Origin of the sequence: Celeribacter naphthalenivorans (assembly GCF_020524585.1) — a bacterium.
Taxonomy (GTDB): Bacteria; Pseudomonadota; Alphaproteobacteria; order Rhodobacterales; family Rhodobacteraceae; genus Celeribacter; species Celeribacter naphthalenivorans.
Genome location: NZ_JAIVLK010000004.1, coordinates 1 through 404222, shown reverse-complemented (window position 1 = coordinate 404222; position 404222 = coordinate 1). Strand labels below are relative to the sequence as shown.

Sequence of the window (404222 nt, the reverse complement as noted above, 5' to 3'; positions counted from 1 at the left end):
GCGAACAATCCGTCGACGCCCGTGCGGCAGAATTCGTCCGTCACGACATGCGTCCGGTCGATTTTCACGCCCGCCTCCTCGAGGCCCAGCCCCTCGACATTGCCGACGATACCGACCGCGGAAATCACCGTGTCGAACTCTTCGGTGGTGACTTTTCCGTCCGCTTCGAAATGCGCCGTCACTTTACCTTTGGCACGGTCGAGTTTCTTGACCGTGGTCTTTTGCAGGATCTTCATCCCCTGCTTTTCGAACTGTTTTTTGGCGAAGGCAGAGATGTCTTTGTCTTCGACCGGAAGCACGCGATCCATCACCTCGACGACCGTCGTGTCGGCGCCCAACGTGTTGTAAAAGCTCGCGAATTCAATGCCGATGGCGCCCGACCCAATGACCAGCAACTTCTTCGGCATCCGCGTCGGCACCAGAGCGTGGCGGTAGGTCCAGACCAGATCGCCGTCGGCCTCCAGCCCCGGCAACTCACGCGCCCGCGCGCCCGTGGCGACGATGATGTTTTGGGCGATCAAAGTCTCGGTGCCCTTGTCGGTTTTGACCGCGACCTTGCCTTTGCCCGCGAGCTTGGCCTCGCCCATGATCGCGGTGACTTTGTTCTTTTTAAACAAGCCCTTGATCCCGCCATTCATCTGCGCCGCGACCCCGCGCGAGCGCTTGACGATGGCGTCGAGATCAAAGCCGATGTCGCCCGCAGACAAGCCGAATTCCTTGGCGCGGTGCATCTGGTGATAGACCTCCGCCGAGCGCAGCAACGCCTTGGTCGGAATGCAGCCCCAGTTCAGACAAATCCCGCCCAGGTTTTCGCGCTCGACACAGGCGACCTTAAGCCCCAACTGCGCCGCACGAATGGCGGCAACATAGCCACCAGGGCCAGCGCCGATCACAATGAGGTCGAAATTCTGATCCGTCCCGCTCATGCGATGCCTCCCAAACACACGTATTTCAATTCAAGGAAATCTTCGATGCCGTGGCGCGAACCTTCGCGGCCCAGACCGGACATTTTGACCCCACCAAAAGGCGCCTCAGCGGTGGAGATCAGGCCTGTGTTGACCCCGACCATGCCGTATTCAAGTCCTTCCGAGACCCGGAAAATCCGCGCCACATCTTGAGCGTAGAAATAGGAGGCGAGGCCGAATTCAGTGTCATTGGCGGCTTGGATCGCCTCGGCTTCGTCGGTGAAGCGAAACAGCGGGGCGACGGGGCCAAAGGTCTCTTCACGCGCGACCGCCATGTCCGACGTCACATCGGCCAGAACCGTCGGCTCATAGAAGGTGCCGCCCAGAGCATGGCGTTTGCCACCGGCAAGCACGCGGCCGCCTTTTTCGACCACATCGGTGACATGGCTTTGCACCTTCTCAAGCGCGCTCTCATCAATCAGCGGTCCAAGTTCGACGCCACTCTCCATACCGTTGCCGGTGCGCAGGTTTGAGACCGCTTTGGCGAGTTTCTCGGCGAAGGCGTCATAGACCGCGTCCTGCACATAGATGCGGTTGGCGCAGACGCAGGTCTGGCCATTGTTGCGGAATTTCGCGATCAACGCGCCTTCGACAGCGGCGTCGAGATCGGCGTCGTCAAACACGATAAACGGCGCGTTGCCGCCCAGTTCCAGCCCGAGTTTCTTGATCGTCGGCGCAGATTGCGCATAGAGCATGGCGCCGATTTCGGTCGAGCCGGTGAAGGTCAATTTGCGCACCACCGGGTTCTCGGTCAGCTCAGCACCGATCTGCGCGGCGGAACCGGTGATGACGCTGAAGAGCCCCTTGGGCAGCCCGGCGCGCTCGGCCAGAACTGCCAAGGCGATGGCGGAATAGGGCGTTTGCGACGCGGGTTTCAACACCATACCACAGCCCGCAGCAAAGGCAGGCCCGGCCTTGCGCGTGATCATCGCATTGGGGAAATTCCACGGCGTGATCGCGGCGACGACGCCGATAGGTTGCTTCATCACCAGGATGCGTTTGTCGGGCTGATGGCCGGGAATGGTCTCGCCATAGACGCGACGCGCCTCTTCGGCAAACCATTCGACAAAGCTCGCGCCGTAGGTGATCTCACCTGCCGCCTCTGCCAAAGGTTTGCCCTGTTCCAGCGTCAGGATTTGCGCCAATGCCTCCCGATGCGCGATCATCAGGTCGAACCATGCGCGCAGCACGTTTGAGCGGTCTTTCGCCGTGCGCGCAGCCCAAGCCTTTTGCGCCTCTTCCGCCGCCTTGACCGCCTTGGCGACCTCGGCGCGGCCCAGTTTCGGGACATAGCCGATCAGCGACCCGTCGGCGGGGTTGTGCACGGCAATGCCGGTCTCAGGGACAGCCTCGATCCAGTCTCCGGCAACCAAATTGGCGTCGCGCAAAAGCCCGGTGGCGCGCAGATCTTGCAAACTCAAACTCATTGTTCGTCCTCCTCATGCGTCAGAAACCGCAGCATCTCCGTCAACTGCGCCTCCAACATGTGATGCCCCGGATGGATCATGAGCCCGCGCGCCTCGGCGGCGTGCAAAAGCGGTGTGATCTCCGGCTGCATGATGACCTCGGCGACCAATGTGCCTGGGTCGAGTGTGTCTGGATCGAAGGGCAGCGCATCCTCGGGTTTCAGCCCCAAAGAGGTGCCGTTGATCGCGATGTCATGCCCGGCGGGGTCCGTGGCGGCGGCGAATTTCACATCGGGGAAATGCGCCGACAGTCGCGCGATCAGGGCCTCGGCTTTCTCAACCGAGCGGTTCGCCACGGTCAGCGCCGAGATGCCACGTTCCGCCAGAGCAAAGGCGATGGCACTCGCGGCGCCGCCCGCCCCCGCGAGGAACACACGCTTGCCAAAAAGCGTCACGCCCGCATGTTCCAAACCGCGTGCAAAGCCTTCGCCATCGAGGATATCGCCATAGAGCGACCCGTCCGACCTGCGCCGGATGACATTGACGCTTTGCGCCGCCGCCGCGCGTGCGCTCAGCGCATCGCAGAGTGCAGGCACAGCGGTTTTATGCGGCACGGTGACCACGGCGCCCGCGAAATTGCGCGCGCCTGCGAGACCTTTGAGCATCGGCTCCAAGGCCTCGGGCGGCACTTCGAGCGGGACCAAAACGGCGTCCACGCCCTCGGCCTCGAACCGCGCGTTGAGCGCCTGTGGCGTGCGCACATGGGTGACCGGATCGGCGAGGATCGCCAGCGTTTTGGTGTGGCCCGTGATCATGTTACACCAACAAGCTCATCGGGTTTTCGATGCCCGCTTTGAAGGCCGCCAACCACTGCGCCCCCACGGCGCCATCGACGGTGCGGTGATCGACCGACAGCGTCACGCTCATGACCGGGGCCAGCACGATCTGATCGCCGCGCCCAACGGGGCGTTTTTCGGCGGCCCCGACGGCGAGAATACAGCTCTGCGGCGGGTTGATGATCGCGGAGAAGCTCTTGACCCCATACATGCCGAGGTTCGAGAGCGAGAAGCCACCGCCTTGATATTCGTCGGGCTTGAGACGGCCTTCGCGCGCCTTGGCGGCCAGTGCTTTCATCTCGGAGGACAGCGTGCCGAGGCTCTTTTGATCGGCATTGCGCAGCACCGGCGTGATCAGCCCGCCGTCGGTTGCGACCGCCACGGAAATGTCGATGGATTTGAGCTGCAACACGGCCTCATCGGTCCAGATCGCATTGGCGGCGGGCACTTTGGCCAGCGCGTTGGCGACGGCTTTGACGATGAAATCATTAACAGAAATCCGGTCCGCTTTCTCGCGCCCCTCGTTGATCTGGGCCCGAAGCGCCATGAGCGCTTCGATGTCGCAATCGGCCTCAAGGTAGAAATGCGGCACGGTGGTTTTCGACTCGAGCAGCCGCCGCGCAATGGTGCGACGCATGCCGGTATGGGGGATTTCCTCATACTCACCGATGCCCGCAAGGTTGGGCGCAGCGGCGGCCTCTACAGGAGCCGCCACGGGAGCGACGACCCCGGCCTCGGCGGCACGTTCTACGTCGATCCGCACAATGCGACCGCGCGGGCCGGAGCCGGAAAGCCCCGACAGATCAACGCCTTTCTGTGCCGCGATCCGGCGGGCGAGCGGCGAGGCCGCGATCTTGTCGGAGGATTTCGCCACCGGGGCCGCTTCGGCTTTCGGTGCCTCAACCGGCGCTTCGACCGTCTTCGCAGGCGCTGCCCCACCCGGCGTATAGCCGTCCAGCACAGAGGCGTCTTCGCCGTCGAGCAACAGAACCGCGATCACCGCATTCACATCGGCGCGCTCACCGGCGGGGGTGAGGATTTTGCCCAACACCCCGTCCGTGTCGGCCTCGAATTCCATCGTCGCCTTGTCGGTTTCGACCTCGGCCAATGTGTCCCCGGCCTTCACGGCCTCGCCTTCGGCCTTAAGCCAATTGGCGATCACCGCGTCTTCCATTCCGGCGGAGAGCGAGGGCAGTATGATTTCCTTGGGCATCTTGTCTCTCCTTATTCCGCAGCCTCTGCCGCAAGCGGCAAGCCCTGATCGGCCATGACCTCGCGCAGGCCCGCCTCGATGTCTTGCGGACGGGCGCAAGCCGCCGCTTCAAGCACTTTGGAAATGCTGGGCGAAGCTTCCGCGCCATGCACCCGTTTGATCGGCTGATCGAGCGCGTCGAAACAGCGGCGCTGAATCTCATCGGCGAGCCAGCCGCCATAAGACGTGCCAGAGGCGCCCTGTTCGACGATCAACACATTGCCGGTCTTCTCGATAGAGGCCTCGAGGGTCTCCCAATCGAGCCCGGCGCGATCCAAGCTGCGCAGGTCGATGATTTCGGCATCAATACCCAGACGTTCGACCACCTCGCGGGTCTTTTCGACCATGGCGAGATAGGTCAGCACGGTGACGCGCGCGCCTTCGCGGACGACTTTGGCTTTGCCCAGCGGGATCATGTAATCGAGATCATCGGCGGGCCCTACGCCTTTCGAGGCGTAGAGATCGACGTGTTCGATCACCAGAACCGGGTCCTCACACTGAAGCGCCGCGTTCATCAGCCCGACGTAGTCATAAGGCGTCGAGGGCGCGACGATGCGCCAGCCGGGGGCCGTCGCAAAGATGCCCGCCGGGTCCATCGAGTGCTGCGACCCATAGCCCGTGCCCATCGCCACTTTCGTGCGCAGAACCAAAGGCATGGCATTGTCGCCGCCGAACATGTGACGCGCCTTGCCGATCTGGTTGAACACCTGATCTGCGGCGACCCACATGAAATCCGGGTACATGAATTCGATCACCGGACGCACGCGCCCGTCGGCGGCCATACCTGCGGCAAGACCCGTAAAGGCGTTCTCCGCAATCGGGGTGCCGAGGCAGCGATCCGGGAACTTGTCCGACAGGCCTTTGGTGGCGCCATTGGTGCCGCCTTTCAGACGGTGCACATCCTCGCCCATGACAACGATGCGCTCGTCCGTCTCCATCCGGCGCATCATCACATCGGCCACGGCGTCGATGAATTTCACATTGTCCTTGAGCGTGCCGGAAAACTCTTCCTGCTCTTCGAACCGTGCGCCGTCAAACTCCGACAGATCGCCACGCAGACCGAAATCGCGGAAGCTTTCTTCGGGCCAGAGCGCCGGTTTGATGCGGCGTTTGCCGTCGACCTCTTCGATCAGCTCGCCCGCGATCTCTTCCATCATCTCTTGCGCCTGAGTGCGCAGGTCTTCGACGGCTTGCGCGCCGATGATCTGACGCTCCATCAGGTCGCGCGCCATGGCGTCGAGCGGGTCGCGGCCGCGCCATTCCTGCTCTTCTTCCTTCGTGCGATAGCCGAAGGCAGAGCCCGGCAGCGCGCCGTTTTGGTGGAAATAGCGGTAGACATCGGCCTCGATCACCACCGGACCTTCGCCCGCGCGCATGATCTTATTGGCTTCCTCGGAGGCCAGATACACGGACAGCGTGTCCATGCCGTCGACCTTCAGCGCTGGGATGCCAAAGGCCAGACCGCGCGCCGAAAGCCGCGTCTCGGCAGTGACTTCTTCGACATGGGTCGACACGGCGTAGCGGTTGTTTTCAATGAAGAAACAGATCGGCAATTTCCACGCGGCGGCGATGTTCATGGTCTCAAGCACAGAACCGATATTGACCGCACCATCGCCGAAATAGGTGTAGACGACATCGCCCGTGCCCGCCTGTTTATGCGCCCATGCCGCGCCCGCCGCCATGGGGACACCGCCGCCGACGATGGCATTGGTGCCAAGGTTGCCGCTTTCGGCCCAACGCAGGTGCATCGAGCCGCCGCGACCTTTGCAGAAGCCCTCGGAGAGACCGAGAATTTCCGACAGCGTGCGTTTCGACAGGTGCCGCAGCGTCTCGCCAAAGCTCTTCTCCGGGTCGATCCCCTCAGGCGCGGCATAGGCCAGCGCCTTGGCGAGGAACTGATGGTGCGCGCGGTGCGAGCCGTTCACCTGATCGGAACCGCGCATCGCCATGGCGGAGCCGACAGCACCACCCTCTTGGCCAATCGCGGAGTGTGCAGGCCCGTGCACAAGCCCCTGCCCCGCGAGGTCCAACACCTTCTCTTCGAACGCGCGAATGAGGTGCAATTGGCTCAGCATCGTGCGCCCGACGGTGGGGTCAAGCTCGGTGCGATCCTCTTTGGAGGCTTTGATGTCACGCCAGAAGGCTTTCGGCGTCAGATCGTCATAGATCGGCATGTGGGATGTCCTTTACAAATAGCTGTAGGAGGACCAGCCACCATCGGCGACCAGCGTTTGGCCGGTCACATAGGCGGAGGCGTCCGAAGCGAGAAACAGGGAGGCGGAGGCGATTTCCTCGGGCGTGCCGAGACGTCCGGCGGGCACCCGCGCGTTGAGAGCGTCCATATCCAAACGGCCTTGCGCCGCGAGCGTTTCGGTCAGCGCCGTGCGCACGTAACCGGGCGCGATGGCGTTGACGCGGATGTTGCGGTCGGCCCATTCGATGGCCAGAACTTTGGTCAGAGCCACGACGCCCGCCTTGGCGGCGCAATAGGCGGCACGTTCCGGCGCCGCGACGACGCCATACATCGAGGCGGTGTTGACGATGCTGCCGCCGCCTTGTTCTGCCATGACACGTCCGGCGGCCTGGGCCACGAAAAACGCACCATTGAGATTGATGTCGATGCCCCGACGCCACGTCGCCTCGTCCAATTCAAGTGACGGCGCATTGCCGGAAATGCCTGCGTTGTTCATCACCACATCGAGCCGCCCGCCAAAGGCCACCGCCGCCTCACAGGCCGCTTCCACCGCCGCAGGATCGGTGATCGAGCCCGCAAGGGCGGTGACCTGTCCGGGGTGATCCGCGTTCAGCATCTCCGCCGCCGCCCGCACGCCGTCCTCATCCAGATCGAAAAGGACGGTCTTGGCGCCCGCGCCCACAAAAGCGCGCGCCATGGCAAGGCCGAGGCCCGAAGCAGCGCCTGTCACAAGCGCGGTGCGTCCAGTGAAATCGAACGTGCTGGTCATGATAATTCTCCTCCGGTCCCGGAAACGCCCTCCTCGGGTCGCCGGGTTGAAAACAGTTAAATTTCTGCGCGTTGCGCTGGCTCAGCTCATGTAGAGCCCGCCGTTGACGTGAATGGTTTCGCCGTTCACAAAGCTTGCGGCCTCGCTGCACAGGAAGGCGATGACGGTGGCGATCTCGGACGCCTGCCCGGTCCGCCCCATCGGCGTATGGCGCAGCGTGTCGTCGCCCCGCGTCGCGATCAACTCGCGCGTCATCGGCGTGTCGATCACACCGGGCGCCACGACATTGACCCGCGTTTTCGGCGCCAATTCATTGGCGAGCGCGCGGGTCATGGCGCTAATGGCGCCTTTCGACGCGCCGTAATGGGCGTTGGTCTTGGCGCCACGATGGGCGGCGAGCGAGCTGAGGTTGACGATGGACGATCCGGCTTTCAAATGGTCGACCGAGCGGCGGGTGAGGTAGAAGACGCCATCGAGATTGATGGACAGGGTGCGGCGCCATTGATCGTCGGTCATCTCGGCGAAAGGCTCCGCCATATAGATGCCGGCGGAGGGCACGAGAAAGTCGATGCCGCCGAGTTTGGCCGCGACTGCGACGATCCGGTCGGCGTCATCGGGATTGGCGGCGTCCACGGCGAGCGTTTCAATCGTGCCGCCTTTCGGAGAGGTCAGCGTGGCGGCAAAGTCCGCCAGCGCGGCACCATCGAGATCGGCCAGCACCAGATTGGCGCCTGCCGCATGGAACAGCTCCGCCACGGCGCGACCGATGCCGCCATTGGCCCCCGTGAGAACCAGCGTGCGGTTGGTGAAATCGAACATCATGCCGACACCTCCGCAAGGTCTGCGCGATACTCGGTGATGTCGGCATATTCGACGATCTCGACGATATGACCCTCCGGGTCGCGCAGGAAGGCGAGGAAGGTGCCGGGGCGCACCTCGACCGGCTCATCGCCCGTCATCAAAGTGCCGCCCGCCGCGACAACGCGGGCCACAACGGCGCGCAGATCATCGACGATGAAGGTCAGGTACATCGCTTCGTGGCGGTCCAGAATGTGGTCCGTTGGCTCAGGGCGCTCGGCCGGGGCGATCTCTGGCGCGAGCAATTTGATCCGCTCCCCCCAAGAGGTTTGCAGCCGCACAACACGGTAGCCGCCTCGGCTCAGCGCCGCGACATCCGCCTTTTCGGCGGGGACGGTCACATCGGCGGCAATCGTGAAGCCGAAGGCCTGTTGGTAAAATTCGAGCATCTTGGGCAGATCGCGCACGGTCAGCCCCATTTCCATCGGTGCGGTCATGTTCATCGCAGATGTCATCGCACTATCTCCTTTACACCGCGAGCCATTCGTCGGTGATCTCCGGCTTGGCATTCAATTCATCGGGCGTGCCCTCAAAAACGATCTGGCCATGGCCCATGACACAGACCCGATGCGAGACCTGCATGGCGATGGTGAGTTTCTGCTCGACCAGCACCACGGAAACGCCGTGTTTGTTGATGTCTTGGATCACCTCGCCGACGACGGTCACGATCTTGGGCGCGAGGCCTTCGGTCGGCTCGTCGATCAGCATCACCAGCGGGTTGCCCAGAAGCGAGCGGCACATCGTCAGCATCTGCTGTTCACCGCCCGAGAGGCTCCCGGCGCGGGTGTTGCGGCGTTCCTTGAGGCGCGGGAAATAGGTGAACATCTGCTCGACGTCCCATTTCGGCGCACCCTCCGGCCCGTTTTGGCGGCCCATTTCGAGGTTCTCGTCGACGGTGAGGTTCAAAAAAATCTCGCGCTCTTCCGGGACATAGCCGATGCCCTGGCGACAGATCGCAAAGCTGCGCTGCCCGGCCAGATCGACACCGTCGAGACGCACGTGGCCCTCAGACGGCGGCACCAGCCCCATGATGGATTTCATCGTGGTCGAGCGCCCGGAGCCGTTGCGGCCCAGAAGGCTCACGACCTCGCCGCGGGCCACATCAAAGGTGACGCCGTGCAGAATGTGACTTTTGCCGTAATGGGCGTGCAGCCCCTCGACGGACAGAATGGTGTCGTTCACGTTCTCCATCACGCCGCCTCCTCGCCCAGATAGGCTTCTTTCACGCGGGCATTGCCGCGAATTTCCTCGGGTGTGCCGGTGGCGATGATCTCGCCGTAGACCAGCACGCTGATGCGATGCGCCAGAGAGAAGACGACGCTCATGTCGTGTTCGACGATCAAAAGCGTGCGGCCTTCGGTGATCTCGCGGATCAGGCCGGCGGTGTAATCGGTTTCCTCATGCGACATGCCCGCCATCGGTTCGTCGAGCAAAATCACCTGCGGATCGGAGGCCAGCGTCATGCCGATCTCAAGCGAGCGCTGTTCCGAATAAGACAGCTGGCTGGCGAGTGTTTGCGCGCGCTCAGTCAGGCGGATTTTGGTCAGAAGATCATCGACCTCCTCATTGACCACCCTAAGCCGCGCGGCAGAGCGCCAGAACACGAACTGCAGGTTGTGCTTGCGCATCACCGCGAGACGCAGGTTCTCGAAGACCGTCACACCGGGGAAGATGTTGGTGATCTGGAACGAGCGCGCCAGACCGCGACGGTTGACCTCCGCCGGTTTCAACCCGGCGATGTTCTTGCCGTTCAAAAGGATCTTGCCGTCCGAGGGCGCGAACTGGCCGGAGCAGAGGTGGAACAGCGTCGACTTGCCCGCCCCGTTCGGCCCAATCACCGCATGGCGTTCGCCGGGGATCACATCGAGATTGGCATCCCGGATGATATGGGCCTCGCCAAAGGACTTGTGAACATGTTGCAAAGACAGAATGGGATCGCTCATGCCTGTGCCTCCTTGCGCGCCGCGACGCGGCGGTTGACCATGGTGACCAAAGCGATGCCGATGCCGAAGAGACCGAGGCCAAAGGCCCAGGGCAGAACGGAGAGCGGCGCCCAGTCATAAGAGAAAAGCGCGATGTCGGGCCAGTTGCCGTCGGTGACACCCGCGCGATATTCCGGCGACAAGAAGCGTTGCAGGAACTCGATCAGGAAGACGGCGCCGAAAGCGGCAATCGCGAGGCTCACAAGACGTGCCAGCAAAGTGCTGAGCGTGCGGGCCAAGCCTTCGCCGCTGGGATTACGGATGCGTTCGACCAGCTCGCCCACAAGACCGCGCGGCAGGAACATCATGACGAGCACGAAGATGATGCCTTGGTACAAAAGCCAGACGCGGGTCAGGTCGGAGGTGACATGGCCAAAGAAGGTCATCACAGCCCCGCCGATCGCCGGGCCGAGGAAGACGCGCACACCGCCGATGAAGCTGTTGAGCACCACGGCCGTGGAGATGTGGGATTCGAGCACGACGTAGTTTGCGGCTTCGATGTTCATCGACTGAAGCGCGCCTGCGATGCCCGCGAACATGGCGGAGATGGCGAAGATCAACGTGCCAAGTGCATGGGTGTTGTAGCCCAGAAAGCGCAGACGGTGCGCGTTTTCACGCAGGCCCAGAGCCAGCCGCCCAAGCGGGGTTTTGCTGAAGAGATACAGAAGCCCGATGCACAGAAGCGTCCAAACCAGCGTCAGGAAATAGACGTCATTGAGCGAGCCGAATCCGATACCCCAAGCGGGCATACGGAAAGAGGACACGCCCGCCTCGCCGCCAAAGACGGTTTTGAGGTGTGGTGCCAAAGCGTGCAGCAACTCGGCCAGCGCCAGCGTGATCATGGCGAAGTAGACGCCCGTCCGCTTGGTGGAAAAATAGCCCGCCAGAAGCCCGCTCACGAGGCCCGTCGCGCCACCGACCAGCGGCAGGAGCGGCGTCGGCAAAAGCCCTTCGCCCCCGAAGGCGTTCATCGCATGAACGGCGGCAAAGGCGCCGACGCCAAAATAGGCGGCATGGCCAAAGCTCAGCATCCCGGCCTGCCCACACAACAGGCCAAAGGCCATGGCGAAAAGGGCGGCGATCAGCATCTGAACTGCGGCGTTGAGCATGGAGCCCGAGACCAGCCACGGCAGTGCGATCAGCACGGCAACCGTGACCAAAAGAAGTAGAGGAGCGTATTTCATAGTCTTATTCCTTCTCGCCCATCAGCCCGGAGGGGCGCAGCACCAGCACCAGAAGCATGATGAAGAACGGCAGGGTGGCGGCGAGGCTGGACATGCGCATGGTCAAGAGCCCGCCGATCTCCTCGGCCCAACCGCCCATGCCGATGAGGATCAGAATATCCGCGATACGGAAATCGCTGCCGACCGCGAGCGAGTTGGTGATGCCGATCAACAGCGAGGCCGCCATCGCGCCGCCCATGGAGCCAAGCCCGCCGACCACGACGACCACGAAGACCATGACACCAAGCTCCAGAGCCATGTTGGGATTGGTGGTGTAGAAGGCGCCAGCGACAGCGCCCGCAAGACCCGCCAGAGCCGCACCGATGCCAAAGACGCCCATGAAGACCATGGGGACGTTATGGCCCAGCGCCTCGACCATCTGCGGGCGGTAAATGGCGGAGCGCACGACGATGCCCACACGGGTTTTCGTCAGCAAGAGATAGATCGCGATGAACATGACGACGGCGATGCCGCCCATGAACAGGCGATAGAACGGATAGTCGATGCCCGACAAAGAGAAGGCCGCAAAGTTCAGCTCAGCCGGCACGCGGTAGTCGACCGCGAATTTGCCGTAGACCATCTTGATCATCTCGGCGATCACCACCGACAGACCAAAAGTCACAAGCAATTCATGCGCATGGCCGTGTTCGTGCACATGGCGCAGGATGAAACGTTCGACCAGAATGCCGACACCCATCACAAGGATCGGGGCCAGAATGATCGCCAGCCAGAACCCGGTCAGGGGCTGAAGCGTATAGGCGAAATAGGCGCCCAACATGTAAAAGGATGCGTGGGCAAAGTTCAAAACCCCCATCATCCCAAAGATAAGTGTCAAACCGGCGGAAACCATAAAGAGCAAAAGCCCGTAAATGGTGCCGTTGAGCAAAGCAAAGAGTATCTGGTCCACACTGACCTCCGTAGGCATCGGGTGAGCTGTGCCATGACCGAGGCCCGAGGGCCCCGATCACGACAGGCTTTTCGTGTGTTAGGGACGTGTCCGAGGCTTAGCCCGGACGTTTCATTTGGCAGCTGTCCTGCACCGGCTGTTCCGCATCTGCGGCGGAAATCACCTTGATCGGAACAAAGCCGTATTCGGTGTCATCGGCTTTATACTGGGCATCCAAGCTGACTTCTTGGACGATCATCGGCAGGATCGCCTGGTGATCCGCGCCACGCATGGAGATGGTGCCCATCGGCGTCTCGGCGGTGGCGTTTTCAAGAGCGACGGCCAGATCGGCGGCGTTCAACCCGTTCTCGGTCGGTTCCACCTCTTTGAGCGCTTCTTGCAAAAGCATCATGCCAAACACGGTCGCGGGTTCGACATAGCTCGGGTAGTGGCCGGTCACGGATTTGTAGTCTTCCATGAAGGGCGCGGTTTCTTCCGGGTTCACTTCCGGGTTGAAGGGCGCGGAGAGGAAATGTCCCTCGGCCACGGCCCCGGCGTTGCCGATGTTGCCCGGCTGATCGAGGAAGGCCGTGCCGAAACGCGCGTCAATCCCGGCGCCGCTTGCGGCTTTCATCAAAAGCAGCAGGTCATTGGACCAGTTGCCGGTGATCACCGTATCGGCATCGGCGGCTTGAATGCGCTGCACATAGGGCGAGAAGTCCTGAATCTTGTTCACGTCATGCAGCGTCTGCTCCACCACGGTAAAGCCAAGACGATCAGCGGCAGCGACGGTGTTGTCCTGCACGTCGACACCCCAGGAGTAGTTCTGGTTCATCGCGTAGACATTATCGCCCAGCACGTCAGCCTCTTTCATGCCGTCGAGCAGAGTGTTGACGCGGATCGCGGCGTTCGGGCTGGTGCGGAAGTGGTAGTAGTGACACTTGGAGCCGGTCAGCTCCATCGCCTCGCCGCCCAGGTTGATGTAGATCACTTCGTTCCCGGCGTTGCGCAGGTTGTATTTGCGCACATCCTCGGTCACCTGACCGGCCACGGCGGACGACGAGCCCTGAAGGATCACGGTCGCGCCTTCGGAAATTGCGGCGCGGACGCGGTCGGCGGCGCCCACCGGGCCACCTTGGTTGTCGAATTCGAGCAGCTCGATCGGCTCACCGCCGAACCCGCCCGCTTCGTTGATCTTGCCGATCTGATATTTCACAGCGTCGCGATACAGCAAACCGGTCGAGGCCTGCGGACCCGACAGGGTCTCCACGAGAGCGATCTTCAAAGGCTCTGCCTGTGCGGCCGTGGCCGCCCCCATGACAAGCGCCATAGCTGCCGTACCGCGTGCGAATTTCTGGAATCCCATACTGTCCTCCCTGACATATCTAATGCGAAGAGATCCTCCACCCCTTCGGTCTTTTCATGTGATGACACAAAATGGTCTTACCAGTCAACAACCTAACTGACCAATTTTTTGAGGCGCAAAAAATCCTGTGAAATATCGAAATTCACGGAACAAAATATTGAATTTAATTGATAATTTTTTCTTTAACCTGTCAGACCAGTGAGCTATCATATCGCCACAAAGGGGAAAAAATGTCTGTATCTAGTCGACTCACTCACGATCAATCGCGCAATGGCACCGGGTCACGCAACGGGCATCTGCCCGACGAGATCGCACAGGACCTGAGCGCAAAAATTGCCTCTGGCGCTTTGTCCGTTGGCGACCGTCTCCCCTCTGAGCGCGATCTGTGCACACAATATGCCGTCAGCCGCGCCGTCGTACGCGAGGCCTTGTCGCAGCTCAAGTCCGACGGCCTCGTCGCAGCACGCGCGGGCAGCGGCGTCTATGTCACCCAACGCGATTCGACCAATGCCTTTCGGTTTCAGAACTTTTCGGTTTCCGATCTCGGACGGCTCGAAGAGGCGATGGAATTGCTCGTCACCATCGAAGTGGCCGCCACGCGCATCGCCGCGAAACGCCGCACCGCCGAAGATTTGAAAAAGATCAAACGCGCGCTGATTGGCATGGAATATGCCATCGCCAGCGACCGCCTGGGCGATGAAGAGGACTATCAGTTCCATCAAGCCATCGTCGAAGCCACCCACAACCAACATTTCATCTCGCTCTGCCAGCACCTCGAGGCCAGCGCGCGCAATATCATTCGACAGGCCCGCAGCAACACCAAGACCAACCATGCCGAGCTGCTGGATGCGGTGCAGGATGAGCATAAGGCCATCTTCAAGGCGCTCGAAGACGGCGACGAGGACGCAGCGGCAGAGGCCGCGGCGCGTCACCTTCACAATGCCTCCCTGCGCATCCGGATTTATCTGGCGTAAATCTTTGCCCGCCTAGATGGGCGTTGTCGCACAGCGCAAGCCGCCACCTCGCGACAGAAATGTAACGCATCTGATTCTCTGTATACGTGTTTTTGCACAATTGTCCGCCCTTCGGACAGCGTCGCGCCAGGGCCGCGACGTCCTGACGCTTGTCAGTTCGCACATTTCTCAGGCATAATAAAAAGAGTTAACCCATAGAAGATTGCGACCTCAGGGAGACCTGTCGCAATCGTACCGGCAATTTGACTTACCACTTCTCCCCGCTTTTTGCGCATTTTCAAATGATCTCCGGATCGCCCTATCAATTGAGGGTGACCCCAAGAGCAGGTTACCTGCCGCCGTTAAAACAGGGAGACTTAGGGTGCGATCGACAACCCTTGCCAACCCCCGCGCACGCCGCGGGTCATGCGCGTTTCCGCGGATGACACAGCTCTGCTCGCCAGAGCGGGGCTTTCGTACTGCGCCAGCTTGCGGTACGATGGACTGGCTGCGGTTTTCCGCCTCGCAACGCACACCCCTTCATGCGGTCCCCTTCCCCCGCCAACACGCAGTAGCCGAGGTACATCAACATGCGTGACTCCGTTAACATCCCCGCCCTCGTCGAACGTCGCGAAGCTTTTAAAAGCTTGGAAGCCCCGTTCTACACGTCTCAGGACGTGCTCGACCTCGATATCGAGGTGATCTTCGGCAACCATTGGATTTTCGTGGGTACTGAGCCGGAACTGCCCGAACCGGGCGACTGTATCACCGTCGAGATCGGCCCGGTCTCCGTGCTGCTTCTGCGTGGCGACGACGAAGAGATTCGTGGCTTCCACAACGTCTGCCGTCACCGTGGCGCCAAGCTGGTGGACGAGAAATCCACCACCATCGGCAACATCGTCTGCCGCTACCACGGCTGGACCTACAACGAAGATGGCGAATTGATCCTGGCCGAACACATGGGCAAGGATTTCAAAAAGAACTGCCACAACCTGCGCACCGTGCACGTCCGCTCGATCGCTGGTTTGATCTTCATCTGTCTCGCGAAAGATGCGCCCGCCGACATCGACAAGATGGACGAGATCATGTCGCCCTACATCGCGCCGCATGACATCAAGAACACCAAAGTGGCGTTCCAGTCCGAGCTGGTCGAAGAAGGCAACTGGAAGCTGACGCTCGAAAACAACCGCGAGTGCTACCACTGCGAAGGCAACCACCCGCAGCTGACCGTGCCGCTCTCCGAGTTCGGCTTTGGCTTCTCCCCGGACGAGCTCGACGAGCGCCGCTCCGATGACGTTGCCAAATACGAAAAAGAAGTCGAAGAGAGCCACGCCCGCTGGGTGTCCTGCGGCCTGCCCTCTTCCGAGCAGCAGCACCTCTCCGACGTCACCGGGTTCCGCACCATGCGCCTGCCGCTGATGTGGGAAGGCGAAAGCCACACCGTGGACACGAAAGTGGCCTGTAAGAAACTTCTCGGCAACTTCAGCCGTGAAACCACCGGCGCCAAACTCGGCGGTCTGAGCTTTTGGACCCACCCGAACTCCTGGCACCACTTCATGTCCGACCATATCGTGACCTTCTCCGTGCTGCCGCTCTCCCCGGGCCGCACCATGGTGCGCACCACCTGGCTGGTGCATAAGGACGCGATCGAAGGCGAGGATTACAACCTCGACAACCTCACCCAGGTCTGGACCTACACCAACCAGCAAGACGCCGATCTGGTCCGTCTGGCACAAATGGGCGCTCAAATGACCGGTTACCAACCTGGTCCGTACTCGCCCTACACCGAGCCGCATGTGGAATCCTTTGCAGCCTGGTACATTGATCGCCTGAAAGACCATTTCGCCAAAGCTGAAACCCAAAAGGTAGCTGCTGAATGACTGCACCGGCCAACGAAAAGCTGACCGAAGCAACAGGCGTTCCTCTGTGGGACCCGGAGGTAGACGACACACTCGTCTGCCGCCAGGTCCGGCAGGAAACGCATGACGTGAAGACCTTCGTGTTCTCGGCACGTGAACCGCGGGACTTCCGGTTCTATCCGGGACAGCACATGACCTTTGAACTGCCGGTCGACGGCATGGTCACGCGCAGCTACACGATTTCCGCCTCGGCGGCGCGACCTTACCGGATCGAGATCACGGTGAAACGCGTCCCGGGCGGCCCGGGCTCCAACTGGCTGCATGACAACATGTTGCCGGGCAAAGAGCTGAACGTGATTGGCCCGTCGGGGGATTTCACCACCGACGCCAATGCGGAAGAGAAACTTTTGTTCATCTCTGCCGGCAGCGGCATCACGCCCATGATGTCGATGACCCGCACGGCCTGCGATTTGTCGGAACCCCATGACCTGCATTTCGTCCACGCGGCCCGAACCCCTGCGGATCTGATTTTCCGCAAGGAGCTTGAGCTTCTGGCGATGCAGAACCCGACCCTGAAATTGGCGATGACGGTTGACACCACCTCTGCCAGCCACGCCTGGAGCGGATACGTCGGACGCCTGAACCTCCAGATGCTCGCCATGATGTCCCCGGACTACAAGGACCGCAAAGTGTTCTGCTGTGGCCCTGCGCGTTTCATGGAAGGCGTGCGCGACATGTTGCGCGAGGGCGGGTTCAATATGGACCACTATTTTGAAGAAAGCTTTGACTTCGGGGCAGAAACCGCCGGCACCATCGAGGAGCCGACATCCGCGCCTGAGATCAGCGGCGACACCTTCCGCGTGAGCTTTCCGAAAACCGGTCATGTGGTCGAGGTCAGCCCCGGCATGACCATTCTGACCGCCGCCAAAGAGGCTGGCCTGCTGCCGATGTCATCGTGTCAGCGCGGCATCTGCGGCACCTGCAAATCGAAACTGATCTCCGGTGAAGTCGATATGCAACACGGTGGGGGCATTCGCAAACGCGAGATCGATCAGGGCAAAATCCTGATCTGTTGCTCCACGCCGCTTACAGATGTCGAGGTCGAACTCTAAGACCTCGCCCCCAGCCATGCCCTTCTCGCAGGCAACGCGTTTTGCGCGAACGGCATGGCTGTGCCTAAGGGCCCACAAAGAGGCCTGAATACGGACAAAATCCGCGAAATTAACATTGGAGGGATATCCATGACTGACCAGAAAGATCCGGATCCGACGTCCTATGAGGCGCCACCGGAAAGTGTCATCGACACAGATTACGATATTGGCCAAGACAACATCGAAGGGACCTTTGGTCCGTTTGGGTTCGACCTGCACAAACCGGTGTTCCCGGTCTCTGCAATCGCCGTCATCGCCTTTGTGATTTTCACCCTGCTGTTGCCCGAAGTGGCCGGCAATACGTTTAGCGCCATGTTCTCTTTCGTCACGAAAGGGTTCGACTGGTTCTTCCTCGGTGCGGCAGACATTTTCGTCATCGTCTGTCTTCTCATCGTCATCAGCCCCTACGGCAAAATTCGCCTGGGCGGCAAAGATGCCAAACCCGACTTCACCTACACCAGCTGGTTCGCGATGCTCTTTGCCGCCGGTATGGGCATCGGCCTGATGTTCTACGGCGTGTCCGAACCTCTGAGCCACTTCTCGTCCTCTCTGGGCGGGATTTCCGTTGGCGAAGACGGCGTGCGCACCGACTGGGCGCCGCTGGGTGCTGCGGGCGGCAACGAAGCCGAAGCCGTGCGTCTCGGCATGGCGGCCTCGATCTTCCACTGGGGTCTGCATCCTTGGGCGATCTATGCCATCGTGGCGCTGAGCCTCGCGCTTTTCTCCTACAACAAGGGCCTTCCGCTCACCATCCGCTCCGCCTTCTACCCGATCTTCGGTGAACGCGTTTGGGGCTGGCCGGGTCACATCATCGACATCCTCGCCGTGTTCGCGACCCTCTTCGGTCTCGCCACCTCGCTGGGTCTCGGGGCCGCTCAGGCCAACTCCGGCTTCAACAAGCTCTTCGGCATGCCGATCAGCGACACCTCGCAGGTGATCCTGATCTGTGGCATCACCGCGATCGCTCTGTTCTCCGTGATCCGTGGCCTCGAAGCCGGTGTGAAACTCTTGTCCGAGATCAACATGGGCGTCGCCTTCCTGCTCTGGGCCTTCGTGCTCATCGCCGGTCCGACCGTCCTCTTGACCACCGATATGCTCAGCTTCCTCGGCGCTTACCTTCAGTACCTGCCGGAACTCTCGAGCCCGATCGGTCGTGACGACGTGAACTTTGCCCAAGGCTGGACCTCCTTCTACTGGGCCTGGTGGATTTCCTGGTCACCGTTCGTCGGCATGTTCATCGCCCGCGTCTCCCGTGGTCGCACCGTGCGCGAGTTCATCATCTCCGTGCTGCTCGTACCATCGCTGGTCTGTGTGCTCTGGATGTCCGTCTTCGGTGGCGCCGCGATCAACCAGGTGGTGCGTGATGGCTACATGGCCGTGACCGAAGCCCCCCTGCCGCTTCAGCTCTTCACCATGCTGGACGCCATGCCCTGGACGGCGATCACCTCCTTCATCGGGATCATTCTGGTCATCGTCTTCTTCGTGACCTCGTCTGACTCCGGCTCGCTCGTGATCGACACCATCGCCGCTGGCGGTAAAGTCGACGCGCCGGTGCCGCAGCGCGTGTTCTGGTGCCTGTTCGAAGGCGTGGTGGCCATCGTGCTTCTGCTCTCCGCAGGGGGGCTGAGCTCGCTGCAGTCCATGGTCATCTCGACCGGCCTGCCCTTCACCGTGGTCCTTCTGGTCATGTGTGTCGCGATCTGGCGCGGTCTGGCCTCTGAGCCTCGCTAACGTCCGAGGGCATCCCCTGCCCTTCCCTTTCGCCGCCGGATGGTTCGCCCTCTGGCGGCGTTTTTTATAGCCCCTCCATCCTTCCCTTCCGTCCGATCCATGAGCCCCACATGTCCGACCGCATTTTCATCAGCAATCTCTGCCTCTACGGCTTTCACGGCGTCATGCCCGAAGAAAAGCGTCTCGGTCAGAGGTTTTATATCGACCTGTCCTGTGACATCGACCTTGCACCTGCGGGTCAAGCGGATGACTATGGGCTGACGGTCTGTTATGATGCGCTGTGCCAGCTGGCGCAAAAGACCTGTGACAGCGGGCCGTTCGATCTGATCGAAACGCTGGGAGAGCGTATCGCGCAGGGAATTCTCGACCGGTTTGCCGCCATCCGTTCGGTACGGGTGACCGTGCTCAAACCTTCGGCGCCGATCAGGGCCACTTTGGATCACGTCGGCATCGAGATTCTGCGTCAGCGCTGAGCGAAAATTGCTGCGCCTGCGACAGGACATATGCGGCAGCTGCACAGCCCGCATTTTGCGCCCGAAATTCACCCCGAAATCCACAGGGCAAAGCGATTCCATTGGCTGAGCCGCAAAAAGGGGCATCAAGTGAGGCGGCGCGGCGCAAATGCGCCAAAAATCAATCATAGAAGGAAAATTCACGCCCAAAGAATATGCAAAATGCAGACAATCGGCTCCGCAAAGGATAAGATCTTCTGACCAACGCAACAAAAACGTGACGATGACGCATACATTCATAACGCGTGGCGCAAATATCCGATTATTCGCCCCGTTAAGACGCGATCATCGTCCAATTCCTTCTCTCACAGAGAAAGCCTGCACGATGACACGCTTCAATGCACTTAACCTTGTTAAGAACGCCCTGACCGGGCACAAAAACTGGACCGAGCAATGGCCGGAGTGCCAGCCGAAAGCCGAGTATGACGTGGTCATCGTCGGTGCTGGCGGCCACGGGCTTGGCGCGGCTTACTATCTGGCCAAAGAGCACGGCATCACCAATGTCGCCGTGATCGACAAAGGTTGGCTCGGCGGCGGCAACACCGGCCGGAACACCACGATCATCCGCTCGAACTACCTCTACGACGAATCCGCGCGTCTGTTCGATCACTCGGTGGATCTGTGGCAGAACCTGAGCCAGGAGCTGAACTACAACGTGATGTACTCGAACCGTGGCTGCTTGATGCTGGCCCACACGGTGCATGACGTTCAGAGCTTTAAGCGTCACATCCACGCCAACCGTCTGAACGGCGTCGACAACCGCTGGCTCACCCCGGAAGAGTGCAAAGAATTCTGTCCGCCGGTCAACATCGCACCGGATGCCCGTTACCCCGTCATGGGCGGCGCGCTTCAGGAACGTGCCGGCACCGCGCGCCACGATGCCGTGGCTTGGGGCTACGCCCGTGGTGCCGCCGAACGTGGTGTGGACATCATCCAGAACTGTGCCGTCACCGCGATCCGTCGTCACCCCGATGGCTCCGTTGCGGGCGTCGAGACCGACAAGGGTTTCATCAAAGCCAAGAAGGTTGCCGTGTCCGCCTCGGGTCACAACTCGATGGTCATGGAAACCGCAGGCGTCCGTCTGCCGCTCGAATCCATGCCGCTTCAGGCGCTCGTGTCCGAGCCGATCAAGCCGATCTTCCCCTGCGTCGTGATGTCGAACGCCGTGCACGCCTATTGTTCCCAGTCGGACAAAGGCGAATTGGTCATCGGCTCCGGCACCGACCAATATGTGTCCTACTCGCAACGCGGCGGCCTGCCGCTCATCGAACACACGATTGCGGCGATCTCCGAAGTCTTCCCGATCTTCAACCGCATGCGGATGCTGCGCAAATGGGGCGGGATCACCGACAACACACCGGACCGTTCGCCGATCGTCGGCAAGACCCCGGTGCAGAACCTCTATGTCAACTGTGGCTGGGGCACCGGCGGGTTCAAAGCCACGCCGGGCGCCGCCCACACGCTGGCCTGGACCGTTGCCAAAGACGAACCGCACCCGATCAACGCGCCCTTCACGCTGGACCGCTTCCGCACCGGCCGCCTGATCGACGAAGCCGCCGCTGCCGCTGTGGCCCACTAAGGAGACCAAAGACATGATCCAGATTCATTGTCCTTATTGCGGCGAAACGCTTCCGGAGCTGGAATTCGCCTATGCGGGCGAGGCCCACATCGACCGTCCGGAGAGCCCTTCGGCACAGACCGACGAAGAATGGGCGGAGTTCCTGTTCATGCGTCAGAACGTCAAGGGCCCGCATTTCGAACGCTGGCGCCACGTCCACGGCTGTGGCCGGTTCTTCAACGCGGTCCGCAACACCATCACCGACCGTTTCTACACCACCTACAAAGCCGGTGAGCCGCGTCCCGATCTCGCCACGCTTCTGGAGGAAGACAACAAATGAGCACTTACCGCGTACGTGGCAAAGGGCGCGTCGACGCCTCCAAGCCAATCGTTTTCACCTTTGACGGCAAACCCTACACCGGTTTGAAAGGCGACACCGTGGCCTCCGCCCTGCTGTCGCATGGCGTCCACCTGATGGGCCGTTCGTTCAAATACCACCGCCCGCGTGGCGCCATCGCCGCCGGTTCTGAAGAGCCCAACGCGCTGATCGGCACCCGTCGCGGCGCTGGCCGTTTCGAGCCGAACACCCGCGCCACCGTGCAGGAAATCTGGGAAGGTCTGGAGACCAATTCCCAGAACAAATTCCCGAGCCTGAAATTCGATGTGGGCGCCGTGAACGACGCCGCCTACATGATGTTCTCGGCCGGTTTCTACTATAAAACCTTCATGTGGCCGCGCTCCTTCTGGGACAAGGTCTATGAGCCCTTCATCCGTGCCGCTGCCGGTCTGGGTGTCTCCCCGACCGAACACGACCCGGACACCTATGCCTCGCGCAACCTCTACTGCGATCTTCTGATCGTGGGTGCCGGTCCTGCCGGGATCGCCGCCGCACGCGAAGCGGCTGGCAAGGGTCTGTCGGTTGTGCTCGTCGATGAGAACGCCGAAATGGGCGGCTCGATCCTGTCGGAACCGCAAGCCAAGATCGAAGGCAAGACCTCCTGGGATTGGCTCTCGGACGAGCTCGCGGATCTGAAAGCGGCTGGCGTCAAGCTGATGACCCGCACCACTGCGATCGCTTACTACCACGAGAACCTGATCGGTCTGGTCGAGAAACTCACCGACCACCTGCCGACGCTTCCCGCCGACACCCCGCGCGAGCGGATGTGGCGTGTGCGTGCCAAACAGGTTGTTCTGGCCCAGGGTGCTCTGGAAAAACCGCTGGTGTTCCACGGCAACGACCGTCCGGGCGTGATGCTCGCGGGCTCTGCCCAGACCTACCTGAACCGCTACGGCGTCAAGGTCGGCAACAGCCCCGTCGTCGTCACCTCGCATGACAGCGCCTGGTATGCCGCCTTCGACCTTCAGGATGCTGGCGCTTACGTTCAGGCCATCGTCGACACCCGTGCGCAGGTCCGTCAGGACCTTCAGGCCGAGGCCCGTGCCCGTGGCATTCCGGTGAAACTGTCGCACACTGTGACGGCCACCGGCGGTCGTCTGCGCGTCAACAATGTCCGCGTGAACCCGCTCTCCGGCACCAATGTCGGCGCGGGTCAGTGGATCAAATGCGATGCGCTCCTGATGTCCGGTGGCTGGACCCCGTCCCTCCATCTCTTCTCCCACACTAAGGGCAGCCTTGCGTGGGACGACGATCTCACCACCTTCTTGCCGAAAGACACGCCAGAAGACTGCGTGATCACCGGCGCATCCCGTGGCCTCTGGGGCACCGAAGCAGCACTTCGTGACGGTGCGACCCGTGTGGGCGAGGCTCTGGCCAAGCTCGGCGTCGAAGCCACCGCGACCGAGTACACCGTGGCGGACGACCGCACCGGCTCTGGCGTCATGATGCGCGAACTGCCGACGGATCGCAGCCCGGGCAAGGCGAAAGCCTTTGTCGACTACCAGAACGACGTGACCGCAAAAGACCTGCGTCTCGCCGTGCGCGAAGGCATGCGCTCCATCGAGCACGTCAAACGCTACACCACCAACGGCATGGCGACGGACCAAGGCAAGATGTCCAACATCAACGGCCTCAACATCGCCGCTGACGCTCTGGGCAAAAAGCAACCGCAGGTCGGTCTGACGACCTTCCGCCCGCCCTACACGCCGACCACCTTCGGGGCCTTCGCGGGCTATCACCGCGGTGAGCATTTCGAAGTGGTGCGCAAAACGCAGATCGACGGCTGGGCCGAAGAAAAAGGCGCCGTGTTCGAACCCGTGGGCCAGTGGCGCCGTGCGCGTTACTTCCCGAAAGCGGGCGAGACCATGGATCAGGCCGTGACCCGCGAATGTGCGGCAACGCGTGCCTCCGTGGGCATCTTCGACGCCTCCACGCTGGGCAAGATCGAAGTCGTCGGCCCCGACGCCGCCGAATTCGTCAACCGTATGTACACCAACCCGTTCCTGAAACTTGCGCCGGGCAAATGTCGCTACGGTCTGCTCTTGGGCGATGACGGCTACATCCGCGACGACGGCGTGATCGCCCGCGTCGAGGAAGACCGTTTCCACGTCACCACCACCACCGGTGGCGCGGCGCGCGTGCTGAACATGATGGAAGACTACCTGCAAACGGAATGGCCCGATCTCAACGTCTGGCTGACCTCCACCACGGAGCAATGGTCCACCGTTGCCCTCAATGGCCCGAACGCCGCCAAACTGCTCGCGCCCTTCGTCGAAGGCATCGAGCTGACCGAAGAGGCCTTCCCGCATATGTCTTGCGTGAACTGCACCGTGGCGGGCTACCCCGCCCGTCTGTGGCGCGTGAGCTTCACCGGTGAGATCGGCTTCGAGATCAACGTGGCAGCACCTTACGGTCGCGACCTTTGGGAAAAACTGTGGGAGGCGGGTCAGCAATACGACATCACCCCCTACGGCACCGAGACCATGCACGTTCTGCGCGCCGAAAAAGGCTACATCATCGTCGGTCAGGACACCGACGGCACCGTCACCCCTGCGGATGCGGGCATGGACTGGGCTGTTGGCAAGAAGAAAGACGATTTCGTGGGGATGCGCGGCCTCAAACGCCCGGACCTGGTGGCCGAGAACCGCAAACAGCTCGTGGGTCTTCTGACCGAGGACAACAGCTGGCTCGAGGAAGGCGCTCAGATCGTGTTCGATCCGAAACAGCCGATCCCGATGACCATGCGCGGTCACGTGACCTCGTCCTACAACCAAGGCACGACCGGTCGTCCGATCGCTCTGGCCGTGATTGAGGGCGGTCACTCGAAGATGGGCGAAACGGTCTATATCCCGATGCCGGACCGGACCATCGCCGCGAAAATCACCGGGACCGTGTTCTACGATCCTGAAAACAGCCGCCTGAAAATCTGATCGGAGGTCAGACATGTCCAAGCATATCTCTTCTCTGGCCCCCTCGGTCGTGGTGGATACCGCTGCTGCCCGTGTGGCCGTCTCGCAAATGATCGGGCGCATCTCTTTGCGTGCCCGGACCAATGAAAACGGTGGTGATCTTGCCGCCGTCGGCAAAGCCATCGGCGTCGCGCTTCCGACCCAGATCGGTGGCCGCGCCAAGGCAGACGGCATCGAAGTCGCCTGCCTCGGCCCGGACGAGTGGACCCTTTTGGTCTCGCTCGAGCAGATCGAAAAAGTAGAGGACGCGCTTGCCGCCCTCTACCCCTCCCTGCCGCATTCGATGACCGAGGTCACCGGGCGCGAAGTGACGCTCACCATCGAGGGCCCGCAGGCCGCCGAGCTTCTGAGCATCGGCGCGCCCCGTGACATCTCCTCGATCAAAGTGGGCCAGGCCCGCCGCATGCTTTTCGACGGCGCCACCGTCGTTCTCTGGCGCGATTCCGAGACCAGCTTCCGCATGGATGTCTGGAACAGCTTCGCGTCCTTCCTTGCCACAACCCTTGAGACCGGCGCGAAAGAACTCGCGGCCGAACTCGCCTGAACCTGAAGGATCATCCGCATGTTTGACCGCCTGCAAAAATACGAGATCGCAGACGCCGACATCGCCTCCGCCATTGGCGAGGAACTGGAGCGTCAGCAGACCCAGATCGAACTGATCGCCTCCGAGAACATCGTGTCCCCGGACGTGATGGCGGCTCAGGGCTCTGTTCTGACCAACAAATACGCCGAAGGCTATGTCGGCAAGCGCTACTACGGTGGCTGTGAGTTCGTGGACAAAGTCGAGGCCGTGGCCATCGACCGCCTGAAGCAACTCTTTGGTGCTGAATATGCCAACGTGCAGCCGCACTCCGGCGCACAGGCCAACCAGGCTGTGTTCCTCGCTCTGCTCGAGCCGGGCGACCGCATCATGGGTCTCTCGCTGGCCCACGGTGGTCACCTGACCCACGGCTCGCCGGTGACCATGTCCGGCAAGTGGTTCGATGTCGTCTCCTATGAGGTCGACCCCGAGACCCACCTGATCGATATGGAAAAAGTGCGCGAAAAGGCACTCGAAACCAAACCGAAGCTGATCGTGGCCGGTGCCTCCGCCTACCCGCGCGTCATCGATTTCGAAGGCTTCCGCAAGATCGCCGACGAAGTGGGTGCTTACCTGATGGTCGACATGGCGCACTACGCCGGTCTGATCGCGGGCGGCAAATACCCGAACCCGGTGCCGCACGCCCATGTGACCACCTCCACCACCCACAAAACCCTCCGTGGTCCGCGTGGTGGCGTGATCCTGTCGAACGACGAAGCGATCGCCAAGAAACTGAACTCCGCCGTCTTCCCGGGCAACCAGGGTGGCCCGCTGATGCACGTCATCGCCGCGAAAGCCGTGGCTTTCGGTGAGGCGCTTCAGCCGTCCTTCTCCGACTACGCCGGCCAAGTGATCGAGAACGCGAAAGCTCTGGCGGACGTGTTGAAAGTCGGCGGTCTGGGCATCGTTTCCGGTGGCACCGATTGTCACATGGTCCTCGTCGATCTGCGCCCCAAAGGCGTGACCGGCAAAGTGGCCGAGATCGCGCTCGAACGTGCGGGTCTGACCTGCAACAAGAACTCGATCCCGAACGATCCGGAAAAACCGTTTGTGACCTCCGGCATCCGTCTCGGCACCTCTGCGGGCACCACCCGTGGCTTCAAAGAGGCCGAGTTCGAACAGATCGGCTCGCTGATCCTCAAAGTGCTCGACGCCCTGTCCGAGAACCCCGAGGGCGACGCCGCGGTCGAAGCCGAAGTGCTGGCCGAGGTCAAAAAACTCTGCGCCGATCACCCGATCTACGGCGCCTGATCCTGTCGCGGCCTCCCTTATATTTGGGGGGCCGCACACCAAATCGATCTCTGATCTGAAGGGCCTGACGTTTTACGCGCGGGCCCTCATTTGCAAAAGGGCACCGCCATGTTCCTCTCCGTCTTCGACGTCTTCAAAATCGGCATCGGCCCCTCTTCGTCGCATACGATGGGGCCCATGGTTGCCGCGCACCGCTTTATCGAGGACCTGCGCGCCGGTAAGGGCAAATATCCGGGCTGTGGCCCGCTCTCGCGCCTGACCGCCACGCTCTATGGTTCGCTGGCGTTTACCGGCAAGGGCCACGCCACCGACCGTGCCGTGATCCTTGGCCTCTGCGGCCAACTGCCCGACACGCTCGATCTCGATCAGGCCGATGCGATGGAGCAAGCGGTCTATGACAACAAGAAAATCGCCCTCGATGGCCTGCCGGAGCTGGATTTCGATCCGAAGGTCGATCTCGTGTTCGACTATGGTCCGGCGCTTGAAGGTCACGCCAACGGCATGATCCTGCGCGGCCATGACAAGGACGGCAACATCTACTACGCCCAGACCTATTACTCGGTCGGTGGCGGCTTCATCATGACCGATGAGGAGCTGGAAGCCTCCAAAACCGGCCTCTCGCTCCATGACGAAAAAGAGGCGCTGAACTTCCCCTATCCCTTTGGCACGGCGAAAGAGATGCTCGCCATGGGTTTGGAGTCCGGCAAATCCATCGCCGAAATGAAACGCGCCAATGAGCGCAAGGTGCATGGGCCCGATCTTGAACCCAAACTCGACCGCCTGATCGAGACGATGAACGAATGCATCGACCGCGGCCTGTCCCAAGACGGCATCCTGCCGGGCGGGTTGAAGGTCAAGCGTCGTGCCAAGGGCATTCATGAATCGCTCAAGGCCGAACAGGGTCTCAACATCACCGCCCCTCACGTCGCCAACGACTGGATGAGTGTCTACGCCATGGCAGTGAACGAGGAAAACGCGGCTGGTGGCCGGGTTGTGACTTCGCCCACCAACGGGGCGGCGGGCGTGGTGCCGGCGGTGATGCGCTACTACCGCATGCATTGCCAGGGCGCGACGGACGCCAAGCTCAAGGACTTCCTCTTGGTCGCCGCCGCCATCGGCGGGCTGATCAAACACAACGCGTCGATTTCGGGCGCCGAAGTCGGCTGTCAGGGCGAAGTGGGCTCCGCCGCCGCCATGGCCGCCGGTGCGCTTTGTGCAGTGATGGGCGGGACCAACGAACAGGTGGAGAATGCTGCCGAGATCGCCTTGGAGCACCACCTCGGCATGACCTGCGACCCGGCTGCGGGTCTGGTTCAGGTGCCCTGCATCGAACGCAACGCACTTGGCGCGATCAAGGCTGTGTCGGCGGCGTCGCTGTCGCTGCGCGGCGATGGCACGCACTTCATGCCGCTCGACAACTGCATTCAAGTGATGCTGGAAACCGGGCGCGACATGAACCTCAAATACAAAGAGACCTCCACGGGCGGGATCGCGGTGAACCTGCCGGAGTGCTGAGGGCACTTTGTTTGAGACTACAAAAAAGGGCGGCCAACTGGGCCGCCCTTTCTGTTTCTGGTGCTGTCAGGCTCAGCTCGCCTTGAGCATGCCATGCGGGTCGAGCACGAATTTCTTCGCGGCGCCGTGGTCGAAGGCCTCATAGCCCTTCGCCGCATCCTCGAGCGAGATCACCTGAGCGTTCACGATGTCCGCGATCGGCAGACGACCGTGCAGGATCGCCTGCATGAGCTGACGGTTGTACTTCAGAACCGGGGTCTGACCCGTGTGGAAGCTCTGCGCCTTCGCCCAGCCGAGGCCGAACCGCAGCGACAGACTACCGACTTTGGCGGCCTCGTCTGTCGCGCCCGGATCTTCGGTCACGTAGAGGCCCGGAATGCCGATGCTGCCCGCCACGCGGGTGATGTCCATCATTTGGTTCAGCACGATGGCCGGTTGCTCACCGCCCGAATGCCCGCGCGCCTCAAAGCCCACGGCGTCAATGGCGGCGTCCACTTCGGGGCTGCCGGTGATCTCGGCGATCATGTCGCCCAGACGGTCGCTTTGGGTCAGATCGACGGGGACAAAGCCCATCTTGGCGGCGTGATCCAGACGCTCTTTGTTGAAGTCGCCGATCATCACGATGGCGGCGCCCAGAATTTGCGCGGAGGCAGCAGCGGCCAGACCGACAGGACCCGCGCCCGCGACATAGACCACGGAGCCCACGCCCACACCGGCCTGAACCGCACCGTGGAAGCCGGTGGGCAGAATGTCGGAGAGCATGGTGAGATCGGTGATCTTCTCCATCGCCTGATCGCGGTCCGGGAATTTCAGCAGGTTGAAGTCCGCGTAGGGCACCATGACATAGCGCGCCTGACCGCCGACCCAGCCGCCCATGTCGACGTAGCCATAGGCCCCGCCGGCACGCTCCGGGTTTACGGTGAGACAGACGCCGGTGTCCTGTTCTTTACAGCAACGGCAACGGCCACAGGCGACGTTGAACGGCACGGAGACGATGTCGCCGACGTTCAGCATTTCGACGTCGGAGCCTTTTTCGATCACTTCGCCGGTGATTTCGTGACCCAGCACGAGACCTTCGGGCGCGGTGGTGCGGCCACGGACCATGTGCTGGTCGGAGCCACAGATGTTGGTGGAGATCACTTTCAGGATCACCGCATGTTCAAGCTTGCGCCCGTTGGGGGCGGCCATCACTGGATCTGCGATGTTTTGGACCTCGACCTTGCCGGGGCCCATGTAGACGACGCCTTTGTTGGAACTCATGATTTTCCTCCCAATATATCTATATCAGTGCGGTTTCAGGAACAGGCTGCTCCGTCCTCTCGGATCAGCCCGCCCGCAAACGGACCGCTCAAATACGGCCCATGCGTTCGACCAGAAGAGCGCGGCAGGCCCCTCTCGCGCGCGGAGCAATGAGGCGAAACCGCAGAACATCTGCGTCACAAACGCAAACGCGCCCGTCCAGGCGGAAGGGCGCGCAGCTATAGTATAACATAGTTGGCGACAAATATCGCCCGGCGAAGTCGGCTTAATGCGCCGCCACGCCGCGCAGCCGTTCGGACCGACGGCGCAGGATTTCCACCGTGGTCAAAAGCGCGATGGAGATGATCACGAGGATCGTCGCCACGGCTAAGATCGCCGGGCTGATCTGTTCGCGGATACCGCTCCACATTTGACGCGGGATGGTCTGTTGATCGGGGCCCGCGATGAAGAGCACGGCAACGACTTCGTCAAAGGAGGTGACAAAGGCAAAGAGACCGCCGGAGATCACGCCCGGCAAGATGAGCGGCATCACCACTTTGAAGAACGTCCGGCGCGGGTTGGCGCCAAGGCTCGCGGAGGCCCGGATCAGGGATTGGTCAAAGCCCGACATGGTCGCCGTCACGGTGATGATCACGAAGGGAATGCCAAGTGCCGCGTGAGCCAGAATGACGCCCGTGTAGGTCGAGGTCAGGCGCCCGCATTCCATGCCGACGATGGCGCAGGGGTTAGAGTAGAAAAAGAACATCCCGGTCGCGACGATGATGATCGGAACGATCATCGGGCTGATCAGGATCGCCATGATCGTCCGGCGCCACGGCATTTCGGGACGCGCCAAACCCAGCGCCGCAAGCGTGCCCAGCACGGTCGAGAGGATCGTCGCCCAGAAGCCGATGATCACGGAGTTCTTCGCCGCTTTCACCCAATCCGCATTGTGCCACAGATCGGACCACCATGCGCCATCGCGCAGGGCCTCGGCCGCCTGCATCCCGGAGGTCAGCAGAGAGTCATACCAGCGCAGGCTGTAGCCCTCGGGATCGAAGCTGAGCATCTTCTCGGTATAGGTAAAATAGGGTTCCGCGTTGAAGGACAGCGGCACGATCACAAGGATCGGCGCGATCAGGAAGACGAACACGAGGACACAGATCGCCAGATAGGCGTAGTGCCAGGCGCGTTCGAGCGGGGAGGCGTAGGTTGGCAGGGCCATCAGTCTCTCTCCTTAACCGAGTTTCAGTTTGTCGATGCCGATCAGGCGATCGTAGAGCCAGTAAAGCACCAAGACGCCCACCAGAAGCATGGTCGCCAGAGCCGCCGCCATGGACCAGTTGGCCTTGGTCATGTGGAACTGCACCATGTTGGAGAACAGCTGGCCATCCGCACCCCCGACAAGCGCGGGGGTGATGTAATAGCCGACCGCGAGGATGAAGACCAAGAGCACGCCCGCGCCGATGCCGGGGATGGTCTGCGGCAGGTAGATGCGGCGGAAGGTCGTCCAGCTGGTGGCCCCCAGAGAGCGCGCAGCCCGGGTGTAGCTCACCGGAATGACGCGCATTACGGAATAGAGCGGCAGCACCATGAAGGGCAGAAGGATGTGCACCATGGCAATGATCGTGCCCGTTTGGTTGTAGATCATCTGCAGGCGGCCATCGTCGCCGATGATGCCAAGTGCAACGAGAATGTCATTGACCACGCCTTGGCCCTGCAACAGCACGATCCAGCTCGTGGTCCGCACCAAAAGCGAGGTCCAGAACGGCAAAAGCACGAGGATCATCAGAAGGTTGGCCTTGGCCATCGGCAGGGTCGCCAAAAGATGCGCAATCGGGAAAGCCAGCACCAGACAGATTGCGGTGATCACGCCCGCGATCAGGAAGGTCTTGATAAACAGGCGGAAATAAATGCGCTGGGTCTCGTCGACCTTGGTAAGTTTGCCGTCTGCATCGCGTTCAAGATCGAAAGCGATGGTGTAGAAATCGAACGTCCAGGGGCTGGCAGCAGAGCGCATCGCATTCCAGACCAGCGGGTTGTCCCAGTCCTCGTCCAACTCCAGCATGGCTTCCATAAAGGGCGGCTCAAGTTTGTCAGCACCACGGGCCGCCTTGGTGAACATCGAGCGCGTGCCGGAGACAACATAGTTGATCCGCGTGCCCGCATCGCCCGCCGCCCGCGTCTCTTTCATCAGCACGAGATCGGAGGCCAGCGCGGCAAAGGCGGCCTCATCGGGCGCTGTGCCTTTCGGGTTCTCGGCGAACCACTGGCTGAGTGCCGGAACGGATTTGGAAAACTGATCGTTGTAGACCGAGCGTTGCAGCATCTGGCCAATCGGCACGGCAAAGCTGATCAAAATGAACAGCAGCAAAGGCAGCACAAGGAAAAACGCGCGGCGTTTGGCCCGGGCCTGTGCCGAGGCCAGCGCGGCCTTGAGCGGGCGCCCGTCCGCGGTGGTCAACTGAGAGGCGACGTCAGACATCCTGTTTCCTATCTTTATTTTGGCGCCGGAGCAGCGCGGGTCACGCGCTCACGGCCGTGTCAGAACACGCGTCAAAATTCGGGTCTTAGGGGACCGGCGAAAGAGCAGAGGTAAAGCTCTTTCGCCGATCTGCCGGGGACAAGGGGAGCCCCCGGCAAACTTTTCAGATCCTGAGACAGGATCAGTTGGCGAGGAGCCAAGCGTTGAAACGCTCACCCAGCTCGGTTTCGCGGTCGACCCAGAACTCGGCGGAGGACGCCAGCGCGTTGGTCATGTTCTCCGGGTAGGTCGGCAGGTTCGGCGCCATCGGGATGTCGGTGCCGAAGACGTTGCCCACGAGAGGTGCTGCGGATTTACGCGGGGTGCCGTAGGAGATGCGCTCGGAGAAGCTTGCGGATTGCTCGGACGAGGTGGCGTATTTGATGTATTCCATCGCGGCCTCGGCGTTCGGCGCGCCTTCCGGGATCACATAGCCTTCCCACTCATAGACCTGACCGTCCCAGAGCACTTCGAAGGGTTTGCCTTCGTTGACGGCGGCGTTAAAAATCCGGCCGTTGTAGGACATGGTCATGACGACTTCGCCATCGGCCAGAAGCTGCGGCGGCTGTGCACCGGCTTCCCAGTAGATCGCGTCGCCTTTGATGGTGTCGAGTTTCGCGAAGGCACGGTCCACGCCCTCGTCGGTGTCGAGCACGTCATAGACCTCATCTGCCGGCACGCCATCGGCCATCAACGCCATCTCCAGAACCACTTTCGGGCTCTTCAGAACGCCGCGTTTGCCCGGGAATTTCTCGGTGTCAAAGAAGTCGGCGATGGAGGACGGTGCCGCACCTTCGGCGAATTTCGACGCGTCATAGGCCACGGCGGTGGCGTAAATGTCGTTCGGCACCATGCATTCGCTCAGCGTACCTTCGAGGAAGTCCTCTTCCGCAGGCGTGCCATCGGCGCCATCGGGCAGCAGGGACGCGTCGATCGGCATCAGCTGACCTTCGTCACAAAGACGCATCGCATCGGAGATCAGGAACAGGGCGACGTCGGTGGTGACGTTGCCAGCATCCACCTGAGCTTTCACCGGGGTCGCCGGGTTGTCGGCGTCCACGGAGACGACACCGATGCCGGTCTCTGCGGTGAAGGGTTTGTAGTAAGATTCGGTTTCAGCGGCGGCATAGGACCCGCCCCAGCTCATGATGGTGATGTCCTCGGCCAGAGCCGGAAGTGCCAGTCCGCCAAAAGCGGTGGTCAGGGCCAAAAGAGTCTTTTTGTTCATGTTTGTCTCCATGTTGGATCAGGATGAAACACACGGGCCTGAATGACTCCCGCATGTATGGCCTCGCCCCGGTCCTGAACGCCGGGACGAAGAAACTCAGATCATGTCGAGCGCGCGTGCATCGAGCGGGTTCCAACCGATACGAATGCGCTGGCCCGGGGTCAGGGGCATCTGGTCGATGGTGTTGCGGCATTTCACGACGAATTCGTCATGACCGGCGACACGCATCCGGGTGCGCAGAATGTCCCCCATGTAGATAACTTCGAGCACCTCGGCATCGATCGTATGCGCGCCTGCGGGGATCAATTCCGGTTTAAATTCAACGCGCTCTGGGCGGATCGACACGAGGGTCTTGTCGCCTTTGGCCTGCACGTTCACGGCGGTGGCGTCGATCAACTCGCCATTCTCAAGACGCACCACGGCACGGTCGCCATTGAGCTCTTCGATCACCCCCGGAAGCTTGTTGTTCTCGCCGATGAAGCCCGCGACAAAGCTGTTGTCGGGACGTTCATAAAGCTCGGCGGGGGGTGCGAGTTGCTGGATACGGCCATCGTTGAACACCGCCACGCGGTCGGACATAGTGAGCGCTTCGCCCTGATCGTGGGTCACATAGACCACGGTGATGCCGAGGCTTTCGTGCAGGTGTTTGATCTCGAACTGCATGTGTTCGCGCAGCTGTTTGTCGAGCGCGCCCAGAGGTTCGTCCATCAGCACGAGCTTCGGGTCGAACACCAATGCGCGGGCCAATGCGATCCGCTGTTGCTGGCCGCCGGACATCTGCGCCGGGCGACGGTTCGCGAAGGCGCCCATCTGCACCATATCGAGCGCACGTTTGATTTTCTCTTCGCGCTCGGACTTGCCCATGCCGCGCACTTCGAGCGGGAAGGACAGGTTTTCGCCCACGGTCATATGCGGGAAGAGCGCGTAGTTCTGGAACACCATGCCGATGCCACGTTTGTGCGGCGGCACTTGGTTGATTGGCTTGCCGTCGAGGCGAATCTCGCCGTGGGTGGCGGTCTCAAAGCCTGCGAGCATCATGAGGCAGGTGGTCTTGCCGGAGCCGGACGGCCCGAGCATGGTCAGGAATTCGCCCTTGGCCAATTGCAGATTGAGGTCTTTCACCACGAGGGTCTCACCGTCGTAGCTTTTCTGTACATGTTCGAAAGACACGAACGCGTCGTCGCGGGATGCCACCATGACCCAAACTCTCCCTGAGTTCTTGTTGTTGAGCCTACGAACGCCGCCCAAGAGCGGCACCGTGGCCAGGAATTTCAGGGAATATTGAGAGAAGGCCGAAGCGCAGGGAGTATAGCTGCGTCAATCACCCTGTATTATTGCGCCAAAGCTCTGGGCGATTTGACGCAGAATTTTATCTTCGTCTGTTTTGCGAGCAGAATCGCCCGAAAAAAGAACTTTTGCGACCAGTTTACAGGCAGGAAATTAATCTTCCTGACCGGGAGATGCCCGAAAAGACTGCGGTGTGTCGCCATAACGGCGCCGGAACATGCGGCTCAAATGCGAAGAATCACAGAATCCGGCGTCCACGGCGATCCGTGCGATGGACTTTTGCGACTTCTCGATGAGGTGCTTGGCAAAATTCAGGCGCATGTCGAGAAAGGCCGCCTGCGGCGAGGTGTTCAGCGCCAGACGGAAATGGCGCTCGACCTGACGTTTGCTGTTGCCCATGCGCTGCGCGATGTCCTGCACCGTGATCGGCGTGTCGATATTCTGCTGCATCAACAAGAGCGCGCGCTGCACAATCGGGTCCTGGGTCTTAAGATCGAGCGGCAGACCGGGCTGTGGTTTGTCCTCTTGCAACGCGTCGTCGATGATCATGATGTGTAGGCTCTTGCTGGCCTGCGCGCGCCCCACATGTTTGTCCACAAGATAGGCCGCGAGATGCGCGGAACTGGCCCCGCCCGAACAGGTCAGACGATCTCTGTCCACCACGAAAATTTGATCCGCGACCGGATTGAGCCCCTCGAATTGCTCAAGAAAATCAGAGTGATGGAACCAACTCACACAGCAGCGATAGCCATCCAAAAGCCCCGCCTGGTGCAAAAAGAACGCGCCGGTGCAGACCCCGATCAGCGGGATATTCGCCTCCGCCGCCTGTTGCAGAAAGCGGTGATAGGCCTGCCCCAGAGAAGGCGTTTCATCCATCAAACCGCCGACCACGACAATATAGTCAAAGCGGCGCGGATCGCCCAAACGTTCCTTAGGCTGCACCGTGATGCCACTGCTCGAGGCGACCGGGTCCATCGTGTCCGACAGCACCGTCCAGTCGCATAAAATCGGACGACTGCGGTCGCCATCGTCGGCCGCGAGCCGCAGCACATCGACGAAATTGGCGAAGGCACAAAGCGTAAACCGGCGCGCAAGGATAAAGCCCACGGACAGGCGCGGGCCTTCACTGCGCGGTTTTTGGGCGCGCAGCGTGGTGCTGCGCGGCAAGGCAGATGAGTCGCGACCGGATGGCTCTCGGGAAGACGGAGTCGTCATCTTTGTCCCTCCAAACAGGAAACCCCAGATATCCTGTCGTAGCGATAATCTTCGATTGACGCAATCATTCTATTTTTCGACGCAATAGTCGTCATATTAGGCGGCACGATCAGAAATCCGGTCGTCATGACGAGGACGCGAGTCGGGAGACCGACGACAACTCCGAGAGGTCAGGGATCACGAACCGCCATATTACATGGCCCGTCGAAAGTTCGCGACACCCGTTTAGCCGCTCTGTTTCATCCCTCGTCGGGCATCGGATTTGTGAAGGTAAACCTGGCTGGACCGGGAACGCCACCGGGAGCATCGCTACGGCACCTTGCTCCCTTATCTTGGAAATAATGCAAAGGCCTCACACCGGGGCCCGTGCCCGGAACCTCACCATTCGGGCCGACAGAGAGGGAAAAATGAAAGTACTCGTTCCTGTAAAGCGGGTGGTCGATTACAACGTGAAAATCCGTGTCAAAGCGGACAATTCCGGTGTCGAACTTGCCAACGTCAAAATGTCCATGAACCCCTTCGACGAGATCGCCGTCGAAGAAGCCGTGCGTCTGAAAGAAGCGGGCAAGGCCGATGAAGTCATCGCCGTTTCCGTGGGTCCGGCTCAGGCGCAAGACGTTCTGCGCACCGCGCTCGCCATGGGCGCCGACCGCGCCATTCTCATCACCGTTGACGGCACCACCGAGCCGCTGACCGTGGCCAAACTCCTCAAAGGCGTTGCCACCGAGGAAGAGGCCGGTCTCGTGATCCTCGGCAAACAGGCCATCGACGACGACGCCAACCAGACCGGTCAGATGCTTTCTGCTCTGCTGGGCTGGTCGCAAGGCACCTTTGCCTCCGAAGTTGAGCTTGGCGATGGCTCCGCGAAAGTCACCCGTGAGGTCGACGGCGGTCTTCAGGCCATCGAGATCAAGCTCCCCGCCGTGGTCACCGCCGACCTGCGTCTCAACGAGCCGCGCTATGCCTCCTTGCCGAACATCATGAAGGCGAAGAAAAAGCCGCTCGATCAAAAGACCCCCGCCGATTACGGCGTGACGGTCGAAAACCGCCTCAACGTGCTGCGTGTCGAAGAGCCCGCACAGCGTGAGGCCGGGATCAAAGTCGCCTCCCCCGCCGAGCTGATCGAAAAGCTCAAAAACGAAGCTGGCGTCATCTAAGCGCAGGGATCTGAACATATGGCTATTCTTCTTTTTGCAGAACATGACAACGCGACCCTGTCCGATCAGACCGCCAAGGCTCTGACCGCAGCGTCTCAAATCGGCGGCGACGTCGACATCCTGATCGCGGGCAAAGACGCCTCTGCCGCCGCTGACGCCGCCGCCAAACTGGCCGGCGTGCGCAAGGTGCTTTTGGCCGAAAGCGATGCGCTGGCCGAGCGTCTCGCCGAAGCGTCCGCCGCGCTGATCGTCTCGCTCGCGGGCGACTACGACACCATCCTCGCGCCCGCCACCACGACCGGCAAAAACGTGCTGCCGCGCGTTGCTGCGCTTTTGGACGTGATGCAGGTCTCCGAGGTGATCGAAGTCGTGTCCGCCGACACCTTCAAACGTCCGATCTACGCCGGCAACGCGATTGAGGTGGTGCAAGCCACCGACGCGACCAAGGTTCTGACCGTCCGCACCGCCGGCTTCGCCGCCGCCGCTGAGGGTGGCTCCGCCGCTGTGTCGTCCGTGGACGCGCCCGCTGAGGGCAGCGATCTGTCCAGCTTTGTGCAGAACATCCTCTCCGAGAGCGACCGTCCGGAACTGAACTCCGCGAAGATCATCGTCTCCGGGGGCCGCGCGCTCGGCTCCGAAGAGAAGTTCCAAGAGGTCATCACCCCCTTGGCCGACAAACTTGGCGCCGCCATCGGCGCGTCGCGTGCGGCTGTGGATGCGGGCTATGCCGCCAACGATCTTCAGGTCGGTCAGACCGGCAAAGTCGTGGCGCCGGATCTCTACATCGCCTGCGGCATCTCCGGGGCGATCCAGCACCTTGCCGGGATGAAGGACAGCAAAATCATCGTGGCCATCAACACCGATGCAGATGCGCCGATCTTCCAGGTCGCCGATTACGGCATCGTTGGCGATCTCTTCGAGATCGTGCCTGAGCTTGAGCGTCAACTCTGACGCTCACCCATCAGACATTTATGAACGGAACCAATCCAATGAGCTCCAATTCCTACACTCTGCGCATCGCCTGTGACGACCAGCCGGGCATCGTTTCCGCCGTCACCACCGCCATGGCGTCCCGTGGTGCGAACATCGCCGAATCCAACCAGTTCTGGGACCGCAAGACGAACAAATTCTTCCTGCGCATGTCCTGCCTCTTCCCCGAGACCATCGAGCGCGATGCGATCGAACTGGCGCTGAAACCCTCCGTCGATCGGTTCAATCTGAACCTCAAGATCTCGGACGAGACCCGCAAGCCGAAGATCATCATCATGGTGTCGAAATTCGACCACGCCATGCTGCACCTTCTCTACCAGATCAAAACCGGCTGGCTCGACGCCGAAGTGGTGGCCATCGTGTCCAACCACGAAGACGCCCGCAAAGTCGCCGATCAGGAAGGCATCCCGTTCCACTGCTGGCCGGTGAACAAGGAAAACAAAGCCGAGCAGGAAGAGAAACTTGCCGCGCTCGTGCAGGACACCGGTGCCGAGCTGGTGATCCTCGCCCGCTACATGCAGGTGATTTCCAACGAGCTGTCGACCCAGCTGTTCGGCATGATCATCAACATCCACCACTCCTTCCTGCCGTCTTTCAAAGGCGCGAAGCCCTATCACCAGGCTTATGATCGTGGCGTGAAACTCATCGGGGCGACCGCGCACTACGTGACGCCGGATCTCGACGAAGGCCCGATCATCGAGCAGGAAACCGAGCGCGTCACCCACACCATGTCCGCCGAGGACTTCGTGGCCACCGGTCGCGACATCGAGTCCCGCGTTCTGGCCCGTGCGGTGAAATACCACCTCGAAGGCCGCGTCATGTTGAACGACCACCGCACCGTCGTCTTCACGCCGTAATTTCCCTGTCCGGAAGGGGGCCGGTCATCCGGTCCCCTTTTTTGCTTCTTCAAGGAGGTGCGTTCATGACCGCACAAATCATCGACGGAAAGGCCTTTGCAGCCGGGCTTGGGGATCGGATCGCCGAGAAAGCCACCGTCTTCACCGAAAAATCCGGCCGCGCGCCCGGTCTGGCCGTGGTGCTGGTGGGCTCTGACCCGGCCAGCGAAATCTACGTCCGCTCGAAAGGCCGCATGGCCCGAAAGCTGGGCATGGAGAGCTTTGAGCACACGCTGCCCGAAGACACGACACAGGACACCCTCATGGAGCTCGTGGCACAGTTGAATGCCGACGAGACCGTGGACGGCATCCTCGTCCAATTGCCCCTGCCCCGTCACCTCGACAGCCTCCAGGTGATCGAAGCCATCGATCCCGCGAAAGATGTCGACGGTCTGCACCCGCTGAGCGCCGGTTATCTGGCCTCCGGTCTGCCGGGTCTGGTGTCCTGCACGCCGCTTGGCTGCCTGATGCTTTTGAAAGATCAGCTTGGCTCTCTGTCGGGTCTCGACGCCATTGTCGTGGGGCGGTCCATCTTGGTCGGCAAGCCGATGGCGCAATTGCTCTTGGCTGAGAACTGCACCGTCACCATGGCGCATTCGCGCACCGCAGACCTGCCGGAGAAAGTCGGCAAGGCGGACATCGTGGTCGCCGCTGTCGGTCAGGCCGAAATGATCAAGGGCGAATGGATCAAAGAGGGCGCCACCGTGATCGACGTGGGCACCAGCCGCGTCATCCGCGACGGAGAAAAGCACCTCGTCGGCGATGTCGACTTTGCCTCCGCCGCCCCCCGCGCCCGTGCCATCACACCGGTGCCGGGCGGGGTTGGTCCGATGACCATCATGACGCTCATGCACAACACGCTGATCGCGGCCTATCGCCGAAAAGGCTACGATGTGCCGGAGCTGGGTGCATGACGCCAAGCCGTGATATAGTTTACGGCACAGATTCTGGCCGCGCGGGGGGAGATTTCCTCCGCGCGGCTGTCGTCGGTTTCGGGGCCGACCCTTTCCCCCGTAAATCCCGGCGCGCCCTCCCCGCGCCATTCACAGACAAGCACCTCGAAAAGAAGGATTGAGAGATATGTCTTCGTTCCCCAACAGGGCCAAAGTCGTCATCGTCGGTCTCGGCGGCATCGTCGGCGCCTCCGTTGCGCATCACCTCATCGAAAACGGCTGGGATGATATTGTCGGCATCGACAAATCCGCCGTCCCCACCGACATCGGCTCCACCGGACACGCGTCGGACTTCTGCTTTGCCACCAGCCACGATCTGTTGAGCACGTGGAGCACCATGTACTCCATGGATTTCTACGAGAAGATGGGCCGCTACTCCCGCATCGGCGGCATCGAAGTGTGCCGCAAGGGTGACGAGGACCGTCTGACCGAACTCAAGCGCCGCTGTGACTCCGGTCGTGCCTTCGGCTCCAACGTGAAAATGATCACGGCGGCCGAAGCCAAAGAGAAATTCCCGCTTCTCGAAGAAGACGAGATCGAATGCGCCATGTGGGACCCGGATGCCGGTCTCGTTGTGCCGCGCTCGCAAGCCGTCGCAGGCGAGCTGATCGACGCTGCCGAGAAATCCGGCAAGCTCAAAGTCTTCGCCAACACCCCGGCGCTTGAACTTCTGACCGAGAACGGTCGCGTCACCGGCGTGAAAACCCACCGCGGCACCATCATGGCCGATTACGTTGTGGTCTGTGCCGGTCTCTGGGGCCGCTTGATTGCCGAAATGGCGGGCGAAGACCTCCCGGTGATGCCGGTCGATCACCCGCTGACCTTCTTCGGGCCCTATGATGAATTTGCTGGCACCGGCCTCGAAATCGGTCGTCCGCTTCTGCGCGACCAAGGCAACTCCGCCTACATGCGCGACACCGGCGACCCTGCGACCACCGAGGGTGGCCAGATGGAATGGGGCTACTACTACGAGAAAGACGTGCGCATGGTTCACCCGCGCGACATTCTCGAGAAAGAGCAAGCCCGCCTTGGGCCGTCCATGCGCGATCTGAGCCTCGAAGACGTGATCGAGCCGCTTGAAAAAGCCATGGAACTGACGCCGATCTTGGCCGAACTTGGTTTCAACGAAAGCCATTCCTTCAACGGTCTCTTGCAAACCACCACCGATGGCGGCCCGTCCATGGGCGAAAGCCGCAAGTTGCGTGGCCTGTGGTATGCGGTCGCGATCTGGGTCAAAGACGGCCCCGGCATGGGCAAGCTCATCGCCGACTGGATGACCAAAGGCCGCACCGATGTGGATCACAACGGCATCGATTACGCGCGTTTCAGCGACTACCAGCTGACCGAAGAGTGGATCTGGGGCCGTTGCGAAGAAACCGCTGCGAAAATCTACAACCCGCCAGTCCACCCGCGCGAGCCCTTCGCCAACGGTCGCGGCGTGCGTCGCTCGCCCTTCTACGAGCGCGAGGTTGAGCTTGGTGGTTACTTCATGGAGCTTGGTGGCTGGGAACGTGCTCACGGCTACGCAGCCAACGAGCATCTCCTTGAGAAATACGCCGATCAGGTTCCGGTGCGTGAGGCCGAGTGGGACAACCGTCACTTCTGGCGCGTCTCCAACGCCGAGCAACTTGAGATGTCCGCCGATTGCGGCATCATCAACCTGTCGCACTTCCACATGACCGACATCTCGGGTCCCGACCACGTCGAGCTGATGGAATACCTCTGTGCGGCGAAAATCGGTGGCGACAACAACATCGGCAAGGGTATCTACACCCACATGCTCGATGCTGAGGGCATGGTCCGCGCCGACTTCACGGTGTTCCGCATGGAAGACCGCTGCCGTCTCGTGAACGGTGCTGACGCCGGTCCGCGCGATCTCATGTATATGAAGCGTATGGCCGAAGACCGCGGTCTCGACGTGACCATCACCGAGACGACCGAGGACTTCACCACCATCGGCATCTGGGGTCCGAACGCGCGTGAGAACCTGAAAAAGGTTGTCGCCGATCCGGACATGCTGGACATCGAGAACTTCCCGTTTGCAGCGATCAAAACGATCGAAATCGCAGGCAAGAAAGTCTCCGCCTTCCGCATCTCCTACGTGGGTGAGCAAGGTTGGGAACTTCACATGCGCTACGAGGACGGTCTGGCCGTTTGGGACGCGCTGCGCTCGACCGGCGTGATGGCCGTGGGTGTCGAAACCTACGCCAACTCCCGTCGTCTGGAGAAATCCCTGCGTCTGCAGAACGCCGATCTGAACACGATGTACAACCTCTATGAGGCCGATCTGTCGCGTCCGAAAGTGAAAGAGGCGGACTTCGTGGGCAAAGAGAAGCACCTCGAATACCGTGCCCGCGACAAACAACCGGCGATGCTCTGCACGCTGGTGATGCTCGAGCACACGGACAAAAACGGTGTGAAACGCTACCCGAACACCACCATGCCGGTGATGGACCCGGAAACGGGTGAGGTTCTGATCGACGAGCTTGGCCGTCGTTCGTTCACCTCTTCGGTGGCTTACGGTCCGACTGTGGGTAAAAACATCGCTCTGGCTTACCTGCCGAAAGAGTATTGTGAAGTGGGCCGCACGCTCCACGTCACCTATCTCGACGAGACCTACCCGGTCGAGGTGGCTGGCGTCGGCTACGCGCCGCTCTATGACCCGGAAAACTCCAAACCGCGCAGCTAAGGCGCGTTCTTTCCGGTCACATAAAAGGGGCGCTTCGTGCGCCCCTTTTTTCGTGCGCGCCCCTTTTTCTATGCCTGATTGTCCGAACCTCAGAAGGGCCGGACGACATTGCCCGAATAGAAAAACACCCCCATCCCGAAGGTGAAAAGCACATTCCCGGCAATGGCATGTAGCACCACCGCCAGAGGAAAGGATTTGCGCACCTCATAGGCCCAGGCAAAGACGATCCCGCCCGCAAAGGTCATCACCGCGACGATCCAGTTCCAATACAAAAGATGCGCCAGCGAAAAGAGCGCCGCATTGAGCGTCAACGCCAGCCGCCCCTCCGGCAGGATCGTCCCGTAGCGGCGAAAAAACAGCGGGCGAAACACCACCTCCTGCGGCAGGGCCGACATCAGCGGGTAGAGAAGCATGATCATCAGCCATAGCGAGGGGTTCGCACGGAACAGCGCAAAAATCGCATTGGGCGCGGTGGTGGCCAGAACCGCATAGGAAATCGCGGCGGTGATCACGGCGAAGGTGACAAGCGTGAGAGCCTTGAAACTCCCCCGCCCCGCCAACAGATCACGCCAGTGAAACCCAGGCGTCAGATGCAAAAGCACAACGCCGAGAACCGTCGAGGCGAAAAGCGCCGGGAACATCGCATTGGACGGCAGAACCACCGCCACGGCCACCGGCACGGCGATGAAAAGCACGAGGAATTCCAGCCAAAGCAAGACCCGGCTCGGCGCTGTGGCGCGGTTATTTTCGAGTGTCTCTGTCATGTTTGGGCCCGAAGCAATGCGCGACAGATCGCGTCGCACCCTTCGCTAGATAGGACAGCCTCATGTCTGTGCAATGACATCCACGCGGTTTGCAGCATCAGTTTTGCGCTCAGACCAAAGACACCACCGCAATTGTGAAGAGCGCCAGAAACACCGTCTCCCCCACGACCATGGCAATCGCCGGTCCACCGACGGCAAGGCTCTTGCCCGGCGAGGTCTTGATCCCCACGGCGGCAATCGCGATCAAAAGCGCCCAGTTTGAGAGTTGCGTCAGGGCAGATTGCAGAGCAGGCGGAATGACCCCGAACGAATTGAGCACGGCAAAGATCACGAAAGCGATGAGGAACCCCGGCAGAAGCTGCACCTTACCCTGCTCACCGCCCGTCACATGTCGACGCCCGCGCAGCGCCAGTAAAAGCACCACGGGGGCGAGCATCGAGACACGAATGAGCTTGACCAGCACGGCGATCTCGCCCGCCTCGTCAGAGACGGAAAACCCCGCGCCCACCACCTGCGCCACATCATGGATCGTGGCGCCGAGGAAGACACCTGAGAGCTCAGTATCAAGCCCCAAAAGACCAACCAGCATCGGGTAGAGGATCATCGCCAGTGTCGACAGGATCGTCACGCCCAGCACCGTGAAACTCAGGTCGCGCTCGCTCGTCTCCCGCGCGGGCAAGACGGCGGCAATCGCCATCGCCGCCGAAGCACCACAGATCGCAACGGAACCGCCGGTCAACAGGCCGAACTCCGTGTCCTTGCCCAAAAGCCGCGCCAAAAGGACGCCGAAGCCGATGGTCAGGACCACACCCGCGATGACACAGATCACAATCCCCGGCCCCAGATCGCGCAGCATCTCCCAACTGATCCGCACGCCCAGTAACGCAACGCCAATGCGCAACACGCTCTTCGCCGTGAAATCAATCCCGGCATGGGTGCGCGGGTCGTCGGACAGGAAATTCATCGCGATGCCCAACAGCAGTGCCATCAACATCGCGGGCGCGCCGTAATGTTCCGACAGGAACTTGGCCGCCACAGCGACCAGCACGGCAACAAGAACCCCTTTGCTATAGTCCCGCATCATGTCAGACCCCATGTCACCGTCGCGATTTGTCTGCGCATCTGTCGTGTCTTTCTCGAACATGTCGGGTCTGTCGCCCTGACGATCCTGCACAGAGGCCGGAAAATCAACGCCGCATCTCGCACAACGCATAGCGCGAGGGTTTCAAGCCGTGATAACAGGGACACCATGACAGGATATATTCAAAACGCCAGCCATTGGGGCACCTTCGAAGCGCGCCACACCGAGGGCCATCTTGACGTGCGCCCCGCGCCCAATGACCCACATCCCTCGCCGATGCTCGAGAATATCGACGCCATGGTGCATGGGCCGCAGCGCCTCCGCAGGCCTTTGATCCGGCGCGCCTTTTTAGATGGCGATTCTGAGGCCGCACAGGCCGCACGCGGCGGCGATGATTTCGTGCCAGTCTCTTGGGAGACGGCGCTGGAAATCACCGCGCGGGAGCTGGCCCGCGTCCGAGACACCCATGGCAATGAGGCGATTTTCGGTGGCTCCTACGGCTGGGCCAGCGCCGGAAGGTTCCACCATGCACGGACCCAGTTGCAACGCTTCCTCGGCCAATTCGGCGGCTATACCGCGCAGGAACAGAATTACAGCTACGCCACCGCGATCACCTTTTTGCCACATGTTTTGGGCGACATCGACACGGTGCAGGGTCCGGTCAGTTCGCTCGACGGCATTGCCAAACACACCGGGCTTTTGCTGAATTTCGGTGGCATTTCTCCGGGCAATATGCAGGTCGAAGCCGGCGGCATGGGGCAACACAGCGGGCTTGAATGGCTCGCGGCCTGCCGTCAAAGCGGCATGGAAATGCTCAATATTTCGCCGACGGATCAGGCGCTTCCCGGTGCGGGCACCCCGATCCCGTGGTTGCCGATCCGCCCCGGCACGGACACGGCGCTCTTGCTGGCGATGTGTTACACGCTTCTGGACGAGGGCCTCGCCGATCTCGATTTCGTCGCGCGCTATTGCGTGGGTGGCGCAGAGGTCACGGCCTATATTCGAGGCGAGAGCGATGGCATCGCAAAGACGCCCGACTGGGCCAGCGCGATCTGTGGCATTCCGGCGGAGCGCATCGCCGATCTTGCCAGAAAATGCGCCAAAACGCGGTGTTTTCTCACCATGTCTTGGTCGGTGCAGCGCGCAGATCATGGCGAGCAACCGATGTGGGCGCTGATCACCTTTGCCGCGTTTCTGGGCCAGATCGGCCTGCCCGGCGGGGGCTTGGCGATTGGTCTCTGGTCCCTCAGCGGCATGGGCAACCCGCGCCCGGCGCTGCCGTCTCCGGCGCTGCGCCCCGGTCCGAACCCGGTCAAAGCTTGCATCCCCGTGGCGCGGATTTCCGACATGCTTTTGAACCCCGGCGCAGCCTATCCGTTCAACGGCGAGACCCGGACCTATCCCGACATTCGTCTGGTCTATTGGTGCGGCGGCAATCCGTTTCATCACCATCAGGACCTCGCCAAGTTGACCCGCGCGTTTCGACGCCCCGAGGTGGTGATCGTGCAGGAAATCGCCATGACCGCCACCGCGCGCCATGCCGACATCGTCCTGCCCGCGACCACCACTTTGGAGCGCAACGACATTGCCTCCAGCGCCCGCGACCGCTTTATCACCGCCATGTACCGCGTGCTGCCGCCCGTTGGCGAGGCACGAGACGATCATGCGATCTTTGCCGATCTGGCGGAACGTCTGGGCTTTGCCGACGCCTTCACCGAAGGGCGCGATGAGATGGCCTGGCTGCGGTCGATCTATGAGGCAGCGCGTGAAACGGGCGCGAAACGCGATCTGGACTTGCCCGATTTCGACAGCTTCTGGCGTGACGGCCAAGTCGAACTGCCCGCCCCTCAAGAGCCTTATGTGCAATTTTCCGCCTTCCGCGCCGATCCCAAAAGCGCGCCGCTCAAGACGCCCAGTGGCAAGATCGAGCTTTATAGCGAGGCCATCGCCGCCATGGGCTATGACGATTGCCCGGGCCATGTGACTTGGTTGCCGCCGCGCGAATGGCTTGGGGCGGAGGCGGCGCAATACGGCCCGGAGGCCCTGCGCCCGCTGCATATGTTGTCGCTGCAACCGGCAACCCGCCTGCATTCCCAGATGGACCCCGGCCCCGTCGGTCAAGCGACAAAGATCCACGGCGCAGAACCGTGTTTGATCCACCCCGAAGACGCCCTGCAGCGCGGCATTCAGGACGGCGATCTGGTCGAGCTGTTCAATGCACGTGGGTCCTGCTTGGCGGGCGCGCGCCTGTCGGAACGGGTCATGCCCGGGGTGATCGTCCTGCCGACCGGAGCATGGTATCGCCCCGAGGCACCCGAAGGCCGCGACCTGTCCGGAAATCCGAACACATTGACCGAAGATCGCGGCAGTTCGAAACTCACACAGGCGCCAATCCCGCAGACGACGTTGGTGTCCCTGCGGCGCTATGAGGGACCGCCGCCTCTTACGTCGTAACCCCCAACAACCGCATCGCATTTCCCTTCAAAATCAAAGGCCGCACCTCGTCGCGGAACTCCGCTTTGTCAAAAGCATCAAGCCATTTCTCCGGCGCGATCATTGGCCAGTCGGAGCCGAACAACATCTTGTTTTTCAACAAAGTATTCGCGTAACGCACCAGAATCGGCGGGAAGTATTTCGGCGACCAGCCGGAGAGGTCGATGTAGACATTCGGCTTGTGGGTCGCGACCGACAGGGCCTCCTCCTGCCACGGAAAAGACGGGTGCGCGAGGATGATCGGCATGTCGGGAAAATCCACCGCCAGGTCGTCCATATACATCGGATTCGAGTATTTCAGCCGCATGCCGTTGCCGCCCTTCATCCCCGATCCGACGCCCGTCTGGCCGGTGTGAAACAGCGCCGGTTTTCCCGCCTCGGCGATGGCCTCATAGAGCACATAGGCGCTCCGGTCGTTCGGATAAAACCCCTGCATCGTCGGGTGGAATTTAAAGCCCTGAATGCCGTGGTTCTCCACCAGATCGCGCGCCTCGCGGGCGCCCAATTTGCCTTTCGCGGGATCGATCGAGGCGAAGGGAATGAGGATGTCGGAGTGTTTCGCGGCGGCGTCGGCGACCTCGTAATTGTCGTAGCGGCGATAGCCCGTCTCGCGCTCGGCATCGACCGGGAAAATCACCGCGGCGATGTTTTTCTCGCGGTAATGCGCGGCGGTTTGGTCGATGGTCGGCGGATGGGCCCAGGGCGCGTTGAAATATTTCGCCATCGCGGATTGCAGATCGTCATAGCCGTCATCGTGGTGACAGCCGCAGGCCTCCTCGGCATGGGTGTGAAAATCAATCGCGCGGACGCTGGAAAAATCTACCATCGGTCTTTCAGTCTGTCGTGTGAGGAATAGGACCGGGCGCAGCGCACCGCGCCCGGTGTGGTTTTTGCAGGTGTGATCTTTGCAAGGAGGAAGGCGTTACGCCATCGCCGGCACGCGCGTCACCTCGCGCACGGCCGCCAAAAGCGCATCGGCAAAGACCGGATCGTTGATGTGGCCATCAATGCCTTCGACCGGGGCATAATCGCCGAAGGCCTCTTTGCATTGCGCCTCAAACACCGGCGGCAGGTTCGGACGCGGCAGCGGGCCATCCGGGCTGTCGTGATGCGAAAAGCCTTTGCGCGGCACAAAGAACCGCACCGGACCGGTCGCCCCCTTGATGATCTCGGCCATGTGATCGGCCAGATGCATCAGATCCTCTTCCGTGGTGCGCACGGCCGTGAGCGCGCTGTTGTGGACGTGATAGCCCCGGCCCTCGAACGGCGCGGCGCCGACCGCAAGCTGCGAGGGCATGATGTAGAAATCCACATTGCCGGGGGCAAAGACCACGGGGATGCCCTTTTGCACGGCGGTCGCGGCGCGGTCCGGCCCCACGGCGCACATCCCACCGCGCAGGAAATCATTGATCTCGACCAGAGACATATCGACGACGGCGGCCACATCGCGCTCGGCACAGATGGTCTCAAGCGTCCGCCCGCCATTGCCGGTGGTGTGGAACACCATGACCTCAAAGCCATCGGCCTCAAGCCCCTCGCGCACCCGGCGCGAACAGGCCTCGGTCGTGCCCAATGTCGAGACCAGAACCAAAGGTTTCTCGCCCGAATGGATCGGTTCATAGCCCTTCGCCATGCCCGCGACAGCCAGCGCGCCGTTGCGGTACACATCGTGGGAGATCGAGTTCAGGCCGGAAATGTCGCAGACCGAATTGAGCATGCAGATGTCTTTGACGCCCACGAAGCCTGCGGTCATGCCGGAGGCCAGCGTCGAGATCATCATCTTTGGCATCCCGTAGGGAAAGGCGCGCATCACGGTGGTGCCCATGGTGGTGCCCATGGAGCCGCCGATGGAGAGAATACCGGAGATCGGCGTTTTCTCATGCACGGCCAACGCGCAGGCCACGGCGCCCTCGATCATCTTGTCGAGAATTTTGCCCTCGTGGTGAATGGCGCGGACATCGGCCAGCGTTTTGCCGGTCGCGGCGGCGATATCTTCGGGGCCGATCTCGGCGCCGCCCACCACCTTGCGCACGGAGGGGTCGAGATGGATGACATCCACGCCCGCCCCTTCGAGGATCTCGCGGAGGTATTTTGCCTCCTCCTGTTTGGTGTCCTGAGTGACAATCATCAGAACCTTCGGACGCGAGGCGCCCGTCGTTTGTGCGTGATGTTCAGCCATGTTTTCCTCCCTGAACATGTTCATATTAGCGGATCAATGCGCCGTCTGTCCTCCATCGACGACATGCACTGTTCCATTCGTGAAACTTGCGGCCTCGGAACACAGGTGCAGCACCGTTCCCGAGATCTCGGCGGGATCTGCGGCCCGTCCGATGATGTTGTGTTTGAACATTTCCTCGCGGAAGTCTTCGTCCTCGAGCCAAGCTTCCGTCATCGGCGTCGCCACAAAGCCCGGCGCGATGGCGTTCACCCGAATGCCGCGCGTGGCGTATTCGATGGCGGCGGCTTTGGTGAGGCCCACCACCGCATGTTTGGCCGCCACATAGACCGACATCATCGGATCGGCGACGAGCCCCGCGACCGAGGCGGTGTTGACGATGGCGCCCCCGCCCGTGGTCAGAAACTGCGCGATCTGGGCCTGCATACAGTGAAACACGCCATTGAGATCGACCTCCATCACGCGGTCAAACCCGGCATCCGTGACCTCATGCATCGGCTCAGGTTTCGGCAAAACGCCCGCGTTGTTGAAGGCGGCGTGCAGCCCGCCGTGGTCTTGCACCGCCTTAGCCACCGCCGCGCGCACCTGTGCGGCATCAGTGACATCGCATTGGGCAAATTGCGCCACACCGCCCGCGCCCGTGATCTCGGCCACCACGTCCGCGGCGCGTTTGTCCACGTCCGCGATCAGAACCTTCGCCCCCTGAGAGGCAAAGGCCAGCGCCGTCGCCCGCCCGATGCCCGTCGCGGCACCGCTGATGAAGATGGATTTGTTTTCGAATGTCATCTCATCCTCCCTCAGCGTGCCGCGCAGCCGCCGTCGATCACGAGACTGGTGCCCGTGACGAAATCCGACGCAGAGGAGGCGAGATAGAGCACAGATCCCATGATCTCCTCCGCCTTGGCGGTGCGGCCCATGGGGGTGAACGCGACGGTCGCCTTGGCAAACTCCGGATCGTTCGGATCGCCAATGGCGGTGTCGAAAAAGCCCGGACAGATCGCGTTCACCTGCACGTTGTCTTTCGCATACTCCAGACCCAGCTCGCGCGTCAGGTTCACTACCGCGCCCTTGGTCGCGGTATAGGCCGGAAGCGGCGCAACAGCGGCCGCGCCCGCAAGCCCCCACATGGAGGCGGTGTTGATCACCTTACCGCCACCCGTTTTGAGCATCTCGCGGATCGCGGCGCGGTTCACATAGAACACGCCGTCGAGGTTGATCCCGACCGTCTTATGCCAGTTCTCGCTCTTGTAACCGTCCAACCGCGCGGGCTCCGGATCGGCGATGCCCGCGTTGGCGCAGGCGATGTCGAGCCGACCGAACCGCGTGATACAGGTGGCGATGACACCCTCGACGGCGGCCTCGTCCGAGACATCGCCGACCACGGTTTCCACCTCGGTCGCGCCCAGCGCGGAGGCGGTGGCCTCAAGCCCCTTGGCGCTCACATCGAAAAGCACGAGCTTCGCCCCATTGGCGGCCAGCACCTCGGCCATCGCGCGACCAAGTCCGGAACCCGCGCCGGTGATAAAGGCCACCTTTCCGGTGACATCGAAAATCTTTTGAGCGGTTGTCATGCGCGTTCCTCCTCGCGTGATTGGGTTTCGCGCCAGTCGGCGGCATAGTCCGCGAACCAGCGCAGGGCGTGGGGATTGCGGGTTGCGCCTTCGCTCGCCACATCCGCCATGGCCGCGCCCAAAAGGAGTTTGCGCACAGGCACTTCCATTTTCTTGCCCGTCAGCGTCAGCGGAATTTCCGGCGCCTGCAAAATCACATCCGGCACATGGCGCGGACTGCGATCCTTGCGCAGCGTCGTGCGGATCGCGCCGATCAGCTCGTCGGTCAGCGCCACGCCCTCGGCCAACTCCAAAAACAGCGGCATGAAATAGCCGCCCTGCCCGTCCTCGACACAGACGATGAGGCTGTCCTTAACGCCCTCGAAACTGTCGACCGTGCGGTAAATCTCCGCCGAGCCGATGCGCACGCCAAAGCGGTTGAGCGTCGCGTCCGAGCGCCCGAGCACCAAACACGTTCCGTCCTCGTGGAACACCACCCGGTCGCCATGGGTCCAAACACCCGGGAAGCGTTCGAAATAGCTCGACCGGTAGCGCGCATTCCCGTCGTCGCCCCAAAAGAACAGCGGCATCGAGGGCATCGGCTTGCGGATCACCAATTCGCCCACCTCATCGGTCAGCGGCTCACCCGCCTCGGAAAAGGCCTGCGCATCGGTGGCGAGGCCGCGCGACTGGATCACGCCCGCGCGCACCGGCTGGATCGGCGCACCGGCGAGAATGCCCGAACAGAACTCCGTCCCGCCCGATTGCGAGGTGACCCAGAGATCGGATTTGACGTTGGCGTAGACCCACTCAAACACCTCCGGCGTGGCGGGCGAACCGACCAGCATGACGGATTGCAGGGCTGAGAGATCAAAGCGCTCTTTCGGCACGATGCCTTGCTGTTTGACGATCTGCAAAAACGTCGGGTTTGTACCGAAGACGGTCGCACCGGTGGTCTCGGCCAGCTCAAAGAGCGAGGTGATTTCGGGAAAAGCCGGGTGTCCATCGTAAAGCACGGCGGAGGCGCCCATGAGCGGCCCCCACATCAGCGTGTTCCACATCATCCAGCCTGTGGTGGAATAGAAAAACAGCGTGTCGGAGGGCTTCAGATCGAAATGCACTGCCGCGGATTTCAGGTGCTCGACCACGATGCCATGATGCCCATGCACGATGGGTTTCGGCAGGCCGGTCGTGCCCGAGGAGAACAACACCCAAAGCGGATGATCGGACGCCACACGGGTGTAGGTGAAGGCCTCGCGGGTCACTTCCGCACCGGAGAGCATGTCGTCCCAGGTGTGGATCGTGCCATCGAACGCCGGGGCCTTGGCCGCCGTCGGTTGGTAGTCGAGCATCACCAAATCGCGCGCCTCGGGCAGCGCCGCGAGGATCATCGCGAGGTCTTCGGTGCGGTCGAAATCCTTGCCGCCGTAGCGATAGCCATTGGCCGCAAACACCAGTTTCGGCGCGATCTGACCGAAGCGGTCGATCACCGTCTGCGCACCGAACTCGGGCGCAGCAGAGGACCATGTGGCGCCAATGGCCGTGGTCGCGAGCATGGCGATCACCGCCTCCGGGATGTTGGGCATATAGGCGGCAACGCAATCGCCCTCGCCGAGGCCCATGGCGCGCAGCTTGGTCGCCAGTTTCCGTACGGCGGACCCAACCTCCCCCCAGCTCATCGTCGCATGGGGCCGCAACTCGGACGAGTGATGTAGCATCACGCGGGCCGGATCGCCCGCCTCTTCGAGCCGCAGCACATGTTCGGCGTAGTTGAGCTTGGTGCCGGTGAACCAGCGCGTGTCGGGCATCGGGTCGGCGCTCATCACCTCTTTGATCTCGCCATCATGGATCACATCAAAATAGGCCCAAAGCTGACGCCAAAAAACCTCCGGTTCGTCAATCGACCATGCAAGCATGGCATCGTAATCGTCGAAGGCCAGACCCTGTCCGGCCAGCCAGTCCAAAAGTTTCGTGGCATTGGCTGCGGCATGACGGGCCGCCGGCGCGGTCCAGAGAATATCGGTCTGCGTGGTCATGTCAGGCTCTCCTCCTGCGCAAAGAGCCAGTCTTGCGCTTCGAATTCTTCAAGGCTTTTCAATACGATGTCGGCGCGCCAGTCGGGCGGGGCAGCAAGAAAATCGTGACGCTGTGCGATCCCGGTGGTGACGCCCACGGTGATGGCGCCCCCGACCCGGCCCATGCGAATTTCGAGTTTCGGATCGTCGCCGATCACCACCATGTTGCGCGCGGCCACACCGGTTTGCTCGGCGATCATCTCAAGCCCCCAGGGCGCGGGCTTGCCGATCACCGTCGGCTCGACGCCGCTGGTGTGAGCGATCATTGCTCCGACCGAGCCAGAGACCCCCAACACGCGGCCCTTTGCGCCCGCGAAATAGGGGGCATCCGAGACGGAATAGGGCATCGCGCCCTCCCAGACCGCTTCGACCATGGAGGTGAGTTGCGCGAGGTTGAAATCCCGTGCCCAGCCGACCAGAACGGCGTCCACGTCGCGCGCCTCATCTCCGGTCTCTTCTCCGGCGACAACAACATCAAACCCCGCAGCCCGCATCGGCTCCACCGTGCCTTCAGCCCCCAGAACCATCACACGTTTGTGCCCGGTCTGGTGCAGGTGATGCGCCGCCACGCTGGCGGGCGTCATCACGCGGCCTTCGTCCAAAACGATTCCGGCATCGGCCAGACGCGGGTAGTAATGCTCCGGCGTGAAGAACGTCCCGTTGGTGTAGGCCCAGACATCCATACCCGCTTCGCGACAAATCTCCATCGCGCGGATCGCGCCCGGAAGCGCCTCATAGGTGCCTTTCGCCTTGTCCATCATCGCCAGCGTGCCGTCGATGTCGAAGACCGCGACATTCAGAGAACGACCGTCCATCAGCGGCCTCCTTTCAGTTCAAGAGTGAGACCGGGTTTGGACAATTTCACCTCCCCCAAATCGCGCCGCGACGTCAGCTCGCGGATCAGATCGACCGTGGGCCGGGTGCTCGGGTCATAGCCCCGGCGCGCGGGACCGGCGGCCTTCATGGCGTCGACCTGTTCGGCGGGCATCACGGCGCGGAGCAGGAATTCCTCGTCCGACAGGTCCTTGCCGATCTTGGCGCGCAGCTCGTCGAGCGAGGCCATATGCGGCTCTTCGGTCAGTTCTTTCGCGCGTTTCGAGCTTTTGATCCGGTCCTCAAGCGCGCTGTCCATCGGCATCGCCGGTTGCCCAAAACGCCCCAAAGCATAGCGCACCACCTCGTCGGGGATGGTCGAATAGCGCTCGCCGCCAATGACGTTCAAAAGCGCCTGCGTGCCGACCACCTGCGAAAACGGCGTGACCATGATCGGATAGCCGAGATCGGCGCGGACGCGTTCGACCTCTTCGAGCACCTGCGGCAAAAGATGCAGGCGTTTGGTTTCTGACAATTGCCGTTTCAGCGTCCCCATCATGCCGCCGGGCATCTGGTGGCGGAAATAGCTGCGGTCGAATTCCTGCGGCTGACCGTGGCTCAGCCCCTCGGCCTGCGCCAGCGCGCTGAAATAAGTGTCGATCTCGGCGATGGCCTCATCATCCACATCGACGCGCACCCCCATGTCGCGCAGGTTGCGCAACGTCGAGGCGACGGCGGGTTGCGACGTCCCGTTGGCGGCCGCCGCCGAGGCCGTGTGAAGGCAATCGACGCCCTGCCCCGCGGCCTCCAGATAGGAAAACTGCGCGAGCGCGATGGTGGAATGCGAATGGAACTCCAAAGGCATCTGACCGACCGCCTTGCGCAGCGCCGGAAACAGCGTCGCGGCACGCTCGGCGGAGACAAGCCCGCCGGGGTCTTTGAGGTAAAGCCGGTCGAACTTTCCGGAGTTCGCCAGCGCCTCGGCAGCTTTGGCGAAATGCGCATCGTCATGCAACGGCGAGAGCGTAAAGGTCAGCGCCGCGACGATGCTTTCCCCCCCGGCCTTGCGCGTCAGATCGGCCATGGTGGTCATGGCAGAGATGTTGTTCATCGGGTCCATGACGGCAAACCGCCGGATGCCGCGATTGACCAAAAGACGGAAGGCAAATTCCATCAACTCATGACTGGCCACCTCCCAAGAGATGAACCGCATCCCCGTCGTCAAAAACGACAACGGCGTCTCCGGCATGGCCTCGCGCATCAGGGACAGACGCTCCCAAGGGTCTTCCTTGGTGAACCGCACAGCGACGGCCATGTGGGTCGAGGTCGAGAAATCAATCGCCTCATAGCCAACGCGGTCCATGACCGGCGCGATTTGCAGCATCTGCGCGGTGTCGAGGCCCGTGGCGCCCCAGAGGCTCTGGTTGCCGTCGCGCAGCGTGGTGTCGATCAGGGACAGGCTCATTGGCAAACCTCCGCGCCATGAAGTTCAAGGAAACGCGGCAGGTAGGTCGTATCGACTCCGCCGGCGCGAAATTCACCCTCGGAGAGGATCGCATGATGCAGCGGCGCGTTGGTTTTCACGCCTTCAAGCACACAGACATCGAGCGCCTTGAGCATCCGGTCCATCGCCTCTTCGCGGGTGGCGGCATGGACGATCAGCTTGGCGATCATGGAATCGTAATAGGGCGAGATCATCGCGCCGGGCACCATATGGGTGTCGACCCGAAGGCCCTCCATCGGCGGGAACCAAGCCATAGTGACGCGTCCCGGCGCGGGGCGGAACTCATGGGCGAGGTCTTCGGCGTTGAGGCGACATTCGATGGCATGACCGGTAAGGCGGATGTCATCTTGCGTGAGCGTCATGGGCTTGCCCTCGGCCACCGCGATTTGTTCAGCCACAAGATCGAGGCCGGAGATCATTTCCGTCACCGGATGTTCGACCTGAATCCGGGCGTTCATTTCGAGAAAATAAAAGCTCTGTCGCTCCATATCGACGAGGAATTCAACGGTGCCCAGCGAGCGATAGCCAAGGTGGCGGGCGAATTTCACCGCCGCCGCCAAAAGCCCGTCTCTGAGCGCTTTCGGCAGTTCCGGCGCGGGGGCTTCCTCGATCACCTTTTGATAGCGGCGCTGCACCGAACAATCGCGCTCGCCCACGTGCAGGACCGTTTCGCCATCGGAGAGGATTTGCACCTCGACATGGCGTCCGACTGTGACGAAACGTTCGAGATAGACCCGCCCGTCGCCAAAGGCCGCGGCGGCCTCGGAGGTCGCCAAATCAAGCTGACTTTCCAGATCTTCCATCCGATCCACACGTTTCATCCCGCGTCCGCCGCCGCCGGATACGGCCTTGATCAACAAGGGAAATCCGATTTCTTCGGCGATCTTACGGGCGTCTTCCACGGTCTCGGCAGAGCCCCCCGGCACCAGCGGCACCTTGGCGGCTTCGGCATGGCTGCGCGCGGTGAGCTTGTCACCCACGGCGTCGAGATGCGGCAGGTCAGGGCCGATGAAGACGATCCCCTCCTCGGCACAGGCTTCGGCCAGCGCACGGTTCTCGGAGAGAAAGCCGTAGCCCGGATGAATGGCGTCACAGCCGGTGCCCTTCGCGGCCTCCACGACGGTGCCGACAGAGAGATAGCTTTCAGTCGCCCGAGCGGGCCCCAGACAGACGGCGCGGGTGGCCAATTTGGCGCCCAAAGTGTCGCGATCCGCCTCGGAGACGCCCAGCACGGTTTCGATGCCCAAGGCGCGGCAGGTCTTGATCACACGCACGGCGATCTCGCCGCGATTGGCGATGAAAATTCGTTTGATAGGGGTCATCGGTTCACTCCGGCTGAACGGAGATCAGCGCCTGACCATGTTCGACCAGCACGCCGTCTTCGGCATGGATCGCGGTGACGATGCCCGCCACATCGGCGGTGACGGAGTTCATCAGCTTCATCACCTCGATGATGCCGATCACCGTGTCCGGCTCGACGCGATCGCCGACTTTGACGAATGGCGCAGCGCCCGGTTTCGGCGCAGAATAATAGGTGCCCAAAAGCGGCGCGGGCACTTCGGAGCCGCCACCGGAGGCGACAACAGGGGCCGCGACCGGGGTGGCCTCACTCGGCTTCGGAGTGGGCGCGACTTGCGGCGCAGGCGCTTCGGCAACAGGCGCAGCAACCCCGGATTGACCCGCCCCGCGACGGCGCAGCTCAATCTTGGTGTCGCCGATCTCAAGGCGCAGTTCGTCGAAATCGGATTGATCGACCAGCGCGAGAATGTCGTTGATGTCTTGTCGTGTCAGCGCGCTCATGCCCCGGCCTCCGTCACAAAACGGACGTTCAGGCACAGCGTCGCCATGCACGCAAATTGCGTGTTCAATGCGGTCATTCGGTAATCCTCCCATTCGAGACCCGCGTTGTGAGATGTGCGTTTCACTGCGGGTCTTCTTACAGTTTGAGGCTAGGCGCTGTGCCCCGCCCCATCAATCGCGTGCGGCCAAAGTTTCACCCTGTGAAATTTTTATGGCGCAACGTTTCTCAGGGTGAAATCTTCGCACTGAAATCTTATGGCGCGATTTTCTTCTGACCCGCGCTTTGCTGGGTAAAGCTGTTCTGGGCCTCCATCAGGCCTTCGGAAATCTCACGCGCCGCCTCTTGCAACGGACCGACGAAGCGTTCGATGGCCTGCGCACGCGGCAGCACTTTTTTGGCCCATGTGATGTTGATCGCGCCGACGGTGGAATAGCCGACGACAATCGGCACACCGACGGAATCGCGGCCGTCATCATGGCTGGCGCGGCCCTCGTCATAAGAGCCGCCAAAATCGGCATCGCGCAGACCGAACCCCTGTTCACGGGTGATGGCGATGGCCTCGGCGACCATCTCCGGCACGGCAGCCATAAGATCGCCCTTGCGGCCCGTGCGGCGCAGCGCATCCAAAATCGCCTCGCGTTTGGCGTCCTCGCAATAGGCGATGTAGGCGCGCCCCGTGGCGGAGCGCAACATATTGATCTTAAACCCCAAAGGTCCGAGAGGGATGTGGTGAAAATAGCTGCGCGGCGTGTTGGCCTCGATCACCTCCATACAGGTGAGACGCGGCGCTGCCAAAACAGAGGGCCATTTCACCTCGCCCGTCAGCGCCTCCAGAACCGGCGAGGCGACCTCGACCAGACGGGTTTCGCGGTCGACCCGATTGGCCAGCTCGGACAGGGAATAGGACGGGATGTAATGGTCGTCCAAGATGCGTTGCCAGATCATGCCACGCTCGGCCAAGGTTTTCAGAATCCGCAAAAGCGAGGCCTTCGGAATGCCCGACATGCGGTGCAGATCGTGCAGGCTGACGGCGCCCGCGGCCTGGATGAGTTGCAACACCTCCAGCCCGCGCGCAAGCGATTCAATGGATTTCACCTGAACCTGTTTCACCCGTCCGCGCTCCATCCCGATCCTTTCCCGCTCTTCTCGGTCTCAGGCGCCTCAAGATGCCGCCCGACCATCACCAAAGACAGGCCGTGCCGCGATGAGAGATAACCCCAGATGCCCTGCGGAAATCCAAGCGCCATGACAATGGCCGAAGCCCCGAGCACCAGAAGATACCAGACACCGTAGCCGCCCAGAAAGGTTTCGAGGAGGAAAAAAACCACGGCGCCCAAAATCGCGCCTTCGAAGGTGCCGATGCCGCCGACGATGACCATGAAAATCGTATAGGCCATCCATTGCACGGAGAAATAGGCTTTCGGTTGAAAGCTTACGTTGCCCGCGAGCCAAAGCGCACCGGCAAGCGCCGCGCCGAAGGCCGCGAAGACAAAGATCACCTGTTTGGTGCGGACCACATTGACGCCTACGGAATGCGCCGCCGCCTCGTCATCGCGGATCGCCTGAAGCGCCGCCCCGATGCGCGAGCGCAGCAAGAGGAACATGGCGGAGATCACAGCGACGGCGGAGACCAGCGCCATGAGATAGATCACCAGATTGCGGGTCTCGGCAGGCACCGCATTGAGCGCGATGAGCGACACGCCGGTCTCGCCCTGAATGAGCGGATCGAGATTGACGAGGAGATGAAACAGCGTCGCGAGCACCCACATGCCGATGGCAAATTCGCCCTCCCTGAGCCGCAGCATGACGAAACTCACCGGAAGCGCGATGGCCCCCACGACAAGAGCCGCAACGACGAGCGAGGGAAAGACCGGCAGCCCTGCATCCGAGAGCCGGATGGTGACATAGGCGCCGAGGCCAAAGAACCCCTGTTGCCCGACAGAGACCTGCCCGGCGTACCCCGCCAGCGCGTTCCAAGTTACGGCCAGAAGGATGTAGACAAACAGCGCCACCGCCCGGTCCATAAAGGCCGCGCCGGTGACCGCCGGGGCCAGTGCCAGAGCGGCGACGGCGACGGCGAAAAGCAGCACAGTGATCTTGGCCCGCGGGGTCCAGCGACGGACGCGGTAAGGGGCAGTGGTTGCTTGGGCCATGGGAGAAGTCTCCGTGGAAAGGTTGGACAGAGAAGACGAGAGGCTCATGCCGCAGCCCTCCGCAACTTGGGCAGGCGCAGCGTGCCGAACTGCAGACGCAGGAACAGCGCCGCGAAGAACACGAGATGCCCGCCGATGAGAAAGCCCTGGGTGTGAATGGTCGCGCCCAAGGTCTGGGCAAGGCCCAAGGTGATGCCGCCAAAGAGCGTGCCGCGCACGGAGGTCGACCCACCTATGACGGCCGCCTGAAAGGCAAACAAAAGCTGGGTCACACCGGCGTAGGGCGTGAATGTGGTGCGCATGCCAAGCGCCGCCCCCGCCACGCCGATGGCGACAAAGGCCAGAGCCGAGGCGATGGTGCGGGCGCGCCGGGCATCGACGCCGACAAGCCCCGCCGTGTCCGGATCGGTCGCGGTGGCCCGGATCGCCCGGCCCAAAGGCGTGCGCGCAATCAAGAGCGTCAGCCCGGTCAAAAGCCCGACAGCGGCCAAGAGGATATAGACCGAGACCTTGCCAACCCAAAGCCCGCCGATCTCCCAGGACGCCCAGGCGAGATCGCCCAGAGCATTGGCCAGGGTGCGCGTGTTGGCGCCCCAGATTTGAAAGATCAGATTGTCGATCACCACCGAAAGCCCAAAGGTCGCCAGCACCGACAAAAGCTGTCCACCCTTTTGCACCGGCTCGAAAATCAACCGATCCACCAGCGCGCCGATCACCGCCATGATCGGCAAGACGGCCAGCACCGCAAGCCAGACATTGATCCCCAGACTGTCGGTCATCGCCAAGACGAGATAGGCTGCGAGCACGGCAAAAGAGCCATGCGCGAGGTTGATGATCCCCATGATGGAATAGAGAAACGCGAGGCCCACGGCCAAAAGCGCGTAGTAGCCGCCCAAGAGGACGCCCTGCAGCAGAATATCGATCATGTCATGGCTCCCATGGCAGGATTGGCATGGTCTTCAGACCCCTGTGCTCCGGGCGGAAGACCGAAATAAGCGCCGATGATCTCCTCGCGGGAGAGGCTGTCGGCGCGGCCCTGAAGGACGATCTCGCCCTCCAGCATACAAATCACCCGATCCGCCACCGACATGGCACGGCCAAGATCCTGTTCGACGACGATGACACCGGTGCCCGAAGCGCGCAGCTCCGGCAGAACGGCATAGACGCGGTCGACGATCGCGGGAGACAGGCCCAGAGAGACCTCATCGAGCATGATGACATCGGGGTTGCTCACCAGCGCGCGACCGATGGCCACCGCCTGTTGTTCGCCGCCGGAGAGGTGCGTACAGGCCGAGTAGCGGCGCTTGTTCAGATTGTCGAACACGTCGAAAACCCGCTCCGGCGTCCAGTCGCCGGACCGCCCGACCTGCGCCCCGAGACAGAGGTTTTCCCAGACGTTCATCTGGCTGAAGAGCTTGCGCCCCTCGGGCACGAGCGCCAGACCGCGCTGCACCCGTTTGTGGGCGTCGCAGCCGGTGAGATCCTCGCCTTTGAGCGTGACCGTGCCGCCTTGGTCCTGATGGGCGCCAGCGATGGAGCGCAAGAGCGTGGATTTGCCCGCGCCATTGGCGCCGACCAAAGCCACCACTTCGCCGGGCGCGACGGAAAAGGAGACGCCTTTGACGGCGCTCAAAAGCCCGTGTCGGGCCGTCAAATCGGAAATTTCGAGAACGCTCATGTCACCCCCTGCCCCAGATAGGCTTCCATCACAGCCGGATCGCGCATCACCGCTTGTGGATCGCCATCGGCGATAATCCGGCCCATATCCATGCAGATCAGCCGCTCGGAGACCTGCAACAACACATGCACGATGTGCTCGATCCAGACGATGGCACAGCCCGAGGCGCGAATTTCGCGGATGATCTCGACCAACACCTCGGCCTCGGCATCCGTCAGCCCGCCGCCCACTTCGTCCAACAGGATCACGCGCGGCGAGGTCGCCAAAGCGCGTGCCATTTCCAGACGTTTGCGATCCAAAAGCCCGAGCCGATCCGCCTGCGTGTTGGCCAGCGGCAACATGCGGCAAAGTTTGAGCGCACCGTAAGCCAGCGCATCGGCATCGCCATTTTCAGGCCCTCCAAAACTCGCCGCGAGACGGGCGTTTTCGAACACCGTCAGCCCCCCGAAGGGCCGCGGGATTTGATGCGTGCGCACCACGCCGCGTCGACACATGATCTCGGCGGGGGTGCCGGTCACGTCGGCCCCATCGAGCCAGATCGTGCCCGTCGAGGGCGCGAAAGCCCCGGTGAGGGCGGCGAGAAAGGTCGATTTGCCCGCCCCATTGGGACCGACGATGCCCACCGCCTCGCCCGCCCTGAGATCGAAACTCACCTCAGAGAGCGCATGCACCGCGCCAAAGGATTTGCCGAGACCCGACACGGAGAGAATGGGAGGCGCAGCCTGCGCCCCCTCCGTCATTTTAACCTGTGCCATGGCATCACCCGTTATAGGGCATCAACGTGCCAGCCACCGGCACGTTCGGATCGGTGGCGTTTTCGGTCAGCACCTGACTGAGCGGAAAGCCACTGCCCTCCACCGGCTGCCACTGCGAGCCGAGAATCGGACCATGCGCCACGTTGGGCACCGGGCCGGAGGTGAAATCGACCTTGCCGTTCACCGTCTCGACGTTGAGCTGCGAGATCGCGGTCGCGATGGCGTCCCGCTCCATCGGCGCGCCGCTTTGATCGAGCGCGACCAAGGCGACGTCAAACAGCGCCAAAGAGGCCCCGAGTTGCAGCATCCATTGCCGCCCGGTTTCGGCCTCATAGGCGGCGGCGAGGGCTTCTGCGCTGTGGCCCGTGGTGGGCGAGCTATAGGGCATGTCGCGGTGCCAATAAACGGCGGAGGCGAGTTTCGGTCCGAGCGAGCCCATGGCCTCGATGTCGGATTGGAAGAGGCCGGTCTTGGCGACCTGCACGATCTTGACCTGACGGCTCAGCCCCTGTTGCGCGGACTGGCGCCAGAAAGTGGCGAAATCCGGCGGCAGGGCGAAGGAATTGATGATCTCCACGCCGTTCTCGCGGAAATAGCGGATTTGCGTGGTGTAATCGGAGGTAAAGCTCTCAAACGCGCCCGGATCGAACACCTCGAACCCCGCGGCCTGAAGTTGCGGCGCGAGCATGGCGCGCACGGCATTGCCATCGGCATCGTTCGGATAGAGCACGCCAACCTTCTTGTTGGTGTCGAGCGCGTTCCACTGCGAGATATAGGCCTGCGCAAATTCATCGACGCCAAAGCCGAAATGGTAGGAATATTTGAACGGGCTGGGCTCGCCGGGCTTCGCCCCACGGCCAAAATAGAACGCCTGCCACGGCATGACGGTCGAAACACAGGGCACACCCGCCGCCTCGCAGGCGTCGGCCACCGGGTTGATGGTCTCAGGCGTGCAGGAGGCGAGGATGATCTGGACGCCTTCGCCATTGATCAGATCGCTTGCAAGCTGGGCGGCGCGGGCCGGGTCGGATTGCGTGTCGCGGTCGAGAATTTCGATCTCGCGGGTTTCACCGCCGATGGACACGCCGTCTGCCACGGCCTTGCGCACCAGATCGAGGATAAAGGGATCGGCCTCGCCAAAGGCCGCCAGCGGCCCGGAGCGCGGCGAGATGAAACCGATGCGGATCGGTGCGCCATCGGCGGCCATAAGCCCGCGCGCAGCCGTCAGCAAAGGCAAGCTCGCAAGCCCTGCGGTGAAGGCACGTCTGGAGACCCCGCCGGAGCGGGGGCGTTTCGAATGTGTCATGAGTTCCTCCCTGAGGCGCTTGGCGCGCCTTGATTGTTCCGGGCCTCCCTGACGCGATTTAGTCACGTCACCCGGTGCGCCCACTATGCGGGGTTTGCCGGAGGTCACATAGGAAGATTCCCGGAGGATTTCACAGGGTGAAATCCCGCCAGAAGAGGTCATTTGGAGAGGCGATAGCCCTTAGGCGTAGGCGGCCAAGGCCTTGGCCAGATCATTCCCGCTCAGCCCCTTGCCCAAAAGGGCCGAAAGCAGCAGCCGCGCTTTGACCGCCGAGAGATCCCCGGCCAGGAGCGCGCCGTTTTCCACAAGCGTCACACCGCCGCTGTCCTTGCCATAGATCGCTTGGGTGCGGCCTTCGTGACAGCGAGACGCCACCACGACCGGGCACCCCGAAGCGATAAGGCGCGCGGTGGCGTCAGCGAAACCTTTGGGCGCATTGCCACGGCCAAAAGCCGACAAAACAATCCCCGTCGCCCCCGCCTGCCCCGCCAGTTCCATCAGACGCGGCGTCGAGCCGAGGCACACGCCGATCAACTCAACATTCGGGTCGAGCGCAGGGGTGTCCAGCGCCACGCGGGCCTTGGCCGGGCGGGTGTAGAGATGAACGGTGCCGTGATCGACCTCGCCGAATTTACCGAGCCCCACAGAGCGGAAGGTGTCGACCCGCGAGGTATGCGCCTTGGTCACATAGCGTGCGCCATGGATGTCGCCCTCAAAGAGGATCACGGCGCCAACGCCCGTCAGATCGGCACTGGCTGCGGCACAGATCGCATCATGAATATTGCGCGGTCCATCGGTGTCGGGCTGACCGGCATGACGCTGCGCGCCGGTGAAGACCACGGGCTTGTCGCTTTTGACCAAAAGCCAGGCGAGAAACGCGCTTTCCTCCATCGTGTCGGTGCCATGGGTGACGACAACGCCGTCCACATTCGGCTCCGCCAAGACCTCGTCGATCCGGGCGCAGAGCCGGTGAATGGTCGCAAGATCAAGTGCATAGCTGCCCGCCGCCTCGAAATTCTCGACGGTGACCGTGATGCCATCCAACGGCTCATGCAGGCTCGCGAGCAGGGTTTCACCGCTCAGCCCGGCATTGACGGCACCGGCGGTTTTATCGGCGGCGGAGGCGATGGTTCCGCCCGTGGCGATCAAGACGACATGTTTCATCGGTGTCTTTCCGTGTTCAGCAATTTCAAGAGAGCGGCCCTAACTGGCGCGCCGTTGTGCGCGGCCTTTCGCGGCGGCAAGATCGACCAGCTCGCTCCAACGGCGCACGGCGTAATTGTGTTCGTCCATGGTCGAGTTCCAGATCGCGATGTGATGCGCACGGTCCCTGCGCGACCCACCGGAGCGGGTTTCGCCCGGACGGATCGCCGGACGCCCGGCCACGTCAACGAGCTCCTGCGGCGCAGGAAGGCCCTCGTACCAATAGTCCCATTCGGCCTCTGACATATGCGCTTTTACGCGGTCCGGCACGGACATGTAATAGCCCTGACGCGCCACGACGGACCCCGCGTAACCATCGAGATACCAGTTCAGCCATTCATAGGCCCGGTCGAGTTTGTCGTCTTTCAACAGACGCGACAGGCACATGCCGCCATGCCAGGCACGATAGCCTTCGAGCGGGCGGGCTTGGCGGACATGAATGCCGCGGCGTTTCATTTCCACAATCGTCGGCGACCAGATCGAGGCGAGTTTCAACTCGCCGCTCATAAAGCGCTCGACCGGTTCATCTGCACGCAGCCAGAAGGGGCTCAGGTGGCCGGCATGAATGAGGCTCTTGCCGTGTTCGATGAGGGCGTCGATTTCCGCCACGGACATATTGCCCATATTCTCGAATTCGATCTGCCCCGATGCCGACAGCGCCAGCGCCAGATCGAAGAGACCAATGGCAGGTTCATCGACCAAAGACACCCGTCCGGCCCATTGCGGGTCCAAAAGCGCCGCCCAGCTTCGGATGTCGCGATCCACATCCAAACCTTCGGTCTCCACCCCGAAACTGTCGAAGTTGTAAAAGGTTGGCAGCATGGAAATCTGACCGCTCGGACTGTCCGAGAGCGTCATGTCATGCTGCACGAAAAGCCGCGAAGCGGGCACATCGCCCAGGGCCTGACGCCCACTTGTCCCCATAATCCGCGACAGCTCGTCGAGATCGTCCCAATGGGTGATCCGGCGGGTATCGATGGCCTGCACGGCCCGCCAATACCAGACGATATCGAGGTTGTGGAAACACTGGTCGTAGATGTCATAGCTGGACGGATCGAGCGCGGCGGTGCGTTGCGCGCTGTTGAAATCCATCTCGATGAATTCGAGCGAAAAACCCAGATCCGCCTCGGCGCGATCCTTGAGAAAGCGCCACGGTTGAATTTCCGTGGTGAGAATACGAAGCGGCTCCGTCATCAGGCGGCGGCCCGGACCCCGGAGAGCCCCGTGAACGCGGCAAAGCTGCGGCGGATTTGTTCGGGCGAGAGCCCTTCGAGAATAAAGACGATGCGCGACTGGCGCGGGCCATCCGGCCAATGCGTCATATGCGTGGGCGCGTGCACGAGATGCTGCACGCCGTGAATCGCGATCGGTTTGTCTTCGCCTTTGAGCGCCAAAATACCCTTCACCCTGAAAATCCTATCACCATGCTTATGCAGCAAGAGTGTAAGCCAGGTTCCGAACATAGTCCAATCGATCTCACCCTCAATGACGAGGGAAAAGCTTGTCACGCCCAAGGCTTCGTCGTGATGTGCCGCGTTGTGATGGCTGTGCGCATGGTGATGATGGTGAGGATGGTCGTGCCCCTCATGATCACAGGCAGGCCCGCACGAATGCGCTTCCTGCGTCACCAAAGCCGCGGCAAAGGCGGCAGGGCCAAAGCCACCGAGGATGGTCTCGACCGGCTCCTGCGTGGTCATGATCCGCGCTGCCGGGTTGATCCGGGCCAAACGGTCGCGCAGGGCCTGATCCTCGCCCGGCTCAGCCAGATCGGTTTTGGTCAACACAATGCGATCCGCCGCAGCAATCTGGCGGACGGCTTCGGCGCGATGCTCGACCTGAAGCCGCGCATTGACGGCATCGACCGTGGTCAGCACGCCGCCATTGGTGAAATGCGAGCGCAGCACCGGATGCGCGGTCAAGGTCTGCAACACCGGATAAGGATCGGCCAGCCCGGTGGTCTCGATCACCACGCGGTCAAAGGCAATCTCGCCGCGCGCGCGCAGGCTGTCGAGATTGGACAGGGCGTCGGCCACCTCGCCACGCACGGTGCAACAGATACAGCCGGATTTGAGCAAGACGACGTTGTCATCGATCCGGTCGAGCAGGTGGTGATCCAGCCCCACCTCACCGAATTCGTTGATCAACACCGCCGCCCCCGCCATCGAGGGGTCTTGCAACAGGCGTTGCAACAGCGTGGTTTTGCCGGAGCCCAGAAACCCGGTGAGCAGAACAACAGGCGTCATGCGTCACCTCGCGCTTCCATCCAGGAAATCAACGCATCGTCGAGCGGATCAAAGTCGCGGCCTGCGAGGGCTTCGGCCTCGGGCCAGAGATGCGACAGGGCCTCGAACACACTCGACGCCCCGGTCGGAGAGGTCACGACATAGGACCGCCCCTGCCAGACATCGAGTTTGACACGACGGTAAGAGAGAATGTCATTCGCGGCTTTCATGCGGCGCGCGGCCTCGGCCCGACGGGCGGGCATATCGTGGTTGCGTGTGTAGACGCCCGGCCGCGCAATCGCGTTGGTCCAGTGATCGTCACACCCGAGAATACCGCACAGGGAACACATGGTCCGCTCCTCTCAAAACCGTCGAAAAAGACGGACGGCACAGGGGAAGGCCGTCCGCCCAGTGACCCCACGAGGAGTCAGCCGCGTGGGAATTTCGCGTCGTAATTGTCCGCCATCTCGTTCATGGTGACAAATTTGACGCCCTCATGCGAGGCCATGTGCTTGAACAGACGTTCGAGCATCAAAAGCACCTGCGGACGGCCGGAGACGTCAGGGTGGATGGTGATCGGGAAGACCGCGTAATCCATGTTTTCATAGACCCAGTCGAACTGGTCCTGCCACATCTGCTCGATGTCGCGCGGGTTCACAAAGCCATGCGAGTTCGGCGATTTCTTGATGAACATCATCGGCGGCAGATCGTCGAGATACCAGTTGGCCGGGATCTCGATCAGATCGGTTTCCTCGCCACGTTCCAAGGGCTTCATCCAGTCTTCCGGCTTGCCTGCGTAGTCGATCTTGGTCCAGCTGTCGCCCACACGCACGCGGTAGGGTTCGAAATCCTTGTGCATCAGCGAGTGGTCATACTTGATGCCTTTTTTCAAAAGCAGCTCGTTGGACACCGGCGAGAATTCCCACCACGGTGCCACATAACCAGTCGGGCGTTTGCCGGACAGCTCAGTGATCAGATCGATACATTTGTCCAGAACGGCCTCTTCCTGTTCCGGGGTCATGGCGATCGGGTTTTCGTGGCTGTAGCCGTGGATGCCGATCTCGTGGCCGCGTTTGGCGACCTCTTTCATTTGCTCCGGGAAGGTCTCGGCGGAGTGACCGGGGATGAACCAGGTGGTTTTGATGCCGAGCTTGTCGAAGAGATCGAGCAGACGGATCGAACCGACCTCGCCCGCGAACATGCCGCGGGAAATATCGTCCGGGCTGTCTTCGCCGCCGTAGGAGCCGAGCCAGCCGGCCACGGCGTCCACATCAATCCCGAAACCGACGAGAATTTCTTTTGCCATTGGATAAGTCTCCTGTTGGATAATTAAGCGTGAATGAGGGTGATGGAGGCCGGGTCGATCCCGAGGGTGACCGGCGCCCCAAGCGTCAGGGCGCGCACTTCGGGGCGATCGGCGCTGACTTCGACGGCGACGTCGCGTTCGCCCGGCAGGCGCACCTTAAGATGCCCGACCGCACCGACGAGATGCCGTTCGGCCAAAACGCCTTCGATGCGAATCTCGTCCGGCGTGTGCAGCGGCGCGATGCGGAAGGCTTCGGCGGGAACGACCGCGAGAGTCTCATCGCCCTGGCCCACGCCTTTCATCATGCCGTAGGGGGTCTCGACCATCCCGAAACCGGTGCCCGCCGCGCCTTTGGCCGTGCCTTCGAACACCGTGTTCGAACCGATGAAATCCGCGACAAAGGGCGTTTGCGGGCGGCGATACAGTTCGCGCGGAGCGGAGATTTGTTCGACCACACCGTTCGACATGACGACGACACGGTCCGACAGGCCCAAAGCCTCGGATTGCGCGTGGGTCACGAAGATAAAGGTGATGCCCAGCTCGCGCTGCAACAGTTTCAATTCGTTCTGGATGATCCGGCGCAGGTTGGCGTCGAGCGCGCCCAGAGGTTCGTCGAGCAACAGGATTTCGGGTTCGACCACCAGCCCCCGCGCCAGAGCGATACGTTGACGCTGACCGCCCGACAGTTTGTCGGCCTTGCGATCCGCGAATTGCTCCAGATCGAACATGTCGAGGATGCGATCCACCTTGCGGTTGCGTTCGGCCTTGGGCGTGCCTTTGACGTCGAGGCCAAAGGCGACATTCTCGCGCACCGTCATATGCGGAAAAAGCGCGTAGTTTTGGAAAATCATCGAGGTCGGACGCTTTTCCGGCGGGATGTGGGTCACGTTCTGACCCATCATCATGACCTCGCCATTGGTGATGTCCTCGAACCCGGCGATCATCCGCAGCGTGGTGGATTTGCCGCAGCCAGACGGGCCGAGAAAGGCCACGAATTCGCCCTTTTCCACCTTCAGATCGAAGTCGGAAACAGCAACGGTGCCATCGGAATAGGTTTTGCCGACGGAAATCAGCTCGAGATCGTAGATCATGCGATCAGCTTTCGTGTTTGAAGTGCAGGACATGGGCGGGCGGCCCTGAAGAGGGGAAGAGGGCCGCCCGCCTGCTCGGATCAGGCGTTCAGGAACTCGTCCCAACGCATGATCAGATGGTCGTATTCATCCGGCCACTGGTGCCAGTAAGCGACGTTGGACGCGCGCTCTTCGAGAGAGCCGCCATCGCGCAGATCGCCCGGGTTGATGCCGCGCTCGGCTTCGCCTTTCCACGGCGCACCTTCGTACCAGAAGGCATAGGCGTCGGGGTCCATCGCCTCTTTGATGTTGGTCGAGGGCGAGTAGTAACCCTGTTCGGTGACCGCGATACCCGGCTCGCCCGACAGCCAGAAGTTGGCATAGGCGATGACGGCTTCGCGGTTCGGCGTGCCTTTGAGCATCGACGGCCCGATCGCCCAACCGCGTGTACCTTCTTTCGGCGTCGCGTATTTGGCGGGTTTACCTTGGGCTTTGACGGCCATGACGGCGGGCTGCCATGCGTCGCAGACGACCATTTCGCCGGAGGCCATCAGGTTGACGAGCTCGCCGAAGTCGCCCCAAAGCGCACGGAACTGACCGTCTTTCTTTTTGGAGATCAGGAACTTCGCGGCTTCGTCGATCTCGTCCATCGTCGGGTTGCCGGGGTTCTTGGCATCCAGCAGACCGAGCGAGTTCATGGCGAGGATGGCCTGACCGATGGCGATGAGCGGGTCGACGTTCAGGCCGGATTTGCCCTTCCACTTCTCATCGAACAGCGCGGTCCAAGTGTTGGCTTCCTCGTCGGTGAGGACTTCGGGGTTATAGCCGATGGAGTCAAAGTTGTAGACAGCCGGCACCATGTAGAGCTGGGTTTTGGCGTCATCCGCCCAGATCTGACCGGAGATTTGCGCGCGCGCATCCCATTTCGGATTGGTGGTGGTGAAGGTGTCGCGGATCGAGGCCCAGTTCGGCAGATCAGCCGCCGGGATGGGGTCGACATTGTCGGTCGCGATCAGCGCCGGAAGACGTTCGCCGATGATTTCCCAGCAGTCGTAATCAGACGAGCCGGAGAGGATTTTGGTCTGCGCATCCGGGTAGGTGGAGGGCGTGCCGGAGGTGGTGCCGACGCCGGACGCGGCCTTGAACATCTCGAGAATCCGGTCTTGCACGGTGGTCGAGAGACCTGTGGTGCGCAGTTCCTGCTCCGAGAGATTGGCGGCATAGGCCATACGCGACCACGGGTGCAGGCCCGAGCCGAGAGCAGCAGCGCCCGCGGCGGCCCCGTATTTCAAAAAGCTACGGCGATTGGGTGTCAAAGTCATGGTGTCTTTCCCTGTTGATGATGACGTGGTGACATTGAGTGAAGTGCGGGGGCGTTCGTCGCCCCTCGTTGGCGACCTCAGTAGCGGCCGGGGGTCAGCCCCCCGTCCACAGTGATGACCTGACCGGTGAGGTAAGAGGCATCGGAGGAGGCGAGAAAGGTGATGACGTTGGCGATCTCGGCAGGCTCGCCCAGACGCTTCATCGGAATGTAGGGCGAGGCGATCTCTGCCGCGTCCGGGCCAAGGCTGTGGCCGGGATTGAGCAATTGCGCGGTGCGGATATAGCCGGGGGCGACACCGTTGACGCGAATGCCCTTGGCGGCAAATTCGACGGCGAGGCCGCGAATGAGACCGATCACACCGGATTTGGCGGTGGAGTAATGCACATGCTCATCCCAACCGTAGTTGGTCCCCATGATCGAGGAGAGGCAAATGATCGACGCGCCTTCTTTCATCTCTGGAAGCGCCGGGCGGATCACCCGCATCATCCCGTAGAGATCGACGTCGAGCGTTTCGTGCCAGGTCTCGTCGGTCATTTCCGCCATCGGCACGCGCAGGGCGATCCCGGCGTTGGCGACGATCACATCGATGCCGCCGAAGCGTTCGTTGAGCCCACCAACCAGCGCATCCGCCGCCTCGGTCGAGCGCACGTTCAGCGCGTGAAACTCGGCGCTACCACCCGCGGCTTCGATCTCAGCTACGACCGCTTGGCCTTTGTCTTCGAGCACATCGGTGACGATCACATGATCGCCCTTGGCCGCGAACGCGAGAGCAGCTGCACGACCGATGCCGATGCCCGCACCGGTGACGAGAACAATACGTTTATCCATTTGAGAGCTTTCCATTTTCTGGGGTCACAACATGACGTCGCCGGAGTTCGGCCCGAGCGTTTGCCCGACGAACAGAGCGGCATCGTCAGAGACGAGGAAGGAGACGACACCGCCAATCTCCGCCGGAGAGCCAAAGCGCCCGAGCGGAAGTTCCGCGCGCTTCGCGGTCTTCCAATCCTCGGAAAGCGCCTCGACAAGCGGCGTGTTGATCGGTCCGGGCGCCACAGCATTGACGCGCACGCCCTGGGTCGAGACCTCGCGGGCCAGAGACTTCGTCATGCCGATCACGGCGGCCTTGGCACCGGCGTAATGGACCAGTTCCACCCCGCCGATTTGGCCGAGCTGCGAGGCGATGTTGACGATATGCCCCTGCCCCTTTGCCAGCATCGCGGGCAGGCACGCGCGGGTGCAGAGGTAGTTGCCTCGCACATGCACCGCGAAGATTTTGTCGAACATGGCAGGCTCGATCTCGGTGAACCGCGCCTGATGGCCAAAGCCCGCGTTGTTGACCAAAATCTCCGGCGCGCCGAAATCTTCGGTGATCAGATCGACCATCTCGGTGACGGCGGCCTCATCGCTGACATCGGCGGCATAGGCGCCTGCGACACCGCCGGCGGCGTGGATTTTCTCGACGGTCGCCTTCGCGGCCTCAAGCGAGAGATCGTTGACGGCAACCGTGTGACCATCTGCGGCAAGGCGAAGCGCAATGGCCGCACCGATGCCTGAGCCTGCGCCCGTGACGAGAGCAATCATCATGCGTCCTCCTGACCGGAATAACGGGAGGCCTTCGAGGTGAAGCGTTTCATCAAGAGGCCGTAGATCACCAGAAGCGTGAAGCTGAACAGCGTGGTCAGCACCCCGAAGGCGAAGATGTTGGGATAGATCTCCACCGAGAACGTCCCGTAGATCGCCAGCGGCAGCGTCAGTTCGCGACCGGCCGTAAAGAGTGTGCGGGCAAATTCGTCATAGCTGAGCGTGAAGGAGAACAGCATGGCGGAGAGCACGCCGGGGAAGATGATCGGGAAGGTCACGCGGCGGAAGGTCTGCGCCGGGCTGACCCCCAAGGAGAGCGAAGCTTCTTCGACGGTGCGGTCGAACCGGTTGAAAATGGCCAGCATCACGAGGAAGGCGAATGGATAGGTGTAGACCACATGCAGCACGAAAGAGGTGCCCCACCACGCCCGGGCGATGCCCAGAGTGTTGGACAAAAGCGCCATGCCAAGCCCCACCAAAACGCCGGGCACCATCATGCCGAGGATGATCAGGTAGAACGCGGGCCCTGAGCCCTTGAACCGGGTGCGGAAGGCTTCGGCGCTCATGACGCCCAGAACGGTCGAGACCACGGTGGTCATGAAGGCCAGCACGATCGAGCGCAGCAGGCTATCGCCCACCGGAAGCTGCGAGACGCGGGAGGTTTCGGCAAAGCCCAAGAGGTGCTCGTACCAGTAGACGGACCACTCGCGGATCGGGAATTGCGGGCCGCCATCGGCGCTTTGGAACGACAGGATCGTGAGAACGATCATCGGCCCATAAAGAAACAGCAGAAAGAGGACGGTATAAAGGGCGAGCGTCGGGCGCAGGATACGGGATTCCATGGCTCACATTTCCTTTCGCAGATCGACGAGACGCAGCGCGAGCGCGATCACGGCGGTGATGATGATGGTGAGAACCACACCGGCGACGGCGGCGAAGGCCCATTTGAGAGAGCCCACCTGGCTCACGATGATGTTGCCCAAGAGGTTGGTCTTGCGGCCCGACAGCGAGGCGGCGGTGGCAAACTCGCCCAGCACCATGACGGAGACAAAGATCGACCCGACCATGACCCCCGGCAGCGACAGCGGCAGGATGATGCGGCGGAAAATCGTCCCGAAAGAGGCGCCGAGATCACGCGCGGCTTCGATCACAGAGATGTCGATCCGACCCAGCATGAAGGTGATCGGCCCGACCATGAACACGCAGTAAATCTGGGTCATGCCAACCAGGACGGAGAATTCGGAGAACAGCAAAAAGGTCAGCGGCTCAGAGATGATCCCGAGTTTCATCAGGATCATGTTGATCGCGCCTTCGGTGCCCAACATCGGACGCCATGCGATGACGCGGATCAGGAACGAGGTCCAGAACGGGATCACACAGGCGACCAAGAGCGCGGTCTGAAGCGTCTTGTTGCGCACGAAAAGCCCGATGAACAAGGCCACCGGATAGCCAACGACGATGGTCGCGATCAAAACGATGAGCCAAATCCGCAGCGTGGTCCAGATCGCGCCCAGATAGGTCGCGGAACTCAGGAACCGCTCCCAGCTGGCCGTGGTCAGGGTCGAGTTCACGGAGAAGGTGGTCTGGGTCCAGAAGGACACATATATCACCATGGCCATCGGCAGAACCATGAAAAGAGTCATCCACAAAAGCCCCGGCGACAAAAGCGCGATGGCGCGGCGACGGTCCTTTTTCTCGCGAAGCTCAGCGGGGGAATGGGGGGTGGTGGACGGGGTGTCCGTCGTGAGGGCAGTCATCAGGCGGCTCCGTGGAATTGGCGCAGGGCATCGGCTGCGAAATGAAGGTCATAGCCTTGGCCTTCGACCAGATCGGGAAGGCGTGGCTGGCTGAGGTGATCGACGACCTGCAAGAGGGTGCCGTCTGCAGCGCGGAAGAACGACAAGGCGGTCGGCCCGTTGAATTCGCCGGTGAGATAGGTGGCGTGCAACGATGGGCGCTCGGTCGGGGCGGCCCCTGGGTCGCTCACATCGATCTGATCGAACCGCACGGCGATCGGTCCCTGCCCCAAGTCATGGCTACAAAGACCGGCATCAAAAATATTCCAGGCATTGAGGTGGCGCGCGGCCTCGGCATTGCCGGGGTGGCTGAACAACATGTCCGGCGCATCGGATTGCATGATCCGCCCATTGGCGAGCACGGCAACCTGATCGCCCATGGTGAGCGCTTCGGTCTCGGAGCCGGTGACATGCAGGAAGCTGACGCCAAGCCGTTCGCGGATCGCCTTCAACTCGTCGCACATCCGCGAACGCAGGTTGGCGTCAAGCGCGCCGAGCGGCTCATCGAGCAGTACGATCCGCGGCTCACACACCAAAGTGCGGGCCAGCGCGACGCGTTGTCTTTGACCGCCGGAAATCGCGCTCACGCCGCGATGGCCAAAGCCGGTCAGACCGACCAACTCGAGAGCCGCTTCGGTGCGATCCTTTATCTCGGTTTCATTGGTCAGGGGCGCATGGGCGCGGTGCCGCAGACCGAAGGCGACGTTCTCCGCCACGCTCAGATGCGGAAACAGCGCGAAGTTCTGAAACACGAAACCGATGTCACGCAGATGCGAAGGCTGGCCGTCGATGCGCGCGCCATTCAGAGAGATCGTGCCCTGATCCGGCTCTTCGAACCCCGCGATGAGACGCAACAACGTCGTCTTGCCTGCCCCGGACGCCCCCAACAGGGCCATGTAGGTGTTTTCCGGAACGACGAAGTCCACGCCATCCAAGGCCGTCGCACCGCCATATCGGCGACTTACCTGATTGAGAGTCAGCACTGAATATTCCCCGCGTCGAGTTTTTCGATTTTCTTGATACAAACATCAATTCATTCGAGTCGGCAAAGTAAAAAATGACTTTTGCATTCCAAAAATCATTTTTTACACGCATCGCGCGATAAGGATTTCAGATTTTTGCCCTATAATTAGACAATTTAGCTATTTTTTTGATCAGAAGGAAAATTTGAGACGACGAGCTTTTCAATTTATCGATTTTCTGTATTCAAAAACAAATTGCTTCCAACCATTCCAGCAGCCACCTATTGTCAGGAGAAGATTCACGGAAAGAGGCTATGATGACCGTTACCGAAGCCACGTCCCGCAGCAGCGACGACAGTGACAAGCGCGCGCCTCTTTTCGAACTGGCGGCCGAACTCATTCGCAACAATATCGCCCAGGGCTACCTCTATCCCGGCCTCGTTCTGCAAGAGAGCGCACTGTCCGAACGGCTCGACATGTCGCGCGCGACGGTCAAACGCGCCTTGGAGATCATTGAGGACGAAGGCGGCGTCGCGCGGTTTTCCGGACGCGGCTTTGTGGTCTCTAACCCTTTGTCCGGGGAGCAAAATATCCCGAAGCGCGAGGACCTGCGCCAGATTGAGCTTGACCTGACCACCCTCGACGGCAGCGCCGGAAAGCCAAGCTGGCTGCGGGTCTACGATGATGTGGCCTATTACGTCACACGCTGTCCGGTGTTCGGCGGCTACCGTATCTTCGAGGGGCAAATGGCGGAGGAATACGGCGTATCCCGCACCATTGTCCGCGATGTGCTGGGCCGCCTTCAGGAGCGCGGCCTGATCCACAAAAGCCGCACCTCGCGCTGGATCGTCGAGCCCCTGACGTCAAAGAAGATCAAAGACAAATACGAATTGCGCGGCATTTTGGAGGTGGCGGCGCTGTCTTCGGCGAAACTTCCGACCGAGCAACTGCGGGAATTGGCCGACGAAATTCGCGCCCTCTCCGCACAGAGCGCCCCGACGCCTGCGCAATGGTTCTCGGTGGATCGACGGTTTTTCGAAATGGTGGTGCTGACCACGCCGAACGAAGATCTGGCGAATTACGCCACCAACAACCGGCTGGCATTGGAGGCCTGTCAGGCTGCGTTCTTCTCGCTGGGTCTTCCGCCCGACACGCAATCCATCCTTGAGCTGGCTCAGGTGATCGAACTGGCGCTTGCGGGTTCTATCAGGGCGGCGGAAAGCATGTTGGCGATGCATTTGAAAAAGGCACGCGACCGCACGATTGCCCAGCTCAAGATCACCGCGATCCTGCCACCGCCATCCGATTTCCCGTCTTACCTACAATTTACGTGAGGCGTCGCAGCCGCCATCAACAAATGCGCGGCAGCTGCTCTCCGACCAACATATCGACGATGCGCCCCCCGCCGAACAGGGTCCGCATCGTCACCCTCGGCCCAGCACCGGCAACCTTCGCCTGACCGATCACCACGGCGCCTTCTCCCTCCGGGACGGATCGCATGGCGGACAGCGCGGCGTCGACCTCCTCTGGCGCGACAAACACCACCAGAGTGCCTTCGTTGGCAAGATAAAGCGGATCAAGCCCGAGGATTTCACACATGCCTTTGACTTCCGCCCGGATCGGCAGGGTCTCTTCGGAGATTTCGATGGCGACATCGGCCTCCCCCGCGATCTCGTTCAGAGCGGAGGCGAGACCACCCCGGGTCGCGTCCCGCGCACAGCGCAGAGAGGGGCAGGCCGCCGAGACCGCCGCCATGAGGTGACCGAGGCTCGCACAATCGGATTGAATGTCGGCGCTGAGCGCCATGTCCCCCCGCGCCGCCAAAATCGCAGCACCATGATCGCCCAGCACGTGGTTCACAATCGCCACATCGCCCGGCTGCACATGCGTCGCCCCCAGATCGAGACCGGGCGGGATGACCCCCACGCCGGAGGTCGTGACAAAGACCTTATCCGCAGATCCGCGCCCGACGACTTTCGTGTCGCCCGTGACGATTTTGACCCCGGCCTTGTCGGCCTCCTCTTTCATCGCAGAGACGATGCGGCGCAACAGATCGATGTCGGTGCCCTCTTCGATGATGAAGGCCGCCGACAACCACAGAGGCGTCGCGCCCCCCACAGCCAGATCGTTCACCGTGCCACAGACCGCGATCTTGCCGATATTGCCGCCGGGAAATTCGACCGGATCGACCACAAAGCTGTCGGTCGTGAAGGCAAGCCGCGCGCCCGGCTGTTGCAAAGCATCCGCCATGAGACGCGCCTGATCCTCAGAGCTTTCGGGCTCGAAGACGGAGGTGAACACCTCGCCGATCAGATCGCGCATGGCTTTGCCGCCGCCCCCATGGGCGAGCGTGACGTGTTGATCTCTGAGTGCCATGTCTCGTCTTTCTTCTTGGCTCAAATAGTCATTCTGCGGCTTGCGCCGCACAGGTCTTATTCCGCCGCTTCCGCGGCACATGCCTTATTGCGCGGCTTCCGCTGCGCGGGCTCCACCATATTGATAATAAGCCGCGCAAGCCCCTTCGGAGCTGACCATCAAGGCGCCCAAAGGCATTTCGGGCGTGCAGCCTTTGCCAAATTGCGGGCATCCGGTCGGTTTGAGCCGCCCCGTCATCACCGCCCCACAGGCGCATCCCTCGGGTTCTTGCACCGAGCGCTGGCCCGCTGCATAGCCGATGCCGAATTTCTCCTCGGCATCAAATGCACGGTATTTTTCACGGATTTTAAGGCCGGAATGATCAATTTCCCCCAGACCACGCCACTCAAACGTGGGCCGCATTTCATAGACATCCGCGATTGCCGCGATCGACACCGGGTTGCCGTGTTCCGGCACAACCCGCGCGTATTGGTTTTCGACCTCCGCCCGTCGATCACGAATTTGTTCCAGCACCATCATCACCGATTGCAACAAATCAAGCGGCTCAAAACCCGCGACCACGATGGGTTTGCCGTAATCTTCGGCGATGAAATCATAGGGATGCGTGCCGATCACCATGGACACATGGCCCGGCCCGACAAAACCGTCGAGCATCATATGCGGATCGTCCAAAAGCGCCTTGATCGGCGGCGGCACGGTGATGTGATTGCAGAAGATCGAGAAATTGGTGAGGTCCTCGCGCGCCGCCTGCTGGATCGAGAGCGCCGTCGAGGGCGTCGTGGTCTCGAACCCCAGCCCAAAGAACACCACTTCGCGATCCGGGTTGCGCCGCGCCAGTTCCAGCGCGTCCAAAGGCGAATAGACCATGCGGATGTCAGCGCCGGCGGCCTTGGCCTGCATCAGCGATTTCTTCTGTCCGGGCACACGCATCGCGTCCCCGAAGGTGGTGAAAATCACCTCAGGGCGCTCGGCAATCTCGACACATTCATCGACCCGCGCCATCGGCAGAACACAGACGGGACAGCCCGGACCGTGAATGAACTCGACGCCTTCGGGTGTCAGTTTATCAAGGCCATAACGAAAGATCGCATGGGTGTGCCCGCCGCAAATCTCCATGATGTAGACCGGCTTCTCCTTGGTCGCACCGATCTCATCCGTCAGCTCGGCGATCCGTGCCAAAAGCGCTTTCGCGGCTTTCGGATCGCGAAATTCCTCTGCGTATTTCATGCCCCGACCTCCAACGCGCGATCCCCTGCGGCCATCGCCTCATGCGCCTCTTGGGTCTCGCCCAGATCATGAAGCGCCTTCAAGGTGGCTGCGGCCTCCTCTTCGTCGATGATCGCCATGGCGAAACCGACGTGAATCAGGGCCCATTTGCCGATCAACGCCTCGATGGCCCCGGTCAGAACCGGCGCGATGTTGACCTCACGTTTGACGCCGGACACATCGGCCAGGGCCATCAAGCGCGTCTCATCGGTGATCTTGACGATCTGTCCCGGAATTCCCAGACACATGGCTTACTCCTCCTCGCTCGACGTTGGCTCAGAATGACGCTTCTGGTCCACCAACCCGTAGCGTTCGATTTTGGCCCGAAGGCCCACACGCGACAGGCCCAGTTCATTGGCGGCGCGGCTTTTGTTCCATTTCAAACGCGTCAGCGTCTCGCGCAGAATGCGCATTTCGATTTGTTCGACCCGATCTTTCAACGAGCCGGTTCCGATCAAGACCCGGTCGACGGATGTTTCCGTTTCCGCATCGGACACAGGGCTCGCCTGAAGGATATGACGCGAGATCAGTTCCGGCCCCAAAAGCGCATCTTGCGAAAAGATCAGCATGCGCACGATCTCGTTTTCAAGCTCGCGCATATTGCCGGGCCAGTCGTATTCCGACAGGAATTGCAGCGCATCGTCCGAAAGACCGCTGACCGGTTTGCCATGTTTCTCGGCCATTTCGAACAAAAGGGTTTGCGCCAAAATCGCAAGATCCCCGACACGGTCGCGCAGCGGCGGCACGGTCAATCCCGCCTTCGCCAGGGCATAGTAAAGCTCGGAATTAAAACGGCCTTCCGCAACCTCGATCCGCAGATCGCGCTCCGTTCCCGCCAAAAGCCGCACTTGAGTATGCCGCAACTCATGGCCGCCCACAGGACGAAACGCCCCGTCGCGCACGGCGCGCAAGAGCAAAAGCTGCAAGCGTGGCGACAGGTTGGAGACGCCGGAGAGATAGAGCGTGCCCCTGTCCACCTTTTGGAACAGGCCTGTCTTGTGGCTGGTCAGCCCGGGCAAGGCGCCGCGCCGCGCACCGAAAAGTTCGATCTCCAGAATATCGTCGTCGACGGAGGAGCAATCGAATTCGAAATAGGGTTTCTCTGAGCGCAGGGAACTATAATGCATCGCGCGGGCCAACTGGCCTTTGCCCGTGCCGTTTTCGCCGGTGATCACCACGGGCACATCGAAGGTCGCGAATTGGCGGGCCTGTTCGATGACAGCATTCATCGGCGAATTGACCGCACGCAAAACCGCCTCGAAGCCAAGCCCCTCGCGCAGGGCCTTGCGCTGTTCCTCAATCTTGGCTTCGACAGAACGCGACAGATACCGCATCTCCAGAGACATGCGATCATGGTCGCGCGTCAAACGAAAGAGATCGGTCGCGTTTTTGGCCACCATCATCAGATGATCCGGGTGCCAAGGTTTGGTCAGGAACTGATAGATCCCCGCATCGTTGATCGCGGAAATCATGTCGCCGGTTTCCGTGTAGCCCGTGATGATGATCCGCACCGTCTCGGGCCAGTGTTCCCGCACTTCGGTCAGGAACTCGACGCCGGTCGTGCCGGGCATGCGATGATCGCAAAAGATCACCTGCACGAAATGCTCTTGCATCAGGCCACGCGCCTCTTCGGCATTCATGGCGGTCAGACACTCGAAGTCGTCTTCGAGCGCCATGCGCATGGCGGCGAGGCTGTGTTCCTCGTCGTCAACCAAAAGGATCGTGGGCAACGGGTCCGACATGATCAGCCCTGCGCGACCGGTGCTGCGGCCGGTTTTGCCGCAAGACGATCACGCAGCCATTGGACCCAAGTCTCCATGCCTTCGCCGGTCTTGGCCGAGATGCGCAGGATTTCGATGCCCGGATTAACGCGCCGCAAGTTGGCCTCGTAGAGATCGAGATCGACATCGCAATAGGGAGCCAGATCGACTTTATTGAGCAGCGCGATCTCAGAAACGGTGAACATATCGGGATATTTCAGGGGCTTATCCTCGCCCTCGGTGACCGAAATCACCGCCACCTTGCAATCTTCGCCCAAATCGAACCCGGCGGGGCAGACGAGATTGCCGACGTTCTCGATAAAGAGCATGGCGTTTTGACCCAGCGCCAGATGCTCCATCGCATGTCCGACCATATGCCCGTCGAGATGGCAGCCCTTGCCGGTGTTGACCTGAACCGCCTTGGCGCCTGTCGCGCGGATGCGTTCGGCATCGTTGGCGGTTTGCTGATCGCCCTCGATGACGGCCAGAGGCTGGTCACCCAGCATCTCGATGGTCTTGCACAACAGCGTGGTTTTGCCGGAGCCCGGCGAGGAGACGAGGTTGATCGCAAAGCTGCCCAGAGCGGAGAGAGCCGCGCGGTTCACTTCGGCGTAGCGATCGTTCTTTGCGAGAATATCCGTCTCGATCTCGATCAGCCGCTCTTGCGACATGCCCGGCACTTCGACGCCCGCAGGCCCCTGTCCGAAATGCATGTCATCGCCGTGATGGTGATGATGGTGGTCATGAGCGTGGCTGTGGTTGTGATCATGGGGGTGGTCATGATGATGACCGTGATCATGACGGTGACCGTGGCCCTCCACACTCGCCGTTCCGCATCCGCATACTGTACACATCAGAGCACCTCCAAGTCCTTGATCCTCATTTCGTCGCCCCCGATGGGCATCAGCTTGCCGCCGCCACAAGTCGGGCAGAGGTCGAGCCGGCTCTCGATTTCAACCTGCTTCATACAGTCGTAGCACATCGCAGCCCCCGGCAGGTCGATCATCTCCAAGATCGCGCCTTCGGCGACAGAACCGCGCATCACCACCTCAAAGGCAAACTCAAGCGCAGGCTTTTCCACCCCCGCGAATTTGCCGATCTCGACGCGCACGGTTTTCACGCCGCTGAATTTGTTTTTCACGGCGGCATCCTCGATCACCGAACGGATGCCTTCGCAAAGCGACATCTCATGCATGCCTCCGTCCTCCGCGCAAACTCACCGGGCTGCAGGGGTCCAGCACATCGACCAAAAGCGGCGCCATCGCGTGTTTCGTCTCGGGCAGGCTGGCCAAAGACTGCGCCATAATCCCGCCCGGTGCCATCATGTGATCGGTCGGCGTGACGCGTTCGAACTGCGTGACGACACCCGCCTCGACCTGCGCCCGCATCGCATAGGCGCCGCGCGAGGCCGGAACGACGACCCACCCCTCGGCGAGTCTCCTGGGCGTGGGCACATCGCCGCGCACACATGCCGCCAGATCCAACATCCGCGCCACGGCCCGCCACAAGGGGCCGCGACCATGCGATGCCTCAAGGGCCTTCATCAGCGGATGCGTGGACTGCCTCGCCGCCACGGAGTTTTCGCAGGCGCCTGCCTGCGTCACGTTCTGATCGGACACAGCCTCGACCTGCGCCGTGGCCTCTCCGGGAGCGAAAAGGTCTTTGAGGCGGCGCAAAACAGTCCCAAGCCCCTTATCACTTTGCAGAAAGGCGTCGAAATCCGCAGCCGTCTCAGGAAGGCGATCGGGCAACAGGGCGTCGGCCCCCTGAGCGATGGGCAGCGGGTCCAGCCCGAGGTGCCGAGGCAAGATGATCCCCAAACGCACCAGATGATCGCGCGCAAAATCCTGCGCCAAATGGGCCGTCATATCCTCACGGATCGGAAGGCCCAGCGCCATATTCACGGCGAGCTCCTGAGCGCTCCGGCACAGGTTGAACACCCGAGGCACCAAGGCCGCCACCTCTTCGACAGGTTTGCCGATCACGAGCTTGGCCACCGGCAAGGTCGGGGGCAGCGTCGCGCGCAAATCGCCTGTGTCGAACGCGGTGACAGACATGGTTTATTCGGTCTCCTCGGTGGCAATCACGTCTTGGGGCTCAGGTGTTTTGCTCAGCCCGGCGGTCAAAATCTGGCGGCGCGTCGGCGCCTCGGACCTCACCTCTGCGCGGTTTTCACGCTCAGCGGCCTCGCGTTCAGCCGCCTCGGCAGCGGCCAGCTCCTCTTCGCGCGCGGCCCGGATGTCCGCGCTGCGATCCGTCTCAGCCCGGTGTTCTTCCTGAAACAGGGCGACCATCACCGCGTTGCCAACGTCGACGGCCTGCGCCTGTGTCTTGAAATCCCCCATGGGAGAGAACAGGGAACAGGCCTTATACCCGCCCGTTTGCTCGCGCGTGTTGTGGATAAATTCATAGTCCCCGGAGGGAAAAGACAAGACCTCTTTTTCGCCCGCCTTGAGGCCCTCCCAATCCTCGCCGTCGGCGGGCAAGAGGACCAAATTCATGAACCACGGCGAAATCAGAACGCCCAGAGGCCGGCCTTCATATTCCATGAACCCCACGTCCTGCACATGCAGCACCTTGTTGACGATCGGAACATCGCGCATCTTGGCGTGCCAAACCTCGGTGAAATCGCGGACCAAGGCCTCGGTGCGCCGCGCCAGCCGGGCCGCCGCCTGCATTGCGTCCGAACCGGGGTCTTCGGAGACGAGAAATTGTTCCTTGGGCGCATCGCAATTGGGGCATTTCCAATCGTCTGGCAAGGCGAGAAACGGGGTGCCGGGAAGCACTTGCCGTGTGTCGTCCCCCTCTACCGGATCGTAGGGCGTCCAGCAGATTTTGCACTCCATGATCGCCTGATCGGAGATTTTGTCATTGGCCCCGAGAAAGGAGCCCTCGAACCCGATTGTCGTCCCTCCCCCGCTCATTGGATGGCCTCCAAAACTTCGCGAAGACGCTCGCCGCTGTCGATCAAGTCCTCATTGGCCGCCAGCGCCACTTCGGGCATCTCGGTGACTTCGAACGTGTCGAGAATGAGCGTGTCCATCGAATTGAAAAACTGCACCCGCCACACATGCGGCAAAGCTGTCGCTGTCACCCGGCAATTGCCGTAGCCCCGCGACAGGATGTCGGTCGCGCCCTGTCCCAGAGCAACATCGAGCCAAACAAGGTCCTCTTCGGTATGCGGCAAAAGCGTCAGGTTGATCACATGTGCCTCCGCGCCGGGCACGTAGGCTTTGGATTTGTCCTCAAGCTCGACCAGAAGCGGCGGCGCGTTGACCACCGCCGGATTGCGCGGCGCGTCTGCGCCCTGCCCGACCCGCATCGGTTTGAAAGCCGAGGTGCGCGCAATGCGCGGCACACTCCCGACTTCGATCGCATCAAGCCCCGCAGCCTGAAGCATCCAGACACCGGCGAAGACGCTTTCCTGAACCTTGATCGACGGCAGGCCCCGCACCTTCATCGCCACTTCGCCCGCCCCCATCGTTTCCGCGATCAGGGCGCGGTTCGGCGCGTCAAGCTTCGAGAGATCGAAAGGGTCGACATCGGCGCCCTCAGCCACCTGAACGCAGGCCTCCGACAGACGAGCAAGCAGATCAAGCGCCGGCTTCAGATCATCGCTGAGCTCCACTTCCGGATAATGCGTTGTATAGGTCCGCATGTCCTGAGGCATCTGCATGTATTCAAGCTCGGTTCCATCCTCTTCGGACGGCTGCGATCCGGGACCATATCCCATGGGCGGCAATTGGAAATTATTGACCATCTGTGTCTCTCTCAGGTGCTCAGGCGCTCTGGCTCAGGCGGTTTCTGGTGTCGGCATCGCGAGGATTTGCGCGATACGGCTCATGTAATCGTCCCAATCCCGCACCTTGGGGATGCCCGCGAGAAAGACGCCTTCGCGGTAGAACAACAGAGACGGGGTTTTCAGCACACGGGTCGCCTCGCGCAGCTTTGTCTCAATCGGATCGGCCACAACGGCACAGTCGAACCTGCCCTGAAACGTCAATTTAAGCTCCGGCAGGATCACCGCCACATCAGCCGTTTCCAGATTGCGTTTCGCGTCTCCCGGAATGAACAGGACATGCACGCCCGAACGGGTTATGAAGTCCGCGACATCGTGGTCCGTCTCCAAAAGCGGCCAGCCCATCTCAGCGGTCAGGCGATCAATCAACGGGTGGCTCATGCGGTGGTCTCCCCTTTGGCGAGTGCAGCCTGCAGATGCGGCGGCAATTGTGGTTCACGGTTGTCGAGATCGGCGAAGGCATCGCCCAGATCACGCCCTTCCATCAGGGCGGCCAATCCGCCCAGAGCCTTTTGAATTTTGAGGGCTTCCTCTTCCGAGATCACCTCGCGGGCGGTTCCAAGAAAGGTCAGAACCCAAGTGCCCGGTTCGACCGGCCCCGTGAGGGCGAGATCGATCAGGTGTTTGTGCGTGCCGTCAAACGCGGTCGCGGCGAGGTCCTCGCGAAAGAGGATTTGCATGGGAACACCGACGCACATGTCAGGCGCCTTGTGGCAGGAAACGGTCGTCTCCGACGCGGCAGGCCTCGTCCTCGGAGGGGCGCCCCTCTTCGTAGGCCCCGCGCAGGATCGACGGATCGGCGAGATCATTGCTTTCGGTCCGACCTTCGCGCACCTCGATGCCGAGCGCGCGCAGTTTCTCGACCGCGATGGCGAGCGCGGGGGCAATCTGGGCAGCGACAACATCGCGAAGCCCGCCACCGTAATCTTCAAGCTCTTCGGGCTGACAGCCGATCAGAATGAGTTTCTCCGGACAATAGCCCATGAGTTGGGCCGTCGCGATGACGTCTTGGAACCCCGTCTGATGCAGGGACATTTTCTTGGCGCCCATAAAGGCCGGAACCTCGTCGTCTTCGACGATTTTCAACGTGCCCGGCGTCAGGCCGTAATCCACGGCGTCGAACACCAAAAGCGTGTCGACCTCTTCGAGAAACGGCAAAAGATAGAGTCCCTGCGTGCCGCCATCGAGCAGCCGCACGTCCGGCCCGAACGCATAGCTTTCCGCCAAAGTTTCGACGCAGCGCACGCCGAACCCCTCGTCCGCCCACAGGACATTTCCGATCCCAAGAACAAGAACCTTCGCAGTCATCTGCTCTTCCTCCCGTCCCATCCACCGCTTTCATCGCGCGTTTTGCGTCTTTCAAAAGTGGATGGTTTATTTCCGATATTTGCGTTCACCGATCATAGGCTTTCTGATTTTCGCCTTCATCGAAATTTCGGAATACTGTGGAATACTGTTAAGCCCTGAAAAACACTCGAAGATTTCACCCCCGCGGCTCGCCCCTCCGAAAAGAAGTGAAATCTAACTTTCCACTCTTTTCAAAAAACGGAAAGAAATAATACACAAAAGGCGGAGCATGGCCCCGCCTTTCCTATGTGCTCGCCTGACTCGCCGCCTTATTCGGGGCGCGTGTCCTTGAACGTCCGCGTGCCCGAAATCATCGTCGAGACCATGGACTGGCGCGACAGGATGTCTTCGCGGATCGCGGCGTAGATGTGGATGATCATGAAAACCACGATGAACCACATGCCGAGATGATGCACCGAATGCACGATCTGGCTGTTGCCAAAGAGCGTGAGAACCCAGCCTGCGGCATGATCCGCAAAACTGCCCTGCCCCGTGCCTTCGGAGTAAAGCGCCCATCCGGTCAGGATCATGAAGGTCAGCCCGAGCGTCATGAAAAAGAACATGGCCGTCTGCGCCAGCGGGTTGTGGCCCACATATTTCTTCGGCTCTTTCTCAAGGAAAGCGTACCATTTCAGTTCGAACACAACCTCCTGCCACCAGCGTTTTTTCCAGACCGGAAGATAGAAGAGCTGCTTGGCGTGATGGTTCCCCACGAACGCCCAATAGATGCGCCCGAAAAAACCAACGGTCACGATCATCCCCGCCGCGAAATGCCCGAAACGGATGTAGCCCATGACAAACTGATGCGTGGCTTCGGCGATCTGCATCGACGGCAGAGGCGAGGCGATGAACCACCCGGTGATACAGAGAATGGTGATCGCCAGCGCATTGACCCAATGCCAAACCCGAACCGGCCATTCATAGACGAAAACCGAGGTCTGATTGCGGATGCTCTCGATATCCTCGTCCCGCGCGTCCCCGGTCAGCCGCGAGGCCTCCATCGGCAGCGGCATGTTGGGGTTCGGATGGTGAATGGAGTCATGATCCGCCATCGTCACTCCTCCTTGCGCTTGGACGCCCGCGCTTTCACCGTGTTGACGATCAGCCAAACGACCACAGCCGCCACGCCGACCATGACAATATGCGCCTCGGTGTGACCCTCAGGCCCCGGCAGGGTGGCGTGGCCCTCATGGGCCATCGCAGGGGCGGCCAGAGCCGCGATGATGGATGCGATTGCACGACCAAGTTTCATGATATTTTCCTCCCTTAACGCACTTTGACCGTGGTCAGCTCATCACCATCCGGCGACATGACGTGGGTCGAACAGGCCAGACACGGATCGAAACTGTGCAATGTGCGCAGAATTTCCACCGGCTCTTCCGGACGCTCCATCGGCGTGTCCAAAAGCGAGGCCTCAAAGGCGCCGATATTGCCCGCCGTGTCGCGCGGGCTGCCGTTCCACGTGGTCGGCACGACGCATTGATAGTTCTCGATGCGGCCGTCCTTGATCTTGATCCAATGGCCCAGCGCGCCGCGCGGCGCCTCGGTCATGCCGACGCCTTTGGCCTCTGCGGGCCAGGTGCTCGGGTCCCATTTCTCGACATTCGCCGTCGAGCTGTCGCCGTTCTTGATATTGATCACCAGCTTGTCGAAGAAGTGCTGTTGCAGACGCGAACAATACTCAGATTCGAGCGCGCGTGCCGCCGTCCGGCCCAGCGTCGAGAACAGCGCATCGAACGGCAAGTCCATCGTCTTGAGCAAGCCGTCGACCTGCCCTTTGATGTCCTCATGACCTTTGGCATAGCCGATGATGTAGCGCGCGAGCGGCCCCACCTCCATCGCATGGCCTTTCCAACGCGGCGCCTTGATCCAGCTGTATTTCGCGGCCTCGTCCAGCTCCTGAATGTTGGTGCGCGTGCCCTTGGCATTCGGCCCAAGCTCGTATTTCGGCTCGGTGATCCCGTCCCAAGGATGTAGCCCCTTGCCCGGTTCGCCATAGGTGTACCAGCTGTGGTCCACGAATTCCTGAACCTGCTCCGGATCGCGCGGATCGACATCGTAGACGGTCGAGAGATCGCCATTGATGATCGCACCGCGCGGCATGTGCAGCTGGTCTGCGGAGAAGTCGTTCGGATGCTCGGGAATATCGCCGTAAGCCAGACAGGCTTTGGACGCGAGACCGCCGCCATAGAGCCAGTTGCGATAAAATCCGCCGATCGCGATGACGTCCGGAATATAGACGTTGCGGTTGAACTCGAGCGTTTGCTGGATGATCGACTGAACCATGTTCAGACGTTCCATATTGATCGCGCCGACACCGCCGACCCCATCGACATTGATCGGGCACGGCACGCCGCCCACCAACCAGTTCGGATGCGGGTTCTTGCCGCCAAAGATCGTGTGGACCTTGACGATTTCCTTCTGAAGGTCGAGCGCCTCCAGATAGTGGGTCGTCGCCATCAGGTCCGCTTCGGGCGGCAGTTTGTAGGCCGGGTTGTCCCAATAGCCATTCTTGAACAGGCCAAGCTGACCGCTTTCAATGATTTTTTTCAGGCGGTTCTGCACGTCGCGGAAGTACCCGGGGGAGGAAAGCGGGTGCGACGGAGAGACCGCCTGCTGCAGCTCGGAGGTGGCTTTCGGGTCCGCCTTTAGGGCGTTCACCGGGTTCACCCAATCGAGAGCATGCAGATGGTAAAAGTGCACGATGTGATCGTGGATTTGCAGCGCGAGCTGCATCAGGTTGCGGATCGAGTTGGCGTTGTCCGGGATCATGATGCCCAGAGCATCCTCCACCGCCCGCACAGAGGTCAGTGCGTGCGTGCCAGTGCAAACACCGCAAATGCGCTCGGTGAAGGCCCAAGCGTCGCGCGGATCGCGGCCTTTGAGGATCACTTCGAGACCACGCCACATGGTGCCTGTGGAGACCGCGTTGCGGATCACGCCATTCTCATCGACGTTCACCTCACAGCGCATGTGACCTTCGATCCGGGTCACCGGGTCGACGACGATCCGCTGGCCGGAATTGTCGATGTTGAAACCGTTGGGAGTGCTGACCATGGTTTACGCCTCCTCTTTCTTTTTCGAGTCTTGGACTTTGCGTTGCGCGGTTTTCAGCGCGGAGACGGCGGCATGGGCGGCAACACCTGCGCCCACCACACCGGCGGCGGCAAGACCGACCATGTCGGCATTGGCTTCGACGCCGAATTGCGTGAGATCGGTCACCCGGTCATAGAAAGACCCCTGATCCCAGAACCCGTCCTCGGAACAGCCGATGCAGCCGTGGCCCGATTGGATCGGGAAGGACACGCCCTCGTTCCAGCGCACGGTCGAACAGGCGTTGTAGGTGGTCGGGCCCTTGCAGCCCATTTTGTAGAGGCAGTAGCCTTTGCGCGCGTTTTCGTCGTCCCAGGTTTCGACGAATTGGCCCGCATCGAAATGTGGCCGGCGATAGCACTTGTCATGAATCCGCTGGGAATAAAACATCGCCGGCCGCCCCTGGCGGTCGAGTGTCGGAAGTCGATCAAACGTCAGCATATAGGTGATCACGCCGGTCATGACCTCGGCAATCGGCGGACAGCCGGGCACCTTGATGATCGGTTTGTCGGTGATGACCTTATGGACCGGCGTGGCGCGCGTCGGGTTCGGTTTCGCGGCCTGCACACAGCCATAGGACGCACAGGCCCCCCAGCTGATGATCGCTTTCGCATGTTTGGCGGCATGGGTGAGTTGATCGACAAAGGGTTTGCCGCCGATGATGCAATACATCCCGTCCTCATTGAGCGGCGGGTTGCCCTCAACGGCCAGGATGTAGTTGCCTTTGTATTTCTCGATGGTCTCTTCAAGCGCCGCTTCGGCCTGATGCCCGGCGGCGGCCATCAACGTGTCGTCGTAGTCGAGAGAGATCATCGACAGCACCACGTCTTTCGCGAGCGGGTGCGCAGAGCGAATGAAGCTCTCAGAACAACAGGTGCATTCCAGCCCGTGGACCCAGATCACCGGCGTGCGCGGTTTGGTTTCCATCGCATGCGCGATCTTCGGCACGAAAGCCGGCGACAGGCCCAGCGCGGCCGCTGTCAGCGAACAATATTTCATGAAAGACCGGCGCGTGATCCCTTGTCGGCGCATGACGTCGTAGAACGTCTCGATCTGAGCTGTGGCCTGCCCTGCGGTACTGGTCTCCGAAAAATCGGTCAAAATGCGTCCCTCCCTCGGCGAGTGATCGGGCCTTGTGGCCACGTGCGAATGCGACGGCATACAATGCCTCGATCCTCAGTCTCGCCGGGAGAGGGGCGCAAAACAAACAGAGCGCGACAAACTGTCGTGTCTTATTTTTTCATGAGTTTCAAAAAGATACCAAAATGGAGTTCTCAAATGGCGGGAAGCGACTAACCGCCAGACCGCCGAAGCGGAAAGGTACTTGCCGCTTGCTCAAAGGCGCCGCGCCGCAGCGACAAGAGCCTGCCCAAGCGCCAGACCACCGTCATTGGCGGGGGTTTTGCTGTGGATCAGAACGGGGGTATCCGGCAGAGCGTCGCCCAACGAACTGAGTGTCAGGTCCAAAAGCAAAGCGTTCTGGAAACACCCGCCTGACAAGGCCACAGCCTGCGCTTCCGTCCCGGCCATGGCCGAGAGCACAGCCCCCTCAAAGCACCGCACGAGCCACAGGTGAAATGCGAAGGCCAAATCGGCAACGCGAGCGCCCGCGTCGCGCTTGGCGACAAAATACCGGATCATCTCAGAGGGATCGAGCGCTCCACCCACCATCGACGCGACCGGAACCCCAATCGCCAGATTGTATCGCGACAAACCGCTTGATGACCGCGCCAAAGCCTCAAGCCGCATCGCCGCCTCGCCCTCATAGCTTTGACGATCGACGCACATCCCAAGAATGGCCGCGACCGCCTCAAAGAGCCGCCCAACGCTCGACGACATCGGGCAATTCACGCCCTTTTCGACCGCCATGCGTGCCATCGCCAGAGGTTTGTCGGAAAATGCCTCGTCGGCCCACTCCGACAGCCCGGCCTGATCCAGCCGCGCCAAAGCATTGCGCCAAGGTTCCTTCGCCGCCATATCGCCGCCAATGAGCGGCGCGGGTTTGAGCCAGGCCTTGCGCTCAAACCCGCGATAATCGCCAAGTAGGATTTCGCCGCCCCAGACCGTGCCATCGGCGCCAAACCCCGTGCCATCTAAGATAACGCCAACCACCTTGCCGCCGTCCAGAGGCCAGCCATTTTCGCCCAAACAGGCCGCCAGATGCGCGTGGTGGTGCTGCACCTCTTCGACCGGCAGTTTTTTCGATTGCGCATGGATCGAGGCGCGAAACTCCGGGTGGAGATCGCAGGCCACGGCCTCCGGATGATGATCGAACAGCTCGGCGTAATCCGCGTCCGCCTTGAGAAACGCCTCATAACACAGCGCATCGTCGAGATCGCCAAGGTGGTGCCCCAAAAGCGCCTGCCCGTCCTTGATCAGGCAAATCGCGCCCTTCATCTGGCCCCCATAGGCGGCAATCTGTGGCGCGGCCTCAAACCCTGTGGGCAAGGGCAAGGTCCCCGGCACCCGCCCACGGGCACGGCGCAGCACCATTGGACCGTGCGGGGTGATCCGCTCGACCGAGTCGTCCATCCGCCGGGCGATGTCACGGTCATGCATCAAAAAGGCATCGGCAAAGCCGGAGAGCTTGTCCAAGGCTTCCGCATTGCCGATCACCTGCGGCTCTCCGGACAGGTTGCCCGAGGTCATCACCAAAGGCCCGCCCACCGCCCCGATCAACAGGTGATGCAGGGGCGTGTAGGGCAGCATCCAGCCCAATGTGCTCTGCCCCGGCGCAATCCCTTCGGGCATCCGCCGCGCGGTCAGCAAGACGATGGGTGCCGCCGGATCGCGCAAAAGCGCCTCTTCAGACGCGCTCATGTCACACCCCTCGCGGATCATGTCCATGGTGCCCATGAGGGCAAAGGGCTTGGCCGGGCGATGTTTGCGCAGCCTGAGCCGCGCAACCGCCTCGGCGTTCCGCGCGTCACAGGCCAGATGAAACCCGCCCAAGCCCTTCACCGCGAGGATGTTCCCGTCACGCAGCAAGCGGGCCGCCTGAGCAAGCGGGTCTCCCTCCCGCTTTGGCTCAAGCCACAGCTGAGGCCCGCAGTCCGGGCATGCCACCGGCTGGGCGTGAAAGCGGCGATCTTCGGGGGTGTCGTATTCCGCACGGCATGCCGCGCACATCTCGAAAGGCGCCATGGTCGTGTGGCCGCGATCATAGGGCAAGCGTTCGACAATGGTGAACCGCGGACCGCAATGGGTGCAGTTGGTGAACGCATATCCGGCCCGGCGTTCCTTGAGATCAAAGACCTCTTGGCGACAGGCCTCACAGGTCGCCGCATCGGGCGTCACACGGGTGCGGGCCGCACCGGTTTGGGAGGCCACAATCTCGAAGCCCTCCGCCGCGCCCTGAATGTCACGACACTCGACCGCGTCGATCCGCGCCAGCACAGGCATCTCTGCGCGCAACCGATCTTCAAAGCCTTTCACCTCACCGAACAGGCGGATCAACACACCTTCCGCATCGTTGCGCACATCTCCGGTCAGCCCCATGTCGCGCGCCAGCCGCCAGACAAAGGGCCGAAAGCCCACGCCCTGCACCTGACCGCGCACCCGGATTTCCAATCCGCTCTGGTTTCCTTTGCTGTCCAAATACTCAGTCCCTAATGAACCGTGCAAACCATGCAGGGATCGAAAGAGCGCACAATATGCTGCACCGAAATGGGCGTGTCCTCGCCCGCGCGAACCGGCGCACCGACCAGAGCCGCCTCGACGGGTCCCGGCACGCCTCTTTCGTCTCGGGGCGAGAAATTCCACGTCGTCGGCGCGATGATCTGATAGGAGGTCACGCGCCCGCCCTCGACACGCATCCAATGCCCCAAGGCGCCACGCGCCGCCTCGACCAGACCGACGCCTTCGCCGTCGCTCGGCAATTTGACATGCCGCATAAACGGCGCGCGCGGATCGATGGAGGCCAGAAGGCGCTCCATTTCGACTTGTGTCCGAGCCAGTTCCAAAACGCGGCCCAGAACACGCGCCCGCACGGAGCCCTCCCGCGCCAGCGCCGTTGCCAAAGGATGGCCATCGATCGCCTGCCGCGCGAGCGCTCCGGTTTCATAAGTCAGCCCGGCAAGACGCGGCGCCTTGCACCAGCTATAGGCCTCATCGCGCATCTCTTCATCCGGGCGGGTCATGCCGTTCGACGGATGTGCCGCCTCGCCCAGCATCCAGCTGTGCGAAATCTCCTCGACGATCTGCTCGGGATGCAAGGGGCCGGAGGCGCCCTCCACAAGCGTGCCACGTTCAAACACCGGGCCATTGGGCGAGGGATAGGCCCCAAAAGAGAGATAGCGCCCGGACCCAAGCCCCGAGCCTTCGAGCGACAAATCCTGCGCGATGCTCAGAAAAAGCGCGACATCGCCAGTCTCCCATCCGCTCACCTGATCGAGGGTCTCCAGCTCCAGAAACCGTTCCAAAGGCGCGCCGAACATCACCTCTTCGAGATAGCTGCGAAAAGCGGCGAGATCGGCCGACAGGCGGACCTTGTCACGCGCAGAGGGCGCGCGCGTCACGCCACCCGGCTGGATCGCCAAGGTGTGTGGCCACTTGCCACCCAAAAGCCCGACGATATGCAACAGCCCGGCGCGGGCCTCGGTCGCACGTTTCAGCGCCGATCCTTTGGCCGCCGTAAAGCGGTCCACCGCGCGCCCGTGCCAAGGCCGGTCGGCATACACAGGGCGCGCGAAATCCGGCATGAAGAAGAGATTGAAATGCATGAGATGGTCGGACACGTTTTCGACCATATGCAAAAGCTGGGCGACCTTCGCGCCGTCCGGGCTGGGCGTTTTGCCCGCAAAATCCGCGAGCGCCATCGCCGCCGCCATGGATTGGCTGATCGAACAAATGCCACAGATGCGCGGCACGATGGTGAGCGCATCCATCGGCGCTTTGCCCTCCATGATGCGTTCAAACCCGCGAAACAGCGGCGAATTGGCATAGGCGGCCGCAACCCGGCCGTCCTGCACATCGAGACGAAGCTCAAGATCGCCCTCAACACGATTGAAAGGGCCAACCAAAAGGGTCGTGTTGTCAGTCATTCTTGCGGCTCTTCACTGAGGGAGGAACGAGAATACGGTCGGCGGTCGCGTTCCGCGCGACACGTTCCGGGGTCGCACGTTTCGACAGAGAGGCCAGCGCCATGAACCAGGCTTTCGGCATATCGGTCGGCAGTCCCACAGGGATGCCCGCGAATTTCGGGGTCTCGGTAAAGCCATGCCCCGGCTCTTCGAACTCCGGCGCTGTGCAGTTGATGCATGGGTAGCCCGCCCGCGTGCAGCTGCCTTCGCCGTTCCAGAGCCGGATGTTGCAATCGCCCACCGCCTGTGTGCCGATACAGCCGAGATGCTCCATCATACAGCCCATCTGGCTGAGCTCCTCAGCCGAGGCTTTATATTCGTAGAATTCGTTCTTGGTGCAGGCATGGTGCACAAGATTGTCCGCGAAAAACCGCGGTCTGGCGTAGCTGTCGAGATCCTCTGCGCCCAAAGCGTCGCTGGCCAAAAGCATCAAGGTTTCGGTCACCCAATCGGGATGGGTCGGACAGCCGGAGATATTGATGACGGGCAGACCCGCGCGGGACCGAAACGTCGCGGGCAAGGCCGCGCCGCTGTGGCGTCCGTCGTATTGTACGCCCGTGGCATCGGACGGATTGTCCCCCGCAGAGGTCACGCCGCCATAGGTCGCACAGGTGCCGACAGCCACCACATGAGCGGCTTTGGGCGCGAGGCTTTGCACCCAATCGAGCATCGAACGCCCGGTGCCCCCGAGCATGTGGTAGCGCCCGGTGCCTTTTGGCCCGTGAATGATTGAGCCTTCGATGCAGAGAATGTCGAGCGTCTGGGCCCCGTCTTCGATGGCCTGCAACAGATCACGCACCTCCGCCCCGCTCGCCTCTGAGAGCGAGGGGTGCCACAGGAACTCAAGTCCCGCAGCGTCAAAGAGGTCCATGAGATTGGGGCTTTCGGCACAGAGCAACGACATGGTGCAGCCGCCACAGCCCCCCGATTGCAGCCAGAGGATATTCAACGCTGATCCCCTCTCTTGAGTGCGAGGCGGAAACAGGCGCCTTTGGCGACCCCCTGCACATAGCTGAGCGTCCCGCCATGTTCTTCGACGATCTTTTGAGAAATCGAAAGACCGAGCCCCGTGCCACGCCCCACCGCTTTCGTGGTGAAGAACGGGTCGAAAATCGCGGCACGCAGGTCTTCGGGCACGCCCGGTCCGTTGTCGCAGACCTGCATGACGGCCATATCGCCTTCGTAAGACAGCCGAACCTGAATCTCCGGGGCCTCGATGTCCTCCATCGCGTCGGCGGCATTCTGGACCAGATTCATGATCACCTGCTGCACATGGCCCGAACGGCCCAGCGCCATGCAGGAGCTTTCGCCCGTCACCGTGATTTTCACCTGACGCTTCAGGCCGCGCTGCACCCATTGCGCACCGATCTTGGCGGTTTGCGTCAAGTCGAAGGGCGCCACCTCTCCCGATCCTTCGGCGGACAGTCGGCGCAGGTCTTCGACGATGTCGCGCACCCGCTCGGCCCCGTCCCGCGCGCCCTCGATGGCGACACGCAGGTTTTTCAGATCACGTTCGAGTTTAAGCTCCGCGCGCAAGGCGACAAGCTCTTCGCGGCTCGCGCCCGATTGCACCTGTTCGAAATAGGATTCAAAGCGGTCGAGGTATTTTTGCAGACTGTGGGTGTTGGCATAGACAAAGGAAATCGGGTTGTTCAACTCATGCGCCACGCCCGCGAGCAACCGCCCCAAAGAGGCCAGTTTTTCGGTGCGCACCAATTGGGTCTGCGCCTGTTTCAACTCCTCATGGCTGCTTTCAAGCTCATGATAGGCCTGACGCAATTCGCCAAGCGGCCGACCGGTCAGGATGAACCCGCTGATCCGTTTGCGCCGGTCCAGCCGGGGCGCGACGCGAAAATCCACCGGGCTTGCCCCGTTTAAGGTTTCGAGATCGACTTCAAAGGTCTGTTCCACCTTCTCGCGCGCGACTTCGGACATGGCCGCACTCATGCGATCCCGCATCTCGCCTTCAAAGAACCCCACGACGGGCCGCCCGATCAACGCGTCCTTATCGCCACCAATGGCGGCACAAAAGGATTGGCTGAGATCGGCGACAAACCCGTCCTTGTCCGTCACGACGAGATAATCGGAGATCGAGGTCATGATCGACCGAAGGAAGCTGCGCAGTGTGGAAAGTTCCGTGTTTCGGGCTTCCAGCTGTTCCTGATAATCGACCAACTCGGCATAGGTCTTATCCACGGCGTCGAGCACATCGACCCACGCCGCGTCATCGAAGCCAGGCTTTAGCTCATCACCCAGTCGAGAGGAAATATTCGTCATCTGATCGCCTCCGGTGCCTAAGCGTGTCAGGCAAGACACTGGGACGCAATAGGAAATGCCGCCCGGTTTTGGCGCATATGGCGAATGAGACGATCCGGCGCGGGCATTCCATGAATGCCTGTCGCCAAAGGGGGAGCATTCGGTCATCGCAAAAGACCCAAATGCTCCCCCAACTCTTTGTCGGTCAGCCTTCGTGTTGGGAAGGGGCTTGGGATAGTGACCTCAAGCCTCCTCCAACTCCTGTGTCTTGGCCTTTTTCAATTTCCAGCGCTGCACCAGCACCGCAATGCCGCCGGGCTCAAAGAGCATCATCCCAATGGCTGCAGCGCCGAGGATGATCATATAGATCGGCCCGTATCCCGAGAGGTTTTCCCGAAGGAGCACAAAGAGCACAGCGCCAATGATCGGCCCGATGATCCGGCCCATGCCGCCGATCACCACCATGAAGATGATGAACACCGTCCAGTCGGTCAGACTGAAAGAGCCGCTCGGATTGACCCGCAGTTTTTGCAGCGTATTCACGGCGCCGAGAAGCGACAGGAAGGCGCCGGAGACGACAAAGAGCATCGCCTTGACCGCATTCGGATTGACGCCGAGCGCCATGGCCGCCGTTTCATTGTCCCGCATCGCGCGGAGCGAATAGCCACGGCGCGAGTGCATCACGAGGATGATCAGGAAGATCACGAGAACCAGAATGGCAAAGCTGAGCCAATAGATGTTCTCAACGCGCGACGAGGTGCTGGCCCCGAAGGCCTTTACAATCTGCGGACGCAAGCTGATGCCTGAGCCGCCGCCAAAGCCCGGCAGCTTGCCGGCCACCAACATGAAGACCTCCGCCAACACCCAACTGCCGATGGCAAAATAGGCGACGCGCATGCGGCTCAGGATTGCAAAGACCGGAAGCGACAGCAACGCACCGAAAGGCAGTGTCAGTGCCATGCTCAGGAACGGGTTCAGCCCCAGATGCGTCGTCAGGCCAAAGAAGGCATAGCCCCCTGCACCGACAAAGGCGTGCTGACCGATCGAGACAACACCGCCGAACCCGGCCAACAGGTTCCACAATTGGGCGACGGACATGATGATAAACAGGTCGGTCAAATAGCGCATGGTGCCATTGTCCACAAAGAACGGAAGCGGGACCATGACAGCCACGGAAAGACCGAGGACGGCGAGAGGAAGCTTTTGGGATCCAGAAGTCATGATGTCACCCGTCATTTTTGGGAAAGAGGCCGCGCGGGCGCAGGATGAGAAGGATCAGAAAGACCAAATGGCCGGACAGCACCTGCCATGAGGCATCGATCTGCGCGCCCACCATTTGCGCAATGCCAATGATGACGCCGCCAACCAAGGTGCCCCACATGGAGCCGAGGCCGCCGATCACGATGGCCTCGAAGGCGGTCAACAGGCGCGTCGGGCCGCTGGCCGGATCAAAGTTCCCGCGCACGGACATGAGCATTGCCGCGATGGCAACGGTCACCATCACGATGACAAAGGCCTTTCGAAACACCGCACGCGTATCCAGACCCAGCATGGCGGCATTCGCCTCGTTGTCCGACACAGCCCGCAGGGCGCGCCCGAAAGAGGTGCGGTAGATCATCAACTGCAACCCTCCGATGAGGGCCACGGCGGCCCCGAAGATCAACAGAGAGAAGACGCCGACATGCAGATCGGGAAGGATCTCAACGCTGGCTTGCTCGAGCCGCCCGATGCTGAGTTTTTGCGGGTCGGCGCCAAATCCGAGCAGCATCAAGTTCTGCAAGATGATCGACAGACCGAAGGCGACAAGAAGCGGGATCAGCGGATCGTGCCGCGGCACAAATTCGAAAAGTCCCCGCTGAAGAAACCACCCCGCGCCCGCCGCCAAAAGCAGCACCGCAGGCGCGGCCACGACGATGGACACCCCGAAAAATTCGGTCACGGTCAGACCGACGTAGGCCAAGAGGACGATCAAATCGCCATGCGCGATATTGACGATCCGCATCACGCCAAACACCAGACTCAGGCCCAGCGCGTAGAGCGCGAAAAGGCCGCCCAAAAGCGTGCCCTGCACAAGAGTATTTACCAGTTCCACGTCTATCTCCCAAAATAAGCTTGCGCGACACGTGTCTCATCCGCCTCATCGGAGGCGCCGGACAAAGACACATGGCCTTCGAGCAGGCAGTAGTACCGGTCGGAAATTTCCAACGCTTTGCGCATGGCCTGTTCGACCACGAGGATCGCCAAACCTTCGGACGCAAGTTTGATCAGCTGTTCGTAGAGGCGCCCGATGATCGTCGGGGCGAGGCCGAGGCTGATCTCGTCGCACAAAAGCACACGCGGGTTGGTCATCAACGCGCGCGCGATCGCGATCATCTGTTGCTGGCCGCCCGAGAGCATCGTCCCGGAAATGTGGCGTTTGGGCACGAGGTCCGGGAACAGTTCATAGATGCGCTCAAGCGTCCACGGGTCCTTGCCGTGGAGCTGTCCCAGTTGCCCACCCAAAAGAATATTCTCTTCGACGCTCAGCGACGGAAAAATGCGCCGGCCCTCCGGCACGAGACCGATCCCGGCATGAACGATGTCCGGCGGCGTCAGGCCCAAAAGCTCGCGCCCGTCGAGTGTGATGCTGCCTTTGGCATCGCCTTCGGTGCCACAAATGCCCCGGATCAGCGAGCTTTTCCCCGCCCCGTTCGCCCCGATGACAGCGACGATTTCACCGGCATCGATGTCGATATCCATGCCGTGCAAGGCGGCGAACTGACCGTAATTCAGATGAAGATCCCGAATGCTTAACAACGCGCTCATACTTCCGCCTCCGCTCCGAAATAGAGGCGGCGCACTTCGGCGTTCTCCAAAACCTCATCAATCTGCCCCCGCACGACAATCTGCTTGTCGGCGAGCACTGCGACTTCGTCGACAAACCGCGTGAGCGCATGCACGACATGTTCGATCCAGATCACGGCCGTGTCGCGCCGCACGACCTTTTGCAAGATGTCGAGAAGCGTGTCGCATTCCGCCTCGGTCAACCCGCCCGCGATCTCATCGAGCAACAAAAGCTTTGGCTTCATCGCCGCCGCTTTCGCAAGCTCCAGACGTTTGAGGTCCAACAGGGCCAAAGACTTTGCCAACTTGTCCCGGTGATCCCCGAGCCCGGTCATCTCCAGAATGTCATGCGCGCGATCACGCGCCTCATGCAGGCTAAGCCCTGCGCCGGATGTGCATCCGACGATCACGTTTTCGGCGACCGTCATGTCGCCAAACGGCTGTGGAATTTGAAAAGTGCGCCCGATGCCACGCCGACAGGCGTTCCAAGGCTTCATTTGACCCAGATTGTGACCTTCGTAGAGCATCTCACCGCCGGTCGGACGATGCAGGCCGGAAATCAGGTTGAACATCGTGCTCTTGCCCGCACCATTTGGGCCGAGAATGCCCAAACGGGCTCCCGGCTCGAGCGTGAGGCTGACATCATTGAAGACCTCGATGCCGCCAAAGGCTTTCGAGACCCCTCGAAGTTCGAGAAGTGGTTTCAAGATTTTCTCCATCGCGTTGGAAAGAGGCCCCTCAACCCGCCCTGCGGATTGAGGGAGAGACTCAATACGTCAAAGGCTGCACTTCGCCTTGAACGGGAACCTCTGGCGCAAACTCATTGTCGCAAATGACCAGATTCAGCGGGAACTTGTCGCCTTTGACCCATTGACCACCCGCCGTGGGCGTCATGCAGGTGTTCGGAAGCGGCCCCGTCTGGAAGTTGATCGGCCCCACAACGGACACCATATCGGTCTCGTTGAAGGCGGCCTGGATCGAGGCCGGATCGTCGAGATCCTGCACACGCTTGAGACCGTCGAAAATCACCTCGAACAGCGAGTGACGATAGGCGAGCGGCATCGACCATTGGCGCCCGGAAGCCGCCTCATACTCATCCGCCAACTCCTGAGAACTCTGCCCTGTCATGGTCGAAGCATAGGGATAGCTCGGCGCCCACCACACCTCGGTGATCAGCCCTTCGGCACGCGCGCCAAAGGGTTCGATCGCGGCCGGGAATTGAACCGTCTTCCCGGCATAGACCAATTTCGGCTGGAATTTCTGCTGAGCGGCCTCGTTCCAGAAGGTCGTGAATTCAGGCGGCGGAATGACACCGTAGATCAAGTCGACGCCGTCGGCTTTGAACTGCGAGACCGCTGCGGCATAGGAACTCAGCGGCATGTCAAACCGGCCCGGGTCCGAGAGACCGTACCCGAGGCTGTCGAACAGCGGCGGATAGCTCTGCGCGAAGGCATTGCCGTCGCCGTCGTTCGGCCAGAGCGCGCCGACCATCTTGTCGGACGCAATCTGACCGAACATGTTGAGGTTCGTGCCCGCCGACTGCGTGCCGGAAAAGAAGAAATGGTTCGTCCATTCAAAGCCGACGTCGGGATCGCCCCCGCGCGCCTGGAAATAGGGTTCAAGCGGCGTGTCGTTGGTGACACAGGGCACGCCATTCAACTCGCACATATCCGAAACGGGCACGGTGGTTTCGGGGGTCGCGGCGGCGATCATCAGATCGACACCCTCATCGAGGATCAGTTGGGCCGCGACTTCGGACGCCCTGTTCGGGTTCGACTGGCTGTCCCGCAAAAGAATTTCAAAAGGGTACTGGCGCCCGTCGATGGTCAGTTGACCGCCGGTGGCCTTCTGCACCTGTCCGAGCACGAAATCGACGTGTTCAGAGAAAAAGGCCAAAGGCCCGGTCTGCGGCATGACCATGCCGATTTTGATGGTCCGCTCCGCTGCAAAGGCTGGGCTGTAAAGACCCACCGCCGCCGCAGAGGCCGCCCCTGCTTTCAGAAATCCTCTGCGATTTAGGTGAGCTATGTTGTGCGTTTTCTTATTCATAGTTTTCTCCTCTCTTGGTTTCCCGGTCTCCTCCGGCCGGGTATTGCGTCTTCACTCAAGCAACCGAGTAGCCTCCATCCACCGGGATACTGACGCCAGTGATGTATTTTGATGCGTCGGAGGCCAGAAAGACCGCCACCCCGGCAAGATCTTCGGGCTCTCCCCAACGGGCGGCTGGTGTGCGTGCCAACACCCGTTCGTTCAGACCCTCCATCTCACGACGCCCTTGCGCGCCGAGGCCCGTGTTGATCCACCCGGGCAAGATCGCATTGACTTGAATGTCTTGTTCGGCCCAGGCCACGGCGAGGCTCTTGGTCAGCTGCACCACGCCCCCTTTGCTGGCGGCATAGGCGGGGACTTCGCCCGCACCGAAAATCGAATACATGGAGCCGATATTGATGATCTTTCCACCGCCCTCGCGCAGGCTGTCATAGGCCAGCTTGGAGAGATGGAAGACGCTGCGAAGGTTCACGGCGACGTTGAGATCCCATTGCTCCATGGTCATCTCTTCGGGCCGACAATGAATGCCGATGCCCGCGTTGTTCACCAGAATGTCCAGCCGCCCGAAGCGCTCAAGCGTCTTGGCCATCAGGGCCTCGGCCTGCTCGGTTGACGTCACATCGACGGCCAGCCCCATCGTTTCCGATGATGTTTCGGTCGCCAATCTCTGTGCCACGGCCTCCGCTTCGGTGCCATTCAGGTCCGCGATGACCACATTCGCACCTGCACGGGCCAGCGCTGTCGCGATCCCCAAACCGATGCCCGACGCACCGCCGGTGACCACCGCGACACGTCCCGTCACGTCAAAAAGTGTGCTTTGCATAGTTCCTCCTGTTCGGTTTCAGCCGTTCGGCTGTACCAAAATCTTGATTTCTTCCGGTCGCCCCAAAAGCGCCTCGAAGCCGTCCTCCACGGCTCTGTCCAACGGCACCTTTCGGGTGACGATCTGCGCAGGCGCGAACCGGCCCGTCGCAATGTGGTTCATGAGATCCGGGTAGCAGTCACGATACCCGAGCGTCGTCAACAGGCTCACTTCCCGATTGACCATGTCGAAGAGGTTCATCTGGGCCGTTTCAACGAAGAGGCCCGCGAGAATAACTTTGCCGCCTTTCCGCGTCGCCGTAAGCGCGGCATCCAGCGCCGATTGCACGCCCACCGCCTCGAACACCACGTCGAAGTGATTGGCCGTCAGAGCGTCGTCGCGCGGTGAGAACGCCCTGTCCGCCCCCAATGCCAATGCCTTGGCACAACGGGCCTCGGACATGTCGGTTGCCACGATCTCGGACGCGCCGAACAGCTTTAGGAGCTGGACCAGCAGAAGACCAATCGGCCCTGCCCCAACCACAGCACAGCGTGCTCCGTAGACTTCGCCCGCGCGGTTGATCGCGTGCCGCGCGACCGCAGCCGGCTCCAAAAGTGCGGCGTCCTCGAAGGACACCCCGTCCGGCAATCTGTGCAACATATAGGCGGGAACGGCGGCTTCTTGCGCCATGCCACCATGCCCCATCAGCCCCGCGAAACCCCAATCGTCGCACAGATGGTAATCTCCGCGCACGCAGGCCGTGCAGACACCGCACCGATATTCCGGCTCGACCGCAACGCGATCACCGAGTGCGATCGACTGCACGTCAGACCCGACCTCAATGACGGTTCCGCAAAACTCATGTCCGATCACAAGCGGCGCCTTCACGCCGGAGAGACGGTGCGGTGTGACCGTCGGGATGGCCTGCGGCCCCTGCGCATATTCATGCAGATCACTTCCGCAAATCCCGCAATAGGCCACGGACAAACGCACCTCATCCGGTGCAAGCGGAGGACGCTCACGCGCCTCCACCCGCAAATCCCGCCGCCCATGCCAGTGAAGGGCGAGATGGCTCACCGGATGAGGCCATCGATGTAATCTGCGCCGATCCCGATTTTCTCGTAATGATCACGGCACATTTTCAGGTAGTCGTGGACATCCATGTAGCCTTCAACTTCGCCGTCTTGATCGAGCCAAAGCAGCGGCCCCTTCACGATGAAAAACGCGCGCATCGGATCGGGATGGTCATAGGCCACAAGCGTGTGCCCCTCGCCCGGAGACTCGTAGATGAAATCCCCTGCGGTCGCGGTCCAATCGTGCTCGAGATAGCCCCACTTGCCACTGATCGTGTAGGCGAACACTTCGTGCGGGTGATAGTGACGGTTCACAAGACCCGCCTCTTTCGCCATCAGGATATCGCACCATTTGTTTTGGCTCGGCGAAATCCAGAGCGGCCGGGAAAACACCGTGTCGGTGAAGGGCACGAAATATTTTTCGTCCGCGTCAGCCACATTGCTCATGTAGACATCGCGACCGGCGTCCGGCTTGAACACCTCTGCGATGGGTTTGATATCTTTCCAAAACTCGTTCACTGCAGCTTCAGGCATTTTTCCTCCAATTTAGCTTTTATTCTGCGGCGACCACGGAAATCCCGAGGCCCCCGATGAACTTGTGAAATGGCATCTGGCGGTATTCAGGCCCCAGCCCGAGCACCCCCTGCACATGTTCGATGCCGCGCAACGCTTTTTGACTGTGCGTGCGCATCAGCAATTCCGCCGCCATTCCGTCCCCCGACAGCATCGCGGCCAAGACGCTCTGATGCTCCGCCAGCCCGGATTGCACGGTCTGAATGGCAAAGTCGCGATCCGACGCGAACACCACGCGGTTGATCTGGACGGGCATATAGGCCAGCGTCTCAATCGACCGAAAAAGGCTTTCATTTTTGGACGCAGAAACGATTGTTTCGTGAAAAACCCGGTTCGCAGCCGAATGGTTATTCAGGAAATCATCCGACAGTTCGACATGCCGCGCGAGCTGGCCGTAGTCCTTCAGGCTTTGCTCAAGCGTGTCACGCACATCGCCGTCCACCCCCTCGCGCGCCACCATACCGGCGGCAGCGCCCTCGAGGACCGAGCGCACAACATTTGCGCCCCACACGTCTTCGACGGTGATGCCGCGCACGGTGTACCCCCGATTGCTTTGTCCAATGACCAGATTCTGAGACGCCAGCTGCAACAGAGCGGCCCTGACCGGCGTCCGCGACACCCCCAGTGCTTCACAGACTTTCAGTTCAGTCAGCCGCTCTCCGGCGTCGAAGGCGCCATTCAGGATCATGCTGCGCAATTTGCTATAGACGGTTTTCTCTTGGCTCATATGTATACAATGAGTTGATTCCTGACGTCGATCAATGCTGTTTTTGAACATGTTCACCATTTTTTTAGTGAAAACAGGCTATTTTTTGTATTGACCCAGAATACTTTGTATACATTCGAGGGTGGAAAAAGTGGCATTTTGGGAAGAATCCAAACACGCCCTTAGCCCCCCACGGCAGAACCGGGTGACAAAGGGGGCAGCGCGCGCCCTCAAGGGGCCGCAGCTCGATATGATTTTGGAGAGAGTTGCCGAAAACTCGGGACTAGTCCCGACTGAACCGCGACGGCGGCGAAGGGCACGCAGTCCTGCGTACCCCTATGAAAAGGCCGATTTTTTCGCGAAACGTCCTGGAGGGCAGCCTTGCTGACCTACGCCATCCCTTATTCCGGCATGAAATCCAGCCCGATATCCAGCACCGGCGCGCTATGGGTGATCCAGCCCAGAGAGATCAAATCCACACCAGAAGCCGCCACGGAAGCCGCCGTTTCCGGCGTGATGCCGCCCGAGGCTTCGGTGATCGCGCGCCCATCCACCATGGCCACGGCCTCGCGCAACATCTCAGGGGACATGTTGTCCAGCAACACGGCGTCCGCGCCGATTTCAAGCACTTGGGCCAGTTGATCCAACGTGTCCACCTCGATCTCGATCTTCACAAGATGCCCCGCCACAGCCCACACACCTTCAAGCGCCGGGCGGATCCCACCGGCCAAAGCGATATGGTTGTCCTTGATCAGAACCGCGTCGGCGAGAGAGTAGCGATGATTCATCCCCCCGCCCGCGCGCACCGCATATTTCTCCAACGCCCGCAGCCCCGGCGTGGTCTTGCGCGTACAGGTGATCGCCGCCTTCGTGCCAGAGACCGCGCGCACCAGCTCCGCCGTGACAGAGGCGATGCCGGACAGATGCCCCATGAAATTAAGCGCCGTGCGTTCGGCAGTCAGCAAGCTCCGCGACGGGCCTTCAAAGGTGGCGATATGGGTGCCGGGCGACACGGGCGCACCATCTTCGACGAGGCGAGTAAATTTGATCTTCGGATCGACGAGGTGACAGGCAATTTCGGCACAATCGAGGCCGGCAATGACGCCTTGCGTGCGGGACACGGCGGTGACGACCGAGCGATGCCCGGCGGGGATTGCCCCCATCGACGTGATGTCCCCGGCAAGGCCGAGATCCTCTTCAAGCGCGCGGCGCACGACGGGTTCGATCATCAGGTGAGGCAGAGGAGAAAGGGTCACGTCATATACTCCGAAACGAGGGGAGGCTTGGCCGGGCCCAGATCAGCGGTCGCGGCCAGAATGTCATCAAGGTCCATCCGGTGGCGGATGGGTTTGCTCAGTAGGTTCGGAAAATCCCGCCGCGCATGTCCGCCCCGCGTCTCCAGACGCAGCGCGGCAAAGCATGCGATCGAGAGCGCAACGAGCGCGGGATCAGAGGCCGGGCCGTCATCCAAGACCAGCGGACGCAAACGGCGGATCGCGTCGTCAATCCCGGCCTTGTCACGGATCAGCCCGAGATGGTTGGAAACGATGGGGCGAACAGTATCCACGTCGGTGCGAGGCAAGGGCTGGGCCAGAGCTGTGCGCAGAGCCCCTTTTGTCGCGGAAGCCGGAGTTTCGCCTAAAGCCTTCGCCGCACGGCGCGCCATGACCACCGCCTCCAAAAGAGAGTTGCTGGCGAGCCGATTGGCCCCATGCAGCCCCGTCGCGGCGCATTCTCCAACCGCCCAGAGGCCCGCAAGACTTGTGCGACCAAAGGCGTCCGTGGCCACGCCGCCCATGTGGTAATGCGCCGCCGGGCGGACCGGGATCGGGTCGCGCGCGGGATCAATCCCTGCCTCACGGCACAGGCGGTCGATGGTGGGAAAGGCTGTGGCAAATCGCGGACCAAGCATGCGGGACGCATCGAGATAAACACGCTGCCCCTGCGCGATCTGGGCATGGATCGCACGGGCCACCACGTCACGCGGGGCAAGCTCCGCCCCTTCAGTGTCCTGCATAAACCGCGCGCCTGCCCCGTTGAGCAGCCACGCCCCCTCGCCCCGGACCGCTTCGCTGACGAGGGGCAGCGGCGTGCGCGGGACATCGAGCGCGGTGGGATGGAATTGCACGAACTCCATATCGGTCAGAAGCGCGCCTGCGCGGGCGGCCATCATGACGCCCTGCCCGACATTGCCGGAGGGGTTGGTTGTGGCATCAAAGAGACCGCCAAGACCGCCGGTCGCCAGCACCACCTGCGTCGTGGACAGAATGCCCGCCTCTGTCTCCGTCTGAAGCAAAAGCCCGGTGACACGCCCTTCTTCGGTGAGCACTCGGCGCGCCTCCACGCCGGTCAACAGCGTGATCGACGGCGTCCGGCGCACGGCTTCGGCCAAGGCCAATGTGATCGCGGCACCCGATCCGTCGCCACCTGCATGAAGGATGCGGCGCCGCCCGTGGGCCGCCTCGAGACCGAGGGAAAAGGTTCCATCGGCCTTGCGGTCGAACCGCACGCCGTAGTGTTCCAGGGTCGCGATTGCATCGCCCGCGTCCGAGAGAATCCCTCGCGCCACCTCCTGATCGCAAAGCCCCGCCCCGGCCGCGAGCGTATCGGCAAGATGCAGCTCGGGATCGTCATCCGGCCCAAGACTTGCGGCAATGCCACCCTGCGCCCAGAGACTTGAGCTTTCGCGACCAAGTTCGGCGCGGGTGACCAGCACCACGGGCCGAGGCGCCAGTTCGAGCGCTGTCATCAGGCCGGCAATACCGCTCCCGACAACGACGACCTGGCCCGCCAGCTTTTCAAGGCTCTGCATCAGACTGCGAGCATGCGCTCGACCGCGCGACGCGCATCATCCGCGACCGCAGGATCAATGGTCACTTCGTGAAGCCCGGTCTCAAGCGTCTCGCGGATGTTGCGCAGGCTGATCCGTTTCATATGCGGACAGAGGTTACAGGGCCGCACAAACTCCACATCCAGGTGGTTCACCGCCACGTTGTCGCTCATCGAACACTCGGTCAAAAGCAGCACGCGCGCGGGTTTTGCCTCCCCGACATAATTCGACATCACCGCCGTCGAGCCGGAGAAATCCGCCTCTGCGACGACCTCGGGCGGGCATTCGGGATGCGCGAGGATGGTCACGCCGGGATAGGCCTCGCGCATGCTGCGCACATCTTGCGGGGTGAACAGTTCATGGACTTCGCAGTGACCCTTCCATGCGATCAGTTCGACATCCGTGTCCCGCGCGACGTTTTGGGCCAGGTATTCATCCGGCAGCATCAGAACCTTGGGCACGCCGAGAGATTCGACAACCTGCTTGGCGTTGCCGGAGGTGCAGCAAATGTCGGAGGCGGCTTTGACGGCGGCGGAGGTGTTCACATAGGTGACGACCGGCACATCCGGATGCGCGGCCCGCAAAAGTGCGATGTCTTCCGGCGTGATCGACTCCGCCAAAGAACAACCCGCGCGCATGTCCGGGATCAGAACGGTCTTTTCCGGGTTCAAGAGCTTGGCCGTTTCCGCCATGAAATGCACGCCCGCCAGCACGATGACATCGGCCTCGACGTCCACGGCTTTACGCGCCAGAGCCAGACTATCACCCACGATGTCGGCCACCCCGTGAAAGATTTCGGGGGTCTGGTAATTATGCGCGAGGATGACCGCGTTTTTCTGTTTTTTCAGCTCGAGAATGGCCGCAATGTCATCCTCAAACAGCATCCAGTCCGGGTGCGGAATGATTTTGGAAACGCGGTCGTAAAGCTCAGGCAAGCGCATGGTCGTCATAGGGTCCTCCTTGTACTCGATTTGAGTACATCCGAGGCATGACTTATTCTCCATCTGAGTTTATGTCAAGACCATGACAGTCAGTGTCGTGAATAAGGGAGGCGCGCGCCCGAAAGGCTGCTCGCTTCGACGACGGCGGGCCGGTAGCGGAACAGCTTGGCAGGCCGCCCGCCCGTCTCACTCGACATCTCGCCGGTTTCCTCGATCAGGTTCTGCTGATCGATCTGCCGACGGAAGTTCGATTTATGCAGCCTCACCCCCGCCAAGGCCTCGGTCATCCGCTGAAGATCCAAGAGCGTGAAGCTATCGGGCATCAATTCGAAGACCACGGGGTAATATTTGATCTTGGCCCTGAGCCGCGTGATCCCGGTGGCCAGAATGCGCCGATGATCGCTCGCCATTTGACGACCGAACCCCGCCACTTTCTCAAGCTCGGCCTCATAGATCAACTCATAGCGTTGCAAGACCAGATCTTCGTTCCAGAGCTGACCATTGAGCCCGAAAAGAAAGTCGACCCTCTGCCTACGGACCTCGTGATCGCCAGCCCAGTCCAAAAGCCGCTCTGAGAGACCCGTCAACAGATCAGGACGGCCGTCCCGGTGATCTTCCCACGGGAAATATTCATACCAGCTGTGCCACTCCGGGCGTCCGGCGCCGAGGGCCACCTGTTCGCGGACAAGCCCCAGATATCCAATCGAAATATGTCGCGTTTGCGCCGCACCGGTCCCGGCATCAAGCGCCCGGTCACGATCCGCAAAGGTATAGAGCTGTTCCAGATATCCGACGGGGTGCCCGGTCTGGCTTTCCACCCAGGCGCGCAGCCCACTTTGCAGCGTGCGATGGCTCGTCTCAAACGGCCCTGACGGCAAGGCTTCCCCGGCATCAATCGTCATGACACGCGGCTCATTGTCCGTCACAGCGACGAGAACGGCGATCAGTTCGGCGTATGCGAGGCTCTCGGACACGAATATTTTCCTACGGCAATGAATGTCTTGTGTCTTTGCGGGACTGTCGGGTTTTCATTTACCGCGTCATGTCTGGTTCCGATAGCTCTAAGACGCGAAAATTGACCATTTAGTCTAGTCTCACCGTCTGCCCGCTCTGGGAACCCGTGAAGCCTTTGAGGCCGACAAGCCAATTGCCAGCCCCTGCCTCAGGGCAGGAAAGCAATACCAACTCTTTTGATGCAGGTAGAGTGTCGGTATCTTTTGCCACGCAAAAGAGCCTAATGGCGGAGACGAAGTCCGCCCAGTAAACCTATCAAGTTCTGATTTTAAGTTAATAATTTTAAAGATAAATAAAAACATACCACACTTCATACCACTACGGCACAAAGAGCACCTCCTCCTCCTTGTCGACCAACCGCTCGCGACTACAGAACCAATCCGACGCCGCCAATGCCGCATACAGGGTCCGCTTCCAGCCATTGATCGGCAGACTACTTTCGTCAGCCACCGTTTGCAGGTGCGCCTTAAACTTTTCTGCACTGAGCCAAGACAAGCTAGATTTGCGCTGTGAAATTAATGGGGTTACCTCAGATGAGACACGAGACCGGTATCGCGAGGCCAGTGAACAGTCATCGAAATGAGCCTTTACACGAGCTTTATCGATTTCTGACCAATCTTCAGGCGGAACGACACTGAAGTTCGCCATAACCGGCAAATCTTCAACAATTTGAGCCGACGTCCATTTCACGTTGAAGAAATGAGGGGAATCTAAGTAGGGGTGCAACGGTTGCTTTTCGCGTTCAGTAGGGAAGTTATCACCCATTCCCTTATTACACACACTACAAGCGGGCACTAAGTTCAAGGGCAGAACGGAATAAACAGGAAATCTTGATTTCGGCAAAAAGTGATCGGCCGTGCCAAGTTCTCCGTCAAAACCTATGTCACCAACACCACCACAATATGGACACTCATCATGAGCCGCGAGCTTGATAGCGTCGTAAATGTCACGTGGCCTTGCCTTGGATTTCACGACGCCACTGTCGTACAAATTGACTAGATCACCCTTTGTAAGCTCTCCGGCAACTTTAGCTTCATCATGTCCTCGGCCCCATCGAGGCAATGCGCACCATGACACTGCAGCGGTTTTTGCCGCAAAGTCATTAAATGCAGAAACCACTTTATCCCGATTATTTTCGAACTTTTCGCGAAGTGCATCGTCGGTAAGACCGTTAACACTCTCGTCAAAAAGTTCCGTGGCTCCAAAAGGCGGTTGGGGCAGATTTCTCATTGCTTCATGTCATTTTCATCGCGATTTGCAACCATTGCGCGAAGAATTCCCCTTGCCTCGGCACCGAGATGTTTGCCAAGCGTTTCCAGGATATCATCGTAGGTCCCGCCTCGCTCAACCAAATGGCGCAACACGTTATGAAAACCGGATTTTTCAACTTCAAGACCGAAAACCTCGCGGGTTAGAACACCCACATTCTCCCCAAACGTCTCAGTTTTCGGCCTCATTTTATCTGAGCTCCGCCGCTCCCGAAAAACCTTCCACACACAGGAAGCGGGAATTTCCTGAAGGACCACGGGCGAATGGGTAGCAATAATTGCGACAGCGTTTCTAGTGAATAGCAACTGGCTCAAACTTCTCATCAAAGCAGATAATAGAGGGGGATGTAGGTGCCCCTCTGGCTCGTCAAAAAGAACCAATGTCTTCTCTTCTACGTTCGCAACGAGCAAAGTCATGATCAGAATTACGATCGTATGCCCAGAACTCATTTTCTTGATCCGGCGCAGCGCAATATCCAAAGCCTCATTTTCGCTCAGATCTACAAGCTCAAGAAGCCGCATTTCTTCAAAGTTTTTATCACTTTGGAGCGTTTCAACCGCCTGAATCCAACGACTCTTTCGTCTTGGCTCCCCAAAACAGATTTTGAGCCCCTCTATAAATTCCTCGTAAAGCTGGTCTTTCGATTTTGTTATGGTTTTGCCGGAGTCAGAAAGGTCCGTCAGTCCGATGTACTGGTATGTCTCCTCCTCATTCTTTGCGGGAAGTTCAAATGGATCGAATGCACTAAAGGCGACCGACAGGACCCGATTAAAATAGTTCCCAACGATACGCTGCGGCCCATGCCACTCGTTTTTGTAAAAGTAAGAGGCACTCTCCTCTTTTTGCAGGACTGAATTCACCATTTCAGTCAAGAGTGTGGTTTTACCCACGCCATTTCGCCCGATCAAAGCGTGCATGTTCGTGCTTGGTGTGGAGTTCGCGGAAACTTTAAATTGAAGGTCGAACCCTGCGAACTTTTCAGTTTGTGGCATCTGAAAGCCAAAATCGAAATCGGTCAGCTCAACATCGCCGCGTAACACGCTCGCATATTGATCGCGAATTCGGCTAACAGTGACCGACCGCAAATGACTTGTTTGAAACACCTTTTCGTGCTCAACACGCTCCAAGTGATCCAGGTTCCAAACGACATCTTGCAACCCTTCCAGATATTGAGCGCGCCAGGCTTCACTGAAGTCAGAATGAAGCTGCCTATAGTATTCGACTCCGATGCCCAGAGAGAAGAATTCTTGCGAAAGTGCCTCGAAACCTTCCTCAAGCTTTTTATAGGTTTCAACGTCAGTAGTTTGACCGACGAAACCTATGCGAATATTTGGCAACTCGGCACCGACTCCATTCTCGTCGAAAACATAGACATGAAAACTGGTGACATACGAATAGTCGTTCCAATGATCGATCGTAAGAAAAACTTCGTTTTTCCCGCTGCGTGGCCTAGTCACCTTCCGGGGCAGAACATGAAATCTCATCACTCAATCTCCAGCCCTGGCAGGCTGTTCACTATTTTCATCGTCTCAAGGCTCACCGTGATCACCCTCTGGAACAGCTCCAGCGGATAGCGCGGATCGCCGACAGTTTCGTTGGCATAGTCGTTGGCGTCGTTTACGATGCCGCTGGCCTTGTCGGCCTTGACCACCTGGCGTTCCATCACCCATTCCAGCGCGGGTTTGCCGTTGACCACGTAGTCATAGGCTTCCAGCGGAATGTTCTGCATGGTGATGTTTTCGTTGTAGATGACGGTAGTGCGGTCCTTTTCCTTGCCCTTGCCACCGAACTTCATCTTTTTGACGCGGTAGAATTTCGCAGGCGTGGCCTCGGCCTCGGGGATCAGGCGGTGGTCGCCTTCCTTGAAGGTGACCATGTAGGGCGTGACGGTTTCGAAATTCACATGCAGATCGCCTAGGGCGCGACCCGCGTCGCGGAAGGCGGCGAAGTCGGCAAAGGTTTTCACCGCCGGGATGCGGGGGAGCTGTTTGGCGAGGTTGTTGGCGAAGCGCTCGCGGTAATCGGGCGAGTGCAGCAGACCGTAGATGTAATAGAACAGGTCTTCCTTGCTGATTTCTTCCCCCGGATAGGCAGCTTGGAAATGCGCGAGACCTTGATCGGTGATCGCATCGCGGCGGGTGAGGCCGCTCGTCTGATCGCCCGAGGCCGCGAAGAGGCCGTCATCGGGTTGGGTTTCTTCATAGAGATAGAGGGGGAAGCATTGATTGTTATCTATATCGGCAAAATTGTAGTTCGGGACGGAGTCAGCCATCAAGCTTGAAAACGCTCCGCGATGGCCCCTACCTGAGACGCAGATTGTCCGATTTACGCCTTCACCAACCCCAGAAGGTGGATAGAAATCCTTCCAAGAACCCGGTCGTTCGATCAAGTTTTCGTCAAAGTAGAAATGGCGCTTGTCGAAAGGCCTAAACATGCCGATGCGAAACTTCTCTCTCGATATCTGCTGACCTTTACCGGACTCGATCAGCTTGTAGGCCTTGTCAGTCCAGCTAAAAAAACTTGGGTCTTTTTTAACAAAGTCCTTGGCAGGAAGGGGGGTTGACGAAGAGGTAAATTCGTCAAGCTGCTGATTAAAGAAGTCAACGCTTCTAGAAATTTGACCTTCAAGCATCGCTACTGACGAAGCATAGATCCATGCGTCACGGTTCGTTTTTAGGCCGCCAGAGTATCTTGAGAATACACTGGCGCCGTTTTTTGCAGCGATTTCTATATATTTATCGAAGCTGCGATCCACCTGATCAAGCCAATCATTATTTTCATCCGGCGTGATATTTTTCCAGCCGTTGGCTTTCGAAATGCCATCAACTGAGCCAAAGTTCCGAATGATCGCCAGCTTTTTCTTCTGGTCGAGGTAGTCGCCGATGTCATGAAAATGGATATGCCCGAGTGCGGTGGCGTCGGGATTCTTGACGAGCACCGAAATCGCAATCGGCGCACGGCTGCCCGACCCGAAAATCTTGCCACCTTCCTTACGCGAAATCTCTCCGGACGTTCGCTGATTGCCGCGAAGATGGAAGATGTGGAGATCGCTGAACTCTTCGGCGAGGCATTTGCGCATCCCATCAGCGGCGTTCCCGTCGATCCAACTCGCATTGGTCACGAATGCCATGACGCCAGCATTGCCAATCCGATCACTCGCCCAACGGAAGGCTCGGATATAGCTGTCGTAAAGCGAATTTTTTAGGGTTGCCGTCGAGTGCGCGGCATAGGTGTCGCGGATTTTTGCATCCAATTGCGGATAGGCGATGTTCGCAGCGTTATCGTTCGCGCTGTTCTGCCCTGCGGAATAAGGCGGGTTGCCAATAATCACGCGGATATCCAACGCCTTTTGCTTGGTCCGGCGCTCCGAGTTATCGGGCAGAAGGTTGGCGACCATGTCGCGTTCCTGCTCATACATCTGGAAGGTGTCGGTCAGCAGGATGCCCTCGAACGGGTCATAGGGCGCGTTGGCCGAGAGCGAGCCATAGGCCAGTTCGTGATAGACCGTCTCGATGTTCACGGCGGCGATGTAATAGGCCAAGAGCACGATCTCGTTGGCGTGGATCTCGTGCTTGTATTTGTGCTCCAACTCGTCCTGCGCGATCAGGCCCGATTGCAGCAGGCGGGTGATGAAGGTACCGGTGCCGGTGAAGGGGTCAAGGATATGCACACCCTTGGAGCCGAGCGTCTGGCCGAACTGCGCTTTCAGCACGTCATTGACCGAGTGGATGATGAAATCCACCACCTCGACAGGGGTGTAGACGATGCCAAGCCGCGCGGTCAGCACGGGGAAGGCCGTGCGAAAGAACTTGTCGTAAAGCTCGGTGATGAGCGTCTGGCGACCTTGGGCGGTTTTCACATCCGCCGCGCGGCGTTCCACGCTGGCGTAGAATTTGGCGAGGCTGTCGGATTCCTTTTCCAGATTGTGCTCATGGAGCTGACCCAGCACGATCTCCATCGCGCGGGAAACGGGGTTTTCCTTGGTGAAGCGGCTGCCTTTGAAGAGCGCATCAAAAACCGGCTTGGTGATGAGGTGCTGGGCCAGCATCTCGATGGCTTCGGCCTCGGAAATCTCGGGATTCAGGTCGTCATGCAGTTCTTCGAGAAAGGCGAGGAAGGCGGTGCGTTCGGGCCCACCCTTGGCGATGATGGTTGTGATGCGCGTGATGTGGGTCTGGGCGATCTTGGCGATGTCCTTGGCCCAGGTATCCCAATATTCGCGGGTGCCGCATTTTTCGACGATCTTGGCCATGATGGCGCGGGTGAATTCGTCGAAGACCATTTCGGTTTGTTCGATGACCGCATCGCTTTGGCGGCGCTCGGGTGCATCGCTGCCGATATCCGATTTTTTAGCCGCTTTGGATTTTGAGGTGGCGAAGTCATCGACCACGGCGGTCAGTTCACGCAGCTCGGATTCCGAGGAGATGCGGACCAGCTCCACCTTGTCGCTGATGTCTTCGCCAATCTTGGCTTGGTTGATGCGGGCGTCTAGGCGTTCGTCGTGGGCGCGCAGGGCGTTGAGGATTTGCCAGACGACCTTGTAGCGTTCGTTGTCGTTCAGCGCCTCTTCGGGCTTGGTATTGGGCGGGATGGCCACGGGCAGGATGACATAGCCGAGCTTCTTGCCCTCGGCGCGGCGCATAACGCGGCCAACGGATTGCACAACGTCGATCTGGCTCTTGCGCGGGTGCATGAACATGATGGCGTCAAGCGCGGGCACGTCCACCCCCTCAGAGAGAACCTTGGCATTGGTCAGGATGCGGCAGGTGTCGTCGCCCGCATCGGTCTTGAGCCAATTCAGCATTTCCTCGCGCGCGCTGGCGTTGAAGCTGCCGTCGATGTGGCGGACTTCGGTGTAGAGGTGGCGGGCGTCGTCGATCAGCTCGTTGCCGGTGTATTCCTCAACGACTTGAGTGAATTCGTTTTGGATCGCTCGCGATTTATCAATGCTTTGGCAGAAAGCCAGTGCGCGGCGCATAGGTCGCGGGTCGAATTCCAGATCGGCAGCTAGATCGGATTTCGTTAGAGCCTTGTAGCAGCCGATAATCTTGGTTGCGTCGTCCAGTTTGAGTTCGGAGCTTTCTTTGAGGCGGTTCTGAATGGTGGTTGAGATAAGCCCCTCGTCCACCGCCAGAACGACCACTTTATAGTCGGTCAAAAGCTCGTTCTCGATGGCCCAACCGAACCCGCGATGGAACAGATCTTTGCCGAACTTGGTCTCATCGTCCATCGAGGCCAGCTCGGCGTCGTGGTCATCGGCCTTGCGCTTGGCGGCATCCCCAAAAATGCGGGGTGTGGCCGTCATGTAGAGCCGTTTCTTTGCGGCCACATGGTCATTGCTGTGAATGCGGACAAAGTTGCTGTCGTCCTCGTCCTTCAACGTGACGCCGGTGGTGCGGTGCGCCTCGTCACAGATAACCAGATCGAACTCGGGCAGCCCGTATTGCTTTTGCGCCCGCGTCAGCACGTCAATCGAATGATAGGTCGAGAAAACGACCGTCATCTTGTCGGCGGGTGCATCGTTGACCTGACGGGCCAGCCGCTCTGGGTCAGTCGTCGCCGGGAAGGCCAAATCATGCACGTTCAGATCGAGGCTGTCGGCATCGGCATTGCGCCCGACTTTGGTATCGGAACATGCTGAGAATGCGGTAAAATCCTCTTGGCAGTCGTTCTTCCATTCGCGCACGGTCTGCGACATGAGCGCAAGTGAGGGCACCATGAAGAGCACACGCCTGCCTTTGCCCGCGATGGTTTCGGCAATCCGCAGTCCGGTGAATGTCTTGCCTGTGCCGCAAGCCATGATCAGCTTGCCGCGGTCGGCTTCTGACAAGCCGTCCATGACTTCTTGCAGCGCATCGCGCTGGTGGTCACGAAGCTGCTTCTTGGGCGCGAGGCTGATCGTGCCGGTGCGGATGAACTGCGACCAGTCGATCCGGCTCGACTCAAGCTCGTTGATCCCGATCCGGTTCCAGTCCTTTGACAGCTTGTCGAGGGTTTCTCTGGCGTTCCTGCCAAACTCCTTGCGGGTGGTGTCAGCGATGATCAGGCGTGTGAACAGATCGTTCGAAGCCGCCGAGATGAAGCTGTCGATGTCGGGTTTCTGGATGCTGTGGTTCGGCGCGTAGAACTTGCACTGGATCGCCGCGTATCCCGATCCATCCGCGAGTGTAGCAACCAGATCAATCCCGGTGTCCGCCTTACTCCACCCCTGCGCTTTCGCCCATTCGGAGAACGGCACCACCTCGGAGTAGAATTGCTTCTGCGTATCGTCGTTTTCAAGGAAGACGCGGACCAGCCGCTCAAAGTAATCGCCCTTTTCACGCTCATTTTGCGATGCCGCGCGATATCCCTCCAGAAGCTCGTGCAATTCCATTCTGCTCCCCCGAAAAGCCCATTATTTTGAATAATTTGGCTGCGTTTTTAGCGCCCTTTGCCATTTCACACCAGTACCAAATGCACATCGGCCCCAACGAAAACCACCCAAAAATAACCGTTAAAAATGATTGTCAATATGTTTTTTAGAAAAACATCGAAACTCCAACTCCACTCGTCTTCCTAACCGTTTGAGGCGCAGCCATCGGAAATCTGCGATGCTGATTCGTGACGAAAAACATCAGCATGTTCGCGGAGGATTGAAATGGAACTGTTTGAAAATGAAAGGCTATATGACGATGATGATGTCGAGCTAGACGTGCTCGGAACACGACAGAAAAGAGCGCGCTGGAGACACGAACATCGCGGACCGAGTTACATAAAATTTGGGCGGCGGGTGAAATATGCAGGCTCAGACCTGAACACGTGGCTTTTGAAAAATAGAATCACAACGGAGGGGCAATAGCAATGTCTGACCTCCGTCCCTTCAAAGAGGTTCAACTTCAATGGCTGCGCCTTTTGGTCAAAGACACCACTTTGAGCGCGCGCGCTGTGCACTTTGCGGTCTATCTGGCTGTGCTTCGGTACAACGATAACCGTGGCAAAGCATGGCCTTCCCACGCGACCGTTTGTAAAGATTTGGGGCTCAAAAGTGAGAAGACCGTCCAGCGCTTGGTCCGCGAACTTGACAAAAATTGGTTCGAAATCAAGCGTGGAAGCGGGCAAGGCCATTCCACGGAATATACACCTTCCATTTCATCGCGTCAGGCGGCCCAAGAACTTCGCGAAACAGAAGAAGCGGACAAAGTGGTCCTCCTTCATAAGGCTAAACCCGGACATTCTTGTGCGAAGAGCGAGACAAAAATGTCCCACGTAAGTGGACAAAAATGTCTTGGGAAAAAAGAAAAGAAAAAAGACCCCAGTCTATTGATGCGGCGGAATGGCAATCTCATGCCACCCTCCAGTTGGTTCCGGCTGGCCAGAGCATTTTTGAGCGCACATGGGATGAGCGCCTAGCCCGCGAGGGTATTTCACCGCTGAATGAACTTATCGTCCAACTACGCGACGAGCACGGGAGAAGCTTTTACCGCTTGCCGGGCCGTTGGCCAAAGCCTGTTGAATCGGACGGTTGGACCCAGCAAGTCAAAATCATTCTCGATCTCGCCTCAACGAACAACAAGACTGGCCATCTCAAGATAAAAGGGGGCGATGCACGATGAATGACCTGTCACTTGCCCGTCGTGCGCTTCCTGTTTCTCGTCCCACGATGCGACGGCCCTCGCCGACCGTAACATTAAGAACAATGTCGCGAAATGCTCGACGCATCCAACTCAGCAGCCATGAAAAGCACACCGCTAAATCTGGTCGTCATTTTAGTTGTCTGTGTGTGTGAGGACAAGTGATGCATGACGAAGAAAATAAGGCACCGATAACCTCCGTCGACTTGGCTTTCGAATTTGAAAAATGTCTCCTCAACTGGCTCCCCGAACTCGAAGCAGTGTTGATCGAAGACGCCCAGACCCTTCGAGACCAAGCGGTTGAACTTCTCACCGAGTATCGCAAACGCGAGGGCCAGAGCGTGAACCTAGGCGTCATCGTCCGGGTCAGAGCCGATATGTTGGGGCCGCGGGTCGAGTGGGTCAAGTTTCGTGGAAAAAGTCGCAACATCAGCGGACAAAAGTTCACTCCCACGGAACCCGTGAGGTTGCGCGGCAAGTACCGATATAGCGCTCGTATATTTGCCGATTTCCCCAGCGATATTCGGGAAAACCTTATCGAAATCGAGCGTCAAATGGCGGTGATCCGGTTCCGCACTGAGCGTCTCGCAGAGCTGCGCAAATTCTGCCGCTCCAAACCAAAATATGACTTCGAGGATTAACATATGCTGCATTTACAAGATGATAGCCATGCCCTGAGCTTCGGTCGATATTACCGCGCGTCGCGGTACCCAATTTTTCACCCCGAACTCACGCTCCAGTCTTACCAAAAGCTGATCCGTCTGGTCGTCAATCGCCTCGATTTGTTTCGAGCTGCGGACAAGCAACTTATTCACCAAATGATCGCGAATTGCCTGCGCTATATGATGTGCTTGCCCGCCAGCAGCACGTTCCATCACAGAACGGCTGGAGGCTTGTTCTACCACTCGCTGGAGACCGCCTCAATTGCGGCAACATTGGCCGAAGATGAAGAAAATTTCGATCAGAGCTTGGTGATTGCTGCCTTTATTGGTGGTTTGCTGCACGATGTCGGCAAGGTTCTCACCACTTTTCATGTCTATCCGGCTCGCCTCGAAGAACAGGATCGAGGGTTCGGTGAGTTGAACCAGCCAGAGCCAATTGGTTCAAAGTGGGATCCGACCGAAACGACGATGTGGGACTGGGCCCAGAAACACAGCGTCACTCATGTGCTGTTGGAATACCAAAGCTCTCGTCTCGTGCGTGGCCACGAGGCCGCTGCATCTGATCTATGGCGGTCGATTGTCCCACCAGAGCTGCTGTCTTCGCTGCGATGCCTCAGCACGACCGCAGTGTCGTTGCTCGAAAATTATCTGGAACATATCTCGTTTCATGATCCGCTCGCACAACTTATCAAGAAAGCGGATCACCTCAGCGTCGACCGTGATATCAACCCTCGTTTTCGCTGGCAGCCAAAGCGCTCAGACCTACACCTGTTGCGGCGTTTTCTCGAGTATGCTGCCCTCTGTCCGTGGAACAAATACGGCGGGTCGTTTTTGCTCGCTGATATCTATGTCGACGGCAAAGATACCGGGCAAAGCCTGCCGTTTTTCAAAATGGAAACATTGGATATGATCTTATTCCGTGATTATCTTTTGGCCGAGGACTGGTATGGGCACAGCTATCCAGACCAAGCAGACTTTGGGATTCTCATGCCGATTTTGGAGCACTATGGATATCTAAACCCCAAAGTGCCGAATATCACCGGTTTTGAACTTGAGCGCTGCCTAACCCGTTACAAACCCGCCTTCATGGCAACGACATTTTATCCCCGCGAAGAAATTGGCGCTGATCGAAAGGTACCATTGAGCTATTTTCCGATGGGCACAAGAATAGCCCCGGCGGGATTGCCGGAGGTGAGACTGCTGCTCTGACCGCAGAAAAAGGCTTAGGAGGGAAGTTCTCGCGCAACAAAAGCAGCTTGCACGGGAACTTCTCTCATACCTGTCGAGAGATCATGTTCAACTGCGCTGCACGCCTGCAAGCCAAAATCAGGCAAATTCAGCCAGATCGAAGAAAGTCGGACGTAAAAAGAAACATTTGACCTTCGCCAGAGAAGTTACAACGCAACAATTTCCCGCCTTGCAAAGGAAGTTATATCCACACACAATAATAATAAAATCAATGCGTTGACACAGAATTATATTCACAGAATGATCTCTCTAAATCTGCCCGATTACGCTTAATAGCGCTCATGACGGCGATCAATTTGAGTATTGGAAATTCTGAGATGTTTAGGTCCTCAGCATACGATAAAGCGCCATGGCAGACGCACATGCCCTCGATTGGTGACCTCTCAGAACAACAGGTCTGGTCCGTCCTCCGTCACCACATTCTGCTGCCAGTATTTAGGGAATGTGGTGATGCTCTTCGGTCTCATGGTCGCCAAATAAAGATGCAAGATATACATGAAGATCTCTGTCGCGCGGCTGTTCTGAGCTGGGATGGCAGTGGCAATCTGGATCATCACAAGGCTGGTCTGCAATTTGCCTATCGTGGCGGCGACTGTATTGCGGTGTATCTCTGCCTCGTAAAGTTCGAAGACGGAAACCGCCATCAGGCCAGTCTCGGCGGACAATCCTTCGCACTTAACACCGCACATTTAACAGATGCCCTGCAAAACTTCTGCCTCTGCATGATTGATCGAGCACGTACCGCAGAGCGTTCCACTCTTGATCAGGCACGCTGGGAGCAAAGCCGAATACGGCCAAGACAATTGTGCTGAAACCAGCCCTTACAAAGCACCCAATTCTTGCCAGCCACGCAGTTCGTTTTTGAGCCAGCATTTTTTCAGAAGGAGACCAATATGAACCTCAACCCCAAATTTATCATGGCAGTGTTATTAACTGGTACATTTGCACTGGCAGGCTGCGGAGCGCCAACGGTGGAAACGAAACGTGCAGTGACAACCTATCGCGTCACGGGGCTTTCAGCCTCCACTGTCACTGATGCCACTGTGGCTGCAGTAAAAACACGCGTAAGCAGCGCCAATGTGCAGCGCTCAGTTACCCCTGCAAGTCTACCCGCTCAACCGGGCGCGCTGGAAGTCAAGGATGCGCTGGCCGGAAGCAATCTCGGTGCATTGACCGGGGGAGCTCTGGTTGCAACCTGTGATGGAGCCATGGCCGTCATCCGGGCCAGTGACCGTGATTTTGCGGGCTATGGCGAAAGCACCGGCTACACGGTTTGCGTCTGGCCATACCGTGGCGGTGTGAATGTCGATGTCTACAGCAGCTTTACCGAAAAAACAGGGGGTGTTTCACCCGCCGAGCTCGGCAAGCAACTCGCCAGCAGCGCATTTGGCAACAGTTCCCAGTTCATTGGTAAAATGCATGACGGAATTGTCGCGAGCCTGCAGAAGGCGGGCGGCACAGTGACAAAACTCGCGCAGAGATAACCCCAATTCGGTGCCGCTCAATCCGGCGGCACCGTGCAATGCTGTCAAATCGAGAAACGTCCACTTTAGAGCCAGGAGATAAAAAGGAGTTCGACTATGGAAACATTGATCCTGATCGTCATTCTGGGGGCCATCTATTACATCTACGGCGATATTAAGCTCGAAGATTTGTTCAACGCTTATGACAATGACATAGTTGACGATAGCGAAGACGACACAGTTGTCTCCTCGAAAAACGTCCATGACAATACGATGTCAAAAAGAGCTCACACTTTCACTGTCGGCGGGCTTACAAGTGGCGACTATTTAGTCCAAGCGAGAAGCACAAAATATGCTGAAGATGAACATCAGCGACACCATGAGAGCTTGTTTGCAGAAGACAGGTAATCCAGCGTTGTAGGTCAGGCTCCACCAAAAGGTGGAACTCAAATCATTTTAGCTGCTCAATCAAGACTTCTGAGGAAACGCTTATTGCATTCGATTGTTGAAATAGGGCCAACTTATCGTCGCCATGGTTCGGCATTTCACACGCAGGCGAAAGGCACCCATTCTGGCTTTTCGTCAGGAAATGGCATAATCATAAGAGGTTGAGCAGGCATGTCCTCCAGCTCCAAATTAGCCGGACAAGCCAGTGTATCTTCAATGAAGTCTAGGTAATCTATTCGCGTCAGCCTAGGATTCAAGAAATATTCTTGGAAATAAGCCAGCATTTCATTGTCTTCGCTGGCTTGCATAGCTTTATTTGCCGGGGCTCGGCTATCAGTCCCAATGCCCATGAGATCATAGACTGACCGTAACGTATCATAAATGCTCAGTTTCCCCGATTCCGGCCCCCAATTTATATTATTAGTTTTCACCAATTTTCTTCCGGAGAAGCGCTCCAATATAACTCGAAGAGCAATCGCAACTTGAACCGGAATATCCATGTCATGCGATCTCATCGCATCCCGAGTTTTCTGCAAAACATCCATCCCGGCATCATTTTGCTGGAGCAGATCCTCGCACATTTTTATGAATTTCTGAGCGATATTGCTGTCGTCGGGGAAGTGCGGTTTCACCTTCGCCGCTGCAGCAATCGCTCCCTCAAAAGATCTCGATAACGCAGCCTTATCTTTAAGTTCATGAGAAAATGAACTCAATCGGGTTTGTCCTACTGCGATTGGCACACTTGTCACGCGTGCCTGCAGCAATAAAGCCACGCAATTCATTTCTTCCGCAGGATCTTCAGTTTTCAATTCAAGCTTTAACAGCAATTCTTCCAAATCGACTGCCAGCTTCATTCGTGCGCGAGTTACTTCCCCTTTTTCGACAAAAAACTGCTCTTCTTTCATATCGCACCTCGAAAACATAACATGAACATCCATCAGACATTAAGTGTCTAAGCTTTGTTTTGAAAGAGTTCATTTCTGTTCGGTACGCTTCGCCTTGGTTCAGTCACCAAGCAGAATATTTAGCGGCAAGCTTTGCAGGCTCAGCATTACCCAGTAACATAGGAACACCACTGCTCCATTAGAATGCGCCGTTTCTCCAACAGGTCTGACCGCGCATAGGCGCGCTCGACATCCGACCCCACCTTGTGCGCCAAGCTCATCTCAGCCACCTCGCGGGACACATCAGGCCGCTCTGCAGCCCAATCGCGGAAAGTCGAGCGGAAGCCATGCACGGTAATCCCTTCGATCTTCATGCGTCGCAGAAGCATCAGCATGGCCATGTTTGACAACGGCTTGTGTCGTTTCTGCCCCTCAAACACCGCCTCTGATCGCAGCACCTTCAATGGCTCCAATATGGCGATCATCTGGGGTGTCAGGGGGACGCGGTGTTCCTCTCCGGCCTTCATCCGTTCATCCGGGATCGTCCAGAGCATCGCATCGAAATCAAACTCGTCCCAACGGGCCTGCAAGACCTCGCTGGTCCGGCTTGCAGTCAGGCAGGTGAACATTAGCGCTTTTGCCGCTGTGGCGTCCCGCGTCGCAAGGTCGGCATAGAAGGCGGGCACATCTTGCCAGCGCATCGCCTTGTGGTGCTGCACCTTCTGTTTGACGCGCGGCAACACCTTGGCATCGCGGATCGTGTTGACGGGGTTTTCGCCAGTGTAGAAGCCCTTCGACTTTGCCACATCCAGCACGGCCTTGATCCGTTGCGCAACGCGCTTGGCTGTTTCGTGTTTCTCGGTCCAGATCGGAAGCAGAACCTGCAACACCTCGGGCTGCCCGACCTCCGATACCGGCAAGCGCCCGATCTTCGGGAAGGCATATTCAGCGAGCGTGTTGATCCATTGCTGCCCGTGCTTGGGATTCTTCCACGTCGGCAGACGCTCAATGTGAACCTGCTGGGCGATCTCTTCAAAACAAGGCACCTCTTGACGGACATTGTAGCGCGGATTGAGGCCTTGCTTCGCCATGCGGCGATATTCAAGCGCACGGTCACGCGCTTGGTTCAACGTCACGATGTCCGCGCCACCCAAACCAAAATCGGTGCGCAGGGGTTTGCCTTCCCGATTCCGCTGCCCCTTGACGGTGACGCGCACAATCCAGCGCCGTGCGCCGCTGGGGTCTACCACAAGATAGAGACCGTTTCCGTCGCCATGCCGACCGGGACCAAGCGTTCGCACCAGATTCTTGGTCAGTTTGCCGCTATGGAGAGCCATGGATATACCACATTTTATACCACCCATTGAACAGAAATGAGTGTAATCGAAGAAATTCGAAGATCAACAACGAATGCATATAATCAAACAAAAACAGCGCCATATGGCGCTGAGTAGGTCTGAATATAACTGTATGAAAATGGTGGGTGGCGGAGACGAAGGGATTCGAACCCTCGAGACGGTTTCCCGCCTACTCCCTTAGCAGGGGAGCGCCTTCGACCACTCGGCCACGTCTCCGTCGACCCGTGTAATGGAGCCGTCACAGAGACACAAGGCAAAATCTCACGTCATATCGCACGGAAAAGCGTCGGCGATCAGGCGTTGTAATATTGCCGATACCAGCGCACGAAATTGGCGACGCCTTCGGGCACGGAGGTTTTCGGGGCGTAGCCTGTCAGGCGTTTGAGCAAAGAGGCGTCGGCCCAGGTCGCGGGCACGTCGCCCGGCTGCATTTCCATCAGGTTGCGTTCGGCGGTCTGGCCGGTCGCAGCCTCGATGGCGGCGATGAAATCGGTGAGCTGCACGGCGTCCGAGTTGCCGATGTTCACCACGCGGTAGGGCGCCACGGGCGAGAGGCTGTCGCCCTCTTCGACCACGCCGTCTTCGGGCCGCACGGGCACCGCGTCGATCAACAGGCGAATGGCATGCACGAGGTCTTCGACATAGGTGAAATCGCGCTTCATATCGCCGTAATTGTAGACGTCGATGGGCTTACCTTCGAGGATCGCCTTGGTGAATTTGAAGAGCGCCATGTCGGGCCGCCCCCAAGGGCCATAGACCGTGAAAAAGCGGAACATGGTGATCGGCAGGCCGAAGAGATGCGCGTAGCTGTGCGCCATGCTTTCAGTTGATTTTTTCGTCGCCGCATAGAAGGACATCTGATGATCTGCCTTCACCACCTCCTGATAGGGCATCACGGTGTTGGCGCCGTAGGCCGATGAGGTCGAGGCCAAGAGCATGTGTTTGGGCGGATGGGCCCGCGCGGCCTCCAGCAATTCAAAAGTGCCGATGATGTTGCTCTCAAGGTAAGACCGCGGGTTCTCGATCGAATAGCGCACCCCCGCCTGCGCCGCGAGGTGGATCACCACATCGGGCTTTTCCTCTGCGAACAGCGACATCAACAGGCCGGGGGTTTCGACCTTGTCATGCACGGAGCGGTAGCCCTCGTAGGCCGACAAAGTCTCTTCGCGGCGCTCTTTCAAAGCCACATCGTAGTAATCCGACAGGCAGTCGAGACCGATAACGCGCCAGCCCTCTTCCAAAAGAGTGCGACAGACGAAAGAGCCAATGAACCCGGCGGCGCCGGTGACGAGAGCGGTAGGCATGGGGGGCAGTCCTTAGTCGGCGTGGAACAGGTCGCGGGTGAAAATCTTGTCCGCAACATCTTCAACATCATCGGTCATACGATTGGCGATGATGACATCGGCCTCCGATTTGAACGCATCCAGATCTCGTACCACGCGCGAGCCAAAGAAATCGTCGTCCTCGAGCACCGGCTCATAGACGATCACTTCGATGCCCTTGGCCTTGATCCGCTTCATGATGCCCTGAATCGACGACTGGCGGAAATTGTCCGAGCCCGCTTTCATCACGAGGCGGTAGACGCCCACGACCTTCGGGCCTTTGGCGATGATCCGGTCGGCGAGGAAATCCTTGCGCGTGCGGTTGGTCTCGACGATGGCCGCGATCAGATTTTGCGGCACTTCGGAATAGTTGGCGAGCAACTGTTTGGTGTCTTTCGGCAGGCAATAGCCGCCGTAGCCAAACGACGGGTTGTTGTAATGGCTGCCGATGCGCGGATCCAAGCCGATGCCGTCGATGATCTGACGCGTATCCATGCCGCGCGCCATGGCGTAGCTGTCCAATTCGTTGAAGAACGCGACGCGCATGGCGAGGTAGGTGTTGGCGAAAAGCTTGATCGCCTCGGCCTCATCGGCATCGGTGAAGAGCACCGGCACATCCTTGTCCACGGCGCCCTCGACCAGGAGATCGGCAAAGGTGCGGGCACGGTCCGATTGCTCACCCACGATGATCCGGCTGGGATGCAGGTTGTCGTAGAGTGCACGGCCTTCGCGCAGGAATTCCGGCGAAAAGATCACTTGATCCGTGTTCATCTCTGCCCGCACGCGGGTGACGAAACCGACGGGGATGGTCGATTTCACCACGATGGTCGCCGTCGGGTTCACCGCGATGACCTGTGCGATCACGGCTTCCACCGAGGAGGTGTCGAAATAATTCGACTTTTCATCGTAATTCGTGGGCGTTGCCACGATGACGAAATCCGCGCCGGTGTAGGCCGAGGCCCCGTCCGTCGTGGCCGACAGGTTCAGCTCTTTGTGGGCAAGGAAATCCTCAAGCTCGGCATCGACAATCGGCGACTTGCGCGCGTTGACCATCTGAACACGGCTCTCGGAAATATCCACCGCGACAACCTCATGATGCTGCGCGAGCAAAACCGCGTTCGACATCCCCACATAGCCGATCCCGGCAACCGCAATCTTCATCCCTGAACCCTTGCACAACTCTCTTCAGGCTTATGCTAATGGATGCGGTTCCGGTAATCCAGAGATCAGTTGGAATGTGCTTCTAAAGCGTTTTTCGTTTAATCTGTTTCAGATTGAGCGCAAAACGTAGCCACACTGAATTGATATTGCTGCGTTTCTCAAAAATTGAGTGCCTCAAGTTTTTTGAGAAACGCTTTATTTGCAGAGTTTTTAGGCAGTTCGATCATGGGGTGGCATGCCATCCCTCGTTGCGTCACAGCGCTTTCGCAGAGTTGTCACCTGTCTGAGACATTTTGTCCTTACCAGCGCATCAGAGCCATCTGTGTGTTGTTTGGGGGACCCGCGACATGACCGAGATTAGACCTTTCGCCTTTGTGCTGGGCTGTTTGTGGGAGCCGTCGCGCAACGGGTTTCGCGCCACGTTACGCCGCGCCCTGAGCCGCAACGGCGTCTGAGCGCTCCGGCGGGCCTTTTTCTTGCCCATCTTTTCTGGCTGAATGCCCGAAACGATGCGAGAGGCCGACATGACCGCCCAAATAACCGAGATGTTCCGCCGCCAAAAGACCGCCCAACGCGGTCAGCCGGTTGTCGATCTGGACCTGCGGCTGGACCGTTTGACGCGGTTGCAAGAGGCCCTGCTCTCGGCCGAACCCGCGCTGATTGCGGCGATGTCCGATGATTTTTCCCATCGCCCCGCGATCGAAAGCCGCCTCTACGACATCGACTTGGTTCTGGGCGAGATTCGCCAGGCCAAGAAACATTTGAAACGCTGGATGCGGGTGCGTCGCGCGCCTGTGCCGCTTGTGTACAAACCCGCCCGCGCCGAAATCCGACCGCAACCGCTGGGCGTTGTCGGCATCATCTCGCCGTGGAATTTCCCGGTGCAGCTTGCGCTGGCGCCGATGGTCGCGGCCTTGGCGGCGGGCAATCGCGTGATGCTCAAACCCTCTGAATTGACGCCCCGCACCTCTGCGGCTTTGGCCGAGATGCTCTCAGGCGCTTTTTCCCCCGAAGAGGTCACGACCGTCACCGGCGGGCCGGAGATCGCAGAGGCGTTTTCGGCCCTGCCCTTCGATCATCTGTTCTTCACCGGCTCCACCTCGGTCGGGCGCAAGGTGGCCGAAGCGGCGGCGCGCAATCTCACACCTGTCACCTTGGAGCTGGGCGGCAAAAGCCCCGCCGTCATCATGCCCCATGCCGATCTCGACCGCGCGGGGCGGCGGATTGCCTGGGGCAAGGCGATGAATGCCGGGCAGGTTTGCGTGGCGCCCGATTACGTTTTGGTGCCGCGCAAAAAGATGCTGTCCATGGCGGATGCGATCATGGGCGGTTTCATGCATTTCTTTCCGGATGGGCCTGAAAGCGCCGATTACGCCGCGATCATTTCCGAACGCCATCACGCCCGCCTGACCGCCATGCTGGCGGAGGCCGAAGCGCAAGGCGCGCAAGTCTTCCGCCTCGAAGGAGCCACAGGCAACGCCCGCAAATTCGCCCCCGCCGTGGTGCTTAATCCGCCGCAAGACATCGCCCTGATGCAGGAAGAAATCTTTGGCCCGATCCTGCCGCTTATCCCCTATGACGACCCGCAAGAGGCATTGGATTTCGTCGCCGCCCGCGACCATCCGCTGGCGCTTTATGTCTTCTCGGACGACAAGGACGAGCAAGCGCTTTGGCTCGAGAATTCCATCTCCGGCGGCGTGACGGTGAACGATGTTGCGATCCATGTGGGTTTTGGCACGCTTCCCTTCGGCGGCGTCGGCGCCTCCGGTCAGGGCAGCTATCATGGTCGCGCTGGATTTGAGACCTTCAGCCACCTGAAACCCGTGGTGCGTCAGGCCAAGCGCAACGCCATGGCACTGGCCGAGCCGCCCTTCAAAGGCTGGCGCAAACGCGCTTTGGGGATGATGCGCAAGCTGATGTAAAGCTGTCACGCAAGTTTTGTGGGATTTTGACCAAACGGTCGCAAATCCGTTGCGTTTCTTCGGTTCTTTGCGCGCATCGCTTTGGGCCGCATGGGTGCCCGAGCGCAAAAGAAACGCATCACACACAGGACAGTGACATGACCAAGACCGTTTACGGTGCAGCCCTTGCGGCCCTCATGCTTGCCGGCGCAGCCCAAGCCCAAGAGGCCTTCCCCGCCACGCTCAAGGCCCAAGCCGAGCTTTCCGGCCACACTTTTGTTCCCGCCCCCGAAGGCGCTTCTGCCTATTACAATACCTCCGGCCGCTTCACCAATGGCGCGCGCAATGAGGCGCTTTACAGCAATTTCCAAGAGGCCACCGGCCTGTCGCTGCCCTTCCCCGGCCAGCCGCTTCAGGGGTTTTCCGGCATCCGGTCCATGGGGGACGACCGTTTCCTCGTGCTGACGGACAATGGCTTTGGCACGAAAGCCAATTCGTCGGACATCGTCCTGATGTTCAACATCGTCAAAGTCGATTGGGAGACCGGTCGCGTTGGCATCGAAAAAACGATCCAACTGTCCGACCCGGACCACGTCGTCCCCTTCCCGATCATGAACGAAGCCACCGAGGCCCGCACGCTCACGGGCGCGGATTTCGATCTCGAATCCATCCAGCCGGTTGGTGAAAATTTCTGGATCGGTGACGAATTCGGTCCGTGGATCATCGAAGTGAACGGCGCGGGCGAAGTGCTCCGCGTGCTGGCGACCGAGCCGGGCGGCCAATTGATCCAATCGCCCGACAACTTCTTTGTCGCCACGCCGAACCCCGGCGGCGCCCTGCCCGAGACCGTCGTCTCCTACCGCTCCGGCGGCTATGAGGGCATGGCTTTGTCCGAGGATATGAAAACGCTTTATCCGCTGTTGGAAAAGCCGGTCTATGACCCGGAAACCGGTGGCAAGAAACATGTCGGCGGCAAGCCGGTTCTGTCGATGTTCGAGCTGTCCACCGAGACCGGTGCATGGGCCGACACGGTGCGCTATTTCCCGCTTGAGGACGAAAACCATGCCATCGGCGATTTCAACCTGATCGAAGGCACCCGTGGCCTGATCATCGAGCGCGACAACTTCCAAGGCGACCCGCGCGAGGGCTGGTCCGAGCAACCGGCGATGTTCAAACGCATCTATCTCATCGATCTGGAGCGGATGGATGAGAACAATGTCCTGGAGAAAATCGCCTATATCGACCTGATGAACATTCAGGACCCGGACGGCATCGCGCCGCGTGGCACGATGGATGGGGTCTACACCTTCCCCTATTTCACCATCGAGGATGTGGATCGTGTCGATGAAACCACCATCGTCGTCGCCAATGACAACAACTACCCCTTCTCGACCGGTCGCCAGCAAGGCCGGGTTGACGACAACGAGATGATCCTTCTCGACGTCGCCGAGTTTTTGAAGGCGGAATAATTACTGCCCCGGAGCGGCCTCCCCGTCGCTCCGGGGTTTCCCCATCTGGCCTTCCCGCGTCGTGCCCCATATGGTGCGCGCAAACCACGAGGAGGCGCAGATGTGGCTTGAACGCAGAGAGACATGGAGCGGACATTCCGAAGACGCGCGCGGTGCGGGCGATGTGGATTATGCCCGTGTGATCCATTCCGCCTCCTTTCGGCGACTTCAGGGCAAGACGCAGATCCTCAATCTGGGCGACAGCGATTTCTATCGCACCCGTCTGACGCATTCTCTGGAAGTCGCGCAGATCGCCGGAGGTCTGGCGCGGCAGTTGGAGCAAAGCTTTCCCCTACATCCCGCCACCGCCCATCTGCCGGATCGCTCGATGATCCATGCCGTGGGTTGTTCGCATGATCTGGGCCATCCGCCCTTTGGTCACGGCGGCGAGGTGGCGCTGAATTACTGCATGCGCGAAGCGGGCGGCTTCGAGGGCAATGGTCAAAGCCTGCGTATTTTGTCACGTTTGGAAAGCTTTTCGGCGCAGAGCGGTGCCAACCTCACCCGGCGCAGCCTTTTGGGCCTGTTGAAATACCCGGTTTCTTACACCCAAGCCCGCACTTCCGCGCTTAGGCCCAAATTGAGCGACGGCCCCGACACGCTCAAACTCATCGACACGGAGGCCTCAACGCCGCCCAAATGTTACCTCGACAGCGAGCAAGACGTGGTCGAGTGGGTGCTGTCACCGCTCTCGCCCGAAGACCGCGCGGCGTTTTGTGCCATGGGGCCAGTGGAGGCCGGGAAACACCGCAAGGCGCTGCATAAATCCTTTGATTGCAGCATCATGGATCTGGCCGATGACATCGCCTACGGGGTGCACGATCTGGAGGACGCGATTGCGCTCACGCTTTTGACGCGCGAGGACTTTGTGGCGCATGCGCCCGCCGAAACCCTTGGCGATTTCCTTGACTGGTTGAAGGAAAACAAACGCGAGGAGTTCGGCAATGACGTCTACGGCCAGATGCTCGACGGGCTGTTCGGCGGACGCGACACCCGCAAGCGGTTTATTTCGCGGTTTGTGAATTATCTGATCACCGCCGTCGAATACACCGAAGTGACTGAATTCAACGAACCGCTCCTACGCTATCGCGCCAGCCTGCCCGCCGCGCGGCGTCCGGTGTTGAAGGCGCTGAAGGATTTGGTGTTCAAAGTGGTGATCAAAAGCCCCAACGTGCAGCAGCTCGAATTCAAGGGCCAGCAAATGGTGGTCTCTGTGTTTGAGGCGCTCTGTTCCGATCCCGAGCGGCTTTTGCCCCGCGATCATCAGGAACGCTATGCGGAGGCCAAGGGCGATCTGCGGGTGATCTGCGACTATGTGGCGAGCATGACGGATGCAGCGTTGCTCAAGACCTATGAGCGGCTGTTTGCGCCGCGCATGGGATCGGTGTTCGACCGGCTTTAAACGAAAAAGGCGGCCCGAAGACCGCCTTTCCAAATCTCGCTGCAACCCCGATCAGGTGTTGAACAGGAAGTGCATCACATCGCCGTCTTGCACGATGTAGCCTTTGCCTTCGGCGCGCATCTTGCCCGCTTCTTTCGCGCCAGCTTCGCCCTTGCAGGCGATGAAATCGTCATAGGCGATGGTCTCAGCCCGGATGAAGCCACGCTCAAAGTCACCATGGATCACACCGGCGGCCTGCGGTGCGGCGGTGCCTTTGGTGATGGTCCAGGCGCGGGCCTCTTTCGGGCCGACCGTGAAGTAGGTCTCAAGGTGCAACAGCTCGTAGCCCGCCCGGATCAGACGGTCGAGACCGGCCTCGTGCAGACCCAGTTCCTCAAGGAACATCTCGGCTTCGTCGCCTTCGAGCTGGGAAATTTCTTCCTCGATCTTGGCGGAGATCACCACGGTGCCTGCGCCCTGCTCTTCGGCCATTTTCGCGACCGCGTCAGAGAAGGCGTTGCCCTTGGCGGCGTTCTCTTCCTCGACGTTGCAGACGTAAAGGATCGGCTTTTGCGTCAGAAGTTGCAGCATGTTCCACTGCTTGCGCTCTTCCTCGGTGATCTCGACGGTGCGGGCCGGTTTGTCGGCCTCCAGAGCCGCCTGCGCGCGCGCCAGAAGATCGTCCTGAAGCTTGGCCTCTTTGTCGTTGCCCTTGAGTTTGCGCACAAGGTTGGCGCGACGTTTGGCGATGCTTTCCAGATCGGCGAGCATCAGCTCCATCTCGATCACCTGCGCATCGTCCACCGGATCGACGCGGCCCTCGACGTGGGTCACGTCACCGTCCTCGAAACAGCGCACGACGTGAGCGATGGCGTCACACTCGCGAATATTTGCCAGGAACTGGTTGCCGAGGCCCTCACCCTTGGAGGCGCCTTTCACCAGACCCGCGATGTCGACGAAAGACATGCGTGTCGGGATGATCTGTTTCGAGCCGGCGATCTCTGCCAGCTTGTCCAAACGCGGGTCCGGCACCGCCACGTCGCCCACGTTGGGCTCGATGGTACAGAACGGAAAGTTCGCCGCCTGCGCCGCGGCGGTTTTGGTCAGCGCATTGAAAAGCGTCGATTTGCCCACGTTCGGCAGACCGACGATGCCCATCTTGAAGCCCATTGCGGCCTCCTTTGTTCGAAAGTCCTAGGCTGTCTAAGGCCCAACGCAGCCTCGCGCAAGCCGCGCTTTGCGGGAATCGTGCAACAGGCGTATCCTGACAGATGAAATGTCAGGAGAAATGATGGGGAGGCTGTCATGATCACACCGTATTTGCATTTCGAAGGCCATTGCGAAGAGGCCATGCGCGCCTACGCCCAGGTGTTGGGCGGCGATCTCGACCTCATGCGCTACAAAGACATGCCCGAGGCGCCCGAAGGCTACGCCCATTCCGAAGCCATCATGCATGCCGCGCTGATGTCGCCCTATGGCGATCTCATGGCCTCGGACTACCCGCCGCATGTCGCGTCCAAACCGCAATCTTCGGTCTCCGTCACCGTCTCCACCGACACGGTCGCCGACGGGCGGCGTATTTTCGGCGCTTTGGTCGAGGGCGGCGTGCCGACGATGGAATATGGTCCCTCCTTCTTTTCGCCGGGCTTTGGCATGTGTGTGGATCGGTTCGGCACAAGTTGGATCATCATGACCACGCCCGCGAAACCGGCAGGTTGAGGCTGGCCTGAGCCTCTGAACCCTTTGAGGCCGCGATAAACGCGCTGCCCCCTTGCTCTTGCCCCGCATTTGTTGCACTCCCTTTTGCGCAAGCTAATGGAGTGCCGCCACATGACCCGTATCGACGCCAAATTCGCCGAATTGAAAGCCGCCGGAAAGAAAGCTTTCGTCGCTTATGTCATGGCGGGCGATCCGGATGAGGCGAAGTCTCTCGAAATCGTCAAGGCGCTGCCCGAGGCCGGTGTCGACATCATCGAGCTGGGCCTGCCCTTCACCGATCCGATGGCCGACGGCCCGACCATTCAGCTGGCCGGTCAACGCGCGCTGGATCAGGGCATGACGCTGAACAAGACGCTCGGCTTGGCGAAAGAATTCCGCAAAACCGACACAACCACGCCGATCGTTCTGATGGGCTATTACAACCCGATTTATTCGCATGGCGTGGATCAGTTTTTGGCCGATGCGGTCGAGGCCGGGATCGACGGGTTGATCGTCGTGGATCTGCCGCCCGAGGAAGACGACGAGCTCTGCATTCCGGCACAGAAAGCGGGGCTGAACTTCATCCGTCTGGCAACCCCCACGACCGATGACAAACGCCTGCCGACCGTGCTGCAAAACACCTCCGGCTTTGTTTATTACGTCTCGGTGACCGGGACCACCGGGGCCGCCGCCGCGTCGGGCGCCGATGTCGCCCCGGAAGTGGCGCGGATCAAGGCCAAGACCGACCTGCCGGTGATCGTGGGCTTTGGCGTGCGCACACCGGAAAAGGCCGAAGAGATCGCCGCGGTCGCCGACGGCACCGTGGTCGGCTCAGCCATCGTCAGCGAGATCGCAGAAGGCAAATCGGTCGAAGAGGTTGCAGCCTATGTGAAGTCCTTGGCGGATGGCGCGCATCGCGCGTGACGCTTTAGGCTTCTGAATTTTCAGCCCATTCATAGAGCTGTGCGATGATCTCGCGCAGCTCTATGCCTTTCTGGGTCAGCGCATAATGCACCTCAGGCGGCGCCGCGCGCACCTCCTGACGCGTGACCAACCCACGCGCCACCAGCCCCGCAAGCCGCTCACTCAGCACCTTCGGCGAAATCCCCGGCAAACGGTCCTGTAAAGCGCCATAGCGCAGCGATCCCTCGCTCAAGTGCCAAAGGATCATCGCATTCCAGCGGTGACCAAGAAAGGCGAGCCAGTCCTCCGCCCCACAGCTCTCCGGCCCCGGAGGCCGGGTCGGACACTGTGCGAAAGAGGAATCGGAGGTCGTCATGGCGCTTCCCGTTTGGTGAGTGATGAGTCGCCATGCTTTGTGGCCGTTCCGCCCAACATGGCGGGGAAGACCAGTGAAAGACAAGGCAAGACAAATGAACCACATTTTGATCGTCGGCGGCACCGGGCACGTCGGACGTTTGATCGCGACGCGGATTCTGGCGACAGGCGCAGCAAGCCTGCACCTCGGCGGGCGCGACATGACAAAAGCAACACATCTGGCGCGAAAGCTCGGTTGTGCCGCCACGCATGTTGATCTGAATGACCCGGCCAGCTGGGACAAGGCGCTTATGGGCATCGACACGGTGATCACCTGTATCGACGCCCCCGATGCCGACTTTGCCCGCACCGTTCTCACAGGTGGGCTGCGCTATATCGACATCTCCGCGACGGACGCCGTTTTGCGTCGGATCGAAGATCTGGACCCTTTGGCTCGCGAAAACGGCGGGCTGGCCGTGCTGTCCGTCGGCTTGGCTCCGGGGTTGAGTACGCTCTTGGCAGAAGCCGCCTGTGTCGGTTTTGACAGTGTCGATCTCCTGCGCATCCATGTCCTTTTGAGCGGCGGCGATGCCCATGGCGCGGCGGCGATCGACTGGACGCTCGACAACCTGCGCGATCTGTCGCCGGGAGAGATCGAAAGGCTGCGCCCCGGCTCCGATGTGCCCGAAGTCCTCAGCATCCCGTTCGATTTTGCCGATCAACATGTGTTGCGCCGTCAGGGGCACACAAACGCCGCAACCCGGCTCGCGTTGATTTCGCCACTGATCACACGCAGCAGCCTGCGCCTGATGGCCACCCTTGCGCGGCGCCCCATTGGCCGTCGCCTGCTGCACTGGAGCCTGAGCCATCTGCGGATCGGTTCGGATCGCGCCGCCGTTGCAGTTCAGCTGCGTGGCCGGATTGAGGGGCAGGATGTAGAACGCTGGCGCCTGCTCGACGGGCGGCGAGAGGCGGAGATCACTGCGGCCGTGGCGGTCTTCGTCACCCTGGCGCTTGCGGGACGGACAGACTGCGGCGTGCATCACATCAATGAGCTCTGGACGCTGGACGATCTCGCGCCGCTCCTGCGTGACGAAGGGATCAGCCTGTTGCCAACCGAAACTTGAGAAAGCGACTGCCCTCATAAAGCGTCTCGCCGACCAGCGGCAAATGAGGGCATATGGGGGGCATATGGGGGCGGCGCACCTCAAGGGAATTCCCGGATCGCGCATGAGGCTCAGGATCGCAACCATGGGCACCCGGTCAAGCGCGCCCCGCGGACCACAGCATCAGGTTTTCGTCGCCCTTGTCCGCGCAGCTTCTCAGAAAACTGTCACATTTTATTGCCGATGTTTTTCTTGCCTCATCGGTTGAATCGCCCTAAGTGCAGCCCCCTAAAGCCGTTCCTTTTTGACCTTTGGGGGCCCGTTGGGGGAATGAGATGATCCAGACGCCGTATTACCTGATCGACAAGGCGCGCCTTCTTCCGAACATGGAAAAAATCGCCTGGCTGCGGGAAAACTCCGGGGCGAAGGCTTTGTTGGCGCTCAAGTGTTTCTCCACTTGGCCCGTGTTCGATTTCATGCGCGACTACATGGATGGGACCACGTCGTCCTCGCTCTATGAATTGCGCCTTGGGGCCGAGAAATTCGGCAAGGAAACCCATGCCTATTCCGTCGGATGGGCCGACAATGAGATCGACGAGGCGGTGAGCTACGCCGACAAGATCATCTTCAACTCGCTGGGCCAACTCGACCGCTTCGGCGACAAGGCCCGCGGCATCGCCACCGGCCTGCGCCTCAATCCGCGGTTCTCGACCTCAGGCTTTGATCTTGCCGACCCGGCGCGGCCCTTTTCGCGTCTGGGCGAATGGGACATGGCACGGCTTGAGATGGCCTCCGACCGCATCAATGGCGTGATGATCCACTATAATTGCGAGAATGATGACTTTGTCCTCTTTTCAGAGCAATTGAGCCGGATTGAACGCGATTTTGGTTCGTTTTTGAAAACTTTGGATTGGGTCTCTCTCGGCGGCGGCATTCATTTCACCGGCGAAAACTACCCGCTCGACAAGCTGGCGGATCGGCTGAAATCTTTCTCCGACGCGATGGGCGTGCAGGTCTATCTGGAACCCGGCGAGGCCTCGATCACCAAATCGACCACGCTCGAGGTTTCGGTGCTCGACATCATCGACAACGGTAAAAAGGTGGCCATCGTCGACAGCTCCATCGAAGCCCATATGCTCGATCTGCTGATCTACCGCGAAACTGCGAAACTACCGCAAAACGGCACGTATGAGTATCAGATCGCGGGCAAGACATGTCTGGCGGGCGACATCTTTGGCGATGCCAAATTCGACAAACCGCTCGAAATCGGGGATAAAATCTCCATCGACGATGCAGCCGGTTACACAATGGTTAAAAAGAACTGGTTTAACGGGGTGAAGATGCCGGGGATCGCCATTCGCGAACTCGACGGCTCCGTCAAACTGGTGCGTGACTTCGGTTACGAGGATTTCGTCGCAGCACTTGGCTAAGCGCTGCTCCATTCACCACCCGAAACGATAAGGGGGTCTCTACAGTTGAAACAGAACGTACTCATCATCGGCGCCGGCGGCGTCGCTCAGGTCGTCGCGCATAAATGCGCCCAAAACAACGATGTGCTTGGCGAAATTCATATCGCAAGCCGGACGCTTTCGAAATGCGAAGCGATCCTTGAGTCGGTCCGGGACAAGGCCGCGATGAAACAGGAGGGCGTTCTTGAGGCCCATCAGGTCAACGCGATGGACAGCAAAGCCGTCGCCGCCCTGATCGAGAAAATCGGCGCTCAGATCGTGATCAACGTGGGTTCCGCTTTCGTGAACATGACTGTGCTCGACGCCTGTATCGAGACGGGTGCGGCCTATATCGACACGGCCATTCACGAAGACCCGACAAAGATCTGCGAAACCCCGCCGTGGTATGGCAACTACGAGTGGAAGAAACGCGATCTCTGCGCCGAGAAGGGCGTCACCGCCATCCTCGGCGCGGGGTTCGATCCGGGGGTGGTGAACGCCTACGCGCGCTTTGCCATCGACATGATGGATGAGGTCAAGTCGATCGACATCGTCGACATCAACGCGGGTTCGCATGGCAAATATTTCGCCACGAACTTCGACCCGGAGATCAACTTCCGCGAATTCACCGGCGTCGTCTACTATTGGGAAGACGGCCAGTGGAAAGAGAAGAAAATGTTTGAGAGCGGGCACGATTGGGACCTGCCGGTCGTGGGCACCTGCCGCGCCTATCAGTCGGGCCACGATGAAGTGCACAGCCTCGCGACCAACTATCCGCAGGCCGATGTGCGCTTCTGGATGGGCTTTGGCGAGCATTACATCAACGTCTTCACCGTGTTGCAAAACCTCGGCCTTCTGTCCGAACAGCCGGTGAAAACCGCCGAAGGCCTCGAAGTTGTGCCGCTGAAAGTGGTCAAGGCCGTGCTGCCCGATCCCTCCTCTCTGGCGCCCAATTACGAGGGCAAGACCTGCATCGGCGATCTGGTCAAAGGCACCAAGGATGGCAAAGATTTCGAGGTCTTCGTCTACAACGTAGCGGACCACAAAGAGGCCTATAACGAGGTCGGCTCGCAGGGCATTTCCTACACCGCAGGCGTGCCGCCGGTGGCCGCCGCGATGCTCATCGCCTCTGGCGATTGGGACGCGGGCACGATGAAAAACGTCGAGGAACTGGACCCGAAACCGTTCTTTACCCTGCTCGACAAGATGGGTCTTCCGACCCGCGTGCAGATCGGCGGGCTTGGCGGCGAAGACAAGGCCTGGGACGCCTGATCGCGTTTTGACATCACGAGACTGAAAAAGCCCGCTTTTGGCGGGCTTTTTTTTCATCCCCATAGCGCGACTTAATCCTATGGAAAGGAGAATCACGGAGTCTCTGGCCACCTAAAAGCCGAGAGTCTCATGTCCGCATTGCGTAAGTTCCTCCTTCTGATCCTGACCCTCGGGCTACTGCCGGTTTGCCTGATTGCGGCAGAACCCGACACAGAGAGCGCATCCAATGCCGCCGTTTATGAACGCCAAATTCAATTGATCGGACGTCAAACTGCGCTTGCGCATCGTCTCGTCCGCAGCATGTGTTTTGTGCAGGCCGGCATCGATGTACCGCGAAATCGCACTCTGGTGTCCGACACGCGGCGCGAAGTCGCGGCCGCTTTTATGGCGCTCAAAGAGGGCGATCCCGCGCGCGGCATTGCCCCGATCAGCAATGGCAACATCCTGACCCAGCTCGGCTCCGCTGAAATGATCTGGAACGGGCTCGACAAGAAAGCGGCGGCTTTTCTGGCGGAGGGAATGCAGGATGAGGAGGTGTTGAAACTCACGTTCAAATCCCAGTCGCTCGAAAAGCTTTGGCGCAATGTGGCGCAATCTTTGGAGCTGAAAACCTCGGTCGAACTGCCCCCTGACCACCTGATGCGCAGCCGCCTCATTGCCACCGCTGGCGATCAAAGTCGGCTGCTGCAACTAGCGGGGAAGGACGCCTGTCTGATCTATCTCGATCAAGCTGAGGAGGCCAGTACCTCCCGTCGCGAAGACTTGGCGACGGACCTCTCGACCTTCAATCAGAACATCTTCAACCTGACCTTTACGCGGCCGGCGCAATCCGATGCGCCGCCCGTCCCCGCGCTTGAGCAAGCCGCCTTCAACACGTGGCAAAGCTGGGTAGGTCTTGAGCCCCTGTTCTATGCTCTGATCAACCCAAGCAATCAGGCCGCACTCCCCGCCCTGCTGCCGGAGCTGTCGTTCAGCATCGAGTATATGGACCTGCAATTGGTGGAAACGCTCGAGATTTTCATGGCGCTCTGAGCGGAGCCCCTGAAGACAGAGCCTTGGCGCCTTTCGAATTGCGCCTTGGAGTGCCTCGAAATTTGTGCGAATTGGTTATGCAATCAAACCAATTCGGCAAAGAAGAGTGATATGACGGTCATCACCAACATCAACGATCTGAAGCGGCTGCACAAACGGCGCACGCCGAAGATGTTCTACGACTATTGTGAAAGCGGGTCCTGGACCGAGCAGACCTTTCGCGAGAATGTGTCGGATTTCGACCAAATCCGCCTGCGCCAACGTGTTGCTGTTGATATGGAAGGCCGCTCCACCGCCACGAAAATGATCGGCCAGGACGTGGCCATGCCGGTTGCGCTGGCCCCCGTCGGCCTCACCGGCATGCAGCGTGCCGATGGCGAGATCAAAGCGGCGAAAGCGGCGGAGAAATTCGGCGTCCCCTTCACGCTCTCGACCATGTCGATCTGTTCGATCGAGGATGTGGCGGAACACACCAGCAAGCCTTTTTGGTTTCAGCTCTATGTGATGCGCGATCAGGACTTCCTGAAAAACATCATCCAGCGCGCCAAGGATGCAGGTGTCTCCGCCCTCGTTCTCACGCTCGATCTGCAAATCCTCGGCCAACGCCACAAGGACCTGAAAAACGGCCTCTCCGCCCCGCCGAAACTGACCCCTCCCGTGATCGCCGATCTGGCGACGAAATGGGGTTGGGGGCTTGAAATGCTCCAGACCAAACGCCGCAGCTTTGGCAATATCGTCGGCCACGCCAAAAACGTCGACGATCCGTCGTCGCTGTTCAAATGGACCGCCGAACAATTCGATCCGCGCCTCGACTGGGGTAAGATCGAAGCCATCAAAGAAATGTGGGGCGGGCCGCTGATCCTCAAGGGGGTGATGGAGCCGGAAGACGCCATCATGGCCGCCAAGGTCGGCTGCGATGCCATCGTCGTGTCGAACCACGGCGGGCGGCAGTTGGACGGCGCGCTGTCGTCAATCCGCGCGCTGCCGCCGATTTTGGACGCTGTGGGCGATCAGGTCGAGGTCCATATCGACAGCGGCATTCGCTCCGGTCAGGACGTGCTCAAGGCGATGGCGATGGGCGCGAAAGGCACCTATATCGGCCGCGCCTTTGTGCATGGCCTCGGCGCCATGGGCGAAGCTGGTGTGACCAAGGCGCTCGAAGTCATTCATAAGGAGATGGACATCTCCATGGCCCTTTGCGGGCGCAAACATATCGAGGATGTCGACCGCGACATCCTGCGTGTGCCGGAAGATTTCGCCGGACGCTGGGCCTAACGCCAAATGACGAGGCGGCCTCTGTGCCGCCTCAGTCTTTTCGCGTGGGCAGGCTCAGAATCGCCGGGAGGATCAACCCGATGAGCCCTGCCACTACCAGAAAGGCCACACGCAATCCGAAATGTTCGGAGAGATAGCCAATCGAGGTCGGCCCGACGAAAAAGCCGACAAAACCGATCATCCAAGCGCGGGAAATGGCCATGTCGCGTTGCCTGCGATGGCTGAGCTTGCCCAAAAGCGAGGTCGCCGTCGGCACGATCACCGCCAGCCCGGTGGCCATGAGCGCGATCCCCAGCAAAGCCATGCCCTGTGTCGGCGCCTGAGACAAGGCCACCGCGCCGCACATGCCGATGAGGCCCGACCAAAAGATCACGCGGCGCTCGCCCAAACGCTCCGTCGTCAACTGCCCGGCCAGTCGAAACGCGGCCATGGTAAACCCCAGCATCGCAGGCCCGAATCCCCCCTGCCCCGGCGCGCCGCCCAATTCGCGTTCCAGAAACAGCGCCGACCAAGTCTCCACCGTGTTTTCACTCACGAAGGCGACAAACATCATCAGAGCGATCAACAGGATCGCCCGCCAAGGCAGCCTATCGGGCGTCGGGCTCTGATCCTCGTCTTCCGCGACAAAGCCCCGACGTTCGATCGTCAAAATCCCCGCCGCAAAAATCACCACGCTCATCAGCGGCAGCACCTGTTCCAGCGCCATCCCGCGCGCGCGCATCGCCCCGACCGCCAGAGAGGCCATCCCGAAGCAGAGGGAAAACATCGCGTGATTGAGGTTCATGAGATGAAGGCCGTGCTGCTCCTCAAGGCTGGAAATCCGCAAATTGGCGTTCACGTCGAAACTCGCTACAACCATGCCCAAAACCAGCATGACGGGAAACAGGCTCAAGGGGCTGGTCACCAAAACCGGCAATTGCAACGCGATGAGCGAGCACAGGCCAAGGACCGGCAAGGCCAGCCGCCCGAGTTTTTTGTTGAGCGCCGGAGCAAGATACATGGCCAACATACCGCCTGCCGCCGAGCCCAAAAGCGCCAGCCCGAAGACGGCATCCGAGGCCTCGGCGCGCATTTTGACCACGGGCACCATGGCCGCGAATGTGCCCCACAGAAACCCAGTCGCCCCCAGAGCCGCCAAAGGCGTACGGGAAACGGTGATGGCCTTAAGGAGAGATTGTGACATGGTTTGATCCTCTGCATTTGGCCCGATGGAAGTCTTTATGGGATTCTCAAAGCGCTTTGAGAAATTGTTTTACAGGTAAGAGGGATGGTCCGCTGGACACAACAGATTTTTCACGCCACCAAGGCAAAGCCCCCCAAGAGGCCCCTTTGCGGGAAACCATGCGGCCCTGGCAACAAAAGCCTTCCCATTTCACCGATTCCCGTGTAAGGCCACGACTTCACGCGGGACTACAGCCTTGGAGGAGTCCCGCCCTATTTATGGAGAATTCAAAATGGCTGGTGAGATTCCTGATCTTATTGCCTTGGAACGTACGGGGACAGGCAAGGGCGCCGCTCGTCAGGCTCGTCGCGACGGTCTGGTTCCGGGGATCGTTTACGGTGATGACAAAGAACCGCTTCCGATCAACATCAAATTCAACGAGCTGCTGAAGCGCCTGAAACAAGGCCGTTTCCTGTCCACGCTCTTCAACCTCAAAGTTGAAGGCCAGGACGACGTCCGCGTGATCTGCCGCGGCGTTCAGCGTGACGTTGTGAAAGACCTTCCGACTCACGTCGACTTCATGCGTCTGCACCGCAACTCCCGCATCAACCTCTTCATCCCCGTCGAAATCGTCGGCGAAGAGGCCGCTCCGGGCATCAAACGCGGTGGCGTTGTGACCCACGTCCGTACCGACGTCGAGCTGATCGTGACCGCTTCCGACATTCCGGAAAAAATCACCCTCGACATCACCGGCGGCAACATTGGCGATGTGTACCACATCTCCAACGTGACCCTGCCGGCTGGCGTGAAACCGGTCATCGAACGTGACTTCGTGATCGCCAACATCGCAGCCCCGGCCGGTCTCGGCGGTGGTGCATCCGATGAGGACGAAGCTGCAGAGGCCGCTGCAGAGGAATAATCCTCCGCAGCCTCTGGCGAGATTTGAAACGCGGGTCCTTCGGGGCCCGCGTTTTTCGTTGTGGCCTTTCGCATGTCAGGGGGACTCGCAAATCCGGCGCAGAGGCTTTAGGTGTCATGTCCAAAGGAGACCCGCATGAAACTCTTCGTTGGCCTCGGCAACCCCGGCGCGAAATACGCGCACAACCGTCACAATATCGGCTTTATGGTTCTGGACCGGATCGCCGAGGATCATGGATTTGGCCCGTGGCGGGCGAAGTTTCAGGGCCAGATGACCGAGGGGCGTCTGGGCGGCGACAAGGTGATTTTGCTCAAGCCCGAAACCTTCATGAACCTCTCGGGCCAAGCCGTCGGCGAGGCGATGCGGTTCTACAAACTCACCCCCGCCGATGTGGTGGTGTTCCACGATGAGCTGGATCTGGCGCCTGGCAAGGTGCGGGTCAAATCCGGCGGCGGACATGCGGGGCATAACGGGCTGCGTTCGATCCATCAGCATATCGGTGCGGAGTATGACCGCGTGCGGCTCGGCATCGGGCATCCGGGGCATAAGGACCGTGTGGCACCCTATGTGTTGTCGGATTTCGCCAAGGCCGAACAAGACTGGCTCGACGATGTGATCCGCGGCTGCTCCGATGGTGCCGCCGCTCTGGCCGATGATGAGCCTGCAAAGTTTTCCAATGCGGTCGCGCTCAGAACCGCACCGCCGCGCAGCTCGACCGGGACCAAACCGCAAAAGGCGCAACCGGCAAAAACACCGGAACCGCCCGCCGAGGACACCCGCTCGCCGCTGCAAAAGCTCAAAGACAAATTCCAATGAGGTGGTGCGCGGCGTTCCTCGATCAGGCCCGCGCCTGCCGGAACCTTGGTTCGCCGTTCACCGCCACGCTGCTTGAGGGGTTTGCCAATCTCGGCCTGCCCGCCGGCCCCATAGCCAGGCGCATCACCACTTGGCCCGGCGACATTTCCGGCCATGGCGCCTCTGTCCCGCTGCGTCTGGCGGGCGCTTTGCATGGGCTTGTGATTGAGGGGCAAGACCCGGAATTGGCCTCATTCTACCCGCCGCATGGCCCGACAGAGGCGGAGCTGCACGAGGCCGCCTGTGCCGCCATCTCCCGACATGAGAGCTATGTCAGTGAACGCCTGAACGATGCGCCGCAAACCAACGAAGTGGCCCGGGCGGCAGCGCTGATCCTTGCGGCCGATGCTTTGACCGAACGGTTTGACCTGCCCTTGGTTCTGTCGGAATTGGGCGCGAGTGCGGGGTTGAACCTGAATTTCGACCGCTTTCGCCTCTGCGCGCCCGGCGGGGATTTCGGCCCCTCGGACAGCCCCGTGATCTTGACGCCCGATTGGCGCAGCCACGCGCCAAAGCCACAGGGATTTACCGTCGCAGACCGACAAGGCGTGGACCTCAGCCCGCGTGATCCGGTGTCGGAACGGCTCAGGCTTTTGTCCTTCATCTGGCCCGACCAGTCGGCACGGTTCAAGCGCATCTCTGCCGCGCTCGATCTGGCCGCAAAGCATCCGCCGCGCGTGGACCAAGCCGACGCCATCGATTGGCTAGAGGCGAGACTGTCGCAACGCTTGGACGGGCGTCTGCATCTGGTTTACCATACGGTGGCTTGGCAATATTTCCCGCAAGACACCCAGGATCGGGGGGAGGCCTTGTTGGCGGAAGCCGGCGCGCGCGCCACGGAAGACGCACCACTCGCGCGCCTTGCCATGGAGGCCGATGGGCATGGACCCGGTGCAAAGCTGACGCTCACGCTTTGGCCCGGCGGTACAGAATACGACCTCGGGCGGTTCGATTTTCACGGGCGCTGGATCGACTGGATCGCGCCACAACTGTGATGGAGATCAAAATGGAAAAGGCCCCTTCCCTCAATGTCTTGGGCGGCACGCTCGCGCCCTGCTCCACCGATCCTGTGACTGGATTTTTCCGCGATGGCGCCTGCAACACCTGCGCCGAGGATCATGGCAGCCACACGGTCTGCGCGGTGATGACGGCGGAGTTTCTGGCCTATTCGAAGTATGTCGGCAATGACCTGTCGACCCCGCGCCCGGAATATGGCTTTGCCGGTCTGAAACCGGGGGATCAGTGGTGCCTCTGCGCCGCGCGGTTCCTCCAAGCCCATGACGAAGGCTGTGCGCCGCAGGTGACGCTGGCCGCCACGCATTTGCGAGCGCTAGAGATCGTGCCTTTGGACATTTTGCGACGCCACGCTGCGGACGCATAAAAAAAGCCGCCCCAAGGGACGGCTTTTGCCAAAGACTTTCAGAGTGCGATCACTCCATGTCGCGGCCTTCTTCACCTGCGAGGTCCGCGCCCAGATGGCGCGCCACGGTGAAGATGTCTTTGTCACCCCGCCCCGAAAGGTTCACAACGATGATGTGATCCTTCGGCAAATCGCCCGCGATTTTCATCACATGGGCCACCGCATGGCTCGATTCGAGCGCCGGGATGATACCCTCCGTGCGGCAACAGAATTGGAAGGCCTCAAGCGCCTCCTTATCCGTGATCGACACGTAAGTCGCGCGCTTGGTGTCATGCAGCCAGCTGTGCTCCGGCCCGATCCCCGGATAATCCAGACCCGCAGAGATCGAATGACCTTCGAGGATTTGCCCGTCTTCGTCCTGCAACAGGTAGGTGCGGTTGCCGTGCAAAACGCCCGGACGACCGCCCGTCAGAGAGGCGCAATGCTCCATCCGGTCGTCAACGCCGTGACCACCGGCCTCGACGCCGATGATGTTCACGCTCTCATCGTCAAGGAACGGGTGGAACAGCCCCATGGCGTTCGAGCCACCACCCACAGCCGCCACGAGCGTATCGGGAAGACGACCTTCGCCTTCTTGCTCGGCCAGCTGCCAGCGGGTTTCCTGACCGATGATGGCCTGATAATCGCGCACCATCGCCGGATAGGGGTGCGGCCCCGCCACCGTGCCGATGCAATAAAACGTGTCGCGCACATTGGTCACCCAATCGCGCAGCGCGTCGTTCATCGCATCCTTAAGCGTGCCGCGACCGGACTCCACCGGCACAACCTTGGCGCCCAAAAGCTGCATGCGGAAGACATTCGGCTTTTGCCGCTCCACGTCGGTGGCGCCCATGTAGACGATGCACTCCAGACCGAATTTGGCACAGACCGTCGCCGTCGCTACGCCGTGCTGGCCCGCGCCGGTTTCAGCGATGATCCGGGTTTTGCCCATACGACGCGCGAGCAAAATCTGCCCCAGCACATTGTTGATCTTATGCGCGCCAGTGTGGTTCAACTCTTCGCGCTTGAGATAAATCTTCGCGCCACCCAGCTCGTCGGTCATCTTCTCCGCAAAATAGAGCGGCGACGGACGGCCCACGTAATGCTTCCAGAGATCGCGCATCTCTTCCCAGAACGCCGGATCGTCCTTGGCCTTGTTGTATTCCTCTTCCAAGGAGAGGATCAGCGGCATCAGTGTCTCCGACACGAACCGCCCGCCGTAGATACCAAAGCGGCCCTTCTCGTCGGGGCCACTCATGAAGCTGTTGAAAAGATCGTTCATCGCGATGCTCCTTTGCGGATCTCACAGGATGTAGCGCAGAGGCCCGGCACCGTAAAGCGCGCCCGTTTCCTTTGCTGCAAAAATACTCATGGATTGCCGGTCAAGCCGCGCGGATTGCCTCGATAAAGGCACGGATTTTCGCCGCATCCTTGACCCCCGGCGCGCTTTCCACGCCGGAGGAGACATCCACCTGCTTCGCACCCGTCATCTGGATCGCCAAGACGACATTCTCCGGCGTCAGCCCGCCCGCCAGCATCCAGGGCCGGTTCCAGGCGCGTTTGGAAATCAGCCGCCAGTCAAAGGCCAGACCATTGCCACCCGGCAAGTCCGCGCCTTTCGGGGCTTTGGCATCGACCAAAAGCTGGTCGCAGACCATGCCATAAGCGTCGAGCGCGGGCACGTCTTCGGCGGTTGCCACGCCCACGGCCTTCATCACCGGCAAGCCGTAGCGCGCGCGCACGTCCGCAACCCGCTCCGGGCTTTCCTTGCCGTGAAGCTGCAACATATCGAGCGGCACCTCTGAGGTGATGCGGTCGAGTTCCGCATCTGTCGGATTGACCACAAGCGCCACTTTCGCGACGCCCACCGGCACTTCCATCGCCAGATCGCGTGCGGTGGCGACCTCGACGTGACGCGGGGATTTCGGAAAGAAGACAAAGCCCAAGTACTGCGCCCCTGCGTCCACGGCAGCGGCGACCGCCTCGGGCGTTTTCAGCCCGCAGATTTTTACGCGTGTGTCCATCAGTCTGTCCGGGGCTCGCGGGTCAGCGTTCCAGCAAAGCGAGGACTTCGTCGCCCTCTTTCTTCGCCTTGTCGGTTTTCAGCTTGCTCACTTCGCGGGCCAACTGTTCCTTCTCGCGCTTATGCGTCGAGGCGGCGGAGCGGTGTTTGTATTCGCGCATCCATTCCCAGACGAAGCCGATCAAAAGCCCCGCTACGATGGCACCAAAGATCACCACAAAGAGCGGCAGGCTGATCGACATCGACACGCCGCTCAGCACTGCCAAATCGGCGGGCAGAAGATTGAGGGTCACCGTGCCCCGGTTCGCGATGGCAACAGTCACCAACACCACGGCAAGCGCCGCGAGAAAAGCGTAACGGATGTATCGCATGGGGAGGCCTCTATCGTCTTATTCGTCGTTCAAACGGTCGCGCAGCAGCTTACCGGTTTTGAAGAACGGCACGTGTTTTTCCTCAACAGGCACGCTCTCGCCGGTGCGCGGGTTGCGCCCCATTCTGGCATCGCGCTTCTTGACGGAAAACGCGCCAAAACCGCGCAGCTCCACCCGATCGCCACGCGCCATCGCTTCGATGATTTCCTCGAAAATCGTATTTACGATACGCTCCACATCTCGTTGATAAAGATGCGGGTTCTCGTCGGCGATCTTCTGGATCAGCTCGGACCGGATCATGAAAGTCCCCCCTTACATATCAGGCGCTTTTTGCGTTCTCATCTCATGCAGCAACATCGTCGTCCGCATGTGTTTTTCATAGACTGACTATAGGATGGGATCACGATCCGGGGAAGCGTCTCGTAGGGGACGGAGCAAGATTTTTTTGCCCTAATGTGCTGAGTTTTAGCCTAAAAATCCAACTTGCCGATGCGAATCTGGGCTTTTCCCCGCACCACCCGATTTGCCGCGTCGCGGCAAAGGCCAAAGCGATTCGGGCCACTTTGCGATGGCAAACCGCTTTTCCGCTCTGTTTCACTGCAAAATTCAGACGAAAACGATTTTTACCGCACGAAAGAGATCACATAAAAAAGGCCCCGCAAAAGCGGGGCCTTTCTATCAGTCTCTCGGAGGAGATTACTCGTCGCCGGACTTCAGAGCCGCGCCGAGGATATCACCCAGGGACGCGCCGGAGTCGGAGGAACCGTACTGTTCGACGGCTTCTTTCTCTTCCGCGATTTCGCGTGCTTTGATGGACAGACCCAGACGACGGGTTTTCTGATCCACGTTGGTCACGCGCACATCGATGTGGTCACCGATCTGGAAGCGCTCGGGGCGCTGTTCCGCACGGTCACGGGACAGGTCGGAGCGGCGGATGAAGGATTTCGCACCTTCATATTCCACTTCGATGCCGCCGTCTTCGATGGCGGTCACGGTCACGGTCACGATGGAGCCGCGCTTCACGCCCTCAACCGCACCGGAGAAGCTGTCGTCGAGAGCTTTGATGGAGAGAGAGATACGCTCTTTTTCCACGTCCACTTCGGTGACGACGGCTTTGACCATGTCGTTCTTGTGGTAGTTCTGGATGGCATCCTCGCCACGCTCTTCCCAAGACAGGTCGGAGAGGTGAACCATGCCGTCGATGTCGCCCGGCAGACCCACGAACAGACCGAATTCGGTGATGTTCTTGACTTCGCCTTCGACCACAGTGCCTTCCGGGTGAGTCTCGGCAAAGAGCTCCCACGGGTTGCGCATGGTTTGTTTGAGGCCGAGGGACACGCGACGCTTGGACGGGTCGATCTCGAGCACCATGACTTCCACTTCTTGGCTCGTGGAGACGATTTTGCCCGGGTGGACGTTCTTCTTGGTCCAGGACATCTCGGAGACGTGAACCAGACCTTCAACGCCAGCTTCCAGCTCAACGAATGCGCCGTAGTCGGTGATGTTGGTCACGCGGCCGGTGTGCACGGATTCGAGCGGGTATTTGGCTTCAACAGAATCCCACGGATCGTCCTGCAGCTGTTTCATGCCGAGGGAGATACGGTGAGTGTCTTTGTTGATCTTGATCACCTGAACCTTGATCGTCTCGCCGATGGAGAGGATCTCGGACGGGTGGTTCACACGGCGCCATGCCATGTCGGTGACGTGCAGCAGGCCGTCGACACCGCCGAGGTCCACAAAGGCACCGTATTCGGTGATGTTCTTGACGACACCGTCAACGGTCTGACCTTCGGTGAGGTTGCCGATGACTTCAGCGCGCTGTTCTGCACGGGACTCTTCGAGGATCGCACGACGGGAGACAACGATGTTGCCACGACGACGGTCCATCTTGAGGATTTGGAACGGCTGCTTGAGACCCATGAGCGGGCCAGCGTCGCGCACCGGACGGACGTCGACTTGGGAGCCCGGAAGGAAGGCAACAGCGCCGCCCAGATCGACGGTGAAACCGCCTTTGACGCGGCCAAAGATGGCGCCTTCGACGCGCTCTTCGGAAGCGTAGGCTTTTTCGAGACGATCCCAGGCTTCTTCGCGACGGGCTTTGTCGCGGGAGATGACGGCTTCGCCACGGGCGTTTTCAACGCGGTCGAGGAACACTTCGACTTCGTCGCCAACGGCCACGGAGGGTGCTTCGCCCGGGTTGGAGAATTCTTTCAGATCAACGCGGCCTTCCATTTTGTAGCCGACGTCGATGATGGCTTGACCTGCTTCAATCGCGATCACTTTGCCTTTGACAACCGAGCCCTCGGCCGGGGTGTCAATTTCGAAGCTTTCATTCAGGAGGGCTTCGAAATCCTCCATAGATACGTTCTGAGCCATGTGGTCTCTAGATTCCTTTTCATACGTTTATGCGGGCCGGGCGGTTGTCTCCACCGGTCTTGATTTCAGATTGCCTATAAAACCAACGCTCAGAAGGCACTGCGGGAAAAACACAAATCAGGGCCGAAGCTGTTCTTCGACCCTGCCCGGAGTGTCTTGATGACGTCTGATGGCCTCATAGACTGGCGCGCGTATAGGCGCGAATCCCGTGAAAAGCAAGGGAAATCAGCTTTGCCCCGCCCTCACGCCAATCCGTCGAGACGCTCAAGATAGGCTGCGTCGTTTTCGCCCGAGAGCCGCGCGTAGGGGAAGGCGGAGCCGTAGGTGGCGACGCTGGTGGCGGTTTTGGCGAAGAGTGCGATGAGTTCGCGGGCGCGATCGGGAGTGATCACCGGATAGCTGTTGTCCTCCTGCAGCCCTAACTCCTGCTCGAAACCGAGGATCGAGTCATAGGACATCGACCAATCGGCAAAGGGCGAGGTTTCCATAGCCTCTTCGTGCAGCAGAATCTCTACATTCTGATGCCGGTCGTCAGCCGCGATGCGGGTCATGAGCGCGTCGATATGCAGCACCGGACCGTGCAGCGCCTGAAAGAACTGCTCGTCGATGCGCAGCAGGATGCCGGTCACATCATGATCGGCATTGAATTTGATGGCGGTCCGCAGGATGTCGAGATCCGAGGGGTGAAAATCTTCATGGCGGGCAACAGAACGATACAGAACTTGTACATAGGGGGTTACGCGGCGCTCCATATCGGGTCCTCCTCGCGCAAAAGTCCAACTGCACAGTCCATGCAGTCGCGCGAAATTGCCCCAGCGTAAGGGAACAGGCAAGATAAATTCGCACAGCACTGTTCAAAAAAGAAAAGGTGGCCGCAAAATTTTGGCCACCTCCATCAAAGTCACATATATTTTAGCACAGCTGAGCACCTCAAAAGATCACGCTGCGGCTCAATTCAAATCCGTGACCAGATCATAGGCTGGCGTGCGAACCTTTTTGAGCGGCAAAAGCCAATCGCTCTCGGCCTGTCGCGTGCCAAGCGCAAGCGCCACGACGGATTTGAGGCCTTTGTCTTTCAACCCGAGAATCTCATCGAATTTCGCGTTGTCGACCCCCTCCATCGGCGTGCTGTCGACCTCAAGCTCGGCGGCGGCAGCCAGCGCAAAGCCCAGTGCATTATAGGTCTGACGTGCGGCGTGATCGAAATTCACGTCATCCGGGCGCGGCAGGTAAGACGCCTTGAGCGTGTCGTAATAGGTGTCGAGTGCCGCCTCGGTGCCCGGACGTTCGACCGCATGACGGGCCACGACCGCATCGATCCGCGCCTCCGTGTAGGTGTCAAACGCGGCGAAGACCAAGAAATGCGAACTGTCCGTCACCAAATCCTTGGCATTGGCCGCCGCTTTGAGTTTGGATTTCAGCTCGGCGTTGCGGATGACGAAGAGGTGAAAGGGCTGAAGCCCGGACGAAGTCGGCGCCATGCGGATGGCTTCGACGATCCGGGCCACTTTGGCCTCGTCCACCGGTTTCTACCGGTCCATAACTTTGGTGGCATAGCGCCAGTTCAATTTGTCGAGAAACATGAGATGTCTCCAAGAGAGGTTGCGTTGCCCTCAATCTGCGCGCACCTGCAGCGACACACAAATCTCCCGAAACGCACATCCCGCTCCACCCTTTCCGCAGAGTTTTGTTTTCATTAAACAAAAACGCGCCGTTTTGCCCCGGCGCCGATGCCGCTGAGCAGAAACGATCCGCTCACCTCATGAAATATCTGACAACCCAAGCCGGTCGGCATCAAATCCGATCTCCGCAAAGCGGCGCATGACCTGCGCCTCGAACTCCGGATCGTCCAGCCACAGGCATTGCGAGAAATACCAAGTGAGAAATTTCGTGTAATCACGCCTGCCCGCCAAAGCCTGCTCCAGCGCGGGGGCGAAGTCCTCCGGCGTCCGCACGATCCCCGCCACCTGATCGAAATCGGCGCGCGCGAACAAAAGCGTCGGCGTGCCATGCAGGAAGCCTTCGAGAGAGGCCGCCGAATTGGCCGAGACCGTCACCGCCGCCTGACGCAACAGGTCATGCACATTGGCGTTGGTCTTGATCGGCCTGTAACCCAGCTCTTTCAGGCCCTTGATCACCTGCACACCTTCGTCTTTGCGGATCGGATGCGGTTTGATGTAGACGGGACGCCCGCCCGCACCCTCCAGCACAGTGCGCAGCATCTCATCGAGCCCCATATAGGCATGCCCGCGACGATAGGGCGGCGGGCCTTGCAGAAAGACCACGATGCCCTCTGGGTCGATTTCCTCAACGGATTTCTTTTGATGATAGCGCGAGTTGCGCTGGTCGGAAAACCGCACCCTGAGCGTGGCCACATAGGCCTCCGCCTCCACCGGATCGACCGTCTCTGGATCGAAAGGGCGTTCGGCGATAGAGCTGTCGGCCAGCACGCCTTTGGGGTCCAGATGCCAGCAGCCCTCAAGATAGGCCAGCGCAGAAATCAGCACATCCGGATGCGGTTTGCGGGCATTGTCAACGACATGAAGGTTGCCGTCCGGCGCTGTGGGCGGGAAGCGTGGGGCGATCTCCACCCTGCCGCCGCGCCGTTCGATCATGCGTTTGAGGCGCGGATAAAGCGACGCCATCTTGCCCGCCTCCAAGGCCGCCCTCTCGTGATCGGGCAGATGGAGGACGAGCTTGGCCGTCATCCCCGCCGGGCCTCGATCAGGGCGATCACCTGAGCCACCGCCTCGTCGATGCTCATCTCGGTCGTGTCGATCACGGTGGCATCGTCGGCGGGTTTCAAAGGCGCTGTGGCCCGCGCCGCGTCGCGCTCGTCGCGTTCACGCAGGTCTTCCAAGACGGCCTCCAAAGAGATGTCTTCGCCCTTCGCGACCAATTCCTTATGCCGCCGTGTCGCGCGCACCTCGTCGGAGGCGATGACATAGAGCTTCACTTCGGCGTCCGGGCAAATCACCGTACCGATGTCGCGCCCGTCCAAAACGGCACCGCCTTCACGACGGGCAAAGGCCTGCTGAAAGTCCACCAAAGCGGCGCGAACTTCGGGCACGGCGGCCACGCGCGAGGCGGCCTGTCCGGCATCGCCCGAACGCAGATCGTCACGCTCCAAATCCTTCGCCGTCAGGGACTCTGCCGCCTCGATCGGCGTCAGCCCTTCGAATGTCTTCGCCCCTGTCGCACGGTACAAAAGCCCCGTGTCGAGATGGGCAAATCCGAAATGCTTGGCGACAGCTTTGGAAATCGTGCCTTTGCCGGCGGCGGCGGGGCCATCGATGGCGATGCAGAAACTCATGTGAACCTCCAGTTCGGGAGACAAGTTCTGACTCAGCCGCGCGGGCGTGTCAATTTCCGCGCTTCAGTTGTTCCGCGTCACATAGGCGCCGAGGTCTGTCATCAGCTTCTCGAAAACCGGGAAAGAGGTGGCAATCGGGCTGCCGTCATCGACCATCACCGGCTCTTTCGAGGCCATGCCCAGCACGAGAAAGGACATCGCAATCCGGTGGTCGATATGGGTCGCGCAGGTGGCGCCGCCTTTGACGCCGTTCGCCCCCTGACCATGGACGATCAGCGTGTCCTCGTCCTCTTCGATGGTCACCCCGCAAGCCTCAAGCCCGCGCGCCATGGCGTCGATGCGATCCGATTCCTTGACGCGCAATTCCTTGACGCCCCGCATCACCGTGGTGCCCTCGGCATAGGCCGCAACCACCGACAGGATCGGATATTCGTCGATCATCGAGGCGGCGCGTTCGGGCGGCACTTCGATGCCTTTGAGTTTCGAGTATTTCACGCGCAGATCGGCCACCGGTTCGCCGCCCTCTTCGCGCTCATTCTCGAACGCGATCTCGGCACCCATCTCGACCAACGTCGTGTAAAGCCCGTTGCGCGTCAGGTTCTGGCTCACGCCCGGCACGAAAATATCCGAGCCTTCGACGATCAACGCCGCACAGACCGGGAAAGCCGCAGAGGACGGATCGCGCGGCACGGCGACCTCTTGCGGGGTCAATTCGGGGCGGCCGGTGAGGGTGATTTTATTGTAGCCCTCGGGGGTTTTCTCCGTGACGACCTCGGCCCCAAACCCCGTGAGCATGCGCTCCGTGTGGTCGCGGGTGGCTTCTTTCTCGATCACCACGGTTTTGCCCGGTGCGTTGAGCCCCGCAAGCAAAACTGCGGATTTCACCTGCGCGGAGGGCACCGGCGTCTCATATTCCACCGGCACCGGATCAGCAGCGCCCACAAGCGTCAGCGGCAAACGTCCGCCAGAGCGCCCAACCGACCGCGTCCCGAAGAGCGCCAAAGGATCGGTCACCCGCGCCATCGGCCGTTTGCGCAAAGAACCGTCGCCCGTGAAGGTCGTGCAAAAATCATATGTCGCCACGCAGCCCATGATCAGCCGCACCCCCGTGCCCGAGTTGCCGCAATCGATGATGTCTTCGGGCTCCGTGAACCCGCCAACGCCCACACCATGCACGGTCCATTCGCCCGCGCCCTCGCGCACCACATCAGCGCCCAAGGCCTGCATCGCCTTGGCGGTGTCGAGCACGTCTTCGCCCTCCAACAGCCCGGTGATCTTGGTCTCGCCCACCGCCATTGCACCGAAAATCAGCGCCCGGTGCGAAATGGATTTGTCGCCGGGCACCGCAGCCGTGCCTTTCAAAGGCCCGTTCTTGCGCGATGACATCGGGATCGGGGTGCCGTGGCTGGACATGGGTCGTTCTCCTCACATTCTCCGGAGACCTGATAACGCAAGCCCGGCAGGCGGTCTATCGGCTGTCTTCATTGCAGCCAAAATACTCAGATGTTTCCGTCAGTTTTTGCGAAAGGTCATGTAATGCGGCGTGCGGCCTTCGCGGATCGCCTTTTTCTCGTAACGCGTCGAGAACCAATCCGACCACGGCTTGCGCCAATCCTCGGCGCTCTCGCCCAGCCATTCAAACCCTGCGCGCGGCACCTCTTCCATGGTCTGGCGCACATAATCCGGAATGTCGGTCGCCACCCGGAATTCCGCACCGAGTTTCAGCGCGCGGTAGAGCGGCTCGAGATGCTCTGCGGTCACGAAACGACGGCGGTGGTGACGGGCTTTCGGCCAGGGATCGGGGTAGTTCAGAAAGGCTTTGTCGAGACTTTCGTCCGGCAGCACATCAAACAGATCACGTGCATCACCCGCGTGGATCGCCACATTGTCGAGGCCGCCCACACGACGGATATGACCGAGGCACGACGCCACGCCATTGACATAGGGCTCACAGCCGATGATCGCCACATCGGGATAGCTCTGCGCCATATGGATCAGATGCTCGCCAGCGCCAAAGCCAACCTCGAGCCAAACGGGTTTGCCGCCGAACCGCGCGCTCAGGTCGAGCTTTTCGCGCTCCGGGTTTTCTTCCCAGGTCACCGGCCCCGGGGCAAGTTTGGGCAGGTCCTCTTCGAGGTAATCCTTTTGCGCCTGATTGAGCGTCTTGCCGTGAATACGGCCATAGAAATTGCGCCACGGAGCACCGGAGGTGTGGCCGCTTTCGTGTGCGCCGGAGGCGTGACCACCCTCTTCGGCTCCTGATTGGTGCTGTTGATCGTCAGACATGGAAAACCCCGCGTGTTACGGCGGGGCTTTTGCCAAGAAACGGACTGGAAAGCAATGGAAAGCAATCCAGACTGACCGGACCCGCCCTCAGGCCCGCTGAATCATGTAAAGCCCCGCCGCCATGGTCAGCATGCCTGCGGCGCGCATCGCGGAAATCGGCGCCCGCGCGGCGCCGAACAGACCGAAGTGGTCGATGACGCCCGCAGAGAGAATTTGCCCCAAGAGCACAAAGAACACCGCATTCCCCACGCCGAAGCGGGGCGCGATCGTGGTGATCGAAAGGATGTAGAAGGCAAAGAGCACACCCGCGAAAAACAGATGTGCCGGTTGGTGCAACAGCTCCCGGACCGGCACGGGCGGGCCAAGAACGGCGCGATAGACAAAGATCGAACTGAAGGCGACAACGGCGAAGACCAAGGCCGCCAAAGCAGGTGACCCCAAGCGCGCGCCCAGTTGCGCGTTCAAGGCGGCAAAGATCGGAATGCCGATCCCGGCCATGAGCATCACCAAAGGGTCGCGCAGGGTCTCGGACATCTCGGCCTCCTGTTGGCGATTACCCGCGCCCACGGTAAGGCGGCACGCCCTGATCGGGGATCCAGACGTCTTTTGGATCCGGTCCCGAGGCCCAAAACACGTCAATCGGAATGCCTCCGCGCGGATACCAATAGGCGCCGATGCGCAGCCACTCGGGGTCGAGAAACTCGGTCAGGCGCTTGCCGATATAGACCGAGCAATCCTCGTGAAACGCGCCGTGATTGCGGAACGAGCCGAGGAACAGCTTGAGCGATTTGCTCTCCACCAGCCATTTGCGCGGGATGTAGTCGATCATCAGATGGCCGAAATCCGGCTGGCCGGTCATCGGACAGAGCGAGGTAAACTCGGGCGCTGTAAACCGCGCCACATAGCGCTGGCCCTCATGGGTGTGCGGCACACGTTCGAGCACCGCTTCCTCAGGGGAGGCCGGCAAAGCAGTCGCGCCGCCGAGTTGTGTCAGGCTGGATGTGTCTGTCTTAACCATGGCTCTCTCTGGCTCCAAAATAAAAGGGCGGGAAATCCCGCCCTTTTGTCTATGGCCGATCAGACCGCGTTGTTCAACGCTTCTGCCAGATCGGTAAGTTCCCAACTGAACCCACCGTCGGCCTCGGGCGCACGGCCGAAATGGCCGTAGGCGGCGGTGCGTTGGTAGATCGGTTTGTTCAGCGCCAGATGGGTGCGGATGCCGCGCGGGGTCAGGTCCATCACCTTCGGGATCGCGGCTTCGATCAATGCCTCATCGACTTTGCCCGTGCCATGCAGATCGGCATAGATCGACAGGGGAGCAGCCACACCGATGGCGTAGCTGAGCTGGATCGTCGCCTTGTCGGCCAGCCCCGCCGCCACGACGTTTTTCGCCAGATAGCGCGCAGCATAGGCAGCCGAACGGTCCACTTTGGTCGGATCCTTGCCGGAAAACGCCCCGCCACCATGCGGTGCTGCGCCACCATAGGTGTCCACGATGATCTTGCGCCCGGTGAGCCCCGCGTCGCCATCGGGGCCGCCGATGACGAATTTGCCGGTCGGGTTGACGTGCCAGACCGTGTTCGCGGTCAGCCAGCCGTCGGGTAGCACCTCTTCGATGTAGGGCGCCACGATGGCGCGCACGTCGTCAGAGGTCAGGCTTTCGTCCAGATGCTGGGTCGACAACACGAGCGAGGACACCTCGACCGGCTTGCCGCCTTTGTAGCGCACGGAAAGCTGCGCCTTGGCGTCTGGGCCCAACACCGGCTCGGTGCCGTTTTTGCGCACCTCGGCCAGACGGCGCAGAATAGCGTGAGAGAATTGGATCGGGGCGGGCATCATCGCCTCGGTCTCATTCGTCGCGAAGCCGAACATGATGCCCTGATCGCCGGCGCCCTCGTCTTTGTTGTCCGCGGCATCGACGCCTTGGGCGATATGGGCGGATTGTTCGTGCAGGAGGTTCGTCACCTCCAGCGTCTTCCAATGGAACTTGTCCTGTTCATAACCGATGTCGCGTACACAGTCGCGCACGATACCGTCGACCTTGTCCATGTAGCCGCGCAGCTTGTCCTGATCGGTGAGGCCGATCTCGCCGCCGATGACGACGCGGTTCGTGGTGGCGAATGTCTCGCAGGCGACGCGCGCTTCGGGCTCTTCGGAAATCAAAGCGTCGAGGACGGCATCGGAAATGCGGTCGCACACCTTGTCGGGGTGACCTTCGGAAACGGATTCCGAGGTGAATACGTAGTCTTGGCGGGACATGGGGGTCGTGCTCCATTAGATTATGTCGCCCACACGTCAGGAAGCCGTTGTGTGGGCCGTTGATGAACATGCGATATGCCGCTGGCGGGAGGGGGTCAATCGGTTTTTCTGCCGGGCCCCCTCCGCGTTCCTGCCCATCCTGCTATCACAAGGAGGATTAACAAAGCCCAAACGGGCGCTTCTTTAAGCTGCATATAAGGGGTCTCGGTGAGCTTTCCGGGCAGCGGCGCAGTGAAGGCACCGGAGCTGCCCAGAGGGATTTGCGCCAAGACCTCGCCACGCGCATTAATGAGCGCAGAGACGCCGGTGTTGGCGGCGCGCACCATCGGCAACCCGGCCTCGATCGCCCGGAACCGCGCCTGCGCAAGCGCTTGTTGCGGCCCGGAAAATTTACCGAACCACGCATCATTGGTCATCTGCAACAGCCAATCGGGCCGGGCCTCCGTGCGCAGATCGCGCGGAAAAATCGCCTCGTAGCAAATCAGCGGCAGGGCCTGCCCCAAGGCGCCCGTATCGAACAGCTCAGGGCCCGGACCGGCGGAATAGCCATAGCCATTTTGCGCGGTGAAGGCCCGCAGCCCGATCCGTTCCAACAGCCACGGCAAAGGCATATATTCCCCGAAGGGCACGAGGTGATGTTTGTCATAGCTTTCGATCACCTGCCCCGCCTCATCGAGGTGAATGGCGCTGTTGTAACCCTGCATCCCGTCGACTCGGTTGAGACCGACAACGGCGCGGGCGGGGGCGGCCACTTCGGCAATCTCGCGCAGATAGGGACCGGCGGCGTAGAGCGGGGCTGCGACGGAGGTCTCGGGCCAGATCACCAGATCGGCGGGGGCTTCGGAGGCATCGGGCGCGGTCAGGTCGAGCGCGCGATTGTAGAAGACGGGGATGTAATCCGGGTCCCATTTGAGGTGCTGCGGCGCGTTGGGTTGCACCACGCGAATGTTATGCGCGGCGTCCGGGGGCATCGGTTGCGACAGGCGGTAGGCCCCGCCGATCCATGTGGCGATGAAACAGACGACCGCCAGCGCCGCCACCCTGCGGGAGCGTCGCAGCACCACATGGGCCAAAAGCGCGGCATAGGCGAAACTCAGCGCGGTGAGCGCATAGGGGCCGATGAAGGCGGACACCTGCGCGATGGGGGTGTCGAGCCAGATGTAGCCGGGCATGGCCCATGGGAAGCCGGTGAAGACATGCCCCCGCGCCAGTTCCATAAGCCCCCAGAACGCGGCCAAACCCGGCAAGCCGGTTTTGAGTCGTTTTGCCAAGAAGAAAGCCAAGGCCCAGAACAGCGCCAGGCCGCCCGCCATGAAAAACAGCGCGAAGGGGATCATCCAGCCGTGCCGCCATGGCTCGACCAGAAAGGGGTTCACGATCCAGCTGAGCGAGATCAGAAATGTCGCGAGCCCGACAAGCCAGCCGCGCAGGGCGGCCTGTTTGGGGGTGAGCGCCATGCGCCAGCTGATCGCCGCCATGGTGAGGCCGATCAGAGCCACCGGCCAAAAGCCCAAGGGCGCCTGTCCGGCGGCGATCAACAGGCCTGCGCCTGCGGCAAAGGCCCGCGGCGGTGTGATCACGTGCCGCAGGCGAGACAGGCGAAGTGCCATGTGTTTCAGGCCTCGGTCTTGGGTTTGACGGCGGAAGGAAGACGCACGCGGATGCGTTTGATCCGGCGCGGGTCGGCGTCGATGATTTCGAACGCGGCCCCTGATGGATGCGGGATCACCTCGCCACGCGCGGGCACGCGGCCCGAGAGCAAAAAGACCAAACCGCCCAGCGTATCGATCTCCTCGTCCTCTTCCTCATCGGCAAGACGCAGGCCAATCGCGGCCTCGAACTCGTCCAGAGGGGCTTTGGCCTGAGCGATAAACACGCCGGGGGCGGTCTGGCTCCAGAACACATCCTCGTCGATGTCGTGCTCGTCTTCGATTTCGCCGATCACCTGTTCGACCAGATCTTCGAGCGTCACCAACCCATCCACACCGCCGTATTCGTCGATCACCAGAGCCATATGCATCCGGTCCGACTGCATCTTTTGCAGCAGGATGCCGATGGGCATGGAGGGCGGCGCGAAGATCAGCGGGCGCAGCATTTTCTTGAGGTTGAAACGCTCCGCGCCCTTGCCGTTAAAGCCGTGCTGAAGCGCGAAGTCTTTCAGGTGCACGAGGCCCACGGGCGTATCGAGCGTGCCTTTGTAGACCGGCAGACGGGTCATGCCGCTTTCGCGGAAGACCTGTACCAAATCCTCTTTTCGGATGTCGGAGGGAACGGCGACGATATCCGCTTTCGGCACGGCCACATCATCCACACGCATGCGGCGCAGGTTGACCATGCCCGGGCGCTGCGCAGGCGGGACCTGTGCGGCAGGGGCCGGTGTGTCAGCAATCGTCGGGGTTTTAACGGGTTTAGAGGAAAACGCCGCCTTGATGCGATCGAACCAACCTGCGGATTTTACACCTGTGGGGATCTTTGTGTCGTTCGCGTGGCTCTGCGTTTTACTTATGGGGTCCGTTGGCGCGCTCTGCGCTGCCATAGAAGACCCAGGCTCAGTGTCGCCCATGTGCCCTTTCCAACATACGTCCTTTCAATTTGTGGCGGCCCAAACGTGGCCGTTCGCCTAATATGGGTCGTCCAACCCCAAGGTTGCAAGTATTTCGACCTCTGTGCCTTCCATAATTTCGGCATCTTGGTCGGATATGTGATCATAACCCAACAAATGCAACAGGCCATGAACGATCAAATGCGTGACATGATCCGCCATCGGCTTGTCGGCCTCTTGGGCCTCGCGCACGCAGGTGTCGTATGAAATCGCGATGTCGCCCAATTCGATGGTGCCGTCGAAGTCCTCCTCCGGCATCGGCGGACGTGCGCCGGGCGTGGCACGCTCCTCAGCAGGCCAGGACAACACATTCGTTGCCTTGTCTTTCTCGCGAAAATCCGCGTTCAGCACTTTGATCCGGGCATCGTCACAGGCCAGCACCGAGCCTTCGCAGAGCTCCGCCTCCAGCCCCAAATGCGAACAGAGCGCCGCAAATGCGCGCTCTGTCAGCTCTTCCAATCCCGCCTCATCCCAGCGCGGGTCTTCGATGATCACGTCCACGGCGTCCACCTGCGGTTATTGTGCCCTTATTGAGCCTCGTCCGCTTCATAGGCCTCGATGATCGCCGCGACAAGCGGGTGACGCACCACGTCTTTCGACGAGAAGTAGTTGAACGAGATGTTCGGCACGCCCGCGAGGATACGTTCGGCGTCGCGCAGACCCGATTGCACGCCGCGCGGCAAATCGACTTGGGATCGGTCGCCGGTGATCACCATGCGCGAGCCTTCGCCCAGACGGGTCAGGAACATTTTCATCTGCATGGTGGTGGCGTTTTGCGCCTCGTCCAAAACCACGAAGGCGCGGCTCAGAGTACGGCCCCGCATGAAGGCCAAAGGCGCGATCTCGATGGTCTTTTCCTCACGCATCTTCGCGACCTGCTTGGCGGGCAGGAAATCATTCAGCGCATCGTAAAGCGGCTGCATGTAGGGATCGACCTTCTCGTCCTGCGTGCCGGGCAAAAAGCCCAGACGCTCCCCCGCCTCGACGGCCGGACGCGACAGGATCATCTTGTCGACATGGCCGTTGATCAGCATGTTCACGCCGACTGCGACGGCAAGATAGGTCTTGCCGGTGCCCGCAGGCCCGATGCCGAAAGCCAATTCGTTTTTGAACAGGTTCTGCACATAGGTCTTTTGCGCCTCTGTGCGGGGCTCCACGAGTTTCTTGCGGGTCTTGATCTCGACCTCGCCGCCGCGGAACATTTCCATCTGATCGCCCGGCAATCCCTTATCCGCCGGCGTCTCGCCCATACGGATCATGCCGTCGATGTCGCCGGGTTCGATCTCGCGACCGGCTTCGAGTTTGCCGTAAAGTTCTTGCAACACGGAGGCTGCGCGGCCACGGGCGGAGCCAGTGCCCATGACGGACAACATATTGCCTCGTCGGACGATCTGAACCTCGAGCTTATGCTCGATCTGAGCGAGGTTTCGGTCGAATTCGCCGCACAGGTCAATCAGCAACCTGTTGTCATGGAATTCAAGAAGCGTTTCGTGGACTGCGTCCTGCGATTTCGGGGGTGTCAACGCGCTCAGGCCCAAATATGTCTCTCCGATTATGGTCCGACTCTGGTGATCATTCCTTCCCTCATGGTGCCAAGGGATTGCGGTCCTGGCAAGCGGGGACACAAAATCTTCGCAAATGGCTTTGCAAGGGGCCGCCCAACCCGCAATCAAATGATCAAAAAACAGGCAGAAAACCTTAACGATGAAAAACGGCCACCCTCGGGGAGTGGCCGTTGAAAATCACATATCATGAGCGGTTTTAGACCGGATCAGGGAAAGACGAGCCGTCTTTATAGGGACCAATCGCGGTGTTGGGCTCCGCGACACCGGAGCAGACCGGCTTGCCGTATTTGTCGACACGTGCGGAGAGGTATCCCTCGACACCGTCGTCGATGATCCAGTGGTCACAACCGATCGGATCGATCCAGATGCCAGCCACCAGAGTGGACAGGTGTTTACTGTCGAACCCACGGTCCACGGTTTTGTCTTTCTTGTGCGACTCATAGCCCGCTTCGCCCATCACCGCCTCCGTACAGGCGGTGGTGGAGCCGAGGACGGCGAGAAGGGCGATGGATTTCAGGACGTTCATCGTCACTCTCCTCACTTGATACAGATGATTTCGACGCGGCGGTTTTGCTGCATGCCAGCGGCGGTCGCATTGGAGGCTGTCGGCATCCGTTCGCCATAGCCACGCACATCGGCGATCCGAGCGCCGGTGCTTTGCGCGATCTTGGCCACCGCATTGGCGCGGTTGTAGCTCAGGCGCATGTTGTATTCGTCAGAGGCGCGGCTGTCGGTGTGACCGATGATGATATAGGCCGTGGCGTTCGCCTGAGAGAAGAAGTCCGTGAGGCGTTTGCGGCCTGCCGCGGAAATCGCGTATTTATCGGTGGCAAACAGTTGATCCGAATTCATCACGGCACAGCTTTGCACCGGGTGACAGGTCGGGTTGCCCTGACGGTCCACTTTCAGGTCCATATAGCCTTCGGCGCCGTCGTCCATGACCCAATGTTCACAGCCATCCGGATCGATCCAGATCGTCGGCACATAGCGTTCGCCATTCACAACGCCAGGCACCATTTGCGCCTGAACCGGCGCTGTCGCCATGGTGGCAATCGCCAAGCCCAAACTGGCAGCCACAGCAAACCCTGCGCGGCCCTTTTTGAGAAATTCGATGGTCACGTCTTCCGTCCCCCAAATGTTCACGTTTTCGGGCCGCCCACAACAGATGCGCCCCTGCAGCCACTGGCTGCCTGCGCCCTACTCACCAATATTGTGGTTAAAGGATAGCAAACTTTGGGGCCATGTGAAGGAAAATAACCAGATATTGTGGCTCATCTCTGAACGAAATCATACATTTCGCACAATTGTTGACAATCCAAGCATAAGCCGAAGGAAATCTCTTTGCCCTTAGGTCAAGCCCCGGGTCAAAACCATGCCTCAGCGCAGCAGCACACCGCCCAGAGAGTTTGGTCCACTTTCAGTGATTCTCACACGCTGAATGTCGCCCACGGCAACCTCATCGGTGACGTGAACTGCATGAAGATATTCGGATTTTCCAACCATCTGCCCCGGCAGGCGGCCTTTGCGTTCGAACAAAACGGAGACCTCTCGCCCCACCATCGCGTCTTGGAACGCGCGTTGTTGCTGGGTGATCAACTCCTGCAAACGGTAGAGCCGCTCTGAGGCCACATCCGGGTCCACCATCTTGGCCTCTTTCTCGGCGGCGGGCGTGCCCGGACGCGGCGAGTATTTAAACGAAAACGCCGAGCCATAGCCCACTTCGCGCACGAGGCTCATGGTGTCCTCGAAATCCTGATCCGTCTCGCCCGGGAAACCGACGATAAAATCGCCAGACATGGCGATGTCAGGGCGTGCGGCGCGGATGCGCTCGATCAGGCGGAGGTACTCTTCGGCGGTGTGTTTGCGGTTCATCGCCTTGAGGATTTTATCCGACCCGGACTGCACCGGAAGATGCAGATAGGGCATGAGCTTGTCGCAATCGCCATGGGCGACGATCAGGTCGTCTTCCATGTCGTTCGGGTGCGAAGTCGTAAAGCGGATGCGCTCCAGCCCGTCGACTTTGGCCAGCTCGCGAATGAGACGTGCAAGCCCCCAAGTGCCGCCCTCTCCTGTGCCGTGATAGGCGTTAACATTCTGACCCAAAAGGGTAATCTCACGCACGCCACGCTCAACAAGATCGCGCGCCTCATCGAGCACACGCGCCACAGGCCGCGAGACTTCGGCGCCACGCGTGTAGGGCACAACGCAGAAAGCACAGAATTTGTCACAACCTTCCTGCACGGTCAGAAACGCCGCCGGGGCGCGTTTTGCTTTGGGCCGGGACTTCAGCTTTTCGAACTTGTCCTCCTCGGGGAAATCCGTGTCGAGCGCCTTTTCGCCATGCCCCGCCTTGGCCTCAAGCTCCGGCAGGCGGTGATAGGACTGCGGGCCGACCACGAGGTCCACCATTGGCTGACGCTTGATGATCTCCTCGCCCTCGGCCTGAGCCACACAGCCCGCCACGCCGATCTTGAGCTCGGGATTTGCAATCTTGAGATCCTTGTAGCGGCCCAGCTCGGAATAGACCTTTTCCGCCGCCTTTTCCCGGATGTGGCAGGTGTTCAAAAGGATCATATCCGCCTCTTCAGGCGACGACACCTCGGTGTAACCCGACCCGCCCAGCGCTTCGGCCATGCGTTCGCTGTCGTAGACGTTCATCTGGCACCCATAGGTCTTGATGAACAGCTTTTTGGTGTTGCTCGGTGTCTCGGCCATGAGGAGGGGTCCACGCATGCTGGGAATTAAGGCGCTTCTCTACCGCAACAGGCCAGATGGATCAAACGGGTTTTACCCAGTTCCCCTTTCGCACCTCAGGCATCTTTCTGCGGCACAAGAGAGACAGCCGCGGCGGCAGGCGGAAAGACTGTTTCCGCAATCCTTGCAATCCCCTGCTCTTCATGCATTTTTTACCCGAAACGGGGACACTCTCCCGGCAAAGGACACAGATGCGGTACGACAGCCTCGACACATTTCTCACCGACGGCAAAGAGGCCCTGTTGAAAGGGCCAATTGCGATGATCTTTGCCGAGGATCTGGTCGAGGTCGACACAACGCTGCGCCATCACCTTTCTTTGGGCTTCAAACAGGTGCTTTTGTTCGCGCCTGACGACGTGCGCCTGCCGGAGGGGCTGGAGGCGAAAATTCATCGCATCCGCTACGCCACCCGCGCGCCCAAAATGCTGTCTGACGCCGTCAACCGGATGATCGAGGCCGCACCAGGGATTTGGATGTATTACTGCTACAACGCGGAATACCTGTTCTTTCCCTTCTGCGAGACGCGCACAATCACGGACATGCTCACCTTTCACACCGAAGAGCGGCGCGACGCGATGCTTTGCTATGTCGCCGATCTCTACGCCGAGGACCTGAGCGCGCATCCGAATGCGGTCTCTCTGGAGGACGCGCATCTCGACCGCTCCGGCTATTACGCCTTGGGCCGCAATGACGCGGAGGGACATCAAAAGGACCGTCAGCTCGACTTTTTCGGCGGGCTCAGATGGCGGTTCGAAGAGCACATGCCACCGCATCGTCGTCGCATCGACCGGATCGCGATTTTCAAGGCCAAGAAGGGGTTGAGGCTCAGCGAGGAACATCTGTTCAACGATGAGGAATACAACACCTACGCCTGCCCCTGGCACCACAACCTGACCGCCACCATCGCGTCGTTTCGCACCGCCAAAGCGTTGAAAACCAACGCCGGCTCGACCTATGACATCCACAATTTCATGTGGCACAACTCGACCGAGTTCGAATGGCACAGCCAGCAATTGCTGGACTTGGGGCTGATGGAACCGGGGCAGTGGTTCTAAGAGCGTTTTGGCCAAGCCAAAACGCGTGCCCCCCCTCTCAATCTGCTCAAGGTTTCTAAAACACCCGCATGTGAGGCAGCGTTTTCCCCGAAAACGCGTTCACATGCTATTCGAGCGATTATGACGACTTTTACGGCTTTTTCCCGCCATCGGGTTGCATTTCACAGATCACCGCCTATCCTCTCGCGCAATCGTCATTGGGCACCCGCAAAGACGCGGCCCCAAAAACTCACCCCGAACAGTTAGGACACCTTCATGACCGAAGTTAAATCGGGCGACAAAGTACGCATTCACTACACCGGCACGCTGGCGGACGGCACCGTCTTTGACAGCTCCGAGGGCCGTGACCCGCTGGAATTCACCGTTGGCTCCGGCCAGATCATTCCGGGCATGGATAAGCATCTGCCGGGCATGACCGTGGGCGAAAAGAAAACCATCGTCGCCGTCGCCGATGAGGCCTATGGCCAGCGCCATCCCGACGCGCAACAGGCCGTGCCGCGCGCGCAAATCCCGGCGGAAATCCCGCTCGAGGTGGGTCTTCAGCTTCAGATGCAGTCGCCGCAGGGCCAGGTGATCCCCGTCACCGTCGTCGAAGTGACCGACGAGGAAGTGACGCTCGACGCCAACCATCGTCTGGCGGGCGAAGATCTGACCTTTGCCATCGAGTTGGTGGAAATCGTTTAAGCCGAGTATTTGCTCAGCAAAGGAAACAGGGCGGCGCGCGATGGGCGGGCCGCCTTTTTTATTGATCACAGGTCTGTTTGGCGTCAAATGGCGGCATGACTTCAGAGTTCGCCTCAGACTGTTCCAACTGCGCCGCGCTGTGCTGCATGGCTTTGGCGTTCGATGCGGGCGAGATGTTTGGCCATGACAAGCCTGCGGGGCTACCGTGCCACAATCTCGATGGGTTTTCCTGTGCGATCCATGCGCAATTGCCCGAGCGGGGCTATCGCGGCTGCGTCGCCTTTGAATGCCTTGGCGCCGGGCAAAAGGTCACGGCCCTTTTCGAGCAGACGTGGAGAGATCAACCGCGACTGGCGCGCCCGATGATCGAGGCCTTTCGCCAGATGCGCGACGTTCAGGAGCTGCGCCAGATGCTCAAGGCCGCCGCCGCGCTGCCCTTACCAGAGGCGGTTGAAGCGGAACGACAGGCATGGGACACAGAGCTAATGGTGGCGACGCAGGCATTGGCGGGCTTGGCCGTGTTTGATCCTGCGCCGCTGCGTGCCTGGCTCAAGGGGCTGGCCTCGCATGTCTCACGATGACCCAGCTTAGTCGAATTGCTCGATGACGAATTGCCGTCTCAGGCCACCGCAGGCGGCGTGAAAGCAGCGCGCAGGGCTTCGGCATTGGCGTGATGCGCGCAGTCCGGGTGATGATCGTTCACCAACCCCATCGCCTGCATGAAGGCATAGCAGGTGGTCGGCCCGACAAAGTTCCAGCCGCGTTTTTTCAAGTCTTTCGACAGGCGCTTCGAGGTCTCTGTGACCGAGGGCACGCCCTCGATGTGCAGCGCCTCTTCGCGGCCTTCATAGCGCCAGAAAAACGCGGCCAGACTGCCGAAGTCTGCCTGCATCTCGATGGCGCGGGCGGCATTGTTGATCGTGGCCGCGATCTTGCCACGGTGGCGCACGATGCCTTTGTCTTGCAACAGCCGCTCAATGTCGCTCTGATCGAATTGGGCGACCTTGTGAAAATCGAAGCCCTCAAAGGCCGCGCGAAAGTTCTCGCGCTTTTGCAAGATCGTCCACCACGACAGGCCCGACTGAAAGCCCTCGAGACAGATTTTCTCGAAGAGGCGTGTGTCATCGGACACCGGATAGCCCCATTCCTCGTCATGGTAGCGGATATATTCCGGGTCGCTGGCGCACCAGGAACAGCGGCTTTGCCCATCTTCACCGATAAAAACCATCAAGGCGTCCTTTTCTCATACGCGCGCCAAAAGGCGGGCGGGGCATCATCGGGATTGACGACACAGACCTGGCGGTCGGCAGTATAGCCATAAGACGTGAGATAGACCGTCGTGTCGGCCAGATGCGCGAAAGCAACCACCGTCAAGGACGCCGGTTCAGGCGCCGTCTGGCAGCGGCCCACCACATACCATGTCTCATCGGCCAGCAACTCACGATCCGTGAAGAACACATGGAATTGGTCGTCTTCGGAGGTCTCATCGAAACGCTCAGGATCGAAACGGACAGGCAAAGCCCCCTGCCCCATGCTCTGCGCGACACAAAGCCCCGGCACGGCGCAAAGGACAGCACCGATCAAAAGCTGGGCAAAACGTGAAAAGCTCAGTGTTTGGCCTTCGGACGCAGGCGGATCACCACATCGACGGAGGCGATCTCCATGCCTTCGGGCGCGACAGGCAGGCGTTCGATCTTGAGCTGTTCAGACGGCGCATCGGTCAGCTCGCCATTGTCTTCCCAGAAGAAATGCGGGTGCTCGTCCATATTGGTGTCGAAATAGCTGCGGGTGCCATCGACCGTGACCTCTTGCATCAGACCGGCCTGACAAAAGGCGCGCAGCGTGTTGTAGACCGTGGCCAGAGACACTTTTTCGCCAGCATCCTGCGCGGCTTCGAACAGGCTTTCGGCGGTCACATGGCGGTCATGCCCGTCGCCGACCAAAAGCGTGGCCAGCGCCACGCGTTGACGCGTCGGGCGCACGCCGCCCCCGGCCAACCAAGCCTCACCACGGCGAATTTCTGTGTCTGCGATCTGGGTCATGTGCGTTCATTTCCTGGGTACAGAGGCGAATATAGGGGAAAAGGAATGCGAAATTCAATCGGAAATCCCTTACACGTTGGATCAAAACCCTTATATCATGGCGCGAAACCATGAGTGCGACCTCTTCTCTTGCGCCTTGCACGCGCGGGGCACCGGGTGATAGAGGGGGTGCGACTTAAAGAGATGTAGAAGGCAGAGCGCAGACCGATGGCAGATTATCCGACGAGCTTCACGAAAGAAGACCTTTTGAAATGCGCAGCCGGTGAGCTGTTCGGGCCGGGCAACGCCCAGCTTCCGGCGCCGCCGATGCTGATGATGGACCGCATCACGGAGATCTCCGGCGATGGCGGCGCGCATGGCAAAGGTCACGTGATCGCGGAATTCGACATCACGCCCGATCTGTGGTTCTTCGAGTGCCACTTCCCCGGCAACCCGATCATGCCCGGCTGTCTCGGCCTCGATGGGTTGTGGCAGCTCACCGGCTTCAACCTCGGCTGGCGCGGCTGGCAGGGGCGCGGCTATGCGCTTGGCGTTGGCGAAGTGAAACTCACCGGCATGGTCCGCCCGGACCGCAAAATGCTGACCTATAAGATCGACTTCACCAAGGCGATCCAGACCCGCCGCCTGACCATGGGCGTCGCGGACGGCATCGTCGAAGCAGACGGCGAAGTGATCTATCAGGTCAAGGATATGAAAGTCGCGCTGTCCGAGAGCTGATCTCAGGACACAGTCGAACTCAAACAAAAGGAATACGCCCATGCGTCGCGTCGTCGTCACAGGTCTCGGGATCGTCTCCTCCATCGGCACGAATGCCGAAGAAGTGCTTGCCTCTCTGAAAACGGGCAAATCTGGCATCACCGCCAATGAAGACATGAAGGAATACGGGTTCCGCTCGCAAATCGCGGGCGCCGTGGACATTGACATCAAAGAACATGTCGACAAGCGTGCGCTGCGGTTCATGGGACCGGGTGCGGCCTATGCCTATATCGCGATGAACCAGGCGATTGCGGACTCCGGCCTCGAAGAGAGCGATGTGATCAACCCGCGCACGGGTCTGATTGCGGGTTCCGGTGGTCCGTCCACCTCGGCCATGTTCACCGCGCACCAGTCTGTGCTCAAATCGATGTCCACCAAGCGCGTCGGGCCGTTTGCGGTTCCGAAATGCATGGGGTCGACGATCTCCGCCAACCTCGCGACGGCCTATCAGATCAAGGGCATCAACTACTCGATCACCTCGGCCTGTTCGACCTCCCTGCACTGCATCGGCAATGCCGCCGAGCAGATCATGATGGGCAAACAGGACGTGATGTTCGCGGGCGGTGGCGAGGAACTCGACTGGACCCTGTCCTGCCTGTTCGATGCCATGGGCGCGATGTCCTCCAAATATAACGACACGCCCGAGAAAGCCTCGCGCGCGTTTGATGCGAACCGCGATGGGTTCGTAATCTCCGGCGGCGGGGCCATTCTGGTGCTCGAAGAGCTGGAACACGCGAAAGCCCGCGGTGCGAAAATCTACGCCGAAGTCACCGGCTTTGCCGCCACCTCCGACGGCGCCGACATGGTGGCGCCCTCCGGCGAAGGCGGCGAGCGCGCGATGCGTCTGGCGCTCTCCACCCTCGAAGAGGGCCGCAAGGTCGGCTACATCAACGCGCATGGCACCTCGACGCCTGTGGGCGACGTGGGCGAAGTCGAAGCCGTCCGTCGAGTGTTCGGCGAAGGTCAAACCCCGGTGATTTCCTCGACGAAATCCATGACCGGCCACTCTCAGGGCGCGACCGGCGCACAAGAGGCGGTCTATTGCTTGCTGGCGCTTCAGAACGATTTCATCATCCCCTCGATCAACGTCGAGACGCTTGATCCCGCGATCAACGAGGGTGAGATTGCCACCAAACTGGTGGAAAATGCGGGCCTTGATACGGTGATGACCAACTCCTTCGGGTTCGGCGGCACCAACGGCTCGATGTTGTTGTCGAAATATCTGGGGTAAGAGACACAGATGGCTGATCTTCTCAAAGGCAAACGCGGGCTCGTGATGGGCGTCGCCAATGAGCGCTCCATTGCCTGGGGCATCGCGAAAGCCTGTGCCGATGAAGGCGCGGAGCTGGCGTTTACCTATCAGGGCGAGGCCTTTGGCAAACGTCTTGAGCCGCTGGCAAGCTCCGTCGGCTCCGACACGATGGTCGATGTCGATGTGACCAACCCCGAACAGATGGACGCGGCTTTCGCGGCCCTCAAAGACAAATGGGGCAAGCTCGATTTCGTCGTCCACGCCATCGCCTATTCGGACAAATCCGAACTCACGGGCCGGTTCCGCGACACCACCGAAGCGAATTTCAAGAACTCGCTGCACATCTCGTGCTTCAGCTTCATCGACGTCGCCAAACGTGCGTCCGAGTTGATGACCGAGGGCGGCACCCTGATGACGTTGACCTTTGAGGGCTCGAACATGGTCGTGCCGAATTACAACGTGATGGGCGTGGCCAAGGCGGCGCTCGAATCCTCCGTGCGCTACCTCGCCAACGATCTCGGCCCCGAGGGCATCCGCGTCAACGCGATCTCCCCCGGCCCGATGAAAACGCTCGCAGGCTCCGCCATCGGCGGCGCGCGCCGGACGTATAAGCACGCCGAACAAAACGCGCCGATGCAGTCCAACGCGACGCTCGAAGCGGTCGGTGCCACGGCGGTCTATCTGGCCTCTGACGGTGGCGCTTTCACCACCGGCGAGATCATCCGCGTCGATGGTGGCTATCACATCATGGGCATGCCCCGGATCGAAAATCTCTGATGCGGGTTTTCTACCTGTCCCATCCGCAAATCGCGCTGGACAGGGAGGTGCCCGTCCCCCGCTGGGGTCTCAATCACACAGGCCGTCTCCGATTGGAGGCGGCTTTACTGTCTTTATGGCATCAAAACGTCACCCGCATCGTCAGTTCATCCGAGAACAAAGCGATGGAAACCGCCGCGCATTTTGCCGAGGCCAAATCCCTGCCGCTGACCGCCTGGTCCGCGCTGCATGAAAACGACCGCTCCGCGACGGGCTTCCTGCCGCCCGAGGAGTTCGAGGCCATGGCGGACGCCTTTTTCGCACATCCCGACGAGAGCATCCGTGGCTGGGAACCCGCACGCCACGCCCAGACCCGCACTGTCCACGCGGTGGAAACAGCACTTGCGGGGCACGCGGGGCACGACGAGGCGGGCGACATTCTGATCTGCGGCCACGGAGGCGTCGGCACGTTGTTGATGCTGTCGCTCACGGACGCGCCGATTTCGCGCAGCGCCGATCAGCCGGCGGGCGGCGGCAATGCCTTTGCCTTTGATCTCAAAAGCCGCGCGCTGGAATTCGGCTGGACGCCGCTGGAAGAGTTGCGCTGAGCGGATGATCGGGCGGCTGTGTCGTATTTGATACGAGGCCTGTTTTGTCAGCCGTAAGGATTGCCTTGCCTGCGTCGCAAAGACACAATTCCCTGAATATTTGTTGCCATCAGAAAAGCCTTTCTGCCATGTACGCATTTTACATTTGGATGACCTATCAGACTCCAAGCGCCATCATGCTCGGCGCATATGCCCTTTTGATCGCATCGGGTTTGCTGGCATGGGCCTTGGGGATCGGCAAGCATCTTGCGCCTATGGGGCGCGCAAAATTCTTTCTCGCTCTGGCCAGCATCGTCGTTCTAATCAATCTGAATGAAAGCAGTTTCCTTTGGGCCGGCCGAGCCTTTGCGACCGGCTGGCTCTCCCTCCTGATGCCATCTTACCTCTTGGGGCTTACTCTGTCCGGTGTGCTTATGAGCATGATCGCTCAGGCGCGATCCCGCGACCTCTGCGGCAGCCGCAAACGCACCTTCGTGCTTTTCGTGCCTTTCGGCGTGTTCTACATGCTGTTCAAGGCGGGCGCGGCCCAAAAGGCCGCTGAGAAAAACCCAAAACTAGCGCAGGGTTCTTCGGCCCTCGTGGTCATGGGGCTCTTGATCTGGGGGGTGGGCAAGGGTCTTGGCAACTCTCTTGTAACGGCCGAACTTAGACCGCTTGAAGGCGGGGAAACCCTGCAATTTGATGCGATGTGGGTGAAGAAACTCGGCGTTGAACATTATTTCCGGCATGTTGCCATGAACCTTGCGGATTCGCTTCCGGCGGACGCGGAGCCTGGAGTGCTTTTGGTACGTATCCTCGCGTCGGAGGACAGGCTGACCTATCACTATGTCGTCTATAACTCGGAATTGACCGCCGATTACTTCGACGGTGACATCTTAGATGACTGGATATGCCCGTTGGACAGTTTCGGTCCGGCACTTCATGCGGGTGGATCGGTCGAAAGCCTTTTTGTAGATCCTGAAGAGCGGCCCGTGTTTCAGCATATTACAAGGGCGAGCGACTGCACCGCCGCCTGACAAGTGCACCTTTAGACCCTCTCAGTGACAGCCCCCCGGCCCGCAGCTGTCGCAGCTTTCACAGGCCCGCGCGCGGCCCTTCATTTCGATGAATTTCTCATCCCACGCCTCACCATCTCCGAATTCGAGGAAATGTTGATATTGCTCGTGCCGGTCCGGCAGGTTGCGCGCGTGTTTGATCGGGCACCAGTAATATTCCGTGCGCCCCGCCACCTCGCGGACATAGGCCAAAAGCCCATTGCAATAGCCGCAATAGACACAGTTCAGTTTCTGCATGAAGTTGAGATAGGTCAGTTTGTGCCGGTCGACGGCGATGTATTTTTTACGTTCGACCTTTGGGATGCCGTAGACCGGAAAACAGATCGCTTGATAGACCGTCACAAAAAGGTCCATCAGGGCAAAAGGGATGATCAACCCGTAGATAACCGGTGCTGTGACGATTTCCCAGGGCCGAGCGCGGCGCAAAAAGACCGACCAGCGGACGCGCAGGAGACGACCGCGTTTGCGGGCCTCTTCTTCGAAGATCACACGCCCGTTCGACAACCGATATTGGAACCGTTCGCGGGCCTCATGGGCCTCTTTTTCGAGCTGAAGTTGCAAATCCCGCAGGCTTTCGCGGAGTTTTTCCACCGTGCTGTTCATCCGGGCCTCCAGCCACTGTTTTTTGCACAGGGTAGAGCCTTCGCGCGGTCAGGCAAGCGTCCTGACAAAGCGCAGCTGTTTTTTGCCCGCCACTGTTGCCACGAAGGTGGTGCCGATCGCAATGTTGCGGCTGCGGAAACACTGCGTTCTGCGCGCCGAAGTTCGCGCCGCGCAGCCCTCTGTGCCACATTGTCGCCACATTTAAGACCCATCAAAACCTCAAATATTATTCGAACGCGCGGTCCGACTCACCGATGATCTTTCTCTTGCTCGCCCTTGCCCTCGGCCTCATGGCCCTGCCGCTTGTGACCAGCCCGGCCCCGACCGAGGGGCATATCCGGGCCAGCGGGTTCAATGGTGTGGGCGTGCTCATCGGCTTTGTCATCACGGTCGCGGTGGCCACTCTGACCTCGCCGATGTTCGGCTTTGGCTTTGTCCTCGCGGTGCTTTTGCATGAGATCGGCTCGGCTCTGGCAGTGCGCATCATCGGCCATGACGTCGCCCGCGTGCGCCTCGTGCCCCTGCCCTTCATGGCCGCACCCCGCTCCGACCGGCCTTTCGATCACGCGCTTGAGGAAAGCTTTGCTGCGCTTTATGCGCCCGCACTTGCGATCCCGCCGATGATCATCGGCTTTGGCCTGTTTCATGTGCTGGCCCCCATCGCCCCGGAGAGTGCCAATGTGCTGCGCGTCATGGCGATCATGCTGGGCTCGTTCAATTTCCTGATGCTCCTGCCGTTTTTGCCCTTTGGTGGCGGGCGTGTGGTGCAAAGTGTCTCCGACGCCTTCTGGCCGCAGATGCGGACCTTCGTGACCCTCTTTATGAGTGCTGCCTTTGCCTCCGCCGCTTTGCGCGATCACTCCATCGCCATGGCGATCCTCGCCGCCGCCGGTTTCCAAAGCCTGTTGCATCGCCGCCGCCCGGCACAAGAACGCCTGACCCACAATCAGGCGCTTTTGGTGATGTCCTGTTATGCCTTTGTGCTCACGGTGCATTTCACCGGTGGCTTCTGGCTTTTGACCGGGTTGCTCTAGGCCGATCTAAGACTGTTCATCCGCCCCGCTCCATGGCACTCTTTTGAGAAAGGGGGCGCACTATGGTTCACTATTTCACCACATCCGACGGGCTCAATCTGGCCTATGACGTTCAGGGCACGGGCGTGCCTGTGCTCTGTCTCGCGGGCCTCACGCGCAACATGGACGATTTCGACCCCGTGGTCGATCATTTCGCAGGCGACGCGCAGATCATTCGCCTCGACAGCCGCGGCCGCGGCGCCTCCGATCATGATCCGAATGTGATGAACTATTCGATCCCACAGGAAAGCGCCGATGCGCTGGCGCTGCTTGATCATCTCGCGATCGGGAAGGCCGCCATTTTGGGCACCTCTCGCGGCGGGTTGATCGCCATGGCGCTGGCCGTGACCGCGAAGGCGCGGCTGGCGGGCGTCTTGCTCAATGACATCGGGCCGGAGATGGACCCACAAGGCCTGTCGCAGATCATGGACTACCTTGGCCGTCCCTCGGCTTACCGCAGTTTTGAGGATGCCGCCGACAAATTGCCCAAAGCCCTGGGCGCGCAATTCCCCAACGTGAGCCGCGATCAATGGCTCACGTACGCCCGCCGCATCTGGACGGAGGGCGAAAACCGCCTGCAGCTGCGCTATGACCCGCGCCTGCGCGACGCCATCGAGGCGCAAAGCGTCACAGGCGCCCTGCCCGATCTCTGGCCCCTCTTCGAAGCCTTCGACGGGCTGCCCTTGGCGCTTTTGAGAGGCGAGAACTCCAATCTTCTGCCGAAGAGCACGATGGAGGAAATGCAGCGCCGCCGTCCCGACATGATCGCCGCCGAGATCAAGGATCGCGGACATGTGCCGTTTCTCGATGAGCCGGAAAGCCTCGATGTGATCGCGCGGTTCCTTGCCCGCATAGAGGTTTGAAAAAGAGGCCTGAAAGACAGGTTTACCGGACTTGACGTAAAGGTCAGCGACGTTCAACGTAACGGCGCAAAGGGTCAGATTGCACGGCGTATCAGGGCCACGCCGCGTCATAGGCTCTTTCGCGTGTGTTAACTCGTGTATCTTTGGAGTCCCATGTTTGCGCTTCCCACGCACCATTTGGTGTTTCTGGTCCTGGTCGGAGCGGGCTATGCCCTTGCCACCGTCGGGATGAAGCTTGTGGCCAGTTCCGGTGCGATGCCCTCGCCCTTTGGCCTTTGTCTGATCGTCGCGGGGCTTCTCGCTGCGATCATCTTCGAAATCATCCTTTTGCGGCAGGCCCCGGTCAGCCAGCTCTATCTCATCGTCATCGCGGTCGAGACGGCCATCGTCTTGAGCTTTGCCTGTCTGATCGGTGAACAGATCACGCCGCGGCTGGCGCTTGGCATGGGGTTCATCTTTGTGGGGTTGGCGACCGTCGCCCATTAGGCGCGCATGAGGTTGAGCCTCCCCTGCGCCCCGCCTATGGTGCCCTGAAAAAAGGAGAACCAGATGCGGGTCGAGATCGGAGAGCTGTCGCTCAATGTCGAGGTGAGCGGGCCGGAAGACGGCGCGCCCGTGGTCTTTGCCCATGCCTTGGGGACCAATCTGCATCTCTGGGACGCGGTCTTGCCGCATCTGCCCGAAGGCTTGCGGCTCATTCGCTATGACCTGCGCGGCCATGGCGGGTCGGACGTGCCGAAAGGCCCCTATGCGATGGGCGCGCTGGTGCGCGATGCCGAACGGCTTTTGGACGCGCTCAAAGTGCAAGACGCGGTGTTTGTCGGCATTTCCATCGGCGGGCTGATTGCGCAGGGGCTGGCGGTCAAGCGGCTCGATCAGGTGCGTGCGCTGGTGCTGTCGAACACGGCGGCCAAGATCGGCGTGCGCAGCGTCTGGGACAAACGCATCGCGGAGGTGCGCGCCAAAGGCATGGAGGCCCTTGTGGCCCCCACCATGGAGCGTTGGTTCGCCCCCGGATTTCGCAAGACAGAAGAGGCCAAGCGCTGGGGGCAGTCCATTTTGGACACCTCGCTGGAGGGCTATCTCGGCTGTGCCGCCGCCATCGCGGGCACGGATTTCTACACGCCGACCTCGGGGCTTCGGCTTGCCTGTCTGGGCATCGCGGGCGGCTATGACGGCTCGACCCCGCCCGATCTGGTGCAGGAAACGCTGGGCGTCATTCCCGGCGCGCAATTTCAATTGATGCGCCGCTCCGGCCATCTGCCGCCCGTCGATGCGCCCGAAGACTATGCCGCGATCCTGAGACAGTTCCTGAGTGAGATCGCCCATGTCCGGCGCGATCCGAACCCGCATGATCACATGCCGATGTTGAACAATCATCCTCACGATCATGGGCACCATCACCACGATCACTCTCACAACCATTCTCACGGGCATTCCCACGGCGAGCATGACGATGGCTGAGCCCGCGATCCTGTTGATCCACGGCTCCGCCCATGGCGCGTGGAGCTGGCGCGATCTCTTGCCAGAGCTTGAGCGCCGGGGTGTCAAAGCCCGCGCGCTCGATCTGCCGTCGCATGGAGAGAGCCGGACGGATTACACCGAGATCACTTTGGAGCGCTACCGCAACGCCATTCTGGCCGACATCGCGAAACACGGTGGGCCGGTTGTCTTGGTCGGCCATTCCGCGGGCGGCTATCCGATCACGGCCGCGGCGGAGACCGCGCCGGAGAAAATCGCCAGCCTCGTCTATATTTGCGCCTATGTGCCACAAGACGGGATGAGCCTTGCCGACATGCGCCGCAACGCCGCCGATCAGCCTGTGCTCGACCTGATCGAACGCACCGACGATGGCCGCGCCTTTCGGTTCAAAGCGGACACTGGGATCAAAGCACTCTACCACGATTGCCCCGAGGAGGTCACCGACTTCGCCAAGGCCCATCTCGGCCCGCAAGCCATCGCCCCGCAGGAAACGCCGCTCCATATCACCGCGGCCTCGACCGAGCTGCCGCGTCACTATGTAATCTGCGACAACGACCGCGTCATCCCGCCTGAGGAACAGCGCAAGATGGTCCAAGGCTGGCCCGAGGATCACATCCACCATCTGCCGTCGGGGCATTCGCCGTTTTTCGCCATGCCGGATCGGCTCGCGGATCTGCTGATCGGGATTGTGCGGCAAGAGTGATGGACAGGGCGCAAACTTGCGGCCACAAAGGCGGGATTGTTTTGGATACCGCCTATGCTCACACGCCTGCCCATTTTGTTCATCATTCTCACGGTTCTCATCGACGCCATCGGCATCGGGTTGATTTTCCCCGTGATGCCCTCGCTTATCCGCGAACTGACCGGGCGCGCATTGGCCGATGCAGCGATCTGGGGCGGGGTTTTGGCGACAGGTTTTGCCGTGATGCAATTCCTGTTCGGGCCTTTGGTGGGCAACCTTTCTGACCGCTTCGGTCGCAAACCGATCCTCCTGACGGCGCTCTTCGTCATGATGCTCGATTATCTCGTCATGGCTGTGGCGCCGACGATCTGGCTTTTGCTCATCGGGCGTCTGATCGCCGGGATCACCGCCGCCACGCCCGGCACGGCGGCGGCTTTCATGGCCGATATTTCCGCGCCAGAGGATCGCGAACGCAATTTCGGCTATATCCATGCCGCCTTCGGACTGGGCTTTGCCTTGGGGCCGATGATTGGCGGGCTTTTGGCCGGGATCGACACCCGCGCGCCATTTTATGCCGCCGCCGTCATTGCCGGGGCCAATATGTTGTTCGGCTTCTTCGTCATGCCGGAAAGCCTCGCGCCCGAAAAACGTCGCCGGTTCGATTTGCGCCGCGCCAATCCCTTTGGCGCCTTCCGCGCCGTCGGCTCGCTCAAAGGCCTTACCGGGTTGCTCATCGTCTTTGGCCTCTACGAGTTGGCCTATTTCGTCTACCCGGCTGTCTGGGCGTTTTACACCGAAGAACGCTTTGGATTCGACACGGTCGCCACCGGCATGACGCTCTTTGCCTTTGGCGTCTCTATGGGGTTAGCGCAGGCGGTTTTGGTCGGCCCTCTGGTCAAACGCTTTGGCGCCTACCGCGTCGCCATGGCGGGGATCCTTCTGGATGCGGTGGTGTTTGTGACCTTCGGCCTCACCACCAGCGTGCCGATGCTCTGGATCATGTCGGTTCTGTCGGGCATTTCCGCAATCTCCATCCCCGCGCTCCAAGGCATGATGAGCCGCGCCACCCCCGACGATCAACAGGGCGAATTGCAGGGCGTCACCGGCTCCATCGCCGCGCTCGCCACCATCCTCAGCCCCTTGGTGATGACCGAAACCTTCGCGATCTTCTCGCGCCCCGGCACCGCGCAGTACATGCCCGGCGCGCCGTTTCTTTTGTCTCTCGTGATCGTCTTGACCGGCGGGCTGATCCTGTGGCGTTGGCATCGGCGTCAAACTTTTTCATGAGCGGATTTAATCTCGTTTTTGCGTGATTTGATCTGAATCGCCGCACATCGGACAGAATCTGCTATACTGGTCTTCCATAAGAGGAGGAGACCTTATGACACGCCACATTACAGACAGACCGCATCGCCAATCCGATTCCAGCCGTCTGGTGCAATATTTGAGCCAAGATCGTGCCACCGGGCGCTCCGGCGTTTGGGCCAAAATGGACCGGGAACGCCAAAGCCCGAAGGGTGCGTCCCGCGTCAAACAATTCCTGCGCATCGACCGGGGTATTTCCGCCTAAGCCCCCTTTCTATGTGAACGTTTCAGGCCCGCAGCCCCTGCGGGCCTTTTCCATGACCCCAAGCGGTTTGCGGCTGCAAATCTCATTTGCAAACCCACCACAACTTATTGCTTTTGCAAAGAATGATTCAAAAATCTGTGCGCAAATTGCATATCCGGGTTGCCTCATCAGAATGTGACTGGAAGCTCCCCGCAGATGGCGCGTAGATGCAGCGAATTGGGAGACTCTGTGGGAGGAGGCAACCAAGCCGCGTGATCGCGACACCTCTCTTCCCCGGACCCGCCCCCGCTTTTTCAGTCAGCGTTTACATACAGCCGGAGAGAAACCTCGTGAGCATCACGCGCCGTCCTATTCCCGCATCTCTACAGTCCAAAATCATGTCGGCCGAAGACGCCGCCGCCCTCGTCGACAATGGCGCGACCGTGGGCATGAGCGGCTTTACCGGCTCCGGCTATCCGAAAGCCGTGCCTTTGGCGCTGGCCGCAAAGATCGAGGAGAGACACGCAGCGGGCGAAAAATTCCGCATCAAGATCTGGTCCGGCGCCTCGACGGGTCCGGAGCTTGACGGCGCGCTCGCCAAAGCCAACGGCATTGATTTCCGCCTGCCCTATAACTCCGATCCAATCGCGCGCGAAAAGATCAACAAGGGCGAGATGAACTATTTCGACATGCACCTGTCTCAGGTTGCGCCGATGGCCTGGCAGGGCTTTCTGGGGCGTCTCGACACCGCCGTGGTGGAAATTTCCGGCATCACGCCCGAGGGCGATCTGATCCCCTCATCGTCGATTGGCAACAACAAGACCTGGCTGGAATGCGCCGACAAGATCATCCTTGAGCTGAACTCGTGGCAGAGCGAGCATCTCAACGGGATGCATGACATTTACTACGGTACTGCGCTGCCGCCAAACCGGGTTGGCATTCCGCTGATCAAAGCCGACGACCGCATCGGCCAGCCGCATTTCAAAGTCGACCCCTCGAAGATCGTCGCCATCGTCGAGACCGACACGCCGGATCGCAACGCGCCTTTTGCAAAACCGGACCAGACCGCTTTGGACATCGCCGGGCACCTGTTGGAATTCCTGAACCATGAGCTGAAAATGGGCCGGATGCCGAAGGAGCTTTTGCCGCTGCAATCCGGCGTCGGCAATGTCACCAACGCCGTGCTCGCGGGGCTTTTGGACAGCCCATTCGAGAACATGACCGCCTTCACCGAGGTGATTCAGGACGGCATGTTGGACATGCTCGACGCGGGCAAGCTGCGCATGGCCTCGGCCACCGCGTTTTCGCTCTCGCCCGAGGCGGCGGAACGGTTCAACGCCGAGGCGCATCGTTACCGTGACAAGCTGATCCTGCGCCCGCAGGAAATCTCCAACCACCCGGAGCTGGTGCGGCGTTTGGGCTGTGTCGCGATGAACGGTCTGATCGAGGCGGACATTTACGGCAACGTCAACTCGACCCATGTGATGGGCTCGCGGATCATGAACGGCATCGGTGGCTCGGGTGATTTTGCCCGCAACGCCTTTGTGTCGATCTTCATGACGCCCTCGACCGCCAAGGGTGGCGCCATTTCGGCGATCGTGCCGATGGCCAGCCATGTGGATCACATCAATCAGGACGTTCAGGTCATCGTGACGGAACAGGGCCTCGCCGATCTGCGCGGTCTCGATCCGAAGCAAAAGGCCGAGTTGATCATCGAGAAATGCGCGCACCCCGCCTATCGCGACATGCTGCGCGACTATTACGAGCGGGCGAAGAAAAGCTCGTTCGGCGGTCACGCGCCGCATGATCTGCGCGAGGCGCTGAGTTGGCACCAAAAGTTCATCGACACCGGGTCTATGAAATAAGAAACGTGAAAAAAAAGGCCTCCCCAGCGGGAGGCCTTTTTTATGGCTCAGGCCGCTTGGCCACCGGTGATCAAATCGAGCGGCACTTCGCCCGCGCCAAAGGCCTGCATCTGATCCTCGGCCCAGAAGCGGATGTCCTGCAGTTTGACCATCTTGCGATTGGAGATCATCCGGCCTCGGCGCTCCTCTGGCGGCAGGTCGAGCGCAAACTGGATCGCGCCATCCATCGATTTGTGCGAGAACGGATTGGTCGGCACGGCGGCGGCCAATTCGACCGCGGCGCCTGCAAATTCCGACAGCACCAGAACCCCGTCCTCATCGGTGCGCGCGGCGCAATATTCCTTGCACACGAGGTTCATGCCATCCGCCAAGGGCGTGATCCAGGCGACATCGGCAGCGCGATAATAGGCCACCAAATCCTCAAACGGCACAGGCCGCGAAATCAGCGCGATGGGTTGCCATTCAAACGTGCCATAGCGCCCGTTGATTTTACCCGCGAGATGTTCGAGATCGCGTTGAATTTCCTCATAGGCGGTCATGTTGGAATTGGCCGCCACGGAAACATGCATCAACCGCACCTTGCCACGCAGATCGGGGCGGGTTTCCAACAGGCGCTCATAGCTTTCGAGCTGTTCGATGCCGCCCTTGGTGTAGTCGGTGCGCCCGACCGAGAGGATCAACTGACCGTCGCCGATCTCTTGCTTGATCTCCTTGACCTTGACCGCCGTCTTGTCGCTTTGCGCAAGGCTTTCGATATAGTCGACATCGACGCCCACAGGGCTGGCCTGAAGCCGCACGGTGCGGTCGTTATAGCCCACCTCGGTCACCACGGATTGCTCGGAAAGCGCTGAGGTCTCAGAGGCCAGCTCCGGCTTCACCTTCTCCCGTTTCAGCGTCTCAACCTCCAAGAGCGACCGCGCGGCGGAGACGAAATTGTTCACGTAGCGCGGGATGTGGAAACCGACGACATCGCAGGCCAATAGGCTTTCGAGAATTTCCTTGCGCCACGGCAGCACATTGAAAATATCGGCGTTCGGAAAGGGCGTATGGTGGAAGAAACTGATCTTCACATCGGGACGCAGCGTGCGCAGATAGCCCGGCACCAGCCAAAGGTTGTAGTCATGCACCCAGACCACGGCGCCCTCGGCGGCCTCGGCGGCGGCGGCCTCGGCAAAGGCCCAGTTCACCTCGCGGAAGGTCGGCCAATCGACCGGGTCGTAATTGTAGCGTTCCTTGAAACCGTGAAGGATCGGCCAAAAGGCCTCTTTCGAGGAGACATGGTAGAAACTCGTCACCTGCTCCGGCGTCAGGGGCAGGCGCGAAACGGTGTATTTGCCGTAAGCATCGTCGATCTCGATCACCCGTTCAAAGTCAGGGTTCGCCGGATCGTCGGCGTGTTTCCACGCGATCCAAGCGCCCTTGTCGACCCGTCCGAAAAAGCTTTTGAGCGTCGGCACGATGCCATTCGGGCTTTTGTTTTCGCGGTACTCGATTTTGCCATTCACCTCGACCTCTTCGTAAGGCTGGCGGTGGTAAACGATCACAAGATTGGAAGACATATCAGGCTCCTTTCAGGGCGAGATTTGAAGCATGATCCGGGGCATCATGCAGGTCGAACGCGGTGATGGCCTCAAGGATGCCCGCAGCACCGAAGCCCGTCGCGTGATAGACCGTGTCGCGGCCATAGAGCCGCTGTTTGAGCGGGGCCTCCGAATTGCCGACCGCCACAGCCGGCAGACCGGAGATCAGCATCGACAGGTCATTCATCGTGTCCCCGGCGCAGAGCACGCGGGTCTCGGGAATGCCGAGATGCGCAATGAGCCGCTTGATCGACGGACCTTTCGAGACGCCTTTGGGCAGCACGTCGAAATAGCGGTTGTCAGAGATGAGCCAGTCGAGACCCAACTCCTCGACCAGCACTTCGGCGGTGGCGTCATAGGTCGAAGGCGTCAGATCGTAACTCACGCGGTAGCGAAACGGCGTCGGCTGAAGCGTCAGGCCGGACACGCCATCGAGCGTGCCGCGCACGGCGTCGCCTTTGTCGTTCCAGCGCGTGGCAATATCGGCCTCAAGTGCGGGGATCGGTTCAACATGACCGTCGTCGCGGACATGGGCAATCGTCGTGCCGACATCGCCCACGACATATTCAGGCCACGGAAGCCCCTGTTCGCGGCACATCTCCATAATGAATTCCGGGTCGCGTCCGGTGACGAAAATCAGCCCAACCGTGTCGCGATTGGCCTCGATCCAGTCGTAAAGCGTTTTGCGCTCCTCCTCTGAGCCGCCCAGAAACGTCCCATCCAGATCGGTCGCAAGGGTGAAACGGCGCGCCGCAATGGCCGGGCGCGGTGTGGCGTGAACAGTCATGAATTGGCTCCGAATTGCAGCGGCATATTGGGGGTGGGATGGGTGAGCATGAGATCGAGCGCGTTGGGCTCCGCCTCGATGGGACGGGCCCAAAGCGCGGTGAAGGCCGCTTGCAGATCGGCACCTTTGTGCAGCACATCATGCACGGTTTCGCAGATCGGCATCGGCACCCCGATGCGATGCGCCAGATCGGTGACGGAGACGGCATTGACCTCGCCTTCGACCACCACGGGACGACCCTCGAAACAGGACGGCCGCGCGATCCCTTGGCCCAGTTGATAGCCCAAAGACATGTTGCGCGAGGTGGTCGAGCTACAGGTCAGCGTCAGATCGCCCGCGCCCGACAGGCCGGTCACGGTTTCGCGCGACCCGCCCAGAGCCTGAGCGAGCTGTTTCATCTCATCGGTGCCGCGGGTGATCAGAGCTGCGCGGGTATTTTCGGCAAACCCCGCCCCGGACATCATCCCGCAGGCGATGGCGATCACGTTTTTCACCGCGCCGCCCACTTCGACGCCGACGAGATCGTCGGAGACATAGGGACGAAAGCCACCGCCAGAGAGCGACACGGCGAGACGCGCCGCCGGGCTTTTTTCGGGGTTCAAACGATCCGCATAGGAAAACGGAAAGGCGACCGTCGCCGCCGTCGGATGATCCAAGGCGGTCTCCCGCGCGAATGTCGGACCGGAGACCGCGCCGACCGGATGGCCGGGCAATTCTTCGGAGACCACTTCGGACAAGAGGTAGCCGGAACGACGTTCGACGCCTTTGCACGCCAAAGCAATCGGGATGCCTTGGGGGATAAGCGGGGCAATGGCCTGACACATGGGTCGCAGTGTCGACGAGGGTGTGACCATCAAAACGGCCTCGGCACCGGCCAGCGCCTCTGCGAGATCAGAGGTGGCCGTCAGACCGTTTGGAAGATCGACCTCGGGCAGGTAATCCGCATTTTGTCGGGTTTCATTGATCCGTTGGGCAAGGTCCGGGCGACGCGCCCAGAGGCGCACTTGGCGGCCATTGCGGGCCAGAACGGAGGCGAGCGCAGTGCCCCAGCTGCCGGCGCCAAGAACGGCGACGCGGGCGTAGGGCTGCGACGGGGTATGGGAGATAGAATCCTTGATGGGGAGCTCCTTTTGGGTGCTCTTACTCAATATGTCGTCTTCAGGTTCCGCGCGCCCCACCCGCCATACTGGCCGCGCGACAAGGGGCAAAGACAGGCAGATGGCCGTCAGCGCCAAGCGGGTCGTACACGCAGTTCAAGCCCTTTTGGGCCGCGTCCGTGCCGAGCGGGTCCGTCGCGTGAACCCTGGTAATAGGGTAGCAATCCTGTCTTAAATTTCAACCCAACCTCGCCGCAATGCGGCGAAGGCCTTTGGAATAAAAGGAAACTTTTTTGTTTTAGAGATCACAGAGACGTGTTCTCGCCCAATCGATCAGGGCTCAAACCCCGCAACATTGCCTTCATGCACCCAGGCCGAAGAACATTTTCCGAGATAGGCGGTCTCCGTTGACCAGCCCTCCGGCGTCAAACCGCAGGCCTCCAATTTGGCGTCATACCCCAGCTCACTCATGTACCCGCCCGCGCCGTCGCCTTTCTCCGGATCGGTCCAGATGATGCCGGAAAAGCCGTTGTCGAAATCGCATTCAAAGGCATGCTCTAAGGCATAGGGCGAGACATAGCCCAGAATGGCCGCCTCCTCGAAGGGCGCGGCATAGAGCGCGATCTGTCCGTTGGCCGTGCCCTCATTGCTAAGCACGCCGCTGACCTCACGACATTCGGCACCACCATAGGGCGCGGCACCCACAAGTGGCATGCGGGGCTGATAATAAGCCGCGCTCTCACCGCTTGGCCCGGTGCGAAAACTGTTGAAGGCGATGTCCCGCGCCGTAAGAATGTCCGGCACCTCGGCGCTGAGCGCCGGGGTCAGACAGGCCAATGTGCGTGCCGGTGCGACGCCTCGATCAAAGAGATCAAGCCAAATCTCCGCCTCGGCTGCCCCGCCCCCGCCATCGATCGGCGTTTGGATGTTGAGCACGGCCCGGCCGCCTTCGTGCAAAAAGGTCAGGCTATAGCTGTCCCAAGGATAGCCCCCGGTGCCCGGCGTCATATCGAATGGTGTGTCGATGGCCAGCTGGGTGAGCGGCCCGTCTGAGATTTGAGGCGTGACATGCAGCTCAAAAGCCGGGGCGCCCGTTTCGGGATGCTGCGCGCCGCAGAGTTTGATCTCTTCGGCCTCTTCGGTCACGCAAAGCACCTGTGTCGCCAGAATGTCGTCACAAAACGCATGGGCGCCCGCCGTCGAAGACAAGAGGGCCAGGGTGAAACAGGGGGTAAAAAATCGCATCGTTAAAGTCCTTACATCCGTTTTGAGACCTGCGTCACTGCACGCGGTCAAGAAATGCGCCATTGACCCAGCCTGTCGCACAGGGGCCGTGATAGGGCGCATAAAGCTGGTCGGGGCGGATAAGACAGGAGGTGACCCCATTGGTAGGGATTGCCACGGCCAGAAAATCCCCGTCGCGGGCGATGACGTCCACGGTGTCTCCCTCATAGAGCCGCCACCAGACGGGCGTCGCAGCATTTGGACGGGCGATCGCATAGACCGGAAGCCCTTCGCCTGTCGGCAGGGCCATCACCGCTGCAACGCCAACCGCATTGGGCTCTGGCACCACGACATCCTGCGAAAAGAACAGCCCGATGGGACCGCGCGTCTCAAGCGGCGCCCAAAGCGCCTCTGTGTCGGCGTAGACGGTTTGCGACAGGCAGGGTGTCTGGTCGATGTCTTGCTGCCAATGCGCGGATTGCAGCCACATCTCGGTGGGGCCATCTTCTGCCACCGCCTCCTCCATGTCATCCCAAGGCAGGCTGGCATGAACCGTCACCGACTCATTCAGATCGGTGCTCCAGAACCCCAATTCAATACGAAGATCATCGCCCTCTTGCCAGCCAAACCACGTGGTCGCCGCCTCCGCGATCAGCGGCGTGTCGTAGTAAGTCGCGCCGGTTTCAAGCGCGTGGCGGACAAGGCTAAAGCGCGTGTCTTGCGCGCAGACGGTGATCTGTTCGCGGGGCTCGGCCTCGGTCGCGCATTGAAACACGACCTCGCCGTCGCAGACGCCCTGCGCGACCGCGCTTTGCGCAAAACCAGCGGCCAGACAGGCCAGAACTGTCTTTCGGAGATGTCTCTGCATCGCGGTTACGGCGAGACTTGCGCCAGGTCGATCATCTCGATCAACGCGCCGAGATCGGACGACACAGAACCCGCATCGCAGGTCAAAGTCGCAAGTACCTCGTTGTTCTGGATCACGGTGATACCGCCCTCGGCCTCGGCTTCTGCATCCCGTTCTACGCCCGCCCAAACCTCATAAGCATAGCCGCCATCCGCGTTAAAGGTCACGGAATCAGTCATATAGCTGCCCATGCCATTCCAGGCCGCGTAGGACAGCGTGACTTTTTCTTGCAGGATTTCTTTCTCCACCTCGCCATTGGATTTGAAAAACCCGTAAGAGGCCATGTCACCATCTTCCCAAATCGCATCGCAAAGCTCGACCGCTTTCGCGCCATTGTTGAAGGTACACGAGAAGACTTCGGTCCCATCGAGCTGGCAATACTGTCCAGCCTGCGCCACGCCGGCGGCAAAAATCAGTGCGGTTGCGAGAGACATTCTTTTCATTGGCTTTCCTTGATCGAAAATCATTTCATGACACGGGCTGCCGCGGCAACGTCGGACATGCATGCTACGACAGGTGGCTTTGGCGCGCTCAGTACTACGGGCCCGAATGGGGGATGGGAGGGGGAAAATCTCAGCAGCTTTCCCAAACCGCAGGCGCAAAACACCATCGAACATCGCGGCAGTGCCAGATCATGGGGGGCATGAAAATTCCGTCCCGCCCAGAACCACGCCTGATAAAATTCAATACCTTACGAGAAAAATGAAACTTTGGACGCTCAGTCTTTCGACACTGAAACACGATCTCTTTCAGTTGCCTCACCCTCATGGACAAGGAGAAAATAAAAAGGCCGCCCAATGGGCGACCTCATTGCAGGTGCTTTTGTCTCTGGATGTCTACGTCGAACGACGTCTCCTGACCTGCCGCCTGCACGGCCCCGGCACAAAAACCGAGACCAGATGCGCCGGAGATTAGAACGAACTATAGCCACCATCGGCCATAACCAACTGCCCGTTGATCGCTGACGACAGCGGCGACAACAGGAAAGCGACGACATTGGCCACTTCGGGGGGCTGCAGAAGGGCGCCGCTTGGCATATCTTCCAGCCATTTCTCAACCACCTCAGGATGTTCGATCCCAACCGATTTCAACATCTCGGTCTCTGTATACCCGGGACCAACGGCATTCACGCGCACCCCGGTTTTGGCCCATTCAACGCCAACGACCCGAGCCATATGTGCCACTGCCGCTTTTGACACGTCATATGCCGCATGAAGCTCCGGACGCACGGCTTTGACACCGGCGATAGAGGAAATGATGACAATCGCGCCTGCCCCCGCTTTGGTCATATGCCGCCCTGCGGCCCGCACGGAATAGAAGACGCCATCGAGGTTCACCGACATGACACCGCGCCACTCATCATCGCTATGGTCGAGCATCGCATTCGAGTTCGCGTAAGCGGCATTGGCGACGAACCCATCGATGGCCCCACGCGCCTGAACCACACCATCGATAAAGGCATCGACCACGTCACTCTTCGTCACATCGACGACATGACCTTCTGCGGAATAGCCCTCCGCCTGCAAAGCGGCGGCGGCCTCTGCTGCGCCCGACAGATCGGCGATGACCACATGGCCGCCGAGACGGCAGATGGTGTGCGCAATCGCGTTGCCGATGCCGCGTGCACCCCCGGTGATGGCGATCGTTTTTCCTGAGAATTCCATATTTTCTCTCCTACTGCGCGGTATAGCCGCCGTCACAGACGACACTGGAGCCGGTCACGAAACGCGCCTCATCAGAGGCGAGAAAGAGCACGCAATTGGCCACATCTTCCGGTTCACCCAAGGTCAAAGGATGCTTTTCGCCCATCATGGCGAGATAGGCCTCACGCCCCTCGGGCCAAGTGTCGGCGGCCTGAAGGAACAGCTCCGTTTTGGTCGAACCGGGATGAACGGCATTGACGCGAATGCCATAGGGCGCATAGCAAATCGCGTCCGTCTTCGTCATCAGCAACACAGCCCCTTTGGTGGCATGATAGGCTGGCAAATCCGCAGACCCGATCAGGCCATAGATGGAGGAGAAATTGACGATGGACCCCGTCTTTTCCTCCATCATGGTCGGCAGCACGTGTTTGGTCGTGAAGAACGTGCCTTTGACATTGACGTTAAAAACACTGTCCCACTCGGCTTCGCTCATCTCGTGGACCAGCTTATTGACCCCCGGTGTAGCGGCGTTGTTCACGAGGATGTCGATGGTGCCGAAACGCGCCAGCACGTCTTTGATACCCTGCTGAACGGAGGCTTCCTTGGTCAGGTCAACCTTGACGAACAGAGCCGAGGTCGGGCCCGCATCGATCTCGTCCGCAACCTCCTGCGCCTTGTCGAGAATGTCGAAAATCACGACATCGGCGCCCTCTTCGGCCAACCGCCGGGCTGTCGCAGCCCCGATCCCTTGGGCGCCACCTGTCACGATTGCGATTTTTCCGGCTACACGTCCTTGTGTCATTTCTTTCTCCATGAATGTGCATTTGGCCCGGCCGTAACCGGGCGGAATGTCTTATTTGATGAATTGATATTTCTTGCGGTCCGTCGTGATCGCCACGGCAACGATGATCACCAGCCCTTTGACGATGTCTTGCGTAAAGCCACCGACACCGGTCACATCCATGCCATTGGACAGGATCGCGATGAGCAACACGCCCAGAATGGTGCGATGTGGGCCGCCGACACCGCCCGAAAGGGCCGTCCCCCCCATCACGATGGCCGCGATTGAGTTCAGCAAGATCGACGAGCCTGCCGCAGGCGTCCCCGCCCCGACCTGTCCCGCCAAAAGCGCACCGGCCAGACCACAAAGCGCACCGCAAACCACGAAGGCTTTGATCTTGAAGCGGTTGATCGGCACACCGGAGTTGGAGGCCACAACCTCACCGCCACCGATGGCATAGAGATAGCGGCCGAATTTGGTGCGCAGCGCGACGAAGGTCAAAAGCAGCGCCGTGAGCAAAGCGATGGCAGCGACATTCGGCACGCCCATGATGAACGACCCGTTGATCAGATCGGTATAGCCCCAATCCTGATAGATGATCGCGATCCCGCCGGAGACATGCCCGGCAAGCCCGGCCAGAACCGACATCATGCCCAGCGTCGCCAAAAAGGAGGGCACCTTGAGATACACCAGCAAGCCCCCGTTGACGGCGCCCACCACGGCGCCTGTGGCGATGGCGATACAGATCGCCGCGACACTTCCGTACAGATCGACACTGATTGCGGTGACGAGCGTGGCCAAAACGACGGTGGCCCCGACCGAAAGGTCAATCGACCCGATCATGATCACCAATGTGCCCGCCAAGGCGACCAAGAGCAGGACAGAGGATTGCATCCCGATGTTCTGAAAATTGGCCAGCGTCCAGAAGAGCGGGTTTTGGATGGTGAAGAAGGCGATCAGCACGCCCAGCGCGCAAAGCTGTGCCAGAATGGCATAGTAGGGGCGCAGCGCATTTTGTCCCTTGGAGGGCACGCCGGCATTTGTTGTCATTGCGGTCATGTCATAACCTCCTTTTAAATCATACTTTTGACGATGGTGGCTTCTTCAGGCTTGGCCCCGAAGGCGGCCGGAAGTTCGGCTGTCACCTGCCCGCGCCGCATCACCAGAATGCGGTTCGACAGGCCGATCAGCTCGGGCAGATTGTCAGAGATCAAAAGAACCGAGGTCCCTTGGTCCGCGACATCGCGGATCAGATCGTAGATTTCCTCTTTCGCCCCGACATCGAGCCCCCGCCCCGGCTCATCGAGCACCAGCACGTCGACGCCGCGTGCCAACCATTTGGCAAAGACAACCTTTTGCTGGTTGCCCCCCGACAGGTTGCGCGCCAAAGCCCGCCGCCCCGGTGCGCGCACCTTCAACCGTTTCAACCAGTGATCGGTGACCTCTGCGCTCTTGCGGGAGGACAGATCGATCAGCAGCGGCCCGGCAATATTGGTCAGGCCGGGCAAGGTGAGGTTCCACTCCAGAGAATGCGCCCCGATGATACCCGCGAGATTGCGTTCGGCAGGCACATATCCGATGCCCTCAGAAATGGCCTGGAAGCTGGAGCCTGACGCAAGCGGTTTGTCATGGATCATGACCGTCCCGCCATCGCGCGGCGTCAACCCCGCAATCATGCTCGCTACGACGGACTTGCCGGAGCCAAGCACGCCGGCAACCCCCAAGATTTCTCCCTTATGCAAATCGAATGAGGTCGGTTCCACCTCGCCCTCTTTCGCCAGATCCCGAACCGAGATCACCACCTGATCGTCCGGTGTGCGCTGACGGAATTCCTTGTAGTATTCCTCTTCGCGCTTTCGCCCGACAATCAGCTCATGCAGGCCATCCGGACTGGTTTCCGAGGCCTCCAGCTGTTGCATCACCTGCCCGTCTTTGAGGGCCACGATTTCATCACAGCACCGAAAGATGTCCGCCATAGAGTGCGACACGATGATGATGGATGCCTTCGACCGCCACTGAGCAATGCCTTCAAAGAGTTTGTTGGCCTCATTCTCAGACAGGGCGGAGGTTGGTTCATCCAGCAAGATGATCGGCTCGACCGGATAGACACGAGACAGCGCAAAGGCTTTGGCGATCTCCACCAATTGCCTCTGCCCAAAGGACAGATCCCCCGTGACCGCTTTCGGGTCCACATTGTCGATCCCCAGATCCTCGAGAACCTCTTGTGTGACCCGGATCATCCGGTCACGTTCGAGAACCCCAAAGGTCGTGAATTTGGCTTCGCGGCCCAGAAAAACATTTTCATAGACCTTCAGTTGCGGCACCAGACCCTGTTCCTGAAAAACAGTTGCAATGCCATGGCGCGCCGCTTCTTCGGGGTGCCCGAGATGGGCCTGCTCCCCATGAATGCGCACGACACCCTCATCCGGCGACACCACGCCATTGATGGTGCCTAAAATCGTCGATTTCCCGGCGCCATTCTCACCGACCAGCCCGAGGACCGTATTTTTCCGCAACCGAAAGGAGACATCCCGGATAGCCGGGATGCCGTTGTAGGACTTGCTGACGCCCAAAAGTTCGAGCGCAACAGCAGAGGTCTCTGCTGATGTGTGCTTCACAGTCTCAGTCATGTTTGAAAGTCCCGCGCTCAGGCTTTGAACGGACCGGAAATATAGTGGTCCTCATAGAGCTGAACCACGCGATCGAATTCGCCGCTGCTCTTCATGTCGGCATAGGCCGGGTTGAGCCGGTCCTTATTGTCCGGGAACAACGCGAAATGCGTTTCCGGATCGATCGGCATGATTTTCGCCTGCGGATTCCAGTCATCAGGATTGAGCGTGCGGCTCATCTTGGTCCAATCATAGGCCGGACCGTCCGCGCCATAGAGGTTGTCCAGATAATGCTGCACGTTGTCCTCAGTGATCAGGGCGGATTCGGTATACATCATCCGCTCGGGCAGGCTCGGCTTCCATCCGTTCAAAGCATCGAACACAGAGGTGACCATAAAGGCCGCCTGATACGCCGGGAGCGAAGAATGGGTCGCGGCGAGGCGGCCGCTTTTCACCGCGTTCAGACCATCGGGCAAACCATCGATGCCCACGACAGGGATGTCGGTTCGGTCCCGCTCATCCAACACCGCCAAAACGCCCTCTGCAATCGAGTCGTTCTGCGCCATCACACCTTTGAGATCCGGATGCGCCGTGATCATCGACAACATGGCATCGCGCCCGCTCTCCCGGTCCCATTGGGTTCGCAGATTGCCAACCACTTCGATGCCCGGATATTCCGCAGCCGCCCGCATGACACCCGCCGTGCGGAAGGCATCCGTCGGCGTGGGGAGCCCCCAGATATGGACGACCTTGCCCTCACCGCCGATCCGTTCGAACAGCACTTTGGCGACTTCGTAGCCCGCAAGTTCAGAGTTCGGGGTGGAATATTGCACATGGTAGTCGCCGACATCGACCGGAGAGAACCACGCGGGATGCTCCCAGATGTTGGAATAGTAAATACCGGACGACTGAAGCGTCTTGGCCATCTGCGGCACGGCGCCATCGGGGAAAGGCAGGCCGATGAACATTTTCGCGCCCTGTTGCGGGGCGGAGCGGACCTGGCTGATCTGTTTGGCCGGATCTGATCCGTGCAGCATTTGCGCACCATCCAGCCCCAGGGCAGCGGTGCAAGCTTCGAAGCCTTTCACCCATTCCACCCAATAGGAATGCAGCACGTCGACCTGATAGATGATCTTCCCGGTTGTCGCGGCCTGTGCCGACGTCGTGGTCGCAAGGCCTGTCGCCCCGGTGATGCCAGCGGCTGCTGCCAGCTGCATGAAGACGCGGCGTGAGAACGGTTCATGAATGGAGTTTCCAGCGCGCACAATACGGCTCTCCACGGACTCAGTTTTTTTCATTGGGTCTCCTCCCCAGATGTTGCACCGCCTCATCTCCTCCAAAGAACACCCAGGGCCGTGCGCGTATCATGGTGCTCCATACCGTCATCCAATATTACCATAATACAGTCAAGAATTATCTTGCTGACTTACCGTAATACGATAAGATGGCGCAGTTTCCCAAGCAAACAGCGACTTCGAGCACATCAAACGACGCTAAAAAAAAGAAAGCCCCGGATAGGCTTACGCATATCCGGGGCATATTTTTTATCTCAGACGGCTCTGAACCCTCAGCCCACAGTCACGCCCCCGCAGACAAAGAGCGTTTGCCCAGTCACGAAAGACGCCTTGTCATCGCAGAAGAAACTGATGGCATTGGCCACGTCTTCAGGCTCCCCCATACGACCGAGAGGCACTTGATCGATGATCGCGCGCGTCTTCGGCGCATCTGGCGGATTGTTGTCCCAGAATGCCGTGGTCGCGATCGGGCCGGGAGCAACGCAATTGACGGTGATCCCATGCGGCGCCAATTCCAGCGCCCAGGTGCGCGCCATGGACTGCGCAGCCCCTTTGGACGCCGAGTAAAGCGTACGGTCCAGCTTGCCCTTGGTGACGCGGCTGGTGTTGAACACAATGCGCCCTCCCGCGCCCGCGCGGCGCATGGCAGGCACTGCCTCCTGGGCGCACACAATCGCCGCGCGCAGATTGAGATGCATCACTTTGTCGAAATCACTCAGATCAACATCCTCAAGCGGCGCAGGGAACACCAACCCGACATTGTTCACCAAACAATGCACCCCGTGCTCAGCAATAATTGCCGCCACGGTCGCCCGCGTCGCTTCCACATCGGAAAGGTCCACCTGACGAAAATCCGCCAGAAGCGCGGCATCCTCCGGGGCAACGACATCCAGCACGAACACGCGATATCCATCGTCGCTGAGCCGCTTGCTGATGGCATAGCCGATATTGCGCGCGCCACCGGTTACGATGGCCGTTTTTGACAGCATCTCCTGTCCTCCATTCATATCAAGATCGCAAACTGAGGAACCGTCTCAGAGACGGGGCGTCACCGGCTCCAAATGAAAGCGGAATGTGCCGTCGGCCTCCTTTGTCAGATCGCCAAGACCCGGGAACGGGAAATGATACCCGTGATAGCGGATGCCCTCAGCGCAGACCTTCTCGAAGACATCACGCTTCGCCTGCGCGCCGAGCGCCGGATCGCTGTCGAAATCCATATGGAAATACCATTCCGGGTGGATGGGGTCATACACCTGATGATGCGCCAGATCTCCGGTGAACATCACCTTCTCCCCTTTGCTTTCAAAGACAAAGGCGGATTGGCCAGAACTATGTCCCGCAGCCGACACCGAGGTCACACCCGGCAGAACTTCGACCCCAATCTCAAAGGTTTTCACCTTACCCTCATAGGGCTTGAGCGCCTCAAGCGTCCCTTCGGTCCAGGCCTTTTTATGATCGCTGCGCGTCAGGTTCTCAGCGTCGGTCCACTCTTCCCAGTCCTGTCGGCTCACATGGATTTCGGCATTCGGGAAAGCGGCGGACATGTCCGGGCGTCTCAAACCAAAGCTGTGGTCCGGGTGAAGATGCGTCATGAGAACCACGTCGATATCAGCCGGATCAAGCCCCGCCGCCGCCATGTTTTCCAACAACCGGCCCATTTTATCGCCGAACATATCCGAATACTGGCCCATACCGGCATCGATCAGAACGAGACGGTCCCCCATATTCACAACGACAGGGTTCAAATCCATCGGAATATAGTCAATCGGCAACCTGTATTCGGCCTTCAGCCGCGCCATTTCCTCTGGGTCGGCATTCGGAAACAGACCGTCATAGCTGTGATGAATGTAGCCATCCCACACAGACGTGCATTCCAAATCCCCGATCCGAAATCTATACCACCCTGCATTCTGTTGATTTTGCAGTGCTGCGACCATTGTGCGCTCCTCCTTCTTTGAAACGCGACGCGCACCGCGTAGAGAGTCCGGCGGTGATCATCGCGCAATTTCCGTCATACCGTAATACAGGATGACGGATGGCGTCTATCCCTATTTGCGCACAACTTATGTCCATCCCACCGGCGAACACCGCACCCCGCCCGCATCGCAAACCACCAGAATTAAGTGGAAATATCCATCCGGCCGACTGTCACGCGCCATGATCACCTTGATCGTATTACAATCACACGGTACTGTTGCAGAGAGCTCAGACGTCCTTGTGACGAAAACGCGCTACGCAATTTAATGTTTATGAACATAGGAGCACCGAATGCCAGCTCGGCGCGCAATCGCAAGAACAGCAGCCCCCCTGCGCCAACAAGTTGTGCAGATGATCCGCGAAGACATTCTTCAAGAAAATCTCAAACCTGGCCAACGCCTCGTCGAAAGCGTTCTGTGCGAAACATATGACGTGTCGCGCACCGTCATCCGTGAGGCTCTCCGTCAGCTGGAATCCGAACACCTCATCACGGTTGTCCCGAACTCCGGTCCAATCGTGACCGTCCTGAGCCAGCAAGACATTCAAGCGCTCTACGTGGTCCGAGCCAATCTCGAAGGCCTCACCGCAAATCTTTTTGCGCAGAACGCCTCCGACGAGCAATGCCAGCAGCTGCTCAATATCGCCGCGCGTTTGGACAAAGAATACCGCCACGGCGATGTCCAAAGCCGCGAACTCATCAAGGCCGAGTTTTATGATGTGCTGATCAGCGGCGCACATAACAACGTGCTCAGAGAAACCCTTGGCCTCATTCATGCCCGGATCGCAATTTTCCGGCGCTTCGCCTTTCTGGACGAAAGCCGCACCGAAGAGTCCATCGCAGAGCTCAAAACGATCATCCACGAAGCCGCCGAAGCGCATAATGGACAGGCTGCAGCAACCGCTGCAGAAGATCACGTCATTCTCGCCGCCAAATATGCAGAGCAAGAATATATCAGCCGAAATGCGGCCTTGATCGAAGCTTGAGGCCACTCGCAAGAGCGGCCTCAAACGGGTTTCGAGGGCTGCTTTACGGAGCGGCCCACCAACTCCGGTCATTCGCCACACCGCGCGCCAAAAGCTTTTTCACAAAATCTTCTGTGAGCGGTGCAGGATTGTTGAGGACCAGTCGGCGCGCCGTTACAGCGGAGCGCGCGATCTGATCGAAATGCGCCTCGCTCACCCCAAGGGACTCCAATTCAAGCGGAACGCCTGCCGCAGCCAAGAGCTCTTCGATCCGCGCAATCGCCGCGCGCCCTTTATCGTCCAGAGACTCCAGACCTCCCCCAACGCCGAGAATATCGGCCATACGTGCGAATTCCTCACGCGCGTAGGGTTGGTTGGCGCGCATGACATAGGGCAGCAAAGCGCCCACACCGATGCCATGCGGGGTATGGCCGATCGAGGCCATCGGGCTTTGGATCGCATGCGCCGCCGCCGTGCCCGTCGTGTTGATGACCATGCCCGCACAATAGGCGGCAAACATCACATCCGACCGCGCCGCCAAGTCGGACGGCGTCTCTACGACCGTGCCGAGAGAGCGATTCATCAACCGCAGCCCCTCCTCACAGAACACATCCGTGATCCGGTTTTTACCGACATAGACTTCCGTCGCGAGCTGGTCGGGAGACGGGTTCTTGGGACGCGCCGTGAACCCTTCGACCAGATGCGACAGCGCATCCGCGGCGGTTGCGGCCGTCAGCCCCGGCGGGCAGGTGACCGTCAACTCAGGATCGATAATGGCCACATCAGGAACAATAGAGGCATCCGCGATGGCCATTTTCATCTGCTTTTCGTCGTCGAAAACAATCGCCAGATTGGTGACCTCTGCCCCTGTCCCGCCTGTGGTGGGAATGGCAATCGTCGGGACCGTCGGCCCGGGCACGGCGAATTCGCCAAAATAGTCCCGCACATCCCCGCCAAAACGAAGAACGACAGAGCAAGCTTTGGCCAGATCCATACACGACCCGCCACCAAGCCCCACGATCAGGTCAGGCGGATTGGCGCCAAACCGCTCCGCGACGGCCAAGACATTGGAGCGCGGCAGATCCGGAAGCGCTTCCGTAAAGCTGTCCACCGTCAGCCCCTGCGCCGTCAAATCCGCAACCATATCGGCAAAGCTGTCTGTGCCCGCCATGCGTTCGTCGGTCACGATCAAAACGGACTTTCCCATGCTGGCCGCGATACGACCAAGCTGACGCCTCTGACCGGGCCCGAACAGCACGGTGTTGGGCTGGCGCACCAGCCCTATTCCAAGTGTATTTTCCATCGAATCTGCCCTCTCAAGCATCAAGCAACACCCTGTGCCTCATTGACGGTCAAGGCAATGTACTTGTCTTCCATGAACTCATAGATGCCCTCTTGACCACCCTCGCGCCCGATGCCGGAGGCCTTGGTGCCACCGAAGGGCGCGGCCGCGTCAGCCATGATGCCACGGTTGATGCCGACCATCCCGAACTCAAGCCGCTCCCCGAAGGTCAGCGCACGCGAGACATCTTTGGTGAACACGTAAGAGGCCAGACCGAAGTCGCTCTTATTGGCAAAGGCCAGCGCCTCTGCTGCACTCTCAACCGGGAAGATGGTGGCAACCGGAGCGAACAGCTCGTTGGAACACATCACCTCGTTCGGAGCATCGAAGCGAATGACGGTCGGCTGGAAGAAATACCCGGGGCCCTCGACGGCAGCCCCTCCGGTCACAACCGTTCCGCCTGCGGCCTCCAAGGAACGAATCGTATCCCCAAGACGATCCCGCTGACGGGCCGAGATCATCGGACCGACATCGACAGAGGTCATCCCATCGCCGACCGTCAGAGCCTCGACCGCTTTGAGGAATTTTTCGGTGAATTCTTTTTCGACCTTTTTGTCCACGATGATTCTGTTTGCGGCCACACAGGCCTGCCCCGCATTGCGGAATTTGCAGATCACGGCCTGCTCAACGGCCAGATCGATGTCAGCGTCATCCAGAACCACAAACGGCCCATCGCCACCAAGCTCAAGCGAACATTTCGTGATGTTCTTGGCCGCCAGCTCCATCAACAAGCCCCCCACACGGGTCGAGCCGGTGAACGACACCTTGCGGATACGTTTATCATTCATCAGCGGCGTCGAAACCGATGCAGAATTTGTCGTATGAATCAGGTTCATCACCCCGTCCGGGAACCCGGCCTCCTGCACCAGCTCCGCGAAGAGCGCGCAGGTCAACGGCGTTTCCTGCGCCGATTTCACGACCATCGTACAACCGGCGGCCAGAGCGGCGCCACCCTTGCGAACGATCATCAAAAGCGGGAAGTTCCACGGCGTGATCAGAAGGCAAGGGCCGATCGGCTGTTTGGCCACCATGATGCGAAAGCCGCCATTCGATGCCGGGGCGTAGCTGCCGTGCAGATGCGCCGTTTGTTCAGCAAACCAGCGCAAGAAATCGCAGGACAGTTTAAATTCGGCCCGCGCCTCGGTCAGAGGCTTGCCGCTTTCGAGCGTCATGACGCGCGCAAAATCTTCCTGCCGTGTCAGCATGAGATCGTAAAGCCGGTGCATCAGTTCAGCGCGCTGCCGCGGCGCAACATTGCGCCAGCCCTCTTGCGCGGCTTCCGCAGCATCAAGCGCCAACAGCGCTTCGCGTTCCCCGGCACTGGACACAGAGGCAAAAACTTCGCCGGTTGCCGGGTTCGAGACCGGAAACTCCGCGTCACCTTCCAGCCATTTCCCGTTGATCAGCAGGCGGCCGTTCGGCTGCACGAATGTCGTATCCGCCACGACCGGCTTGGGTGAATTTTTGTTCATTGAGTCCTCCTACGCCCGAATAAGCCCCGGACAATCCCCGGATAAGCTCTGTGCCGAGCTAAAAAATTGAATTTCGGTATTAGCGTAATACAATATGATTGTCCGGGCAAGTGGCTCCGCAGACGCCGCCCACATGCGCCGATAAAAAAATGGGATTGACCATATTGGTCATACCGTAATACCGTATGAGAGATTGGATTCTTGATCACCGACGCGCAAAGCAGCTTCGCCGCGCGCAATCGGCCCATCACCTGCATTTGGAGACCAAAGCAGGGCACGAATATCGCTTGGAGGGCGGCATTCGGTGACCCAGAAACATTTCGGCCCAGCCGATAGAAATGACCTAAGTGGGAGGCTTAATCTATGAGCACTGAACATTCCGCAGCCCTTGACGGGCTTCAACTTGATGTCGCCGTGATCGGGGCAGGCGTTGGCGGGCTTTACGCGCTTTACGCCATGAAAAACAAACTCGGCCTGAACGCCCAAGGCTTTGACGAGGCCGATGATGTTGGCGGAACCTGGTATTGGAACCGCTACCCCGGCTGCCGCGTCGACACGGAATCGACGGTTTATACCTATTCGTTCGACCTGGATATGTTTCAGAACTGGCAATGGTCCGAGCGCTATGCACAACAAGAAGAAGTGCAGGCCTACCTGAGTGCCGTCGCCGACAAACATGACCTGAAATCCTCCATCAACTTTGGCACGCGCATCGCCAAAGCCGATTGGCTGGAAGAGGAAGGTCAGTGGCAATTGACCACCAAAACCGGCGAGAAAATCAAAGCACGCTACGTGATTGAATCGGTCGGTCTTCTGTCCTCCAGCTACGCGCCAAGCTTCCCGGACCAAGAAAAGTTCAAAGGCGAGGTCCTCGTGTCCTCGAAGTGGCCAAAGGAAGATCCCGACCTGTCGGACAAACGGGTCGCCGTGATTGGCACGGGATCGACCGGCATCCAAGTCATCACATCTTTGGCCGGCAAGGTGAAACACCTGCATGTGCTTCAGCGCACCCCGCAGTGGGTCGTGCCTCTCGGCATCGGCCCCTTCCCCCAAGACACCCGCGAGCGGATCAAGAAAGACCCCAAAGGCTATCGCGATTGGGCCTTGGACACCGCCAGCGTCTTTGGTTTCCAGGAGAGCACGACACCGGCCCTGTCCGTGTCCGAAGAAGAACGGCAAGCGATTTTCGAAGCCGCCTGGCAGAAGGGCAACGGCTTTGAATTCCTGCTCGGCACCTTCTCGGATCTCGTGGTGACGCCTGAGGCCAATAAAACGGCAACGGATTTCATCAAATCCAAGATCGACGCAATCGTGAAAGACCCTGACACGGCCCGCAAACTGACGCCGACCGACTATTACGCGAAACGTCCTCTCGCGGCCGACAATTACTATGCCGTCTACAACCGTGACGACGTGTCCCTGCATGATGTCAAAACCAACCAGATCGAGCGCTTCACTGAAAACGGCCTCATCATCGGCGGCGAAGAAGTCGAATTGGACGTCGTTATCATGGCGACGGGCTTCGACGCGATGACTGGCAACTACCTCAAGATTGACACCACGGGCCGCGATGGCGTCAAACTTAAGGATGAATGGTCGGATGGCCCCCATACCTACGCGGGTCTTGCCGTGTCGGGTTTCCCGAACCTGCTCATGGTTTTCGGCCCCTTCAGCCCGTTCACCAGCCAACCTTTGGTCCACGAATGGCAAGTCGATTACTTCACCGACCTCATCGAAAAGGCAGAAGAGGTCAACGGCGTGATCGACGTCGAGAAATCGGCTCAGGAAGATTGGGTCGGCATTTGTCAGGAAGGCATGGCCGGGACATTGTTCGAAGTCACCGACAGCTGGATCAACGGCGCGAACATCCCTGGCAAACCGAGAACCTCGATGTGGTACATGGGCGGCATGTCCAACTACATGGTCGAAATGAACAAAATCCGGGACGAAGGCTATCGCGGATTTGAGATTTCGAAATCTCGCGTGCCCTGCCTCGAAGACCAAGAGTAAATCTGGCTGAGCCTATACCTGCGGCGTAATGCACAGGATTGACCTCCCAACGCATGGCTGATGACATATCTTGTCATCAGCCATTTCTGCTTTAAGGAGCATTGATTTCAGAAGAAGATCGCCAGACACCGATTGAGCCCAAACATCCATTTAGAGATGTCACGCATGATTGGTCTGGCGAACAAAGACCGCCCAACTCTGTGCCTGAACTAAAATTCGCACGGCGTCGTCTCGTTTCCTTCACACGATACAGCGCCTGTCTTGCTTGCCCCAATCGGTTCAGATTTACCCGAGCAAACCTTACCGGACTTGATGCGTAAAAACGGTGTCACGGTTGACGTTTTTATAGAGCATATAGGCAGAACGGGTCCAACCCGTCGGATAGAAGAACTGCGGGCAGTAGGCCCCCATCCAGATGAAGTCTTCTTGCCAAACTTCATGCCAGTCGGACCCAAGCAAATACATGCCCTGCCCTTCAAGCATGACCAACCCATGCTCGTTGATATGCGTCTCGATCTCAGGAAAGTTCGCGCCCGGCTCAAAGCTGAGAATGTTCACTTCGAAGTCGTAGCGCAGATCGCCAAAGGGCAGCATATGTTCCCACGTGCGGCCAATTGTTCCGTTGTGGTTGATCTTCTCAAGCTCATCGCGGTGCGAGACAATTGCAGGCGGCGTGTCGATGCCTTCGACCGCAAAATACGGCTTGCGAATATCCATGAGCCGAGCGGGCGCGCCATCCGTGGTGCGCACTTCATGTGTTTCTCCGGCAGGCAGGAACACAAAGCTCCCCGGCGTCATGTCCACGGTGCCGGTGGCTTCGGAGGACAGGGTCAGGGCCCCGTCGAACAGGTAGTAGAAGTGTTGCAGCCCATCATTCAAAGGCTGCCGCGTGCCACCGCTGCCTTCGATTTCGAGCATGACCTGCCCGAATTGAGCGCCGAGTTCTGGCCCGGCCAGAAAACGCACGACCGTATCCCGCCATTGCGGCAACAGGCTTGCCATCACACCTTCGGGCGGCATCAATGCATAGTTGTGCTTGATGCGGCATCTGGCTTCGCCGATGGCTCCGGGACGAAACGTGCCGGGTGCGGGTTGGAAATCATGTCCGAACATATGTGCTCCTACGCGGTAAACCGCCTTGGTTAAGAGGGAATTTGAGTGAAGGATTTTCGTCGTTGATCGCGGCCTAGGCTTTTTTCACCGCCCCCGTCCGGCGTCGCGCCAGAGTGATGAACAGAAGCGTCAACGAGATGACAACAAAGGACACCAAGGTGGTGATCGTGCCAAGCGCATAGAGCACCGGGGTTGTCACATTGCTGGTCATTGCGAAAATCTCGAGCGGAAGGGTGTTGTGCGCGCCGCCCGCCAGAACCGTTCGTGGCATTTCGTCATAGGACAGCGAGAAACCAAACAGCAGCACGCCGACGATATTGGGCAAGATGATGGGCAGCACCACAAAGCGAAAGCTCTGCCAGCGCGACGCTCCGGCGTCTCGGGCGGCTTCTTCGTAAGTGGGGTTCAGGCGGGCAAAAACGCCAATCATGATCAGCACCCCGAATGGCACAGTCCAGGTGAGGTGAGCCCCGAGGCCACTCGTGTACCAGTTCGCTTCCACGCCCGTTTGAGAAAAGAGCAGACCAATCCCCATGCTGACCAAGATCGACGGCACCACGAGGCTCGCGATCGTCAGGGTAAAGATCACGCGACTGCCGCGGAAACCGCGACGCAAAGCCAATCCCGCCGGCACGACAATCAGGACATTCACGAACATCACCAGCACGGCGAGGGTCAAAGACCGCCGAAAGGAGCTGCCGATATCTCCGACCCGCTGCTCTTGGAAAAGAGAGCTAAACCAGTGGAGCGAGACATCTTTGAGCGGAAAGGTGAGACCGCCTTGCGGGCCCTGAAAAGACAGGATCATGATGGTCAGTGTCGGGCCGTAGAGAAACAGCAAGAACAGGCCCATGAGGACTTTCAAGAAGAGGGAAAGGGGACTGCGCGGGATCATAGTGCTTTCCTGATGTCGACGCCGCGCAAAAGGCCACCGATCGCACTCATCACGACAACGAGGAGCATAACGGCATTCGCACATGCGGCTGGATATTGGAGCAACGAAATTTGGTTGAGGATGAGGTATCCGGTCGTGGCGCTATGCCCGCCCCCCATGATGCGCACTGTCACGAAATCGCCCATGACCACGGTGATGACGAACACCGCACCAATCGCGAACCCGGTTTTACAAAGCGGCAACACGACCCAAAACATGATCTGAACGGGCGTCGCACCGGCGTCGATGGCAGCTTCAATCACACTGCGATCGATACGAGACATGGCGTTGTAGAGCGGCGTCACCATGAAAAGCGTGAAGAGATACACGTAGACCAGACAGATCGCGAAGCGCGAATAGAGCAGGAAATCCAGCGGCTGATCTATCAGACCGATATCCATCAGCATGGAGTTGATGAGCCCTTGTCGCCCGAGGAACGGAACCCAGGATATCATCCGGATGATGTTCGACGTCAGGAACGGGATCGTGCAGGCCATGAACAACACCGTTCGCATGAGCGGTGTTCTGACGTAAAACGCGATATGATAGGCGATGGCAAAGCCAAGGGCCGCCGTCACTGCGAGCGTGGTGAGGGTAAAGAGAATGGTGCTGAACAGAGTCCGCCAGATGGTCGCCGAGCCCAGCATCTCTGTGTAGTTGAAAAGCACGATGTCCGGGACAACCTGAAACCCATTATAGTTCCAAAAACTCACCGTCACGATCATGACGAGCGGGATGAGAAGGAAAAAACAGAGCAGCAGGGCGAGCGGCGCGATCTGCATGTAAGGCAGAAGGCGCTCGAAGAGCGGGCGTTTGGGGGCTTGGGGCTGCATGGCTGGATTTTTAGGCATGGGTCGGCGCCAAAAGATGTTCATCAGCGGCAGACCAGCTTATGCCAACTGCGTCGCCGGGGTTCGCCGGAGCGGCATAGAAACTGCGGTCGGACAGTTCGACCACATGTCTTGCTTCGTCCTGATCCGGGTTTTCGGACACGGTGACCCGGATGCGGCTGCCTTGGTATTCCAGTGCAACAACCTGACCCAAGCGCGCCCTCGCACCTGCCTCACTCGGCAGCCCGCCGACATGGAGATCCATATGGTCCGCACGCACGGAGACAGTGCCCGTCTCCGTTTTCAGGATATTGTGGCCGCCGATAAAGCGGGCCACGAATTCATTCGAAGGGGTGTCATACACCTCTCGCGCTGTGCCACTTTGGCGAATTTCGCCATCCTGCATGACGACGACCTGATCACCGAGCGCCAATGCCTCATCCTGACTGTGCGTGACATGGATGAAGGTGATGCCCAATTCTCGCTGAAAGCGTTTGAGTTCCTCTCGCATCCGGATCCGCAAGAACGGATCAAGCGCCGAAAGCGGCTCATCCAACAGCAGAATTGACGGTTCGGTACTCAGAGCGCGGGCGAGAGCAACACGCTGCTGCTGACCGCCCGAAAGCTCATGCGGGCGACGATGCAAATACGCCTGCATTTCGACCAACTCGATCAATTCGCGCGCCCGACGCGACCGCTCCGCCTTGCCGACGCCCTGCATCCGCAGGCTAAACGCAACGTTTTCTTCGACATTGAGATGAGGAAAAAGGCCATAGTTTTGGAACATCATCGCGGTGCCCCGCTTCGATGGCTGTTGCCATGTGACCTGACGCCCTTTGACGAGGATGTCGCCCTCACTTACCTCTTCATGCCCGGCAATCATACGCAGGGTCGTCGACTTTCCGCAGCCAGAGGGTCCAAGCAAACAACAGTAGCTGGCCTCGTAGATTTGGAGGTCGATGGCTTTGACCGCGACCGAATCTCCGAAGCGCTTCGTGAGACCGATCAGTTCTACATCCTTGGTGGGCATTCGTATCCTGTCATTCTTTTTCTTGTGGCGACTGATGAGGTGTGGGAGACGCCGCAGCGCCTCCCGATCTTGGGTCAAGCTGTCGCGAATTCAGCCCATTTCATAACCATATAGCGGTCTTCATCCATGACGGAATTCCAACATGCGATGTTCCCCATACGGTCCTCGAACGAACCGCCGTCACGGACCGCGCCGACATCTTCCATCTTCACCCCTTCGGGGCTGACGATCGGCGCAGTGGCGGGTTTGCCTTCCATCCAGAAGCCCCACTCGTTTTCCGTCATGTAGTCCTTGGAGGTTTTCAGAACGGCGCTGTAGTAACCTTCACGGTTGAGATAGGCGCCGGCCCAACCAGAGAGATACCAATTGAAATACTCATAGACCGCATCGAGCTGAAGACCCGTCACGTGGCGGGCGATACCTGTGCCGCCGCCCCAGGCCCGATAACCTTCATTCAGAGCCTGATAGACACAGGGAATACCCTGCGAACGGACCGCCGCAACAGCGGGGGACCACATCGACTGGATCACAACTTCGCCCGAAGTCATAAGGTTGATGCTTTCGTCAAAGCTTTGCCACAGGGCGCGGAAGTGGCGGTCGCGTTTGGCGCGGATCAGGAACTCGATGGTTTTGTCGATTTCCGCACGGGTCATGTTGCCTTTGTCGCCATAGGTGATCTCCCCCATCGCCTCAAGGATCATCGCCGCATCCATGATGCCGATCGACGGGATATTGACCAACGCGGATTTGCCCTTGAACTCAGGGTCCATGATGTCGGCCCAGCTGGTGATCTTGCGGTCGATCATGTCGGTGCGAATGCCCAAAGTATCGGCATTGTAAGAGGTCGGGATCAGCGTCATCCACTCGGTCTCGCCACTCGCGAAGTCCGTGGACTCGAAGTCTTCAACAAAGTTCACCGTGTGCGGGGCCGTCCCCTGCGCCTCCATGCTGTCCGCGTTCAGCTTGCCGGTTTTGAACAGCGGCACGATATCGTCATAGTATTTGATCCGCTTGGTGTCGATCGGCTGCAAAACACCCGTCGGATAGAGTTTTTTGATGCTGAAGTATTCCAATCCGGCCAATTCGTAGCTGTTCGGCTGTGTGGCGACCCGGCTGTTCACAGAGTCGGTGTCCAAAGCGGTGTACTGGATCGTAATGCCGGTATCCTCTTTGGCCTTTTGCGCCAGCGCATTGGTGGCCGCGGTGCCCCCCGAAGTCGTGCGCAAGACGATATCCTTGATGTTCTGGGACCAAACCATCGGAGCTGCGAGTGTGCTTGCTGCAATGCCAGCACCTGTCGTTGTCAGAAATTTACGCCGTGTCCAGCCGGCGCGCGCATTTGACATGGTCATATGTATTCTCCTGGTTCTTGGAATTGCTGTTCAGTGGACGCAGACGTTCAGAGTGTGTCGATGTTGGCTGCGAAAAAGTCGTTCGGGACCTCTCCGCGAGGGGTTGCGAGTGGATAGGGGTCACGCGAAAGGTATTGTCCGGTGCCCTCAGAGGCAAAGACTTCGCCGTCCCGCATCACGATCTGGCCGCGCAAATAGGTCGCCACGGGCCATCCGGTTACGGTTTTCCCTTCGTAGGGCGTATAGTCGATCGCGTGCTGCATGATGTCGTTCGTGAGCTTGACTTCACGCTGCGGATCCCAAAGCACGAGATCCGCATCGGCGCCGACGACGATATCCCCTTTTCGAGGGGCCAGACCGTAGAGTTTTGCAGGGTTCGTTGCTGTCAGTCGCACGAAATGGTCAAGCGAAATACGCCCCGTGGACACCCCTTCGGAAAAGACCAAAGGCATCCGTGCGCCAATCCCCGGAACGCCATTCGGAATGTCGCTAAAGGGGGCATCGCGGCCCGCAGCGTCCTTGCCATTCGGTCCGGTCAGATTGGAAGGCGCATGATCCGAGGTGATCACGTCGATGACACCGCGGCGGATCATCTCCCAGAGACCCTCGTGATCTGCTTTGCTGCGCAGCGCCGGGCTACACACATACCCCGCCCCCTCAAACCCCGGACGGTCGAGGTCCGCATCTGTCAGCGTCAGATACTGAGGGCAGGTTTCGCCCCAAACCTTGACCCCACGCGCCTGCGCACGGGCAATTTCTTCTGCAACTTCCGCGCAGGACACATGGAAAATCTGAATGGGTGTATCGACAAGTTCGGCCAGACAGATCGCACGATACGTCGCCTCGCGCTCAACGATGACTGGCCGCGACCACGCATGGTATTTCGGCGCCTTACGCCCATCCGCGAGCAGCTTTTCGGTGAGCCAGCCAATCGCATGAAAGTTCTCACAATGCACCGCGACCATCGCCCCGCCCCGACGCGCCGCCTCCAGCACATTGAGAAAGCCATCGTCATTCAGCCGCGCATCATCATAGGTGAGAAAGGCTTTCAGACTGCGCACGCCACGGTCGATGACCGATGGGATTTCTGCAAGAATTTCGGGCGTGGGATCGGTGACAATCTGATGCAGCCCAAAATCAATGAGGGCAGAGTCTCCGCGTCGCAAGGTTTCGTTCAGCGTTTCACTGAGCGTGTATTCCGGAAGTTGCGTCACAAACGTGATCGCGGTCGTGGTGCCCCCCGCCAAGGCAGAGCGCCCGCCAGTGGCCAGAGATTCAGCGCCATGCCCCATGCCGGGCATCACCTGATCAAGATGTGTATGGGTGTCCACGCCGCCCGGGGTGACGATGAGGCCTTCGGCGTCAAACTCATCAGCAGCCTCTTGAACGCGTCCAAGCTGCACGATCTTGCCGTCCGCCACACCGATATCCATGGTGGCAACCCCGCTGCTTGTGGCGACAGTTGCGTTGCGGATCGCGAGATCAAGCAGGTGTCGAGAAGTCATATATTGGCCTTTCTGCCCAAGCCTCGCCCATCAACTCGGGGTGCAGTGATTTGGGAGGGCCCTTGCGGCCATCCCGATTGAGAGTGGCGTCATTTTGAGAGACACTTGTTTCCGCCACGCAGTTTTCATCGTGACATGAGAGTAGTGATACAGAGTGACAGACACGCGGGAATCATACTTTGGGATGAACGAACACCTTCGCCTCTCAGCCAAGCCGAGACCTCGCGCGGGATAGCCCAGGCACGCCCTCCCTCAGGCATCGGTGACGAAATTCGGGCGCTGCGCGAGCGCGTCGATGAAGGGATCGCTCAAGCCCAGTTTCCAGAACTCAGCGCGCGACAACCCGGGCTTTCTGGGGCTGAAATGCGGCGTCGCCACTGATTTTGGCCAATCCGGGTTCAGGATCGCTGCGCGGCCCAGCGCGATTGCGTCGCTTCCCAACTGCATGGCGCGCAGCGCATCCTCAGCTGTCCAGATTTTGCCCGCGACCATGATCGGCACATTGGGGTCAACGCTTTGCTTGAAAAGCGGGATCGCATGTTTGTCGGGACGTTTCGTTGTGTTCGGGGTCACATCCCAGAGCGAGACATGTAGATAATCGATGCCATCGTCGCACAGCTCACGCGCAAGCTGAAGGCTCTCATCGAGGTCGAGCCCGACGGCACTTCCGGAATCTTCAGGAGAGAGCCTTACACCGACGACGAATGCGTCCGAAACCTGCGCCCGCACCGCACGGGTGATCATGCGCAGCAACCTTGCACGGTTCTCATAGCTCCCGCCCCAATGATCCGTGCGCCGGTTTTGCGTCCGGCTCAAAAACTGGGTCAACAGGTAGCCGTGTGCCCCATGTATTTCGACACCGGTCATCCCGGCGGCTTCGGCGCGTTTCGCTGCGCTCACAAATTGATCGACCACGCGCAGGATGTCGGCCTCCGTCGCCGCGCGCGCCCCGGTTTGCGGATCATCGCTTGCACTCAACGCTGCGCTTGGGAGCAGCTCTCTGGGCGACCGCAGTCCGCCATGAAAAATCTGCGCGATGGCCGCCGCACCTTCTCCTTGAATGGTATCGGAAACACGTGTGAGGTCCGGGATAAGCCGGTCATCAAAGGCGCCCAACTCTCCGTGCCAGCCCTTTCCTTCAAGCGCGACATGAACCGCACAGGTGATGACCGCACCAAACCCACCTGCTGCCCGAGGAGCCAGCCAGTCCAACTCAGCATCCGAAAGACTGCCGTCTTCATGGCTTTGGTGGGTTGTCATCGGAGCCACGGCAATCCGGTTTCGAGCCGTAACACCGTTTCTAAAGATGAGAGGGGACAGGATATCGTGCATGGAAAGTCTCGTATTTTCGCTCTGGAAGGCGCGCTGAACGCATATGGATGTCGCGGCATGACCTCTGCCCCGGACATCTGCCGCTACGGAACGATCAGCCGTACAAGCGACTGAAACTATTGAGATCGCCGGCGCGCTCTGTCTCGCGCGCGCCGGAAAATCAGACATCGAATTTTAGGCCGGGGTCAGACCAAAGGCCTCACAGAGTTCCGGCACATCCGTGACAGCGATTTCAGAGTCGAAAGCGGTCTCAACGATTTCGTCAGACCCGCTGCAGAAAAAGACCTTTGCATAAGATGGCGTCCAATAAATGGCGCTCGAACCGGTGGGCAGATGAAGCATGTCCCCTTTCTTGGCGACCATCACTTCACGCGTGTCGACATCCACCAACACGATTTCGCCCTCGATGACATATTTCCCCTCTTCGAATTTGTGCTGAAAAATCATTGCATTATTCGAATTTGTCATCTCGAAATACCCCACTTGCAGAGGCTCCGGCGCTTCGGGCGCGCTTGTGTAAAACGTCAGATGCTTGGTCTCGACACCGGTCTTGTCGGTGTAAGTTTTAAGGGTCAACTCATCGAGCGACGTCTTGCGCATTGGTTGCATATTGATTCCTCGGAAGCAGTGTTCAAATGTTGATGCGGCTCGCAAAGCGGAGCCGTTGCTTTGGTTGAGGGGGCTCAAGCGCCGATCGGCCTCGACCAGTTGCGCCTCTGCAGTGCCAATTTTCGATATGTGATGTAAATATTAAGTATCTAATATTTGGATAAAGCATCTAATTTTGACATTAAAGATCGAATATTCAGCACCACAGCCGTCAGATGCTAAAATATCGAACAGAAATTGATAGACTTCGGAATCTGAATCTAAATCAGTTTCACGACCTTGGATTTGGGAGGCAGCTTAACGGTTCCGGGCATTCGGAATATGACGCAGAGCCACACAGCCTGCTCCAGTGATGTCTTTGCTGCCCGGCTTTTGCACAAGCGTGATGCGCGCCCAACCGCACCGCAACGAGCGGGAGGATTTCCGCCCAGATCGGAATATGCGCGGATCAGCTCATCGGGCGGCGATGCTGGTTCGCCCGCGCATGATACGCCCAGATGTCTTCATGGTGATGGATCATCGGGGTCATCGGAAAATTGATATTTCTCAGGGGCAACGGGCGCAGAAGACGCATGATCGACTTGGTAGTCCGAATGAATTTCGCCTTGGGATTAAGGGTTGTCAAAAGCAAGAGCGCACGACCGTCTGGGCGCCTCACGATCATATACCACCCTTCCACATCCCAAGCGCCGGGCTCCCCGACAGAAATTAGCTCGACCGTCGCACCAGCTTCGACTTCGTCCTTCACACCGCGCTCGAACACCATGAAATTTTCGTCTTGCTGGGTCGAACTGTCCATACGCTACCTGTAGCCTCACTTGGCTGTCATTGCTCTCATGTCGTTCAAAAGTGGTATTCCGCAAAGGCCAATTGATCAAGAAGGTCGTTTGCAAGATGACGCAACGCCGCGACTGTCCAGCACGCAGAGTAAGAATGAGCGCTCACGATCCGCACCCGTCACATATCAAAAAGGCGATGTCCAAACATCATGGGTTTCGGCGCCTGTTTGCGACGGACCAAATGACGCTGGGGCTCGTGCTCCCTCTGGAAACATATGCCGAAGGGACCACCCCAACGATGCAGGATCACCTCGACATCGTGCGCCATGCGGAAGCCATTGGAATCCCTGGACTATGGCTCCTGGATATTCCCTTTTTTGACCCAAGCTATGGTGCCGCAGGGCAAGTTTTCGAACCCCTCACCTATATGGCTGCGCTGGCTTCGGTGACGACAGAGATCGCGATTGGAACCGCGGGGATCGTCCTGCCATTTCGTGAACCGCATCTCTTTACCAAACAGGTCGCCAGTGTGGATTTACTCTCACAGGGGCGGTGTCTCATCGGGCTGTCGATGGGGCATCGTGTCAGCGAATATTCCCTGTTCGGGATTGATTACGAAACCCGCTCAAGCCGCCTTAGAGAAATATACCGCCTGTACAGAATCTTGGCCGAACATGACCGCCCGGCCTTCTCATCGGAGGTATTCGGCGCCTCCCCCGGTGGCTACGACATTGTTCCCAACCCCCCTTTCGGCCGCACACCGATGATTGGCATCAATGGCGCCGGTCAGGACATGGCCTGGGTCGCGCGCGAGATGGAAGGCATCATGATGCCGGTCACCGATCCCGACAAACTTGTCGATATGGTGGCCTCCTGGAGGCGCGCCATTCCTGACGGCAGCTTCAAACCGATAAGCATGGTGGGCTTCCTGAATTTGGAGGAAGACCCCGACTATCCCTTCCGGCGTGATCGCGAAGGTTTTCACGTCGGGAGCCGCGCGCTTGCCCGCTATATGGAACAGGCGCGCGAGGCAGGGGTCAATCACTTCGCTCTGAACCCGCGCTACACACGTCGCCCGATGAAAGAGCTGTTGGAAGACCTGAAGACTGACGTTCTGCCGCATTTCCCGGCGCTTTCGGTCGGGGACTGATGTCCAGATCGACATGCCTCTCCGGCGAATCTACCACCTACATGTCCCAATGAAACGTCATGCCCGTTTCGCCAGGCGCCTAGGTTTGATGCAACTTCCCCCATTCTGCGTCCGATTGGCAGGCCTCACTCGAATATCGACGGAAAATCGAAATATTTGGACCTTAATATTTAGACCGCCGCGCTCATTCTGGCAAATTGGAGTGAGGGAGGCGCAACACATAATTCCAGCGCCAATTCGGCAAAGACTGGGCCACAATAGACACCATCGAATGGTGCATGCCCGAAATGCCCACACGCACACGAGATCGCACATGACGACAATGACCAACCAGCCATATGTAGATGACGGCCTTACCTCTGTTCTGGATTTTCTCAGCAAATCCCTGCGCGCCTCCGCAAGCGTCATTTACTGGATCGAATCCAGCAAGGGATCGCCCATCGCACATCAAGGCTACGAGAACGCCTATTTCGAGCAATATAACGAAGGCGCCGGACGAGACGACCCCATCGCGTTTCAATCGTTGGTGCGACGTGGCGGTCGGCTTGCCTATTTGAGCGAAACGATCAAACGGCCGGATCAAAGGCCCGTCGACGGTTTTATGAAATTCATGTCCAACTGCGGTTTCGCCGATGCGATGACCATTATACTGCGCGAAGCGGGGCAGCCCATCATCGGGGTGGGTGTCATGAAAACCCACGAAGATCCCCCGATGAGCGAAGAGACGGAATGCGTCGCCGGAGCGATTCAAAGCTACCTAGAAGGCAATTTGATCCATAACCCAAGCATCAAGCAGCACTACGTCGAACGCAAACTGCATACGAAGTTTGGCCTGTCGAAACGTGAGCGCGAAGTCGTTGGGCTGATTGCGGATGGCGCCTCAAACTACGACATCGCCGTTGTGCTCGGGATCAGTGAAGCAACTGTCAAAACCCATATTCAGCGGTCCTTCGACAAGCTGGGCGTGAGCAGCAGAACGGCCACGATGCGCCTGATGCTTCAACCTGACCAATGGATCACAGCATAATAAAAACCACAGTATAAATCACGATAAACACCAAGGACCGCTTTGGCGGCCCTCAAGGCTTTATGGTTTAATCAGCCGCGCACGGGGACGTTCAAACGTCTGCTTCCCTGCTTTCCAACCGGCCAGCACCGGCGCGATCTCGCGAACAGCCGATGCGGCATCAGGCGCGTCGATGAGAACAACATCCGCCACCCCGCCGATCTCGATCCCGTAATCGGGCACGCGCATGAGGCGGGCCGCGTCAGACGTCACCATCGCAAAGGCCGCCTCCAGATCGCTGTCCCTTGAAAGCTGCGCAACATTAGAGAACATGTTTGCCATCCGCGACAGCGACGCATCGCCGAAAGGTGTGAACGGATTGAGCACATTGTTTGTCGCGACCGAGGTCACGACCCCCTGCTCTCTCAAAACATCTGCGGGCGCCATGCCTCGGGGCACCAATTTTGTCCTGTCCCGCCCCATCAGGAACAGATCAGTTGCGGGTAGAACGCTCAAAGCGACGCCGGCATCGGACATACGCCTCGCGATGTTTTGCACGTCCTCCGGCGCCATGGCAGAAAGCTTGCTCACATGCCCGATGGAAACCCGCCCGCCGTAGCCGTAGGTTTCGGTCGCACGCAAGACAGCGGGAATGGCCGACCCTGAGGGGTCCAGGTCGAAATCCAAATGGAAATCGACATCCACATCTTGCTTTCGGGCCAGCTCAAAGATCAAGGAGATATGCTGATCGGGGTCAGGGTCCGCGTAGGGGCATCCTCCAACAAGGGTTGCCCCCATGTTCAAACTGGCATCGAGCATGGCGAAGGTGTCCATCTCTTGTGTCAGCCCCTCTTGAACAAAGGCGCAAATCTCGAGATCGATGGCATGGCTGTAATCTGCACGAAGCGCGGTGATGGCCTCAAGCGACCTGAAGCCTGCGCGCGGGTCGACCTCGACAAAGGTGCGCATACGGTTCGTGCCCTGCAGAATGGCCTTTTCCAAAACCCGCTTCGCCCGCGCGTAGACATCCTCCACCGTGAATTTTGCCTTGGCGGCCGCAGTTTGTTGAATGGCCTCGGTCAGCGTGCCCTCACAGATCGCGCATCTGTCGAGAATACAGGCCTTGTCGAGATGCACATGGCTATCGACAAAACCCGGAAATGCCAGCGCCCCGCCCCCGTCCCAACGCGGAGTCTCCGCGTTGAGAAATGGGGCGATGGCCGCAATGCGCCCGTTCTGGACCCCGAGATCGACAAGCTCTTCCCGACCGAGCAGACGCACATTTGAGAGGATCATATCCAGCGACATTGGCATCGTCCTTTCTGATCAACTCAGGCCCGCACGCGGGGATCGATCAAAATATAAAGACAGTCCACGACGAGGAATGTCAGGATGTACAGGAGGGAGGCGTAGATGACGAACCCCTGAAGCGCCACGAAATCGGATTGCTGGATCGCCTGAAGTGCATATTGGCCGACACCGGGCCATCCGAAGATGGCTTCGATCAACACCGCGCCTCCGAAGATAAAGCCAATGACACCGCCAAGCAGCGTGATGATGGGCATGAGCGCATTGCGCAGACAGTATTGGAACAGGACAATACGCTCGCCATGTCCCATGGCCCGGGCGGTCCGGACATAGTCGCTTTGCAACGCTTCGACCATGGCGGACCGGGTCACGCGGGCGATGGGAGCAAGCGTACAGAGACCCAGAGTGATCGTCGGCAAGACCAAGGCACGCAGCGCCTGCACCCACTTTTCCAGATCGCCATCAAGCAAGGTGTCAATCAACAGAAACCCCGTCACCACAGGCGGCGGATCGACCCAAAGCGGCAGCCGCCCCACAGGTCCAGGCAACCAATTGAGCTGGACGAAAAACACCATCAAAAGGATGAGCCCGATCCAGAATTGCGGAATAGCCATCCCGATCAGAGCGATGATCCGCATCAGAAAATCGGGCCACCGTTCACGGTTGACCGCCGCCATGACCCCCAGAGGGACACCACAGACGACCGCCACGATCAAACCAAGAATGCCAAGCTCCAAAGTCGCGGGAAGACGACTTGTCAAATCCGCCATCACCGGATTGCCGGTCGAAAAGGACGTCCCGAGATCGCCTTGTAGCAGGTCTCCCATGTAGCGGGCGAACTGCATCGACAAAGGCTCATCGAGCCCAAGATCGGCACGGAGCATTTCAAGGATCTCCGTGCTCGCTTCGGTCGGGGCATAAAGCTCGATCGGATCACCGTTGAACAGTCGCGTGGTGAAAAAGGTGATCGTGACCACCCCGAACGCGACCGGGATGATCCAGAAGATACGCTTTAGAAGAACGCGAAGTAGAACCATTTGCATATCCTTACGCTAGGTCTGGGATCAAAATTCCATCAGGTTTTCGCGGAATTGCGTGCCGCTAAAGCCGGTGCGAACAAGACCGCGTTTTTGCAGTGCAGGCACCAGGCCATCGGTGATCTCGGCGATGTAGCGCCGGTTCAGATCGCCTGCGATCAAGAAGCCATCACCACCGGCCTCTTCCATCATCTCCTGCATTTGCGCCGCCACAGTATCTGGCGAGCCCGCAACCTCATCGAGGGCAAAGTGGAAGCTGTCGGCGATCTCACGCAGCGTGTTGCCCATCGCCATGAACCGTTGGAACGTGCCTTGCTGGCCGTTGGTCGTCAGCTCGGACAAGGGTTCATCAAGGTCATAGACGGAAAAATCGATGTCAAAGATGCTGCCCATGCCCGCAAGAATATCGGCGGGATCTTTCGCCGCACGCCGCGCGGCCAGAATTTCCTGCGCCTGCGAGTCCGTCTCGGCCACAATCGGCAAGAACTGATAGACCACCTTGCAGCTGTCCGGGTCGCGTCCGTTGGCAATCGCACGCGCACGAATATCTTCGCGGAACTTCTTCATCTCCTCGACGGTGGACACGGCAGCCATCACCACATCCATGTGCTTGGAGGCAAAGGCGCGCCCTTGCGGCGACCCGCCGGCCTGGACCAGAACCGGATGCCCCTGCGCCGGGCGTGCGGTGTTGAGCGGACCGCGCGACGAGAAGTATTTGCCCTCGAAATTGATCGGCCGCACCTTGGAGGGGTCGGCAAACATCTGGCCGGCTTCGTCGCCCACGACGGCATCGGCATCCCAGGAGTCCCAAAGCTGTTTGACGACTTCGACAAATTCATCCGCCATTTCGTAGCGGGCGTGGTGCTCGATATGCTCCGTCAGGCCAAAGTTCTGAGCCGCGCGTTCTGCCGTCGAGGTGACAAAGTTACACCCGACGCGGCCTTCGGACATGAGGTCCAGCGTGGCCATGAGGCGGGCCAGAAGGAATGGCGGGTAAAACGACGTCGAGATCGTCGGAACGATGCCAACGTGTTTCGTCGCTTGCAGCATCAGCGGCACCAAGGGAAGAGGATCGTTCTTGGGCGCCCGGCTCGCACGTTTCAGGTAGAAATCCATCGAGCTGCCGTAGTTGTCCGGCACGAAAGAGGAATCCTCCAGCAAGACAAAGTCGAAACAGGCGCGGTCGATGGCGCGTGCAAGGTCGATTTGCAGGCTGGGATCAGACCAGTTTTGGGCCGTTCTGCCCCCCCACTGATCGAGCCATCCATGGACACCGTAGCTGTTCCCAAGGAACCAGCCGAGATGAAATTGTGATTGTGCCATTTGTGAAGTGTACTCCTAGGTCGTTTCGGGCGTCTGCGAATGTGCCGCCCGGTCTTTGATGTCTTGTGTTGCGATCCGGCATGGGCGCGCGAGGGGTCGCAGCCGTTGCTTGACGGGAAAGGAACCGCATCGGGAAAATCGAGCGAAGAGCCAGCCAGGGGAAACCGGCTCTTCGCAGACGGCTCAGGCCGTCAGTCGCGCAGTTTCAGATAGGTGTACCGCGCGTAGGGTTCTTGGCTGAAGGTGACGCCTTCGATACGTTTGGACGTCGCAACCGTGCGCCCCATCACCGCCAACGGCACTTGGTTCGCCGCTGCGTCGGCCAGTCGGTCCTGAATTTTGTGGTAGGCGTCGAGACGGGCCTCCGTATCCGCCGAGTGACGATAGGCGTAATGCCATTCGTCGATTTGCGGATCGTCAAAGCGCGACCAGTTCCAGCTGCCGCCACGGTCCGACCAGCTGGTCAGGCAGCAGTTGGTCTGCGTCACAGGGTCCGCCAGCCAGAAGGCACCGCCTTCAAAATACATGCCGCTCATGGTTTCGTTCTCGCGATAAATGCGATCGCGCACGGCGGATTTGATTTGCACTTCAGGGGTGCCTTTGAGATTGGCGGTCACGCCGATTTGGGCAAGCGAACTCTTGATCAGAATGGCCACATCGTCGTTGTACGGCAGCGCGTTCGAGTACCAAAGATCAAAGGTCAGATCCTCGACGCCCGCCTCTTCGAGCAGCGAAGCCGCTTTGTCGAGATCGTAGTCGTAGCGGGCAAAGCTGTTGTTACAGGTGATGTCGAGCGGGTTGTAAACACAGGGCGACGCTGCCCCTCGACCACCGAGAGCAACGTCGATGATCTGCTGGATCGGCAGAGCATAAAGCATGGCTTGGCGCACGGTCTGGTCGGTAAAGGGCTCTTTGTCGACCGCCATGGACAACCGCAAGATGTCCGGGGTTTCGCCAAACAACACCGGGTAACCCGCATCTTCGAGCGCGGTATACTGACGGCCGGTCAGCCCTTCGCCTGCGTAGTCAACGACCCCGCCACGGACCAGAGAAACGATGTCGGCATCGCCGGTGACACGCAGGAGAATCTTGTTGAAGTTCGACTGTGGCCCCCAGGCCCGATCCGGTACGGCGGTCAGCTCGATCTCTTGGTTCGGCGTGTGCTTGGAAATGTAATACGGGCCGGTCGATGCGACGTTCTTTTGCAACCAATCGCGCGACCATGGATCGTCCTCGGTGGCGTGGCTTTTGGCTTCGACAGAGTCGATGATCCCGAACTGAAGGAACTTCATCGAGGTCAGGCGCACCGCAACCTCAGCCGGATTTCCTTCCGGGCCATCCATGTGGGTGATGCGCACGGTATAATCGTCAATCTTTTCGAACTGATCGGGCGTAAAAAGACCCGCGACCGAGGCTTGGTTTTTGCCATTGGTGGGCAAGGAGACCAATCGGGTAAAACTGTAGATCACATCATCCGCGGTCATCGGATTTCCGGTCGGATAGAACGTCACATCGTCACGCAGATGAAAGGTCACAACCGGACCATCCACGTCCCAGGATTCCGCAAGATTGGGAATGACTTCAAAGGCATCGCCATTCAATGCGCCGTCGGGGCGCTCTTCGAATTTCACCTCGACCAGTTTGTCATAGAGGTTGAGCACCAGATCCTGGTCTTGCTCGGACCGCGTGTCCGCAGGGTCGATGCTGTTAAAATCAGCAGCAATCGCGCGGACCAGAGGGCGGTCATCCTGCGCTTGGGCTGCCGTCAATGAAAACAGCATCGCAGCTGCTGTCAGCGCGCCCTGTATCATGGGTTTCGCCTTAAACCTTGACGTCATACTTTGATCCTATTCTCAGTTTCTCAGGGAAAAGTTGGCATTTCCTTAGGCACGATTGGATTGGCCGCTCATCGAGAACCGTGCTCGGCCGACAATCGCGATAGTGAAGAGTTGCAAGCCAAGATCATTGGGCCTGCCGTTTAAAAAATGTCGGCAAGCGTCCAAAACTCTCAATCATACTTTCGGTGGATGACCGCACGCCCCCTCAACGCAGCAAGGGCTATCCCCACGTTTCGAGCGGAAAACATTATTCTGTCGCATAAGTTTTAATCAGAACGAGGCAGTCAGGTCTTTTGGACCGCAGCTCTTGTCAACCTTTCGAATTACAAAGGCCCAAGTCGCTATTCCGACCCGCGAAATTGCTCCGCATAGTTTCAGCATCTCCGCCCGCCTCCCCAAGTTTTGGGTCCCTCAGAGTGGTCGCGGATTCTCGAGGTAAATGGAAAAAAGCGATGCCAACCACACAGACGGACATAAGCAGTCCCCCTCCCCTCTCAGTGCGCCGCCGACTGTTCGCAGTCATCCCCACGCGCACGGCCGCAATGCTTTCGCGTTTCTCACTCTCAATGTGGCTCGGCGCGGGGCTTTTGATCTTCTACGTGGGGATTGCCCTACTCTCATTGTTCTGGACGCCACATGATCCGGCCATGCCCGGCGTGGGACCAAGCTATGCGTCTCCCAGTTGGGCCTTTCCCCTTGGCACAGACCGTCTGGGCACCGATCTTTTGTCGCGCCTGATGGCGGGCACACGCTACGATCTTGGCATCTCGCTCGTCGCAGTTTTCCTGTCTTTCAGCATCGGCACCTTTCTCGGCACGATCTCGGGCTACTTCGGTGGCATGATCGACTCCGTCATCATGCGCATGGTCGAGATTTTTCAGGCCTTCCCCGCGCTTCTCTTTGCCATGTTGATCGTTCAGACCATCGGCGCCGGGGTGGTCAATGTCATTGCAGTTCTGGCCTTTGTCGGCATGCCCGATTACTTGCGGCTTGCGCGCGGAGAAGTGCGTTCGCGCCGCGATTGGCAATATGCGGAAGCCGCCCGACTGGTCGGCAACAACTCGTGGGGGATCGCGTTCAAGCACATCCTGCCCAACTGCCTTGGACCTCTTTTGGCTTTCACATCCATCAACGCCGCCTTCGCCGTTCTGGTGATCGCGAGCCTCGGTTTTCTCGGCATCGGGCTCAGCCCGGACACACCGGAATGGGGCAATATGATCGCCCGCGGCCAAGACGGCATCATGACCGGCCAGTGGTGGGTGTCCTTATTTCCGGGCGTGGCCATCCTCGGCATGACGGGGGCCTTCTACCTGCTCGGCGACGCCCTCTCTGATCTCTTCGACCCCCGGAGGCGCACATGACCGATCCCATTCTCAAGATCAGCAGCTTCAGCGGCGGGTTTGCCAAAGAGACCGGCGACGTGACCCAGATTTTATACGATGTCAGCTACGCCTTGGAACGTGGCAAGCTCACGGCCGTTGTCGGCGAAACGGGCAGCGGCAAATCCGTCACCGCCCTTTCGGTGCTCGGACTGCACCCCCCGTCCTTCCGGCATATCTCCGGCAGCATTTGCTTTGACGGGATCGACCTGACGTCAGTCGACGCGCGCGAATTGCACAAGTTGCGCGGCAGTCGGATCAGCATGGTTTTTCAAGACGCACGCGCCGCCTTGAATCCGGTCTTTACCATCGGACGGCAACTTGCAGACACCTACAGACTCCATCACGGCGGAAGCCGCCGCGCGGCGATGGAACATGCCATCGAAGCCTTGCGCCGCGTCCATATCCCCGAACCCGAGAGCCGCGCAAAGCAATATCCGCACGAGTTCTCCGGCGGCATGGCACAGCGCGCGATGATCGCCATGGCCGCTCTGATTTGCACGCCTGACCTGTTGATCCTCGACGAGCCGACCACGGGACTTGATGTTACCACACAGGCCGAAATCATGGATCTCGTGCTTGGTCTTGCGCGGGAGCGCGCCCTGACGGTCTGTCTCATCACCCATGACCTCGGCGTCGTGGCGGAGACATGTGATCATGTCGTGGTCATGAACCGGGGCCACGTCGTGGAGACAGGAAGTACCGAACAAATCTTCACCGCGCCGCAAAACGACTATACGCAGCGTCTCTTGGCGGCCAGCCAGCTTTCGGAGGCAGCCGAATGAAAACCTATCCCAAAAACTACCCCATCGTGCAGGTCCGCAACCTACAAAAGCACTTCCCGGTCGGGCGTGGTCAGAAATTGCATGCCATCGATGGCGTCGATTTCGATCTTCAGCCGGGGCGCACGGTGGCTCTGGTCGGAGAAAGCGGCTCGGGCAAATCCACTGTGGCGCGCTGTATCATGCGATTGATTGAGCCGAGTGCGGGTGATGTCATCTTGCACGGGAACTCTATTCTCCCTCTGACGCCGCTCCAGATGGTCGAAAAATACCGGCAACTTCAGATGGTCTTTCAGGACCCGAATGCATCGCTTAACCCGCGCATGAAGGTCCGCAAAGTGCTTGAAGAACCGCTCAAGCTGCATTCGCACCTGAACGCGGCACAACGCACCACCCGCCTGAATGAGCTGATCGAAATGGTGGGCCTCACTGTGGCACATCTGGATCGCTACCCACATGAAATGAGCGGCGGTCAACGTCAGAGGGTCGGCATAGCCCGCGCGCTTGCGATCAACCCCGAAGTCGTCTTGCTGGACGAGCCGACGGCATCTCTCGATGTCTCCGTCCGGGGTCAAATCCTCGCTTTGCTCAAAGAACTGCAGGTCAAACTGAACCTCGCCTTCCTCTTCATCAGCCACGATCTTCCTGTGGTGCGTCACGTCGCCGATGAGGTGGCCGTGATGTATCTTGGCCGGATCGTCGAACAGGGTCCGACCGAAGACATCTTTCACAACCCCCGCCACCCCTATACGCGCGCCCTGATTTCTGCGGCGCCAGTCGCGGAATGGGGCGTCACGCGCAAACGCGTGCGGCTGGACGGAGAAATCTCAACCCCCATTGATCCGCCTGCGGCCTGCCGCCTCTCCGGGCGATGCCCGATCGAACAGCCAAGCTGTTCGACACGCGATATGCCTCTGCAAGAGATCGGCGCGGATCATCGCGTCGCCTGCCCGTTCGCGGTCGAGCAATTCCCTGAGCGCGCAACCGGATGAGACCCGCCGGATAGATCCCTGCGTCTCGCCACTGCGCCTGTCCCAAAATAGCATTTAGAAAGCCCTCAAACATGCAGTCACTTCGACCTTTGCCCATGTCCGCTGAACAGGACCTTCCAGACGTCACAGCAGATCTTTTCCGCCAACTCTGGCGCGGTGTCGGCGCCACGGCCACGCTCGTCGCCACCGAGCATGAAGGCCAGCGCCACGCCATGATGGCCACCGCTGTCACCTCCGTGTCGCTTGACCCGCCCTCCTTGCTGGTCTGTGTGAATCGCAGCGCCTCTGCCTTTCGCGCCCTCGAAGCAAGGGGGGCCTTTTCACTTGGCATTTTACCCGCAGCACAGCAGGATCTTGGCGCAGCCATCGCGCATGCCCCCGCTCAGGAGCGGTTCGACCATGGCGACTGGGCACGTCTCGATGCGCCGAAACAGGACTGTCACCAGCTTCCATGGCTGCGCGAGACGGCCACAACACTCTTTTGCAAAGTCGAAAATTCCCTCGACCACGGCACGCACTGTCTGTTGATCGCCAGAATTGACGCCGCAATCGGCGAGACCCCGACCGACCCGCTGCTGTATATGAACGGTCAATTCGGGCGCTTCGCGGAGATGCACGGATGACAAGCACATGGCGCGAAAGCCCCGCAAATGCCCGCACCCCGCAATTCGCCCCGATCGAGGCGCTGATCAAAGACGTCGCTGCCGGGAAGATGGTCATTCAACTTGACGACCTGTCCGAACAGCCTCGTGCGCATCTCACGATCCCCGCGCGTTTCGCGGGCGAGCAGGCCGTCAATTTCATGGCCACCCATGGCAGAGGTCTGGTCTGCCTCGGCCTGAGCGCCGAGCGCATCAAGGCACTGGGGCTAAAGCCCTTGCCCCGTCGCAACAAACATCCGGGCACGCCTGAGTTCTATCAGTCGATTGAAGCAAAGGACGGCGTCTCCACCGGGATTTCCGCCAGCGACCGCGCGCAGACGATTTTGGCCGCCTATCATCCCGATAGCCCAGCCGATGCGGTGGTCACCCCCGGTCATGTTTTTCCGCTCTGCGCGCATTCCGGCGGCATCCTCGCCAGACAGGAGCGGTCCGAGGCTGCCATCGAACTTTGCCAGCTTGCCGATCTCGAACCGGCCGCAACGATTTGCGACATTCTGAACGAAGTCGGTGACTTGGCCGGACCGGACGACTTACAGATCATCGCCGCGCGGCACGGCCTTAAAATCGGACGCTATTCCGATCTTCTGAAATTCTGTAAAGCGAGACACGGTTTCCAGATTGAAGCCCGACATTCCTTGCAGGATGCGGCGCTTGGCCCTTGCACGGTGTTGGGCATTCGCGAAGAACCGAAGGGCGCGCGCCATCTCGTGTTGACTTGCGGCGACATCACGGCGCCTGAGCCTTTGGCCTGCCATGTCAGGCATTTCGATCCGGCAAACGATCTCTTCGGTCTCGCAATCGGGGCGCGTCCAAACGATATGCGCCATCTTTCTTTCGACAGGATCGCGCATGAGCGGCGCGGTGCGTTCGTCGTCCTGCATACCGAATCCCTCACCGGCCCCGAGAAGGACAATGACAGGAACGACGAGGAGACCGCGGCGCGCCTTTTGGCAAGTCTGGGTGTCCGTCACATCGCGTTCACATCCCCCTCTCGCTCCGAAACCCTCGGAGATCACGCAGCGATGTCATGGGCCACCAAATGACGGGATCTGATGACATCAGCCGGATGTCCGGCACAGAGCAAGCCCAGCGCATTCGAAACAAACAGCTGTCCCCCGTCGAGGTGACACGCGCCGTTCTGGACCGGATCGACGCGCTCGACCCGGTGCTCAACGCCTTTTGCACGCTCACCGCAGACATGGCGATGGATGCGGCGCAGAAAGCCGAAGCAGCCGTCATGGCGGGCGCGCCGCTTGGGCCGCTGCATGGTGTGCCGGTCTCTCTCAAGGACTTGATTTGCACCAAAGGGGTGCGCACCATGTTGGGCTCCGAAGCCTATAAGGACTTCGTGCCCGACGAGGACGATATCGTCGTTGAACGTTTGAAAGACGCCGGTGCGATCCTGTTGGGCAAGACCAACACGGCCGAATTGGGCTATGGCGCCGTTGGCCACAACAACATCTCGCCCACCACCCGGAACCCCTGGAACACGGACAAAACGCCGGGCGGATCGAGCGCCGGCAGCGCTGCGGCGGTTGCAGCGGGGATGGGGTCCCTGACGCTGGGAAGCGATGGCGGCGGGTCGATCCGCAGCCCTGCGTCTTTCTGCGGATTGTTCGGAATGAAACCCTCCTTCGGGCGCGTGCCGGCCTATCCCGGCTGCCGCGATCCGCGTTATCCGGGCCTCTCGTCATGGGAAAGCACCGAACATATCGGTCCCCTCACCCGCACGGTTCAAGACAGCGCACTCATGCTCAAGGTCGTCTCCGGCCCCGACATGCGCGATTGCCATTCCCTGCCCGGCCCGGAGTTTGATTGGCTGGAGACCCTGCAGCAGGATCTGCGCGGCAAACGCATTGCCTACACCCCGGATTTTGGCGGCTGTCGTGTCGATGCCGACGTCCGGCAATTGACGGCAGAAGCGGCTCAAGTGTTCGCCACGGAGTTTGGTTGCGAGGTCGTCGAAGATGCCCCGGATCTGTCGGATATGCTCGATCTGCACTGGATGATCATTCTGCGCGACAGCGATCTCAGCGGCATGCGTGAATTGCACCGCAAGGGGCTGATCTACATGCCGCATCTTCGCGCCGCCATGGAGCAATCCTATAGCGCCGAAGCGTTGACGGATGCCGCCAGACAGCGACAAGAGGTGGTCATGCGCATGTGGCGTTTTATGTCCAAATATGACCTGTTTCTCTGTCCCACGGTCGCCTACCCCGCCTTCGACATCGACCAATACGGCCCTGACACGATCGAGGGTGCGCCGGTCGAAAGCCTGTTGGGAGGGCTGCCGTCGCTCTGGCCTGTCAACCACACCGGACAGCCGGCCGCCTCAGTGCCCTGCGGCATGACATCAACCGGATTGCCCGTCGGCCTTCAGATCATCGGACGGCACCTCGACGATCCTTTGGTCATGGCCGCCTCCGCCGCATTTGAAACGGCGCGTCCCTGGGCGCATCTCTGGCCCGAGATTGCTACGACCTGACAGGAAAGCGCGCGGTTTGCGCGCTTTCCACTTGGTCGGGGCTATCAAGTCTGCGCGACAACGCCAGTGGCGGCTCTGTTTGCCCGCAACCAGACAAGCGCCAGGAAGCAAAGCCCAAACGTCAAAACCGTCATGCTCGCCACAAAGGCATAAAACGCCCGCTCCAACCCAATACTCCCGACGATGAAACCCATCGCCATCGTCGGCGTCAGACCACAGAGATGACCGGCCACGTAGAACCATGCCGTATATTCGGTCCGCTTTTCCGGCAGAGCGGCCTGGTTCGCCAACCCCAGTGCGCCCACAAAAATCGCACCGTAGAATGCGCCCATGAGCGGCATGACGAGCAACAGCAACAGACCATTCGTGACTTGTAGGCCAAGCAACAAAACGACAAGGCATCCAGTCATCCCAACACCGCCCAAAATGATTGCCCCGATCGAATCCTTGCGGCCCAGAGCGATCTGTCCAACGCCGCTCGCGAGTTGGAAAATCACTGGCAACAATCCCGCCAAGCCCGCCGATCCCAAGCCAAAGAGTTGCACACCGATATGCGGCCCCAACCCCATCAGAACCGAGGCACAATACCAGCTGAGCCCCAGCCCCATGCAAGCAAGGGCAAAGAACCTGTTCTGAAAATTGCTTGAAATATGCCGCACCACATGACCGTCGGCGATGACATCCGGGACCTCAACGGGCCTTATATGATCGGGCCAACGAGACAGAAGAACTCCTACAAGCGCCACACCGCACAGCGCGGCGATTGTCAGAAACGGAATGAGTGTAGGGGCGACATCCACCGCCAAAGCCAAAGACGTCAGCATTGGCCCGATGGCCGCCCCGATACTGAACGCCAGGGTCGACACCATCGCCGCCCGTGCCCGTACTTTCTCCGGCGCCAATTCATAGAGGCGCACGGAGGCAATTCCGGTGATCATCCCCGCCCCCGCACCGTTCAGAATGCGCCCGGCGTAGAGCATGGCGACGTGATCGGCGAGTGCAAAGCAGATGAGCCCCGAGGCCGTAATGAACAGCCCGATCACAAGGACCATCTCTTGGCGTGGCAGAATGCGTGCCATGAAGGGGGTGATCAACAGCGATGACAAAATGCCGATCGCATAGACCACGAAAATGGCCATCGCCATAACATCGCTCAACCCGAAGACAGTCACGTAGGTGCCGTAAAGAGGGCTTGGTGCGGTGCTTCCCATCAGGGAGGTGCCGATTGCGAACACGCAGACCAACCGCGTCAGCCCAAAACGATCTCCCTTCATTTCACGACCACCGACTGCAGGCGCGCCATTGGGCAAACATATTGCGCTTGATAATACCTCATGCAGATTTCCTATAGTTGCGTCCCCGAGAGACTTCCGTTCCACGGCCAAGACACGGGTCTGTCTTTGGCTCACGTCGAGGATGAAATCGGGGATCGACGGCAGGGATGACCTTGGAAAGGCGTTCAAAGTGTCAGCACGCCGTCATGATGTGTTTTTTGATAACGGCATATTGCATCACTCTTCACCGGCCAGGCTATCAACCAAAAGGATGATTGAGAGAGCGGATGATCCAGCTGATCTTGCAGAAGAAATAGACAAATGGATTGCCCTTGCCGCGCCCCGCAAAGCGCCGCGTGACGAGAGGGTGAACAGGCCCCATGAAGGGCTGGAAGAGACTGATATGAGCCATGAACTGACCGACAAGATCGAGGCCCGCGCCTTTTGGCAAATCATCGGCGAACGTCCCATCGGCGCGACGATCGTTACGACCCGAAACGAGGCGGGACAGCCAAACGGTTTTCTAGGTCTCTCTGCGGCCCATGTCTCGGCCAGCCCGCCGAAAATGCTGGTCTCGATTGATCGCAAAACCTCTGCCCTCGCGGATATCGTTCAAACCGGCCGATTTTCACTCAACTTCCTGCCGGCCGAGGCCTCGGACCTCGCTGGCGCTTTCGGCAAAAGTGGCCCCAAACCTTTCGAGACGGACGATTGGGACACACTTTCAACCGGAGCGCCCGCGTTGAAAACAGCGCTTGGGGTGATGGACTGTGAACTGTCCCAAATCGTCGAAGAAGACGACGTCGCGATTGTGATTGGCCGAGTGGTCAGTGCGCGCTCTGCCTCTGGAGGCGATGCCTTGGTGTTTTTTCGGGGCGCATTCGAGCGCCTGAAATCTCATGCGTGACGCTCCGCTCTCAAACGCCGAGCTCTCGAAAACAGCCTCCACATCCTAGGCGAGCCCTGTTCAAGCCTTTCGTTCGACCTGACCCACGGCGCACCGCTGGCCGCGCCCCTCCCTGCATAACCCAAGGAGCTTAGATATGTTCGATTTCTTCTCTGCCCGCCGTCCCAGCACCCTCGCGCAAGAGGCCATGATCGCCACCTCGCACCCTCTGTCCACCGCCGCAGGTCTCGACATCCTGTCAGCCGGGGGAAATGCGGTCGATGCCGCCATCGCCGCCGTCGCGGTTCAATGTGTGGTCGAACCGCACATGACCGGCATCGGAGGGGATTGTTTCGCGATCTATGCCCCGAAGGGCGGCAAAATCAAGGCTTTGAACGGTTCAGGCCGCGCCCCTGCCGCTGCAACGCTAGAGGCCTTGAAGGCCGCCGGGCTCGGAACTGAAATCCCTCAGACGAGCCCGCATGCCGTGACCATCCCGGGCTCTGTCTCGGCGTGGTGCCGTTTGCATGCAGACCATGGCTCGCTTCCTCTGGACCGGCTTTTTGCACGTGCGATTCACTATGCGGAAAACGGCTATCCGGTGACGCCACGCGTCGCGATGGACTGGGCGGCCTGCGCCGAACTGGTCAGTGGCGACCCCCATGCCGCAGCACTTTTCCTTCCCGACGGCGTGGCGCCCAAGGCAGGCCAACGTCATGCACAACCTCTGCTCGGCACCCGCCTGCGCGAGATCGCCGCAAAAGGGGTCGCAGGCTTTTACGAAGGCGAGACAGCCGCCAAAATGGTGGCGCATCTCAAGGCGCTTGGAGGGCTCCATAGCGAAGAGGACTTCCACAAAGGCGCACATCAAGCCCATTGGGTCGAGCCGATTTCGACACGCTATGCCGGGTACGATGTCCTCGAATGTCCGCCCAATGGTCAGGGGCTTGCTGCCCTTCTGATCCTGCGAATCCTGTCGAAGTTCGACATGGGCGAGACCCTGTCAGAGGCCGATCGCATCCACCTCCATGCCGAAGCGGTCAAACTCGCCTATCACCACCGCGACGCGCTGATCGGCGATCCTGCCGCCTGCCCCGACATTACAGAGACCTTGCTGTCGGATCAGGTCGTGGACAAGCTCGCAAGTCGGATCGACATGGCGCGCGCCGCGCCCCCCGCGCTTTGGGACGAGCCGCCGCATAAAGACACAGTTTACCTGTGCGTCGTGGATCGAGATGGCAATGCGATCAGCTTTATCAACTCCCTCTTTCACGGCTTCGGCTCCACCCGTCTCGATCCTGCGACAGGCGTTCTCTTTCAGTCACGCGGGGCAAGTTTCCGCCTCATCAAAGGTCATCCTAACGCGATCGGGCCGGGCAAGCTGCCGATGCACACCATCATTCCCGGCATGCTTTGCAAAGACGGCGCTGCGGTCATGCCCTTCGGCGTCATGGGCGGCCAGTATCAGGCGGCAGGTCACGCGGCGCTGTTGTCGGGCCTCCTCGATCGCGGCATGGAGCTTCAGGCGGCCATGGATGCGCCGCGCAGTTTTGCCGAGGGCGATATACTCCAGATTGAACCCGGCATTTCCGAAAGCGTTCGCAACGACTTGGCCGCCCGTGGTCACAAACTCGCGGTGCAAACAAGCCCGATCGGAGGCAGCCAAGCGATCCGCATCTGTGAAAACACGGGCTTTCTCATCGGCGGCAGCGACACGCGAAAAGACGGCATGGCGCTTGGGTTCTAACGCACGGATATGTATGACTCTATGACGGATATGGCCTTGCTTGACCTCGTTGCGCTCATCGCGGGCGTGATTGCCACCGCGATCCTCGCCGGGATCATGGCGGGCTTGCTTGGCGTTGGCGGCGGCATCGTCCTTGTTCCGGTCCTCTTCTGGATTTTGACCCTCATGGATTTTCCGCCGGACCTCACGATGCAAATGGCCGTCGCGACCTCTTTGGCGACAATCATCTTCACATCGATCTCATCGGCAAGGGCGCATCACAAACGCGGCAGTGTCGATCTCTCTCTGCTCAAACTCTGGGCCCCCGGCCTCATGCTCGGCGCACTCACGGGCGGGCTTGCGGCAAAATATATCGAGGCGTCAGGGCTAAAGCTTGTGTTCGGCACCATCGCTTTGTTGGTGGCCCTCAATATGGCGACGCCAAAAACACTCGTCCTGAGTTCACATCTCCCCCGAAACCGTCTCGTCAATGTGGTCATATCCTACATCATCGGCGGGTTTTCATCGCTGATGGGGATCGGCGGGGGGACACTCTCCGTGCCGACCTTGAGTGCCTTTTCCTTTGACATCAAACGCGCCATCGGAACGGCCTCCGCCTTTGGGATTTTGATCGCCATCCCGGCCGTCATGGGGTTTATCCTCTCTGGTCTTGGCGTTCCTTCTCGTCCGCCTTTCTCTTTGGGATTTGTCAGCATTCCCGCAGCGCTTCTGATTTTGCCCTTCACGGTGTCCTTCGCGCCCGTCGGCACCGCACTCGCGCACAAACTCGACAGGAAATGGATCAAACTGACCTTTGCGGTTTTCCTCGCCGCCACGTCCATCAAGATGCTCTCAAGTGCTTTGGGCTAAGTTTCACAGTTGATTTTCACAAACCTCTCATCGAGAGGCCGCCGCGCAGGACCAGCGCGAAACGATACCTCCTTTCGCCCAAGATTTCATGCATGAGACCCATGCCCGCTTTGGCAAAATCTGAGGTCAACTGACAATTTGGACTGGGGCTTGGCAGAAATGCTGTACCCCGATTGCATGCAGCGTGGTTTGACAAACGCTGGCTATTGCTCACACTGTTGACGTTGAGACAATTCAAATGACCGAGAGGACCCCGTGGATTTTCACACCCCATCATCCTTTGAGGACGCCTCAAAACGCGCGGCAGAAGCGACAGGTTTGACCCGCTTTCTCGCGGGCGGAACAGACGTTCTCGTCCAGATGCGCTCCGGCACCGTGTTGCCGGATACCCTGATCGACCTGAAACACATTCCGGGCACGCAGGACATCACCCGCACGCCCGACGGCGGCTGGCGGATCGGCATTGCCGTCTCCGGCGCACGCCTCGGCGATCATGCGGACCTCGTGGCCGACTGGCCCGGTGTCGTCGAAGGCATGGAACTCGTGGGATCGACACAGGTTCAGGGCCGCGCGACACTTGTCGGCAATCTTTGCAACGGATCCCCCGCCGCAGATAGCGTGCCGGGTTTGGTTGCCGCTCAGGCCTCTGTGGAGATCACGGGTCTGACGGGGGTGCGCACCGTCCCGGTCGAAGACATCCCGGCAGGACCGGGGAAAACAACGCTCTCGCCCGGTGATGTGATCTCCGGCATCCTCATTCCGCCGCGCGGGGCGCATGGGGGCGACGCCTATCAACGCTTCACGCCGCGCACGGAAATGGACATTGCCGTTGCGGGATGCGCGATCAGCCTGCGCGTGGACGGCGACACCATCACAGAGGCCCGCGTTGCAGTGGGCGCGGTGGCGCCGACCGTGCGGCTTGTGCCGGATGCGGCGGCTGCGCTGATCGGAAGCACGCTCGATGACACGGCAATTGACGCACTCGTCACCGCCGTGAGAGCCGCCTGTAATCCGATTGACGACAAACGCGGCACGGCGGAATTCAGAACCGACGTCGCGGGCGTGCTCGCCAAACGGGTCGCACATATCGCTTACAGCCGCGCAAAGGGAGACGCCCAATGAGCAAGATCCATGTCACGACTGTCGTCAACGGCGACGAGGTCGAATTCCTCGCGGACCCGCGCGAAACGCTTCTCGATTGCCTGCGCGATCACCTCGGGCTCACGGGCTCGAAAGAAGGCTGCGGGACCGGCGATTGCGGTGCCTGTTCGGTCACGGTGGACGGGGTTCTGGTCAGCTCCTGCCTGATGCTCGGCGTCGAGGCGCAGGGCAAGCGGATCGCCACCATCGAAGGGATGGCGAACGGCGAAGAGCTCCACCCGCTTCAGCGCCAATTCGTCGAACACGCCGCTCTGCAATGCGGGTTCTGCACGCCGGGTATTCTCGTCGCGGCCAAGGCGCTCTTGGAGAAAAACCCCGACCCGACAGAGACCGAAGTCCGCTATTGGCTCGCGGGCAATCTGTGCCGCTGCACGGGGTATGACAAAATTATTCGTGCCGTCATGGACGCCGCGTCTGAGATGAGAGGAGCGGCCTGATGCCCAAAGATGACATCAAAGAATTCCGTCTCGTCGGCACCCGCCCCAATCGCCCCGATGGTCTGGACAAAGTCACGGGCCGCGCGCGGTACGGTGCGGATATCACGGCGCCGGGGATGCTCTGGGGCGCGGTGCTCCGCAGCCCGCACGCCCATGCCAAAATCCTCAAGATTGACACCTCGAAGGCAGAGGCCCTCACCGGTGTCAAAGCCGTCGTGACCCGCGCGGATTTCCCGACGGGCCTCACCGGCGAGGAGTGGAACCTTCAGGAAAACACGATGGCGGGCGAGAAAGCGCTCTACGATGGTCACGCCATTGCCGCCGTCGCTGCGACCTCAAGCCTGATCGCGCAGGAGGCCGTTCGGCTCATTGAGGTGGACTATGAGGTTCTGCCGCATGTGACGGATGTGGATGACGCCATCAAACCCGATGCGCCGGTCATTCGCGAAGGAGCCGCCGACGCCAGCGTGCCCGAAGGCATGCCGCCCAATGTCGTCAAATACTTTGAGTTTGGGCGCGGTGACACGGCGGCGGGCTTCAAAGACGCCGATCTTGTCATGGAGCGGAGCTTTAAGACCGAAGCCACCCACCAAGGCTATATCGAACCCCATGCCTGCCTCGGCCAATTGGGGGCCGATGGCAAAGGCGAGATGTGGGTCTGCACGCAGGGTCAGTGGTTCATTCGCCAGATGTGCTCGGCCGTTTTGGGCCTCAACGCTGCGCAGCTTCGCGTGACGCCGTCCGAGATTGGCGGCGGATTTGGCGGCAAAACGACGATCTTCATGGAGCCGCTGTCCCTTGCGCTGTCGCAAAAGGCCGGCGGGCGTCCCGTCAAGATCGTCATGAGCCGTTCCGAAGTGCTGCGTGCCACCGGGCCGACCGCATCGGCCTCTATGGACGTGAAAATCGGCATGACCAAGGACGGCAAACTGACCGCCGCCCGTGCCGAATTTCGGATGCAAGGCGGGGCCTTCCCCGGCGCGCCCGTGGACATGGCGCTCTATTGCTGTCTTGCGCCCTACAAGATCGAGAATGTCGAACACATTGGCTATGACGTGCTCGCCAACCGCCCGAAATGCGCCGCCTACCGCGCACCGGGGTCGCCGATGGGCGCCTTCGCGGTCGAGAGCCTGATCGACGAAATGTGCCGCAAGCTGGATCTCGATCCGATGGAGGTGCGCCTCAAGAACGCCGTGCGCGAAGGGGATCAGGCCAGCTATGGTCCGACCTTTGGTTCCATCGGTCTCGTCGAGGTTCTGGAAGCGACCGCAAAGCACCCGAACCTCTCGGTGCCGCTCGGCCCCAATCAGGGACGCGGCGTGGCCTCTGGCTATTGGTTCAACCACAACGGCGAGACCTCCGTGTCCATGGCGATCTCCGAGGATGGCACCGCGCAGGTGTCCGTCGGAACGCCAGACATCGGCGGCAGCCGTGCTTCGATTGCCCTTATGGTCGCGGAAACACTTGGGATCGCCTACGAAGATGTTCGCGTGAACGTGGTGGAAACCGGCGCGCTTGGCGTCAACGAACCGACCCACGGGAGCCGCGCCACCTTTGCCACCGGCAAGGCCGCCACCATCGCCGCCCGCGCCGCGATCAAGGAAATGTGCCGACGCGCTGCGAATGAATGGGGCATTGATGAAGAGGCTGTCGAATGGGTCGACGGCGCCGCGCAACCTGCGGGTCCGAACGCGGGCGACTACCCTCCGATGAGCATCAAGGACATCGCGAAAAACATGGGATCGACGGGCGGTCCGATCTCTGGCCACCATGAATCCGTGCCCGATGGGGTTGGGGCCAGCTTTGGCTGTCACGTTGTGGACGTCGAGGTTGATCCCGAAACCGGCCTCACCAAAATTCTGCGCTACCTCGTGGTGCAGGATGCAGGCCGGGCGATCCACCCGTCCTATGTGGAGGGCCAGTATCAGGGCGGTGCCGTTCAGGGCATCGGTTGGGCGCTCAATGAGGAATATGTCTACGGCAAGGATGGTCGTCTTCAGAACCCCATCTTCCTCGACTACCGCATGCCCGTGGCCTCTGACCTGCCGATGATCGACACGATGATCGTCGAGGTTCCCAATCCGGGCCACCCCTTCGGGGTGCGCGGCGTGGGGGAAACGGGGATCACGCCACCGCTGCCCGCGATTGCCAATGCGATTCAGGGTGCGACCGGCGTTCGGATGTCGCATCTGCCGATGACCCCGACCAAAGTCCTCGCCGCTCTGAAGGCATCGCAAGAATGAGTGAACTCACCGTTCATCTGTGGGCCGGCCTGCGCCGGTTTACCGGTGGTCTTGAGGTCGTCACAGTGGAGGCCAGCAGCATCGGCAAGATGCTCGATGCGCTGGTGGAGGCCTACCCCGGTCTCGGTCCGATTTTCGAGGCCGGTATTTCGGTCGCCGTTGATGGAGAAATCATCAACGGCGGACGGCACCGCCCCCTCGCACCATCGAACGAGATTTACCTCATGCAGCGGATAAAGGGCGGATAGGGTTTCCCACAACAAGTTCTCCGAGGACAAAATCCTGTCAGCCATGGGCCTGAGGACCAAGGTCAACGGGCCTCCCTTAGCGCTGCAAATCCCCCTACTCTTGCCTTGAGCATTGAACATCGAGAGAGGCATAGTGGCAGGGACGCGACCTGACAGGAACCGATTGAAACTTAAACGGGACAGGACCTGAGCGCACGGTCTGGAGACGCCGGATTAGGAAGGCAAACCACATGAAACCGTTTCACGGCGAAACGCCCGTGGCGCCATTTCCGGCCCGGCAATCAGATGATCCGGAAGCCATCCTGAACTTTGCCCGAGAGGCGCTCTCTGATGGGCTGAACTGCGGCCTCGTGACGCTGACCGAGATCGTAGATGGCTCCTCCCGGCGTCTCGGCGCGCAAATCGCCCTTCGTTCCGACGGCGGGTACTGTGGCTATGTGTCCGGCGGCTGTATCGAAGCCGCCGCCGCGCGCGAAGCCCTTGACGCGCTGACGGAGGGCACAGATCGTTTTGTCCGTTTTGGCAAAGGCTCACCGTTTTTCGACATCGTGTTGCCCTGTGGCGGCGGGCTTGGGCTGACAATCCATGTGCTGCGTGACGACGTGGCGCTGCGAGACGCTTGCGCGGCCCTTGCTCAGCGCCGACCGACGTCGCTTTGCTATGATCGGGACACGCAAACGCTCACAACCTCGGCTGCCACAGAGAGCGGTTGGCATGGGTCTTGCTTTGTGACGCGGTATCGCCCTGCCCTGCGGATTTTGCTCTTTGGGACGGGGTATGAGGCCACAACTTTTGCGACACTTGCCGAAAGCGCGGGCCTTGAGGTGATTCAAAATGACATGGCAGCGCTAAGCTCCGCGGATGCGGACACCGCCATCGCCCTGTTGCGTCACGATGTCGAAGGCGATGTCGCGGTGCTGCAGCGCGCGATCCTCAGCGAGGCGGGTTACATTGGCTGTCTCGGTGGACGCAGCACACATGCGAAACGCGTGGCCCTTCTCAAGGAAGGGGGCGCAACCGAGGCACAGCTTGCGCGGGTTCATGCCCCGATCGGGCTCTTTGCGCAGGCGCGCAACGCCCATGCGATTGCTGTCTCTGCCCTCGCAGAAATCATCGCGCATCGAGAAGCCACGCTCGATGCCTGTTGACCCCCAAAAGATCGCGGCGCGCACCGCGTTAATCCTCCTTGGCGCCGGGGCCTCACGCAGATTTGGGGCGCAGGACAAGTTGGGGCAACCGCTTTGGGGGCGCCCTCTCGCCCATCACGCGTTGCGGGCTCACTCAGGGCTCAACTGGGCCGAAAAAATCCTTGTCTGCTCGACACCGGCAGAGTGGCACGGCGCATTTTCCGAGGCCGGGTTCAACATCTTAACCAATCCGACGGCTGACGGCGGCATGCTGTCTTCGCTCCAACTCGGCGCCAAGGGAACGGGAGAGGTCAGCCATTTTTGTATCTGCTTGGCCGATATGCCGTTGATCCGTCCCGAACATCTCTTGGCGCTTCTCACCGCATCGGGCCAGCATCCCGACCGCATCATCGCAACCGAGTCCACCGACTACATCGGCGTTCCGACGATCCTGCCCCGACAGGCAATCGACCTTCTTCCGCAACGTGGCGAGGGGGGCGCGCGGCGCCTCATGTCTGGCGCACTGGGAGTGCCGACGCCTTTGGAGGATCTTTCTGACATCGACACGATGCGCGATCTTGAGCGGCTCGAAACGCATCAGAATGCTCAGGATTCGTCGCTGTAAAGGAAACCCGGTTCAGGCAAAGATTGGCAGGGCTACCACGCGCCAGAAAATGACAGGACGACCATCCTTCGTATGTCACCACGGTCTGACGCCCCTTCAAAGAAGTCCTGAGACAGTTGATTTTAGTGGCGATCCCTTGAGGACTCGAACCCCAAACCTGCTGATTAGAAGCTCGGCTCAGGCGGTTTCTCCCGATTTCGCCCATTTGCGCCACACTGACAAAAATATATTTAAAACAAAAACTTAGATTGACCGCCTTTGCGCTCATGCCGCAGAGATAACGCCATGTTTCGGCGCATTTTGCTTCCTTATAGCTTCCCGATTTCGCGCCGATGGTTTGAGGAGACAGTAAAATGAAACTGACAAAGCGCGCGATTGAAGGGTTGGAGACGAAACCGCAAAGCTATTTCGAATGGGATAGTGAGGTGCGTGGTTTCGGGGTTCGTGTCTATCCAACCGGCAAGAAAACCTATGTCATTCAGTACCGCGTCGGAAAGCGTTCGCGGCGGATGACACTCGGCCAGCATGGCCCGCTGACCACAGACGAGGCGCGCAAACTCGCCATGCGCCACCTCGGGCATATTGCGCAAGGTGCCGATCCTGCCGAGGACAAACGGCGTGTGCGTCATGCCCCGACCATGGCGGCGCTCTGTGACCGTTTCCTAGAGGAATACGCCGAGCAGCATTGCAAACCCTCGACCGTGCGCAGCTATCGCACGATCATTCGCAATCATGTTCAGCCGCGCCTTGGTTCCTATCTGATCGAAGACGTGAAGCGCGCCGATGTAGCCGCTCTGCACTTCGATATGAGGAACACGCCCTATCACGCGAACCGGACGCTGATGGTTCTGTCAAAGATGTTCAACACGGCAGAAGATTGGGGCCTGCGCGACGAAGGCACCAACCCGACACGCCGGATCAAGAAATATCGCGAGGAGGAAAAGAAGCGCTATCTTTCCGAGGAGGAGCAATATCGTTTGGGCGTCGCCTTCGAAGAGGTCTTGGAGGAGGGCAGCGAGACCATTCATGTGGTCTCAGCCTTCATGCTCCTGATGCTGACCGGCTGTCGTCGCAACGAGATTGCGGAACTCAAATGGGACTACGTGAATTACACCCATCTGGACCTGCCCGACAGTAAGACGGGGCGACGACGCATCCCCCTGCCGCGAGAAGCCTACGACATTCTCATGCAACTGCCGCGCCGTGACGGAAACCCCTATGTGATCTTGGGCTTGACCGAGAACGGGCATATCACCGATTTGGAGCGTCCATGGCGGCGCATTCGGGAACGGGCCGGTTTGAATGACGTGCGTATCCACGATCTGCGTCACACCTATGCGTCCGTCGCGATGAAAGACGGGATCGACCCGTTCACTTTGAAAGAGATTCTGGGCCACAAGAACCTGACCACAACTTTGCGCTATGCCCACCTTGCCGATGACGCAGTTCAAAAAGCCGCCGGGTCTGTGGCAGCACGTCTCGCCCGCGCAGTACGTAATAGGGACAGGCATGACGGCGCTGCGTTGCGTGTCGTTCGGTAGGTTGCGTAGCGGCTTCCCAATGCAGCCAATTACCTAGGTAATTAAGAAACCCGTTTCTACGTAACGTATCGCTACGATATGGCGGATAGGTTCGTAACGTATCGGTTCAATATGCCCATTCCCTTAATTAAAGAGCCATCTCAACCATGAGAGGCATAGGCAAGCCATTCTTTCCTAATTAAAGAAACGACCATGCTACGTTTTGATCTCTCTGCTTATTACAGCCTCCTTGAAGTGTTCGACCGAACGGGACGCCTCATGTTCCCCCAAGATTGGACAGGGGAAGAGGCATGGTCCCGTGACACCGAGAACCCAGACGAGATCAAAGAGCAGCGCAAAGAGCTGTTTGCGAAAATCACCTCTTTGCAGAACGCCATGGCCCCACTGCACGCACTAATGGCAATGGATTTATCTGACAGCGAATTTCAGGAAACGAGCGACAACCTCGGGGCACTGAATACGCGCATGAAAGAGGCCAAGATCGAACTCGCGCAGCTGCCGCAAGTTTCCGATACTTGGGTCGCGGACCACGCCAGCTTTTCGCGGCGCATCGCTGTTGAGAAGGAACTGACAGGAGCTTTTAAGAACGGCGAACTCAGAATCATCGTGGGGACGCATTTGGTTGTTCCGTGGAACAACTGGTGTCAGTGCTCCGACTTCCGCGTGTCTTATGCACTTTCAATGGTTCGCATTCCGAAAGATGAAAGCGCCTTGCGCCGTGGTCCCGCGTTTGTGCAAAAGAGCGTCTATGACGTCTGGACACAAAACCTGCCCGAAACAGAACCTCTTCACGACACGACGAATGCAAGAGAAGTCTTGACTGCATGGCTGAAATTGGAATGTGAGAAGCACCCAAAGAAACCCATGAAACGAGATGAATACCTCTTAGTGGCCCAAAAGCACTTTAAGCCCCTCACAATCAGCAGAGCGCTGTTTCGTCTCGTTTGGAGTGATGTTGTCCCGGACGACTGGAAGTCCGCAGGCGCGCCTCGAAAGAATAATAGCGCCACCTAAAATCTCGACTCCACCCAATTAATTTAAAAATCACCCAACATATTGTAAAACATACAATTTAATCGCGCCAAAAAACGGCGCAATTAAAAATAATTGTAACGTCTATTTCCGCATTTCGCATCCATCTACGCTTGTCTCATCAAGTCCAACACACCGAGGCAACGAAATGCAACAAGCTACAAACACACCTGATCCTGACTACTACGACCGCCTGATCGACGAGAAAGAAGCGGCCAGCTACCTGTGCTATTCCGTGCGCGCCTTGCAGAACTGGCGCGTGCGCGGTGGCGGGCCGCTGTTCATCAAAGTCTCGGGCCGCTCCGTGCGCTACACGCGCCGCGATCTGCAAGACTGGATCGGCGCAAAGCGCGTGGCGAACACCACGGTCGCACCTTCCTAATTCACTAGAGTTTTACCCGTTCGGAGTTGGCAGCAACGAACGGGATTTTGGGGCCGGATGGCTCTAGGGGCGCGGGGCGCGACATCGTCACCTCGCGCCCTTTCTATGTCCGCTGCCACGGCAACAGAGAGGAAATCACCATGAGCCAACAACCCGCTTACAAATTTAAAATCGGCCTGATCACGGCCACCATCTGGAACAATGACGGCTTCTATTCCGTCGATCTGACACGCGCCTACAAGACACAGGAGGGCGACTGGCGCAACACAAGCGCCTTCGGTCACAATGACCTCCTGAACGTCTCCAAATGCGCGGAACGGGCCGAAAGCTGGATCGCAAAGCAGCTTGCAGCCAACAGCTAATTGGAGCGCCGGGCGTCACGCCCGGCCCCAAAACAATCGCTGCCCCGCCGGAGGCACAATTGAAGGGCGCGCCAGCGCCCGCACTTCACAAACACCTTTAGAAATTACGCGCGGCATCCGCCGAATGAGGGGGGTGATTGTAGCACCCCCCTCTGGAAATACCGCCCGCCAAAGAGAGAAACCAAATCTATGAAAATCGTTCACCGTGGCTTTGACCGTCTAGAATTGTCGATTGAGGCCAATATTCCGCCCGAGCTGTTCGAACACCTCGATCCGATCCGCGAAGAGGCCGAGGAGGCCCGCGAGAAACGCCCTGTGAGCTATGGCGGGGCAGATTTTGACCTCCTGCCCCACGGCGTACAGGGCTATCGCTTTGTGTTGCAAGGCGGGCCTCTCAACGTCACATGGTTCTTTAAGAAACCCAACGCCCGTGACCCGTGGGGCATCCGCATTGTCGTCGGCTCGCTCATGCTGGCAACGCAAGGGCTAGGCTATGTGCGCGCCTATATCGCCAAGACGCTGGAACGGCTGGGCGTGCGCTATGGCCCGCGACAGGTCAGTATAGGGCGCACCGACTTCTGCGTCGATATTCTGGCTCCTGAGTTTGAGCTGACGCCTGAGAATTTTGTGATCCACAGCCACTCCAACCGCGCGGATCACCTGACCCCGGAAGACCACACGCTGAGCAATGGAAAATCCGGGCGCTTCACCTCTGTGACCGTCGGCAAAATGCCGGGGCGACAAGTGACGATCTATGACAAGCGGCTGGAAGTCACCGACAAGCGCAAGCCGATCTGGTGGGAGTTGTGGAACGAGACCCGTAAAGCCGAGGGCTTGCCCCCTCTGGACCCGAAAGACCGCTCAGAGAGCCAAATCTGGCGCATTGAAGTTCGGGCAGGCAAGCGGATTATGAAAGACCGCTGGGGCATCACCACTTGGGAGGATTTCGACGCCAAATTCGGCGATGTGATCGCTGAAGCCTTTGAGAAAATCCGCTACTGCGAACCAGACCCGATGGACACCAACCGCGCCCGCTGGCCGAACCACGCGATTTGGGAGGTCGCCAAGGTAGACGCCGACGAAGACCTGACCGAGCTGCGCAGCCATGTAGACGCCAGCGCCGTGAAGGAGGTCCACAAGGCCGATCAGATCAAAATGATCCTCGCCCTCACCTTGGGCAATTGCACCACTCTGGCGGCCCTTGAGGGCGTCGAGAGCGACGATCTACAGGTCTACATGCAAGGCATGGGCGAGCGGTTGCGGATGGAGATACAGGCGGACCCGGAGCGTGCTGCCAACAAGCTCAGCAAGGCCAAGGAGCGGTATAGGTTTGTGGGGTGAACACAAAAACCAAATCACACTTTTGGCGGGCGACATTGCCCGCCTCGGGCAAGAACTCCCCAGACTGGTGCAATCGGCCCAGAACTTCCAGTAAAGCCTTGCGAAACTGCGCTGTTGCAGCATCCTAAAAGCAGACCTTGCATCCTCGCATCGAGATGCTGTCGTTTGCGGCAACGTATGTTGCAGATCAACTGTCAGGAGCGTTTATGCCTACACCAGATTTCAAGGTTGGAGACGGTAATCCGAGAGTGCTCCTTGTTGGCGCGTGCCCTGGGGTAGACGAAGAGATTAATGGCAGGCCCTTTGCTGGCCAAGCTGGAAGGAACCTCGTTATCATGCTGCAAAGATTACACGTACTTCACCCGGATATTTTCCCCTCGGATAAGTTAGATGACTACAGCCTAATCAATGCTCATTCGCTCCCGCGATATCGAGGGCGTAAAGACTATGATGGGAGAACACAGCCAACAAAAGACGAGGTTTTGGCTGACGAAAACAGAATTAGATTTGCCAATCAGGTCGAACACATAAATCCTCGAACTATTGTTTACTTGGGCAAGGCAGCTGAATTTGCCCATGAAATAGTGAAAGCCACGGTCGAGGAGTTTTCTGCCTACAGAACCGGACATCCGTCGGCCCCAGCGTGGAATACACAGCCCGATTATGTCGGCATGCAAGCAGCGGATAAACTCAGACAATGGGCGGAAGATAGGTTTGAGAATGTAATCTGACCGAGAAACCTTTGGTCGAGCACAGTTCACCGCCTCGGCCCTAACCTGCCGTTCGCACTGAATGAGATCGCTACAGTGCAGTTTCCCCGACGCGGATGTCCCGCGCCGAGAGCGATCTATGCACTCGCATAGGCACTCACCTCCGCGAAGAGGGTCTTCAAATGGTGCCCTGACATGTCGAGAATCGGCTCAAACATAAAAGAGTTTAGGTGGATGTTTTCGGGGGTCATCAGCGCGACACGCTTAGCTGACCGCAAAACTGCGGTATCACAATTTCCTGATCTTTCGTACTTCCGGATCAGTTTGCCCGTCTGGTTTTTGCCGATTTGTTGTACGTAGTCGGGATCATTAATCTTGTAGATCAAGACTTCCTCCGCCACCAATCTGATCCCAACCGACAGAGCAATCTTCTGTTCAAGCGAAAGATCATCGTCTTCAATCTTACAGATGTCATCGCAAGCCGACATCACGAGATCAAATACTCGGCCCGTCAATGTACTGAAATCGGAAAAACTCCCGGCAGCAAGCACAGACTGGTACATCTCGTAGAGCTCACCGACGGTAAGCGTCTTGGTTTGATCCTTAATGTGCAGCAATGCCGTCAGCTGAGTAAAGATAGCGTCGTTCCCGACGTACTCGGCAAGATTTCTTACGAACGGGATCGAAGCGACCAACACCACGGGATCGGTGAGGTTCCCCTTCCAGTCCGTAAAGGGATTGTCACTCAGTTTGTCTGGAATGAGCTGCAATGCACCATTCAGGCGATTGCTAAGCAACTTGTTGTCGCCGAACACCCCAAGACGGCCGCGCACTGTGCGGTAGAAATCGTAGTTGTGGGTCAGGATAACAAGATGGAAGCCATCATCCGACCTCATGTCATGCAGATATTCGACGATGGCGTACTTGTTCTTGTAGTCAAACGAGTCCGCAATATCGTCCACCACCACAAGCGTCTCTATACCGGCTTTTCGTCGCGCTTCGACCTCAAAGATGATATTCAAGATATATAGGGCGCGCTTTTCGCCGTTGCTAAGCCCTTTATCCAAAATCGCCCTGTCTGTTCTTCTTGCCGCGCCACCTTCCCGGTCTTCAATGTAAAAGGCAATTTGTGGCGCAGACACATTGAGAACGGCATCACCCTTGTTCTCAACTTGAACCTTGAACGGGACCGAGAACCGGTCGTTAAACAGCGCAATGACGGCTTCCCATTGCGTCTGTTCTTTCTCAGCCTCTCCGATGATAGCCTTAATTTTCTCCTTACTGGCGTCGTACTCCTCTATCAGCTCGAAATACTCGCGGCTGTTCTGGACGAGATAGGAAATCCAGACCTTCTGCTTGAAGGTGTCTATGTCCGAAAGTTCCGCGACGACGAACGGATGTTCGATCAGATAATCCCGAAAGCTCCTGAGCTCCGCAGTTGTCAGCGACCCGTCCACCTTCTGGAACATTTCAGCGAGCTTCGGGTCGGTCAGGATTTTCTCCTTCTCTGTCTCGATAGCTGCGATCAGGTCGGCTTCTGTTGTTATCTCGCTGCGCTCTCCGCCGTGGTTTAGGTTGACCGAGTGCCCACCTTCAAACCAACCGTTTGATTTAAGATTCTTGGCGATGGTTTCGGCGTTGCTGTGGTTAAAGACGCCTTTCTTGAAATAGAGCGACTGGTCCAAAATCTGCTCGTAGATTTTGGTGTAGTCATCGATCAGCGCCTTGACGTCCGAGTTTTGAAGGAACTCGACAACCTTGTCACTGAAAAGAACCTTGTATTTCAGTGTCGCAAATCCAACGTGAGCTCCTTCTTTGACTTCGCGTTCCAGACGCGCCAGTGCAACAAGAACATCCTCTCTCTTGAGCTTAAACGCTCCTGCAATCGCAGCGTCTATATCCTTTGAAAGACCCGAAGGTTTCTTCAAGGACTTGAGAAGACTTTCCTTCTTATCCGCAATAGAGCCGAATATCTCGTCATATCGGGCTTTGAGCTCTTCGCTTGCAAGCAAGGTCGAGATACGTGTGGACTGATACTTTTCGTCTATCGAATCTATAACGAATACGGCTTCGCGATCCAACGCTGCGCCGGTTTCGTCTGCAATGGTAAACGTGCTCGTTCGCTCGGGGAAAAAGATATCCTCGGGCTCTTTTTTGTTCACATATTGACGGAGCGTTTTCGCCAATGACGTTTTCATTACGCCGTTCGGTGCATACACAAGTATTGGCATGTTATTGTTGGAAAAGTCGAAGGTATGGGTGAGGGCATCAATACCGTAGCAATTTTTCAGCTCTACCGTGACGGACTTGGTCATTTTCCTACCTTAGTGATTCCAGAGGCTATGTTTGAATTAGCTACGAATTTTCCACGAATGCAAAGCGGTTCCCGTGGTTTGGGAAAGAATTAACAGCGACCTGCAAAGATCCAACATTTAGAATTCTCGGCTAATCCTGTCGGCTGACATGACGAATGTCAGCTTTCGGTCCAATCGACTGAAAAATCGCGAACGCAGCGAAAGTCCGCTTCCCGCCCAAAGCACCGCGAAGCGGCTCGGCAGTTGCTTCTAGGCAACGCCTTCAAAACCTCTCCCGCGTGCTTCCTTATTGCTTCCCGATTTAAAAAGAGAACAAATGAGAACATTTGAAAACCATGTAATAAATTGATTTTATTTGAAAAATTGGCGATCCCTTGAGGACTCGAACCCCAAACCTGCTGATTAGAAGTCAGCTGCTCTATCCAGTTGAGCTAAGGGACCGCGCTTTGACCACATCAGACCTGGGTCACGGTCGAAAAAGCGCCGGGGAACCGGTGCTTAGACATCACGAAACGGCACCCGTGAAAATCAGCGCGAAGTTATCTCGAGAGAGTTCTTAAAGGCAAGCGCAAACAATAGGTTATTTTTACCTCCTTTTGACCCGGAGCAAAGATCTCGTGAAAGTCGGGGCAAGTTCCCGCGAAACACATGAGAAGGCAACAAAAAAGCCCGCCGGGGCGGACCTGGTACGTCAGTTTTTAGGTGGCCTATGCGACGTCTTTCATCTCAACAAAAGAACGGATCTCAACATATATAGCGCCGAAGCCGGAAGTGTCTCCGCATCGAACCGCATGAAACCTGATCTGGCGCACAGGGCATTGAACAGCGCCATCGCGCAGCGACTCCCGCCCAAAGGCGGCATGCATCCTACAGATCGTGGCAAACCCGCAGAGATGCGGAAGGGGCCGTCTTCCAAGACATCAACGGCGTCTAACACCACTGTCGTGCAAATTGACGACCTCGCCCTTTGTATGCCTTCCGGCACTTATAGCCTCACATTCCCGCAGGGCCCTTCCCCCTCAGAGCCCGACCGACATCACCACCCGTTCGACACCGGCTTTCGAGACCATGTTGAGCTCGATCAGCGGCGCCCGCCCGCGATTGGTCGACGCCTTGGCAGAGGTCTTGTCGATCAGCGAGATTTTGGCCGGCGCGTAGTTCTCGCGGTCATCCAGGATCGCCTGTGCCTCGGTGGTCAGCATCCGCGCGCCACGCTTGTCGCCGGTGCTGCGCGCCAGCTCCGCCTCGAGAAAGAGCTCGTTGGCCAGCGCCAGCTTGTCGGACTTGATATTATAGGCCACTTCCACCCGCGAACTCGACAGGCCCAGCCCGCCGATCTCATCGATCATACCACGCACCTGTGCCAGCTGTTCCGGCGTGTCGCGCAGCCGCTCGAGCGTGCCGTCGGAAAAGCTGGCGATGATGTGGTGCATGGTGGGGGTGTTGGCGCCATCGGTGATTTCCTTAAGCTCCACCTTGGTCAGCACCTCGCGCTTGTCCTCGCCGATCACATCGAATTCGAGCTTCTTCTTCTGCACCGAGGTCACGCTCATGTCGGCGCTTATGCCCGCGATATCGGTGGCCATGGTGGCATCGCCCCCCGTCCAGCTGCCCTCCACCGTGTCACCGCTTCCCTTGTCGAACCGCTCGTCCATATCCCGCTGAAGGCCGGTGTCGTTGATCAACGCGCTGGTGCCCATGCCGAGCGCGGTGAAGGTCTGGGCATAGAGCGAAGCCTTGGCGCTGATCCCGATCTCCGTCTGCACCTCGGTCTTCACCACCGACTTGTCGAGCCCGTGGAAGACCTCTTTCTTGCCGCCCATGCCGACGCGCGCAGTGATCCCGGCGCTGATGCCGAATCCGTGCTTGTTCTTGGCGCCGGACTTGTAATCGGGGTCGTCCTCGCCATCGTCAAACATATCGCCGTCATTGCCGCCGGGCTGCCAGCCCATCGCCGCCTTGGCGCTGATCGCCGATTTCAGTCCCACGCTGCCCTTCTGCCGGTGGAAGCTGCTGACATCGCTCGCCGTCTCGAAAATCTCGGCGCTCGGGCGTTGGCGCTCGGTGAGACGCAGGAGCGTGTCAAGCGCGGCCTGTCGGCCCGCCTCGCCCTTCGGAAAGCTCAGCTGGAAGCCGCGCGCCAGCTCGCCACCCGCATCGGCCGAAAGCTGGGCCGCGAGCTTCACCTCGGCCTTGCCCCCGCCCAGCTCGGCCTCGGCCAGTTTCACCGCCGCCTGCAAATCGGCGCCCAGCTTGGCGGTACCGCCCGCCATGCCCAGCAGCTTGATCTCGCCCGAGCTGCCAGTCTCGATCACCATCGACTTGAAGAGCGAGCCCGCGAGCCGCCCGCGCAGGGTGATCGTGGCGGTGGGCTCGAGCGGGATGCGACCGGTGTTGAGCTTGATCTCTGTGCCACTCATCAGGTCGAATTTGCTGCCATTGGGCATCGCCTCAACCAGCGCCGCCAGTTCCTGCCGCATCTGCGAACCGATCCGGCGCTTGTTCGCCAGAAACATCAGCCCATCCATCGCGAGCCGCCCGAAACGGCTGCCCTTGGCCGGGGCGCGCTCCACAAGCCCGGTGTCGAGCAGCTGGTCGAACGTGCCACGATCAGCCTGCCGCTGCCAGTCGGCCAGCCTGCGCCCGGTGAGCGGCGCCTCGATGGCACGGTCGATCTCGGTGGCAAAGGCCTCCGTATCTAGCCCCCAGTCCTGCAACTGCGCGACGATTTCCTCGCGCCTGTCAGCCATGGCGTATTCCGGGTTGAAGCCGAACTCCACATCGGTCGGGGCGGCGTCGAAGGGCACCTGCGAAAGCACGGCGGAATGGATGATCCGGTCGACCGCAGCCAGCAGGTTCGGCGCCATGTCGCGCCGCTCGGCAAGAAGCTCAGCGCGGGCCAGACCCAGCTCGGTCTGCATCGCGCGCAGCCCGGCCATCCGCTCCGGGCCGGTCTCCCGCAGGAAGACGATGGCGCGGGCATGGTCCTTTAGCCCCCTGACCGCATCAAGCCCCGGCACCCGCCCGCCGCCAAGGGCCATCCTGCCGCTCCAGCTGCGCTTGAGCAGGGTCGCGTCGAACCCTTTGAGTTGGCGCAGAGCCGCGTCACGCTCGCGCTCGATCATCGCCTTCACCGCCCCTTCCGGGTGGTTGGCGGCGGTGGCGTCGAGGTCGATCACCTTCAGGATAAGCTGCGCGCTTTTCAGCCCCTCGGGATGCCGGCTGTCGATCCGGCCATGGGTCGCGGCGTAGTCGGACAGAACCTCTTGGTGCAGCAATATCTCGTCCTCGAGCGCGGTCAGCTCCTGCGCCACCTGCAGGCTCACCTCGGCGTTCACCGCAAGATCCGCCTGCAGGGCGTCGAGCCGCTGCCCGGTCTCGCTCGGCACGCCCGTCTCGGTGGCAAAGAGCGCCTCGTGCACCGCTCCGCCGATCCCCGCGAAGACCTGCGCCAGAGCGGTACCGCCATCGGCCGAAAGGTCATCGCCCAGCGCCGCGCCGAAGCTCTCCATCGCGTCGGTGGCGATCTCCTTCTGCAGGAGCGTGCCCAGTGTCCGGGTCTGGCTGCGCAGATCGGCGCGCAGATTGTCCTGAATGTCGCGGTTCTCGATCACCGCCTTGAGGCCGCGCATCCGGTCCATGGTCTCATTGACCTGCCCGACCCCGGTGAACCCGGCCTTGCCGAGCCGCTCCATGTTCTGCTGGAAGGTCGCCCCCACCTCGTCCAACGCATAGCCCATCGAGGTGATGTCCTTCTCCGACAGGCCGGTGATCTGCAGGATCGCGGCGGCGTCGAACCGCTCTTCGGGGGCGATGCCGAATTGGTTGTAGCCCAGCGTCGCCTCTTCTGCGGTGGCCAGCCGCTCCATGGTGAGCGCCAGCTTGGCGACCTGGAAGGCGGCCTGCCTGTTGGTTCCGGCCAGCCCCTGCAGCATCTCGTCGACCACCGTATCGGGGGCCTGCCCCGGCACGCCATCCTCGTCGGCCATATGCGCGCCGCGCGCTTTGAGCAGCACCGAGGCCTCGGCCAGCCGCGCCAGATCGGGGCCGAGCGCGCGGGCCGTGCGGGTGGCCTGCGCCTCGTAGGCATCGCGCAGCGCCGCCCCCTCGCGGCCCCGCGTCACGGCGGCATCGAGCCCGTCGCGCAATCGCTCTGGCAGCCGCGCGCGGATCGCCTCATGGCCCAGCCCGCGCAGCCCCTCAGCCCCCAGCGCCGCCACGTCCTGCGCCAGCCCCGGCTCGGCCTGCGGATCGAGCGTGGCCAAAAAGTGCCGCGCCGCCCCATCGGCATAGTGCTCGGCCCGGAGTGCCGAAAGCACCTTCGCCGCGCCCTCGCTTTCGGTGTTCAAAAGCGGTGTCTGCCCCACCGTGACGAGACCATGGGCCAGGCCGCGGGTGAGCTGTTCGAGCATCTGCATTTTCTCGACCGGGCCATGCGCCGTGCCGCGCATGAGCGGGGTGTCGGCCATCGCCTTGAGAAACGCGCCGGTGACCTCCGCCGCAATCTCCGGCCGGTCGGCAAACCCCGCGCGCATGTCAACCAAGATGCGGGACAGCCCCGCATGGGCGTCGCGCAGCTGGTCGGAGGGATGCGCCTCGGCATGGATCGCCACCAGAAAGGCCTGCACCTCGTCACCCAGCTCGCACCCATCGGCGCGGACCTGCGCAAGGTCCGGCAGAGCTACGTCGAGCGCCAGCCCCACGAGCTGCATCCGAAGGGCATCCACTTCGGGCCGGGCGAGATTGAAACGCGCGGCCTGCTCGACCTCGGCCAGTGCGGCGCCGATCTCGGCCATCAAAGCCTTGCGCTCGGTCAGCTGTTCGGCCCGGGCGCCGGTTTCGGTGGTCGCGGCGCCGATGAAGGCCTCCGCACGCGTGACGAGCCCGGCCAGTTCGCCCGGCATCTCCGCCAGCCGCGCCTGTGCAGCCGGGTTCATCGGCGGCGGGCCGGGCGGCGGCGCGGGCTGAGCTGGCAGGTTTTGCGGCGCATTGGGCTGAGGTGGCACAGCTTGGTTGGGGGCTTGGTTAGGGGCGTGATTGGGAGCCGGGTTGGGCGCAGGTTGAGGCGCGCGGTTGCGGGCAGCGGCCAACAGGGTCGCGGTCTTCACCCGGGGCGGCTCGGGCAGTTTCTGCGGCGGCGGGCTGGTCTTCCGCTTGGCGCTCGAAACCAGCGTGGTGGCCTTGGTGCGCCCTGCCCTGTCGGCTTGGAACCTGGCAAGATTGAGCCCCGGAAGCCCGAGGCTCCCCTTCACGTTGGTGCCCATGGCGAGCCCTCCTCATTGATGCGTCTGGCGCGGTGTGGATCAGCCCCGGATCAGGAGCGCGCCCATCTCGCCTGCCAACGGAGCCGAGGTCGGGACAACGTCCTCCCGCAAGGCCCGGCGCGCGGCTTCGACCCCGGCCACGAAAGCGCCGAGAAACCGGTCGAGTTCCTCCGGACGCACCACCCGTTCGCCGGTCTCGTAACAGAGCTGAAGCGCGGCGCGGGCCGGGTCATAGGCGATGAAAGCACCGGTGGGGCTGAGTGCGAAGAAGTTCATCTTGAGCGCCCGCAAGATCACACGGCTCTCGGCCTCATGCGCCCGGCAGATTTCGGCCCAGGCCAGCACCGTGCGCGCCTGCGCATCGGCCTGTAGCGTCACGTCGACAGGCTCGCCCCCATCTGCCTCGAAACCGATCGTCACAAGCCCATCGGTATCGAGCGCGAAGGAGGCCACATTCTCGGCGAAAACCACCTCGAGCGCGGTGTTGACCTGGCCTCGAAACTGCGTGTCGTGCTTCATGGACATCCCCGGCAAGCTGTAATGACGATCTTTCGATGGCAACATGCGAAGGCCGCGTAACACTTTCATGTCAGCCCGCATACCTTGGGCGCGCTGCGGCGTGGGCTGTATCATAGATCACAGGAGAGACCTGAGCCCGGGCGCGCCCCGCTCAGATGAACGAGAGCCGCATATGGACGACGTCCATCAGCAGCAGGACTTTGTCCAAACCTTGGTTTGCTCAGCGATCTCAAGGAGGTGGTCCGCAAGCATCTTGCCAGTCACCCGTTTACGGGGCTTCAGGTCGTGATCGCCGTCTTCCAGCCAGTGCAGCGTCACCGCATTGGACAGATCGTAATCCTGCACCTCCTCGCGCGCGCCGAAAGGATCGCGGGTGCCTTGGCAAATGAGGGTTGGACAGGTGATCTCGGCAAGGGTCTCACCACGCCGATGGCCGGGCTTCTTTGGTGGATGGAACGGGAAGCCGAGGCACAGCATGCCTTTGATCCGCCCCGCGTCATACAGGTCCTGTGCGATCAGGCTGGCCACACGGCCGCCCATGCTTTTCCCGCCGATGATCAGCGGTCCCTCGCAGCCAAGCGCATCAATGGCGGCAAGGAACTCTGGCGCGTAGGTGTCGGCCTTGGCTGGTGGCCGCTTAGAGCCACCAGAGCGACGGGCGGACATGTAGCTGAACTCGAAGCGGGCGACGCGGAAGCCTTGGGCTTCCAGCCCTTCGGCAACCGTATTCATCCAAAGGGTGTCCATCGCTGCGCCAGCACCATGGGCCAGCAGGATCGTGGTGCGCCCCGTTTCGTCCCCGTTCAGCAGGAAGTCCATCGTGCCTCCGGCAAGATCAGTCTGTGATGCCTGTGCGCTCAGCCTCTTCGACGGCCAGTGCGGCCATCTTCAAGGCGGCGTCACGGCTACTGGCAACGGCGATGAACCGTCCGTTGTGACAGAACTTTGCGCCCTTGACGCCGCTGGCGTCTTCCAAGGCCGCGTCGGTCAGACCTGCCCAAGCGGCAGGCAGATCGGCGCGTTGTTCGAAACTGTCACCGCTGATGCGAATACCGCCGATGGACCAGTCATCGTCGCGGGGGTTCACCACAAACAGCAGGTGGTCCGCACCAGCCGCCTCAATGGCCGAACGGAAGGGCATGCCCATAGGCAATTCCAGAATGCGGGAGGGGCCAGCGTCCGAGATCGCCTTGGTGACAATGGCCTCGGCACGACGCTTGGCGGCTTTCTTGGTGATCGACGCCTCGACAAACGCCCGCGCGATCGGCAATGCCTCCGCAAAGGCTTGATCGTCCGCGTCAGAGCTGCGGTTGTCGAAGACGGGCTTTAGGCTTTCCAACAGGACGGAGAGGGTCAAAGGCGTCAGCGGACCTGCGACCGAAGGGTTCATCGCGCCGTTGTCCATCAGATCGATGGGCAGGACAAAGCTCTGCTCAAAGCTGCCGTGGATGTCATCCAGATCGGCCTCGGGGACCTCCAGAGCGCGTAGGTACTCATGACCGTAATGTTTCCAGATCAGACCGAAGGAACTGTAAGGCTGCTCGTCCTCACGCACAGGATTGGGGCGCTGGTGGTGATCAAAGATGCCCGCCTCAGCGTCATAATCGCGGCCCACATCATAGATGATCTTGCCCTCACCGGGGGTGATCCATGCGGCGTCACGGGTGCGCACCACCTCAGCCTGCGGGAACAGGCGGGTCAGAAGGACCGAGGAGAGAAGTTCATCCGCGTGAAAACCGCCATTGTGGGTGACGAGATGGGTAATGGTCATGATGGGCACTCTGGCAGGTCTGGACATACAATGGGCGACCGGTTGGGTCGCCCTGAGGAAGTCGTTTTGGGGGATTTCGTCGGCGATGCGACGCGCGCCAACATGTTGTGCGCCGCGCTCACCGATAGCTCAATCTGGAACTCCGCGGGATCATTGCCCCGATTTACACCGGATCAGTGGGTCCAGGGCATCCGTCTGTTGGTTGCGAAGTTTTCGCCATAACCGCCTTGGCGGATGTTGTGGGCGCGGGTCTTCGGCTCTTGCACGACATAGTCGATGCCATGCTCTTCGGCGTAGGCGATGGCGTGTTCTTTGCTGTCGAAGGTCATCTTGACCTGAGTCTGAGTGTCCTTGGACGAGGTCCAGCCCATCAGCGGGTCAATGTCACGGCTGGTGGCCGGCGCGAAATCGAGCAGCCAGTGTTTGGTCTTGCCTTGCCCGGATTGCATCGCGTTGCGGGCGGGCTGATAGATACGAGCGCTCATCAGGGGACTCCTTTGTTCCTTGCCAGCGTTATCCCCGTTTCTGTCGGGTGTTTCAAGCCTTTCAAAACCGCGCAGGTCCCGCTTTGGGCAATAAAAAACCCGCCTGTCAGGGCGGGAGAGGAAGAAGTGACTGCCCGACCGGGGTGTGGGAGCGAGGGGTGGGGTGGGGTGTTACACGCCCGGCCGGGACAGTCTGTTCTGCTGCTTGCACAATCAGCTTAGTCGCGAAGGCTTTCGTTAAGCAAGGAAAAATATCGCTTAGGTTGCAAAATAAATAATAAAATTCTCCCTATGGTAGTAACTCTTTGTTTACCTTTCACGTCACACCAGCCTTGAAGCCCAAGAGTCTGGACCCGAGACTTGAAACGTGAACAAAAAGAGATCATTTGTTAACGACCTGCCCTCTTCCCCGCCGCCTCCAAGGAGTCACCATGGACCCGCTGATGATGACCGATCCGCCGAAGGATCTGAAAAATCGCCCCAAGCTTGAAGGCGGCAAGCGTTTTGTCATGCACAGCCAGTTCGAACCCTCTGGCGACCAGCCGACCGCCATCGCGGAGCTCTCCGCCGCCATCGAGGCGGGCGAGCACAATCAGGTGCTCTTGGGCGCCACCGGGACGGGCAAGACCTTTACCATGGCGAAGGTGATCGAGCAGACCCAACGCCCGGCGATCATCCTTGCCCCGAACAAGACGCTGGCGGCGCAGCTTTACGGCGAGTTCAAAGGCTTCTTCCCGGAAAATGCCGTCGAATATTTCGTGTCCTACTACGACTATTATCAGCCGGAGGCCTATGTCGCGCGGTCGGACACGTTCATCGAGAAAGAGAGCCAGATCAACGAACAGATCGACCGAATGCGCCACGCCGCCACCCGGTCCCTGCTCGAGCGCGACGACGTGATCATCGTGGCCTCTGTGTCCTGCATCTACGGCCTCGGCTCGCCCGAGTTGTATATGGCGATGACCATCGATTTGATGATGGGGCAGGAGTATGACCAACGCCAGTTGATGAGCGATCTGGTCGAGCTGCAATACCGGCGCAATGACACCGCCTTTGATCGCGGCTCGTTCCGGGTGCGGGGTGACAGTCTCGAGATTTGGCCCGCCCACATGGAGGACCGCGCGTGGAAGCTGTCGTTCTTTGGCGAGGAGCTAGAGAGCATCACCGAATTCGATCCGCTGACGGGCAAGAAAACCGACACGTTGGAACAGGTGCGGGTCTATGCGAATTCGCATTATGTGACGCCGAAACCGACGATCAAACAGGCAATCAACGGCATCAAAGCCGAGCTAAAACAACAGCTTATTCGCTTCACGGACGAAGGCAAATTGCTTGAAGCGCAGCGGCTCGAGCAGCGCACGAATTTCGATCTTGAGATGTTGGAAGCCTCTGGCTTTTGCAACGGGATCGAGAACTATTCGCGCTATCTGACGGGCCGCGCGCCGGGCGAGCCGCCGCCCACCCTGTTCGAATTCATCCCCGACAATGCGATTGTCTTTGCGGATGAGTCCCACGTCTCCGTGCCACAGATCGGCGGCATGTACCGAGGCGACTTTCGGCGCAAATCGGTGCTGGCGGAGCATGGCTTTCGCCTGCCGTCCTGCATGGACAACCGGCCTTTGAAATTCGAGGAATGGGACGCAATGCGGCCGCAATCGGTGTTTGTGTCCGCGACGCCGAAGGACTGGGAGCTGGAGCAATCCGGCGGTGTTTTCGTCGAACAGATCATCCGCCCGACCGGGCTTTTGGACCCGGTGGTGGAAATCCGTCCGGTGGACACGCAGGTCGACGATCTTTTGGACGAAGCCAAGCGGATGACCGAGCTGGGGCGGCGGATTTTGGTCACCACGCTCACCAAACGCATGGCAGAAGACCTCACCGAATACCTTCACGAACAGGGCGTGCGGGTGCGCTATATGCACTCCGATATTGATACGATTGAACGGATCGAGATTCTGCGCGACCTGCGGCTTGGGGCCTTTGATGTGCTGGTCGGGATCAACCTGTTGCGCGAAGGTTTGGACATCCCGGAATGTGGTCTTGTGGCCATTCTGGACGCCGATAAGGAGGGCTTCCTGCGGTCCGAGACCTCGCTCATCCAGACCATCGGCCGCGCCGCGCGGAACGCCGAGGGCCGTGTCATTTTGTACGCCGACAAGATCACCGGCTCGATGCAGCGCGCCATGGACGAGACCGACCGCCGCCGCGCGCGTCAGATCGCCTATAACGAAGAACACGGCATCACGCCCGCGACCGTCAAGAAGAACGTCGATGACATTCTGGCGGGGCTCTATCAGGGCGACGTGGACATGAACCGCGTGACCGCGACCATCGACAAACCGATGGCGGGGCAGAACCTGCAAGCTGTGCTGGACGGCCTCAAAACCGACATGCGCGTGGCCGCCGAGAACCTCGAATTCGAAGAAGCCGCCCGGCTCCGCGACGAGATCAAGCGGCTCGAAACCGTCGATCTGGTGCTGCACGACGATCCGTTGGCGCGTCAGTCGGCGGTGGACGATGCGGTGGCGGATGCGAAGGCGAAGAGCGGACGGTCTACGGCGGGGAGACCGGGGCAAAGAGGTGGGAAGGCTGGTCGGGGGAAGAGGAAGTGAGCAAGGACCGCAACTAGAGCCATTCAAAACGCTCTGGATTTCCGAATAACCTCAATAACTTCTTCGCATTGATCTTTCCTCGCGAAATGAAATTCGCAATACGGAGGGCGCGAGACCTTCGGATGAATGGTCTTATATTTCATCTTTGACGGGTTGCCCTTCACGGAAACAAGAAACTGTCGATTTCTATTTTGAATCGTCAGCGCCAGAAAATTCGGATCGGCCGTCCATTTCCTTTGCCGCCCCTCATTCAACCCAAATGCTTCATCATCTGACAATTCCTTCAGAATGACCTCACAGCAATCGACGAGCTCTCTCGGCAAACCATGACTTCTAGCTTCCTTTATAAAATTCATAATTCCGCCTCCGTATGTGCTCTGAGCTTTGCTAGCCTCACTCTTGCCTTCAAGGGCCCCATTTATTCCGCCCTCACGTGATACAATAAGCGTTTCCCCGCCCCTCCCCAAAGAAAGAATCTCAGAATTTACTAAATCAACCGAAAGTACGCTTTTAGAACTATTAAATTCCGGTCGAGAAACTAGCAAGATATTGCTATTGGTTTGTGCCGACGCGCCGGAATTGAACATATTTATCAGCTTTAGAGGCAAATTCGCACTCCAGACACCGCTCTTCAATTGCGTAACGTCAGCAAATTCCAGCCTTACACTCATGGCCTCGCTCCTTCACATCCAATGTGATTCAGTATTTACTAAATTTACTGAATTTTCACAAGACGGTTGCTGAGGAATTATTTACATCACAACTGGAAGCTCGCTCTAGCCAGCATTCTGACCAAAATAAAATGCTTTGTTTAGTTGGCCAATTTCCGCCTCTACTCCACCGCCAGCCCTTTCCCCAAAGGCCCCTGCCCGCTTGGCGTCTCGCCCTTGATCTCGAAACTCGCCCGCGTCCGGGGCAGCGCATGCGGATGCGCGCCTTGCAACCAGGTCAGCAATTTCTCCCGCACTTCACAGCGCAACTCCCACAATCTCGGCGAGGTCCGCGCCGACATCAGCCCGCGCAGTTCCACCACGTCCGACGCGCTGTCCACGACTTGCAGGTTCACCACCTGCCCGTCCCAATAGTCGCTCTCTTGCACAAATTCCTTCACCTTCGCCCGGATGTCATCAATCGGCGCGGTGTAGTCGACGCGCCACATGACGGCGCCGATAACGTTGGTGCTGTCGCGGGTCCAGTTTTCGAACGGGTGCTCGATGAAATAGGTCAGCGGCACGACCAGACGCCGCCAGTCCCAGATGCGGATGACGACATAGGTGGCGGTGATTTCTTCGATCCAGCCCCATTCACCCTCGACAATCACCACATCGTTGATGCGGATCGGTTGGGTGAGCGCGATCTGGATGCCTGCAAAGACGTTCGACAGCACGGGCCGCGCGGCGATACCCAGCACAAGACCCGCGACACCAGCGGAGGCGAACAGCCCGGTTCCGATCTCGCGCACGCCGGGGAAGGTCAGAAGGATGCCGCCTGCGGTGAACATGAAGATCACGAAGAACATCACCTGGCGCAGTACGCGAAGCTGGGTGAGCGTTTTGCGCGCGGTGAGGTTTTCTTCGTCATCCGTGTGATAGCGGGTCATCGCGCGGGTGGTGAAATGGTTGGCGACGATATAGCTGGCCCAGCCGAGTGTCAGGATCAGGATGATGCCCATGACGTGACGGATGGTGGCGAGCCAGGAGCTTGGCAGAGAGACCAGAGGCAGCACCACCATCAGAGAGAGGAAGACGGCCATGAGGCGCATCGGGATGATGGCCTGACGCATGGTGACGCGGGCGATGTGAGAACGGTCGGAGAAGAGGCGGCGGATCACCGCGCGGAGGCTCCAATTGATGAGGAGACCCACGAGAATGGCCCCCACGACAAGGACGACATCGACGAAAAAGTAATCGAGGCGAAATAAAAAGGTGCGGGTTTCGGAGAGAAGCTCTTCGAAGGTCAAGAGGGAGGTCCCTATGCTGCGGCTGCGAGATACCCTATTTTACTTAGGTCTCTGAGCGCAGGGTCAAGCCCCCCTCCCGTTTTGTCACTCGCCGGTCACGGTCAGCCCCAACATGCGCCAGACCTGCATGCCGCCTCGGTAGTAGTGGATTTTCTCCGCAGGAAAGCCCGCTTCGATCATGCGCCGGGCGGCGGTGGGGGATTGGCCACACCACGGACCGTTGCAATAAAGCGCGACGGTTTTGACCTTTTCGCCGTCGCAGATGAAGCCCTCGAAATCCGGCTCACAGCCCAGCTCGCCGAGACGGTCGGCGGCCTCCGTATAAGGCATATGCACAGCGCCGGGGATGGCGCCACCGTCGAAATCGGGTTTGACGCGGCTGTCGAGCACGATGGCCTCCGGGTCCTGAAGCATCGCGATCAATTCCAGCTCGCCGATGGTGGTCACGCCCTCCGCCGGGGTTATCGGCTGGATGCAGAAATTCGGACAGGGGCGCGAGGTCTGGGCCCAAACGCCTTCGATCATATTGTCGTTGTCCTGAATGCGGGAAATCTCCACCGGACCCGAGGGCGTCTCCACCGTCGCGGACATCATATCGGGGGTGATCCCCACCGGATCGGCCCCGGCGGCGCCTGCCAGCACGATCAAAGCGACCGTCAAAATCTTTTGCATCAATAAATGCCCTCCACCTCATACATGACGGGTTCGAACGACTTGCACATGCCATTGATCTCCCGATTGCGTTTGCGCATCTCATCCGAACGCAGCATCGCTTGGTAATCCTCGCGTTTCTGCCATTGCGAATAATTGGCGATCCGGGTTTGCGCGTCGTTGATATGCAGCGCCGCCGAAATGAACCCCGGTTGTTTCGAGATCACCTCATCGAAGGCGGATTGAAGCGCCTCCATGAGATCCTGGGCCACGCCGGGCGTGGTCTCAAAGGTCGTCAGAACGGTTTGACAGGTTTTGTCCTTGGAAATGGTCGGCATCGTCTCCTCCCTAGATGCGTCTGGCCGAAATGGGCCTGATCCGAGCATAGCACGATTAAAGTGCATTTTAGCCAGAAGGGATTTTGCGACTCAGTTGGGTGGGGCTATGTCTTTCGCATTCCGCGAAACGTTCTGGCCCGCATTAACCAGTGTTTTTCGGCTATTCTCCCAGCTTCTTCCCTGATCCTGCCCAAGCCTTGCCGCAATTGCGACGGGCGCACTGAGTCATTTCATTTTTTCTATAATTTCAGCATATTAACCATAATAAATCCTTGCCAGATCTAGGGGGCATTTAGCTAAAATTCTACCAACATCTCAACAGGCCCGGAAAACCGGCGCCGCTCCATGTCCAGAACGGACCCATTCCCATCCCTGAAAAAGCCTCGCCATCGACCCTGTCACGCGAGGCAGGAATGAGCCAAGAAAGGACAATGACATGCGTGTGCTGCTTGCCGAAACCAACTGGAATGCCATGACCGCCGCCGCCGGTCTCTGCGACGCCGGGTTCCTCGTGACACGGGTGAATGACGGACGCGAATTGATGGATTTTGCCGATTTCGGCGAACAAAGCGCGGTCGTTCTGGACCTCGACATGCCGGACATCAATGGCTTTCAGCTGATCGAGCAACTGCGGCGCAAAGACCCGCTGAAACCGATCTACGCCTTGACCGAACAAACCGACTGGGCCTGTCGCAAAAAGGCCTATGACTGCGGGGCCGATGATGTGATTTCCGGGCCGGTGCACCCCGCCGCACTTGCCGCACAGATCAAGGCCGCGGTGCGCCGGACCGGCGGATATTCCAGTGCCGCATTGCAGGTTGGCCCGCTCTGTCTGGACACCGAACAGATGATCACCACGCTGCATGACAGGGCCCTGCACCTCACGCGCAAGGAATATGAAATCCTCGAAATGCTGGTGCTCAACCGCGAACGTCTTGTGACGCGTGAGACCTTTATGAACCACCTTTATGCTTGGGACGATGAGCCTGACGCGCGGATCATCAACGTCTATCTGAGCCGCATCCGTCAGCAGATCGAACTCTGCGGCGGGGAGGCAGAGATGGTCGAAACGGTTTGGGGCCTGGGCTATCGGATCACGTCGGATGCGGCCCAAAAGCGGGTTGCCTGAGAAAATCGCGCAGAACGGGGCCGTTTTAAGACCCCGTAAATCCTCATCGGATATGGATCAAAGACATCACGTCGAACTGCTCCTCATATGGAAAGGCTCCATGTTTCGTATTTTGCTTCTCTGTCTGCTCGTCTCTGCGGGGATTTTCCTTGCGGTCCCTGCTCCGCTCTCAGCCGCTGAAACACAGAGTGTCGAAGACCAGTTAAAGGTCCGGATCGATGTGGCCGGTCGCCAGCGCATGTTGAGTCAACGCATGGTCCGCACGGCTTGCAATGCACAGCTGGGCGTCAACAGAGATCAAAACATTACAGTGTTGCTGACCTCCAAATTCCTGTTCGACAGCACGTTAAAATCCCTTCGCAATGGGGGCGGGCCGGAGGAATTCGCACCGGAGACAGATGATGTGACATTGGCGTTGATTTCCGAAATCGAAGAGGTTTGGGATGTTTTCAAGGATCAGGTCACCAATGCGAAGAAAGGCAAACTGGAAGGCTATTCGGATTTTTCGGAGATGTCTGAGGTCTCATTGCGCCTGCTGAAAACATCGAATGCTTTGGTCCAGAACTTTGAAGACCGCTACGCGGCCGTGGCTGGGCAGGATCGCCCAGAGCTTGGGCTGATGATCAACATTGCAGGACGGCAGCGCATGTTGATCCAAAAGGCGGGCAAGGAGGCTTGCCTTGCTCAGATGGCCGAGACCCGTGATGAAATGGTCCCGCAGCTGGAGCATTTACAAAAGACAATCGCGCTCTTCGAGCAGTCAGCCTTTGGCCTGACCTTCTCTTCGCCGGAACTTGGCCTGCCGGTTCCTCCCTCTGCAGAAATTGAAGATGAAAACTTCAATCACTGGCAGGAATGGAGCAACATCGTTCCGCTTTTCGAGAGCATGGACGTCCGTAAGCTGAGCGAGCTTGAGCTTCATGACCTGTCCAGCGGTGTCGAATTTTTTCTCAGCGCTTTCAACACGACAGTTCAGAAATATGCGCAGCTTTAGAGCCTCGAGCCTCTGCCCTAGCCACTGACATAGCCGAGCTTCTTCTCATAGCCACCCAGAGAAAGCCCCAGAGCAGAAAATCCCTACAGTTTTACTCTGGTATAATCCGGGACGACACTCTACTGTCTGCGCATGACACAAGACAGCCCCTCCCCGATCCGACCGACGGATGATGACGCCCGTGATATGGCGCAGACCCTCATCCGTCAGGCGCGCATCGCCTCATTGGCGGTGCTGAACCCCGAAAGCGGTGCACCTCATGTAACGCGCGTGGCGTTCGGGCTGGGCCTGGAAGGACAATGGCTCACCTTGGTCTCAGATCTCTCGTTTCACACCAGAGCCTTGAGATCCACGCCGCAGATCGGGCTCTTGCTGGGCGAAGCTCCGACAAAAGGTGACCCGCTGGCCTTCCCCCGTTTGTCCGCGCAAGCCGCGCCTGAATTTGTGGCGCGTGACAGCAAAGACCATGCTGTCCATCGCGAAGCCTGGCTGAAGCATCACCCCAAATCCGCCCTCTACGTTGATTTCGCAGACTTCTCATTTGTCGCATTCACCCCCATTAGCGCAGACCTGAACGGCGGCTTCGGCAAAGCCTACAACTTGACAGCCCAGGACATGCGCCTGAGCACATGAAAAACCGGGCCGCATATGCAGCCCGGTTGTCCAAATCGTTTCTCATGTGTCCGACTTAAATCGGACGATCCATCCGTGCGATCAGATTCACAGTGCCCTTGACCGCCTGCTCAAAGGTCAAAAGGATCTGATCGTTGTTCGACCCATAATTGACCGTCACATAAGGCGTTTCAAAAACAGTGCTACCGCTGGCATTGGTCATCGCGTTGCGGAAGACGATGCTTTCCACCACACGCGCCCATCCGCCAAAGGGCAGATAACCGGACGGATCAAGCACCCAAGAGGTCGACGCCGTGTTTTGGCTGAACTCCAAAGACACCGGATTGATGGTATTCTGGCTCACACCGTTGAAACTGTTGCCCTCGAACGTCACATTCCGCGACGAGTTGAAGGCAAGATCGGCATAGGTCGTGTCAACCCGCTCCACCCGGTCGATGAAACCGTTCAAGGCCTTGAACGTATTGTTCTGAACCGCAAGCCCCTGAATGAAATGCCCCGGCCCATAGGGCGTGATCACGATCCAGGAAAACGAACTTGCGACATCATTCACGGTGAAAATATTGCCCGTGATGGTCAGCCCGCCAAAGGAATACTCCGACGAGAAATCCGGCGCGACATCGTGTTCGTTCGTCATTTCGATAAACGAGTTATCGATATAGTTGCCGGTCACCACGGATTTCATGTTGGGATAGGTAAAGACCAAACCCGCCATGCGAGGGCTGTCTGTGAAGTCATCGCCCTGAAACCAGTGGTTGCCCACGAACATATGGCCATTGCCAAAGACGATCCCCGTATGCCCGAACCGCTGAAAACGATTGTCCCGGATTTTGCAGTCGTTCGAGTTGATGTTGAAGGCAATCGACTGACGATCCTCGGCCCGGAGCGGTTGCTCATTCGAAACGAAGGTACAGCGATCGATGTGCAAATCCTGACACCCGCCGCCGATCGAGGTCACACCGCGATTGAGCGGAGATTTGATGTGACAATCGCGCAGGTGGAAATTGTTCCCGCCCGGAGACAACATCACCCCCGACGCCCGGCCATTGCACAGCAACTCCACATCAAACAGCTCAAATTGCGAGAGCTTCGAGAGACCCGAGAAATCGAACACGTATTTAAAGCGCGTGAACGTGTAGGTCTGGGTCGTGTTCGGCCCGAAGAGCGGGTGGTTCAGCGTCAGCGTCTGGTTGCCGATATTGACAGATTCGACATAAACCTCGCGCCCGACACCCGTCCCCGTGACCAGACTGCCGACCTGAATATTCGCGATATTGGCGACATTGCTCAGAGTGCGCGCATTGGCCGTGCTATACGTCGCTTGCGACGTCACCGTTTCGGTGTCCCAATCGGTCGAGCTTTGCACATTGATCTGACCGTTGCGGATCACACGGCGCACTTCAAGCGAGCTGGCCCCCGTAATCTCGGCGACATCCAGCGGCGCATAGAGCTCGATCCGGCGCCCGCGCATATCGAGGCTGTCGTGATCCGTGTAGTAAAACATCGCCTGAATGGCACGTTTGAAGCCTTCTTCCTCATCGCCGAATGCGTCGATATAGGCATTGAGGTGAAAGCTGTGACGCAGGATCAGACGCGCAGAGGTCGGCATGGTCACGGTGCCGTCGAACACCGCCTCTTCCGTAAAGGCCACGGTCCCCGCCAGGTGATAAACCCCAGCCGGCACAAGGATTTTTCGTCCGGCTGCGGCCGTATTGGCCGCGTTGAACGCGTCCGTGTTGTCCGTGGTGCCATCGCCCACAGCACCGTAATCGCGCACGTCGATCATGCCGGAGCTGTCGCTCAGGAACCACTCGGACACATCCTCGATCACGATATCGTCGATCCGCACGGTGCCGCCATTGGCGCCCGTCAGATCGAGACCGAAATGGCCATAAACCGGCTCAAGACCCCAAGACAGATCCACGCCACCACGGGCGCCCGACCCTACAATGGCCGTGACCTCAACCACGTCGCCATAGCTGGTCAGCGCCTCAGACGCGCCAGTCTCGGTCAGACCCGAGACATGAGAAAGCGAAGCATTTCCCGCCCAGCCCGCGACCCGCACGGAGGGAAGATTGCCCGAAATGGCTTTCACCCGCACCTTGATCTGAAGATACATCCCGGGCTGCAAAGGCGTCTCGCCCATGTAGCGCAACTTGGTCAGCGTGTCATTTTTGACCACCTCAAGACAGCCGCCAAAATCCGCATCCGCTGGCACAAATGCCGCGTTGCCGGCACCATCATAGGTTGCCGACCCCGGTGTTCCATCTTCGCTGGACCAAACATCCAGCCCGTCTTCGAACGCCGGTGGCATCAGCACCAGCCCGTCAGTAATGGCCTTGTTCATCCGAACCCCTTTCAATCCTTCAATTCCATGCGCACCGATCTGCATGACGGATCCCGGCCCTGGACGACGCCGTCCGGGCAAACTCTTACGAGAAACTCATCATGGAAACTCGGGACGCATGAGCCCCGAGATGGGCAAAGGTCTACAGCAGCAGTTTAACCCGTCGCTTAAGCCTCCGAACGCCGCCCTTGCCCCGCACGCAACAGCGGCAAAGCTTGTCATTGGCCTGTCACGGGCCTTGGCCTAGATTGGGGAGAGAGGTCCCCATGAGCTATTCGATCCAGTCCGACGATCACGACATGACCCACGCCCTGCGCCGCATTGCGAGGGACCGTTTGGCGCGCGCGATCAGGGCCTGTGACGCCGACGCGCCCGCGGACCGCATGATCGCCGTGCATGACATTCGCAAACGGCTCAAAGAGATGCGCGGCCTCATGCGCCTCGTCGGCCCGGATTTCAAAGGGTACAAACAGGTTGATCGGCGCCTGCGCGACATCGGACGTCACTTGTCCGAACTTCGCGACATCAAAGTGCGCTGCGATACGCTGACCCACCTGTCCGATTATGTCTCCCCCACGGAAGATCACCTCAGGCCCTATCTCGACCACTTGGCCCAGACGCGCGACGCGGCCTATGACAATGCTGGTGATCTTCTGAGCAACGTGGCCCAGCACTTGGCGGAGCTGCGCAAATCCAGCGCGGATTGGCAGCTGCGTCACAAGGGTCGCAAAGCGATTTTCCCCGGCCTGTCCGCCACCTACGCGACTGCGCGAGACACCATGGAACGCGCCCGCGAAACCCGAGCGCCCGAGGATTTCCACGATTGGCGCAAGCATGTGAAATATCATTTCTACCATGCCCGCCTGCTGACCCCGATCTGGCCCGACGCGATGGCGGCACAGGTCAAAGCCGCCGAAAGTCTGGGCGAGCTTTTGGGGAAACATCATGACCTCGTGGTTTTGGGCGATGAGGCGCGATCTGCAGGTCTCAACGAAACCGCAGTCAAGGCTCTCGACACTGGATTAAAATCGCAAATCGCCACCTTTGAAACACAGGCCTTTCTCGATGGCGCACGGCTTTTGGCGGACACGCCAGAGGCGCTGACGCATCGCTGGTCCATCTGGTATCGGCTGTGGCGGCACGCCAAATAAAAAGGGCTGCCGAAGCAGCCCTTTGAAAACATGGTTGAAATACGGCTTACGACAGTTCGCCGTTCAGACCTTTTTCGATCAGGCCGATGGTCTCGTTCACACCATAGAGCGCCGCGAAGGACCCGAAACGCGGGCCTTGGGATTGGCCCAAAAGCACCTCATAGAGCGCCTTGAACCAGTCGCGCAGGTTCTCGAACCCGTGGTTCTTGCCGACCGCGAAGACGATGCTTTGCAGGAAATCACCATCCGCGAAATCCGCCTCCGGCAGCGGCTCGTCATTGCCCATATCGGCGTTCTTCTTGGCGATCGCGGCCAGAGCCAGCTCCTCGGAGCCAAAGGCCGCCTTGAGATCTTCCAGCGCCGCGCGTTCTTGGTCGGTCGGCGCACGGAAGGTTTTTTCCGGCTTCACGAAGTCATTGTAATAGCGCACCGCATAGCCTGCCGCCGCATCGAGCTGCGGGTTTGCTTCTGGCGAAGCTTCCGGCGCATAGCGCTGGATAAAGCCCCAAAGCTGGTCCTTTTCTTCCGCCCCTGCCACGGAGGCAAGGTTCAACAACATCGAGAAAGGCACCACCATATCAGAGGCCGGCACATCGGCGCCGTGGATGTGGAACACCGGGTTCGCCGCCTGTTTCGCCGCGTCCTGCGTCGGGTAGGCACGGAGCTGTTGGTGATACTCATCCATCGCACGCGGGATCACATCGAAATGCATCCGCTTCGCCGTTTTGGGCTTTTGATACATGAAGTAGGCCAGAGATTCCGTCGAGGCATAGGTCAGCCATTCGTCAATCGACAGGCCATTGCCCGAGGATTTCGATATTTTCTGACCATTGGCATCAAGGAACAGCTCGTAAGTAAAGTGCTCCGGCTTCTGCCCGCCCAGGATTTCACAAATCCGGTCATAAATCGGCGTGTTGGTCGAATGGTCCTTGCCATACATCTCGAAATCCACACCGAGGGCCGCCCAGCGCGCGCCAAAGTCCGGCTTCCACTGCAATTTCACATTGCCGCCGGTGACCGGAAGGGTCCACTCTTTGCCATCCTCGTCGTCAAAGGTGATCGTGTAATCGTCCCTGTTCACCTCTTTCATCGGTACGTAGAGCACGCGACCGGTTTCCGGGTGGATCGGCAGGAAAATGGAATAGGTCGCCGCACGTTCCTCACGCAGCGACTTCAACATCACCTTCATCACATCGTCGTATTTCTCGACGGCGCGTTTCAGCACCTCATCGAACTGACCGGATTTGTAAAACTCGGTCGCCGAATAGAACTCATACTCGAACCCGAAGGTGTCGAGGAACCGGCGCAGCATGGCGTTGTTGTGATGGCCAAAGCTCTCGAATTCTTCGAACGGGTCGTAGACAGAGGTCAGCGGCTTTTGAATGTCTTCTTTCAGACGCTCTTGGTTCGGCACGTTCGACGGGATTTTACGCATCCCGTCCATATCGTCGGAGAAACAGATCAAACGCGTCGGCACATCCGAGATCACCTCGAACGCGCGGCGGATCATTGTCGTGCGCAGCACCTCGCCAAAGGTCCCGATATGCGGCAGACCCGACGGACCGTAGCCGGTCTCAAAGAGCACATAGCCCTTCTTGTCCTTGGATGCCTCATACCGTTTGAGTACAGTCCGGGCCTCTTCAAAGGGCCAGGCTTTCGAGCTCATACCGGCATCACGCAGGTCCGTCATTTTCAGCAATCCTTTTGTCGCGCGGGTCTCTCCCGCAAGGCGCAACTCCTATTGAACACCCCGGCTTGCGTCAATATTGTTTGACCGCACATGCCCCTTCGGAGCCAATAAAATGAACGATATTCCCCATTCCCTCACGCCTCAGGACTGTCTCGTTGCCGTGATGATCGCCCAGTCCATGTCCGATGAGAACATCCGCACGGCAGAACTCGTCACCATCGAGAATATCGTCAACCATTTGCCTATTTTTGGCGAATATGACCCGGACCGGATCAAAATGGTCTCCTCCACCGTCTTCGACCTCTTCTCCGAAGAGGACGGTCTGGACGCACTTTTCGGTCTCATCCGCGACAACCTGCCGGAGTATCTGCACGAAACGGCCTATGCGCTGGCCTGTGACGTCGCCGCCGCCGATGGCCACACATACGAGGCCGAGCTGCGTCTGCTCGAAGAGATTCGTTACGAATTGAACATCGACCGCCTGCATGCCGCTGCCATTGAACGGGGCGCACGAGCGCGCTACATGCTGATCCACGAAACGATCTGACACTTGGGCTTCGGGCCCGCACACCCACCCGCACACCCCATGGGAGGCCCAGATGCCCCGTTTCACCTATCTCTACGACACCTATTGTGGCTGGTGTTACGCTGGCGCGCCCGTGATCTCCGCCTTGGTCGAGGCGGATGCAGCGGTGACGATGCATCACCGTCTTTTGTTCGCGCCCGAACATGCCCAAAGGATGGGCGCAGGCCTCGGCGCGATGATCGAACAACATGACGCCCGCGCCGAGCAACTGTCCGGCCAACCGTTCAGCGATTTGTACCGCGAAAACATTCTGCGTGCACCCGACGAAAAACTCGACTCGAGCCTGACCGCTGCGGCGGCCGCCCTCGTCCATGACCAAGGTGCAAAAGTCGAAATGGCACTGGCCCGCCGCCTGCAAAAAGCGCGCTGGGAAGAGGGGCGTTCGGCACAGGATGCCGATTACATCTCAGAGATTTTGCGCAAAGACTTCGGCATTGAAACGCCGCTGTCCGAGGGCAAAGAGTCCGCGCTTAAAATGGCGCGCGAGACGGAAACCCTGATGCACCAATACGGCCTCTCCGGCGTGCCGGTGCTGATCATGGAGCGCGACGACACGCTCTACAACGTTGCTCTGTCCGACTATTATCGCCAGCCGGATGAGATCGTCACGCTGTTGTCCTGACTAGCCGGGAAAAGCGCCAGCGGGCGCCAAAGCCCCCCAGCGTTCAATCAGCGCCTGCTGCAACCTCTTCGCCCGCCCATTGAACGTCCGCGCCCCTTGCGGAATCTCTGCGCCCTGTGCCTGCGCCGCTTCCCGCCTCGGCACATCCGCGACAAAGATCGCAAAGGCCATGCGCTTGCCTCCTGGCGCGTCCACATACCCCGCCAGAGTGGACACGAAATTCAGCGTTCCCGTCTTGGCGACGACGGAGAGGGGGTGATTTGCAATCACGCCGCCTTGGCCATCTTTCATGGGAAAAGATTTGAGCAAAGGCGCCAAACGCGCCTCAACACCCGGCACCACCAGCATATGCGCCAGATCAACCGTGGTCACTTCCGATGCCCCTCCAAGGCCCGAATGATCCACAAAAGATATATGCCGCATGTTCAACGCCCCGCGCGCCCAGTCGCTCATCGCGCTGGCTGAGGCCTGCAAACTACCCACCGTGAGACCGCGTGCACGGCTGGCCGTGAGGCCAAGAACCTCCGCCGTCAGGTTGGTCGAATATTTCAACATATCTCGCACGACGACGCTCATAGGCGCGCTCTCAATCCGCGCGATCTCTTCACCGGACGCCGCCATCCTCTGCCCCTGCGGCAGGCGTAGTCCCTGTGCGCCGGCGACCGACTGAAACACTTCGCCCGCATAAAGCCCCGGCAGGCGCACCGGCAACCACCGCGCCCCACCATTGCCCAGCGCGCTTTGCGCCACGGTCCATTCGTCCCGCCCCTGCCCAGCGACATGGTCGAACACCGGCAGATTGCGCGCTGCCACGCTGATCCGTGCGATCCGCACATCCGGCGCATAGCGTTCGGCGCGGGCATCCATTTTGAGACTGTAGCCCTCGCCCTGTTTTTTCCATTCGAAATGCACGCGGTTGTAATTCAGGTTCAGCCCCGAAATCGTCGGGTTGTAGCCCGCATAATCCGTCTGCCCCGCGTCGATCTCTTCGATCCGGGGCAAGGCCGTGTCGTCGATCAAGAACCGTCCACTGACACCTTTGATGCCCTGTTCCACAAGTTGCCCGGCCAGCACCGCCAAACCATCCGTATCCAAGGTCGGATCACCCCCGCCCGCGAGGATCAGATCGCCCTGCACGATGCCGTCCACAACCGGCCCGCTGCGCAGCACCCGCGTGGCAAAGCGATAGTCCGCTCCCAGATGCTCCAGCGCATATAGCGCCGTCACCGTCTTGGCAACGGAGGCCGGGGGGAGCCGCAAAAGCGGCACATGAGATTCATGGATCGCGCCACTCAAGCTGTCGGCCACCACATAGCTGACCTCCCCCGACAGACCCGAGGCCTCGATCAGCGCCTCTCCTGTCGGGATCGACTGTAGGTAGAGATCGGCCGGACGCGGTTTCGGCAGCGGCGAGGCGATCAGGTCCTGCGCCAAAGCGCCCCGCGCCATCCCTGCCTGAGCGACACCGCCCAGCAGAAGCCCAAGCATGCCGCGTCGATTGATCCGTGAATTTTCAGTCTGCATCATGGCCGTGAGTTAATCCTGCGTTTGCGCTCTGAGCAAGACGGGAAAACCTGCCTTTTGCTCCCCCTGCGCCACCGGGGTACATGCGGTCAGTCCCGCAGCCAACCGCCGTTTGCCCGGATTTCCGTCGAGGAGGCATCCGACATCGGCACGTTGATGAAACACCAACACGGCGTGCCGCAGCGCCCCAAAAGCCGCGAGGCGCGGGGCGAGAGCTTCGCATGGGCAAAACTCTGCGCCGCCACCGAATTGCGCGCCGCACCACGTGTGCCGGGCCGGGCGATCACACCGACAGGCGTGGTTTTCATAATCTCTCGCCAATCTTGCCAAAGATGAAACTGCGCCAGATTGTCCGCCCCCATCAGCCACACGAAGGTCACGCCGGGATAAAGCCCTTTGATCGCCTCAAGCGTCGCCGCCGTATAGCGCGTGCCCGTGCGCGCCTCGATGTCCGTGACTTCGACCTTGGGGTGATCCATGATCTCGCGGGCGTGGGTCAGGCGCCGCTCCATACTTGCAGGTCCCTTTTCTTTCAAAGGGTTCCCCGGGCTGACCAACCACCAGACACGATCAAGATTAAATCGTTTCAACGCCATTTTGGTGATATGCACATGCCCCTCATGCGCGGGATCAAACGATCCCCCGAGCAGGCCGATCACTTGACCGGGGCGGGCATATGGCAGGTTGCAACGCATGCCGTCCTGCATGGCGACAAGCCGTGTGACTGTCAATCTCTCCCTTGACGCCAAAACTTAACTGACTAAAGTCAGATAAAATAACAGACTTCAGTCAGGTATCTTTATGCCCCTCAATCCCGTCTCCCGCATCCGCCGTTTCAACCGCGCTGTCACCACCGAAACCGGCGTCTTGGATCAAAGCTTTCTCGGACGTGGTCGCCCTCTTGGCGCGGCCCGAGTTTTGAACGCCATCGGGCCTGCGGGGCGCGCTGTCTCCGACATCCGGGCCTTTCTCGATCTCGACACCGGGCTCTTATCGCGTCTCTTGCGCAGCCTTGAGGACGAGGGCCTGATCGACGTTACTGAGGACCGCAAAGACAAACGCCGACGCTTTGCCGTTCTGACGCCCGAGGGACATCGCGAATACGAAGCCTATGAGGCGCTATCCAACGACCGCGCGCAGGCGCTTTTGGATCGTCACCCGCACCCGGAACAGCTTTTGGCCGCCATGGACCTGATCGCCTCCGCATTGGGCCGTGACCGGATTGAGATTGTTGAAAGCGACCCACACAGCGCGCCCGCCATCCACTGCCTCGAAAGCTACTACGCCGAACTGGCCGCCCGCTTTGCCATGGGTTTCGACCCCGCCAAAGCCGCCCGCCTCGACAGCGACGACATGCGCCCACCACGCGGCGTGTTCCTCGTCGCCTTGTCCGACGGGTTGCCGTCCGGCTGCGTTGGATTGAAAGGCACAGATAAAGGCTACGCTGAAATCAAACGCCTCTGGGTCGCGCCTTCTGCAAGGGGACTGGGATTGGCCAAACGCCTGATGACCGAGGCCGAAAGCCACGCGCGGACGATGGGCGTTACTACACTTCGACTGGACACCAACTCAGCGCTCCCGGAAGCGGCAGGATTGTATCAGCGGCTGGGATGGAATGAGATCGACCGGTTCAACGACGATCCCTATCCGGATTTGTTTTTTGAGAAGCGGGTGTGAAGGTCTCGCACGCCTTTAACAACAGCCCTCAATCCCTCCAAATCGTCGGGGCTTTCAAGCCGATGGATGATGCGATGACAGCTCGCGCAAAGAACCGCGAAATCATCTGGATTAGCACGACGACCCTCAACAGGCATCTCCGCAACGGGCTTAAGATGATGAGCCTCTATACAACTCATCGCAATCTTACGCCCGAAATGCGCTTCGGCATTAAGACCACAGCCCTCACATGTAAGACCTCTGATTTCTTTGACCTTCCGCGTATCGGCGCCTCGCCGTTCCCAAGCCTTGTGAAACCGGGTAACACGTCGCTCCAGAAAGCTAGGAGTTTCTTCACCTCCTATCTCTTCAATCCCATAGTCAACATTATCTCCCGCCTCAAACCGCCGCGATGTGCCATCGGGATAAATCACCTCATGCGCATCATAAAATTCTTCCGGATCAAAGCCGTTGATGCCAAGCACCCTCACTCTGGGCTGGTCAAATCGTAAGTATTTAAATCCCAGTTTCGAAAAATCGCCTATGTACGTATCGGTTACGAAACCAGACTTCACCTCCACACCCCGCAGACGAGCAACCAATCGCACAAGCGCTTTCAAGTCCCAGACTTGCCCCTGATTTCTCGGATCAATCACAAACACTTTCTTCGAACGATAGCTGCCTTCGAATGGAAATGTGCCCATTTCATCCATTGCAGAAACTATATTGGCCTTCGTAATCCCCAGCTCTTTTAAACCCATCCCAATTGCTCCTTCCCAATCTCTCCGTTATCTAACACCAAACCATTCCCTCCAAAGGAGCCCGACATGGCAGCCTATCAATACGTCTACCACATGGACGGCGTGTCCAAGACCTACCCCGGCGGCAAGAAGGTGTTCGAGAACATCCGCCTTTCCTTCCTTCCCGGCGTCAAGATCGGTGTCGTCGGTGTCAACGGCACCGGTAAATCGACCCTCATGCGCATCATGGCGGGTATGGACAAGGACTACCAAGGCGAGGCCTGGGCCGCCGAGGGCGCGAAAGTCGGCTATCTGCCGCAGGAGCCGGAGCTTGATCCCTCGCTCGATGTGCGCGGTAACGTGATGCTCGGTGTGGCCGCCAAAAAGGCGATCCTCGACCGCTATAACGAGCTCGCCATGAACTACTCCGACGAGACCGCCGAGGAGATGGCCAAGCTTCAGGATGAGATCGACGCCCAGAACCTCTGGGATCTCGACAGCCAGATCGACGTCTCCATGGAGGCGCTGCGTTGCCCCCCCGACGACGCCGATGTCACCACGCTTTCGGGCGGTGAGAAACGCCGTGTCGCGCTGTGCAAGCTCTTGCTCGAAGCGCCCGACATGCTCCTCCTCGACGAACCCACCAACCACCTCGACGCCGAGACAATCGCCTGGCTGCAACAGCACCTCATCGAGTACAAGGGCACGATCCTGATCGTCACCCACGACCGCTACTTCCTCGATGACATCACCGGCTGGATTCTGGAACTCGACCGTGGCCGCGGCATTCCCTACGAGGGCAACTATTCCGCCTGGTTGGAACAGAAAGCCAAGCGCCTCGAACAGGAAGCCAAGGAAGACAAGACCCGTCAGAAGACGCTTGAGCGCGAACTTGAATGGATGCGGCAGGGGCAAAAGGCACGTCAGGCCAAGCAAAAGGCCCGGATCGACCGCTACAACGACCTCGCTTCGCAATCCGAGCGCGACAAGATCACCCGCGCCCAGATCGTCATCCCGAACGGCCCGCGCCTTGGCTCCAAGGTTATCGAGGTCAATGGCCTGTCGAAACATATGGGCGACAAGCAGCTGATCGAAGGCCTCGACTTTGCGCTCCCGCCGGGTGGTATCGTCGGCGTGATCGGCCCGAACGGCGCCGGTAAATCGACGCTCTTCCGCATGCTCACCGGCCAACTCGAACCGGACAATGGCACGGTCGAATACGGCGACACGGTCAAACTCAGCTACGTCGACCAGTCCCGCGACGACCTCGACCCGAACGAGACCGTCTTCGAAGCCATCTCCGACGGGCAGCAAGTGATCGCCTTGGGCGACGCCGAAATGAACGGCCGCGCCTATTGCTCCGCCTTCAACTTCAAAGGCGGCGATCAACAGAAGAAAGTCGGCGTGCTGTCAGGCGGTGAACGCAACCGCGTGCACATGGCGCGGCTGTTGAAGTCTGGGGGCAACGTGCTCCTCCTCGACGAACCGACCAACGACTTGGACGTGGAAACCCTGCGCGCACTCGAAGACGCGCTCACCGAGTTCGCAGGCTGCGCCGTGGTCATCTCCCATGACCGCTTCTTCCTCGACCGGATTTGCACTCACATTCTGGCGTTCGAAGGCGACGCCCATGTGGAATGGTTCGAAGGCAACTTCGAGGATTATGAGGAAGACAAGAAGCGGCGGCTGGGACCGGATGCATTGGAGCCTAAACGCCTGAAATACAAGAAGTTTTCACGCTAAGCCGAATCAAAAGGCGCCTTCGGGCGCCTTTTCATTGCGCAAAACACTAATTGGACACCGTGCTAGAGCTTTCTTTTCTCGCTTTTAACCCTCTAATATATTGCAAATTTAATTTCGCACTGAAATCCTTAAATAGCTTAGATTTGTTAGCAACCGAGAATTTATGGGAAAAGAACCTACACCTCTGGATATCATTCCTTCGAAGATCGCGACAGATGTTGCGGTAGCTTTAGTAGGCCCAACATCGAATGGCATTGCTGAAACTGCCAAAGACGTTTGGGGCGGATTAGTAGGCGATCGGGTGCGAGAGTGGAGACAACGAAACTTAGTAAATTCTTTGGAAAAAACTTACGAACATCTGAAACAGAAAGGCATCTCTCCGGAACAAGCTCAGAGCCTTCCAACTGGTGACGTTTATCGAATATTTGAGGGCGCTTCTCGCGCTGAAACTACAAACTTGTCAGAAATGTGGGCTCATTTGATTGCCTCTGCAATGGATCCCAAAAGTAATGGCAAGCTTGATGAAGCACTTAGCAAAGTCTTGGAACAACTAACTGGTCAAGATGCCGAGCTATTTACATTAATTAACAGCTATGAGGCCTCTCTAGATAAGAAAGATGCCGCATATCAAGATGAATTCGAAGAGCTTACTCGCAAACATAAATCAGCAGAAGCGTTGTATGATGACGGTCTTATCTCGTACCGCGAAAAAGAAGCTATTGGCGAAGAAATCTGGAAACTTAACGCAGCTCTTCTAAGAAATTTAAACCACAACCTCTCTAAATTAGCGACTGATCTTAAAGAAACGCTCGCAACCATTACTGATATGCAATCAAGCAAAGAAAACTTGCAACGTCTCGCATTAATTCAGCCCCGAGGTAGGGAGTTGCCACTTCCAGAACTATACTTTGAGACAGATACTAACGACGCAGAATTACTTAAACAGCAGTATCTTCAGTCAATAGAGAGTCTCAGGGAGTGGATGCATCGCATTATGGAGCGCACAATTATCCACCAAGACTTTCTCATACTTGACCTTGGTGAAGGGCGAAAAGAATTGAATTTCAAGCTCTCTGAGTTTGGCAAACGCTTTGCAAGAGCATGTATAGGTGAAGCCGCTCTTGATACTTCCCCCGCGCCTGACCCTTAGGGGTAGGTGCGTGAAACGCGCCTTCCCCTGGGGGGAAGGGTAAGGCGCGTCAAAGATGCCTTGCATCTTTGATGGTCTCAATTGAAGACTTGCACCGAATAGCGGCCCCACAAAATTCCCCTATCTTTACCCCCCGAAACCTGCCATATTCCCCCTCGCTAAGTTACCTCTTTCGACCCTTCTGTTCTCCGTCACCGGCCACAGTCATCGAACGATTACGACGACGCCGGGTCGCTGCACTCTCGCGAGCGACAAGACAAACAGGAGTAAACACGATGGCCAATGGCACCGTGAAATGGTTCAATTCCACCAAAGGTTTCGGCTTCATTCAGCCGGAAGGCGGCAGCAAAGACGTGTTCGTGCACATCTCTGCCGTTGAGCGTTCTGGCCTCACCGGCCTGGCCGATGGCGCGAAGGTCACCTTCGACATCGAAGCCGGCCGTGACGGTCGCGAATCTGCGGTGAACCTCGTTCTCGCCTAATTTCAGGCAAACGCAGGACTATAAGAGGCCCGGGCGTGTCGCGTCCGGGCCTTTTTCTATCTCATACAAGCGCCATCAGATCGCCATCGCCCTCACGCGCGACCTGCGGCACCAGCCCGCTGGCCACGACCGCAAGCCCGTCAATCGGTGTGCCACGATCCTCGCGCAAGGCACAGAGCGTCAGCTGCACGGAGGCAAACCCGGCCTCGGACAAAAGCGCCTCGACGTAGCTCTGCGCATGGGCAAAACGGCGACTGTCACGCAGCTCCACCGGCCTGTCGCCCAGTTCTACGGTAAAGGCCAGGACGCCGCCCGCCGCCAGAGACCCGGCGCACCAGCCGATGACGCGCTCCAACGCGCCAAGGTAGATAAACACATCCGCCGCGACGATCAGATCGAACCTCTGCTCCGTCACCTCAAGCCGCGCGATATCGCGTTTGTCGAGCACGTCGTAGATACCCTTGCGATCTGCCTCGACCAACATGCCGTCGGAAATGTCATAGCCGACAAGATACGTCGACACGGGCCGCAACACGGCGCCCATCAGCCCGGTGCCACAGCCGAGATCAAGCACCGCGCCGAACTGCGTCCGCCCGGCCAGATGCAAAGCCTCCATCACGATCTCAGGCCCGCGATAGCGGAGTTTGTTGACCAAAGAGGCCTCGAAGCGCGGCGCATATTGGTCAAAGAGCAGCTCGACGAAAGCGGGCGGCATGGCCTCCGCGACAGGCACCTTGCGCGCCAGATCGCGCTTTAGCCCGGCCCCCAAAGGATCGCTCGGGTCGGCCAGAACCGCCTTGTCCCACGCCTGACAGGCCGCCTCGACCTCACCCACAAGCTCGAAAAACTCCCCAAGCCGAAACCACCCCGCCGCCCAAGACGGCGCAAGCGTCAGCGCGCTCGACAGGGTTTCGATTGCCCCCGCCGCATCGCCCAAATGCGCCAGAGTTTCGGCAAAGGACGCCCGACGGTCCGCCGTCAGATCGCCCGAGGAAAACAGGCTTCCCGCCATGATCCCAAACTTTCAAAAGGGCCCGCTCATTTGCCGGATCGACCCTGTCGACAGGCCACGCGGCGGGCAACACGCTGCATCCATCTGCATCACGCGCCCGATACGCCGCCGCTGCGGGTCTGTCAATTTTTCTGTGTGGAGCGTCAGCGCTTTTTGACGAATTCCGTCAGGATCACGATGCGCTGGCCTTCGACGCGGCCCTCGATGTGGCCCGCATTGTCAGGAACGAGGGAAATCCCGCGCACCGCCGTGCCGCGTTTGGCGGTAAACCCGCCGCCCTTGACCGGAAGATCCTTGATCAACACGACCGTATCGCCAGAGGACAACACAGCGCCGACGCTGTCGCGATGGATCACTTCGGGACCGGCGGCCTTGGCCCACTCTTCGACTTCGGGCTCCAAGTAGAGCATATCGAGCGCATCCGCCGCCCAGGCCTCGTCGCGGAAGCGATTGAGCAACCGCCAGGACACGACCTTGACCGCATCGCTTTCGGACCACATCGACGTCGTGAGCGCCTGCCAATGCCCCTCGGGCACCGCATCGCCTTTCAGGCCATTCGCACAGGTCTCGCACAGGTTGATCGTCTCGCTGCGCGGCTGAACCGCCACTGCAGTCAAGGAACCCCCGGCGCCACAAATCTCACATTGCATGATCTCGGTCTCCCTCATTTGATAAACCTGTTCGCGATATGACCACAGGCTTTAAGGAGGCGCTGGCTTTGGGGCAAGCGGCAAACTGCCGCCATATACGAAAGCGTCAGGAAAACCCCCTTTAAACTCAGGCGAGAACACCGCATAGTCATCCTGTGTTTTGGACGGGGGGCCGTCTCTGATGGGAAGGCCGAATGTGCTTCAGATGTTAAGATTAACCACCGCGTTCATGCTCTGCGCCACTGCGGCTCAGGCCTTTGACCTTCGTTTCGAAACCGACGCGGGCGACGACCTCACAAAGCGACTTCGGACCGCTTCTGCCGTTGTCGAGGCAGCGGATACAGATGTCACGGCCCCTGAGGAAATCATCGCCGCCGTACAATCGGATTACCGCACGCTGATCGGCACATTGTACCGCGAGGGCTACTACGGCCCCAAGATTTCGATCAAAGTTGACGGGCGCGAAGGCGCCTCTATGTCTTTGATTTCCCTACCGTCTCAGATCAACTCCGTGGTCATCGACGTGACCCGAGGGCCCCGGTTTGTCTTTGGCGACACCACCATCGCACCGCTTGCCAAGGACACGGAACTGCCCGAGGATTTTCGCCGTGGCGAGGTGGCGCATTCCTATCTCGTTGGCGAGGCGACCGACGCCGCGATCGAAAGCTGGCGCGAAGCCTCATACGCCAGGGCCCAACCCAAGGCTCAAACAGTCACCGCCGACCATCCGAACCGGACCCTCGATGTCGATGTCGAAATCGACCCGGGTCCTGCTGTGAAATTTGGCCGCTTGCGGTTCGCCGGGAACACCACAGTGCGCGAGGACCGGCTTTGGCGGATCGGCAATCTGCCGACGGGCACTGCCTATCATCCCGAAAAATTGGATTTGGTGACCAAACGGTTTCAGAAAACCGGCACGTTTCGTTCGATCACCCTGCGTGAAGCCGAAGAGTTGAACGAAGACGGCAGTCTCGACATCATCGCCACTCTGGTGGATGAAAAAACCCGCCGCCTCGGCTTTGGCGCAGAAGTTTCGTCGCTCGAAGGCGGCACGCTCAGCGCCTATTGGATGCATCGCAATCTGACCGACAATGCCGACCGGCTGCGCTTTGACGGCGAGGTCTCCGGCATCGGCGGCACCACCGGGATCGATGTCACCGTCTCCGGCACCTACCGCCGTCCCGCCACGGTGACGCGCAAGACCACACTGGTTCTGGGTGCAGCTCTCGAACATCTCGACGAGCCGGATTTCCTCTCCGACAGCGGTGAATTCACGCTGGGATTCGATGTCGAGACCTCGCCGAATTCGACCTTTTACGGCGGCATCGGCTATCGTTATTCCGAGGTTGAAGACGCCTTCGGCTCGCGCAATTTCTCTCATGTCATCCTGCCCTTCGAGGGCTCGCGCGACACGCGGGACAATTCGCTCAATCCGACCACGGGCACCTATTTTGAAGCGGAAATCATGCCCTTTGTCGGGCTGGATGACTCCGCCAGCGGCGTCCGCGTCTTTGCCGATGGCCGCGGCTACATGTCCTTTGGCAATGATGATCGCGTTACCCTTGCGGGCCGACTGCAATTTGGGTCCATCTCGGGCGCCGACTTTACCGATGTCCCCCCAGCCTTCCTGTTTTTCTCCGGCGGTGGCGGCACCGTGCGCGGCCAGCCCTACCAATCGCTGAACGTCGATTTGGGGGGCGGCAATGAGACCGGCGGGTCGAGCTTTCTCGGCCTCTCCGGCGAATTGCGCGCCAAGGTCAAAGGCAATATTTCCGCCGTCGGCTTTTACGATCTGGGCGGCATCGGCACCACGGGCTTGCCCGGCGAAGACGCCGAATGGCACGCGGGCGCAGGGCTTGGCCTGCGGTACAACACGGGCTTCGGTCCGATCCGCTTCGATCTGGCCGCGCCCGTTTCCGGCGACACCGGTGACGGAATTCAGATTTACATCGGCATCGGGCAGGCCTTTTGATGAAACGCATTCTTCTCGCCTCCACCCTGTTGTTCCCCGCGACGCTTCTGGCACAGGATGCCACAGAAAATACCTCAGAGACCGCGCGTGACCGGTCGATGATTGTCGGCTTTCTCGAGGACAATCTCTCGGGAGCCGGGCGTGACATTCGCATCGAGGGTTTCCGGGGCCTTCTGTCCTCCACCGCCACGATGGACGAGCTGACCATCGCCGATGACACCGGCGTCTGGTTTACGCTCAAGAATGCCGAACTGGACTGGAGCCGCTCCGCGCTTTTGGCCGGGCGCGTCGAGGTCACTCGCATCGCCGCCGAAGAGATCATCTTCGAGCGCCTGCCCGACACCTCCACCGAGGGCGTCGACCTGCCCGACCCGGAGGCCACGCCCTTTGCCCTGCCCGAACTGCCCGTCTCCATCGACATCGGCGCCATTGAGGCCGAGCGTGTCCATCTCGGCGCACCCGTCCTCAAAATCGGCGAGGCGGTCGATCTGTCGCTGAGCGGCTCTGCGAAACTGGCTGATGGCTCGGGCGAAACCGCGCTTGAGATTCAGCGCCTCGATGCTGCCGAAGGGCAGTTTTCCGTCGCCGTGTCTTATGACAACGCCAGCGAAGTGCTCGATCTCGACATTTCTCTCGCTGAGGGCGCGGGCGGCATCGTCTCGACACTCGCGAACCTGCCGGGATCGCCGCCCTTGTCGCTCACCGCCAAAGGTGCGGGGCCACTCGACAATTTCGCCGCAGATATCGCCTTGGCCACCCGAGGCGAAGACCGGCTGACGGGCCGCATCGCCTTGAATGCCGAGGTCGATCCAGAGGCGCCAGAGGCCGCCGCCCCGCGCCGTTTTTCCGCCGATCTCTCGGGCGATTTGACCCCGCTGTTCAGCGCGGAATATGCGCAATTCTTCGGCCCCTCCTCGACGCTCACCGTCGAGGGTGTCTCCTATCCCGCAGGCGGTTTTGATCTGGACCGTTTCGCGCTCTCGACCCGCACGCTGTCTCTGGTCGGTTCGACCACCATCGGCACGGATGGCTGGCCCAGCGCCTTCGCTGTCTCCGGTACGCTGGAAAGCCCCGATGAGCGCCCCGTGCTTTTGCCCTTCGGCAGCGCGCGCTCCATGGTGCAAAAGGCCGAAATTCTCGCCCAATACGATGTGACGCGCGGGCAAGGTTGGTCGGCAAATATCGACCTTGAGGACTACACCCAAAACGGGCTCGACATCGGCTCCGCCCGCCTTGGGGCGCAGGGCACGATCACCCGTCAGCGGGCCGATGCAGGCACCGTTCTAGGCGCGATCAAATCCCGGTTTGGCTTGACGGTTCAAGGCTTTGCCTCCGAGGACCCCGCCCTGCAAGAGGCCGTCGGCACAGCTCCTGCGCTCACCGGGCAAGTGTTCTGGCGCGAGGGCCAACCCTTTGCGATTGAAAGCCTTGAGGCCCGCACCGACGCCACCCGCGCCACAGTGTCCGGTAGCATCGACGGGCTCGATGCCGGGTTTGAGTTCACCGGACGCATGTCGCTCGACACGCCGCGTCTTGCCCGGTTCGCCGCGCTCTCCGGCCTTGATCTGGCTGGCGCCGTCAGTGCCACGGCAGAGGGCAAGCTGTCGCCCCTCAATGGCACTTTCGACATCGAAGCCGACGCCACAGGCACGGGGCTCCGCACCGGCATTGATCAGGTCGACACGCTGATCGGCGGGACCAGTGACATTCACCTGTCTGCACTGCGCGACCAAAGTGGGATGACACTGCGCGAGGGCACAGTGACGACGCAGGCGCTCACAGCGGAGGCCAAAGGCGCGCTCACCTCCGAGAGCGGCACATTGAGCGTGACCGGTCGTTTGGACAACGTCGCCCGTCTCGGTGTGGCGCTCGACGGCCCTGCAACGCTCGATGCCGAAATGTCCTACCTCGGCGTGGACAGCCCCTGGACCACGCGCGCCGACATGACCGGCCCCGGCGGTTCGACCGCCACCCTCTCCGGCACACTGACGCAGGACTTCGCCCGCGCCAATCTCGATCTCTCGGGCACCGCGCCACTGGGGCTGTCGAACCGCTTCACCACCGCCGCGCTGACGCAGGGCACAACCAGCTTCGAACTTGGCGTGAACGGCCCGCTGGCGCTGTCGTCCGTCTCCGGTCAGGCCCAGATCACCCCCGGTGCGCGCGTCGTCGTCTCCTCCGCCGGGCTGGCGCTCACCGTCAATCGCGGTGTGGTCACGCTCAATGGCGAACAGGCGCAGATTGATGTCGATGCCGCTGCCGACACCGGCGGGTCGATCTCAACCTCCGGCTCTTTGACGCTGAGTGGCAACGTCCCCGCCAACCTGTCGATCGGGCTGAACGCCCTCGGCCTCACCGATCCGCAGCTTTACAGCACGTCGATCAATGGCAATCTGAATGTGTTCGGCCCTCTGACCGGAAATGCCGCCATCACCGGCGATCTCACACTGGGCGAAACCGACATCACCGTCTCCCCCGCCGCTCTTGGCAGTGGTGGCGATATTCCGGACATCACCCACCGGGGTGCCCCCTCTGGCGTGAATGAGACGCGGGACCGCGCAGGGTTGATCCAAAGCGAAAATGGCAGCGGATCTTCCGTCGCCTACGGGCTCAATGTCACGCTTTCCGCCCCCAATCGGATTTTTGTGCGCGGGCGAGGGCTTGATGCCGAATTGGGCGGCCGTCTGCGCATCCGTGGCACCACCGCCGATGTGATCCCGGTCGGGCAGTTTTCCTTGATCCGCGGGCGGTTGTCGGTTTTGGGCAAACGGATCACGATGGAAGAGGGCTCAATCACGCTTCAGGGCGAGCTGGACCCGATCCTGCGACTGGTGGCCGAGACAGAGACCGACACGATGACGGTGCAGCTGATCACCGAAGGCCCGCTGAGTTCACCCGAGCTGACGCTGAGTTCCTCGCCAGTCTTGCCTGACGATGAAATCCTCGCCCAACTTCTGTTCGGCAAGGACCTGAGCGAGATGTCCGCTCTGCAAGCCGCACAGATGGCGGATGCCGTGGCCACTTTGACAGGCGGCGGCAGCGGTCTTGTCGGCTCGATCCGGGACAGTTTCGGGCTGGACGATCTCGACCTTCAGACCTCCGAAGAGGGCACCAGCGCGCTCAAGCTGGGCAAATACATCTCGGATTCGCTTTACACCGATGTCACCATCGACAATGCGGGCAAATCGGTGATCAACCTCAACTATGACGCCACGCGCAACGTGACGGTCAAAGGATCGGTCAGTTCCGAGGGCGACACCGGCCTTGGCGTGTTTTTCGAGCGCGACTATTAAAGGGCGCGACAAAACGCGCAGCTTGATCCTCGGCATGGTCTCCGCGCAGGGCTGGTGTAAACTGCCCTCAGGAGGAGCCCAATGCCCGAGGCCGTGTTTCATACCGAGAAGCTGGTAAAGACCTACCGCACCGGCGGCGCGGAGGTGCATGCTTTGGCGGGGGTCGATCTCGATCTTTACGCCTCCGAGTTGACGGTCCTCTTGGGGCCATCAGGGTCCGGCAAGTCCACGCTTTTGAACATCTTGGGCGGTTTGGATCATGCCACCTCAGGCAAGGTGATGTTCCGCGATCTCGACCTGACGGTACAATCCGACCGGGCGCTCACCCGGTTTCGCCGCGATCACGTCGGCTTTGTGTTTCAATTCTACAACCTCGTGCCCTCGCTCACCGCCCGCGAAAACGTCCAGATGGTGACCGACATTGCCCCCAATCCGATGCGGGCGGAGGAGGCGCTCGAACGCGTTGGCATGAGCGACCGGATCGACCATTTCCCGGCGGAACTCTCAGGCGGCCAGCAACAGCGCGTCGCCATCGCGCGGGCCATCGCCAAACGCCCTGAGGTGCTGTTGTGCGACGAACCCACGGGTGCCTTGGACAGCAGCACGGGCGTGCAGGTCTTGGAGGCGATCCGCGAAATCAACGAAGACTTGGGCACCACCGCCATCGTCATCACCCACAACGCCGCCATTCAGGCCATGGCGCATCGCGTGGTGCGGTTTCAGGACGGCAATATCGCCTCTGTCGCCACCAACGACACCCGCATCGCGCCCTCCGAGATCGTGTGGTGACGCCCATGCATGCGCTCGACAAAAAACTCCTGCGCGATTTCAGACGGCTTTGGGGCCAGTCGCTGGCGATTGCTTTGGTTTTGGCCTGCGGTGTGATGATCCTCCTGACCGCTTTCGGCATGTATCGGGCGCTGGACGACACTTTGGCCGCCTTTTACGAGCGCAATGAATTTGCCGATGTCTGGGCGATGACCGAAAAGGCGCCGCGTCCGCTTTTGAGCGAAATCTCCGCCCTGCCCGGCGTGCAGACCGCCGAGGCACGGGTGCAGGAATATCTCATGCTCGATCTGCCGGGGCGGGTGAAATCGGCGACAGGTCTTGCGCTCTCCTTGCCGGACACGGGCGCCCTGCCGACGCTCAATGTGCCGCTCCTGCGCGCAGGCCGCCTGCCCGATCCGCAGGCCAGCGACGAGGTCATGGTTAATGAACCCTTCGCGGAGGCCAACGGCTTTGAGATCGGCGATACTTTCGAGGCGCTGATGTCCGGCCAGAAACGCCGCCTGACCATCACCGGCACCGCGCTTTCGCCCGAATTCGTCTATGCCATCGGCCCCGGCACGCTGATGCCCGATGACGAAAGCTTTGGCATTCTCTGGATGCCTCAGGCAATGCTGGCCTCCGCTTTCGACATGTCCGGCGCTTTCAATTCCGTGACGCTCAGCCTGTCGCGCGGCGCGCAGGAAGATCAGGTGATCGAAGCGCTCGACACGCTCCTGGAACCCTACGGCGGCACCGGCGCGCATGGCCGCGATGAACAGGCCTCCAACGCCTTCGTCACCACCGAGATCAAACAGCTCAAGAACATGGCAACCATCCTGCCGCCGGTGTTCTTTGGCATCTCCGCCTTTCTCGTGAATATGGTGATCGGCCGGATCATCGCGCTGGAGCGCGCCGAGATCGGGTTGCTGAAAGCACTTGGCTACACCGATCTGCACATCGCGGCGCATTATGTGCTTTTGGCCGGGCTCACCGCCGTTTTGGGCGTGGTGATCGGCTGGGTCACGGGCGGCTTGTCGGCACGCTGGATGGCGGGCGAATATGCGCAATATTTCAAATTCCCCTATCTGATTTTCAACGTCTCCTATGACGCCTATGCAATCTCCGGGTTTCTCGCGCTGTTGACCGCCGCCGTCGGCGCGCTGCGCTCCGCCATGGGCGCTGCGGCCCTTCCGCCCGCTGTCGCCATGTCGCCCCCCGCGCCGCCCCGGTTCAAACGCAGCCTTTTGGATCGCGCGCTGTCTGCGCTGCGTCTCAGCCAGCCCTCGATGATGATCTGGCGCTCCTTGTTTCGCTGGCCTCTGCGCGCGGCCTTTTCCGCCATAGGTCTGTCGCTGGCCGTCGCAATCATGATCTCCGTGGGTTTTTTCTCCTATTCGATCAACAGCATCGCCGACATCGCCTTTAACCAATCGAACCGCGAAGACATCGTCTTGCTCTTCACAAAAGAACGCAGCCTGTCCGCACTCGAAGACGTCCGCGCCCTGCCCGGCGTGATGGAGGTCGAGGGAGAATTGTTCACGCCCGTGACCCTGCGCAACGGGCCGTTGGAGAAACAGCTGTCGATCACCACGCGCGGCGCGGGGGCCACATTGGCGCGTTCCATCAATGAGACTGGCCGCGTCGTCGAAATCGACGGCCCCGGCCTTTTGATCACCACCCGCGTGGCCGAGGTCTTGCGCCTCGCCCCCGGCGATCCGGTCGAGGTGGAATTCATGAGTGGGCGGCGCGAAACCTACACCTTGACGGTCGCAGGCGTGACCGAACAATTCTTTGGCCTCGGCGCCTTCATGACCCGCGAGGCCATGTCACATCTGACCCGCAGCGCACCGCAAATTTCGGTCGCCAATGTCACGCTTGATCCCAAAGAAGACGACGCTTTCAACCGCGCCATCAAAGACACGCCGCTGATCTCTGGCGCCGTGCGCGTGACCGATATGAAGGCGTCCTTCGATGCCACAGTCGAAGAGAACATTTCGATCATGAACGGGTTGTTCAGCGTGGTCGCCATTCTGATCACCGTCGGCCTCACTTACAACAGCGCCCGCATTCAGCTTTCTGAGCGCGCCCGCGAATTGGCCTCGCTGCGCATTCTCGGCTTTTCGAATTGGGAAGTTTCCTACATCCTGATCGGGGAGATCATGTTGATCGCCGTGCTGGCGCAGCCCTTGGGCTGGCTCATCGGCTACGGTCTCGGTCATCTGATGGCCGCCAGTTTCGCCTCCGATCTCTACACCATTCCGATGGTCCTTCCACCCGCCGCCTATGCCACGGCCTCCGTCGTCGTACTGGGCACGGCGCTGGCCTCCGTGCTTTTGGTGCGGCAGCGGATTGACCGGCTAGACCTTGTTTCCGTGATGAAAACCCGGGAGTGACCCATGACCTCCAAGTCCCGCAAATCGCTTTTGACCCTGATCGTTGGCGCGCTCGTCGTGGCGCTTCTGTTCATCGCCTTTCGCCCGCATCCCGTGGCGGTCGATCTGGCGCCTGTGATCCGAGGGCCGATGCAGGTGACCATCAATGCCGACGGCAAAACCAAGATCCGCAATCTCTATGAGGTCTCCGCGCCGATCGCGGGCACGGCGCTACGGTCTCCCGTCGAAGAGGGTGATGCGGTCGAGGCGGGTGTGACGGTGGTGGCCAAGGTCGAACCCATCGCGCCCTCGCTCATCGACGCGCGCACCCGCGTGCAGTTGGAAGCCGCCGTGCGCGAAGCCCGTGCCGCCGCGGACCTTGCGGGCGCACAGTTGCGGCAATCCGACGAAGAGCTGTCTTATGCGCAAAGCCAATATGAGCGGACCAAGGCGCTGGTCGCGCGTGGCGTCTCCTCGCTCACCGCGCTCGAAGATGCGCAACAGCTTCTGTCTCTGCGTGTCGCCGCGCGCGATGCCTCCGCCTCGAACGTCCAGATGGCCGAGTCCTCACTGGCGCGCGCAGAAGCCGCGTTAATCGAACCGGGGGCCTCCTTGCGGGCGGGCGAAACCTGTTGCGTCGAGATCACCGCACCGGCAACCGGCAAGGTCTTGGCGATCACGCAGGTCTCTGAGCACGCGGTCGCCGTCGGTTCGCCGCTTTTGTCCATCGGCGATGTCGCCGATCTGGAGATTGAGGCGGATTTGCTGTCCTCGGACGCCGTGGGGCTTGAGATTGGCGCCCGTGCCATGGTCGAACGCTGGGGAGGTACACCCGCGCTTGAGGCCCGGTTGATCCGTCTCGCGCCGCGCGCCGACACACATGTCTCCTCGCTGGGGATCGAAGAGCAACGGGTCTCCGCCGTCTTCTCGCTGGTCACCCCGCCCGAGGAGCGCACAGGTCTTGGCCACCACTATTCCGTTTTCCTGAAGGTCGTGCGGTGGGAAGATAACGCCGCCCTGACCATCCCGATCTCCGCCATGTTCCGTTCTGGGACAGGCTGGGCCACCTTTGTCGCGGACGGGGACACAGCGCGGCTGCGCCCCATCGAGATCGGCCATCAGTCCGACACCCGCGCCGAGGTTTTGTCAGGTCTTGAAGAGGGAGAAATGGTCATCCCCCATCCCGCCGACACCGTCGAAGACGGCACGTCTATTGTAGACCGCGCTGCGCTTTAGCAGGCCTCGATCTGAGACAGGTAACCCTCGGCAATCGCGCGCGCCGTGCGGGCAAAACCCGGGTCGCGCGCGCGGTTTCCCTCACATCCTTGGCCTTCATCTCCATCGCCTGCGCCGTGAGCCAGGTCGGGAGGTGTTGTCAGACAAGATTTTGCCAAGATCAGTGAACGCCTGGGGGACTGTTTGCCCACAGCAAGAGGGATATCCTGAACTGAGGAAGAACAGGAAAGGCCCCGGCGGGGCGTTTCCCCGACAAAGGCCACAGCCTTCTTCGCGGGCCCAAAACCATGAGGTTCCGGCTCATCAAAGAGCCGAAAGAGCCCGGCCTGAACGTCGGGCGCCGTCGCGCCGATCGGCTGATACGTGAGAATGGCAGACGCGCCGAGGTTTCAAAATCCGGCGGCAGTTCCAGCTGCAATGCTTATGCGCCCGCCCGCGAAAGACGACCAGCCCTACCGCCCTCGTCTTGAACCCTTTACGGGCGTCGGCTTGTTCTCAAACCGACGCCCGCTATTTTAAATGTCTCTTCTCGAGCGGGTCTCCCCCCGCAAGGGTCAGTGCGACATCCCGATGAAGCTGCGCAGTTCCGGGGTTTGCGGGTTGGTGAACACCTCCTCGGGCGCGCCCATTTCGTGAATGCGGCCTTGGTGCATGAACACCAGACGCGAACAGACATCGCGGGCAAAGGCCATTTCGTGCGTCACCATGATCAGCGTCATGCCCTCAGAGGCCAGTTCGCGCACCACTTCCAACACTTCGCCCACAAGTTCCGGGTCGAGCGCGGAAGTGACCTCATCGCACAACAGCGCAATCGGCTCCATCGCCAGCGCGCGGGCGATGGCAACGCGTTGTTGCTGACCGCCCGAAAGCTGATCGGGATAATTGTCGAACTTGTCACCAAGCCCCACCCGGTCCAGCATTTTGCGCGCCATGGCTTCGGCATCCGATTTCGAGGTTTTCTTGACCACCTGCTGGGCCAGCATGACGTTTTCACCGGCGGTCTTATGCGGAAACAGGTTGAACTGCTGAAAGATCATGCCGACCTTTTGGCGCAGGTTTCTCAGGTGCATCTCATCATTGATAAGCTGCTGACCATCGACCGAAATTGCGCCGCCATTGATCTGTTCCAGACCGTTGATACAGCGAAGAAGGGTCGATTTTCCGGAGCCGGACTTCCCGATCAAGGCGATGACTTCGCCTTTTTTGATGTGCAGGTCGATGCCTTTGAGCACCTCCGTTTCGCCATAGCTTTTGTGCAGGGCGTCGATATCAATGAGCGGCATTGAGTTTCCTTTCGAGTTTCCGTGCGCTCAGCGACAGCGGGTAACACAGAGCGAAATAAATCAGGGCCACGAGGCCGTAGACAGTGAAGGGCTGGAAGGTGGCGTTGGCCAGAACCGTGCCCGCCTTGGTGACTTCGACGAAGCCGATGATCGAGGTCAACGCCGTGCCTTTCACGACCTGAACCGAAAAGCCCACGGTCGGCGGGACCGACAGTTTGAGCGCCTGCGGCAGGATGATGTGGCGCATCTGTTCGACATAGGTCATGCCGAGCGAAGCGGAGGCCTCCCATTGGCCTTTCGGAATGGCGGTCACACAGCCGCGCCAAATCTCGACCAGGAAAGCAGCGGTCCAAAGGATCAGCGCGACGCTGGCGGCGAGGAAAGGCGAGACGTTGATCCCCATGAGCCCCAGCCCGAAGAAGGCGAGGAAGAGCTGCATGAGCAAGGGCGTGCCCTGAAACACCTCGGTGTACACTTTGACGACGTGCTGGAGCCATTTGCGCTTGCCGATCCGCGCAAAGAGCAGGATCAGCCCGAGGATGCCACCGCCAATGAAAGAGATGATCGACAGGAGAACCGTCCAGCCGGTGGCGAAGATCAGGTTCGTCAAAATGTCCCAAAATCCGATCTGACTCATCGTGAGGCCCTCCGTTTGGTGGCAAAGATCGAATGACCGATCTGGATCAGGATAAAGCGCAGAAGGATCGCGAGGCCGAGGTAGATCGCGGTGGAGACGAAATAGGCTTCAAACGCGCGGAAGGTGCGTGACTGGGTAAAGTTGGCGGCAAAGGTCAGGTCTTCGACGGCGATCTGGCTGACCACGGCGGAGCCCAACATCACGATCACCACCTGAGAGGCGAGCGCAGGCCAGATTTTTTGCAGCGCAGGCACCAGAACGATGTGGCGAAAGGTCTGGATCGGCGACATCGCGAGAGAGGCGCCTGCCTCGAATTGGCCTTTCGGCGTGGCCTCGATCCCGGCGCGGATGATCTCCGCACTATAGGCGCCGAGGTTGATCACCATGGCGAGCATGGCGGCCTGCACTTCGGTCAGGCGCAGCCCCAGAGCGGGCAGGCCAAAGAAGATGAAGAAGAGCTGAATGAGGAAGGGCGTGTTGCGGATCAGTTCGACGTAAACGGCGACGATGATGCCGAGCCATTTCGGACCCAAAGACCTTGCCCAGGCACAAAACGTACCCACGGCAATGCCGACAACGCCACCCACGGCGATGAGCTTGGTGGTCATCCATATGCCTGCCAGAAAGACAGGCCAATAGGTGCCAATCCACTCGAAGTTGAATTGGTAATTCATATGAAGTGTCCCGATGGTGGAAAAAGATCGCGCCCCGCGCGAGGCGGGGCGAGAACCGGATCAGAGCTCGGCGGGCAGGTCGAGGCCCAGCCACTGTTGGCTGATCGCGTTCAATTCCCCATCGGCCTTGGCGGCGGCGATGATCTCGTTGAGTTTCGCCATCAATTCCGGCTCGCCTTCGTTGAAGCCGATGTAGCAGGGCGAGTTTTTCACGAGGAACTTCATTTCCGGGCGTTTCGGCGGGTTGCGTTCGATGATCGCGGCGGCGACGACGTTGCCGGTGGCAATGGCTTCGACCTGACCGGAGAGGAAGGCAGAAATCGTGCCGTTGTTGTCCTCGTAGCGCTTAAGCGTCGCGTCTTCCGGCGCGACCTCGGTCAATTCGAGGTCCTCGATGGAGCCACGGGTCACGCCGACCACTTTGCCAGAGAGATCTTCCGCGCCGGAAATCGCCACATCGGCGGGGGCGAAGACACCGTTGTAGAAGGGCGCATAGGCGTCGGAAAAGTCGATCACGGCATCACGCTCGGCGTTTTTGCCCATGGAAGAGATGACAATGTCGACCTTGTTGGTTTGCAGATAGGGAATGCGGTTCGCGGAGGTCACCGGCACCAGTTCGACCTCAACACCAAGCTTTTCACCGATCAGATTGGCCATGTCGATGTCGTAACCCTGCGGTTTCATATCGGCGCCGACGGAGCCGAAGGGCGGAAAGTCTTGCGGCACTGCGACACGGATTTTGCCCGCAGCCGTAATGTCGGCCAGAGCGTCGGCGAAGACGGCGGTGGCAGAGAGAGAGAAGGCCGCAGCAAGCGCACCAGCTTTCAGAAAATTGCGTTTCGTGATCATTGTTATTCCCCTGATAGATAAAAGTTGAAGCGCTGTTTAACCCCGACCGTTCGGCGCCTCATCGAGACGGAGGGTATTCTTGAGAAGGTCAATCGCATTGGGCGATGTGTCGATCATGATCCCGGCTTCGACATCTTCGAGATGCTCGTAGGACAGCCGTGCGGCGGCCTTCATGTCGCCTCGGGCGATGGCTTCGAAAATCGCAACGTGATCCTTGTGTGAGGCCAAAGCGTTGTGTTCGGACTGATAGCGCAGCGAGATCAGGTTGGTCCGTGCCGCCAATGTGCGCATGGTTTCGACCAATGTGGCATTGCCCGATTGCTTGACGATGCGAACGTGAAAATCGCCCATGAGATAGGTGAGACGCGTCTTGTCGTTCTGGTCGACCGCTTTGCGTTCTTCTTCGATATGGGCTTGCAGATCGGCGATTTGCGCCTCGGTGAAGGGCGCCGCGTTGATCAGAAAGCCGTATTCGAGAATGCGGCGGGTGGCGTAGACTTCTGCGGCCTCTTCGGCGGAGGGTTCGACAACGAACCAGCCCTTGCGCGGCTGCACCAAAACGATGTTGCGCGCCTCAAGCCGGGTGAGGGCTTCGCGCACCAAGGTCCGGGACACACCAAAGGCTTCGGCAAGCTGATTTTCCGACAGTTTGCTGCCGGGTTTGATCCGCCCTTCGACAACCGCCGCCAGCAAAGTCGCCTCAATTCCTCTCGGCATATCTTGTCGCCCACCTTTGCATTTCAATCTTGTATGCAAGAAGCGCGACGAGGTGAGACCCGGCAAGCTTCGCCACACAAACGCAGGCCGCGAGAGGGGCAAAAACTCATTTTGACTAATTTTTAAACGGCACTTTGGCCAAAAGGCCCGAAAGCCGACACTTTAAAAACAAGGGCGCTCCCTGACAGGAAGCGCCCTTACAAAAAGATTCGCCACGAAGGCCACGATCCAAAACCACTTGACCGCAGCCTCGTCCGCCCCCCCCCTTTTTATCTCCGCATCTCAGGTCAGCCCCGCGCAACACGCCCTGCACAGCCATGCGCCAGACCCGCAGCCCCGCTTGCCAACACGAGGATCGCCACACTGGCGCCGAAGGAGGGCACATAGCCGCCCGCATCGAACAGGATGCCGCCCAGCGTGGCCCCCAGCGTGATCGACAGCTGAATGATCGCGACCATCAGCCCGCCACCCGCTTCGGCGTCCTCCGGCAGAGTGCGCGCGAGCCACGTCCAGTAGCCGACAGGTGCGGAGGTCGCGAAGAACCCCCAGCCGATCATCAGCGCAGCGGTCCCGATCATGCTGTGACCGAAGACCATCAGCGCCACGCCCACCGCGGCCAGCAGCAGCGGCCAGACGATCAGCACCGGATAGAGGGCACGCGCCAGAGGTTTGCCGATCACCGTGGTGCCGACAAGCCCAGCAATCCCCAGCATCAGCAACATCGCCGTCAGGTTGGAAACGGCGACCCCGGTGACGGTTTCCAAGAACGGGCGCAGATAGGTGAACAGCGTGAACTGCCCCATAAAGAACAGCGCCGTCGCCAACATGCCAAGTGCCACCACAGGGTTGCGCAGCAATCCGAAAACATTTCCGCCCTTGCCACGCGCTGTCGGCGCCATGCGCGGCAGGCTGGCCCAGAGCCAGAGAAAGGCGGCAGCGGCCACCGGCACGAGGCACAGAAAGGCCATGCGCCAACCGAACAACCCGCCCAAAAGGCTGCCCATCGGGGCGGCGATCACCGTGGCCAAAGCGTTGCCGCCGTTGAAAATCGCCAGGGCGCGAGGCACCGACGCTTCGGGGACAAGACGCATCGCCACGGCGGCGGACATCGCCCAAAAGCCGCCGATGGCCACGCCGATCAACGCGCGACCGACAAGGAAGATGCCAAAGCTCGGCGCCAGTGCAGCCAAGGTGCCCGAGGCCAGCATCAACGCGACGAGCCCCAGCAGCACATGCTTGCGGTCCATGCCTCGGGTCAACGTGGACAAAAACAGGCTGGTGATCACAGCAAAGGCGCCCGAGACCGAGATCGCTTGCCCGGCCTGACCTTCGGTGATGCCAAGGTCCGATGCGATCGGAGTCAGGATGCTGACCGGCATGAACTCGGAGGCGACAAGGGCGAAAGCGCCCAGCGACAGGGCGATCACGGCGCCCCAGTTGGCCGCACCGTCATGGGGCGCGGCGGCGGAGGAAATGGATGTCATGGGATCTCTACAGTCTATATGCCCGCGGCAGCGGTCTGACGCGAGGGAGGGAAACGGCGGCCTCGATCCCGAGGCCAGATCAGGGAGATACCCCCGCCCGCATCACAGCGAAAGGTCCTTCGCGGCCATGCCAATGATGAGCAATATTCATGCTCTATAGCGCAGGCGATCGATCAGGAGGCGCAGGGCCGAGCTGACATTGCGCCGCCCGGAGTAGCACAGGTGATAGCCATCGAACGGCGGACACCAGTCCGCGAGCACGCGTTTGAGTCGCCCTGCCGCGAGGTCTGCCTCGATCTCCGGCAAGGTGAGAAAACCGATCCCAAGCCCCTCCCGCGCGGCCTGTAGGACCATACCGGAATCATTGAGGATAAACGGCCCATCGAGTTTCAGTGTCTGCTCGTCTCCGTCCTTTTCCAGCTCCCAGTCGTAGGTGGCACCATCGACCCTGTGGCGCATGACGAGGCAATCGTGATCCGCCAGATCGTCGGGATGACGGGGCACACCGCGCCGTTCGAAATACTGCGGACTGGCAAAAGCCGCCATCTCAAGCGGCGGCCCAACGGGCACGGCGATCATGTCCGGACTGAGGTGTTCGCCCAGCCGGATCGCGCAATCGAAACGGTCCTCGGCGAGGTCCGAGAGGCGCCCGTCGGTGCTGATCTCGACCCGGATGTCGGGGAACTCCCGGACGAGTTGCGCGGCGACCGCCCAAAGAATGCGCTCTGCCGGAGGTTTGCTGGCCGTGATGCGGATCAGACCCGAGGGACGTTCGCCCAATGTACGCACTTCTTCGATGCGATCGTTCACCTGTTGAAAGCTTGGGCGCAACGTGGCGACCAACCGCTCCCCGGCGTCCGTCAGCGTCACGCTGCGGGAATTCCGGTTCAGCAATTTGACCCCGATGCGATCCTCCAGCCGACGGATCGTGTGACTGACGGCAGATTGGGACACACCGAGCCGATGGCCGGCGCGGGTAAAATTGCCCTCTTCTGCCACGGCCAACAGGATCGCGAGGTCTCCCAGCAAATCACGGTCCATGCTTTTCTCCGCCTTCAAAGCTGTGCGTGAGGGCGGCACGGATTGGCTCCGAACCCGCCTACGCCCCTTAAATGATGAATCTGTCTCATCATTGCAATCTGATTTTACGCCCTTATGCGATGTGCTCGGCGCCCTATCTGTCTTTCTGAAAACCAACCAGAGAGGATACCGATATGACCGACGACATCACTTCGAACGCGCCGACAGACCCCGCCCGCCGCGATCTGCTTTTGACCGCCAGCCTCGGCGCGGCGGCATTGGGTCTGGGCGCTTTCACCGGCATCGCCGCACAGGCGCAGGAGACCGGCGAATGGGACAAGACCTTCCCCAAAAGCGATGCCGTTGAGCATTCCAAGGTCCGTTTCACCAACCGCTACGGCATCGAATTGGCGGGCGATCTCTACATCCCTGCCGACCGCCCCGAAGGCACGATGCCCGCGCTGGCCGTCGCAGGCCCGTTTGGCGCGGTGAAGGAACAGGCCTCCGGCCTTTATGCCCAAACGATGGCCGAACGTGGCTTTATCACGCTGGCTTTTGACGGCTCCTACACCGGCGAAAGCGGGGGGGAACCGCGCTTTGTGGCCTCGCCAGACATCAACAGCGAAGACTTCATGGCCGCTGTCGATTTTCTTGGCCTCCATGAGGCGGTCGACCGCGAACGCATCGGCGTTATCGGCGTCTGCGGCTGGGGAGGTCTTGCGCTCAACGCCGTTGCGGCGGACAAGCGGGTCAAGGCCGTGGCCGTCACCAGCATGTATGACATGTCCCGCGTCAATGCGCGTGGCTATTACGACGCGATGACCGATGAACAGCGCAGCGAACTTCTGACCCGTCTCAGCCTGCAACGCTGGGATGACGCTGCCTCCGAGGGCGCTCCGGCTTTGGCGGGCGGTCTGCCCGAGACGCTGGACGGGATCGATGATCCGGTCATCACCATGTACTGGAACTATTACAAAACGGATCGCGGCTATCACCCCCGCTCCGTCAACTCCAACGGCGGCTGGAACGTGACCTCGGCCATGTCCTTCATGAACATGCCGCAGCTCACCTACGTCAACGAAATCTCACCCCGTCCGGCGCTGATCATTGCAGGCTCCGAAGCCCATTCGCGTTACTTCAGCGAAGATGCCTACGCGGCGGCGGCAGAGCCGAAGGAATTGATGATCATCGACGGCGCCGATCACGTTGATCTCTACGATCAGGTGGACATCATTCCCTTCGACAAGCTGCAAAGCTTCTTTGAAAGCCATCTGTCCTGATCGGACCTAAGCCAGAAAGCCGGGCCCCGCGCCCGGCTTTTTCATCTCCACATGGTTGCCGCCACAGTCATGGCATTCAGGCCTGTGCGGCCTTCTTTTCAAAGGCCGCTTCAGGGATGCATGGCCCGCGTCGAGATGGTCGACAAACCTCATAAGCGCCAAAGCGCCATGCCCCGGCGCCGGAGATCACCAAACGCGGTCGAGCAGTGTAAGCCAGTTCTCGCCCATCACGCGGCGAATTTTGCTCTCTGACCAGCCCGCGCGTTCCATCGCCGCCGTCAGGTTCGGGAAATCCGCGATGGATTCGAGGCCATCGGGGAATTCGACCTCCCAGATTTCGGTGAGCTGGCGCGCGTAGCCTTTGTCGCGGTTGAGATATTCGAAAAACTTCGAGCCGTAGCCCATGGTGAAATCGGAGCCAAAGCCCACGCGTTCCTCGCCCACGAGGTTCACGATGTGTCCGTCGTCAGATAATTTGGGGCAGTTGGTTGCCTGAACTAAGAGAGGGGCTGGCTCATCCGGTTGGTTTGATTATGCGGCGGAATTGCGGTGAAGCAAGCGTCGCATTTCGATGGTTTTTCGTTTGATCCTCTCTCGTTGTTTTAGAATGGCTTGTCCGCGTCCGAAGTAGACATCGGCGGGCGTGAGGTTATGCAGGCTCTCATGATAGCGCCGGTGGTTGTAATGCTCGACGAAGGCGTCAATTTGGCTGCTGAGTTCGCCGGGCAGGTAATAGTTCTCCAGCAGGATCCGGTTTTTCAGGGTCTGGTGCCACCGCTCGATCTTACCTTGGGTTTGCGGGTGATATGGGGCACCGCGAACATGCTCCATTTTTTGATCTTCCAGCCACTCAGCCAGTTCAACTGAGATGTAACTGGCTCCGTTGTCACTGAGGAGCCGCGGTTTGTGAACGACGGTTGCCTGCTCGCAGCCGGAGGCCTGCAACGCCAGATCCAGCGTGTCGGTGACATCCCCCGCCTTCATCGTGGTGCAGAGTTTCCAGGCGATGATATAGCGACTGTAATCATCCAGGATTGTCGACAGGTAGAACCAGCCCCAACCGATGACCTTCAGATAGGTGAAGTCGGTCTGCCAAAGTTGGTTGGGTCTCGTCGTCTTGTCCTTGAACTCATCGGCGGCGGATAAAACCACGTAAGCCGGGCTTGTGATCAGGTCGTGCTCCTTGAGGACGCGATACACGGAAGACTCTGATACAAAATATTTTTCCGTGTCCGTGAAGCGCACGGCCAGTTCCCGCGGCGACAGTTCGCTTTCCTCCAGCGCCAAGCTAATGACCTTCTTGCGAACAGGCTCGGGAATGCGGTTCCAGACCCGTGACGGCCTCGAACTGCGATCTTCCAGAGCTTCGGGGCCGCCCGATAGATACCGATCATACCCTTTTGACCGGCAGGCGATTTGCAACGCAAATCTGCCGAGAGGGGGCGGTAGAAGGTAGCCCTGGGGATGCCCAGCTTGTCCAAGGTTCGCTTCGTCGGTAAGTGCGACTGCTCGACCAAACGAATGATCTCCAGCTTCTCAGATGCAGGGTATCTCATGCGTCGTCGCCCCCATCCCCGAGAATGCTTTTTTTGAGCAGGCGAAGCTCGAGCGCCTGCTCGGCAACAACTTCTTTGAGTTCGCGAGATTCACGACGCAGGGTTTTGACTTCGGTCGAGTTTGCATCTCGCGCCGTGTCGCCGGCGAGACGCTTCTTGCCGGCCTCGAGGAATTCCTTCGACCAGCTGTAATACAGGCTCTGAGCGATACCTTCCCGGCGACACAGCTCAGAAATGCTGTCCTCACCTTTCAGGCCATCCAACACGATCCTGATCTTCTCTTCCGCTGAATACTGTTTGCGGGTTGCGCGCCGGATGTCTTTGACAACCTTCTCGCCATGGCTCTGTTTGGGGCCGGATTTCTGTCTCATCTTCACTCCTTGGTGGTTACGATGAGCCAGAAATCCTCTCTTATCAAATCGCCCTATGCTGTCCCATTGGCGCTGACGTCACACATCACAGTCCCGCACGGAGTCCCGTCCTGTCACCTTTCTCCAACGGCGCAAGGCGGTGTCCACGTATCCGGGATCAAGCTCCATCCCGTAGGCCACACGCCCCACCTCTTCCGCCGCAATCAGGGTTGCGCCGGCCCCAAGGAAGGGATCGAGAAAAATGTCGCCTCGCGCAGAGACGTCCAAAATCGCATCCTGGATCATCGCCATCGGCTTCGCCGTCGGATGCGCCCTGAGCTCCTCCATCCGCCCCTCTCGGAAGGTATTCACACCGGGGTAGCGCCAGAGGTTGGTTCGGTTGCGCCCATAGCGGCCAAGCTGCACATTGTTCCGGTGCGGCGCCCTCCCCTTACGGTAGACGAAGACAAGCTCGTGCTGAGAGCGATAGAGCGACCCCATCCCGCCGTTGGTCTTGGCCCAGACACACAGGTTCAGGAAGGCATCAAAGCTTGAGCGGCCAGCCGCCTCGATCTCCCGGACGTGGCGCCAATCCATGCAGGTGAACCACACCGCCCGATCCTCGCTGCTGTTGGCAGCATTCGAGAACACCTTTGTCAGAAACGCCGAGAATTGCGCCGAGGTCATTTCTCCGGAGGCCTGCGCGAAGTCCTTGTGGGTGATCGCGCCATTGCCGCAGACATGCCCGTCGATCGGCACATTGTAGGGCGGGTCCGTGAACCCCATCGCGGCGCGACGACCGCCCATCAGCGTTGCATAGCACGCCGCATCCGTTGCATCGCCGCAGAGCACCCGGTGCTCCCCAAGATGCCAAAGCGTCCCGACCCGGCTGACCGTCGGCAGGTCGAAATTGGGGATCGGGGCTGTTTCCTCGTCCGCCCATCATCCACCGCGTGCTCGCCGATCAGAAGATCAATCTCGGGCACCTCAAAGCCCGTCACCTCCAGACTGAAATCAAGCTGCATCTCCGACAGGCTGGTCAGTTCCGCCGCAAGGATCTCGAGATCCCAACCGGCATTCAGCGCGATTTTGTTGTCCGCCAGCATGAGAGCGCGCTTTTGCGCCTCAGACAGATGGAACAACCGGATCGCCTGCACCTCATCCAGACCCAGGTTCTTCGCGGCCTCTAGGCGGCCATGTCCGGCGATCAGCACATTGCCTTCGTCGATCAATATCGGGTTGGTGAACCCGAAGGTCTGGATACTCTCCCCGATCTGACGGATCTGTTTCCGACTGTGGGTGCGAGCGTTATGGTTTGATGGTTTTAGCTCGAGCGGGGAGACCCGCTCCAAAATGAGTGACATTGCATAGCTCCGATGGATGCGGATGCGCATCACACGCATACGATGAATGAAACCGCCACACGGCGGCCGAATTTACAGGATTTCATTCGCTCGCCCGCAATCATCCAAAAGCGCTTGAACTTGCTCCATCCGGAACCGTGCACTCACCTATCCATACCGACGATGAGTCGTCTCATCCGAGACCTGTGTCCGTTGCTCATTCCAGGCACCGGGCGGCCACCCATTCCCCACTCTAAAGAACTCGAGAGTTCAGTGGGACAAAGCCCCAGGGATCGAGGCCTAAGCAAATATGAACATAGACAGAACATCCGCGCAATCATTTTTTGCACTTACGAACTAAGAGCCGTTCCAAATCGTCTTTGAACCCGAGGCCTGAAATGATTTAATATATTGAAATATGATTCAAAAATAAAATCACCCCATGGCGGCGAGCGCGCAAAAAATGTTGCCCCTTTGTTCTCTCCGCACGACGCACCGAGGCTCAAACCAATGCCATCAGGCAAAACGGCTAGGTGGCTGACGCTAGACGCCAGCAATCGCGATCACCAAACCCGAACCAATCAGACCGTTGCAATCAGGCGGGGTCCACATACGTCCACACATGACAAGACCCAGCCTTCTTATCTCGGGTTTCGATCACAAAGCTTTCCAGCATTTGCCCTCGTGATCCACTGCCCGCCACAAGAAGTGCCGTTCGCTGTTGATTTTCAAGGGAGGTGTCAGACAAATTCGAACTCGTCTCCACATGGACAGTGTCACTGTCCCTTATTCGCGCGGAGACCGCGCCACTCGGCAAGAGCAGCGGCACGGTTCAGTTTGAAATTTGGTCTCGAGGAGAGGCTGTGCTCCAAGTTAAACAGGTTGTAGACAGAGGCGTGGATGGCGGAAAATTTCTGCAAACTTCGTATGCGTCGAAAACGAAGCATCGCGCGTTCCCGCCTTCGAAATGGCAGATGGGAGTTTTCGGCGCCATTGTTCAACCAGCGCCCTGTTTCCTAGCGATGCGCAGCGCCGATCTCATCGCAACGCGGCACCGTATGATCGGAGCTTATCGGTTACGATCACTTCGGGTCGGCCGTGCTTGCGCAGTGCTTTTCTTAAGAAATTCAATACCACACGCTTATCTCGGGTTTTGGTTACAAAGCTTTCCAGAACCTCCCCCTCATGATCGACTGCTCGCCAAAGGCAATGCCGTTCACCGTTAATTTTCACGAACACTTCGTCTAGGTACCATCGCCAATGGCTCGGCCTCATACCCTAGATCCGTCGCGTTTTAAGCTCGGACGCGAAGATCAGACCAAACCGGTGCCACCAATATCGGACAGCTTCATGGCTCACTTCGACTCCCCGCTCATGAAGAAGATCTGCAACATTCCGAAGCGACAACAGAAAGCGAGCGTACAACATTACCGCGAGGCGGATATTTTCCCTGCTCACTTTAAAGTACTTGAACGGAGAGCGTTTGGTCATCGCACGAGGCTACGAGACCGCACCACCACACTCAAGCCAATTTCCTCTGAAAAACTAGCACGACAGTTTCTGCCAGCGGATCTACAAATTTTCTGCTCGATACTGCTTAGTCGAGCCAAATACAAATTGCAGAAAAGAGCCCCATTGACAGCAAGCCATAGAGCCCATTGCTGATCAAACCAACACGCCACGGGTTCCCTCCGATCACACGCGCCGACAAGCGGACCGAGGCTGAATAGGGCGCGATGCAAATTGCCGTGGACCAAACGAAGACCAACATTACGGCCATCGAAACAGGGCTGATAGCTAATACCTCCGCCTGTGGTAGCAACCCCGCGAGCAAAGAGAGTCCGATAATCGGGCTAAGCCCGAGAACGGACGCCCCGACCGCAGCCCAAGCGAAGGCTACGAGCGCGACACTGCCCGTCAGACCAAGGCCGTTCATTGCGTCCAGAAACGCTGCCATGTCGACGACTTGCGCCAAGACACCCCCAATGAACGTCGCACTTGAAAATATGACGATTTCAGATCGAAGTCCTAAGACATTCTGAGCGACACCCGACCCGATTTTGAAAAGATCGTGCCACGCAGTCTGGCGCTCATGGACCATTTGCAGACCGGCCCAAGCAACTGCGATCATCGGGGCCGCGACCAGGACCGACGAGGAAAACCGCACGCTGAACAGAAGTGCAATTCCAGCGGCCAAAACTGGCACCGACAAAACAACCCCTAACGCAGGAACGGTCTGACGCAATGCTGGAGGTCGCGCATCAGCTGTCGGATCGTCGGTTGGAGTAAGACGATCCAACCCCCACCCGAGCAGGACCAATACCAACCCCAAAGGCGCTGTGATTTGCGCCACGTTACCGTAGGACACACTGGGCATGTAGATGGTCACCAACACCATGGCGACGGACACAGGCGACCACATAGGCACGAAGCAAAATCCGCGTAACACCGCAAGAATGCCTCGAAGTTTCCTTTTGGCCTCAGCGGTCCCTTTCGCCGACCCCGCATCAAGATTCCGTCCGGTGCTGATCATCGCCCCAAGTAGTCCGATGGTCCCAATGTTCAGGAGAAAACCAAAGGCCACGGCTCCAAGGCTGGTCAAGAGATAGCGTTTCCCTGCCGTCTGACGGACAAGTACTTCCCCCGCGCGCTGAAACATCGCGGAGCGAGTGGCAACCGCCTGAAGTACACTCATCGCTATGAGAAGATAGGCCATATAGGCAGAGCGATCCGCCATGTTCAGGATATCGCCAACGCTGAGACGCCCGAGGCTTACGAACGTCAGGGCCATCACAACACTCAAGAGCGCCAAGGATCGCGCCATGATGCTCAGGCGCCGGCGCTCAGTCACCGCAAAACCTATAAAACCAGCGGCCTCAATGATCCGAAGGCAAGTTTGGTCGGAAAAAATCTCACCAATGGCGCCGACGCTCAACGCAAGGAGAAACACATATGACAGCACGTTGCCCGCCCCTACATTCTTGAAACTGGGGCCTTGGCCACTTGCGGCCGACTGCATGACGCAGGCACGGAACCGTGCCAAAGACATCACATAGAATATGCGCTCCCAACTGGACGAAAGGATGCTACCCACTTTTGAGGCTTCGACACATACCCACACAAGGGTAGTCCGCCAGCCCGGCCCCCAGCACATGCCAAAGACTTCGCCACGACCCTCTACCCACTATGAGGTAGAGCCGCAGGCGCAACTCGCCGCTAGACTGTTTGGTAACCCAGCAAGACCGGGTTTCACGCCGATGTGGAGATCAATTGCCCATGCACACCAGCCTCAATGACGAGCACGTCCCAGCCGTGAACAAGGGCACTCATTTTTACGCGTGTATCTGCGATCTAAACGGACAATTCCGTGGGAAACGGCTTGCAATTGACCTGCTTGAAAAGGCGACGATGGACGGCATCAGAATGCCGCTCTCCGCGGCCGGCGTGGACATCTGGGGCACCGATGTCGTTGAAAGTGGACTGACCTTTGAAAAAGGCGACCTCGATGGGGTTTGCCGGCCAATCGGACGTGGTCCGATAAACATTCTGGGCAGTGATCCAAGCTCCCTGTTGCTTCCCATGTGGATGCAGAAGGATACAGGCGAGGCATTCTTTTCCGATGCCCGCCAAGTCTTGGCCCATGTACTGCGCGGCTATGAGGACAGGGGGCTAACGCCTGTCGTTTCAACCGAGTTAGAGTTTCACCTCGTCGAGCCCGGCGAAGCGCGCTTGGTCCCAATCCAGCTGGATCGATCCGCCCCTTCTGGAAAGTTCGACAACATCTACTCAATCCAAGAACTGGATAAAACGTCAGCGTTCTTCGACGAAATTCACGCCCTCGCCCAGCAGAGTGACATCGCCATAGACTCGATCATTTCCGAGGGCGGTCCACGTCAGTTCGAAGTCACGCTCAAACACCAAACCGATGCCTTGAAAGCGGCCGACGACACGCTCCTGATCAAGCAAATCGTGCGCGCCGTCGCTCGACGCCACGGTGCTCAGGCCTGTTTCATGGCAAAACCCTATGCTGATGCGCCGGGCAACGGGATGCATGTCCATGCCTCACTGCTCAATGCCAAAGGCCAGAATATTTTCGACGATGGTACGCCCCAGGGATCGCCCGAGCTTGGTTTTGCAATCGCCGGATTGATCGCGTCGATGCAGGAGTTCTGCCTGATCTTTGCCCCCCATGCGAATTCTTATCGCCGATTTTCTCCCGACAGCCTTGCCCCAACGAAGGCCAGCTGGGGGTATGAGGACAGAACTTGCGCGATCCGCGTTCCGGGCGGACCGAATGTAGCCAAACGCTTTGAGCACCGCGTCTCGGGCTCCGACACAAACCCTTACCTCGTGCTCGCAGCAATCTTGGCCGGGGCTCTGCACGGGCTCGCAAATCGGAATGCTCCTCGCTCACATTCAAAGGACGTGCCGGGAACGGACCTGAGCACCAACTGGGATGAGAGCCTGAAGGTATTCAAGGCGTCCCAGCTCGCCAAAGACCTCCTGCACCCCGGGCTCGTTCATTACTTTTCGGCCTGCAAACAACAGGAACTAAATCGCTTTCGCACCGAGCTATCCGAGTTCGAAATTGAAACCTACAGATCGACAGTTTGACCGGAAAATCCAATGTTCGCGCCTTACGAAAACACCTATTATACGCACACGGCCAATAAGATTGCGCCGTTCGGCCAGCTCGACGGCGATGTCGAGGCTGATGTTTGCATCATCGGCGGTGGTTTCACTGGCGTTGCGTCCGCCATCGAACTCGCCGAACGCGGCTTGTCTGTCGTGCTTCTTGAAGCCAACCGGATTGGCTGGGGGGCAACAGGGCGAAACGGTGGCCAAATCACCGGCTCGCTCTCCGGCGACACGGCCATGGAGCGCGAATTCACAAAGACGCTCGGCGCGAATAACGCCAAAGCGCTTGTCTGGAGCCTCCGCTGGCGTGGGCACGAGATTATCAAGTCGCGGGTCGAAAAGTACCAAATCGCCTGCGACCTGAAGCCTGGGCACCTGCATGCGGCTTGGAATGACGCGCACCTCAAGGACCTAGCGAAGTTCTACGAACAGGCCTGCGCGCATGACATGGAGCACGAGGTCGATCTTTTGGACCGCCACACTGTTCAATCCGCAGTGGGCACCGACATATATGTGGGTGGCATCCTGAACCGGCGCAACATGCACGTCCATTCGCTCAACCTCTGCTTGGGTGAGGCAGATGCGGCGCGCAGCTTGGGCGCTCGGATTTTTGAAGGCACCGAGGTCACCGCTATCGAATACGGTGTGCGCCCCCGGGCGGTTACGAAAACCGGCAGCGTCAAAGCCCGCAAGATCCTGCTGGCGGGCAACGCATACCACCGTTTGGGCGGTCGCAAACTGCACGGCCTGCTGTTCCCCGCAACTCTTGGGGTAGTGGCCACCGAACCTTTGTCCGAGGAACTGGCGCGCAAAATCAATCCTATGGATATCGGCGTCTATGACACCCGGTTCGTGCTGGATTACTACCGGCTGACCGCAGACCGGCGCCTGCTGTTCGGGGGCGGAACCAATTATTCCGGTAGCGACCTTGCCAATATCGACCAGAAATTGCGCCCCGCAATCGAACGGACCTTCCCCGACCTGAAGGGCATCGGCATTGATTTTGCGTGGCAAGGCACTGCGGGCATCACGATCAATCGTATCCCTCAACTGGGACAGATCACCGACAACGTTTTCTTTGCTCAGGGTTATTCTGGTCACGGCATCGCCACCTCACACATCATCGGTGAAGTCATGGCCGAAGCCCTGACGACAGGCAGTCAAGAGTTCCATGCGCTTGCAAACGCGCGTCAATGGCGCGTGCCTCTGGGACGCACAATTGGCAATCAACTCCTGTCCCTCGGCATGTGGTTTTACCAACTCCGAGACGCGCGAACATAGCGATTTTTACGGGTCCGATCGGACAAGGTTTGGCTCGAAACGAACACCTCACGCGAGCGGCGCGCTCTCTCCCCACTCCACTGTGTCGCCCGCCTTTTCCCCAATAAATGGAGCGCAGATAATGTCCCTGGCATGTGGCCTGACTTTTGATTTCGACGCCGCCTCCGTGTGGCTAGGATCCTACCAAAGCCGGAACCCGTCGATGATCTCCCGTGGTGAATTCGGCGCCGTTGCCATGTCTCGCATTTTGGACCTGCTCCGAAAGTACGAAATCGCGGCATCTTTCTGCGTCCCTGGCCATACTGCGCTGTCCTATCCTGATCTCGTTAGGCGCATCGCAGATGAAGGCCACGAAATCGTCCATCACGGCTGGGTGCACGAAAACCCCGCGGATTTCTCTGAGCAGGATGAACGCCGCAATATAGAGCGCGGCTTAGAGGCGATTTTCGCCGCAGCTCAGGTGGTTCCCAAAGGCTATCGGTCACCATCGTGGGACTTTTCCGAACGCACCATCGGGATTTTGAAAGACTTTGGGTTCGCCTACGACAGTTCCCTCATGGGCTCAGATTTTACGCCCTATTATGCCCGGCAAGGCGATGTGTTCGACGACGTGAACCCTTTCATCTTCGGCGAGAATATCGACTTGGTTGAATTGCCCGTAAGCTGGTTGATGGACGATTTCCCGCATTTCGAATTTGTCGAGAACGACACGTATGGCCTGTCCGCCCCGTCCAAAGTGGAAGAAATCTGGAAAGGCGAGTTTGACTACGCTCATCAGCACGTGTGTGATGGCATCTTCTCGATCACGATGCACCCACAGGTCATTGGCCGCGGGCATCGCATGTTGATGCTAGAGCGGTTGATCCAGTACTTCAGCGCGGATGGGAAAGCCCATTTCACGACCCTCATCGACTACGCCGAAGCCTGGCGAGCTGCGCATCCTTTGGATGTCTGGGTACGGTCCAACGCTGTCCAAGCACAACACGCCTCAGGGCGCGCAACACTCCCTCATCAGAGCACCTAAGATGACATACGTTTTCCGTTCTAAAGAAACAGACCCCTATCGTCGCGGCGTCGAATTTGGCACACACCATTCGGAAAAGGTTCGCGCCACGGTTTGGAAATATGCGCAGATGTTCGAGGAATTCGCCAACGCGCCCGTGAACCTCGAAGAGTATGGAGGCTCTGCGCTTGAGAGCATCCAGGACTACGCGCCTGAACTCGCGAGTGAAATTGAGGGCATCGCCAAAGGGGCTGGCCTGTCCCCGCATGAGGTAGCTGCGATCAACGCCCGGACCGAAATCCTTGCGTGTATCGGAGCGCAAACCAGAGGCGAATGTTCCGCCGTTATCCTACTCCCCCCCGGCGACGCCGTGCCATTGGCTATGCAGACGTGGGACTGGTACTATGCCCTCGCGGACAGCTGGCTGGTGTGGGAAATCCCCCATGCGGACGGTTCGGAAACTCGGGTCATGACCGAGTACGGTATCGTCGGAAAATCTGGGATCAATTCACACGGCGTAGGTCTTCTCTTTACCATCCTGCATCACAGTGATGATGGTGAGGGGATCGGTGTGCCAGTTCATGTGGCTGCCCGAGCGGCGCTAGACCGTGGCGTCGACATTAATGTCGCGGCCCGAAACCTTGCCCAAGCGAAGGTGTCAGCTTCGAGTTCGATAAACCTCGTCTCCTACGAAGCGGGCGTGAGTGCAGCCCTTTCTGTAGAGCTTCACCCCGGTGGTCCAAGTTTCGTGTCTCCCGACCAAACTGGCCTTTTGGTCCACACCAACCATTTTCTGTCTCCAGAACCGTCAAAATATGACACCGAACCGCATGCTTTCCCAGACACTATAATCCGACGCGACCTACTTATCCGGCGCTGCAGACAGACCGATGTGACCAGCATTCCCGATCTGGTGAGCGTCATGTCCAGCCACTTGGGTAGCACGGCTGCCGTGTGCTGCCACCACGATGTCGCGAAGAGTTCGACACCTCAGTACGAGACGCTGGCAACCGTCATGCTAAACTTTGTAGATAAGTCGCTACGTGTTCACGCGGGTGGGCCATGTTCTATCAGCTAGAAACTCCGGCCCTCCGGCGTTCGCTCAGCAATCCCAAGCCGACCCGGCGGGCCTCTGGCAGAGGAGAAACAGTTCAGCCGTCGAAGAAATCTCAAGCTTGGCGTAAAGGTTCTTGCGATGCACTTTGACGGTTCCAGCTCTGATCCCCAAGATCAAGGCGATGGAGTCGTTGGTGTGCCCTCGCAGCATCAAGGCCGCGACCTCTGCCTCTCGCGGGGTCACGCCTCGATCCGGCCCAAGACGCCCGACCAGCAGTGGCGTGAAGGCTCTAAGAGTGTCTTCATCACGCCCAATGCGCTGAAAAAACATCCGTTCAAACCAGAGCGCACAATGCTGTTTCAACGCCACCGACAAGAGAGGCCCCATATAGGCCATACTATCGCAATCGCCTTGCGCGAACACAGTCGATTGGGCGCTGCGACTGATGGACAAATGCAGAATGTGTTCCGAGTCTTGGCTCGAAATCAAACCGAGTTCGTCAATCATTCCGACTTGCCGGTAATAATGGTCGAAAAAGGCACTGTCGAAAAACTCTATCGGCGCTATCGATTGAAGCGTGTGAACCGTATCCTGCGACCCTTTCATAGCCTGCTGGAAAAAAGGGTCGTTTTGGTACGCCATATCGTCATGCAGCATACCGAAATAGTCCGGAACTTCCGGCGCCCATTGGTGCAGAACGAGCGGTTTTCGAAGCGGCGAAAAGGCAACGACAACGCAATTGTCGAAGTGAATCCTCTCGCGCACAAAGGCACGCAGCCGTTCAAAAAACGGCCTTTGACCTACGGCAGAGAAAAGCTCACCTATCGCGACTGGGTCAATCCAATCAGCTCGGGCCTGCCGTACATCGGATCCACAAAGCGCGTGATGTACTTGTGTGCGGTTATAGAGCGCGCGCGTAGCCAGACTGTGCATGGTCATATTAAGCCTCGATCAAGCCCAAATGCCGCGCGAACAATTTAGCAGCATCAATCAGGTCGGCTGGGTCCGGTTCGCCCGGCAGGACAAGCTCTTGCAAAATCATGCCATCCATCGTCGCCATAACGAATTTCGCGAGGCGCTGAATCTTTTCTCGAACGGCCTCATCAGCATCAGGAAACAACAGAAGAAACACGTCGGCGTGTGCTTTGATATAGGTCCGATACTGGTCCTGTGCGATCCACGACGCGTCGGGTCGACGTAGAGCGTAGAAGGTAAGCTCATATTGAACCACCTGATCACCAAAGCTCTCTTTCACGATGTCCCAGTCTGTCTCAACGGCGCGGGTAATGCATTCATCCAAGCTCTTCGATCCGGCCGTGCCCGTCCGCAAACGGAGGGCCATACCGGACCCAAGCCGATCGAGGACCGCGCAGAGCAATGCTTCCTTGGTTTCGAAATGATAGTGCAGCGTCCCATGCGGCAGATCGGCTTCTTTAGCGATGTTCCGAGTAGAAGCCCCCGATCCCTCAGCGAGGAGAACCCGAAGCGCGCCTTCGATCAAGCGCTCTTTCGTCGCACGAGCTTTCGCGCCGACTTTTTTAACGGATAGTGCGTTGGTAGGTGTCTTCACTCGACATTATCCTCCATTTACTTTCATGCTTTCATAAGCCCGCTTCAAATTCTGTTACCTGGCGCAATCTTGCCCGTTCAAGCAAGGATTAGCGTGGGAATAATTGGTAAGGCTGCAAGAGCCTTACCATTTACTGCGGGCATCTGTTAGTTGCGCACCTCTTTACCGATGGTCTTGGGCCGGACAACACCGCGCAACTTGGTGAAAGTATCGTCAATCACCTTTGCCAACCCATTCGGCATCAAGATAACAGTCACGATCAACGCCGCTCCCAGAAGCAGGTTTTTTGCGTCGCCGTATCCGGTCGCAATCTCAGTCAGCACCATGATCAAAGCAGTCCCGATCAAGGGGCCCCAGGTCGAGCCCATGCCGCCGACCACCATCATTGCCAAGACGAACAGCACGTTTGAGAACTCGAAAATACTGGGGCCCGCAAACTGGAAATGCGCGGCATAGAGGCCTCCGGCAAGCCCGGTGAAAAAGGCCGACACCACAAAAGCAAGGAGCTGATAGCGTTTGCGGTCCACGCCGCGGCTCGAGGCATAGCCGACATTGTCCCGGATGGCACGGAAGGCCAAACCAAGCCGTCCATGGATCACGACGACAATGGCAAAGATCACAGCAGCAAAGGCGCCGAGGATCACATAGTAATTTCCCAAGATCCAGTTGCCACGGAGGATCGGCTTAAACCCAAAGCCGTCAAACCCAGAGATGCCTCGTGTGCCACCCGAAACAGCGACACAGGACACACCGGAACCATCCAGACAGGACGTATCGGACAGAATTAGGGAATGAACGATCTGGGCAATCGCAAGCGTCAGTAGCGCGATATAAACCCCAGACAGCCGGAGACAGGCCAACCCAATTATCAGAGCAACGACGACAGCCAGGAGAGTTGCTGCAGGTATTGCGACCCAGATGGGGAGGCCGAAATATGTAACCCCCATTGCAACGCCGTAAGCACCACAGGCGACAAACAACAATTGCGCCAGCGAGAACACGCCGGAATGGCCCGCCAAGAGATTCCAGCTCATGGCAACGATCGCCCAAATGAAGAACAAAATGACTTGTCCGAGGAAGAACCGCTCGTCGGAGAGCATCGGCAACAGCGCAAACCCTGCGACGATAGCCATACCAATGAACAAATGGTTTTGTAGTTTCTGAGTGCGTTTCACAGGCGAACCACCCTTTCTTTACCGAACAACCCTTCGGGTCGCCAAATGAGAACCAGAATCACGATGAGAAGCATCGCCGGGAAGCCGAAGTGCAAACCGATGGAGTAACCGACTACGACCTCAGCAAAAGCCAAGACAATCGCCATGACACCCGCGCCCCAGACGTTGCCGAGACCAGCCACGACACAGATCACAAAGGCTTTGAGCATCGGCGCCCCGCCCATCATTGGCGAAAGCGTAGCTTGGGTCGAAATCAGCATGCCGGACACACCAGCCAAGGCACCGGCAAGCGCCATCACCTGCAGGAAAACGGTTTCAGTCCGGACCCCCATCAATCGAGCAGCATCCCGGTTCATAGCTGTTGCGCGAATGGCCCGACCGAACTTTGTTTTCAATAGGAGAAATGCAACAACGCCGACCAGAACCAAGGCGACAAGCAGAATGAACACGGACTGAAGGTTTACCGCCACGCCCCCAATGCTCACAGAGCCGGTCACGCTGAAGGGCTGTGGATACGGATAGCCGCCATAAATCTTCAAAATGGAATCCTCGATCAAGATCGCCAGACCGGCCGTTGCGACCATGATGTTTGTGTGTGCGCCATCTTGTACTATCACCCATTTAGCCACCAAAAGGTGGGCCAGAATGCCAATCGCGGCGCCAACGATAAGTGATACGAAAATCCCAAGGAATGGGGGCAGACCAAGAGCATTGATGGCCGTCATGGCCGCATATGCGCCCAGTGTCATAAAGGCACCATGCCCCATATTCAGCATGCCCAGCGCGCCCCAAATGAGGGACAGGCCAACAGCGGCCAAGGCATACATCGAACCAGTGGTCAGCGATGTAAGTGTGAGTTGAACAAGTGTTTCCACCTCATTTCCCTCCGAGGTAAGTCTGCATGACGTCTTCCGACGCAGCGGCTTCGTCAGGCGAACCACTCCAGACAAAATGTCCGGCATCCATAAGATAAATCTGGTCTGCGACTTTTGAGACGCGGCTCGGGTCCTCTTCGACGATTAGGATCGACGCCCCATCCCGTCGCTTCTCGACAAGTGCGGCATAGATCTCTTCGATCACTTTGGGGGCCAGACCGAGGGACGGCTCATCCAGGATAAGCAGTTCCCCCTTTGCCATAAGCCCTCGGCCGATCCCAACCATGCGGCGTTCCCCGCCAGAGAGGCTTTTGGTTACCTGTCCACGACGTTCGGCCAACCGAGGAAAGAGGGCGTAAACCTCATCCAACCGGTACTTTAGATTTGCGCCTTTTTCGGCGCGGTACGCCCCCATGAACAGGTTCTCTTCAACCGACATGTCGGCAAACAATTGGTCCCCTTGAGGAACATGAACCATGCCGCCCGCGACCCGCCGATGTGCGGGTTCATGCGACACGTCTTGTCCCAAAAACGAGATCGTCCCAGATGTTGCTTTCAGCAGACCTGACAAACAGCGCAAGAAAGTCGTCTTGCCGTGACCGTTTGGTCCGATAATGGCGACAGCATCGCCGCTGTTGAGTTGCAGGGAAACACCGTGCAGCACGGGACGGTTCAGATATCCAGAAACGAGGTCTGTTACCTTTAGAAGTGCGGTCATCTGTCAGGCAACCTCCGAATTTCCAAGATACACACTGCGCACCACGGGATCGCTCCCCAGCTCTTTAGGTGCGCCATCATAGATGAACCTTCCTTGGTGCATGATGATGGCCCTATCGGCGAGCGCGGTGAGAAAACGCATGACATGTTCGATGAAGACGATGGTGATCTGGCCTTTGATGCCCAGCATCAATTCGAGGAACTCATCAATCTCCGAAGGCGTAAGCCCTCCGACCGGCTCATCTAGCAGTAGAACCTTTGGCTCCTGCGCCAACGCCGTGGCCACCATCAATTTCTTGCGCACCAAAACTGGTACACTGGCGACTTCGTCTTCGGCCACATCCAGCAGCCCGAAACGTTCCAACGTGTCGTAGGCCCGTTCTTTGTCTCGCCTGCTAGCGAGCAGCCAACCGCCATCGGAGTGTCCGCCAAAGGTCTGTGCCACCAGCATGTTCTCGAACACAGTCATACTGTCGAAGGCCGCGTTGAGCTGGAATGTGCGAGCTAATCCCATGGAGGCAATCTTGTGAGGCGCCCCCCGACCCAAAGGCTTGCCTTGGTAGAACACATCGCCATTGCTGGGCACCGTAAGACCACTCACTAGATCGAAGAAGGTGGTCTTGCCGGCCCCATTGGGGCCGCCAATTCCGACAACTTCACCTGGGTTGACGGTGAAATCGACATTGTCGACTGCAACCAGCGCGTCATACCTTTTGGTCACGCCCCGGCAGTCAAGAATAGGTTCCACTGTCACCCTTACTCCCCCCCTTTGATCCAAGAGGGAGTCTCATAGTCACGTACCGCATAGGGCCACGGCGAAACGACGTAACCATCCTCCTTCGCATCTTGAATTTGGCTAAAGATATGCGGCATCCCAAGGGACGGATCGTCGGTCTCACCCGGATAGCTGACCGCCGATTGCGTATCATGGTGGAACCGCATTGTACCGACCGGACCTCGGATGTTGATGGCCTTAAGCTTCTCTGCGACCAGACGGTTCTGCGTGTCATCATAGGGCTCGCCTGGGCCACCAGCCAAAGCCGCAGCCGTTGCGTAGGCAAACATGGCCTGATAGGCCATCGCACCGACACTGGGGGACGAATTTTCCCCGTAGCGCTCGCGGTAGCGCGCCGCAAAGCTTGTTCCGATTTCGTCTTGGAGCACCCCGATCACAGACGAATAAAGACAGCCAACCGAGTTTTCCCCCGCAATGTCCCGGAAGGCCCCCAGCGACGGACCATAGAGCATGTAAATCAAACTATCCGTCGGATTGGTCGTGAATTGGTTCATGAACTGAGCCTGATCCTGCACATGATAGTGGGTCATAGCGATCACAGCTGGCGGGTCAGCACGCAGCTTGGCCAGAACCGGCCCCCAATCGGACACGGGCGGGGTGGCAGTTTCAAACAGCGAGATAGTGTATCCATGCTCCGCAGCACCGTCACGCACGGCCGCGGCAATCTGGCCCGTAAAAGAACCCGGCCCGTTGATAATCGCGATCTTGTCGTTGGCCCGGTCGAATTTGCCGGTTTCCTCAAGAGTCTGGATCATATCGAGCAAGCCTTCGCCGTAAATCCGTTCCGGAGGGCAATACTGGAAGATACCCCAGTAACGATCAGGATCCGCAAGCACACGGTCATCATGGGTGGTCGATGTGAATGCGTGCATCGCGATGATGCCGGCATCGGCGGCCGCATTGATCATAGCCGCACCGGTTTCAAGGTTATAGCTGGTGATAATGGCCGATGCGTTTTCACGGTCGATCAGGCGTTGCGTTGCCTGAATGACCATGTCGTCACCTTTGCTCTCGGTATCAGCAAAGTGCACCTCAATCGGACGGCCAAGAATACCGCCTTGTTCGTTGAGCTCCTCGGCAGCCATTTCCAGACCATTGCGAACCTCGATGCCATCCGCCGCAATCATCCCGGTCAAAGACACCGGGCAGCCGATGATCACCGGATCGTTGTTTTGCGCGGTTGCGGCCTTATTCAGCCCAGCCAAAGCGACCGGCGTTGCAACAGATGTGGCGCCCAGCCCTTTCAAGAAACTTCTACGGCTTTTGGCCGGCGTAATTTCGGAGTTTGAAGTCGTTTTACGTTTCATTTTGTTCCATCCTGTTGGTGTGGAAGCCCACGTGTCGTGGGTCTATTCGTGTGTAAGTTGGGATCTCGCCGGAGTGAGACGTATCTCCTCCGGCGAAACCGGTTACATGCGCTCCCAGAGTTCGGTGAGCGAGAAGTTCAGTTGGGCTTCCAGATCTGCGCCAGCGGCGAGAAGGTCGCGATCGAAAAAACGGCGCCCCATAAGCTGAACACCGACCGGGATACCCCGATGAACTCCCACGGGAACGGCGAGAGCTGGCAATCCCGTAAGATTGCCCGTCAAAAGCATACGGTTCTGCGCGGCAATTTTGCCCTGCCCCATCGCGTCCGGTGCTTCATCCTCGACCTGGAAAGCCAGCGCTGAGGCAGAGGGAGAGAGAACAATCGGAAAGTCTTCGAGGAAAAGATCAATTTCGCGCATAATCTCTGTTCGTTCCCGGAATGCCGCGAGATATTGACCAAGGTCATCGGACGCGTTTGCGACCATGATGCTCAGAATACGTTTGAAATCAGGGCCCGCGATTTCCGCCATAGCTTCCGCCCCTTGCGTCAACTCACCGCGCATAAGGGCCGCCGCAACGCGGAGAACATCGGGAATACGCGGGAGGTCATCTACAACCGTCACATCATAACCCGCCGCCGCGAGAGCCTCGGCTGCCGTCGTAATAGCCTGCGCAACGGGCTCATCGGTCCCAAAGCCTCCCGGGTCCACGCAAACAGCAATTTTTGGCTTCACTCCGGCATCAGACCGCGGCATACTCGGCACCCACCACGGATCACGCGGATCGCGTGCGATCAGGACCTCATGAGCCAGCTGTGCGTCAGCCATATTCCGGCATATGACGCCTTGTGAATGCAGTATCTTCACTGCCGGGTTCCATTCAGAGCCATGGGTCGGGCAATATTCAGGAACGACACCCACACTCGGCTTCAGCGCAACGGTTCCAGCGGCAAACGACGGGAAGCGCAGCGATCCACCAATGTCGTTGCCGTGAGCAATCGGCACCATCCCCGTAGCGACTGCGACACCTGAACCGCCGCTCGACCCACCAGGCGTGCGCGTCTCATCCCAAGGGTTCAAGGTAGCCCCGAACAACGGGTTATCCGTGTGGTACCGCATCGAGAATTCTGGCGCATTGCTGCGGCCAAGAATGACCGCGCCCGCTTTGCGAAGATTAGCGATCTGGGGAGAATCATGTTCCGCGATATTATCGGCAAGAGCGACAACGCCATCAGAAGTCGCCTGTCCAGCTTGGTCAGAGTTGATCTTGGTCACGATCGGAACTCCAAGAAGCGGCGGAAGGTCCCCACCCTGTGCGCGGCGCGCATCTGCGGCTACAGCAGCCTGCCGCGCTTCATCGCGTAGATCCACGACAACTGCGTTCAAAACCGGATTAACTCTGTCCATTCGAGCAATGTGCGATTCAAGCACATCCACTGCAGTCACGTTACCTTCGGAAATGGCCCGAGCTATCTCGCGCGCGCTTTTCCGCCACCATTGTTCATCAGTCAAATCCGACTCCTTTGTCTCTTTTCCCTGCTGCATGCAGCCTGTTGTGGACCGCAATCGATCCGCTCGACCGACCGCCCCAAGACCTTCGCGTCACGTCTCCCAAACCGCCTCAGCGGAATAACTGGCAAGAGGAACACAAAGGCCAATTTAGAATTTATTGGCCAATTGGTCAGAAAAATTATCGCGCTACCTTCAATTTTTACACATATGAATCATGCGATTCTTTATTATTGACCATTATTATTGGCCATATGGCCAGATATTTTATTGGCCATATGGCCATTTTTTTTCGACGCTCAAAAAACCGACAAACAACACAGCTTCTGCTGAAAATTCAGCGCCCCAAAACCGCCATCGGTCTTCTTTGCCCTCCAAAGCCAGAACCAAAAGCACTAGCCCACTCTTGACGAAAACGTGTGCTCACCAAGTTTCTTGGAACATTTGCGAGCAACGTTTCTCGATCTGACCAACCGGCCAAGAAGTAGTCGCAAAAACGGGATGGCGAGATCGAATGACGCAAAGTCGGGTCTCTCTTGGGACGGCTCGCTGTCTAAGATTTGATGCGGCTCTTGGCCCCATCAGAGCTTGCCCCTGCCTCTCGACGAGGCTTCATCACAGATGCTGCCAAAGCTCAAAAGAGCACCAAAACCTGAACGAGAAAACTCACGAGCATGGCCAGTTCGAGATTGGGTCAAAAGCGCGTCCCTCAAACCCTAGGCCAAGATGAAGAAAACTTTGCGGACGTGGGACAGGTTTTCCCACGTCCCGGAAAAACCTGCTGAGACCACGAAACTGTCACCGGCGGAATATGTTTCAGAATTTCCGTCAGAATCCGTGAGCCGGACGGTTCCCTCGAGGACATGGCAAAGCTCGTCGAAATCACATTTGCATCGTTCGAGGTGCGGGCCAGCCTCCCAGATCCCTGACACTGCACCTTTGGCATCATCCGAAAAATGACGCCAGCTACGATACACATAGGGAACATCCACCAACGCTGGATCGTCCACGATCACGTCGACCGCATCGGTCGACGCGTCCCGAAAGGCGACTACGTTCTTGGGGCTTTCTTGCATTGAATTGTCCTCTCTTTTCTATCTCGCAGAGCGTCACGATCCGAAACCGATCCCGATCCGGTCCATCAATTTCAGCAAACTGGAGCGCCGACCGTTTTCGTCTTCTTTGGCCAAATCCGCTTGCGCCCAGCGGATCGCCAAATTACGGAACGGTTCAGGCGGAAACGGGACAGGCAGGCTGCGGGTCATACGAAGCGAGGTGCGCTCGGTTTCCGCACCCTCCAGCAGATCAAGCATTGACAGCGCGGCAAATCGGCTGGCGGTGACTCCTTGCCCCGTGAAGCCGGCAGCATATGCAACTCGTCCGCCCATGGCCGCCCCCACGAAATGAGTGAGCCGAGCGGAGGTGTCGATTATCCCGCCCCAAGCATAGCTAAATTTTACGTCGGAAAGTTCAGGGAATGTCGCCAGGAAGTTCTGCTCAAGCTGCGCATAACTTTCATACCGATCCAGCAGCCCGTCATTCCGTTTACTACCAGCGTAATAGATGGCGTCGTATCCGCCCCAGAGAATACGATTGTCTTCGGTCTTCCGTGAATAGTGAAATTGGTTGCCACTGTCCGCAACACCATAGCGCCCCTGCCAGCCGATGGCAGAAAGTTGATCCGACGAGAGCGGCTCCGTCATGATGCTATAGTCAAAAATCGGAATGATCGTGCTGCGCAGCCGACCCAGCAATGGACGATCCGCATTGCTCGCTAATACGACCTTTCGAGCAAGTACATAATCATTTTGTGTCGTGAGCTGCACACGATCCGCGCGCTGTTTGATGTGATCGACCCACGCGCCTTCGAAGATCAAAATACCCCGTTCTATACACGCTCTGGCGAGCCCAACGACCAACTTTGCCGGGTTCACATAGGCATAATTTGGCTCGAACAAACCAGCGGAATAACGAGGCGTGTTAACCCATCCGTCTAGTTCGTTCCCGCTTAGAAAGGTGCCCTCAATTCCGAAATCCTTGTAGGTTTCGGCCATGGAAGCAAGCCCTTCGGACTCCCAAGGCGTTCGAGCAAGATTGAGTTTGCCACTGCGTTCGAATTCAGCGTCAATCTCGTATGTCGCAAGGTCATCTTCCATCTGGTTAAGATTTTCGCGCCCAAGTCGGATCAGCTTTTCCGCCTCACTGGGCCAACGCGTGACGGCATTCATAACGCCGTGAGAAATTGACGGCGCCGCAAATCCACCTGAGCGCCCGCTGGCCGCCTGAGCCAACTTGCGCCCTTCGAGTACGGCGATGCGGGCATCCGGATAACGTTCACGCGCCTTCAAGGCCGCCCAGAGACCTGTGAAACCGGCTCCGACAATCGCAATATCACAAAGCAACTCACCATTCATTGAGGAGGCTGTCACCGGGGGTGTCGTGGTATCAGGCCAAAACGGCGCGAAGCGCACACCTTCGAACCGTTGCGAAAGCTCTTTCATCACGAGACCTCGGCCCCTTGATACCAGCCCCAATCTTGCGTGTGTTCGAAACGTGTTATCTGTTTGGTTTCGAGGTAAGCTTCATAACCTGCCCGCCCAAGCTCCCGACCAATTCCTGAGGCTTTGTACCCACCCCATGGCGCCTGAACGAATGTAGGCTGCGAACAATTGATCCAGACGATCCCGGCGCGCAGCTTTGCGGCCACCCGGTCGCAAAGGTCTAGGTCATCCGACATTACAGCTGCGGCCAGCCCAAAAGGACTGTCATTTGCCAATTCAATCGCTTCGGCTTCGGTTTCAAAGGAGTTGAGACAAACGACCGGCCCAAAAATTTCGTCGCACCAGATTTCCGCATCGTAAGGCACATCGGTATAGATGGTGGGCGCAATATAATAACCGCGATCGAGTCCCTTTGGCCGCCCCCCACCCGTCAGAAGAGTTGCCCCTGAGTTTCGCGCGCGCTGCAGGACGGCCAAGATCTTGTCGTATTGGCCCCGCGAGACAATAGGCCCAAGTTTGACGCCCTGATGAGTTCCAGGTCCAATGACGATCCGTTCTGTTTCCGCCTTTAGTCGGGCGATCAGCTTGCGGTAGATCTTTTCATGCACCAAGACCCGAGAGGTTGCGGAACACACTTCGCCCTTGTTCCAGAAAATCCCAAACATGATCCATTCGACAGCTTTGTCGATCTGACAATCATCAAAGACGATCAGCGGAGATTTCCCCCCAAGTTCAAGTGAAACCGTGCGAATGCCGACAGACGCCGCTTGCATCACTTTCTCACCGGTTACCACCGAACCCGTGAAAGCAATTTTATCTACAAGCTTATGTGCGGTCAGTGCAGCGCCTGCGCTGTACCCCATTCCCGTGACAAGATTGAATACCCCCTTCGGCACACCGGCGGCATCAATGATCTTGGCCAACTCGTAACATGTCAGCGAACACAACTCAGAGGGCTTCAAGACAACGGTGCAGCCGGCGGCGAGCGCAGGGGCAAGTTTCCAAACAGCCATCAGCATTGGAAAATTCCAAGGAGTGATCGCAGCCACAACGCCGACCGGCTCTCGCCGAATTGCGCTCTCGAAGCGGCTGTCTCCGACATCGACGAGTTGACTATTCTCGCCGGCTTCGGTCTCAATCATCTCGGCATAGTATTCAAAACAAAAAGCGGCATCCTCGATGTCCCACTTGGCCTCGGGCAACGGCTTGCCGTTATCCTGGGTCTCAAGTCGCGAAAGCCTGTCTAGGTTCTCGATGATGCCTTGCGCAATTTTCCGCAAAAAGGCCGCACGGACGATGGGAGAGAGCCCGGACCAAACACCGCTGTCAAAAGCACTGCGCGCTGCATGGACGGCACGATCTATGTCCGAAGCGCCACCAGAGGCTACGGCGGCAAACTCTTGTTCGGTGGCGGGATCCACGGCAGGAAAAGTAGCACCGTCGTCCGCAGGGCCAAACGTACCATCAATGTAAAGCTCTGTTTGCATGTTTCGTGCCCCTTCACTTCCGATACCTGTTGGGGGACGGTAGCGGGGTAGGAAGCCGGAGCAGCCACCCTTTCGGGTGGTCGGGCTATTTTTCATCTAGCGTAAGGTGCCATTCACCATAGCAAGGCTAGGATGCAACACTAAGGAATTGGCTTGATGCCGAAAAATTCGAAGGTGCCAACAAACGACTTTGTTAGGCCCAAAGGCATATCTGAAACACCGAGGCTTCCGTCTACCAAACGGGCGATATCACGGCCGGAGTTGATCGAGGAGTTCGAGAAAGCGTCAAATCGTCGCCTGATCGTTCTTTGCGACATCGCCGGGTCTGGAAAGACCACAGCCGTTCTTGAATGGGTCAACACCCGAATAACCTTAGGAGATCATATCGCTTGGCTCGGTCTGACCACCGATGACAACGACTTGAACAACTTTTTGTTCAATCTTTGCGACATCTTTGAGCAGCTTGGCGCCCCATTCTCTAAGAATACGAAAAACCTACTTATGTCCGCACCGGTTTCTCCGACGAAATCCGTCCTCGGAAACCTTTGCAAAGCCATTTCAAGTTTCGACCAGCGGATCATTTTGGTGTTGGATGACTTGCAGTCCATCAAGAGCTCCACAGTAAAAACTGCGATCGAATGGTTTGTGCATAATGCGCCGGCATCGGTGCAATTCATTTTCACCACTAGGGAAAAAGTAGAGCTAAAGATATCTCGACTGCGCGCGCTCGACCAAGTCTTTGAGTTCGCCCGAGGGGCCCTTCGGTTCACAACCCCAGAAATACGCACATTTCTGGAAACACAGTTAATGAACGCCGAATTTACAAATGACGACATTGATCAAATAGAAAGCCTGACGAATGGCTGGCCCGTAGCGCTTCAATTCATTGCACTGTCTTACCGACAGTCAGGCAATCCGGATCCCAGAAAACTGATTACAAACACATCAGGCGGCCTCTTCTCCTTTCTCAAGGAAGACGTTCTGGAAAGAATGGCAAAAGAGGATGCCAATGTTCTAGTTTACATGGCTTGCCTGCCTAAAATTTCTCCGGAAGCAGTTACAGCAATGACTGGGCTACAAAATGCGGAAGCAAAGCTTGTTCAGCTTGCCGATCTGGGTTTTTTGCGAGTGGAAAACTCAAATGAATTTCGCTTTTTTCACCCACTATTCCATCAGTTCCTAGAAAACGAACTGGCAAAGATAGACACAACCGAGCTGCAGGAATTGCGCGACCGAGCATCAGAATTCTATCTGCGCAAAGGCGACTACCAAAATGCGATGGACCAACTGATAAAGGCGAGCAATTTCGACAAGACAGCGCAGATCCTTGAAACCGAAGGGATGAACCTTCTACGGGCAAGCCGCATTCAAGAGTTGAGTGTGCTTCTGAAGAAAGTTCCAAAAGAAGTTCTGAATGCAAGCCCGCGGCTTGAAATGTATTGGATTTGGATCTTGTTTCACTTGCCGCACACCGACATCGCCATGCGTAGGTTGGTCACATTTAGGCGTAAGGTGAGAAACGGTCAGCTCACCGCTGAGCGCCTCGGACTTAGCGATGACGAATTAGAAACAGAGCTGAGAGTACTAACGGCCGGTGTTTTGAGCGCGAATGGCAGGTCTGCTTTGGCTCGGCAATCAGTACTGGCGTCGATGCGTGCACTGAGGCACCGGACGGACTTCAAAAAGGGAACACTCTTCAACATTCTCGCATATAGCGAGATCATTCTCGGTGATGTCTCAGCCGCTCGGGAGGCAAGTCGGCTTGGGTATGAAAATCACAAGCGAGATGACTCAGTGTTTGGGGTTGCTTACGCTGAACTGTTGGCCGGGGTTTCTGAGATCGAATTGTGCCGACCATACAAGGCCGCCAATTCGCTCCGTCGTGGGGTGGACTATGTCATTCAAAATGTTGGCCCCGGATCTTACCCGGAAGCGCTTCTTTCCATGGCAATCGCCGAAACGCACTATGGCTGGAATCAACTTGAAGACGCTGAAAGTGTTTTGAGACCAGTTTTGTCTGTGGTGCGAGAAAGCGGATCACTCTTGTTCCTGCAACGTGCAGCTTTGCTGGAAGCAAAGCTGCACATGGCAACGCAAAAAAGCAAATTGGCGCTGCAGACACTTAACGATTTGGAAGCGAAGGGCGCTAGGTCGTTTCCGTTGTCCATGCGGCACTGCATCCTAGATGAACGCGTCAGAATCTTACTGGCCAACGACGACGTGGTTTCCGCACGAATTGCCCTCAAGACCGCCAATATTGATCCAGACGAACCCAGCACTGTCCCTGTGGAGAACCTGACAATTGGCGCCATATCAGCACAACTGGCCAAATCCCGTCTTCTGATTGCCGAGGGCCGATTTGACGAGGCAGTTTCCACGCTCGAAGTATTGCGCGAAGATGCCGTGGCGCGTGAGCGCCAAATGACGCTGATTACAATCGAAGGTCTTATCGCTATCGCGTTGCACAACAGCGGCGCGCGCCTCAAGGCTGCAGATATGCTTATGGAGACGATGAGGGTCGTTTCGTCTGAAGCAGTCGCCAGATCACTCATTGATCTCGGACCGGAAATTGCCTCTATTTTGACGGACGCTCGGGATAAGTTTCGCCTTATAGATCGACGCCCGGACCTAATGACATATTGCTCAAGTCTCATCAGATCCTTTGACGCGCGACCGGAAGCGGTCACAGCAGCCCCCGACAGAGATAACACCGGTCGAGTGCCATCCGAGCCAGATCTTTTGGAACCATTGACTGGACGAGAAGAGCAGATTGCTCAGTTGCTCGCAGACGGCAACACAAACCCACAGATTTCCAAAGAGCTCTCGCTCTCGGTAGATACTGTGAAATGGCACCTGAAAAACATCTTTCAAAAGCTAGGTGTAAGCAACCGAACACAAGCGGTTATCGCCCTGACAGGGCAGAGATCCTTCCTAGAGGACGAATTTTAGGCAGCCTTTTTTTCGCTTGCTACCTCAGCCTACCCTATGGGGTGGGGCTAACCATGAGGACCTCCCATAGGTTTTAATTTAAGCCAAGGGGGATCATTATCGATGAGGAATTCATCAACAGCCTTTTATTGCGATGACGCTTTATTCGGGAACATTGCCGGATCCGCTGACACGTTCTCTAAGCCAAGCGAGTGCGTAAGGCTAAGCGTGTCCGAGGCTGTGCCTCAGACTAATCGCAAATCGCGCGATATCTGCCAGTATACCAGACGTCTGCCCCTCCGCCTCGCACCCTATTTCACCGTCGTCGCCGAAGTAGATCGCCCGGCCGGCGATGTGCCGCTTTGCCAGAATGTGGCGCCTCCAAAATCACGCTTTGCGCAAACCAATTATGAAGTCCCGGCAATTAGGCAGAGCGCAGCCCACCCTACCCAAAAAATCAAACCAGAAGTTCGAGAGTTGCTTACCGAATAGCCAAGCGCCTTGACCACAAAAACGGTGCCAAGTGGCTCCGGGAAAGAAGGAAGAAATGAGGAATAACAAATGAAGTATCTTGCAGCAGATGTTGGAGGTACGTTTACCGACCTCGTGCTCTACGACGGAACCACTGGGCGACACTACGTAGACAAGGTGCCCTCTGGCCGTAGAGGCACGGCGGAACCGATTGGGGACGGCATCAAACAGATATTGGAGCAGGCTGGCCTCGACGCTGGCGATATCGACTTGTTCGTGCACGGATTTACCGTTTCGACCAATGCGTTGTTGATGGGCACGGGCGCCAAGGCGGCGCTGGTGACGACCAAAGGCTTCCGCGACGTGCTTGAGGTTCGAAATCAGCTGCGCCCGAAACTCTATTCGGTGACAACCAACCGCCGCGATCCAGTCATCCCTCGGAACCGGGTATTTGAGATCGACGAACGCGTCGACAGTTTCGGTAATGTGCTGGTTCCACTTGAGGAAGCTGAAATCGATCGACTGGTAGAGGATCTCAAAAAGGCCGACCCAGCTGCTATCGCAGTCTGTCTCACTTTTGCGCACCTAAATCATGAACACGAAAAACTAGTCGCGGAACGACTAAAACAAGAAATGCCCAACATCCCTGTCTACGTATCGCACGTGGTCAATCCGCAGATCGAAGAATGGCCGCGCGCCAATACCACGTCTATTGCTGCGTACGTTGGCCCAATCGTTAACGGCTACATCAGCCAGCTTGAAGAAACGCTGGAAAAGGTCGGGCTAAAAGCCTCATTGCAGATTATGCGCAGCGATGGGGGCGTTGGCACGCCACACGCCAGTCGAGATAACCCAGCTCACACGCTTCTATCCGGTCCCGCGGGCGGAGTCGTGGCGGCTGCGCAGCTGATCGGCCAACTGAATATCAAGGATGCGATCACCTTTGACATGGGCGGCACCTCAGCGGATTTCTCGGCCATTGTGGACGGGGAAGCACGCGTAATCGACGAGCGCTCGGTTAGCGGCCACCCCCTGCGGCTCCCTGCTCTGGATGTGGAGACAATTTCCGCAGGCGGCGGTTCGATTGGTTGGATCGATATGGGGGGCGCGCTGCGCGTTGGTCCAGACAGCGCAGGATCTGTTCCAGGCCCGGCCTGCTATCCCAACGGCGGTGATGAGCCGACTGTTACGGACGCGGCTGTCGTGCTTGGTATGCTCGACCCGGACACCTATCTCGGCGGCCGAATTAAGCTGAACATGGATGCTGCGAGAAAGGCAATCAACGACAAGATCGCGTCGACTATGGGAATTTCCGTCGAAGAAGCTGCTTTGGGGATTGTTCGTATTGCGACGGCAAGCATGGCTCAGGGCATTCGCGCCCTTTGCGTGGAACGTGGCGTTGACCCGCGGCGTTTCTGGCTGATTGCATTCGGCGGTGCAGGCCCTCTGTTCTCTGGCTTCTTGGCGCGAGACTTGGAGATGCAGGGCACTATCGCTCCGTCTCACCCCGGTGTCTTTGCGGCTGAAGGCCTGCTGATGAGTGACATTCGCCATGCCACCCAAACTCCTATCCGCATGCTCGCCGATGGGCCGCGCGGCACAGCGCCGTTCGCGGAGGAGGCCGAGAAACTTCGCGAAACCACAGCCGCGCTTCTGGAGGGAGACGGCATCCCTAAAGAAAAGCGAAAGTTCCGCTTCCTCGCAGGTATGCGATATGTCGGGCAGTTCCACAGATTGTCGGTACCATTGGAAAGCGGTTGGTTGACCGACTGGGACGCAGAAGCCGTCAAAGCACGCTTTCATGAAAACCATTTGGCCATCCATGGTCATTCAGCTCCCGAGACGCCGGTCGAATTGGTGTCACTACATGTAGAGGCATTGGGCGAAATCGACCGCCCGTCAAACCTCGCAACGTCTGCGGCTAACTCAGGGGGCATCCCCGTGCCGAATGGAACCCGCCAGGTTATGTTTGATGCGAGCGAAGGCTTTGTGACGGCTTCGACCTATGAGCGAGCCAAATTGCCGATCGGCGCCAAAATTCATGGCCCCGCCATCATCAACCAACTTGATTCAACGATCGTGGTTGCCCCGGATGAGCTCGTCAGCGTCGAGTCCGAGGGCAGTCTGAAGATCATGCAGGAGGCCGCACAATGAGTGATAAAATCGACCCGATCAGCCGTGACGTTTTTCAATATGAGGCCGTAAGCGTCGCTGAAGAAATGTCCATGGCTCTGAAGCGCTCGGCTTTTTCTTCGATCATCTGGGACATGTTGGATTATGCCTGCGGCATCTTGGATGTGCATGGCAACACAATTGCTCAAGCAGAAACGATCCCAGCTCAGCTTGGAATTATGCCGACCGCAGTAAAGCGGATCTTTGATGTCATTCCCCTTTCGGACTGGAACGAAGGTGATGTCATCATTTGCAATGATCCGTACTTCGGCTGCACCCATACGCTGGATATCGTGCTGTTCAGCCCAGTCTACTTCGAAGGTGAAATCATCGCCATCGCCTCGACTGTGGCGCACCATATCGACCTTGGCGGCAAAGTGCCGGGAACTGAGGCAGCAGATGCTGTGGAAATCTTCGAAGAAGGCCTACGCTTCCCACCGCTAAAGGTCATGGATCAAGGCAAACCAAACGAAACTATCTTCGCCATGATCAAACGCAACGTGCGCGATCCTGAGGCTTGCGCAGGCGACTTGCGTGCACAAATTGCAGGGTGCCGGATGGGCGAACGGCGAATGAAGGCGCTCGCCGAACGCTATGGTGCTGGGCGGCTTCAAGCGCTGATTGAGGCCAGTCAAGACTACGGGGAGGCTTATGTGCGAGCCGCATTGGCCAATGCGGAGCGGCGCGAATTCAAAACTTCAATCCTTATTGAAGATGACGCCTCAAGTGATGAGCCCATGCAAATTGTCGTTCACGCAAAAATCGAAGACGATTATTCGCTAACGGTCGATTTCACTGGAACCAGCGCCCAACGTCAGCATGGCATCAATTGCCCTGTCGCGTCCGCGATCGGCATGACTTCTTATGCAGCGAAGGTAATTTTCTCTCCCGACGTGAACCAAAATGAAGGCTGCAATCGGCCCCTGAACATCATCATTCCGGAAGGATGTTTTCTAAACCCGATTTCGCCCGCGGCTGTATCAGTGCGTCACCTCAGCCAACAAGCTGTTGGGGATGCGGTTCTAAAGGCTCTGACCCCCCTGCAAACCAAGAACGCTTCGGCCGGATGCCACGTGTCATTCCCAACATTTACCGCGGGTGGCGTCGATGATCGAGCCGAGGCCCTGACCTACGACGGCGAGCATCCATATTTCGTCATCTGTGACATCATTAGCGGAGGAATGGGTGGTCACCGAGGTGGAGACGGGCTTAGCGCAATCGACACGCATGGAGGCCATTGTGCGATCCTGTCGGCTGAAGTCATGGAAACCATGAGCCCATTCCGCGTGTTGTCGACAAAGCTTGTCCCCAATTCTGGCGGCAATGGTAAGTTTCGAGGTGGCCTTGCCATCACCCGTGATTACGAAGTGTTGAGCTCAACGCTGACACTTTCAGGATACTTGCAGCAGACCGGTCCAGAAACCGCCGCTTGGGGGTACGCCGGTGGATCAAACGGCGCGCCTGCTTCTGCCGAACTCATTCCGAATGGCGCACCATCCGAAAAGCTAAAGTCGAAGTTCGTCGGCCTCAAGATGCGGAAAGGCGACGTCATTCGTTTGACCGGATGTGGCGGAGGTGGCTGGGGTGATGTAGCCCAGCGAGATCCCGATCTCGTTGCCTCGGACCGTGCTGCCGGGTTCATCGAGTGACACCAAGCCGGCATGCGAAGGCAAATTGGGTTTTCCGCTTGTAACGTCCTTATAGCGCAGAGTCTTGACGCGGTTAGGCAAGACAAGCTGATGCCCTCTGTTTTCGTGTGCCGCAAAAGTCGCGCACCCGCATCTTGACGTGATCCAGATCTGGTCGACGTCACCCAAAGGCTCTCCGCTGTCGTTGCGATTGAAAGTGCGCAGCGTAAGCGAAAGTGGGAGGTCTTGCACGATTTAAGCAAAGAAGGTTTCTGGCTCATCATTGCTGCTCAAAAAAGCGGAAATGGGCCAGAAACTCGGCGCGACCTTAGCCGATGCGGGCGGTCCTGCCTTGTTTCAGCCCAGTCCGGCGCTCTTTTCAAAGCTGCCTAGATCAGCGAAACTTGCGTCTGCGCCAACAGAACCTGCCTCGGGGATGAATTTTCGGAGTGTCGATATCCATGAAAACCGCCAGTTCGGTTGCTCGTCCGGAGTAGGTCGCAAGCGGTGCGCCGATCACACGTTGCTAGTGCAATTCCAAGGCAGAAACTCATTGATGTGCGCTTGTGTGTGCCCTGGGCGATGGCAGTCAGAACACCGGTCAGATAGCCATGCGGCTCGATCCCGTTGAGTTTGCAGGTTTCGATCAGCGATGCGATGACGGCCCAGTTTTGTGCGCCAGTACGGCCGCTACGGCTACCGTCGCATCGCGGCCCTGCTGAGAGAAGCGGGCTGGGAGGTGAACGACAAGCGGGTGGAACGGCTGTAGCGGCGTGAGGGGCTGAAGGTTCCCAAGAAACAACCGAAGAAGGGGCGGCTCTGGCTGAATGACGGATCTTGTGTCCGTCTCCGACCTGAGCATCGCAATCATGTCTGGAGCTACGACTTCGTTCATTGCCGGTCGGAGGACGGAAAGGTCTTCCGTACGCTGAACATCTTGGATGAGCACAGCCGGGAGTGCCTCGCGATTAAGGTGAAGCGTCGGTTGAACTCGGGAGATGTCGTTGATGCATTGAGCGACCTGTTCATCCTGCGCGGCGTACCGTCGTTCATACGCTCCGAGTTGCCCAATGAAGGCGCCATTGGTTCGAGCTTAATGGGCGACGGTCCCGAATTTGTCGCTCAAGCGGTTCAGGAATGGATCAGCGCGGTTGGGGCAAAGACGGCTTACATCGAACCCGGGTCGCCCTAGGAGAAAGGATACTGCGAAGGCTTCAATAACAGGTTCCGCGACGAACTACTCAATGGCGAGATCTTCTACAGTTTACAGAAAGCCCAGATTCCGATCGAACAATGGAGGAAACACTACAACACGAAACGACCGCATAGTGCGTTGGGCTACCGCCCGCCGGCCCCAGAAACCATCGTCCCGATGGACCCGAGGCCGGTTATGCACTTACACTCAAACCGGACCACTCAGGTGGGGCTGACCAAGACGACCCAAGCATTTTGACAATATCCTACTCCTCTGAAAGCAGCACGTTCTCCATTCTTGTCTCCGCACGCTCTCGCGCCAGTTTCTTCGGCAGGTCAGGCGGAAACTGGTGGTCTACATCGCTACCCGAAGTCGAAAGTACGGTACAGTTTCACAACGATCCCTACTCCGTCATCAACGAACGCAGCACGCATTCTTCTGCGTGCGTGGCAAAGCAGAACTCACACTCAATCAGATGACACCGACATTGCGTTGATCGCAGGCCTCCGAACATGCGGGAATTCAAGATTCATAGATCGCACCAAGGCAAATTTGCGAAAAACACTCATGACATATAGCCGCCGTCAACAAGGATATCGCTGCCAGTGATATATCTCGACTGATCGCTCGCCAAAAACAATATAGCGTTTGCTATGTCCTCTGATTGACCGAGTACCCCCAGCGGAACACGCGCAAGCAACTCTTTTGCTTGATCAGGGTTGTTCTCGTAGAACATAGGCGTGTCGATAATTCCCGGGCAGACAGTGTTGACGCGTATTCTCCTCGACGCGAGTTCGCGAGCGGCTGAACGTGTCATGCCACGAACACTCCATTTTGCACCTGTGTAACCAATCGACCCCTCATCGCCGACCATGCCGCCGATCGATGATACGTTTATGATGGATGCGCCATCACTCAACACCGGAAGAGAAGCTTTCATCCCCCAGAAAGTACCGAATTGATTAACGTCCATAATCCGGGAAAACCCCTCGGCTGTTTCAGCATCCAGTGAGGCAGGCGCATAAATGCCTGCGTTGTTTACCAAGACATTCAGTTTGCCGGCTTCAGTCGAAATCCGTTCTATGGCATGAGCCCACTGGCTTTGACATGTCACATCTAGTTCCAGAAGATTACAGCCCTCCACCTGGGGCTTTGAGCGATCACTCGCGAAAACGGTTACACCTTGCGCAACAAGCGATTTGCAGATGGCGTCACCGATCCCACCTCCCGCCCCCGTCACCAAAGCGGTGCGCCCCTTTAAACATGGATAAGTCGCTATGACAGACATGGTTTTCTCCCTATTGCGCAGTGTAGCCACCGTCCACCGCCAGAACCGCTCCCGTAACAAAACTCGCTGCGTCGGACGCTAGAAAAGCAACAACCTGAGCCACCTCGTCAGGATCCGCAGCGCGTCCCATCGGCGTTGCCCGCCGCGTGGCTTCGTTCATCTCATCAGGTTGAGCGCGCACCATCTCGGTATCGACCAGCCCAGGGCAGATCACGTTTGCCCTCAAATTTGCTCCAGCGTGAGTCACCGCGATGTTTCGGGTCATATTGATGACTGCCCCCTTGGATGCATGATAGGAAAGCTGATCCTGACCCCCAACCAATCCCCAAACCGAAGAGATATTAACAATCGAAATTGCGTGTCGTCCCAATCCAAGTCTGGCAATAGTCTGCATTCCAAGCATGACCCCTGTCTGGTTAACTTCGCAGACGAAATTCCAGTCCTCCAACGCCAAGTCGACGACGTTGTCTTTGGATGGATCTCTTGGTCCGCCCACACCCGCAGAGTTCACCAAAATGTCTAACGTTTGCTTTGAGGCATTAAGGTCGGCACAAAGCTGACCCCAAGCATCAACACTTGTGACATTGAGCGGACGATAGCTAACCGATCCATTCGGCGCGTCATAGCTGGGCACTTTGTCGTGTATATCGGTCGCAATGACTTTGGCGCCTGCTTTCGCTAAAGCAACCACGCAAGCGCGACCGATCCCGCTCGCTGCGCCGGTCACAAGAGCACAACGGCCACCGAGCTGCATTTTTTCAATCATAGGGGGGTCCTTGAGTCTATTTTTCGATTATTTATCGGACTTTAACGGGCGCATCCATGCCGCCGGAATTCGACCTTATCGGTCTATATTCACAGTGCGAAGGCGACAGGTTTCGCGCCTTCCCGGACCGGGCATTCGAGCACCTCCGAAGGCTCGAACGCTGAAGATCTAGTGATGGAGAACAGCTATTATCTAGCGATAATCTTTGAGTAAACTTGACAGCATGTAACTCACACTCCAAGGCGCAACAACTTGACCTTCGGCTCATCCCTGCCAGCCAGGAAGCGCCAACCAAACTGCGCACCGCATAGATATCGTCGAGAAAACAAGCACACCCTTTCCTGGGTATTTTTTGATTTGATCTCCAAACCTCATCCACCCGATTTATCTCAAGCGCACAACTCAACTGCACGCTTGAGATATAAATTGGATTTCTTATTCAAGAAGGGTTGTCCAAACGAGATTACGCAAGTCAACCGCCTCTGGAGAGCATGTTTTGCCAAAGATCAAAGGCACATCAGCAGGTGCTGAGAGTTCAGGTTGGCCAATTAAATCTTCAGCCATATAGCCCTCACTTCCTGTCACACCATTTGCATATCCTGCAAAGTTCGACTGCAGTGCAATGTTTTCTGGTCTAAGCACAAACTCAAGAAACGTAATGGCATTCTCGTAGTTTTCAGATCCTTTCGGGACTGCAAGGCTATCAACCCACGCGGGGACTCCTTCCGGAGGATACGCATATTCCAGCGATGGATTCTCCATGCGCGACCTCATCGAATAGCCATTCCAGTTCTGGCTGATCAGGACATCACCAGACACGAGCCTTTCCAAAATTCCCGTAGAACTATAGGTCAAGACGTAAGGCTTCTGCGCCTTCATCAAGTCGAGCACCTTAGTCATTTCCGCCGGATCCTCGCTGCATTGCGGAACGCCAAGTGCAATCTGCGCTTGGAAAATGGCCTCCTCCGCCGAACGGAACATGCCAACTTTACCTTGCAACTCTTCCGGCGGCTGAAACAGAACATCGTAGCTGTTCAGATCACCTTCGAAGACATCAGTGTTAACCGTGAAGGATGTTGTTCCCCATTGCCAAGGGATGGTGTACGCATTTCCCGGATCCCACTCCGGATCCTTGAATTGTTCGGTGATATTCTCATATCCAAGAAGCTCTGGACCATTGATCGGCAAGAGCAGGTTTTCTTCAACTAGGATTGGCACAAACCCTTGCCCCGGCACGACGATGTCGTACCCGGTTCCACCTGCCTGAAGCTTAGCGAGGAGCGTTTCATTAGAGTCGTATGTATCGATCGAGACGCTGATACCGGTTTCGGCCTCAAACTTTTCGATCAACTCAGGGGCGGTATAGTCTGTCCAATTGTAAATAAACAGATCGCCCTCTGCTTGAGCTGCTCCCGAGGCGACCGTGATGGCACCAAAGGAGTAACCCAGGAGTCTTTTTGCAGTTCGTATCTTCATCATGTTGCCCTCTTTCACGTGACTAGCTTGCGGTCTTTCGTCCCAGAAACGCCGAGACGGACACAACGATTACTGAGAATCCTATTAGGATGGTGGATACGGCATTAATCTCGGGGGTGATCCCAACTCGGACGAAGCTATAGATGTAAATCGGGAGTGTGGTTGAACCGGCTTGGGCCAACATGAGCGTGATGATGAAATCATCGAGCGAAATAATAAACGCAAGCATGGCCCCTGAGATGATCCCCGGCATCACGAGCGGTAGAGTAACAAAACGAAGCGTAGCCCACTTGTCTGCATAAAGGTCTCTCGCCGCCATCTCCAAGTTTTCGTCCATGCTTTCCAACCGCGCCTTAATTGGAAGATAGGCAAACGGAATACAGAACACGGTGTGGGCTAAGATAATATTCCCCAACCCCAGCCCGAGACCGATGGTTGAAAAGAAGATCAGCGTTGCTACAGCAGTTACGATTTCCGGAATCATCAACGGAAGTAGCATTGCCCCGTGGAAGGCTTGCTTGCCCTTCATCCGCTTGTTGCGTGCCAACGCCAATGCAGCAGATGTTGCAATCGTCGTTGCCAAGATCGCTGCGAGCGTGGCGATTATTACACTGTTTTGTGTCGCGACCCGAATAGCGTCGTTGGTAAACGCCTTGTGGTACCACTCCAAACTGAACCCGCTCCAGACAGTGGTAGAGCGAGAGGCGTTAAATGAAAACACAACCAGAACAAGGAGCGGCGTATACAGGAACAGGAAAAACAGTGCTGTTAGCCAACTTAGACCCGGCAGCCACCTGATATCACGATCATTTTTCTTCAATGCTGCATCCCTCCCCCGGTCTTTCTAGCGTTCAGAGCAAATATGGTGAGACATACAAGAACGACCGCCATAATCATCATGGCCAGAGCGGACCCATACGGCCAATTTCGACCTGCGGCGAACTGCATTTGCACGAGACTTCCAAGCATCAAATGTTTTCCACCGCCCAAGAGTTCGGGAGCCACAAAAGTACCAAGGCAGGGAATGAACACGAGGATAGATCCAGCCGTAAATCCCGGAGCGGCCAGAGGGATGACAACACTGGTGACGGACCGCCACTTGCTAGCGTATAGGTCGCGAGCCGCTTCAATGAGGCCAGCGTCTAGCCGTTCGAGGGCCGCATAGATCGGCAAGATCATGAATGGCACATAGGTATACACCAGACCGATGACGACAGATCCCTCGGTGTAAAGAAGTTTCACCGGCGCCTCAGTTAAGTTCGCACTTATTAGGAAGTTGTTCACTAGACCGTTATCTCTAAGAATGATGATCCAAGAGTAGGTTCGAATAAGTAGGTTCGTCCAAAACGGGATGGTTATCAGCAGGAGAAGTGTGTTTCGACGTCGCTTGGGCTGCTGTGCGATATAGTAGGCCACCGGCGCCCCCAGAAGCACGCAGCCCAGGACGGATATCGCAGCAATCTTAACCGACCTGAACGCAATCTCGAGAACGGACGAGTTGAATGTTAAGTCTCCATACAGGTCTTTTTGGAAGAAGAGTTTGACATAGGCGGCCACCGAAACTTGCGGCTCGACCCCACCATAGGGACCTGGCGTGAGAAAGGAAAAAACAAGGATGATGGCCAACGGCAGGACTAAGAACCCGACCAGCATCAGCATCGATGGCATGACACCTGCGTAGGTCACAAGAAGCGCGCGCAAAGACTTCATCGGCTTAGCACCCGAATTGCGTTCGGATCTACGGAGACAGCGACATCCGTGCCCACCTCCGCCAAGGGAGAACCATCTTTTAGGTTTTCCGCTTTAAGTGAAATTTCGCTCTGGTCGGCCAAATAAATGCGGTACTCGGTGCTGTCACCCAAATATAAGATATCCTTGACCCGACCGCGCAATCCGCCGGTCAAATCCAGAGATACGGTCGCTTTTTCCGGACGGAAAAAAATTGAGACCTCAGCCCCCTCTGACCTCGCCTCTGTCGTCGGCCCCAACAGGATATCTCCTGTCGACAAGCGGTATCGGGTAAATTCACCATCAACCTTGTCAATTTTTGCATCAAAAAAGTTGGCATCTCCAATAAAGTCAGCAACAAATCGATTTTCTGGATGCTCATAAATCGTTGCCGGGTCCGACACTTGTTGAATGCGCCCATTTGACAGGACAGCGATCCTATCGCTCATTGCAAGTGCTTCCTCTTGGTCGTGCGTGACAAACACAAACGTGATAGAGGTTTCTCTTTGTAGTCGCTTCAACTCGACCCGCATGGACTGCCGAAGTTTGAGATCGAGGGCTGAAAGCGGCTCATCAAGCAACAAGACACGTGGATGAGGGGCAAGAGCACGCGCTAAAGCCACACGCTGCTGCTGCCCACCCGAAAGCTGTTTTGGATAACGCTGCGCGTATTGATCCAACTGCACTAAGTCTAACATTTCCTTTGCAGTCATTTTGGCGTCGCGCTCGGACTTACCTTGACGTCGGAGCCCAAAAGCCACGTTTTCGAGCACCGTCATATGAGGGAATAGAGAGTAGTGTTGGAACACTGTGTTAATTGGACGCTTTTCAGGGGGCAGCGCCGATAGCTCCTCCCCGAACAACTTCAAGTTGCCGCTCGTCACCGTTTCAAAGCCAGCTATGAGCCTTAACAAAGTGGACTTGCCACATCCGGACGGCCCCAACAGTGTGAAGAATTCGTTATCATGCACTTCGAGGTTCGCATTGTGTAATGCGTTTACTGGCGTCTCTCCACTGTAGACCTTACAGAGGTCCGTCATCTCGATTGCAGGTATAACCACGTCTTGTTTGTCCTTCTTTAAATCGGGTTTCGATTCAGGCAGCCGATTTAAAGGCATGTTAGTTGTGGCATTCAGCCTCACTGAATACCTCCGAGAGGGTATGGACCGATTGGTTATGGATTTTGGCGACGCGAGTAAGTCTGCGGGTGTAGGCTTGGCCCCCATCCACTGACGCTGTCCAACGAAACCTCTAGAAACACGAAGGGCGGGCTGGCTACGAAACACAACAGGCCAGAAGTGGGTCGTGTCATGTGTGGACGGCTCCGTTTTCGCAAGGGTTAATTTGATCTGATGGCGATCGTTGCGGGGTGCCGTCATGTGTCCGGCCTGTCGACGCGGCACTTGTGACCGCTGGCCCTTCTGTGGTTGCCGCTCGTAATGCAAGACGTTTCTGAGCCATTTGCGTGTGATTGAGTGCGGTCTTCTGTCAGGCCTTGATGAGCGGTCTATCGAAAGACGCCGGCCGGTATGGTGCTCCGCGGATCAGGTCCAAATCTGATGATCGAGCTCAGATCAGCTCGCGGGCCAGCACTGGTTTTCCTGCTCCAGATCTGTTCGATCCTTTCGCCCATGCAATTCGTCGTTTTCTCACTCTCCCAGCCGCCGGCCTTGGAGTGTCGTTCGGCGCAAATTTTTCACATAGCGACAGCCTCCGCCGGATCCCGACAATCCTCATTTTTCGTCAGCATGGTCCAGATTGCCCGCGCCATCTTGTTCGCCAAAGCAATAGCGATCAACATGCTCGGCTTACTCTCCGGCATCCGCGCCAGCCACGAGCCGAGTGGGTTTGCGTTCCAGCAGGGATCTGACGCAGGCCCAGGTTTGGGTGTCAGTCTCCGCCGCACGTCGCGTCACAGATGTGGCGCCAACGACCAGCAATCGGCGAAGGTACCCATTTCCTATCTTGGACACCCGTCCCAATCGCTCCTTGCCTCCCGATGAATTTTGTCGTGGCACCAGCCCGAGCTAGGCCGCAAACTGGCGGCCGGACTTGCAGACGCTCGGTTCGGGAACACTGGCCGCGAGCGCCATTGCTGTGATGAGGCCTGCGCCCGGGATCGTTTCGAGCCTCTGGCTCGCCTGGCTCTGCCGCTGCCTGGCCATCAGCTGTCGCTTGATCCGCAGGATCTCTTCTGTGAGACTCCCGAGTTGGGCCGCAAGCGATAACAGTGCGGAGCGGGCAAAACTCGGCAGTTCGATGTCATCCGGGTTCTCCAGACGCCCGATGATCTCGACGATCTTTCGGGGCCCTTGGGCCGTGACAATGCCGAACTCCGCGAGATGGGCGCGGATGGCGTTGACGATCATTTCTCTGTCGCATGCGCAAATCCCGCGACCGGTTCGGGACCAAGACAGCCTGTTGTTCCACAGTCTTCACCGGTACATAGCGCATGCTGGGCCGCGCCCCCTCGACGCGGCGCTTTCTGATCTCTGCGGCAAACATCGGTCCAAACCGATGCCACCAGTAGCGAATGGTTTCGTGGCTGACATCCACGCCGCGTTCGTGCAACAGATCCTCGATATTGCGCAATGCCAGAGGGAACCGAACGTAGAGCATGACCTCCAAACGGATGATCTCGGAGCTGGTTTTGAAATACTTGAAAGAAGAGCGTTGGATCATGGGAGGAGGCTACGTGACCGCCCAGCCCTTCTCAAGCTAAGTTCTTCTGACAGTGCCTTTCACGAAAAAGAGCCCTCTACACTAGCGCAACGAAAACTATGTCGGCGCGCGCAGGGTCTCCGAGGGAAGCACGCCAAACATATCGCGATAAGCCGCGGAAAATCTGCCCCAATGGGTGAAGCCGTGATCCATCGCAACCGCCGTCACACTGACCTCACACGGCGCGGCATGATGCAACACTCGGTGGACTGCACTGAGCCGCCAAGCCTGCAACATCGCGTCCAGTCTCAGGCCGGTGACCGCCTGACAAATATGGCGCAAATCGGCGGGTGTGCGTTTACTTACAGCCGCAATGTCGGTGACCGTTAGCATGTCGGCGGGAAGTGAGGAGCAAAGCTCGAACAGATCGCGAAACTGGCGCTCCAAGCCAACGCCGCGGGGGCGCGGGTCTTCGCCGTCGTGGAGCATGGCACTGATCTGATCAAGCGCAAGTTTGGGTGCAAGGGCCAAAAGCTTCTCAGACACATATCCTGCCATTACCCCTTCCAGCAGTGTCAGCGCCCAAGACGAGAGCCCGTAATCGCAATGTGACAAAGTCAGGGCCTCGAGTTTTTCTATTCCGTATTTCTTAAACTCACAGCCCGGCAGACAGATCATCAGATCGTCACATCCCGCCTCCAGAAAAGCGCCATAACACCGCCCCGGCTGATAGAGTTTCGCATTGATATGCCCGGTTCGTTCGCGCGCCGCCGCCAGATCAAAATACAGGTAAACCTGATCTTCGGGCACGGTGAATTCATTTTGGACGGCAAGATTGATCCTCTCGCGCGCCAAGAGCATTCCGGGCAAAGCCAGCCGTGTCACCTGTGCCCGATACGGCCCCACTTGCAAACGCCGGTAGCTCTGCGACCAGCCGGGCAACCACGCCTCCTGCGCGACATCGTCAAAGTAGATCGCGTCGCAGGCGGCGCCATCTCTCAAAAGCGTTTTCCGCTGCATGACCTGCTCCATATCCCCACACCCATAGCCTTGCCGATCCGAGTTCGCGTTCACCCAATGCATAAGAAATGAGCGAGAAATCGGAGGTGCTTGGATAGTCTCACGGGGCTTCGGTTTCCAAAATACCCCCCAAGGGTAAGACCAAGGAACGCCGCCTTTCCCACGAGATGCCCGAGACACAAGACCAAGTGAAAACGCAGGCGGCGCAAGAACAGGGACACTGATGAAAAAAGCCTACACACTGACCGCAATCGCTTCTGCAGCCGCACTGCTCGCAGGATCGGCCTCCGCCGGCACGACCAATGTCGGACTGTCATGGAACAATGACTTTCTTGTTGGCACCAAAAGCCTCAATGACGGCAAACCCGCGCTTCAGGGCTATGCAGAACATTGGTTCGACAACGGATTTTTTGTGGGTGCATGGTTCTCTCAAGTCGACTGGGGTACCGCGGACAAATACGAGATCGATACCTACCTCGGCTATTTCAAAGCCTTCGGCCCGACGACCGTCAATCTCGGACTTGTCGCGTTCAATTACGACGACTACGGCCATGACTATGTTCAGGCTTGGGTCGACTTTGATCACTATTTCACAGAAGACTTCGCGCTCGGGACCAAGATCAAATACGCCTTCGACAACAACTACAATTACGACTGGCGCTATGTTCTGACCTCCGATTACAAGGCCAGCGACAAAACCTCTTTCGCCGCCGAATATCAGATCGACCCGTCCAATGACACGCATGAATGGAAGGTGAGTGCCGCCTATGCGATGACCGATCAGTTCTCTGCGAAAATCACCTATGCAGTCTCCGATTTCGCCAGCGACAAAGTTGGCTTCTCGCTGAACTGGGCGACGTCCTTCGGCGGCTGAGCCCCTCGAAACTTCTGAATATCAGGCTGAACCAGACGCCTCGGCGTCTGGTTTTTTCGTGGCACCTCAAAAAACCACTGTAAAAAACGAGCCCCCAAAGTGGTCAGCCTCACCTGAGTGTTAGTGCATGTGTCCGTCGTCAGATAATTTGGGGCAGTTGGTTGCCTGAACTAAGAGAGGGGCTGGCTCATCCGGTTGGTTTGATTATGCGGCGGAATTGCGGTGAAGCAAGCGTCGCATTTCGATGGTTTTTCGTTTGATCCTCTCTCGTTGTTTTAGAATGGCTTGTCCGCGTCCGAAGTAGACATCGGCGGGCGTGAGGTTATGCAGGCTCTCATGATAGCGCCGGTGGTTGTAATGCTCGACGAAGGCGTCAATTTGGCTGCTGAGTTCGCCGGGCAGGTAATAGTTCTCCAGCAGGATCCGGTTTTTCAGGGTCTGGTGCCACCGCTCGATCTTACCTTGGGTTTGCGGGTGATATGGGGCACCGCGAACATGCTCCATTTTTTGATCTTCCAGCCACTCAGCCAGTTCAACTGAGATGTAACTGGCTCCGTTGTCACTGAGGAGCCGCGGTTTGTGAACGACGGTTGCCTGCTCGCAGCCGGAGGCCTGCAACGCCAGATCCAGCGTGTCGGTGACATCCCCCGCCTTCATCGTGGTGCAGAGTTTCCAGGCGATGATATAGCGACTGTAATCATCCAGGATTGTCGACAGGTAGAACCAGCCCCAACCGATGACCTTCAGATAGGTGAAGTCGGTCTGCCAAAGTTGGTTGGGTCTCGTCGTCTTGTCCTTGAACTCATCGGCGGCGGATAAAACCACGTAAGCCGGGCTTGTGATCAGGTCGTGCTCCTTGAGGACGCGATACACGGAAGACTCTGATACAAAATATTTTTCCGTGTCCGTGAAGCGCACGGCCAGTTCCCGCGGCGACAGTTCGCTTTCCTCCAGCGCCAAGCTAATGACCTTCTTGCGAACAGGCTCGGGAATGCGGTTCCAGACCCGTGACGGCCTCGAACTGCGATCTTCCAGAGCTTCGGGGCCGCCCGATAGATACCGATCATACCCTTTTGACCGGCAGGCGATTTGCAACGCAAATCTGCCGAGAGGGGGCGGTAGAAGGTAGCCCTGGGGATGCCCAGCTTGTCCAAGGTTCGCTTCGTCGGTAAGTGCGACTGCTCGACCAAACGAATGATCTCCAGCTTCTCAGATGCAGGGTATCTCATGCGTCGTCGCCCCCATCCCCGAGAATGCTTTTTTTGAGCAGGCGAAGCTCGAGCGCCTGCTCGGCAACAACTTCTTTGAGTTCGCGAGATTCACGACGCAGGGTTTTGACTTCGGTCGAGTTTGCATCTCGCGCCGTGTCGCCGGCGAGACGCTTCTTGCCGGCCTCGAGGAATTCCTTCGACCAGCTGTAATACAGGCTCTGAGCGATACCTTCCCGGCGACACAGCTCAGAAATGCTGTCCTCACCTTTCAGGCCATCCAACACGATCCTGATCTTCTCTTCCGCTGAATACTGTTTGCGGGTTGCGCGCCGGATGTCTTTGACAACCTTCTCGCCATGGCTCTGTTTGGGGCCGGATTTCTGTCTCATCTTCACTCCTTGGTGGTTACGATGAGCCAGAAATCCTCTCTTATCAAATCGCCCTATGCTGTCCCATTGGCGCTGACGTCACACAGTTACCGACACCGCCGCCACCTTCATGAACGGTGCGGAACTACGCTCCTGGCTGCGCTCGCCCGGCCTCGCGGTCTGGTCGGCGCAACCCGATTGGCCAACTTCTGAGACACAGGCGATGTAGCTCGAATTTATCCAGGAGTTTTCTCCATCGGGCAACCGGACCTGGGCGCAGCGAAATTACCTTGGAAACGTCCAGTGGTTCGCAACATCACCGCCTTCCGGGACACCAGTCAGCCTCTTTCATGGAAACGGCCAACCGCTGGTGCTGTCGCCGGACGGGCGCCGCTCGGCAAGCTACAGCATCCGCTTAACCCGAATGCCCGCGGTCTTCTTCGGGCGAACGTGGCTCAGAACGTTGCCCATCTCGACCTGAGCTATCTCGGCCCCGATGATTTGTGGACCAACTAATGAAGCAATGGCTTCCTTCGCTTCATTATTTTTTCGAACAACTTCTTTCCGCCCATTACGCTGCGGGTTGTTCGAGTGACTGCTCGGCCGACGTCGCTGCGGTTGCCATGCCGCACCACAATTCGCCAGCTTTCCGCTCTTCTCGTCTGATCACTCCCTCTCAGCCAACCATGTTTTCTGCCATAGGTAATAGGCCGATTGGCTGATCGGTGGCCCTTCCAGAACCGCGAGGGTTTTCCATATCTTTGTCCCTTTGTACCCCGCCTCAATCATTTGGATGGCAACAGCTTTTCGCAGATCTGTCATGCTCGGCTTACGCCCCAGACGCTGACCACGGGCCTTGGCCTCTTGCAGTGCGATCTTGGTCCGGTCCGAGAAGCCTTTGCGGTCGAGGCGATTGAGAGCCCTCAGCAAAGTCCTGACTTGAGACTGCCAATCGTTTCGGCTGTCGAATGCCTCATCAAGGCAGCGGATATGAATGCCCAACTCCCGCGCGGCCTCGACCGTGGCGGCGATGCCTTGTGTTGAAAGGTTGAGGTCGCTCAGAGACGGGGCGATCAGTTCCGCGTCTGTACTCAGATCGTGAAGCCAGACGGGCGGTGCATTTGGCTCTTCTGGGTCGGTCGCAAAAATCCGGTCCGTCGGAATGCCTTCCGCTTCAAGCCGTGCAATCGCGAGCTGCCGATCCTCCGCGCTTTGCACACCAGAGATCACGCCATAGCGATTTTCGGACATCGGAGACCTTTCGGAGAGAGCTGAAAACGGAGCGTGTTCGTGTGGGACCTGTGAAGCATCTACTACATCTTGTGCTTTAGAATTTTCTTGACACTTAGATGCGCGTTTATGCTCCAAATATGCACTCTTATGGTCCAATGACACGATTTGGAAAATTGGTGGAGTCGATCGGGATCGAACCGACGACCTCGTCATTGCGAACGACGCGCTCTCCCAACTGAGCTACGACCCCACTTAACGCGTTTTTCTTTTGATCTGAGACAGGAAAAAGAAAAACGCAGTGCAACATACAAGCGTTGCGAGCGCTTCACACCAAATCTGTGACGCAGATTTAATGCGAAACGCTTTCGATTAAAGAATTGGGCATTTCGGGCCGCAAAGTCAAGCGGCCCGCCCCCGGCGTCAGCGCGGCAATTTGCCGTTTTGTTCGACAAAAGCCACAATGTCACGCGCCGGGCGGGCGCCGGCGATGCGGGCCACTTCCTTGCCGCCTTGGTAGAGGATCAGCGCGGGGATGCCGCGAATGCCGTTTTTCATCGACACGTTGGGGTGATCTTCGGTGTTGATCTTGGCAAAGCGCGCGCGGCCCTTAAGCTCCTGCGCCGCTTTCGCGAATTCCGGCGCCATCATTCGGCACGGCCCACACCACGGCGCCCAAAAGTCCACCAGCACCGGCAGATCATCCTTTTTCGACAGCGCCTCAAGCCCCTTAGGGTCGAGTTCTGCCACTTTGCCGGACATCAGCGGCTCACCACAGGTGCCACATTTCGGACCTGCGGTGAGTTTTGCCACGGGAACACGGTTGACTTGACCACAGGTCGGACAGGCCAGTTTCACATCGGTTTTCTCAAGAGCGGCGGCCATGGCCTGCCTCCTTTCACATTCAGACTGCAGAATATATGCAACCTGACACAACTCTGTTCAAGAGGGCGAACTGTCTCTGTTTCGACCTGCGATCACAGCCTCACTCCGCCGCTTCGATATAGCTCTCGGGCGGCGGGCAGAGGCAGATCAGATTGCGGTCGCCATAGGCGTTGTCGACGCGGCCCACAGGCGGCCAATATTTGTCGACGCGGAAGGCGCCCGGCGGGAAGCATCCCTGTTCGCGCGGATAAGGCCGATCCCAGTCGGCGACCAGATCATTGACCGTATGCGGCGCGTGTTTCAGCGGGTTGTTGTCTTGCGGCAGCTCACCCGCCTCGATCTGTGCGATCTCATGACGGATCGACAACATGGCCTCACAGAACCGATCCAACTCGGCCTTGGTCTCGCTCTCCGTCGGCTCGATCATCAAGGTGCCGGGGACAGGGAAGGACATGGTCGGCGCGTGAAACCCGCTGTCGATCAGGCGTTTTGCGATGTCATCGACGGTGACGTCCGTGGTCTTCTCAAAAGCGCGCGGATCGACGATGCACTCATGCGCCACACGACCCTGTTTGCCTTTGTAAAGCACCGGGAAAGCGTCGCTCAGCCGCGCGGCAATGTAGTTGGCGTTCAGGATCGCCACCTTTGTCGCCTGCGTCAGACCCGCGCCGCCCATCAGCATGCAGTACGCCCAGGAGATCGGCAGGATCGAGGCGGAGCCGAAATTCGCCCCCGACACCGGGCCCATATCTCCGGAGCCATCCGGGGCACCGGGAAGGAAGCGGGCAAGGTGCGCTTTGACACCGATCGGCCCCATGCCCGGACCGCCGCCGCCATGCGGTATGCAGAAGGTCTTGTGCAGGTTGAGGTGCGACACGTCGGAGCCGATCTCGCCGGGTTTCGCGAGGCCCACCAAGGCGTTGAGGTTCGCGCCATCGAGATAGACCTGCCCGCCATGGTCATGCGTGATGCGGCAGACCTCTTTCACCGTCTCCTCAAACACGCCATGCGTCGAGGGGTAGGTGATCATGCAGGCGGCGAGTTTATCCCCCGCCGCTTCGGCCTTGGCGCGGAAATCTTCAAGATCAACATCGCCATTTTCGGCGGTTTTCACCACCACGACCTTGAGGCCGACCATCTGCGCGGAGGCCGGGTTGGTGCCATGCGCGGACATCGGAATGAGACAGATATTGCGCCCGCCCTGCCCGTTTGCACGATGGTAAGCCCGAATGGTCAAAAGCCCGGCATATTCGCCCTGCGCGCCGGAATTCGGCTGCATCGACATGGCATCATAGCCGGTGATTTCGCAGAGCTTCGCGCTCAGATCGTCGATCATGTAGCGATAGCCTTCGCTCTGATCCTCCGGCGCGTAGGGGTGAATGGCGTTGAATTCCGGCCAAGTGATCGGCATCATTTCGACGGCCGCGTTGAGCTTCATCGTACAAGACCCAAGCGGGATCATCGCGCGGTCCAATGCCAGATCGCGGTCGGCCAGACGCCGCATATAGCGCATCATTTCGCCCTCGGCACGGTTCATGCCGAAGATCGGATGCTCCAGATAGGCGCTCTCGCGCACAAGCTTTTCCGGGAAACCGAGGCCGGGGAAACCGTTTGGCACCTCCGCCTCATGGCCGAAGGCCCGCCAAACCTTGGAAATCACCTCGTCATCGGCCATTTCGTCCATCGAAATCCCGATCCGATCCTTGCCCACCTTGCGCAGGTTCAGACCTTCGGAAACAGCAGAGCGCAGGATCACGCCCTGCATCGCGCCGACCTCGACCGTGATCGTGTCGTAAAACGCGGCGGGCGAGACTTTGAAGCCTTCGGATTTGAGACCCTCGGCCAGTTTCACCGCCTTGGCGTGAATCTGTTCGCCAATGGCGCGCAAACCCTGCGGCCCGTGGAAGACGGCATAGAAGGACGCCATGACGGCGAGCAAGGCCTGCGCGGTGCAGACGTTCGAGGTCGCCTTTTCACGGCGGATATGTTGTTCACGGGTCTGGAGCGACAGGCGGTAAGCACGGTTGCCGCTGGCATCCACAGACACGCCGACGATGCGGCCGGGCATCGACCGTTTCATCTCGTCCTTGCAGGACATGAAGGCGGCATGCGGTCCACCGAAGCCCATCGGCACACCAAAACGCTGCGCCGAGCCGACGGCAATGTCGGCATCCATCGCGCCCGGTTCCTTGAGCATCGTGAGCGCCATCAGGTCGGTCGCCATGACCGCCACGGCTTTGACCTCATGCAGCGCGGCGATCTGGGCGGTGAAATCCTGCACATCGCCGTAGGTGCCGGGATATTGGAAGATCGCGCCGAAAACATCTGCGGGCACCAAAGCGCGAGGATCGGCGATGATCAGCTCGATCCCCAGAGGAGCCGCGCGGGTTTTCATCACCTCGATGTTCTGCGGATGACAGTTCTCGTCGATGAAAAACGCCTTGGCCTTCGATTTCGCGACGCGCTGCGCCATGGTCATCGCCTCGGCGCAGGCGGTGGCCTCGTCCAAGAGAGACGCGTTAGCGACCGGCAGGCCGGTGAGGTCGCTGACCATGGTCTGGAAGTTCAGCAAAGCCTCCAACCGCCCCTGCGCGATCTCCGGCTGGTAGGGCGTGTAGGCCGTGTACCACGCGGGATTTTCGAGGATATTGCGCTGGATCGCGGGCGGCGTGGCCGTGCCGTAGAAGCCCTGCCCGATCAGAGAGGTCATCACAAGATTGCGTTTGGCCACCTTGCGGATATGGCCCAGAACCTCATGTTCGGTCATCGGCGCCCAGTCGAGCGGCTCCATCTGACGGATCGCCATCGGCACGGTCTCGTCGATCAAGGCATCGAGAGACGTGGCGCCGATCACTTTGAGCATTTCGGCCATCTCGTCGGGAGACGGGCCGATGTGCCGGCGGTTGGCGAAATCATAGGGGTTATAGCTCGACGGGGTATAGGCCACGGTGCGCGTTCCTTACGAGATGAAGTCTTTGTATTCCGCTTCCGACATGAAGTCGTCGAGCGCGGAGAGGTCTTCGATCTTCATTTTAAAGAACCACGCGTCGCCCATCGGGTCCTCGCCGACCTTGCCCGGATCTTCAGTCAGCGGGTCGTTCACCTCGACGATTTCACCGTCCAGAGGTGCCAAAATGTCGGAGGCGGCTTTGACGCTTTCGATCACCACGACCTCATCGTCTTTCGACACGGTGGTGCCTTCCTCGGGCAGTTCGATGAAGACCACATCGCCCAGTTGCTCGGCGGCGTGTTCGGTGATGCCGACAACGATCAGATCGTCCTCGACGCGGAGCCATTCGTGTTCTTCGGTGAATTTGATGTCAGCGGCCATAGTCTTGGTCCCTATAGAGTTTAGCGTTTGTAAGAGGTGGCGTGGAACGGCATCGGAGCGACCGTCACAGGCAGGCGTTTGCCGCGCAGTTCCGCGAAGATTTCGGTGCCGTTTTGGCAGAAAGCGATAGGCAGATAGCCCATAGCAACGGGGCATTGGGCCGAGGGGCCAAAGCCGCCAGAGGTGATTTCGCCGATCTGGTCGTCGCTCTCAGCGGTGGCAAAAAGCGGCGTGCCCTCGCGCATCGGCGCGCGGCCTTGCGGCAGAAGGCCAACGCGTTTGCGCTCTGCGCCGTTATGAAGTTCTGAGAGGATACGATCCGCGCCGGGGAAGCCGCCTTCGCGGGCACCACCGGAGCGGCGCACCTTTTGGATCGCCCAGGCGATATTGCCCTCGACCGGCGAAGTTGTGGCGTCGATGTCATGGCCATAGAGGCAGAGCCCGGCTTCCAGCCGCAGGCTGTCGCGAGCCCCGAGCCCGATGGGGTCGACCTCGTCCATGGCAACCAGTTTTTCGGCGATGTCCGTCGCAAGAGCGGCGGGGATCGAGATTTCAAACCCATCTTCGCCAGTGTAGCCGGAGCGCGAAATCCACCACTCGACGGCATCAACCGTGATGCGCACGGAATCCATGAATTTCAACTCCGTGACCTGCGGCACCAAACGCGCCAGCGCCGCCTCGGCCATCGGGCCTTGCAGCGCCAAAAGCGCGCGGTCGGTGATTTCGGTGACCGTGATATGATCCGGCAGGGCGGCATTCAGATGCGCGATGTCTTCCACCTTACAAGCGGCGTTCACGACCAGAAACAGCCCGTCGCCGGTGTTGGAAATCATCAGATCGTCGAGAATGCCACCCGTCTCATCGATGAAAATCCCATAGCGTTGACGCCCCGGCGCAAGGCCCAGAACATCCACGGGCACGATGCTTTCCAAGGCCAGAGCCAGCGCCTCAACCCCTTCAGGAGAGGTGAGCATCACCTGCCCCATATGCGACACATCGAAAAGCCCCGCGCCCGCCCGCGTGTGCAGGTGCTCTTTCATCACGCCCATGGGATATTGCACCGGCATTTCATAGCCCGCGAACGGCACCATCTTGGCGCCCTGCGCGATGTGAAACTCATAGAGCGGTGTGCGCATGAGCGCCGTCGCCTGATCCGACATTCTATCCCCTTTGCATCTCTGTGGCACCACGACCCTAAGCCGTCGGTGCCGTTTTGATGCCCCCTCTGTCCTATGTGCCTGAGATCGTTATCCCTTCGGCGGAGGTTTCACACCCCTCTCTCCAGAGTCCTTGACCGTGCGAAGGTCCGTTTACCTGAGAGTTTTCCGGGGCGGTTGCTCCTTCGGTAGGGATGTCCCTTCTCCCAACGCACGATTTGCGGCGACATTATGCAAGCGCAAGATTCGGGACAAGCCGAAAATATTTCCGATAGGAAACTTACGACATTTCGACAGTAAAAAGCCGCCATGCGGGCGATCCCGAGGCGGCTTTTTGTGTGATTTTGAACAGAAGCGATTAAAGTGTCGGCTTTTTCTGCATCAGCGGCAGGACGTTGGACATGTCCGGGCCATGCGCCATGCCGGTCACGGCCTTGCGCAGCGGCATGAACAGACCCTTGCCCTTACGGCCCGTCGCCTCTTTCACAGCCGTCGTCCACTCTTTCCAACTGTCCGCCGTGTAGGGCGGCTCGGGCAGCATGGCGAAGGCCTCATTGATGAAGTCCTTGTCCTCATCGTCGACCAGCGGCGCGGCCCCATCGCGGAACAACTCCCACCAGCCTTTCATATCGGCTTTGACAGTGATGTTTTCACGCACGACGGTCCAGAACGGCTCGGCGATTTCCGCAGGCACACCGAGTGCGGCCACGTCGTCCGCGACATCCGCAAAGGGTTTCGCGTGGTTGATCTGCGACGTCAGGGAGAACAGGTCCTGGCTGTCGAATTTCGTGGGTGCTGCGCCGAAGTGCGACAGATCGAAGCCTTCGATCAGCTCCTCCATGGAGGTCCGAAGCTCGACCGGCTGCGACGAGCCGAGACGCGCCATCAGGGACAAAAGCGCCATCGGTTCGACCCCCGCCGCGCGCAAGTCGCGCAAGGACAAAGTGCCGAGACGTTTCGACAGCGCCTCGCCTTGCGGGCCAGTGAGCAAAGAGTGGTGCGCAAAAGACGGGACTGAGCCGCCAAGTGCTTCGATGATCTGAATTTGCGTCGCAGTGTTGGTCACGTGGTCAGAGCCGCGCACGATGTTGGTCACGCCGAAATCGACGTCATCGCAGACGGAGGCCAGCGTGTAGAGGAACTGCCCGTCGGCGCGGATCAGCACCGGATCGGACACGGAGGCCGCATCGATTGAGATGTCGCCCAGAATGCCGTCATTCCACTCGATGCGCTCCTGATCGAGCTTGAAGCGCCAGACACCATCGCCACGCTCGGCCCGCAGCGCGTCTTTTTCGGCCTCAGTGAGCGCCAAAGCGGCCCGGTCGTAAACCGGCGGCTTGCCCATATTGAGCTGTTTCTTGCGCTTCAGGTCCAGTTCGGTCGGCGTCTCAAACGCCTCATAGAAACGGCCTTTCTCGCGCAGCTCATCGGCGGCGGCGTGGTAGCGGTCCAGACGCTCGGATTGCTTTTCGAACCGATCCCAAGTGAAGCCCAGCCATTCGAGATCTTCGAGAATGCCATCGGCATATTCCTGTTTCGAGCGCTCCTGATCCGTATCGTCGAGACGCAGAATGAACTGCCCCCCGGCCTTGCGGGTGATCAGATAGTTGAACAGCGCAGTGCGCAGGTTGCCGACATGAATAAAGCCCGTGGGCGAAGGCGCGAAACGTGTGACGATCATCGTGGGTCTCCTGTTGCGCTTCCTCTTTCATATCGCGACCAAAGAGTCCATATCGGAGCCAGTCCCAACCGGAGGTCAGACATGTCTTCACCGCTTCTTGATGCAACCGCGCCCGATCTCGATGTAATCGAGGACATCGCCCGCGCCACGATGAACGACCTGCCGCCCGCGTTCAAAGTGCTGGCCTCGAATGTGTCGCTCACCGTGATGGATTTCGCACCGGAGGATTTGCTGGCCGAGATTGGCCTCGAAGACCCCTTTGAGCTCACCGGGCTCTATACCGGCATTCCGATGACCGAGAAATCGACGATGGATCAGGCCATGGCGCCCGATACAATCTGGCTGTTTCGTCGGCCCATTCTGGACGAATGGTGCATGCGTGGGAATGTGACGCTGCAGCAGATGGTGTCCCATGTCACCGTGCATGAGTTGGCGCATCATTTCGGCTGGTCGGATGAGGACATCGCCACGATCGACAAATGGTGGGAATACGACTGAGTGCCTCAGCTAAGCCGCTGACGCAATTGTCATCCTGCCGATGAGAAGCTGTGCTATTCTGATGTCAATCTTATCCGAAACCGGAGCACGCACATCATGAAAAACTCTTCTCTGAGAACGCCTTATCTGTCCCGCCGCCATCTTTTGCTGGGCGCCGCCGCTGTGCCCGTGGCCGCCAGCCTGCCCTTCGGCGCCCGCGCCGAGGCGCCGATGATGGGCGCGGCTCTCGCTCCCTATCGTCGCTTCACACTCGGGAATTTCGAGGTCACGACGCTTTTGGCCGGCACCCGCACCGTGCCCGACCCGCACACGATCTTTGGCCTCAATGCCTCTGACGAAGAGTTTGCCGCCGCCTCTGAGGCCGCCTTCATCCCCTCTGATGCCGCGCAGTTTTTCTTTACGCCGACGCTGGTGAATACCGGTTCGGAACTCATACTCTTTGACACCGGCATGGCCCCCGAAGGCATCGTGAGCGCGCTTGAGGCCGCCGGTTATACCGCCGATCAGGTCGACCGCGTGGTGATCACCCATATGCATGGCGACCACATCGGCGGCATCTATGCGGACGCCCCGACATTCGCCAATGCCGCCTATTCCACGGGGTCTGTGGAGATGGATCACTGGGACATGTCCGGCAACGACGGGTTCGAGGCCAAGATCCGGCCCCTGCAAGACCAGTTCGACCTTTTGGACGATGGCTCTGACCTCACCTCCGGCATCACCGCCATGGCCGCTTTCGGTCACACGCCGGGGCATATGGCCTTTCATCTGGAAAGCGAAGGGGAGCGCCTGATCCTCGGCGCGGATTTCGCCAACCATTACGTCTACTCGCTGGCCAACCCGGATTGGGAGGTGCTCTACGACACCGACAAAGCGATGGCCGCCACCACCCGCCGCAAGCTTTTGGACATGATGGCTGCGGACCGCGTGCCCTTTATCGGCTATCACATGCCCTTCCCGGCACTGGGCTATGTCGCCGCGAAAGACGGAAATTTCGAATATGTTCCGGCCAGTTACCAGACCATGATCGAAGGCTAAAATCACAAACACTTGGGCGGTGCGGCAAGTTTCATAAAGAGGCTTGCCGCTTCGCGTTTCAGACCGGCGACAAAGAGCTGGTGTCACATATCATTTGCAAATTCATTAGACAGTGCATAGCGGGACTGCGTAAAAAACACGCGTGAAGCAGGGCAATGTGACCTGCATCAATGATGTTAACGCTAGCGGCGCTAAGATCAGCCAAAAGTGAGAGAGTCGTGACAAGGGAGACACCCATGGCCCATATCCTGACCATCACATTGAACCCGACCGTGGACCTGTCCACCACGACCGCAAGCGTCGAAGCGGGGCCGAAACTGCGCTGTGTCACGCCGGAGGCCGATCCCGGCGGCGGCGGCATCAACGTGTCGCGCGCGATCAAATTTCTGGGCGGCGAAAGCACTGCCTTTACCGCCGTCGGCGGCGAAACAGGCGCACAGCTTTTGCGGCTTTTGGCAAAAGAACATGTGCGCTTCACCGCCTTTTCCGTCACCGGCGGCGCGACGCGGCAATCCATCGCCGTCACCGAACAGGAGACCGGACAGCAATACCGCTTTGTCATGCCCGGGCCCTATTGGAACCACGAGATGGTCAACGAGTCGCTCAACGCCATCGCACAAGCCGCGCCCGCGAGCGGCGTCGTCGTGCTCTCCGGCTCACAGCCGCCGGGCGTGCCGATGGATTACCCGGCCCGTCTGGCGCGTCATCTGGCCGCGAAAGGCGTGCAGCTTTTTGTCGACACTTCGGGGCAGCCGTTGCACGAATTGGTGAAACACACGGCCAATCCCTATGTGCTCAGAATGGATGATGTCGAGGCGGAGGATTTGGCGGGGCGCCCGCTTCCGACGCGCGAGGACACGGCGGATTTCGCCTCGGAACTGGTGGCCAAAGGTGTCGCCGAAAACGTCATCGTGGCGCGCGGCGCAGATGGCTCGACGCTTGCCAATGCGACCGGGCGCTGGCACGCCTCTCGGGCGATCAATCCCGAAGAGGTGGTCTCCGCCGTGGGGGCGGGCGACAGTTTCGTGGGGGCGTTTTCTCTAGCGCTCACCCGTGGCGATACGATGCAAGAGGCGCTGTGTTTCGGCACTGCCGCCGCCTCCGCCGCCGTCTTGAGCGCGGGGACGCAGCTTTGCTCCTCCAAAGAGGTGGCGCGACTTTTGCCGGGCTGCGACTTGATTGCGCTCTGAGGCTTACGCACCCTCGGCAGAGGCCAAGGCGAGACCATCGACGACCGCCGTAAAGGCCTCTCCGCGCAGTGCACGGGCCTCGGGCAGCACGGTCTGGCAGGCCGCTTCGACCACATGCATAAGGCTCGACCCGCCGACATAGACGACCGCGCCGACGGCGTCTGCCTTGAGGCCCGCAAGCGACAGGGTGGCCGTGATCGCCTCTGAAAGCTCAGCCCTGTAACCTGCCAAATCCTCGGCCAAAGCGGCGGGGGTCAAGGGCGCAGACAGGCCCTTTTCAATGAGCGCCAGATCAATCTGGGACGCGGCCCCGCCATTGGCGCCGATCTTCGCCGCCTCGACGGCGAAAGCAACATCATGGCCCAGCTCCGCCTCGATCACCTCGACGAGACGTTCGAGTTTTTCCGGCTCCACCGCGTGGGCATGAAGATCCTCAACTTTCGTCAACGTGTCGCGGGTGTAAAGAAAGGGGATGTTTTGCCAGGTCGCGAGATCGTTGAAAATCTGCGTCGGCATCGGCAAAAGCCCCTTGCCAAAGGTGCGCTTCAATTCGGTGCCTGCGCCCAAGAGCGGCATGGCATGCGCAAGGCTCAGCGCGCGGTCGAAATGCGTGCCGCCAAGGCGAATACCGTGGGAGGCCAGCACCTCGACCTTGCCGTTTTCCTTGCGAAACAGCGTGAAATCCGAGGTGCCGCCGCCGATGTCGACGACCAAGCCGATCTCGCCCGATTGCAAATCCTTGGAGGCCAGCGCCGCCGCTTCGGGTTCGGCCAGAAAGCGGATGCGGGAAAACCCGGCCATCTCATAGGCCTCGCGCAGATCACGTTCGGCCTGCGCGTCGCGCTCGGCATCTTTTGAATGAAAATGCACCGGACGACCGGACACGACGCCCGTGACAGGTTGGCGAAGCTGCTCTTCGGTGCGGGTTTTGAGCACGGTCAGGAATTGCGCGATGACGTCCAAGAGGCTCTGACGCTTGCCGCCGATGGGGCGGGTTTCGCGCAAAAGAGGCGTGCCCAACACGGATTTGAGCGCCCGCATATAGCGGCCCTCGTCGCCGTCGATCAGCGCCCTATTCGCCGCCGAACCAAGCCGCATTTGACCACGCGGGTCGAAAAACACCGCCGTCGGCAGGGTCTTTTCCCCGGGCTCAAGTTCGACAAGCCAGGGCGTACCATTGACCGCAAGGCCCAGCGCAGAATTCGATGTGCCGAAATCGATGCCAACCGTGAGTTCCATAGCGCGCCTCCTTATCAGAAAGCGCGCTGTCTAACGCCGCACATCGCACAGGGCAAGGGGGACGCGTTAGCTCGGGTCGCGCCAGCGGCTTGCGATCGGATAGCGACGATCCAACCAGAAGGCGCGCGGTGTCAGACGGGTGCCCGGCGCGGATTGGAAGCGTTTATACTCGGAGATATAGAGCAGATGCTCCACGCGCTTGACGGTCGCCCGATCAAAGCCTGCCTCCACCAGATCGGCCACGCTTTCTTCGCGATCCACCAGACCTTCGAGGATCGCGTCCAGCACCTCATAGGGCGGCAGGCTGTCGTCATCGCGCTGATCGGGCCGCAGCTCCGCCGAGGGCGGTTTGGCGATGATCGTAACGGGGATGACCTCGCCTTCGGGGCCTTTCATCCAATCGCGATGATTGGCATTGCGCCAGCGGCATTGCTCGAAGACACGCGTTTTGTAGAGGTCTTTGATCGGATTATAGCCGCCATTCATATCGCCATAAATCGTGCAATAGCCGACCGCGACCTCAGATTTATTGCCTGTTGTCAGCAACATAGAGCCGAACTTATTGGACAGTGCCATGAGCAAAAGCCCGCGAAGGCGCGACTGGATGTTTTCCTCGGTCGTATCAAACGGCAGATCGCCAAAGATCGGCGCGAGCGTGTCGGTGATCGCATCGCGGCCCTGAGAAATCGGCACGAAATCGTAGCGACAGCCGAGACGATTGGCGATGTCCTTGGCGTCATCCAGCGAGCCTTGGGACGTGTATTCCGACGGCAGCATCACGCAGTGAACATTCTCGGCGCCCAGCGCATCGGTGGCAATCGTGGCGACAATCGCCGAGTCGATACCGCCGGACAGGCCCAGAACGACCTTTTTGAAACCGGTCTTGCCAAGATAATCGCGCAGGCTCTCGACCATGGCGCGATAGTCCTGCTCCCACTCATCCGGCTGAGGGGTCACCTCGCCCTCACGCGCCACCCAGCGCCCGTCGGCTTTCTCGAAATCCACATGGCGCAACTCTTCGGCAAAGGCGGGCAGGATATGCGCCGGTTTGCCATGACGATTGAGCACGAAAGAGCCACCATCAAAAACCTGATCGTCCTGACCGCCGACCATGTTCAAATACACCAGAGGCACATCGTTCTCGATCACGCGCGACACCATATGGGTCAGCCGCGTGTTGAATTTGTTGCGATAATAGGGCGAGCCATTGGGCACGATCAAAATCTCCGCCCCGCTTTCAACCTGCGCTTCGGCGACGTCCTCGTACCAGGCATCCTCGCAGATCGGCGAGCCGATGCGCAGCGGGCCGATGGCATAGGGGCCTTCGATGGGACCGGACGCAAAGAGGCGTTTCTCGTCGAAGACCTTGTAATTCGGCAGGTGATGTTTGCGCAGCACCTGTTTCACGCGGCCCTCAGCCAGAATCCAATAGCCGTTGTAAAGCGCATCGCCATAGGAATAGGGCGCGCCCAGACCAATCGCGGGACCATCCACAGTCAAAGCGGCCAGTTCCTCGACCTTGGCCATGGCCGTGTTCACCAAAACGGGCTTCATCACCAGATCCTGCGGCTGATAGCCGATCAGGAACAGCTCCGGAAAGACGATCATATCGGCGCCTGCCGCTTTGGCCTCGGCATAGGCGGCACGCACCTTGTCGGCATTGGCATCGATCGCACCCACACTCGGGTTGAGCTGGGCTAAGGTCAGGCGAAAGGTCTCGGTCATGGCACTCATGTATCCTGAAGTCTCACGCATGGTTTAGCAGAATGACGCCCAAGGGAAAGGCGCTCACGGGAAAAACATTTGAAGACCGCGTGTCTTACCCCTAGTCTGGCGCGCGACAGGGCCCCCGACAGGATGCGGAAGGTCCAGAATTTAGAACAAGTCCACCTAGCGCCTCTTGGCGGCACAGGCAGACACATGACCTCATCGGGAATGGGACGTAAGACAGTGACACGAATGCGCATCACGCTTTTCGCGGCAACGATGATCGGGGCCATGCCAGCCCTGCCAACGGCCATGTTGGCGCAAGACAGCGGAAAAGTGGAGACCCGCCAGTTCGAAGAAGGCGGGATTTACGAAGGCACGTTCAAGGACGGCTTGCAGGACGGTGTCGGCACCTACAGCCTGCCGAACGGCTATGAATACACCGGCGAATGGGTGATGGGCGAGATCAAGGGCCAGGGCCTTGCGCGGTTTACCGACGGCTCGGTCTATGAGGGCGCCTTTGCCAAGGGGAAACCCGACGGCTTTGGCAAGATCACCTATGCGGACGGCGGCACCTATGAGGGCGACTGGGCCGAAGGCGAAGCCACCGGATCGGGCGTTGCAGTCTATGCCAATGGCGTGAAATACGAGGGCGGTTTTCTGGCTGCCAAGCACCACGGACAAGGACGCCTGGAGAGCCCCACCGGCTATATCTACGAAGGCGGCTGGGTCAACGGCGTCAAGGAAGGCCGTGGCACGATCACCTATCCCGAAGGCGCCACCTATGAGGGCGAAATGGCCCGCGACATGCGCCACGGGCCGGGTGTTCTGACCACCGACGAGGGGATGATTCTCGACTGCAACTGGGTGGACAACCAGTGCAACGGCCAAGGCACGATCACGCAGCCCAACGGCGATGTCTTCACCGGCGAGCTGGTCGGCGGCAAACGTCAGGGCGAGGGCAAAGTGACCTACGCCAATGGCGACGTCTATGAAGGCAGCTTTGACGACGACAAACGTGACGGCCAAGGCACCTTTACCGGCGCGGACGGCTACCTCTATGTCGGCGCATGGACCGAGGGGCGGATCGAGGGTCAGGGTCAGGTGACCTACCCGGACGGTTCCGTCTATATCGGCGACTTCCTCGATGACCTGTCACACGGCAAGGGCAAAATCACCTATCCCAATGGCACGACCTATGAGGGCGATTGGCAATATGGCGTGATCGACGGCACGGGCGTGGCGCGCTATGCGGGCGGGCTGACCTATGAGGGCGAGTTCCGGAACGCGCAGAACCACGGCAAGGGCAAGATGACCTATGCTGACGGCTTCGTCTACGACGGCGACTGGGTCGATGGCCAGCGTCAGGGCAAAGGCAAAGCCACCTATGTCGACGGCACGGTCTACGAGGGCGATTACGCGGCGGGCAAACGCGACGGGATCGGCACGATTCAGATGGCTTCAGGGTTCTCCTATACCGGCGAGTGGAAAGACGGCGAAATTCAGGGCCGCGGCAAGGCAACCTACCCCAATGGCGACAGCTATGAGGGCATGTTCGTGGCCGGAAAATCCAACGGTCACGGCACGATCACCTATGCCGATGGCAAAGTGGTGTCGGGCGAATGGGTCGATGGGGCTTTGGTGTCTGAGGATGCGCCCGAGACGGAGACGCCTGCGGCCTCTGAATAACCCTAAACAGTTTCCCCTTTTGAGAGGCGGTCCAGAAATGCGGCCGCCTCTTTCAATATCACCGCACGCTTCCCCTCATCCATCCGATCCCAGGTCCGATACATCTGGCTCATGCGAGGATTGCCTTTGAACCGCTCACGGTGGTGGTCGAGGAAGTGCCAATAGAGCAGGTTAAAAGGACAGGCCCCCTCCCCCGTCTTCTGCGTCACTGAATAGGCGCAGGCACCGCAATAATCCGACATCTTGTGGATGTAATTGCCCGAGGAAATATAGGGTTTCGACGCGATCACCCCGCCGTCGGCGAATTGGCTCATCCCCACCGTGTTGGGCGCCTCGACCCACTCGAAAGCGTCGATATAGACGGCGAGATACCATTCATGCACCTCCTTCGGATTAACTCCGGCCAAAAGTGCGAAATTGCCCGTCACCATGAGGCGCTGAATGTGGTGGGCATAGGCGTCTTCGCGGGTCTGAGCGACCGCGTGCGACAGGCAATTCATCCGGGTCTCAGCGCCCCAATAGAGCGCCGGCAGGCCGCGTTGATGGTTGAGCTTATTCTGATGCGGATAGTCGGGGCCTTTGAGAAAATACAGCCCCCGCACATATTCACGCCAGCCGAGGATCTGCCGGATGAAGCCCTCGGCGGAGTTGATCGGCACTTTGCCGTCGCGGTAGCGTTTCTCGACCGCGCGGCAGAGCGCCAGCGGTTCCAAAAGACCGATGTTGAGATAGGCGGACAAAAGCGAGTGATGCAGCACGCGGTCATTTGAGAGCATCGCGTCCTGATAGGTGCCGAAATCCTGCAAATGATGGTCGAGGAAATGCTGCTGCGCGCGGTCCGCGTCTTGGCGTGTCACGGCATAGGTGAACGGGCGCAGCTCTCCGAAATTTTCGCCAAACCGAGCCTCGACCAGATCGAGGACCTCGCGGGTGATGTCGTCCGGCTCGAACGTCAGAGGCTTGGCCCGGAACAGATCATCCGAGGCGGGTTTGCGATTGTCGTGGTCGAAATTCCATTGCCCACCTGAGGGCGCGTCACCCTCCATCAACAACCCGGTCTTGCGCCGCATTTCACGGTAAAAATACTCCATCCGAAGCACCTTGCGCCCCTCGGCCCAGCCCGCAAACTCCTGTTCTGTCGCAATAAATCGCGTGTCCGGCAATTGCCGCACCGGGATAGCGCTTTCCTCGGCCTCCAGGCGCAATCGCCATTCCCCGGCCTCAGTCATGACAATCTCATCCGCGCCGTGGTCTTGCGCCCGACGTCGCGCTTCGCCCAAAAGCGACTGCGCATTGTCCGCATCATCGAGCTTTGTGTAGGCCACCTGCCAGCCCGCCGCGCGCAGCTCTTTGGCGAAATGGCGCATGGCGGCAAAGATCAGCGCGATCTTTTTCGGGTGATGCCGGACGTAATCGGTCTCGTCGGCAACCTCTGCCATGACGACCAGATCACGGGTCTTGTCGCCTTCTTTGAGCGACGACATCTGAGGCGAGAGCTGATCGCCAAGGATCAGAATGACACGGCTCACCACGGCACCTCGTCGCCTTTCCAGTCATAAAACCGCCCGGTGTCGCCCGCGCCCCGCGCCGCCATGACGTCGATCAGATGTCCGGCGGCGTCCTCCGGGCTCAACTTGTCACGGCTGTAGCCTTCGGTGAATTTTGTGGCCACCGTGCCTGGGTGGTAGGCGATGAGGCAGGCCTCATTGTGACTGCGCGCGATCTCGATCGCCGCCGTGCGGGTCAATTGATTGGCCGCCGCCTTCGCCGCGCGGTAGCTGTACCAGCCGCCCATATGATTGTCGCCAATAGAACCGACCCGCGCAGTTAGAACCGCCACCACCGAGGGCGCATCTTTTGGCAAGAGCCGAGGCAATTCGCGCAGGATCAAAGCCGGGCCGATGGCATTGGTGGCGAATTGATCCAACAGCGCCTCGGCACTCAACATCCGCAAAGATTTCTCCGGCGGAGCCCCGGCCCCGTCGAGTTTTCCCGTGGCAATCACCGCCCGCTCGAACGGACCTTCGAGGGCGCCCAGATGCCGTGCCACGCTGTCGGGATCGGACACGTCCAACCCGTCTTCGCGCCGCGACAGGCCTGTGACCGCCATCCCCTGAGCCGTGAAACCACGACAGACAGCCGCACCAATCCCGCCCGAGGTCCCAATGACCAATGCTCTCATCTCTTTATCCTCTCAGAGACAGTACGCCTCCGCGCTCAATATGGTTCAAAATCAGACTTTTGGATTTTTGGGGTTTTCAAGCCGCCCGCGCGGAGTATATTCCGACCCCATGACGAGCACGACACATATCGCGGCATGCCATTTTGCCTTGCCCCCGCACGCTGGTGCGGCGCTTCGTCGTGGCCTCCTCCTTCTTAGCTGCCTCTGAGCGTGCCGACGGCGCGATGCTCAGAGGTGACCGCATGCGCCGGAGAGAAACGCTAAGGACTAAAAGAGAGATTTCAAAATGACCGAGACATCCAAACAGGACCGCGTCCTGATTTTCGACACGACCCTGCGGGACGGCGAACAATCCCCCGGCGCGACCATGAGCCACAATGAAAAGCTCGAGATCGCCGCCATGCTCGACGAGATGGGCGTGGACATCATCGAGGCGGGCTTTCCGATTGCCTCCGAGGGCGATTTCGAAGCGGTCAGCGAGATCGCGAAGAATTCCAAGAACTCCGTGATCTGCGGTCTGGCCCGCGCCAGCCTGCGTGACATCGACCGCTGTATGGAAGCCGTGCGTCACGCCGCGCGTCCGCGGATTCACACGTTTATCGGCACCTCGCCCCTGCACCGTGACATCACGGCGCTGACGATGGACGAGATGGCCGACAAGATCCACGAAACCGTGACCCACGCCCGCAACCTGACGGACAACGTGCAATGGTCGCCGATGGATGCGATCCGCACCGAGCATGATTACCTCTGCCGTGTGGTCGAGATCGCGATCAAGGCGGGTGCCACCACGATCAACATCCCCGACACCGTGGGCTACACCACGCCGCGCGAAAGTGCGGACATCATCCGCATGCTGCTCGAGCGCGTGCCGGGCGCCGATGAGATCGTCTTTGCCACGCACTGTCACAACGATCTGGGCATGGCGACCGCCAACGCTCTGGCCGCCGTCGAAGCCGGTGCCCGTCAAATCGAATGTACGATCAACGGTCTGGGCGAACGTGCGGGCAACACCGCGCTCGAAGAGGTCGTCATGGCGCTCAAGGTGCGCAACGATGTGATGCCGTTTTCGACCGGGATCGACACGACGAAGATCATGAACATCTCCCGCCGCGTGTCGCAGGTTTCGGGCTTTGCGGTCCAGCCGAACAAGGCCATCGTCGGCAAAAACGCCTTTGCCCATGAGAGCGGCATCCACCAGGATGGCATGCTGAAGAACAAGGAAACCTTCGAGATCATGCGTCCGCAGGACGTGGGTCTGTCGGGCACTTCCTTGCCGCTGGGCAAACACTCCGGACGCGCCGCTCTGCGCGCCAAGCTCGACGAGCTGGGCTACTCCTTGGGCGACAACCAGCTGAAAGACCTGTTTGTCAGCTTCAAGGAATTGGCGGATCGCAAGAAAGAGGTTCTGGATGACGACATCGTCGCGCTGATGCAGGCCACCGGGGCCGACAGCCAGAACGAGGTCATCAAGATCAAGCATTTGCGCGTGATCTGTGGCTCCGAGGCGCCGCAAACCGCCGACATCATCCTCGAAATCAATGGCGTCGAAAGCCATTGCACGGTCGAGGGCGACGGGCCGGTGGACGCGACCTTCAAGGCGATCAAGACGCTCTACCCGACGCAGGCGCGGTTGCAGCTTTATCAGGTGCAGGCCGTGACCGAAGGCACCGACGCGCAGGCCACCGTGATGGTGCGGATGGAAGAGGACGGGCGGATTTCCACCGGGCAAAGCTCGCACACGGATACGGTCTTTGCCTCCGCCAAGGCCTATGTGAACGCGCTGAACCGTCTGATCGTGCGTCGCGGCAAAACCGCGCCCAACGCCGATGTGCGTGAGATCAAATACACGGACGCCAGCTAAAGGCTGCGCCGCATTCTTTTCAGGCAATTGTGAAGAGGCGCTCCTTTGTGGGCGCCTTTTTCATGCTCAAAAGGCGATTTTGAGCAAGTCTTCGCCAAAACCCGCGATATCGCCCCCTTTTCCATAGCCACGACGCCCCCTATAAGTCTGCCGATACGGGGGGATTCTCCCCTGCGCGGCTGGCATCTTAGGCCAGACGGGGCATTCGGGGCGCACATACGGGGCACACAATGGCAGGATTTGCGGGACTTTTCTCTTCCGACATGGCAATCGACTTGGGCACGGCGAACACGCTGGTCTACGTCAAGGGCAAGGGCGTCATCCTCAATGAGCCTTCCGTTGTGGCCTATCACGTCAAAGACGGTCGCAAACAGGTGCTGGCCGTCGGCGAAGACGCCAAACACATGCTCGGCAAGACCCCCGGCTCCATCGAAGCCATTCGCCCGATGCGCGAAGGTGTGATCGCCGACTTCGACACCGCCGAAGAAATGATCAAACATTTCATCCGCAAGGTCCACAAACGCACCACCTTTTCCAAACCGAAGATCATCGTCTGCGTGCCGCATGGCGCCACCCCCGTCGAGAAACGCGCGATCCGTCAATCCGTGCTCTCCGCCGGTGCGCGCAAGGCCGGGCTGATTGCCGAACCGATCGCGGCGGCGATTGGGGCGGGCATGCCGATCACCGATCCGACCGGCAACATGGTTGTGGACATCGGCGGCGGCACCACCGAGGTGGCCGTTCTGTCCTTGGGCGACATCGTGTATGCGCGCTCCGTGCGCGTGGGTGGCGACCGGATGGATGACGCCATCATCGCCTACCTGCGCCGCCAACAGAACCTTTTGATCGGCGAAGGCACCGCCGAGCGCATCAAGACCACCATCGGCACCGCCCGGATGCCCGATGACGGCCGTGGCGCCGTGCTGACCATTCGCGGGCGCGACCTGTTGAACGGTGTGCCGAAAGAGATCGAGATCAACCAGGCACAGGTCGCCGAAGCGCTGGCCGAGCCGGTCATTCAAATCTGCGAGGCGGTGATGACCGCCTTGGAAACCACGCCCCCGGATCTCGCCGCCGACATCGTCGACCGTGGCGTGATGCTGACCGGTGGCGGGGCATTGCTGGGTGAGCTGGATCTGGCGCTGCGCGAACAGACCGGCCTTGCCATTTCGGTGGCCGACGAGTCACTCAATTGTGTGGCTCTGGGCACTGGCAAAGCGCTGGAATATGAGAAACAACTCCGGCACGTTATTGATTACGACAGCTGAGGGCTCGCGCCTTTTGGGCGCCTCCCCGGCACATTGTCTGGCGGCATGCCCGGCGCGCGGGTCCGGAGGATAGATGGCCAGAAACAAGGGCAATTCGGAAACCTATGTCCGCCCGATCCGGCGTTTGCTGATCGGCGTCATGCTTCTGTGCTTTATCGGCCTCTTCATCCTTTGGCGTATCGACAGCCCCCGGGTCGAACGGCTCCGCGCGGGGCTGGTCGACAAGGTTGTGCCCTCCTTCGAATGGGCTTTGGTGCCGGTCACCAAGACCATCGGCATGATCGAGAATTTCCAGAGTTATCAACGGCTTTACGACCAGAACCAGGAGCTGCGCAACGAGCTGCGTCAGATGCAGGCCTGGAAAGAAGCCGCGCTTCAGCTCGAACAGAAAAACGCCAAACTTCTCGACCTGAACAAGGTGCGGATCGACCCGCGGTACACCTATGTGACCGGCGTCGTGATGGCCGACAGCGGTTCGCCGTTTCGCCAATCCGTGCTTTTGAACGTCGGCGCGCGCGATGGGATCATGGACGGCTGGGCCACAATGGACGGCATCGGCCTCGTGGGCCGCATCTCCGGCGTGGGCCAGAACACCGCGCGGGTGATTCTCTTGACCGACAGCAACTCGCGCCTGCCGGTGACGATCCAGCCCTCGGGGCAACGCGCCATTCTGTCGGGAGACAACTCCATCCGCCCCTCGCTCGATTTCATCGAGACTCCCGAGCTTGTCCGCCCCGGCGACCGGGTGATTTCTTCGGGAGATGGCGGGGTGTTCCCGCCGGGCATTCTGATCGGTCAGGTCGCCAAAGGCCCGGACCGGCGCCTGCGCGTCATTTTGGCCGCCGATTACGAGCGGATGGATTACCTGCGTGTCTTGCGCACCCATCAGAGCGAGCGCATCACGGACCCCGGCGCCTTGATCATCCCGGAACGCGAGGTCCCGCAGCCCGAAATCGACGGGGTCGAAGACACAGACCAAAGCGCGGAGGCCGAGAATGGTTGACCCCCGCACGGTGCGCAAATGGTCCTTTCGCGGCGTATTTCTGTTGATCACCGCCTTGGCGACGTTTTTCTACCTTCTGCCGCTGCAAGTCGGCTCAGGCCGCTGGCCGGGGCCCGATCTGATCCTCGCCTTCGCCTTTGCCTGGGTCCTCAGACGCCCCGACTACGTGCCGGTGTTTCTTGTGGCCGCCGTTATGATTTTGGCCGATTTCATCTTCCTGCGCCCGCCGGGACTTTGGGCCGCGCTCAGCATCATGGGCCTCGAATTCCTGCGCAGCCGCGAACCCACCTCGCGCGATCTGCCTTTTGCCATCGAATGGGCAATGGTGGCCGGGGTCATGCTGGCGATGGCGGTGACCTATCGCGTGAGCCTCGCGATTTTCATGGTGGATCAGACCTCTCTGGGGCTGGCTATTTTGGGACAAATTTCGACGATCTTGAGTTATCCTATCGTCATTGCCATCTCCCATTACGGGCTTGGCATCGCCAAGATCACGCCCTCTGAGGCCGATGAGATGAGGTATGTGCGATGAAACGAACGCCTACGGAAAACGCCGCCTCCGCCCGCAAGATCACCCGCCGCGCGCTGTTTCTGGGCGGCTCTCAGGTGGCTTTCATGGGCGCTTTGGGGCTGCGGATGCGCTACTTGCAGGTCGATCAGGCCGACACGTTCCGACTTTTGGCCGAGGAAAACCGCATTCGCGATTTCCTTTTGGCGCCCGCGCGTGGGTTGATCTACGACCGCAACGGCGCGCTTTTGGCCGAAAACGAACAGACGCTCCGCGTGGTGATCCGCAAGGAAGATTCCGCCGAATTGGACGCGGTTCTCATCAAGCTCGAAGAGCTGATCGGCATCACCGCCGAGGATCAGGCCCGCGTACGCGACGAGTTGAAAAAAGCCGGCCCTTCTGCGCCTGTGATCATCGCGGATCGCCTGAGCTGGGAGGATTTTTCCCTCGTCTCCGCCAACGGCCCCGCGCTTCCGGGGGTGACGCCCGAGGTCGGCCTGTCGCGCTATTATCCGCTGCACAGTGATTTCGCCCATCTCGTCGGCTATGTCGGCCCGGTGTCGAGCTATGACATCTCCCGGATGGACACGGTCGATCCGGTTTACAAAATTCCGAAATTCCAGCTCGGTAAATTCGGCATCGAGGCCAAGCTCGAAGACACGCTGAAGGGCAAGGCGGGTCTCAGGCGTGTCGAGCAGAACGTGCATGCCCGGATCATCCGCGAGCTGGACCGCCAAGAGGGTCAGCCCGGATCCAACGTGCAGCTGACCGTCGATCACAAGGTGCAGAATTTCGTGCAGGCGCGTCTGGGCACCGAGAGTGCCGCCGCCGTGGTGATGGACGTGGAAACCGGCGACATCATCGCCGCCGGCTCGACGCCTGCGTTCGATCCGAACCTCTTCGTGCGCGGGATTTCCGTCGCCAATTACAATGCGTTGCTGGAAAACGACCACCGCCCCCTGCCCGCGAAATCCGTGCAAGGCGCCTATCCCCCCGGCTCGACCTTTAAAATGGTGACGGCGCTGGCGGCGCTGGAGGCTGGCGTAATCTCGCCGGATGAAACCGTGCGTTGTCTGGGCCACACGGAGGTCGGCGGGCGGCGGTTCCATTGTTGGAAACGCGCGGGCCATGGCAATGTGAACCTCGTAGGATCGCTGCGCCATTCCTGCGACGTCTATTATTACGAAGTCGCCCAGCGTGCGGGCATCGAGAAAATCGCCGAAATGGGCCGCAAGCTGGGGCTGGGTCAGACCTATGACCTGCCGCTGTCGGGGATCAATTCGGGCCTCATGCCGGACAAACAGTGGAAACTGGCCAATCGCGGCGCGGATTGGGTCGTCGGCGACAGTCTCAACGCCTCGATCGGACAGGGTTTTGTTCTGGCCACGCCCATGCAGCTTGCCGTGATGACCGCCCGCCTCGCCACGAACCGCGAAGTGATCCCCCGCGTTGTCCGTTCGATCAACGGGGTCGAACAGCCGGTGCTGGGGGGCGGGCCGCTGGACATCAACGAAAACATGCTGCGTGCGGTGCGTCAGGGCATGTTCGAAGTGCTGAACTCCAACCGCGGCACGGCCTATGCCTCGCGCATCGCGGATGAAACACTGCGGATGGCAGGCAAGACCGGCACATCACAGGTGCGCTCGACCGTGGTCAACAACAACAACGTGCCATGGGAGGAACGCGACCATGCGCTGTTCGTGTCCTATGCGCCCTATGATGCGCCGCGCTATGCGGTCTCCGTCGTGGTCGAACACGGTGGCGGCGGCTCTTCTGTCGCTGCGCCGATTGCCCGCGATCTGATGCTCTTTGCGCTGCATGGCGCCGTGCCGCCGCTTGAGGCCTATCCAAGCTCGCAGCGCAATACCATCCGCGAGCGTTTTCGCACCCTGCCGCTGCTCGGCGATGAGGGCGAGAGCGACGAGAGGAGCCAGGCATGAGCTATCTCGAAAGCACGCTCAAGACGGTGCCCACAGGCATCGCCAAGGTGCTTTATCTGAATTGGGCGCTCGTGGTTTTGCTCTCGGCCGTCGCCTCGGTCGGCTTTCTGATGCTCTATTCCAACGCGGGCGGCTCGTTTCAGCCTTGGGCAGAGCCGCAGATGAAACGCTTTGCGCTGGGGATCGTGGCGATGCTGATGATCGCCATGGTGCCCATTTGGTTTTGGCGCAATATCGCGGGGCTGGCCTATATCTTTTCCTTCCTGCTTTTGATCTTCGTGGAATTTTTCGGCCACGTCGGCATGGGCGCGCAGCGTTGGATCGATCTTGGCCCGATCAAGCTTCAGCCCTCCGAGTTGATGAAAATCTCTCTCGTGATGCTCTTAGCGGCCTATTACGACTGGCTGCCGTTGGAGAAAGTCTCGCGGCCCTTGTGGGTTTTGATTCCCGTCGTTTTGATCCTTGTGCCGACCTTCCTCGTGCTCAAACAGCCCGACCTCGGCACCTCGATCCTCTTGGTTGCGGGCGGCGCCATCGTGATGTTCGCGGCGGGCGTGAGCTGGATCTATTTCGGCGTCGTCATCGCACTTTTCGCCGGGCTAATCACCGCCGTTTTCGCCTCGCGCGACACCGGTTGGCAATTGCTCAACGACTATCAGTATCGCCGCATCGACACCTTCCTCGATCCCTCTGCCGATCCTCTGGGCGCGGGCTATCACATCACCCAGGCCAAGATCGCGCTTGGCTCCGGCGGCTGGACCGGGCGCGGGTTCATGCAGGGCACGCAGTCGCGTCTGAACTTCCTGCCCGAAAAGCACACCGACTTCATCTTCACCACTTTGGCGGAGGAATTCGGCTTTGTCGGCGCCTTCTCGCTTTTGGCGCTTTACGCCGGGATCATCGTCTTTTGTCTCGTCTCCGCGATGAACAACAAAGACCGCTTCGGCGCGCTGGTGACCATCGGCATCGCGGCCACGTTTTTCCTGTTTTTCGCGGTGAATATGTCCATGGTGATGGGCCTGATGCCTGTCGTGGGCGTGCCCTTGCCGCTGGTGTCCTATGGTGGCTCGGCGATGCTCGTGCTGCTGGCCGCCTTCGGCATTGTGCAATCGGCGCATGTCCACAGGCCCCGCAGCAAAAGGTAAGGCAAAAGATGACGCTGACCCTGCTGTTTTCCGCGCCTGAGCGGATTTGGCCGACCTACGAAGCCGTGCTGACGAAAGCCTTGGAAAACGCTGGTCTGGACGCGCGCCTCACCCGAGACGCCTCGCCCGAAGAGGTCGATTACATCGTCTACGCCCCCAATGACGCGCTCACCGACTTCACGCCCTACACGCGTGCCAAAGCCGTGTTGAGCCTCTGGGCCGGGGTCGAGAAAATCGCCCCCAATCCGACGCTGACCCAGCCCCTGTGTCGCATGGTAGATCCGGGCCTTGCACTTGGGATGCGGGATTATGTCGTTGGCCATGTGATGCGCTATCACCTCGGGATGGATCGCCATATTCACGGGTTGAACGGCCAATGGGATCACATCACGCCACCTCTGGCCAAGGATCGCCGCGTGACGGTTCTGGGGCTTGGCGAATTGGGCCGGACCTGCGCCGTGGCGCTCTCTCAGCTCGGCTTTGACGTCACCGGCTGGTCTCGGCGCCCCAAAGAGATTGACGGTCTCACCTGCCTCCACGGCCCCGAGGGCCTCGCTGAGGCGCTGAGCTCCGCCGAGATCCTCGTCACTCTCCTGCCCGACACGGCGGCGACGCAAAACACTTTGAATGCCGACACGCTTGCGTTGATGCCCAAAGGCGCGCGGATCGTGAATCCGGGGCGCGGCACTCTGATCGACGATGATGCCCTTTTGGCGGCTTTGGAGAGCGGTCAAATCGGGCACGCCACGCTCGACGTCTTCCGCACCGAGCCCCTGCCCGCCGATCACCCCTATTGGGCGCATCCCAACGTCACGGTCACGCCCCATATCGCCGCCGAGACCCGCGCCAACACCGCCTCTGGCGTCATCGCGGAAAACATCCGGCGCTCAGAGGCGGGTGAGCCACTGCTGCATCTCGTGAACCGCAGCGCAGGCTACTGACCCCAACCATTGCGTTTCCTTTGCTGCGGTAAATACTCACATCACCGCAGTTTCGGCGGGGCATTCGGGTCCATGCCCGGCGCAGAGGGTCCGGTCGAGATCGGCTCCGGCTCCGGCAAATCGAACCGCAGGCCAAAGCGGGCCAGAGGCGCACAGAGCGGATCGGAAGATTTGAAAAACGCCACATCCAAAGCGCCCGCCTCGACGCCGGAAAAAATCAGTGCCTCGGAGACGAGTTTCGCCAACGCATCTTCCGCGCCGGGGATTTGATCCACGAAAGCCAAAAGATGCGAACGCACCCCGTCCTCGTATTTCACGCCCGCAAGATACACGAGCCTCGCCAGCCCGCCCGCAATCGCAAGCTTTGCATCCAACGCCACGATCAAAGATTCAGGCAGGCCCGCAGGCGGGAAAATCTCTTCGGCTTTGCCATGGCCCTCGGTGGGCGCATTGCCCAAAGTCGCATGAAGCCAATCGACCGCTGCCCCCGGCAAAAGCATTTCAGACGGGGCCACCGACAGGTTCAGCCCAAGACCATAGCCCGACCCCGCCAGCATTTCCGCCAAAACCCGCCCCGACATCGCGGCATAGGGCGCATGGCCCGCGAATTCCGCCAAACGTTGCTCGCGATCAAAGGCCAGCACGAAATTATCCGCCTCGACCGGAAAGACACGCGGCGTGATCGGACCTTCGCCGTCATGTTCTTCGTCCAATAGCAAAAACCATTCGCCATCGGCCACCCGTTCGAAAAACCGCAGACGCGCGTTGTCGTCGTCGGGGGCGGCCTGCATGGCGGCATGGGCCAGATCAATCGGGGTCTGTTCGGTCATCTCATCTCTCACAACAGCGTTTGGATACGGGCGCGCAGGTCTGGCAAAAGCTCGGCCTCGAACCACGGATTTTTCCTGAGCCAAGCCGTATTGCGCCAGGACGGATGAGGCAAGGGAAAGAGACGCGGCGCATCGGCGCGCCAGTTCATCACCGCCTCGGTCAGACTGCCTTTGTGGCCGGTGTGATAACGGATCGCGTGGAGACCCACGGGCAGGATCAGCTCCAGATCGGTCAGCTCCGTCATCACCTTGTCATGCCATGTGTCGCGACAGAGCGCGGGCGGCGGCAGGTCCGATCCCTTGGCGTCATACCCCGGAAAGCAAAAGCCCATCGGCACGATGGCGATGCGGTCGCGGTCATAAAACACCGCCTCATCCAGCCCCAACCAGGCGCGCAGCCGCTCGCCCGAGGCATCGGTAAAGGGCCGCCCGCTCTCATGCACCCGCGCGCCGGGGGCCTGTCCGGCGATTAGGATGCGCGCAGTGGGACGGAACCAGACCACCGGACGCGGGCTGTGTCGCGTTGCCGTCACGGCAAAGCGATCGGCGCAGAGGCGGCAGGTTTGGATGTCCTGAGCGAGTGTCATTTTGAGGTTGTAGCGCGACAGCGGCAGATTGGCCACTTGACTCATTTTAATATTTTTAGAAATATAGAAATGAATCATAGCACGGAGTCCCGGATGTCCACCCCAAGACCGAATACGCAATTCGATGACCTGTCCCTCGCCGAAGCCGCCAGCATGTTTTCCGCGCTGGGGTCCGAACAGCGCCTCATGGTCCTGCGCACGCTTTTGCGGGCGGGACCAAAGGGGCTGTCCATCGGAGAGCTGGGCAATCGCACCGGCATCACCGGCGCCACACTCACGCATCACATGAAAACGCTCGCCGCCGTCGGCGTCGTCAAACAGGAAAAACAAGGCCGGTCGGTGATCTGCATCGCCGCCGATTACGACCAGCTGCAAAGCCAGCTCACAGGTCTTTTGGACGAATGCTGCGCCGACTGCACAGATGACACCTGCACCCCGGAGGCCCATTGTCATGACTGATCTCACCCAAACCCCGCCGCGCCTCCCACAACTTTGGAAGCGGCTCGACAAGGCGCTCCTGCTCACAGGGCTGGTGCTCTTGGCCGTGGCCGTCTTTGACCCCGCAAACCTGTTCCCGACCTTCAAATTCACGCTGGAAGCTCTCTGGGAGGTCGTGCCCTTCCTGTTGTTCGCCATCCTCGCCACCGCTTACGTTCAGGCCACGGGCGCCGAGACCCTGTTGAGCAGGGCGTTTGAGGGCCGCGAGATGCAGATGATCTTTGTGGCGGCGCTTGTGGGCGGCATTTCGCCCTTTTGCTCCTGTCAGGTCATCCCCTTTATCGCCGCCTCGCTTGCCATGGGCGTGCCTTTGTCTGCCGTCATGGCGTTTTGGCTGGCCTCGCCGCTGATGGACCCGGCGATGTTCTTTGTCACCGCGGGCGAGTTGGGCATGGATTTCGCCGTGGCCAAAACCGTCGCCGCCGTGGGCATCGGGCTTTTGGGCGGTTTGGGCGTCAAACTTCTGGGCGGCACGGCGCTTTTTGCCGATCCACTCAAGGCTTTCGACAAGCCCTCCTGCTGCGCCACCTCCGGTCTGCGCGGCAAGCCGAACTGGACGTTTTGGCGCGACCGCGACCGCATCGACACCTTCAAATCGAGTTTTCTCAAGAACCTTCTTTTCTTGGGCAAATGGATGCTCGTCGCCTATGCGCTCGAAAGCGTCATGCTCTCCTACCTGCCCGCCGATGTGATCGCCTCTGTGATGGGCGGCGAGGGCCTTAAACCGATCCTGATCGGCGCCGTCATCGGTGCGCCCGCCTATCTCAACGGCTTTGCCGCCGTGCCGCTGATGTCCGGGCTGATCTCACAAGGCATGGCCGAGGGCGCCGCCATGTCCTTTATGATCGCGGGCGGCATTTCCTGTATCCCGGCGGCGGTGGCGGTCTGGGCACTGGTCAAACCGCGCGTCTTTGCCGCCTATATCGGCTTTGCCCTCATGGGCGCGGTTCTGGCCGGGGTGATCTGGTCCGCCTTCTAATCCCGCTTGCACGCGCGGGCTGACGCGGCCCGCGCTTGCTCTGAAAGCCCAGTTGAATTATCCCGGCTATAGGGTTTGGTGAACATCCGACCACTGGGTGCCACCCAAACCGACGGGATCGGGTTAAAAAGGGCTGAGCATGTATAAGGTCTGGAATTTTATCACCAACTATTCGCTGCTCTTGATCATCGGTGCGATTTTGGCGCTGATCTGGGCGAATGTGGATGCCCAGTCCTACCACGCGTTTGTCGAATACCCGATCGCCGAGAATTTCTTTATCGGCCACGCCCATGTCGACGATCACGGTCATGTCCATCGTACCTTGACGCTGCATTACCTGTTCAACGATCTCTTCATGGCCTTCTTCTTTGCCATCGCCGCGAAAGAGGTCTGGGAGGCGGTGATCCTCAAGAACGGCAGCCTGCGTGGCAAGAAAGCCGCCACGCCCCTGATCGCCACCTCTGGCGGGATGCTGGGGCCGATTGCGGTCTATCTGGGGCTTGCGCTGATCATGGGATCCGACACTTTCGATGCGGTCAAGAACGGCTGGGCCGTGCCGACCGCGACCGACATCGCGTTTTCCTATCTGGTGGGCCGCGTGGTCTTTGGCGCGGGGCATCCGGCGGTGCGGTTTCTGTTGCTTTTGGCCATCGCAGACGATGCGGCTGGCCTTGTAATCTTGGCGATATTCTATCCGACCGGCGAATTGGCCCCGCAGTGGCTCTTGCTGTCCTTGGCCGCCGCCGTGGTGGTATTTGTCCTCGCCAACTGGCTGCCGCGCAAGATGGATGCGGGCAATCAGCTGCGCCCCAACTCGACCTGGGTGCGCAAGAACCTGACGTTCTGGCCCTATCTGATCGCGGGCTGCATTTCCTGGTACGGCTTTATGCGCGCGGGCATTCACCCGGCGCTGGGCCTCTTGCCCATCGTGCCGACCATCCCGCATGCCGACCGCGCCTTCGGGATTTTTGCCGCCGCAGAAGAGCACCTGCATGACCTGTTGAACGACATCGAACACAAACTCAAAAGCCCGGTCGAGGTCATCCTGTTTTTCTTTGGCCTGTTGAACGCAGGCGTCGAATTCAACGCCATCGGGGACCCGACATGGTTGGTTCTGGCAGGGCTTTTGATCGGCAAACCTGTGGGCGTTCTGGTCATGGGCGCCTTTGCCGCGCATGTGTTGCGGCTGGGTCTGCCGGCCGGGATGCGGACCATCGATCTTCTGGTGATCGGCTGTGTCGCGGCCATCGGGTTTACCGTGTCGCTGTTCATTGCGGCGGTGGCCTTTGACGGCACGGCCATGCTTGGCGACACTCCCATTCAGGCGGCGGCCAAGATGGGCGCGCTGTTCTCCTTTGTCGCAGCTGTCGTCTCGATCGTGGCGGGCAAGCTTTGCGGGGTTAAGAAACAATCCGCGTGAATCGGTGCTGCGACCGCGCCACCGTTTCCCTCGCAAGGTCAAAAACTTGCGATTTGGCCGCATTCCTGCCACATTTGCGCGATCATAGATGGATTTACCGCGCGCACGGCGACATAATATGGCCGGAATGACCGTTTAAGACGTTCCCTTAAGAAGCCCCGTTAAGGGTTGGGTGTTGAGGCAGTATCAGGGCGCGTAGAGATGCTCGAATTTGACAATGTCAGCAAGTCCTTCTGGACCGGCAAGCAGCGCAAGGTGATCCTTGATCGCGCCTCTTTTCGCGTGGAGCTTGGCAATTCTCTCGGCATTTTGGCGCCCAACGGCACCGGCAAGACCACGATCATCAACATGATGTCGGGCCTTGAGAAACCCGACGAGGGCGAAATTCGCCGCAGCTGTCGCGTGTCCTTCCCTTTGGGGTTCATGGGCGGGCTGTTGGGCAAACACACCGCGCGCGAAAACGTGCGGTTCATCGCCGAGCTCTACGATCTCGACCCCGACTACGTGGAGGCGTTTTGCCGTTGGCTCTGCGAGTTGGACGAATATTTCGAAATGCCCGTGGCGACATTTTCCGCCGGGATGCGGTCGCGCCTGTCCTTCGCGCTGTTGCTGGCGCTCGATTTCGATATGTATCTGATCGACGAGGGCATGCCCTCCACCGCAGATGTCAATTTCAACCGCAAAGCAGGCAGCATCCTGCGCGAGCGGCTTGAGCGCACCACCATCGTCGTGGTCTCGCATCAGGCCGCCACATTGGAAAAATTCTGTCGTTCTGCCGCCGTTCTCAGAAACGGCCAACTTTATATGTTCGACACGCTGGAAGAGGCAAAGGCACTCTATGACTACGAAGGTTAAAGCCCAGAAATTCCGCGTCCGTCGGACACCGCGCGCCGCCTCGTCTCAGGCGGGGGCCGCTGCTGCGCCGGATCTCGATCCGATCATTGAAAGCCCGGCGCCCTCTGCGGCGAAGACCGGCGACATCCTTGATGACGACAAACTCTTTGACACGGACGCCAGCGCCGACGGGTTTGGCGATGCCCCATTTCCCGGTTCTGCCGCAGCCGAGGCCAAGCCGCAGCCCAGCCGCCGCGCCCGCCCGCAAGGCGGCGTCGCGCGCTCTCTGGGGCGTGGTGACGCGTCTGAGGACAACGCCCTTCATGGCGATGTCACCCCGGCGGACGAGACCGCGATCGACGCCGACATCGACGCGATCCGACGCGAGGGGCTCACGGGTCGGCAATTGCGTCTGGCCCGGCGCGTGGCGCAGAAACACGGGCTTCCCGCGACCTCGGATTTCGACGCGGTAAGGCTTTTGCGCAAGGCGGGGATCGACCCGTTTCAACGCGGTGCCATGCTCGATATGGTGACCACGGAAGGCAAAGGACCGTCGCGAGAACTGACCACGACCGAGGGGCCGAAACTGCCCAAGACCGTCGAGAACAAGCCCAATCTGCCCTCAAAGGACATCCTTGACCGGTTGACCCGCGATGGTGAGATTTCGCAAATCCAGCAAGACATCGCCCGGCGGCGTCGCCGCAAAATGGCCTTGCTGGCCGCGCGACTGGCGGTCTTTGTCGGCATTCCGACGATCCTTGCGGGGATTTATTTCTATACATTGGCAACGCCGATGTATGCGACCAAATCGGCCTTTATCATCCAGCAATCCGAAGCCCCTTCGGCTGGCGGTAGCATTGGCGGACTGTTGTCCGGCAGCCCTCTGGCCACGTCGCAGGATTCGATCACCGTGCAGGATTACCTGACCTCCCGCGAAGCGATGCTGCGTCTTGACGCCGACACAGGGTTCAAGGCGCATTTCTCCTCCGACGCCATCGACCCGCTGCAACGCCTGCCGGAGAATCCGACCAACGAAGAGGCCTACAAGGTCTATCTGGATCGTGTGTCCATCGGCTATGATCCGACAGAAGGCCTGTTGCGGATGGAGGTCGTGGCCGCCGATCCGCAGGTTTCGCAGGATTTCTCCGACCACCTCATCGCCTATGCCGAGGAACAGGTCGATCAGATGACCCAGCGCCTGCGCGAGGACCAGATGAAGGGCGCGCGCGAGAGCCTCGATGACACCGAGGCCAAGATGATCGCGGCGCAGGAAAAAATCGTGCAACTGCAGGAACAGCTGGGGATCATCTCGCCGGATGCGGAAACCGCCGCGATCATGTCGCAGGTCTCCGCCTTCGAGACGCAATTGCAGCAAAAGCGGCTGCAACTGCAACAGCTTCTGGACAACCCGCGCCCGAACCAGGCGCGAGTCGAGGGCACGCAGGGCGACATCCGTCGGCTCGACAACCTGATCACGGATTTGCGCGCGCAGCTGACGCAGGCGAACGAAGGCGCCGACTCTCTGGCCCGGATCACCGCCGAATTGCGCATGGCCGAGGTCGATCTGGCAACGCGTCAGGCGATGGCCGCCTCCGCCATTCAGGCGCTTGAGATGGCGCGTGTCGAGGCCAACCGTCAGGTGCGCTACCTGTCGCTGTCCTCCCGCCCCGTGGCCCCCGATGAGCCGACATATCCGCGTAAATTCGAGAACACGCTTTTGGCGATGCTGGTGTTTTCCGGCATCTACCTTCTGGCCTCGCTCACCGCTGCGGTGCTGCGCGAACAGGTTTCGGCCTGATGAAACGCCGCGCCTTCCCGGCGCGGCGCCTCCACTTACCTCCCCCGCCTGAGCACTTTTTCAGATGTCCTTCAGGTTTTTCACAAAAGGCTCGAAAAAGGGCTTGCACAGGACGCGGGGACGGACTAATTAGCCCCCCACGTTGGGGTGTAGCCAAGTGGTAAGGCAACTGTTTTTGGTACAGTGTACCGTAGGTTCGAATCCTACCACCCCAGCCATCTTTCTCCTGAGCTACACTGTTTTGTGACCCCCTGCGTCGCCACACACAGGCCATGTGATAGGGCTTTGCTGGCCTCTCACCACGCGTTGGATTGCAGGTGTTTTCCGGACATTTTGACCTAAGCCCGGTCGCCTTTCGGGGGCTCAATCCGCTCGTCAGGCATATCGGACTCAATCGCCGATTTTCTCATGAATCAGCGCCTCGAGCGTCCGCCCTCAGACGCCGGCGATTTCATAGTCTCTCGCCTGTCAGTTCATCATGAGTGTTGTAAGGACGATCACGATCCCCGCCAGACCGGCGGAGACCGTTTGCCAGAACCGCAGCGGATTCTTTTCCATCAAAGGCACATGACGCGCCGCGTCCCAGCTTTGGCCGGGGCGTTTCAGCTCGGCCACGAATTCCGAGAGCGCATCATACCGCCGTGCGGCGTCGGGCTGGGTCGCGCGTTTCAGCGCAGCGTCCATCCAAGCGGGCACCGGACTGTCTTCGTCGCGCGCGGAGCGGTAGCGCAGGCGCAAAAGATCGCGCCGCGTCTGGATGCGCGCCACCTCGGCACCAAAGGGCAAACGCCCGGTCAGCATCTCATAGGCGATGACGCCCAAAGCATATTGATCCGACCGCCAGGTGACGAAATCGCCGGAGAAATATTCGGGCGCGGTGTATTGAAACGTGCCGGGCATATGACCCAGCACACCCGCCGCGGCCTCCTCCACCCCGGCCACGGAGGTCGAGCCCAAGTCGATGATTTTCACCGTGCCCGCGTCGTCGATCATGATGTTTTCGGGGCGTAGGTCTTGGTGCAGCATTTCCTTGCGGTGAAAAGCGCGCAGGCCCACGACGATCTGGCTGACGATGTCGCGCACTTTGTCGAGATCGGGGTCGAGATCGGGCGCAGGATGGTCATCCATCCACTGTCTGAGCGTGCGGCCCTCGACCCATTCGGTGACCACATAGAGCGCGCTGCGCTCTGCGGGGGCCTTGGCGGCGCGCAGCACATGCGAAGACGTCAAACGCCGCGCGATCCATTCCTCCAAGACGAAGCGGTTGAGATAGGCCGGATCTTCGGCCATCTCCACGGTCGGAATTTTCAGCGCGACTTTTTCGCCCATAAGCCCCTCGGCGAGGAAGACATGCGAGCGCGCGGTGGAATTGACGGGCCGGAGGATGCGAAACCCGTCGATCACATCGCCCGCTTTGGGCAGGGGTGGCAGGGGCAGCTTGGCGAGGTCCAACTCCAGCTCCGCCTCGGGCAGGCTTTCGACGCGGGCCAGCATCACGGTGAGATTGTCCTCGGAGCCGCGCTCATAGGCGATTTGGCCGAGTTGCGCCGCCGCCCTGTCGAGATCGGGGGCCTCCAGCGCGCGGATCACATCCGCCGACTCGACGACCTCATGCACCCCATCGGTGGCCAGCACAAAGACATCGCCGAGGGTCAGCGACACCTGCCGATAATCGACCGCAACCTGAGCGTCCAATCCCATGCCGCGCGCGAGATAGCTTTCGTCATTCGACAAAACGGCGCGGTGATCCGTGGTCAAAGGCTCAAGCGCCTCGCCAACCAGCCGGTAAATTCGACTGTCGCCGAGGTGAAAGACATGCCCGTCGCGGCCCTTGAAGATCAGCGCGGAGAGCGTACAAATCTTGCCCGCATTCATGTCACTCAGAGCGGCGTTCTGGCCATAAAGCCAGGCGTTGGTGGCGGAGATCACCGTGGTCGCTGCCGTGCGGGCGGTCCAGGCGTCCGAGGTGGCGTAATAGTCGGTCAAAAGCGCGGTGACACTGGCCTCGGCGGCCTCCGCACTTGTGGCGCTCGACGAGATGCCATCGGCCACGGCCAGAGTGATCCCTTTGAGAGAAAGCGCGCTGCCTTCCGGGACCCGCGCGCCACAGAAATCCTGATTTTCAGGTTTTCGGCCCGGCTCCGAATAGTGACCAATCGAAACCGTGAGCTTTGTCGATGCGGCGTCTTTCGGCATGATGTGGCCTCACAAAAAAAACAGGCCCCGCTGTCGCGGAGCCTGTTCGGGGAAGTCCGATTACTCAGCCGGCACGCCCTGCACGGAAGCAGTCGAGGCGTTGCGCTTTGGCGATTCCTTGAAGTGGGTGGCGTAGATCATGCCGCCGACAAAGGTCAGGCCGCCAACGAGGTTGCCCAGAACCACCGGGATCTCGTTGTAGATGAAATAATCCGCCCATGTGAATTGACCGCCCAAAATGATGCCCGAGGGGAAGAGGAACATGTTCACGATGGAGTGCTCGAAGCCCAGGTAGAAGAACACGAGGATCGGCATCCACATCGCCATGATTTTACCGGAGACGGAGTTCGACATCATCGCAGCGACCACGCCGGTGGAGACCATCCAATTGCACATGATCGCGCGGACGAAGACGGTCAGGAGACCTGCGCCACCGGCTGCGGCATAGCCCAAGGTCCGCGCCTCACCGATGTGGCCGATCTTTTGGCCAACGGCGTTGGGTTCCTGACTGAACCCCATCGTAAAGATGATCGCCATGAAGATCGCGGTGGTCATCGCCCCCGCAAAATTGCCCACGAACACGAGGCCCCAGTTGCGGAACACGCCTTTCCAGGTGCAGCCCGGACGTTTCGCGATGACGGCCAGAGGCGCCAGCGTGAAGACGCCGGTCAAAAGGTCAAAGCCCAGAAGGTAGAGGATGCAAAAACCCACCGGGAAGAGCAGCGAAGCCACAAGGAAGTTGCCGGTGTTGACCGCGATGGTCACCGCGAAGGCGGCGGCAAGTGCGAGGATCGCGCCCGCCATATAGGCGCGGATCAAGGTGTCTTTGGTCGCCATAAAGATCTTGGATTCGCCCGCATCGACCATTTTGGCGGCGAATTCTTTTGGTTGTACATAAGCCATTGAATTGTCCCTTTTTGGTGTGTTCCGAGTATGCGGCCCCTTCACCTCATCTGGCATAAGGAGACCCTTTGCAGCACATGGAGTTTGCGCTGCAGCCGTCCAGTGAGCCCGAAAGCCCGTTTCGTGAGAAATCTTAAAGACCGAGCAACACAGTCTCGCCGTCCAGTTTGACCGGGAAGGTCAGGCTCATCCCCTCATCGGCGCCTTGCGCGGCACCTGTTTCGAGGGAAATGACCCAGTTGTGGAGCGGGCATGTGACACAGCCATCGTGCACGATGCCGTCGCTCAGCGGCCCATTTTTATGCGGGCATTTATCTTCAAGGGCGAAAAGGCGGTCATCCGTGGTGCGGAAGATGGCGATGGTCATGTCACCGTTCTTCACGCAGCGCGCGCCTTGACGCGGGATGTCGTTCAATGTGCCGACTTCAATCCAGGTTTTGCTCTGCATGTTCATTCTGCTGCCTCCAGATTGAGGGTGGCCAAGGGTTTGAATTCATGGGCTTCGGCGCCCGCGACACGTTCGGCCCAAGGATCGACCTGCGCGAAGTCTTGCGAGTAGCGGAAGCGTTCGGCGAAGGCTTTGCGCTCGTCCAGATTGTCGTAGATCACCTCTTTGATGTGATCGTAGCCAAGCCGGTCCGCCCATTTGTAGATGCGCTCAAGGTAAAAACCGGTCTCGCGATAGTACTGCGTCAGCGCGCAGACGGTCTCCATGACCTCTTCCTCGGTCGCGACCTTGCCCAGCACGGTCGTGCCCTGAATGTGCAGCCCCGCCGCGCCGCCATAGACGATCTCATAGCCGCTATCGACGCAGATGATGCCAATGTCCTTGCAGGTCGCCTCGGCACAGTTGCGCGGACAGCCGGTGACCGCGAGCTTGAGTTTTGCCGGAGACCACGCGCCCCAGAGCGCTTTTTCGAGCTTGATGCCCAGACCTGTCGAGTCCTGCGTGCCAAAGCGGCACCAATCCGTCCCGACACAGGTTTTCACGGTGCGCAAGCCTTTCGCATAGGCGGCGCCGGACACCATGCCTGCCTCATTCAAATCGGCCCAGACCGGGATCAGGTCTTCTTTTTTGACACCCAGCAAGTCGATGCGCTGGCCGCCGGTCACTTTGACGGTCGGGATGTCGTATTTGTCGGCCACATCGGCAATCGCGCGCAGCTCATCAGGCGTGGTGATCCCCCCGAACATCCGCGGCACGACGGAATAAGTGCCGTCTTTTTGGATGTTGGCGTGGACGCGTTCGTTGATAAATCGCGACTGCTGATCGTCTTTGTATTCGCCCGGCCAATCGGCCACGAGATAGTAGTTCAGCGCCGGGCGGCATTTGGCACAGCCCTCCGCCGTCGTCCATTCCAGCTCCTGCATCACGGCGGGAATGGATTTGAGGCCTTTCGCCTTGATCATGCGACGCACAAAGCCGTGGCTGTGGCTGGTGCAGCCGCACATGCCCTGCGCCGCCGGGATGACGAAATCGTCGCCAAGCGTGATGCCCATGATGCCTTCGACCAGGTTCGTGCAGGTGCCGCAGGACGCCGACGCCTTGGAATGCGCGCGCACATCGGCGAGCGTGGTCAGGCCCTTGTCGGTGATTGCCTTGACGATCATCCCCTTGGTGATGCCGTTACAGCCACAAATCTCCGCGTCATCCGGAAGCGCCGCGACCGCGGCCAGCGGATCGACCGTGCCGCCGCCTTGGTAGGCCTGACCGAAGATCAGGGTTTCGCGCATCTCGGACACATCGTCGCCCGAGACCAGCATCTGGTTGTACCACGCCCCATCGGCGACATCGCCGTAGAGCACTGCTCCGATAAGTTTATTGTCTTTGATGATGACCCGTTTGTAGGTCCCGCGCTGCGCGTCGCGCAGCACGATGTCTTCGCGCCCCTCGCCTTCGGCAAAATCGCCGACAGAATAGAGGTCGCAGCCTGTGACTTTGAGTTTCGTCGGCGTCTCTGTGTGGGCAAAGGCGGCCTCTGACGGCCCGGCCAGATGTTCGGCGGCCACTTTGGCCATGCGATAGAGGGGGGCGACGAGGCCATAGACCATGCCGCCCACTTCCACACATTCCCCCACGGAATAGATGTTCGGGTCGGAGGTTTTCATCGTCGCGTCGGTGACGATGCCGCGATTGACCTCAAGACCCGCCTCTTGTGCCAGCGCCACGTTGGGACGAATGCCGACGGCCATCACCACGAGGGAGGCGTCAATCACACGACCGTCGGCAAGTTCCACAGCTTCGACCTTCTCCGCGCCGATGATCTGTTTGGTGTTCGCTTCGCAGAGCACGTCGATGCCGCGAGATTCCAGTTCTTTTTGCAAAAGATAGCCTGCGGCGGTGTCGAGCTGACGCTCCATCAGCGTCGGCATCAGGTGAATGACAGTCACCTCCATGCCGCGCAGTTTCAGACCTGCGGCGGCTTCAAGGCCCAGCAGACCGCCACCGATGACCACAGCCCGCCCGCCCTTTTCAGCGGCGGCAATCATGCCGTCGGTGTCATCGAGATCGCGGTAAGCCAGAACACCCGGCAAGTCCGATCCCGGCACAGGGATGATAAAGGGGTTGGACCCTGTAGCGATGACCAGCTTGTCGTAGTCGGCCACCACACCGCTCTCGGAGATCACTTTGCGCTCATGGCGACGAATTTCGGTGATCTTGTCACCCTGATGCAGCGTGATGCCATGCTCGGCATACCAGCCTTCGCCATGGATGATGATGTCGGCGTAAGATTTTTCGCCCGACAGAACCGGCGAGAGCATGATGCGGTCGTAGTTCACACGCGGCTCGGCGTTGAAGATGGTGACCTCATACTGGTCGCTCACTTCGAACAGATGCTCAAGCATCCGGCCCGGCGCCATGCCATTTCCAACGATCACGAGTTTTTGCTTTTGAGCAGTCATAGCGGCACTTCCTCTCAGAACGCGGCTCATTTGAGCCAGATTGTCTTTTGGTGAGAATGCAGCGCCGTTGCTGCGGGCCCCGGATCAGAGGGGCATATGTGGGTCACGTCGCGTCCTTGCGACATGTGAGCGTGATACTCGTTGGGACCAGCTTTTAGGAAATCCGGGTCCTCCGACAAGGGCCTTGTGCGGCTCTGCCCTCAGATTTTTCGCGGATGCAGCATGTTTTGATTAATATTTGCGCAGCGTGCCCCCGGAAGCTGCACATCAAGAGGCAGAATGACAACATTCCGCCTCTTGCTAAAGCGCCTCATCAAAGGAGGTCAGCCGACCTGACGCCCATGCGACCAGACGCCCCGAACCACCGGCGTGCCTTCGATTCGGGTGATCCGCACCAGATCGGCATGAAGCCCCGGCGCGATCCGGCCACGATCCGATAGGCCCACGGCCTCGGCCGGATTGGCGGTCACGGTGGCGATCGCGCGGGGCAGATCGTCCCACAAATCAGCCAAAAGAATGGCCGAGGTCATCAGCGCGGAGGGCACGTAATCCGAGGAGACGATGTCCAAAAGCCCGCGCTCGGCCAGCTCATGCGCCGCGACATTGCCGGAATGCGAGCCGCCGCGAATGAGATTGGGCGCGCCCATCATGGCCGCGATGCCATGGAGTTTGCAGGCCTGCGCCGCCTCCACCGTGGTCGGAAACTCCGCCACCCGCACACCGTTCTGGCGCGAGACTTCGACGTGATCTGCCGTGGTGTCGTCGTGAGAGGCCAAAACCGCCCCCAGACGCCGCGCCTCAGACACAGCCACCTTTTCATGCCGCGCGCCATAGGTGTCGCGCAGATCGTAAAGGTGTTCGACATGATCATCGAATTCCGCATCCGTCATGCCGCGCTTTTTCTGGACATAGTCGCGCAGCTTTTCGATGTCTCGAAACTGTCGCTGACCCGGCGTGTGATCCATCAAGGACACGAGGCCCACGCGATCCTCCGGCGTGAACTCGGCCAGCTCGGCCTCCAAGGTTTCCGAACAGACCTCTGCCCTGAGATGCAGGAAATGGCTGATCTTCAACGCGCCCAAATCGCGCAGATGCATCACCTCGCGCGACAGGCTTCGGGCATATTTGTGATAGCCCGCGTCGCCTTTGCGGCGGTGAATGGACCCCACGCGCATGGCGTCGAACACGGTGGTGATGCCAACCGAGGCGAGTTCAGCGTCATGCGCGAGGATCGCCGCCTGATGCGGCCAATCGACCTTGGGGCGCGGTTCGATATGGCGCTCGAGATTGTCGGTATGAAGCTCGATAAGGCCGGGGATCACCAGATCGCCGCCCACATCGACAGCGCCCGGCACCGCTGTGCCGCCCTCGCTCACGTCTTTGATTTTGCCATTTTCGACACGCAGGGTGCCTTGGATCACCTCCGTCTCCAAAACGAGCCTTGCGTTGGTCAAAGTAAAGTCAGTCATCACATCGTCCTTGTCAGAGGCGCTTCATTGCCCGATCCATGTCACATGAATGTGACAGGGACCAGATAGGACAGCGCCATGGATGAATTCAAAAGATACGCGGTCTATTACGCCCCCGCTCCGGGGCCGTTTGCCGAATTTTGTGCGCATTGGCTGGGCTGGGATGCGCTTGAAGGCGTCGAGCTGCCGCATCCCATCGTGGACGGCCTGCCCCTGCCCGTCTCGGAGATCACCGCGACGCCGCGCAAATACGGGTTTCATGGCACGCTCAAGCCGCCGTTTCGCTTGACTGGCACGCGTGCGGAATTGATGGCCGATCTCGAAGCCTTCGCCTCGGCGCATATGCCTGTCGTTTTGGGGGGTCTCACGCTCACCCGCATCGGCGGGTTTCTGGCGCTGACGCCTCTGGGCGATCTGAGCGCGTTGGAGACGCTGGCCGGAGAGGTGGTCGCCACGCTCGACCCGCATCGCGCGCAGCCGTCTGAGACCGAATTGGCGCGGCGTCGCGCGGCGGGGCTTTCGGCCCGTCAGGAGGCGTTGCTGAGCCAATGGGGCTATCCTTACGTGATGGAGGAATTCAAATTCCACCTGACCCTGACCGGCAAACTCACCGAAGCGCAGGCCGAGGCGACCGCCGCCGCACTCACCCCAGTGATCGCCCCGCTCCTGCCCCGGCCCTTTGAAATAAAGGACCTGTGCCTGTTCGGCGAGGCGGAGGATGGCCGGTTTCATTTGCTGCACCGTTACACCCTCTCCGGCTGAAGGGCCGCGAGGAATGAGGTTACGGCCTCCTCCAATGCGCCATCATTTTCCACGCGCCTGACTGGCAGGCCGGGCGCGATGTCATATTCGGCGCGGGCCAGACGTTTCTCGATCTCGTCCCGGCTCTCACGCCCTCGCGCCGCCAGCCGCTCTGCCAGCACTTTCGGCGAGGCGGTGATCAGCAAGACGCCCATGTTCGGATAAAGAGCGTAAGCCTCTGGCAGGATCGCGCGCGAGCCGTTGAACAACACATCGCGGCCCTCGTTCAGCGACGTCTCAATCGAGATCGGCACACCGTATTTCAGCCCATGCGCTTCCCAATGGAGCGCGAACTCCCCGGCCTCCAGACGGTGGTCGAATTCCTCGACGGTGACGCCTTCGAAATCCTCACCACCGGCTTCGGTGGGCCGGGTGATCACGCGTTTGGCGACGGCCAGATCGCGGCGCTGTTCGAGTGCGGCCTCGATCAGAGTGTCCTTGCCCGCCCCCGAGGGGCCGACGATGGCATAGAGACGCCCGACCATCGCTCAGGCCGCCTGTGCGGGGGTGAAATCGGAGACGTTGATCTCCCGATCCGCCACCCTCTCGCGGGCGGGGGCGTCGTGAAAGATGCCGATGATCGCGGCACCGCGCGCCTTGGCCTCCTCAATCAGGCTCAGCACCGTTTCGCGGTTCGTGGCGTCCAAAGAGGCGGTGGGTTCATCCAAAAGCATCGCCGGATAGTCATGGGCAAAGCCGCGCGCGATGTTCACCCGCTGTTGCTCGCCGCCGGAGAATGTCGTGGGCGAGAGGCCCCAGAGGGTTTCAGGGATGTTGAGCCGCGCCAAGAGGTCGCGGGCCTTGGCAAAGGCTGTCTCTTTGTCCACGCCGACGGTGAGGAGAGGTTCAGCGACCACCTCAAGCGTCGGCACACGCGGCACGACGCGCAGGAATTGCGAAACGTAACCCAGCGTGGCCCGGCGCAAAGCGATGATCTCGCGCGGCTCAGCCGTGGCGACATCCGTCTCGCCGACCCAGATATGCCCCGAGGCCGAGAGGTAATTGCCGTAGATCATCCGCATCAGCGTCGATTTCCCGGCGCCCGAGTTGCCGGTGAGCGCCACGCATTCGCCGGGGGCGACCTCGAAAGTCGCACCTTGCATGACCGGGATCACGGCGCTGCCTTGGTTGTGGAGGGTGAAGGATTTGGAGAGGTTGTCGATCTTGATCATGAGATTACAGCCAGTTTTTCCATTTCGAGAGAAGGTAAGTCCCAAGCGCCGAGCCGATCATCAGAGCGGTGGCGATCAGGTAGCCATAGGGGCTGTCGAGGCCGGGGATGAAGGGAAAGTTCATGCCGTAGACCGAGGCCACCAATGTGGGCGGCAGGAACAGAACTGCCACGACCGACAGGATGCGGCTTGTGTCGTTTTGCTCCAGATTGATGAGACCCATCATCACATCGGTGAGCTGCGCGATCCGGCCGGAGAGAAAATCGCCATGCACGGTGAGCGCCTGACAATCCTTGACCTCGGCTTTGAGAATATTGGTGAGCGGCTTGTCCTTTTCGCCTTCAAGGCCAAGGCCAAAGCTCGACAAAGCGCGTTCAACGGTCAAAAGCGCATGGCGATATTTCGCGACCTGTTCGCTTTGCTTGCCCAACGCACGGAGCGCATCCGCCAGTTCATCACCGCGCGGCGCAGGGTTGCGAAAGGCGATATGCGACTGCTCATCCACCGCCGCCCCCACGCCTTCCATAAGGTCGGCGATGCGGGCGATGATCTCTTCGATCAGCCCCAAAAACACCCGCCGCCGCCCGGCACAGCCCGCGCTCGATTGGCCCGCATGGGTGGCATAGGTCTCGAACGGACGCGGCGTGTGATAGCGCACGGTGAACAGCCGCTCCGGCGTGATCAGAAAAGCGACAGGGCCGAAAGACGGCTCCTTGTTGCGATCAAGCCCCGGCAGGACGATGGTCAGAACCTCTGTGTCGCCTTCGCGGTAGAGCCGGTTCGACACCTCGATCTCCTGCATGTCCGCGAGCGTCGGCACAGAGACGCCAAGCGCCTCGACGGCCTCGACCTGCGCCGGTTGCGGGCTCAAGAGATCGATCCACAGAGCCTCGGAAAGATCGCCCTCATTGGGCAATTTCTCGAGGCCTGCGCCAAGGGATCGATAGGCGAAAATCATGTCTCAGACCTGCAAAACAGAGGAGACAAGAAGCTGCGTATAGGCATGTTGCGGGTCATCGAGCACCTGATCGGTAAGGCCGTGTTCGACAACACGGCCAGATTTCATCACCATCAGACGATCCGCCAAAAGCCGCACGACAGCAAGGTCATGGGTCACGATGATCGCCGACAATCCCATTTCCCGCACCAATCCGCGCAAGAGATCCAAAAGCCGCGCCTGTACAGACACATCCAGGCCGCCGGTCGGTTCGTCCATGAAAACAAGCCGCGGGCCCGTCACAAGGTTCCGCGCGATTTGCAGACGCTGCTGCATCCCGCCGGAGAAGGCAGAGGGTTTGTCATCGACGCGATCCTCATTGATCTCCACGCGGTCCAGCCAGTCGATGGCCTGCGTGCGGATATTGCCGTAGTTGCGCGCGCCGACGGCCATGAGCCGCTCGCCGACATTGCCGCCAGCCGACACGCCCATGCGCAGCCCGTCGCGGGCGTGTTGATGGACAAAGGCCCAATCCGTGCGCGACAGCATCCGGCGTTCGGGTTCGGACATGGTGAGCGTATCGACCATGCCGCGGTCGCGCGTGTCGAACAGAACCTGCCCGCTGTCGGGCGGCAAATGCCCCGCCATGCAATTCAAAAGCGTCGATTTGCCGGAGCCGGATTCGCCCACGATGCCCATCACCTCGCCGGGATAGAGATCAAAGGACACATCGGAACAGCCGATCCTGTCGCCGTAGGTTTTGCGGATATCTTTGACGGAGAGAAGCGGTTGAGTGGTCATTCTGCGGCCTTCTCTAAATCTTGAGAGGGAGAGAGACGCCCGCGATGGCCCGTGGCCTGCCGCTCGGCGCAATAATCAGTGTCGGAACAGACGAACATCCGCCCGCCGTCATCGTCGATGATCACCTCATCGAGATAGGTGTGCTCCGCCCCGCAGAGATCACAAGGGTGGTTGGCTTTTGAGGGATCGAAAGGGTGATCTTCGAAATCGAGGCTCACGACCTTGGTGTAAGGCGGCACGGCGTAGATGCGTTGCTCACGCCCTGCCCCGAAAAGTTGGATCGCCGCCATTTCCATCTTTGGATTGTCGAATTTCGGGATCGGCGACGGGTCCATCACATAGCGCCCTTCGACCTTGACCGGATAGGCGTAGGAGGTGGCGATATGGCCGTGTTTGGCGATGTCCTCGTAGAGCTTCACATGCATCAGCCCGTATTCTTCGAGCGCATGCATCTTGCGCGTCTCGGTCTCGCGCGGCTCCAGAAAGCGCAACGGCTCCGGGATCGGCACCTGATAGACGAGGATTTGTCCCTCGGTCAGCAGCTCTTCGGGAATGCGGTGACGGGTCTGAATGACGGTCGCCTCGCGGGTTTTCTCGGTCACCGCGACCTCGGCGGTCTTCTCGAAAAACTTGCGGATCGAGACGGCGTTCGTGGTGTCATCCGCGCCCTGATCAATCACCTTGAGCACATCTTCGGGCATGAGACAGGCGGCTGAGACCTGCACACCGCCTGTGCCCCAACCATAGGGCATCGGCATTTCGCGCGAGGCAAACGGCACCTGATAGCCCGGCACGGCAATGCCTTTGAGGATCGCGCGGCGGATCATCCGTTTGGTTTGCTCGTCGAGATAGGCGAAGTTATAGTCGCTCATTCTGCCGCCTCCTTCGCACTTGCGCTCGCAATCTCCACGCGCATTTTGCGGACCAGTTCCATCTCGGACTGAAAATCCACATAGTGTGGCAATTTGATATGTTCGAGAAATCCGGTCGCCTGAATGTTGTCACAGTGATATAGGACGAATTCCTCATCATGCGCCGGGGAGTTCGAAACCTCGACGCCAAGCTCTTTCGAACGCAGCGAGCGGTCGACCAGAGCCATGGAAATCGCCTTGCGTTCCGTCTGGCCAAAGGTCAGCCCATAACCGCGCGTGAACTGCGGCGGTTCGACTTTTGAGCCCGCGAATTTGTTCACGGTTTCGCATTCGGTCAGTTCCACTTCGCCGATCTCGATGGCAAAGCCCAGTTCGGGGATGTCCATCTCCACCGCGACTTTGCCGATGCGCAGCTCGCCGACGAAAGCGTGGCTGTTGCCGTAGCCGCGCTGGGTGGAATAGGCCATCGACAGGATGAAGCCTTCGTCACCCCGCGTCAGCGCCTGCAACCGCAGCGCGCGGTTGGCGGGCAGTTCCAGCGGTTCGCGGGTCAAGTCCGGCGGGATCTCGTCGCCCGCCGCCTCACTCTGGATCAGCCCTTCCTTATTCAGGAAAGACGTCACATGCGGTGTCGGTTCAAGACGCGGATCGGCGACGGCCGCCTCGGGCACCTCGCCTTCCGCCATGAGTTTAAAATCCAGCAAACGATGCGTGTAATCGAAGGTCGGTCCCAAAACCTGCCCGCCTGGCACGTCCTTAAACGTCGCCGACACCCGGCGATCACAGGCCATTTTGTCCGTCTCCACCGGATGCGAATGGCCGATGCGCGGCAGGGTCGTCCGGTAGGCGCGGATGAGGAAAATCGCCTCGATCAGATCGCCGCGCGATTGCTTGATCGCCAGAGCCGCCAGATCGGGATCGTACAAGGACCCTTCGGTCATCACGCGATTGACCGCCAGCGCAAGCTGTTCGCGGATTTGCGGCACGGTGAGTTCGGCGACCGTCACGTCGCCCCGGCGCTCTTCAGCCAGCCAGGCATGCGCATTGTCGATGGCGCGCTCGCCCCCTTTGACGGCAACATACATCAGTTGGCCTCCATCATGTCAGTGACCTGCGTGCTGCGCGGCAGACCCGCGATCTGCGTGCCACTGGTGAAGTAAAAATCGAGACCCAGCGGAAAGAGCATGGCGTTCATTTGAAACGGCTCCAAGGCGGGCAACGACAGGCTGGCCGTGGTTTCGATCCCCGGCCCCGTGAGCTGCGCGCCGTCCTGAGACAGCGTGTCCATTTCAACGATCAGCGTCGTCGAGCGGTCGGGATATTCCGCAGTGCCGATGGGAAAGGCGGTCACGGGCTGCAACGCGTCCCAAGTGCCCAGCGCGAACATGGCTTTTGCGGGGCCAACGATAGGCGCGCCGATTTGAAAGGCGATCCAGTCGCGGAATTCTGGCGTGTCATGTGCACCCATCAGGCAAAGCGGCGTTTCCGGGTCGCAAAGCGTCAGGAGCAAGCTCGCCGCCGCTTCGGAGACGGGCGCGGGCGCTTGACCGCCCTTGATCTCATGGAGCGTGCCAGGGCGCGCGAGGGCCTCCAAAGCGGCGCGAAACGCGCGGGCGGCGTCTTGCGGCGGGGTCGCGAAGGCGCCGATTAGACTTTGGTCACTCATTTGTTTTTCCAGCATTAATCCTCTCCCCGCACCATCGTAAAGAAGTCCACTTTCGTCGCAGCGGCTTTCGCAGCGCGTGCAGTGCGACTCACGACCTGTGCCGCCTCCAGAGGCGCCAGAACCGCATCGCGCAGTTCATCGGCGCGCGGGCCCTGCATCAACGCATCCACGAGTGCGGCCTGCTCCGCCTGTCGCTTGTCGCGGCCCTGCACATAGCCATGGCCCACCTCGCCGGTCGCCAAACGCAGAGAACAGCGCGTGACGGTCATTTCGCCGAGATTAAATGGCGCGCCGGTGCCGCCCATGCGACCGCGCACCATGACGCCACCCACTTCGGGACGGCGCAGCCAATCGAACTCCGGCAGGTCCAATGCACCAATGCGCTCAGCCAAATGCACGGCATCGGATGTGGCCAAAAGCCCCATCCACGCCTTGCGCGCCTCTTGTGCGGGAGAGAGTACAGCCTCGGGTTTTCCCATCGTCGCCTCTTTTCATCCTCTGTTGTCTAGACAGCTTGCCATGTTGTCTAAACTACTATACAACTAGACAAATAATTGCCGATCCTTTGCTGTTCGGCAAGGGTAATTTCGTGAAACTTTGGTGACGGGACGCTCATGCCACGCACGCCAGTCTGGAAATCCATCGCGGAAACGCTGTCTGAAGAGATCGCCAAGGGGCATTACCGGCCCGGCGACAAACTCCCGACGGAGGCCGAGCTGTCGTCGCGATTCGGGGTTAATCGCCACACGGTGCGTCACGCGCTTTCCGATCTCACCGAACGCGGCATCACCCGCTCGCGGCGCGGCGCGGGGGTCTTTGTGCAAAGCGCGCCGGTGGATTACCCCATCGGCAAACGCGTGCGGTTTCACCAAAACATCCGCGCCACGGGGCGACTGCCGCAAAAGAAAGTGCTGCGCATGGAGACCCGGCCCTGCGATCAGGCGGAAGCGGAGGCGCTTCATCTCGCTTTGGGGGATCCTGTGCTGGTCTATGAGGGTCTGTCACTGTCCGGCGACGCCCCCGTTGCGCATTTCACCTCGATCTTTCCCGAGGCGCGCACGCCCGGCCTCATGGCCGCGTTTGACGAAATCAGCTCGGTCACTCAGGCGCTCAAATCTATCGGCATCGAAGATTACCTGCGCGCTGAGACCCGTGTCAGCGCAGAACGCGCCACAGCGACCCAAGCGCTACATCTGGGCCTGCGCGAAGGCGATCCGATGCTGCGCACCGTGAGCCTCAACACCACGCCCGACGGCGTGCCGATTGAGCGGGGACTGACATGGTTCGCGGGCGAACGGGTCACGCTTTTGGTCTCGCCCGATGAATAAAGTCAGATTTTTGTGAAAGATTTCAGACGTCACGCGGACGATACATTGCCTGCGTAGAACAACCTGCAATGGTAAAACACCACAGGTCTTCTCGCAGGTATTCGTCATGGCTCTTCTTCCGCCGCTCAGTTTCACAGGTGCTTCGGTGCTCTGTGAGGACACACTCCGCCTCCAGCCGCTCAGCATCGAGGACGGCTATATCGGCCATGGGCGTTTCCCGGAGGTGGACCTCTCGGGCTACATGATCCTGCCCGGCATCATCGACCTGCATGGCGATGCCTTCGAGCGTCACATCGCGCCGCGTCCGCGCGCGCCCTTCCCGATCCGCTCCGGTCTCTCGTCGGCGGCCCGCGATGCCGCGGCCCATGGCGTGACCACCGCATGGTTTGCGCAATGCTGGTCCTGGGAAGGAGGCTTGCGTGGCCCGGATTATGCCGAGGAATTGCTGGCGGAAATGCAGGCCTTCGAGGCCCACGCGCCCATCGACATCCGCCTGCAAATCCGCTGCGAGACGCATATGATCGACAGCCGGGATCGGCTTTTGGCGGCAATCCGGCGGTTTGGCGTGGACTATGTGATCTTCAACAACCACCTGCCCGAAGCCATCGAGATCGCCAAGAAAGAGCCGCTGGAATTCGCCGCTTGGGCGAAACGCGGCGGACGCACGCCGGAAGAGTTCATCAAGGTGCTGCGCGAGGCCAAGGATCGCAAATCCGAGGTGCCGCGTCACCTGTGGCAATTGGCCGAAGCATTCGACACGCTGGGCGTGACCTACGGCAGCCACGATGATCCGGACGCAGAAACCCGCGAAGAGTTTCGCATCCTGGGCGCCCGTGTGGCCGAATTCCCGATCTCCGAGAAAGCCGCCGCCGCCGCCAAGGCGATGGGTGATCCGGTGCTGATGGGGGCGCCCAATGTGGCCCGAGGCGGGTCGCAATCCGGCAATATCTCGGCGCAGAAACTGATCGAACGCGGGCTTTGCGATGCGCTGGTGTCGGACTACCACTACCCGGCGATGATCGCCGCGGTCTGGGCCATGGTCGACAAAGGGCTCTGCGCCCTGCCCAAGGCCTGGGCGATGGTCTCGACCAACCCGGCGCAGATCATGCGCCTGTCGGATCGTGGCACGCTGGAGCGCGGCAAACGGGCGGATTTCGTGGTGGTCAACCAAGCGACACGCGAGATCGAAGCCACGGTCGCAGGCGGGCGCATTGCCTATATGAGCGGACAGGCCGGGCAGCGTCTGGCGCAAGCGGATCACCGGATGTCACTGGCTGCGGAATAGCAGCGGCGTTTATTCGTATTTCTCGAGAAAGGCCTCGGCCTTCAGCGCGCGAAAATCCTCAAGCGCCGCCCGCAACCGCTGGTGATCCCAATCCCACCAACCGAGCGCCTCGATCCGTTCTCCGATGCCTTCTGCGTAGCGTGGACGCATCGGCTGCGACGGCACACCGGCAACGATCGTATAGGGCGGCACGTCTTTCGTGACGATTGCGCCCGAAGCCACGATGGCGCCGTTGCCAATGGTGACCTCCGGCTTGATGATCGCGCCATGGCCGATCCATGTGTCGTGGCCAATCACGGTCCGCCGCGCGGATCGCGCTTTGAAAAACGCCGGATCGTCCTCGGCATCCTCCCAATAATAGGACGAGCGATAGAGGAAGTGGTGCAGAGAGGCATTCTGATAGGGATGATCCGTCGGCCCGATGCGGGTGAAGGCGGCGATATTGGCGAATTTGCCCACGGTCGTGTTGGCAATGTCCGCGAATTGATCGCAATAGGCGTAATCCAGGAAGTCTGAATTCAACACCCGCGCCCCTTTGCCCACCTCGCAATAGGCGCCAAAGGTGGCGTTATGCACCTCTGCGCCTTCGTGGACAAAGGGTTCGGTCGCGCTCAGTTTCGGCATGTCTCACCTGTCAGATTTCTTGTGTCGCCTCCGGCGGGAGTATTTCGAGCACAAAGGAAACGCGGATACAAATGTTTCCTTTGTGCCTCAAATACTCACTCGCCCTTGATCAACTTGCGCCGCAACCAGCCGGAGAAGCTGTCCATCGCCATGACCAGAAGCACGACGAGGATGATGTAGTAAGACACCTCTTCCCAATCCTTCTGGGTGATCATCGCCTGCGTCAGCAAAAGCCCGATGCCGCCGCCTGTAATGGCACCGATGATGGTGGCAGAACGGGTGTTGGATTCCAGAAAATAGAGCACTTGCGACAGGAGCACCGGCACGATTTGCGGGATCACCCCGAAGCGGTAGCGTTGCAGCGGCTTGGCACCGGTGGAGGCGACGCCTTCGATCTGTTTGCCATCGACGTTTTCGAGCGCCTCCGAGAAGAGTTTGCCGAAAGAGCCGGTGTCGGTGAAGAGGATCGCCAGAGCGCCGGTCATCGGCCCCGGCCCAAAGGCGCGGGACAGGAGGATCGTCCAGATCAGCCCATCGACGCCACGCAGGAAGTCGAACAACCGCCGGGCCGCCATACGGATCGCCACGAGGGGGGCAAAGTTGCGGGCGGCAAGGAAGGCCAGAGGCAGCGCGATGATGGCGGCGCCGAAGGTGCCGAGGAAGGCCATAAGCACGGTTTCAAAGAGCGCCCAAGCCACGTCACCATGACGCCAGATCGAGTTATTCCAGAAATCCTGCCACGCGCCGGTCAAGTTCGAGCGGGTTGGGTCGATTGGGTCACCAAAGGCAATCTCGGAAAAGCTGTGGTCGTAATAAGGGCTGTCCAGCGTGAACCAGAACAGCTCCCAACCGAACTCATAGACGAAAACCTCGGTGCGCGCCTTGGTCAGGGTCAGGCGGGCGGCGTCGGTCATCACCGTCAGGCGGGTGTTCGAATAAGAAATCCAGTCCGGCAGATCGGCTGTATCGAGGTTCAACGACACGCCATCCGAGCGCGATTGCGTGGCTTCGATCAGACCGAACCCCGGCACGTCAAATCGCACGATGTCGCCATTGATCTCGATGGAGCCTCCGTCGTCGAGCGCGATCTGCGTTACCTCCTCGCCCACCGTCACCCAGGAGGGGTAATTCGTCGCATCATAGATGCCTTTACGCTCGCCCTCGACGGAGACCTCGATCTCGCCATTGCGGTTATTTCGCTCAACGTGGGTCTTGTAGCTGTAGGTGTCGGAGACCAGCGCGACGGCATTATCAAGCCGCGCGCGCTCGCGCAGACCGAGGATGTCGAAGGCAAAGAAAATATAGGTAAAATAGGCGAGGATCGCCAAAGGCACAGCCAAGGTGATGAGCCGTTTGCGGGCGATCAGGGCCGTGGCTTTGGACGACATATCGACGGGAGTGGCGGCGGTCGCAAGGCTCATTTGGCGGCTCCGTAGGTCATGCGGTTGCGCACGTAAGAGGACAGTTGGTCGAAGACCATAATGGTCAGGAACAGGAGGATAAAGACGGCGGCGGCCTCGTCGAATTTGCCTGTGCCCCAAGAGATCGCGTTCTTCAGCTCGTACCCAATGCCGCCCGCGCCGACAAAGCCGAGGATCGCAGAGGCGCGGATGTTGATTTCAAAGCGCAGCAAAGCATAGGAGAACCAATTCGGCGCGACCTGCGGCACGAGGCCCAACATCATGCGCTGCGGCCATGTGGCGCCGACGGAGGCGAGGCCTTCGAGCGGTTTGAGATCGGCGTTCTCGTTCACTTCGGAGAACAGCTTGCCCAGCGCGCCGACGGTGTGAAAGGCGATGGCGATGGCGGCGGGCACAGGGCCACCGCCCAAGATGAAGATCAGCACCAAGGCGATCACGATCTCAGGCATCGCACGCATCAAATCCATCATGCGACGGAACACGGGGATGAGGCGCGGCCATGGGGCCAGACCCTGGGTCGAAAGCATTGACAGAAGGATCGCTCCCAGCGCGCCCAAAAGCGTTGCCACAGCGGCGATATTGATGGTCTCGATCAGGGCTGGCAAGGCGCGCAGGAGATGTCCCGGAAGGTTCACGCGCTTTTCCCAGGCTTCCGAGATCACATCGGCGGGAAAGTCGAAGATATGCGGCAGACCGGGCAGAAAGCCCCCGGCGTTGCGGTCGTTGGCGATGCCGAAACCTGCGGCCAGCAACAGGACAAAGACCAAAAGCATGAGCCCGCCGTAGAGGCGGCGTTGGCGGGTGAGCGCCATGTAATGCGCGCGCGTGACGTCCAAAGACGCCGCTGTCAGATCGGCCATGTCGGGTCAGTCCTGTCGGGAAGTCGTCAAAAGGAAAGACCCCGCGTGAACCACGCGAGGTCTTGTATCAAAGGCGCTTAGTTGGATTTCGCCAGACGCGCCGCCACGATGGAGGCATAGGTGTCGTGATCGACCGGGATAAAGTCTTTCGCGTCACCCGCAGCCACGCCGTAGGCGCAATCTGCATCTTCTTCCCAGAGGTTCGCGGTGATCTCGGTCACCATGTCTTTCACGTCCTGCGGCAGGGCCTTGCGCAGCACGAAGGGGCCTTCCGGGATGATGTTGGATTGCCAGATCTGCACGAAGTCATTCATGTCGACGAGACCGGCATCCACAGCTTTGCGCAGCGCGCCGGAGTTGTAGCCGTCTTCCCATTCGCCCAGACCGTCGGCCCAGGTCACACCTGCGTCCACATCGCCGTTGTTCACAGCGACGATGGTTTGCTCGTGACCGCCGGTGAAGACGACATCACCAAAGAACTCGCCCGGCACCATCGGATAGCCTGCTTCGGCGATTTCGATGGAGGGGATCAGGTAGCCGGAGGTGGAGTTCGGATCACCGAAACCGAAGTTCTTGCCCTTCAGATCGTCAAGCGAGGTCACGCCGCTGTCCTTGCGGGCAAAGCCCACGGAATAGTAGCCGATGGACCCGTCGAGGTTCTGTTTCACGAGCACCGGCTCGACCGCTTCCGGGTCGGCGATGTAGGTGCCAGCGTAGGAGGAGGCGCCCATCCATGCGGCGTCGATGGTGCCGCCCAGAAGGCCCTGCATCACGCCGTTGTAGTCGGCCGGGGTGAAGATTTTCACTTCGACGCCCAGAGCCTCGGCGAGTTTGTCGGCAAAGCAGGAGTTCGACGCCACACGGTCCTGAGCGTTTTCGCCGCCAAGGATGCCAAGACGGAATTCGGTGATGTCCTGAGCCTGAGCAGCCCCCGTGAGGGCAGTGGTGGCCAGAACGGCAGCAAGCAGTTTTTTCATCTCTGTCTCCAGTTGGTTATTCCCGCGGATGTTCAAATGCGGGGATGAAAGGTCGTTAGATCGCGACTTCGGCGGCCCGGATTTCGGCCTTTTCCAAAGCGTCGTGGTCTAGGGCTTCATGGTCGCGAATTTCGGTGGATGTGGCGGCCTCGGAAAAATCCGCACCGGCGCCGTAGATGTCGCGCGCCACACCGGTGGTGAGCTGCGCAGGCGTGCCGTCAAAGACCACGCGCCCGTCGCGCATGCCGATGATCCGGTCGCAATAGCGGCGCGCGGTGTCGAGGGTGTGAAGGTTGGCGATCACCATACGCCCGTCTTCGTCATGAATGCGGCGGAGCGCCTCCATCACGGTTTGCGCGTTCATCGGGTCGAGAGAGGCGATGGGTTCATCGGCCAGAATGACTTTCGGGTCCTGCATCAGAGCACGCGCGATGGCGACGCGCTGTTGCTGACCGCCTGACAAAGCCTCGGCGCGTTTGGTGGCATGTTCGGAAATGCCAAGGCGACCGAGAATGTCGATCGCCTTGTGAATATCCTCTTCGGGATAGAGGTTGAACATGGTCGCAAGCGTGGAACGGCGACCCAAAGTGCCATGCAGCACGTTGGACACAACATCCATGCGCGGCACGAGGTTGAACTGTTGGAAAATCATCGCGCAATCGGATTGCCAGTCGCGCTTGTCCTTGCCGGTGAGCGACAGGACATTGCGGCCCTCGAACTTCAATTCGCCTTCGGAGGCGTCCGTCAAACGATTCATCATGCGCAAAAAGGTCGACTTGCCCGCGCCCGAGCGTCCGATGATGCCGATCATCATCGACCGGTCGACGGTGAAACTGACATTGTCCACGGCGGTGTTTTCGCCAAACCGTTTCGTCAAATGTTTCACATCAAGCATATCTGTCCCCTCGCTCGTTCGGCGGGGATAAAGCACAGGGTCTGAAACCCTTCTGTGACAGGTCTGAAAAACTTTTGTGACGAGCCGAAATCTACGAAAAACCGCGAGGCAAAGCCGAAATCATAGGCAGCCCCAAGCCCCGTTGCGCAGGGGATGTGCAAAATCCCAAATCCCATCGCCTTGCCCCTGACCACAGCCTCGCTATGGTGACGCGACGACAGGCTCGGGATCGGATTTTGACAGCACCCTCGGACAAGACACGCGCAACCCGCAACATTCTGACGCTGGCCCTCGGCGCTTTGGGTGGCACCGCGTTTTACCTCGCCGGGCTGCCCTTGCCGTGGATGCTTGGCTCGATGTTGGTGATTTTCGCCTGTGTCATGGCGGGTGCGCCGCTTGAAACCTCCGGGCGGTTTCGCCCCCTCGTGATCCCGGTGATCGGCGTCATGTTGGGGTCAGGTTTCGACACAGAGACCTTTCACCACCTCAGCCAATGGGGCCTCTCGCTGGCCGGACTGGCGGTCTATCTCGTCCTTGCCGCCATTCTGGTCGTGCCGTTCTACATCAAGATCGGGCGCCTCGATCCGGTGACCGCGTTCTTCTCCGCCATGCCCGGCGGGCTCAATGAGATGACGGTGATCGGCGGCGCTTTGGGCGGCGATGAAAAGCGGATCATTCTGGCCCACGCCGGGCGGATCGTGGTGACGATCTCGATCATCGCTTTGTGGTTTCGCGTCGTGCTGGGCTATGAGGTGCGCGGTGTGCCGCTTCATGCCGAGGGGGAGAGCCTCACTCTGATGAGCGGCGCGATCCTTTTGGCCTGTGCAGTTCTGGGCAATTGGATCGGGACCAAGCTCAAATTCCCCGCGCCGGGGCTTTTGGGGCCGATGCTGTTGTCAGGCGTGGTGCATATGGCGGGGCTGACGCATTCCTCGCCTCCGGGCCTTCTGGTGATCATCGCGCAGATTGTGCTGGGCACCACCATGGGCTGTCGCTTTCGTGGCGCCAAACCCAAATTGGTGGGCGAAACCCTGTTGCTCACGCTGGGCGGCACCCTGATCACCATGGGGCTGTCTCTGGGCTTTGCGGTGCTGTTGCACGGCATGTTCGGCCAGACCGTCGAACAGGTGCTTCTGGCCTATGCGCCCGGCGGGCTGACAGAGATGTCTCTGGTGGCTTTGGCGATGCATGCGGAGGTGGCCTATATCTCGATCCACCACCTCGTGCGGATCGTGATCCTCGTGGCCGTCGCCCCCTCTTTGCTGACCCGATTGGCAGAGCGGCTCAAATACTAAAGCGTTTTCCCTCACTCGAACAGCGTGGCCGCCTTTTGTTCGATCACTTCGCGGCACTCACGCACGAATTTCTTGTCCACCAGAAACTCGCGGCAAATCTTGTCCATCGACAGCTCGCCCTTCAGCGCCTCCAACCCGATCTGCGCCTGAAACGCCGGGTCGTCCACCGGGGCCTTGGCGTTCGCATTGGGTTTTTTGGCCGGAATCGGCGCCGCCGCCGGATCGATGGCATGTTTCTTGATCAGCTCATCCATGAAGGACCCGCGCCGCGGCGTGTTGTTTTCTTTTTCCTCCAGACGCGGCTTCATCCGACGCGCCCAGAAATGCACGCCGCGCGTGTCCTCCGTGAACCGCTCTTCGGGTTTGAAACGGCTGATGATCAGGTGGTTTCGCTCCTTGAAACTCACCGGATAAAAGGCGGGTTCGGGCTGCGCGTGTTCGATCTCTCCGGTCTCGATCAGGAAATGCGTGACGGAGGACGGCCCGGTAAAGCCCCAGGTTTGCTCGGTCATATGCACCGGCGTGCCCGCGTCGCGTTCGGCCTCAAGCTCGGCGATCTGTTCGGGTTTGAGCCAGGGCGCGATGGCATATTCGTCCTCAAAGAACTCCAACAAGCCGTTCAAAGTTTTGCTGTCCGACGGCAGGCCCAGAACCGCGTTGCACACCAACCCCGGCTTTTCCCAGCCAAAGACATAAGGCGAGCTGTAGTCGAAGGGTTTGTAGCAATACATATCCGCATCGACCCAAATCTTGTCGGTCTTCTTCAACAGGTTGAGCCGCCATATATCGGCATGGATCGCGGGGCTGCCGGTCCGCGCGTGGCGCAGCATTGGCTCGCCGGGGTAGATCTCGGCGGCGTCGGCCACATGAACCCCCGGCGGCACATTGGGGATCGGCTCGTAGGAATAGAGCGTGATGTGATGGCCCTGATCGGCAAAGCTTTTCAGGCAAAGCTGTTCCAGCCAGCTCAACTTGCCGCCGATCCAAAGCGACGCGATCTCGGGTAGTTTATCCATTTCGCCTGATACCTGCTCTATCTCTTACTCTCAGCATCTTTTAATCTCAGCCTGACGCCTGCCATTCTGGCCCGGATCGTTACCCGACCCGCAACCAAAAGGCCATGAGAGACGGCGCGGCAAACTTGACTCATACTGGGCCATGTGAGACCCCTTTTGCAACGAAATCAAGCGCGAAGGCCGTTTGAGACGCGTATGAGGACAGGTTGGGTTTGAACACACTCGCGATCACATGCATCCGCGACGAGGGGCCTTGGCTTCTGGATTGGATCGCCCATCACAAAGCGGCTGGGTTTACGCAGGTCCTCATCGCCTCGCACGATTGTTCGGATGGCACGGACCGGTTGCTCGATGCGCTGGACGCTGCGGGGGTGGTCAGCCACCTGCCCTTCGTGCCCGAGGGCGAGAAGGCCGTGCAATGGCAGGCGATGAAAAAACTGTCTAAGCACCCGCTCTACAAAGAGGCTGATCTGGCACTGTTTTTCGATGTCGACGAATATCTCGTGCTCGAAGTGCCTCTGGCGGACCTTCTGCCCGAGGATGCCGACGCCATGCCTCTGCGCTGGCATCTGTTTGGCAACAGCGGGCTTGGCACTTGGGACGAACGTCCGGTGACGGAGCGGTTTACCATGGCGGCGCCTGACGACGTCTCTCTGCCGCTTGCGCATTTCTTCAAAACCCTGCACCGGCCGCAAGCGTTCAAAGGTCTCGGCGTCCATCGTCCGAAAGGCAAAGAGGCGCGCTGGGTCACTGCCGCAGGCCGCCCGATGGCGCCGGATTTCGCCGCGCAGCAATCACGGATCAATCTCTTTGGCCTGACCTCCAAAGGCGAACAGGCTTGGATCAATCACTATTCCACACGCTCCATCGAGGAATTCCTCCTCAAATCCCAGCGCGGCCTGCCAAACCACATGGAAAAATCCGTAGGCGCCGGCTATTGGGCGGAGCGGAATTTTAACACCCTTGAGGATACCCGGATCGCACCGATGCGAGAGGCCACCGCAATAGCCCGTGCCGAATTGTCGGAGTTCGACGATCTGCACGCGGAGACGGTGGGCTATCACCGCGCGGCGCTCAAACGCCTGACATTGCGGCGCGACGTGGTCGAATTGATGTGGCAACTGACGCTCATGGGTGGCTCGGTCGCCCCCGGCCCAACCCAATTGGCGGCGCATCTGGCGCGTCTCAAGGCGCTGAAGACTGAAGACAGAACCGAGGACAGACAGGCCTGATATGGCACAGTTTGACAGACATCACATCCAATCGCGCGATCTGGGCCCGGCAGTGCTTTTGGCCGCCGTTCAGACGGGGGACGCAGGCGCACATCTGTTTTTCACCAAAGGCTCCGAGGTCAGCCCCATCGTGGCCGAAAAGCTTTTGGATGCGGCCGAGACCCGCAGTGTAGGCGATGCGCCGTGGCTCACCGGGCGCATCCCCGGGGGCGGCATTCAGGCGTTTTTCAACAGCGAATTGATGGACATCGCCCCCAAGGCACCAGAACCCTCGCTGATGGCCGGGCGCAATGTGGCGCTGGCCACGCGCAATGGCGAGACGGCGGAAACGGTGCTGGAGTGGCTGGGCTATCACGTCAAACATCAGGGCCTGACAGGCGCGGTCATTCTGGATCGCGCGGCCCCCGGCACGGATGAGGCATTTGCCAAAGCGCTGGAAAGCGGCCTGAAAAATTTCGACGATCTCACCGTGCTTCTGGTCGATTGCGATGTGCCCTTGGGACAGGCCGACAGCGCGCCTGAGCACCACCCTTTCGTCACCCCCGGCGCGCCGGGCAAGGACCGGATGAAGGTGCCAACTCCCGATCCATGGTCCGCGCCTTTGGGCGATGTGTTGATCTATGAGATGCTGCGGCACCTCTTTCTGAACGAGGCCCGCGCGGTGGCCAATATCGAGGTCTATGACCTCGTCCCCCGTGATCCGCGCGGCACGATGTTCGATCTTGCTCAAAGGGCCAAAGGCGGCGTGGTGCAGCTTGTCGGCCAACAATGCTATCCGTGGCGTGTGCGGGACGACGATCCCGTGCGCTTTGCCGATCACATTTGCATTCAGTTCGACGCCAAGAAACGTCGTGGCCGTTGGTGCGCCGCGATGAGTGCGCTCGACGATCAGGCCGTGTTCCGTCTGGTGCGGATCGGCGGGGTCGAGCCGGAGGTCGCCTATCCGTTTTACCGCTTTATGGCGCTCCGCCACCGCGCGCCCACTGTGTCGAAAATCGTCCCCAAGGCCTCGCTGATCGAACATGCGCCGCTGATCAAAATGTCGGAGCAGGAATGGGATCACAAACCGATCCTCATGCCGCATGAAGAGGTGGAACAGCCGCCCAAGGGCGACAATTCGGTCGCGATTGTGACCTGCATGAAAAACGAGGGGCCGTTCATCCTCGAATGGCTGGCCTATCACCGCGCGATCGGGATCGAGGGTTTTCTGGTCTACACCAATGATTGCACGGACGGCACCGACACCTTCCTCGATCTGTTGCAAGAGAAAGGCTACGTCCAGCACCGCGACAACAAGTTTCACGGCACCGGATTGAAACCGCAGCACCACGCGTTGCAGCAGGCCGAGAAAGAACCCGTCGTGATGGAAAGCGACTGGGCGATCTCCATGGATGTGGACGAGTTCATCGACATCAAGGTGGGTGACGGCACGATGACCGCGCTCTTCGATGTGGTGCCGGACGCGAACCTGATTTCCTGCACTTGGCGGCTCTTTGGCAACAACGATGTGCATGAGTACGAAGACCGGTTTTTGATCGAACAGTTCTTTCGTTGCGCGCCCGAATTTGCCAACAAACCGCATCAGGCCTGGGGATTCAAAACTCTGTTCAAGAATGTCGGTCTGTTCAAGAAATTGGGCGTTCATCGGCCCAAAGGCCTCAAACCGCAGATCTGGGACAAGATCCGCTGGTACAATGGCTCCGCCAAACCCATGCCGGAGGGCGAATACCGCAACGCCTGGCGGTCGAACGCCTCGACCTATGGCTATGACGTGGTGCAGCTCAACCACTACGCGGTGCGCTCGGCGGAAAGCTTTCTCGTGAAACGCGACCGGGGCCGGGTGAACCACGTGGACCGCGACCAAGGCCTCGCCTATTGGTTCCGCATGAACAACAACTTCGAGGAAGAACGCTCGATCCAGCGGATGATCCCGAAGCTTCAGGCGGAGTTCGACCGGCTGCTGGCCGACCCCGACATTCGCGCCCTGCACGAGGCCTGTGTCAAAGCCCATAAGGACAAGATTGCGGAGCTGCGGGCGACGGAAAACTATAGCAATTTCTATACTGAGTTGACCGGCCTGCGGATGGAAAAACTCAGCCGCATGCACCGCCATTTCGGCGCCAACGTGTTTCTCACCGGCCCGGAATGCGTGCCCGACGAAGTGTTGGAACGAGACGGCGAGGAGAAATTCTTTTTCACCGTGGATCGCGGGGAGACGGCACATTGAGCGACGCCAAAGCGACAGAAAAACCGCGTGTGACGCTGCATATCGGGGTGCATTTCACCACCGACGGCTACCTGCAACGCTCCGTCTCCGTGAACCGTGCGCCGCTCAAGGCGCATGGCGTGCATGTCCCCGCCAAGCGTCACACCTGGGGCGTGATTTCCAAGATGCTCGAGGGCCTCGATGGCCTGCCGCCGATTGTCGAGGAAGAGGACGAGGTGCGCCGCGCGCTCTTGGGCAAATCCGGGGCGCAGCATCTGTTTCTGGCCGATGACCGCTGGGCCGCTCCGCTGCGGGACGCGGTGGATGGTGAAACGCTTTATCCCGGCATTGGGGACCGTGTCGCGGCGGTGGCCGAGCTGTTTTCCGCCTCGGAGTTGCAGATCAGCATGGCGTTGATCAATCCGGCGATTTTCATGAGCAACAGCTTTGCGTCGGGCACCGCGCCGCGTCTGCTGAGCACCTTTGTCGATCATGTCGCCCCGGAGGGCCTGCGCTGGCGCGATACGGTCGAGGCCTTGCGCAAAGCCGTGCCCAATGTGCCGCTTCTGATCTGGGCCGAAGAGGACGCGCCGCTGATCTGGCCGACCGTGATGCGGCGCCTGTTTCACCTGCCCCCAGAGGTGCCGGTGTCCGGGCGCATCCTGCCGCTGAAACCTTTGTTGGTGGAGGAAGGCTTTGAGCGGCTGAAAACCTATTTGATCAGCCATCCGCCGGAAACGACCGTTCAATATGAGAGAGTCATGCTGGCGTTCATGGACAAATATGGACGCGAAGAGGCTCTGGCGCCGCGCTGTGACATCCCCGGCTGGGACGCGGAGGCCATCGATGTTTTGACCGCGCATTACGAGGAAGACCTCGAGGCCTTGGCACAGGAAGAGGGCATCACCCTCCTCCAGCCTGTCTCGTGAACGTCTCGCCCGCTTAGCGCGCCGCCTCGGCAGCCGCGCGAATGGCGCGGATGTTGTCGCCGTAGGGGATCGGGTTCACGACAGAGCCGCCCTTGAACACCGCGGAGCCCGCGACCAGCGCGTCGGCCCCCGCAGCCGCCACCAAAGGTGCCGTGCTCGGGTCCACACCGCCGTCGATCTCGATGTGGATCGGACGATCGCCGATCATCTCGCGCAGCTGTTTGATTTTCTCGATCTGGGAGTGGATGAATTTCTGGCCGCCAAAGCCCGGGTTCACGGTCATCACACAGATCAGATCGACCATATCCAAGAGGTATTCGACGCTTTCCGCCGGGGTGCCGGGGTTGAGCGCCACGCCCGCTTTCGCGCCATTGGCACGGATCGCCTGCATGGTGCGGTGAATATGCGGGCCCGCCTCGACATGGGCGGTGATGATGTCGGCGCCAGCCTCTGCGAAGGCCTCGATATAGGGATCGACAGGCGCGATCATCAGGTGCACATCCATGACCGTTTTGATATGCGGGCGGATCGCTTGGCACATCGCCGGGCCAAAGGTCAGGTTCGGCACGAAATGCCCGTCCATGACATCGACGTGAATCCAGTCGGCACCCTGGGCTTCGACGGCTTCGATCTCTTGGCCGAAATTCGCGAAATCGGCGGCGAGGATGGAAGGGGCGATCTTGATCGAGCGCTCAAAGCTCTGGCTGGACATGGTGGCGATTCCTCAAACTGGCAGTCTTCGCGCTGCATCTACCCCGTTTGCCCGTCCCTGTCACCTTTCCTCTGTTTCGGCACGGATGAGCCGGTGTCAGGGCCTGCGACAGGCGACTTCTTGCCTGCCTTGCTCGCGAATGCAGCAAAACCTCCCACCGTCCTGATTTCCTGTTCAGAAATAAAGGAAAGGTCACGAATCATCTGCGAACATGTGCTAGCTTTACGTCATGGATATCACCCAATTGCAGCAGTCAGACATTTTGAGCCAAGGAGAACAGTTTCACTTCTCCCGCTCCGTCCTGTCGCGTGCGCGCCCCAAGGCGCTGCACGATCAGGATTATTATGAGCTGTTCTGGTTGCACAACGGGCGCGCGCGGCTGGTCACCGAGACCTCGCAGGTGAAGTTGACCGAGGGCGATCTGGTGTTCCTCCCGCCGGGGTATCCCCATGCGCTACAAGGCGTCGGCGACGAGAGCCATATCGTCAACATCATCCTCAAGCGCAAACGGATCAGGGAATTGACCGACCGCTTCCCGGAACTGGCGCCCTATTTTCCGGCCCCCGGGTCGCTTCCCGTGCAAATCCACCGCGACATGCGCCATTTGTCGCGACTGTCTACCGCAGCCAAGGCGCTTGAAGCCGCGCCGCGCAGCTCGCTTTATCTCGAGGCCTTTCTCTTGCCGCTGGTGGCCGAACTGTTGTCAGAGGCCCGCGATGAAAACGCCGCCATGCCCACGTGGCTGAGCGACGCCTTGATCCGTGCCGAAGATCCGTCGGTGTTCCGCGAAGGCGCTTCGGGACTTGTGGCGCAATGCGGCAAGGCCCATGCCCATGTCGCCCGCACCATGCAAATGCATCTGCACCAAACGCCCTCGGATTACATCAACACGCTGCGCATGGAGTTCGCCGCGCGTCAGCTCAAGGGCACGCCGGATTCTCTGTCGGAAATCGCAGATGAGATCGGCATTCACAACATGAGCCATTTTCACCGCCTGTTCCGCGCGCGGTTCGGCATGACGCCGCGTCAGTACCGCGTGAAACATCAAAAGGGCGTGGTGCAGCCCGTTTGACCAAATGGTCAATGATTGCCAAATCCCTCGGACCATGCGAGCTTGCGCATAAGTTGAAACGGAGCTTGCAAATGAGCACACCCGATAGGACCGCTGAGGCCACAAGCCTCGCGACACGTACCGCGCAATTGCCGCAGGTTCATGAACCGCGCAATCCCGGCATGGAACTGGATTTGGACGTGGTGGAACGCCAGCGCGTGAACACCTCCGCTGTCGAGCGACGCTGTGCCACACTGCCCGGACGTCGGTCGGTGAAGAAAGATCATCAGGCGGCATGGCTGTTGAAAGCGATCACCATGATCGACCTCACCACTTTGGCGGGCGATGACACGGCGGGGCGCGTGCGGCGTCTTTGCGCCAAAGCCGCGCGTCCTGTGCGCGCCGATCTGTTGGACGCCATGGGCATGCCCGCGATCACAACCGGCGCGGTCTGTGTCTATCACGATATGGTCGAAACCGCGGTCGAGGCGCTGGACGGCACCGGCATTCCGGTCGCCGCCGTCTCGACGGGGTTTCCGGCGGGCCTCTCGCCCTATCATCTGCGCGTCAAAGAGATCGAGGAAAGCGTCAAGGCGGGCGCGAAAGAGATCGACATCGTGATCTCCCGGCGTCACGTTTTGACCGGCAATTGGCAGGCGCTTTACGATGAGATGCGCGAATTCCGTGCGAGTTGTGGCGAGGCGCATGTGAAGGCCATTCTGGCGACCGGCGAATTGGGGTCGCTGCGCAATGTCGCGAAAGCCTCGCAGGTCTGCATGATGGCAGGCGCCGATTTCATCAAGACCTCCACCGGCAAGGAAAGCGTCAACGCCACCCTGCCCGTCTCTTTGGTGATGATCCGTGCGATCCGCGACTATCATGCCCGCACCGGCTACCGCATCGGCTACAAACCGGCAGGCGGGATTTCCAAGGCGAAGGATGCTTTGGTCTACCTGTCGCTGATCAAGGAAGAGTTGGGCGACCATTGGCTGTCGCCGCATCTGTTCCGCTTTGGGGCCTCGTCTCTCTTGGGCGACATCGAGCGGCAGTTGGAACACCATGTGACCGGGCAGTATTCTGCCTCTTGGCGGCATTCTATCGGGTGAGCGCCGGTTCGACGAAGTCGGCAAAGGCACCAGTGGAGCCTTTGAGGCGCGAACGGGCGGAGCCCCGGAAAAGGATATGATCATGACAACAAACATGAGTATTTTTGCCAAGAAAAAGCAGGGGCGCGGGCAATGAGCGTGAAAGAGATTTTCGACACGATGGACTATGGCATGGCGCCCGAAAGCGCGGCGGAGGCGCTGGCGTGGCTGGTGGATGGCGGTGATCGCTTTGGCCTGTTCATCGGTGGCAAGATGACGGAACCGGGCGCGGTGTTCGAGGCGAAGAACCCGGCCACGGGCGAGGTTCTGGCGCATCTGACGCAGGCCACCGAGGCCGATGTGGACGCCGCCGTGGCCGCCGCGCGCAAAGCGCAAAGCAAATGGGCGAAGGACAGCAAAGCGCGGGCCAAGGTGCTTTATGCGCTGGCGCGTCTGGTACAGAAACACGCGCGTTTGTTTGCCGTGTTGGAGACCTTGGATAACGGCAAGCCAATCCGCGAAAGCCGCGATATCGACGTGGCTCTGGTGGCGCGGCATTTCTATTACCACGCGGGCATGGCGCAGCTCATGGACGAGGAACTGCCGGGGCGCGAAGCGCTTGGCGTTTGCGGTCAGATCATCCCGTGGAACTTCCCGCTTTTGATGCTGGCGTGGAAGGTCGCGCCCGCGATTGCGATGGGCAACACGGTGGTGTTGAAACCGGCGGAATATACCTCGCTGACCGCTTTGCTCTTTGCGCAGATTTGCCAAGAGGCCGGTGTGCCGAAAGGCGTCGTCAACATCGTGACCGGCGACGGCGGGGTGGGCGAGATGATCGTGACGCATCCGGGCGTGGACAAAATTGCCTTCACCGGATCGACCGCCGTCGGACGGCGCATTCGCGAGGCAACCGCCGGGTCGGGCAAATCTCTGACGCTCGAGCTGGGCGGCAAATCGCCCTACATCGTCTTTGAAGATGCCGACATCGACAGCGCTATCGAAGGGCTGGTCGATGCGATTTTCTTCAATCAGGGGCAAGTTTGCTGCGCCGGATCGCGTTTGCTCGTTCAGGAAGGCATCGCCGAGGATTTCCACACGCGGCTTGTAGCGCGCATGGGCAACCTGCGCATCGGCAATCCTTTGGACAAGAGCATTGATGTCGGGGCCATCGTGGACCCGGTGCAATTGCAACGGATCGAAAGCCTCGTGACCAAGGGCGGCGCCGAGGGCACCGTTCATCAACCCGTGAAAGCGCCGGAGGGCTGTTTCTACCCGCCGACTTTGGTGTCGGGGCTGGAGCCCTCGTCGCTCTTGATGCAAGAGGAAATCTTTGGGCCGGTGCTCGTGTCCACCACCTTCCGCACGCCCGCCGAGGCGGTGCAGGTGGCGAACAACACGCGTTATGGCTTGGCGGCGTCGGTCTGGACCGAGAACGTCAATCTGGCGTTGGATATTGCGCCGAAACTGGTCGCGGGTGTCGTCTGGGTCAACGGGTCGAACATGTTCGATGCCGCGGCCGGATTTGGCGGTGTGCGCGAGAGCGGTTTTGGCCGCGAAGGTGGTTGGGAAGGGCTGATGGCCTATACCAAACCTGCGGGCAAAGCCACGCCGGTGAAGCCCGCAAAGGCGCATGTCAAACCCGATGACGTTGAGGTTCTCGGCCTTGATCGCACCGCAAAGCTCTACATCGGCGGCAAACAGGCGCGGCCCGATGGCGGTTATTCTCAGGCGATCTACTCGCCCAAAGGCAAACTGTTGGGCCATAGCTCGATTGCCAGCCGCAAGGACATTCGCAACGCGGTTGAGGCCGCGCAGGGTGCCAAAGGTTGGGCCAAAGCCACCGCCCACAACCGCGCGCAGGTGCTGTATTTCGTGGGCGAAAACCTCTCCGCCCGCACCGATGAATTCGCCACGCGCCTCCGCGAGCTGACCGGCACGACCGAGGCGAAAGCGCGAGGAGAAGTGACGGAGGCGATTGACACGCTCTTCACCTATGCCGCTTGGTGCGACAAGCTAGACGGGGCGGCAAAACCCGTGCCGATGCGCGGTGTGGCTTTGGCGATGAATGAACCCGTCGGCGTGATCGGTGCGTTTAGTGACGACCGGCCATTGGCGGGGTTGATCGAGGTGATCGCCCCCGCGATTGCCATGGGCAACCGGGTGATCGCCGTGGCCTCGGAGGCCTATCCTTTGGCTGCCACGGATTTCTATCAGGTGCTCGACACCTCAGACGTGCCCGCGGGTGTGGTCAACATCCTCACCGGACCGCACGCTGAGTTGGCCAAGACCATGGCCGGGCATATGGATGTCGAGGCGGTGTGGAGTTTCTCCTCCGCCGAGATTTCTGGCGTGATCGAAAAGGAGAGCGCCGGGAATCTCAAACGCACTTGGGTCAACAACGGGCTAAGCCGGGCATATCCGGCGCGGGACTGGTTGGCGCAGGCGACCGAGGTCAAGACGATCTGGGTGCCTTACGGGGAATAAGGAAAGGGGCCGCAAGGCCCCTTTTTACATCCGCCCAATCCAGCGCGGCGTTTTCTCGGAATAGCGTCGCCAATCGGCATTCTGACCCAGAACGACCTCTTCGGAACGCACCTGCATCACCGCAGACGCCGTCATGATCACGGCGGCCACGGCCATCGGCAGACCCACGAGCGGCGTCAAAAACCAACTGAGCGCGATTTGCCCGACAAAGACCGGATTGCGGGAAAGCCGAAACGGCCCGTCGGTGACGATCTCGCCGATCGCGCCCTCCTTGGTGCCGATCCGCCAAGAGCGGCCCATATAGGCCTGCGCATAGAGCGCGAAGGCGGCGGCGACCGCCGCAGGCACGATCCAGATCGGCGCGCCGCCTGCCCGTGTCACCACGGGCCAGAGCACAAGGATCCCGAAAGCAATACGAAAGCCCCAAGCCGCCCCAGCCTGACCCGCGTCAAACAGCCAAAGCTTTTGCCCGCTGCGCCGCGCCAGTGCCGCCGTCAACGCCAGAAATCCGGCGACATAGCCCGCGCTGACCAGCCATGCCAAAACACTCATCGACGGAACCACCCTTTGACCTTATCGACCGCGCTGTCTTTCTTTTCGTCGGCCAGTTCCAAGACGTCTTCGACATCATCGACCAGCGGCTCGATGGTCCGTTGGCGGAACTGTTGCCACATGCGGTAGAGGGTCACCACAAAGAGGAACAGCACCGTCAGGATGATGATATTGGCCCAGGGAATGATGGTCACATCCGGGCCCGCGACCGGTTTGATCCCCATCGCATTGGGGAAGACCGACAAAAGCTCCGAGCGCCAGCCATAGTGGGTCACAGAGACCCACTCCGGGGCCGCTCTGGTCGAGATCGAGTCATTCGCCTCGGTATAGAGGTTCGCCGTGTCGAATTTGAAATAGGGCGGCCAGCCCCAGCCGGTGTCTTCGTTGCGGTAGACGATGCTCTTGCCGTTCGGGCGCACGGCCTGAATGAACTGCACATCGCGGCTTTGCTGATTGGCGGTGCCATTGCCCGCCTCCTGCCAGAACATCGTGGTCCAGCCGGAAATGTCCTGACGTTCCTCATAGGTATTCACGATCCGCACGATGTCATGCTGCGGCAGGGTGTAATGCGCAAACCCTCCGACAATCAGAACGATCAGGGCGATCAGGGTCCATTTCACATAGCGCATCGGCGGGGCCTCACAGAAAATTCGTCACATAAAAGATCGCGGCAAAGACGATCAGCGGCAGGATATAGACCAGGAGCAACAGTTTCGGACGGAAAGAACGCTCATAGGCTTTGATCCCCTCCTCCACATAAGCGTCCCGCTCGCCAATGGAACCCTCTTTTTCCCAATCTTCTTCAAGACGTTCGCGGGTCAGCGAGCGGACATAAACGGTCAGGAGCCCGTAGAACAGGGTCATGACGACAAAGCCGATGATCAGAAACCGCAAAAAGCCCAGCATGGGTTTTCCCCTGTCACGCCGGGGTCGTCCGGCCGTTATCTTCAGCTTAGCTGCAGCGCCGCGAAAGCGCGAGGAATTTGATGGGGTTATGTGTCTTGGTCCGGAAAGTCATGGCGCATGGCCTCGTCGGATTTGATCTGTTCAACGCGGCGCGCGAGGCTGAGCCACGCCAGCCCCAAAAGAGGCAACCAGATCAGGCTCGCCAAAGCCGCGCGGCGGGCCAGAAAGCCGAACATCTGTCCCGGCGCATCTCGCATCGTCTGGATGACCGGCACGCCGTCGACCTCATAGAGAAAGGCGAACAAAGCCCCGCCCAGCACAAAGAGCCCCAAAGCGCTCAAAAGAACCGAGACGACCAGACGCTTTTGCGAGCGGGTCCCACGCGGGGTCAGCGCCAAAGGCAAGGCCAGCGCCACAACGCCGATCAGCCCCACCGGAAGGGCAATGCCGCTTATCACCCCCATGTCGATCATGCTTTTCGCCTCCCGACATGAGCCTTGGCGCATGCCACAAAATCACTCTTTCAAATGCGTTGCATCAGAGATGAGGTCCAATCCTCATTCTTCCCCTTGTGACAGAGGCCGGGCGCGTTTTCTATGATCTTGTCATCATCGGAGGGGACCCCATGACACTCAAATCACTTTTTATCGGCACCGGCTTTGGCCTGCTCATGGCGACAGGCGCCATGGCGGATGACGTCACCGACACGCTGCAAAGCGCGCTCAAAGCCTATGAAGACGGCGACGTCACCTATGCGCTCGAAGAGTTGGATTACGCCAAACAATTGATGCAAGAGATGAAAACCGGCGAATTGGCGGCCTTCCTGCCCGCCGCGCCAGTGGGCTGGACCGCAACGGAAGACAGCGACACCGTGGCCGGTTTTGCCATGATGGGCGGCGGCACGGCGGCCGCGCAAAGCTATACCAACGAATCTGGCGAGGAATTCACCATTTCCATCGTCGTCGACAGCCCGATGATTGCCATGATGGGCGGCATGATTTCCAACGCTGGTGCCATGGGCATGAAAACCGTGCGCGTGGGGCGTGAAAAATTCTTGGAGAACGAAGGCGAACTCACCGCCTTGGTCGAGGGCCGCGTCTTGGTGCAGGCCTCGGGCGAGCCGCGTGATGTGGTCTTGCCGCTTTTGGAGGGCATCGACTACCGCGCCTTGGGCCGCTTCGGCTACTAACTGTCCTGAGACAAAGACATAAAAAGAGGGGCCGTCGCGCCCCTCTTTTTCATTCCATTGAGAGCTGTTTCACAGCTGCGCGCGGATAACATCCCCCAAACGCGCAATGCCCTCTTCAATCTTCGCCGCCGCCGACATCGAGAAGTTGAGGCGCAGCGTGTTGCGGTTCGAGCCATCGGCATAAAACGCACCGCCCGGCACAAAGGCCACATTGGCTTTGAGCGCCTCTTTCAAAAGCTCCGCCCCATCCATGCCCTGCGGCAGGGTCACCCAGACGAACATCCCGCCATCGGGTTTCGTCCATTCAACGCCATCCGGCATGTGACGTTCGAGCGCCGCGAGCATCGCGTCCAGCCGCACGCCGTAAACCTCGCGCAGCTTGGCGACGTGATCTTCGAACACACCGTTCGCCACTTCGCTCACCGCGATCTGGTTGATCGTCGCGGTCTGAAGATCGGCGGCCTGTTTGGTGAGCACCATCTGGCTGATCACCGGTTTCGAGGCCACGGCCCAGCCGACGCGCAGCCCCGGCGCCAAGGTTTTCGAGAAAGACCCGAGGTAGATCGTGCGACAGGCGTCGATGTCGCCCTTCTCTTCGATCTCAAGCGCCAAGATCGGCTTGATCGCTTCGCCCCGATAGCGCAACTCCTGATAGGCCGCATCCTCGATCACCGCGCAATTCAGCGCCTCGGCGCGCGACAGCACGGTTCGGCGCTGATCTTCGGTCAGGGTCACGCCGGTCGGGTTGGCGAAATCCGTGGAAAGATAGGCGAATTTGACCTCTCCCCCAGCGGCTTTGGCGTCTGCCAAGACATCCTCGGTGGGCCGGTTGGTCTGCGGATCGATCCGGTCGTAACGCGGTTCATAGGCGTTGAACGCCCCCAGCGCGCCCATGTAGGTCGGCCAGGTCACAAGCGCCGTATCGCCTGCGTTCAGAAAGATTTTCCCGAGATAATCCAGCGCCTGCTGCGAGCCTGCCGTGATCAGGATGTTGTCACGCGTACAGGTCACACCGTGGCGTGCCATATAGCCAACGATCCAATCACGAAGCGGCGTGTAGCCCTCGGACGTGGAATATTGCAACGCGACCGCCGCGGCCTGCTCGCTCAGCGCCTTGGTCATCGCCTCGGCAAAGGCTTCGCGCGGAAAATAGGCCGGATCGGGAATGCCGCCTGCAAAGGAAATAATGTTCGGCTGGTCCAGAAGTTTGAGAAGCTCGCGGATCTCTGACGCTCGCATCCGCCCAGTGCGGTTGGCAAAAAGCTCGCTCACGCGGGCGGTTGTTTTTTCCAATGTGCTCTCGGCGAGGTTCTCTGGCAGACTCATCTTATTCTCCATTCAGCGCCCCGATGTCACACATTTGATTGGGGAAATCCACAAAAAGGATTTGCAACAATTTAAATGTGATTGATCCGGGAAAACCTTGGGGCTTTGAAATAAAAAAATGCCGCGGGAGTTTCCTCCTGCGGCATTTTTCCGTTCGCCCTAAGCGCTTGTCTCAAAGCGAACTGGACCACCCTTTAAAGCGTGTCTCAAAAATCGAGGGGACTGTTTTTGAGAGACGAAGCACATCTCTGTGCGGGGGACGCTTTATTGGATGTTGTTCACGTTGGTGTTGGCGACAGCCGCACCGTTTGCGCCGACGAGCACGAACTCGATGTTGGAGCGCGGAGCGGAGGACAGGCTGACTTTCACGTCGGTGTTGGCGCCGGCTTTGACGTCGGTGGAGCCGAGAAGTGCCACGCGCTCACCGCCGTGGACGGAGTAAACTTCGAGGGTCGCCGGAGCGTCGGCGCGGACGAGTTCCACGTTGGCGACGGTTTTGGAACCGGCTTGGTTGCCCGGGATGATGTAGTTCGGGCCAGCGAAAGCGGCGGAACCGGCAACGGCAACGATGGCAGCGGCAGCGAGGGTTTTGATGGAATTGGTCATGGTTTTGGTCCTTTTATCTGATGTTTAGCGGTCTCCCATCCGCCCTGAGCACTTGGCTCAGAGCGAACCGGACCAGCATGGAAAGCGCGGGTGCGCTTATTGGATGTTGTTCACGTTGGTT

At 59.5% G+C, this 404222-nt stretch carries 360 protein-coding genes, 4 tRNA genes, 8 pseudogenes and 2 riboswitches; of the genes and pseudogenes, 132 read left to right on the top strand and 240 right to left on the bottom strand.

Annotation, left to right across the window (positions count from 1 at the left end; all coding sequences use genetic code 11):
- The 13 genes from LC094_RS11330 to LC094_RS11270 form a co-directional block, all read right to left on the bottom strand.
- A partial coding sequence (locus LC094_RS11330) for an FAD-dependent oxidoreductase (RefSeq protein WP_226552899.1) occupies positions 1–926 on the bottom strand: 926 nt, incomplete at its 3' end.
- Positions 923–2392, bottom strand: coding sequence for an NAD-dependent succinate-semialdehyde dehydrogenase (locus LC094_RS11325; protein WP_226552898.1), 1470 nt, complete (start codon positions 2390–2392; stop codon positions 923–925). The genes LC094_RS11325 and LC094_RS11330, both read right to left, overlap by 4 nt.
- The gene (locus tag LC094_RS11320; RefSeq protein ID WP_226552897.1) at positions 2389–3186 is read right to left on the bottom strand and encodes a shikimate dehydrogenase family protein; all 798 of its coding nucleotides are present in this window, start codon (positions 3184–3186) and stop codon (positions 2389–2391) included. Before LC094_RS11320 ends, LC094_RS11325 begins: the two co-directional genes overlap by 4 nt.
- Before the next feature lies 1 nt (position 3187).
- Positions 3188–4420 carry a pyruvate dehydrogenase complex dihydrolipoamide acetyltransferase gene (locus LC094_RS11315; protein WP_226552896.1) on the bottom strand — a complete coding sequence of 411 codons (1233 nt, stop codon included), beginning with the start codon at positions 4418–4420 and terminating at the stop codon, positions 3188–3190.
- 11 nt (positions 4421–4431) lie between these two features.
- Positions 4432–6633, bottom strand: a complete 2202-nt coding sequence (locus tag LC094_RS11310) for an alpha-ketoacid dehydrogenase subunit alpha/beta (RefSeq protein ID WP_226552895.1) — start codon at positions 6631–6633, stop codon at positions 4432–4434.
- Positions 6634–6645: 12 nt separating this feature from the next.
- Positions 6646–7422: an SDR family NAD(P)-dependent oxidoreductase gene (locus LC094_RS11305; protein ID WP_226552894.1), complete on the bottom strand. Its 777-nt coding sequence runs from the start codon at positions 7420–7422 to the stop codon at positions 6646–6648.
- 81 nt (positions 7423–7503) lie between these two features.
- Positions 7504–8244 carry an SDR family NAD(P)-dependent oxidoreductase gene (locus LC094_RS11300; RefSeq protein WP_226552893.1) on the bottom strand — a complete coding sequence of 247 codons (741 nt, stop codon included), beginning with the start codon at positions 8242–8244 and terminating at the stop codon, positions 7504–7506.
- Positions 8241–8735 carry a VOC family protein gene (locus LC094_RS11295; protein WP_226552892.1) on the bottom strand — a complete coding sequence of 165 codons (495 nt, stop codon included), beginning with the start codon at positions 8733–8735 and terminating at the stop codon, positions 8241–8243. Before LC094_RS11295 ends, LC094_RS11300 begins: the two co-directional genes overlap by 4 nt.
- A gap of 13 nt (positions 8736–8748) precedes the next feature.
- Positions 8749–9471 carry an ABC transporter ATP-binding protein gene (locus tag LC094_RS11290; protein WP_226552891.1) on the bottom strand — a complete coding sequence of 241 codons (723 nt, stop codon included), beginning with the start codon at positions 9469–9471 and terminating at the stop codon, positions 8749–8751.
- Entirely contained in the window at positions 9471–10223 is a 753-nt protein-coding gene (locus tag LC094_RS11285; protein WP_226552890.1) for an ABC transporter ATP-binding protein, read from the bottom strand. Before LC094_RS11285 ends, LC094_RS11290 begins: the two co-directional genes overlap by 1 nt.
- Positions 10220–11446: a branched-chain amino acid ABC transporter permease gene (locus LC094_RS11280; RefSeq protein WP_226552889.1), complete on the bottom strand. Its 1227-nt coding sequence runs from the start codon at positions 11444–11446 to the stop codon at positions 10220–10222. The genes LC094_RS11285 and LC094_RS11280 overlap by 4 nt, the downstream gene beginning before the upstream one ends.
- A gap of 4 nt (positions 11447–11450) precedes the next feature.
- The gene (locus tag LC094_RS11275) at positions 11451–12392 is read right to left on the bottom strand and encodes a branched-chain amino acid ABC transporter permease (protein ID WP_096805271.1); all 942 of its coding nucleotides are present in this window, start codon (positions 12390–12392) and stop codon (positions 11451–11453) included.
- A 97-nt stretch (positions 12393–12489) separates the two neighbouring features.
- Entirely contained in the window at positions 12490–13737 is a 1248-nt protein-coding gene (locus LC094_RS11270) for a branched-chain amino acid ABC transporter substrate-binding protein (RefSeq protein WP_226552888.1), read from the bottom strand.
- Between the two features lie 230 nt (positions 13738–13967).
- Between LC094_RS11270 and LC094_RS11265 the strand changes: the two genes are divergently transcribed.
- From LC094_RS11265 to LC094_RS11215, 11 genes are all read left to right on the top strand, one after another.
- Entirely contained in the window at positions 13968–14711 is a 744-nt protein-coding gene (locus tag LC094_RS11265; RefSeq protein WP_226552887.1) for a FadR/GntR family transcriptional regulator, read from the top strand.
- Positions 14712–15280: 569 nt separating this feature from the next.
- Complete coding sequence (locus LC094_RS11260; RefSeq protein ID WP_226552886.1) at positions 15281–16570, top strand: aromatic ring-hydroxylating oxygenase subunit alpha; 1290 nt, start codon at positions 15281–15283, stop codon at positions 16568–16570.
- Complete coding sequence (locus LC094_RS11255) at positions 16567–17661, top strand: hybrid-cluster NAD(P)-dependent oxidoreductase (RefSeq protein WP_226552885.1); 1095 nt, start codon at positions 16567–16569, stop codon at positions 17659–17661. Before LC094_RS11260 ends, LC094_RS11255 begins: the two co-directional genes overlap by 4 nt.
- A gap of 129 nt (positions 17662–17790) precedes the next feature.
- Positions 17791–19431 (top strand): BCCT family transporter, encoded by a 1641-nt coding sequence (locus LC094_RS11250; RefSeq protein WP_226552884.1) that lies wholly within the window; start codon positions 17791–17793, stop codon positions 19429–19431.
- 110 nt (positions 19432–19541) lie between these two features.
- Positions 19542–19904 carry a dihydroneopterin aldolase gene (folB, locus tag LC094_RS11245; protein ID WP_226552883.1) on the top strand — a complete coding sequence of 121 codons (363 nt, stop codon included), beginning with the start codon at positions 19542–19544 and terminating at the stop codon, positions 19902–19904.
- Positions 19905–20268: 364 nt separating this feature from the next.
- Positions 20269–21522, top strand: coding sequence for a sarcosine oxidase subunit beta family protein (locus tag LC094_RS11240; protein WP_226552882.1), 1254 nt, complete (start codon positions 20269–20271; stop codon positions 21520–21522).
- Between the two features lie 13 nt (positions 21523–21535).
- Positions 21536–21841: a sarcosine oxidase subunit delta gene (locus LC094_RS11235; protein ID WP_226552881.1), complete on the top strand. Its 306-nt coding sequence runs from the start codon at positions 21536–21538 to the stop codon at positions 21839–21841.
- The gene (locus LC094_RS11230; RefSeq protein ID WP_226552880.1) at positions 21838–24828 is read left to right on the top strand and encodes a sarcosine oxidase subunit alpha; all 2991 of its coding nucleotides are present in this window, start codon (positions 21838–21840) and stop codon (positions 24826–24828) included. Before LC094_RS11235 ends, LC094_RS11230 begins: the two co-directional genes overlap by 4 nt.
- 13 nt (positions 24829–24841) lie before the next feature.
- Positions 24842–25411 (top strand): sarcosine oxidase subunit gamma, encoded by a 570-nt coding sequence (locus LC094_RS11225; RefSeq protein ID WP_226552879.1) that lies wholly within the window; start codon positions 24842–24844, stop codon positions 25409–25411.
- A gap of 18 nt (positions 25412–25429) precedes the next feature.
- The gene (gene glyA, locus LC094_RS11220; RefSeq protein ID WP_226552878.1) at positions 25430–26698 is read left to right on the top strand and encodes a serine hydroxymethyltransferase; all 1269 of its coding nucleotides are present in this window, start codon (positions 25430–25432) and stop codon (positions 26696–26698) included.
- Between the two features lie 108 nt (positions 26699–26806).
- Positions 26807–28213 carry an L-serine ammonia-lyase gene (locus LC094_RS11215; RefSeq protein WP_226552877.1) on the top strand — a complete coding sequence of 469 codons (1407 nt, stop codon included), beginning with the start codon at positions 26807–26809 and terminating at the stop codon, positions 28211–28213.
- Between the two features lie 72 nt (positions 28214–28285).
- Here the strand turns inward: LC094_RS11215 and fdhA are convergent, their stop codons facing one another.
- From fdhA to LC094_RS11185, 6 genes are all read right to left on the bottom strand, one after another.
- On the bottom strand, positions 28286–29473 hold the full coding sequence (fdhA, locus tag LC094_RS11210) for a formaldehyde dehydrogenase, glutathione-independent (protein ID WP_226552876.1): 1188 nt from the start codon (positions 29471–29473) through the stop codon (positions 28286–28288).
- 265 nt (positions 29474–29738) lie between these two features.
- Positions 29739–30677, bottom strand: a complete 939-nt coding sequence (locus tag LC094_RS11205; protein ID WP_226552875.1) for an ABC transporter permease — start codon at positions 30675–30677, stop codon at positions 29739–29741.
- A gap of 12 nt (positions 30678–30689) precedes the next feature.
- Positions 30690–31937, bottom strand: coding sequence for an ABC transporter permease (locus tag LC094_RS11200; RefSeq protein ID WP_219786371.1), 1248 nt, complete (start codon positions 31935–31937; stop codon positions 30690–30692).
- Between the two features lie 181 nt (positions 31938–32118).
- Positions 32119–33204, bottom strand: a complete 1086-nt coding sequence (locus LC094_RS11195) for an ABC transporter substrate-binding protein (RefSeq protein WP_226552874.1) — start codon at positions 33202–33204, stop codon at positions 32119–32121.
- 96 nt (positions 33205–33300) lie between these two features.
- Complete coding sequence (locus LC094_RS11190; protein WP_226552873.1) at positions 33301–34401, bottom strand: ABC transporter ATP-binding protein; 1101 nt, start codon at positions 34399–34401, stop codon at positions 33301–33303.
- 243 nt (positions 34402–34644) lie between these two features.
- Positions 34645–35706: a GlxA family transcriptional regulator gene (locus tag LC094_RS11185; RefSeq protein WP_226552872.1), complete on the bottom strand. Its 1062-nt coding sequence runs from the start codon at positions 35704–35706 to the stop codon at positions 34645–34647.
- Between the two features lie 407 nt (positions 35707–36113).
- On the opposite strand from LC094_RS11185, the gene LC094_RS11180 reads away from it, so the two are divergent.
- The 5 genes from LC094_RS11180 (at position 36114) to LC094_RS11160 (ending at position 42391) form a co-directional block, all read left to right on the top strand.
- The gene (locus LC094_RS11180) at positions 36114–36863 is read left to right on the top strand and encodes an electron transfer flavoprotein subunit beta/FixA family protein (RefSeq protein WP_066703658.1); all 750 of its coding nucleotides are present in this window, start codon (positions 36114–36116) and stop codon (positions 36861–36863) included.
- An 18-nt stretch (positions 36864–36881) separates the two neighbouring features.
- Positions 36882–37814: an electron transfer flavoprotein subunit alpha/FixB family protein gene (locus LC094_RS11175; RefSeq protein ID WP_226552871.1), complete on the top strand. Its 933-nt coding sequence runs from the start codon at positions 36882–36884 to the stop codon at positions 37812–37814.
- A gap of 38 nt (positions 37815–37852) precedes the next feature.
- Positions 37853–38710, top strand: a complete 858-nt coding sequence (gene purU, locus LC094_RS11170; protein ID WP_226552870.1) for a formyltetrahydrofolate deformylase — start codon at positions 37853–37855, stop codon at positions 38708–38710.
- Positions 38711–38775: 65 nt separating this feature from the next.
- Positions 38776–39663 (top strand): bifunctional methylenetetrahydrofolate dehydrogenase/methenyltetrahydrofolate cyclohydrolase FolD, encoded by an 888-nt coding sequence (gene folD / locus LC094_RS11165; protein WP_226552869.1) that lies wholly within the window; start codon positions 38776–38778, stop codon positions 39661–39663.
- Between the two features lie 166 nt (positions 39664–39829).
- A complete protein-coding gene (locus LC094_RS11160; RefSeq protein ID WP_226552868.1) occupies positions 39830–42391 on the top strand; it encodes a GcvT family protein in 2562 nt (853 codons plus the stop codon).
- A gap of 89 nt (positions 42392–42480) precedes the next feature.
- Here LC094_RS11160 and LC094_RS11155 read toward each other — a convergent pair whose 3' ends face one another.
- A complete protein-coding gene (locus LC094_RS11155) occupies positions 42481–43155 on the bottom strand; it encodes a CPBP family intramembrane glutamic endopeptidase (protein WP_226552867.1) in 675 nt (224 codons plus the stop codon).
- A 109-nt stretch (positions 43156–43264) separates the two neighbouring features.
- Complete coding sequence (locus tag LC094_RS11150) at positions 43265–44251, bottom strand: YeiH family protein (protein WP_226552910.1); 987 nt, start codon at positions 44249–44251, stop codon at positions 43265–43267.
- Between the two features lie 153 nt (positions 44252–44404).
- Between LC094_RS11150 and LC094_RS11145 the strand changes: the two genes are divergently transcribed.
- A complete protein-coding gene (locus tag LC094_RS11145; protein ID WP_226552866.1) occupies positions 44405–46690 on the top strand; it encodes a molybdopterin-dependent oxidoreductase in 2286 nt (761 codons plus the stop codon).
- Here LC094_RS11145 and LC094_RS11140 read toward each other — a convergent pair.
- The 28 genes from LC094_RS11140 to LC094_RS11010 all read right to left on the bottom strand — a co-directional run bounded on the left by LC094_RS11140 (position 46680) and on the right by LC094_RS11010 (position 74025).
- Positions 46680–47555: an amidohydrolase family protein gene (locus LC094_RS11140; protein WP_226552865.1), complete on the bottom strand. Its 876-nt coding sequence runs from the start codon at positions 47553–47555 to the stop codon at positions 46680–46682. The two genes, LC094_RS11145 and LC094_RS11140, sit on opposite strands and share 11 nt — an antisense overlap.
- A gap of 96 nt (positions 47556–47651) precedes the next feature.
- Entirely contained in the window at positions 47652–48908 is a 1257-nt protein-coding gene (locus LC094_RS11135) for a Tm-1-like ATP-binding domain-containing protein (protein WP_226552864.1), read from the bottom strand.
- Positions 48909–48941: 33 nt separating this feature from the next.
- Positions 48942–49691: an SDR family NAD(P)-dependent oxidoreductase gene (locus LC094_RS11130; RefSeq protein WP_226552863.1), complete on the bottom strand. Its 750-nt coding sequence runs from the start codon at positions 49689–49691 to the stop codon at positions 48942–48944.
- Positions 49692–49702: 11 nt separating this feature from the next.
- Complete coding sequence (locus tag LC094_RS11125; protein WP_226552862.1) at positions 49703–50476, bottom strand: SDR family NAD(P)-dependent oxidoreductase; 774 nt, start codon at positions 50474–50476, stop codon at positions 49703–49705.
- Positions 50473–52491: an acetoacetate--CoA ligase gene (locus LC094_RS11120; protein ID WP_226552861.1), complete on the bottom strand. Its 2019-nt coding sequence runs from the start codon at positions 52489–52491 to the stop codon at positions 50473–50475. The genes LC094_RS11125 and LC094_RS11120 overlap by 4 nt, the downstream gene beginning before the upstream one ends.
- Positions 52488–53345 carry an HAD-IIA family hydrolase gene (locus LC094_RS11115; protein ID WP_226552860.1) on the bottom strand — a complete coding sequence of 286 codons (858 nt, stop codon included), beginning with the start codon at positions 53343–53345 and terminating at the stop codon, positions 52488–52490. The genes LC094_RS11120 and LC094_RS11115 overlap by 4 nt, the downstream gene beginning before the upstream one ends.
- Positions 53345–54808 (bottom strand): hypothetical protein, encoded by a 1464-nt coding sequence (locus LC094_RS11110; protein ID WP_226552859.1) that lies wholly within the window; start codon positions 54806–54808, stop codon positions 53345–53347. The genes LC094_RS11115 and LC094_RS11110 overlap by 1 nt, the downstream gene beginning before the upstream one ends.
- Positions 54805–56169 carry an acetyl-CoA carboxylase biotin carboxylase subunit gene (locus tag LC094_RS11105; protein ID WP_226552858.1) on the bottom strand — a complete coding sequence of 455 codons (1365 nt, stop codon included), beginning with the start codon at positions 56167–56169 and terminating at the stop codon, positions 54805–54807. Before LC094_RS11105 ends, LC094_RS11110 begins: the two co-directional genes overlap by 4 nt.
- Positions 56170–56173: 4 nt before the next feature.
- A complete protein-coding gene (accB, locus tag LC094_RS11100; RefSeq protein WP_226552857.1) occupies positions 56174–56647 on the bottom strand; it encodes an acetyl-CoA carboxylase biotin carboxyl carrier protein in 474 nt (157 codons plus the stop codon).
- Complete coding sequence (locus LC094_RS21570; protein WP_264186458.1) at positions 56644–56772, bottom strand: hypothetical protein; 129 nt, start codon at positions 56770–56772, stop codon at positions 56644–56646. The genes accB and LC094_RS21570 overlap by 4 nt, the downstream gene beginning before the upstream one ends.
- 128 nt (positions 56773–56900) lie before the next feature.
- Positions 56901–57773: a helix-turn-helix domain-containing protein gene (locus LC094_RS11095; RefSeq protein WP_226552856.1), complete on the bottom strand. Its 873-nt coding sequence runs from the start codon at positions 57771–57773 to the stop codon at positions 56901–56903.
- Positions 57755–58801, bottom strand: coding sequence for a branched-chain amino acid ABC transporter permease (locus tag LC094_RS11090; protein WP_226552855.1), 1047 nt, complete (start codon positions 58799–58801; stop codon positions 57755–57757). Before LC094_RS11090 ends, LC094_RS11095 begins: the two co-directional genes overlap by 19 nt.
- 44 nt (positions 58802–58845) lie before the next feature.
- Positions 58846–59727, bottom strand: coding sequence for a branched-chain amino acid ABC transporter permease (locus tag LC094_RS11085; RefSeq protein WP_226552854.1), 882 nt, complete (start codon positions 59725–59727; stop codon positions 58846–58848).
- On the bottom strand, positions 59724–60479 hold the full coding sequence (locus LC094_RS11080; protein ID WP_226552853.1) for an ABC transporter ATP-binding protein: 756 nt from the start codon (positions 60477–60479) through the stop codon (positions 59724–59726). The genes LC094_RS11085 and LC094_RS11080 overlap by 4 nt, the downstream gene beginning before the upstream one ends.
- Positions 60476–61234 (bottom strand): ABC transporter ATP-binding protein, encoded by a 759-nt coding sequence (locus LC094_RS11075; RefSeq protein ID WP_226552852.1) that lies wholly within the window; start codon positions 61232–61234, stop codon positions 60476–60478. Before LC094_RS11075 ends, LC094_RS11080 begins: the two co-directional genes overlap by 4 nt.
- Positions 61235–61238: 4 nt before the next feature.
- Positions 61239–62540, bottom strand: coding sequence for an ABC transporter substrate-binding protein (locus LC094_RS11070; protein ID WP_226552851.1), 1302 nt, complete (start codon positions 62538–62540; stop codon positions 61239–61241).
- Positions 62541–62720: 180 nt separating this feature from the next.
- Positions 62721–63704: an asparaginase gene (locus LC094_RS11065; protein ID WP_226552850.1), complete on the bottom strand. Its 984-nt coding sequence runs from the start codon at positions 63702–63704 to the stop codon at positions 62721–62723.
- Between the two features lie 39 nt (positions 63705–63743).
- Positions 63744–64937 carry an ABC transporter substrate-binding protein gene (locus LC094_RS11060; RefSeq protein WP_226552849.1) on the bottom strand — a complete coding sequence of 398 codons (1194 nt, stop codon included), beginning with the start codon at positions 64935–64937 and terminating at the stop codon, positions 63744–63746.
- Complete coding sequence (locus LC094_RS11055; protein ID WP_226552848.1) at positions 64937–65986, bottom strand: CobW family GTP-binding protein; 1050 nt, start codon at positions 65984–65986, stop codon at positions 64937–64939. Before LC094_RS11055 ends, LC094_RS11060 begins: the two co-directional genes overlap by 1 nt.
- Positions 65983–66315, bottom strand: coding sequence for a hypothetical protein (locus LC094_RS11050; RefSeq protein WP_096805213.1), 333 nt, complete (start codon positions 66313–66315; stop codon positions 65983–65985). The genes LC094_RS11055 and LC094_RS11050 overlap by 4 nt, the downstream gene beginning before the upstream one ends.
- A 77-nt stretch (positions 66316–66392) precedes the next feature.
- Positions 66393–67271 carry a polysaccharide deacetylase family protein gene (locus tag LC094_RS11045; RefSeq protein ID WP_219786430.1) on the bottom strand — a complete coding sequence of 293 codons (879 nt, stop codon included), beginning with the start codon at positions 67269–67271 and terminating at the stop codon, positions 66393–66395.
- 23 nt (positions 67272–67294) lie between these two features.
- Positions 67295–68362 carry an ABC transporter ATP-binding protein gene (locus LC094_RS11040; RefSeq protein ID WP_226552847.1) on the bottom strand — a complete coding sequence of 356 codons (1068 nt, stop codon included), beginning with the start codon at positions 68360–68362 and terminating at the stop codon, positions 67295–67297.
- 80 nt (positions 68363–68442) lie between these two features.
- Positions 68443–69663, bottom strand: coding sequence for an ABC transporter substrate-binding protein (locus LC094_RS11035; RefSeq protein WP_226552846.1), 1221 nt, complete (start codon positions 69661–69663; stop codon positions 68443–68445).
- A 77-nt stretch (positions 69664–69740) separates the two neighbouring features.
- Positions 69741–70493, bottom strand: coding sequence for an SDR family NAD(P)-dependent oxidoreductase (locus LC094_RS11030; RefSeq protein ID WP_226552845.1), 753 nt, complete (start codon positions 70491–70493; stop codon positions 69741–69743).
- Between the two features lie 24 nt (positions 70494–70517).
- Positions 70518–71249, bottom strand: a complete 732-nt coding sequence (locus LC094_RS11025) for an SDR family NAD(P)-dependent oxidoreductase (protein ID WP_226552844.1) — start codon at positions 71247–71249, stop codon at positions 70518–70520.
- Positions 71246–72088: an ABC transporter permease gene (locus tag LC094_RS11020; protein WP_226552843.1), complete on the bottom strand. Its 843-nt coding sequence runs from the start codon at positions 72086–72088 to the stop codon at positions 71246–71248. The genes LC094_RS11025 and LC094_RS11020 overlap by 4 nt, the downstream gene beginning before the upstream one ends.
- A 3-nt stretch (positions 72089–72091) precedes the next feature.
- Complete coding sequence (locus LC094_RS11015; protein WP_226552842.1) at positions 72092–73003, bottom strand: ABC transporter permease; 912 nt, start codon at positions 73001–73003, stop codon at positions 72092–72094.
- The gene (locus LC094_RS11010) at positions 73003–74025 is read right to left on the bottom strand and encodes an ABC transporter ATP-binding protein (RefSeq protein ID WP_226552841.1); all 1023 of its coding nucleotides are present in this window, start codon (positions 74023–74025) and stop codon (positions 73003–73005) included. The genes LC094_RS11015 and LC094_RS11010 overlap by 1 nt, the downstream gene beginning before the upstream one ends.
- Before the next feature lie 296 nt (positions 74026–74321).
- Here LC094_RS11010 and LC094_RS11005 point away from each other — a divergent pair, with 296 nt between their 5' ends.
- Entirely contained in the window at positions 74322–75338 is a 1017-nt protein-coding gene (locus LC094_RS11005) for a GntR family transcriptional regulator (RefSeq protein WP_226552840.1), read from the top strand.
- A gap of 16 nt (positions 75339–75354) precedes the next feature.
- Here the strand turns inward: LC094_RS11005 and hypE are convergent, their stop codons facing one another.
- From hypE to LC094_RS10825, 36 genes are all read right to left on the bottom strand, one after another.
- Positions 75355–76380, bottom strand: a complete 1026-nt coding sequence (gene hypE, locus LC094_RS11000; RefSeq protein WP_226552839.1) for a hydrogenase expression/formation protein HypE — start codon at positions 76378–76380, stop codon at positions 75355–75357.
- A gap of 84 nt (positions 76381–76464) precedes the next feature.
- On the bottom strand, positions 76465–77607 hold the full coding sequence (gene hypD / locus LC094_RS10995) for a hydrogenase formation protein HypD (protein WP_226552838.1): 1143 nt from the start codon (positions 77605–77607) through the stop codon (positions 76465–76467).
- Positions 77604–77894, bottom strand: a complete 291-nt coding sequence (gene hypC, locus LC094_RS10990) for a HypC/HybG/HupF family hydrogenase formation chaperone (protein ID WP_226552837.1) — start codon at positions 77892–77894, stop codon at positions 77604–77606. The genes hypD and hypC overlap by 4 nt, the downstream gene beginning before the upstream one ends.
- Positions 77895–77897: 3 nt before the next feature.
- Positions 77898–79388, bottom strand: a complete 1491-nt coding sequence (locus LC094_RS10985; protein WP_226552836.1) for a sigma-54-dependent transcriptional regulator — start codon at positions 79386–79388, stop codon at positions 77898–77900.
- Positions 79389–79390: 2 nt separating this feature from the next.
- Positions 79391–80260, bottom strand: a complete 870-nt coding sequence (hypB, locus tag LC094_RS10980) for a hydrogenase nickel incorporation protein HypB (RefSeq protein ID WP_226552835.1) — start codon at positions 80258–80260, stop codon at positions 79391–79393.
- Positions 80260–80601, bottom strand: a complete 342-nt coding sequence (hypA, locus tag LC094_RS10975) for a hydrogenase maturation nickel metallochaperone HypA (protein WP_226552834.1) — start codon at positions 80599–80601, stop codon at positions 80260–80262. Before hypA ends, hypB begins: the two co-directional genes overlap by 1 nt.
- Positions 80594–81463 carry a hydrogenase expression/formation protein HupK gene (locus tag LC094_RS10970; RefSeq protein ID WP_226552833.1) on the bottom strand — a complete coding sequence of 290 codons (870 nt, stop codon included), beginning with the start codon at positions 81461–81463 and terminating at the stop codon, positions 80594–80596. Before LC094_RS10970 ends, hypA begins: the two co-directional genes overlap by 8 nt.
- 3 nt (positions 81464–81466) lie before the next feature.
- The gene (gene hybE / locus LC094_RS10965) at positions 81467–82330 is read right to left on the bottom strand and encodes a [NiFe]-hydrogenase assembly chaperone HybE (protein WP_226552832.1); all 864 of its coding nucleotides are present in this window, start codon (positions 82328–82330) and stop codon (positions 81467–81469) included.
- Positions 82327–83166 carry a hydrogenase expression/formation protein gene (locus tag LC094_RS10960; RefSeq protein ID WP_226552831.1) on the bottom strand — a complete coding sequence of 280 codons (840 nt, stop codon included), beginning with the start codon at positions 83164–83166 and terminating at the stop codon, positions 82327–82329. The genes hybE and LC094_RS10960 overlap by 4 nt, the downstream gene beginning before the upstream one ends.
- Before the next feature lie 33 nt (positions 83167–83199).
- Entirely contained in the window at positions 83200–83586 is a 387-nt protein-coding gene (locus LC094_RS10955; protein ID WP_226552830.1) for a thioredoxin domain-containing protein, read from the bottom strand.
- Positions 83583–83903, bottom strand: coding sequence for a HypC/HybG/HupF family hydrogenase formation chaperone (locus tag LC094_RS10950; RefSeq protein ID WP_226552829.1), 321 nt, complete (start codon positions 83901–83903; stop codon positions 83583–83585). Before LC094_RS10950 ends, LC094_RS10955 begins: the two co-directional genes overlap by 4 nt.
- A 1-nt stretch (position 83904) precedes the next feature.
- Positions 83905–84513 (bottom strand): HyaD/HybD family hydrogenase maturation endopeptidase, encoded by a 609-nt coding sequence (locus LC094_RS10945; RefSeq protein ID WP_226552828.1) that lies wholly within the window; start codon positions 84511–84513, stop codon positions 83905–83907.
- Between the two features lie 308 nt (positions 84514–84821).
- On the bottom strand, positions 84822–85604 hold the full coding sequence (gene cybH, locus LC094_RS10940) for a Ni/Fe-hydrogenase, b-type cytochrome subunit (RefSeq protein ID WP_219786461.1): 783 nt from the start codon (positions 85602–85604) through the stop codon (positions 84822–84824).
- 2 nt (positions 85605–85606) lie between these two features.
- The gene (locus LC094_RS10935; protein WP_226552827.1) at positions 85607–85804 is read right to left on the bottom strand and encodes a hypothetical protein; all 198 of its coding nucleotides are present in this window, start codon (positions 85802–85804) and stop codon (positions 85607–85609) included.
- A gap of 14 nt (positions 85805–85818) precedes the next feature.
- Positions 85819–87609, bottom strand: a complete 1791-nt coding sequence (locus tag LC094_RS10930; RefSeq protein ID WP_226552826.1) for a nickel-dependent hydrogenase large subunit — start codon at positions 87607–87609, stop codon at positions 85819–85821.
- Positions 87610–87612: 3 nt separating this feature from the next.
- Positions 87613–88746, bottom strand: a complete 1134-nt coding sequence (locus tag LC094_RS10925) for a hydrogenase small subunit (RefSeq protein ID WP_226552825.1) — start codon at positions 88744–88746, stop codon at positions 87613–87615.
- A gap of 234 nt (positions 88747–88980) precedes the next feature.
- A complete protein-coding gene (gene hypF, locus LC094_RS10920) occupies positions 88981–91242 on the bottom strand; it encodes a carbamoyltransferase HypF (RefSeq protein ID WP_226552824.1) in 2262 nt (753 codons plus the stop codon).
- An 11-nt stretch (positions 91243–91253) separates the two neighbouring features.
- Positions 91254–92687, bottom strand: a complete 1434-nt coding sequence (locus tag LC094_RS10915; protein WP_226552823.1) for a nickel-dependent hydrogenase large subunit — start codon at positions 92685–92687, stop codon at positions 91254–91256.
- A complete protein-coding gene (locus LC094_RS10910; RefSeq protein WP_226552822.1) occupies positions 92680–93675 on the bottom strand; it encodes an NADH-quinone oxidoreductase subunit B family protein in 996 nt (331 codons plus the stop codon). Before LC094_RS10910 ends, LC094_RS10915 begins: the two co-directional genes overlap by 8 nt.
- On the bottom strand, positions 93672–95003 hold the full coding sequence (locus LC094_RS10905) for a PAS domain-containing sensor histidine kinase (protein WP_226552821.1): 1332 nt from the start codon (positions 95001–95003) through the stop codon (positions 93672–93674). The genes LC094_RS10910 and LC094_RS10905 overlap by 4 nt, the downstream gene beginning before the upstream one ends.
- Before the next feature lie 222 nt (positions 95004–95225).
- Positions 95226–96203, bottom strand: coding sequence for a branched-chain amino acid ABC transporter permease (locus tag LC094_RS10900; protein WP_219786473.1), 978 nt, complete (start codon positions 96201–96203; stop codon positions 95226–95228).
- Between the two features lie 4 nt (positions 96204–96207).
- Positions 96208–97074 carry a branched-chain amino acid ABC transporter permease gene (locus LC094_RS10895; protein ID WP_226552820.1) on the bottom strand — a complete coding sequence of 289 codons (867 nt, stop codon included), beginning with the start codon at positions 97072–97074 and terminating at the stop codon, positions 96208–96210.
- 2 nt (positions 97075–97076) lie between these two features.
- Complete coding sequence (locus LC094_RS10890) at positions 97077–97787, bottom strand: ABC transporter ATP-binding protein (RefSeq protein ID WP_226552818.1); 711 nt, start codon at positions 97785–97787, stop codon at positions 97077–97079.
- Positions 97784–98512, bottom strand: a complete 729-nt coding sequence (locus tag LC094_RS10885; protein WP_226552816.1) for an ABC transporter ATP-binding protein — start codon at positions 98510–98512, stop codon at positions 97784–97786. Before LC094_RS10885 ends, LC094_RS10890 begins: the two co-directional genes overlap by 4 nt.
- A 61-nt stretch (positions 98513–98573) precedes the next feature.
- Entirely contained in the window at positions 98574–99854 is a 1281-nt protein-coding gene (locus LC094_RS10880; RefSeq protein ID WP_226552815.1) for an ABC transporter substrate-binding protein, read from the bottom strand.
- 55 nt (positions 99855–99909) lie between these two features.
- Positions 99910–100677, bottom strand: a complete 768-nt coding sequence (locus LC094_RS10875; RefSeq protein ID WP_226552813.1) for an SDR family NAD(P)-dependent oxidoreductase — start codon at positions 100675–100677, stop codon at positions 99910–99912.
- Positions 100678–100695: 18 nt separating this feature from the next.
- Positions 100696–101733, bottom strand: coding sequence for a 2,3-butanediol dehydrogenase (locus LC094_RS10870; protein ID WP_226552811.1), 1038 nt, complete (start codon positions 101731–101733; stop codon positions 100696–100698).
- Positions 101730–102263, bottom strand: a complete 534-nt coding sequence (locus LC094_RS10865) for a 2,4'-dihydroxyacetophenone dioxygenase family protein (RefSeq protein ID WP_226552809.1) — start codon at positions 102261–102263, stop codon at positions 101730–101732. Before LC094_RS10865 ends, LC094_RS10870 begins: the two co-directional genes overlap by 4 nt.
- Positions 102264–102282: 19 nt before the next feature.
- A complete protein-coding gene (locus tag LC094_RS10860; RefSeq protein ID WP_226552807.1) occupies positions 102283–103029 on the bottom strand; it encodes a GntR family transcriptional regulator in 747 nt (248 codons plus the stop codon).
- Between the two features lie 380 nt (positions 103030–103409).
- The gene (gene nadC, locus LC094_RS10855) at positions 103410–104264 is read right to left on the bottom strand and encodes a carboxylating nicotinate-nucleotide diphosphorylase (RefSeq protein WP_226552805.1); all 855 of its coding nucleotides are present in this window, start codon (positions 104262–104264) and stop codon (positions 103410–103412) included.
- Positions 104261–105820, bottom strand: coding sequence for an L-aspartate oxidase (locus LC094_RS10850; protein ID WP_226552803.1), 1560 nt, complete (start codon positions 105818–105820; stop codon positions 104261–104263). The genes nadC and LC094_RS10850 overlap by 4 nt, the downstream gene beginning before the upstream one ends.
- Entirely contained in the window at positions 105820–106788 is a 969-nt protein-coding gene (gene nadA, locus LC094_RS10845; RefSeq protein WP_226552801.1) for a quinolinate synthase NadA, read from the bottom strand. The genes LC094_RS10850 and nadA overlap by 1 nt, the downstream gene beginning before the upstream one ends.
- 80 nt (positions 106789–106868) lie before the next feature.
- Entirely contained in the window at positions 106869–107753 is an 885-nt protein-coding gene (locus tag LC094_RS10840) for an NUDIX hydrolase (RefSeq protein WP_226552799.1), read from the bottom strand.
- Positions 107754–108111: 358 nt separating this feature from the next.
- Positions 108112–109023, bottom strand: coding sequence for an HNH endonuclease (locus LC094_RS10835; RefSeq protein ID WP_226552798.1), 912 nt, complete (start codon positions 109021–109023; stop codon positions 108112–108114).
- The gene (locus LC094_RS10830; RefSeq protein ID WP_226552796.1) at positions 109020–110546 is read right to left on the bottom strand and encodes an AAA family ATPase; all 1527 of its coding nucleotides are present in this window, start codon (positions 110544–110546) and stop codon (positions 109020–109022) included. The genes LC094_RS10835 and LC094_RS10830 overlap by 4 nt, the downstream gene beginning before the upstream one ends.
- Positions 110546–115435, bottom strand: a complete 4890-nt coding sequence (locus tag LC094_RS10825; protein ID WP_226552794.1) for a DEAD/DEAH box helicase — start codon at positions 115433–115435, stop codon at positions 110546–110548. The genes LC094_RS10830 and LC094_RS10825 overlap by 1 nt, the downstream gene beginning before the upstream one ends.
- Before the next feature lie 467 nt (positions 115436–115902).
- Between LC094_RS10825 and LC094_RS10820 the strand changes: the two genes are divergently transcribed.
- From LC094_RS10820 to LC094_RS10810, 3 genes are all read left to right on the top strand, one after another.
- Complete coding sequence (locus LC094_RS10820; RefSeq protein WP_226552792.1) at positions 115903–116451, top strand: helix-turn-helix domain-containing protein; 549 nt, start codon at positions 115903–115905, stop codon at positions 116449–116451.
- 385 nt (positions 116452–116836) lie between these two features.
- Entirely contained in the window at positions 116837–117313 is a 477-nt protein-coding gene (gene mobI / locus LC094_RS10815) for a conjugative transfer protein MobI(A/C) (protein WP_226552790.1), read from the top strand.
- A gap of 3 nt (positions 117314–117316) precedes the next feature.
- Positions 117317–118543 (top strand): TraI domain-containing protein, encoded by a 1227-nt coding sequence (locus LC094_RS10810; protein ID WP_226552788.1) that lies wholly within the window; start codon positions 117317–117319, stop codon positions 118541–118543.
- Between the two features lie 422 nt (positions 118544–118965).
- Here LC094_RS10810 and LC094_RS10805 read toward each other — a convergent pair whose 3' ends face one another.
- Positions 118966–119247, bottom strand: coding sequence for a hypothetical protein (locus LC094_RS10805; protein WP_226552780.1), 282 nt, complete (start codon positions 119245–119247; stop codon positions 118966–118968).
- Positions 119248–119475: 228 nt separating this feature from the next.
- On the opposite strand from LC094_RS10805, the gene LC094_RS10800 reads away from it, so the two are divergent.
- Positions 119476–120066, top strand: a complete 591-nt coding sequence (locus tag LC094_RS10800; RefSeq protein ID WP_226552778.1) for a hypothetical protein — start codon at positions 119476–119478, stop codon at positions 120064–120066.
- Positions 120067–120162: 96 nt separating this feature from the next.
- The gene (locus LC094_RS10795) at positions 120163–120453 is read left to right on the top strand and encodes a hypothetical protein (protein ID WP_226552776.1); all 291 of its coding nucleotides are present in this window, start codon (positions 120163–120165) and stop codon (positions 120451–120453) included.
- A 137-nt stretch (positions 120454–120590) separates the two neighbouring features.
- Here LC094_RS10795 and LC094_RS10790 read toward each other — a convergent pair whose 3' ends face one another.
- From LC094_RS10790 to LC094_RS10770, 5 genes are all read right to left on the bottom strand, one after another.
- Positions 120591–121397, bottom strand: a complete 807-nt coding sequence (locus tag LC094_RS10790) for a hypothetical protein (RefSeq protein ID WP_226552774.1) — start codon at positions 121395–121397, stop codon at positions 120591–120593.
- Between the two features lie 146 nt (positions 121398–121543).
- Positions 121544–122713: a tyrosine-type recombinase/integrase gene (locus LC094_RS10785; protein WP_226552773.1), complete on the bottom strand. Its 1170-nt coding sequence runs from the start codon at positions 122711–122713 to the stop codon at positions 121544–121546.
- Positions 122714–122860: 147 nt separating this feature from the next.
- A tRNA-Ser gene (locus tag LC094_RS10780) sits at positions 122861–122950 on the bottom strand.
- A gap of 77 nt (positions 122951–123027) precedes the next feature.
- Positions 123028–124038 (bottom strand): NAD-dependent epimerase/dehydratase family protein, encoded by a 1011-nt coding sequence (locus LC094_RS10775; protein ID WP_226552771.1) that lies wholly within the window; start codon positions 124036–124038, stop codon positions 123028–123030.
- Positions 124039–124050: 12 nt separating this feature from the next.
- Positions 124051–125217, bottom strand: a complete 1167-nt coding sequence (locus LC094_RS10770; protein WP_226552769.1) for a nucleotide sugar dehydrogenase — start codon at positions 125215–125217, stop codon at positions 124051–124053.
- Positions 125218–125741: 524 nt separating this feature from the next.
- On the opposite strand from LC094_RS10770, the gene LC094_RS10765 reads away from it, so the two are divergent.
- From LC094_RS10765 to LC094_RS10755, 3 genes are all read left to right on the top strand, one after another.
- Positions 125742–127139 carry a coniferyl aldehyde dehydrogenase gene (locus LC094_RS10765; protein ID WP_226552767.1) on the top strand — a complete coding sequence of 466 codons (1398 nt, stop codon included), beginning with the start codon at positions 125742–125744 and terminating at the stop codon, positions 127137–127139.
- Between the two features lie 137 nt (positions 127140–127276).
- Entirely contained in the window at positions 127277–128587 is a 1311-nt protein-coding gene (locus LC094_RS10760) for an esterase-like activity of phytase family protein (protein ID WP_226552765.1), read from the top strand.
- A 100-nt stretch (positions 128588–128687) separates the two neighbouring features.
- Positions 128688–130028: an anti-phage deoxyguanosine triphosphatase gene (locus LC094_RS10755; protein WP_264186455.1), complete on the top strand. Its 1341-nt coding sequence runs from the start codon at positions 128688–128690 to the stop codon at positions 130026–130028.
- 51 nt (positions 130029–130079) lie between these two features.
- On the opposite strand, the gene ychF is transcribed toward LC094_RS10755, so the two are convergent.
- Positions 130080–131177 (bottom strand): redox-regulated ATPase YchF, encoded by a 1098-nt coding sequence (gene ychF / locus LC094_RS10750; protein WP_226552761.1) that lies wholly within the window; start codon positions 131175–131177, stop codon positions 130080–130082.
- Positions 131178–131312: 135 nt separating this feature from the next.
- Here ychF and LC094_RS10745 point away from each other — a divergent pair, with 135 nt between their 5' ends.
- Together LC094_RS10745 and trpA are read left to right on the top strand one after the other, a co-directional pair.
- Positions 131313–131726: a VOC family protein gene (locus LC094_RS10745; protein ID WP_226552753.1), complete on the top strand. Its 414-nt coding sequence runs from the start codon at positions 131313–131315 to the stop codon at positions 131724–131726.
- A 111-nt stretch (positions 131727–131837) separates the two neighbouring features.
- Positions 131838–132629, top strand: coding sequence for a tryptophan synthase subunit alpha (gene trpA / locus LC094_RS10740; RefSeq protein WP_226552751.1), 792 nt, complete (start codon positions 131838–131840; stop codon positions 132627–132629).
- Between the two features lie 4 nt (positions 132630–132633).
- On the opposite strand, the gene LC094_RS10735 is transcribed toward trpA, so the two are convergent.
- Positions 132634–132984 carry a winged helix-turn-helix transcriptional regulator gene (locus LC094_RS10735; protein WP_226552749.1) on the bottom strand — a complete coding sequence of 117 codons (351 nt, stop codon included), beginning with the start codon at positions 132982–132984 and terminating at the stop codon, positions 132634–132636.
- Positions 132985–133078: 94 nt separating this feature from the next.
- On the opposite strand from LC094_RS10735, the gene LC094_RS10730 reads away from it, so the two are divergent.
- The 5 genes from LC094_RS10730 to LC094_RS10710 all read left to right on the top strand — a co-directional run bounded on the left by LC094_RS10730 (position 133079) and on the right by LC094_RS10710 (position 139095).
- Complete coding sequence (locus LC094_RS10730) at positions 133079–134089, top strand: NAD(P)H-binding protein (protein ID WP_264186454.1); 1011 nt, start codon at positions 133079–133081, stop codon at positions 134087–134089.
- A 314-nt stretch (positions 134090–134403) separates the two neighbouring features.
- Positions 134404–135498: a carboxynorspermidine decarboxylase gene (nspC, locus tag LC094_RS10725; protein ID WP_226552745.1), complete on the top strand. Its 1095-nt coding sequence runs from the start codon at positions 134404–134406 to the stop codon at positions 135496–135498.
- A gap of 45 nt (positions 135499–135543) precedes the next feature.
- The gene (locus LC094_RS10720; protein ID WP_226552743.1) at positions 135544–136788 is read left to right on the top strand and encodes a saccharopine dehydrogenase family protein; all 1245 of its coding nucleotides are present in this window, start codon (positions 135544–135546) and stop codon (positions 136786–136788) included.
- A 129-nt stretch (positions 136789–136917) separates the two neighbouring features.
- The gene (locus LC094_RS10715) at positions 136918–137820 is read left to right on the top strand and encodes a hypothetical protein (protein WP_226552741.1); all 903 of its coding nucleotides are present in this window, start codon (positions 136918–136920) and stop codon (positions 137818–137820) included.
- Positions 137821–137931: 111 nt separating this feature from the next.
- Positions 137932–139095: an alpha-hydroxy acid oxidase gene (locus LC094_RS10710; protein WP_226552739.1), complete on the top strand. Its 1164-nt coding sequence runs from the start codon at positions 137932–137934 to the stop codon at positions 139093–139095.
- Positions 139096–139126: 31 nt separating this feature from the next.
- Here LC094_RS10710 and LC094_RS10705 read toward each other — a convergent pair whose 3' ends face one another.
- Positions 139127–140278 carry an MFS transporter gene (locus LC094_RS10705; RefSeq protein WP_226552737.1) on the bottom strand — a complete coding sequence of 384 codons (1152 nt, stop codon included), beginning with the start codon at positions 140276–140278 and terminating at the stop codon, positions 139127–139129.
- A gap of 271 nt (positions 140279–140549) precedes the next feature.
- On the opposite strand from LC094_RS10705, the gene LC094_RS10700 reads away from it, so the two are divergent.
- The 4 genes from LC094_RS10700 (at position 140550) to LC094_RS10685 (ending at position 143412) form a co-directional block, all read left to right on the top strand.
- A complete protein-coding gene (locus LC094_RS10700) occupies positions 140550–141176 on the top strand; it encodes a 50S ribosomal protein L25/general stress protein Ctc (protein WP_226552735.1) in 627 nt (208 codons plus the stop codon).
- 135 nt (positions 141177–141311) lie between these two features.
- Complete coding sequence (pth, locus tag LC094_RS10695) at positions 141312–141992, top strand: aminoacyl-tRNA hydrolase (RefSeq protein WP_226552733.1); 681 nt, start codon at positions 141312–141314, stop codon at positions 141990–141992.
- Positions 141989–143026, top strand: a complete 1038-nt coding sequence (locus LC094_RS10690; RefSeq protein WP_226552730.1) for a DUF2332 domain-containing protein — start codon at positions 141989–141991, stop codon at positions 143024–143026. The genes pth and LC094_RS10690 overlap by 4 nt, the downstream gene beginning before the upstream one ends.
- Positions 143027–143037: 11 nt before the next feature.
- Positions 143038–143412, top strand: coding sequence for a DUF2237 family protein (locus tag LC094_RS10685; protein WP_226552728.1), 375 nt, complete (start codon positions 143038–143040; stop codon positions 143410–143412).
- Positions 143413–143461: 49 nt separating this feature from the next.
- Here LC094_RS10685 and trpB read toward each other — a convergent pair whose 3' ends face one another.
- The 21 genes from trpB to miaB form a co-directional block, all read right to left on the bottom strand.
- Positions 143462–144712 carry a tryptophan synthase subunit beta gene (gene trpB, locus LC094_RS10680; protein WP_226552727.1) on the bottom strand — a complete coding sequence of 417 codons (1251 nt, stop codon included), beginning with the start codon at positions 144710–144712 and terminating at the stop codon, positions 143462–143464.
- Between the two features lie 100 nt (positions 144713–144812).
- A complete protein-coding gene (locus tag LC094_RS10675; RefSeq protein WP_226552725.1) occupies positions 144813–145454 on the bottom strand; it encodes a phosphoribosylanthranilate isomerase in 642 nt (213 codons plus the stop codon).
- A 22-nt stretch (positions 145455–145476) separates the two neighbouring features.
- On the bottom strand, positions 145477–145824 hold the full coding sequence (locus LC094_RS10670) for a LapA family protein (RefSeq protein WP_226552723.1): 348 nt from the start codon (positions 145822–145824) through the stop codon (positions 145477–145479).
- An 18-nt stretch (positions 145825–145842) separates the two neighbouring features.
- Complete coding sequence (ihfB, locus tag LC094_RS10665; RefSeq protein ID WP_167601791.1) at positions 145843–146124, bottom strand: integration host factor subunit beta; 282 nt, start codon at positions 146122–146124, stop codon at positions 145843–145845.
- A 396-nt stretch (positions 146125–146520) separates the two neighbouring features.
- Positions 146521–148200: a 30S ribosomal protein S1 gene (gene rpsA / locus LC094_RS10660; RefSeq protein WP_226552721.1), complete on the bottom strand. Its 1680-nt coding sequence runs from the start codon at positions 148198–148200 to the stop codon at positions 146521–146523.
- A 242-nt stretch (positions 148201–148442) separates the two neighbouring features.
- Positions 148443–148952 carry a BLUF domain-containing protein gene (locus LC094_RS10655; RefSeq protein ID WP_226552719.1) on the bottom strand — a complete coding sequence of 170 codons (510 nt, stop codon included), beginning with the start codon at positions 148950–148952 and terminating at the stop codon, positions 148443–148445.
- A gap of 198 nt (positions 148953–149150) precedes the next feature.
- On the bottom strand, positions 149151–149723 hold the full coding sequence (locus tag LC094_RS10650) for a nitroreductase family protein (RefSeq protein WP_226552717.1): 573 nt from the start codon (positions 149721–149723) through the stop codon (positions 149151–149153).
- Between the two features lie 237 nt (positions 149724–149960).
- Complete coding sequence (locus LC094_RS10645) at positions 149961–150908, bottom strand: hypothetical protein (RefSeq protein ID WP_226552715.1); 948 nt, start codon at positions 150906–150908, stop codon at positions 149961–149963.
- The gene (locus LC094_RS10640; RefSeq protein ID WP_226552713.1) at positions 150905–151513 is read right to left on the bottom strand and encodes a (d)CMP kinase; all 609 of its coding nucleotides are present in this window, start codon (positions 151511–151513) and stop codon (positions 150905–150907) included. Before LC094_RS10640 ends, LC094_RS10645 begins: the two co-directional genes overlap by 4 nt.
- A 63-nt stretch (positions 151514–151576) precedes the next feature.
- Positions 151577–152926, bottom strand: a complete 1350-nt coding sequence (aroA, locus tag LC094_RS10635) for a 3-phosphoshikimate 1-carboxyvinyltransferase (protein WP_226552711.1) — start codon at positions 152924–152926, stop codon at positions 151577–151579.
- A 99-nt stretch (positions 152927–153025) separates the two neighbouring features.
- Positions 153026–153799, bottom strand: a complete 774-nt coding sequence (gene trmB / locus LC094_RS10630) for a tRNA (guanine(46)-N(7))-methyltransferase TrmB (protein WP_226552710.1) — start codon at positions 153797–153799, stop codon at positions 153026–153028.
- Between the two features lie 87 nt (positions 153800–153886).
- Positions 153887–154333 carry a DMT family transporter gene (locus LC094_RS10625; protein WP_226552708.1) on the bottom strand — a complete coding sequence of 149 codons (447 nt, stop codon included), beginning with the start codon at positions 154331–154333 and terminating at the stop codon, positions 153887–153889.
- A gap of 19 nt (positions 154334–154352) precedes the next feature.
- Positions 154353–154817 carry a preQ(1) synthase gene (gene queF, locus LC094_RS10620; protein WP_226552706.1) on the bottom strand — a complete coding sequence of 155 codons (465 nt, stop codon included), beginning with the start codon at positions 154815–154817 and terminating at the stop codon, positions 154353–154355.
- A 59-nt stretch (positions 154818–154876) separates the two neighbouring features.
- Positions 154877–156058 (bottom strand): methionine adenosyltransferase, encoded by a 1182-nt coding sequence (gene metK, locus LC094_RS10615; RefSeq protein ID WP_226552704.1) that lies wholly within the window; start codon positions 156056–156058, stop codon positions 154877–154879.
- A gap of 8 nt (positions 156059–156066) precedes the next feature.
- A riboswitch (SAM-SAH riboswitch) is annotated at positions 156067–156117 on the bottom strand.
- A gap of 36 nt (positions 156118–156153) precedes the next feature.
- Entirely contained in the window at positions 156154–157668 is a 1515-nt protein-coding gene (gene lnt / locus LC094_RS10610; RefSeq protein WP_226552702.1) for an apolipoprotein N-acyltransferase, read from the bottom strand.
- Positions 157669–157673: 5 nt separating this feature from the next.
- Positions 157674–158621, bottom strand: coding sequence for a transporter associated domain-containing protein (locus LC094_RS10605; protein ID WP_226552700.1), 948 nt, complete (start codon positions 158619–158621; stop codon positions 157674–157676).
- Positions 158622–158678: 57 nt separating this feature from the next.
- Positions 158679–159170: an rRNA maturation RNase YbeY gene (ybeY, locus tag LC094_RS10600; protein ID WP_226552698.1), complete on the bottom strand. Its 492-nt coding sequence runs from the start codon at positions 159168–159170 to the stop codon at positions 158679–158681.
- A gap of 17 nt (positions 159171–159187) precedes the next feature.
- Positions 159188–160198: a PhoH family protein gene (locus LC094_RS10595; RefSeq protein ID WP_226552690.1), complete on the bottom strand. Its 1011-nt coding sequence runs from the start codon at positions 160196–160198 to the stop codon at positions 159188–159190.
- A gap of 223 nt (positions 160199–160421) precedes the next feature.
- Entirely contained in the window at positions 160422–160751 is a 330-nt protein-coding gene (locus LC094_RS10590; RefSeq protein ID WP_226552688.1) for a hypothetical protein, read from the bottom strand.
- Positions 160752–160762: 11 nt separating this feature from the next.
- Positions 160763–161269 carry an OmpA family protein gene (locus tag LC094_RS10585; protein ID WP_264186465.1) on the bottom strand — a complete coding sequence of 169 codons (507 nt, stop codon included), beginning with the start codon at positions 161267–161269 and terminating at the stop codon, positions 160763–160765.
- Positions 161270–161602: 333 nt separating this feature from the next.
- Positions 161603–162940 carry a tRNA (N6-isopentenyl adenosine(37)-C2)-methylthiotransferase MiaB gene (gene miaB, locus LC094_RS10580; protein WP_226552684.1) on the bottom strand — a complete coding sequence of 446 codons (1338 nt, stop codon included), beginning with the start codon at positions 162938–162940 and terminating at the stop codon, positions 161603–161605.
- A gap of 230 nt (positions 162941–163170) precedes the next feature.
- Between miaB and LC094_RS10575 the strand changes: the two genes are divergently transcribed.
- The 3 genes from LC094_RS10575 (at position 163171) to LC094_RS10565 (ending at position 165299) form a co-directional block, all read left to right on the top strand.
- Positions 163171–164034, top strand: coding sequence for a glycosyltransferase family protein (locus LC094_RS10575; protein ID WP_226552681.1), 864 nt, complete (start codon positions 163171–163173; stop codon positions 164032–164034).
- Between the two features lie 255 nt (positions 164035–164289).
- Positions 164290–164718, top strand: coding sequence for an FKBP-type peptidyl-prolyl cis-trans isomerase (locus LC094_RS10570; protein WP_219785683.1), 429 nt, complete (start codon positions 164290–164292; stop codon positions 164716–164718).
- Positions 164719–164813: 95 nt separating this feature from the next.
- Positions 164814–165299: a hypothetical protein gene (locus LC094_RS10565; RefSeq protein ID WP_226552679.1), complete on the top strand. Its 486-nt coding sequence runs from the start codon at positions 164814–164816 to the stop codon at positions 165297–165299.
- Between the two features lie 38 nt (positions 165300–165337).
- Here the strand turns inward: LC094_RS10565 and LC094_RS10560 are convergent, their stop codons facing one another.
- Genes LC094_RS10560 through irrA form a run of 3 tightly spaced genes read right to left on the bottom strand, consistent with a single transcriptional unit; the run spans position 165338 to position 166760 of the window.
- Entirely contained in the window at positions 165338–165946 is a 609-nt protein-coding gene (locus LC094_RS10560; RefSeq protein ID WP_226552677.1) for a DNA-3-methyladenine glycosylase I, read from the bottom strand.
- Positions 165946–166302 carry a hypothetical protein gene (locus LC094_RS10555; protein WP_226552675.1) on the bottom strand — a complete coding sequence of 119 codons (357 nt, stop codon included), beginning with the start codon at positions 166300–166302 and terminating at the stop codon, positions 165946–165948. Before LC094_RS10555 ends, LC094_RS10560 begins: the two co-directional genes overlap by 1 nt.
- A gap of 23 nt (positions 166303–166325) precedes the next feature.
- Complete coding sequence (gene irrA, locus LC094_RS10550) at positions 166326–166760, bottom strand: iron response transcriptional regulator IrrA (protein ID WP_226552673.1); 435 nt, start codon at positions 166758–166760, stop codon at positions 166326–166328.
- A 207-nt stretch (positions 166761–166967) separates the two neighbouring features.
- Here irrA and fabA point away from each other — a divergent pair, with 207 nt between their 5' ends.
- The 5 genes from fabA to LC094_RS10525 all read left to right on the top strand — a co-directional run bounded on the left by fabA (position 166968) and on the right by LC094_RS10525 (position 171148).
- Entirely contained in the window at positions 166968–167477 is a 510-nt protein-coding gene (gene fabA, locus LC094_RS10545; protein WP_219785690.1) for a bifunctional 3-hydroxydecanoyl-ACP dehydratase/trans-2-decenoyl-ACP isomerase, read from the top strand.
- 40 nt (positions 167478–167517) lie between these two features.
- The gene (gene fabB, locus LC094_RS10540) at positions 167518–168747 is read left to right on the top strand and encodes a beta-ketoacyl-ACP synthase I (RefSeq protein WP_226552671.1); all 1230 of its coding nucleotides are present in this window, start codon (positions 167518–167520) and stop codon (positions 168745–168747) included.
- Between the two features lie 9 nt (positions 168748–168756).
- Positions 168757–169545, top strand: coding sequence for an enoyl-ACP reductase FabI (locus tag LC094_RS10535; protein WP_226552669.1), 789 nt, complete (start codon positions 168757–168759; stop codon positions 169543–169545).
- Entirely contained in the window at positions 169545–170132 is a 588-nt protein-coding gene (locus LC094_RS10530; protein WP_226552667.1) for a histidine phosphatase family protein, read from the top strand. The genes LC094_RS10535 and LC094_RS10530 overlap by 1 nt, the downstream gene beginning before the upstream one ends.
- Before the next feature lie 65 nt (positions 170133–170197).
- Positions 170198–171148: a hypothetical protein gene (locus LC094_RS10525; RefSeq protein ID WP_226552665.1), complete on the top strand. Its 951-nt coding sequence runs from the start codon at positions 170198–170200 to the stop codon at positions 171146–171148.
- Between the two features lie 21 nt (positions 171149–171169).
- On the opposite strand, the gene LC094_RS10520 is transcribed toward LC094_RS10525, so the two are convergent.
- On the bottom strand, positions 171170–171790 hold the full coding sequence (locus LC094_RS10520; RefSeq protein ID WP_226552663.1) for a hypothetical protein: 621 nt from the start codon (positions 171788–171790) through the stop codon (positions 171170–171172).
- Positions 171791–172044: 254 nt separating this feature from the next.
- Between LC094_RS10520 and LC094_RS10515 the strand changes: the two genes are divergently transcribed.
- From LC094_RS10515 to LC094_RS10475, 8 genes and pseudogenes are all read left to right on the top strand, one after another.
- Positions 172045–172824, top strand: a complete 780-nt coding sequence (locus tag LC094_RS10515; RefSeq protein WP_226552662.1) for a zinc metalloprotease — start codon at positions 172045–172047, stop codon at positions 172822–172824.
- A gap of 62 nt (positions 172825–172886) precedes the next feature.
- Positions 172887–173726 (top strand): alpha/beta fold hydrolase, encoded by an 840-nt coding sequence (locus tag LC094_RS10510; protein ID WP_226552660.1) that lies wholly within the window; start codon positions 172887–172889, stop codon positions 173724–173726.
- Between the two features lie 153 nt (positions 173727–173879).
- On the top strand, positions 173880–174212 hold the full coding sequence (locus tag LC094_RS10505; protein WP_167601759.1) for a 5-aminolevulinate synthase: 333 nt from the start codon (positions 173880–173882) through the stop codon (positions 174210–174212).
- Positions 174213–174275: 63 nt separating this feature from the next.
- Positions 174276–175058, top strand: a pseudogene (gene pcaD / locus LC094_RS10500) (3-oxoadipate enol-lactonase); the annotation flags it as partial.
- A 124-nt stretch (positions 175059–175182) separates the two neighbouring features.
- Positions 175183–175911, top strand: coding sequence for an alpha/beta fold hydrolase (locus LC094_RS10490; protein WP_226552658.1), 729 nt, complete (start codon positions 175183–175185; stop codon positions 175909–175911).
- Positions 175912–175965: 54 nt separating this feature from the next.
- Positions 175966–177177 (top strand): TCR/Tet family MFS transporter, encoded by a 1212-nt coding sequence (locus tag LC094_RS10485; protein ID WP_226552656.1) that lies wholly within the window; start codon positions 175966–175968, stop codon positions 177175–177177.
- Positions 177178–177271: 94 nt separating this feature from the next.
- Positions 177272–177460: a hypothetical protein gene (locus tag LC094_RS10480; protein ID WP_226552654.1), complete on the top strand. Its 189-nt coding sequence runs from the start codon at positions 177272–177274 to the stop codon at positions 177458–177460.
- A 329-nt stretch (positions 177461–177789) separates the two neighbouring features.
- Positions 177790–179304, top strand: coding sequence for an acetyl-CoA hydrolase/transferase family protein (locus LC094_RS10475; protein WP_319003292.1), 1515 nt, complete (start codon positions 177790–177792; stop codon positions 179302–179304).
- A 47-nt stretch (positions 179305–179351) separates the two neighbouring features.
- On the opposite strand, the gene ggpS is transcribed toward LC094_RS10475, so the two are convergent.
- From ggpS to LC094_RS10410, 13 genes are all read right to left on the bottom strand, one after another.
- The gene (gene ggpS, locus LC094_RS10470; protein ID WP_226552650.1) at positions 179352–180863 is read right to left on the bottom strand and encodes a glucosylglycerol-phosphate synthase; all 1512 of its coding nucleotides are present in this window, start codon (positions 180861–180863) and stop codon (positions 179352–179354) included.
- Position 180864: 1 nt separating this feature from the next.
- Positions 180865–181671, bottom strand: coding sequence for an HAD family hydrolase (locus LC094_RS10465; RefSeq protein WP_226552648.1), 807 nt, complete (start codon positions 181669–181671; stop codon positions 180865–180867).
- Positions 181668–182777 (bottom strand): NAD(P)H-dependent glycerol-3-phosphate dehydrogenase, encoded by a 1110-nt coding sequence (locus LC094_RS10460; RefSeq protein WP_226552909.1) that lies wholly within the window; start codon positions 182775–182777, stop codon positions 181668–181670. The genes LC094_RS10465 and LC094_RS10460 overlap by 4 nt, the downstream gene beginning before the upstream one ends.
- A 324-nt stretch (positions 182778–183101) precedes the next feature.
- Entirely contained in the window at positions 183102–184013 is a 912-nt protein-coding gene (locus tag LC094_RS10455; RefSeq protein ID WP_226552646.1) for a hypothetical protein, read from the bottom strand.
- Between the two features lie 34 nt (positions 184014–184047).
- Positions 184048–184860: a hypothetical protein gene (locus LC094_RS10450; RefSeq protein ID WP_226552644.1), complete on the bottom strand. Its 813-nt coding sequence runs from the start codon at positions 184858–184860 to the stop codon at positions 184048–184050.
- Positions 184861–184865: 5 nt separating this feature from the next.
- A complete protein-coding gene (locus LC094_RS10445) occupies positions 184866–185342 on the bottom strand; it encodes a hypothetical protein (RefSeq protein ID WP_226552642.1) in 477 nt (158 codons plus the stop codon).
- 468 nt (positions 185343–185810) lie between these two features.
- A complete protein-coding gene (locus LC094_RS10440; protein ID WP_226552640.1) occupies positions 185811–186563 on the bottom strand; it encodes an SDR family NAD(P)-dependent oxidoreductase in 753 nt (250 codons plus the stop codon).
- A 10-nt stretch (positions 186564–186573) separates the two neighbouring features.
- Positions 186574–187344 (bottom strand): SDR family NAD(P)-dependent oxidoreductase, encoded by a 771-nt coding sequence (locus LC094_RS10435; RefSeq protein ID WP_226552638.1) that lies wholly within the window; start codon positions 187342–187344, stop codon positions 186574–186576.
- Positions 187345–187395: 51 nt separating this feature from the next.
- On the bottom strand, positions 187396–188382 hold the full coding sequence (locus LC094_RS10430; RefSeq protein WP_226552636.1) for an ABC transporter permease: 987 nt from the start codon (positions 188380–188382) through the stop codon (positions 187396–187398).
- A gap of 14 nt (positions 188383–188396) precedes the next feature.
- Positions 188397–189953 (bottom strand): sugar ABC transporter ATP-binding protein, encoded by a 1557-nt coding sequence (locus LC094_RS10425; RefSeq protein WP_226552634.1) that lies wholly within the window; start codon positions 189951–189953, stop codon positions 188397–188399.
- A 17-nt stretch (positions 189954–189970) separates the two neighbouring features.
- A complete protein-coding gene (locus tag LC094_RS10420; protein ID WP_226552632.1) occupies positions 189971–191230 on the bottom strand; it encodes a sugar ABC transporter substrate-binding protein in 1260 nt (419 codons plus the stop codon).
- A gap of 269 nt (positions 191231–191499) precedes the next feature.
- A complete protein-coding gene (locus LC094_RS10415) occupies positions 191500–192216 on the bottom strand; it encodes an SDR family NAD(P)-dependent oxidoreductase (protein WP_226552630.1) in 717 nt (238 codons plus the stop codon).
- 45 nt (positions 192217–192261) lie between these two features.
- A complete protein-coding gene (locus tag LC094_RS10410; protein WP_226552628.1) occupies positions 192262–193164 on the bottom strand; it encodes an MBL fold metallo-hydrolase in 903 nt (300 codons plus the stop codon).
- A gap of 331 nt (positions 193165–193495) precedes the next feature.
- Between LC094_RS10410 and LC094_RS10405 the strand changes: the two genes are divergently transcribed.
- On the top strand, positions 193496–194188 hold the full coding sequence (locus tag LC094_RS10405) for a GntR family transcriptional regulator (RefSeq protein ID WP_226552626.1): 693 nt from the start codon (positions 193496–193498) through the stop codon (positions 194186–194188).
- Positions 194189–194231: 43 nt separating this feature from the next.
- On the opposite strand, the gene LC094_RS10400 is transcribed toward LC094_RS10405, so the two are convergent.
- Both LC094_RS10400 and LC094_RS10395 read right to left on the bottom strand, forming a co-directional pair.
- Complete coding sequence (locus LC094_RS10400) at positions 194232–195470, bottom strand: iron-containing alcohol dehydrogenase (RefSeq protein ID WP_226552624.1); 1239 nt, start codon at positions 195468–195470, stop codon at positions 194232–194234.
- A gap of 20 nt (positions 195471–195490) precedes the next feature.
- Entirely contained in the window at positions 195491–196981 is a 1491-nt protein-coding gene (locus LC094_RS10395) for an NAD-dependent succinate-semialdehyde dehydrogenase (RefSeq protein ID WP_226552622.1), read from the bottom strand.
- 363 nt (positions 196982–197344) lie between these two features.
- Here LC094_RS10395 and LC094_RS10390 point away from each other — a divergent pair, with 363 nt between their 5' ends.
- Complete coding sequence (locus LC094_RS10390; protein ID WP_226552620.1) at positions 197345–198991, top strand: flavin-containing monooxygenase; 1647 nt, start codon at positions 197345–197347, stop codon at positions 198989–198991.
- A 300-nt stretch (positions 198992–199291) separates the two neighbouring features.
- Here the strand turns inward: LC094_RS10390 and allE are convergent, their stop codons facing one another.
- From allE to LC094_RS10345, 9 genes are all read right to left on the bottom strand, one after another.
- The gene (gene allE, locus LC094_RS10385) at positions 199292–200104 is read right to left on the bottom strand and encodes a (S)-ureidoglycine aminohydrolase (protein ID WP_226552618.1); all 813 of its coding nucleotides are present in this window, start codon (positions 200102–200104) and stop codon (positions 199292–199294) included.
- A 73-nt stretch (positions 200105–200177) separates the two neighbouring features.
- Positions 200178–200999 (bottom strand): ABC transporter permease, encoded by an 822-nt coding sequence (locus LC094_RS10380; protein WP_226552616.1) that lies wholly within the window; start codon positions 200997–200999, stop codon positions 200178–200180.
- Positions 200996–201871 carry an ABC transporter permease gene (locus LC094_RS10375; protein WP_226552615.1) on the bottom strand — a complete coding sequence of 292 codons (876 nt, stop codon included), beginning with the start codon at positions 201869–201871 and terminating at the stop codon, positions 200996–200998. The genes LC094_RS10380 and LC094_RS10375 overlap by 4 nt, the downstream gene beginning before the upstream one ends.
- Before the next feature lie 10 nt (positions 201872–201881).
- Positions 201882–202898 carry an ABC transporter ATP-binding protein gene (locus tag LC094_RS10370; RefSeq protein WP_226552613.1) on the bottom strand — a complete coding sequence of 339 codons (1017 nt, stop codon included), beginning with the start codon at positions 202896–202898 and terminating at the stop codon, positions 201882–201884.
- A 74-nt stretch (positions 202899–202972) separates the two neighbouring features.
- On the bottom strand, positions 202973–204250 hold the full coding sequence (locus LC094_RS10365) for an ABC transporter substrate-binding protein (RefSeq protein WP_226552611.1): 1278 nt from the start codon (positions 204248–204250) through the stop codon (positions 202973–202975).
- 47 nt (positions 204251–204297) lie between these two features.
- Positions 204298–205755: a dihydropyrimidinase gene (gene hydA / locus LC094_RS10360; protein ID WP_226552609.1), complete on the bottom strand. Its 1458-nt coding sequence runs from the start codon at positions 205753–205755 to the stop codon at positions 204298–204300.
- Positions 205756–206007: 252 nt separating this feature from the next.
- Complete coding sequence (locus LC094_RS10355) at positions 206008–207087, bottom strand: NADH:flavin oxidoreductase (RefSeq protein WP_226552607.1); 1080 nt, start codon at positions 207085–207087, stop codon at positions 206008–206010.
- A 174-nt stretch (positions 207088–207261) separates the two neighbouring features.
- Positions 207262–207774 carry a cupin domain-containing protein gene (locus LC094_RS10350; protein ID WP_226552605.1) on the bottom strand — a complete coding sequence of 171 codons (513 nt, stop codon included), beginning with the start codon at positions 207772–207774 and terminating at the stop codon, positions 207262–207264.
- Positions 207775–208144: 370 nt separating this feature from the next.
- A complete protein-coding gene (locus tag LC094_RS10345) occupies positions 208145–208495 on the bottom strand; it encodes a hypothetical protein (protein ID WP_226552603.1) in 351 nt (116 codons plus the stop codon).
- Positions 208496–208590: 95 nt separating this feature from the next.
- On the opposite strand from LC094_RS10345, the gene LC094_RS10340 reads away from it, so the two are divergent.
- On the top strand, positions 208591–209625 hold the full coding sequence (locus LC094_RS10340) for a TIGR03571 family LLM class oxidoreductase (RefSeq protein ID WP_319003291.1): 1035 nt from the start codon (positions 208591–208593) through the stop codon (positions 209623–209625).
- Positions 209626–209938: 313 nt separating this feature from the next.
- Positions 209939–210652 carry a helix-turn-helix transcriptional regulator gene (locus LC094_RS10335; RefSeq protein WP_226552601.1) on the top strand — a complete coding sequence of 238 codons (714 nt, stop codon included), beginning with the start codon at positions 209939–209941 and terminating at the stop codon, positions 210650–210652.
- A gap of 60 nt (positions 210653–210712) precedes the next feature.
- Here the strand turns inward: LC094_RS10335 and LC094_RS10330 are convergent, their stop codons facing one another.
- From LC094_RS10330 to LC094_RS10315, 4 genes are all read right to left on the bottom strand, one after another.
- The gene (locus LC094_RS10330; protein WP_226552599.1) at positions 210713–211939 is read right to left on the bottom strand and encodes an amidohydrolase family protein; all 1227 of its coding nucleotides are present in this window, start codon (positions 211937–211939) and stop codon (positions 210713–210715) included.
- A gap of 23 nt (positions 211940–211962) precedes the next feature.
- Positions 211963–212976: an ABC transporter permease gene (locus tag LC094_RS10325; RefSeq protein WP_226552597.1), complete on the bottom strand. Its 1014-nt coding sequence runs from the start codon at positions 212974–212976 to the stop codon at positions 211963–211965.
- 27 nt (positions 212977–213003) lie between these two features.
- A complete protein-coding gene (locus LC094_RS10320; protein ID WP_226552595.1) occupies positions 213004–214299 on the bottom strand; it encodes an NtaA/DmoA family FMN-dependent monooxygenase in 1296 nt (431 codons plus the stop codon).
- Between the two features lie 191 nt (positions 214300–214490).
- Positions 214491–216110 (bottom strand): ABC transporter substrate-binding protein, encoded by a 1620-nt coding sequence (locus LC094_RS10315; protein WP_226552593.1) that lies wholly within the window; start codon positions 216108–216110, stop codon positions 214491–214493.
- Positions 216111–216679: 569 nt separating this feature from the next.
- On the opposite strand from LC094_RS10315, the gene LC094_RS10310 reads away from it, so the two are divergent.
- From LC094_RS10310 to LC094_RS10285, 6 genes are all read left to right on the top strand, one after another.
- Complete coding sequence (locus LC094_RS10310; RefSeq protein WP_226552592.1) at positions 216680–217498, top strand: ABC transporter permease; 819 nt, start codon at positions 216680–216682, stop codon at positions 217496–217498.
- Complete coding sequence (locus LC094_RS10305) at positions 217495–218301, top strand: ABC transporter ATP-binding protein (RefSeq protein ID WP_226552590.1); 807 nt, start codon at positions 217495–217497, stop codon at positions 218299–218301. The genes LC094_RS10310 and LC094_RS10305 overlap by 4 nt, the downstream gene beginning before the upstream one ends.
- Entirely contained in the window at positions 218298–219290 is a 993-nt protein-coding gene (locus tag LC094_RS10300) for an ABC transporter ATP-binding protein (protein ID WP_226552588.1), read from the top strand. Before LC094_RS10305 ends, LC094_RS10300 begins: the two co-directional genes overlap by 4 nt.
- Positions 219291–219361: 71 nt before the next feature.
- Positions 219362–219913: a flavin reductase family protein gene (locus tag LC094_RS10295; RefSeq protein WP_226552586.1), complete on the top strand. Its 552-nt coding sequence runs from the start codon at positions 219362–219364 to the stop codon at positions 219911–219913.
- On the top strand, positions 219910–220995 hold the full coding sequence (locus LC094_RS10290) for a 3,4-dihydroxy-2-butanone-4-phosphate synthase (protein ID WP_226552584.1): 1086 nt from the start codon (positions 219910–219912) through the stop codon (positions 220993–220995). Before LC094_RS10295 ends, LC094_RS10290 begins: the two co-directional genes overlap by 4 nt.
- Entirely contained in the window at positions 220992–222437 is a 1446-nt protein-coding gene (locus tag LC094_RS10285) for an amidase (protein ID WP_226552582.1), read from the top strand. Before LC094_RS10290 ends, LC094_RS10285 begins: the two co-directional genes overlap by 4 nt.
- A gap of 44 nt (positions 222438–222481) precedes the next feature.
- Here the strand turns inward: LC094_RS10285 and LC094_RS10280 are convergent, their stop codons facing one another.
- Positions 222482–223711, bottom strand: a complete 1230-nt coding sequence (locus tag LC094_RS10280; RefSeq protein ID WP_226552580.1) for an MFS transporter — start codon at positions 223709–223711, stop codon at positions 222482–222484.
- Between the two features lie 142 nt (positions 223712–223853).
- Here LC094_RS10280 and LC094_RS10275 point away from each other — a divergent pair, with 142 nt between their 5' ends.
- The 15 genes from LC094_RS10275 to LC094_RS10205 all read left to right on the top strand — a co-directional run bounded on the left by LC094_RS10275 (position 223854) and on the right by LC094_RS10205 (position 238423).
- Positions 223854–224618 (top strand): flavin reductase family protein, encoded by a 765-nt coding sequence (locus tag LC094_RS10275; protein ID WP_226552578.1) that lies wholly within the window; start codon positions 223854–223856, stop codon positions 224616–224618.
- A gap of 136 nt (positions 224619–224754) precedes the next feature.
- Positions 224755–226344, top strand: a complete 1590-nt coding sequence (locus tag LC094_RS10270) for a gamma-glutamyltransferase family protein (RefSeq protein ID WP_226552576.1) — start codon at positions 224755–224757, stop codon at positions 226342–226344.
- Between the two features lie 30 nt (positions 226345–226374).
- Positions 226375–227193 (top strand): sulfite exporter TauE/SafE family protein, encoded by an 819-nt coding sequence (locus LC094_RS10265; RefSeq protein WP_226552907.1) that lies wholly within the window; start codon positions 226375–226377, stop codon positions 227191–227193.
- Between the two features lie 255 nt (positions 227194–227448).
- The gene (locus LC094_RS10260) at positions 227449–228315 is read left to right on the top strand and encodes an FAD binding domain-containing protein (RefSeq protein ID WP_226552574.1); all 867 of its coding nucleotides are present in this window, start codon (positions 227449–227451) and stop codon (positions 228313–228315) included.
- A complete protein-coding gene (locus tag LC094_RS10255) occupies positions 228312–228791 on the top strand; it encodes a (2Fe-2S)-binding protein (RefSeq protein ID WP_226552572.1) in 480 nt (159 codons plus the stop codon). The genes LC094_RS10260 and LC094_RS10255 overlap by 4 nt, the downstream gene beginning before the upstream one ends.
- Positions 228791–231034: a xanthine dehydrogenase family protein molybdopterin-binding subunit gene (locus LC094_RS10250; RefSeq protein ID WP_226552570.1), complete on the top strand. Its 2244-nt coding sequence runs from the start codon at positions 228791–228793 to the stop codon at positions 231032–231034. Before LC094_RS10255 ends, LC094_RS10250 begins: the two co-directional genes overlap by 1 nt.
- On the top strand, positions 231031–231282 hold the full coding sequence (locus LC094_RS10245) for a MoaD/ThiS family protein (RefSeq protein WP_226552568.1): 252 nt from the start codon (positions 231031–231033) through the stop codon (positions 231280–231282). The genes LC094_RS10250 and LC094_RS10245 overlap by 4 nt, the downstream gene beginning before the upstream one ends.
- 230 nt (positions 231283–231512) lie before the next feature.
- The gene (locus LC094_RS10240) at positions 231513–232430 is read left to right on the top strand and encodes an XdhC family protein (RefSeq protein ID WP_226552566.1); all 918 of its coding nucleotides are present in this window, start codon (positions 231513–231515) and stop codon (positions 232428–232430) included.
- Positions 232420–233034 (top strand): nucleotidyltransferase family protein, encoded by a 615-nt coding sequence (locus LC094_RS10235; RefSeq protein ID WP_226552564.1) that lies wholly within the window; start codon positions 232420–232422, stop codon positions 233032–233034. The genes LC094_RS10240 and LC094_RS10235 overlap by 11 nt, the downstream gene beginning before the upstream one ends.
- A 353-nt stretch (positions 233035–233387) precedes the next feature.
- The gene (locus tag LC094_RS10230) at positions 233388–234575 is read left to right on the top strand and encodes a site-specific integrase (RefSeq protein ID WP_226552562.1); all 1188 of its coding nucleotides are present in this window, start codon (positions 233388–233390) and stop codon (positions 234573–234575) included.
- 192 nt (positions 234576–234767) lie between these two features.
- Positions 234768–235589, top strand: coding sequence for a hypothetical protein (locus tag LC094_RS10225; RefSeq protein ID WP_226552560.1), 822 nt, complete (start codon positions 234768–234770; stop codon positions 235587–235589).
- Positions 235590–235755: 166 nt separating this feature from the next.
- Entirely contained in the window at positions 235756–235989 is a 234-nt protein-coding gene (locus LC094_RS10220; protein ID WP_226552558.1) for a helix-turn-helix transcriptional regulator, read from the top strand.
- Between the two features lie 140 nt (positions 235990–236129).
- Positions 236130–236351, top strand: coding sequence for a hypothetical protein (locus LC094_RS10215; protein ID WP_226552556.1), 222 nt, complete (start codon positions 236130–236132; stop codon positions 236349–236351).
- A gap of 189 nt (positions 236352–236540) precedes the next feature.
- Positions 236541–237692 (top strand): hypothetical protein, encoded by a 1152-nt coding sequence (locus tag LC094_RS10210; RefSeq protein WP_226552554.1) that lies wholly within the window; start codon positions 236541–236543, stop codon positions 237690–237692.
- 206 nt (positions 237693–237898) lie between these two features.
- The gene (locus LC094_RS10205) at positions 237899–238423 is read left to right on the top strand and encodes a uracil-DNA glycosylase family protein (RefSeq protein WP_226552552.1); all 525 of its coding nucleotides are present in this window, start codon (positions 237899–237901) and stop codon (positions 238421–238423) included.
- Between the two features lie 116 nt (positions 238424–238539).
- On the opposite strand, the gene LC094_RS10200 is transcribed toward LC094_RS10205, so the two are convergent.
- The 7 genes from LC094_RS10200 to LC094_RS10170 all read right to left on the bottom strand — a co-directional run bounded on the left by LC094_RS10200 (position 238540) and on the right by LC094_RS10170 (position 248756).
- Positions 238540–240717, bottom strand: coding sequence for a hypothetical protein (locus LC094_RS10200; protein ID WP_226552550.1), 2178 nt, complete (start codon positions 240715–240717; stop codon positions 238540–238542).
- A gap of 364 nt (positions 240718–241081) precedes the next feature.
- Positions 241082–241158, bottom strand: a tRNA-Arg gene (locus LC094_RS10195).
- A gap of 578 nt (positions 241159–241736) precedes the next feature.
- Positions 241737–245981 (bottom strand): hypothetical protein, encoded by a 4245-nt coding sequence (locus LC094_RS10190; protein ID WP_226552548.1) that lies wholly within the window; start codon positions 245979–245981, stop codon positions 241737–241739.
- Positions 245982–246020: 39 nt separating this feature from the next.
- A complete protein-coding gene (locus LC094_RS10185; protein ID WP_226552538.1) occupies positions 246021–246569 on the bottom strand; it encodes a type III secretion system chaperone in 549 nt (182 codons plus the stop codon).
- Positions 246570–246686: 117 nt separating this feature from the next.
- Positions 246687–247319: an alpha/beta family hydrolase gene (locus LC094_RS10180; protein WP_226552536.1), complete on the bottom strand. Its 633-nt coding sequence runs from the start codon at positions 247317–247319 to the stop codon at positions 246687–246689.
- Between the two features lie 16 nt (positions 247320–247335).
- Complete coding sequence (locus LC094_RS10175; protein WP_226552534.1) at positions 247336–248271, bottom strand: MYG1 family protein; 936 nt, start codon at positions 248269–248271, stop codon at positions 247336–247338.
- A 173-nt stretch (positions 248272–248444) separates the two neighbouring features.
- A complete protein-coding gene (locus LC094_RS10170) occupies positions 248445–248756 on the bottom strand; it encodes an ETC complex I subunit (RefSeq protein WP_226552532.1) in 312 nt (103 codons plus the stop codon).
- Positions 248757–249187: 431 nt separating this feature from the next.
- Here LC094_RS10170 and uvrB point away from each other — a divergent pair, with 431 nt between their 5' ends.
- A complete protein-coding gene (gene uvrB, locus LC094_RS10165) occupies positions 249188–251368 on the top strand; it encodes an excinuclease ABC subunit UvrB (protein ID WP_319003290.1) in 2181 nt (726 codons plus the stop codon).
- 23 nt (positions 251369–251391) lie between these two features.
- Here uvrB and LC094_RS10160 read toward each other — a convergent pair whose 3' ends face one another.
- From LC094_RS10160 to LC094_RS10145, 4 genes are all read right to left on the bottom strand, one after another.
- On the bottom strand, positions 251392–252039 hold the full coding sequence (locus tag LC094_RS10160; protein ID WP_226552530.1) for a hypothetical protein: 648 nt from the start codon (positions 252037–252039) through the stop codon (positions 251392–251394).
- 161 nt (positions 252040–252200) lie between these two features.
- Positions 252201–253328, bottom strand: coding sequence for a mechanosensitive ion channel family protein (locus LC094_RS10155; protein WP_226552528.1), 1128 nt, complete (start codon positions 253326–253328; stop codon positions 252201–252203).
- Positions 253329–253412: 84 nt separating this feature from the next.
- Positions 253413–254000, bottom strand: coding sequence for a rhodanese-like domain-containing protein (locus tag LC094_RS10150; protein WP_226552526.1), 588 nt, complete (start codon positions 253998–254000; stop codon positions 253413–253415).
- Positions 254000–254317, bottom strand: a complete 318-nt coding sequence (locus tag LC094_RS10145) for an antibiotic biosynthesis monooxygenase family protein (RefSeq protein WP_226552524.1) — start codon at positions 254315–254317, stop codon at positions 254000–254002. Before LC094_RS10145 ends, LC094_RS10150 begins: the two co-directional genes overlap by 1 nt.
- Before the next feature lie 436 nt (positions 254318–254753).
- On the opposite strand from LC094_RS10145, the gene LC094_RS10140 reads away from it, so the two are divergent.
- The 3 genes from LC094_RS10140 (at position 254754) to LC094_RS10130 (ending at position 257073) form a co-directional block, all read left to right on the top strand.
- Positions 254754–255446: a response regulator transcription factor gene (locus LC094_RS10140; protein WP_226552522.1), complete on the top strand. Its 693-nt coding sequence runs from the start codon at positions 254754–254756 to the stop codon at positions 255444–255446.
- Between the two features lie 100 nt (positions 255447–255546).
- Positions 255547–256440 carry a type IV pili methyl-accepting chemotaxis transducer N-terminal domain-containing protein gene (locus LC094_RS10135; RefSeq protein WP_226552520.1) on the top strand — a complete coding sequence of 298 codons (894 nt, stop codon included), beginning with the start codon at positions 255547–255549 and terminating at the stop codon, positions 256438–256440.
- A gap of 186 nt (positions 256441–256626) precedes the next feature.
- Positions 256627–257073: a HugZ family pyridoxamine 5'-phosphate oxidase gene (locus LC094_RS10130; RefSeq protein ID WP_226552518.1), complete on the top strand. Its 447-nt coding sequence runs from the start codon at positions 256627–256629 to the stop codon at positions 257071–257073.
- Positions 257074–257128: 55 nt separating this feature from the next.
- Here LC094_RS10130 and LC094_RS10125 read toward each other — a convergent pair whose 3' ends face one another.
- Complete coding sequence (locus tag LC094_RS10125; protein WP_226552516.1) at positions 257129–259417, bottom strand: glycosyl hydrolase family 28-related protein; 2289 nt, start codon at positions 259415–259417, stop codon at positions 257129–257131.
- A 266-nt stretch (positions 259418–259683) separates the two neighbouring features.
- Between LC094_RS10125 and LC094_RS10120 the strand changes: the two genes are divergently transcribed.
- Positions 259684–260568, top strand: coding sequence for a CHAD domain-containing protein (locus tag LC094_RS10120; protein ID WP_226552514.1), 885 nt, complete (start codon positions 259684–259686; stop codon positions 260566–260568).
- A gap of 46 nt (positions 260569–260614) precedes the next feature.
- On the opposite strand, the gene LC094_RS10115 is transcribed toward LC094_RS10120, so the two are convergent.
- The gene (locus tag LC094_RS10115) at positions 260615–262258 is read right to left on the bottom strand and encodes a lysine--tRNA ligase (protein WP_226552512.1); all 1644 of its coding nucleotides are present in this window, start codon (positions 262256–262258) and stop codon (positions 260615–260617) included.
- A gap of 112 nt (positions 262259–262370) precedes the next feature.
- Between LC094_RS10115 and LC094_RS10110 the strand changes: the two genes are divergently transcribed.
- Positions 262371–262805 carry a tellurite resistance TerB family protein gene (locus LC094_RS10110; RefSeq protein ID WP_226552510.1) on the top strand — a complete coding sequence of 145 codons (435 nt, stop codon included), beginning with the start codon at positions 262371–262373 and terminating at the stop codon, positions 262803–262805.
- Between the two features lie 52 nt (positions 262806–262857).
- Positions 262858–263466: a DsbA family protein gene (locus LC094_RS10105; RefSeq protein WP_226552508.1), complete on the top strand. Its 609-nt coding sequence runs from the start codon at positions 262858–262860 to the stop codon at positions 263464–263466.
- Here LC094_RS10105 and dacB read toward each other — a convergent pair whose 3' ends face one another.
- A complete protein-coding gene (gene dacB, locus LC094_RS10100) occupies positions 263467–264993 on the bottom strand; it encodes a D-alanyl-D-alanine carboxypeptidase/D-alanyl-D-alanine endopeptidase (protein WP_226552506.1) in 1527 nt (508 codons plus the stop codon).
- A gap of 86 nt (positions 264994–265079) precedes the next feature.
- The gene (locus LC094_RS10095) at positions 265080–265685 is read right to left on the bottom strand and encodes a nicotinate-nucleotide adenylyltransferase (RefSeq protein ID WP_226552905.1); all 606 of its coding nucleotides are present in this window, start codon (positions 265683–265685) and stop codon (positions 265080–265082) included.
- Between the two features lie 106 nt (positions 265686–265791).
- On the opposite strand from LC094_RS10095, the gene LC094_RS10090 reads away from it, so the two are divergent.
- Positions 265792–266667 carry a helix-turn-helix domain-containing GNAT family N-acetyltransferase gene (locus tag LC094_RS10090; protein ID WP_226552504.1) on the top strand — a complete coding sequence of 292 codons (876 nt, stop codon included), beginning with the start codon at positions 265792–265794 and terminating at the stop codon, positions 266665–266667.
- Here the strand turns inward: LC094_RS10090 and LC094_RS10085 are convergent.
- A complete protein-coding gene (locus LC094_RS10085) occupies positions 266634–267407 on the bottom strand; it encodes an HNH endonuclease (protein WP_226552502.1) in 774 nt (257 codons plus the stop codon). The genes LC094_RS10090 and LC094_RS10085 overlap by 34 nt on opposite strands.
- A 66-nt stretch (positions 267408–267473) precedes the next feature.
- Here LC094_RS10085 and ettA point away from each other — a divergent pair, with 66 nt between their 5' ends.
- The 3 genes from ettA to LC094_RS10070 all read left to right on the top strand — a co-directional run bounded on the left by ettA (position 267474) and on the right by LC094_RS10070 (position 270761).
- Positions 267474–269129 (top strand): energy-dependent translational throttle protein EttA, encoded by a 1656-nt coding sequence (gene ettA, locus LC094_RS10080; RefSeq protein ID WP_226552500.1) that lies wholly within the window; start codon positions 267474–267476, stop codon positions 269127–269129.
- A gap of 163 nt (positions 269130–269292) precedes the next feature.
- Positions 269293–270279, top strand: a complete 987-nt coding sequence (locus LC094_RS10075) for an Abi-alpha family protein (RefSeq protein ID WP_226552498.1) — start codon at positions 269293–269295, stop codon at positions 270277–270279.
- Between the two features lie 275 nt (positions 270280–270554).
- Complete coding sequence (locus LC094_RS10070; RefSeq protein ID WP_066708083.1) at positions 270555–270761, top strand: cold-shock protein; 207 nt, start codon at positions 270555–270557, stop codon at positions 270759–270761.
- A gap of 61 nt (positions 270762–270822) precedes the next feature.
- On the opposite strand, the gene LC094_RS10065 is transcribed toward LC094_RS10070, so the two are convergent.
- On the bottom strand, positions 270823–271773 hold the full coding sequence (locus tag LC094_RS10065; protein WP_226552496.1) for a methyltransferase: 951 nt from the start codon (positions 271771–271773) through the stop codon (positions 270823–270825).
- Positions 271774–271916: 143 nt separating this feature from the next.
- Complete coding sequence (locus LC094_RS10060) at positions 271917–272423, bottom strand: PhnA domain-containing protein (RefSeq protein ID WP_226552494.1); 507 nt, start codon at positions 272421–272423, stop codon at positions 271917–271919.
- Positions 272424–272628: 205 nt separating this feature from the next.
- On the opposite strand from LC094_RS10060, the gene LC094_RS10055 reads away from it, so the two are divergent.
- The 5 genes from LC094_RS10055 (at position 272629) to LC094_RS10035 (ending at position 282064) form a co-directional block, all read left to right on the top strand.
- Positions 272629–274395: an autotransporter assembly complex protein TamA gene (locus LC094_RS10055; protein WP_226552492.1), complete on the top strand. Its 1767-nt coding sequence runs from the start codon at positions 272629–272631 to the stop codon at positions 274393–274395.
- The gene (locus LC094_RS10050) at positions 274395–277688 is read left to right on the top strand and encodes a translocation/assembly module TamB domain-containing protein (protein ID WP_226552490.1); all 3294 of its coding nucleotides are present in this window, start codon (positions 274395–274397) and stop codon (positions 277686–277688) included. The genes LC094_RS10055 and LC094_RS10050 overlap by 1 nt, the downstream gene beginning before the upstream one ends.
- An 81-nt stretch (positions 277689–277769) precedes the next feature.
- On the top strand, positions 277770–278477 hold the full coding sequence (locus tag LC094_RS10045; protein WP_226552488.1) for an ABC transporter ATP-binding protein: 708 nt from the start codon (positions 277770–277772) through the stop codon (positions 278475–278477).
- A gap of 5 nt (positions 278478–278482) precedes the next feature.
- Entirely contained in the window at positions 278483–280849 is a 2367-nt protein-coding gene (locus LC094_RS10040; RefSeq protein WP_226552486.1) for an ABC transporter permease, read from the top strand.
- 3 nt (positions 280850–280852) lie between these two features.
- Positions 280853–282064, top strand: coding sequence for an efflux RND transporter periplasmic adaptor subunit (locus LC094_RS10035; RefSeq protein WP_226552484.1), 1212 nt, complete (start codon positions 280853–280855; stop codon positions 282062–282064).
- Between the two features lie 554 nt (positions 282065–282618).
- Here the strand turns inward: LC094_RS10035 and LC094_RS10030 are convergent.
- The 7 genes from LC094_RS10030 to LC094_RS10000 form a co-directional block, all read right to left on the bottom strand.
- Positions 282619–283347 carry an amino acid ABC transporter ATP-binding protein gene (locus tag LC094_RS10030; RefSeq protein ID WP_226552483.1) on the bottom strand — a complete coding sequence of 243 codons (729 nt, stop codon included), beginning with the start codon at positions 283345–283347 and terminating at the stop codon, positions 282619–282621.
- A complete protein-coding gene (locus tag LC094_RS10025; protein ID WP_226552482.1) occupies positions 283334–283984 on the bottom strand; it encodes an amino acid ABC transporter permease in 651 nt (216 codons plus the stop codon). The genes LC094_RS10030 and LC094_RS10025 overlap by 14 nt, the downstream gene beginning before the upstream one ends.
- Positions 283981–284658 (bottom strand): amino acid ABC transporter permease, encoded by a 678-nt coding sequence (locus tag LC094_RS10020; protein ID WP_226552474.1) that lies wholly within the window; start codon positions 284656–284658, stop codon positions 283981–283983. The genes LC094_RS10025 and LC094_RS10020 overlap by 4 nt, the downstream gene beginning before the upstream one ends.
- A 60-nt stretch (positions 284659–284718) precedes the next feature.
- Positions 284719–285507: a transporter substrate-binding domain-containing protein gene (locus LC094_RS10015; protein ID WP_226552472.1), complete on the bottom strand. Its 789-nt coding sequence runs from the start codon at positions 285505–285507 to the stop codon at positions 284719–284721.
- A 36-nt stretch (positions 285508–285543) separates the two neighbouring features.
- The gene (locus tag LC094_RS10010) at positions 285544–286224 is read right to left on the bottom strand and encodes a GntR family transcriptional regulator (protein ID WP_226552470.1); all 681 of its coding nucleotides are present in this window, start codon (positions 286222–286224) and stop codon (positions 285544–285546) included.
- A 287-nt stretch (positions 286225–286511) separates the two neighbouring features.
- Positions 286512–287708 carry an MFS transporter gene (locus LC094_RS10005; protein WP_226552468.1) on the bottom strand — a complete coding sequence of 399 codons (1197 nt, stop codon included), beginning with the start codon at positions 287706–287708 and terminating at the stop codon, positions 286512–286514.
- A gap of 147 nt (positions 287709–287855) precedes the next feature.
- On the bottom strand, positions 287856–288749 hold the full coding sequence (locus LC094_RS10000) for a LysR family transcriptional regulator (protein WP_226552466.1): 894 nt from the start codon (positions 288747–288749) through the stop codon (positions 287856–287858).
- Positions 288750–288922: 173 nt separating this feature from the next.
- On the opposite strand from LC094_RS10000, the gene LC094_RS09995 reads away from it, so the two are divergent.
- Entirely contained in the window at positions 288923–290008 is a 1086-nt protein-coding gene (locus tag LC094_RS09995) for an alpha/beta hydrolase (RefSeq protein WP_226552464.1), read from the top strand.
- A gap of 186 nt (positions 290009–290194) precedes the next feature.
- Here LC094_RS09995 and LC094_RS09990 read toward each other — a convergent pair whose 3' ends face one another.
- From LC094_RS09990 to LC094_RS09965, 6 genes and pseudogenes are all read right to left on the bottom strand, one after another.
- Positions 290195–290461: a membrane dipeptidase gene (locus LC094_RS09990; RefSeq protein WP_319003289.1), complete on the bottom strand. Its 267-nt coding sequence runs from the start codon at positions 290459–290461 to the stop codon at positions 290195–290197.
- Between the two features lie 78 nt (positions 290462–290539).
- Positions 290540–291935, bottom strand: a pseudogene (locus LC094_RS09985) (IS3 family transposase).
- Positions 291936–292013: 78 nt separating this feature from the next.
- Complete coding sequence (locus tag LC094_RS09980) at positions 292014–292766, bottom strand: DNA-methyltransferase (protein ID WP_226552462.1); 753 nt, start codon at positions 292764–292766, stop codon at positions 292014–292016.
- A complete protein-coding gene (locus tag LC094_RS09975; protein ID WP_226552460.1) occupies positions 292721–293308 on the bottom strand; it encodes a ParB/Srx family N-terminal domain-containing protein in 588 nt (195 codons plus the stop codon). Before LC094_RS09975 ends, LC094_RS09980 begins: the two co-directional genes overlap by 46 nt.
- 725 nt (positions 293309–294033) lie before the next feature.
- A pseudogene (locus tag LC094_RS09970) lies at positions 294034–294748 on the bottom strand (IS6 family transposase).
- 106 nt (positions 294749–294854) lie between these two features.
- Complete coding sequence (locus LC094_RS09965) at positions 294855–296300, bottom strand: hypothetical protein (RefSeq protein ID WP_226552458.1); 1446 nt, start codon at positions 296298–296300, stop codon at positions 294855–294857.
- A 233-nt stretch (positions 296301–296533) separates the two neighbouring features.
- Between LC094_RS09965 and LC094_RS09960 the strand changes: the two genes are divergently transcribed.
- The 4 genes from LC094_RS09960 (at position 296534) to LC094_RS09945 (ending at position 301257) form a co-directional block, all read left to right on the top strand.
- Positions 296534–297871, top strand: a complete 1338-nt coding sequence (locus LC094_RS09960; RefSeq protein WP_226552457.1) for a glutamine synthetase family protein — start codon at positions 296534–296536, stop codon at positions 297869–297871.
- A gap of 12 nt (positions 297872–297883) precedes the next feature.
- The gene (locus LC094_RS09955) at positions 297884–299176 is read left to right on the top strand and encodes an NAD(P)/FAD-dependent oxidoreductase (RefSeq protein ID WP_226552455.1); all 1293 of its coding nucleotides are present in this window, start codon (positions 297884–297886) and stop codon (positions 299174–299176) included.
- Positions 299177–299297: 121 nt separating this feature from the next.
- Entirely contained in the window at positions 299298–300200 is a 903-nt protein-coding gene (locus LC094_RS09950; protein WP_226552453.1) for a polysaccharide deacetylase family protein, read from the top strand.
- 1 nt (position 300201) lies between these two features.
- Positions 300202–301257, top strand: coding sequence for a C45 family autoproteolytic acyltransferase/hydolase (locus LC094_RS09945; protein WP_226552451.1), 1056 nt, complete (start codon positions 300202–300204; stop codon positions 301255–301257).
- A gap of 24 nt (positions 301258–301281) precedes the next feature.
- On the opposite strand, the gene LC094_RS09940 is transcribed toward LC094_RS09945, so the two are convergent.
- From LC094_RS09940 to LC094_RS09890, 11 genes are all read right to left on the bottom strand, one after another.
- Positions 301282–302175 (bottom strand): helix-turn-helix domain-containing protein, encoded by an 894-nt coding sequence (locus LC094_RS09940; protein ID WP_226552449.1) that lies wholly within the window; start codon positions 302173–302175, stop codon positions 301282–301284.
- A gap of 1 nt (position 302176) precedes the next feature.
- Positions 302177–302806, bottom strand: a complete 630-nt coding sequence (locus LC094_RS09935; RefSeq protein ID WP_226552447.1) for a TetR/AcrR family transcriptional regulator — start codon at positions 302804–302806, stop codon at positions 302177–302179.
- A 146-nt stretch (positions 302807–302952) separates the two neighbouring features.
- Complete coding sequence (locus LC094_RS09930; protein WP_226552445.1) at positions 302953–303981, bottom strand: branched-chain amino acid ABC transporter permease; 1029 nt, start codon at positions 303979–303981, stop codon at positions 302953–302955.
- Entirely contained in the window at positions 303978–304856 is an 879-nt protein-coding gene (locus LC094_RS09925) for a branched-chain amino acid ABC transporter permease (protein ID WP_226552444.1), read from the bottom strand. The genes LC094_RS09930 and LC094_RS09925 overlap by 4 nt, the downstream gene beginning before the upstream one ends.
- Before the next feature lies 1 nt (position 304857).
- Complete coding sequence (locus LC094_RS09920; RefSeq protein WP_226552442.1) at positions 304858–305574, bottom strand: ABC transporter ATP-binding protein; 717 nt, start codon at positions 305572–305574, stop codon at positions 304858–304860.
- Positions 305575–305577: 3 nt separating this feature from the next.
- On the bottom strand, positions 305578–306327 hold the full coding sequence (locus LC094_RS09915; RefSeq protein WP_226552440.1) for an ABC transporter ATP-binding protein: 750 nt from the start codon (positions 306325–306327) through the stop codon (positions 305578–305580).
- A 2-nt stretch (positions 306328–306329) separates the two neighbouring features.
- Positions 306330–307676 (bottom strand): ABC transporter substrate-binding protein, encoded by a 1347-nt coding sequence (locus LC094_RS09910; RefSeq protein ID WP_226552438.1) that lies wholly within the window; start codon positions 307674–307676, stop codon positions 306330–306332.
- A 102-nt stretch (positions 307677–307778) separates the two neighbouring features.
- Positions 307779–309188 carry an amidase gene (locus tag LC094_RS09905; RefSeq protein WP_226552436.1) on the bottom strand — a complete coding sequence of 470 codons (1410 nt, stop codon included), beginning with the start codon at positions 309186–309188 and terminating at the stop codon, positions 307779–307781.
- A 713-nt stretch (positions 309189–309901) separates the two neighbouring features.
- The gene (locus LC094_RS09900) at positions 309902–310261 is read right to left on the bottom strand and encodes a cupin domain-containing protein (protein ID WP_226552434.1); all 360 of its coding nucleotides are present in this window, start codon (positions 310259–310261) and stop codon (positions 309902–309904) included.
- Between the two features lie 33 nt (positions 310262–310294).
- A complete protein-coding gene (locus LC094_RS09895) occupies positions 310295–311686 on the bottom strand; it encodes an NAD(P)/FAD-dependent oxidoreductase (RefSeq protein ID WP_226552432.1) in 1392 nt (463 codons plus the stop codon).
- Positions 311686–313173 carry an aldehyde dehydrogenase family protein gene (locus tag LC094_RS09890; protein ID WP_226552430.1) on the bottom strand — a complete coding sequence of 496 codons (1488 nt, stop codon included), beginning with the start codon at positions 313171–313173 and terminating at the stop codon, positions 311686–311688. Before LC094_RS09890 ends, LC094_RS09895 begins: the two co-directional genes overlap by 1 nt.
- A 156-nt stretch (positions 313174–313329) precedes the next feature.
- On the opposite strand from LC094_RS09890, the gene LC094_RS09885 reads away from it, so the two are divergent.
- The 3 genes from LC094_RS09885 to LC094_RS09875 all read left to right on the top strand — a co-directional run bounded on the left by LC094_RS09885 (position 313330) and on the right by LC094_RS09875 (position 320393).
- Positions 313330–316122 carry a LuxR C-terminal-related transcriptional regulator gene (locus tag LC094_RS09885; RefSeq protein ID WP_226552429.1) on the top strand — a complete coding sequence of 931 codons (2793 nt, stop codon included), beginning with the start codon at positions 313330–313332 and terminating at the stop codon, positions 316120–316122.
- Positions 316123–316662: 540 nt separating this feature from the next.
- A complete protein-coding gene (locus tag LC094_RS09880; RefSeq protein WP_226552427.1) occupies positions 316663–318726 on the top strand; it encodes a hydantoinase/oxoprolinase family protein in 2064 nt (687 codons plus the stop codon).
- The gene (locus LC094_RS09875) at positions 318723–320393 is read left to right on the top strand and encodes a hydantoinase B/oxoprolinase family protein (protein WP_226552425.1); all 1671 of its coding nucleotides are present in this window, start codon (positions 318723–318725) and stop codon (positions 320391–320393) included. The genes LC094_RS09880 and LC094_RS09875 overlap by 4 nt, the downstream gene beginning before the upstream one ends.
- A gap of 495 nt (positions 320394–320888) precedes the next feature.
- Here LC094_RS09875 and LC094_RS09870 read toward each other — a convergent pair.
- A pseudogene (locus LC094_RS09870) lies at positions 320889–321052 on the bottom strand (transposase domain-containing protein); the annotation flags it as partial.
- Between LC094_RS09870 and LC094_RS09865 the strand changes: the two are divergent.
- Positions 321049–321825: pseudogene (locus tag LC094_RS09865) on the top strand (IS3 family transposase); the annotation flags it as partial. The pseudogenes LC094_RS09870 and LC094_RS09865 sit on opposite strands and share 4 nt — an antisense overlap.
- 307 nt (positions 321826–322132) lie before the next feature.
- On the opposite strand, the gene LC094_RS09860 reads toward LC094_RS09865, so the two are convergent.
- The 9 genes and pseudogenes from LC094_RS09860 to LC094_RS21650 form a co-directional block, all read right to left on the bottom strand.
- Positions 322133–322855, bottom strand: a complete 723-nt coding sequence (locus tag LC094_RS09860) for an SDR family NAD(P)-dependent oxidoreductase (RefSeq protein WP_226552423.1) — start codon at positions 322853–322855, stop codon at positions 322133–322135.
- A gap of 10 nt (positions 322856–322865) precedes the next feature.
- Positions 322866–323621, bottom strand: coding sequence for an SDR family NAD(P)-dependent oxidoreductase (locus LC094_RS09855; RefSeq protein ID WP_226552421.1), 756 nt, complete (start codon positions 323619–323621; stop codon positions 322866–322868).
- Positions 323622–324056: 435 nt separating this feature from the next.
- Positions 324057–325100, bottom strand: a complete 1044-nt coding sequence (locus LC094_RS09850) for an ABC transporter substrate-binding protein (RefSeq protein ID WP_226552419.1) — start codon at positions 325098–325100, stop codon at positions 324057–324059.
- 19 nt (positions 325101–325119) lie between these two features.
- Positions 325120–325917 (bottom strand): ABC transporter permease, encoded by a 798-nt coding sequence (locus tag LC094_RS09845; protein WP_226552417.1) that lies wholly within the window; start codon positions 325915–325917, stop codon positions 325120–325122.
- A complete protein-coding gene (locus LC094_RS09840; protein ID WP_226552416.1) occupies positions 325914–326807 on the bottom strand; it encodes an ABC transporter permease in 894 nt (297 codons plus the stop codon). Before LC094_RS09840 ends, LC094_RS09845 begins: the two co-directional genes overlap by 4 nt.
- Positions 326804–327967: an ABC transporter ATP-binding protein gene (locus LC094_RS09835; protein WP_319003288.1), complete on the bottom strand. Its 1164-nt coding sequence runs from the start codon at positions 327965–327967 to the stop codon at positions 326804–326806. The genes LC094_RS09840 and LC094_RS09835 overlap by 4 nt, the downstream gene beginning before the upstream one ends.
- A 666-nt stretch (positions 327968–328633) precedes the next feature.
- Positions 328634–329194: pseudogene (locus LC094_RS21685) on the bottom strand (transposase).
- A 91-nt stretch (positions 329195–329285) separates the two neighbouring features.
- Positions 329286–329453, bottom strand: a pseudogene (locus tag LC094_RS09825) (IS6 family transposase); the annotation flags it as partial.
- A gap of 150 nt (positions 329454–329603) precedes the next feature.
- A complete protein-coding gene (locus LC094_RS21650; protein WP_319003287.1) occupies positions 329604–330506 on the bottom strand; it encodes a helix-turn-helix transcriptional regulator in 903 nt (300 codons plus the stop codon).
- A 223-nt stretch (positions 330507–330729) separates the two neighbouring features.
- Between LC094_RS21650 and LC094_RS09815 the strand changes: the two genes are divergently transcribed.
- Positions 330730–331380 carry a TorF family putative porin gene (locus LC094_RS09815; protein WP_226552414.1) on the top strand — a complete coding sequence of 217 codons (651 nt, stop codon included), beginning with the start codon at positions 330730–330732 and terminating at the stop codon, positions 331378–331380.
- Positions 331381–331584: 204 nt separating this feature from the next.
- Here the strand turns inward: LC094_RS09815 and LC094_RS09810 are convergent.
- The 8 genes and pseudogenes from LC094_RS09810 to gltX all read right to left on the bottom strand — a co-directional run bounded on the left by LC094_RS09810 (position 331585) and on the right by gltX (position 341243).
- Positions 331585–332980 (bottom strand): annotated as a pseudogene (locus LC094_RS09810) (IS3 family transposase).
- Between the two features lie 645 nt (positions 332981–333625).
- A complete protein-coding gene (locus LC094_RS09805; RefSeq protein ID WP_226552412.1) occupies positions 333626–334327 on the bottom strand; it encodes a recombinase family protein in 702 nt (233 codons plus the stop codon).
- Positions 334328–334366: 39 nt separating this feature from the next.
- Positions 334367–334442 (bottom strand) — tRNA-Ala (locus LC094_RS09800).
- Between the two features lie 170 nt (positions 334443–334612).
- The gene (trxC, locus tag LC094_RS09795; protein WP_226552410.1) at positions 334613–335074 is read right to left on the bottom strand and encodes a thioredoxin TrxC; all 462 of its coding nucleotides are present in this window, start codon (positions 335072–335074) and stop codon (positions 334613–334615) included.
- Between the two features lie 100 nt (positions 335075–335174).
- Positions 335175–338021, bottom strand: coding sequence for an aminomethyl-transferring glycine dehydrogenase (gene gcvP / locus LC094_RS09790; RefSeq protein ID WP_226552407.1), 2847 nt, complete (start codon positions 338019–338021; stop codon positions 335175–335177).
- A gap of 12 nt (positions 338022–338033) precedes the next feature.
- Positions 338034–338393, bottom strand: a complete 360-nt coding sequence (gene gcvH, locus LC094_RS09785) for a glycine cleavage system protein GcvH (RefSeq protein WP_219786678.1) — start codon at positions 338391–338393, stop codon at positions 338034–338036.
- A 32-nt stretch (positions 338394–338425) separates the two neighbouring features.
- Positions 338426–339565 carry a glycine cleavage system aminomethyltransferase GcvT gene (gene gcvT / locus LC094_RS09780; protein ID WP_226552405.1) on the bottom strand — a complete coding sequence of 380 codons (1140 nt, stop codon included), beginning with the start codon at positions 339563–339565 and terminating at the stop codon, positions 338426–338428.
- A gap of 132 nt (positions 339566–339697) precedes the next feature.
- Positions 339698–339781, bottom strand: a riboswitch (glycine riboswitch).
- A gap of 139 nt (positions 339782–339920) precedes the next feature.
- The gene (gene gltX / locus LC094_RS09775; RefSeq protein WP_226552403.1) at positions 339921–341243 is read right to left on the bottom strand and encodes a glutamate--tRNA ligase; all 1323 of its coding nucleotides are present in this window, start codon (positions 341241–341243) and stop codon (positions 339921–339923) included.
- 81 nt (positions 341244–341324) lie between these two features.
- Here gltX and LC094_RS09770 point away from each other — a divergent pair, with 81 nt between their 5' ends.
- The 3 genes from LC094_RS09770 (at position 341325) to LC094_RS09760 (ending at position 343969) form a co-directional block, all read left to right on the top strand.
- On the top strand, positions 341325–341741 hold the full coding sequence (locus LC094_RS09770; RefSeq protein WP_226552401.1) for a metallopeptidase family protein: 417 nt from the start codon (positions 341325–341327) through the stop codon (positions 341739–341741).
- 96 nt (positions 341742–341837) lie between these two features.
- Positions 341838–342779 (top strand): MBL fold metallo-hydrolase, encoded by a 942-nt coding sequence (locus LC094_RS09765; protein WP_226552399.1) that lies wholly within the window; start codon positions 341838–341840, stop codon positions 342777–342779.
- Positions 342780–343015: 236 nt separating this feature from the next.
- A complete protein-coding gene (locus tag LC094_RS09760; RefSeq protein ID WP_226552397.1) occupies positions 343016–343969 on the top strand; it encodes a 1-phosphofructokinase family hexose kinase in 954 nt (317 codons plus the stop codon).
- 3 nt (positions 343970–343972) lie between these two features.
- Here LC094_RS09760 and LC094_RS09755 read toward each other — a convergent pair whose 3' ends face one another.
- Both LC094_RS09755 and LC094_RS09750 read right to left on the bottom strand, forming a co-directional pair.
- Positions 343973–345208, bottom strand: coding sequence for an Hsp70 family protein (locus LC094_RS09755; protein WP_226552395.1), 1236 nt, complete (start codon positions 345206–345208; stop codon positions 343973–343975).
- 66 nt (positions 345209–345274) lie between these two features.
- Entirely contained in the window at positions 345275–346933 is a 1659-nt protein-coding gene (locus LC094_RS09750) for an NAD+ synthase (RefSeq protein ID WP_226552393.1), read from the bottom strand.
- Positions 346934–347167: 234 nt separating this feature from the next.
- Between LC094_RS09750 and LC094_RS09745 the strand changes: the two genes are divergently transcribed.
- On the top strand, positions 347168–348604 hold the full coding sequence (locus LC094_RS09745) for an MORN repeat-containing protein (RefSeq protein ID WP_404814993.1): 1437 nt from the start codon (positions 347168–347170) through the stop codon (positions 348602–348604).
- Positions 348605–348606: 2 nt separating this feature from the next.
- Here the strand turns inward: LC094_RS09745 and LC094_RS09740 are convergent, their stop codons facing one another.
- Positions 348607–350136: a cryptochrome/photolyase family protein gene (locus LC094_RS09740; RefSeq protein ID WP_319003286.1), complete on the bottom strand. Its 1530-nt coding sequence runs from the start codon at positions 350134–350136 to the stop codon at positions 348607–348609.
- Positions 350130–350786, bottom strand: a complete 657-nt coding sequence (locus LC094_RS09735) for an SDR family NAD(P)-dependent oxidoreductase (RefSeq protein ID WP_226552389.1) — start codon at positions 350784–350786, stop codon at positions 350130–350132. The genes LC094_RS09740 and LC094_RS09735 overlap by 7 nt, the downstream gene beginning before the upstream one ends.
- A 286-nt stretch (positions 350787–351072) precedes the next feature.
- Here LC094_RS09735 and LC094_RS09730 point away from each other — a divergent pair, with 286 nt between their 5' ends.
- The 7 genes from LC094_RS09730 (at position 351073) to LC094_RS09700 (ending at position 359455) form a co-directional block, all read left to right on the top strand.
- Positions 351073–352650 carry a 2-isopropylmalate synthase gene (locus LC094_RS09730; protein ID WP_226552387.1) on the top strand — a complete coding sequence of 526 codons (1578 nt, stop codon included), beginning with the start codon at positions 351073–351075 and terminating at the stop codon, positions 352648–352650.
- Positions 352651–352880: 230 nt separating this feature from the next.
- Positions 352881–353918 carry a rod shape-determining protein gene (locus LC094_RS09725; protein WP_226552385.1) on the top strand — a complete coding sequence of 346 codons (1038 nt, stop codon included), beginning with the start codon at positions 352881–352883 and terminating at the stop codon, positions 353916–353918.
- Positions 353919–353991: 73 nt separating this feature from the next.
- On the top strand, positions 353992–354921 hold the full coding sequence (gene mreC / locus LC094_RS09720) for a rod shape-determining protein MreC (protein ID WP_226552383.1): 930 nt from the start codon (positions 353992–353994) through the stop codon (positions 354919–354921).
- A complete protein-coding gene (locus tag LC094_RS09715; RefSeq protein ID WP_226552381.1) occupies positions 354914–355453 on the top strand; it encodes a rod shape-determining protein MreD in 540 nt (179 codons plus the stop codon). Before mreC ends, LC094_RS09715 begins: the two co-directional genes overlap by 8 nt.
- Complete coding sequence (gene mrdA / locus LC094_RS09710; protein WP_226552379.1) at positions 355450–357369, top strand: penicillin-binding protein 2; 1920 nt, start codon at positions 355450–355452, stop codon at positions 357367–357369. Before LC094_RS09715 ends, mrdA begins: the two co-directional genes overlap by 4 nt.
- A complete protein-coding gene (rodA, locus tag LC094_RS09705) occupies positions 357366–358514 on the top strand; it encodes a rod shape-determining protein RodA (protein WP_226552377.1) in 1149 nt (382 codons plus the stop codon). Before mrdA ends, rodA begins: the two co-directional genes overlap by 4 nt.
- An 8-nt stretch (positions 358515–358522) precedes the next feature.
- Positions 358523–359455: a 2-hydroxyacid dehydrogenase gene (locus tag LC094_RS09700; RefSeq protein WP_226552375.1), complete on the top strand. Its 933-nt coding sequence runs from the start codon at positions 358523–358525 to the stop codon at positions 359453–359455.
- Positions 359456–359496: 41 nt separating this feature from the next.
- Here the strand turns inward: LC094_RS09700 and LC094_RS09695 are convergent, their stop codons facing one another.
- Both LC094_RS09695 and LC094_RS09690 read right to left on the bottom strand, forming a co-directional pair.
- The gene (locus tag LC094_RS09695) at positions 359497–360285 is read right to left on the bottom strand and encodes an SseB family protein (protein ID WP_226552373.1); all 789 of its coding nucleotides are present in this window, start codon (positions 360283–360285) and stop codon (positions 359497–359499) included.
- Positions 360286–360293: 8 nt separating this feature from the next.
- A complete protein-coding gene (locus tag LC094_RS09690; RefSeq protein WP_226552900.1) occupies positions 360294–360872 on the bottom strand; it encodes a uracil-DNA glycosylase family protein in 579 nt (192 codons plus the stop codon).
- A gap of 93 nt (positions 360873–360965) precedes the next feature.
- Between LC094_RS09690 and LC094_RS09685 the strand changes: the two genes are divergently transcribed.
- From LC094_RS09685 to LC094_RS09660, 6 genes are all read left to right on the top strand, one after another.
- Positions 360966–361331 (top strand): ArsR/SmtB family transcription factor, encoded by a 366-nt coding sequence (locus tag LC094_RS09685; RefSeq protein ID WP_226552371.1) that lies wholly within the window; start codon positions 360966–360968, stop codon positions 361329–361331.
- Positions 361324–362349, top strand: a complete 1026-nt coding sequence (locus LC094_RS09680) for a permease (protein ID WP_226552369.1) — start codon at positions 361324–361326, stop codon at positions 362347–362349. Before LC094_RS09685 ends, LC094_RS09680 begins: the two co-directional genes overlap by 8 nt.
- Before the next feature lie 139 nt (positions 362350–362488).
- Positions 362489–363769: a Na+/H+ antiporter NhaA gene (locus LC094_RS09675; protein ID WP_226552367.1), complete on the top strand. Its 1281-nt coding sequence runs from the start codon at positions 362489–362491 to the stop codon at positions 363767–363769.
- A 201-nt stretch (positions 363770–363970) separates the two neighbouring features.
- Positions 363971–364624, top strand: coding sequence for an ABC transporter ATP-binding protein (locus LC094_RS09670; protein ID WP_226552364.1), 654 nt, complete (start codon positions 363971–363973; stop codon positions 364622–364624).
- Entirely contained in the window at positions 364608–366401 is a 1794-nt protein-coding gene (locus LC094_RS09665; protein WP_226552362.1) for a capsule biosynthesis protein, read from the top strand. The genes LC094_RS09670 and LC094_RS09665 overlap by 17 nt, the downstream gene beginning before the upstream one ends.
- 143 nt (positions 366402–366544) lie before the next feature.
- Positions 366545–366619 (top strand) — tRNA-Gln (locus LC094_RS09660).
- Positions 366620–366869: 250 nt separating this feature from the next.
- Here the strand turns inward: LC094_RS09660 and LC094_RS09655 are convergent.
- The 5 genes from LC094_RS09655 to LC094_RS09635 form a co-directional block, all read right to left on the bottom strand.
- Positions 366870–368597: a bifunctional protein-serine/threonine kinase/phosphatase gene (locus LC094_RS09655; RefSeq protein WP_226552359.1), complete on the bottom strand. Its 1728-nt coding sequence runs from the start codon at positions 368595–368597 to the stop codon at positions 366870–366872.
- Between the two features lie 60 nt (positions 368598–368657).
- Complete coding sequence (locus tag LC094_RS09650; protein WP_226552357.1) at positions 368658–369500, bottom strand: formate/nitrite transporter family protein; 843 nt, start codon at positions 369498–369500, stop codon at positions 368658–368660.
- Positions 369501–369633: 133 nt separating this feature from the next.
- Entirely contained in the window at positions 369634–369954 is a 321-nt protein-coding gene (gene nirD / locus LC094_RS09645) for a nitrite reductase small subunit NirD (protein WP_226552355.1), read from the bottom strand.
- On the bottom strand, positions 369951–372404 hold the full coding sequence (nirB, locus tag LC094_RS09640; protein WP_226552353.1) for a nitrite reductase large subunit NirB: 2454 nt from the start codon (positions 372402–372404) through the stop codon (positions 369951–369953). The genes nirD and nirB overlap by 4 nt, the downstream gene beginning before the upstream one ends.
- 323 nt (positions 372405–372727) lie before the next feature.
- Entirely contained in the window at positions 372728–373873 is a 1146-nt protein-coding gene (locus LC094_RS09635; RefSeq protein ID WP_226552351.1) for an alpha-D-ribose 1-methylphosphonate 5-triphosphate diphosphatase, read from the bottom strand.
- 78 nt (positions 373874–373951) lie between these two features.
- Between LC094_RS09635 and LC094_RS09630 the strand changes: the two genes are divergently transcribed.
- Positions 373952–374635 carry a DUF1045 domain-containing protein gene (locus tag LC094_RS09630; protein ID WP_226552349.1) on the top strand — a complete coding sequence of 228 codons (684 nt, stop codon included), beginning with the start codon at positions 373952–373954 and terminating at the stop codon, positions 374633–374635.
- Here LC094_RS09630 and phnN read toward each other — a convergent pair.
- Genes phnN through phnG form a run of 8 tightly spaced genes read right to left on the bottom strand, consistent with a single transcriptional unit; the run spans position 374617 to position 380601 of the window.
- Positions 374617–375159: a phosphonate metabolism protein/1,5-bisphosphokinase (PRPP-forming) PhnN gene (gene phnN / locus LC094_RS09625; RefSeq protein WP_226552347.1), complete on the bottom strand. Its 543-nt coding sequence runs from the start codon at positions 375157–375159 to the stop codon at positions 374617–374619. The genes LC094_RS09630 and phnN overlap by 19 nt on opposite strands.
- Before the next feature lie 3 nt (positions 375160–375162).
- Positions 375163–375846, bottom strand: coding sequence for a phosphonate C-P lyase system protein PhnL (gene phnL / locus LC094_RS09620; RefSeq protein WP_226552345.1), 684 nt, complete (start codon positions 375844–375846; stop codon positions 375163–375165).
- Between the two features lie 4 nt (positions 375847–375850).
- Positions 375851–376804 (bottom strand): CorA family divalent cation transporter, encoded by a 954-nt coding sequence (locus LC094_RS09615; RefSeq protein ID WP_226552344.1) that lies wholly within the window; start codon positions 376802–376804, stop codon positions 375851–375853.
- A gap of 3 nt (positions 376805–376807) precedes the next feature.
- Positions 376808–377584, bottom strand: a complete 777-nt coding sequence (gene phnK / locus LC094_RS09610; RefSeq protein ID WP_226552342.1) for a phosphonate C-P lyase system protein PhnK — start codon at positions 377582–377584, stop codon at positions 376808–376810.
- Positions 377581–378456, bottom strand: coding sequence for an alpha-D-ribose 1-methylphosphonate 5-phosphate C-P-lyase PhnJ (locus LC094_RS09605; protein ID WP_226552340.1), 876 nt, complete (start codon positions 378454–378456; stop codon positions 377581–377583). The genes phnK and LC094_RS09605 overlap by 4 nt, the downstream gene beginning before the upstream one ends.
- Positions 378453–379541 (bottom strand): carbon-phosphorus lyase complex subunit PhnI, encoded by a 1089-nt coding sequence (locus LC094_RS09600; protein ID WP_226552339.1) that lies wholly within the window; start codon positions 379539–379541, stop codon positions 378453–378455. The genes LC094_RS09605 and LC094_RS09600 overlap by 4 nt, the downstream gene beginning before the upstream one ends.
- Entirely contained in the window at positions 379541–380122 is a 582-nt protein-coding gene (gene phnH / locus LC094_RS09595; RefSeq protein WP_226552337.1) for a phosphonate C-P lyase system protein PhnH, read from the bottom strand. Before phnH ends, LC094_RS09600 begins: the two co-directional genes overlap by 1 nt.
- Before the next feature lie 14 nt (positions 380123–380136).
- Positions 380137–380601 carry a phosphonate C-P lyase system protein PhnG gene (phnG, locus tag LC094_RS09590; protein WP_226552335.1) on the bottom strand — a complete coding sequence of 155 codons (465 nt, stop codon included), beginning with the start codon at positions 380599–380601 and terminating at the stop codon, positions 380137–380139.
- A 135-nt stretch (positions 380602–380736) separates the two neighbouring features.
- On the opposite strand from phnG, the gene phnF reads away from it, so the two are divergent.
- Both phnF and LC094_RS09580 read left to right on the top strand, forming a co-directional pair.
- The gene (phnF, locus tag LC094_RS09585) at positions 380737–381450 is read left to right on the top strand and encodes a phosphonate metabolism transcriptional regulator PhnF (protein WP_226552333.1); all 714 of its coding nucleotides are present in this window, start codon (positions 380737–380739) and stop codon (positions 381448–381450) included.
- 106 nt (positions 381451–381556) lie between these two features.
- The gene (locus LC094_RS09580; RefSeq protein WP_226552331.1) at positions 381557–382735 is read left to right on the top strand and encodes an alpha-D-ribose 1-methylphosphonate 5-triphosphate diphosphatase; all 1179 of its coding nucleotides are present in this window, start codon (positions 381557–381559) and stop codon (positions 382733–382735) included.
- Between the two features lie 9 nt (positions 382736–382744).
- Here LC094_RS09580 and LC094_RS09575 read toward each other — a convergent pair whose 3' ends face one another.
- From LC094_RS09575 to phnC, 5 genes are all read right to left on the bottom strand, one after another.
- Positions 382745–383359, bottom strand: a complete 615-nt coding sequence (locus tag LC094_RS09575; RefSeq protein WP_226552329.1) for an LbetaH domain-containing protein — start codon at positions 383357–383359, stop codon at positions 382745–382747.
- Positions 383360–383454: 95 nt separating this feature from the next.
- The gene (gene phnE / locus LC094_RS09570) at positions 383455–384780 is read right to left on the bottom strand and encodes a phosphonate ABC transporter, permease protein PhnE (protein WP_226552322.1); all 1326 of its coding nucleotides are present in this window, start codon (positions 384778–384780) and stop codon (positions 383455–383457) included.
- Positions 384777–385640, bottom strand: a complete 864-nt coding sequence (gene phnE / locus LC094_RS09565) for a phosphonate ABC transporter, permease protein PhnE (protein WP_226552320.1) — start codon at positions 385638–385640, stop codon at positions 384777–384779. Before phnE (LC094_RS09565) ends, phnE (LC094_RS09570) begins: the two co-directional genes overlap by 4 nt.
- Before the next feature lie 77 nt (positions 385641–385717).
- Entirely contained in the window at positions 385718–386617 is a 900-nt protein-coding gene (gene phnD, locus LC094_RS09560; RefSeq protein WP_226552318.1) for a phosphonate ABC transporter substrate-binding protein, read from the bottom strand.
- A 55-nt stretch (positions 386618–386672) separates the two neighbouring features.
- Positions 386673–387512 carry a phosphonate ABC transporter ATP-binding protein gene (gene phnC, locus LC094_RS09555; RefSeq protein ID WP_226552316.1) on the bottom strand — a complete coding sequence of 280 codons (840 nt, stop codon included), beginning with the start codon at positions 387510–387512 and terminating at the stop codon, positions 386673–386675.
- Positions 387513–387748: 236 nt separating this feature from the next.
- Between phnC and LC094_RS09550 the strand changes: the two genes are divergently transcribed.
- Positions 387749–388807: an AbrB family transcriptional regulator gene (locus LC094_RS09550; protein WP_226552314.1), complete on the top strand. Its 1059-nt coding sequence runs from the start codon at positions 387749–387751 to the stop codon at positions 388805–388807.
- An 11-nt stretch (positions 388808–388818) separates the two neighbouring features.
- Here LC094_RS09550 and LC094_RS09545 read toward each other — a convergent pair whose 3' ends face one another.
- Positions 388819–389823: a capsular polysaccharide synthesis protein gene (locus LC094_RS09545; RefSeq protein WP_226552312.1), complete on the bottom strand. Its 1005-nt coding sequence runs from the start codon at positions 389821–389823 to the stop codon at positions 388819–388821.
- Between the two features lie 212 nt (positions 389824–390035).
- Between LC094_RS09545 and LC094_RS09540 the strand changes: the two genes are divergently transcribed.
- The 3 genes from LC094_RS09540 to LC094_RS09530 are packed head-to-tail and all read left to right on the top strand — an operon-like array spanning position 390036 to position 394190.
- Positions 390036–391055 carry a glycosyltransferase family 2 protein gene (locus LC094_RS09540; protein ID WP_226552310.1) on the top strand — a complete coding sequence of 340 codons (1020 nt, stop codon included), beginning with the start codon at positions 390036–390038 and terminating at the stop codon, positions 391053–391055.
- Position 391056: 1 nt separating this feature from the next.
- Positions 391057–393282, top strand: a complete 2226-nt coding sequence (locus LC094_RS09535; protein WP_226552308.1) for a glycosyltransferase family 2 protein — start codon at positions 391057–391059, stop codon at positions 393280–393282.
- Complete coding sequence (locus LC094_RS09530) at positions 393279–394190, top strand: hypothetical protein (protein ID WP_226552306.1); 912 nt, start codon at positions 393279–393281, stop codon at positions 394188–394190. Before LC094_RS09535 ends, LC094_RS09530 begins: the two co-directional genes overlap by 4 nt.
- Before the next feature lie 13 nt (positions 394191–394203).
- Here LC094_RS09530 and rpe read toward each other — a convergent pair whose 3' ends face one another.
- Complete coding sequence (gene rpe / locus LC094_RS09525) at positions 394204–394902, bottom strand: ribulose-phosphate 3-epimerase (protein ID WP_226552303.1); 699 nt, start codon at positions 394900–394902, stop codon at positions 394204–394206.
- Positions 394903–395131: 229 nt separating this feature from the next.
- Here rpe and LC094_RS09520 point away from each other — a divergent pair, with 229 nt between their 5' ends.
- The 3 genes from LC094_RS09520 (at position 395132) to LC094_RS09510 (ending at position 399522) form a co-directional block, all read left to right on the top strand.
- A complete protein-coding gene (locus LC094_RS09520) occupies positions 395132–395974 on the top strand; it encodes a helix-turn-helix domain-containing protein (protein WP_226552301.1) in 843 nt (280 codons plus the stop codon).
- Positions 395975–396045: 71 nt separating this feature from the next.
- Positions 396046–397059, top strand: a complete 1014-nt coding sequence (gene deoC / locus LC094_RS09515) for a deoxyribose-phosphate aldolase (protein WP_226552298.1) — start codon at positions 396046–396048, stop codon at positions 397057–397059.
- Between the two features lie 132 nt (positions 397060–397191).
- Positions 397192–399522 (top strand): aldehyde dehydrogenase family protein, encoded by a 2331-nt coding sequence (locus LC094_RS09510; RefSeq protein WP_226552296.1) that lies wholly within the window; start codon positions 397192–397194, stop codon positions 399520–399522.
- Between the two features lie 24 nt (positions 399523–399546).
- Here LC094_RS09510 and LC094_RS09505 read toward each other — a convergent pair whose 3' ends face one another.
- The 4 genes from LC094_RS09505 to LC094_RS09490 all read right to left on the bottom strand — a co-directional run bounded on the left by LC094_RS09505 (position 399547) and on the right by LC094_RS09490 (position 401453).
- On the bottom strand, positions 399547–400074 hold the full coding sequence (locus tag LC094_RS09505) for a methyltransferase family protein (RefSeq protein ID WP_226552293.1): 528 nt from the start codon (positions 400072–400074) through the stop codon (positions 399547–399549).
- Positions 400071–400703 (bottom strand): DUF1523 family protein, encoded by a 633-nt coding sequence (locus tag LC094_RS09500; protein WP_226552291.1) that lies wholly within the window; start codon positions 400701–400703, stop codon positions 400071–400073. The genes LC094_RS09505 and LC094_RS09500 overlap by 4 nt, the downstream gene beginning before the upstream one ends.
- A 10-nt stretch (positions 400704–400713) precedes the next feature.
- Entirely contained in the window at positions 400714–400980 is a 267-nt protein-coding gene (locus tag LC094_RS09495; RefSeq protein WP_226552290.1) for a hypothetical protein, read from the bottom strand.
- A gap of 86 nt (positions 400981–401066) precedes the next feature.
- Positions 401067–401453, bottom strand: coding sequence for a hypothetical protein (locus LC094_RS09490; RefSeq protein ID WP_226552288.1), 387 nt, complete (start codon positions 401451–401453; stop codon positions 401067–401069).
- A 152-nt stretch (positions 401454–401605) separates the two neighbouring features.
- On the opposite strand from LC094_RS09490, the gene LC094_RS09485 reads away from it, so the two are divergent.
- Positions 401606–402169 carry a hypothetical protein gene (locus LC094_RS09485; RefSeq protein WP_226552287.1) on the top strand — a complete coding sequence of 188 codons (564 nt, stop codon included), beginning with the start codon at positions 401606–401608 and terminating at the stop codon, positions 402167–402169.
- 69 nt (positions 402170–402238) lie between these two features.
- Here LC094_RS09485 and LC094_RS09480 read toward each other — a convergent pair whose 3' ends face one another.
- Both LC094_RS09480 and LC094_RS09475 read right to left on the bottom strand, forming a co-directional pair.
- A complete protein-coding gene (locus LC094_RS09480; protein ID WP_226552285.1) occupies positions 402239–403495 on the bottom strand; it encodes an aminotransferase-like domain-containing protein in 1257 nt (418 codons plus the stop codon).
- Positions 403496–403759: 264 nt separating this feature from the next.
- The gene (locus LC094_RS09475; protein WP_226552284.1) at positions 403760–404101 is read right to left on the bottom strand and encodes a hypothetical protein; all 342 of its coding nucleotides are present in this window, start codon (positions 404099–404101) and stop codon (positions 403760–403762) included.
- Positions 404102–404222 lie beyond the last annotated feature (121 nt).

Excerpts from the sequence above, each read along its gene's own strand:
- LC094_RS11325 (WP_226552898.1), bottom strand. The coding sequence starts at position 2,392 with ATGAGTTTGAGTTTGCAAGATCTGCGCGCCACCGGGCTTTTGCGCGAC.
- LC094_RS11320 (WP_226552897.1), bottom strand. The coding sequence starts at position 3,186 with ATGATCACGGGCCACACCAAAACGCTGGCGATCCTCGCCGATCCGGTC.
- LC094_RS11315 (WP_226552896.1), bottom strand. The coding sequence starts at position 4,420 with ATGCCCAAGGAAATCATACTGCCCTCGCTCTCCGCCGGAATGGAAGAC.
- LC094_RS11310 (WP_226552895.1), bottom strand. The coding sequence starts at position 6,633 with ATGCCGATCTATGACGATCTGACGCCGAAAGCCTTCTGGCGTGACATC.
- LC094_RS11305 (WP_226552894.1), bottom strand. The coding sequence starts at position 7,422 with ATGACCAGCACGTTCGATTTCACTGGACGCACCGCGCTTGTGACAGGC.
- LC094_RS11300 (WP_226552893.1), bottom strand. The coding sequence starts at position 8,244 with ATGATGTTCGATTTCACCAACCGCACGCTGGTTCTCACGGGGGCCAAT.
- LC094_RS11295 (WP_226552892.1), bottom strand. The coding sequence starts at position 8,735 with ATGACATCTGCGATGAACATGACCGCACCGATGGAAATGGGGCTGACC.
- LC094_RS11290 (WP_226552891.1), bottom strand. The coding sequence starts at position 9,471 with ATGGAGAACGTGAACGACACCATTCTGTCCGTCGAGGGGCTGCACGCC.
- LC094_RS11285 (WP_226552890.1), bottom strand. The coding sequence starts at position 10,223 with ATGAGCGATCCCATTCTGTCTTTGCAACATGTTCACAAGTCCTTTGGC.
- LC094_RS11280 (WP_226552889.1), bottom strand. The coding sequence starts at position 11,446 with ATGAAATACGCTCCTCTACTTCTTTTGGTCACGGTTGCCGTGCTGATC.
- LC094_RS11270 (WP_226552888.1), bottom strand. The coding sequence starts at position 13,737 with ATGGGATTCCAGAAATTCGCACGCGGTACGGCAGCTATGGCGCTTGTC.
- LC094_RS11265 (WP_226552887.1), top strand. The coding sequence starts at position 13,968 with ATGTCTGTATCTAGTCGACTCACTCACGATCAATCGCGCAATGGCACC.
- LC094_RS11260 (WP_226552886.1), top strand. The coding sequence starts at position 15,281 with ATGCGTGACTCCGTTAACATCCCCGCCCTCGTCGAACGTCGCGAAGCT.
- LC094_RS11255 (WP_226552885.1), top strand. The coding sequence starts at position 16,567 with ATGACTGCACCGGCCAACGAAAAGCTGACCGAAGCAACAGGCGTTCCT.
- LC094_RS11250 (WP_226552884.1), top strand. The coding sequence starts at position 17,791 with ATGACTGACCAGAAAGATCCGGATCCGACGTCCTATGAGGCGCCACCG.
- folB (WP_226552883.1), top strand. The coding sequence starts at position 19,542 with ATGTCCGACCGCATTTTCATCAGCAATCTCTGCCTCTACGGCTTTCAC.
- LC094_RS11240 (WP_226552882.1), top strand. The coding sequence starts at position 20,269 with ATGACACGCTTCAATGCACTTAACCTTGTTAAGAACGCCCTGACCGGG.
- LC094_RS11235 (WP_226552881.1), top strand. The coding sequence starts at position 21,536 with ATGATCCAGATTCATTGTCCTTATTGCGGCGAAACGCTTCCGGAGCTG.
- LC094_RS11230 (WP_226552880.1), top strand. The coding sequence starts at position 21,838 with ATGAGCACTTACCGCGTACGTGGCAAAGGGCGCGTCGACGCCTCCAAG.
- LC094_RS11225 (WP_226552879.1), top strand. The coding sequence starts at position 24,842 with ATGTCCAAGCATATCTCTTCTCTGGCCCCCTCGGTCGTGGTGGATACC.
- glyA (WP_226552878.1), top strand. The coding sequence starts at position 25,430 with ATGTTTGACCGCCTGCAAAAATACGAGATCGCAGACGCCGACATCGCC.
- LC094_RS11215 (WP_226552877.1), top strand. The coding sequence starts at position 26,807 with ATGTTCCTCTCCGTCTTCGACGTCTTCAAAATCGGCATCGGCCCCTCT.
- fdhA (WP_226552876.1), bottom strand. The coding sequence starts at position 29,473 with ATGAGTTCCAACAAAGGCGTCGTCTACATGGGCCCCGGCAAGGTCGAG.
- LC094_RS11205 (WP_226552875.1), bottom strand. The coding sequence starts at position 30,677 with ATGGCCCTGCCAACCTACGCCTCCCCGCTCGAACGCGCCTGGCACTAC.
- LC094_RS11200 (WP_219786371.1), bottom strand. The coding sequence starts at position 31,937 with ATGTCTGACGTCGCCTCTCAGTTGACCACCGCGGACGGGCGCCCGCTC.
- LC094_RS11195 (WP_226552874.1), bottom strand. The coding sequence starts at position 33,204 with ATGAACAAAAAGACTCTTTTGGCCCTGACCACCGCTTTTGGCGGACTG.
- LC094_RS11190 (WP_226552873.1), bottom strand. The coding sequence starts at position 34,401 with ATGGTGGCATCCCGCGACGACGCGTTCGTGTCTTTCGAACATGTACAG.
- LC094_RS11185 (WP_226552872.1), bottom strand. The coding sequence starts at position 35,706 with ATGACGACTCCGTCTTCCCGAGAGCCATCCGGTCGCGACTCATCTGCC.
- LC094_RS11180 (WP_066703658.1), top strand. The coding sequence starts at position 36,114 with ATGAAAGTACTCGTTCCTGTAAAGCGGGTGGTCGATTACAACGTGAAA.
- LC094_RS11175 (WP_226552871.1), top strand. The coding sequence starts at position 36,882 with ATGGCTATTCTTCTTTTTGCAGAACATGACAACGCGACCCTGTCCGAT.
- purU (WP_226552870.1), top strand. The coding sequence starts at position 37,853 with ATGAGCTCCAATTCCTACACTCTGCGCATCGCCTGTGACGACCAGCCG.
- folD (WP_226552869.1), top strand. The coding sequence starts at position 38,776 with ATGACCGCACAAATCATCGACGGAAAGGCCTTTGCAGCCGGGCTTGGG.
- LC094_RS11160 (WP_226552868.1), top strand. The coding sequence starts at position 39,830 with ATGTCTTCGTTCCCCAACAGGGCCAAAGTCGTCATCGTCGGTCTCGGC.
- LC094_RS11155 (WP_226552867.1), bottom strand. The coding sequence starts at position 43,155 with ATGACAGAGACACTCGAAAATAACCGCGCCACAGCGCCGAGCCGGGTC.
- LC094_RS11150 (WP_226552910.1), bottom strand. The coding sequence starts at position 44,251 with ATGGGGTCTGACATGATGCGGGACTATAGCAAAGGGGTTCTTGTTGCC.
- LC094_RS11145 (WP_226552866.1), top strand. The coding sequence starts at position 44,405 with ATGACAGGATATATTCAAAACGCCAGCCATTGGGGCACCTTCGAAGCG.
- LC094_RS11140 (WP_226552865.1), bottom strand. The coding sequence starts at position 47,555 with ATGGTAGATTTTTCCAGCGTCCGCGCGATTGATTTTCACACCCATGCC.
- LC094_RS11135 (WP_226552864.1), bottom strand. The coding sequence starts at position 48,908 with ATGGCTGAACATCACGCACAAACGACGGGCGCCTCGCGTCCGAAGGTT.
- LC094_RS11130 (WP_226552863.1), bottom strand. The coding sequence starts at position 49,691 with ATGACATTCGAAAACAAATCCATCTTCATCAGCGGTGCCGCGACGGGC.
- LC094_RS11125 (WP_226552862.1), bottom strand. The coding sequence starts at position 50,476 with ATGACAACCGCTCAAAAGATTTTCGATGTCACCGGAAAGGTGGCCTTT.
- LC094_RS11120 (WP_226552861.1), bottom strand. The coding sequence starts at position 52,491 with ATGACCACGCAGACCGATATTCTCTGGACCGCGCCGGCGGCCCGTCAT.
- LC094_RS11115 (WP_226552860.1), bottom strand. The coding sequence starts at position 53,345 with ATGGACGGTCGTTCTCTGAATGTCGCGGTCTTCGACATCGACGGCACG.
- LC094_RS11110 (WP_226552859.1), bottom strand. The coding sequence starts at position 54,808 with ATGAGCCTGTCCCTGATCGACACCACGCTGCGCGACGGCAACCAGAGC.
- LC094_RS11105 (WP_226552858.1), bottom strand. The coding sequence starts at position 56,169 with ATGACCCCTATCAAACGAATTTTCATCGCCAATCGCGGCGAGATCGCC.
- accB (WP_226552857.1), bottom strand. The coding sequence starts at position 56,647 with ATGAGCGCGCTGACACGACAAGACATCAACGACATTCTCGCGCTGGTC.
- LC094_RS11095 (WP_226552856.1), bottom strand. The coding sequence starts at position 57,773 with ATGGAGCGCGGACGGGTGAAACAGGTTCAGGTGAAATCCATTGAATCG.
- LC094_RS11090 (WP_226552855.1), bottom strand. The coding sequence starts at position 58,801 with ATGGCCCAAGCAACCACTGCCCCTTACCGCGTCCGTCGCTGGACCCCG.
- LC094_RS11085 (WP_226552854.1), bottom strand. The coding sequence starts at position 59,727 with ATGATCGATATTCTGCTGCAGGGCGTCCTCTTGGGCGGCTACTACGCG.
- LC094_RS11080 (WP_226552853.1), bottom strand. The coding sequence starts at position 60,479 with ATGAGCGTTCTCGAAATTTCCGATTTGACGGCCCGACACGGGCTTTTG.
- LC094_RS11075 (WP_226552852.1), bottom strand. The coding sequence starts at position 61,234 with ATGGCACAGGTTAAAATGACGGAGGGGGCGCAGGCTGCGCCTCCCATT.
- LC094_RS11070 (WP_226552851.1), bottom strand. The coding sequence starts at position 62,540 with ATGACACATTCGAAACGCCCCCGCTCCGGCGGGGTCTCCAGACGTGCC.
- LC094_RS11065 (WP_226552850.1), bottom strand. The coding sequence starts at position 63,704 with ATGAAACATGTCGTCTTGATCGCCACGGGCGGAACCATCGCCTCCGCC.
- LC094_RS11060 (WP_226552849.1), bottom strand. The coding sequence starts at position 64,937 with ATGACGGAGCCGCTTCGTATTCTCACCACGGAAATTCAACCGTGGCGC.
- LC094_RS11055 (WP_226552848.1), bottom strand. The coding sequence starts at position 65,986 with ATGACGCCTGTTGTTCTGCTCACCGGGTTTCTGGGCTCCGGCAAAACC.
- LC094_RS11050 (WP_096805213.1), bottom strand. The coding sequence starts at position 66,315 with ATGTGTTCCCTGTGCGGTATTCTCGGGTGTGACGATCACTGGACCAAC.
- LC094_RS11045 (WP_219786430.1), bottom strand. The coding sequence starts at position 67,271 with ATGGCAAAAGAAATTCTCGTCGGTTTCGGGATTGATGTGGACGCCGTG.
- LC094_RS11040 (WP_226552847.1), bottom strand. The coding sequence starts at position 68,362 with ATGATCTACGATCTCGAGCTGATTTCCGTCGGCAAAACCTATTCCGAT.
- LC094_RS11035 (WP_226552846.1), bottom strand. The coding sequence starts at position 69,663 with ATGACTTTGACACCCAATCGCCGTAGCTTTTTGAAATACGGGGCCGCC.
- LC094_RS11030 (WP_226552845.1), bottom strand. The coding sequence starts at position 70,493 with ATGGATAAACGTATTGTTCTCGTCACCGGTGCGGGCATCGGCATCGGT.
- LC094_RS11025 (WP_226552844.1), bottom strand. The coding sequence starts at position 71,249 with ATGATGATTGCTCTCGTCACGGGCGCAGGCTCAGGCATCGGTGCGGCC.
- LC094_RS11020 (WP_226552843.1), bottom strand. The coding sequence starts at position 72,088 with ATGGAATCCCGTATCCTGCGCCCGACGCTCGCCCTTTATACCGTCCTC.
- LC094_RS11015 (WP_226552842.1), bottom strand. The coding sequence starts at position 73,003 with ATGACTGCCCTCACGACGGACACCCCGTCCACCACCCCCCATTCCCCC.
- LC094_RS11005 (WP_226552840.1), top strand. The coding sequence starts at position 74,322 with ATGACCGTTACCGAAGCCACGTCCCGCAGCAGCGACGACAGTGACAAG.
- hypE (WP_226552839.1), bottom strand. The coding sequence starts at position 76,380 with ATGGCACTCAGAGATCAACACGTCACGCTCGCCCATGGGGGCGGCGGC.
- hypD (WP_226552838.1), bottom strand. The coding sequence starts at position 77,607 with ATGAAATACGCAGAGGAATTTCGCGATCCGAAAGCCGCGAAAGCGCTT.
- hypC (WP_226552837.1), bottom strand. The coding sequence starts at position 77,894 with ATGTGTCTGGGAATTCCGGGACAGATCGTCAAGATCACCGATGAGACG.
- LC094_RS10985 (WP_226552836.1), bottom strand. The coding sequence starts at position 79,388 with ATGTCGGACCCGTTGCCCACGATCCTTTTGGTTGACGACGAGGAACAC.
- hypB (WP_226552835.1), bottom strand. The coding sequence starts at position 80,260 with ATGTGTACAGTATGCGGATGCGGAACGGCGAGTGTGGAGGGCCACGGT.
- hypA (WP_226552834.1), bottom strand. The coding sequence starts at position 80,601 with ATGCATGAGATGTCGCTTTGCGAAGGCATCCGTTCGGTGATCGAGGAT.
- LC094_RS10970 (WP_226552833.1), bottom strand. The coding sequence starts at position 81,463 with ATGTCTGTCACCGCGTTCGACACAGGCGATTTGCGCGCGACGCTGCCC.
- hybE (WP_226552832.1), bottom strand. The coding sequence starts at position 82,330 with ATGAGCGGGGGAGGGACGACAATCGGGTTCGAGGGCTCCTTTCTCGGG.
- LC094_RS10960 (WP_226552831.1), bottom strand. The coding sequence starts at position 83,166 with ATGGTCAATAATTTCCAATTGCCGCCCATGGGATATGGTCCCGGATCG.
- LC094_RS10955 (WP_226552830.1), bottom strand. The coding sequence starts at position 83,586 with ATGAGCCACCCGTTGATTGATCGCCTGACCGCTGAGATGGGCTGGCCG.
- LC094_RS10950 (WP_226552829.1), bottom strand. The coding sequence starts at position 83,903 with ATGTGCGTCGGTGTTCCCATGCAAATCCTCTTTCGCGAGGACCTCGCC.
- LC094_RS10945 (WP_226552828.1), bottom strand. The coding sequence starts at position 84,513 with ATGACTGCGAAGGTTCTTGTTCTTGGGATCGGAAATGTCCTGTGGGCG.
- cybH (WP_219786461.1), bottom strand. The coding sequence starts at position 85,604 with ATGGCGGATCATGACTCCATTCACCATCCGAACCCCAACATGCCGCTG.
- LC094_RS10935 (WP_226552827.1), bottom strand. The coding sequence starts at position 85,804 with ATGAAACTTGGTCGTGCAATCGCATCCATCATCGCGGCTCTGGCCGCC.
- LC094_RS10930 (WP_226552826.1), bottom strand. The coding sequence starts at position 87,609 with ATGGTCAGCACTCCCAACGGTTTCAACATCGACAATTCCGGCCAGCGG.
- LC094_RS10915 (WP_226552823.1), bottom strand. The coding sequence starts at position 92,687 with ATGACTGACAACACGACCCTTTTGGTTGGCCCTTTCAATCGTGTTGAG.
- LC094_RS10905 (WP_226552821.1), bottom strand. The coding sequence starts at position 95,003 with ATGACGAATATTTCCTCTCGACTGGGTGATGAGCTAAAGCCTGGCTTC.
- LC094_RS10900 (WP_219786473.1), bottom strand. The coding sequence starts at position 96,203 with ATGACTTCTGGATCCCAAAAGCTTCCTCTCGCCGTCCTCGGTCTTTCC.
- LC094_RS10890 (WP_226552818.1), bottom strand. The coding sequence starts at position 97,787 with ATGAGCGCGTTGTTAAGCATTCGGGATCTTCATCTGAATTACGGTCAG.
- LC094_RS10880 (WP_226552815.1), bottom strand. The coding sequence starts at position 99,854 with ATGAATAAGAAAACGCACAACATAGCTCACCTAAATCGCAGAGGATTT.
- LC094_RS10875 (WP_226552813.1), bottom strand. The coding sequence starts at position 100,677 with ATGCAAAGCACACTTTTTGACGTGACGGGACGTGTCGCGGTGGTCACC.
- LC094_RS10865 (WP_226552809.1), bottom strand. The coding sequence starts at position 102,263 with ATGCCTGAAGCTGCAGTGAACGAGTTTTGGAAAGATATCAAACCCATC.
- LC094_RS10860 (WP_226552807.1), bottom strand. The coding sequence starts at position 103,029 with ATGAGCCAAGAGAAAACCGTCTATAGCAAATTGCGCAGCATGATCCTG.
- LC094_RS10850 (WP_226552803.1), bottom strand. The coding sequence starts at position 105,820 with ATGCAGAGCCTTGAAAAGCTGGCGGGCCAGGTCGTCGTTGTCGGGAGC.
- nadA (WP_226552801.1), bottom strand. The coding sequence starts at position 106,788 with ATGACGACCATGCGCTTGCCTGAGCTTTACGACCGCGTTTCCAAAATC.
- LC094_RS10835 (WP_226552798.1), bottom strand. The coding sequence starts at position 109,023 with ATGAGAAATCTGCCCCAACCGCCTTTTGGAGCCACGGAACTTTTTGAC.
- LC094_RS10830 (WP_226552796.1), bottom strand. The coding sequence starts at position 110,546 with ATGAGATTTCATGTTCTGCCCCGGAAGGTGACTAGGCCACGCAGCGGG.
- LC094_RS10825 (WP_226552794.1), bottom strand. The coding sequence starts at position 115,435 with ATGGAATTGCACGAGCTTCTGGAGGGATATCGCGCGGCATCGCAAAAT.
- LC094_RS10820 (WP_226552792.1), top strand. The coding sequence starts at position 115,903 with ATGTCTGACCTCCGTCCCTTCAAAGAGGTTCAACTTCAATGGCTGCGC.
- mobI (WP_226552790.1), top strand. The coding sequence starts at position 116,837 with ATGCATGACGAAGAAAATAAGGCACCGATAACCTCCGTCGACTTGGCT.
- LC094_RS10810 (WP_226552788.1), top strand. The coding sequence starts at position 117,317 with ATGCTGCATTTACAAGATGATAGCCATGCCCTGAGCTTCGGTCGATAT.
- LC094_RS10800 (WP_226552778.1), top strand. The coding sequence starts at position 119,476 with ATGAACCTCAACCCCAAATTTATCATGGCAGTGTTATTAACTGGTACA.
- LC094_RS10795 (WP_226552776.1), top strand. The coding sequence starts at position 120,163 with ATGGAAACATTGATCCTGATCGTCATTCTGGGGGCCATCTATTACATC.
- LC094_RS10790 (WP_226552774.1), bottom strand. The coding sequence starts at position 121,397 with ATGAAAGAAGAGCAGTTTTTTGTCGAAAAAGGGGAAGTAACTCGCGCA.
- LC094_RS10785 (WP_226552773.1), bottom strand. The coding sequence starts at position 122,713 with ATGGCTCTCCATAGCGGCAAACTGACCAAGAATCTGGTGCGAACGCTT.
- LC094_RS10775 (WP_226552771.1), bottom strand. The coding sequence starts at position 124,038 with ATGCCTACCGCTCTCGTCACCGGCGCCGCCGGGTTCATTGGCTCTTTC.
- LC094_RS10770 (WP_226552769.1), bottom strand. The coding sequence starts at position 125,217 with ATGAAGATTGCGGTTGCCGGGATCGGCTATGTGGGGATGTCGAACGCG.
- LC094_RS10765 (WP_226552767.1), top strand. The coding sequence starts at position 125,742 with ATGACCGCCCAAATAACCGAGATGTTCCGCCGCCAAAAGACCGCCCAA.
- LC094_RS10760 (WP_226552765.1), top strand. The coding sequence starts at position 127,277 with ATGACCAAGACCGTTTACGGTGCAGCCCTTGCGGCCCTCATGCTTGCC.
- LC094_RS10755 (WP_264186455.1), top strand. The coding sequence starts at position 128,688 with ATGTGGCTTGAACGCAGAGAGACATGGAGCGGACATTCCGAAGACGCG.
- ychF (WP_226552761.1), bottom strand. The coding sequence starts at position 131,177 with ATGGGCTTCAAGATGGGCATCGTCGGTCTGCCGAACGTGGGCAAATCG.
- LC094_RS10745 (WP_226552753.1), top strand. The coding sequence starts at position 131,313 with ATGATCACACCGTATTTGCATTTCGAAGGCCATTGCGAAGAGGCCATG.
- trpA (WP_226552751.1), top strand. The coding sequence starts at position 131,838 with ATGACCCGTATCGACGCCAAATTCGCCGAATTGAAAGCCGCCGGAAAG.
- LC094_RS10735 (WP_226552749.1), bottom strand. The coding sequence starts at position 132,984 with ATGACGACCTCCGATTCCTCTTTCGCACAGTGTCCGACCCGGCCTCCG.
- LC094_RS10730 (WP_264186454.1), top strand. The coding sequence starts at position 133,079 with ATGAACCACATTTTGATCGTCGGCGGCACCGGGCACGTCGGACGTTTG.
- nspC (WP_226552745.1), top strand. The coding sequence starts at position 134,404 with ATGATCCAGACGCCGTATTACCTGATCGACAAGGCGCGCCTTCTTCCG.
- LC094_RS10715 (WP_226552741.1), top strand. The coding sequence starts at position 136,918 with ATGTCCGCATTGCGTAAGTTCCTCCTTCTGATCCTGACCCTCGGGCTA.
- LC094_RS10710 (WP_226552739.1), top strand. The coding sequence starts at position 137,932 with ATGACGGTCATCACCAACATCAACGATCTGAAGCGGCTGCACAAACGG.
- LC094_RS10705 (WP_226552737.1), bottom strand. The coding sequence starts at position 140,278 with ATGTCACAATCTCTCCTTAAGGCCATCACCGTTTCCCGTACGCCTTTG.
- LC094_RS10700 (WP_226552735.1), top strand. The coding sequence starts at position 140,550 with ATGGCTGGTGAGATTCCTGATCTTATTGCCTTGGAACGTACGGGGACA.
- pth (WP_226552733.1), top strand. The coding sequence starts at position 141,312 with ATGAAACTCTTCGTTGGCCTCGGCAACCCCGGCGCGAAATACGCGCAC.
- LC094_RS10690 (WP_226552730.1), top strand. The coding sequence starts at position 141,989 with ATGAGGTGGTGCGCGGCGTTCCTCGATCAGGCCCGCGCCTGCCGGAAC.
- LC094_RS10685 (WP_226552728.1), top strand. The coding sequence starts at position 143,038 with ATGGAAAAGGCCCCTTCCCTCAATGTCTTGGGCGGCACGCTCGCGCCC.
- trpB (WP_226552727.1), bottom strand. The coding sequence starts at position 144,712 with ATGAACGATCTTTTCAACAGCTTCATGAGTGGCCCCGACGAGAAGGGC.
- LC094_RS10675 (WP_226552725.1), bottom strand. The coding sequence starts at position 145,454 with ATGGACACACGCGTAAAAATCTGCGGGCTGAAAACGCCCGAGGCGGTC.
- LC094_RS10670 (WP_226552723.1), bottom strand. The coding sequence starts at position 145,824 with ATGCGATACATCCGTTACGCTTTTCTCGCGGCGCTTGCCGTGGTGTTG.
- ihfB (WP_167601791.1), bottom strand. The coding sequence starts at position 146,124 with ATGATCCGGTCCGAGCTGATCCAGAAGATCGCCGACGAGAACCCGCAT.
- rpsA (WP_226552721.1), bottom strand. The coding sequence starts at position 148,200 with ATGGCTCAGAACGTATCTATGGAGGATTTCGAAGCCCTCCTGAATGAA.
- LC094_RS10655 (WP_226552719.1), bottom strand. The coding sequence starts at position 148,952 with ATGGAGCGCCGCGTAACCCCCTATGTACAAGTTCTGTATCGTTCTGTT.
- LC094_RS10645 (WP_226552715.1), bottom strand. The coding sequence starts at position 150,908 with ATGACGGCCAAGCTCGTCCTCCATCTGCCCGATCACGAGAGGGCGGCC.
- LC094_RS10640 (WP_226552713.1), bottom strand. The coding sequence starts at position 151,513 with ATGAGTTTCTGCATCGCCATCGATGGCCCCGCCGCCGCCGGCAAAGGC.
- aroA (WP_226552711.1), bottom strand. The coding sequence starts at position 152,926 with ATGTCCAGCCACGGCACCCCGATCCCGATGTCATCGCGCAAGAACGGG.
- trmB (WP_226552710.1), bottom strand. The coding sequence starts at position 153,799 with ATGTCTGACGATCAACAGCACCAATCAGGAGCCGAAGAGGGTGGTCAC.
- LC094_RS10625 (WP_226552708.1), bottom strand. The coding sequence starts at position 154,333 with ATGTCCGAGACCCTGCGCGACCCTTTGGTGATGCTCATGGCCGGGATC.
- queF (WP_226552706.1), bottom strand. The coding sequence starts at position 154,817 with ATGGTTAAGACAGACACATCCAGCCTGACACAACTCGGCGGCGCGACT.
- metK (WP_226552704.1), bottom strand. The coding sequence starts at position 156,058 with ATGTCCCGCCAAGACTACGTATTCACCTCGGAATCCGTTTCCGAAGGT.
- lnt (WP_226552702.1), bottom strand. The coding sequence starts at position 157,668 with ATGGCACTTCGCCTGTCTCGCCTGCGGCACGTGATCACACCGCCGCGG.
- LC094_RS10605 (WP_226552700.1), bottom strand. The coding sequence starts at position 158,621 with ATGGGCGACACTGAGCCTGGGTCTTCTATGGCAGCGCAGAGCGCGCCA.
- LC094_RS10590 (WP_226552688.1), bottom strand. The coding sequence starts at position 160,751 with ATGAACGTCCTGAAATCCATCGCCCTTCTCGCCGTCCTCGGCTCCACC.
- LC094_RS10585 (WP_264186465.1), bottom strand. The coding sequence starts at position 161,269 with ATGGCGACAGCGCCGGTTCAGGCGCAAATGGTGCCTGGCGTTGTGAAT.
- miaB (WP_226552684.1), bottom strand. The coding sequence starts at position 162,940 with ATGGCCGAGACACCGAGCAACACCAAAAAGCTGTTCATCAAGACCTAT.
- LC094_RS10575 (WP_226552681.1), top strand. The coding sequence starts at position 163,171 with ATGCGGTACGACAGCCTCGACACATTTCTCACCGACGGCAAAGAGGCC.
- LC094_RS10570 (WP_219785683.1), top strand. The coding sequence starts at position 164,290 with ATGACCGAAGTTAAATCGGGCGACAAAGTACGCATTCACTACACCGGC.
- LC094_RS10565 (WP_226552679.1), top strand. The coding sequence starts at position 164,814 with ATGACTTCAGAGTTCGCCTCAGACTGTTCCAACTGCGCCGCGCTGTGC.
- LC094_RS10560 (WP_226552677.1), bottom strand. The coding sequence starts at position 165,946 with ATGGTTTTTATCGGTGAAGATGGGCAAAGCCGCTGTTCCTGGTGCGCC.
- irrA (WP_226552673.1), bottom strand. The coding sequence starts at position 166,760 with ATGACCCAGATCGCAGACACAGAAATTCGCCGTGGTGAGGCTTGGTTG.
- fabA (WP_219785690.1), top strand. The coding sequence starts at position 166,968 with ATGGCAGATTATCCGACGAGCTTCACGAAAGAAGACCTTTTGAAATGC.
- fabB (WP_226552671.1), top strand. The coding sequence starts at position 167,518 with ATGCGTCGCGTCGTCGTCACAGGTCTCGGGATCGTCTCCTCCATCGGC.
- LC094_RS10535 (WP_226552669.1), top strand. The coding sequence starts at position 168,757 with ATGGCTGATCTTCTCAAAGGCAAACGCGGGCTCGTGATGGGCGTCGCC.
- LC094_RS10530 (WP_226552667.1), top strand. The coding sequence starts at position 169,545 with ATGCGGGTTTTCTACCTGTCCCATCCGCAAATCGCGCTGGACAGGGAG.
- LC094_RS10520 (WP_226552663.1), bottom strand. The coding sequence starts at position 171,790 with ATGAACAGCACGGTGGAAAAACTCCGCGAAAGCCTGCGGGATTTGCAA.
- LC094_RS10515 (WP_226552662.1), top strand. The coding sequence starts at position 172,045 with ATGATCTTTCTCTTGCTCGCCCTTGCCCTCGGCCTCATGGCCCTGCCG.
- LC094_RS10510 (WP_226552660.1), top strand. The coding sequence starts at position 172,887 with ATGGTTCACTATTTCACCACATCCGACGGGCTCAATCTGGCCTATGAC.
- LC094_RS10505 (WP_167601759.1), top strand. The coding sequence starts at position 173,880 with ATGTTTGCGCTTCCCACGCACCATTTGGTGTTTCTGGTCCTGGTCGGA.
- LC094_RS10490 (WP_226552658.1), top strand. The coding sequence starts at position 175,183 with ATGGCTGAGCCCGCGATCCTGTTGATCCACGGCTCCGCCCATGGCGCG.
- LC094_RS10485 (WP_226552656.1), top strand. The coding sequence starts at position 175,966 with ATGCTCACACGCCTGCCCATTTTGTTCATCATTCTCACGGTTCTCATC.
- LC094_RS10480 (WP_226552654.1), top strand. The coding sequence starts at position 177,272 with ATGACACGCCACATTACAGACAGACCGCATCGCCAATCCGATTCCAGC.
- ggpS (WP_226552650.1), bottom strand. The coding sequence starts at position 180,863 with ATGTCTTCCAATCTTGTGATCGTTTACCACCGCCAGCCTTACGAAGAG.
- LC094_RS10465 (WP_226552648.1), bottom strand. The coding sequence starts at position 181,671 with ATGACTGTTCACGCCACACCGCGCCCGGCCATTGCGGCGCGCCGTTTC.
- LC094_RS10455 (WP_226552646.1), bottom strand. The coding sequence starts at position 184,013 with ATGCGATTTTTTACCCCCTGTTTCACCCTGGCCCTCTTGTCTTCGACG.
- LC094_RS10450 (WP_226552644.1), bottom strand. The coding sequence starts at position 184,860 with ATGCAGAGACATCTCCGAAAGACAGTTCTGGCCTGTCTGGCCGCTGGT.
- LC094_RS10445 (WP_226552642.1), bottom strand. The coding sequence starts at position 185,342 with ATGAAAAGAATGTCTCTCGCAACCGCACTGATTTTTGCCGCCGGCGTG.
- LC094_RS10440 (WP_226552640.1), bottom strand. The coding sequence starts at position 186,563 with ATGGAATTCTCAGGAAAAACGATCGCCATCACCGGGGGTGCACGCGGC.
- LC094_RS10435 (WP_226552638.1), bottom strand. The coding sequence starts at position 187,344 with ATGACACAAGGACGTGTAGCCGGAAAAATCGCAATCGTGACAGGTGGC.
- LC094_RS10430 (WP_226552636.1), bottom strand. The coding sequence starts at position 188,382 with ATGACCGCAATGACAACAAATGCCGGCGTGCCCTCCAAGGGACAAAAT.
- LC094_RS10425 (WP_226552634.1), bottom strand. The coding sequence starts at position 189,953 with ATGACTGAGACTGTGAAGCACACATCAGCAGAGACCTCTGCTGTTGCG.
- LC094_RS10420 (WP_226552632.1), bottom strand. The coding sequence starts at position 191,230 with ATGAAAAAAACTGAGTCCGTGGAGAGCCGTATTGTGCGCGCTGGAAAC.
- LC094_RS10415 (WP_226552630.1), bottom strand. The coding sequence starts at position 192,216 with ATGCTGTCAAAAACGGCCATCGTAACCGGTGGCGCGCGCAATATCGGC.
- LC094_RS10410 (WP_226552628.1), bottom strand. The coding sequence starts at position 193,164 with ATGGTCGCAGCACTGCAAAATCAACAGAATGCAGGGTGGTATAGATTT.
- LC094_RS10405 (WP_226552626.1), top strand. The coding sequence starts at position 193,496 with ATGCCAGCTCGGCGCGCAATCGCAAGAACAGCAGCCCCCCTGCGCCAA.
- LC094_RS10400 (WP_226552624.1), bottom strand. The coding sequence starts at position 195,470 with ATGGAAAATACACTTGGAATAGGGCTGGTGCGCCAGCCCAACACCGTG.
- LC094_RS10395 (WP_226552622.1), bottom strand. The coding sequence starts at position 196,981 with ATGAACAAAAATTCACCCAAGCCGGTCGTGGCGGATACGACATTCGTG.
- LC094_RS10390 (WP_226552620.1), top strand. The coding sequence starts at position 197,345 with ATGAGCACTGAACATTCCGCAGCCCTTGACGGGCTTCAACTTGATGTC.
- allE (WP_226552618.1), bottom strand. The coding sequence starts at position 200,104 with ATGTTCGGACATGATTTCCAACCCGCACCCGGCACGTTTCGTCCCGGA.
- LC094_RS10380 (WP_226552616.1), bottom strand. The coding sequence starts at position 200,999 with ATGATCCCGCGCAGTCCCCTTTCCCTCTTCTTGAAAGTCCTCATGGGC.
- LC094_RS10375 (WP_226552615.1), bottom strand. The coding sequence starts at position 201,871 with ATGCAGCCCCAAGCCCCCAAACGCCCGCTCTTCGAGCGCCTTCTGCCT.
- LC094_RS10370 (WP_226552613.1), bottom strand. The coding sequence starts at position 202,898 with ATGCCCACCAAGGATGTAGAACTGATCGGTCTCACGAAGCGCTTCGGA.
- LC094_RS10365 (WP_226552611.1), bottom strand. The coding sequence starts at position 204,250 with ATGACCATGTCAAATGCGCGCGCCGGCTGGACACGGCGTAAATTTCTG.
- hydA (WP_226552609.1), bottom strand. The coding sequence starts at position 205,755 with ATGACTTCTCGACACCTGCTTGATCTCGCGATCCGCAACGCAACTGTC.
- LC094_RS10355 (WP_226552607.1), bottom strand. The coding sequence starts at position 207,087 with ATGCACGATATCCTGTCCCCTCTCATCTTTAGAAACGGTGTTACGGCT.
- LC094_RS10345 (WP_226552603.1), bottom strand. The coding sequence starts at position 208,495 with ATGGACAGTTCGACCCAGCAAGACGAAAATTTCATGGTGTTCGAGCGC.
- LC094_RS10340 (WP_319003291.1), top strand. The coding sequence starts at position 208,591 with ATGACGCAACGCCGCGACTGTCCAGCACGCAGAGTAAGAATGAGCGCT.
- LC094_RS10335 (WP_226552601.1), top strand. The coding sequence starts at position 209,939 with ATGACGACAATGACCAACCAGCCATATGTAGATGACGGCCTTACCTCT.
- LC094_RS10330 (WP_226552599.1), bottom strand. The coding sequence starts at position 211,939 with ATGTCGCTGGATATGATCCTCTCAAATGTGCGTCTGCTCGGTCGGGAA.
- LC094_RS10325 (WP_226552597.1), bottom strand. The coding sequence starts at position 212,976 with ATGGTTCTACTTCGCGTTCTTCTAAAGCGTATCTTCTGGATCATCCCG.
- LC094_RS10320 (WP_226552595.1), bottom strand. The coding sequence starts at position 214,299 with ATGGCACAATCACAATTTCATCTCGGCTGGTTCCTTGGGAACAGCTAC.
- LC094_RS10315 (WP_226552593.1), bottom strand. The coding sequence starts at position 216,110 with ATGATACAGGGCGCGCTGACAGCAGCTGCGATGCTGTTTTCATTGACG.
- LC094_RS10310 (WP_226552592.1), top strand. The coding sequence starts at position 216,680 with ATGCTTTCGCGTTTCTCACTCTCAATGTGGCTCGGCGCGGGGCTTTTG.
- LC094_RS10305 (WP_226552590.1), top strand. The coding sequence starts at position 217,495 with ATGACCGATCCCATTCTCAAGATCAGCAGCTTCAGCGGCGGGTTTGCC.
- LC094_RS10300 (WP_226552588.1), top strand. The coding sequence starts at position 218,298 with ATGAAAACCTATCCCAAAAACTACCCCATCGTGCAGGTCCGCAACCTA.
- LC094_RS10295 (WP_226552586.1), top strand. The coding sequence starts at position 219,362 with ATGCAGTCACTTCGACCTTTGCCCATGTCCGCTGAACAGGACCTTCCA.
- LC094_RS10290 (WP_226552584.1), top strand. The coding sequence starts at position 219,910 with ATGACAAGCACATGGCGCGAAAGCCCCGCAAATGCCCGCACCCCGCAA.
- LC094_RS10285 (WP_226552582.1), top strand. The coding sequence starts at position 220,992 with ATGACGGGATCTGATGACATCAGCCGGATGTCCGGCACAGAGCAAGCC.
- LC094_RS10280 (WP_226552580.1), bottom strand. The coding sequence starts at position 223,711 with ATGAAGGGAGATCGTTTTGGGCTGACGCGGTTGGTCTGCGTGTTCGCA.
- LC094_RS10275 (WP_226552578.1), top strand. The coding sequence starts at position 223,854 with ATGAAATCGGGGATCGACGGCAGGGATGACCTTGGAAAGGCGTTCAAA.
- LC094_RS10270 (WP_226552576.1), top strand. The coding sequence starts at position 224,755 with ATGTTCGATTTCTTCTCTGCCCGCCGTCCCAGCACCCTCGCGCAAGAG.
- LC094_RS10265 (WP_226552907.1), top strand. The coding sequence starts at position 226,375 with ATGGCCTTGCTTGACCTCGTTGCGCTCATCGCGGGCGTGATTGCCACC.
- LC094_RS10255 (WP_226552572.1), top strand. The coding sequence starts at position 228,312 with ATGAGCAAGATCCATGTCACGACTGTCGTCAACGGCGACGAGGTCGAA.
- LC094_RS10250 (WP_226552570.1), top strand. The coding sequence starts at position 228,791 with ATGCCCAAAGATGACATCAAAGAATTCCGTCTCGTCGGCACCCGCCCC.
- LC094_RS10245 (WP_226552568.1), top strand. The coding sequence starts at position 231,031 with ATGAGTGAACTCACCGTTCATCTGTGGGCCGGCCTGCGCCGGTTTACC.
- LC094_RS10240 (WP_226552566.1), top strand. The coding sequence starts at position 231,513 with ATGAAACCGTTTCACGGCGAAACGCCCGTGGCGCCATTTCCGGCCCGG.
- LC094_RS10235 (WP_226552564.1), top strand. The coding sequence starts at position 232,420 with ATGCCTGTTGACCCCCAAAAGATCGCGGCGCGCACCGCGTTAATCCTC.
- LC094_RS10230 (WP_226552562.1), top strand. The coding sequence starts at position 233,388 with ATGAAACTGACAAAGCGCGCGATTGAAGGGTTGGAGACGAAACCGCAA.
- LC094_RS10225 (WP_226552560.1), top strand. The coding sequence starts at position 234,768 with ATGCTACGTTTTGATCTCTCTGCTTATTACAGCCTCCTTGAAGTGTTC.
- LC094_RS10220 (WP_226552558.1), top strand. The coding sequence starts at position 235,756 with ATGCAACAAGCTACAAACACACCTGATCCTGACTACTACGACCGCCTG.
- LC094_RS10215 (WP_226552556.1), top strand. The coding sequence starts at position 236,130 with ATGAGCCAACAACCCGCTTACAAATTTAAAATCGGCCTGATCACGGCC.
- LC094_RS10210 (WP_226552554.1), top strand. The coding sequence starts at position 236,541 with ATGAAAATCGTTCACCGTGGCTTTGACCGTCTAGAATTGTCGATTGAG.
- LC094_RS10205 (WP_226552552.1), top strand. The coding sequence starts at position 237,899 with ATGCCTACACCAGATTTCAAGGTTGGAGACGGTAATCCGAGAGTGCTC.
- LC094_RS10200 (WP_226552550.1), bottom strand. The coding sequence starts at position 240,717 with ATGACCAAGTCCGTCACGGTAGAGCTGAAAAATTGCTACGGTATTGAT.
- LC094_RS10190 (WP_226552548.1), bottom strand. The coding sequence starts at position 245,981 with ATGGGCACCAACGTGAAGGGGAGCCTCGGGCTTCCGGGGCTCAATCTT.
- LC094_RS10185 (WP_226552538.1), bottom strand. The coding sequence starts at position 246,569 with ATGAAAGTGTTACGCGGCCTTCGCATGTTGCCATCGAAAGATCGTCAT.
- LC094_RS10180 (WP_226552536.1), bottom strand. The coding sequence starts at position 247,319 with ATGGACTTCCTGCTGAACGGGGACGAAACGGGGCGCACCACGATCCTG.
- LC094_RS10175 (WP_226552534.1), bottom strand. The coding sequence starts at position 248,271 with ATGACCATTACCCATCTCGTCACCCACAATGGCGGTTTTCACGCGGAT.
- LC094_RS10170 (WP_226552532.1), bottom strand. The coding sequence starts at position 248,756 with ATGAGCGCTCGTATCTATCAGCCCGCCCGCAACGCGATGCAATCCGGG.
- uvrB (WP_319003290.1), top strand. The coding sequence starts at position 249,188 with ATGGACCCGCTGATGATGACCGATCCGCCGAAGGATCTGAAAAATCGC.
- LC094_RS10160 (WP_226552530.1), bottom strand. The coding sequence starts at position 252,039 with ATGAGTGTAAGGCTGGAATTTGCTGACGTTACGCAATTGAAGAGCGGT.
- LC094_RS10150 (WP_226552526.1), bottom strand. The coding sequence starts at position 254,000 with ATGCAAAAGATTTTGACGGTCGCTTTGATCGTGCTGGCAGGCGCCGCC.
- LC094_RS10145 (WP_226552524.1), bottom strand. The coding sequence starts at position 254,317 with ATGCCGACCATTTCCAAGGACAAAACCTGTCAAACCGTTCTGACGACC.
- LC094_RS10140 (WP_226552522.1), top strand. The coding sequence starts at position 254,754 with ATGCGTGTGCTGCTTGCCGAAACCAACTGGAATGCCATGACCGCCGCC.
- LC094_RS10135 (WP_226552520.1), top strand. The coding sequence starts at position 255,547 with ATGTTTCGTATTTTGCTTCTCTGTCTGCTCGTCTCTGCGGGGATTTTC.
- LC094_RS10130 (WP_226552518.1), top strand. The coding sequence starts at position 256,627 with ATGGCGCAGACCCTCATCCGTCAGGCGCGCATCGCCTCATTGGCGGTG.
- LC094_RS10125 (WP_226552516.1), bottom strand. The coding sequence starts at position 259,417 with ATGAACAAGGCCATTACTGACGGGCTGGTGCTGATGCCACCGGCGTTC.
- LC094_RS10120 (WP_226552514.1), top strand. The coding sequence starts at position 259,684 with ATGAGCTATTCGATCCAGTCCGACGATCACGACATGACCCACGCCCTG.
- LC094_RS10115 (WP_226552512.1), bottom strand. The coding sequence starts at position 262,258 with ATGACGGACCTGCGTGATGCCGGTATGAGCTCGAAAGCCTGGCCCTTT.
- LC094_RS10110 (WP_226552510.1), top strand. The coding sequence starts at position 262,371 with ATGAACGATATTCCCCATTCCCTCACGCCTCAGGACTGTCTCGTTGCC.
- LC094_RS10105 (WP_226552508.1), top strand. The coding sequence starts at position 262,858 with ATGCCCCGTTTCACCTATCTCTACGACACCTATTGTGGCTGGTGTTAC.
- dacB (WP_226552506.1), bottom strand. The coding sequence starts at position 264,993 with ATGATGCAGACTGAAAATTCACGGATCAATCGACGCGGCATGCTTGGG.
- LC094_RS10095 (WP_226552905.1), bottom strand. The coding sequence starts at position 265,685 with ATGCGTTGCAACCTGCCATATGCCCGCCCCGGTCAAGTGATCGGCCTG.
- LC094_RS10090 (WP_226552504.1), top strand. The coding sequence starts at position 265,792 with ATGCCCCTCAATCCCGTCTCCCGCATCCGCCGTTTCAACCGCGCTGTC.
- LC094_RS10085 (WP_226552502.1), bottom strand. The coding sequence starts at position 267,407 with ATGGGTTTAAAAGAGCTGGGGATTACGAAGGCCAATATAGTTTCTGCA.
- ettA (WP_226552500.1), top strand. The coding sequence starts at position 267,474 with ATGGCAGCCTATCAATACGTCTACCACATGGACGGCGTGTCCAAGACC.
- LC094_RS10075 (WP_226552498.1), top strand. The coding sequence starts at position 269,293 with ATGGGAAAAGAACCTACACCTCTGGATATCATTCCTTCGAAGATCGCG.
- LC094_RS10070 (WP_066708083.1), top strand. The coding sequence starts at position 270,555 with ATGGCCAATGGCACCGTGAAATGGTTCAATTCCACCAAAGGTTTCGGC.
- LC094_RS10065 (WP_226552496.1), bottom strand. The coding sequence starts at position 271,773 with ATGGCGGGAAGCCTGTTTTCCTCGGGCGATCTGACGGCGGACCGTCGG.
- LC094_RS10060 (WP_226552494.1), bottom strand. The coding sequence starts at position 272,423 with ATGCAATGTGAGATTTGTGGCGCCGGGGGTTCCTTGACTGCAGTGGCG.
- LC094_RS10055 (WP_226552492.1), top strand. The coding sequence starts at position 272,629 with ATGTTAAGATTAACCACCGCGTTCATGCTCTGCGCCACTGCGGCTCAG.
- LC094_RS10050 (WP_226552490.1), top strand. The coding sequence starts at position 274,395 with ATGAAACGCATTCTTCTCGCCTCCACCCTGTTGTTCCCCGCGACGCTT.
- LC094_RS10045 (WP_226552488.1), top strand. The coding sequence starts at position 277,770 with ATGCCCGAGGCCGTGTTTCATACCGAGAAGCTGGTAAAGACCTACCGC.
- LC094_RS10040 (WP_226552486.1), top strand. The coding sequence starts at position 278,483 with ATGCATGCGCTCGACAAAAAACTCCTGCGCGATTTCAGACGGCTTTGG.
- LC094_RS10035 (WP_226552484.1), top strand. The coding sequence starts at position 280,853 with ATGACCTCCAAGTCCCGCAAATCGCTTTTGACCCTGATCGTTGGCGCG.
- LC094_RS10030 (WP_226552483.1), bottom strand. The coding sequence starts at position 283,347 with ATGCCGCTCATTGATATCGACGCCCTGCACAAAAGCTATGGCGAAACG.
- LC094_RS10025 (WP_226552482.1), bottom strand. The coding sequence starts at position 283,984 with ATGAGTCAGATCGGATTTTGGGACATTTTGACGAACCTGATCTTCGCC.
- LC094_RS10020 (WP_226552474.1), bottom strand. The coding sequence starts at position 284,658 with ATGAATTACCAATTCAACTTCGAGTGGATTGGCACCTATTGGCCTGTC.
- LC094_RS10015 (WP_226552472.1), bottom strand. The coding sequence starts at position 285,507 with ATGATCACGAAACGCAATTTTCTGAAAGCTGGTGCGCTTGCTGCGGCC.
- LC094_RS10010 (WP_226552470.1), bottom strand. The coding sequence starts at position 286,224 with ATGCCGAGAGGAATTGAGGCGACTTTGCTGGCGGCGGTTGTCGAAGGG.
- LC094_RS10005 (WP_226552468.1), bottom strand. The coding sequence starts at position 287,708 with ATGACATCCATTTCCTCCGCCGCCGCGCCCCATGACGGTGCGGCCAAC.
- LC094_RS10000 (WP_226552466.1), bottom strand. The coding sequence starts at position 288,749 with ATGGACCGTGATTTGCTGGGAGACCTCGCGATCCTGTTGGCCGTGGCA.
- LC094_RS09995 (WP_226552464.1), top strand. The coding sequence starts at position 288,923 with ATGACCGACGACATCACTTCGAACGCGCCGACAGACCCCGCCCGCCGC.
- LC094_RS09975 (WP_226552460.1), bottom strand. The coding sequence starts at position 293,308 with ATGCGCATCCGCATCCATCGGAGCTATGCAATGTCACTCATTTTGGAG.
- LC094_RS09960 (WP_226552457.1), top strand. The coding sequence starts at position 296,534 with ATGCACACCAGCCTCAATGACGAGCACGTCCCAGCCGTGAACAAGGGC.
- LC094_RS09955 (WP_226552455.1), top strand. The coding sequence starts at position 297,884 with ATGTTCGCGCCTTACGAAAACACCTATTATACGCACACGGCCAATAAG.
- LC094_RS09950 (WP_226552453.1), top strand. The coding sequence starts at position 299,298 with ATGTCCCTGGCATGTGGCCTGACTTTTGATTTCGACGCCGCCTCCGTG.
- LC094_RS09945 (WP_226552451.1), top strand. The coding sequence starts at position 300,202 with ATGACATACGTTTTCCGTTCTAAAGAAACAGACCCCTATCGTCGCGGC.
- LC094_RS09940 (WP_226552449.1), bottom strand. The coding sequence starts at position 302,175 with ATGACCATGCACAGTCTGGCTACGCGCGCGCTCTATAACCGCACACAA.
- LC094_RS09920 (WP_226552442.1), bottom strand. The coding sequence starts at position 305,574 with ATGACCGCACTTCTAAAGGTAACAGACCTCGTTTCTGGATATCTGAAC.
- LC094_RS09910 (WP_226552438.1), bottom strand. The coding sequence starts at position 307,676 with ATGAAACGTAAAACGACTTCAAACTCCGAAATTACGCCGGCCAAAAGC.
- LC094_RS09900 (WP_226552434.1), bottom strand. The coding sequence starts at position 310,261 with ATGCAAGAAAGCCCCAAGAACGTAGTCGCCTTTCGGGACGCGTCGACC.
- LC094_RS09895 (WP_226552432.1), bottom strand. The coding sequence starts at position 311,686 with ATGAAAGAGCTTTCGCAACGGTTCGAAGGTGTGCGCTTCGCGCCGTTT.
- LC094_RS09890 (WP_226552430.1), bottom strand. The coding sequence starts at position 313,173 with ATGCAAACAGAGCTTTACATTGATGGTACGTTTGGCCCTGCGGACGAC.
- LC094_RS09885 (WP_226552429.1), top strand. The coding sequence starts at position 313,330 with ATGCCGAAAAATTCGAAGGTGCCAACAAACGACTTTGTTAGGCCCAAA.
- LC094_RS09880 (WP_226552427.1), top strand. The coding sequence starts at position 316,663 with ATGAAGTATCTTGCAGCAGATGTTGGAGGTACGTTTACCGACCTCGTG.
- LC094_RS09875 (WP_226552425.1), top strand. The coding sequence starts at position 318,723 with ATGAGTGATAAAATCGACCCGATCAGCCGTGACGTTTTTCAATATGAG.
- LC094_RS09860 (WP_226552423.1), bottom strand. The coding sequence starts at position 322,855 with ATGTCTGTCATAGCGACTTATCCATGTTTAAAGGGGCGCACCGCTTTG.
- LC094_RS09855 (WP_226552421.1), bottom strand. The coding sequence starts at position 323,621 with ATGATTGAAAAAATGCAGCTCGGTGGCCGTTGTGCTCTTGTGACCGGC.
- LC094_RS09850 (WP_226552419.1), bottom strand. The coding sequence starts at position 325,100 with ATGATGAAGATACGAACTGCAAAAAGACTCCTGGGTTACTCCTTTGGT.
- LC094_RS09840 (WP_226552416.1), bottom strand. The coding sequence starts at position 326,807 with ATGAAGTCTTTGCGCGCGCTTCTTGTGACCTACGCAGGTGTCATGCCA.
- LC094_RS21650 (WP_319003287.1), bottom strand. The coding sequence starts at position 330,506 with ATGCAGCGGAAAACGCTTTTGAGAGATGGCGCCGCCTGCGACGCGATC.
- LC094_RS09815 (WP_226552414.1), top strand. The coding sequence starts at position 330,730 with ATGAAAAAAGCCTACACACTGACCGCAATCGCTTCTGCAGCCGCACTG.
- trxC (WP_226552410.1), bottom strand. The coding sequence starts at position 335,074 with ATGGCCGCCGCTCTTGAGAAAACCGATGTGAAACTGGCCTGTCCGACC.
- gcvT (WP_226552405.1), bottom strand. The coding sequence starts at position 339,565 with ATGTCGGATCAGGCGACGGCGCTCATGCGCACACCGCTCTATGAGTTT.
- gltX (WP_226552403.1), bottom strand. The coding sequence starts at position 341,243 with ATGATCGTCACACGTTTCGCGCCTTCGCCCACGGGCTTTATTCATGTC.
- LC094_RS09770 (WP_226552401.1), top strand. The coding sequence starts at position 341,325 with ATGTCTTCACCGCTTCTTGATGCAACCGCGCCCGATCTCGATGTAATC.
- LC094_RS09765 (WP_226552399.1), top strand. The coding sequence starts at position 341,838 with ATGAAAAACTCTTCTCTGAGAACGCCTTATCTGTCCCGCCGCCATCTT.
- LC094_RS09760 (WP_226552397.1), top strand. The coding sequence starts at position 343,016 with ATGGCCCATATCCTGACCATCACATTGAACCCGACCGTGGACCTGTCC.
- LC094_RS09755 (WP_226552395.1), bottom strand. The coding sequence starts at position 345,208 with ATGGAACTCACGGTTGGCATCGATTTCGGCACATCGAATTCTGCGCTG.
- LC094_RS09750 (WP_226552393.1), bottom strand. The coding sequence starts at position 346,933 with ATGACCGAGACCTTTCGCCTGACCTTAGCCCAGCTCAACCCGAGTGTG.
- LC094_RS09745 (WP_404814993.1), top strand. The coding sequence starts at position 347,168 with ATGCGCATCACGCTTTTCGCGGCAACGATGATCGGGGCCATGCCAGCC.
- LC094_RS09735 (WP_226552389.1), bottom strand. The coding sequence starts at position 350,786 with ATGAGAGCATTGGTCATTGGGACCTCGGGCGGGATTGGTGCGGCTGTC.
- LC094_RS09730 (WP_226552387.1), top strand. The coding sequence starts at position 351,073 with ATGACCGAGACATCCAAACAGGACCGCGTCCTGATTTTCGACACGACC.
- LC094_RS09725 (WP_226552385.1), top strand. The coding sequence starts at position 352,881 with ATGGCAGGATTTGCGGGACTTTTCTCTTCCGACATGGCAATCGACTTG.
- mreC (WP_226552383.1), top strand. The coding sequence starts at position 353,992 with ATGGCCAGAAACAAGGGCAATTCGGAAACCTATGTCCGCCCGATCCGG.
- LC094_RS09715 (WP_226552381.1), top strand. The coding sequence starts at position 354,914 with ATGGTTGACCCCCGCACGGTGCGCAAATGGTCCTTTCGCGGCGTATTT.
- mrdA (WP_226552379.1), top strand. The coding sequence starts at position 355,450 with ATGAAACGAACGCCTACGGAAAACGCCGCCTCCGCCCGCAAGATCACC.
- rodA (WP_226552377.1), top strand. The coding sequence starts at position 357,366 with ATGAGCTATCTCGAAAGCACGCTCAAGACGGTGCCCACAGGCATCGCC.
- LC094_RS09700 (WP_226552375.1), top strand. The coding sequence starts at position 358,523 with ATGACGCTGACCCTGCTGTTTTCCGCGCCTGAGCGGATTTGGCCGACC.
- LC094_RS09695 (WP_226552373.1), bottom strand. The coding sequence starts at position 360,285 with ATGACCGAACAGACCCCGATTGATCTGGCCCATGCCGCCATGCAGGCC.
- LC094_RS09690 (WP_226552900.1), bottom strand. The coding sequence starts at position 360,872 with ATGACACTCGCTCAGGACATCCAAACCTGCCGCCTCTGCGCCGATCGC.
- LC094_RS09685 (WP_226552371.1), top strand. The coding sequence starts at position 360,966 with ATGTCCACCCCAAGACCGAATACGCAATTCGATGACCTGTCCCTCGCC.
- LC094_RS09680 (WP_226552369.1), top strand. The coding sequence starts at position 361,324 with ATGACTGATCTCACCCAAACCCCGCCGCGCCTCCCACAACTTTGGAAG.
- LC094_RS09675 (WP_226552367.1), top strand. The coding sequence starts at position 362,489 with ATGTATAAGGTCTGGAATTTTATCACCAACTATTCGCTGCTCTTGATC.
- LC094_RS09670 (WP_226552364.1), top strand. The coding sequence starts at position 363,971 with ATGCTCGAATTTGACAATGTCAGCAAGTCCTTCTGGACCGGCAAGCAG.
- LC094_RS09665 (WP_226552362.1), top strand. The coding sequence starts at position 364,608 with ATGACTACGAAGGTTAAAGCCCAGAAATTCCGCGTCCGTCGGACACCG.
- LC094_RS09655 (WP_226552359.1), bottom strand. The coding sequence starts at position 368,597 with ATGCCGAAAGACGCCGCATCGACAAAGCTCACGGTTTCGATTGGTCAC.
- LC094_RS09650 (WP_226552357.1), bottom strand. The coding sequence starts at position 369,500 with ATGGCTTATGTACAACCAAAAGAATTCGCCGCCAAAATGGTCGATGCG.
- nirD (WP_226552355.1), bottom strand. The coding sequence starts at position 369,954 with ATGAACATGCAGAGCAAAACCTGGATTGAAGTCGGCACATTGAACGAC.
- nirB (WP_226552353.1), bottom strand. The coding sequence starts at position 372,404 with ATGACTGCTCAAAAGCAAAAACTCGTGATCGTTGGAAATGGCATGGCG.
- LC094_RS09635 (WP_226552351.1), bottom strand. The coding sequence starts at position 373,873 with ATGACTGACTTTACTTTGACCAACGCAAGGCTCGTTTTGGAGACGGAG.
- LC094_RS09630 (WP_226552349.1), top strand. The coding sequence starts at position 373,952 with ATGGATGAATTCAAAAGATACGCGGTCTATTACGCCCCCGCTCCGGGG.
- phnN (WP_226552347.1), bottom strand. The coding sequence starts at position 375,159 with ATGGTCGGGCGTCTCTATGCCATCGTCGGCCCCTCGGGGGCGGGCAAG.
- phnL (WP_226552345.1), bottom strand. The coding sequence starts at position 375,846 with ATGATCAAGATCGACAACCTCTCCAAATCCTTCACCCTCCACAACCAA.
- LC094_RS09615 (WP_226552344.1), bottom strand. The coding sequence starts at position 376,804 with ATGATTTTCGCCTATCGATCCCTTGGCGCAGGCCTCGAGAAATTGCCC.
- phnK (WP_226552342.1), bottom strand. The coding sequence starts at position 377,584 with ATGACCACTCAACCGCTTCTCTCCGTCAAAGATATCCGCAAAACCTAC.
- LC094_RS09605 (WP_226552340.1), bottom strand. The coding sequence starts at position 378,456 with ATGAGCGACTATAACTTCGCCTATCTCGACGAGCAAACCAAACGGATG.
- LC094_RS09600 (WP_226552339.1), bottom strand. The coding sequence starts at position 379,541 with ATGTATGTTGCCGTCAAAGGGGGCGAGCGCGCCATCGACAATGCGCAT.
- phnH (WP_226552337.1), bottom strand. The coding sequence starts at position 380,122 with ATGAGTGACCAAAGTCTAATCGGCGCCTTCGCGACCCCGCCGCAAGAC.
- phnG (WP_226552335.1), bottom strand. The coding sequence starts at position 380,601 with ATGGGAAAACCCGAGGCTGTACTCTCTCCCGCACAAGAGGCGCGCAAG.
- phnF (WP_226552333.1), top strand. The coding sequence starts at position 380,737 with ATGCCACGCACGCCAGTCTGGAAATCCATCGCGGAAACGCTGTCTGAA.
- LC094_RS09580 (WP_226552331.1), top strand. The coding sequence starts at position 381,557 with ATGGCTCTTCTTCCGCCGCTCAGTTTCACAGGTGCTTCGGTGCTCTGT.
- LC094_RS09575 (WP_226552329.1), bottom strand. The coding sequence starts at position 383,359 with ATGCCGAAACTGAGCGCGACCGAACCCTTTGTCCACGAAGGCGCAGAG.
- phnE (WP_226552322.1), bottom strand. The coding sequence starts at position 384,780 with ATGAGCCTTGCGACCGCCGCCACTCCCGTCGATATGTCGTCCAAAGCC.
- phnE (WP_226552320.1), bottom strand. The coding sequence starts at position 385,640 with ATGGCCGATCTGACAGCGGCGTCTTTGGACGTCACGCGCGCGCATTAC.
- phnD (WP_226552318.1), bottom strand. The coding sequence starts at position 386,617 with ATGAAAAAACTGCTTGCTGCCGTTCTGGCCACCACTGCCCTCACGGGG.
- phnC (WP_226552316.1), bottom strand. The coding sequence starts at position 387,512 with ATGCTTGATGTGAAACATTTGACGAAACGGTTTGGCGAAAACACCGCC.
- LC094_RS09545 (WP_226552312.1), bottom strand. The coding sequence starts at position 389,823 with ATGGATAAACTACCCGAGATCGCGTCGCTTTGGATCGGCGGCAAGTTG.
- LC094_RS09535 (WP_226552308.1), top strand. The coding sequence starts at position 391,057 with ATGGCACAGTTTGACAGACATCACATCCAATCGCGCGATCTGGGCCCG.
- rpe (WP_226552303.1), bottom strand. The coding sequence starts at position 394,902 with ATGTCCAGCCAGAGCTTTGAGCGCTCGATCAAGATCGCCCCTTCCATC.
- LC094_RS09520 (WP_226552301.1), top strand. The coding sequence starts at position 395,132 with ATGGATATCACCCAATTGCAGCAGTCAGACATTTTGAGCCAAGGAGAA.
- deoC (WP_226552298.1), top strand. The coding sequence starts at position 396,046 with ATGAGCACACCCGATAGGACCGCTGAGGCCACAAGCCTCGCGACACGT.
- LC094_RS09510 (WP_226552296.1), top strand. The coding sequence starts at position 397,192 with ATGAGCGTGAAAGAGATTTTCGACACGATGGACTATGGCATGGCGCCC.
- LC094_RS09505 (WP_226552293.1), bottom strand. The coding sequence starts at position 400,074 with ATGAGTGTTTTGGCATGGCTGGTCAGCGCGGGCTATGTCGCCGGATTT.
- LC094_RS09500 (WP_226552291.1), bottom strand. The coding sequence starts at position 400,703 with ATGCGCTATGTGAAATGGACCCTGATCGCCCTGATCGTTCTGATTGTC.
- LC094_RS09495 (WP_226552290.1), bottom strand. The coding sequence starts at position 400,980 with ATGCTGGGCTTTTTGCGGTTTCTGATCATCGGCTTTGTCGTCATGACC.
- LC094_RS09490 (WP_226552288.1), bottom strand. The coding sequence starts at position 401,453 with ATGATCGACATGGGGGTGATAAGCGGCATTGCCCTTCCGGTGGGGCTG.
- LC094_RS09485 (WP_226552287.1), top strand. The coding sequence starts at position 401,606 with ATGACACTCAAATCACTTTTTATCGGCACCGGCTTTGGCCTGCTCATG.
- LC094_RS09480 (WP_226552285.1), bottom strand. The coding sequence starts at position 403,495 with ATGAGTCTGCCAGAGAACCTCGCCGAGAGCACATTGGAAAAAACAACC.
- LC094_RS09475 (WP_226552284.1), bottom strand. The coding sequence starts at position 404,101 with ATGACCAATTCCATCAAAACCCTCGCTGCCGCTGCCATCGTTGCCGTT.